Here is a 461,373-nt window from a genome sequence, read left to right as displayed (position 1 = left end):
CGAAATGGACGGCCACATCGGCGCCCGCCTCGGCAAAAACCCGCACGATCTCACGGCCGATGCTGACGCTGCCGCCGGTCACCAAGGCGCGCCGGCCAGCCATCGTGAAGCGCTCGGCAAGAGCCAGCGCATTCTGGATGTCGATCTCTTCCTTTTGCACCGTAGCCCAGCCTTTCCAATTTGATCACACTTTTCTTTGGAGTGCTCTTCAAAACGCATTTTCAGGGAGAAATCCAGAACCAATTCTTCCATTTGATCAAATCAGGTAAGCTGAAAAGCAGTGTCCTTGGCGGCAGCGGCTAGACGAAGGCGTACAGCCCGTCACGCGCCCATCGGAATTGGACAAAGATTCTAAGATTTTCGCGACAGACCGTCGCCTTCTATGGCGTTGACCAGTGTCTCGCTGCCTTGGCGCAGATGCTGCGTCAAAACGCTGACGGCCTCGCCGGCGTCGCGTCGCCGGCAAGCGGCCAAGAGGTCGCGATGCTCCGTCTGCGAGCGGGCGCGGTAGTCGAGGTTCGACAACAGGATACGGACGTAGCGGTCGGCCGCATTATGGTGCGCCTCGATCAGGCCGAGCAACCGGCGATTGCCGCAGGCGTCATAAAGCGCCAGATGAAAGGCCCGGTTCAGCACGCCCCACCTGCCGACATTGCGCTCGGCATCGATCTGATCGAGCACCTGTTCGGCCTCGTCCAGCTTGCCGCCGGGCAGGCCGGGAATGGAGAGCCGCAGTGCCTCGCACTCGAGCAGTTCGCGCACGGCATAGATCTCTCGGATCTCGTCGCCATCCATTCTGGCGACGTGCGCACCCTTTGTCGGGTGGATGGACACGATGCCTTCGGCCTCGAGCTGACGAAGCGCGTCCCGGATCGGCATCCGGCTGAAGCCAAACTGCTCGGCCAGATCATCCTGGCGCAACGTCGTGCCGGCCTTCAGGGTCCCGCTGGCAATGGCCTCGCGCAAGACATTGGCGACCTGCTCGGCAACCGTTTGCGGCCTCTCGATCAAGCCTTCGCCAAATCCGCGCAATCCATGCTCCCATTTCACGTATCGTCAGCTTAGGGGAAAGCTTCATTCTCGGATATAGGTATCCATGTGTACGAGAAGAGTTGCAAGCCGGCGGCGATGCGCCCGGCATGGACGCGAGATCGCCGCGGCGAAACCTTCGGAACGGGAATGGCTTGCAGTTTGGCCCGCGGAAACAGCAAAACTGGCAGCCGCAAGCCGCATGCGGCCAGGCCGGCGCGGCATTGGCGGCAGCGATCATGGGGGCAGGATATGACACTCAGAATGGTAGTGCTTGACGGCAAGCCGCCCAGTGCGGCTGATGTGGCCGAGGTCGCACGACGCAATGCCCGCCTCGAGTTGGGTGGTCAGGCGATGCGCCGCATCCGCGAGAGCCGTGCGCTCATCGAGCATCTCACGCAACTTGGCAGGCCCATGTATGGCGTCACCACCGGTCTCGGTGCGTGCGTGGATACTCCGCTTGCGCAGGCCGACCTGATCGCGTTCCAGCATAGCGTACCGCTCAGCCACAGTATGGGCATCGGCCCCGCCCTTCCGACGGAGGCCGTGCGGGCCCTTATGGCCGCAAGGATTTCAGGCATGGCGGCCGGCGGCACCGGCACCTCCGAACATGTGGTCATGGGCCTTGTGGCGGCACTTAACGCCGGGGTCCATCCGGTGATCCCCAGTTGGGGATCGATCGGGGCGGCGGACCTTGCCGCCCTCGGGCATATGGCAAGGGCGCTGCGCGGCGACGGCGAAGCGGAGTTCCAGGGCAAGATCATGCCGTCCGCCGAGGCGCTGGCTCTCGCCGGGCTCGAACCACTCAACCTGCGCGAGAAGGACGGCCACGCCATCATCGTCGCGAACAGCCTTTCGACCGGAACGGCATGCCTGTGCCTGGAAGACGTCGCCCATCTCATCGACTGGTCGCTGGCTGCCGTGGCCCTCAATTATGAGGCATTCCGCTCATCCGTCAGCGCAATCACCGAGGAGGCGCTGTCAGCCCGCCCGGCATTCGGCCAGCGCGAGGTCGGCGCGCGTCTGCGGGCGGAACTGGCGGGAAGCGGCCTGTGGGAGGACAACGCCGCGCGGCGTCTCCAGGACCCGCTCAGCTATCGCTGCGTGCCGCAGGTGTGGGGCGGCCTGCTGCATGCGTTCGAACAGGCGAAGCTGGCGACGGAGATCGAACTGGCTCATTCGGGCGACAACCCGGTTATCCTGCCGGAGATCGAGCGGGTCGTCTCGAACGGCAACTTCGACCTGACGGCGATGACGCTGGCCTGGGAACAGCTCGGCCAGGCGCTTGCGCATTGCGCGGTCGGCACCGCCAACCGTTGCATGAAGCTGATGTCGCCGATAACGGCGGAGCTGCCGCGCTTCCTGTCGGCCAGGGGTGGGAGCCGCCAGGGCTATGCGGAGCTGCAGAAACCGCTTGCCGCGCTGGAAGTCGAGATCCGGCACCTCGCCAACCCGATGTCGCTCAGCCCGCTTGCCGTTTCGGACGGCATCGAGGATCAGTCGTCGATGGCCCCGCGCGTGGTGGCCAAGACAGCCGAAATCGTCGAGCGGCTGCGTTATCTCGTTGCGATGGAACTTATCTTTGCGGCTACGGGGGTGGAGTTGCGCGGTGTCGTCGACAGCATGGGCGACGGGCCGCAGCGAACCTTCGCCGCCGTGCGCTCCCTTGTCAGCCCGCTTGACGATGACCGCGAAATGAGCACGGACATGACACGGATCGCACGGATGGTGGCGGGCCCACGCGACTGACGCGCCAAGGCGCTCGGCGAGCCCATGGCCCGCGAGCCTCTCCTCACGCAGAAAAGGACACGCCTCTGCGGCGCATGCCTGCCTGCACGCCGTGGACGATCAGGCGTGACAGGATTTCCATGTCGCGCGGCATTCGTGGACGCCAGATATCCAAAAGCAAGGCCACGCGAGGCTTGTCGGCGTTGTTTGTCACTTCGTGAGGGAACGTGTCGTCCCACAACAGACACTCGCCGTCGGCGATCCGCCTCTCCTGATGATTGATCATCATGACCGTCGCCGGACGACCATCTGCCTGTCGAGGGATTACCAGGCCGAGATGGAACCTCATTATGCCTCTGAAAGGGCCGCGATGGCTGGGAATGTGCTTGCCCGGAGCCAGGAAAGAGATCGCCGCCGACTTCACCTCAGGGCATTCTGCAAGCAGCCGGTCGAGGACCGGCATTCGCGCGAGGTTTTGCGGAACCGCGACATCGTAGGCCTTGAGCACGAACATACGCCAGTCGCGACCGTCATTGGCCGAGATGTCGGCCTGTTCAGGCATGATGTCGTGGAAGCGGGGCGCCTTGCCCACGGCAAGCGCTTCGTCGCGGATGGCCTGCCAGGCGGCCGTGAACTTGGTCGCGTTTGGAAATTCGCTGGCGGTATCGAGGATCGCCGGCGCGTCGATGCGCTTTTCGTAGATCCGCCGCACCAGACCGGATGCAAGATCGTAAACTTGAGACATTTCATGGCCTCGAGGACATCATGAAACGAATATCCGGCAATTAAGTTGCTGATCTTGTTCGGCGTATGCCTGTCAGCACGAATTCGTGACCGACGAACAGTCCCGCGATCCCACGCTTTGTTGCTGGCGTGCGTCAGCGTTCAGGGGCGCGTTCGACCAGACGAAACCTGTAGCGATCCCGTATGAATTCATTGAAGAAGCGCCCCTTGGAAGAGGCGGCTTTGAAGGCAGCGTAGGTCTCGGGCTCCACGTCTTCGTAGTCATAGCGGTTTCCGCTCGGCACGAACCAGACCGAGAGCACCCTGGTGGCGAAATGGTACTGTGTGCTGCGGATGGCCGTAGAAGGCATTGGCGTTCTCCCGGATGGATAATCCTGGGCGCAAACGGAAGTTCCAACTGTGCCGGGCAGCCTTGGCTGGCAGGCCTTCCTATAACGAGCAGCGCAGCCGGATCGTCCGTCCGCGCCAGGAGATGAAGGAGCCGGCCCGGTTCTGCCGAGCCGGCCCCAAGGAATCAGAACGCCGGCTCGACCGCGTTGACATTGTCCTTGGTGACGACCGTCAGCGGGATTGGCAAACGGTCCTTGACCTCCTTGCCGTCCATGATCTCCGCCATGGTGTCGATCGCCAGGCGGCCGTCCTCGACCGGCGACTGCACGATGGTGGAGTACATTTCGTTGGTGCGGATCGATTCGAACGCGTCCTTCTGGCCGTTGATGCCGACGATCGGCGGTGCCGCCTTGGACGGATTGGCCTCCTTCCAGGCGTCGATGAAGCCGCGCGCCATGGTGTCGTCATTGGCGTAGACGCCGCTGATCTGGTCGCCGAAACGGGTGATCAGGTCGCGGCTGACCACCAGCGCCTTCTGCTGGTCGAAATCGGCATTGACCGTATCGAGCACCTTGATGTCGGCGCTGGTTTCCTTGAGACGATCGGTGAAGCCGCCGACGCGGCCGATCGTCGTGCCGTTGCCGGCCTGGCCGGCGATGATGACGACGGAACCCTTGCCGCCAAGCGCCTTGCTGAGCGAGTCGGCCGCAAGCTTGCCTTCCTCGTAAACGTCGGGCCCGGTGAACGACTTGATGAACGGCTTGGCATCGTCGCTCATCGGCGAGTTGATGAGGATCGCGGGAATGTTCGCCTGCCGTGCGCGGGCGAGGCCCGGTATGTAGGCCTGCGGGTCGAGCGGCCACAGGATGATGCCGTCAACCTTGCGCGCGACGCAGGTGTTGAGCTGCTCGGTGCCCTTCTGGACGTCGAAATCCTGGCTGAGGCTCAGGATCTCGATGCCGAGTTCGCCGGCGCGCGCCTGGAGCGCCTTGTTGGCCGGCGTCGCATAGGCATGCGAATCCGCGGCCGTGACGTAGCAGACCGTCTTTGCACTGGCCCAGCCCGCCGAGGCCAATATTACCGCCATGGCGGTAATGTGGAGCATGCTTTTCTTGCCAATCATAGGTTTCCTCCCGATCATGTATTTCCTCCTTGAGTGATTGGATTGTCGCGAATGAGCGCGGGGCCTGTGCCCGGCGCCCTCCCCTTGGTAGTCACGGCCCGATCGAGCACGACGAGCAGGATCAGGATAAGCCCCGACACGACCTGCTGGACGTATGCGGGAACGGATTGGAACTCCATCGCGATGGTCAGCGAGCCGATCGTCAGCACGCCGCCAAGCGTGCCGAGCGCGGATCCCTTGCCGCCTTCGAGGCGGGTTCCGCCGACCACGACCGCGGCAATGACGGCGACCGTCAGTTCCGAGCCGAAGACGGGCGAACCGGTGTTGGTGACGAGACTCTGGAGAACGCCTGCGAGACCGGCGAGCGTGCCGGCGAAGACGAAGCCCAGAAAAACGATGCGATCGGAGGCGATGCCGCTCTCCTTGGCCGCCGCCGGATTGGACCCGACCGCAAAGACATTTCGGCCCGGTATGGTACGCGTCAGCCAGACATGCAGCAGCACGATCAGAACGATGAACAGCGCACTGCGGATGGTGAAGATTTCGAGATGGATCTTGGCGAACGCCAGCGAAAGCATGATGTCGGTGCCGGTCACCGGCTGGCTGTTGGTGATCCAATGCGCGAGCGAGCGGAAGATCAGCATCGTCGCCAGCGTCAGCACTAGCGAGTTCACCTTCAGCCCGACGACCAGCGCGCCGTTGATGGCGCCTGCCAGCATGCCGACCAGGATACCGACAAGTGCGGCAGGCAGGATGCCGATCTCGCGCTGCAGGATGACCGACATGATCCCCGCCAGCGCGAACACGGCGCCGCCGGAGAGGTCGATCTGGCCGGCGACCAGAAGCACCGTAAGTCCAATGGCGATCAGGCCGATCGTCGCCGCCCGGTCGAGGCCGAGTCCGAGGGTCGATGCCGAGAAATAACCTGGAACCACCAGGGCGGAAATGATCAGCGTCAGGCCGAGGATGATCACCACCCTGTGCCGCGAGGCAAGCGCCAGGAAGCGCATCACGCCACCCCCCTCTTGCGCAATGCCACATCCATGCCGACGGCGCCGACGATCAGGATGCCGAGGACAAAACCCTGGATCGGCGTGCGCACGCCGTCGAGCACCATGACGTTGGTCAGAAGCTGCACGAAGATCAGGCCCGCGATCGCCCTCGGCACCGAGCCGAAACCGCCGATGATCGACACGCCGCCGACCACGACCGCGGTGATGGCGCTGAACTCGTAGCCGGCGCCGATCAGCGGCCGCGCGCTTTGCAAGGTCAGGCCCAGCAGGCCGCCGCTGACGCCCGAAGCCAACGCCGTGATCACGAACGCACCGGCCTTCACCGCCTCCACCGGCACCGCGCTCGCCTCGGCGGCGCTGTAATTGCCGCCCGTGGCGAGCGTCCACCTGCCCCAGAAGGAGCGCGAGAGGACGATATGGCCTATGAGGGCGATCAGCAGGAAAATCAGCACCACGACCGGGACGCCGAAGAGCCGGCCCTTGGCGAATTCGGCCGAAGCGGGATTGTTGCCATAGACGATGACGCCGCCGACGGCCGCCTGCACGATGCCCAGCCCGATGGTGCCGATGCCGAGCGTGGCGATGATGGGATTGATACCGACATAGCCGACCAGCACGCCGTTGAGCAGGCCGATAAGGCCCGCAAGCGCCACCGCCAGGACGAAGGCAGGAACCGGCCCGATCATTGGCTGCAGCCCGAGCGAGAGGATGGCCCCGCAGGCGATGGTGGCCGGCACCGACAGGTCGGCCAAGCCGCCGGCCACAAGCACGAAAGTCATGCCGACGACGACGATGCCGACAATGGACATCGAGGTCAGGACGTTGAGCAGATTGCCTGTGGTGAAGAAGGCGGGGCTGACGAATGAGCCGTAGAGCACCACTGCAAGGATAGCGAAGCCAAGCCCCGCCTTGGACAGGACATCGGCAAGCCTGCTGCCGCGCGTGAAGCGGTCATTGCGGTTCGCCCCGCTGGTCTCCTTGGCCGCATCAGTCATGCAGCCTCCCCCGTCGCCAGCGCCATGATGCGCTCCTCGCTCAGTTCGGCGCGGGCGAGCGCCTCCGATGCGCGGCCGTCGCGCATCACAACGACGCGATCGCAGACGCCGAGGATTTCGGGCAGTTCCGACGAGATCATCACCACCGCCATGCGGTCGGCGACAAGCCGGCCGATGATGCTGTGGATCTCGGCCTTGGCGCCGACGTCGACGCCGCGCGTCGGCTCGTCGAGGATGAGCACGGAGGGCTTGGCCGCGAGCCATTTGGCGATGACCGCCTTCTGCTGGTTGCCCCCCGACAACAGGTTGATGCGCCGCTCCCCGTCGGGCGGCGAGATGGAAAACTGCTTCACATAGATCGCCGCCAGCGAACGGTCGGCGCTGCGCCTGATACGGCCGAAGCTGGTCAGACGCCGCAATATCGGCAGACTGATGTTCTCGCGGACCGACATGCCCGGAATGATGCCGTCGCCCTTGCGGTCCTCGGGGACGTAGGCGATCCCGGCTCGCACCGCCTCGGAAGGAGAGTTGATGGCGACCTTGCGCCCGTTGACGCTGACCGTTCCCTCCACCAGCCGCGACAGGCCGAAGATGGCGCGCGCTACCTCGGTGCGCCCCGCCCCGACCAGTCCGGTCAAGCCCAGTATCTCGCCGGCGCGCACATCGAAGCTGACATCGCGGAAATGCGCCCCGTCGCCGATGCGTTCGACACGCAGCACGGACTTGCCGATCGCGGCCGGGCTTTTCGGGAACACGTTGGCGACCTCGCGGCCGACCATCAGCCTGATCATCTCGGCCGCGGTTATGCCGTCGATCGGACGGGTCTCGATCATTGAGCCGTCGCGCAGCACGGTCACCTCGTCGGCGATCTCGAGGACCTCCTTCAGCCTATGGCTGATGTAGACGATGGCGATGCCGTCATCGCGCATCTTGCGAAGGATCCGGAACAGCGCCGCGGTTTCGTGCTCGCTCAGGCTCGATGTCGGCTCGTCCAGCACGATGATCCTGGGCTGCGCCGCATAGGCCTTGGCGATCTCGACCAGTTGCTGCTGGCTGATCGACAGGTCGCCGAGCCGCGCGCGCGGGCTGATGGCCGCGCCCAGCTCGGCGAGGACGGCGGCGGCCTTCCTGACCATTTCGCCCTTGCGCAGCCAGCTCCATTTGCCGGGCATGCGGCCGAGATAGACGTTCTCCGCGACGGTCAGGTCGGGAACAAGATTGATCTCCTGGTGCACCATGCGAATGCCGAGCGCCTGGGCATCGGCGGGGCGCCGCATGCGCACTTCGGCGCCGCCGACGAGGATCGTGCCGGCGGTCGGAGCGTAGGATCCGTTGAGCACCTTCATCAGCGTCGACTTGCCGGCGCCATTCTCGCCGACGACCGCATGGACGGTGCCGAACCGGACGGCGAAATTGACGTTCGACAGGGCCTTCACGCCGGGAAAACTCTTGGAGATGCCTCTCATGTCCAGGGCACAATCGGCGGCGGCACTCATCTAGGCTTGGTCCTCCCTGGTAGCATGCGGGCAACGTTATGTTAGTATAATGCACTTCAAGGCACGGTTCGGCCCACCTCGAGCCGGCCCGAAGGCCCCTTTCAGCGCATCCGCACCAGGCACTTCACCATAGGCTGAAAATCACGCAACGGGCGGCACTATTGCACTAATATAATAGTTCTGGCAAGCTGGATCTGACCGCTCCCGTCACTGGCGTCGGATCGCAACGAACCCCGCGTCGCAAGCAGGTGCATTCCGTTTGACATTCGAATAATTTTGCCATTTCAGGTGGACGAACGATGGGATTTTCCATGGATCTAGATCCTTCGACCCTCAATCGAGCCCTCCCGCTGCGCGACCAGATATACAACAAGATCCGCAACATGATCGTCGTCGGACGGCTGAAACCGGGTGAGGTCATCAATGAGATCGCCATTGCCGAAGCGCTGGGCGTCTCGCGCACGCCCGTGCGCGAAGCGGTCAAACGCATCAGCGACGAAGGGCTCGTCAAGATCCTGGCGCAGACCGGCACCTACGTTGCTCCCATCAGCCGGGCCGACCTCGAGGAAGCCTATGTCATCCGGCGCGCATTGGAAATGGAGAGCGCCAGGCGCGCCGCCGCCAAGCTGACGCCGGCTGCCAGTGAATTGCTGGAAGACAACATGGCCGCGCATAAGCTCGCCATTGCGCGCGGCAGGTACGCCACAGCGATTCAGCTCGACGATGTCTTTCACCGCACCATCGCCGAAATATGCGGCTTGCCGATGATCTGGCGCGCCGTCGACATCTCAAAGGCGCAGATGGATCGCGGCCGCTATCTCGCCATTCCGAAGCCCGGCTATGGCGAGCAAACGATCGAGCAGCACGAGGCCATTCTGGACGCGCTGAAGCGTCACGACGCCGAGGGCGCCGCACAGGCGATGGAGCATCACCTCGAGACGTCATTTCGCAACACGCTCGAAGTCGCCGCCGAGCTTCTCGACTGACGACCTCGACTGAGCGCTGAGACGGGCGGCGGAGGTTCCAGGTCCATTCAGCGTCGACCTGTAACCTGCCATCCGGCCGGTTTGCCTATGCCCGGCGAGCAATGTTCGCAGCTTGACCGTTGACGTTCTATTATATTAGTATTCCGATCCATTCGGCGGCATTGTGCCGGCGGGGCTTTTTCAGAGTTCGTAATGGCGCGGTTCATCCAGCTTTCGCATGCCGACAACATCCTTCTGGCGGTCGATCCGTTGATGATCGGCGACAAGGCAGGCGACATCCCCGCGAAGGCGCGCATACCGCGCGGCCACAAGATGGCGATCTGCGACATCGCTTCGGACGAGCCGGTCGTGAAATACGGGCAGACCATCGGATTCGCCCGCGGGCCGATCGCCGCCGGCGATTGGGTTCACGAGCACAATGTATATCTGCGCAATTTCGAACGCGACTATCTGTTCGGCACCAACGCCAGCCAAACGCCTGTCGTCCCTGAAGCCGAGCGCGCGACCTTCATGGGTTACCGCAGGCCGAGCGGCAAGGTCGGGACGCGCAACTTCATCGCTGTCCTGACCTCGGTAAATTGTTCGGCCAGCGTCGCCCGCTTCATCGTAGAAGAGGTCAACCGCTGCGGCATCCTGCGCGACTATCCCAATGTCGACGGCGTGATCTCGCTCGTCCATGGCACCGGCTGCGGCATTGACACCAAAGGCCCCGCTTACGACCTCTTGAAGCGCACGCAGTGGGTTTTGCCACGAACCCCAATGTCGGCGGCGTGCTGATGGTTGGGCTCGGCTGCGAGGCGTTCCAGATTCCGCGCTGGATGCAGTCCTACAATATCGAGGAGAGCACGACCTTCCGCACGATGACGATCCAGGAGACTGGCGGCACACGCAAGACGGTCGAGGCCGGGGTCAAGGCGATCGTCGATATGCTGCCCATGGTCAACGCCGCGCAAAGGACGCCACAACCGGCCTCCGAACTGGTGCTCGCGCTGCAATGCGGCGGGTCGGACGGCTATTCCGGCATCAGCGCCAATCCGGCGCTTGGCGCCGCCGTGGACCTGCTTGTCGCGCAAGGCGGCACGGCGGTGCTGTCCGAGACGCCGGAGATCTACGGCGCCGAACATCTGCTCACCATGCGCGCGGAAAACCGCGCGGTCGGCGAGAAGCTGATCGAGCGTATCCGCTGGTGGGAGGACTACACAGCCAAGCACGACATGGAAATGAACAACAACCCGTCTCCCGGCAACAAGCTCGGCGGGTTGACGACGATCCTGGAGAAGTCGCTCGGCGCGTCCGCCAAGGGCGGGACGACCAATCTGCGCGCGGTGCTGGAATATGCCGAACCGATCAACGAACGCGGCCTCGTCTTCATGGACACGCCCGGCTACGATCCGGTTTCGGCAACCGGCCAGGTCGCCGGCGGCGCGAACATATTGTGCTTCACCACCGGGCGCGGTTCGGCCTTCGGCTGCAAGCCGACGCCCTCGATCAAGCTTGCCTCCAATTCCTTCATTTTCGAGCAGATGCGCGAGGACATGGATATCAATTGCGGGGACATCCTCGACGGCGTCACGCTGGACGATAAAGGCCAGGAGATCTTCGCAGAGATCCTGCGCGTGGCATCGGGTGGGCGTACCAAATCGGAAACGCTGGGCTACGGCGACAATGAGTTCGTGCCCTGGAACCTCGGCGCTACCATGTAGCGACATCGCCCGCCCGCAACAGGCAACCTCAATTCTCTCAACCAGAAAGAACGCTCGGCATGAACAGGATCGATCTTGACGGCCAACACGCCGTGGTCACCGGAGGCGCGCAAGGCCTCGGCTTCGCGATGGCCAAACGTTTCGTCGCCTCCGGCGCGACGGTCACCTTATGGGACGTCGACGAGGCGCGCCTCGAAACGGCCAAGCGCGACCTTGGCAAGGCCGCCACAACCCTGGTCGTCGACATTGCGGATTGGGAGACGGTGGACGCCGCGCGGGCAAAAACCGAGGAGAGCGCCGGCAAAATCTCCATCCTGGTCAATTCTGCCGGCATTGCCGGTCCCGCCGCCCCGCTCGACAGCTACGACATAGAGACGTGGAAGAAGATCATCGACATCAACGTCAACGGCACCTTCTACGCCAACCGCGCCGTGGTGCCCGGGATGAAGGCGCGCAATTACGGGCGGATCGTCAACATCGCTTCCGTCGCTGGCAAGGAAGGCAATCCCAACGCCGCCGCCTATTCCGCTTCGAAGGCGGCGGTCATCGGCATGACCAAATCGCTCGGCAAGGAGCTCGCGCAGTATGACATTGCAGTCAACTGCATCTCGCCGGCCACCGCGCAGACTCGAATCCTCGAACAGCTCACGCCCGAGCACATCGAATACATGCGCTCGCGCATTCCACGCGGCCGTCTGCTGGAGGTCGACGAGGCCGCCGCCATGGTCGCTTGGCTCGTCTCAAAGGAAAACAGCTTCACCACCGCCTCGACCTTCGACCTGTCGGGCGGGCGCACGACCTATTAGTCGAATACCCGCGCGCCGCGAAGCGTCTGCGCCGCGGCGCGCCGGTACACCGGCACTTGCTGCCTCACGGAGATGCGGCCGCGTCGCCTGCGAAGACTCGAGCTGCCTGGATCTGGGGGCGCAGCATCAGGTAGAACGCGACGACGTGCGTGATCATCAGCAGTGGGACATAGATTACGGGGATCGCGTATGCAGCGCCCAACTGCCCCGCCAGCTCAGGAAGACCGGCTTGGCTGCCGTGATAGTAGTCGACGGCGATATCGATCGTCCCCACGAGATTGAACGCGACGACGAACAACCAGAACAGCGGACGTATCCTCGTCGTCAAAAGCGCCAGCATGGCCAACACTCCGGTTGCGAAGTCGCCATAGGCGGCGAAGGTGGCGAAATCAGCCGGCAAATCGCGCCCGACGACGCCTGGAACGATGAAGACAAGCCCGAAAAAGCGGAAGCTGTGCAGCGTGGCGATGGCACGTTGCGCCTCGACCAGGTTGACGGATCTGAGCCGGGGCAAGACATACACGCCGACGCAGAGCAGCCAAGGCACGTAGCCTAGAGCGAGATGTAACAGGAAAATGGTTGCAGGCGACATATGGCCTCCCAAGAGATGTAAGGCGCAATTTACGCCCGCTTTCCAGCGGTCGACTATTCGCGATAATGTTGACGGGGCATGAAGCAGAACTTCACAATCCGGAAAGGTGCGCTCGACGGCGTGGAGGCGTTCCTCGGCGTCGCGCAACACCGCAGCTTCCGAAAAGCGGCCGCGGAGCTCGGCGTCACGCCATCGGCGATCAGCCAGGCGGTGCGCGCGCTCGAGGTGCGCGTCGGCGCGGCGCTCTTCATGCGCACGACGCGCAGCGTCGGCCTGACCGAAGCCGGCGAACGGTTCCTTTCGCGCGCAAAGCCCGCTTTCGAGGAACTGGTCGCAGCAAGCGAAGTCGCACGTGAACTTGGGCAGCGGCCGACCGGGCTGTTGCGCCTCTCCGTGCCGCGCGCCGTGGTGCCGATCCTGCTGGAGCCGCTGGTGGCATCCTTTTGCCAGGCCTATCCCGAAGTAGAGGTGGAGATCGCCGCAAGCGCTGAGCTGGTCGACCTGGCGGCCGAGGGGTTCGACGCCGGCATCCGGCTCGGCCAGTTCATCGCCGCCGACATGGTCGCGGTTCGGCTGACGCCGCCGTTCCCGCTCGTGGTCGTCGGCAGCCCTGGCTATCTGCGCCGGCAGAAACGGCCGGAGCGCCTCGACGATCTGCGCGGCCATGCCTGCCTGCGCATGCGCCGCTCCAACGGATCGATCGCGCCCTGGCCCTTCATCGACGGCAACAAGACCGTCGAGGCAATCGTCTTCGGGCCGCTGGTCGCGCATGATTACCCGACACTGCTTGGCGCGGCGATCCAAGGTGTCGGACTTGCACAGGTGCCCGGCCCTCTCACCGAAGCCCCGATTGCCGATGGCCGGTTGCAAGCGTTGCTCACGCCCTTCGCCGTCACGACGCCGGGCGTTTTTCTGTATTATCCCGACAGACGCCAGGTCCTGCCCAAGCTGCGCGCGTTCATAGAGCATGTTAAATATCGGGGAACGGACGCCGAAGGCGCGCGAACTTCCTGAGGCCACGCCCTCGATGACATGCTTGCCTGTTCGTGCCGCGCTATCTCTTTGTTTTTGTCGCAATTCCCAAGGGAAAGCGCTACGCGCTTTTCCCGGGAAAACCGTACACACTTTTCCTGGAATTACTCTAATTGGCGCGAAGGGCCGCGATCACCGCGGCGGTAACCTCGGCGGTGCTCGCGGTGCCGCCGAGATCGGGGCTGAGATATTCCGCCCGGTCCGTGACAAGCTCGATCGCAACCATGAGGCGCCGCGCGGCGGCCTGCTCGCCGAGATGCTCAAGCATCAGGCTCGCCGTCCAGAACGATCCGAGCGGATTGGCGACGCCCTTGCCGGTAATGTCGAAGGCCGAACCGTGGATGGGTTCGAACATGGACGGCCGGCTGCGCGAGGGATCGATGTTCGACGTCGAGCCGATGCCGAGTGATCCACCCAGTGCGGCGGCCAGGTCGGAGAGGATGTCGGCATGCAGGTTGGTCGCCAAAACCGTGTCGATGCTGCCGGGCTTGTTGACCATGCGCTGGGTCATGGCGTCCACCAGCATCCAGTCGACGCTGAGACCGGGATAGTCGCGAAGCACGCCGCGCACGACTTCGTCCCACAGAACCATGCCGTGACGCTGCGCATTCGACTTGGTGACAACCGTCAGAAGCTTGCGGGGGCGCGACAGCGCAAGCTCGCAGGCGAAACGTGCGATGCGTTCTATCCCGGCGCGGGTAAAGACTGCGACATCCATGCCGACCTCGATAGGCAGTCCGCGATGGGCGCGACCACCGACGCCGGCATATTCGCCTTCGCTGTTTTCGCGCACGATCACCCAGTCAATCTGCTTGCCGAGATCGGGCCGCAACGGGCCGGTCAGCCCGGGCAAGAGGCGCGTCGGCCGCACGTTGGCGTATTGGTCGAATCCCTGGCAGATGGCCAGGCGCAGGCCCCAGAGGGTGATGTCGTCGGGAAGGTCCGGATCGCCGACCGAGCCGAAATAGATCGCATCGAAACCCTCCAGTTGCCCGAGGCCGTCCGGCGGCATCATGCGGCCGTTGCGGCGGTAATAATCGGAGCCCCAGTCGAAGCGCTTGAAGTCGAAGGCCAAACCCGGCTCGACAGCGATCAGGGCTTCCAGAACCTTCACGCCGGCCTCGACGACCTCCGGCCCGATACCGTCACCACCGATGACAGCGATCCTATGCGAGGACATTTTCAGTTTCCTTCTCGATGGCAGCGACGATGGCGCCGCGGTTGTGGCCAAGCCATTGCAGCAGCATGCGAGTGGATTCGATCATCGCGTAGGGATTGACGATACCCTTGCCGGCGATATCGGGCGCGGACCCGTGCGCCGCCTGCGCCATGGCTATGTCGCCTTCGCCGATGCACAGGTCCTACCGCTGATAATGCCCGGCGGTTCTTCAGCCTAGCCGCACGGCGTGCCACTTCAGGTGATCGTCCATGAAGGTCGAGATGAAGTTGTAGGAATGATCGTAGCCTTCCTGCATGCGCAAGGTGAGGTCGATGCCGGCCTTCTTGCAGGCTTCATCGAGCAGCCACGGACGGAGGCCTTCGTCAAGGAACCCATCGGCCGTGCCCTGATCAACCAGGAACTCGCCAAAACGGCGGCCGTCCTCGATAAGCAGCGTGGCGTCATAGGCGCGCCAGTCCCTGTCGTCGGCGCCGAGATATTTCTCGAGCGCAGGCCGCGACCAGCCAGCAGTCGTCGGCTGAACGATCGGCGCGAAGGCCGAGCAACTCCTGAAGCGGTCGGGGTTCTTCAGCGCGATCGTCAACGCGCCGTGTCCGCCCATCGAATGCCCCGATATGCCCTGGCGCGCCATGTCGGCAGGAAAGTTCGCGCCGATCAATCCCGGCAGCTCGTCGAGGACGTAGGAATACATACGGTAGTTCCTGGCGTAAGGCTGCTGCGTCGCATCGACATAGAAACCGGCGCCGCAGCCGAACTGCCAATTATCCTTCTCGTCCGGCACATCGGCACCGCGCGGGCTGGTGTCGGGGCAGACCACGATGAGACCAAGCTCGGCCGCCAGGCGCCGGTACTCGCCCTTGTCCATGACATTGGCATGAGTGCAGGTGAGACCCGAAAGATACCACAGCACCGGCACCGGCCCATCCTTGGCCTGCGGCGGCACGAAGACGGCAAAGGTCATGTCGCAGGCGCAGACCTCTGAAGCGTGCGAATAAACACCCTGGACGCCGCCATGCGACTTGGACGTGGAAACGACTTTCATCAACTCTGCCTTTTCGTCATGACCTTTCCGTCCGACATAGCTGCCGGCCGCCGCACCCGCAACCTTCAGCCCTGTAAACAGCACCGGCGGCGTAACCGAGGTGCACCTTGGTCACGCCGCCGGTCGACGCCGGACTTTGGGAACACGCCGACCTGGCCGGGAGGCTGGAGGTAGCGAAAAGTCCGGGCATTTCTGTGGCCCGCCTTCTCAAGCCGACAGGGCTCCTGTCGGTCCAAGCGGGGATGTCCTCGGGCCCGCGGCGTGTGGCCGCCCTCAGTAAACCACGACACTCCTGATCGACTTGCCCTCATGCATGAGGTCGAACCCCTTGTTGATGTCCTCGAGCTTGAGCGTGTGGGTGATCATCGGATCGATCTCGATCTTGCCGTCCATGTACCAGTCGACGATCCTGGGCACGTCGGTGCGGCCGCGCGCGCCGCCGAAGGCGGTGCCCATCCAGGTCCGCCCGGTGACCAGCTGGAAGGGCCGCGTCGAGATCTCCTGGCCGGCGCCCGCCACACCGATGACCACCGACTTGCCCCAGCCGCGATGCGAAGCCTCCAGCGCCTGGCGCATCACCTTGGTGTTGCCGGTGCAGTCGAACGTGTAGTCGGCGCCGCCGATCTGGTCGGCGCCGCGCTTGGTCATGTTGACGAGATGGGGAACGATGTCGCCGTCGATCTCCTTCGGATTGACGAAATGCGTCATGCCGAAGCGCTCGCCCCAGGCTCGTCTGTCGTTGTTGAGATCGACGCCAATGATCATGTCGGCGCCGGCAAGTTTCAGGCCCTGGATGACGTTCAGCCCGATGCCGCCGAGGCCGAAGACCACCGCGGTCGCGCCTTGCTCGACCTTGGCGGTGTTGATGACCGCGCCCACGCCGGTGGTCACCCCGCAGCCGATGTAGCAGATCTTGTCGAAGGGCGCGTCGGGATTGACTTTGGCAACGGCGATCTCCGGCAGCACGGTGAAGTTGGAGAAGGTCGAGCAGCCCATATAGTGAAACAATTTTTCGCCCCCGATCGAGAAGCGCGAGGTGCCGTCAGGCATCAGGCCTTGCCCCTGCGTGGCGCGGATGGCGGTGCACAGATTGGTCTTCCGCGACAAACACGACGGGCACTGGCGGCATTCGGGCGTATAGAGCGGGATCACATGGTCGCCCTTTTTGACCGAGGTGACGCCCTTGCCGACATCGACCACCACGCCGGCGCCCTCGTGGCCGAGAATGGCCGGGAACAGGCCCTCGGGATCGGCGCCCGACAGCGTGAACTCGTCGGTGTGGCAGATGCCGGTCGCCTTGATCTCGACCAGCACCTCGCCCTCGCGCGGGCCGTCGAGGTCGACCTCCATGACCTCAAGCGGCTTTCCGGCAGCAACGGCAACAGCGGCGCGGGTTTTCATTTCTTTCTCCCAAACTTGCTTGCCGGGACGATCGATCGCCCGGCGTTGCGGTAGAAATCATGCGGCCTTGGCCGGCCCCGCCGGGAACACGCCCGACATCACGGTAAAGCCTTTGATGCGTTTGACGCGATCGCACCAGCGCCGGACGGCGGGATAGTCCTGGCGCGCAATGCCGCCCTCCTCCGACAGCATGATATAGGGAAAGCAGGCAATATCGGCGATGGTCGGATGATCGGCCGAGCAGATCCAGCCGCGGCCCTGCTGCTCGCCGAACCACAGATGCTCGTCGAGGATACGGAACAGCCGGTGCGCGCCGGCGCGCGCGGCATCGATGTCGAAATCGTAGAACAGCGCGTCGTGCAGGCGGGCGGCCGACGCCGTCGAAGTGATGCCGTCGGCGAAGGCCAGCCACTGGCTGATCTCGCCGAGCAGGGCCGGGCTGTTCCGGGGATACCATGTGCCCGACGGATCGTATTTCGACGCCAGGTAGACCAGGATCGCCTGGGCGTCGCGTAGGATCAGCCCGTCATCCTCGATGACCGGCAGTTGGCCGAGCGGATTGAGCTTCAGGAACCATTCCGACTTGTGCTCGCGGCCGGGATAGAAGTCGACCGGCACGGTCTTGTAGTCAATACTGAGAAAACTCATCAGCAGCCGCAGCTTGTAGCAATTGCCCGACAGTTCGTAATCGTAAAGGGTGATCATCGGGAGTTCCTAAATGTCGAGCACGAGGCGTGCCGATTTGGCGCGCGAGACGCAGGTCATGATCTTGGTTCCGGCCTTCCTCTCGGCATCGTTGAGATAGACGTCCTGATGATCCGGCTCGCCCTCGATCACTGTCGCGACGCAGGTACCGCATGCGCCCTGCTCGCAGGACGACGGAACATCGATGCCATTCTCGCGCATGACCTGCATGATCGTCTTGCCGCCCGGCACCTGCAGCGTGACGCAGGAGCGCGCCAGCGCCACTTCGAAGCTCGAACTGTCGTCGATCTTGTTGGTGTTCTTGAAATATTCAAAATGGATGGCGGGATCCGGCCAGCCCTGCTCGGCGGCGATCTTGCGCGCGGCTTCCAGCATCGGTCCGGGACCGCAGATGTAGAGATGCATGCCGTCCCGGTAACCGGCGAGAATCCCCCGAAGCTCGGCGCCGGTCGCGTCCGGCGACAGCCCGAGATGCGGCTTCAGCGCATCGCCGAGATGCTTCAGCCGATCGGCGAAAGCGAGGTGTTCCTGCCCTTGCGCGAAATAGTGAAGCTCGTGCGCCAGCTCCTGGTTCTTCAGCGCCTGCGCCATTGCGAGCAGCGGCGTGATGCCGATGCCGCCGGCCACGAACAGCGTCTTGATCGCGTCACGGCGCAGCGGGAAATTGTTGCGCGGCTCGGAGATCGCCAGCACGTCGCCCTCGCGGACTGTCTCATGCATGCATTTGGAGCCGCCCTTCGAATCCCGCTCCAGCTTGACGCCGATGATGAAGCTGTCGGTTTCACCAGGGCCGTTGGTGATCGAATACTGCCTGATCTCGCCATTGGGCATATGGACGTCGATATGGGCTCCAGGCTGGAACGTCGGCAGGATGCCCTTGATCGGGCGGAGCTCGAAACCGGCAACGCCGTCGGCCGCCTGCCATTTCCTCGCCACGGTGACGCGCAGCGCCGCCTTGCGGCCATGTGCGGTCACCTCGGGCATTTCGGCGAGTTCGGCCGACACCCTTTCATAGACCGGTTCGATCGGGGCAGGCGCCGTGGCATTTGCCGCCTCCCGCTCGGCCTCATCGCGCAGCTTGGAAAGCCGCTCATTGTGGTGGCACAGGATGGCGATGCGCGCGGCTGCTTCGACCTCCTGATCGAGCACGCCACGGATCACCGAGCGGTTTGAATCAACCGGCTGCACGAAGAACACGCCGCGCGTCTCGGCACCGCCATCGCGCGAATGCAGCGCCACAGCAAAATCCCGCGCGGCCTCGATGATGGTTTCCGCGCCCTCGCCTTCGATCGCTGCGTTGGGCTGAAAGCGATAGGCTTTCAGCCTTTCGACGACCTTGTCGGCCGGCGCGTTGACCGCGATTCCGCGCAAGGCGAGCAGCTTGCCTTCGGTCAGCGCGGCAACATCCGGCACTTCGCCGCGAGGCTCCTCGGACGACCAGACAAGACCGTAGCGCTCGACCGCCGGGAAGGTGCGGTTGGTGATGGTGCGGGCCGGCGCGTCGGCAGGATGCGCTGGAATGTAGGTGCAGCCGGCGGTGCGGTTCGAATAACGCCAGCCGTGATATTGGCACTTCAGCTCGCGCCCGTCATTGATGCCTATCGACAGCCTGACGCCGCGATGCAGGCAGCGGTTTTCCCAGATGTTGATGTAGCCGTCATCGGCCCGCCAGACGGCGAATTCCCGGCCGAGCAATTGACCATGGAAAACGTGGCGGTACGGCAAATCATGGGAAGCGGCGATCGGATGCCACTGGCTTCTGGCTTCTTCCAACATCAATCGTCTCCAAGAATCTCGTCAGGCCGCAACCGGAATGACACCGTAGATCACTCCCTTCTGGCTGAGCCAGCGCCGGTAGGCGATGGCCGACTTATCGGCCCGGATGGGCGTTTCGGCGCGCGGATCGAGCGGCAGGCGTTTGGGCACCTGGTTTTCCAGGATCGGCTTGTCCTGGCCGAAGATCGTCTGCTGGAAGCGCTTGATCACCTTGTCTTCATTGTCTTCGTCGAGCACGCAAAGCAGCATGTGGGCGCGCACATGCTCCTGGTCGACCGGCTGCAGGAAGATGGCGATGACGTCGCGCCGTGCCTCGTCGACCGGGCTCGATTTATAGAGCACGGAGCAATAGGGGTGCGGCACGCGATAGACATAGTCCACGTCGGCGCCGCCACCGGAAGCGGTCGAAGCCATCGGCTGGAAGAAGCGGCAGCGCGTGGCCAGGATCTCGTCGCGGTCGACGGATATCTCGACGTCGTATTCCTTGACTTCGGTATGCGGCTCGACGCCGAGTATGTCGGTATGCACATAGGGAAAGTGGCCCATGTCGAGAAAGTTCTCGATGGCGCGCGGTGCCGAGACGTTGACGCCAAACGTGGCCGCGTTGAGCTTGCGGCGGTCCGGCTCTTCATATTCCGGGATCGGGAACAGCTCGGCCGGTGGCGAGCCGAGCGAAGTCCAGACATAGCCGTAGGCGCTTCTTGCCGGCAGCCTGTCGGCGCCTGGAACACGATCCACCCCTTCTACATCGGGACGTGAGCGCCAGACGACGGGCTCACCATCCATATCGACCGCAAAACTGAGGCGCTCCTCGAGCAGAACGGTGTCCTGGACAGCGCCGGGAATGGTCTCGGCGATCGCCCCTACGGGATGCCAGAGATTGAGGATCACAGGATCCGAGCATTTTGTCATCGTTTTATCCTCTGGAAGCCCTCAGACGTCATCAGGCTTGTGCCGGTATCGCGCCATAGGTGACGGCCCGATCACGCAACCAGCGCCGGTAGGAAACCGACACGGCATCGGCACGGATCGGGGTCTCGGCACGTGGATCGAGCGGCAGGCGCTTGGGTACCTGGTTCTCCAGGATCGGTTTGTCCTGGGCGAAGATCAATTGCATGAAGCTGCGCACCGTTGCCGCCTCCATGCCTTCCTTAAGATAGCAGAGGTAAGGATGCGCGATGCAGTTTTCCTCGTCCACCGGCTGCACGAACAGGGTAATGACGTCGAGCCGGTCCTTCTGGATCGGGTTGCTCTTGTAGAGAGCCACCGTGTAGGGCCGAATCACCTTGTAGATGTAGTCGACGACAAAGCCTTCCTTGGCGGTCGGCGAAGCCACCGGCTGATAGAATTTGCATTCGGTCGCCAGCACCTCGTCCTGCGCTGTGATCTCAACCTTGTAGGGCGCGACCTCGGTATGCGGCTCCTCGCCGAGCCAGCCGGTATGAATGAAGGGGAAATGCCCCATATCGAGAAAATTCTCGACCGCGCGGAGGCCCGACACCTTGACCGCGATCGAACCGCCGCTGACCAGATGCCGGTCTGCCTCATTGGCCTCAGGGATATAGATGATGTCGCGCCAGGGCTTGTCCAGGCAGGTCCAGATGAAGCCATAACGCTGGGCGCTTTTCAGCGTGGCGCCCGTATCGCTGCGAACGACTTCGATCTTGTTTGAACACTTGTGAACGGAGAGAGCGACCCCAAGCAGGCATGTGGCAAACCGCGTATCCTGGCTTAGCGATTCCTGATCCGCGACGATGTGCCAGTCGTTCAAAAGCTCGCGGTCAACGCAACGGGTTGCCATCGGCTTCCCTCCCAACTCGGCTAGCCCTTCACCATGAACCTAGCCCGACGTTTCGGGATGACGAAACCACAAGATTGGATACCAATCAACATTTTTTTGTCGTCCAAAATCCTTTTTTGTGTTGACAGATTATGATGATTGAATTCCGATATGAGAAAGCTGAACCTGGGATATGTCGTGTCCTGACGAGGCATGTCGCCATCACGAAAGCCTGCTGATCATGTCGTCGAAATGGCGGAGAACCATGCCTTGAGCAGCCGTTCCCAGACCATCGCGGATACGCTGACCCGCGCCATCATCGACCATCGCCTCGTGCCCGGCTGCAAGCTCGGCGAACGCGAACTCTCCGAAATATTCAACGTGAGCCGCATCGTGGTGCGCCAGGCCCTGATCCGGCTCGCCGATGACGGGCTGGCCCAGATCGAACGCAACCGCGGTGCCTTCGTCGCCAAGCCGAGCATGCAGGAGGCGATGGAGATCTACGACGCGTTGACGCTCGTCGAACAGGGCGTCGCAGCACAGCTCAGCGATCGCCTTGGGCCGGCCGGCTGGGCCGAGCTGCGCCAGCATGTCGAGCGCCAGCGCCAAGCTGTTGCCGCCGGCAACGATGCGCTGGCCGACGTGCTGGGCCAAGAGTTCCATACCGTGTTCGTACGCCTCAGCCGCAACAAGGTCATGCAGGAAATCCACGCGCAGCTGGTGCGCCGCACGACGCTGCTGCGCTCCCTCATTTCAGCCGATTTCGACTATTGCAATCTGCTGGACGACCACTCGCGGGTCGTCGACCTGCTGGAGAAGGGCCGGCTGAAACCGGCCATGGACCTGATCGACACCCACCACCGCGCGGTGGTGCGCGGCTACATCATGGATCGCGCAGTGTTTCCAGAGATGACGCCTGCCGAAGCGCTAGCGCCCTATCTCGACGGCAAGGCCGACGGCGCGACTGTGCCGCTGCGAAGATTGTCGAATGCATCCGGCGGCGGCGACGCGGCAACGCATCTCCACCTCCATATCCCCAGAACAGACCGGGCACCGACAAGCCGGGCATCAACAAAAAAGACCAACAGAGGGCTACCATCATGAAGAAACTGACGAGACGTGAATTCCTGAAACACAGCGGCGCGGCCGGCGCGGCTCTTGGCGCGGGAGCGCTGAGCACCATCGCACAGGCGCAGGAGGTGCTGAAGATCGGTGCCGTCTACGTCTCGCCGGTCGCCGAGATCGGCTGGACCAAGCAGCACAGCCTCGGCGTCGAGGCCATCAAGGCCGAATTCGGCGACAAGGTCGAGCTCACCGTCATCGACAACATCTTCATGCCGCAGGACGCCGAGCGTGTCTTCCGCGAACTGGCCAGCGCCGGCAACAGGCTGATCTTCGGCACAAGCTTTTCGCATGGAACGCCGATGCAGAAGGTGGCGCCGCGCTTTCCCAAGGTGGCGTTCGAACACTGCTCAGGCATCGTCCACCTAGCCAATCTGGGAACCTTCGAAGCGAAATATTACGAAGGCACCTTCGTCGCCGGCGCGGCGGGCGGCTACATGTCCAAATCGGGCAAGATCGGTTTCATCGGCGGCTTTCCGATCCCCGACATCGTCGGTCCGGCAAATGCGCTGCTGCTTGGCGCGCAGAGCGTCAATCCAAACGCGACCTGCAACACCATCTTCCTGAATTCCTGGTTCGACCCGGGCAAGGAGAAGGAGGCGGCCAAGACGCTGATCTCTCAAGGCTGCGACGTGGTCTGCTCGATGACGGACACCGCGACCGGCGTACAGGTCGCCGGCGAAGGTGGCGCCTGGTCGATCGGCTATGCCAGCGACATGTCGAAATTCGCCTCGGGCAAGCAGCTGACCTCTTTCGTTCTCGATTGGACCAGCGACTATGTCGGCGCAGCCAAGGCGGTGGCCGCCGGTACCTGGAAGCCGGAAGTACGCTGGGACGGATTGGCGGCCGGGGTGGTGAAAATGGCCCCCTACAATGAGGGTATCCCCGCCGATGCGCGCGCCAAGCTCAAGCAGCTCGAGGCCGACATCGGCAGCGGCAAGCTTCATCCCTACGCCGGGGAGCTGAAGGATCAGGACGGCAACGTCAAGGTTGCCGCCGGTTCGGTTCTGGCCGATGACGACATTCGCGGCATGAACTGGTTCGTGAAGGGGATGATCGGCAGGCTGAGCTGATCGCCGTAAAAGTGCCGGGAGACGCCCAAGTCCATATCTTCGGCGTCTCCTTGCCTGGTTCCCGTCCAACCTCGCTTCACGCCACGGCAGGACCCGCCATGCATCCGCGACTAGAACTGCGCAACATCTGCAAGCGTTATCCCGGCGTCGTCGCCAATGACGATGTGTCGCTGTCGATTCAACCCGGCGAGATCCATGCCGTGCTGGGCGAAAACGGCGCCGGCAAATCCACCCTGATGAAAATCATCTATGGGGCGACGCAAGCCGATTCCGGCGAGATCTTTTGCGACGGCAATCCGATCGCCACGCACACCCCGGCGATGTCGCGCGCACTCGGCATCGAAATGGTCTATCAGCATTTCGCGCTGTTCGAATCCGTTTCGGTGGTCGAGAACATAGCGCTCTCGGCAAGCAGCGCATACGACCTGCCTTCGCTCGCCGACAAGATCCGCGATCTGTCGCGCCGCTACGGCATGCCCATCGACCCGCATCGCCAGGTGCACGACCTGTCGGTCGGCGAGCGCCAGCGCGTCGAGATCGTGCGCTGCCTGCTGCAGGCGCCGAAACTGCTGATCCTCGACGAGCCGACCTCGGTACTGACGCCGCAGGCGGTGGTGAAGCTGTTCGAGACGCTCCGCCAACTTGCCGCCGAGGGCTGCAGCATCGTCTATATCAGCCACAAGCTCGACGAGGTCCAGGAGCTCTGCGACACCGCCACCGTGCTGCGCAACGGCAAGGTCACCGGTACCGCGCGTCCGAAGGAGACGACGTCGCTGGAGCTTGCCCGCATGATGGTGGGTTCGAAGCTGCCTGAAATGCATGTCGGCCCGCCGACGCCAAGCGACAGACCGGTGCTCGAGGTCAATAGACTTACGGTGAAGTCCCGGGATCATTTCGGCGTCGACCTGAAGGACATTTCTTTCAAGGTGCATGGCGGCGAGATTGTCGGCCTGGCCGGGGTTTCCGGCAATGGCCAGGCCGAGCTGATCGCCTTGCTCAGCGGCGAGCGCACGCATGAGCGCAGCGACGCCATCCGGATTTGCGGAACCGGCGCAGCCCGCCTCCGCCCGCACGAGCGCCGCAAGCTCGGCGTCGCCTTCGTTCCCGAAGAGCGGCTCGGGCGCGGCGCCGTGCCCTCGCACACGCTGTGGGAGAATGCGGTGCTGACCGCGCACCGCTTCGGCACGGTGCGCAACGGGCTGGTCGACCGGCGCCGGGCCAAGGCGTTCGCCGCCGGCATAATCGATAGGTTCAAGGTCAAGGCCAACGGGCCGCAGGCGACCGCGCAAAGCCTGTCCGGCGGCAATCTGCAGAAATTCATCGTCGGGCGTGAGATCGCGCTCCAGCCGAAGCTCCTCCTGGTGTCTCAGCCGACCTGGGGGTTGACGTCGGCGCGAGCGCCTTCATCCGGCAGACCATCGTCGATCTCAGCCGCGCCGGCGCGGCGGTGCTCGTCGTCTCCGAGGAACTCGACGAGTTGTTCGAGATCTGCGACCGGCTGCTGGTCATTTGCCAAGGGAAGGTTTCCCCACCGCTGGCGCGCAAGACGACCGATCGCGAGGAGATCGGACTTCTGATGACGGGCCGCGGCATGAGCGACGGCGCATTGGCAAATGGGGGTGGCAACAATGCGCTTCAGGATTGAACAAAGGCCGGAGCCCTCCTCGCTGATGCGCGTTGCCGCGCCGGCACTGGCGACCCTGTTGACTGTCGTCGTCGGATCGATTTTCTTCGCCTCCCTCGGACATGATCCGCTGGCGACCCTCCATGCCTTCTTCATCGAGCCGCTCTCTTCCATGAACGGCCTGTCCGAATGGCTGCTCAAGGCCTCGCCGCTGATCCTCATTGCTTGCGGGCTGGCGGTCGGCTTCCGCGCCAATGTCTGGAATATCGGCGCCGAGGGCCAGTTCACCATGGGGGCAATCGCGGCCAGCGGCGTGGGGCTTTTCTGGCCGAACCCCGAAAGCGTGCTGCTGTTGCCGCTGATGTTCATCGCCGGCATGGGCGCCGGCATGGCCTGGGCGGCAATCCCCGCCTTTCTGCGCGCCCGCATGAACACCAACGAGATCCTCGTCACGCTGATGATGACCTATATCGCGACGCTGTTCCTGTCCTATCTCGTGCACGGACCGTGGCGCGATCCGGCCGGCTTCAACTATCCGCAGACGGCACTTCTGCCGACGGCGGCCCTGTTCGAATCCTTTGACCCCGCCTATCGCCTCAACCCGTCGATCTTCATCACGGTCGTCGCCGTGCTCCTGATGTGGCTGTTCACCGACCGCAGCTTCCTCGGCTACAAGATGTCGGTGAGCGGGGCTGCACCGCTTGCCGCCCGTTATGCCGGCTTTCGCGAATCGGCTGCGGTCTGGATCGGACTGCTGGCGGGAGGTGCCGCGGCCGGCATGGCCGGCATGGCGGAAGCCGCCGGGCCGCTCGGGCAGCTCTCGCCTCAGATTTCGCCAGGCTACGGCTTCGCGGCCATCATCGTTGCCTTCGTCGGACGGCTGAACGCCTTCGGTATCGTGCTTGGCGGGCTGTTGATGTCGCTGCTTTTCCTCGGCGGCGAAGGTGTGCAGATGACGCTCGGCCTGCCTTCGGCCCTGACGCGGATCTTCCAGGGCATCCTGCTGTTCTTCCTGCTCGCCGCCGACTTCTTCATCTTCTATCGCGTTCGACTGGTGCGACCCGTCCGGGACACGCATGCGCTGGAGACGGCACGATGAGCGGATTTCGGATCGTGCGGGAGACAGCCTGATGGATCTGTTCATCGCCATCTTCACCGGCACCGTCATTGCCGCCACACCGCTGATATTCGCCGCGCTCGGCGAGCTCGTGGTGGAGAAGTCGGGTGTCCTCAATCTCGGCATCGAAGGCATGATGCTGATGGGCGCCGCATTGGCATTCTGGGCCGTCACCGCGGGCTATCCGATGCCTGTGGCGATCCTGGCTGGCGCGTTGGCGGGTGCGGCCGCCTCGCTGCTGTTCGGCGTTCTGGCGCTGACGTTCCTGACCAACCAATATGCAGCCGGCCTGGCGCTGGCGATCTTCGGTTCGGGCGTCTCCGCCTTCCTCGGGCGCGGCTTCGGCAGCGAGCCGATCGAGGCACTGCGCCGCCTCGACATCCCCGTTCTGTCCGATCTGCCGCTGATCGGTCCGCTACTGTTCCGCTTCGATCCGATGGTCTATCTGGCCCTGCTGATGTTCGTCGCCATCAGTTGGTTTCTCTACCGCACGAAAGCTGGCCTGGTGCTGCGCACGATCGGCGAGTCGCCGCAGACGTCGCATGCGATCGGCTACCCCGTGATCAGGATCCGCTACATGGCCGTGCTGTTCGGTGGGCTGATGGCAGGCCTGGCAGGCGCCTATTTGTCGGTCGCCTACACGCCGCTCTGGGTCGAGAACATGACTGCCGGCAAGGGTTGGATCGCGCTTGCGCTGGTGGTCTTCGCCACCTGGCGGCCGCTGCGCATCCTGCTTGGCGCGTGGCTGTTCGGCGGGATGACGATCCTTCAGTTGCAAGGTCAGGCGCTGGGGCTGGACGTGCCATCCGAACTGCTCTCGGCCCTGCCTTATCTCGCCACCATCATCGTTCTGGTGCTGATCTCACGAAACCGCCAGATGCTGGCCCTGCACTTCCCGGCCTCGCTGGCAAAACCCTTTCGCCCGACGAGTTGACCTTCTGCGAAATGCTATTTCCCTTGCTGGAGAAGGCTCAAGTCGATCTCGGTAATATGCCAGCGACCCAGATTGGCGGTATAGAGCTTGTCGCCCTTGAAGGCGATGTTGGTGGGGTGCGCCAGCGTGGTTGCGGCGGGATCCTCGATCAGCACTTCGAGACCTCTGTCCTTTTGCCAGCGATAAATCCGGCTGGGCTCATAACATGAGATGAACAAAGAGCCGTCAGGCGCAAAGGCCACCCCGTCCGGAACATTGTGCACGCCTTCGACGACGATCTCATGAGCCCCCGCCGTCCCGTCAGAGAGGACCGGTACATAGCTGATGCAGGATGCGTCGCTCTCCACGACGTAGAGGCCGTTGCCGTCCAGCGCCATCGCCATGCCGTTGGCGAACGACATGGGCTCGCTGCACCAAAGACCGCCCTCGCCCGTCTTGAGGTCGTAGCGAAAGATGCCCGAGCGATTGTCCTGGCCAACGCTGTCCGAAACGAAGAGCCAGCCCCTCGCCTCGTCGACGATCGGATAGTTCGGCACGCGAATGCCGGCCGACGCGAAGCGCTCCATGCGCGCTGTCGCGGCATCCCAGCGGAAAATCGCGGCATGCCTGAGGTCGCAGGCAAAGCAGTTTCCCGCGCTGTCGAAAGCGATGCCGAGCAGAAAACCGTCGGTGCCGCCCATGCGCTCGACCGAGCCGCCATCGGCGGCCAGCCGCAGCAGGTCGCCGGTTTCGGTGCCACACCAGATCGAGCCATCGCGGTGAACGGCCACGCCCTCCGGATGCGCGACGCGCGGGCTGGTGAAGATGCCGTCGAAGAAAACGCGCGCGGCTGACATGTCGAGCAACGGCTTGGCCATGGGATCTCAGCTTTCGACAAGCGCCGTCTGCGCGGCGATGCAGCGTTCGACCATCGCGCGGTCGGCTTCAAGAATCTCGGCGATCAGCGCGCCGCGCTCCTTGGCGCTGACGAACTCCAGACGGCGCAGACCGAGCGGGTCGATGCGGTTTCGCAAGATGGCGAGCGTGCTGTCGGAAGGCAGCGAGACCTCGCGGCAACAGGCGTCGAACGACACCGCAAATCCGGTGGCGTCACGGATCTGCTGCTGCGTAACGCCCGGCATGGTTTCGATGACGATCAATTCCCTCGAAGTCTCGTCGAGCCGGAAGACGCAGAGATCAGTGAAGACCAGCGCCCTGCCGGTGCGATAGCCCATCGGCTCGCGTTCGGCCGCCGTCAGCAACCCCCGGGCGGAACTGACGATCTCGACCTCGTCCACCAGCGACTGGATCGAGTGGCGGGGGATGTAGAGCAGGTAATCGCGGTGCATGTTGGCGACATCGGCCATGCCGCCTTGCCCCGGCAACCGGATGAGGCCGCCGCTTGGTTTGCGCAGTGCGATCGTGTTGACGCGGCCGCGCCGGTCGACCTGTGCCGCGCCGACGATCTCGTGCGTCACCGCGCCGGCCTGGTAATAGGTCGAGTAGGTGTCGTCGCCGCCGGCATGCGCGACAGCCGTTTCGCAATCGAAGCTTTCGATCAGCGAGAGGATCATCGGGCTCGGCGCGATGTCGAGATGGCCGCAGCTCATCGTCGCGATGATCATGTCCGGCGCGTGCGTTGCCTTGGCCAGCCGGTAGGCGACGTTGGCCAGCGGCGAGACCGCACCCGCGCTGGCGAAGCTCTCATTGGTGAGTTCGGCGGCGATGCGAGCGGCGATGATCTCGTCGACGGATGCTTTCTCTTCGGCGCGCGCAAGCGCCGGCATGGCAAGCACTGTGTCAGCTCGAACCTTCGCGGCTCTTTGCAACGGCTTCGGCACGCCCTCGGAAGGCGGGCGCAGATTGTCCGCCAAAGGCGTTTGCCGGTCGGCGAACGCCTCCGACAATCGCTGATAATCCGTGACGTAAAACGGCAGGCACGAGGCCGGATAGGCGCTGGCCGGCGCCAGCGCAATCGCCGAAACCTGGTTGCGGGTCAGCACGCTCTGGCGGCCGTCCTGGCGCAGCGTCCCGCCCGGCACGATTTCCTCGACCGTGACCAGCACCTTGCGCGCCGCACCCGCCATGGCGAAGTCCAGCGCGCGGGGCCCGATGATCTGCACATTGCCGCTTTCATCGGCGCGCTGGGCATGGACGACGAATGTGTCGAGCCGCAGCGGCGGGACGAATCCGTTTTCGGTACCGGCAATCGGATCAGGTCTGGCGCTCGCACCCGGCACGCGCGCCAGCATGCCCGATCCCAGCGGAAGCTGGAACGGCATCGAGGGCAGGTTCTGCTGCGCCGCCCGCAGCGCCTGGATCATGGCCAGCGCCGTCCAATCGCGAACCGGTATCGCGCCGCTTTCGGCGGCTGCGCGGAATTTTGGCGGCAAGCCGAAAATGTCGAGGCTGGAGAAACAGAGGTCGATCTCAGCCACGGCATGCGCTTCGAGCAGCAGTTCGAGGGGCAAGCCGCCGGCCCAGCAGATGTAATGCAGATCCTTGACGCCCGACCGGGCTATCGCACGCAGCAATGCGATCGGCAGCCGGGCGAAATGGTGGCCGCCGACACCAAACGATTCGCCATGGCCGACCATCGCGGCCAGTCCTTCGACATCCGTGAAGCGCGGCCGGTTCGGCTTGACCAGGGACATTGCGGCACGGTTCGTCACAGCGCGGATGCCTCGATGCGATAGCGGGTCACGAACTGTTTTTCAGGCGAGAATTCCTGCGCCGTCGCGATGCCGGATTGCGCGATCGGATTGTCGGCCAACGCTGTCGCCGGGCCGAGCCCGAAGGGCGAGCAGATCGGCTCGATGCCGATGGCGACATGGCGCCCGTTCCAGGGTGCTGCTTTGCGGCCACGATTGGAGTACCAGAGCAAAAGGCTCGGGAAATGCTCCTTCTGCCAGGAAAGTTTCACGCGGTACCCGTCCGCATGATTGGCGAGCGCCACCGTGCCATCCAGGCCCTCGATCTGCAACAATTCCTCCGTGTCGGCCACCAGCGGCGGTCGCGAAGCATCAGCCATGCCGCCCGCGCGGGCCGGTACGCTCGACAAGTCAGTGAAGGACGCGTTCCGGGCGAACAGTTCAGCGCTAGTTTCGACATCGTGTGGATAGGTGCGACCGTGATCGAAGGAACCAAGTTCCAGCGCGGCGGCGCCGATCTCCGCTGGCAGCCGGAACACCGGATGCAAGCCGATCGGCAATCGGCAGGCATGGCGAACGACGATCTTGAATTCAACGTCGACGGCTGGCATCGACGGATCGGGCGTCACCGTCCGCTCGACACGCCCGACCGGGCTTCCGGCTGGATAGGCGAGTGTCAGTGACAACGATCCTTTGGCGCTCTCGCGCCATTGCCAGTCATGGTTGGAGCTATGGCCATGGGCTTCCTCGCCCTCCTCCGGCGAGCCCATCACCCGAGCCCAGTCCTCGGGCCATCCATCGGCCGGCACCGAATAGCCGAAGGGCACGCAGGGCCATTCGCCGCGCAACTTGCGCAGGATGCCTGGCAGCGCTTGCGCCTGCGGCTCGTTCGACCACGGCGCAATGTGCATCGGCGAAACCTGCCGACCGTCCTCCAGAATGAACGTAACCGGCGCCAGCATCGCGCCAAGCCGCTGGACAGTCAGCGCGCCATGCGCCCAGCCCAATCCGCGATAATCGTCGCCCGCGTTCACGGCCCGCCCTTCTTTGCCTTTGTCGTGCTCCGCTCGGCGAACTCCTTGACGCGCTGCTGGCCGATCTCGCTGCGATAGAGCTCACCCAATATGTCGCGCTCCATGGTGAGCCCATCGTCCAGATCGCCGGACACGGCATGCGCCGTCAGCGCCTTCAGTCCCTCGATTGCGGCAGCGGGCTCGGCGGCGATCATTTCGGCTAGTTCCAGCGCGCGCGGCATCAGCCGGTCGACCTCGACGATCTCGTTGACCAGACCGGCAGCGACGAATTCCGAGGCCGGCACGATGGCGCCGGTCATCAGCAGGAAATTGGCGCGGCTGCGGCCGAGCTTGGCCACGCTGCGTTGCGTGCCACCGCCGCCGGGGATCAGCCCGAGCTTGATTTCCGGCAGACCGAGCTTGGCGAATTGGTTGGCGATGACGAGGTCGCAGCACAGCACCAGCTCCATGCCGCCGCCCAGCGCGAAGCCGTTGACCGCCGCGATCACCGGTTTGCGGTTGTTCTCGATGGCCGCGTACATGCGCATGCCGGCAGCCTGGAAAATGTCGAATTCCGGTCCGGTCTGGGCGGCGTATTCCTTGATGTCGGCGCCGGCCATGAAGCCGCGCCCTTCCCCTGTCACCACGATCGCCCCGATGCTTGCATCGCCGGATAGCGACTCGAAGCTTTCAGTGATCTCGCCTTGCATCAGCCGGTTCATGGCGTTGAGCTGATCGGCGCGGCGGAAGGTGACGATCGCGACGCGGCCCGCGGTTTCGACCGTGAGTGTCTGGTAGGTGCGCATCGTCAGGCGGCGTCCACGGTCATGTCACCGGACGCCTCCAATGCGGCGATCTCGTCCTTGGAGAGGCCGAACTCGGCCAGGATCTCGCGGCCGTGCTGGCCGACCAGCGGCGCCGGCCGTTCTATGGTCGCGGGCGTCTCGCTCATCTTGACCGCCGGAGCGACCACCCGCACCTTGCCGCCGCGCGGATGGTCGTAGCTGGTGATCATGCCCATGTGCTTGACCTGCGGGTCCTCAGCGGCGCGGCGGATATCCTTCACCTCGGCGCACCAGATGTCGGCTGCCAGCAGCCGCGCCAACAAATCCTGCGTGGCGAATTTCCTGGTCTCGGCATTCACCTTCTCGAAGACTTCATCGCGCTTGTCGAACAAAGTCTTGAGATCGTCGTAGACGGCAAGCTGCGGCGCCTCCAACACCTCGTAGAGCGTCTTGAACGGGCTCATGGCGATCGACACGTAGCCGCCGTCGCTGGTCTCGTAGATGCCAAACGGCGCCTGCATGCCGGGATGGCCGATCCCGGAATTCGGCCGCACGAAGTCCTCACCAAGGTTGAGCACCGCGACATATTCCTGGTTGAGGTGCGCCAAGAGGCCGGCCAGCAGGTTGACCTCGATCTTCTGGCCCTTGCCGGTCTTCTCGCGATAATAGAGCGCCGACAGGATGCCGTAGACCATGTTCATGGCGCCGATCTGGTCGGCGAGGCCGGCGCCAGCGGGAACCGGGGCTTGATCGCCGCGGCCGGTGTTGGCGATCAGCCCTGCGAGCCCCTGGATCAGCATGTCCTGGCCGGGGCGCTCGACATAAGGCCCTTCCTCGCCATAGCCCGAGCCCGAGCAATAGATGATGCGGGGATTGACAGTCTTGAAATCCTCATAACCATAGCCGAGCTTGGCCAGCACGCCTGGGCGGAAGTTCTGCACCACCACGTCGGCGCTTTTCGCCATTTCCATGATGATGGCATGCACCTTGCGGCTCTTCAGGTTGAGCGCGATCGAACGCTTGTTGCGGTTCCAGGCGAGGAAGTTCGGGCTCTCCGAGCCGCCGACCCATTTGGCGAAGAAGGTCATGCCACGGAACATGTCGCCGGCGCCGGCGCGCTCGATCTTGATGACATCGGCGCCCATGTCGCCGAGCAGCTGGGTAGCGAACGGCCCCTGCAGCAGATGGCTGAAATCGAGGATGCGGACGCCTTCGAGGGCCTTGTTCATGTCATGTCTCGTTTCAAAATTTTCAAAGCAGTTCGGGAACGTAGCGCGGCGCCGCCGTCAGCCCGCCATCGACGCGCAGGTCGGTGCCGGTGGTGAAGCCGGCGGCATCGGAGGCAAGATAGACGGCGGCCTCGGCCACCTCCGAAGGCTCGCCGATACGGCCGAGCGGATGCATCTTGACCCAGGCCTTGGCAAGATTGCCGCCGATCTCCTTGATGAGTTTGTCGTTCATCGGCGTGTTGATGGTGCCCGGCGAGATCGAATTGACGCGGATGTTCAGCGGCCCGAATTCAACCGCCATCTGGCGTGTCATCGCCATGACCGCGCCCTTGGCACCGGCATAGGCGGTCCAGCCATCAAGTCCGATGTGGCCTTGCGCGGAGGCCATGTTGATGATCGAGCCCGATTTCTGCGCGATCATGTGCGGCAGCGCGTATTTACAGCCGCGAAACACGCTGGTCAGGTTGACTGCTATCAGCCGGTGCCACTGCTCGTCGGTCATCTCGTGCACCGGCATGCCGCCAATGGCAATGGCCGCGTTGTTGACGAGGATGTCGAGGCGTCCCGTCTTTTTGACGGCACTGTCGATGAGGCCTGAAATGTCGGCCTCCTGCGAAACGTCGCAATGCAGATAGTCGGCGCGGTGGCCGGCGGCGCGAAGTGCGGCCGCGAAATCCTCACCAGCGCTGTCGGCGATGTCGCCCAGGAAGACATGCGCCCCTTCGCGCGCCATCGCTTGCGTGATCGCGTGGCCGATCCCGTCGGCCGCACCAGTGATGACGGCGATTTTTGCTTCAAGACGAGCCATCTTCAGCCTCCATTCGCACGCCGGCGTTTCGCTTCATCAAGGGCGACCGCGGCAATGATGATCATGCCGGTGATGACCAGCTGCCACTCGGTCGGCAGGCCAAGCCCGCGCAGGCCGTTGGACAGGAATTGCAGGATCAGCACGCCCAGCGCCATGCCGGTCAGGCTGCCGATGCCCCCCGCAAGGCTGACCCCGCCGAGCACGGTGGCGGCAACCACCTGGAATTCGAAATTGAGCCCCGCCGTATGCTGTGCCGAGCCGACCCGCGCGGCCAGGATGATGCCGGCGACCGTCGCCAGCAGCGCGCTGATGATGAAGCAGATGAACTTGACCCGCCGCACGTCGTAGCCTGCAAGGCGGGCCACTTCCTGATTGCCGCCGACGGCATAGATTTGCCGTCCGAACGGCCGGTGCCGCATCATGTAGGCGAAGGCGGCGAGCAGGACGATGGCGATGACGGCCGAATAGGGGATGACGTTGAACAGGCGGCCATCCGACAGCGCGATGAAGCTGTCGAGGCTGGCATCGTCAGGGATCGCCCGCTGACCAGTGTAGAGATAGACGCCGCCGCGCATGATGAACATCGTGCCCAGCGTCACGATCAGCGAGTTGATGCCGGCATAGGCGGTGAGATAGCCGTTGACGACACCGATGATCAGCCCGAACAACAGCGCGCCGCCGACGCCGAGCAGCAGCGAATTGGTGTCGTTCATGATGATGATCAGCGGCAGTGCAATGGTCGCCAGCAGCGATCCGATCGAAATATCGACCTCGCCGGAAATGAAGACGATGGCGCAGCCAATGCCGGCGGTGAGCGCGAGCGAGGCCTGGCCGAGCACATTGGTCATGTTGCGCACGGAGAAGAAATTCTCGACGGTAACGGAGAAGAAAGCCAGCACCAGCACGAGGCAGACCAGCAGCGCCAATTCCTGCCGGGCAAAGAGCCGCGCCAGCATGGACGGCCGGGCTTTCGCGGAGACTGTATTCACAACGCTCATGTCTTATCCGATCGCCGCATTGAGGATCTTCTCCTGCGTGGCTTCGTCGCGCGGCATGATCGCGGTCAGGCGGCCTTCGCACATCACCGCGACCCGGTCGGCAAGACCGAGCAGTTCCGGCATTTCCGACGTCATCATGATGACCGCCAGGCCTTCGCCGGCGAGCCGGTCGATCAAGGCGAATATCTCCGACTTGGCGCCGACATCGATGCCGCGGGTCGGCTCGTCGACGACGATGACCTTGAGGCCACGCATCAGCCAGCGCGAGATCAGCACCTTCTGCTGGTTACCGCCTGAGAGGTTTTTCACCTCTTGGAACAGGCTGGGCGTCTTGATGCGGAAGCGGTCGACGTAATCCTGCACTGCTTTGTGTTCCCTGGCCTTATCGACGAAGCCCATGCGGGCGAAGGCGCCGAGCGAGGCGAGGCTGGCATTCTGGTAGACAGGCAGCTCGCCCATCAGCCCTTCGCTCTTGCGGTCCTCGGTGAGCAGACCGATGCCTAACCTGACGCCGGTGCGCGTATCGTGCGGCGAGAGGCGCTGGCCGTCGACGGTGATCGTGCCCGAAGTAATCGGATCGTAACCGACGATCGCCTTGGCGAGTTCGGTGCGACCGGCGCCCATCAGCCCGAAGAAGCCGAGCACCTCGCCGGCGCGCGCCTCGAAGGACACGCCGTTGAGCTTCTTCGCCGTGCTGAGCTTGTCCACTGACAGGGCTACCTTGCTAGCCGGTGCGCCACGCTTGCGGGGAAACAGATTTTCGATGCGCCGGCCGATCATGTCCTGGATCAGCGTGTCGTTGGTGTGCTCGCCGATCGGCTTGGTCGAGATGTGGCGCCCGTCGCGCAGCACCGTCACCGTGTCGGCGATCTCGAACACTTCGTCGAGCTTATGGCTGACATAGACCACCGCGATGCCGAGGTCGGCAAGCCGGCGGATGACGGTGAACAGCAGCGAAACCTCGTTCGGCGTCAGCGAGGATGTCGGCTCGTCCATCACCACCACGCGGGCTTCATGAGCGAGCGCGCGGGCGATCTCGACCATTTGCTGCTGGCTGACCGGCAACGAGCCGGTTCGCGCCGCCGGATCGACGTTGAAGCCGATGCGGTCGAAGAGCGCGGCTGAATCGGCGCGGATCTTCTTCCAGTCGATGGAGCCGCTTCTGCCGGTCGGATAGCCTTCCAGGAAGATGTTCTCGGCAACGGTGAATTCGGAGATCAGCGCGATCTCCTGGAACACGACCTTGATGCCTTGCTTCAAGCTGTCGCGCGGCGACTTGATGTCGACCTCGCGTCCGTGCATGCGGATGGAGCCGGCATCCTTGCCGTAGACGCCGGCCATGATCTTGATCAGCGTTGACTTGCCGGCGCCGTTCTCGCCCATCAGCGCATGGACCTTGCCGGGCTCCAGGGTGAAGTCGACATTGTCGAGCGCCACGACGCCGGGAAAGCGCTTGCCGATGCCGCGCAATTCCAGCGCCGGCACATCGGTATCGATGGCCGCGCCTTCGCCAGGATGCAGGAAATCAACGGACATTGGCTCTGTTCCGGATGATGTCGAGATAGGTTGCCAGGATGATGACGATGCCCGGCACCACCATCTGCAAATCCTGGTTCCAGCCGAGGATGATGATGCCGTTGTCGATCACCTTCAGCACCAGAACGCCAAGCAAGGTACCGAACAGCGAACCGCGGCCACCAAGCAGGCTGGTGCCGCCGAGGATGACGGCGGCAATCACCGTCAGCTCGAAGCCACGGCCGGCGGTCGGCTGGCCGGCATTCATCAGCGACGACAGGATCATGCCGGCAACACCGACGCACAGGCCGGTGACGACGAAGGCCAACAGCTTGAGCCGTTCCGAGCGAATGCCTGACAGGCGCACCGCCTTTTCATTGGCGCCGACTGCGTAGAGGTAGCGGCCGAGCGTGGTGAAGCGCAGCGTCACATAGGCAACCACGAAGATCAGCGCCGCCAGGATGACGGGAACCGGCACGGGGCCGACATAACCGGCGCCGAGATCGGTGAAGCTTGCCAATTGGTTGTGGTTCTGCACCGCCTCGCGCGTGAACAGATAGACGCCGCCCTGTAGCATCATCATCGTTCCGATGGTGGCGATCAGCGAATTCACCCTGAGCCTGGTGACGACCAGCCCGTTGAACAGGCCGACCCCGCCGGCAAAGGCGAGCGCCGCCAGCATGCCGAGCGCAAGACTATGGGTGGAATTGAGCACTGCCATGCCGATGCAGCCGACGAAGGCGAGCGACGCGCCGACCGATAGGTCGACCTCGGCGGTGATGATGAGCATGGTCATGCCCGAGGCGACGATCAGCACCAGAGCGCATTGGCGCAGGATGGCGATGATGTTGGCCTCCGAATAGAATTGCGGCGCCGCGATCGAGATGGCGATGCACAGCACGGCCAGGATTGCGCCCAGCACGAGCTGGCTGCTGCCCAGAAGGTTGCCGCCGATGAAACGCTTCGACGCGGAGGCCTGTGTAAGCTCGCTCATTTCAGTCCATTCCCGGCCGTTTGCCTGGTCCCTCTGGAACCTGTCGTGTCGAACCCGGCATTTGTCTTGGCCACCGAAAGGTCCTGGCCGCCTGCCCTTCCCGCAACACGGGAAGGGCGATATCGGCCGGCCTTATTTCTTCAGGTCGGCGGAGGTCTTCATGCACTTTGCCGGCGGCTGCAGCGCGTTGACGGCATCCCATTTGATTGTGCGGGTGGTGCCGTCATAGTCATAGAACTTCTTCCAGTCGTCGCCGTTCATAGGCGCGGTCGGGCTGACGATGTGCTCCGGCACTTCCTCATTGTTGAAAAGCTTCACCGCGGCATCAATGGCGGTAAAGCCTTCCTTCTCGGGGAACATCGCGGCTTCGATGCGATAGGAAGGCTCGTTCTGCATCGCGTTGATGAAGGCAAGCCCTTCGCCGCCCGTGCCGACCGTCAACAGGCCATCCTGCGACTTGCCCGCCGCTTTCCAGGCCTGCAGGCCACCCAACGAAGACGAATCATTGATGCCGTAGATGATGTTGATATCGGCGTTCTTGGCCAGTGCCGCGGAGGACACTTCGAGAGCGCGGTCCGGATTGCCGCCGCCGTCGAGATCGTGGACCATGACCGCATCGGGGATGATGGTCTTCAGCCCGTCCATGAAGCCGTGGGAGCGCAGCACGGTGGCGGAAAGCAGCGGCAGGCCGACATTCATCACCTTGGCAACGCCGCCGAGCTTTTCCTTCGCGTATTTGCCGGCCTCGACGCCGGAGAAATAGCCGGTGTCGTAGTCGCAGATGGCGACCATGGTCGTCATGCCCTTGACCGGATTGCCTTCCAGCACGACCGGCACGTTGGCGGCCTTGGCCTGGCGCAGCAGCGGCACCACGCCTTCTTCGTTCACCGGGGTGATGATCAGCACGTCGACGCCCTTGGCGATGAAGTCTTCGGCCGCGGCGACCTGCTTGGCTATGTCGAGATTGGCATCCTGCACCTCGACCTCGATGCCGAGTTCCTTGCCGTGAGCCTTCATGCCCTTGATGACGTTCTGATACCACTCATGGGTGGCGTAGTTGGTGACGTAGCCGATGCGCTTGGGCATGTTCTCGGCATGCGCGGCGGCGGCGCCGAGCGCCAGCACGGCGGCGGACGCAAACAGGATTGACTTGGACCAGAGCATTTTCTTCTCCCAGATTTATCGCTTTTGTTAGTCGCTGAACGGATAGTCCCGCCGTTCCGGGTCGGCACGTAAGGAGTTGGTGGCTTCGCCCCAGCCGAGTGCCGCCGATATCTTCTCGGCGGCGGCGCGGGTGCGTTCGAAGACGGTTTCGCTGTCGAACCGCGCCGCCTTCTGCGGCAGCAGCGGCACGGTTAGCGCGGCGATGACGGCACCGGTGTGATCGTGCACAGGCATGGAGATGTTGGTGCAGGCCGCAACGGCCAAGGAAGCGCGCATCTCGTAGCCGAGCCTGGCGACCTCGTTCAGCCGCACCTCGATTTCGGCCCGCGTGCCCTGGCCCTCACCGGCGGCCACGATGCGCTCGACGATGCGGTCGCGCTCGGCCCGGTTCGAATGGGCGAGCAGCACGGCACCCGAACTTGTTTCGAGGATCGGGAAATGCGACCCAAGTGCTACCGAGTAGCGCATCGGCAGCGGCGAATCGATCTGCAAAACCACCAGTGCGTTCTGGCCCTCGCGCACCACGAGATGGCAGCTCTGGTCGGCATTGGCGGTCAATTCGCGCATCACCGGCAGAGCGCATTCCACCAGCCGGTTTACCGGCGGATGCATGTGCGCCAGTTCGAACAGCTTCAGCGACAGCCGGAAACGGTCCGATTGCGTGCGAAAGATATAGCCCCGTTTCTCCAGCAGAAGCAGGATGCGGTAGATCTCGTGAATGGAGCGGCCGAGGCCGGTCGCGATCTCGGTCTGGGTCAGCGTTTCGGCGCTGGAGGCCATGAATTCCAGAACGTCGAGCGCCTTCTCCACCGCCGGCACGCGATAGCCGTTGCGGCCGCTTTCGCCCTCGTCGAGCGTCTCGGCAACGCTGGCGGCCATCAGGCGACGCTCCGTTCCGGCTGGACTTGCCTGGTTTCGCGGTAGAGGCTGTTGACGTGGCCTGCGAGTTCGGTCGCCGACATGTCACCGGCTATGGCTGCGGCGGCATGCGGCGCGCATTCGCGGAAGAAGGCGATGAAGCCCGGATGGGTCGGACGCAGATAGGACGAGGCGATCGTCCGCAGCGTCGAGCCGAAGAAATCGCCGGAAAGACCATTGACCCCGGCATCCTTCCAGGCAGCCAGCGAACCCGGTTGTCCGCCAGATTTCACATAGTCGCCGCGCTGGTATTCGGGCGAGCACAGGAACAGTGCGTAGTCGATCGCGGCCTGCTTGTGCTTCGATTGGGCGCTGACGCCGATGCCGGCACCGCCGAGCAAGGCGCCGGCGGCTTGCGGGGTGGGCACGTCGGCGAAGCGCAGATAGGGCCTGTCGGGTTTCGAGGCGTAATTCACATAGCCGAAGGCGAACGGCACGTAGACAACGTCGTCATGCGCGATCATGTGGTCGTAGCAGCGGATCGGATTCCACTTCGACGAGTCCGGGTGCGAAAGCGCGACAAGCTCGCGCAATTGCGCAATCGCCTGCTCGACCATTTCCTTCGCGATGAATTGCTCGCCATCTTCCTGGGGACGGCCAAGCGTCAGAAGCAGACACATGGCGTCGGTCGGCACGAAGGGCAGGCCGAGCCACTTGCCGTCGCTGCGCGCGCGCCGGCCAAGCTCCAGCACGTCCTGGTGCGTGCCGGGCACCGGGCCGTAGCGCTCCAGCAAATCCGGCCGATAGGAGGCGACCTGGCAGGCGGCGTCGATCGGCAGCGCCCACTGGCGGCTGTTCTTCTGGTAGGAACGCCAGGACGCCCCGACTGAGTCACGTTCGAAGAAATGGATCTGTTCGGCCGACAGATAAGCGTCGAACGGGACCATCAGTTCATCCTGGGCGATATCGCCGATGAAGGGATGGTCGAACACGACCAGATCGTAAGTGCCGAGCACCGGACCGAGGGCGCCCTCACCGAATTCATAGAGGCTGCGGCGGTCCCATTGGATCTCCAGGCCGGGATGCGCGGCGCAATAGGACTCGATGCTGGCGTCCAGCGGACCCCAGCATCGTCTATGATCCCACGCCAGTCCGCGCAGCTTCGTCATGCCACTCAAATCCTCCCGGCACCGGTAATAGCCGGCTCGCCATCGACACTAGCACCATTTTTCATATGCGCAACTTGTTTTCATTTGCGCAAGCGCACACATCCTCCCGACTGGCCGATGCAGGGTTCAAGCCAGATCGAAACGCTCCACGGCGCGCATGATGCCGCGCAGTTCAGCCAACCCCTTGAGCCGTCCGATAAGCGAATAGCCGGGGTTGATCTTTTTCTTGCCGATGTCGTCGGCAAGCAGATGCCCATGGTCCGGCCGCATCGGGATTTGCCAGTCGGCCCGGCCTTGCTCGCGACGGCGCTTTTCTTCCTGCATCAGAGCGAGGATGACGTGCGCCATGTCGGTGCCGCCTTCGAGATGCTCGGCTTCATAGAACGAGCCGTCCTCCTCGATGGTGATGTTGCGCAGGTGGACGAAATGGATGCGGTCGGCGAATTCCTTGACCATGGCGACGATGTCGTTGTCGGCGCGCGTGCCATAGGAGCCGGTGCAGAAGGTCAGTCCATTGGCGGGACTGTCGACGGCGTTGAGGATGAAACGCGCGTCCTGTGCCGTCGAAACCACGCGCGGCAGGCCGTAGAGCGAGAATGGCGGGTCGTCGGGATGGATGCACATGCGCACCCCCTCCTCTTCGGCCGCCGGAATGATCTCGCGCAGGAACCAGGCGAGGTTGTCGCGCAACTCCTTCGGCCCGATCGAATCGTATTCAGCCAGGGCTTCGCGAAAACTGTCCCTGTTATAGCTGCGTTCGGTCGCCGGCAGGCCGGCAATGAGGTTGCGCTCGATGCGGTCGATCTGCTCTGGCGTCAGCATCTTCAGCCGCTTCTCGGCCTCGGCGGTACGCGCCGGCGTATAGCTTGCCGCACCGTTCTTGCGCTGCAGCACGAAAAGATCGTAGGCCGCGAAATCGATCGCATCGAAGCGCAGCGCATAGCCGGTTGTCGGCAGGCGATACATTAGGTCGGTGCGGGTCCAGTCCACCACCGGCATGAAATTGTAGCAGATCGTCTCGATGCCGGCCTTGGCGAGCGCCCGGATGCTGTCGCGGTAGTAGCCGGCATAGCGCTCGCGCTCGGGCGCGCCGATCTTGAAGGAATTGTGCACCGGAATACTCTCGACGACCGACCATTTCAGGCCAGCCGCCTCGATGATCCGCTTGCGCTCGAGCACATCGGCCTCAGGCCAGGCGCGGCCGTCATAGATCTGGTGCAACGCGGAGACAACGCCGGTGGCGCCGGCCTGCCTGACATGTTCAAGCGTCACCGGATCATCGGGACCATACCAGCGCCAGCACTGTTCCATGAAGCCTCCTCAGGGTTGGCGGCGACCATATTGTCGGACCACAAGCCTGTCAACAGAACCTTTCCGTCGCCATACAGTTGATTTCCTGTGGATCGAGCCCTAGGGTGGTCCAACAAATAGCAAGGAGTTCTGCGGTGGAACAGGCGAGCCACGATTCGATGGAGGCGGCAGACGAAGCCGGGATCAGCAGTTCCGCCGTCGACCAGACCGTGCGGCAGATCCTCGACCTCATCCGCAATCGCGCCATGTCCATCGGCGATGTGCTGCCCACCGAACGGGAGCTTGGCGAACTGTTCGGCGCCAGCCGCAACACGATACGCGAGGCGCTGCGCACCATCCGAACCTATGGGCTGATCGATCCCAAGCCGCGCGTCGGCGCGGTGCTCGCCGATCGCCAGAATGTCGCGATCCAGAATTTTTTCGCCGCGCAAATGGACATATCGAAAACGTCCTTTCACGACATACAAGGATTTCGCCGCATCATCGAAGTGAGCGTCGGCGACCACATCATCCTCAATGCCAGCGCCGCCGAACTTGAAGCCCTGGACGAGGTCAATGGCCTGATCGAGACCAGCAAGGATGTCCAGGAAGCCGCGCAACGCGATTTCGATTTCCATCTGGCGCTGATGAAGCTCGCCGGCAACCGCATGCTGGTGCAGACTTATCAGTTCCTGTCGCCGGTCATCCTGCACATCATGACCGTCGGCAAATCCATCCGGCCGGTGCTGAGCGAAACACGCCACGCGCATGGCGAGATCATCGCGGCACTGCGCGCGCGCGACCGCATTGCCTACTGCTACCTGATGAGCCGGCATCTCGATTTCGGCTTGCGCTTCGTTCCCGACGACCTCGAAAACGCCCGTATGTCGGCGGCAAACCCGGTGCATCCGGGTCCGGCATCTTCCAAGGATTTGCATCATGTCTGATTTTGAGAACAAGGTGGCGCTGATCACCGGCACGACCGGCATCGCGCTCGCCACTGCGAGTCGCCTGGCGCAAGGCGGCGCTGCGATCATCGCCTGCGGCATCGACCGGGCGGCCAATGCCGCCATGCAGGAGAGCCTCGCCAAGGCCGGAGCGAATGCGCTGGTGCAAACGGTGGATGTCTCCGTTTCCGACCAGGTGCGCGACGCGGTCGCAGCGGGCGTCGCGAGGTTCGGCGGCATCGACATCATCGTCAATTCGGCGGCGGTCCACCCCTACGGCACGACGACCACCACCGACTGGGAAACCTGGAACCGGGCGATGACGGTCAATGTCGGGTCGATCTACCTGACCGCGCATTTCGGCATTCCCGAAATGATCCGCCGAGGCGGCGGTGCCATCGTCAATGTCGCCTCGGTGCAGGGGTTCGCCTGCCAGCAGAACGTCGCAGCCTATGCCACAACCAAGGGCGCCATCCACACGTTGACGCGTTCGCTGGCGCTCGACTATGCCGCGGCCGGCATCCGGGTCAATTCGGTCAGCCCGGGCTCGATCCGCACGCCAATCCTCGAGAAGGCGGCGCGTGGCGACAATGGCAGCGACGCCGATGTCGAAGAAGCCTACAGGCGCTTCGGCGCCGCCCATCCGCTCGGCCGTATCGGCGAGCCGGAGGAAGTGGCGGAACTCATCGCTTTCCTGTGTTCATCGAAAGCCGGCTTCTGCACCGGCGCTGATTACAAGATCGATGGCGGCCTCACCGCTGGCATCGGCGTCAAGTAGGGCGACATGAAGATCGGACTTGGCCTCTATCGCGATTCGCTGACGCCGGAGAATTTCCGTTTTGCCCGGCAGGCCGGCGCAACGCATGTCGTTGCGCATCTCACCAACTATTTTCGCGGCCGCGATCCCTCGCTGTCGGCCGGCACCGAAACGGATGGCTGGGGCGATTGTTCGACGGATGGATTGTGGAGCTACGAGGATTTCACCGGACTGGTGAAAACCGTACGCGACAACGGCCTGGAGATCGCCGGCATCGAAAACCTGTCGCCGCGCTTCTGGTCCGACGTGCTGCTCGGCGGCCCCGATCGGTCGAGGCAGCTCGACGGCCTCAAGCGCCTGGTGCGTGACGCCGGCCGGGCCGGCATTCCCTGCATAGGCTACAACTTCTCGATCGCGGGCGTGTGGGGCTGGCAGCGCGGGCCATTCGCGCGCGGCGACGCCATGTCCGTGGGGCTCGATTTGTCCGACATCGATCCCGACCTGCCGCTGCCCGACGGAGTGGTCTGGAATATGCGCTACCGGCCGGGCCGAGCCGGCGCCGCGCCTGTCAGGGTCTCGCAAGAAGAACTGTGGGAACGGCTTGGTGTCTTCCTGCGCGAAATCGTACCGGTGGCCGAAGAGGCCGGCGTCGTGATGGCTGCGCATCCGGACGATCCACCCGCCGAGGCGCTGCGCGGCACGGCGCGCCTCGTCAACCGGCCGCAGAAATATGACCGGCTGATGGATATCGTCGACTCGCCCGCCAACGGGCTGGAGCTCTGCCTCGGCTCGCTGCAGGAGATGCCGCAGGCCGAGGAGATCTACAGTCATGTGCGCCGTTTCGCGCGGCGTGGCCGCATCGGCTATATCCATTTCCGCAATGTGCGGGGCAAAGTGCCGAAATATCACGAAACCTTCGTCGACGACGGCGACATCGACATGGCCGAGATCGTGCGCATTCTGCGCGACGAGAATTATCAAGGCGTCATGATACCCGATCACACGCCTGAGATGGCCTGCGACGCGCCATGGCACGCCGGCAAGGCCTTCGCATTGGGCTACATGCGCGCACTGGTGCAGAACGCCGACGCGCTAGGCCCGGTACGAAGCCGGGCACCCGACATGGCAGCGGAGTGAATAGGGGACGCACGACTGGCATTTTTCGAGCCCGAAGGCGCCGCAAAAGCCCGCTTTCGATGGAGAGCGGGCTTTTGTTAGTCGGCTCGGTTCCTAACTCAGGATAGCGACGATCTCATATGAGTTCGGATCGACAATAACAATCCTGCCATCGGCCAGAAGGAAATATTCATAGCTCTCATAGGCAGGAACGATTTCGACGATCCGGTGCGGAAGTCGATGCAGCCGCACCTTCTGCTTCGGCACTTTCACGCCGACCGAAATGTCCACGTCGAGGTTCGAGACCGGTTCCACCTTCGTCTCGCGGATGACGTTGGTGATTTCGGTCTTCTGCTCGACGGATATATTGTTGATTGAAGCGGTTGAACTCTGGTCGGTAGTCGTACCGGCCTTGCCCTGCGCTTGCTGATCAGTCGTCGTACCGGCTTTGCCCTGCGCTTGCTGATCGGTAGTCGTACCGGCCTTGCCCTGCGCCTGCTGGTCGGTCGTCATACCGGCCTTGCCCTGCGCTTGCTGATCGGTAGTCGCGCCGGCTTTGCCCTGCGCCTGCTGGTCGGTCTTCATGCGGGGCTTGCCTTGCGCCTGCTGGTCGGTCTTTACGCCCGCCTTGCCCTGCGCTTGCTCGTCGGTCTTTACGCCCGCCTTGCCTTGCGCCTGCTCATCGGTCTTCGCTCCGGCTTTGCCTTGCGCCTGCTCGTCGGTCTTCATGCCCGCCTTGCCTTGCGCCTGCTCATCGGTCTTCGCTCCGGCTTTGCCTTGCGCCTGCTCGTCGGTCTTCATGCCCGCCTTGCCTTCCGCTTGCTCGTCGGTCTTTACGCCCGCCTTGCCTTGCGCCTGCTCGTCGGTCTTCATGCCGGCCTTGCCTTGCGTCTGCTGCTCGGTGCTGCCGCCCTTCTGGCAATCGGCCGAGCCGGCTGCGCAAGTGTCTGCCCCACCCGATTGGGCCGCTCCGCCCGACTGCTGCTGGGTCTGCGCGATTGCCGCCCCACATCCGAGGGTAAGCGCTAACATGCTGGTGATCAAAGTGGTTCTCATGGGAAGTCTCCTAGGATGGCAGTCCCTTCGCGGCAAAACTTTGCCACCCCGCGATTGTTCCACCGAAGGCCAATATATTCCGGAGCGGATGGAACTGCCGGCATTTTGCGAAGTTCGGCGCATGGGGCGCACCTGCCGAAATGCCGGTGGCGTCGTCGGCTCGGCGCCCTGCGCAACATCTGATGGAGACAGAAGTGAAAAAATATCTACTGGGAACGGCAGTGGGCATCCTGTTTCTTGCGGGGGCCGGAGCGGCCGCGGCGCAAGATGTGGTCATCCAGCCGGAGCAAGAAACCGTTATCAAGGAGTATGTGAAGAAGCAGCCGCTGGCCTCGGTCCAGCTGCCCGGTGTGGAACTCAATGTCGGATCCACCGTGCCTGATACGGTCGAACTTCATGAAGTTCCCGATGTGAAATACCGCTACGTCGTGGTCGACAATCGAACAGTTCTGGTCGACCCGGAAACCCGGAAAATCGTCCAGGTCCTTCAATGACCGCATGTTCCAAAGCGCCCGCCCCGGCATGCGTCGAGGCGGGCGACGTGTGTCAGGTTTCTGTTTTCATGCATGTCTTTGTTCCAAACCGAGGCGTTTTGGGCGACATGCATGAGCATGGCTACGACTGCAGGTCAAATGCGATGTTGCGATGCTTTTGAATTGCTGAGCTTGCAACAATGTCCGCCAGTTCTTTGTCGGAGAGAGTGCATTCTGGCAGTTCGTAACGGATGGCTGACACCGCCTGCGCCGTGGAAATTGGCCATTCGAGATTTCTGCGGGAATTGATGTAGTGATCGATGGCCCGGATCAGTTCCTTCGAGGTCATATCGATCACAGGCATCGGTTCCTCCTCCTTATTTCCCCGTTTTTCTCACTGTGTTGACGGACACCGAAACCTGCCATCACAATTGTTAAAACGGCAGACGAAAAAGATGTCGATTCAGGAATAGGGGCTGGCGGTGGCTTTGGAGTTCACCTCCGCTGCATCGGTGGAAATATAACTGGGAGTGCAGCGGGTTGCGGTGTAGTGTCCCAAGTGATGGCCGCTGCAAAGGGAGAGCTCTTGCACAATGGACGGGGAAGCGGCGAAATCAGCCTTTCTGGGCGGGATTCGCGTTTTGATCGTGGAAGACGAATATTTTCTCGCCGATGACCTGCGTAAGGCTCTCGTCACACAAGGGGCGATAGTGCTCGGCCCGGTCGCCACGGTCGAGCCCGCAATCGAATTGCTGAACAGCGGTCAATGCGATTTTGCGATTCTCGATATCAACTTGCGCGGCGAGCAGACATTCGAGATTGCCCGCGAGTCGTTGGCGAAAGGCGTTCCGATCGCCTTCGCCACCGGCTATGATCAGACGGCCATACCAGCAGAGCTCGGCGGGATCAGGCGATTTGAAAAGCCTCTGGAATTCGGCAGCATTGTCGAGTTCGTTGCCGCGACGGCACACGATACGCGATGAACGAGAGAAGCGAGCCGGCGGTTGGCCTGAGAGCGAAGACCGCGCGGCACCCGCTTATCCGCAAGCTGTCCAATTTCACGGTCCTGTCCGTGGAAGAATGCGACGCCATCGAGAGCGCGACAACAAAGGTCGCCGAATTCGCCGCCGGCGATGACGTCATCCAAAGGGGCGACAGGACAGGCGGGGTCAACCTGCTGCTCGAAGGATTTGCCTGCCGCTACAAGATTCTCGAAGACGGTCGGCGACAGATCCTTGCCTATTTGGTGCCGGGCGACCTTTGCGATCTTCACGTGTTCCTGCTGCGGCGCATGGACCACTCGATCGGTGCTCTCAGCCGCTCCAAGGTTGCGGCGATCCCGCAGAGCGCCATCCTCGGCTTCACCAACAGCTATCCCAATCTTACGCGTGCGCTCTGGTGGACCACGCTGCTCGACGAGGCGATCACCCGCGAATGGGTCGTCAACATCGGCCAGCGGACTGCTTATGAGCGGATGGCTCACCTTTTTTGCGAGCTGTTCCACAGGCTTCACGCAATTGGTGAAACGGCCGGCAAGAGCTATCCCCTACCGGTAACCCAGGCGACCCTGGGCGATACGCTCGGTCTTTCGAACGTGCACATCAACCGTACGCTTCAGGATCTCAGGCGCGACGGCCTCATTTCGTTCAACAACGGCACTGTAACGATCAAGAACCTGGCGAAACTGGAGGCGGCGGCCTTTTTCAATCCTGATTACCTTCATCTGTTGGACGTCAGGGAGCCTTTTGCATGATCAGGCACGGCCTCATCGAGTGGAGCGCAAAAATGAAACATCATAGGGAACCTGGCCTGCTTCTGCCGGTTCGGCGTGTCCGGAGGCGGTAGCGAGCGATGGCCAAGCGCGATTTGATCGGCGGATCGGCAGGTACGATCGATCCGCTGGGCCGCTGCGATCGCCCTCCATATTTCTGCCGACAGCGGCGGCATTAATGCTCCTGCCGGCTCGACGGTATCATTTTCGCCGGCTGAAAACCGCGCGCGGCGGCACGAAAGCCAATCCTGGGCGCGTGAACGCGAGCCAAAGGCCGACGAGACGAGGCGCTTGGCACCGCGCATGATCGATGAACGGTTGAAAGACTGACAGGTGGCTGGAAAAAGACCTCCCAAGAAAGACGTCACGGGTACATTCTCCCGTCCGCAAGGTGTGTCCGCCGAAGAACGCGATGCTTCCGCGTCGATGCGGCTCAGCCATGTCGATGAACAGATGGACGAACGTGACGGTCATATCGCCCGGCTCGAAGCCGAACTCCAGGTCACACGCGACCGCCTCCAGGCGACGAAGGCATTTGCCGCCGAATTGCAGCACCGCGTTCGCAACACGTTGAGCATTGTCCGTTCGATCGCTCGCCGGTCGGTTGAAAACAGCGACAATGTCGAGGACTATGCCTTTCACCTCGAGGGCCGCATCAATGCGCTTGCACGCACGCACAATGTGCTGATGCGATCGGCCTCGGCCACCGTGCAGCTTGACATGCTTGTCCTTGACGAGCTTGCGTCCCAAGGCGGCCGGACGGAAGATCAGTTCACCATAGATGGCCCGGATATTTCCTTGTCCGGAAAGACGGCGGAGACCTTGGGCCTGGCGTTCCACGAACTCGCCACCAACTCGATGAAATATGGCGCGCTGTCGGCAGCCGACAAATCAATCAGCGTAAGCTGGAAAGTGGGTGGCACGCCCGCCAGACAGGAGCTGAAGATCCGCTGGATCGAGGACCTGCATGGTCCGGCAGCAATACCTGCGCGACGCGGCTTCGGATCCGAGCTGATCGAAAAGGTGGTGCCCTATGAGATCGGCGGAGCTGGCTCGCTGCGCTTCACCGATGCCGAGGTGATCTGCACGATGGATATCCCCCTCTCGAACGAAATTCACCCCAGCAGGAGCCTGGAGGAGCCGCCCGACGATCTCCAGCATTGAACACCGACACTCCTGCGCCGAAGGGCGGCCGGGGCCAGGAGCGTGGCGTTGGAAGGGGTTGACCCAGCACCGACCGAGGTGACGCAACGGCCCCGGGGTTTGCCGAGCTGCCGCGCACCGGCCTTGAAATTCTCAAAATGATGGAACTTCAGCGACAACAAAGAGTTCGGAGCGCGGCGACGGCGAGCGCGCTGTCGTGATCTCGCGACTCACCTTGAAGCGGGAGGAACCTGGATCAACAGGAGCTGACCATGAAGTCCCATACACTCGAACAACTACACGCAATCGCGGAAGTTGATACGGTGTGCCCGACAATGACGCGGAACCAACGCCTGGAGCGCTGGGCAAGTCTTCTTGAGCGTCATCCTGAACGGCGCCTCGGAGCGCTTCCGGGCACCGAATATATGAGCCCCGACATGCGCGAAAACGCCTACTGCGTGCAATCCCCCATCAGCGTCGCGTTCGAAGATCCGATACTGCGGGCGCAGGGTCTGGAAGGCGACACCTATGGAGAGGCAAAGCGCTTTTTCGAACTGTCCAACTGGCAGTTGCACAACATCGTCTGTGATTGCCACGTCGGTGCGACCATGAAAGCCGGGTGGGTCGCCGTTCGCGTGCGCGCCGCCATGGGCGAAGGTTTCAATATCTTCGCCAGGCTCAGGGCGCTGCTCGGACGTTGACCCAGACGCCATCTCGAATGCGTCGACGGAATGAACAGTCGGTCGACGCATTTTTCCTCCTTGGCGGCAATTGACGTCGCTTCAGGAGCTTCGAGGCTCCGACCCGCTGCCGATGGTCGGATCGGGCACTACCGGACCGCGCTCGGCTTCCGATCCTTCCGCCTCTATTTCCTGCACGGCCTGGTCCCAATGCTCCTGCTCTCGGCCCTGCGGGCGGCCTTCGCGCTCCCAGATCTCGTAGGCTCGTCGCTTTATGAGTTCTTCCTTGTCCATTGGAAACTCCTCCTGCGTGCCCCAATCTCCGGCAGGCCGCTTTGTTCCCTCCGGAAACAAAGGCAACGCTTTTGGAGCGATCCGGACTAGCCGCACCGGAGCGACACGGAACCCTTGGGGGATTAGGCCGTTTCCGAGCATCGGCGCAGTGGTGGATGACTTGGGAATGCCCGCCGCTCGAACTCTTGGCGACGAACACGCCAATGATGTGCCTGCGCCACGCCTTGCCGCCCCGTGTGGCCTCGGCCAATCAAAGCCTTGCAGCGGGACCCCAAAGGGTGGGCGCGGCGCAAATATTGGGCTTGAGATCATGACTATTGTCTTTTCGGATCGTCGCGAGGCAGGACGCGTTCTCGCTGATAAGCTCGGCCACTTCGCAGCGCGCGATGATGTCACCGTGCTGGCGCTGCCGCGCGGCGGCGTGCCTGTCGCCTGCGAAGTCGCACAGGCATTGAAGGCACCGCTCGACGTTTTCGTCGTGCGCAAGCTCGGCGTTCCCGGTTACGAAGAGTTGGCCATGGGCGCAATCGCGACCTCCGGCGTACGCGTCCTGAACGACGAGATCGTGGAAGGCCTCGCTGTGCCGGCCCACGTCATCGATGCGGTCACTGCCAGCGAGGAGAGGGAGCTTTTACGCCGCGAGCACCTCTATCGCGGCGAGCGGGTACCGCTCCTTGTGGAGGATCGAATCGTCATTCTCGTGGACGATGGGCTCGCCACTGGGTCGACCATGCGCGCGGCGGTCAGGGCGCTGCGCGAAAAGCGGCCTGCCCGTATAGTTGCGGCCGTTCCGGTCGGCAGTCCCGACACCTGCGAGGCGATGGAGAGCGAGGCAGACGAGGTCGTCTGTGCGACGACGCCGCAGCCGCTCATCGGCGTCGGGCGCTGGTATGAAGACTTCTCCCAAACCAGCGACGACGAGGTCCGCGCCCTTCTCGCCAAGGCGGGGCGACCAACCGCACCGTCCGGCCGCGATGCGCCGCAGAATACGGCAAACCGATTGCACAAGCACGTCGTTCGGCTCTCCGGAGACGCGCGAGACTACGACGAGCTCTTGGCGGCGATCGGCGAGGCGCGCTTTGTGTTGCTCGGTGAAGCTTCGCACGGCACACACGAATTCTATGAGGAGCGCGCGCGGATCACGCGGCGGCTGATCGAGGAGCAGGGTTTTGCCGCCGTCGCTGTCGAAGCCGACTGGCCCGACACATACCGGGTCAACCGCTATGTTCAGGGAACAGGCGGGGATATCGACGCCGAAGAGGCGCTCGCCGATTTCCGACGCTTCCCGACCTGGATGTGGCGGAACAGGGTCGTCGTCGATTTTGTCGAATGGCTGCGCCGGCACAATGAAGCGCCCGGCAAGGGCAATCCGGGAGTCGGGTTCTATGGGCTCGACCTTTATGCCCTGCACGGCGCGATGAAGGCGGTGCTGCGCTATCTCGAAAAGGCCGACCCGGCCGCGGCGGAGATCGCGCGTCGCCGCTATGCCTGTTTCGATCATTTCGGCCCTGACCCGCAGGCTTATGGCTTCATAGCCGGCAATGAGGTCGACAAATCTTGCCAGGAGGCTGTGGTCGCACAGCTGGTCGAGATGCTGAAGCGGCGCCCGGCGAAGGCCGAGCCACGCGAAGGCGCCATCGCGGACGAACTCTTCGCGGCGCAGCAAAACGCCCGCCTGGTGAAGAATGCGGAGGCCTATTATCGCGCCATGTTCCTGGCGCCCGAATCGACCTGGAACCTGCGTGATCGGCACATGGCCGAGACGTTCGACGCTCTCACCGCTCATCTCGGCCGGCTCGGGCGATCGCCGAAGATCGTGGTTTGGGCGCATAACTCCCATCTCGGCGACGCCAGGGCGACAGACAGGAGCCTGCATGGCGAGATCAACCTCGGACAGCTTATCCGCGAAAAGCATCAGCGCGACGCCTTCCTCGTCGGCTTCACGACGTATCAAGGAACGGTGACGGCGGCATCGAACTGGGACGGCCCCGCGGAGCGCAAGGTTGTCCGGCCTGCCCTAGCGCGCAGCTATGAGGCGCTGCTGCATGCAGTCCCGGCTGATCGCTTCCAGCTGGATCTGCGCGGCGACGGCGAAGCCCTGCCGCGACGGCTCCTGGAGCGCGCGATCGGCGTCATCTACCGCCCTGAGACCGAACGGGCCAGCCACTACTTCCATGCCGACCTTGCCGCGCAATTCGACATGCTGCTGCATTTCGACGAGACGCGGGCGGTTGAGCCGCTGGAGCGCAGCTCGCAATGGGACGCCGGCGAGCCCGCGGAGACCTATCCGTTCGGGGTTTAGGGACCGATCCAGTTGAGATGGAGATCGCCATGGTCTCAGTCCTGAAGACAAACGAGAAGGCCGTGCAGGTTCCCGCCGGCGGCGCATTGCTCGCGGGCAACCTGTCGCTGCCGCAGGAAGCCCGTGGGCTCGTCCTCTTCGCTCACGGCAGCGGCAGCAGCCGGCACAGCCCGCGCAACCGCTATGTGGCCGGACGGTTGAACGAGGCGGAACTCGCCACGTTGCTCATCGACCTGTTGACGACCGAAGAGGAGCGTATCGACCAGATTACCGCCGAGTTGCGGTTCGACATCCGCTTGCTCGCCGATCGACTGGTTCAGGTTACCGACTGGCTGCACATGTTCGAGGAAACGTCGGCGCTGCGCGTCGGTTATTTCGGCGCGAGCACAGGGGCTGCCGCGGCGCTGATGGCTGCGGCAGAGCGCCCGGATCGAGCGGCCGCCGTCGTCTCGCGCGGCGGGCGTCCGGATCTTGCGGCACCTGCCCTGCCCCGCGTCCGGGCACCAACGCTGCTCGTGGTCGGCGGCGCAGACACGCAGGTGATTGCGCTCAACCGTTCGGCGTTCGCGGCGCTGCGGTGTGAAAAGGAGCTGGCCATCGTTCCGGCTGCGACGCACCTGTTCGAGGAGCCCGGCGCGATGGAAGAAGTGGCGGACCTCGCGATCCAATGGTTCCTGCGCCAACTGCCCGCGTGACGCCGGCGCCAACGCCATCGCCTCATCAGAGAGCCAGATCGATTGGGTCGTCGGCGCGTTAAAAATCATTCCGCGGAGAAGCTTCCATGACAGTCAGGGTTCTGCAATTTCTCGCCATTGTCATTTCGGCCCTCGCGCTCATCCCGGCAGGGGCCCATCTCGCAGCTCTCCCCAACAAGATATCTCTGCCGCAGCCGGAATATTTCACCGTCCAAGGCATCTATTACGGATGGGCGATCCTTGGATTGCTCTGGCCTGCCGCGCTGATCGTGAACGCATTGTTGGCGATCTCCGTGCGCTCACAGGCTTGGCCCTTTTGGCTCGCCCTGCTTGCGGCGCTGTGTTTCGCGATCATGCTCGCGATCTTCGTTGTCTGGACGCTCCCTGCCAACCAGGCGACGCAGAACTGGACGACAATTCCCGCAAACTGGGAAGCGCTGAGGCAGCAATGGGAATATTCTCATGCGGTAAATACCGCGATTGTATTTGCCGCGCTCTGTCTCGCGACGCTGTCGGCGCTCTCGTGGCGTCCGGCCGATCTGTAGATTGTCGCCGGAGAAAGTCTCTTTTCCTCCGGATCATTCGCGCCATCGATGCGTTAGGTTTTCTGGAGGTCGCGACGTCGCACCGCCATCTGTCCCGCTGTATCCAACGAGGAGAAAGCGATGCCGGATAAGAAAACCATCGAGAAAGCGAAAAAAGACAAGCGCGAAGGTAAATCGCCCACCACGCAGGCCGGCGAATTCGTGCATGACGAGATCGAGAAGGTCCGTCGCGGCAAGCACGGCGCGCGCTCGACCAAGCAGGCGATCGCCATCGGTCTTTCGGAGGCGCGCCGCGCAGGCGTCGACCCGCCTCCGCCCAAGAAACGAAGCGTCAAGGAGAGCACCCGCAAGAGCGCCGAATACGCCTATGAAGTTGGCCAGGGCGAACGTAAGCCAAAACGCAGCCCCAAGGTCTCGAAGGCCGTTTCCGAGGTTCTCGAGCACGAGCCGAAGAACACGGCATCCCATGAGGCGCTTTCAAGACAGACCAAGCAGGCGGCGTCGCGCCGGACGGCCGAGGAGCGCTCGGCCGCAGCCAAGAAAGCCTCGGAGACGAAGGGCACTGCAGGCCGGTCCGCCGCCGCACGCAAGGCGGTCCGCACCAAGGGTGCTGCCGGAAGAAAGAAAGCAGCGCAGAAGGCCGCCAGCACGCGTGCGGGCCGAACCTAGACTAGAAGGTCGAAAACCCGCTACGCACTCTCTCCAGCCGGCTGGTGAGAGGTAGCTGGACCGCAGCCAGCGTCAAGCGATGCGCACTATGTCAGCTGGGACAGTGCGATCGTGTGAGATACGGCCGTCCTTGTCTTTGTCTCGATCCGGCGGGAACAACGGCCCGTGTTCAAGGTTATGGAAAGCTACACCGGTGGTGGAGCTTTCATGACAACCTTAGGGAGACGAAGACATGGCGACTGCGAAGAAGGCGGCGACGAAAGGGCTGGAAGCCCTGTTCCTCGACGGGCTGAAGGATATTTATTACGCCGAAAAGAAAATACTAAAGGCGCTGCCCAAGATGGCCAAGGGTGCCGAGTCCGAGGAGGTCGCGGCGGCGTTCGAGAAACATCGCGTGGAAACCGAAGGCCAGGTCGACCGCCTCGAACAGGTGTTCGACCTGATGGACAAGCCAGCCCGCGGCAAGACCTGTCCGGCAATCGACGGCATTCTCGAAGAGGGTTCGGAGATTCTCGACGACTATAAGGGCGACCCAGCATTGGATGCAGGACTGGTCGGAGCGGCACAGGCGGTCGAGCACTATGAAATCGCACGCTACGGCACGTTGATCGCGTGGGCTGAACAGCTTGGCAAGAGCGACGCGGTCAAGCTCCTCAACGAGACGCTCAAAGAGGAAGTGGCAACCGATGAAGCGCTTACAGGCTTAGGCGAAGGCGGGGTCAATGAGCGGGCTCTTGAGAAAGCCGCTTAGCCGCGGGGCAGCCCGACGCTAAGCGCCCGGCAGCCTTCCTGTCCAGAGCGGGGTGCGTTCGAGTTGAACTGCGGGTCCTGCTCTGGATTTGGCTGCCGGGACCTCGACAAAACAGGTTGTTAAAATCACCGAACCTTACAGGAGGATCCGCGCAATGCCGGAAGACCTGTCTCGCGAGGAAGAGCAACGCGGTACCGGAAAGCTCATCACCTGGGGTGTCGTGATCGCCGCCGTGTTTTTTATTGGCCTCTTGGCCATATTCGTCCTCAAGCCGCTTATGACGGGATCTTAGAATCCTTTCGAGCCGCAGCGCGCTTAGCCGCGCCGGAACGTGCTCGCAAGCAATTCGATGGCCGCAAACAATTCCGGCACGCTTTGCGAGGCGGCGGTGATGCGATCGAATGTTCCCCCAAAGGAGTGCGAACCATGCCCCTGACGCTCAGCAGCCCCGCCTTTGCCGACGGCGGAGAGATCCCCGAAGCCTATACTCGTGACGGCAAGAACGTATCTCCGCCTCTGAAGTGGGCCGGGGTACCGGACGGCACAAAGAGCCTCGTCCTTGTCGTCCAGGATCCCGACGCGCCGAGCGGAATGTTCGGCCATTGGGGGGTGTTCAACATTTCGCCGGAGGTGCAGGAGTTGCCCGAAGCGGAAAGCGGCAGACCGGGTCCACAGGCCCTCAGGCAAGCGCGGAACGATTTCGGCAATGCCTATTACGACGGCCCTGAACCGCCTGCGGGCCACGGTGTCCATCACTACCACTTCCGGCTGGCGGCGCTCGACACGCCGAACCTTGCTATCCCCGCAAGCACGGGCGTGGAGCGTATCTGGCACGAGGCGCAAAAACATTTGCTGGAGCAGGCAGAACTCGTCGGAACCTACGAACGTGGCCGGTAATTGAAGGCAGATTGATCCGGGCGCCGTCGTCCACGCGCGGAACGGTTCTTCTCCTTGCCGGTTGTGAGGGAAAGGAGACGTCCCATGTTTGAAAGCGTCATGTGGTTGATCGTCGTCGCCGGCGGGCCATTGTTGCTGCTCGTATTGCTGGCCTACGTCATTGTCACCCGACGTCGCCGCGGTCCCGCAGAACGCAGAGAAAGCGATCGAGCCACCGATCGGCTCTATCATCAGGACAAGGATTGATTGTAGCTACCGTGGCCCACAGCAAACTTAATCAGCGGTCCAAACATCCCTCGCACATGTCCCGAAGATCAATTTCGGGCGAGGCACCCACGCCGGCCTGGCTGCAAAGTGCCCCGCCGCCCTGGCAGGCTTGTTCTTCAGGGCCGGTTTATTGCCCTGCCGCCGTCGCGCTCAGGGACATAGTCGCCCGCGTTGACGTCAAAGCCGGTCCAGCCATCCGCCTCGTAAGCCCTGCGGCGTTCCATTACGTCAACCGAGCTGGACTGACCCAGAATGTCCTCGGCTTCCGGAACAAGCCCATCGTCCACCTTGGCCGTCACCAGGGTACCGCCACGACGTACGCCCTCGGCATAGACATTTGCATCGTTTTCGGAAACGCCCGAATCCGTCAGAGCGCCAATGATACCGCCCGCCGCACCACCAGCCACCGCGCCGGCAACCACCCCGGTGGCGGTAGCGGCAAGCCATCCGGCCGCAACCACAGGTCCGACGCCCGGAACGGCCATGACGCCCAACCCCGTCAGCAAACCGCCGGCGCCACCGACCACGGCCCCTATCCCTGCGCCGCTCGCGGCATCTTCAGCGGCTTCGGAACGATCTCTCTCGTACCAGCCATCCGAGTTGTTGGCGATGATGCTGATATCGGAATGTGGCACTCCGGACGCTTCCAGTTCGCCGACCGCGTCGGCTGCGTCGTCATAGTTGTCGAACAGTGCAGTTACGGTTTTCATTTTGATATCTCCTGATCGGGCTCATTTGCTGTCGGCGACGACGTTGCCCTGATAGTCGAGCCCGACGGCGACACTTTGGCCTGACTTGGTCGCCTGGCCGCGCCAGATGCCTTGATCGTCCTTGGCAAGCTTCGACACATTGGAATAGCCGGCATCCTCGATGCGGCTCTTTGCCTGGGTCTCGGTGAAACTGTTTGCGCCGGGCACCAGGGCCGCGGCATTGGGCGTGTTCGTGGTTTTCACAGCGGGCGTTGTCGCTCCCGTGATGGAGTCCTGGCCGGCGGCGATCTTTTCGATCATCTGCCGATGCATCTTCAACGTATCGACCGTCTGCTGGGCGAATGTCTTGAGGGCCGCGTTGTCGCCGTCGCGGGCGTAGCTTTCAAACAGATTGACGGCATCGGCGTGCGCCTTGCGCTGCATGTCCACATAGGCCGGATCGATTGGCGGCTGTGCGTTCTGGAGCTTATCCAGATCCGCCTGGTGCTGCGCATCGAGCGCCGTCGGCATCTTCAACTTCTGTTCGCCGGCAATTGTTTCCAGCTTGGCGTTGGCCGCGCCGTGGTCCCGGATCATCGTCTGCGCGAAATTCTTGATGCTTTGATCCTGGGCCTTGTCCTGGGCAATCTTGCTTGAGTCGACTTCGAACTTGCCGCCGACGGCGGCCTTGTCGACGAAATCCTGGGCGCTGTCGGCAGCAGCCAAAGCAGGCATTGCGATAAGCATGGAAGCAGCGGCGAGCGAGGCAAGAAGGTGTCGCGTTTTCATTGGCTTTGTCCTTGTCGATGCGCGAACTTACGATGCGCCCTAACAAGCCAGGATGGGCTTTGTTCCGGCGCCGTGCGATGCGCTGCAAGCGCCTTCGGACAGGCCCCACAGCCGGCCAGGAGACCTTCAACATCGGGACCGCGGCGCGGAACAAATCGGCGGCTGCGAGATTTGATTTTAAATGCGACCCATGAGCGTCAATCTGTCGACCGAGCGAACTTGCCGAATTGGGTTCCGAGGAGAGTTCATGGCCAAGATTTCAAATTCCACACCTGCCGCAGCCCGGGGCGAAATTCAGGCCGGAGCCACACGGGACAAAACGCCCGGATTCGATCCTGCCGTTGCCCCGTTCGAGACCGACGCCGAGGCGGCGGACACGCAGAACCCGGTCACTGAAGCAGGTCCGCAACGTTCTCGCCGGCCAAAATTCGAAAACGATGCCAGCTTCGCCAACGCGATGCGGCCGGTGGAGAACGAGCCCGAACTGCAGCCCCGCAGCAACTGGCCGCTAATGGTGATTGCGGCCGTCGTGCTGATAGCGGCCGCGGTGTTCCTGGCAGCCAGCCTGCTGCGGTAAGGCGCATCATCCTGAGTGCAGACAGCGTCAGACAACCCTTGGCTGAGATCGAGCACTTTTCGCGCGGCCGTCGGGCCCGGTCGTCATCAATCCTGCCTCCCTCGTGGATGAAATTCGGGGGCGCCCTTCATGCCGGAAAGTTCCGTTGTCGAACACAGAAGTCGCGGCCGTGCAGGATCGGAGATGTCGAGCTTGTCCCAGGGAATACGGTACAGGCCGTCGCGACGGCGCAGCCGGAAGAAATCCAGCACCGCCGTGCCGATAGTCGAGGCCGAGAGACGCTCGAAAGCGGCGTAGATACCGACATGGAATTCAGTAACGACGAAGTCGTCGCCGGCCGGTTCGGCTCGTATCTCCTCGATATAGCCGATGCTTTCGCCTTGCCGCGAGAGAACGCGTCGCCCGGCCAGATGTTCGAGGTTGACGGTGGACATCATCAAGCTCCAGGAATGCGTCCGATAATATGATCGCGCAGCCAGTCCTGCCAGGCGAAGATCGAGGTTTCGCGCACATCGATATCGAACTGGATGTCGACGCCTATGTCCTGGACCTTGTTCCAGGCGATCCGGTGCGGCTTGCCATGGCGTTTGCCGCCCCACGCTGCCGCGAGCTGCGTCATCCAACGCCCTGGCCGCACGCCGAGGCGACGCGCCAAGGTGACGGATCCGAGCTCGACCGCGACGATCCTCGGCGGCTTGCCCGGTCGCAACTCGGCCACCAGCCCGTCGATCTTGCCGATCTTGACCTGCTCGCGGTCGACGATCTGCTTGTCGAGGATGTCGCGCAGCAAATCCATCACGTGCCTCCGAATATCTGCAGGGGAATGGTCACCACGGCGAGCACGAAACCAAGCCCGATGATGAAGATCACCGCGGCATTCGAGACGATGCCGTTGCGGTGCTCGCCGACATAGCGCTTGTCGTTCAGCAGAAAAAGGAAAGGAATTACCGTCAGCGGCAGGCTGGCGGCGGTCAGCGCCATGGAAAAAATGGTGAGCTTCAGCGGATCCAGGCCAAGCATGATGGGGATGGCGGCCAGAAACAATGATACCGTGTAGACGGCACTGAAGCCGGGATCGTCGCGTGGCTTGAGGTTTTCGCCCCAGTTCCATCCAAACCCTTGCGCCACCAGATAAGCCTGTTGCAGCCCAACCTCGAGTGCGGCGCCGAAGCAAGCGATGGCGAGCGAGGCAACGAACAGGACGAAGCCCCAGAAGCCGAATATCGGGATCAGCATCAATGGTAATTGATGATAGTCGTCGACCTGATCGATGCCGTGCGTTGCAAGCACGAGCGCGGCCACCATCAAGACGCCGATCGAAATGGTGCCGCCAAACGCCATGCCCAGACCGGCGATGGCCCGATTGGTTCCGAGATAGCTTCTGTCCCACTGGTCCTCGATAGCCCCCGAGGAATAGAACATGAACAGGTAAGGCGATATCGAAGCGCCAAGAATGCTGACCGCCATGTACCAGTAATTCGCCGCGTCGTGGGCCGGCAGTGTAGGCACCGCGCCGGACGCGACAGCTGTCCAATCGGGCCTCAGCATCACCGCTGCGACCACGAAGCACAGCGTCACGAGGCCGAGTATCGACACGCCTTTCTCGATGAGCCCGAACGTGCCTTTCCACAGCAACAGCCATGCCATTAAAGCCACGGGTAAAGCCCACCATTGGAAGCCAATGCCGGTGGCAAGTTCGAGCGCGATCGCAACACCGCCAATCTCGGCGGACAGCACCATGAAATTGACCAGCAGGGCGGCAAGCAATGGCCATAGTGAAGCGTTAAAGCCAAATCGTTCCCGGATCCCGTCGGAGATCGTGTGATGGCTCACGGCGGCAAACCGGCCGGCCATCTCGACCAGAAAAATGATGCAAATGGTGCCGAGAACCACCGCCCAGATCAGCTGAAACCCGAAGGTCGCGCCTGCCTGGGCTGCCGTCGCCATCGATCCGACTTCCAGGAAGCCGCCAACACTGGTGACGATGCCCAGCGATATTTCCAAGAGCTTCTTCATGGCTTCGGCGCGAAATATCTGAAGTAAGCGGCGGCCAGGGAGCGCGTGGCCGTCCGAATATCTTCTTGAGCCTCCTGCACTTGCGGGCGGCGGTCCGCTTGCACTCCCGCCCGGGCGCGGTCCACCGCGATCGACAGGTCCTTGACCGCCGCCGCCAACGCAGCCTGCTCGGCAGGTTCAGCCGTTGTGGCCGATCGGATCTTCGCGTCGATATCGGCCAGCGTGGTGCTGGCCGAGTGCAGCGTGCCAGAAGCGTACGCGGAGGGGGCCGCTCCCGCCGCCCAGGCATCAAGCGTCATTGATACGGTCTGCGCCGTCGAGGCGGCAGTTCGGGATTGCTGTTCGATCTGGTCCGAGGACGAGCACGCGGTCGACATGGCCATGAGCAACAGCAGGCACGCGCTGTTGCGGCCAAGGCGATAGCTGCTAAGGGTTAGAGCCGGCGTTGGATCCGCCACACGAATGACCTCCCCCACCAACGAGAACCATGTTCGGCGCAAGTTTTGATCTAGCGCGCCCGCCCTCCCCGTCAACCGAGGCAGGGACCAGCGCGAGCGGAACAAAGGATCGGTAGCCGGATTAACGAGGAGGCGGCGGGGCGGTTCGATTTCCATCCTGATCGTCGCGCCCCCAAATGATCGACTGGCAGGGAAGGATCCCTCAATGCCCCGTCTCATTGCCTGGATAGCCATTGTGGTGATTGTGCTTGTCGCGGCTTGGATATGGTTCGGTCGCGATACATCGGGCAGCGGGGGCGGCAGCCAGCCGGCGCCTCACGCGATAGACCAGAACGGGTAGTTCAGTCTGGATGATCCTGCTCGGCGGCGCTCCGGGTGCGCTCGGCTTTGTACTCGTGGATCAGGCCCAGAATCTGAGCCTTGACCGTCTCGCGCGCCTCAGGTTGGACGAAAGGCATCAGCCGTTCGACAATTTCGCCGACCGTCTGCGGGAGATCCGCGGCGGAATCGGTGAGCTGGCTGCCATGTTCGTAGACATTGTCCGTCAGTTTCTTGTCGAGGTCGGATAGAAATCCCATCATCGCACTCCCCATCGCTGCCATGCCCGCTCGCCCAATGGCCAGCCCAGCAGAAATGTTCCGCACAAGGATGCTGGCATTGCGGACCGGCGGGATATCCGACGCCGGCGGCTGGAGGGGTGCTGCCGCGCGATCCGTGTCAACGCCATGTCGTCTGGCCCGGATCCCCTCGCCTGGCCTTCGACGGGATCAGTTTCCCGGCATTGGCCCGCAATCCCCTGACGAGCTCTTCCAGATAGGGAAGCAGTTCGAAAAGCAGGATCACGGCCATCACGCAGGCAATGTAGATCACCGGCAGCTGCTGCGATTTCCAGACAAGTTCGAAGCGCGCGGTTTCCGTCCCTGCCCCGAACAAGGCGAGGAACTGTCCCCAGTGGAGGGAAATGACGCTGACCAGCCCCATCAGCGGGATCATCTCCAGGAAGCTGTGAACGTGCTGCTCGATCGGCGTGACGGTGCGGGCGGTGGTGGCGTAGCTGACGTCCCACATCGCTGTCGCCTCGTGGACGAAGAAGGTGACGATCATGATGAGAATGATGAGAGCATTCACGTCAAGAAACATGGCGGCCAGCAAAGGTATTCCGACCTCGGCGAACATCAGAAGGTGGATCAACGACTCCTTGGCGCCTGTCGTCGATTCGATGTGAGAGGCGCGATGGCAGATCCAGTCGGCAAATCCGGCGGCCAACCAGACCGGCAGCAGGAAATACATCAAGATCAGCACGGTAGGATCTGACAGCATGACATCCTTTCGCGCGGGATCCCGTTCGAGGTCGCTACTGCTGCCCCGGCATTTCGGTGTTTTCCTGGGGATTTTTCCGGACACCCGCGGCTGGCGAAGTATCCGTCGGCGCGTTACCGCCCCGGTTCTGTTCAGGCGCCCGCTTCAGTGGCGAGGTATGCCAGCCCATGTCGGCATAGAGAAATCCTATGAGGAAGCCGATGATGATGATGGCGGCTATCACGAGCGAAAGCACTGCATTGCGTCGCACCATTGCCAGGCTCCCTTCCCAAGCCGAACAGCCGATCACGAAAATAGTTCCACAACCAGCCGCGATCGCTCCTCGGTCGCGTCGGCTTCGACACGCAAGATTCGACGCCAACCCTGCACGGAGCCGCGGGAACAATCGGTGACGGGCGAGGTTCGGTATTGGTTCTTCAAGGACGATCTCGATGAAACCTGCCGTAACCGACCGTATCGAAACAAAAAAATACAACCATCCCACGGGCGGATGGGGATCCCTGAGGTCATTGGTCCGCAAGGCATACGGCGAAGGCCTGCTGATGTCGGGCATATGGAGCACGCTGCTCAAGCAGAACAAGGCCGATGGCTACATGTGCGTTTCCTGTTCATGGGCCAAGCCGGCCGATCCGCGGCCCTTCGAGTTCTGCGAAAATGGCGCGAAGGCGACCATGTGGGATCAGACGAAGCTGCGTTGCGGCCCGGATTTCTTCGCACGACATACGGTCACCGAACTGCTCGACTGGCCGGATCGTGAGCTCGAAAAACAGGGCAGGCTTACGGATCCCCTGCGCTACAATGCCGTCACCGACCGCTATGAACCGGCTTCCTGGGATGACGCATTCCTCGAGATCGGCATGGAGCTGCGCCGGCTCGATCCGAAATCGGTCGTCTTCTACACATCCGGCCGGGCCTCGCTGGAGGCTTCGTTCATGTATCAGCTCTTTGCGCGTATCTATGGCTCATCGAACCTGCCCGATTCTTCCAACATGTGCCACGAATCGACATCGGTCGGGCTGCCCGAATCGATCGGCTCGCCGGTTGGAACCGTGCAGCTCGAGGACTTCTCCCAGTGCGACATGATGTTCTTTTTTGGCCACAACACCGGGGTGACGGCGCCGCGGCTGCTGCATCCGCTGCAAGAGGCTCGTCAACGTGGGGTGCCGGTGTTCACCTTCAATCCCTTGCCGGAAAGGGGGCTGAAGCGCTTCAAGAATCCGCAAGATCCCCTTGAGATGCTGTCGCCGGGCCCCGGCACGAAGATGTCCAGCGACTTCTTCCAGGTCCGCAGCGGCGGCGATATCGCCGCCATGACCGGCATCGCCAAGGCGGTGCTGGCGCTCGACGACGCGGCACGGGAACACGGGGATCCGCGTGTCCTCGACGTCGATTTCATTGCCGAGCACACGGATGGTTTTGCCGAATTCGAAGCTTACCTGCGGGCCGCCAGGTGGGAGGACATCGTCAGGCGCTCGGGAATTGCGCAGGCGGATCTCGAACATGTTGCCGAGGTCTACAGCCGCTCCAATGCGGTGATCGGCAATTACGGCATGGGTTTGACACAGCACCGGCACGGTACCGAGAACGTCCAGATGCTATGCAACCTGCTGCTCATGCGCGGCAACATGGGAAAGCCCGGCGCCGGCATTTCACCGCTGCGTGGCCATTCCAATGTCCAGGGCCAGCGCACTGTCGGCATATCCGAAAAGCCCGAGCTCGTCCCGCTCGACAAGTTCGCCCGGTTCTATGATTTCGAGCCGCCACGCGAGAAGGGTCTCGACACGGTCGAGGCCTGCGAGGGCGTCATCGCCGGCTCGGTGAACGGCTTCATCGGGCTCGGCGGCAATTTCGTTCGCGCCGTTCCCGAAACCGGCCTGATCGAGAAAGCATGGCGTCGGCTTGGGCTGCATGTCGAAGTCGCCACCAAGCTCAACCGCAGCCATCTCCTGCCAGGGGCGGTGACCTATCTGCTGCCCTGCCTGTCGCGGCTGGAAAGGGACCATCAGGCGAGCGGTGACCAGACCGTTTCAATGGAGGACTCCACCGCCTGTATCCACGGCTCCTTCGGTTCGCGTCCGCCGGCTTCACCGCATCTGCTTTCCGAACCGAAGATCGTGGCGGAACTGGCCAAGGCCACCGTATCGGGGGTGAGTTCGATCCCGTGGGATAAATGGGTCGCCGATTATTCCCTTATCCGCGATGAGATCGAGCGTTGTTACCCGCAGCATTTTCGTGAGTTCAACAAGCGGTTCCTGACGCCGGGAGGCTTTCACCGCGATATCAAGGCCTCGAAACGGGTCTGGGAGACGCCGAACAAGAAAGCCAATTTCAAGCTGCCGACGACGCTTGAAACAGACCCGGACATCGATGTTTCGGGTCACAATGTGCTGACGCTGATAACGGTGCGCTCCAATGACCAGTTCAATACCACCGTCTATGGGTACAATGACAGACTGCGCGGCATACACGGCACACGCATGGTCCTGTTGATGAACGAGGCCGACATTCAGCGGTTCGGATTGAGCGCCGGGCAGGAAATCGATCTGGAAACCCATGCCGACGATGGCGTGGAGCGGCGGGTTCGAGGTTTGCGCATCACCCCCTACTCCGTGCCCGAAGGCAACTGCGCCGGTTATTATCCGGAACTCAATCCCCTGGTTCCTCTGTGGCACCGGGCCAAGAAGGCTCACGTCCCCGCCGTCAAATCGGTACCCGTCAGAATTGTTGCCAGGGAACCCAGAACGAGAAGCTCGGCGCGCCACTAAAGCAATCCAGGAAAAGTGTGTACGGCTTTCCGGGGAAAAGCGTGGTGCGCTTTCCCTTAGGAATTGCGCAAAAACAACAACACAGAGTGGTTAGCCGTTTCCGCAGACGATGAACTGCTCTATGGCGGTCCCAGCCTGGTGGGCCAGGCCGGTAGCTAGCCGCCAGCCGGCTTAGGGGATGCCGGCTGGGCCGGTTGGGTGCCTTGCTGATCTCCGCCGGTGGTGGTTTGTGGGGTGGGGTTCGTGTCGGTTGTGGGGTTTTTGTCGACCGGCTGACTGTTCGTATCCGCTTTGGATTTGTCGGGATCGGGATTGTTGCACCCGGCCAGACAGACCAGTGCCAGCATCAGCAACACGGCTCTCATATCGATACTCCTTCGATGGGAGATGGCGAAGCAGCCTGCCAAGCTTCCATCCGGTCGAATCGCACCGAAAGCCCCTGCCTGGCCGCGCTTCTGGCCAACATGCGATCCAGTTCGGCATCATCGATCGGGCTGCGCATCACCTCACGAATGGCCCTGCAAGCCAACTCCGTCGACACGAAATCATATCGCCTGCTCCTGGTCAGCACATATTGCTCGACCAGCATTTTCACACGCCGGAGCGCGATCTTATCAGCATGTTGCATCATGTTCCTCCTGCACGCGCCGAACTGCGGGACCATCCGGTTGTTCCCGCCCGAATTCCGAAAATCCATCGCCCGGCCAAGAGCAGAAGTCAGACTCCCGACAGGCGCCGACCGGACGATACCGATCCACGGAACAATCATCTCCTCTGCTGGTTCGGCCGGCACGACGGAGGAAATCATGACGGATGCAAAACTCGCAGTGGTCACCGGCGCCTCGAGCGGCATAGGCAAGGAACTTGCGAAACTCTGCGCGAAGGATGGCTACAATCTCGTCGTTGCGGCTGATGAACCGGCAATCCAGCAGGCCGCCGAGGCACTCGGCTCACATAATATCGCAGTCGAAGCCCTCGAGGCCGATCTCGCGACCGTCGAAGGCGTGGATCGGCTGATCTCCCGAATTGGCGAGCGTGACATCGACCTGCTGTTTCTCAACGCTGGACGCGGGCTCGGCAATGGCTTCGTCGACCAGGACTGGGGGAAGATCCGGCGCATCATCGACACCAATATCACCGGAACGGTGTATCTCGCGCATGAACTCGGCGCCAAGATGGCTCGCCGCGGGCGCGGGCGCATTCTTTTCACCGGGTCGATCGCCGGTTTCATGCCCGGGACTTTCCAAGCCGTCTACAACGGCACCAAGGCATTCATCGATTCCTTCGCGATCGCCTTGCGTCACGAATTGCAGGACACCGGCGTCACGGTGACCGTGTTGATGCCCGGCGCCACGCAGACACGCTTCTTCGAACGCGCCGAGATGATGGACACCAAGGTCGGCACCGACGAGAAGGACAATCCGGCCGACGTTGCCAAGGCCGGCTACGAAGCGATGATGACTGGCGAAGAACAGGTGGTCAGCGGCTGGAAGAACAAGCTGCAGGTCGCCGCTGCGCATGTCACGCCAGCGGGTACGCTGGCCGAACAGCACCGCGAGATGGCTGCGCCGGGCTCGGCGTCCCAGGACTGACCGGCGGCATCTTCAGCGCCACGCACGAGAAACGCGCGTCTCACCGATGAAACGCACCCTCGAAACTCAGGAGCAACATCGTGAAAGCCCTTACATGGCACGGCAAAGGCGACATACGCTGCGACCAAGTGGCCGATCCCGTCATCGAGGATGACCGCGACGTGATCATCAAGGTTACCTGCTGCGCCATATGCGGCTCCGACCTCCACCTGATGAACGGTTACATGCCGACGATGAAATCGGGCGACGTGCTTGGCCACGAGACGATGGGCGAAGTGGTGGAGGTTGGTCAGGGCCATTCGAAGTTCAAGAAGGGTGACCGGGTGGTGGTGCCGTTCAACATTTCCTGCGGCGAGTGCTGGTTTTGCCAGAACGGGCTGTTTTCGCTTTGCGACCGCTCGAATCCCAACGCAAAACAGGCCGCCGAAGCGATGGGGCAATCGCCGGCCGGCCTTTTCGGATATTCGCATCTTGTCGGCGGCTATTGGGGCGGACAAGCGGAATATCTGCGGGTTCCGTTCGCCGATGTCGGTCCGATTAAGGTGCCGGAGGGAATGGAAGATGAACAGGTGCTGTTTCTCTCCGACATCTTCCCGACCGGGTACATGGCGGCAGAGAACGCCGGCATCGAGCCGGGCGATACGGTCGCGATATGGGGTTGCGGCCCGGTTGGCCAATTCGCCATCCAGAGCGCGTGGATGCTCGGCGCCGGCCGCGTCATCGCCATCGACAAGGTGCCGGAGCGGCTGGCCATGGCGCGTGAACACGGCAAAGCCGAGACGCTCGACTTCAGCAATTCCAATATCTACGACGCACTGATGGCGATGACCGACGGCCGCGGCCCGGATCGCTGCATCGACTGCGTCGGCACTGAATCCGACCCCGGCGCCAGCGCCGACGCCATGCTCGACAAGGTGAAGGCCGCCGTCTATCTCGGCACCGATCGGCCGCATGTGCTGCGAGAGGCGATCTATTGCTGCCGCAAGGGCGGCACCATCTCGGTTCCCGGCGTCTATATCGGCCTGGTCGATCACATCCCGTTCGGCGCCGCGATGAACAAGGGGCTGACCTTCCGAATGGGCCAAACCCATACCCAGCGCTATCTCGAACCACTTCTGGCCAAGGTCCAGAATGGCGAGATCGACCCGTCCTTCGTCATCACCCACAGAGCCGAGCTCGAAGCCGGGCCGGACCTCTACAAGACCTTCCGAGACAAGCAGGATGGTTGCATCAAGGTGGTTATGCGGCCGCATGGCTGAGATGTCGCAATTCCAGAGGCAAGAGCTGTCTCATTCCCGGCATCCGTTGGACGCCCGCCCGATCGGCATTGGCAGTTCGGAACTTTCTGTTGTGTCGGCGATTGACCCGCTGAGTTCGGTTCGGAAGAAGGGTGCCGCCATGGCCAACGAGAATTCTCGCTCGAAACCCGTTATTCGGTCTCCGAACACCGATGGTTTGCCACACCCGAGGCGAGACGCCGGTGATACGGACGCAGGGGCGAAATCGCCGACGCCGAAGACGGCCGGAGGATCTCACCCTTCAGCCCCTCCCCTGGACAATCCCACAGCCAATCGAAATGCCGGTCGTCCCCGTCAGCCCAGCACGACTCCGCGACCGACGGACAAGCCCTTGGACTGATCCTGTGGCGCCCTTCGAGTGCCCGTCAACGCGAAACGTCGCGCAGCGACCCCAGGTCGGCCAGCGCAGCCAGGATAGCTGCTTCAGTCGCCGGCTTGGGCACGAATTTGCAGTCGCGAAAGGATGCCGGTAGATCGCGCGCGCCAAATCCCGTCATGAGGGCGAAGGGAACACCCTGCGCCTGCAATGTCTCCGCGAGGGGCAGGCTCGTTTCACCGTTCAACTGAATGTCCAGCAACGCCATGTCGATCTTGTCCGAGCCGACGAGACGAAGCGCCGCGGCGACCGAAGGCGCGGGACCGACCACCTGGTAACCGGCGCTACGCAGGACTAATGCGGTGTCTTCCGCGATCAGCCATTCATCCTCGACAACCAGGACGCGCGGTCCGTCGTTCACGACCCCTCCTTCCGGTTAACGGGAAATGCGATCTGAACGTTGAGGCCATCCTTGCGAAAAGCGGTTTCAACATGGCCGCCAAGCCTGTAGCCGATCTCTCCCTGCAGCAGCGTGAGGCCGAAGCCGCTGCCGACGGGTTCATTGACAGGGGGACCGTCCTTCTCGCGCCAGGTAAACGTGAACATGCCGTCAGCGATCGACCACATCACCACCACCTTGCCACGAGGTTTGGAAAGAGCGCCATATTTGGCCGCGTTGGTGGCCAGTTCGTGCACGGCCATGCTGAGGGAAAGACCCTGTTGCGGTCCGAGTTCTATCTCCTCGCCGTTCAGTTTGAACCGATCAATGCCAAACGGTTCAAGTTCCTGGTGAAGCAGTTCCCTGACCGAGGCCTCTTTCCAGCTTTTCCGGCTCAACAATCCATAGGCCCGCGACATCGCATGCAAGCGTCCGATCAAGGCTTCCGCGAACTCATCCTTCGACACGGATTTCTCCCGCGTACGGCTCGCAATGCTGACGATCACCGCCAGCATGTTTTTGACCCGGTGGTTGAGCTCAGAGATGAGAACCTGCTGATGCTCTTCCGCCTGAGCCAGGGTGGTGACGTCGACCAGTGTCACCACCACGCCCTGAACCCGGCTGCCCTTGTCCCGATAGGGATTGATATGGACCATGTGAAACCGCCCGGCGCTGTCGCGCGCGAGGTGGTGGTTCAGGGTCTCGCCTGTCTCGAACACCTCGGCGATATGCTGCTTCAACTCGGGATATTCGAGCTGGCTCGACAGGTCCGTCAGCGGCCGGCCGATGTCGGAGGGACGCAGACTGAAGAAGGACGAAGCCGCGGGCGTGAAGGTCCGCACCACCAGATTGCGATCGAGGAAAATGGTCGCGATCTCGGTGCTTTCGAACAGGTTGCGCAGATCGCTGTTGGCGTGATCGAGTTCCTCGATCTTGTTCGTCAACTCGGCATTGATGGTGTTCAGTTCCTCATTGAGCGACTGCATTTCCTCCTTCGAGGCCTCAAGTTCTTCATTGGTCGATTGCGCTTCCTCGTTGACGGAGACGAGTTCCTCATTGGACGATTTCACCTCTTCCAGGGCGGTCTCATATTCCTCGATTGTCGATTGCAGGCGCTCCCTCGTATCGCGCAGTTCCCGCTCGAGATCGGCGGTGCTGTCGCTGTCATGGCTGCCGCCTTCGTCCGTGCGGATCTGCGTAGGTCCCGACGGTTCGAACAGGACGAGATAGAGCGGCTCGCCATTGTCGCGTTCCGCCAGCGGCTCGATGGTGAGCTTGATCGGCTGGATCCGCTCATCGTCGTCCTCGACCGTGAGATTTTCCCGCACGACGGTTCGGCGCGTCGACGTCGCCTCCCGCAGTGCGGCGCGCAGGTCGAGCCGCAGCCCACGCCGCGCCATGGTCAGCAATTGCCGGCTGGGAATGCCTTGCGGCGCTTCAAGATATTTGCCGGTGCGAGCTGAGTAGTAGACGACGTCGCCCTCGGCGTTGACCAGCACATGCGGGGGGCGAAGCGCTCCAGCACCTGCGCCTCGACCGCCTGGCGCAGGGGGTAACCGGCGGCACCCTTCCTCATGCCCACGCTCTCGGGCGGGAATGCGCCTGAACGGCTATCGCCGATCAGGGCGGGCAGCCTGACATGCGGCGAGGCATGCTCCCGCGCCTGAAAGATACGATGTTTCTTGTCGACGGTGGCGAACAGATTGTCGTTCTGTCCGACGCTCTCGGAGGTGCCGAGGAAAAGGTATCCGCCGGGCTTCAGGGCGTAATGAAAAATAGGAACGACCCGGTTCTGAATGGCTGGGCCGAAATAGATCAGCAGGTTGCGGCACGAGACCAAGTCCATGCGTGAGAAAGGCGGGTCGCGAACAACGCTGTGCGGCGAAAAGATGCACAGCTCCCGTATCTCGTTGCTAATGACGTAAGTATCGCCGTCGCCATTAAAAAACCGCTGGCGGCGTTCGGGGGAAAGTCCTTGCAGCAGGCCTTCGGGATAGCGACCTGCCCGCGCCACTGCCAGCGCCGGTTCGTCGATGTCGGTCGCGAATATCTGGATTCGTGGAACGACCGGGAGCTTATCCGCATGTTCGCGCAGCAGGATGCCGATGGAGAACACCTCCTCGCCTGTGGCGCAGCCGGGAATCCACACCCTGACGGTGTCGTTGGCGGTCTTGCCTTCAAAGAGTTGCGGTACGATCTTTCGCTCGAGCAGTTCGAAGGCCTCGGGATCGCGAAAGAAGTTGGTGACGTTGATCAGCAGGTCGCGAAAAAGGTTCTTCACCTCGCGAGGGTCCTTTTGCAGCCATTCGGTGTAAGCGCCGAGCGACTGGATCTGCGCGATCTGCATGCGCCGCTTGATGCGTCGCAGGAACGTCTTGGTTTTGTAGCCCGAGAAATCATGGCCTGAGTGGCTGCGCAGGATGCCGTAGATCTGGGACAGAATCTTTTCCATACCCGCCGTGCGGACGCTATCCTCCTCCGCCAACCCATTTAACGCGTCGAAGCCGCGGGCGAAGGCTTGCAGCTTCGTGCCGATCTCCTCGGCGGGCGCGGCTATATCGATAAGTCCGCTGGTGATGGCGCTCTGCGGCATATCGGGGTTGCGCGGTCCGTAGCCATCGGAGATCTGCGCGACGGTGAGCCCGCCATGCTCCTTGATCGCCTTGGCGCCCAACGTTCCATCGGAATCTCCGCCCGACAGGATGACACCGACGGCATGTTCGCCCTGGTCTTCGGCTAATGCGCTGAAGAAGATGTCTATGGGTTTGCGTTCCTGGCTGAACCCGTTGGGCCGGCGCAGGCGCAGCATTCCCTTGTCGATGGTCAGGGTCACGTTCTGCGGCATGACATAGACGTGGTTCGGTTGAACGATCATGCCATCCGCCGCGACTTCGACCGGCATTTCGGTGTAGCGGCCGACGACCTCGTGCAACAGGCTCTCTCGCTTAGGGCTGAGATGAGTGATGACGACGAACGCCATGCCGGGCTGATCGGCCATACCCTTGAACAGCCCTTCCATCGCCGGAATCCCGCCGGCGGACGCGCCGACGCCAACGATGGGAAATCTTTTCGACTGGGCTGTCACTGGAAGTTCCCCTTTCGGCACCTGTGTGCGAAATCACTTATGAAGCAGGCTGGACAGCAGGTAAGCATAGGCGCGGCGGAGATACGGAACAAGTCGCCACGGATGGCGTTGAATTTGGAGTTCACGTGTTCAATGACCAAACGTCCATCTGAAACAAAGCTCCCGACGCACATGGAGTCAGCGGCGTGGAATTGCTCGACGGTTTCGGCCGGGCTCGTGCCGAAACGCCAGTAGGCTTGGCGAGGGAGACTGTTTCCATCAGGTACTGCTCGAGAAAGGATGACGAGGTGCGCGATCTGCAAGGGGTGCATCTTCTGATCGTCGAAGACGAATGGGTGATAGCCGGAGATCTCGCCCGTTATTTCAGCAATATGGGTGCGATCATTCTGGGACCGGCAGCGACCGTCGAACAAGCATCATTGCACACTGAATCGGCCGAGGCTGCCATCCTCGACGTCAACCTCAACGGGCGACGGGTCTTTCCGATCGCGGACGAACTGATGCGCCGCGGCGTGCCGTTCGTGTTTTTCAGCGGTGACAGCGATATCGCCATTCCCGAACATCTCCGGCATGCCAGCAACCTGCGAAAATCCTCGGGCAGCGGGGCTGTATTCAATGCTCTTTTCCCGCCGCAAAGCCCGGCTGCGGCGAGCGGCTTTGTGCCAAGTTCGCCGGACGACGTGTTTTCGCTCCTGCCCAAACTCAGGCTTGCGGCACGTCTGTTGCTGGGGGATGTGGAAGCCTCCGACCGGCTTGTCGAAAGGACGCTCGAGCGAGCGATCCGTGACATCGACCAAAGGCGGATCGGCCAGTCCACCGAAGACTGGCTTAACGCCATCATGCGCGATTTGGCAAAGTCCAGCGGCGCAAGGCTTCTGAACTGAGCCGAACCAGGTTTCCGATTGATCGCCGGCCGGGCCTCGGTCAGCCCTTTGGGTCACGCTCGACGAACTTGTTGAAACGGCTGGTCTGCCCGCCGCCGGTGTTGGCCTGGTAAAGAAAAGCCAGACGGTTCTCATCGAATATCCGAAAGAACTCGTCCCATTCGACTGGTTCGAATGCCTCCTCGGGCTCGCCGAAATCGATCCGCAGGATGCCGCCCTCGCCCTTGGTTCGCACCACTGCCGGCCGGCCGTTCCGCTCCTCGGCCCATTTGCGAATCTCCTCGTGATTGGTGGTCGTCTGCGATTGCGACATCGAAATCTCCTTTGGACCTGCTCTCTCGCCGCGCACGCACCGCGGCAACTGTTGAGCGTCCTAACAGCACACGGCAGGCAATGTTCCAGCACCCGTCGCGCGGTGCGATGCGCCTGCTGTCGAATGAAACCGCCAGGAGAACTTTGTTGATGCCCAGGGAACAAAGCTTTTGCCGAGAAGTTGGGGACGCCGAGGTCACCAGTTCGAGGAGTTGTCGTGAAACGTATACTGGTCACAGGGGGCTGTGGTTTCATTGGTCGCCACGTCGCACAAGAATTCGCCGATCACGGTTATTCGGTTTGCATCCTAGATGCATTGCTGGATCAGGTGCATGCAGGCGAAGCGGTCAACCTTCCCGCTGGAGCCGAACTGATCAAGGGCGACGTGCGCGATCGCGAAGCCGTCACCAAGGCGCTGAACGGCGTCGACGGGGTGGTTCACCTGGCTGCGGAAGTCGGCGTCGGCCAATCCATGTACGAGATCGCCCGCTACGTCGGCGCCAACGATCTCGGCACTGCAACACTGCTCGAGGTGTTGATCAAGCACCCGGTCGAGCGGATCGTCGTCGCGTCCTCGATGAGCGTCTACGGCGAAGGTCTGTACGCCACGCCCGACGGCCGGCGCATCGGCAACGCCCGGCGCAAGGCCAACGATCTCAAAGGCGGACAGTGGAATCCCTTGTCTGCGGACGGCGAACCTCTCTCGCCATTGCCGACAGACGAAGAAAAGCCGATCGATCTCGCCTCCATCTATGCATTGACGAAATATGCCCAGGAACGCGCCGTGCTGATCTTCGGCGAAGCCTACGGCGTCGATGCGGTGGCGCTGCGCCTGTTCAACGTTTTCGGCGCCGGACAGGCGCTTTCAAACCCCTATACCGGCGTGCTGGCCAACTTCGCCTCGCGTCTCGCCAACGGCAAGCGGCCGATGATCTTCGAAGATGGCCAGCAGAAGCGCGATTTCGTTCATGTACGTGACGTCGCCCGCGCCTTTCGCCTGGCACTGGAGCAACGCCAGGCAAAAGGCCACGTCATCAACATCGGAAGCGGCCGGGCTTATGCGATCCGCGATGTCGCGCGCCTGCTGGCCGAGGCCATGGGAACGCCGGACCGCTCACCCGAGCTGCTCGGCAAAGCGCGTTCCGGCGACATTCGCAACTGCTTCGCCGATATTTCCAAGGCGCGTGAATTGCTCGGTTTCGAGCCGGGGCGGCAATTGGAGAATTCGCTCGGCGACTTTGTTTCCTGGGTGCGCAACACGATTGCCATCGATCGGGGCGCCGACATGAAACGCGAGCTCGAAGAACGCGGGCTGGTGTCATGAAGCCGGGTAGACGCAACCGTCGCGAAGCACCTGTCGCCATCGTCGGCGGCAGCGGCTTCATCGGGTCCAATCTCGCCGACAGCCTGTTGTCGGACGGCGAGCCGGTGCTGGTGATCGACAATCTCAGTCGCGCTGGTGTCGAACAGAACCTTGAATGGTTGTCGCACAAGCATGGAAGCCGCCTCACCGTGGAAACCGTCGATGTGCGCGACGCCAACGCCTTGGCTTCGGCCCTCACGGGGTCGAAAGCCATATTCCACCTGGCCGCGCAGACCGCCGTTACCACCAGCCTGGTTCGGCCGGGCGAGGATTTCGACATTAACCTTAGAGGAACTTTCAACGTCCTGGAGGCGGCGCGACAGAGCGGCGAACGGATCCCGGTGATCTTCGCCAGCACCAACAAGGTGTACGGCAGCCTCCCCGACATCGCGGTTCGCCCGGAGGGCGAGCGCTATGTGCCCTGCGACCCTGCGATCCGCACCGAGGGCATCGGCGAGGGCCGCAGCCTGGACTTTTGCACACCCTATGGCTGCTCCAAAGGCGCGGCCGACCAGTACGTGCTCGACTACGCCAAGTCCTATGGCTTGCCGACGGCGGTCCTGCGGATGAGCTGCATCTACGGCCCGCGCCAGTTCGGAACGGAGGACCAGGGCTGGGTTGCGCACTTCCTGCTTTGCGCGCTTTCGGGGCGGCCGATAACCATTTACGGCGACGGCAGGCAGGTGCGCGACATCCTGCACGTCTCCGATGCGGTTGCAGCCTACAGGGCCGTGCTCGACCGGATCGAGACGATCACGGGCCAGGCGTTCAATCTCGGCGGCGGACCGAAAAATGCGCTCAGCCTGCGCATGCTGTTGAGCGAGATCGGCAGCCTGACGGATCGAGCACTGTCGATCCGCTATGAGGCAGAGCGGACGGGCGACCAGCCCTTCTTCGTCGCCGATACGAGAAAGATGCAAACCACGCTTGGCTGGACGGCGCATGTTTCGTGGCGAGAAGGCATCCGTGACCTCGCCGAATGGTTGCAGCGTCACCGGCTCGAACCCCACGCCGAAGCCGAGAGGTACGTCGCATGAAAATCGCGTTGGTCAACCCATTCTGGACCTACGACGACAGCATCTATTTCGGCTGCCGCCAACCGCATCTACCCTTGGAACTCGGCTACTCGAAAGCCTTGCTCGAACGGGCTGGCCATGAGGTGCTGATGCTGGACGGACAGCTTCAGAAGCTTGACAATTCCAGCCTTTCCGAACGGGTGGCCGAGTTCGCGCCGGCAATGACGGTCGTCACCACCGCGCCGACCTATCTGTTCTGGCGCTGCGCGCCGCCGGAATTGCGCGTGCCGGCCGATTTTCTCAACCGCCTTGCCGGGCGGGGCGGGCGCACCGTCGCGGTCGGGCCGCATGGCTCGGCGACACCGGCGCCAACGCTGCGCAAGCTCGGCGTCGACATCATCGTGCGCGGCGAATGCGAGGAGGTCGTGGCCGACCTTGCACGGCGCGATGATTGGAGTGCGGTGTCGTCAACCGCCTACTTTAGCGAAGCAAGGCTGATCTCGAACGGCGGCGTCCACGCCAGTTCGTTCATCGACCATCCGCCGCTCGAATGGCCATCGGACTGGATCGCCGCGCACGCGCACCACCATCACAGGTTCGACGACCACCAGGTGGGGTTCGGCGCGGAAGTCGAGGCGTCGCGCGGCTGCCCTTACAATTGCAGCTTCTGCGCCAAGATGGATTTCCGCGATGCCTATCGCCGCCGAAATCACGAGGCGGTCGTGACGGAAATAGACCGGCTGATCGCCCAAGGTGTCGGCTATATCTACTTCATCGACGAGATTTTCCTGCCGCAGAAAGCCTTGCTGGAGGCACTGGTCGACCGTGATGTGAAATTCGGCGTACAGACCCGCATCGACCTGTGGAAGCCCGAACTGCTGGAATTGCTTGGCGCGGCCGGTTGCGTGTCAATCGAAGCGGGCCTCGAAAGCCTGACAGTGGAGGGCCGGGCCATGCTGGCCAAGCGCTGCCGCCTGGGCACGGAGGAACTCGCCGCGCTGCTCGTCGATGCAAGACGCCATGTTCCGTTCGTCCAGGCCAATCTGATCGGCGTGGTCGAAGATGACCCTGCCCTGGTCGACTACTGGCGAAACCACCTGATCGACAACGGCGTATGGGCCAATGAGCCGGTACCTCTCTATCCTTACCCGAGTTCGCCCAGCTATCGCGAGCTTTGGGGCGAGCCCGATGACATCGCGTGGGAGCGCGCGCATGAACACTATCTCGCCTCGTTCCAAAAATTCAGCGACATCCAGGAGAAGCGCCCGCGTCCGCTGGCGGAACTGGAGGCGACATGTTGCGGACACTGACCCCGCGTTCGCGGCGCATCCTGATGACGGTCGATGCCGTGGGCGGCGTGTGGCGGTACGCGCTTGATTTGGCGCGGGAATTCGTGGACGGCGGGGACAGCGTTTTGCTCGCCGGTCTCGGTCCGGAACCATCCACGCAACAGGCCGAAGAAGCACGGTCCTTGGCGACACTGACCTGGCTGAACACGCCGCCGGATTGGATGACCCGCAATGCCAGCGACCTCGATGCGTTGCCGAGGGAGCTGCATGCGCCCATTCGTGACCACGCCATCGACCTCGTTCATCTCAATGCGCCGACGCAGGCAGTGGGGCTCGATGCGCCCTGCCCTGTCGTGGTGGTCTCGCATTCCTGCGTGGTCACATGGTTCCATGCCGTCAAGGGACAGGCGGTGGACAGTGCATGGGACTGGCAGAAGCAGCGCAACAGGCGCGGCTTCGACAGGGCCGACGCCGTCATCGCGCCGAGCCACAGCCACGCCGCAATGCTCGAAACCTGCTATGGACAAATCGCGCGTCTCAATGTCGTCGCCAACGGCGCCCGCCCGATTGCGAAAGCCGAAAAACGTCAACCGCTCGTCTTCGCCGCCGCCCGCTGGTGGGACGAAGCCAAGAACGCCACGGTGATCGACCAGGCCGCGTCGATAACGCAATGGCCCGTCTTTGCAGCCGGTTCCACGCTAGGTCCGGACGGCCAGCGCGCCGGCTTCAGCCATGCCGTCGCTCTCGGAGCGTTACCGCATGATGAGATGCGCTCCCTGATGGCACGCGCCGGAATCTTCGTGTCGCCATCGCTCTACGAGCCGTTCGGCCTGGCGACGCTGGAAGCGGCCATGTCGGCGACGCCGCTGGTTCTGTCCGACATCGCCACCTACCGCGAGTTATGGGACGGGGCCGCGTTATTCTACGACGCGCGCGACCCGCACGACCTCGCCGCCTGCATCAACCGTCTCTCCGCGGATGCGCAGCACAGGCGGGAGCTCGGACGGGCAGCCCTGCGCCGGAGCCGCAGGTTTTCGCTGGCGAGGCAGGCAACGGCCATGCGCGACGTCTACGACAAAGCGGCCCTAGCGATGGCGGAGCGCTGATCATGCGCTTTCTGTTCTATACCCATTCGGTCGTTTCCGACTGGAACCACGGCAACGCACATTTCCTGCGCGGCGTCATGCGGGAGCTGGTCGCACGCCAGCATCAGGCGATCGCGCTGGAGCCGGCGGACGGCTGGAGCCGCTCGAATCTGCTGGCCGAGAAGGGCTCCTTCGCCATCGAGCGCTTCAGGAACGATTTCCCCGAGCTGATGCCGGTGACTTACGATGCCGGCTTTGACCACGAGGCCTGGATCGCCGATGCGGACGTGGTGGTCGTCCATGAATGGACCGAGCCGGACCTCGTCGCGCGCATTGGTCGCGCCAGGGCCAGCGGCGGCAATTTCATCCTCCTGTTTCACGACACCCACCACCGCGCCGTGTCGGCGACCGAGGCGATCTCGGCGCTCCAGCTGGAGCATTACGACGGCGTTCTCGCCTTTGGCGAAGCGTTGCGCGAGAGCTACCTGCGCGCCGGGTGGGGCAAACGCGTCTTCACCTGGCACGAGGCGGCTGACGACCGCCTGTTCAGACCGCATCCTGAGATCCGCCCGACCTCCGATCTGATCTGGATTGGAAACTGGGGCGACGACGAGCGTACCGCGGAGCTCAAGGAATTTCTGATCGAGCCGGTGTACGAACTCGGCCTCGATGCCACCGTTCATGGCGTGCGCTACCCCAGGCAGGCGCTCGCCGATCTCGCAGCCGCCGGCCTACGCCATGAAGGTTGGATCGCCAATGCCGACGTGCCGAAAGCGTTCGCAGCGCATCGTGTCACGGTGCATGTTCCGCGCCGCCCCTATCGGGAAGGCCTGCCCGGCATTCCGACCATCCGCGTGTTCGAGGCGCTCGCCTGCGGCATTCCGCTGATTTCCGCCCCGTGGTCCGACACCGAGCAACTGTTCAGACCAGGCGTCGATTTCCTGTTTGCGGACAATGGCTCCCAGATGCGGCGACACCTCCGGGCCGTACTCGGCGACGCGGATTTCGCTGCCTCCCTGGCGGCGTCTGGTCTCGAGACCATCCGCCTGCGGCACACATGCCGGCACCGCGTGGACGAGTTGTTCGGCGTGCTCGCCGAATGCGGACCTCAACACATCACCAATCCGACCGCCGCAAAGGAAGCTGCTGAATGAAGATCGCTTTTTATGGATCGAGCCTGTTGTCGTCCTACTGGAACGGCGCCGCTACCTATTACCGTGGGTTGCTCAAGGCGCTTTCCCAACTCGGCTACGAAATCACCTTCTATGAACCTGACGTCTATGACCGCCGGAACAACCGCGACATCGAGGCGCCGGATTGGTGCGCCGTCGTCGTGTACGAGGCGACCCGGCACGCGCTGATGCAGGTGGCGGCGCGCGCCGCCGAGGCGGATATCGTCGTCAAGGCGAGCGGCGTCGGTTTCGAGGATGAGGCGCTGCTGCGCGCCGTGCTCGATCACGCGCGTCCTGACGCGCTCGTCGTGTTCTGGGACGTGGATGCTCCAGCGACGCTCGGCCAATTGCGCGATGAACCGGACCATCCGCTGCATGCCGCGCTGCGGCAAATCGATCTTGTGTTGACCTATGGCGGTGGCGACCCAGTGGTCTGGGCCTATCGCGCCATGGGAGCGAAGGAATGCGTGCCGATCTACAATGCGCTTGATCCTGAAACGCATCATCCAGTCGCCAGTCAGGCGCGTTTTGCTTGCGACCTCGCCTTCCTCGGAAACCGGCTGCCGGACCGTGAGGCGCGCGTCGAGGCGTTTTTTCTCGATCCGGCCAGCCGTTTGCAGGAGCAGCGTTTCCTGCTTGGCGGATCGGGCTGGGGCGACAAGCCGCTTCCCGGCAATGTCAGTTGGCTCGGCCACGTCGGCACCCGCGACCACAACGCCTTCAACGTCACGCCGAAGGCCGTATTGAACATCAGCCGCGACAGCATGGCCGCAAACGGCTTTTCGCCCGCCACCCGCGTTTTCGAGGCGGCGGGCGCCGGTGCCTGCCTCATCACGGATGCATGGCTGGGCGTCGAACTGTTCCTGAAACCCGGCGAGGAGATTCTGGTCGCGCGCGACGGCGGCGATGTCGCCGAAATCATGCGCACCTTGACCCCCAACCGGGCAAAGGCGATCGGCGCGTCCGCGCTGCGCCGCGTCCGCGGTGAACATACCTACGCCATGAGAGCGGCCGTGACCGATACGGTCTTGAGGCGGCACTTCGAGCGCGGGACCGTGGAGGCGGCGTAATGACCAAGCGGCTCAACATCGTCTTTCTCGGCCTGTCCCTCTCCTCGTCCTGGGGAAACGGCCACGCCACGACATTTCGAGGCCTGCTGAAAGGCCTGCATGAACTCGGTCACCGCGTGACCTTCCTGGAGCGCAACGTGCCGTGGTATGCCAATCACCGCGACTTGCGCGATCCCGATTTCTGCACTCTGCGCTACTACGAAACGACGCAGGAGTTGCAACAGGACTGGGCACGACGCCTGCAACAGGCCGATGTCGTGGTCGTCGGGTCCTTCGTTCCGGAGGGGCGCGCGGTCATCGACATTGCCGCGGCGCTCTGCAAAGGGGCGCTCTGCTTTTATGACATCGACACGCCGGTGACCCTAGCAAAGCTTTCGACGGATGAATGCGACTATCTTAGTCGGCGCCAGATTCCGTATTTCGATGTCTATTTCTCCTTCACCGGCGGGCCGACGCTTGGCCGACTGGCGCAGGATTTCGGTGCGCGCCGTGCCGAACCGCTCTACTGTTCGGTCGATCCGCAACGGCATCACCGAACCGCCGACCCAGTCGGCTGGGACCTCGGTTATCTCGGCACCTACAGCACCGACCGGCAGGCAACGCTCAACGCGCTGTTGCTCGAGCCCGCACGGCGCATGCCGGAGCGCCGTTTCGTCGTCGCCGGCTCGCAATATCCGTCCGACATCGTCTGGCCTGAGAATGTCGAACGAATCGAACATTTGCCGCCGGCCGACCATGCCGCATTCTATAGCCGCCAGCGCTACACGCTGAACGTCACGCGCAGATCGATGATCGCCGCCGGATGGTCGCCCAGCGTACGGCTTTTCGAGGCTGCCGCTTGCGGCACGCCGATTATCAGCGATCGCTGGCCGGGTCTCGACAGCTTCTTTCCTGCTTCGGCGATCCGCACGGCCGACAAGGCGGATGACATCGTCGATATCCTGCTCAGGGAATCCGAGCGCGCCCGGCTCGCCATGGCCGGCCGGGCGCGCGAACTCGTCCTGGCAGCACATACCGGTGCGGCCAGGGCCCGCGAATTCGTGTCGCTGCTGACACGACCGAGAGCGGCGATGATCGATCTCGATATCGGAACCGCAGCATGACTGAAAGACAGGAGAAAACAGCGATGCGGCAAACAAGAAAAGCGCGAAGGGCGAAGACAGTGCTTGTCGCCGGCGGCGCGGGTTTCCTCGGCTCGCATCTTTGCGAAACGTTGTTCCGCAACGGCTGGCGTGTGATCTGCGTCGACAATTTCCTTACCGGCCGCATGGACAACATCGTCTCGATCATGGACCAGCCGCGCTTCCGGCTGATCGAGCAGGATATCTGCCGGCCGCTGAACCTCGGCGAGCCGGTCGATCGCGTTTTCAACCTGGCATGCGCTGCTTCGCCGCCGCGCTACCAGGCCGATCCGATACACACGACACGCACCTGCGTCATCGGAACGCTCAACCTGCTCGAACTCGCCGCCCGCAACAATGCGCGATTCCTGCAGGCGTCGACAAGTGAAGTTTATGGCGACCCGGAACAACATCCGCAACGGGAAGACTATGTTGGCCATGTGAACTTCACCGGCCCGCGCGCCTGCTACGACGAAGGCAAGCGCACCGCCGAAACGCTTTGCTTCGATTATCTGAGAGCGGCAAAAGCCGATATTCGCGTGGCTCGCATCTTCAATACCTACGGTCCCAGGATGGACCCCGCCGACGGCCGCATCGTCTCGAACCTGATCATGCAGGCGCTTGAGAAGCGCTCGATGACGATATTCGGTGATGGGTTGCAGACAAGGTCCTTCTGCTACGTCTCCGATCTGATCGAAGGTATGATGCGCCTGATGGATCTCGACCCCAATCCCGGAAAACCTGTCAACCTGGGCAATCCCGGAGAATTCACCATCATGCGACTGGCATCCATGGTGAGAGACATGACCGGAACCAAATCGGATCTGAAATTCCTGCCCTTGCCGCAAGACGATCCCCGCCGGAGGCAGCCCGACATCTCGCGTGCGAAGGCGCTGCTCGGCTGGACGCCGAAAGTGCCGCTCAGGCAAGGGCTGATGCAGACGATCGAATACTTCTCCAATCTCGAAACCAGCGGGATCGACGGCCGGATGACAGCTATTGCGACAAACGCAAGATCGGGCAGGTTGCAGAACCTTCCGGCCTGAGGCCAGGCCGCCGCAGCCACGTGTTCCGGCATGACCGCTCAAGCACGGTCATGCCTCCTGCCGCACTTTTGCGGATTGCGCGGAACATCCTGGCAAGCTCGGGGTTTGACGATGAGATCCCGCTATGGAGAACGGACCTGTGCAACCCAAACGATCCGCAAAGGATATCGAGCAGATTGCGGAAAGAGAGACGGCTGCCTTTCTGCGACGGGCCTCCATCACCTATCTCGAGTGCTGCGTCAGCCTAATGATGACGCATCTGCAGCGCGAGGAAGTGGCCACCATTCTCGAACGCGAAGCGGACATGCTGCGGAGACTGGACTGATCGTCACGGCCCGGACCTCTCCAGGAAGCGTAGCAGCCCTTTCTTGTACCGCGTTGCCGCAGCTACCAGCCTTGGCTTCTCCGGGCCATGCTCGGATCGGGCAGCAACGTCCCAGAGTCCCAGTTGAAACGCCAGGTAGCAAGGTTCGAGACAGTCAATGAGGCCGGTATCGATATTGAGCCGCTCCCCGGCTTCCATGCGGTGGACCAACGTCGCTAGCTCGCTGTCGGAAAATCCATATTCGACGCGAGCGCCGGCAATATCCCACTCTATGGGCTGGCAGCCGATCAAATCATGTCCCCGGCAGTGATCGACGGCATCCGTCTTGATCAACGTCCCGTCGGCACAAACGAGAAACTCCCACGGGTGAAGCCTTCCGTCGATCTCGACCCGTGGCAGCGCTTGCGCAGGGGCACGCTTCGAGAACCAGTTCCGCAGCTCCGCCGCGCGCCGCTCACCCAGGGCTTCGGCGCCATTGTGGACGGCCATCTCAGCGAGTTCCGGCAATCCAGCACCCAGTTCCGGAGTTCTGAGATTGGCCGCACGCCAAGCGAGATAGTGTGCGAGCTCCGCGACAAGCCTGTCTCTGGACAGGTTTGCCTGATCCATTGTCTTTCCCTCGATCCACCGTTCAACCAGAAAACCGTGACAAAGCCCGACGATCTGCGGTCCGAAGCCGGCTTCGTGCAGCATCTCCGCGGTTTGCATCTTGCGCTGCCCGGTTTGACCGAGGCCGGCAAATTTGACGAGCCACCGATCGCGTCCCGCGGACGCCAGGAATTTTCGCCGCTCGATGCCGCGTTGACTCGGCGGCCAGAGCCTCTCCTCGGCGTAGTGGAGGTTTCGCCACTCTCCAGCGGATATTTCGGTCAGGGCCAATTGCGGGCTGCCGGCAGCCTCCGCCACCCAATCGCGTAGCGTCGGCATTTGCGCGCCGCCCGGGAAGGTGCGTTCGAAGGCCCGCGCCACATGTTTGCGGCAACCCGACCATGTCTCACGAACCTCCTTAGAGGCTTCGGCACCTGGGCCGCCGGAATGGCTGGGGAACAGGTGAATGCGATCCCTATCGATGCCCAGCCGCCGCAGCCATGCGACGACGGCATGCATCGAACTGCCCGACAGGCCGGGGCCCTCGTCGACGACAGCGAAGCAAGCCGAGGGCTTGTCCCTCCAGGCGCTGATCAATTCCGGGTCGGCGTTGACATACCTGCGGAAAGGATGGCCGATCGGGCGCACGCTGATGGGTACCGGCGCGTCGATCGCCGCGGCGACCAGGGCGGCAAGCCCGAGGCCAATGCTGCGGATGCCGATGACGCATGTATTCGCGTCGAGGCCTGATGCCCGCGCCGCGCCGAGATAGCTTTCAGGATAGAGCGCATAATGCGCGTATCCCTCGGCCGTGCCGGTAAGAACCTTGCCCCGGCAGTCGAGCGCGGCCAGCATATGCCTCAGCATGGGATCGACGGCGCCGGTCACTGTGAAGCCGCTTCGCCAGGACCTCGCCACTTCCGCCGCAAGGCCGACCAGCAGCTTGGCACCTTGCCGCTGCCTCGGCGAAGGGGTGTCCCCGCCGCGGGCCTCGAACTCGACGTCGGCCAGTGCCTGGACCAGTTCCGAGACCTTGACGAACAACCCTACCAGCGCAGCGTGGCGTTGAATGCCGCAGGGCCTGCAATCGAGGCTTTCAGCCATTTCGCTTGCAGCCTCGCGAAGCTGTCGCGCGTCTTCCGTTCGTTTGTGGTCGCCGTAGACGATCATCCACCGATTCCAAGCTCGCCGTGCGCCAACGCCGCATGCGCGGCTTTGATCCATCCTGCCGCGCGCAATTTTTCCACATGCCAAGGAACATTCCGGCAAGCTGACGGTTCGGGCCCAGGAACTTACCTTGGACAGCACAGGACGGCAATTTCGTGGGATCGAAGAAAGTTCGTGTCGGTATCGTCGGTGTAGGCAATTGCGCATCCTCCCTGGTGCAAGGCCTTTCCTATTACCGAGACGCAAAAGGCAACGAGCCGATCCCCGGGCTGATGCACGCCGATCTCGGCGGGTACCACGTCGATGACATCGAGGTCGTCTGTGCGTTCGACGTCGCCAAGGGCAAGGTCGGGTGCGACGTGGCCGAAGCGATCTACAGCGCCCCGAACAACACGTTCCGTTTTGCCGATGCGGTTGCAACCGGGGTTCGCGTGGAGCGTGGCCCCACGTTGGACGGCATCGGCAAATATCTGCGCACGGAAATCGAGGAAGCGCCGGAGCCGGTTGCCAATGTCAGCGAAATCCTGCGGAACAGCGGTGCCGATGTGCTCGTCTCGTACCTGCCGGTGGGGTCGGAGGTAGCGACGCGCTTTTATGCCGAATGCGCCCTCGAGGCCGGCTGCGCCTTCGTCAACTGCATACCGGTTTTCATCGCGTCACGGCCCGAATGGCGCCTGCGTTTCGAGGAACGCGGGCTGCCGCTGGTCGGCGACGATATCAAGAGCCAGGTCGGCGCGACAATCGTGCATCGGTTGCTGGCCAATCTCTTCCGCGAGCGCGGCGTCCGCATCGACCGCACTTATCAGTTGAACTTCGGCGGCAACACCGATTTCCTCAACATGCTGGAACGCGAGCGGCTGGAATCGAAGAAGATCTCGAAGACGCAGTCCGTGACCAGCCAGTTCGATGTTCCCCTGGAGCCGGGCAACATTCATGTCGGCCCCAGTGACCATGTGCCATGGCTCACCGATCGCAAATGGGCCTACATCCGGGTTGAAGGCACGACCTTCGGTGGAGTGCCGCTCAACGCCGAACTCAAGCTGGAAGTCTGGGATTCGCCCAATTCGGCCGGCGTGGTCATCGACGCCGTGCGCTGCGCCAAGCTGGCGCTTGACCGCGGCATCGCCGGCGCGCTGACCGGTCCGTGCAGCTATTTCATGAAGTCTCCGCCTGAGCAGTTCACCGATGCCGAAGCTCGGCAGCGCACGCTCGCATTCATCACAGGCAGGGACGAGCCTATGCTCGATGCCGCGGAATGACGACGACCTTCTTCCTGATCCGGCACGCGGCACACGACAATGTCGGCTCCTATCTGGCCGGACGGATGGGCGGAGTTCGCCTTGGCGAATCCGGCAGGGCTCAGGCGGCGCATCTTGGCCGCCGCATGGCCCGCGAGCCGATTGCCGCTATCTGGTGCAGCCCACGCGAGCGCACGCAGGAAACCGCCAAGCCGATCGCGACTGCCTGCAATGTCGGCGAAATCGCGATCTGCGCCGAACTCGACGAGATCGACTTCGGCATCTGGTCGGGAAAGACGTTCGAGGAGCTGAACGGCGATGCCGGCTGGCAGGCGTGGAACAGCCGGCGGCAGGAAGCAAGCACCCCAAGCGGCGAAACCATGCTAGATGTCCAACAGCGTATCGTCTCGCTGATGGATCAGGCTCGCGAGCGGCATCAGAATCAATGCGTCGCGCTGATCAGCCATGCCGACGTGATCAAGGCAGCCATCTGCCATGTGCTTGGTCTGCCCGTCGGCGACAGTTTTCGCTTCGATATCGACCCCGCCTCAATCACGACGATCGTGTCCGGAGACTGGGGAGCAAAGCTCATCCGTCTGAACGAACTTGCCTGACGAGGACTTGCCGGATGCAGATGGTCATTTTCGGTCTCACCGTCACGTCTTCATGGGGAAACGGCCACGCCACCCTGTGGCGTGGCCTGATCCGCGCGCTGGCCCGGCACGGCTGGTCCATCACCTTTTTCGAGCGCAACACCCCCTACTATGCCGGTGCGCGGGACCTCGATCAACTGGATGGCGGCAATATCGTGCTCTACCCCGACTGGGAGGACATCCGGAGGGTCGCGGAGCAGACGATCAAGCAATCCGACGTCGTCATCATTACCTCCTACTGTCCCGACGCCGTGGACGCTTCGCGCCTGGCGCAGCAGGCATGCCGCGGGCTGCGCGTCTTTTACGACTTGGACACTCCGGTCACTCTGGCGCGCCTCGATCAAGGTGAACGCCCACCCTATTTCGGGCCCGAGGGCCTTGCCGATTTCGATCTCGTCCTGAGTTACACGGGCGGCTCGGCAATCGATGCACTCAAGTCGGTCCTCGGTGCACGCCACGTGGTGCCGCTCTATGGCCATGTCGATCCCGACCAACACCGGCCGGCAGTACCTAGGCCGGAATTTGCGGGCGATCTGTCCTATCTCGGGACCTATGCGGCAGATCGCCAGGCCGGCGTCGAGAAACTGCTGGTCCGTCCGGCCGCACTCCTGCCTGACCACCGCTTCATCATCGGCGGTGCACAATATCCACAGGAATTCCCGTGGAGCGACAACATCTTCTTCGTCAGGCATCTTCCGCCGGCAGATCATCCAGCCTTCTTTTCGTCGTCCCGCCTGACGCTGAATGTGACGCGCGAGGCGATGGCGCAAAAGGGGTGGTGCCCTTCGGGCCGGCTGTTCGAAGCAGCGGCATGCGGCGTGCCGATCGTCACCGACACCTGGCCGGGCCTCAGCAGTTTCTTCGAACCCGGTAGCGAGATCCTGCTGGCGTACGACACAGACGACGTGATCGCGGCGCTCAAACTGCCATCGCACGAGCTCGATGCAATTCGAAGCCGTGCGCGTGAACGGGTTCTGGACGAACACACATCCACGCGGCGCGCGGCGGAACTAGATCGCATCCTGAACGAAGCCTTGCAGAGGTCGGCCGGCGAACCGATGAAGGAAGCAGTCTGATGTTGGGCATCGTGCCCGCTGCCGGACGCGGCAGCCGCATTCAACCGCTCGGCTTCTCGAAAGAGCTGCTGCCGGTCGGGAGCCGGATCGATGGACAGACAGAGCGCCCATGTGCCGTAAGCGAGTACCTGGTGCGGCGGATGGTGCGCGCCGGCGTCGACAAGGTCTGTTTCATCATCGGATCGGGTAAATCCGACATTCTCGAATACTATGCCGCGGGCTACGGAGCGGCGACCGCTCTGTTCGTGGTACAACCCAACCCTGTTGGCCTTTGCGACGCCATCTTCCGGGCAGCACCCCTCGTCGCACCGGACGAGACGGTGTTGATCGGGCTTCCCGATACGATCTGGTTTCCCGAAGACGGCTTCTGCCGTCTGCCGGACGACCGGCTGTCATTCCTGCTCTTCCCGGTGGATCGGCCGGAATTCTTCGATGCCGTGGTTCTCGACGAGGAGGGCCGGGTGCGGGAAATCCAGGTCAAGCGGCAGGACGCGGCGACGAACTGGATATGGGGCGCGTTCAAGATGCCGGGCCATGTCCTGCACCAGCTCGCGGCACTCTGGCGCGAGCGGGATTGCTATGACGAATATATCGGCACGTTGATCAACGCCTACCTGACGGCGGGCGGTCAGGCGTATGGGGTGAAGGCAGGGGCCGCCTACGTCGATGTCGGCACTTTCAACGGTTATCGCGCGGCCCTTCGGCTGCTCGACGACGATGCTGCGTCCAAACAGCACCGGCCCACGATGATCGCGCCTACGGCACATTCGCATGCCGTTCCGGGCGAAGGAGCTTAGCCATGCTGCATTCCCATGCTGAAATCCAACGCCGTATCGATGCCCTCGGCCCATGGTTCCACAACATGGAACTGGCCGGCGTCGAAACTGCTCCGGACCATTTTCTCGGTAACTACCCGCTGGTCAAATGGCGCAAGTTCGCCTATGCCATTCCAGCCGACCTGTCCGGCAAGTCCGTGCTCGATATCGGCTGCAATGCCGGTTTCTATTCCATCGAAATGAAACGGCGCGGCGCCGGTCGCGTCCTCGGCATCGATTTCGACGAGGCCTATCTGGCACAGGCGCGCTTTGCCGCCGAGATCGCGGACTGCGACATCGAGTTCCAGAAGCTTTCGGTTTATGACGTCGGCGCCCTGCGCGAGACATTCGACATCGTGCTGTTCATGGGGGTTCTTTACCACCTGCGCCATCCCCTGCTCGCGCTCGACCTGATCCGCGGGCATGTCGCCGGCGACCTGATGATCTTCCAGTCCATGCAACGCGGCAGCGCCGATCTGCCTGCGCTTGAGCAGAATTATCATTTCTGGACGCACGACCTGTTCGAGCGGCCGGAATTTCCGAAACTGCATTTCATCGAACATCGATATGCCGACGATCCGACCAATTGGTGGATTCCCAACCGCGCCTGCACCGAAGCGATGTTGCGCAGCGCCGGCTTCGAGATTTTTTTGCACCCCGAGCAGGAGGTTTATTTTTGCCGTTCCGCCGGCGATCCGGCCGGCGGCGGCGCCGTCTACCCGTCGAAAGGACAGATCCATGATTGAAGCCGCGATGATCTGGAACGAGCCCAACAACAAATCGCATTGGGATCCCGAGCTCGACCCCGATTGGAGCCGCTTCGCCGCCATGGCAATGTTGTCGGCGGATGCGATAGCGTCCGAGAACCCGGCCCTGACCAAGGTGCTCGGCGGCATCTCTCCGATCGACCCCGGCTTCGTCACGCGCATGAAGGAACTCAGATTGCTGGACTACGTCGATGCCGTCGCGGTGCATGGCTTTCCGCTCGACTGGAACCTGTGGCAGATCCAGGAATGGCCACAGAAGATCGGTGAGATCGCGGCCGTCACCGATCTCCCGATCTGGGTCAGCGAAGTTGGCGTATCGACCTTCGGCGCCGACGAGATCCAGGTCTGGGGCCTCAGGCGCACCGCTGAATTGCTGCTCGGCAACGCTCCGCGCATCCAGTGGTACAGCCTTTATGATCTTCCGCGCGAATGGGAAGCAACAACGCGCCATCGCGAAGCGGAAGGCTCCTCCTACTATCGTCACTTCCATATGGGGCTGCTGCGCCAGGACGGCACGCCAAAACCGGCACTGGAGGAATTCCTGCGCCATACGCCCGAGATGGGGCTGGTGCAGTGGTTTCATTTCGAGGACCCGCGGCTGGACGACGCCGTCGCCTGGATGAAGCGGCTCGGGGTCACCAATATGCGGACCGGACTTTCCTGGGCCGACAGTTTCAGGCCGAATGCATTGAACTGGTTCGACCGACAGATGGAAGCGCTCGCCGATTTCGACGTGACCGTCACCTTCTGCTTCACGCCAGAGCATCGCGGGATGATGCCTCACCACACCAGTCCGCCGCTGGTGCCGGAGGAATTCGCCGAATTCTGTGCAACCATGATCCGCCGCTACGCGCCCGGCGTGGCTTCCACGTCGAAGCGGCGAGCCTCGGCAGCGTGAGGCCCCCATGCATCAACCGTCGGCAACCCTGGGCGAATTCGCGGCCCTGTTGACGGGCAGTGACGCAGCACATGGCTCCGCCATCATGGTCGTCGTCGCGCATCCGGACGACGAGACGATCGGCATCGGCGGGCATCTTGCCGGACTGCGGTCATGCCGCATCGTCCATGTCACGGACGGAGCACCACGCGATCTTGCCGACGCGCAAGCGCATGGTTTCGAGACATGGCAGGACTATGCCGATGCCCGCCGTGCGGAACTGACGGAAGCCTTGGCCGCGGCCGGCATATCGCCATCGGGCCTGACCGCTCTTGGCTATCCCGACAAGGAGGCTGCGGCGAATCTCGTGGCGCTCGCGCAGGAACTCGCCTGCCTTGTTTGCGAACCCGACATCCGCTTCGTCTGCACACATCCTTTCGAGGGAGGCCATCCCGACCACGACGCGACCGCTTTTGCCGTTCACGCGGCCTGCCATCTTCTGCGCCGTGACCGCCGGCCCGTGCCCACCATCATCGAAATGGCCTTTTATTCGGCTGGCCCGGACGGTCCGGTATTTCAGGATTTCGCCAGCGGCACCGGCAGTGATTGCATAGAGGTCTGCCTGACCGAAGCGGCCTTTCAGCAAAAGCAGCGCATGCTGGCCAGCCACCTGACGCAGCAGCGGACGCTGGCGCCGTTCTCGACCCGCACCGAGCGTTTCCGGCTGGCGCCGACCTATGATTTCCTGAAGCTGCCCAACGATGGCAGGCTCTACTATGAATCGCTGCCGCTGGGTTTCGAGCCCGGCACCTGGCTGCATGCAAGCGCCCGTGCTCACGAGGCGCTCCGGCTCGACCAGCCATGACGCTCACAGTGCTCAATGTTGCCTATCCTCTCGCGCCGGTGGGACCGAACGCCGTTGGCGGCGCCGAGCAGGTGCTGTCAATGCTCGATCAGGCCCTGACCCGCGCCGGTCACCGGTCCATCGTCATCGGCTGCCAGGGTTCCAGTGCAAGCGGCATTCTGGTGGAAACGCCCGCCGAAGCCGGCGTGCTCGACCAGTCAGCAAAAAACCGGGCACAGGAGTCCCATCGCGCCGCAATCGCCGCTGCCCGCGCCCAATGGCCGATCGACGTGGTTCACCTGCATGGCATCGACTTCGACGCCTACCTGCCTGCCGACGGTCCGACCCTGGTGACGCTTCACCTGCCGCTCGACTGGTACCCGGCCGGGGCGCTGCGCCCAGGGCGCGACGATCTCTGGCTTCACGCCGTCTCGTCAGCCCAGCAAAGAACCGCACCGCCGGACGCAAGCTTGGTTGCCCCGATCCCGAATGGTGTCGATATCGACGCGCTGAACCAGCCGCGGCCCAGGGGCGACTTCGCCGTCGTGCTCAGCCGCATCTGCCCGGAAAAGGGCATACACCTGGCATTGGATGCCGCCAGGCAGGCTGATGTGCCGCTGGTCATCGGCGGGCGGGTCTATCCTTACGAGACGCATACCCAGTACTTTCGCGATGAGGTCGAACCTCGCCTCGATCGTCGGCGCCGCTTCCTCGGTCCGCTCGGCTTCATCGCCAAGCGGCGCTTGCTCAATGCAGCACGCTGCCTGGTCGTTCCGAGCCTCGCCGCCGAGACCAGTTCGCTGGTCGCGATGGAAGCACTCGCCTGCGGCACACCGGTGATCGCCTTTCCAAATGGTGCGCTTCCCGAAGTGGTCGAGCACGGCAAGACCGGCTTTATCGTCAACAATGTCGACGAGATGGCGCAAGCAATTGTCGCGGCACCCAGCCTTGATGCCGAGACGTGCCGAAGCGAGGCGCGCCGGCGGTTTTCGCTCGAGCGCATGATCTCGTCCTACATGAGCGCCTATCTGGCGCTGGCCCGGCTCGGCGCCGACCGCAGGCGTCTCGCCGCGGTGCGGTGAAAGAGCAGATGCTGCGCAGCGAGATCATCGGCGATCCAGAGCAATTGCATGCACTGGCGCCGCACTGGTGGAACCTGTGGGAGCAGAGTTCGTCGGCGACGCCCTTTCAATGTCCCGCCTGGCTGCTGCCGTGGTGGCGCACATTCGCTCCGGGGGAGCTGGCGACGGTCGCCATCTGGCGCGGCAACGATCTGGTGGGCCTGGCGCCGCTCTATCTCGAACATGGCACGGAAGGCTCGAAACTGCTTCCGATCGGCATTTCCCTCAGCGACTATCTGGACGTGCTGTGTGTGCCCGGCAGCGAGGCCCAGGTCGCCGCTGCCCTTGCAGAGAAGATACTCTCGATCGAGTGGTCGCAGTGGATCCTGCCGGATCTGCCGCAAGGCAGTGCCGGTCTGGCGATCGAACATCCCGAATTGAAAGCCGATGGACTGGTCGGCCACGCCGTTTGTCCCGTGCTTGCCACCGACGGCGATGAAACGCTGGCGGGCTGCGTCCCTGCCCGGCGCAGACGCCAGTTGCGCCGGGCGCGCCGCGCCGCATCCAGACGCGGCCGGGTCGAGTTGTCGCCGGTACGAGGCGATCCTCAACTGTTCCTCGACCACCTGATAGGCCTGCACGGCGCGCGCTGGGCCGGAAACGGAGGCGGCGTGCTGGCCGACCTCGCCGTCGAGCAATTCCACAGGTGCTCGCTTCCCCTGCTCGACGCTCGAGATCTGACCCGACGCTGGGTGCTCGCCATCGACGGCAAGCCAATCGGCGTCTACTACGGATTTCACCATCGCGGCCGTGCCTATGCCTATCTTGGCGGTTTCGATCCTGCCTATGCCGAGGAAAGTCCAGGCGCGATCCTGGTCGGCCACGCAATCGCCGAATCGATCCGCGAAGGTGCGCGCGAGTTCGACTTCCTGCGCGGCCAGGAGCCGTACAAATATGGCTGGGGCGCTGGCGACAGGTGGACGATGCGAAGGACTTGGACGCGGAAATGAGACCATGGTTTCGTTGGAACCAACATCCGTGCGCCGCCGGATAGCGGTCAGGCTGGCGGTCGAGGACTGTATGGCGGACGCTGTCAGTGCCGAGGCCGTCATCGCCAGGCTGGCGCTGCATCTCCACCCAGGCATCGGGGCAGTCGAATTGGCGGAGATCGTGGCGGAGATCGATCCGGTCGATACTCGAGACAGGGAAAGGCTCCAGCAGATAGCCGGGCTGCTTCGCCGCGGATCGGAGGTTTTTGCCACGTTGCAGAAAACGGGTTCTGCCGTTCGTCACGAACGCGACGACGACGAGACGGATGCAGATGTCGTGACGCGGCTGGCCTCGGGCTTTGATGCCGCGGCAGCGATTTCCCGGGTGGCGAGTGTCCAGTTGGCTTCCCTTGGCGATGAGGAAAGGCTGGCAGCCACGACCGACGAAATCGTTACATGGCTGACAGCGCAAGACTTCACCGGCGCTGGACGCAGCATTCTGGACATCGGTTGCGGCATCGGGCGTTTCGAACGCGCGCTGTCGGCGTCCTGTGGGCGGGTCGTCGGTATCGACATATCGTCGAGGATGATATCGATCGCCCGTGAGCAATGCGCAGCGCTTGGCAATGTAGAGTTGCGGCGGACCTCAGGCCTGGATCTGGCGGAGTTCGGCGACGCGAGTTTCGACTGCGTTCTGGCGGTCGACAGTTTCCCCTATCTGGTGCTAGCCGGCGTGGCGGAGCGGCATTTCGGCGAAATTGCGCGCGTCCTCAAAAGGCCGGGCAGGCTGGCCTTGCTGAACTACTCATATCGCGAATCACTGTTTTTGGACCGCTCCGATATATATCGCCTGGCGCAACGTCACGGATTGCAGGTCGTCATCGATGGCGAAAAGCCGTTTCGGCTGTGGGACGGCGACGCCTTCCTGCTTGCCGGCGTGACGGAACATTACCAGTCAATGCCAGTTCGGGCGTCGAACACAGCGACGCTGAAGAGCGGCGCCAATTCGAAGGAGGACAGCATGGCATCCGGCAGCAAGAAACATATCGGCCGTGGCAGCCACGGCAAAGGGGCCGGCGCCGGAGCAATGACCGAACTGGCCAAGGACAAGATCGAAGAGAATGCCGTTTTATCCAACAGGGACAAGAAGCAGCACAGCGAGGAACGCGGCCTGGACGGCAATCAGATCAAGTCCGATCAATATCAGGATCATGCCGCAAATCGATTGCCGAAGGACTGAAAGCGCCGCAGTGGATCTGTGACCTCGGCAATCGAGAGTGGAAGAAAAACCTGTGCAAGGGCTGCCGGCAACGGTTTCGGCACCGGGCATCTCCTTGTAATGGCGGTTGCTTGTCATCACAATAGGATGACGGACTGCCGTCCATCCAGCCAGGGAATACGATGTCTCGTTCGAGCGATGATAGAATGGACCCGCGCGCAGGAATGGCGATGGATCAGGAGATTGCCTCTCTGCTGATCGCGATCGAGCAGGAAAAGGTTCCTGATCGCTTGACCAGACTGGCGATCGAACTGCAAAACGCGCTCCTTGCGAAACGCCGGCGCGACATAAAGAACTGACTATCTGCGGCTGTCGGCATCGATATCGATCTGCCCGTCCGACAGATGATTTCGTCTTTCCATCAGCGTCTGCAGCGAACTCTCCCCCAGGAACTCAAGAACGGCGGCGCGGGCACGGTTGAGCCGGCTTTTGACCGTTCCCACCGCACAGCCACATATCTCGGCCGTCTCCTCATAGCTGACACCTAGGACGCCGATCAGCATCAGCACCTCGCGCTGGTGTTCAGGGAGCCTCTGGATGGCGCCGTGAACTTCCTTGCTCTGAACGGTCCATTCCTGTGTGGCTTCCGAAATCGGCCTCGAGGACGCGCAGTCGAGCAGGCCAGGCGCTTCCCTGGCCGCGACCTTGACCCGGGTGTAGTAGGTGTTGCGCATGATGGTGAAGAGCCACGACTTCATGCGCGTGCCGGGTTCGAACTTGTCGATGTTGGCAAGGCCCTTCGTCAACGTCTCCTGCACCAGATCGTCGGCATCGTCGGGGATACGGCAGAAGGTGCGCGCGAAAGCCCGTAGCGCGGGTATCAGGTCAACGATGGAAACTTCATGGGTTTCCTGGTCGGCCAAAAGATAGCCTTCGCCTGACAATGGTCCAGCTCCCAGAAAGAAGTATGAATGCAGACCCCAGCTAAATGCATGGACGTTTGTATCGTTCCGGGCGTTGAAGACAACTCTCCAGAAAATTCTGATGCGGCCGAACGATCCTGCTGCGGCCGCGCCCCCTTGCGCGCCGTCCACCAGCGTGTTCGCGCTGGCTTAGGATAGGCGCGACGCGCCGTTGTGCGGGAACAAAGCCATGCACCGGCAGTTCGGCGCCTTGAGCCAAGTCAGCCCACGGGCGTCAATCGAGGAAAAAATCATGGCCAAATCCGCACACCGTTCAGCTCCCAAATCGGCGCGTATGCACGATCAGAATGCCGCGCGCGGAAATGGCGGCGAATTGCACCAGATCGCGGAAGCCGACACGCCTGTTCTCACGACTGCCCTGGGAACGCCTGTCTCCGACGACCAGAACACATTGCGGACTGGCGAGCGCGGACCGTCTCTGATCGAGGACTCCCACTTTCGAGAAGATCTTCCACTTCGATCACGAACGCATCCCGGAAAGGGTGGTGCATGCCCGTGGTTACGGCGCTCATGGCTATTTCGAGACTTATGAATCGCTGGCCAAATACACGCGTGCCGACATTTTCCAGCGCGCCGGCGAAAAGACGCCTGCCTTCGTGCGGTTCTCGACGGTTGCCGGCAACAAGGGCTCGTTCGACCTCGCCCGAGACGTGCGCGGCTTTGCCGTCAAGCTCTACACCAAAGAAGGCAATTGGGACCTCGTCGGCAACAATATTCCCGTGTTCTTCATCCAGGACGCCATCAAATTTCCGGACCTCATCCATGCTGCCAAGCAGGAGCCAGACCGGGCTTTCCCGCAGGCCCAGACCGCACATGACAATTTCTGGGATTTCATCAGCCTGATGCCGGAATCGATGCACATGGTCATGTGGATCATGTCGGATCGAGCGATACCGCGCTCCTTCCGTTTCATGCAAGGCTTTGGCGTCCACACGTTCCGCCTCGTCAATGCCGACGACGAATCCACATTCGTCAAATTCATCTGGAAGCCGAAACTCGGCATGCAGTCGGTGATCTGGAACGAAGCGGTCAAGATCAATGGCGCCGATCCCGACTTCCACCGCCGCGACCTGTGGGAAGCGATCCAGTCAGGAAACTTCCCGGAATGGGAGCTGACGGTGCAATTGTTCGACCAGGATTTTGCCGACAGCTTCGACTTCGACATCTTGGACGCCACGAAGATCATCCCTGAAGAGATCATTGAGCCAATCCCGGTCGGGCGGCTGGTGCTCGACCGTATGCCGGACAATTTCTTCGCCGAGACCGAGCAGGTTGCATTCATGACCCAGAACGTGCCACCCGGGATCGACTTCTCCAACGACCCGCTTCTGCAGGGCCGCAACTTCTCTTATCTCGACACCCAGTTGAAGCGGCTGGGCAGCCCGAACTTCACCCATATTCCAATCAACGCTCCGAAATGCCCCTTCGCACATTTTCAGCAGGACGGGCACATGGCCATGCACAACCCGGTCGGCCGCGCCAACTATGAGCCGAATTCGTGGCGATCGGGTCCCCGCGAGGATCCGCAACGCGGCTTCCGCTCTTTCGCCGACGCCGAAGAGGGGCAGAAGGTGCGTCTGCGGGCGGAGAGCTTCGCCGACCACTACAGCCAAGCGCGGCAATTCTTCAACAGCCAGACAGCGCCGGAGCAACGCCATATCGCCATGGCGCTGACATTCGAATTGAGCAAGGTGCAGGCACCGGCGATCCGCGAACGCATGGTGGCGCATCTGCTGAACATAGACGAAACGCTGGCGACTCAAGTCGCCGACAAGCTTGGCATTCGAAACATGCCCGACCCCGCCGAGGCCGCCGTCCCGCCGCGCGACGACCTGCCGCCGTCTCCGGCTCTCAGCATTATCGAGAACGGCCCCGACAGTTTCAAAGGCCGCAAGGTCGGCGTCTTGCTGAGCGACGGGGCCGACACGGCCCTTTTCGAACAACTTCGCTCGGCCATCGAAACGGAAGGCGCGGTCATGGAGGTGATAGCGCCCAAGGTGGGCGGCGTCGAGGCCGCAGACGGCACCCACATCGAAGCCAGACACATGATCGACGGCGGTCCGTCGGTCCTGTTCGACGCCGTGGTACTGCTCCTGTCCGAGCCGGGCGCCGAGTTGTTGGTCAAGGAGGCAGCCGCGAAGGACTTCGTGTCGGATGCCTTTGCGCATTGCAAATTCATCGGCTTCACACCGGGAGCCGCGCCTCTCCTGGCCAAGGCAGGCGTCGCAGCCGATGCCGATGAGGGATTGATGCGGCTGGACTCCGCAGCCTCCGCCAACACATTCGTGCAGGCTTGCCGCAAGCTGCGGCTGTGGGCCCGGGAAGCGGCCGTCAAGCTGTGACGCTATCGACCGGCACGGATTCCCGTCCGTGAGCGGCGGTTCGGCCAGCGGGATTCCAGTCGGTGCGGGCTAGGGGCGGTCTTGCTCCTTGGCCTCCCGCTGTTTTCTCAGCACTTCGTCGGTTCCGACCAGCTTCTTGGCTCCGCCTGGAATGGAGGTGGACACCACCGCTGGCGGGTCGCTTGCGGGAAAGGAATCTTCCAGACCGGCCTGCAGCTGATCCTCCAGCGTTTGCGGCTCTTCCGAGCGGCCGGGGGTTCTGCGGTCCTCTATCTTTTCCAGCGGTTGCTTCTTATCCGGCGATTCGTTCGCGTTCCTGATCCAGGCATAAAGCTGTTCGATCGCGAATTCCTTGATTGCCTCGAAATCGGCTCGATCGTCCTTGGTCGCCTCGATCTGATCGACCATGGCTTTCTCGAACCGGGCAAGGCTATCACCCCCGCAGGCCCGGGAAAGACGCAACAATGCCTCATGCAGCATCATCGGGGCGAAGCGAGCCGAAGCCTCGAGTCTCAGTTGCTCTAAATGCTCTTGAGTGGCGGCTTGGAGCTTTGACATGGACAGCCCTTTCTCTCACACGCATTTCAACGAGAGTTGACCGTGGATGTTCCACTGCGCCTGAACGTCCTTCCGCGCCGGCGAACTACATGAACCACGTCGCCACCAGTCCCGCGGACGCCGCAAAGACCGCTATGGTCGTCACGCCGCCCAGAATGTTGGTGGCCCTGCTGTTGACCTTGTCGCCCATGATCTTGCGATTGTTGGTCATGATGAGCATGAGAAGCAGCAGAGGTGGCGTCGAAAAACCCTGCACGATGCCGGACCAGACCAAGGCTTTCATCGGGTTGAAGCCAAAGAAATTGAGACCCACCGCCACCAGGGTGATCACTCCCGTCGCGATGTAGAATTTGGGCGCATGCCGGGGCTTGGCATTCAAGCCATTCTTCCACCCCATCGCCTGGGCGAAATCGAAAGCGGCGCCGGCAGTCATGACCGGCACCGCCAGGAAGCCGACGCCGATCACCCCGGCCGCAAAGAGAATTCCGGCCGCGTCGCCCGCAAGCGGCCGCAGCGCTTCGGCCGCCTGCGCTGCCGTTTCGATCTGGGTATGCCCCGCCTCGTACAGCGTCGATCCGGTCGAGAGGATGATGAAATACATGATCAGGTTGGAAAAGATCATGCCGATCAGGATATCGCGCCGGGACCGGCGGAGTTCACCCTCGGTGGCTCCCTTGCGCTCTTCGAGGCTCGTCCTGCCCTTGGCGATCTCCTCCTCCACCTCCTGATTGGACTGCCAGGTGTAGAGATAGGCGGACAGCGTCGTGCCGATGATGGCGACGATGATGGACAGATATTCGCGGCTGAACTCGATTTTCGGCAGCAAGGTGCCGCGCAGCACCGAGACCACATCCGGCTTGGCGAGCACAGCGGAGACCACATAGGCGAGCAGGGCCAGTGCCAACCATCGGAATATGTTGCGGATTAGCTTGTAGGATCCGAACATCTGCAAGGCAAAAATAATCATCGCGACACCGATGACGACCGAGTTTGAAGGCAGCGGAACGAACAGCACGACAGCCGCCGACATCGCGCCAAGGTCGGCGGCTGCCTCGATCGTGTTGCCGATCAGCACGCCCACCAGCACGGACCACAGCAGCCAACGCGGATAGAAATCGGAAATGACCTTGAAAAGACCACGGCCCGACACCTGGCCAAGTTTGGACGAGAGATAGACGACGATGTACATCATCGGGAGAGTGACAGGAGCCGTCCACAAAAGGTCGGGCCCGAACCGGGCTCCGGCACTCGCATAGGTGCCAATGGCCGAGCAATCATCGTCAGCCGCCCCAGTGATCAGTCCGAGCCCGAGAGCGCGTGTGATGCCGCCGTCTTTTCGCTCTCCCTCGCTTCGGCCGGCATCGTCAGCTGCTCCACTCATGGGAGATGCGTGTCCAACGAGGCCACACGGGAAAAAATCATGTCGATTGTTCCGACCAAGTGCCGATGCCGAGATTGAGGTTCGAACCTCCGGTCAAGCTTTTTGTTCCTGTGGAAGCCAACCGCCAATGAAACGCAGCGCCCGCCTTGATGCGGCTGGAGCCGCATCGCCTTGAAATCGACATGGATATGCCTGGGGCCGACGGTCGAAAAGAGTGCGGTGAGGCTCTTCACCCGCACCTTCCCCTAGCCGGCCTGATCTATGGCGGGGCGGCGCTCTGGATCCGGGAAAGCGGAAGACGGCAGGCCCGACACGACCTGCGTGCCGTCTGACACCGAAGAATCGAAACAAAAAGCCAACCGCGGGGCGATCCACAGCCGCTGTCAGGCGGAACCTCGTCCCGGTAATTGCGTCTCTTCGCTGACCTGCTTCCGCAGCTCCTCACGCGCGCGTTCCACCTGGCCCTCGCCCGCGGATTGCGAGGCGCTGGGCCCCGACCGATCCAGCCTGTCCAACTCGTGCTCGACCGTTTGGCGAGAGCCCTCCGCCGGATCCTCTTCCGGATGGCTGTCCGCAGCCTGTTCCTGCCGCGTCTCTTCCCTGCCTCGGCGGTCGTTGCGCGTCGCGTCCTGGCTGCGATCGTCCTTGCCTGCGACGCTTCGATTTCCGCCGGCCGTTTTGTCTGTGTTGCTCATGGCTAGTTCCTAAGCTTTCGCGGCGTGGAACCGTCCGATGCGCGTCCCGCGCCTTTGCCTGGAGAAACGGACATATCCGCCATTTGGTTGCGCTCCCGGCGCGCAAGCATCGGCCCGGCGCCAATCGCATGGCGGAGAAAAAGCCGGCCATCGTTGCCAAGCATCCTTTTACAGCGATTCGCGTTATCGCCTTGGCATCCATGGGGATTTCACATGGCAAGATGCACGGGCCCGTCCATCCGCCTGCGGCAACGGCGGCAATGGCCCATTGCGTCCGCCTTTGCACGTCCAGCTCGAAGCACGTCCGGCAGCCGTCTTCCAGGCGTCCTGAAATGGCTCGGCCTCGCGTCTACAGTGGTCTCGGCACCGGTCCTGAGCGGGTGCTGCGGCTGGCAATCCGCACTCCACGCACGTGGTGCGAATGCCCGTGCGATTCTCGATCTCATCTGGTCTTTTGGCGCGGTGGCGACCATCACCTGGCTGCTCGTCATGCTGGCCTTGGCAATGGCGCTCTTCCATCAGCGCCGGGCACAAGCAGGACCCCCGCCGCTGGTCATCGACAGCCATCAGGAGCACAGGTATAGCCGCGCGGTCGGAAGCGCCGTCGCGGCGACCGTGCTGGTTCTCGCCGCGCTGACGATAACGAGCTTCTTCGCCGGCAAATCCATTGCCTCGCTGGGCGGAAAGGAGACGCTCACCATCCGCATCACAGGGCATCAATGGTGGTGGGAAATACGCTATCCCAACGATGATCGGTCGCGCATGATTGTCACGGCGAACGAGATCCATCTTCCCATCGGCGAACGGGTAAAGGTGGAACTCGATTCGACCGATGTCATTCACAGCTTCTGGGTGCCAAGCCTCGCCGGTAAAAGGGACCTCATTCCGGGCCGGCCGAGCGAGATCACCCTCATTGCCGACAGGCCTGGTATCTATCGCGGCCAGTGCGCCGAGTTCTGCGGCTACCAGCATGCTCACATGGCCGTCACCGTCATCGCGGAAAGCCGCGAAGCGTTCGAGGCATGGCGGTCCAGACAAGACGCCGCCGCCATCGCGCCTGCCAGCGAGGAGGAACGCCGCGGCCAGCGGGCTTTTCTTTCCACCGGTTGCGCGCTCTGCCACACGATAAGGGGGACGCCGGCCAAGGGAGCGGTCGGGCCCGACCTTACCCATCTCGCAAACCGGCGTGCATTGGCCGCCGACACGCTGGCCATGACACCCGGCGCGCTCGCCGCGTGGATCGCCGATCCGCAATCCATAAAACCCGGCGCGAAGATGCCGCGCATTGCTCTCAGCGCCGACGATCTTCGTGCGGTCGTCGCCTATCTTGGAAGTCTTGAATGAGTGGCGTTGCCGGGAAGACGGCTAGGCGAAAACAGGAAGCGGCCCTGAAAGGCATCCGCGACACCGGGCTCGACGAGGCAAGACTGCACGACTATCTGGCGCATGCCTGGCGGACGCCGAACGGCCTCTATGGTTGGCTGGTCACGGTCGACCACAAGCTGATCGCCCGGCGCTATATGGTGACGGCCTTCCTGTTCCTCGCCCTTGCAGGCCTGTCGGCACTTGCCATGCGGTTCCAGCTTGCCACGCCGGAGGCACGCCATATCGGCCCCGATCTCTACAACCAGCTCTTCACCATGCATGGCACGACGATGATGTTCCTGTTCGCCGTACCGGTCATGGAAGCGTTCGCCATCTACCTGGTGCCGCTGATGATCGGCACCCGAAACGTCGCCTTCCCGCGGCTCAACGCCTTCAGCTACTGGGTCTACCTCTCAGGCGGGTTGATGATCTGGGTCGCCTTCGCTTTCGACACGGGCGCGGATGCCGGCTGGTTTTCCTACGTGCCGCTCGCCGGACCTGAATATGGGATCGGCAAGCGTCCCGATTTCTGGGCGCAGATGGTGACCTACACCGAAGTGTCCGCACTCGCGGTCGCCGTCGAGATCATCGCGACTGTGTTCAAGCAGCGCGCCCCTGGCATGTCGCTCGATCGCATCCCGCTCTATGTCTGGTCGGTCCTCGTCATGGCTTTCATCATATTGTTCGCCATGCCCGCCGTGATGGTGTCGAGCACGATGCTGATCCTCGACCGGCTGGTCGGCACCAGGTTCTTCGACCCGGCGGCGGGGGGCGACGCGCTGCTCTGGCAGCACCTGTTCTGGTTCTTCGGCCACCCGGAGGTCTATATCATCTTCCTTCCCGCGACCGGCTTCGTCTCGGCAATCCTGCCGACCTTCGTGCGCCGCCCCGTCTTCGGCTATCTCGGGATCGTGCTGTCGCTGATCGCGATCGGATTTCTTTCCTTCGGCCTGTGGGTGCACCATATGTTCGCCACGGGCCTGCCGCAGCTCGGCGAAAGCTTCTTCACCGCCTCCTCGATGATGATCGCCATTCCGAGCGGCATCCAGATCTTCTGCTGGATCGCGACGATCTGGGGCGGCCGGCCGATTTTTGCCACGCCGCTGCTTTTCGTGCTCGGCTTCATTTTCACCTTCGTGATTGGCGGGCTGACCGGAGTCATGGTCGCCTCGGTGCCGCTCGACCTGCAGGTGCACGACACCTATTTCGTCGTCGCGCATTTCCACTATGTGCTGGTCGGCGGCGCCGTCTTCCCCTGCTCGGCGCCGTCTACTACTGGTTTCCCAAGATCACTGGCCGCATGCTGTCCGAAAGGCTCGGCCGCTGGAATTTCTGGCTTGTCTTCATCGGCTTCAATCTCACCTTCTTCCCGATGCACATCCTTGGCTTGCAAGGCATGCCCCGGCGCGTCTACACCTATCCGCCGGCGAGCGGCTGGGGCGGCACGAACCTGTTCATCAGCATCTCGTCGCTGGTGGTGTTCGCCGGCTTCGCGCTTCTCGTCCTGAACATGCTGCTCAGCCTTCGCAACGGTCGCCTCGCGGGAGACAATCCCTGGGGGGCGAGCACACTGGAATGGGCAACGACGTCGCCGCCACCTTCCTACGATTTTTCGCGCCTGCCAGTGGTGCCCCATCGCGAGCCGCTCTGGGCCGAACCCGACATACTCCCGGTGGTCGAGGGCCTGCGCGTCGATGCGCGCGAAGTGCTTGCCGGCACGGTCGCCGATGCGGTGCCGCAACTGCGCGTGCCATCGGGCGACAACTCGATCTGGCCGCTGCTCTCGGCCGTCGCCGTGGGTGGCGCGTTTCTGGGCTCGATTTACACGCCATGGGCGGTGGTCTGGGGCGCGATACCGGTCTCGATCGGCTTTATCTGCTGGTTCTGGCCGAAAGGCGAGCCGGAGGACGAAGAATGAGACACCGGCCAACCGTCGACGTCAGCCACCTGCCCACCTATGATTTTGGATCGGCAAGCCCGATCTGGTGGGGAACGGTGGCCTTCATCACCCTTGAAGCAACCGGTTTTGCCCTGGCGATCGGCACCTATTTCTACCTGGCTGTGCAGGCGCGGCATTGGCCGATCGGAGCGCCAGCACCCGACCTCCTGCCGGGCACGGCAATATTGATCATTCTGCTTGCCAGCGCCGTCCCCAACCGTCTGATCGATCTTTGGGCGCGGCGGCAGGACCTTGTGAAGGTGCGCATCGGCATCGTCGTCATGTCGATCGCCGGAATTCTTCCCCTGATCGTGCGCATCTGGGAATTTCCCGCGCTCCGGATCTCCTGGGACCAGAACGCCTACGGGTCGATCGTCTGGTTCCTGCTCGGCCTGCACACGACACACCTCCTCACCGATGTCGGGGACACGATCGTGCTCGCCGTTCTCATGTTCACCAAGAAAGGCAACACCGGACGCCACTTCAGCGACGTGTCGGACAATGCCTTCTACTGGGACTTCGTGGTCGTCTCATGGGTCGTGCTCTATCTCGTAATCTACTGGGTTCCGAGGATGTAACATGCAGGCGATCCGCACGGGCGTTTCCTGGGCAGGCATGGCCACCGGACCAACGGCGTGGGCGATATCGCTGCAGCTCGACTATTCAATCGCATATTGGCAATGCGACGCCGGGTTTCGGCCCACTGTTCTGTTCTCGCTGACAGGCGCCGCCGTCGCGGCGCTGGGCGTCCTGTCGTCATGGCGCGCCGTTCATGATCCAGGGCACGGCACGAGCCCGCCCCTGAAGGCGCGCACGCGCGCGTTTCTGGCCAGGACTTCGGTAGGCATCGGGGCCCTGTTCACGCTCGTCATGCTGGCGCAAATGGCGGCCGGATTGATCTTCAGCGGATGCGAACTGTGACTGTGCAGCGGAGCCGACGAGCGGTCATCCGCCATGGGCAGCGTTTGCGGTGGCCTGCTGCGAGCGTTCCGTTCCTCGCCGTTCTCCTACGTGTAGTCGCGGCCGTCATGGCGTCGCTGGCGCCTGGCACGCCGCTGCGGGCGAACGAGATCCAGAAAGGCGAATATCTTGCCCGAGCCGCCGATTGCGTCGGCTGCCACACGTCCAATCCGAGCCGGCCTTTCGCCGGAGGCTATCGGGTGCCGACGCCGTTCGGCGATGTCTATTCCACCAACATCACACCGGACCTCGACACAGGCATCGGGCGCTATTCCGCCGACGAATTCGTGCGAGCCGTGCAGAAAGGCGTCAGACGCGACGGGGCCGATCTCTATCCCGCCATGCCATATGACAGCTTCGTCGGGATGAACCGCGAGGATGTGCTCGCGATCCGAGCCTACCTGCTCACGACCGCGCCGATTTCTCAGCCGCCGCCGCCAAACATACTGCCCTTTCCATTTAACCAGCGCTGGACGCTCTGGTTGTGGAAACTTGCCAACCTCCACGCCGGCGGCTTCGGACCAAATCCAAGCCGAACCGGCGCATGGAACAGGGGCGCCTACCTGGTGGAGGTGCTTGGCCACTGCGGCGCCTGCCACACTCCAAGGAATACGACGTTCGGCATGGATGAAGATCGCAAGCTTGCCGGCGGCAGCGCCGGTATCTGGCAGGCGTTCAACATCAGCGGCGACAAGATCGCGGGCATAGGCGGCTGGAGCGATGAGGAGCTGTTTCGGTTTCTCAAGACCGGCGCCATGCCTGGAAAGGCATATGCGGGCGGTCCGATGGCGGAAACGGTCATGAACAGTCTGCAATATCTTTCGGACGACGACATTCATGCCATCGTCGCCTATCTCAGGACCGTGCCCGCCCAATCGGGAGACGAGAAGCGGCCGCGCTTCGCGTGGACCAATCCGCCCGCAGCCGCCCGCGATGCCGGGACGAAGACCAGCGTGGAGGGCAGCGGGGTCGCGGTGGGCGACGATCTCTACCGGTCGCTCTGCTCGGGATGTCATGGCCTGAATGGAGGCGGATCGGCGGATGGCACCTATCCATCACTGACCAACAACAGCACGCTCGGCGTAACCTCGCCTGAGAATGTCGTCATGACCATCCTTGAAGGCGTCAAGGCAGGCGGCGTCGCGGGCCGCAAATCGATGGCGGCCTTTGACGGCTGGCTGGACGACGGCCAGGTGGCGGCCCTTGCAAACTATGTGACAGCGCGCTTCGGAAACCCGCAAGTCAGCGTCACGGCAGCCGATGTGCGCCAGATGCGGGCAGGCTCGACGACAGAGCAGACGGTGCTGGTTCTGGCGGCCCAGGCGCTGGTGGCGGGCGGCATCGTATTTGCGCTTGGTCTGGCGCTTCTGCTCGCCAGACGCCTTCGCCTGAGAATGCACCAGAGGCATCTCACATTCGTGTCGAGGGGCAGGCCATGAGACGGTGTGCCGAAGCGTGGCGTATCCGTTCGGCGTTTCCGGGATGAACTGCTTCAGTTTGGCATCTCGACCGAGCCCTTCTGAGAGGAACTCCCGGCAGCGCCGCGAGGGGCGCGAAAGACGTCCGCCAGCCAATCAATGAACACCCTGATCCGCGAAGACAGATGGCGGCTCTGGGGATAGAGCACGGATACGGGTATCGGCGGTGGTGGGAAGGCTTCCAGTATCGGAACCAATTGCCCGGTGGCGATCTGATGCTCTACGCGATAGCGCGGGACCTGTATCAACCCGAGCCCAGCGACGCCGGAGGCCGTGTAGATTTCGGCGCCCCGGACGACGATATCGTAGGGCAGTGGAACCTCCCTTGCCGCGCCGTCCTTATAGAATTCCAGCGGGTACGGCTGCCCTGTCGCGGAGGCGGTATAGGCAACCATGCGATGGCCGCCGAGATCATCCGGTGTTGAAGGGACGCCGTGATGTTCAAGATAGGCTGGATTCGCCAGGGTGAGTTGCTCGAATGCGGTTATGCGGCGACCGATCAGAGACGAGTCGGACAGTTCGCCGGCTCGCACGACGCAATCGACGCCTTCAGTGATGAGGTCGACCATCCGGTCGCCTTCGCTGAGGCTGAGCGAGATGCCGGGATAGCGCGTGATGAACTCGGGCAAGGCGGGCATGACGAAAAACCGCGCGATGGTCCCCTGCATATCCACACGAAGCGGACCCTTGGGTTCGGCATTCCTGAAGACGCTCTCCACCTCATCCAGGTCCGCAAGGAGCCGGATACAGCGTTCATGGTAGAGTGCGCCATCGAGCGTCGGCCTCACATTTCGGGTTGTTCGTTCGAGGAGCCGAACGCCGAGATCCGCTTCCAGGCGCTGGACCGCATGGGTGGCGGTGGGCCGCGGAACCTGCAGGTCCCGCGCGGCCTGAGCAAAGCTCCCACGCTCGACGATCCTGACGAAGAGCCGCATGACGTCGATGCGATCCATGACCATCTCGTAGTCGATTGTTATGGTTTTTGAAATGGTGATGTTGAAATCGGCCTTCTAGTGCTGGTTTTAAAAACGGCTACCTTCACACCATTCAAGTCATCAGATCGACAGGAGTGAAGATCATGCCCTTCGTCAATTTCAAGGTCCCCGAGGCGGCGCTGAACCGGGCCCAGAAAGAAGAGATCGTCCATCGGGCCACGGCGATGCTCGTGGAATATTTCTCCGAGGCCGCTCGGCCGCATACCATGGTCCTGATCGAGGAGGTCAAGGACGGCGGTTACGCCCGCGCCGATGAGGTCTTCGTGATCCCGCAGGAATATCGAGCGAAGGATTGATATCGGCAACAACACGGCAAAGGAACAACGACAATGACCACCTCAACGAACAAAGTTGCGATCGTCACGGGAGCGTCTCGTGGCATTGGAGCGGCCATCGCCCGCCGGCTGGCGAGCGACGGCCTCACGGTCGTCGTCAACTATGCAGGTAGCACCAAAGCGGCCGCCAAGCTGGTGGACGAGATCGAAAAGGCCGGCGGTCGGGCCACCTCCTTCCAGGCCGATGTCAGCGACCCCCAAGCTGTGAGACGGATGTTCGATTCCGCCGAAGCGGCCCATGGCGGCGTCGACGTGCTGGTGAACAATGCCGGCATCATGAAGCTCGCGCCGGTCGCTCAGTTTGAAGATGCGAGCTTCGATCAGACCATCGCGATCAATCTCAAGGGCACGTTCAACGGGCTGCGCGAGGCGGCGAGGCGCCTGCGCGACGGCGGCCGTATCGTGAACTTCTCGACCAGCGTCGTCGGACTCTACCAGCCGACCTATGGCGTTTATGCGGCCACCAAGGCCGCCGTCGAAGCGCTCACCCACATCCTGGCGAAGGAGTTGGGATCCCGCGCCATCACGGTCAACGCGGTTGCGCCGGGGCCGGTGGCCACCGAGCTTTTTCTCGAAGGCAAGGATCAGGCGACGCTCGATCGCATCAAACATATGAACCCGCTCGGCCGTCTGGGCGAGGTCGACGACATCGCGCGCGTCGTCTCCCTGCTGGTCGGACCGGACAGCGGCTGGATCAACGGCCAGATCGTCCGAGCGAATGGCGGGGTCATCTGAGGAACAGGATCATGAAGCAAGTCCGGCTCGGATAGGGGAAGGCTTTCCGTGAACGGGCTGCCTCGGACGGAGGTCGACAAGAGCGGCCTGATGGTCGCATGCCAAGGAACCCGATCGCGCCGTCCTCGTTGGGCAGGGATGCAGACCCACGCGCGCTTCATCATGCCGTCAACCGCGGCCACAAATGCTCGACATCGCCTTTCTGGAGAAAGGCGCGAAGCATGACACAGCGGCTTTGCTGCTGCACGGCTGGCCTGACGACGCTACCACCTGGGTTTCTGTCGCCGAGAGATTGTCCAGGGCCGGAATTCGCACCATCGCACCATGGCTGAGAGTTTCGGTCCGACCCGCTTCCTGTCGGATTCCTCGACAAGTCTCTGGATACGGAGGACGAGATGACTGCGAACTGGACTCTCCCTGAACGCTTTATCTACTGCGGTCATGCGATCGCCTGGGGCACGCTCGGCAAGGGACAGGCTGCGGTCCTCTTGCACGGCTCGCCATTTTCCTCGCTGGTGTGGCGGCGAATTGCACCGTGGCTCGCGCGGCACCGTCGGGTTTTCTATTATGATTTGGTAGGTTTCGGGCAGTCCGACAAGCCGGATACCGACGTTCTGCACGGTCTTCAGAATGGACTTTTCGCGGCGCTGGTAAAGCACTGGGGTATAGAGCGCCCGGACGTCGTCGCGCATGACTTTGGCGGGTCTGCCGCGCTGCGCGCCCATCTCATGGACGGCATCGACTACAGCAGCCTCATGCTGATCGATCCTGTCGCAATCAGCCCGCAGGGGTCCGCGCTGGTGCAGGCGGCCAAGGTGCACCAAGACGTTTTTGCCGGTCTACCAGCCTATATCCATGAAGCCGTCCTGCGCGCGTATATCGGTGCCGCAGCGAAGCACAAATTGCGCGAAGAGGAGATGCGGCTTTACCTCCAGCCTTGGCTTAGCGAGGAGGGCAAGAAGGCGTTCTGGCGCCAGGTGGCGCAGATGGACGACAAGTACAGCGAAGAGGTCGAGGACCGCTACGGTGAAATCCGCTGCCCCGTGAGCATTCTTTGGGGCTCCGAGGATGAATTTATCCCGTTGAAAGATGGTGAAGAACTCGCGCGGCGCATCCCAAACGCTCCATTCATTGTCGTACCGGATGCGAAGCATCTTGTTCAGGAGGACGCGCCAGAGGCTATCACCGCAGCCGTTCTCGACTTCTGGCACCGGGACGGCGCGCGTCACGATGCAGCGCGGACGCCGCCGTTTTCCGAGCCTCGAAGAACGGCCCGGGCAGGCCCGCAGGCCGGAGCGAATAGATGAGCTGAAGCGTATCGGCGATGTCTGTGACTTGACGGTCGATGATCGATCGCACCGCCGTCGCCACGCAGGGCCTGCGAAGAGTGCGCTCGCTGTCAGCATTCGCATCCAGGAAGGGGCCGTCTGCACTGGCCCGCTTTGGTAATTTAGAATGTGTCGACCAAGGGACGAACGAAGCGCTCGAAATCCTTGTCGAGCGGCCAGAGCGGGCGCGGCGCGTGGATATAGGGACGCCGTTCTGCCCGCGGCGTTGCCAGCGCGCCCGCATCGCAGACGATGACCTTGCCCGCTATCGGCTCGAATGCCGCCCGGAAATGCTGCATCGACCTCAGGACCAACACACGGCGAGCCGTCGGTTCTATTCCGAAGGCCCGCAATTGCTGAAGGTCGACCATCTGCTGCGCTTCTGAAACGACCAGGACTTCGATCCCGTCGACATCGATTACGGCGGTGGGTCCGAAACTATGGGTGAGCCCGCCTTGAATCGGTCCGTCACCGACATAGCTGCCCTCCGAAAGCCTGGTCAGCACACCCGTCACTGTTAGCGGGCCACCGCCGAAATTGGGGTCGCCCCTGCCGCCAATCGTCACCGTCACAGTCTCGCCTTGCCGGTGACGGTGCAATTCATTTGCCGCTTGAGGATCGATCATCGGCGCGAGTACCGCACCCTTTACTCCCGCATCAAGCAGGCCCTTCAACAGCGCGGTCGAGTCGCCGTAGGAACCGGCGCCGGGATTGTCGGCGTAATCGGCGATAACAAGCGGTTTGTCGCCGCGCCAGGCATGCGCCTCGGCAGCAGCCTTATCGACCTCGATGAAAACATTGCGCTTCTTGGTCCGGCCCTGCCAGATCCTGTCCGCAAGTTCCTCTGTCACACGCATGGCGGCTGGCTTGGCGCCGGGATCACGGCTGTCATAGGTTGCGAGCACGGTGGGACCGACGCAGGACACGTCGGCGCCCGTGAAGGCTGCATTGACGGAAACCGCGAGCAAGCCCTCGGCCTCGGCCTCGCGGGCGCGGTCATAAAGGGCCAGCGTCTCGGGAAGGTCGGTGCGGCCGGAATTCGCTTCGTCCAGCATCGGCACATGCGCCCTGACGGTCCGGGGCGCGATTTCACCTTTCATTGCGCGATCCAGGATACGGGCGGCATGCGCGCCGATTTCGCGCATGTCCACATGCGGATAGGTCTTGTAGGAGACAAGGATCTGCGCGTCCCGGACCATGTCTTCCGACACCATCGCATGAAGATCGAGCGTTACCGCGACAGGAATGTCCGCTCCAAGTTCGGCCCGCAGAAGGCCTAGCAGATACCCTTCCCCGTCCGGGCAAAACTCAGGCACCATCGAGCCATGAAGTCCAAGCAGCACTCCGTCGAGGCGGCTCTTGTTCGAACGCGCTGCCTCCAGGATAATACCGGCGATGTGATCATAGGCAGCTTTCGTCACCCGCCCCCCGGGCACGGCATGTGCCGAAATCGCGTGGATCACGTTCCAGCCCGCCGGTTCCGCCACATCCATGAATCCGGCAAGTTCGGTGTTGGCGTTGCGCCGGGCGCGGATCGCGTCGTCGCCAAGGAGAAGCGTGTCCACCTGAAACTGCGGCAAGTCGGTACGGAAGCGCGAGAACGTATTGCTCTCGTGCATGAATTCGCAGGTAAGGACATTGAAGGTCATGGGCAATTCCTATTGCGCGAGACGCACGCGATGACCGCGGCCGATCTCGACAAGCTCGCTTGACTGGGGTTCTTCGTCGGGGTCCGGACGGCGCGAAATGTCGGGCGAAAAGCGGGCGGCGTCTGGGACGAAGGCAGCATCCGGCAAGGCGCGTGCCCCGGTCAGGATCGCGTCGGGATCGGGAACCGAACCGATCAGGCGACGCGTGTAGGGATGCGTCGGGCGGCTGAAAATCGAATGCCAGTCACCCTCTTCCACCACGCGGCCGAAATACATCACGGCAACCCGGTCGCTAACATGCTCGACCACGCTCAGATCATGGGAGATCATGATGTAGCTCAAGCCCAGCGTTTCCTGCAGGTCCATCAGCAGGTTGATGATCTGCGCCTGGATGGACACGTCCAACGCCGACACCGGCTCGTCCAGCACCAGGATCTTTGGATCGAGCATCAACGCCCGCGCGATGCCGATCCGCTGGCGCTGCCCGCCGGAGAATTCATGCGGATAACGGTCGGCGTGATCGGGCGTCAGGCCGACGCGGGTCAGCATCTCGGCGACGCGGTGGCTGGCCTCGCTTCCCCTGGCGATTCCATGCAGGGAAAGCTGCGAGGACAGCATGCGACCGATGGTCTGGCGCGGATTCAGCGACGCATACGGGTCCTGAAACACCATCTGAGCGATGCGCGCGCGCTCCTTGCGGGCGGGAGCGCCAGGGCCTGCCAACGGCTTGCCCTGGAACAGTATCTTTCCCGAAGTCGGCTCCTGCAGGCCCATCACGGTCAGCGCGGTGGTGGATTTTCCGCAGCCGGATTCACCGACGATGGACAGGCACTCTCCTTCGTTCAGGGTCAGGTTCACGCTCTGAACGGCACGAAGCGTCCGCTTTGGCCCCAACAGTGAGCGACGCGGCAGCGGGAAATGGACGTTGAGGTCGCGGATTTCCAGAAGAGGCTGGTTCATGCGGTCGCCTCTAGACCAAGGCCGCGCGGCGTGGTCAGCGTCGGTGCGTCGCGTCCACGCTCCTCGCTGCCCACGACTTGGTCCAGTTCGGTCAGGCGTGCGCGTCCAACCAGCGTTCGCGACCCCAGGCGAGGGCGTGCCGCGAGCAGGCCTCGGGTATAGGGATGCAGCGGATTTTCGAACAGAGCCTTGGTGTCCTGCTCCTCGACGAGCCGCCCCCGGTCCATGACCCCGACGCGCCGGCACATATTGGCGATCACGCCCAAATCGTGACTGACCAGCAGCACGGCCGTTCCTTCAGCCGTGCAAAGCTCAGCAAGCAATTCCAGGACGCCTGCCTGGACCGTCACATCAAGTGCGGTGGTCGGCTCGTCCGCAATCAGCAGGTCGGGACGGCAGGCCAGTGCAATGGCGACCATGACGCGCTGGCGCATCCCTCCCGATAGTTGATGGGGGTAGGACAGGGCGCGTTCCTCGGGCGCCGGCACACGAACGCTTTCCAGCGCCTCGACGGCTTTCCTGCGCGCATCCGACCACCCGAAGCCCCTGTGAACGACGAACATTTCCGCGATCTGACGGCCAATTGCCATCAGCGGATTGAGCGCCGTCATGGGCTCTTGAAACACCATCGCCATACGGTCGCCGCGTAGACGGCGCCTGGCGCGGCTGCCAAGCTTCAACACGTCCTGGCTCCGGAAGAAGATCGAGCCGCCGGTCACCTCCAGCGGGCGCTTAAGCAACCCCATCACCGAAAGGCCGGTGATGCTTTTGCCCGAACCGGATTCGCCGACAAGTCCGTAAGTTTCCCCAGGCAGGATATCGAAAGACACGCCGTGAAGGATTTCGTTCCGCTTGCCGACGCCGATGCGTAAGTCGCGGATGGACAGAACAGGATCGGGAAGAACGCCGCTCATGCCTGCCTGATCCTCATATGCGGATCCAGCATGTCGCGCAGCCCGTCACCGAGCAGATTGAAGCCAAGGACCGTGGCGAAGATTGCGAGGCCGGGGAACAGCGAGGCCCAGGGGGCGGTGCGGATCAGTTCGCGCGCATCGGTCAGCATGTTCCCCCAGCTCGGCTGCGGTGGCCGGATGCCGACGCCGAGGAAAGACAGTGCAGCTTCCGCCAGAACCGCGCCGCCGATGCCAAGTGTCGCGATGACCAGCACCGGACCGACGATATTCGGCAGTATCTGCGTGCGCATGATGTTGGCGTCGCTGAAGCCGGCCGCCCTGGCGGCCTGCACGAAGCCCTGATTCTTGAGCGACAAGGTGGAGCTGCGGGCGATGCGGCAGGTCCAGGACCAGTTGGTCAGGCCCAATGCGATCAGGAGACTTGGCAAGCCGGGTCCCAACACCGCCATGATGGCGAGCGCGAAGACCAGGGATGGGATCGCCAGCATGACGTTGGTCAGCCCGTTCACCAGGTCGTCCCACCAGCCTCCGAAATAACCGGCCGAAACCCCAAGCGCCATACCGATGCACGAGTTGATCAACTGCGAAACGAGGCCGACGGTCAGCGACACCCTGGCGCCGTAGAGGATACGGGAAAAGACGTCGCGACCCTGCCCGTCCGTGCCCAAAAGATGGTCCCAGCTCGGCGGCATTTCAGAATTCATCAGGTCGGCGTCGAATATCGGGTTGTACGGGGCAATCCAGCCGGCGCTGACGGCTGCGGCGACCACGAGCAACGCCAGCGCCAGGCCAAGGGCGAAATTGAAACGCAACCGCATGGATCAGGCCACCTTGATGCGCGGGTCGATCATGGCATAGGCGATATCGACCAGCATGTTGATGACAAGGAACCACAACACGATCACGATGACCGTACCCTGAACCACGGGAATGTCGCGTGCCGACACGCTGTCGACCAGAAGCGACCCGATCCCTGGCCAGGAAAACAGTTTCTCGATCACGATCGCCTGCCCCATGAGCGAACCGATCTGAAGGCCAAGCGTGGTCAGGATCAACACCAGCACGTTGCGGGTGACGTGACTGCGCACCAGACGCGGTTCGGTCAACCCTTTGGCTCGCGCCGTTCGCACGAAATCCGCGTTCATCACGTCCAGAACGCCAGCGCGGGTGGTTCGCGCCAAGAGCGCCATCGGCGATACGCCGAGCGCGATGGCAGGCAATATGATGTAGCGGATGCCGCCGGGCTGGTAGCCGAAGCTCGGCAGCAGACCGAGCTGCAGCGCAAAGACGTACATTAGCAGCAAGCCTAGCCAGAATTCGGGAACCGACAGGCCGGAAACCGCCAGCATCATCGTGCCGGTGTCCAACACGCTGCCGGGCTTCAGCGCGGCCAGAAATCCCAGAGGAATACCGACTGCCGCGGCAAAGCCCATCGCCGCCAGCGCCAGTTTGATCGAAGGCCAGAGCCGCGGCTCGATCACGTTCCACACCGGTTCGCGGGTGCGGTAGGAAATTCCAAGGTCGAAATGCGCCAGCCCCCACAGATAGTCCCACAGGCGGACCGGCAGAGGCTTGTCCAGCCCGAACTGCTCGTTCAGATGCGCCATCACATCGGCATTCGTGGCGTTGCGCCCCTCCGACATCAGGCTCGATATGAAGCTGCCGGGGACGACGCTGAATATCACGAAAATGATCAGCACGACCGCCAGCAGGGTCGGGATCATCTGCAGCGTGCGACGAAAGATGAAGCGCGACATCCGCGAATCCTGCCTTTCAACAACTGGGCGCCATGCGGCGGGCGAGGAGTGGGCGCCATGCGGTGGGCGGGGCCGTACAAACCGGTCCCGCCCGCCAGCCATGCCATCGCGCTACTTGCGTGACGCGGGTGCGCTGTCGTCGATCCAGATGTCCTCGTAATCCTGGATAGCCAGTTCCGCGCCGTTCGGCTTCAGCCCGTGGACCCATGGCTGGTAGGCCATGACGGCCTTGTTGTAATTGAAGAACCAGACCGGAGCCTCGTCCTGCAGCAGGTTGTTGGCTTGCCTCAGAAGATCGTTCTGTTTGGCCGGATCGGTTTCGTTGCCTGCCTGCTCGATCAGCTTGTCGAAGTCGGCATTGTTGAACTTGACGTAGTTGCAGGCGGTTTGCGATGTCTTCGAATAGAAGCAGTTCAGATATTTCAGCGGATCCGGGCCCGACGAGTTCGACCAGATAAAGGCATCAAAATTGTCGGACAGGATCTTGTCGGACAGGACCGAGCTTTCCACCGGGTCGGTCGTCACGGTGACGCCCACCTTGGCCAGCATCGGGATGATCGCCTCGACGATCGGCAGGCCCCAGCTTTCGTTCGAGGTCGCGGTGACCGAGAACTTCAGACCGGTCTCGAACCCTGCCTCCTTCAGCAGTTCCTTGGCCTTTTCTGGATCATAGGCATAGGGCTTGGCGTCCTTGTCGAAGGCCGGCGATGAGATCGGCAGCCAGGAGACCGCGGGATAAGCCTTGTTCTTCAAGAGTTTCTCGACAATCAGGTCCTTGTTGATCGCATAATTGATCGCCTGCCGGACGCGCTTGTCCTTGAATGCCTCGACCTTCGGATTGAAGCCGATATTGCGGGTGTAGACTTCGGCCACCTCAAGGATGTGATCCTTCAGCGCCGGATCCTGGCTGTAGGCCTCATACTGCACAGGGCCGAGAACGTTGGTATCGATCTCCGCGTTGCGGAAGGCAACGTCGCGAGCCGAAGCTTCGCCCATCAGCATGATGTCGAGCTTGTCGAGATGCGGCTTGCCCTTCTCATAGTAGCCGTCGAACTTCTCCAGTTCGACCTTCGAGCCCGCGACGTAGTTGGCGAGCTTGAACGGGCCAAGGCCGTTCGGCTTGGAGGCGAGCTGATCCTCCGGATAGTCCTTGGAGTAGATCGGCGCATAGTTGGACATCAGGTTCCAGCCCGGATCGGCCAGGTTGATGAAGGTGATTTCGATGGTCCTGTCGTCGATCTTCTTCAACCCGGAAATATGATCGGCCTTGCCTGCCTGAAATTCGGCGACGCCGGCGATCTGCAACATCTGCTCGGCGCCCGGCAGGGCCTTCTTGGGATCGGCCAGACGGTTGTAGGACCAGATCACGTCATCGGCGTCGAGCTTGTCGCCATTGTGAAAGGTCGCTTCCCGGAGCTTGTAGGTATAGGTCTTGCCATCCGCCGACTTCTCTACCGTTTCGGCGAGGTCGAGCTCAGGCTTGCCGCTTTCCGGGTTCCATTTGTAGAGGGAGCGGTTGATCGCTTTGGCCACGATCTCGTCTTGCGTATGCGGTGTCGCCGTGATGTCCAGCGATGTGATGGAGTTGCCATAGGGCGCGGTGAACACCAATTTCCCCCCATCCTTCGGTGTGGCATCCTGCGCCAGCGCGGCGGTCGCCGTTCCAAGCGCAAGCGCCGCGATCAAGCCAAGTCTGTTCAACATCCCTCAATTCCTCCCTGTGGTTCGTTGTTGATTTCCTGTCAGAGACGGGCCCAACCGGCATCCCGCCTCAACTTCCTTCATAGACGATGCGCCCATCCAGAATTGTCATCTCACAGCGCGTTTCACGCAGGATTGTCTCCGGTGTGGCCGTCAGGAGGTCGTTCGAGAACACGGCGATGTCCGCGAGCATTCCAGGCTCCAACCGGCCCTTCACCATTTCCGCGCCCTGGGAGTAGGCACCATGTTCGGTATAGGCGCGCAACGCCTGTTCGGGCGTCAGTATCTCGGAAGCGTCCATTACCGTGCCCTTGTGCGTCTTGCGCGTCAGCATGGCGTAGAGGTCCGGGAAGGGATTGGGCGAACAGACCGGCGAGTCGCTGCCGGTGGACGGCTTCATGCCGAGGCGATCCCAGGTTCCGATCGGATAGGAGCGCAACCCGCGCTCCAGCCCGAGAACAGAGACGTAGGCGTCGCCGAAATCATAGATGAAGGCCTGCTGCGGCGCAGGCAGGATGCCTGCCTTCAACATCCGCTGATTGATGGCATCATCGACATAACCGCAATGCTCGATCCGGTGCCGGTGCTTGTGATCCGGCCTGGCGGCGCGCACACGTTCATAAGCGCGCACGAGCTGGTCGATGGCGGCATCGCCAATGCCATGGCAGACCATGGTGTAGCCCATTGCGGTGTAGCGGTCGACCAGTTCGAACAACTGAGCGTCCGGCAGCATCCTGACACCGAAATTGTCGGGCTGGCCAATATATGGCTGGCGCATCCAGGCCGTGCGTCCGCCGGCCGAGCCGTCCGTGAATATCTTCACGCCGCCTATGCGGAACATGTCGCTGCCAACCCCGGTAACGAGACCCGCGGCATGGCAAGGCTCGACGATGGACGAACCGGGGTCGCCCAGAAGTGTTGCCCAGACCCGTACCGGCAGCCGGCCGCTGCGCTCGGCCTCATGATAAGCCTCGATCTCGGTCATACCGTCGATCTGGCCAGTGGCCGCGTCCATGCAGGACGTTATGCCGAACCGCAGGAGGTCACGGCCCCCCGCTTCGATAGCATCGAGTATCTCGGCGAAAGAGGGTGTCGGCTGGACGTCGTAGACGAGGTTCTGGGCGTTCTCAGCCAGCATTCCGGTCAGTTGCCCGGCCTCGCGCCCGATGACGCCACCATCCGGATCGGGCGTGTCGATATCGATTCCCGCCAGCGCCAGCGCCAGCGAATTCACGACAGTGACATGGCCGCAGGCGCGTGTGACCGAAACGGGATGATCGGGCAGGGCGGCGTCCAGTTCCTTCACGGTCGGCATCAGTGCGTCGGGATATCGGGTCTGGTCAAAACCCCGCGCGGTCACCCATGCGCCTTTGGGCGTTTCGGCGGCCCGTGCCTGCAGCGCAGCCATCAGCGCGCCGCGGGTCGGCGCGGCATCGGGCGTCGCATCGACCTTGCCACGCAGGAGCCCCGTCGAGATCAGATGCAGGTGCGCATCGTTCAAACCGGGCATTGCGAAGCGCCCGGCCAGATCCACGACCCTCGTGCCCTTTCCGATCAGGGGCTTGATATCGGCGTTGGAGCCACTGGCCACGACCTGGTTGCCCAAGACCGCAATCGCCTCCGCGATCGGATTTCCGTAACCGGTCCAAATCTTGCCGCCATGCAAAACGAGATCGGCTTGGTTCTGCGAATTCATGCTGCCTTTTTCTTCTCCCCGGCGTTCACGGACGTCGCCGACATAGATTTGACTTTGAGTGGCATTCCGTTTCGTGTGCGGTCAGATTCTTCTCCCGCGCTCGACGTCACGTTCCCCTGCCACCGGCTCCAGTTGCCAGCTTTTTCGTTTTGCAGACGTTGGGGCGTCGGCGATCACAAGGCCAATTCGGTTTTCGCAATCAAGCATGCAAAATTTGCATAACATTGCAATTATAATGAAATATGCTCCCATTGCGGCTGGATCAATGCTCGAACGCAGTGGAGGAGAGGCCGCGTGGAAATCAAATGGCTCGAAGATTTCGTGACGCTTGCAGAAACCTCGAGCTTTTCGCGGGCAGCCGAAATCCGCAATGTCACCCAGTCGGCCTTCAGTCGGCGCATCAAGCAGCTTGAGACGTGGCTCGGAGCACCGCTCATCAGTCGTGCCACCATGCCGGCCGAACTGACATCGGCCGGACGCAATTTTCTTCCGATGGCGCAAGACGCCATCAGGATGTTCTATTCGGTGCGCGAGTCTCTGCGCCCGCCTGCGGAACAGGGGCTTGTACGCTTTGCGGCCCTTCACACATTGACCATCACGTTCTTTCCGGTTTGGCTGCGGGAGGTACAGCGGAACACTCGCACCTTCGGCACATCCTTCATGGCTGACAGGGGTGGCATCGAGGCGAACCTGGCTGCACTGACCGATGGCGAAACCGACTTCTTCCTGACCTATGCGCATCGTGAAGTGCCGTTTCACCTGGATCGCGACAAGTTTTCTCATCTGGCTATCGGATCGGATCGGCTCATCCCGGTCGCGGCGCCGGAACTGCGCTTCGACAAGTCGACCGTGCCCGCGGCGGGCATTCTGGACAGTCCGGAAACGGCAAAGCGAGCTTTGCCCTATCTGGGCTATGGTTACAGCTCTTTCTTTGGTGTCGCCCTCGGAAAACTGTTCTCGAAGCACTCGCCGTTCCGGCGTCAGACAGTGCATGAAAGCACAATAAGCGCCGGACTCAAGGAACTTGCGCTGACCGGCGCGGGCATCTGCTGGCTGCCAGAAAGCCTCGTCGAGAACGACATCTCCAATGGAGCCCTTGTCATCTGTTCGAATGACAGCACATGGACGCTCGATCTCGAGATACGATTGTATCGCAGCTCGGAGAAGACGCGAAGCACCATGGTAGAGGCTCTTTGGCAATCATCCAAGGCGCTGGCGCAAACGTTGAAGCCCGCCGCGCCAGCCGCGGGCACGGCGACCTTCAGCTCTTCATGAAGCGGAAGGCGCGCAGCACCTCGAAATAGTCGTTCGATGCAAAGGCGACGGCACGTGGCCCGTTCCGGCGCACTCCGGGATACCAGGAGGCGCGATAGGCATCGACGGGGTTGCTGAATTCGATGATGATCTCGACCCTTTCCGGCATTGACGGCAAAGCTTGCCGCGCCCTGTCGCGCAACGCCCTTTCAACGCCCTCGCATATTGCGCCGCGCGCCGCCGCAGGCGCCAGGGAGATGGTGGCCGCGCCGATGCCTTTGAGGGTTTCGACAGTGGCTATCCCCGGGACGAGGGCTCTGGCGTCGGCGCAAATGCCTTCGTCGCCGGAAAGAAATACCGAGCGCACGCCATAGCGCGCGGCGCACAACGCATTCAATGTGAATTCGGACGCTGTTTCGCCATTCAGGATCAGCTGCGATATTCGCAATGTCGATGTGTGTGCAAGCGGGTTGTCCTCGACGCCGGCCTTGGAATGGTAGCCGGTATAAAGCGCGGCATCGAAGCTTTCATCGATCCCGAACATCATTGCGTCCGGATGTCCCGACCAGCCCCTCACGATGCGCGCGAAAGGCGGCATGCGTTCGAGAATGAGGTTGCGCCCGCTGTCATGCGCATCCTTGATCATGATTTCGGTGGCGCCAGCGGCTCGCGCTCCTTCGCAGGCGGCCAGGACCTCCCCGGTCATCAGTTCGCGGAATTCCCTGTGGTCGGCATGCGTTCTTTCCGCCTCGTCCCAGGATTGAATGCCCGCGGTGCCTTCGATATCGGCCGAAATGAAAATCTTCATGCTCAAAGGGGCTCCTTCAGCCAGTCGGTCAACGCCGGAATCCTGCGTCTATTTCGTCCAACCACGCCTTGCGCGGCGCACAGGGCGTTCAGAACGGCCTCGACCGTGGTTTCCACAACCGCTTCGAAAACGAGGTCGATGTATCTGTCATCGACACGCGAAATCGAAATGAACGGTGAAGGCGAGACGTGCGGCAGAGGATCGGCGGTCGTGAAGGCGATGGCGATATCGCCACTGCCGTGTCCCCAATACGAACCGAGGCGGGCAATGCCGGCGCCGGCCCGGCTGGCGGCACGGTTCAATTGCCGGTCGTCAAGAGGAATATCCGTGCCGAGAATGATGATGATCGACCCGCTTTCAGGCTCGCCGAGCCCTTTGGGATCGGCTCTGCGGCCATCCGGGAGGACAAGATCCCCTGCCCTACCGAAGTTGGACAACACCAGAGCGCCAAGCGTGAAGGCGCGAGACCCGATCTCGACAGACCTGGATGCGCTGCCGATACCCGCCTTGAAGCCAAACGACGTCATTCCGGTGCCGGCGCCGATGCTGCCCTGTTCGACCGGACCGGCGCTCGCGGCATCCAGCGCCGCTTCGGCGTCATGCCGGGTGACCGCCATTGCCTGAATATCATTGATGCCGCCGTCGTTGCATTCGCAAACGACGGGATTGACCGTGCTGGTCTTGCGCCCGATCTCCGGGTTGGCGGCAATGGCACGCTTGATCAGCGCCTCCGCACATGGTGCGACCGAGAACGTGTTGGTCAGAAGGATCGGCGTTTCGATCGTGCACAGTTCGGCCAATTGCATGAGCCCGACCGACTTGCCGAAACCGTTGATGATATCGACCGCCGCCCTGACCTTGGATCTGAACAGGTCGCCGCCATGGGGCAGGACGGCGGTGACGCCTGTCGCCAGCCCGTCGGCGATGATCGTCTTGTGGCCGACCAGGACACCCGGCACGTCCGTGATCGCATTGTTCGGGCCGGGCGGCAGCCGCCCCATGCCAAGGCCTAAACGCCGTGCCGCGCCCATTTTCACATCCCACTCATCAAGCAAGGGCCGCTCTTCCGGCCGCATGCCCGTTCATCTCTGCAAAAGCTGTCTGGACGTAAATTTCCTGCAGGCGGCGTGTCAATGGACCAGGTTGGCCGTTTCCGATCCTGTGGCCGGCAATACGGATGACGGGGGTGACCAGGCTCGAGGCGGAGGTCAGGAACGCTTCCGCCGCCGAAAACGCCTCCTCTGGCGAGAACGCACGCTCTTCAAACAAAATGCCCTGGTCTTCACATAGACGCGCCACTGCTCGCCGCGTACAGCCGGGCAGGATGGCTTGAGAATTGGCGCGAGTAATGACACGGCCGTCGTGCGTAACGATGAAAGCCGTCGCCGATGCGCCCTCGGTCACCTGTCCACCCTCGACAAACCAGACATCATCGAAGCCTTTCTCGCTTGCAGCATGCTTTGCCAGAACCTGCCCCAGCAGCATGACGGTCTTTATGTCGCGCCGTGCCCAGCGCGGATCAGGCGCCAGGTCGACGGCGACGCCTTCGGCCTGAGCCTTGGTTCCTACGAGTTTGCGGGCGCTTGTGAAGGCGACCATGGTCGGCTCAAGATCATCGGGAAACAGGAAATTGCGCTTGGCTTCGCCGCGCGAAATCTGGAGATAGACCGTTCCTTCATCCAATCCGTTGAGCGAGATCAGTTCCAATTGAATGGCTTCTATCTCAGGCAGCGTCACGGGCATGGGAATACATATCTCGGCAAGCGACCGCTGGAGACGATTGAGATGGAAATCATTGTCTATCAGCCTGCCGCCGATCACGGCGGTCACCTCGTAGACCGCGTCTGCAAAGAGGAATCCCCGATCGAAGAGACCGATGCGCGCCTCGTCTTCGGGCATGTAACGCCGATTGCAATAGACTTGCGCCACTTTGGCCATCCTCGATCCCAGCATCAACTGACTGCTCGATAAATGCCAAGGCAGGTCGGCAAAGACCAATTCAAAAAATGCAATTCGGTATGCCGATCACGTCAAAGCGCAACGGGCACTCCCTGCGACGGCCGCATGGTCCACGCCACGAGCGAGCGCAGGTCGCTGAAATGGTTTCCTTTAATCCGCGGAGCCGGACGGAGGCTTGGATGACGCATCGTTGACCTCCCGATATTGACAGATCGCGGCCATCGATTTAAGTTCGCGTTAGTGGTGACTAACGCGAACTACTGGACAGCGCTCGGAGATTCGACAAGGCGCACGATCTTCGAACTGCTGGTCGAACAGCCCTGCTCGGTCAGCGGACTTGCTCGTGCCCTGCCTGTAACCCGGCCGGCTGTCTCTCAGCACTTGAAGATACTCAAGGCTGCCGGGCTTGTGGCCGACACGCGCTGGGGCAAGGAACGCATATACCGTATCGATCAGGATGGGCTGGCAGGCCTGCGCGCGGAAATCGACCAGTTCTGGAGCAAGACCCTGGCGGGCTACAAATTAGCCGTCGAGTATCCAAAAAAGGATCAAGCATGAGTAAGGATCCTGCACTCGCGCCCGTAAGGCATTTCGTCGTCGTCGAGGCATCCATTGTGCATGCCTTCAAGGTTTTCACCGAGGATTTCGGGAGATTCAAACCTCGAGAGCACAATCTTCTTGCCGTTCCGATCGCAGAAACGATCTTCGAACCCCGGGTCGGAGGGCACGTTTACGACCGAGGTGTGGATGGCAGCGAGTGCCGCTGGGCTCGTGTGTTGGCCTACGATCCGCCCAGCCGGCTGGTTCTGAGCTGGGACATCAGCCCTCGGTGGCAGATCGAGACCGACCCGAACAAGACGAGCGAATGGGAGGTCCGATTCACGGCCGAGACCGAGAACAGAACCCGGGTTGAGATCGAGCACCGGCATTTCGAGCGCCATGGGCAAGGCTGGGAGGGCGTGAGGGGTGCAGTTGATAGCGATCAGGGCTGGCCGCTCTACCTGCAACGGTTCCACGGCCTGTTCAACCATCGGGCAGCCTGACAACCGCGTTGCAGTTCATAGGGGTATGACTCGCAAGCACCGTATCGCCCACTGAGATTCCAGGAGCAGAGACAACATGGAAGTCTATTGGTTAAGCATCCTCGGCGTGCTTACGCTTTGTTAGCTGTCGGTGGTGTTGGCGGTCTATTCCGGTTCGTCCAAGGGATTTGCAGGGGTACTTTCAGGACCGGTAGTCCCGGCGGACGACCACAACAGGCTCTACAGGATCGACCGCGTCCACATGAACTCGGTTGAGGCGCTGGCGCCCTTTGTCGTGCCCGCGGTGCTGGCGATGATGGTTGGTGTTGGACCGACCACTTTGGCGACGCTTGTGGGGCTGCACCTGGCGATACGCCTGATTCATCTGGGAATCTACCTACGTGGCGGAAACGCCGCAAAGGGAGGCAGTGTCAGGACGGTTCTGTACGTTTCGGGAGCGCTGGTTACGCTTGCCCTTATCCTTGTGACTGGATGGGCAGCATTCCATTGACGCGTTATCGGCACTTATCGGAGGCTACATCCGTTTTATAGTCCGCGTCCGGCATCCCCGTTCGGCAACAGCGCCACCGTCTCGGCCCGGGCAAGCGTGTCCAACTGTTGGGAACCACTGCGCGATTTTTCAAAAAGTGCCCTCACCGCTCCAACCAAGGCATTTTTCGTTGCAGCCGATCGGCATTCTCCCACCCCCATCGGCCCCGTTGTTATGTGTTATTTTTGCTACATGTCGCTGCTCATGACTGGGAAAACCCATTTAGAGTCGCCTAAATTAATATTCGCTCACGTATTTTCTGAATATATCGGGTAATTCGGCAATGGTGGGCTTGGGGTTGGCCCGCTTAAGCGCCTTGAGGAAGGCGTTGGGGAAACGGGTGGGCTAAATGAACAGAACTGGCATGTCGGCCATAGGCAAGCGCCTTGGTCTTTTGATGGCGGCTACGATGCTGACTTGCGGGGGGCGAACGCCCTCACGCTCAAGGAGGCGGTGGCGGTAGCGGTCGAATCCAATCCGGAGATCGGCCAGGCCATAGAAAATCGCGAAGCGATCGAGTTCGAATTGCGTCAGGCAAAGGGCCTCTATTTGCCCAGCGTCGACCTGCAGGCGCCGGCTGGCGCTCGCCGTCTCGACAATTCGTCACGGCGCGCACTCTCGATAGAGGACGACGCGCTTTATCCGGCAGAAACCGACCTGACCGTTTCGCAGACGCTCTATGACAGCGGCGCAAGGCGCGCAGAATTGAACCGCCAGGCCTCCCGCGTCGATGGCGCGTCGTTTCGGGTGCTGGAACGGTCGGAATTCATCGGTCTCTCTGTTGTCCAGGACTACCTCGAATACATGCTCCAGGCTTCGATTGTTGCCGAGGCAAAGAAAAACCTGGGCTTCCATCAAGCAATCCTCCACGACATCCAGGAAGGCATTGCCGGCGGCGGGTTGAACGAAGCCGACCGGCAACAGGCCGAGGAGCGGCTGTTCGCGGCCAAGGCCCGCATGCAGGAAGCGTCGGAGGAACTGGAGGCCGCGCGGATACGGTTTTTCAAGACCGTCGGCAAGCCGCTGACCAATGCAGCGAGGCCGGCCGACGTGTCCGGCACGCTGCCAAGGTCGCTGGACGATGCGCTGGGCCTTGCGCGCGAGAGCAACCCGCGCGTCCACATGGCCAACAGCGATATTGCCGCGGCGGCCTCGCTGGTGGACGCGGCGCGGGCGAAATACGGCCCTTCGATCATTGCCGAAGGCTCTGCCCGGGCGGGCTACGACATTGACGGCGACAATGGAGACGCATCCGATCTGCAGGCACGTCTGGTGTTGCGCTGGAATCTCTATCGGGGCGGCATCGACAAGGCCAATGAGCAGGAGCAGATCCGCCGCACCAGCGAGCAGCGGCTCGCGATGCACCAGGTTCTCCGAGAGATCGAGGAAGCCGTTCGCACGTCATGGGATCGTCGCTTCCGGCAGGCCGATCTGGCCAAGACCCTGAAGCTACAAGCAGTCTCCAACGAAAAGCTGGTCGCGTCCTATCGCGAACAGTTCAAGGTCGGTCAGCGCTCGTTGCTCGACGTGCTCGATGCGCAGAACACGCGATTCAACACCGCGACACTGGCCGACACCGCGTCCTACGCATCCCTTTTCGCGCAATATCGGCTTCTGGCGGCGACCGGGCAGTTGCTGAAAACGATGGACGTCCACCCGCCAAAACAGGCTACGGCATACGCGCGGACCGAGTTCGCCGCGCCGGAAACGGCCGACACCGAAACCTATGCGCGCACGCCCTCGGAACAGAAAAACGACGTGCCGTTCGATATTCTGGCACCGGTCAGGAAAAAATAGGCGGGCCTAAGGATCGATCGAGAGTCCCCGCGGGCGGATCGTGAACCAGCAACCCAACATTCTGTCACCGAAAGAGGCTTTCAAGGCCTGCTTTTCGGCCGTCGCCGCATATCTCGGCCGCCCCAGCGCCGAAACCGTGCTCTTTGCCGGCGTGCCGCTGGCGGAAACGCGCATCGACATCGACGCAATCCGGCATCTTGCCGAGCGCGTCGGCCTTGAAATCACCGAATTCAGCCAGCGCGACTTTGTTCGGGGGCGCATCGACCTCCCCGCGATCGTCTTTCGCGTCAGCCAGCTGCCTGTTGCGCTGCTGGCCGATGGTGAAGCCGGGGAATATTTTACAGCTCCCCAGGAGGACGGGCGCACCAGGATCAGCCGGTCGGAGCTGGCCAACAGCTATATCAGCGGCGGTGCGTCCTTCTCGATCACCTACGCCAACGCGACGGAGGCCATGAGCGTCGGCTCGGCGCCGAAAATCGAGCGGCGACATTGGCTGACGGGAACGATGGGGCCGTTCTGGCGCACCTATTCGAAGGTTGTCCTGTCGGCGGTGTTCATCAATCTGCTCGCCATCGCCTCGCCGATCTTCACCATGAACGTGTACGACAGGATCCTGCCGAACAAAGCGATATCGACCCTCTGGGTGCTGGCCATCGGCATCGGCGCGGTCATCCTGTTCGACCTGCTGCTAAAGACCTCCCGAGCATCGCTCATCGACTATGCCGGGCGCAAGGCGGATCTGCGCATTTCATATATGCTGTTCGAGAAGGTGCTGAACTCGTCTCTGGCGGCACGGCCGGGCTCGACGGGCGAATACGCAAATCGCGTGACCCAATATGAATTCGTGCGCGAATTCTTCACGTCCAACACCATCAGCGTGTTCATCGACACGGCTTTCGTGTTTGTTTTTCTCCTCGTCATCTATGCGATAGGCGGCTGGCTGGTCATGATACCCGCGCTGGCCTTCGTCGCGTCGGTGATCGTCGGACTGGTCACGCAGCGGCGCATCGGCAAGCGTGTGGCGGCCTCCATGAACGAGGCCTCGCAGCGCCAGGCGCTGCTGGTCGAATCCATTTCCACGCTGGAGACGATCAAGTCGCTGCGCGCCGAAGCCTACCTGTTGCGAAAATGGGGAGAGCATTCCAAAAACGCCTCCAACACCTCCGAGAAGATCAAGCAGCTTTCGGCCGCCGCCGGCAATATAACGCAGGCCATCCAGCAGCTGGTCACCGTCGCGCTGGTGGTGGCCGGCGCCTACGCCTTCTCCGAAGGACATGTCTCCACCGGAGCCATCATCGGCACCGTCATGCTGGCCAGCCGGGCTGTGGCCCCGCTCGGGCAAATCGCCATCACCTTGTCCAGATTGCGCCAGGCCATGCTCTCTTTGCGAATGGTGAATTCGATCATGGCTCAGCCGGAGGATCGTCCGGACACTGTGGGCTTCGTCAACCGGCCCATCCGCAACGGCGCCATGGTGTTCCGGAACGTCGGCTTTACCTATCCCGGCTCCGAGAATGAAGTCCTGACCGGCCTGAATTTCTCCGTGAAGCCGGGGGAGCGGATCGGCATCATCGGCCGCATAGGATCGGGAAAGACGACGATGGGGCGGCTGATCGGCAGGCTTTTCTTGCCGAGTTCCGGCGAACTGCTGCTGGACGGCATCGACATCCGTCAATACCACCCCTCCGAGGTTCGCGCCGCCGTCGGCATCGTCGCGCAGGCGAACGATCTGTTTTCAGGCACCATCAAGGAAAATCTTTTGATGGCCTGTCCGGAGGCGACCGATGAGCAGATCGTCGAAGCGGCCAAGGCCGCCGGCGTCGACGATTTCGTCTCCCGCCACCCGCGTGGCTATGACATGAATGTCGGCGAGCGCGGCACCAATCTCTCGGGCGGCCAGAGACAGACGATGGCGATCGCCCGGCTGTTGCTGACGAAACCGAAAGTCGTCTTCCTGGACGAGCCGTCCGGCTCGATGGATCTGGCTTCCGAGCGGCAATTGATCAAGCAGCTCAAAGTGGCTTTCGATCGAAACACGACGCTGATCGTCTCGACGCACCGCTTCAGCATGCTCGAACTTGCCGACCGGCTTATCGTCATCGAGCAAGGCAGGATCGTTGCCGATGGACCAAAGGACCAAGTGATACAGGCGCTGCAGAAAAAAAGCACCTGAAGAACGAAAAACATCAAAGTATTCAACGCGTTGGGGCCGTGGGAAATGCTTGCAAGGGAAGACCGGCCGCCGCTCTTTGCGTCGGCGTCCATATTCATCATAGGTGCACTCTTCGTGTCTTCCGTCGCTTGGGCGTCCTTTGCCGAGGTGGATGAAATCGCACGCGGCGACGGCAAGGTCATACCTGCTTCCAAAACGCAGATCATCCAGGCCAGCGAGCCGGGCGTGGTCCAGGAAATTGCCGTCAAGATCGGGCAGGTCGTGAAGAAGAACGACCTCATCATCCGCCTCGACAATACGTTCAACACCTCCAGCCTTGGCGAGCAACAGGCCAAGGCACGGGCATTACAGACCCGCATTGCACGGCTGAAGTTCGAGCAGAGCGGCGATCTGCAAGGCGAATTTCCATGTCCGGCCGAAATCCAGAAAGTCGCCCCGGAAATCTGCGACAACGAGCAGAAGCTGCTCGTCGCCCGCCGCGACAACTTCGAAGTCAAGCTGTCGGTTCTCAAGTCGCGCCTCGATCAGCGCGAGAAGGAATTGGACGAGGCGACGGCCAATTCCGATCGCCTCACGAAGAATCTGGTCGTCAGCGACCAGGAGGCAAAGCTGGTCGAAGCCATGGTCAAGAAAGGCCTGATGGCGCGAACCGAGCAACTCCGGGTCGAACGCGAGCAGACAGAGCTCAACGGGCAGCTGACGCTTGCTGGAGAAACCACCAAGAAAGCCAAATCGGCCATCACCGAGGCCCAGCTTCAGGTCGATGAGCTCGGCCTGCAGCTGCAACAGGAGGCGCTGAGCGACCTCACGCAGGCGCTGGCTGACCTCTCGGTGGTCGATGAAACCATTCGCGGCGCGACCGACAAGGTGGCCCGCACCGACATCCGTTCTCCAGTCGACGGTATCGTCAACACGCTTGACATCAATACGGTTGGCGCCTTCGTGCAGCCCGGCGCGGTGGTCGCCGGCATCGTTCCGACTTCGGAGACCTTGCTGGTCGAAGCGCGGGTTTCGCCCCGCGACGTTGCCTTCATCCGGCCGGACCAGGAGGCGCTGATCAAGGTCACCGCCTATGATTTCTCGATCTTCGGCGGCATCGAAGGCAAGGTCTCGAACATCACCGCCGACAGTCTCGTCGACCAGAAGACAGGCGAGCCCTATTATCAGGTGCGCGTCGCGACCGACAGGTCGACGCTGACGCGGGATGGCAAGACCTATTCCATCATCCCGGGCATGATCTGCTCCGTCGACATCAAGACCGGCCGCAAGACGATCCTGACCTACCTGCTGAAACCCATCAACAAGGCACGAGAGGAGGCGATGAGTGAACGATAGCGCCACGCCTCCCGCTGTTCTCGAGCGGTTGCTCGTGCCGATGGCCACGGAAGACCTCGGCATGGAGTTCCGGGTTGTCGCGCGCCGCGGCATCCGCCGCGGCATCCGCCTGGAGCGGACGTTCTGGACGTCGCTCAGGCAGATGGCGGAAAGCCGCAAATGCACGATCGGCATGCTTGTCGATGAGATCGCCGAGAGCCAGTCTCCCGCTGGCAATCTGACGTCGGCGATCAGGGTTGCCTGCATTCGTGACTTGACGGAAGAAAACCTGACGTTGAAGAGGCTTGCGTCGATCAGGACGATCACCGCGATACTGGTCGCCTGCCCCTCGCCCGCCTTCGCCCTTTCATCGTCGAAAAAGATCCTGACCTTCAACGCTCCGTTCCAACAATTGGTAAAGCGCCAATTGCCGACGGCGCCGAGCGATGACGGGCGTCAGGATCTCAGGCTGGCGCTCGATCTCAACGTGGCGGACATCTTCGCGCGGCTGGATGCCAATGGCGAGATTCCGGTCGCCAGCGGGTTCGTCATCGGCGCCGGCGAACGCCGATATCGTGGCCAATTGAATGCCGTGCGAGCACCGCTGGTCGGGCAGGACCTGCTGATGGCATTCGTCAGCGGCTAGCAGCAGTTCCAGGAAAAGTGCGAAACGCTTCCCGGGAAAAGCGTGTAGCGCTTTCCCTTGGGAATTGCGCAAAATAAGAGATAGAGCGGTTCGGCGTTTTCCATAAAAGCCGGCGAACCGCGGTTGCTCACCGACGGGCAAGCGCTCCAGAAGCCGTGTCGGGCTGCAATCCCTCGCCGGGCGCGACGCCTGCAAAACCGCCCTTGATCTCCGCGACCTGCGCGCTGCCCGATCTCGAACCATGGATCCAGGCTCGGTCCGTGCTGAAGGAATAAAGCGGCACATAATCGGGGAGATCGCTGTCGCGCAGCACGGTGTTGTTGAGGCTGTCGAGAATGAACACGCCACTTGCCGTGCTTACCGACAGGACCGCATGGAAGAATCCCCGCCTGCGATCCTGGAGAACAACCAACGCCATGCTTTGCGCGGGGATGCCAGCCCTCAGCAGCGCCGTCATCTTCAGTATGACGAAATCCTCGCAGTCGCCGGCGCGCTTATCGAGCACCTCGGTGGGCTTTGCCCAGTAATCGAGCTTGCCATAGATGACGCTGTCCTTCCTGTAGGCGATCAGGTGATTGATGCCGCTGTTGACGAATGACAGTTTCTCGCTGAACCCTTTGCCCTGTGCCGACGAGATCAGCCTGGCAAAAGCCGCGCTCTTCTGCTCGCAGGCACTGCCCGCCGAGCAGCCGACAATTGCCTGGTAGACCGGTGCCCACCGCGCGGCGACGGGAAAGTTATGCATGGACAACGCGACCGAGCCGAACACGCCGGGGATAATCGTTGCCGTCTTGATGGGATCAATTCCGACATTCGCAGGCGCCGGCGCAACGCCCGCTTGGGCATCGTCGATCGTGTAACTCATGGAAACCAGGTCGGGCTGGTATCCTACCGCCGGTCGCCAAGGCTGGAATCTTTCTAGGGAAACGCCGCCCAGGCTGGGCGGCATCCGCACGTCTTCAACAAGCCCGCCGACCGAAGCGGTGTCCTCTAAATGGACGCTCGCGAGCGATGGCTGCGGCAGGCCTGCGAGGCTGATCGTCAGCAAGAGTAGCTTGAGGCCGGCTGTTCCCGGCGCGGTTTTTTCTTTTTTCATAACGCCCACCTTTTGACTGTGGACGGTACCGATCTTGTCTCAAATTATTGGCAATGAAGGTAGATAATGGCGACGAAACTTGTTTCCCCTATTTTTCGTAAAATTTTATTTGAATTTATACTTCTATTTACCATGCAACCGGGGGCGAGGCCTCATCCGCACCGGCACATATCGACTTATATAACAGAATATATGCTCCCAGTTTACCACGCGTAAAAAATGCCATTGTAGGCATATAATGGTATATAAAGTAGATTGACGGACGGTTGCAAAGTAATGGTTGCCGCTGTCTCTTTCGGGGAAATGCCGGAGGGGTACAAGCAATGACCATCAATAACGAATTGGACGCCGTTTCGGGTTCGTGGGACGAGCATTCCATGGCCAGTGAACGTCACGACCAGACCTCGCCGGCAGAGTTCCAGGTCGCACAGGCGGCTTCGACGCAACAGGCCGGGCCGGCAGCGGCCGAACCAGTGCCGGTCGATGTGGGCAGTGGCGCGCCGGCGGAAGCACCCGCGGAGGCGAAGGCCCAGGCGGCAGCCGCGCCGCACGAATACGTCGCCGACGCCGGCAACGTCGTGAAGCTTCCGGCGAACGTCTCGATCGACAACATCAAGGTCGACGGCCACAATCTCGTGCTCGAACAGGCCGACGGCTCGGTTATCGTGATCAAGGACGGCGCGCTCAACGTGCCGACCTTCGTCCTTGGCGATGTCGAGGTGCCGCGCGTCGCCTTGATCGCCGCGCTCGAGGCGAGCCATGTGGATGTCGCCTTCGGCGCCGATGGTTCGATGTCGGCTGGCCCTGGAGGTTCGACCTCGAGCGCCGGTGGAAATTTTGAAATTCCTCCTGGCGGCATCGGCGATGGATTTGATCTTTCGGCGCTCTTGCCGCCGACCGATCTGCAGTTCGGGCAGGCCGAGAGGCGGGAACTGTTCCTTCCCAATGCGAACCCGGAATTTGGCGATCTCACCGTCCGCGTGTCGGAAGAAGGGCTTTCCGGCGCAAACCCGGACGGCGATCCCGGCTCACCCTTCGACGAATCGAATCTTTCGGTGATCAACGGCAGCTTCGGCGCTACGGATCCCAATGGCGATCCGCTGACCTACGGCCTCGGAGTGCCTGCCACGACACTTACCTCGCACGGCACCGACATCGTGTGGGAACTGGTCGATTCGACGCATCTCGTCGGCAGGGTCGGATCGGACGTCGTGATCAGCGTCACCATCACGGATGCGAGCACGGGAACCTTCCAGATCGCCCTGCTCGGTCCCCTCGACCACCCGCTGGCCGGCTTCGAGGATGACCTCTCCATCGTCGTCCCCGTTACCGTGCAGGATCCGTTCGGCGGCTCGGCAACGGCCAACATGACCGTGATCGTCGAGGACGACAGCCCTGCCCTGACGGTGGGCAACACGGCAGCCAGTTCCGCGGTGCTCGATGAAAGCAACGCCGGTTCGCCGGCTGGCTTTCCGATCGATGTGACGAGCGCCAACCCGATTATTTCGGTTGCATCCAATTTCGGTGCCGACGGCGCCGCCGCCGGCGGCGGCATCGCCTATGCGCTGGGCCTGACCGGCAATGTCGCATCGCTCGATTCTGGGCCTGAAGACGGCCATTGGCGATTTTGCGATCACGCTGCTGCAGACCAATGCGACGACGGTCACCGGCACTTATCAGAACGGCGGCACCCACACCGCCTTTACCATCGTCATCAACGGCAATGGCACGCTTACGGTCACCCAATACGCTCCGCTGGAGCACACTGTCGATGGATCGAGCGCTGCTGTCCATGACGACGTGCTGACCCTCTCGGGCAAGATCACAGCCTCGGTGACCGTCACCGACTTCGATGGCGACAGCGCATTCGGCGGTGCCCAGATCGGCGGCGCGATCCAGTTCCACGACGATGGACCTTTGGTGACAGTCGTCGCCGACGCCGGCGCCGTGGTCTCACTCGACGAAACGCAGGCCTTGAGCATGGCGGCTGCGATCAACACAGGAACCATCGTCAAGGGCGATGATCCCGATATCGGCGGTACCGGGGCGATCACCTCCGGCACCAGCAACGGCGCCCTGGTCAATGTGACGGCGCTGTTCGGCGGCGACGGCCCGGCGGCAAGCACCGCCACCGTCTATCAGCTGAGCGTCACGAACGCCGTTTCCGGCCTGACCGTCACCGACGGCTCAACGATCACCTTGCAGACGCTTGCGAACGGAGTGGTTGTCGGAGTCGTGCAGGGCGGCGCGTTCAAGGGCGAGGCCGCGTTCGCGCTGTCGATCGATCCGGCCACCGGCAAGGTGACCGTCGAGCAATATCTGTCGCTCCACCATTCCGACACCGGTAATCCCGACGACACGGTTGCACTCACCGCCGGCTCGCTGGCCGTGAAGGTCACGATCACGGATAGCGATGGCGACTCCGCCAGCGCCAGCGCCGACGTCTCGGGCCAGATCAGTTTCGACGACGACGGGCCGAAGGTGACGGCTGTCGCCGCCAGCGGCGTTACGGTAGCGCTTGACGAGACGGCGACCGCGAGCACCCCGGCTGGGATCGACACTGGTACGGTCACCAAGGGCGAGGATCCCGATGTCGGCGGCACCGGCGCGATCGCGCACGGCACCAGCGACAGTGCCTTCGTCAACATCACGGCGCTGTTCGGCGCCGATGGTCCGGCCGTTTCGGGCAGCACCGTCTATGCGCTGAGCGTCACCAATGCGGTCTCCGGCCTTGCCGTCACCGACGGCTCGCTGATCACCTTGCAGACGCTGGCCAATGGCGTCGTCGTCGGCGTCGTCCAGGGCGGCATGTTCAGTGGCGATGCGGCGTTCGCGCTGTCGATCGATCCGGCCACCGGCAAGGTGACCGTCGAGCAATATCTGTCGCTTCATCATTCGGACGCCTCCAATCCGGACGACACGGTGGTGCTGGGCCTGCATTCGGTCGCAGTGAGCGTGACCGTCACGGATGGCGACGGCGACACCGCCAGCGCCAGCGCCGATGTCTCGGGCCAGATCAGCTTCGACGACGATGGTCCGAGCCTGACCATCTCGCAGCCGAACGGTGCCTTGAACGGCCTGTTCCTGGACGGCTTCGTCCCCAATGGCGAGGCCTGGGGTGCGGGCAGCGGCACCACGACCGGTCCCGCCGGCGCCTGGACCGTCACGGCCTCGCCTTACGAGGGCGCCAGCAGCATCGAATTGCAGAAGGTCGGTGACGGCTATCGCGGTGCAGACAGCCCGACCAACAGCGTTATGGTCGACCTCGAGGCCAGCCCCGGCAACATCCAGATCTCGCAGACCATGCTGCTCAGCGCCGGCGAATACCGCATCTCCTTCGAGATCGGCGCCGCCAACGACACCAGCCTCCTACACAGCGCCAAGCTCGAAGTGCTGTGGAACGGCGTCTCGGTCGGAACCTACGATCCCACGTCGGGCGTCATGCAGACCATCGCCATCGACGTCACGGCGACGGCCGGCGACAACTCACTGACGTTCCGTGAAATCGGCGAACAGGGCGACAACACCGGCACCTTCCTTGCCAACATCAAGGTCGGCGACATCATCGTTATCGACGAGACCGCAGGTGTCGATGCCGATTCCGACGACACCACCGATCCTGCCGTGGCGGCCCTGTTTGCCGGCGTCAATGCCGGGACCGATCCCGACATGCCGCTGCACCAATATGCGCAAGGCAGCGGCGGCGTCGTGAACGCCACGGCGCTGTTCGGCGCCGACGGACCGGCAGCGAAAGCTTCGCTCGTCTATGCGCTCACCCTTGCCAGCAATACGGGCGTGGATTCCGGCCTGAAGACCACCGATGGCCACGCAATCTCGCTGTTCAACGACGGCAACGGCCACATCATCGGCGTCTATGACGCCAACAACAACGGCGTTACCGCCACCGACGAGGTCGCCTTCGCGCTGCATGTCGATGCCGCCACCGGCCAGGTCGCGGTTGCGCAATACGTCTCGCTCCACCATCCCGACACCAGCAGCAACGACGAGGGCATCGCGCTCGGCGCCGGCTCGGTCTCGGTCACCGTCACGGCGACCGATGGCGACGGCGACCACGTCACACAGAGCGCCGACATCTCCCAGACCATCGTCTTCGAGGATGATGGGCCGAAGGTCCTGAGCGGCCATGCCGCGCCGGTGACGATCGACGAGGACGACATTGCCAGCCTGCTGTCGCAGGGAACCTCGCCCTATGACGGGTCCGGCGACGGTTCGGGCACGGAGTTCCCGCTGGGTGCGGCGATCGCATCCGGCTCGCTGAACGGGCTTGTCGACTTCGGCGCCGACGGTCCGGCCGCCGGCGGCGGTTTCGGCTTCACCGGCACGGCGGCCGCAGATCTGACGGCCATCGGGCTGTCGTCGAAGGGCGTCGAGCTGAGCTGGGCGGTCCAGGGCAACACGCTGGTCGGCTTTGTCGACAGCAACCACAACGGCGCTTACAACGGATTTGGCGACCGCACCGTGATGACGGTGACGCTGAACGCCTCGAGCGGCGCCTTCGTGGTGCGCCAGTTCGACCAGCTCGACCATGTCGCGCCGTCGGCCGGAACATCGGACCAGAACACCGCGCTACAGACGCATCTGGGCAGCGGCAGCGTGGCCGGCATCGACCTCGGCTCGGTGTTCCAGGCCAAGGACGGCGACGGCGATACGGTCAAGCTGACCGGCAAGGCGACGGTCACCGTGGTCGACGACGTGCCACAGGTGCTCATCGCCGCGACCGGCGTGTCGGTCGTGCATGACGAGACGGCGGGCAACCAGAACGACGACACCAGCAGCGCCTCGGTCGCGCACCAGTTCGATTCGCTTGGACTGGGCACGGCAAGCCTGGGCTATGCGCATGGCAACCAGTCGGTGGTGCTGTTCGGCTCGCTGCTCGGCACGGACGAGCCGCGCGCGGCCGTGCTCAGCCTTGCGGTTGCAGCGCCGGGCACCGATTCGGGCCTGAAGACGACCGACGGGCACGAGATCTCGCTGTTCAAGGAAGGCAATCTGATCGTCGGCCGCGTCGACAACGCGAACGGTACGGCCAATCCTGGCGGCGCCATTGCCTTCGCGGTCTCGGTCGACCAGACCGGCCATATCTCGACGGCACAGTACCTGTCGCTGCAGCATCCGCTGGCCGGCAACGGTTCGGGCGGCTCTTATGACGAGCCGGTCAACCTGTCCGGCAAGATCAATGCGGTGGTCACCGTCACCGACTTCGACGGCGACACAGTCAGCCAGTCGCTCGCCATCGGCGCCAAGATCATCTTCGACGACGACGGGCCGAAGATCCTGAGCGGCCATGCCGCGCCGGTGACGATCGACGAGGACGACATTGCCAGCCTGCTGTCGCAGGGAACCTCGCCCTATGACGGGTCCGGCGACGGTTCGGGCACGGAGTTCCCGCTGGGTGCGGCGATCGCATCCGGCTCGCTGAACGGGCTTGTCGACTTCGGCGCCGACGGTCCGGCCGCCGGCGGCGGTTTCGGCTTCACCGGCACGGCGGCCGTAGACCTGACGGCCATCGGGCTGTCGTCGAAGGGCGTCGAGCTGAGCTGGGCGGTCCAGGGCAACACGCTGGTCGGCTTTGTCGACAGCAACCACAACGGCGCTTACAACGGATTTGGCGACCGCACCGTGATGACGGTGACGCTGAACGCCTCGAGCGGCGCCTTCGTGGTGCGCCAGTTCGACCAGCTCGACCATGTCGCGCCGTCGGCCGGAACATCGGACCAGAACACCGCGCTACAGACGCATCTGGGCAGCGGCAGCGTGGCCGGCATCGACCTCGGCTCGGTGTTCCAGGCCAAGGACGGCGACGGCGATACGGTCAAGCTGACCGGCAAGGCGACGGTCACCGTGGTCGACGACGTGCCACAGGTGCTCATCGCCGCGACCGGCGTGTCGGTCGTGCATGACGAGACGGCGGGCAACCAGAACGACGACACCAGCAGCGCCTCGGTCGCGCACCAGTTCGATTCGCTTGGACTGGGCACGGCAAGCCTGGGCTATGCGCATGGCAACCAGTCGGTGGTGCTGTTCGGCTCGCTGCTCGGCACGGACGAGCCGCGCGCGGCCGTGCTCAGCCTTGCGGTTGCAGCGCCGGGCACCGATTCGGGCCTGAAGACGACCGACGGGCACGAGATCTCGCTGTTCAAGGAAGGCAATCTGATCGTCGGCCGCGTCGACAACGCGAACGGTACGGCCAATCCTGGCGGCGCCATTGCCTTCGCGGTCTCGGTCGACCAGACCGGCCATATCTCGACGGCACAGTACCTGTCGCTGCAGCATCCGCTGGCCGGCAACGGTTCGGGCGGCTCTTATGACGAGCCGGTCAACCTGTCCGGCAAGATCAATGCGGTGGTCACCGTCACCGACTTCGACGGCGACACAGTCAGCCAGTCGCTCGCCATCGGCGCCAAGATCATCTTCGACGACGACGGGCCGAAGGTGACGGCTGTCGCCGCCAGCGGCGTTACGGTAGCGCTTGACGAGACGGCGACCGCGAGCACCCCGGCTGGGATCGACACTGGTACGGTCACCAAGGGCGAGGATCCCGATGTCGGCGGCACCGGCGCGATCGCGCACGGCACCAGCGACAGTGCCTTCGTCAACATCACGGCGCTGTTCGGCGCCGATGGTCCGGCCGTTTCGGGCAGCACCGTCTATGCGCTGAGCGTCACCAATGCGGTCTCGGGCCTTGCCGTCACCGACGGCTCGCTGATCACCTTGCAGACGCTGGCCAATGGCGTCGTCGTCGGCGTCGTCCAGGGCGGCATGTTCAGTGGCGATGCGGCGTTCGCGCTGTCGATCGATCCGGCCACCGGTAAGGTGACCGTCGAGCAATATTTGTCGCTTCATCATTCGAACGCCTCCAATCCGGACGACACGGTGGTGCTGGGCCTGCATTCGATCGCAGTGAGCGTGACCGTCACGGATGGCGACGGCGACACCGCCAGCGCCAGCGCCGATGTCTCGGGCCAGATCAGCTTCGACGACGATGGTCCGAGCCTGACCATCTCGCAGCCGAACGGTGCCTTGAACGGCCTGTTCCTGGACGGCTTCGTCCCCAATGGCGACGCCTGGGGTGCGGGCAGCGGCACGAACACCACGGGCACGGCCGGAGCCTGGACCATCGAGGCCTCGGAAACCCACGGCGCCACCAGCGTCGAACTGGAGAAGGTCGGTGACGGCTATCGCGGCGCCGACAGTCCGACCAACAGCGTTATGGTCGACCTCGAGGCCAGCCCCGGCAACATCCAGATCTCGCAGACCATGCTGCTCAGCGCCGGCGAATACCGCATCTCCTTCGAGATCGGCGCCGCCAACGACACCAGCCTCCTACACAGCGCCAAGCTCGAAGTGCTGTGGAACGGCGTCTCGGTCGGAATCTATGATCCCACGTCGGGCGTCATGCAGACCATCGCCATCGACGTCACGGCGGTCGGCGGGAACAACTCACTGATGTTCCGTGAAATCGGCGAAGCGGGCGACAACACCGGCACTTTCCTTGCCAACATCAAGGTCGGCGACATCATCGTTATCGACGAGACCGCAGGTGTCGATGCCGATTCCGACGACACTCCCGGAATCGCGAACCTGTTCGACGGCATCACCAATGTCGGAAGCGATCCCGACATGCCGCTGCCGCAATACGCGCAAGGCAGCGGCGGCGTCGTGAACGCCACGGCGCTGTTCGGTGCCGATGGCCCGGCAGCGAGCAATTCGCTTGTCTACGCGCTCACCCTTGCCAGCAATACGGGCGTGGATTCCGGCCTGAAGACCACGGACGGGCTTGCAATTTCCCTGTTCAACGACGGCCACGGCCACATCATCGGCGTCTATGATGCCAACAACGACGGCATCACCGCCACCGACAAGGTCGCCTTCGCGCTGCATGTCGATGCCGCCACCGGCCAGGTCGCGGTTGCGCAATACGTCTCGCTCCAGCATCCCGACACCCACAGCAACGACGAGGGCATCGCGCTCGGCGCCGGCTCGGTCTCGGTCACCGTCACCGCGACCGATGGCGACGGCGACCACGTCACACAGAGCGCCGACATCTCACAGACTATCATCTTCGAGGACGACGGGCCGAAGGCGGTCGGAACCGCCTCGATCACGGCGAATGTCGATGAAGATGGGCTTGCCGGACACAACCCAGATGCCGGCAGGCCGGGTGAGACGGGAGCGATCGGCCTTTCCGCGACCGTCACGGGCGCTGCCGGCGCGCTGACCGCGCTCGTCGACTTCGGCGCCGACGGCCCGGGCGCCCAGGCGTTTCATCTTGCCTCGACGGCCGTGCCGGCGGATTCCGGCCTTACGTCGCAGGGCGCGCATGTGCTCATCGTATCCGATGGGAGCACCTTGCATGGTTATGCCGAGGCAGGAAACGGCGCCGGCTTCTCGGCCGGCGACCGCGAGATCTTCCAGCTGACCGTGGGGGCCAACGGCTCCTACGTCTTCACGCTCAAGGACCAGATCGATCATCCGGCGCTGGAAGGCCAGGCGGGAGACAATGGTGAAAACCAGCTGACGAACCCGATCGATCTTTCCTCGTATATCGTCGCGACCGACGGTGACGGCGACTCCATCTCCCTTGGCGCCGGGACCTTCCTGATCCAGGTCCTCGACGACATTCCGGTGCAGACCAGCGCCACCGTCTCCGGCAATGTCGGCGAGGACGCGCTTTTGCTGGCGAACTCGAATGGTCATTCCGTCGGCAATCCCGACGGAGATGGCCTCGGCACGGTCGCGACCGGTTCGCTGAGCTCGCTGGTCTCCGCCGGGGCGGACGAGCCCGGTTCCTTCTCGCTGATCCAGAACCCCGCTGGCTTGCCGGCGGCGACATCGAAGGGCGAGGCGATCGTCTACCACGTCGACGGCACGGTGCTGACCGGCTATGTCGAGAGCGGAACACCCGGCCTCGATGCGGGCGACCGCAAAGTCTTCACCCTCGATGTCCAGCCGAACGGCACCTACACCTTCACCTTGCTGGACCAGATCGACCACCTGCCGAACTCCCCCGCCAACGATGACAACCAGAAGCTGGTGCTCGACTTCACACATGCGCTCCAGTTCACCGACGCCGACGGCGACACGATCGCGATCACCGGCGAGACGACGACCACCACAGCCACAACAGGCCTGAGCCTGCATCCGGGCCACTACGACACCTACACCGTGGGCGGCGTTACGTTCGATGGACTGACGTTCAATGGAACCTTGGCTCACGATTTCAACAATGGCGCCGGCGGCGATTCCTTCAACGTTTCGGGCCAGGGCGTCGGCATCGCTGACAACCATATCCATGACAATGAGGGCTTCATCTTCTCGCGGCCCGGCACCGACGCAGTGAGCTTCACCATCAACGGCAACGGTTCGGGCACGATTTCCTGGGAAGCCTACAATGGCGCCGGCGTGCCGATTTCCGGCGGCGCCGGTTTCCAGACTGGAACGATGGCCATGCCCGCCAACGGCTCCGTGGTCACGATCGACCCGACGGGCACGTTCGACCATCTGGTGATCCGCTTCGATCTCGACAGCGGCGACAAGATCCGTGCCGAAGATTTCCTCTATACGTCGACCACGACCACCAGCGGCGGCGTCTTCACCATCGGCATCGAGGACGACATTCCGGTGGCGCTGAACGGCAGCGCCACTCTTCCGACCGTTTATGAAGACACGCTGACCGGCCTGTCGAGCGGAAATTCGGAAGCCGGCAGCCAGCCAACCTCGGTTACGTTTGGGGCATCAGCCTTCGTCCCACTGCTTTCCATCGGCGCTGATGACGACGCGACTTTCTCCTTCAACGTCGAAAAGAATGGAACTCAGGCGGGCGTGTCGTCGGGGGGATCGGCGGTTCATTTCGTTGTGGGTGTCGATGCCGTCGATGGCGTCGCGGCGGACGGTCGCACCGTGTTCACGATTGCGGATAACAACAACGGCACCTTTACGCTGACGCTGCTCGATCACCTCGACCATAGTCTCAATTCCGGCGACAGCGGAACGATGGCGATCGACATCGGCTCGCTCTTCAAGGCGACCGACTTCGACGGCGACAGCGTCAACCTGGCCGGCACGTTGAACATTGTGGTCGAAAATGACAGGCCAGTGATCGTTGCGGCGGAGACCACCGTGGCGGAAAGCACCGCAGCGGGTTCCACAAACGCATTCAACGCGGCCTCCGCGACCGGCTCGCTGGGAATCTCGTGGGGAGCCGACGACGCCAATCCCAACAGCGGCATTCACGACCGCTCGGTTGCCTTCAATCCGGCGTTGGCCGGCGTCCAGGCTGGCCTGACGTCCAATGGCGATGCCATCACCTACACTCTGTCCAGCAACGACACCGTGCTGACGGCGACCGCCACGCACAACTCGGTCATCCGCACCATCTTCACCGTGTCGATCAACGATCAGACGAACGGCAACTATTCGTTCAACCTAGAAGACAATATCGACCATCCGGCTGGAGCCGACCACAACGACAAGGCCCTGTCCTTCGGCTTCAACGCGACGGATTCGGATGGCGACAGCACGTCGTCCGCCTTCACCGTGCATGTCACCGACGACATTCCGGTCGTCACCAGCCCTGCGGGTACGGGCAATGTGTCGGAGAGCCTGCTGCCCCTGGTACAGCCGACATCAGGCAATCTCAATATCGACTGGAATGCGGACGACAAGGGATCGAGCCATCTCGAATTCGCGCGCGGTCCCGGCAACACTCTCATGGCGCCCGAAGAGCTGACCTCGGGCGGCGTTTCGCTGGACTACACAGTCCGTCTTGCCGCCAACGGCGTCGATGAGGAACTCGTCGCCTTCAAGCAAGGCGACACCGTATCCAATCCCGTCTTCATGGTGACCCTGAACGGCGTGGGCACCCCGACCTTTGTCTTCACCCTCTGGCAGCCGCTTGACCACGACCACACCGGCGGCAGCGACGCCTCGCTGCCGCTCGGCTTCACCATCAAGGCCGTCGACGGCGACGGCGACTCCGTCACCCAGAGCTTTACGGTCAATGTCGCGGACGACGTGCCGGCGGCAGCGATGAATGCACAGGTCCAGCTCGATGACGACGCGCTGGGCGGCAATCCCGATGGCACCGGCGATGTCACTCCCGACACAGCCCACACATCCGGTACGCTCGGCCACACCTACGGCGCCGACGGCGCCGGTACGACGCTGCTCACCGGCGCAACGCTGCCGGTTGCGGGCGGGTTCTCGGTGACCTCGAACTCGGGAACCGACCTGATCATCAGCCAGATGCAGAACAACGTCGTCGTCGATGTGCTGAAGGTGCATCTGGCCGACACCACATCCGGCGCCTACACGGTCACGCAGCTTCATGCGATCGAGCACCCTGCCGGCGACGACGAGAACAATCTGCAGTTCGGGGTCAACTACACCGTCACGGACGGCGACCACGACACGGCCACCGGCACGCTGTCGATCGATGTCGACGACGACACGCCGACGGCGAGTGTGAGTGCCTCGCAAAACGTCGCCGAGGGCACAACGGTCACCGGCGTGCTGGACTTCGTCGCCGGCGCCGATGGTGCCACGGTGACGCAGATCAACGGCAAGACCCTGGTGTTCGGCGCCGATGGCTACTCGCAGCCAATCGTCTTCGAGCACGGCACGATGGCGGTCATGGCGAATGGCAGCTACACATTCACCGCGCAAGGCGACGACGTCTATCTTACTGGAGGCACCGCAACCGGCACCTTCACCGTAAAGGATGGCGACGGCGATACGTCGACCGCCAACTTCGGCTTTGCGATCAACGACACCACCAACGACACGACGGTCAACCTTAGCGCCTCGACGGTGTCGGAAGGAGCGGTGGCCAACTACGTCTTCACGGCAACACTGTCGAACGCCTCCCAGGGCGTGACCACGATCACAACCAACCAGGGCGACATCACGATCGCGAACGGCCAGACCACCGGCACGCTGACGATTGCCTCAGGCAATGACGAGGACGTCTATCTCGACGCGTCGAGCCGGACCGCGACCATCATCAACACCAGCGGTGGCAATTTCGAGCATCTCGTGGTCGGCGCCGCAACGGCGACGGCGCAGGTCACCGACACTACCAACACGGTGACGGCGACGCTCACGTCCTCAACAATCCCGGTCTCGGAAAATGGCGGCTCGATCCTCTACACGGTGACGCTGACCGGTACTCCTGGTTCGGTCGCACCGACCGCACCACTGACCTTCACGCTGGCCAATGGCGAGACAGTGACAGTCGCCACCGGCGCTACGACAGGATCCGTGACCCACACCTACACGGACGCCCAGATCACCAACCAGGCGAATATTTCCAATTCGATCGCGTCGGTGCAGTCGGGGGGCAGCGAATACGAGCATCTGGTCACGGCGGGCTCGACCACTGTCGACGTCAACTACTTGACGACGCTTACCGGTCTGACGCTGCAAGCTTCGGGCGGGGATACGTTCGTCGATGAAAAGGGCCTGGATATCCGTAGCGGCGAACCTGCGGGATCCGGCGAAAACGACAACAATCCGGCTACCAATGTCGATCCGTCAGAAAGCAACACCGGCGCCTTCGGTTTCACATCGCCCGACGGCCTGGTCACGCTGACGATCGGGACCACAGCGCTGACCTTGGCAGAGTTACAGGCCGCCTCGCCCGGAGCGCCGGTGACCATCTTGGGCGGCCCGGCCTACGGATTGCTCCAGGTGACAAGCTTTGTCGGAGACGCGACCGGCGGCACGGTGACCTACAAGTTCACCTTGCTCGACAATGTCACTCATCCGAATACAACGGCGGATGCGACGCCCGATGACCGTGGCCTCGAGGATCAGGTGTTTGCGAACTACGGTGTTGTCGTTACAGACACCGACGGCAGCAGCACCACCTCTTCGCTGGACATCGCGATACGCGATGATGGCCCAACGGCCCACAATGACACCGATTCCTTCGGCACTGGCATCATAGGCAGCTCGATCCTCGGCAATGTGATAGACGGCGCCGGCACCAACGAAGGTCTGCACGGCACCGGTATCGACACCCTGGGTGCCGACGGCGCCAAGATCAGCGGCGTCACTGGCTCTGGTGGATCGGACACCGATGTGGCTGGCGGCGGCTTCGTCGTCAGCGGCCAATTCGGCACGCTGGCTCTGCAGGAGGACGGCAGCTACGTCTATACCCGTGTCTCCGGCCTGGCCGGCAGCGACGTGTTCACCTACACGCTGAAGGACGGCGACGGCGACACCTCGACCGCGACGCTGACCGTCGGGCTCGACAGCACCGGTCAGCCGACCGCCACCTCGTCGAGCATTGTGGTCGACGAAGACGATCTTGCCGCGGGCGTCCACAACACCAATAGCACGGGCGACGATACGACTTCGAACCCCGCGGACATATCGCTCGGCAGCTATGGGCCGGACGGGCATGGCTCGCTCAGCTTCGACGTTGCCAATGGCGACACCGTCATGGACGGCGCTTTCACAGTGAAGCATGACGGCGTCGCGCTCCACTATTACTACGACACGGCCTCACACACCTTGTACGGCACGACCGACACGTCCGGCGCGACGGCCGCAGCCAACCACGCCGCCTTCAAGATCGAGGTTAACCAGACAGCGGCGACCTATAACTTCACGCTGCTGCAGGAGGTCGATCACCCGCAAGGCGGCGGCGAGAACGACATCAATCTTTCGCTTGGGTACACCATCACCGACTCCAACGGCGACCACGCCAACGGCACGGTCGCCATCAAGATCGACGACGATATGCCGGTGGCGAAGCCGGACACCGTGCAAGTAGACGAAGGCAGCAAGCCGACGCTCAATGCTATCCTCGTGCTCGATCTTTCGCTCAGCATGAACAGCGATCCGGATGGCACGGGCGGTTTCACTACCCGGCTTGCACTCATGCAGGCGGCGGTCCAGAATTTCCTGAGCAGTTCGACAGTGATCTTCAACCAGATCACGATCTATTCTTTCGGAGTAGGAGCCGAGCTCGTCGGCCAGTACACGATCGGTGAAAGCAACTACATCCAGAGTGCCATCAACACTGTAAACGGGTTCAATTCGAATAGCCTCTCGGCTGGCACGCAATATGACTCCGCCGCCAACCTGATCGACGGCAGAAGCAGTAGTGCCGATCGCTACGCGAATTTGCCGCATCCCACGGCCGACGCCACCAACATCTACTTCCTGAGCGACGGCGACCCGCAATCGGGAGCGAGCCTGGATGCGAACGAGCAGAGCAGCTGGAGTAATTTCCTCGCCAGCAGCCAAGTGAACCAGGTCTTCGCGCTTGGCTTCAGCGATATCGCCAATACGAATTTCCTGGCGCAGATCGCCTCGCGCCCAGGCGATATTGCCGAAGCGGTGACGGATCCGACCGAGCTCTCATCGACGCTGGCGGGTGCGCTGCCATCGTCCGCCTCGGGCAGCATTCTTGCCGATCATGGCCTTGGCATCGATGCGTTTGGCGCTGACGGCGGCCACATCCAGTCGATTGCGATCGACGGTACGACCTATACGTTCAATGGAACGAACGCCATCAGCCTTTCCGGCGCATTACCCGGCGCGCATCTGCTTGCAAACGACGGCAAGTCGATCGAGGTGAGCACGAGCGCCGGTGGCAAGCTGACCTTCTATTTCGCCGATGAGGGCACCCACCACGCGGGCGATTACAACTACACCGCACCGGCGAACGTCAATGCGGACAAGATCGAGACATTCCACTATGTCCTGGTGGATGGCGACGGCGATACGGCCGGAGCGGATCTGCAGATAACGGTTCTGGATATCCCGAACGCCGCACCCGTCATCACGGCGCCCAATGGCGGCAGTGATTTCACCGTAAGCATGCCGGAAAACACGACCGCAGTGACCGACATCAATGCTACCGACACCAATGGCGACACGCTGACCTATTCGATCGTAAATACCCCAGGGACTGACTCCAGCAAGTTTACGATCAATCCGACGACAGGCGTTCTGGCCTTTGTCTCGGCGCCGAACTTCGAGGCGCCGACCGATGTCGGCACCAACAATTCCTACATCGTCAACGTCCAGGTCTCAGACGGCCATGGTGGCACGGACATGCAGCAGATCACGGTCAATGTGACGAACGTCAACGAAGTGCCGGTCTTTGCAGCCACGAGTTCCGCGCTGACTCTAGTGTCGAATACGGGTTCAGGCGCGGTCACCTTTACCGAGGCCGCTCTGGCACACTATTTTACTGACGTCGATAGCTCTGCGGTTGGTATCGCCAGCGTCGCCGAGGGGAGCAACCTCGATGATGCCAGCGGAACCGGCCTCGGCGCCGGAAACGTTGGGACGGTGGGCACGATTACGATCGATGACAAGGGTTCGCTCGGCGGAACGTTCTCAACCATCGCCACGGACGGCACGGCCAGTTCGCCCTCGGTCAATATTGCGTTCAGCAACAATTCCACCAGCACAGTCACCTTGAACGCCGCTGGAACTGGGGATCCGATCATCGTCAACTCTCAGACTTCCGCAGCGACGATGACCGGTGGTGCCGGCAATGACTATATCATCGGCAATTCGGGCGCGGACACACTTAACGGTGGTGCCGGTGCGGACACGCTCATCGGAGGGCTGGGTGGCGACCGGCTAACGGGTGGAGCCGGCGCTGACACGTTCGTTATTGCAAGCGGCAATTCGCCGGGGACAACCGGCGGTAACTTGAATTCCGGAACCATATCCGGCTTCGACGTCATTACCGACTTCGATCCCACAACCGACAAGCTTACGCTGGCAGGGACGCCCTTTGCCGCCGCCAACGTGGGGATTCCCACCCATGTCGATGGTGCAAATTCCACCTTGACCATTGGTGATAGCGTGATCAGCCAGCATAGCATTACGAATGGTATCATCACCTTCTACAACGCATCGAACACGGCAGTGACGTTGGGGGCGGCAGCGAATGTCGCCGCAGTTGTCCAATATCTGCACAACAATAATCTGGGTAACGCCGGCGTAGCAGTCGCCTTCACTGCGACCTACGGTAGCATCACTCACACCTTCGTGTATGAGCAGGTTGGAAACACACCGAACTCAACTAATGACATTCTTGTTGATCTGCAAAATGTCCCGGGCGGCATCTCCAATCTGGGGACGCTTATCTCGAACGGCTCAGTCGACCCGATCATCCTCGACCTCAACCACAACGGCTTCGCCTTCTCCGACCTCAGCCACGGTGTCCAGTTCGACATCAATGGCGACGGCGCCAAGGACCAAATCGCCTGGAACACCTCGAATGACGGCATGCTGGCGGTCGATCTCAACCATGACGGCAAGATCGACGACGGCACCGAGCTGTTCACGCCGAGCTTCGGCGGCGGCAAGTTCGCCAGCGGGGCGGCGGCACTCGCCTCTCTCGACGGCAATCATGACGGCGTCATCGATCACAATGACGCCGCCTTCGACAGCCTGCTGATCTGGAAGGACGCCAATACCAACGGCGCCAGCGATGCCGGGGAATTGTCGCACCTCGCGGATAACGGTATCGTCTCGATCAGCACGGCGGCCAGCCCCGCCGTGGGCGAAATCGACGGGCAGACCGTGACAGGCAACGGCACGTTCCAGATGGCCGACGGCACCACCGGCAACTATGTCGAGGTCGAACTCGACACCTCGCTCGGTGCCCCCGCACAGCCGACCGTCGCCTCCGACGGCACGAAGACCTTCGCCATCGGCTCTCTCGAGGTGACCGACCTGATCGCCGACTTCCATGACGGGGCCAAGGGCGACCAGATCGATCTTACGGCACTGCTGAAGGGCCTGGCCGGCGTCACCGATCTCGAGGCCGGCGGCTTCGTGGAGATCGCGCAGTCCTCGGCCAACGCGGCGAACGCGGAGGTCAAGGTCGACACCAATGGCGGCGGCGACAACTATCACACGGTGGCGGTGCTGGAGAACTATACGTTCCACAGTGCGGCCGAAGCAGTCAAAATACTCTATGACGACAGCCATGGTACCAAGCAGGACGTGGCCTAAGGGGCAAAAGGAACGGGGTGAGCAACATGAACAGAATCTTGCGGGTGGCTTTCGGGGCCGGTCTGCTGTCGATCTTGTCGACGGGCCTCAATGCCGCCGACATCATCGAAGGACCCACGGGCGATTATTGCGGTGTCGTCGGCACCTCCAACCTAGTGCTGAACGACAACATCGTCGATCTCAGGGATCAGGTGGTGAAGCTGATGGACGAGTCGGTCGCCGTCGCAAACAGCTCGGAATGGATCAATTCGTCCCGGCCGGTTTTCGTCTGGGCCTCGGAAGCCAAGGTCGCCTGCGGCATGGCTTACGGCTATCTGAAGACGAACTACAAGGACGAGGACACGCTCAACAAATGCGAGTGTTTCCACGATCGCATGGTCGAGTACATGCACTGACCGGATAGGCAACCTGCGCCTGTTGGCCACCATGGCAGCGGACGGATCAACTCCTGAAGGCGATCGCCGCAACGATCGCCCTGGCCGGCATTGGCCAAGTCGTCACGCTGGCTTGCGCCGACCGGCTGGAGCAGCCTCCCATGGCACAACCTCCGTCGTCCGGCTCGGCGCAGCCGATCCCATTGTGACGCAACCGCAGTGTGGTATGCGACAGACATTCAAGGCGTTCGCGAGCTATCAGCCGACCGTGCCGTTGCCGATGGCGACGTTCGGCGTTTCCGCGTTTTCGTCGGACCGCGATACCTTCTCAGGGCAAGCGCGACGGGTCGGGGCGCTGAGGGCCCGGCTCTTCGGCGGCTGAAGAAAAACAGGACGGCACGACCAGTTCGCCGTAACATGCGTCGGAGACCAGACCGGGAATAATAAGCCGGCGGTGAACAGGGTGGGGCAATCATGGAAGCTGGCCGACGGGTCCGTGGGCTGAAGATTTGGGCAACCGCCTTCGCGCTCGCCGCGGTATTGTCGGGCTGCCAGTCGAAGGGGGCGTTACCGAAGCGCTCGATCCCGCGGCGATTGCCGCGCCTGCCGGGCAGGACGGCGCCCCGGCCGCCGGCCCGGCCCAGGCAACCCAGTCGATGGGTACCGGTTCGACGAAAACTACCATGCTATTGCCATTATCCGCCCCGGGAACGGCGGGGGAAAATGGCCGCAAGATGCTCGATGGCGCCAAGCTCGCGATGACCGATATCGGCAATGGATTGCTTACGCTGACGGTGGAGGACACCAGGGGCGACAACGCACAGGCCGGCAAATTGGCGCTGCAAGCCCTGACGACCGGCACGAAAGTCGTCATCGGGCCGACCGAACTGCCGGCAGCCCAGCATATCGCCACATTGTCGGGATCGAAGCGGCCGCCCGTGCTGGCGCTTGCCGACAATTTCGCGGGCGGCGCCGGTGTTTATGCCGTGCGCCTCAGCGAAGCGGACAGTGCGGCGGCGGGCGCCGCGGGCATCGCCGCGAAAGGCGGAAAAAAATTCGTACTGTTTGTCGCGGGTGGCTCGAACGCCAGCACGGTCGAGAAGCGGGTCGCCAACAGTCTCAGCATCTATGGCGCGACGCTCGCCGTCACCGTTCCATATTCGGCCGGCGACGGCGCCGCCAAGGCGGTCGACGAAATGGCCTCGCTCGTGGACACTCCCGACGCTGTCATCATTGCCAGCGGCGATGCCAGCCCCTCGCCTATCCTTGCCGCCCTCAAATCAAAGGACATTGCGGGCAAGGCGACCTCCGTCGTCGGAACCAGCCGTTGGCTGGAGCATCCCATGGAACCATCGTTCGATGGAGCCTATATCGCAACGCTCGATCCGGGCGAAACCGGGCCGATCGCCGAGCGCTTCAGGACGACATACAATTATCCCGCCGACGTCAACGTAGCCTACGCTTATGATATGGTTGCGCTGACTGCCGGAATTGCCAGCGCGGTCGGACCTGACGGTTTCAGCAAACAGGTGCTCGAAAATCCGAGCGGATTTCGCGGATCGACCGGCCTGTTCCGCTTTCGCGCCGATGGATCCAGCCAAAGATCGATGCCATTCTATCGGATAGAAAAGGGTGCGCTCAAACTGGTTGCCAAATCGACCTCAGGGTTCTGACCGTCCGGTAACGAACGCTGTGCTGGCCCGCCTGGTCATTACGGTCGGAGGCCTCGAGCTGCTGTTCGGGATTGCCCTGATCATGCATGCCGGAGCCTTGCTTGCGACCGACAGGCCTGCCCTTGGGACTCGTGTCGAGAATGCCGGGCAACCAGCCCGGTCGCAGACGACTGTTCTCGACGGAAGATGGCGAGAAGCGCGCAGGGTTGCCGAGGGCATTGTCGCGCTGCCGTCGATTGACCTTGCCCGAGATCGAGCGGATCGAAGCCCGGCCGCCGCTCGGCGACCTCGGCCTCGCCGTGCCCCCTAAAACGCCCATGCCAGATGACTGGCGCGAAACCCTGCTCTTCCGGCCAATGGCAACGTCATCGGCGACTTTCGAATCCATGGGACGCAAAGTGGCCGTCAGTGGTGTGGCCAGCATAGAACCGGAAGCCACCTGCTCGTTTCACGATGTCGCTTGGTCCTGCGGCCAGCGCGCACGCGCCGCCTTCAACTCCTGGCTGCGTGGGCGCGCGCTGAAGTGCTTCATGCCGCCGGAGATCGAACGTTTTGCCATTGCCGCGCCGTGTAGCCTTGGCAAGCAGGATGTCGGCGCCTGGCTTGTGTCCAACGGCTGGGCGATCGCGCTGCCCACCGGCATCTATGGCAAGGCGCAAGCAGTCGCCGAGGACGCGGAGGTGGGAGTTTTCGGCCCGCCGCGATAGGCGAAATCGATTCACGATTCGCACATCGATCAAATTGTATGGTTTGCCGCAACTGAAATTGCGCATGCCGGCGCTATGCTCGCCGATCTGACAGGAGATTGGTAATGGCACAAGCCGAAACGACCGCCACCGAGCCGGTATGGAAGGGTGTCGCGTGGCTCGCCTTCCTGGGGACCGTTGGCAGCCTTGCCCTCTCCGTGGGCCTCAATTATCTGCTGTTGTTCAGCGATGTCTTGACGCCGTTCGGGCGCAGCATGGTCACTGCGGTGCTGCTGCCTCTGATCATCGGTCTGCCGCTTTTCGTATTGATCGGCTTGAAGCAGGCCCAGATCCGCGGCTACCGGCGGGAGCTCAACAGGGCCGAGACCTATGACAGGGTGACAGGCTGCCTGAACGGCCCGGTTTTCACCTCGATGGTCGAGCGGCGCGCGGCCAGGCCGTCAGCGCCAGGGCCGCGCTCGGGCGCCTTCCTGGTGATTCATGCCGAACACCTTCGCTCCATAAATCTTCGCTTCGGCCCAGATTGGGGCGATGAGGCCTTGCGGCTCGTCGCATCGGCCATTCAGTCTTCGGTCCGCAAGGAGGATATGGTAGGTCGCATAGGAACATCGATGTTCGAGTCTTTCTTCCAGGTACGACCGAAGCGGAGGCCGCGGAAATTGGCGAGCGCATTCGGGCAAGCGTCGCGCGGGTCTATTTCGCGCCCAAGGGGACCGAGGACGTTCTGGCGATCAGCCTGGGAAGCACCGTGTTTGAAACCGAGCTTGGATTCGAGGACATGTTTCGCTCAGCGGAAGCGCAATTATCCGCCCGCGCATCCGCCGAAACGCGCCCTACAGGTCTCCAGTAGGCCGCTTTAACCTTGGCGAAGCCAATAACTGGCGGCAAATCGACGTTTGGACACATTCCTAAAGCTCAGCGAGCAGGGCCGCTCGACAGGCACAAGCACTTGATCGATCTCGTTGCCGGAAACCTCATCGGCGCGGAAAGAGAACCTCGCCCATTCCAAGCACCGCGTTGTCGCCGCCATATTTATGTGGTGCGCTCCCCAGCAGCGGCCGTTTCAAAATGCCTTCGGCGATCAGATGACGATCGATGATGGTGGCAAAAACGCTCTCGGGCGCGCCACACTCGACGAAGCTCGGCGACAGATGTCCTGGCGCGCGATCAAGAAGGATCGAACCGCGACGCATCAGGTAGCCGGGCATTTCACCTATGCCACCGGCTACCACCAGCGTGCCTGCGATCATGCGGCTGCCGGCATAGTCGCCCGAGCCTTTCAGTACCGAGATCAGACCGCGCCGCATCCGGTCCGCGGCGAAGGCGCCCGCCCTGCCCCTGACGATCAGCACGCCGCCATTCATGCCGGCCAGTTCGCCGACGAGCGGCGCACCAAGGTGATCGCCGGCATTACCTGTTATCTCCAGCCTGCCGCCGCGCATGCCAGAGCCGGCGTGCGGCCCCGCATTGCCTTCGATCGTCAGCTTGCCGCTGCGCATGGCGCGCCCGGCCTGCGCGCCAGTATTGCCGATCACGCGAACCGATCCACCTCCCATGCCTTGCGCCACCCGGTCGAGGCGCGTGCTTCCACCTTCGAACACGATGCTTAGCGGATCGCTGCCGGCGAGGCGAAAAATGTCGCCCACCTTCGATCCGTGCTTCGACATGCCGATCCGGATTTTTTCGATATCCCGTCTTTCGCTCCCAGCAAGCCGCTCCGGCGTCAGCGGCGACAGGTCGAGGCGCTCAGGCGGTTCGGCAACAAGAGTGAAGGTCAGCGCCTTCATGGCAACATATCCTTCAGCGAATAGATGAACTTACCGAGCTTGCCGCCGTAATTGCCGGCGCCGATGCGAACCGCGCCTTTCTTCGGTCCGATCTGGATGACGGCCTTGATGCCGGCCTTCATCGCCGCGGCAACGGCATCATTGGTCTCACCATCAATGACGATTTCCAGGACGGCGTTGATGTCGGGGCCGAGCTCACTCGCAACCACACCGCGCAGTGTCGGCGCGTAGGCTTCGTTGGCCGAGGCGATCATGCCCTTGTATTTGCCACCTATCTTGGAACCCGAACGGGCGATGCCGCCCGGGAACGGCACGATGGCACCGGGCACCATTCCGATCGCGGCGACCGCGGCCTCGGCCGCGACCAATGCGTTGGCGCTGCTTTCGGCCATGACAAAGAAATTGCCGCCGCCGACGGCTTCCTTCGTCAGTCCGGTTGTTGCCTCGCAGAGGAATTCACCATCCATGACGGGAATGCGCCAGAAATGCCTGTCGCCGATCTTCTTGGAGATTTGCCAGCCGTCGCCGAAATAACGCAGTGCCGAACCGAGCTTGAGCTTGGCGCTGCCCTCCAGCCCGGCAAAGCAGGCGGAGCCCGGCGAAGTCAAAACACACTGCCCGACGCGATTGAGCAGTTGCTTCTGCAATTCATCGGTTCCCATCGCGAAGATCATCACGCGGCAGCCGGGCCGGCCATCCGGGGTGGCTGACGGCGGCAGGTCGGCATCGATTGCCGCTTCGCAGCCGCAACCGATTACCGAGGTGGCGAAGCCGGTCATCGTGATCGCCGCCTGCCGTGCCCATTTCCGGTTCGGCGCGGTGATGATGATGGCGGTTGCCCGCATCCCAAAGGCTTCGGCAAAAGTATCGTCGATCGTTACGCCATTTACGCTCACGTTCGGCATGGCACCTCGCCGAATGGCTGTTCACGCGCAATCGCGGAATCCGGGAAATTGAACCAATCTAAGGACAGGCCGTAGCGCTGCTGGTGATAGTCCTCCAGACGCCGCACCATCGCCTTGTCCACAGGTGGATTAAGCCTGAGGGCCTTGCCCCAGCGGTAATGGATGATCTCCCCGTCCTGCACGACGAGATCGCCATCCTTGAAAACATAAGCCGCCTGTCCGAGCATTTTCGCGATACTTTCGTTCCTGCGATAGACAGCGATGTCGGCGATCGCGCCGACGCCGAGATGGCCTCGATCCGTCAACCCGAGCAGCCTGGCCGGCGCTGCACGCGTCATGATGGCGATTTCCTCGAACGTGTATTCGCGGTCGATTGCGGACAGGGTAGAGAGCGCTAACGCGGATCGTGAAAGTCCAGCGGCCATTTCGGTGCGTGCTTCCCGCCTCATCAGCAGCTCGAACAGAGCCGGATAAGCGGTAAAGGGTGCACCGTTGGGGTGATCGGTGGTGAAGAACACACGCCAGGGATCGTCGATGAGGAGAAAAAGCTCGAGCCCGATCGCCCACTGCATCGTGCCATAGAAGTCCTTGCCATAGCTGTAGGGCACGATGCCGCCGCCATTGCCATCCCCGTCATGAATGACGGACTTTTTCGGATGCGCACTGCCCCGCGCCGAGAACTGCCGCATGACGTCGGAGGAGACCGTGACCGTCTGGCCGAACATCACCTGACCGATATCGATGGTGACTTCCGGAGTCGTGTTGATAAGCTCGGCAAGCTGCGCGGCGGCGGAGGAAAATCTGCGCTTTCCTTCCGTGCCATAGCCATAGAACTGGAGGTGGGCGAGGTGCATCGGCAGCCCATCCGCCGCCGCAATCGTCGCGGCCGCCGTGTCCGCAGATCCGGGGATGCCCAGATTGTTGCAATGGACATGCAAAGGATGCGGCAGGCCAAGATTGTCGACGGCGGCCTGCAGCGTCTTGACGATGTTGCGCGAGCTGACGCCGTAGGAAGGCACCACATCGTCCAGCGCGAACGTGCGTGCGTTTTCCTTGAAGGCGGCCGCTGCACCGGCGTTGATCACCTTGACCCCGAGCGCTCGCGTCGAGGCGACCGTCCAGGCGACATAGTCCTCGATCATTTGAGGTGTGGCGGCGTCACGGATCATTGACAGCAGGAAGTCGTCGTTGCCGAGAATGGCGAGCGTCGCCTTGTCGATGATCGGGATGTCGGCCAGCTCGAGATGGGTGTGGAGTGCAGATCCCGGCGACATCGCCGGTTCGACGACCGTCGTGAAGCCCATCTTGGCGTAGAGACAGCCGGTCTGGAAGGTCGACCAGCCGGCATTGGAGAGCGGCGTGGTCGCCGGTCGGGCCTGATGGGCGGCATGCTGTTCGGGCAAGAGAAGCCGCGCGGTATTCACGTTACCGCCGCCAATGTGGGAGTGGATGTCGATGGCGCCCGCCATCACGATGCAGCCGGCGGCTTCGATGGTCCGGTCGGCCACCCCGTCAGCCGGCGCCGCGACGATCTTGCCGTCCTTGATCCACAGGTCGCCCTTGCCGAGGCGGCTGTTGACGGGGTCGACGATGTCGCCGTTGGCGATTTTCGTCAGCATGGCAATGCCTCGGCGAAAACCCGACTGGCGACCAGGCGAATGATCGTCGCGGCGGAGGGCAATTTCGAAGCAGCGCAGGTATCAGTCAACTTCAGCGAGCCGGTACGGCTGGAATAGACAACCGCATCGTGATCGACTCCAGCTTCGCCAATGGCGATGGTGACCGCGGCGCCTGTGACCGGCTCTTCCGTTTTAGCCAGCGCAATCAGTGCCATGCGTCCCCTTTTTCTCGGGAGTTGGGCAACCGTGGCGGAGATCCGCAGGTGCAGGTCGGCTTCGCCGGCGGCGATCATGCGCGCCACATCGTAACGCCAGGGATCGAATTCCGGGAAGCCCCGCGCAAAGCCCGTGCGCAATGGAAAACCTGTCATCCAGGTCGAGGCGAGCACGCTTCCCCACCCGTTTTCGCTCGCGGGCAGATGAAGGCCAGATGCACGTGATTTGCGATTGAGATCGGCGATCAGCCCCTGCAGCATCTCCAACGCCAACCCATCGGTGGCGTGGCCTGAAAACAGGAACACGGGAAAGTGCGCAGCCGCCAGAGCCTTGGCGAAATCGTTGAAGTTCGACACCGGTCGCGATGTTTGCCGCCCCTTGTACTGCGCCCTCAGCGCCGCCAGCGTGGCGCCGAGGCTAGCCTGGCCACAGGAAAGGAGCGTTGCCTTGCGCCCGTTTTTCAACGGCGGCGCGGACACCCCGTTCGATCCCACCAGGAAGAACTCGCGCTCAATCCCGGTCGAGAGATCGGGCCTGGTCGAGAGATCGGGAACCGTGCCAGCGAGTTCGGCAACAAGATCATGATGGGTTTGTGCGAGTTCGCCCACGATCACCACGATATCGGCACGCCGGCGCGTCTCCCCAGGGGCGACGGTCATCGCGCCCCTGTCGGTAAAAAGCATGGTCTCTCGGGCAAGTGCCGCGCCGTCGGTGTGATCGTATGCCGCGCCAAGCCGCTCGGCCAGCGCGATCGCCGCCCTCGTGCCGTGTATGTCCGTATCAAAGCTGAAAACCGGGCACCGGCTTGACGATAACAGCGACGCGGCATGCGCAGCCGCGCGCTCGACCAGCGCTTCCCGGTTGCCTATCCAAGCAACCGCCATTCGCTACACTACTTTCTGGTGCCGGCCCGATCCTAGACGAAACTGGATTGGCCGTGAACCCCGCTTACCAGCAGATTAACGAATGTTTTCATACGCTATCAACAAACTCCGACCGCGCTTAATCATATTTGATGTAAGCGAAGCGTTGATCGGTCGCCGGAGTTCCCTCCAGCGCTCCGCCTTCCTTGGCCGGCTGCCACTGGACAACGTCCTCGATCTTTCTCGCCAACTCGAAGTCCTTGTCGGTGATACCCTTCGCCGCGTGGTTCATCAGGCGTACCTCGACCCAGGCATAGGAAGCGGTGATATCGGGATGGTGCCACGCCGCCTCGGCGAGATGGCCAACCGTGTTGATGACCATCAGCGTCGATTTCCAACTGTGGGTCTTGTATTTGCGCCGGATCCAGCCGTTTTCGTAGCGCCATTTCGGCAGCTCCTTCTCAAGCCGGTCGGCAATCTCGGCGTCCGAATAGACCTTCTCCTTGACCGTTTCGCTCATCTCGACCTCCCCGAATTGCTCGGTCCGTCAACACGACAGGCCAAAGCAGAAACATGAATGCACTCTCTTTGGCTTGCTCCCTCGACGAAAACAGTTATCATCGTGGCGGGCACCTAAACTTCCATGATGCATCCATGATGCACCCATCGGGGGGCAGATGTCGAATTTTGTTACCGTACGAGTGCCCGCTCGCCTTCACCTTGGCTTCCTCGATCTCAATGGCGATGCCGGACGTCGCTTTGGCAGCGTTGGGCTTCCGTTGAGTGAACCCGAAACCGTTGTCACCCTGTCGCGGTCCGGCGAGACCATAGTCGAAGGTTCCGAGAGCGTTCGCGCCGGTGAGCACTTGTCGACGCTCTGCAGGCATCTCGGCATTCGCGGCCAGCACCATTTGGTGATCGAACAGTCGATCCCGAGTCACGCCGGCCTTGGGTCCGGCACGCAGATCGCCCTTGCCGTCGCCTCGGCACTGCGAACGCTCCACAACCTGCCTCTCGATGTCGCCGGCGACGCGACCCTGCTCGAACGAGGCGGCCGATCTGGAATCGGCATCGCAAGTTTCGAAGACGGCGGCGTGATTGTCGACGCGGGCAAGGACGAGCGTGGCGGACCGCCTCCGGTCGTCGCGCGGCTGCCGTTTCCCGAAGAATGGCGCGTCATCCTCATCCTCGACCATGCCGGGCATGGACTGCATGGCGAGGCAGAGGTCGCGGCGTTCCGTTCACTGCCACCCTTCCCGACGGCGGGCAGCGGCGAGATCTGCCGGAGGGTACTGATGGGTATCATGCCGGCCTTGGTCGAGCGCGATCTTGCGGCATTCGGCGCTGCCGTCACCGCGATACAGATGCTGATCGGCAGCCATTTCGCTCCGGCGCAGGGCGGTGTGTTCACCTCAAAGCGGGTCGAGATGGTCGCTCACCGTCTCAATAAAGCGGGCGCCGTCGGGATCGGCCAGAGTTCCTGGGGACCCACAGGCTTTGCCTTCGCGCCGTCGCATGACGCCGCGCTCAAATTCGTCGGCGCGGTTCAGAAGACAGCCGTTGAAGACGGCCTTCAGATCAAGATCGTCAAGGGCAGGAACTCCGGCGCGAAGATCAGTTCGACCGGACTCGGTCTCGTCGGCAGCTGACGCTCAGATTCCAAGCAGAAAGGCGAGAAATGGCCCGCAAACATATCCTGCATATGCTGACGCCGTTGAAGCACATGAGCCCGTTCGACGTGAACATGGCGCTCGACGCTGGCTTCGACAGTGTAGTCCCCTATGTCGATGTTGGCCTTGGCGAGGTGACAGGCCTGGTTCAGGACGCGATCTTTTCGCGTCCGCCGGATGCCGGCGTCGATACCGGCATCTTTATCGCCGGGAAGGATGCTTCGTTGGCGCTCGACATGTTCGATGCCGCGAAGAAGGCGATGGTGCCGCCTTTCCAGGTTTCGGTATTTGCCGACCCGGCCGGCTCGTTCACCACGGCCGCGGCGATGGTGGCCAAGGTCGAAAAGGCGTTGGAGAAGAAATTCGAGCGCGGGCTGAAGGACACGAGGGTGGCTGTTTTCGGCGCCACCGGCGTGGTTGGCTTCTGCACCGCCGTCATCGCGGCAAGGGAGGGCGCCCGCGTCACGCTTGTCGGCCATGACGGCATCGAAAGGGTGAAACAGATCGCTGCCGAGATCAAAAGCCGATTCAAGATCGGTGTCGATGCGGCTGACGGATCGAGCGATGCCCGGAAAGCCGATCTGGTCGAAGCAAGTGAGGTCATACTGGCTTGTGCGAAAGCCGGCGTCCAGGTGGTTTCAAAGGCCCAGTTGAGAGGCAGCGGCTTGCTTATCGCCGCCGACGTCAACGCGGTCCCGCCCGCAGGCATCGAAGGATTGGCCGTCAATGCCAATGGCGACCCGCTAGAAGCGGCAAAGGCCGTCGGAATTGGCCCGCTTGCCATCGGCAACGTCAAATATAAGGTCGAGTCTGGCCTTTTCAAAAGAATGATCGAATCCGAAAAAACGATCGCGCTCGATTTCCAGGAAGCGTTTTCCCTTGCACGCGAGATTGCCAAATAGCGCCAGATCTCTGCTGATCGCGGCGATTTCAGGCCGGGCATTGGCCATGGCTGCGCGGCGTGCGGGCTACCGTCCGTTGGTCGCTGATTTCTTCTGCGATACCGATACGGTTGCGCTGGCAGAACGAACGACCAAGCTGCCGGGTAACCTACAGGACGGCATCGACGGCGAGCGCATCATCGAGACGCTTCGGGACCTGGTCGGCGAAGACCAGCCGGTCGCCGTCGTCCTGGGCTCGGGTTTTGAGCGGATGACGGAGACTGTCGACGCCGTCGCTCGCCATTTTCCGCTTGCCGGCAATCGCGGCGCGGCGATCAGCAGGATCAAGGACCCGCAATTGCTGGCCGCGGATTGTGCCGAACTCGGCATCCCACATCCGGAATTCCGGTGGGATCGACCGCCTGAGCCAGACAGCTGGGTGGCCAAGACCGTGGGCGGCGCCGGGGGTGGGCATATCAGACAGGCGGCCGGAGAAAGCCAGACCACCGGCCGCTATTTCCAGCGTTTCGTCGCCGGACGCAGTATCTCGGCCCTGTTCGTCGGCGACGGCCAGGCCGCGCGCATCGTCGGCTTCAGCCAACAATGGACTTCCCCCGTCTCCACGGCGCCCTACCGCTATGGCGGGGCCGTGCGGCTGAGACGCTTCGACCGCAGGCAGGCGGCGGTCATCGGCGGCTGGCTTTCAGCCCTGACGCGCCGTGCCGGCCTGGTTGGATTGTGCAGCGCCGATCTCATTCGCGGATCGGATGGCTACAAGCTCATCGAGATCAATCCGCGGCCAGGCGCCACGCTGGACATTTTTGACGAGGCCGACGCGCCGCTGATCGAAGCACATCTGCGAGCTGCAACCGGCGGAACTTACCGTTTGCCACGCTTCGTCGATTCGATGGCTTCAATGGTGACCTACGCCGCGACGCCAATCGCGCGGTTTCCGTCGATTGCGTGGCCCGAATGGACCGCTGACCATCAGTCGCCCGGCACCCCTCTGATTGCCGGCGACCCCGTCTGCACCGTCTTCGCGCGCGGTCCGAACGCCGATTTGACCAGGCGGCTCATCAAGGGGCAAGCCCGCCGGTTGCAACTCCAATGGGAAGGAGACCGGACATGAAAGACGGTTCGGCATTCCTGAACGACAATGCACAGCGCATCGCTGACGGCATGATCAGCGACGCCGAACGGCTGCGGATCGCCGCTTCCAAGGGAACCTTGGGCGAGCTCCTTATCGATGTCGGCGCCAAGGCGCCCGGCAGCGTCGAGGCCGGGCTGCGCATGGCAGAGGCGGCGATGGGCGGTCTCGGCAGCGTTTCGGTGTTCATGGACCGCACGGAGCGGAAATGGCCGTTCACCGTCGAGGTGCGCTCGTCGCAGCCCGTACTGGCCTGCCTAGGCAGTCAATATGCGGGCTGGAACCTGTCTGCCCAGGACTATTTCGCCATGGGATCGGGACCGGCGCGGGCACTCGCCCGCGTCGAACCCCTGTTCGACGCGCTTTCCTATCGAGACACCGCATCGTCCGCCGTGCTTATCCTGGAGACTGCCAAACCGCCTCCCCCAGCAATCGTCGAGAAAGTGAGCAAGGCAACCGGACTGGCAACCGACAAGCTCACCTTCCTCTACGCGCCGACGCAAAGCCTTGCCGGCAGCCTGCAGATCGTTGCGCGCGCGCTCGAGGTTGCCCTGCACAAGGCCAACGATCTCAAATTTCCGCTGGAGAACGTTGTCGACGGCATCGGAGCGGCGCCAATCCCCGCCCCCCACCCGGATTTCCTGACCGCCATGGGCAGAACGAACGATGCCATCATCTATGGCGGCAGCGTCCAGCTCTTCGTAAAAGGGTCGGCAAAAGAGGCCAGCAACCTCGCGGAGAAACTTCCGAGCCGCGCCTCACGGGACTACGGTCAACCCTTTGCCGAGATCTTCAAGCGGTTCAAGGGGGATTTCTATGCCATCGATCCACTGTTGTTCAGCCCGGCCGAAGTGATCGTGACGGCGATCGAAACCGGCGATACGTTTCGCGCTGGCCGGCGTGATCCAAAGATGCTCGAACGGAGCCTCGGTTAGCATGGCGGCACAAAGAGACCCGTCCGTCATCCGCCACATCCGAGGCACCACATGATCCCTCGCATCCTGATCGTCAGCGACAATTCGGACACCGGCTCAAGTGGCCTCGCGGCAAGGCTTGGTCGACGGGGCGCTATTGTTGCAACCGTGCCGCTGGCGGCGATCGCGTTCGACACCGGCAGCCCGGGCGGACTTTCGATCCCCGGTTTCGGCGGTGCGCTGCCCGATGCCGTGCTCGTCCGTTCGATCGCCGCCGGATCGTTCGAAGCGATCACCCGGCGCCTCGGGGTACTGCACGCGCTGAGCCGGCTGTCGGTTCCCGTGTGGAATTCGGCGCAGGCGGTCGAACGCTGCGTCGACAAGTCGATGACGACTTTCCTCTTGAAAAATGCCGGTCTGCCAACGCCACCGACATTCGCCGTCGAAGGCCTTGCCGCCGCCAAGGAGATCGCGGCGCAGGAGCTTCGGGAGGGACCGCTGGTGCTGAAACCATTGTTCGGGGCGCAAGGCCGCGGGATAAGGCTGATCCGTACGCTCTCCGACCTTCCCGCCGCAGACGAGGTGAACAGCGTCTACTATCTCCAGCACTATGTGTCGCGCGCCGGCCCGCCCTTCCGGGATTTCCGCGTTTTTGTCTGCGCCGGCGAAACCGTCGCGATGATGAGCCGCAGCAGCGACGACTGGATCACGAACGTCAACCGGGGTGGCGTGCCGGAGCCGGTTTCGGGACCTGGCAAGGCTGAGCTGGCATCGCTGGCTGTCGCCGCGTCAGCCGCCGTCGGCGCGGATTTCGCCGGCGTGGACATCGTGCGAGCCGACGATGGCAGCTTGTTCGTACTCGAGGTGAACAGCATGCCCGCCTGGTCAGGACTGCAATCGGTGGTCGCTGTGAACATCGCCGAAGCGATCGCCGATGCCCTGCTGAAATTCCTGGCCGACCGCACCGAAGCGACCGCCGCGCCGCGGCCCTTCCGTTTCACCGCGCCGGCGAATTCGTAACGGAGCGGCAGGATGGCGTTATCGCGTGAACGCCTCCGGGCTAGCTACAAGGATGCCTGCCGGATGGAGATCGAAGCTCTGAAGCCGGGCAACGTCCACCTGTTCGCCGACGGACACGGCATGTCCGCCGCCCAGTTCATGATGAGTGCCGAGGTTTCGTCCGAGCCGCTGACCGATCCTCGCCTCTCGGTCGGGCAGCGCATGCTGGAGGCGGTGCGTGCGACACGCCTGGCGGTAGCAACCAACACCAATCTCGGCATCGTCCTCCTGGCGGGGCCTCTGATAGGCGCCGCCGAAATGAGGAGTGGCAGCTTGCAGGACAATCTCGACTCGCTGCTGCGCGCGTTGAGCATGGACGATACCAGGGCAGTGTTCGAGGCGATCGCCATGGCAGCGCCAGGCGGCCTGGGAGATGCCGCGAATGATGTGCGGCAGGAGCCGAAGGTTCATCTCTTGGAAGCAATGCGGGAGGCTGCCGACCGCGATATGATCGCCCGCCAGTATGACACCTGTTTCGGCGACGTGTTCGGGGTAGGGCTGGCCGCGCTGGTAGGGGCGCTAGCTCGCGGAGAAAGCGGCATGTGGCCGACCGTGTTCGCCTATATGGCGTTTCTCGCAGGCTTCCCCGACAGTCACGTGGTGCGCAATCACGGAATTGAAGTCGCAAATCAGGCGCGACAGGACGCTCTTTCCGTTCAGGCGACGCTCCATGCCAACGGCGACGAGCCGTCACGCATTCGCCTGCTCATGGAGTTCGACCGCCGGCTGAAGGCGGACAAAGTAAACCCCGGCACCTCGGCCGATCTGACCGTGGCTACTCTTTTAGTCCACACTCTAGGCACTCGCTTGCATAATCGCGGCGTTGGTGCTTGACTTCCAAAAGCGGGAGCTGTGCTTCCGCGGCTATCTAGCCAACCGGTCCGGGCAATCCGGGCGCTGCCAACAAGGATAGCTGTCCATCGAGCGCCTGCTCGGTTGCAGCGTCCGTGGACATCATAATTGTGTCTTGGAGGAAATTGGCATGGCAAAAATCTCGAAGGTAATGGTCGGTGAATCGCTGGTCGGGGACGGCAACGAAGTCGCGCATGTCGACCTGCTCATCGGGCCGCGAGGGAGCGCAGTCGAAACGGCATTTTGCAACGCGCTTACCAACAACAAGGACGGTTTTACCTCGCTTTTGGCGGTGATCGCGCCCAATCTTCAATGCAAGCCCAATACGGTGATGTTCAACAAGGTCACGATCAAGGGCGCCAAGCAGGCTGTACAGATGTTCGGCCCGGCGCAGCACGCCGTTGCAAAGGCAGTGCAGGACAGCGTCGCGGACGGGACAATTCCGGCAAACGAAGCGGACGACGTGTTCATTTGCGTTGGCGTATTCATCCATTGGGACGCGGCCGACGACGCCAAGATCCAGAAATACAACTACGAGGCGACAAAGGAGGCCATCCAGCGCGCTATCGCAGGAACCCCGACCGCCGCCGAAGCCACCGCTCAGCGCGACAACGTCAAGCATCCGTTCGCGGCCTAGACAAGAGACAGCCCCGCACAGGAAAAGCCATCTTCCGAAACGGATGGTCTGTTGCGCCGGCTGAAAAGGGTTCTGGGCTTTTGAAGCGACACTCCCGAAGGGCGCCCGCCTTTCGGGGGTGAGGAGCAACTGTGATCAGGCGCCGAGCGACGCCAGGTGACTAGGTGTGAGCGTGGCGTTGTGCAGTGAGGTTGCGACCAGCGCTGCGGCGATGCCCATCGCTGACAATGCGTGGATATCGTTGTCATCGCGGACGCCGCCGGCCGCGATGACCGCGCGACTTCCCGCCTTGGCCTTGACCTCCTCCAGCCGCCTGAAGTCCGGGCCGGCGGCCGCACCGACTTTGGCCAGCGTCATGACGATCACCTTTTGCGGCCAAAGCTCGGGCTCAGCGAGAAGAGAACGCGGTCCGCAAAAATCATCGCCAAAGAAGTCAAGGGACAGGATGAGATCGGGATGATCGCGAAAATGCCGGAGCAGCACATCGTCCTGCTGCGATTCGGAGCCCAACACCGGGTAAACCGAATGTTCAGCGAGCGCCGCCAGAAGCGTTTTCCTGTCTGCTACGCCGGCATCGACCCAGAGCTCAGGCGGCTGCGTCATCGCCCTCAGCCGGGCAAGTGCGTCGCTGTTTGGAGTACCGCCTCCAATGGCGTCCAGATCGGCGATGTAGAAGGTCGAAAAGGGATGAAGCGTGCGCAACCCTTCGGCGACGGCGAGGACATCGGAACTTCGGCTGAGCGGCGTAATGATCGGCCGGTAGCGATCGCGTTTTCCTTGCTGGGCGCGAACCACCTCGCCGCCTTTCAAGTCGAGAACCGGAATGATGCGCAACGCTTTTCTCGCCAACCAACTGCTGTCATGAAAGCTTGAAGTGTGGAAAAAAGAAAGAGCATCATTGCGGGTTTCGACATTGGCGGCGCGCATCTGAAGGTGACGCGCGCGCAAGGCGGCCGCATCGTCGGCGCGGTAACGATCGCCACGCCGCTTTGGCAAGGGTTGCACAGCCTGACCTCGGCCCTCGACGAAACAGCCCCGATCTATGCGGAAGCCGATCTCAACGCGTTCACCATGACGGGCGAGCTATCGGACATCTTTGCGTCCCGCGATATCGGCGTGACGACGCTGCTGGGTCAGATTTCCAATCGTTTTCCCACAGGCGAAAAGCTGATCTATGCCGGATCATCCGGCTTTGTCGAGGTCGAGCAGGCAGCGCGGCTGAGCACTGATGTCGCCTCCGCCAACTGGCACGCGACAGCCTCTTTGGTGGCAAAACTGGCCGGCGATGCCCTGTTCGTCGATATGGGCTCCACCACCACCGACATTATCGCCATAAAGGACGGCGCCGTCGTCAATGAGGGCTACACCGATGCCGGACGGCTTCTGACTGGTGAATTGGTCTATACCGGTTTCACCAGGACATTCCTGTTCGGTGTAGCCTCGTCTGCTCCGGTCCATCGAAGGCTGACGCCATTGATGAACGAGTATTTCGCCTCGATCGCCGACGCGCACCGGATCCTGGGCGTGCTCGATGAGGAGGACGACATGCACCCTTCCGCCGACGGCAAGGAAAAGACCGTCCACGGCTCAATCGCGCGACTGGCGCGCATGGTCGGGCGCGACGCCGCTGAACTTTCGCCGCCGGAATGGGGTGAAGTCGCACGCTGGTTCAGCGAGCAGCAATTGCGGAAAATCCACGACGCAGCATCCCTGGTTGCCTGGGGTCTTGCTCAAGATGTTCCGATCGTCGGCGCCGGAACGGGCCGCTGGCAGATCAGGCGGCTGGCCGAGCGCATGGAACGTCGCTTTGTCGATTTCGCCGACATCGTCCCCGCCCATAACGCTGTTCGCGGCGAGGCCAGCCGCGCCGCACCAGCATCGGCGGTGGCGCTGCTGGCTGGATATCGATCACAAGCAGCGTAGCGGCGCTCGCGTCACGCTCACGCGTCCTCGCTGCTGGACCCTTTGACGACTAGGTGATCATTGACACGCTGCATCAGCCAACCCCAGGCTTCCCTTTCGTCAGCGCCGGCTGTCTTTTCGATAGAGATCGAAAGATACGCGATCTCGGCCTCGATCTTGTCGCGGGGTAGCATGCCGAGCCGGCTGACCAGGATGGCCAGTTCCAGAACAGCCGCCTTGGCACGGTTAAGGCCGGTGAAAGGCGCATGCATTTCCTCTCGAACCACGCGGCAGAAATGGCGAGGGCGCACGCCATCATCGTCAACGCTCTCGACTTCGAGAACCGAATGCGCCAGCGCAGTCGCCAACCGGGGAACCAGAAAATTTTCAACGGGAACGGTCGGCCAGTCCTTGCGCCCGGTCAGGCATCCAGCGAAGACGCGCACGTCGTCGGTGTAGTTGGCGATGGCGAACGGCACCGCCGCCAGATTGTCGAGCGTAACCGAGGGACGAAACGGTGCGATGACCCAGCCGTCTTTTTCGGAGATTATGCCGATCGGCGCGATATGGACCTTTCCTGTCTTGTCGACAGTGGTGATGATTGTCTCGCGAATGTAAGGCACCTAGCCCTCCTTCTTCGCGCGAAGCGTTTCGCCCGGTTCGGCAAGACGGGTACGGTCGGTTTCGGGAGCCGGTGCGGCAACGCCCCATGCGAGCGGCTCGTCCTGAACATAGCGCTTGCCGAGGCGCCACCCGATCTCGGCCTTCGTCAGTTCCGCGCCCAGATAGAAAGCATGCGCACCGTCGGTCTCCACGCCAAGTCCGGCGAAGAATTCGAACGCATCCGTGGCAACCGCGTGCCCTTTGCCATTGAAAATATGAATGCCGTCCTCCGCTGCCGCGATACGGTAGTTGGCGTCGCGCACCTCGGCCGCCAATGCAGCGATATCATCGGTCGAGGCCGTGAAAGGCTTGCGATCGTGGATCTGCAGCAAGCCTGGGTGATAGCTTCGCGGCAGTGCACCGTCATTGCGGGCGGCAAACATCACGCGGCGGGCAATGTCGTGCTCCTCGATCGTCCGCACCGTGTGCGGGCTGACATGCACGGCTAGCACGTTTCGAATCCCGAGTTCCGAGCAGAGGCCCGTTAGAACGGCCGTAACGCCGGAACTGTCGGCGTCGGTAAGTTCGGTGAGATTGCCGGTGCCCATCAGCAATTCGATCTCCGGCCAGCGGCGGCGCGCCTCGATGAAGCGGCCGAGCGATTGGGCGAAGCCGAAGTGGATCGGATCCAACACGGGATCGGCGATAAAGGAAATGCCAGCCCTTTGCGCCGCATCGATGGCGCGGCCAAGCGAATCCAGATCGCCGGGGGCGGACGGGATCAACACTGCCGTAGCCCCATGGCCGAAGACTAACGGCAGCGTGTTCTCGTCGAGGCTGAGAAGATAGTCCGCACCGGCGCGCGCACCGATCGACAGTTCGTCCGCGCTGGCCGAATCGACGCTGACCTGAAATCCTTGTGCCTTGAGCTCGCGCACAGCCTCCGACAGCAACGGAAATGGCGTTTCAGGCAGGCAGCCAAGATCGATGACATCGGCGCCGGCGGCAGCTAGCGTCCCCGCCCGCAGCATGAGCGCTTCGATCGACAGCATTGGCGCATCGACGATCTCGGCGAAGATGCGCATATCGTGTCGCGTAAGATCCGGCGGCTCGCCGACACGGCCGAGAAAGGCCGGCAGGTCTGCGATCTCGTCAGGACCGCGCGCAAAGGGCACGCCGAAATGGTTCGACAATTGCTCGATGTCGCCGCGATAGCGCCCTGGCAGGATAAAGCGGTCAACCGCGTCGGGCGCGATGAGACGCCGCTTTATGATGTCTTCGGTCATCAGTGCGGCGACCTTGACACCTATGTCGACCACCTCCCACGAAAACTCCGTCTCGCCCAGACCGGATAGCAGCTTTTCCAGCCGTGCCTTGGCCAGATGTCCGGTGAGAAAGACCAGCCGCTCAGCCATGGCCGGACAGCTCGGCCCGGCGTTGCTGAACCGCCGCGTTAAGGTCGGCGAGCGACTCGACGACCTGGATACGTTCGAACCCCTTCAGCCGCTCGGTGTTTTCCAGGTCGATCCTGCGCGGATAGACTTTGACCAGGCCATGCGGTGCCATGGTTTCGAGTTCGGGTGCGGTGTCGCAGGCAAAGACGATGATCGGCACGCGGCACTTTCCGGCTTGCGCAAAGACGTTGGTGGCAAGCGTATCGGAAATACCCCAGACGCATTTGGCAACCGTGTTGGACGAGGCAGGCGCTACCACGACCGTGTGGTAGACGCCGTGGTAAAATTCGCCGACGGGAATGGCGCTCGCCGTCTTGTCGTGCAGCACGCGCGTCGTCTCCGGAAAATCGAGTTTGAGCTTGTACATGCGCAGCACTTCATTGGCGGCTTTCGACACGAAGACATCGCAATGTTCGAGTTGGCGAACAAGTGCGAAGCTCTCCGTGAAAAAATGCCCGGACCCCGTCAAAACCCACGCCCAGCGCGGCACGTGCAGCTTCACCATCGGCTATCCTGCCTTCTTTGCCGAGGGGGTCGAAGCCACGATCCCGATGCCGGGCAGCTTGCCCGATGCGAGTAGCGCGCCCGCCTCGGCGGCATCCTTCGGACCCGCGAGACGGAAATCGATGCCGTCGGGCAGCATGGCGGCAAAGCCTGGGTCGACAATGCCCCTGGCCTTCAGGCTGTCAGGGGTATCGTTGTCGAAGAATGCATCGGTCTGCTTGATAAGCAAGAGCGCGTTCGCGCCAAGCTTCCCGGCAAGCCAGGCAGCCAGGGAATCGGAGGTAATGTCCCAAGAGGCCGGAAGGTCCGGTGCCGGCAACGCAAGTGACGACGGCAGCCACACCGGAACCTTCCCTTCGTCCAATGCTCGCACAATCTCCTCCAGCGATCGTGCCGGCGTCAGTCTTTCGTCCCGATCGAGGATGATTTGGCCGAACTGCTCCATGGCGAGGATCGCCATGGCATGTGCGGCGGTGTCGGAAAAATCCATGCGGGTCTGCGTCTCGCGCACCTGGTCGGCAAACAGGCCGCCGCCGGGCACGATGACGATCGGTAACCTGGAACCCGCCAGCGCCGCGATCCAGCTCGTCATTTCCGCCGCATGGGCAGTGCTGCCGCCAAGCTTGACGACGGCCCGCCCGAGGACGTCGGAGCCTTGCTGGCGCGGCCGGGAAACACTGCCTCGGTCTTTTCGGCCGGCAGAGCCGGAGGCGACACCGCGTCCTGCCGATTGGCGCTTGCGTTCGATCTCGACGCCGACACCGCCAGGCCCGAGCTCGAGTTTTTCCACCCTTACCGTGACGCGCACGACGCGCTGGTTCTCCAGAACGTGCGCCGCCACTTGCTCGGCCAAAGCCTCGCTGAGCTGAATGTGCCCCCGCGCGACGATGGTGCGAATGCCATCCATGATGATGTCATAGGAGAACACATGGCGCATGTCCTCGGGATGGTCGGTGACTTGCAGCACGTCGGCGATCACATCAAAGCGCACCTTTTGAGTATGACCATGCTCGAAGCTGTAGGCACCGATCTGGACCGGCAGAACAAAATCCCGCACGAAAATCCTGTCCGTGCCCAGTGTCGGATCGGTGCCCGGCGAATAGCCTCTCGCTGCCAACAGGCGATAGTCGATGCTCGATTTACCGCCCGTCCCAGGCTCTGCCGGGACCAATTCGCGAATCTGCGAGACCGCCTCGGCGCTGATTGAACCCGAGCGGCCGGCATGGCCACACAGCGCGCCGCGAAAGCCGAGGAAATCGGGAGCGAAAGGCAATAGACGTGGAATATCCGGGGCTTCGAGCGATCCGCTCAGGCCAACCATCAGACCGAGCGACTTGGCTCGATCGACGAATCCCGGAATCCGCTCCGGTGGCAAATGGTCGAGCAGCCGGCCCTTTCCCTTCTGCGCGGTATCAACCATCACGCCGTGGAAGCGGTGCCTGCCGAATACCGGCAGGAGCTCGAAGTCCGGCGCCATATCGGCAAAGAGCACAGCGATCAACTTCGTTCGCGCGGCGAGCGGTTCGAGCGCCTCCGCGCAGGCAGGGATGTGAGCCGATGGGAAAAACCCGATCTTGACATAATCGACGCCGGTCGCCGCGATCTCTTCAGCCTTGGCGCGGATCGTTTCGGGTTCCATCGGCAGGTCGCCGCAGACCGCGCTGACCGGAGCCCGACCAGCGATGAACGAAATCGTTCGGCGGATGGTTTCCGTGGGTACCGCGCCCAACGCTCCCGCCTTCGGATCCTTCAGATCGACGATGTCGGCGCCGCCCGAAAGAACGATCTCCGCCTCTTCGATGCCGGTGACGCTGGCCAGCATTCTGGTCATTTGAACAGTTTCTCCAGTTTGGAGGACAAGATTTCGTCCGCTCGATTCTCACGCACGTCGCGGATGACATAGCTGCGAACGACCTCGAAATCGAAGATGGCAATCTTTTCAGCCGCCATGGCATGTTTGTCAAAAAGACAGCGAGCCAGGGCAGACGCGAAAAGTCGTCCGATAGGGTTTGATAAATTTTGCGGGTCGGCTAAGTTGACCATGGGCACCTGGACTTAGCGCTGCTCCGACACCCGTCGGACCTCAGCGCAAGAATGGGTAATTACTATCGATGACGAGCGCGGTGCCGGGCACTCTCGCCGCCTTTTTGTGCTTTTTTTCCCTGACCGTCAACGCTCCGGGCGCGATAGCCCAGGAAGCGGCGGCGAAGCCGGAAAAAAAGGTCACTGAAATCAAGATAGGGTATTTGCGGGCCTACGCGCCGCAATTGACGCTTTCCATGCTCGACCTGCCGCCGCGTGACGAAGGTGTCGCCGGCGCCACTGTGGCAATCGGCGATAACAACACCACCGGAAAATTCACCGACCAGAAATTCAGCCTCGACGTGACCGAGATCAAACCCGAAGCCGACGCAGTTCAGGCATTCGAGGACCTGATCGCCAAAGGTGACCACTATGTCGTCGCAGACCTCTCGGCCAAACAATTGCTGTCGATCGCCGATATAGCCCGCGACAAGGGCGTGCTGATCTTCAACATCGGTGCCACCGACGATAGCCTGCGCGAGGAGGACTGCCGCATCAATGTTTTTCATATCGCGCCGACGCGCAGCATGCTTGCCGATGCGCTGGCGCAGTATCTCATGGTGAAGAAGTGGCCGAATTGGGTGCTGCTCTACGGCTCGCATGAGCAGGACCATCTCTACGCCGACGCGTTGCGCCGCGCGGCAACCCGTTTCGGCGGCCAGATCGTCGCCGAGAAGGAATTCAAGGACACCGGCACGGCCAGGCGTACCGACACCGGCGCCACGCAGATACAGCAGCAGATTTCCGTATTCACGCAGAATCTGCCGGAGCACGACATTGTGCTTGTCGCCGACGAAAGCCAGGTGTTTGGCACCTACGTGCCCTACCGCACCTGGACGCCGCGGCTGGTCGCCGGCACGGCCGGGCTTGTTGCATCGTCGTGGCATCCCGCCAGCGAGCAATGGGGCGGCATCCAGATGCAGAGCCGCTTCCTGAAGACGACGGGCCGGCGGATGCTTTCCAAGGACATGTCGGCGTGGACAGCAGTGCGTGCCGTCGGCGAAGCCACCACGCGCACCAAAGGCGACGATGCCAAAAAGATCAGTGACTACATCCGGTCGGGCGATTTCTCGGTTGCCGCCTTCAAGGGACAGAAGCTCACCTTCCGCAAATGGAACCTCCAGCTTCGCCAGCCGATCCTGCTTGGCGACACCAAGTCGGTCGTGTCGACATCGCCGCAGGAGGGCTATCTCCACCAATTCTCCGAACTCGATACGCTTGGTATCGATCAGCCGGAAACGAAATGCGTCCTCAAGTAGGGCCAAAGGGGAGGAATTTGCGTGCAGACACGAGCTTGTGCATTCGCCATTCTCGCGGCCGGCCTCACGGCCAGCCCGGCATCGGCCTATACGGCCTACGTTTCCAACGAGAAGGACAACACGATGACGGTCGTCGACACGGCCACCATGCAGGTGGTGAAGACCGTCGAGGTCGGCCAGAGGCCACGGGGCATCACCATCTCGCATGACGGCAAATTCGTCTATCTTTGCGCCAGTGACGACGACACGGTCGAAATCATCGACACCGCGACGCTGCAGATCGTCGGCACGCTGCCATCTGGCCCCGATCCCGAATTGTTCGTGCTCTCGCCTGACGGCAAGACGCTCTATGTCGCCAATGAGGACGACAACCTCGTCACCGCCATCGACGTCGAGAGCAAGCAGGTCATGGCCGAGATTCCAGTCGGCGTGGAACCGGAAGGCATGGGTATCAGCCCTGATGGCAAGACCATGGTCAACACCTCGGAAACCACCAGCATGGCGCATTTCATCGACACTGGCACCCACGATGTAACCGATAACGTACTGGTCGACACGCGCCCGCGCTTTGCCGAATTCAAGCCGGACGGCTCGCAGGTCTGGGTCAGCGCCGAGGTCGGCGGCACCGTCAGCGTCATCGATAACGCCAAACGCGAAGTGGTGAAGAAGATCCAGTTCGCGATTCAGGGATTGCGGGCTGAGACCATCCAGCCGGTAGGCATCGCCATCAGCGCCGACGGCAAGAAAGCCTATGTCGCGCTCGGCCCGGCGAACCATGTCGCCGTGGTCAATACCGACACCTACGAGGTCGAGAAATACATCCTCGTCGGCCAACGCGTCTGGCACCTGGCCTTCACACCCGACCAGAAAACGCTGATCACCACGAATGGCAACTCCAACGACATCACGTTCATCGATACGGCGACCGACGAGCCGGTCCAATCGCTCACCGTAGGCCAGCAGCCTTGGGGTGTGGCCATTTCGCCCAAATAGCAGACATTGATCAAGGGGAGGATCGCGACATGAAATTTCGCCATAGGTTTATCTTCGCCGCGCTCGCCGGATTTGTGCTTGCTCCGATCGGCGCAAGCGCGGATGACGCAACGCCAAAACCCTCGCGTGCCAGCAAGAACCTGCCGGAATTGATTATCGGCTCGGCCGATTCCACCTATGCCGTCAATCAGAAGGATTTCGAACTGATCGCCGGCCAAGGCTATCGGTGGAAAATCACCTCCAAGGGCGGTTTCGAATACAAGTTCGTGACCGACCTGTTCCGCAATGTGTGGATGGACCAGATCGTCATCGACGATCTGGAGGTGCATATGGATGGCGGACCGGCCTGGCTGGAATTCGACGACGCGGGAACAATCCAGGTGCAATTCCACACAGTTCGCCCGGGCGAATATACCTGGTCGGTTCCCGACCTCGCCGACAAGGGCCTGAAGGGCAAGATCACGATCAAGTGAGACCAAAGGCAATCAGGCGCGCTAGATAGCAGTGCGTCCTGCCAACGCGTCCTGAAGGAGCGATCCGGGCATGCAGCATGTGAGAACAAGCGGACCGGGAGACGAGGCGGCGGCGCTCGACGTCAGTGCCGTCAGCCACTCCTATGGACCGAAGCGGGCACTCAAAGAGGTCTCGTTCTCGATCTTGCCGGCGACGTTCACGGTCCTGCTCGGCCTCAACGGGGCCGGCAAGACAACACTGTTCTCCCTGATCAGCCACCTCTATGACACGCGTCACGGCTCGATCCGCATCTTCGGCCACGACATCCGCAGCGCTTCGGGCGAAGCTCTCAGACGGGTCGGCATCGTGTTCCAGGCGCGCACGCTCGACCTCGATCTCAGCGTCTATCAGAATCTTTCCTACCATGCCTCGCTGCATGGCATTGGCGGACGCGAAGCCCGGCAGCGCATCGCCGCGCTGCTTGACACAGTCGACATGCAGGGCCGCCAGCATGACAAGGCACGCAGCCTCTCCGGCGGTCAGATGCGGCGCATCGAGATCGCCCGGGCGCTGCTTCACCGACCTTCCCTGCTCCTGCTTGACGAAGCGACCGTCGGCCTCGACATCGAGTCGCGTGCTGGCATCCTCGCCACCATCCGCAAGCTCGTCGAAACCGATGGTATCGGCGTGCTCTGGGCCACGCATCTGATCGATGAAGTCGACGATACCGATCATGTCGTCGTGCTGCGGCGGGGTGACCTGGTCGCCAGGGGCAAGGTGTCGGATGTCGTCCAGGCAAATGGAGGAAATTCCATTCGCGATGCCTTTTCGAAGCTCAGCCGCATCGACGCGGCAGGCATGGCGGAGACATCGTCATGAGCGCTCCTGCGATGCCCGGAAAAGTTGTCGGCATCAAACCGGTAGGGTCTGAACCATTCGGCCTCCGCCACTATCTCATTTGCCTGAAAGGCATCGTCCTGCGCGAGTGCCTGCGCTTCCTGCACCAACGCGAACGGTTCATTTCCTCACTGGTGCGGCCGCTCGTCTGGCTGTTCATCTTCGCCGCCGGCTTCCGCCAGGTGCTCGGCGTGTCGATCATCCCTCCTTACAAGACCTATGTGCTCTACGAGGTCTACATCACTCCGGGTCTGTGCGGCATGATCCTGCTGTTTTCCGGCATGCAGTCTTCACTGTCGATGGTCTACGACCGCGAGATGGGCAACATGCGCATCCTGCTGGTCAGCCCATTTCCGCGCTGGTTCCTGCTGGTGTCGAAGATGTTGGCCGGCGTGGCCGTATCGATCGTGCAAGTCTACGCATTTCTGATCGTCGCCTGGTTGTGGGGCGTCAGGGCGCCGCCGCTCGGCTATCTCTACGTGCTGCCGGCACTGTTTCTGTCGGGCATGATGCTTTGCGCGCTCGGCATGCTTTTGTCGTCCATGATCAAGCAACTCGAAAACTTCGCCGGCATCATGAACTTCGTCATCTTTCCAGGCTATTTCGCGTCTCCGGCGCTGTATCCTTTGTGGCGTATCCAGGAGGCAAGCCCCCTGCTCTACAAGATCTGCCTCGCCAATCCGTTCACCTATGCCGTCGAACTGATCCGCTTCGCCTTCTATGGGCAGATCGACTGGTTGTCGCTGGGCGTCGTCGCCGGTTGCACGCTGTTGTTTCTGGGCGGCGCCATCATTGCGTACGATCCTTCGCGCGGCCTGATGACCCGCAAACAGGACACGGGAGGAAACGGCTGATGGCGCGAATGAGACTTGTGCACACCCTGGTTCTGGTCGCCATGCTTGTCCCGATGGACGCCAGGGCGGCAAACACCGATCCCGACTGGCCCTGCATGCAGCGCAAGGTGCCGCAGCTCTCGCTCGGCCAGATCTGGAATGGGCCGGAGCTTCCCCCGGCGGCGAAGGATTGGTCGAAGGATTCGGGCGTCTCCGCGCTGGTCGAGGCGGTGGCGGCCCGACGGACGCCGATTGCCGAAGCCCAGAAGGAGATCAAGGACTTCGCGGCTTCCCTGCCGGCGGAGCAGGTCGCACCAAAGATGGCGATGCTGGTGCAGGGAATGTTCGATCACATGGACGCCGAGCGTTCGCACGTGATTTCCGGCATTTCCCGCTATGCCCACAAGCAGCTCGAAATGGCGGCTGAATTGCGCAAGGAAGCATCCGACGTCGACGCCCTGCGTGCCAAAGCCGACGCCGATCCGGACGAAGTCGAACGGCGTGCCGACCAGTTGAATTTGGCGACGCGCATTTTCAACGAACGTGTCCAGTCGCTGACCTATGTCTGCGACGTGCCGACGATAATCGAGCAGCGGCTCTATCAATTGTCCAGGACCGTCTCGGAAACGCTCGGTCGGAAGAAATAGACCTTCAGTCGACCTTGCGACGGATTTCACGTCTCTTGGCAGGCGACACGTCCGGCGTCTCGCTCCGGTCGATTCCGAGCGCCATCCGTCGGTCATCCCGCTCAGGAATCGGGATAAAGCTTACCGAACAGGGGCAGATACATCGCGCCCTTGCGCATCAGGAAGTCGTTGAACGTAGCCATGGCCGGCGAGATTGCGTGATCGGTTCGTATCACCGAGAACCACTGTCGGCGGATCGGCATGCCGACAACGTCGAGGATGACGAGCCGGCCAGCTTCGGTTTCCGCGGCGATCGTGTGGGCAGAAATGAAGGCGATGCCCAGACCAGCCATCACCGCCTGCTTGATCGTTTCGTTCGAGCCCATCTCGACGCCGAGTTCATCGATGCGGCCAGGCACGTCGCTCAGGAATATTTCCAGCGAGATGCGGGTTCCGGAGCCGGGCTCGCGAATAAGGAAATGCTCCTCGGCAATGCGCTCCTTGGAGATATCGCGTGCCGCCGCCAGCGGGTGTTCGGGCGGTGCGATGATGACCAGCGGGTGGTCGCCGAAGACCGAAGCACGCACCGGGACCTCTTTCGCCGGGCGCCCCATCAGCGCGATGTCGATGTCGTGATTCTTGAGGTTGTCGATCGTCTGGGCACGATTGCCGATGGCAAGCCGCATGTCGATGTCGGGATGTTCCTTCATGAACGCAGCCATCAACCGCGGCGCGAAATACTTGGCGGTGGAAACGACGCCGAGCCTCAAGCTACCCGTACGAACGCCCTTGATGGCGTCGATCTTGTCTTCGAGCAGACCGAGATGCTCCTCGATAGCTTGCGCTGCCTCAACGACGGCCAAACCTGCGGCAGTGGGACGCATGCCGTCCGACGTCCGGTCGAACAGAGCCAGTTGGAATTCTTCCTCCATTTGCCGCAACTGAATTGTCAGTGCTGAAGGAGACAGACCTAACGCCTTGGCCGCACTCACAATTTTTCCGTGCTTGATGATGGCCTGGATGGTCTTGAAATGCTTGAGCGTGAGGTTTCTCATGTCTCATACTAAATTATTTTTAGTACCAACGTAAAGTTATTGAATTGTACTTATCAAGTGTCGTTTGTTTTCATTCCCCCGATCCAGCCGATCCGAGGAGACGCGGCTGATCGGGAGGTTACGATGCCAGCGGCAACGCTCGACGCTTTTCTGAACTCCTATCTCGGCCAGCCGGACGAACTCCGCTCCGCGGTCGTGACGACTGTCCGTCAGCTGACACAGGCCGCCAGCAAGATCCGCAATACCATCAATCAAGGTGTGCTCGGCGCCGCCTTTGCCGGGACCCGTGGCGCCAACGCCGACGGCGATGTCCAGAAGGATCTCGACGTCTTCTCCGACGACATCTTCCTCGACGCCATGCGCCACGCTCCGGTCGCGCTCTACGCTTCCGAGGAGCTGGAGCAGCCGGTCCTGCTCGACGGGCAAGCACCACTCGCCATTGCCATCGACCCGCTCGACGGCTCTTCCAACATCGACACCAACGTGTCGATCGGAACGATCTTCTCGCTCCTGCCCGCAACTGGCGCGCCGGATGCCGATCCGGCCGCCTCTTTTTTGCAGGCGGGCGTGAATCAGCTAGGCGCCGGTTTCTTCATCTATGGGCCGCAGTTGGCGCTCGTCCTGTCGCTCGGCAGCGGTACGCATATCTTCGTCCTGTCGGCCAGGCTCGGCACCTTCGTCCAGGCCTACGAGAGCCGGATCATTCCGCAACGCACCCAGGAGTTCGCCATCAACGCCGCCAACTACCGGCACTGGGACGAGGCCGTGCGGCTCTATGTCGACGACTGCCTGGAGGGCACCGAAGGACCGCGAGAGAAGGATTTCAACATGCGCTGGATTGCCTCCCTGGTCGCCGACTGCTACCGCATATTGATGCGCGGCGGCGTGTTTCTCTACCCCGGCGACCGGCGCAAGGGCTACGGTCAGGGACGGCTGCGCCTGGTCTACGAGGCCAACCCGATTGCCTATCTCATAGAACAGGCTGCCGGTGCGGCCACCGATACGATCAACCGCATCCTGGACATCGAACCCGACAGCCTGCACCAGCGCGTGCCGATGGTCTTCGGGTCGGCGCGGGAGGTCGCGCGCGTCACCCGCTACCACACCGAGCCGAGCAACATCGGCGAACGAGCGCCGCTGTTCAGCCGCCGTGGCCTCTTCAGAGCCTGAGCAGCACCATGTCAGCCAAGCACCCCATCATCACCATCACCGGCTCGTCGGGCGCCGGCACCACTTCGGTCAAGCGTATCTTCGAGCTGATCTTCCGGCGCGAGAACATCGAGGCCGCGTTCATCGAAGGCGACGCATTCCACCGCTACGACCGCGCCGCGATGAAGGCAAAGGTGGCCGAAGAGGAGAAGGCCGGCAATCCGAACTTCACCCACTTCCATGCCGCGGCCAACGAACTCGGGATTCTCGAAGAGGTGTTCGCGGAATACGGCCGCCGGGGATCCGGAAGAACCCGCACCTACATCCATGACGAGGAAGAGGAAAAGCAGTACGGCACGCCACCGGGAAGCTTTACCGAATGGCGCGAGTTCGGTCCCAGCGACCTGCTCTTCTACGAGGGGCTGCACGGCTGTGTCGTCACCGACACGATCAATTTGGCGAAGCATGCGGATCTCAAGATCGGCGTCGTGCCGGTCATCAATCTCGAATGGATCCAGAAGATCCATCGCGATCGTTCGACACGCGGCTATTCCACCGAGGCGGTGATGGACGTGATCCTGCGCCGGATGCCCGACTATGTCCGCTACATTGTCCCGCAATTCTCGCAGACCGCCATCAATTTCCAGCGCGTGCCGATCGTCGATACGTCCAACCCCTTCATCGCGCGCTGGATTCCGACGCCTGACGAATCGATGCTGGTTATCCGCTTCGCCAATCCGCGCGGCATCGATTTTCCCTATCTGCTGTCGATGATCCACGACTCGTTCATGTCGCGGCCAAATTCCATCGTGGTGCCAGGCAACAAGCTCGACCTTGCCATGCAGCTGATCCTGACGCCGCTCATCCTGCAATTGATCGAACGCAAGAGCCGTGTGTCGTGAGGAGAACGCCATGACCAGCCAAACAGCACTAAAGCCTGCCGCCGCCGCCGTCGTCTCGGAGCTCGACATGGCGAACGCCATTCGCGTGCTGGCGATGGACAGCGTCCAAAAAGCGAATTCGGGACACCCCGGCATGCCGATGGGCATGGCCGATCTCGCAACGGTGCTGTTCAACCGCTTCATCAATATCGATCCTTCCAGGCCGGGCTGGCCCGACCGTGACCGTTTCGTGCTTTCAGCCGGCCATGGCTCGATGCTGCAATACGCGCTGCACTATCTGCTCGGCTATGAAGACATGCAGATCGAGGAGTTGCAGCGGTTTCGGCAACTGGGCAGCCGCACGGCCGGACATCCCGAATATGGCCACGCGCTTGGTGTCGAGACCACCACCGGCCCGCTCGGACAAGGCATTTCCACGGCGGTCGGCATGGCGTTGGCGGAGCGCATGCTTGCTGCCCGCTACGGTGCCGATCTGGTCAACCATCATACCTATGTGATTGCAGGTGACGGCTGCCTGCAGGAAGGCATCAGCCACGAGGCGATCGACCTCGCCGGCCACCTGAAGCTTTCCCGCCTGATCGTCTTCTGGGACGACAATGCGATCTCCATTGACGGGCCAACCTCTCTGTCCACGTCGATGGACCAGCCGGCGCGCTTCAAAGCCGCCGGCTGGGATGTCCAAACGGTCTCCGGCCACGACATGGAAGCCGTCGCCGCGGCTATCGAGGCGGCGCGGCAGTCGGATCGACCGTCGCTGATTGCCTGCCGCACTGTAATCGGCAAGGGCGCCCCCAACCTCGGCGGCTCGGAGAAGACGCATGGCGCGCCGCTGGGCGAAGCAGAGATCGCCGCGACCCGCGAGAACATCGGCTGGACCTTCGCGCCGTTCGAGGTGCCGGACGACGTGCTTTTCGCCTGGCGCGAAATTGCCGGCCGCGGCGAAGCGATGCGGGGCGCCTGGGAGCAGCGGCTTGCCGCCTCGCCGCGGCGCGAGGCCTTCGAGAACGCGGTCGCCGCCAGACTGCCCGACGCGGTCTTCGAAGCGCTCGATGCCTTTCGCCGAGAGCATGTCGAGAAGGCAACCAAGGTGGCAACGCGAAAAGCTTCCGAAATGGCGCTGGAGGTCATCAACGGCGCCACGGAATTGACCGTCGGCGGCTCGGCCGATCTGACGCACTCGAATCTGACGATCACCAAGGGCATGAAACGCATTGCGCCGAGCGACTATGCCGGCCGCTATATTCACTACGGCATTCGTGAACACGGCATGGCCGCCGCCATGAACGGCATCGCATTGCATGGAGGCTTCGTGCCCTATGGCGGTACGTTCCTCTGCTTCGCGGACTATGCGCGTGGCGCGATACGGCTCTCGTCGCTCATGGGTCAGCGCGTCATCTACGTGATGACGCATGATTCCATCGGCCTCGGCGAGGATGGCCCGACGCATCAGCCGGTCGAGCACCTGGCGATGCTGCGTGCCACGCCGAACCTCAATGTCTTTCGCCCAGCGGATATCATCGAAACGGCGGAATGCTGGGAACTTGCGCTGGAGAGCAGGGATCGGCCGAGCGTGCTGGTGCTGTCGCGCCAGAACCTGCCGATGCTGCGTGAGGCGCACAGCGACGCGAACCGCTCCAGCCAGGGCGCATACATCCTGCGCGAGCCAGCCAGGCACCGTGCCGTCACCCTGATCGCAACCGGCTCGGAGGTCGAGATCGCGGTTGCCGCCGCTGAAAGGCTGGAGACCGAGCATGGCGTCGCCGCCGCGGTCGTCTCGATGCCATGCTGGGAGCTTTTCGAGGAGCAGGAAAGCGCCACCCGCAAGGCCATTCTCGGCTCCGCGCCGCGCGTCGCGGTCGAAGCGGCGGCCCGGCTGGGCTGGGACCGCTGGGTCGGCGAGACGGGCGCTGTCGTCGGCATGGCCGGTTTCGGCGCCAGCGCCCCTGCCCCCGATCTGTACCGGCATTTCAACATAACGTCCGAAGCGGTTGCTGCGGCGGCGCTGAAGCTCATCATCTAGGAGGACCCACAATGGCCCGCATCACCCTTCGCCAGCTTCTCGACCATGCCGCCGAGCACGGCTACGGCGTCCCTGCATTCAACATCAACAACATGGAACAGGGCCTCGCAATCATGGAAGCGGCCAAAGCCTGCGACGCGCCTGTCATCATCCAGGCCTCACGTGGGGCCCGGTCCTACGCCAACGACGTCATGCTGGCCAAAATGATGGAGGCATTGACTGAAATGCATCCGACCATTCCGCTGTGCATCCATCAGGACCACGGCAACGACGAGGCCACCTGCCTTTCCGCGATCCGCCACGGCTTCACCTCGGTGATGATGGACGGATCCCTGATGGCAGATGCCAAGACGCCGGCAAGCTATGCCTACAACGTCGCCGTAACCGAACGAGTCAGACGCATGGCGCATTGGGTCGGGGCTTCCGTCGAAGGCGAACTGGGCGTGCTCGGATCGCTGGAAACCGGCCAGGGCGAGGCCGAGGATGGCCACGGCGCCGAGGGCGCGCTCTCCCACGACCAACTCTTGACCGATCCCGATCAGGCGGTCGACTTCGTGGCCGCAACCCAGGTGGACGCGCTGGCGATCGCCTGCGGCACCTCGCACGGCGCTTACAAATTTACCCGCAAGCCGGACGGCGACATACTGGCCATGCAGGTGATCGAGGCGATCCACGAGAAGCTACCCAACACGCATCTGGTCATGCATGGCTCTTCCTCCGTGCCACAGGAACTGCAGGACATCATCAACAAATATGGCGGCGAGATGCCCCAGACCTTTGGCGTCCCGGTGGAGGAAATCGAGCGCGGCATCCGCTACGGCGTGCGCAAGGTCAACATCGACACCGATTGCCGCATGGCCATGGCCGGGCAGTTCCGCCGCGTCGCGACGGAGAATCCGCGCGAGTTCGATCCCCGAAAATTCCTGAAGCCCGCCATGGACGCCTTGCACGATCTTTGCCGAGACCGCTTCGAGCGTTTCGGCACGGCGTCCAACGCCTCGAAGATCAAGGTCATCGCCATGGACGAGATGGCCAAACGCTATGCCGCGGGAAAACTCGCGCCCCATATCGCAACCGCGAAAGCCGCCTGAGCAACAAACAGGAGACCTGTCATGAACAAGATCGATATGCTGCCAGCGGGTACGCTCAAGGAAGGCAAGGAACGCTACAAGTCAGGGGTCATCCCTTACAAGAAGATGGGCTACTGGGAGCCGGACTACAGGCCCAAGGAGACCGATCTGATCGCGATGTTCCGGATCACGCCGCAACCCGGCGTCGACCACGAGGAGGCAGCGGCCGCCATCGCCGGTGAATCCTCGACCGCGACTTGGACCGTGGTGTGGACCGACAGGCTGACAGCCTGCGAGCTCTACCGCGCCAAGGCGTTCAGATCCGAGCCGGTTCCAAACACCGGTCCCGGCACCAAGACCGAGCAACAGTACTTCGCCTACATCGCCTACGACCTCGACCTGTTCGAGCCGGGTTCGATCGCCAACCTGACCGCGTCGATCATCGGGAACGTGTTCGGCTTCAAGGCGGTCAAGGCGCTGCGGCTGGAAGACATGCGCATCCCGGTCGCGTATCTCAAAACCTTCCAGGGACCCGCAACCGGCATCGTGGTGGAGCGTGAGCGGCTCGACAAGTTTGGCCGTCCGCTGCTCGGCGCGACGACGAAGCCGAAGCTGGGGCTGTCAGGCCGCAACTATGGCCGCGTCGTTTACGAGGCGCTGAAGGGTGGCCTCGACTTCGTCAAGGACGACGAGAACATCAACTCGCAACCCTTCATGCACTGGCGCGACCGCTTCCTCTACTGCATGGAGGCGGTGAACAAGGCTTCAGCTGCCACCGGCGAGGTCAAGGGCCATTATCTCAACGTCACCGCCGGCACGATGGAGGAGATGTACGAGCGCGCCGAATTCGCCAAACAGCTTGGCTCCTGCATCATCATGATCGACCTCGTCATCGGCTACACGGCGATCCAGTCGATGGCCAAGTGGGCACGCCGCAACGACATGATCCTGCACCTGCACCGCGCCGGCAACTCAACCTATTCGCGCCAGAAGAACCACGGCATGAATTTTCGCGTCATCTGCAAATGGATGCGCATGGCCGGCGTCGACCATATCCATGCCGGCACTGTGGTCGGCAAGCTGGAAGGCGACCCGCTCATGATCAAGGGGTTTTATGACACGCTGCGCGAGGAACGCACGCCGCAGAACCTCGAAACCGGGCTGTTCTTCGATCAGGACTGGGCCTCGCTCAACAAGGTGATGCCCGTCGCCTCGGGCGGTATCCATGCCGGCCAGATGCACCAGTTGATCCATTATCTCGGCGAGGACGTCATCTTGCAGTTCGGTGGCGGCACGATCGGCCATCCCGACGGCATCCAGGCAGGCGCGACGGCCAATCGCGTTGCATTGGAAGCGATGATCCTGGCCCGCAACGAGGGACGCGATTATTTGCGCGAAGGAACCAAAATCCTCGAACAGGCGGCCAAATGGTGCACCCCGCTGAAGGCTGCCCTGGAGACCTGGAAGGATGTCACCTTCAACTATGAATCGACCGACACGGCCGACTTCGTGCCAACCGCAACGCCCAGCTTCTAGAAGAAAGGAACCGTCGCCATGATGACCAATCCGGGAAACAAGGTCACGCAGGGACAGTTCTCGTTCCTGCCCCACCTGACCGATGAGCAGATTTCGGCGCAGATCAAATATGCGCTGAAGAACCACTGGGCCGTCAGCGTCGAGTACACGGACGATCCGCATCCGCGAAACACCTATTGGGAAATGTACGGCAACCCGATGTTCGATTTGAGAGACCCGGCGGGCATCCTGCTCGAAGTCAACGCTTGCCGGAAAGCCTGTCCGAACATGTATGTCCGGGTAACCGCCTTCGATTCGACCAAGGGATGGGAAGCGCCGCGCATGTCGTTCATCGTCAACCGGCCACCCAGCGAACCCGGGTTCCGGCTGCTGCGCCAGGAGCGTGACGGCCGCAGCCAGGGCTATTCGATCGTGCCTTATGCCACCGACAGGCCCGAGGGCGAGCGGAGCTAGCTGAGCCATGCTGGACACGATAGCCAAAGGCGCAGCCGCGCAGGACGAATTGGTTGATCTGCAGGCCGAGTTCGAAGCGTCCAACATCGACGAGGTGATGGATAAGCTTGACCGCGAACTCGTTGGACTGAAGCCGATCAAGAACCGCATCCGCGAGATCGCGGCCCTTCTCCTGGTCGACCGGCTTCGCCGCAAGTTCGGACTGACCTCGGGCGCACCGACACTGCATATGAACTTTACGGGAAACCCCGGCACGGGCAAGACCACCGTGGCGCTGAGGATGGCCGAAATCCTGCATCGACTCGGCTATGTCCGCGAAGGCCACCTGGTCGCGGTGACGCGCGACGATCTCGTCGGCCAGTATGTGGGCCACACCGCACCCAAGACGCGCGACGTGATCAAGCGTGCCATGGGCGGCGTGCTTTTCATCGACGAGGCCTATTACCTCTACAAGCCCGAGAACGAACGCGACTACGGCCAGGAATCGATCGAGATCCTGCTGCAATGCATGGAAAACAATCGTGACGACCTGGTCGTGATCCTTGCCGGCTACAAGGACAAGATGGACCGTTTCTTCGACAGCAATCCCGGCATGCGTTCGCGCATCGCCCACCACCTCGATTTTCCCGACTACGGCGTCAGTGAGCTGAAATCGATCGCCGAGATCATGCTGGCGGAGCAAAATTACCGCCTCAGCGACGCGGCCGCCCAGGCCCTCGAAGAGTATCTTCCGATCCGAATGAGGCTGCCGCATTTCTCCAACGCGCGCTCGGTGCGCAATGGGCTGGACCGGGCGCGGCTTCGCCAGGCCAATCGGCTTTTCGCATCGCGAAGCCGTGCCCTGACCAAGGCAGACCTTATCACCATCGAGGAATCCGATATCCGCGGCAGCCGCGTATTCGCGGAAGGGAAGCTCGAAGGCGAACCGGAGACGAAGGCGCGCTGACAGGACGAAGCCGGCTGGCGGGCGACCCGAGACGAAAGACAGAAATTGGAGACGACCACCATGGTCACCAGGACAATCATCGCGCCCTCTGTGCTTTCCGCGGATTTCTCGCGGCTCGGAGACGAGGTCGAAGCTGTCGTTCAGGCGGGCGCCGACTGGATCCATCTCGACGTGATGGACGGGCATTTCGTGCCCAACATCACCTTCGGTCCACCGGTCATCAAGGCGATCCGTGGCCGAACGGACAAGGTCTTCGACTGCCATCTGATGATCGCACCGGCCGACCCCTATCTGGCCGCCTTCGCCGATGCCGGTTGCGACATCATCACGGTGCATGCCGAGACTGGACCGCATCTCGACCGCTCATTGCAGGCGATCAGGAATCTTGGCAAGAAGGCCGGGGTGTCGCTCAATCCGTCGACGCCGGAGAGCGTCATCGAGTATGTGCTCGACCGGCTCGATCTGGTGCTGCTGATGACGGTCAATCCAGGCTTCGGCGGCCAGGCCTTCATTTCAGCGGTCATCGAGAAAGTCAGACGGATCAAGGCTTTGGTTGGCCATCGCCCGATTGACATCGAGATCGACGGCGGAGTCACGGCCGAAACCGCCCCGCTGGTCACCGCGGCTGGCGCCAACGTACTGGTCGCCGGTTCGGCTGTATTCAAGGGAGGCACCGAGGCAGCCTATCGTGCCAATATCGGCGCCATCAGACAGGCGGCCGATGGCGCGATCCGGAAAGCCGCGTAAACCGTTGTCGGGGAGACGAACATGGCTGCGGTCCCACCTGTATGTGATTTCGGCTGGCCCGCCATCGATGCCGTTTTGCCCGGCGTCGACGGCACGTCGCATTCCATCTTCGGTCACGCCGGCCCGAATGGCCTGGTCGTGGCCTTCATCTGCAATCACTGCCCTTATGTGAAGGCCGTGATCTCTCGCATCGTGCGCGACGCCAATGACCTCAAGGCCGAAGGTATCGGCTTCGTCGCGATCAACTCCAACGATGCCGACGCCTATCCGGACGATTCCTTCGACCAAATGAAGCGCTTCGCCATGACGAACGGCTTCAGCTTCCCTTACCTGCACGACGAGGCGCAGACCGTAGCGCGCGACTACGCAGCGGTGTGCACTCCCGATTTCTTCGGGTTCAACAGCGAACTGAGACTGCAATATCGCGGCCGGCTGGACGCGTCGCGACGCGAATCCGGACCGCTCGGGCTGCGACGCGATCTGTTCGAGGCGATGAAGCAGGTTGCTCGAACCGGCGATGGTCCGTTCGACCAGATCGCCTCGATCGGCTGCTCGATCAAGTGGAAGGATGCTGCATGAATGTCGGCGCAGGTAGGTCGCTTCGACCGCCGAAGGCGATCCTGTTCGACCTCGACGGCACACTGGTCGATTCGGCGCCTGATATAGCGGCCGCCGTCAACGAGTTGCTGGCCAGCCGCGATCTGCCGCCGTTGCGCCTGGACCAGGTCAAGGCCATGATCGGTGGCGGCGTCAGGAAATTGATCGAGCGGGCCTTCGCGGCGTCGGGAGCGCCGCTCGTCGGCAACGCGCTCGATGAGGCCAACCGCGTCATGGCGCCGATCTACAGCCGACATCTGACCGGCCTGACAAGACTGATGCCTGGCGTCAGGGAGGTTCTCACACACTTCTACGCGAAGGGAATGGCCATGGGCGTGGCGACCAACAAACCGCAGTTGGCGACTCGCGAGATCCTGCTGCATTTCGGACTGACGGAATATTTCCGTGCGATCATTGGCGGAGACGCGGTGACATGCCTGAAACCCGCGCCCGATGCTCTGCTGCTGGCGCTCGCCCAGCTTGGAGTCGACCCCTGTGACGCGCTGCTGGTGGGAGACAGTGGCGCCGACGCAGGCGCCGCACGCGCCGCCGGCGTGCCCGTCATTCTGCTGCGCGGCGGATACACCCATTTTCCGGTTGAAGAGCTTGGCGCCGACCAGGTTTGCGACAGCCTTTTCGACCTGCCTGCGGCGATGCAGGGGCTGCAAGCCGGTGCTTGATCGGGGCGAACGCCGGCCGGACGCAAGTTCGAACGGCCGGCGGCGCCGCTATTTCGAGAATTGCTTCAAATAGGCGATGACGTTGGCGATGTCTTGGTCCTGCTTGAGGCCGACGAACGCCATCTTCGTTCCTTTGACCATAGCCTTGGGATCGCGAAGATAAGTCGTCAGCGTGGGTTCGTCCCATTTGACGCCGGACTTGCCTGCCGCGACCATCGCTTGGGAGTAACTGAATCCCGGGTGTGTGCCAGCCGTCCGGCCGATGACGCCGTTCAACGACGGGCCGACCTTGTTCTTGTCCTGGTCGGCGACATGGCAGACCTTGCATTTGGCGAAGACCTTCTCACCCGCCGCGGCATCCTGTGCCTGGGATTGGCTTGTGATAAAGGACACAGCAAACACGACTGCGATAAATGCGATTGCGCGCATGGCATTTCCTCATGGATCGTCTGGGTGCCCTGGACGATTTTGCGCATGCCGATCTTTCATCCGTTGGCATGCACCTTACGCGGCGGAGTGGAGTATCCGCTCCCCGTTTGTGAAGCGGCGCCGCGTGAATCGGAAAGCTAGTTGGCGTGCGGTGAAAGTCAATCGTATAAAGGTATAGAGGCTTGGGTACCCAGGGTACCGGCATTCGTCTTTGTTGACGGCTATCGGGCGAATGCGTAGCTTCAAGACATTCCGGTTTCTCCACTGGCACCTCGGGAATCCGGCAACTGGCGATTTTGTCCAGGCTCCTTATTGGGCCGGACCAGTCGAGACAGGCGTCCCGGAGCGCAAGAGGTGCTAAATGGATATGGTCGATCTCATATTGACGGTGTGCCTCAGCACCAATCCGGGCAATTGCCGAGACGAACACCTCTATTTCGAGAGCCGCGGCTCTCTGCTCCAATGCATGTTCCTTGCACCCAGCGAGATCGCGAAATGGTCTCAGGAACACCCGGCCCTCAAGGTCATGCGCTGGAAATGCGCCTTTCCGAGCAAGGAACGAGCGATCTGAGTGACGTCCTGGAGCCCAGGGAGGAGGTGTCATGATGATTTCACGGCGCAACACGCTGCGTCTAGCGGTTCTCGGCACAGTCGCTGCTCTTGCCGCAAGGCCTGTCTTTGCAGCAGCCAGGATTCGCGTCGGTATCCTGAAGTTTGGAACCGTGAGTTGGGAACTCGACACGTTGAGGCAACACAAATTCGATGTGGCGAACGGGATCGATCTGGAGATCATCGATTTCGCCGGGGAGGACGCGACCAACGTCGCCTTGCTGGCCGGTGCGATCGACATGATCGTCTCCGACTGGTTGTGGGTCTCGCGCCAACGGTCGGAAGGCGGCGATTTCACATTAGCCCCCTATTCGACCGCTGTGGGGGCGATCATGGTGAAGGAGGGGTCGCCGATCCGGACGGTCGCCGACCTCAAGCACAGGAAGATCGGCGTCGCTGGTGGCCCGCTCGACAAGAGCTGGCTCCTGATACAGGCTCTGACCAGACGCGACTACGGGGTCGACCTGTTGGCAACCAGCGACATCATCTTTGGCGCGCCACCGCTGATTTCGGAAAAGGCCATGCAGGGCGAACTCGATGCGGTGCTGAATTTCTGGCATTTTTGCGCCCGTCTCGAGGCCAACGGCTTTCGTCGATTGATGGGCGTGAACGATGCGGCGCGTGCGCTCGGCGCCTTGGGACCTGTGTCGGCACTCGGTTACGTCTTCCACGACCAATGGGCGAACGAGAACCCGGAGGCCGCCAGGGGCTTCGTCAGGGCCTCCGCGCAAGCCAAGGACCTGCTGGCCAGATCCGACGAGGAGTGGCTGCGCATGGCGCCGATCATTCGCGCGGAAGGCAAAGAACTGGAAAAACTGCGCGAACGCTACCGCCAAGGCATCCCCAGGCGGGCGGTCGCCGAGGAAGCGGCCGACGCCGGCAAGCTCTATCACGTGCTGGCGGCGATCGGTGGCGCGAAGCTGGTCGGCAGCGCGCCCGAGATGGCGCCCGGCACATTCTGGCAGGACCGCACGGAATGACCGCACCGGAAACCAGCAACGGCACGCGAGGTGCCCCGACGAGCATGTCCGGGCGATCCAGCTTGGCGACAACGCTGATGCCCGCGCTGACCGTGGCGGTTTCCTTGCTCGGGCTTTGCCTGCTGTGGAGCCTTGCGGCGAGTGTCTGGCGGAGCCGTGCCCTCCCGGGGCCGGGACAGGTCTGGCAGGTGCTCCTCAGGGAGGCTGCGAGCGGCGACCTCTTCTATCATCTCGGCGCGACCCTCGGCCGGGTCGCCGCGGCATATATCGTCGCGATGATCATAGGATCGGTCATCGGCGTTTTGCTCGGCAGCTATCGTCGCGCCGACCGCTTTTTCAACCCATGGGTAATTCTGTTCCTCAACATCCCGGCGCTGGTGGTCATCGTCCTCGGCTACATCTGGTTCGGCCTCAACGAGGCGGCGGCGATCGGCGCGGTGGCGGTGAACAAAATCCCGAATGTCGTGGTGACGATGCGTGAGGGCGCCAGGGCGCTTGATCCGAGCTACGCCGAAATGGCCACTGTCTATCGCTTCGGTCCTCTCGATCGCATCCGCCACATCCTGCTGCCGCAATTGCAACCCTATCTTGCCGCCGCGTCACGATCCGGCATCGCCCTCATCTGGAAGATCGTCCTGGTCGTCGAACTGCTCGGCCGGTCGAACGGCGTCGGCTTCCAGATCCATCTCTATTTCCAGCTCTTCGACGTCGCCGCCATTCTTGCCTACACACTGGCTTTCGTGGCGGTGATGCTCGTCATCGAACTTCTTCTGGTGCAACCCGTTGAACGACATGCAACCCGTTGGCGCCGTCGTCCCGCTTAGGGTCGATATCGCTGAAAAGACTTTCAGGTCCGCGCAAGGCGTCTCGATCACGGCGCTTCAGGACCTTTCCTTCGAGGTCCGGCAAGGCGAATTCGCCTGCTTGCTGGGACCGTCGGGCTGCGGCAAAACCACGACGCTGCGTATCCTGCTTGGGTTGGACAAGGATTTTTCCGGATCCTTCCAGTTGCCGCAAGGAGGCTCCAACCGCATCGCGGCCGTGTTCCAGGAGCCGATCTTGCTGCCGTGGCGAACGGTGGAGCAGAATGTCAGGCTGGCGTTGCCGAAAAGCTTGAGAACGAAGAACCTCGACGGTCTGTTTGAAACTCTCGGCCTCGCCGGCATGCGCTCGCTCTATCCTGCGGAACTGTCGCTCGGCCTTGCGCGCAGGGCAGCACTTGCCAGGGCCTTCGCTACCGAGCCGGCGATGCTTGTCCTGGACGAACCGTTTGTCTCGCTCGACCACCAGACCGCCGAGCGGCTTCGTCACCTGCTTCTGTCGGTGTGGTCGGCACGGCCTACGACCGCCTTGATGATAACGCACGATCTGCGCGAGGCGCTGATGCTGTCGGATCGCATCATCGTGCTCGCGCCGCGACCAGCACATGTGCTGGGCGTGTTCGACGTGCGGTTGCCTCGGCAACATCGCAATTCACAGGTGATGAGCGACCTTCTGCGGTCGTTCCGGCAAAGATTTCCGGGCGTCATCTAAACGCCCTGATGGCGAATGCATATCGGAGGACCCCATGTCGATTGATCGGCTACGACGCAGGGTTATGAGTGGGTTTGCCTGCACCGCCGTCAGCGCCGCCTTGCTGCCCTGCTGCCTCGGACGAGCCGCCCTGGCCGCGGCCGGTGGCCTGCGGTTCTCGGTCCGCCAAATCGCCGATGGCGTCTTCGCCTTCCAGGGCGTGGATGAATTGATGACCGCCACCAACGACGGTGCCATCTGCAATCTGGGCGTCGTCGTCGGCACCGATGCAGTTGCCGTCGTCGACAGTGGCGGCAGCCTGACCGAGGCGCACGCCTTGCTCGCCGCGATCGGAAAGATAACCGCAAAACCGGTTCGCTTCCTGATCAACACCCACATGCATCCCGACCACATTTTCGGCAATGCGGCATTCCGGGAGATCGGCGCGACCATTGTTGGCCATCGCAATTTGCCGCGTGCTCTCGAGGCGCGTGGTGCGTTCTATCTGCACAATTATCGCGAACAGGTCGGCGAAGCGCTTATGAAGGAGTCGAGATCGTTTCGCCGGCGATGCTGGTCGACGATCGCCTGGAACTCGATCTCGGGGGGCGCATGCTCGAACTGCGGGCATGGAAGGCTGCGCACACCGACAACGACCTGACCGTCTTCGACCCCGAGACCAGCACGCTCTTTGCCGGCGATCTCGTGTTCATGGGCTCCTTGCCGACGCTCGACGGATCGCTGCTTGGCTGGCTCCGCCAGATGGATGCGCTCGCCGCGATCGGCGCCGCGCGCGTCGTTCCGGGTCATGGTCCGGTGCCGGCCGACTGGCCGCAGGCGCTGGCAGGAGAACGGCGCTATTTCGAGATTCTGGCGCGCGATATCCGCAAGGCGATCGCCGACGGGACGCCGCTCCGAGAGGCCGTCAAAACCGCCGCCGGAAGCGAACGGGGCAAATGGCACCTGTTCGACGACTACAATGAGCGCAACGCAACGGCTGCTTTTGCTGAACTCGAATGGGAATAGACCACACCGACATGCGCCAGAGATCATGAAGTGGGGCGATTTGCCAACGCGTCGTCAAAGGCATATTCTAAACGCCAGCCTGGGCACCACCTCTGTTGCATTGGTGGAGGCATCGAAATGCAAAATCACGCTTACGCGAGCAGGCAGTTCGCCTTGTCGCTGGCACCGTTCTTGGCCGCAATCATCTTGACCATCGGTACGCTGTTCGGCGTCTCCTCAGCCGCCAACGCACAGCAAACAACGGCTTCTTCAGAGAAGATCTGGGAAGACTTGAAAGGCGACGTGTTCGGCGACCGAGCTATTCTGGTCGATACCGGCGTGGTCAGGATCGAAGCGCCAAAGCGGGCGCAAGATGCCGCCATCGTGCCTGTCGACATCTATGTCGACTCAGCCAAGGCGCCGGACGGCATCAAATCCGTGACCTTGATCATCGACGCCAATCCTGCGCCGGTGGCGGCAACGTTCCAGATCGGCAAGGACGCCGGGGTGACACATCTGTCGACACGCGTGCGCGTCAACGATTATTCCTATTTGCGTGCCATAGCGGAGACTCAAGGCGGCCAACTCCACATGGCTCAGACCTTCGTCAAGGCGTCAGGCGGCTGCTCCGCCCCTGCGGTCAAGAACCAGGACGAGGCCATGGCGACGATGGGGCAGATGAAGTTGCGCCAGTTCCCACCCCAAGAGACGATGAGCAAGGCAGAGGAGTTGCAGTTGATGATCCGCCACCCGAACAATTCGGGCCTGCAGCGGGATCCACTGACCCAGTATTTCATTCCCGCGCATTTTGTTCAGAAGCTGTCGATCTCGCAGGCCGGCCGGCCGATCCTCTCGATGGAAGGTGGAATATCGATTTCGGAAGACCCTAATTTCCGATTCGATTTCACGGCGCACGGCAATGGTGAAATCCAGGTCGAAGCGATCGACACGGATGGCAAGGTATTCCGCAATCAGTGGCCGCTGGAGAAAACAGGGCTCTGAAGTCTCGAAATACGGTATGCCGCACTGCCACCGCGATGGGCACGCTTGATCTTTAGAAGCAACGCACGTCGGCTTCAGACTGCGCGCGCTTCAGCTCTGTACGGGCTGCCTTCGCCGGTGCGCTTTCGCGAAACAGTCCTGCGTTTTCCCCTGTTGTCAAAGACATGCTCTTGAAGGTCTCAGCCGTCTCATAGTGGTCGTAGGGAAGGATCGAGGCGATGACGTCGATCGAGCAGGAACAGCTTTCCAGCGCCTGACGCGTCTGGCCGTTCGTTCGCATGCAGCCGAGCACGTAGTCGACAACCGTTACCGTGGGATAATCTCCCGCAGCACCCGCCGGGTTTGCGATGGCCAGCGTCGCGGTGAAGAGCAGCGGCAAGGTCGAAAATCCAACATATCTGATCATGAGGAATCTCCGGTTGGTCCGGGTTCGATGCGCCCGGACGGGATCGGCGTGCCAGTTGGCAACGCGCCGTAAAGCCAGTCAAGCACCCATGGGTTCCGTATACGACCAAAGGAGGAAAGGGCTGTCCACGAGCGATAGCTGCGGATGACGACTTGATCACCGGCTCCGCGCCCAGGCTCCTACGACCGCTTCGTATCTCGCTCAATACCGGGCAACGGCGAGACTTTTTACATGCCATCCAAGATGGTCGCCGATAAACATTATCAAATAACCTTGTTGTATATTAAAATCAAAAGATCGACCGTAAGACTATCTTAATACTGTTCTCGGTCTCCACGGAGGCGTAAAACACTTCATATTAAGCTTGTAGTTCTGTTCATTTCTGTATATTGCAGCGCATCATTTAGAGTATTGCGGTGCAACAATGCACTAGGCCTTTTTTGCTTGCCTCGCCTTTTGGGATGACATAGCCTTTCCCTGTTTCCGGCTTCAAGGGCGTCACCGTCATTAGGGAGCGGCGACAGTCTTTCGTAGGCCAAAGTGAGGTGGGCAGTAACGGTGCCCTCTGCACATCTGGCTTAGGTCGTGACACGCTGCCGGAAATATTTCCCCCCGTGAATCGCTTGGGCGAGCCCTTGTGGGCCTAACAGTCGATTCATCACTGTGAACCCCGGGAGGAATTCGGATGCGTGTACTTACGAAAGCTACGTATGTTCTAACCACTGCGGCGTTTCTGTCGCTCGGCGCGGCCTATACGGCGTCGGCCAACGAGGATCTTGCAAAGCTCGCTTCGGATGCGAAGAACTGGGCGATGCAGACGGGTGACTACGCCAACACCCGCTATTCCAAACTCAACCAGATTACTGCGGATAATGTGAAGAACCTGCAGGTCAAATGGACCTTTTCCACCGGCGTGCTGCGCGGGCATGAGGGTGGGCCGCTGATCATCGGCGATGTGATGTATGTCCATACGCCCTTCCCGAACAATGTCTTTGCGCTCGACCTCAAGAATGACGGGAAGATCCTCTGGAAATACGAGCCCAAGCAGGATCCGAACGTCATTCCGATCATGTGTTGCGATACGGTCAATCGCGGTGTTGCCTATGGTGACGGCAAGATCATTCTCAATCAGGCCGACACCACGGTCGTCGCCCTCGATGCAAAGACCGGCAAGGTCGTCTGGTCGGTCAAGAATGGCGACATGACCGACGGCGGCAAAGGCGAATCCGGCACGGCTGCCCCCGTCGTGGTCAAGGATAAGGTACTCATCGGCGTGTCCGGCGCCGAATTCGGCGTTCGCGGCTGGCTGGCCGCCTACAATCTGAAAGACGGCAAACTTGCCTGGAAAGCCTATTCGGAAGGTCCAGACGCCGACACCCTGATCGATCCCGAGAAAACCACCCAGCTGGGCAAGCCGGTAGGCAAGGATTCCGGCACCAACACCTGGGAAGGCGAGCAATGGAAGACAGGCGGCGGCACGACATGGGGATGGTATTCCTATGATCCCAAGCTGAACCTGGTCTACTACGGCACCGGCAATCCCTCGACGTGGAACCCGGTCCAACGGCCTGGCGACAACCGCTGGTCAATGACGATCATGGCCCGCGATGCCGATACCGGTGTTGCCAAATGGCTCTACCAGATGACCCCGCATGACGAATGGGACTATGACGGCATCAACGAGATGATCCTCGTCGACGGCATGGAGGTCAATGGCGCCAAACACGACGTGCTGGTGCATTTCGATCGTAATGGTTTCGCCTACACCATGGATCGCGCCACCGGCGAGCTTCTCGTCGCCAAGAAATACGATCCAGCGGTGAACTGGGCGACGGAAGTCGTCATGGACCCAAAGAGCGAACAGTATGGTCGCCCGCAGGTCGTGGCGAAATATTCGACCCAGCAGAACGGCGAAGACACCAACTCGACGGGTATTTGCCCGGCGGCGCTTGGAACGAAGGATCAACAGCCGGCTGCCTATTCGCCGAAAACCGGCCTGTTCTATGTTCCGACCAACCATGTCTGCATGGACTATGAGCCGTACAAGGTAAGCTACACCGCCGGTCAGCCTTATGTTGGCGCCACAGTGTCGATGTACCCGGCACCTGGCGGCGACGGCAGCATGGGCAACTTCATTGCCTGGGATGCGGCCAAGGGCGAGATCGTCTGGTCGAAGCCTGAGAAGTTCTCCGTGTGGTCGGGCGCGTTGGCGACAGATGGCGACGTCGTCTTCTACGGCACGCTCGAAGGCTACATCAAGGCGATCGATAAGGACGGCAAGGAACTTTACAAGTTCAAGACCCCGTCCGGCATCATCGGCAACATCACCACGTACGAGCATGACGGCAAGCAGTACATCGCCGTTCTGTCCGGCGTCGGTGGGTGGGCAGGTATCGGTCTGGCAGGCGGTCTGCTTTCGCCTGACAACGCTGCTGCCTGGCATGGCGCCGTCGATCAGGGCCGTGCGCAAGGCGATCAGTCCGCGGTCGTTGGTACCGCTGGCCTGGGTGCCGTCGGCGGCTACGCGGCACTTGCGGACTATACGACGCTGGGCGGTCAGCTCACCGTCTTCGGTCTCCCGGACTGACGGGCGGGGAACCTTAAGCACGCCTCGGGTCTTTTTTGGACCGGAGGGTTGAAGAACGAGAGCCCGGATCATCCGAAACCATGGCCGGGCTCTCGATGCGGTTGCACCCCCGACACACCGATCAATGCCGGCCACGGCAGCAAAACCGTGTCCACGGCAAATGAAGGAAGCGTTTGAATGTCCGTTCGCATTGTAATTTCGGCTTTCGTCCTGGCTCTGCTGCCTCTGGCAAGCTCAGGCGTGGCGTGGGCCGAGGACAGCATGGAAAAAGCCAAGGCGGTGAAGCAAGAAGGCGGCAAGCATTTGGATGCGGATGGAAATCCGACCTACAAGATCGAGAACGGAACCGTCGACTGGTACACGTTCAGCGGCTACCGCCGGTATCACTCCGATTGCCATGTCTGTCACGGACAGGATGCGACAGGTTCGAGCTACGCGCCGGCCCTGGTCAACAGCTTGAAAACCATGGACTACGCCACGTTCCTCTCGATCGTCGCCGAGGGCCGCAAGAATGTCGGCGGCGGCAAGGAAAACGTCATGCCTGCCTTTGGCGACAACAAGAACGTCTATTGCTACCTGGACGATCTCTATGTCTACCTGCGCGCGCGCGCCGATGGTGCGGCGCCACGCGGCAGGCCGCCCAAGCACGAAGACAAGCCGCAGGCGGCGAAGGATGCCGAAGCATCCTGCATGGGCGGATGACATGAACGGCTGCGGTGCATTGAAGCTGCGCGTCGTTCTGCCGATTCTCGGCGCACTGGCCTTGTTGCCATCGAACGCGCAGGCGCAAGGCGCCGGCCTCGGCGCGGCGGGAGAACTGGTCGATCCCGACATTCTGCGCGTCTGCGCCGATCCTTCGAATATGCCCTTCACCGACAAGAGCGGCGAAGGCTTCGAAAACAAACTTGCCGAACTGGTAGCCGCGAAAACCGGACGGAAGTCCGTCGCCTATACCTGGTTTCCACTTGTCACCGGCTTCGTTCGCAACACGCTGGGAGCGAACCGATGCGACATCATCATGGGCTATGCCCAAGGCGATGAACTGGTGCAGAACACCAACGCCTATTATCGCTCCACATATGTGCTGGTCTACCCGAAGGGCAACGATATGGAGGGCGTCGAAACGATCGAGGATCCCAAACTCACGGGCAAGACGATCGGGGTTGTCGAGCGCACGCCGCCAACCGCCAACATGGCCGCCAACAAGCTTCTGCGGACCGCCAAGATCTATCCGCTTGCGGTGGATACGCGTGTCACCCCCTCCATGGGGGAGGTCATGATCAAGGACATGCTGGCCCACAAGATCGACGCGGCGGTCCTGTGGGGACCGATGGCAGGCTACTATGCCAAGCAACTTGGAGCCGATGTGGCGATTGTTCCGCTGGTAAAGGAAAAAACCGGCTCGCGCATGTCCTACCGCATCACCATGGGCGTACGTCCGTCCGACCAGGAATGGAAGCGGACGCTCAACCGGGTGATCAGGGAAAACCAGGCGGAGATCAACAGGCTCCTGCTGAGTTACAACGTGCCGCTGATCGACGAACACGACAATCCGATCACCCAATGAAGGGAAAGGAGGCTGTTTTTTTGCTGGTCGCTGCGAGCCTTATGGGTCTGGCCGAACCGACGCGGGCTGGCGAGATCGCCGAACCCAGGGGGTACCGGATGGACGACTATCGGGCGCCGGTGCCGCCGACGCTGCAAGGCGCCAGGGTGGTGACGACGGCGGAAGCTGAAGCGCTGTGGCGAGCGAAGAAAGCTGTCTTCTTCGACGTGATGCCGAACACGCCCAAGCCGACCAATTTGCCGGTAGGAACGATATGGAGAGACAAGGTTAGAAAGGACATTCCAGGCAGTACATGGCTGGCCAACGTGGGATACGGCGCTATTTCGCAAGAGACCACCAGCTATTTTCGCCAAGGCCTCGAAGCCAAGGCCGGCACGGACAAATCGCGAGCGATTCTGTTCTATTGCATGACGAATTGCTGGATGTCCTGGAATGCCGCCAAACGGGCGATCGAGTGGGGCTACAGTTCGGTAATCTGGTATCCACTCGGCGCTGATGGGTGGGAAGGTGCAAATCTTCCGCTGGAGGTGAAAAGACCATATGAAACGAACAATTGAAGGAAGGTTTTGCTATTATTCTCGGTAGTTTTGCTTTTCGATTTTTCAAAACCTACTTTTTCGTTTGTCCATTTGAGACGTGATGGACGAGCCATTGCTTCGGTGCCCTGCAATGGTTGGCTAACAACAGGGATCGGTCCCTTCGGACTGGTATAAGAGGAGAAATGTCATGAAGAAGAACTGGAAAAAACCGACCATGTGCCAGGTTGCTGCGGGCATGGAAATTTCTCGGTATCTGCCTGCCGAAATTACTCCCAAGAGGTAGGCCGCAGAGGTGCGTGTCCCTGGCAACAGGGGCACGCATCCCCGCAAGGGTTTTGGCGAAAGGTTTTGACGCGTGTAGGGCGCGCGCGGCACTTTTCAGGGCTGCAAATTGCCTGCTGGTCAGAGAAGCCGCGGGGCGGGCGTTTTCATGCATTTGAGGATCATCGGATCGGCGGCAGGCGGCGGCTTTCCGCAATGGAATTGTAATTATCGTCTCAGTCGTGCGGCCCGCTCCGGGATGGCTGGCGTGCATTCACGAACCCAATCAAGTGTCATCGCTTCGACGGATGACGTCGGCTGGGTTCTTTTCAATGCCTCACCCGACATTCGCCAGCAGATCGCGGCAACGCCAGAGTTGCAACCTGCGCGCCACGCGCCGCTGCGTTCGACGCCTATCCGCGCGGTGGTGCTGACCAATGCCGATGTCGATCATATCGCCGGACTGCTCAGCCTGCGCGAGCGGCAGCCTTTCGCCATCTATGCAACGGCGCAGGTTCTGGCGACGCTGGAGGCGAATTCGATTTTCAACGTTCTCGATCCGGCGGTCGTGCCGCGGCGCATCCTGCCGACAGCGAAAGAATTGGTCATCTGCGATGCCGAAGGCAGCGAGACCGGCGTGATGATCGAGAGCTTTCCGGTGCCTGGAAAGATAGCACTCTATCTGGAGGACAAAGACCATCCGGATGCCAATTTCAGCTCCGACGCCGGTGACACGATTGAGTCCGAATTGCGGGTATCGGCAGCCGCGATTCTGTCTTCTACATCCCAGGCTGCGCGCGCATCGATGCGACGCTGCGCGCGCGTCTTTGCGATGCAGCCTGTCTTCTGTTCGACGGCACTGTCTACACCGACGACGAGATGATCGTCGCCGGCGTCGGTCAGAAAACCGGCGCGCGCATGGGGCATCTGGCGATTTCGGGAGACGCGGGTTCGATCGCCAGCCTGGCCGATGTGAGGCTGGGCCGCCGCGTCTTCGTCCATATCAACAACACCAATCCGATCCTTGACGAGAATTCGGCCGAACACGCGGCGGTCAAGGCGGCAGGATGGGAAGTCGCAGGCGACGGCATGGAGATGGAATTTTGAACGATTTCCGCGATGCGGCCAAAGGCGGCCTGTCCACGAGCGATCTCGAAGCCGTGCTGAGGCAGGTCGGCGCCGAGCGCTACCACAATCATCATCCCTTCCATCACAGGATGACCAGCGGCGCGCTGTCAAAGGCCGAGATGAAGGCCTGGGCGCTGAACCGTTATTGCTACCAGGCTGTCATCCCGCGCAAGGATGCCATGATCCTCGCACATGCCGAGGATCCGGCGTTTCGCGCCGCCTGGCGCAAACGTATCGAAGACCATGATGGCGAGGACGGCTGGAGCGGCGGTATCGCGCGCTGGCTGCATCTGGCAACCTCGCTCGGCTTGAACGCCGAGGCCGTGAAAAGCGAAAGGCTGGCACTGCCGGCGACACGGTTCGCCGTGGGGGCCTACCTCTCCTTTTGCACCAACCGAACGCTGTTCGAGGCGGTCGCGTCATCGCTGACCGAGATGTTCTCACCGCTCATCATCGGCGAGCGCGTACCGGCGATGCTGGCCAAATACGATTATATCACCGAGGATACGCTGGCCTATTTCAAGCAACGGCCCGAACAAGCCTCGCGCGACGCCGACTTCGCCCTCACCTACGTGCTCAGCCATGCTGATACGGCGGAACGCCAGCAGCAGGCAATAGATGCGCTGGTGTTCAAATGCGATATACTCTGGGCCATGCTTGATGCGCTTCAACACGCCTATGGCGAGCCGGGAAACATACCGCCCGGCGCCTTCCGCCCCGAGGCAGCCCCATGATGCTGCGCGAAAGAGCCTTGGTGTCGCTGCGATCGATACCCTTCCTGCCGAAGCACGTGCGCATACAGTACGATTCCGTGCGGCAGGCGTTCGCCGTGCTTTCACCGGAGAGAATATTCTGGCCGAACGATATCAGCCTCGACATATTGCGGCGCTGCGACGGACGGTCCACGGTCGGCGAAATCATCGCCGGCCTTGCCACGGATTATGAGGCCGAGGAGGAGGCCGTGGCGGCCGACGTCATCGCCTTCCTGCAAGAGTGGTCGGACAAGCTGCTGGTGAAGCTATGAACACGCCCCTCCTCCCTCCTATCGGCATGCTGGCGGAACTGACACATCGCTGCCCGCTGCAATGTCCTTATTGCTCCAACCCGCTCGAATTGCAGAAGGCCAATCGCGAACTCGACACACAGACCTGGCTCAGCCTGTTCTCGGAGGCCGCCGATCTCGGTGTTCTGCAGGTGCATCTGTCAGGCGGTGAGCCGACGCTGCGCCGCGACCTCGAGCAATTGATCGCCGGACTTTCAGCGCGCGGCGTCTATACAAATCTGATTACCGCGGGCGTCGGCATCGCCGAAGGCCGCATCGAAGCATTTGCCGAAGCCGGGCTCGACCATCTGCAATTGAGCTTTCAGGGCGCACGGCCTGAGACCACCGAACGCATCGGCAACCACAAAGGCAGCCACGACAAGAAGCTGGAGACGGCACGCCGCGCGCGAGCTGCCGGCTTGCCTCTCACCATCAACGCGCCGATCCATCGCCATAACATCGAGGAGGTACCGGAGTTCATCGATCTTGCCCTTTCGCTGGACGCGGAGAGGCTCGAGATCGCCAACGTCCAGTACGCTGGCTGGGCTTTGATCAATCGCGATCAGCTGATGCCCGAGCGTGCAGCAGTCGACCGGCAGGCGGAAATCGTTGCGGAAGCACGCGAGCGGCTGGCCGGCATTATCAACATCGATTTCGTGACACCAGACTATTTCGCCATCTACCCCAAACCGTGCATGGGTGGCTGGGCGCGTGACGCGTTCATGGTGGCGCCTGACGGCACCGTGCTGCCGTGCCATGCCGCGCAGACGATCCCGTCGCTCAGCTTCGAGCGTTTCAAACCACACACCCTCTCCTCGATCTGGGCCGATTCGCCGGCGTTCAATGCCTTCCGCGGCACGGACTGGATGCAGGAACCCTGTCGCGGCTGTGAACGACGCGAGATCGACTGGGGCGGTTGCCGCTGCCAGGCGATGGTGATCGCCGGCGATGCCGCCGCAACGGATCCGGCTTGCGCGAAGTCGCCGATCCACGCGCGCATGGCGATGCTGATCGACGAAGCCAAGCGTACCGCGACAGTTCCTTCGGAGGACGAACCATTCACCTACCGGCGTATCGGCGTCGTGACCGAGCCCGCCTGACAGGTTCTTTCATTCCGCCGTATTCTCGCGCTCGCGCACTGCGTCGGCGAAAGCCAGGGCATCGCGATTGATCCCGACATTGTGCACACGAAAAATCGAAGCACCCTTCAACCGCAGGATGACGCTGGTTGCAGCTGTGCCAACGTCCCGCCCTTCGTCGCTGTCGCCGACCAGGTGATGGGCAAGCCGCTTGCGCGAGGTGCCGACGAGCCATGGAAAACCAAGAGCGCGCAGTTCGCCGAAGCGAGCCATGAGTTCAAGGTTCTCCTCTTCGCTCTTGGCGAAAGCGAAGCCTGGGTCCAGCACGATGCAGTCGTCCGGAATGCCGGCGTTGCGAGCGATCTCCAGCGATCTGTTCAGAAACAGGAACTGGTCGGCGATTACATCGGCCAATTTTTCCCGGTCGCGCCCGGTGTGCATGATGACGAGGCCAGCGCCGGCTTCCGCTGCGACGTGCGCAATGTCGGGTTCGCGCTGCAGGCCGTGTACGTCGTTGACGATATGTGCACCCGCCGCGACCGCGAGACGCGCCGTCTCGGCCCGATAGGTGTCAACCGAAACGATGCAGTCGCCGTCCGACGACAGCGCCTCGATGATCGGGAGGATACGCGATTGTTCCTCAAGCGCCGAAACGCTGCCGGCGCCGGGCCTGGTGGACTCGCCCCCGACATCAATGATCGCCGCGCCCTCGCCGATCATACGCCGTGCCTGTTCGAGTGCCCGCTCCGGCCGATCGAATTCTCCACCGTCGGAAAAACTGTCCGGCGTAACGTTCAAGATCCCCATCAGTAACGATCTCGCACCAAGATCGAGATACCGTCCATGAGCAAGTTGCCAACGGTTCATCGGGCGAGCGCGGCGAGCATCGACGCCACGCCTCCCTGGTGATCGCTCGGACATAGTCTGCCGGGTGCATTCTCGCGAGGGATGCTGAGCTCCATGCCACGCAATACCGCAGTTGGTGTCGTGGTCATCGTCATTGTGGAATTCGCGTCGTATTCGATCTTTCGGTCGCCCAGGCTATCATAACCCCACAGTGCGAGAAGCGAATGTTCGGGCGCCGCAGGGTGTGCGAAAGCCGCCGAGGAAGGAACCACGGAGATGGCAATGGCAATTTCGATTTTCGGCTGGTGTCGTCAGTTCGGGCCAGAGATTAACGGAGCCATCGCTGCATAGGCGTCTGCCTCAATGAGTATGGACGGATTCACTCATGCGCAATATGTATGAGGATTAAGCCTGCCGTGGCGCTCACATTTTGCCCGCATCGCTAAGGCAAGTAATGCTCGTTCAATGACGCTGCTAACGCCGCCCGCCTAAGTGTCGATATCAGGGGATCTGGTCAATGACCGACAACAAGTCAGACGTTACCAAGGATTGGCAAGCGACGCAGGGCCAGAAGTCCTCCGCCACGCGTCTTCGTCTTTTTCGCCGCACTCTCGTGGATCGTCGCCATTGGCGGCGAAATCTACGGGATTATGCTGCTTCGCCAGAACAAATTCGATCAGGCACACCTGCCGCTGATCATCGGCCTTCTGGTCGGCATCGCGATTTTCGCAATCGCCGGCAACTTGCTGTGGAAGGCGGCGAACAGGCATGATCCGGCCCGTGCATCCGACACGGCCAGGTTCTTCTTCCAAAACCAGCTCGGCGCAATCATCACGCTGATTGCCTTTCTCCCGCTGGTTTTCCTCATCCTCACCGACAAAAACATGGACCCGCGGACCAAGAAGGTTGCCGGCGGCGTCGGCGCTGCGCTGGCCGTGCTCGCGACGGTCATGGGGATCAGCTTCAAACCCCCGTCGGTCGAACAATACACCCAGGATATGAACGCATGCGCAGCCCAGATCAAGTCGGGGCAGCCCACCACTGCCTGTTCGCCCGACGTCGCCGCTCAGGCGCAGGCGATCGCCACGGACACCGCCGCGGTGGCGGCGGCGACGCGAGACGCGAGCCACCCCGCAGGTCAGGACGTCGTCTACTGGATCGCGCCCGAAAACGGAGCCGCGAAGTCCACCGAGCCGCATGTTTTCCACCTCTGCGCAGGCGTGAGTCCGCTAAAGGACAAGACCGTGAATAGTGGCTCCGTGACGGAAGCCTACGCACAGAACGCCGTCCGCATCACGAAGCAGATCGATATGGAACAGAAGCAGTGCGGGTTCACAGCCACAACCAGCACCAACTGAACCTGGCTGCGCTCGATCGCGTCCAGCCGTTGGTCTTGTCGAGAGAGGCGCGCAAGCGCATGTCAGTATCGACTCGCCGGAGCAACGCTATTTGCCATGGCTCAGAGCCCTAGCAGTCCGGCATGGCGTTGCTTGCCAACAGTGACGGCCCGATGTCTCGGTCGAGCGTAAAGCGCTCGCATCGCTCGCCGTCGGACTCGTCGATGAAGCTTTCGACATGTTTGAATCCAAGCTTCGCAAATATCCGCACCGAGGCAAAATTGCGCGCCGCCGCTTCGCCCGTCACCCGTTCAAGCGCCAGAGTTTCGAAAGCGTAGCGGAGAACTTCGCGCGCCGCCTCGCTGCCCAGTCCGTGCCCCCAATGCGCACGCGCGAGCACAAATCCCAATGCGGCTGCCTTGGCGTCGGTTGCGCCGAAGGACAGGGTTATTGTCCCGATCGCTTCCGAAACTCCTACTTGATCTATGGACCACTGGATCGCCGTACCGTCAGCGAAACGCTGACGCGAACGGGCGAACCATCGCTCGCCCGCGCTTATGTCGTCGGGAACAGGATCGCCGGCAAGAGAGGCGGATTCGACATCCGTCGCGCGCGCAAACCATGCCGGGATATCCCGTTTTCTCGGCGCCCGAAGCACGAGCCTTGGTGTCGTGAGCTTGGGAAATCGGACAGTTTCCATCGAAGCATTTTCCACCTGAGGCGGCGCCAATGATAGCCGGAAAGCGGCAATCATAAGCAGCCGGCAAGCCCCCCGGAAAGCCGTCGGCAAGGCAGGCCGTCAACCCGCCAGGCGTCAGTCGCGCGATATGGACAATCCCGCGAGAAGCGGAGCGTACGCGGCGAGCCTGCGGGATACGAATTCCGTGAAGAGCCGCACGCGCTTCGTCTTGCGTGTCTCCCCCTGCGTGAGAAGCCAGAGCGTTCCGTACATGTGCAGGTCGGTACCCGGCACCCTCACCAGCAGGGGGTCGGCATCTCCGACGAAGCACGGCAGTGTCGTGATCCCGAGCCCTTGCCGTACCGCAACGATCTGTGCCTCGGCGTCCGTGGTCCTGAATGGAACCTTCGTGGTGCGAACCTCGCCCTCGCGAGCCCAGTCCGGAATTCCATGAATGCTTATGACGATCCACCGGACGGGATCGGGCGCGCCCGCATGCCAGGCGGCGAGTCGATCGCGGGACATATAGACGCCGCCGAACAACTCTGGCCCCTTCAGGCCGTGAAGATTGAGCGGCAGGGTTTTGCGGTCATAGACGACGCGGATCGCCACGTCGGCCTCTCGGTTGGTCAGATTTGCCAGCTCCCCGGACGACAAGACGTCCATCTCGATGTCCGGATGCAGACGCGCGAACTCGGCGAAATCAGGCATGAGCAGGTGTGTCGCAAGGGTCGGAGCCAATGTCACCCGCAGAAGCCCGCGCACGCTCTGGTCGCGCCCGAAGACGCGTGTCTCCAACTGGTGCGACGACGCTTCCATCTGGTTCGCGAGCTCGAGCACCTCCTCGCCCGCAGCCGTCAGGCGGTAGCCCGAAGGCAGCTTTTCGAACATTTGCGCCCCGAGGCGTTCCTCGAGCTGTGCAACGCGTCGTAGCACGGTCGAGTGGTTCACACTGAGGCGCTCGCCGGCAGCCCGCACCGAGCCTCCGCGCGCCACGGCCAGAAAATAGCGAACATCATCCCAGTCGATCATGGCGCGATCCCGCACCGCGCGGTGCGCTTTCCAAAGCCCGTATCCAACGCAGTCGTACAGCAGTATGGGCGGTTATCATAGCTTATGTCGACGAGCGCGGCCCAATTCCGAACGACGGACACCAATTCGTCGCGGCTGGCGGCAGTCGTCCGACCGGATCGATTTTGCACCACCGATGTGCGCACTTCCGCACTCAAAGCCTGACCCCTGCAGACTTATTTCCAGGCTCTCGGGGTTCTTCCCGAACGATCAAAGGCAGAGCCTGGAAGGAAAAGTCATGGGAAAGCTAAACGGTAAGGTTGCAGTCATCACCGGCGGCGCTACCGGCATCGGCCGCGCCGCGGCAAAGCGCTTCATCGAGGAGGGCGCCTTCGTCTTCATCTTCGGCCGCAGGCAGGAAACGCTCGACGCGGCTCTGGCCGAGCTCGGGCCAAATGCCGGCGCGGTGACGGGCTCGGTCTCGGATGAGGCCGACCTCGACCGACTCTACGCGACGGTGAAGGCCGAGCGCGGAACCCTCGACATCGTCTTCGCCAATGCCGGGGCGGGAAGCCAGCTTGCGCTCGGCGAGATCACTGCCGAGCACATCGACGAAACCTTCGACACCAATGTGAAGGGTACGATCTTCACTGTCCAGAAGGCGCTGCCGCTGATGGGCCAAGGCGGTTCGATAATCCTGACCGGATCGAGCGCCGGCACCACGGGCGCCCCGGCAATGAGCGCCTACAGCGCGAGCAAGGCGGCAGTGCGCAACCTCGCGCGGACCTGGGCGGAGGACCTGAAGGGCACCGGCATCCGGGTCAACGTGCTGTCGCCCGGGGCGACCGCGACCGAACTCGCGAAAGAAGCGCTGGGCGAGGAGGGCCAGAAGGTCTTCGCCGCGATGACGCCGCTCCAGCGAATGGCTGATCCGGCGGAGATCGGGGCCGTCGCCGCCTTTCTCGCGTCGTCGGACAGCAGCTTCATGACCGCCAGCGAGGTCGCCGTCGACGGCGGCCTTGCGCAACTCTGAGGCGCCACGCCCGGCCGGCACTCCATTCAATTAACCAGCGCCGTTGAGGGCCGGGAATCGACATCAACACGGATCGGAGAAGTATTATGAGCTATGCAATTGTAGGATTCGGCAAGATAGGCCAGGCCCTCGCCCAGGCCTTCGCCCGTAAGAACATCAAGGTGGCCGTCGCGAGCCGCCGGCCGCCCGAGGCATTGGCGTCGCAGGCTCGGGCGATTGGACCCACGGTCATCGCCAAGTCGCTGCGGGATGCGCTCGAGGCCGACACAATCATCTTGGCGGTCCCGTTCTGGGAGCATCGCGAGGTCGCGAAGGCCCTGCCAAACTGGGAAGGCAAGACGGTCATCGACGCGATGAACACTTTTGGAGTTCTCCCCGAAGAGCTGGACGGTCTCCCGTCCTCGGCCTTCGTCGCGAAGGCGTTCACCGGCGCCAAGCTCGTCAAAGGGTTCAATCACCTGGCTGCGGCCACCCTGGCTGCCGATCCGATCGTCGAGGGCGGCCACCGCGTGGTTTTCCTGTCGAGCGACGACGAGGACACGACCGCTCCCGTGGCGGCCTTGGCCAAACAACTCGGGTTCGCACCCGTCAAGCTGGGAAAACTCGACGAGGGTGGCGCGCTGGTGCACGCACGCGGCCGCACTTGGGGCCACCTCATCTTCCAGGATTTGTTCAAGAAGGAGCAGTAATCGATCTACGACCGCGTGATCGACGCCGAGAACTGGTCGCGCGCTAACTTCTTCGAGCAGCGCGCGACCGAATATTTGAAGACCACAAGGTCGCTAAGGCTGGCGTGGGATTGACCGCGTATGGGCGCCGTTCGAAGAGCGGGGAGCGGTCAAGCGTGCGCCATGCGGCGGCCGCAATTGGTCGTAGAGCTTTGGGCTGCGGACTGACCGATTGCGCCGGCAGCAATGCCATGCGGCGGCGCGAAAAGGCACTTGGTCAGTCTAATGATCCCTGACCAGCTGCATGAAAGCCTCTATCGGACGTAGCATTTGGCGAACCTTCAGGCACGCCGCGAAGGATTGCGTGAACGGCTTGTGATCCGAGATCGAAAGCGCCGTCAAACGATCGTCCGGAAGGTACTCGGTCCTGGAAACAATGCCGGCGCCAAGGCGGCGATGGCACGGTCGACGGGCGGGCCCATCGGCGCTTCACGGTTCGGCCACAGCACGATGCCATCATATTGCTTGGCGATCCACGTATCGATCACCTGGCCCATCTTGTTGTCGTCGAACTCGGCGTCGATGACCTCCAGTTCGATATTCGGATGGCGCTTGGCTTCCCAGGCGGCGGTGTCGGCGAGGCTGATCAGCCAGGGATGGTTGAAGCCATGGAAGACCAGACCGATGCGACATTTCTTGCTGGCGTCGAGCACCGGACCTTCAGGCAACGGCAGATAATCCGTGAAAGGCGCCTTGATCTGCAGCTTGCTGTAAGGGCCGACGAAGCTGGCGCCCATGCCCGGCTTCCAGACGAATCCGCCGGCGAGGTCGCCGACCGGATAGACGTCGAGATAGTCCCGGAAACCGTCGTCCGACACCTTGGTTTCGTAGGTCTTCAGCCGCTCGGTGACGGGCGGTGAAAGCGGTGTGCCGGTGGGAACGCGGAACAGTCCCTGATGCAAAGGACACTCCACCGTCTGGCCGTCGATATAGCCTTCCGAAAGGAAGGCGTGGGCGTGCGTACAAATGCCTGAAGTGGCGTAGAACTTGCCGGCAAAATTGAAGATGGCGATACATACCCCCTGGTGCTCGATGCGCGTCGCATCGTCGACAGGAAGACTGTCGGCACGGATCGCCTGGATCCACTGCCTGCTTTCTGGATTAGTCTGCGTGTCCATGCGCCTCCCCATATCCGTTTTGTTTCGTTTATTTTCGTTCTCTTTCCTTCGCTCGCAAATTCATTGTGGAAATAGAGATATCGATAAAACCCCATGCCGAGTGATCGACCACAGGCAAGCAATCGCCGAAAATACAGCTGCATGGCAGCCGGACGCGGCGGTATGTCAGGCCCGGAGATCTATCGGAGAATTCGAACCGGTCGTGCCCGAGACGATGCGCCAAGCGCCAATCTGGTGATCAGAAATGGTCCTCACGGTCCATTGCGATGCGAACGGCCGGAAGGGCCTGCAATTCGTGAACGGAACACTTCCAAAGGAGCCGGAAACGCGAACTTGGAAGCGGGCTGCCCAAAGCAGCGTCAAGCCGGCAATTGGCGACGACAGCGACTTGCTAGCTCGCTTCGAGATGGAAAAATCGTCTGGTGCAGATGTACCAAAACACTGATCCCGTATGCCGAAGACCATCGGGGTCGACATATCGAAAGACCATCTCGACGCCCACAGGCTGAGCGACGGTGCGAGCCGCCGCTTTGCCAACGACAATCCCGGCCACAGGGCCTTCGTGACGTGGCTGGGAGAACCCGACGCTCACATTGTCTACGAGCCGACCGCCCCTATCACCGCGCCCTTGAACGCAGGCTGGCTACGGCAAGCTTCGCGCTCGTCAAGGTCAACCCGCGCCAGGCCCGGCGCTTCGCCGAGGCCACCGGCAGGCGCGCCAAGACCGACCGGCTCGACGCCGCCATGCTCGCCCGCATGGGTGCGCTGCTCGATCTGGAGGCGCGGCAGCCGCGCAGTCCGCTCCTCAACGATCTCAAGGACCTGCACATGGCGCGCGAGGCGCTGATGAAGAACCGGATAGCGGTGAGGAACAGGGCCAAGACGCTGACCCTTCCCATCCTCAAGCGCCACAATGCCCAGCAGCTCAGGCAGATCGAACGTCAAATGGCCGCTGTCGAAAAGGCGATCATGGCGCTCATCCAGGCCGATTCCGATCTCTCCCGCCGCTTCGGCATCCTCGTCTCGATCCCGGGCGTCTCGGCAATCACCGCCTTCGCACTGCTCATCGACATGCCCGAACTCGGTACGCTCGGCCAGGCTCAGGCCGCTTCCCTCCCAGGTCTCGCTCCGCTCACCCGGCAGTCCGGGCAGTGGACCGGCCGCGCCTTCATCCGCGGCGGGCGGGCCAATGTCCGACAGGCACTCTACATGCCCGCCCTCGTCGCCATGCGCTTCAATCCCAATCTCAAGACCAAGTACGATCAGCTCAGAGCAGCCGGCAAAGCCGCAAAGGTCGCAATCACCGCAATCATGAGAAGGCTCATCCTCCTCGCAAACGCTCTGCTCAGGGATGGTCGAAACTGGACCCCATCCCTTCCTTGACCAACACAGATACTCTAGCGGTAACTTCCTTCTTCGCCCGAACGCTTCCTCGGAGATGGAGTCAGCGGGAAGCGTCATCAGAAACGTCCGTAGTCGATCACGCTCCTCTGCCTGCGCGAGCTTGCGATCGAGATATTCCACCCGCTGGTCTTCGAGCTTGGCCAGCCGCGCCTGTTCGGCACGCCGCTGGCGGGCAATCTCCACGAGCCGTGCCCGCTCGTGGGTGAAGCGGAACACGCTTGTTCGTTCAGATCGCGGCGAGCGCGATCTTTCGCAAATCGTCGGCGTAGAGTTCCGGCGTTTCCCAGGCCGGAAAATGCCCGCCACGCGGAAAGACGGTGTAACTCTGCACATTGTAGAGCCGCTCGGCCCGCTCGCGCGGCGCGAGCGCCAGATCATGTGGCCACATCGCGACGGCGGTGGGAACATGCACGAAGTCATCTGCCCGCAGCGGCGGCCGCAGCCGGGCGGCATCGTAATAGTAGCGGACAGACGACCCGATCGTGTTGGTCATCCAGTAGATCATCAGGGTGTCAATCAAGGCTTCGAGGGGCCAGACAGAGAAGACGTCGCCATCGCAGTCCGTCCAGGCCCGGAATTTCTTGACAATCCACGAGGCGAGGCCAACAGGACTGTCGGCAAGCCCAAAGGCGAGAGTTTGTGGCCTCGAGCTCTGGATCGCCTGATAGCCTCCTTCCTCCCGGATCCACAGTTGGAGGCGCTCGTCATAGTCGATCTCGGCTTTCGACAGGGGCGACGCATCTTCTGGAATCGGCTTCGGCGCGACCGCCGAGACATGGAGAGCCAGCAAACGCGCGGGATGCCGAAGCGCCATTCGCGTGGCAAGGCCGGAGCCGATGTCAGTCCCGGCCACGACGAACCGCTCATAGCCCAGCATCGTCATTAGCTTCGGATAAAGGTCGCTGGGCTCCGCCTCGTAGGGCCGGGTTGGCCTGTCCGAGTAGCCGAAGCCGGGCATGGTGGGGATCACGACATCGAATGCCGGCGTTCCCCGGGTAAGCAGCGGCGCTATACGCTGAAACTCCACGAAGCTAGACGGCCAGCCGTTCATCAGCAGTAGCGGGATCGATCCCCTTTGTCCGCCGCGAAAATGCAGAAAGTGTATGCCATGGCCGTCGACCGTCGTCCGGAAATGGGGAAGCTGGTTAAGCCGGTCTCGTCGCTGCGCCCAGTCATAGCCGTCACGCCAGAAATCGATGAACTGGTTGAGGACGCCGCGCTCGGTTCCCATGGTCCAGTCGTCAGTTACCGCGTCGGCCCAACGCGTCCGTGCGAGGCGGCTACGAAGGTCAGCGGCCTGGTCCGCATCATAGGGAATCTGGAAGGGAGTGATCATGATCGATTCCTTGGCTGTAGTGCAGCGGAGGGCTGATGTCGGTGATTCAGCCGATATCGACGTTCATGGCGAAGTCCCAGGTGCCGGCGCCGTTTTTGGCGAGGCCAATCACCATCAAACCGAGCGCCTCCAGCGTCTGGGCCATGTGCAAGCCGCCCACGTCGAGCGGACGCAGCCCGAGACTTTCGAGAAACGTCGAGACGCGCGCTTTCGCCTCCGCATCGTCGGCTGCGATGAACGCGTCGAGGCGTCCGCCCTTCGCAAGCACGTGACCAAAGATCGTGTTGAATGCCTTCACAACATGCGCGCCGGCGGGGAGGCCCTTTGCGGTCTCCTGCGCGCCGGAACTGCCGTGGGGCGTGACGAGGCCTGAGAGGTCGGGGGCAACCGGGTTGGCGATGTCGACGATCACCTTGCCATCGAGCGCTTTCCCAAAGTCGGCTACCGCCGCCGCGGCACCGCTGTACGGCACGGCGAGGATGACGATGTCGCCCGCGGGGGCGGCGCCGTATGTCCCGGTGGTCGCTCCGACTCCAAGTTGGTCGACGAGCACCCGCGCCTTGGCGGGGTCGCGGCTGACAACCTCGACGGTATGTCCGGCCTTGGCGGCACGGCCCGCGATCGCGGCGGCCATGGCTCCTGAGCCGATGATGCTGATAGTGCTCATGTGTTGTCTCCTTGTGAGTTGGGTGGACGGATCACGGGATCGCGATACGATCCGCCGGGAAGTAATGGCCGTTGTCGAGGTCCTCGAGCAGGCCCGGCTGAGCTGGCTCCCAGCCGAGCGTCTGGCGGGTGATGGCGTTGGACGCCGGAAGGTCCAGCGTGACCAAGTTCGCGAGAAAGCCGAAGAAGCCCGGCAACATCAGTACGTCCGCAGGGATGGGCACAGCAGGCATGCCCATACGGCTGCCAATGGCCTCAGCGATCTCGCGGAACCGGATGCCCTCGCCCTCAATCCCGTGCCAATATTTGCCAGCCGGCCCCTTCTCCAGCGCCAGGCGGAACAGGGAGGCCAGGTCGCGGGCATGCACAGCCGGCCAGAGGTTCGCGCCGTCTCCGGGGTAACCGATTACGCCCTTCTCCTTCGCGAGACCGATCAGCAGCTGGAGGAAGCCGGCATCGGTCGTGCTGTGCGCGATGGGAGGAATTCGGACGACCGAAGACCGCACGCCCCGTCCCGCTAAGCCGATCACGGCGAGTTCCACGGCGTTGCGAACCCGCAGGGTGCCCTTGTATGCTTCGCCGCCGGGAAGAGCCGGATCTTCCTCGGTGGCCGGCCGGCCCAGGCCTTCCCACCCCGGCGAGCCGATGCTCCCCGAGACGACGAGCGGCTTTCCGGTCCCCGCCAGCGCCTCGCCGTAGGCGAGCATGATCTGGAGCTCCGCGGCTGCCACGGCGTCGATCCCGCCGGAGGGCAGCAGGTCTTGCCGGTGCGCGACGTGGATGACGCCGTCGGACTCCGCCGCCGCGACCTTGAGCCCATCGAGGTCGGTGATATCCCCGCGACGTACCTTGGCGCCGAGTGCCGATACCGCAGTCGCGGACGTGTCCGACCGGGCCAGGCCAATGACCTCATGTCCGGCCGCGATGAGCTCGGGGATGACATACGAACCGATATGGCCGGTCCCGCCAGTAACGAAAACGCGCATGCTGCTGCTCCTTGGGTAATGTGATGCGAGACGTGGTGCCGCGGGCTCAGCCGAGGAGGCTGACGCGGATTGAGAAGTTGGTGTGTTTGACGGAGTGGGTCATGAGGCCCAGCCACAGCATGCAGGCGTGCTCCAGCGTTCGGGCCATAATCAGCCGCCCGGTATCCATCGGACGTAGTCCGAGGCTGTCGATGAACGCCGAGACGCGCGCCTTCGCTTGAGAGTCGTCCCCGGCGATGAACACGTCCAATGGATGGCCCCCGATTGGACCGTCAGCCAAGACCCGGGCGTTCTGGGTGTTGAACGCCTTGACGATAGTGGCATTGGCAGGAGCAACCTTGGCGATCTCCTGCGCGCCGAAACTGTCTTCAGGAGTCAAGAAACCCGTGAAGTCGGATTTGATGGGGTTGGTGATGTCGACAATGAGCTTGCCTGCCAGCTTTTCGCCGTACTGCTTCACCACGTCGAGAACGGCCGAATAGGGAACCGCCAGGATGACAATGTCCCCGACCGGAGCGGCGCCAAACGTTCCGGTCGTCGCGCCGGCTCCGACCTGCTCGGCCAGCGCCCGCGACTTGGCACCGTCGCGGCTCATCACCTCGACGGTGTGTCCGGCCTTGGCGGCAAGGTCGCCGATCGCTGCGGTCATACCGCCTGACCCGATGATGCTGATAGTGCTCATGTTCATTTTCCTTGCGGGGCGGGCAGCGCCTTTGTTGCCATTTGTGCAGACGCACTCTATTTAGTGGTTCACCGATCCGCTTAGTAACCGGATCATCGATCCACATATGCGGATCACTGATCCGCTTATCAAGGCATCTCATGCGAGCCGACGCAAAAAAAATTACAGCCATATCCTCGCGGTCGCGCGTGACGTCGTCGCCGAGCACGGTATCAATGCGTCCATGCGCGATATCGCCCGTCGGGCCGAGGTCGGGTTAGCCACGCTGCTTCGTCATTTCCCGACGCGAGAAGCCCTGTTCGAGGCGCTGCTGTGTACGAATCTGGACGCACTGACTCAGAGGGCAGATGAACTCGAAACCTCGGATTCGCCTGACGAAGCGCTCATCTCCTGGTTCCAGGAGTGGTTGGCGTTCGCCCAAAGCTATAGGGGCGTCGTCGCCATGATGGCCGCCGCCCACACGAATCCGAACTCCGCTCTTTACGCTTCATGCGCAGCGGTGCACTCGGCGAGCGCGCGACTGCTGCTCCGCGCACAGGCCGAAGGCGCGGCGCGGCCCGACATGAATGGGGATGACCTGTTCGCCCTGATGACGGCGCTCGGCTGGGCGGTCGACCAACCCTCATTCGCGCCGCGGGCCGATCATCTCTTTCGCATCATTACGGGCGCCATCCTGGCGAACCCGTCGACCGGATCGGCTTCTGCTGCGCTCGACCGTCAAAACTAAGTATTCATCATACTGCTGACGAGAGGCGGAGCACTTCATCGTTTGCTTCCAAGCATCACCTCGGCCGCACGCATCGGATAGTGCTCGATCCGATGCGTGCATCGTGTCCCTGCCGGTGAGGACGTCATGTTCATCAGTCAAACTTGACCAGGTCCTTGAAGACCAGCCGGCCCCAGCTGTTCCTGCGCGCCTGCACGAGCAGTCGCCTTCGGAAAGCCCGCCTAGCTTTATCGGCGCAAAGCCGAGATTTTCCGCGAGCGTACCAATCTGCGCCGCGGCGTCTTCATCATCGCTCGCCAGGAATATGACTCTCCTGCCGCCCTTTACGGCCGGATCCTGGTCAAGGATGGCAGCGATCAAATGATTGAAACCCTTGACCAGTTCGCACCTGAGAAGGCCTGCTCAATGAACTTGGAAGACGGCTGTCAGAGTTGGGCTAGGCCGCCGTCGACCGCTACCTCGCTGTCATGAAGCTGCTGTCCGATGAGGCGAGGAAGGGTGCCGCCGCCCCGAGCTCTGCCGGATCGCCCATGCGCTGAAACGCAGTCATTGAGCCGCAAGCCTTCAAGCCGTCCTCTCCGAGCGCTTCGGTCGCGATGCAAGCGGGAATAGCTGCAAAGTCCAAGCTGAAACGTGAGTGTACCGCTTCTCAGGCCGCATACGGAACGGCCGGTTTCGGAATCGCCGTGCACACTCCTGACCGACGACAATGGGGCTGCCGGCTTGCGAGTTGAGCCGCCTCTCCTTAGGGCCGCCATCTGTCAGGTTACGATCACCAGAAGGCGCAAGCGAACAGAGTGATTGAAAAGGAACTCGATTTCCTGTCGCGAACGAACTCGGTCGCCTCGCGCGCCAATTTGCTGTCCGGGATCTTGATCCTGGAAATCACGTTACCATTCATTATTCTGCTCCATCAATTCTCGAGAACGGCCTGGGGCGTATTCCGAAAGCTGATGGCCATTCGGTTGTAGCTGTTCATCAGGCTGATCGCGATCGTCAGGTCGACGAGCTGCTTTTCATCGAAGACGGCACGCACGGCTTCATAGGCGGCGTCCGGAACCCCGGTCTGTGCAACATTGGTCACGCTCTCGGCCCAGCGAAGCGCGGCGCGCTCTCTCTCGCTGAACAGGCTGCCGCCTTCCTGCCAGGCTTGCACCAGCGCGATCTTCTCGATCTTCACGCCCTTCTTGACGAGGTCACGCGTGTGCATGTCAAGGCAATAGGCGCAGTTGTTGATCTGAGAGACCCGCAGATAGGCGAGCTCGACCAGTTCGGCAGGCAAGCCGCTCTGGAGAACATAGCCGTAGACGGTGCCGAGCGCCTTGGCGCCGCTCGGGGCGATCTGGTTGTAGTCGAGCCTCTTGGCCATCGTTCCGATCCGTTCAATTGAGGGGAGTAGTGAGGGCCTTGTCGTCGGAATCGACGACGAAGACCGCAAGCAGCTTCGCTGGCCTGGTCTTGCTGGCGTTGCGGCTGACCGAATGGGTTGCGTTGGGCAGCTCCGACCAACTCTCGCCCGCTTTGTAGATGCGGGTCTCGCCATCGTTCACCTTGGACTCGATCTCGCCCGAGACGACATAGGCGAAGATAAAGGCGGACCTGGCATGCCGGTGCGGCTGGGAAGCGGCGCCCGGCGCATAATCGACCTCGACGACGACCATCGATTTGCCGGGGATGTTCGGGATCACCTGCTCGAACTTCGGCGTGACCGTCTCCGATTGGTCGTCCTGCGCCCAGGCCGGCCCGACGATGGCAATCGCGGCGCAGGCGGCGGTGAAAATGGCACGAATTCGCATTGGCCTCTCCTTGCCCGTATAGATGCCGGCGAATCGGGCCAGGAAAAAGCACCAAGAACGCAAAAAAATCGTGTACTGAGGCTTCATGAGCAAGCTGCTGGACCTGGATTTGGATCGCGCCGCCAAGACTTCCCTTGCGGAGCAAATTCGCAAGGGCGTGGCCGTCGCAATCGAGGAAGGCGTTCTGGAACCAGGCGCACGGTTGCCCTCATGGCAGGACTTGGCGGCGCAGCTGGGTGTCGCGCGCGGCACCGTCCGGACCGCCTATGAGAAGCTCGCGGCCGCCCAGTTGGTCGAGGCAACGCCAGCTGAGGGAACGCGCGTCGCACAGCGCCCCCGCACCGTCGCGAAATCCGAGCCGGTGCCGGATGAAGGCTCCTTCATGCGGATTTATCAGGAGATGACGCAGGGTCCCCGGATCTTCCAGATGGGCATCCCCGCAAGCGATATCTTCCCCGCCACCTTGTTCGCGCGGATACGCGCGCATGCCATCCGCGCCGAAGCCGCTGCCGCCGCCCTCTACCCCGATCCTCGCGGCGAACTCGAGTTGAGGCGGGAAATCGCTGGCTACCTCGCCGTAGCGCGCGGCATCACCTGTCTGCCGTCGCAGGTCATCATCACTGGAGGTTTCGGTGCGGGGCTCGGCCTGGCGCTATCCGTTCTGAAGCTGGCGGGGGAGACCGCCTTGATCGAGGAGCCCAGTTTCCCATGGACCCGAAAGGGGCTCGAACTCGCCGGTTTGTCTCTCGCTCCGGTCCCGGTCGATTGCAACGGCATCGATCTCGATGACGCACTGTGCCAGCATCCGACCGCGAAGCTTGCCCTGGTCACACCGGGTCAACATGCGCCGCTCGGCTCGACCTTGTCGCTCGAGCGGCGCCTGCGCCTGCTCGAATGGGCAGCTTCGACCCAGGCCTGGGTGATCGAAGACGATTATCTGAGCGAGCTTCAGCTGACCGGCAGGGCCGCGCCGGCGCTCGCGTCGCTCGACCGCGACGGGCGCGTCATTCACATCGGGTCCTTCAGCAAGACAATCAGCCCGACCCTTCGGCTGGGTTTCGCGATCGTGCCGGCCAGCCTCGTATGCGCTTTCGCTGAAGTCGCGGCGTGCTTAGCGCCCGCCCCGGGACCGGCAGTGCAGCTCGCGACCGCCGAATTCATGCGGGAGGGCCACTATATTCGCCATCTCCGCCGCACGAAGCGGGCCTATGTCGCAAGGCGCGCGACGTTGCTCGAGCAGCTTTGGGCGAATGTGAATGCCGACCAGATTGCAACGCCGGGCCTGGCCGTGCTGCTGAAGCTGCCGAGGGAAATATCGGACATTGCCGTGGCGCGCGAGGTTTCGGCCTTCGGGATGTCGCCCGCACCGCTCTCCGCGTGGTATGCGTCGCCCGCCACTGCCGAATCCGGCCTCTTGCTCGGGGTCGCCACCACGCCGGGCAAGAACCTGGCAAAATCCTGTGATCGGCTCTTCGAGGCGATTAGGCGGATCGACGGCGGACAGCCGATTTGAGACTGCTCCAAGTAAGACGTTGCTAGGCAGCGACACTCGTTGAAACAAGCGACCACTGAACGAGGCCGTCTATGGTAACGCGAATCTTCGCCGGCAGCGCCTTTGTCTGCGGCCACAGGACGCTGATCGGCAGTTCGCCGCCTGACAGGCCCTCCAGGACAATCTGAAGGGCCCCGTCTTGAAGATCGCCTTCCACCATCCATGACGGAAGTTGCGTCAGACCGTGTCCTGCCTTAGCGGCCATCAGCACCGTCTCGAAATCCTGCAGTTCATGCTTGACGGGGACGGCCTGCCGCGCTGTCGAGCCGTCGGGTTGCTTCATCAGCCAGGCGATGCGGTTGCCTTGCCGTCGTCCGACGATGCAATCGTGTCCGGCAAGATCGCTCCAGGATCGCGGAACGCCCCGCCGTGCGAGATAGCCAGGTGCTCCGACTATCACCGTCTGCTGGACCCCAATCTGTCGCGCGACGAGGTCGGTCGAATCCTCAAGATTGCCGATACGCACGGCGAGGTCGATGTTTTCGCCGATCAGGTCGACCCGCCGGTCGGTGAAGCTGACATTGAGGTTCAGCGCCGGATAGCGTTTCGCAACCCCTAACAGTACGGGCATGACGTGCAGTCGACCGAACGCCGTCGGGAGATCGATGCGGACTTCGCCGCCAGGCGTGTCCCGCGCGAGCGCGAGGGCGCTCTCGCCACGCTCAAGTTCGTCGAGTGCCGCGACGCAGTGCTCCAGCCAGGCCTCTCCGGCAGGCGTCAAGGTCAGGCGGCGGGTCGTCCGGTGGAGCAGCTTGGAGCCCAAGCGCGCCTCCAGACGCGACACCGCCCGGCCGATCGCGGACTTGGCCATGCCCATTTCCGCCGCAACCGCGGTGAAACTACCGAGCCGAATAACGGCTACGAATTCGGCGATGCCATCGAAACGCGAGTTCATCCGCCTATTGTAGCTTCAGACGCAATAGTGAGTCCACCAGTCCGGCACTAATCTGCTGAGGAGTATCCCTTTATATCTTCTGGAGCTTTAATTCTCCACAGGAGCCGCCCCATGCCCTCTCTATTCGATTCCTTCGATCTAGGTCCCGTCCACCTCACGAGCCGCATCGTCATGCCGCCGATGACGCGCACCCGCACCTCCGAGGGTGCTCTTCCGACAGATGGCGACCTCCCGAACGAACTGACCGTCAAATATTACGGTCAGCGAGCTAGCGCCGGCCTGATCATCTCCGAAGTCAACGACGTGGATCAGTCCAGCCACGGCTACGCGCGGATTCCCGGGATTCACTCCGAAGCCCAGAAGCAGGCCTGGCGCCCGGTGACCGAAGAGGTTCATCGTCAGGGCGGCACCATCTTCATGCAGCTGTGGCATGTCGGCCGACTGGCGCATTCCTCGCTTCTGCCGAACGGCCAGGCGCCAGTGGGCGTGACCGCGGAACAGGCCGTCGGCTCAGAGGTGTTCGCCCATGGCCCGGACGGCCGGTTGCGCTTCATGGCGGCAGAGACGCCGAGGCCGCTCAGCACCGAGGAAGTGACGGCCATGGTGGGAACCTTCGCCAAAGCCGCTGCCAATGCGCGGGAGGTCGGGTTTGACGGCATCGAGATCCATGCCGCCAACGGCTATCTGATCGAGCAGTTCATGAACTCGGTGCTCAACACCCGCACCGACCGCTACGGCGGCGGCAGCATGGAAGATCGTGCGCGCTTCCTGATGGAAGTCGTCGACGCGGTCGTGGCGGAATTCGGCGCGGGACGCGTGGGGGTTCGCCTCTCACCGTTCGGCAAATATGGTTCAATGCCCGCTGATCCGCTCGTCGAGGAGACGTTCCTGTACATCGTCGAGCAGCTCGGGCGCCGTGGCGTGGCCTATGTCCATCTGCTCTACGAACTGCTGCCCGACGGCAACATGGAATCGGCCACATTCGAGGCGCGCCATCTCGACCACGACATGCTCGCCAAGGCGCGAGCGTCGTTCCCCGGCGCGTTCATCTGGTGCGGCGGCTTCAATGACGTCGAGCGCGCCCAGGCAGCGCTCGATACCGGGCTGGTGGACCTGATTGCCTTCGGCAGGCCGTATATCGCGAACCCGGATCTCGTCGAGCGTCTTCGGAGCGGCTGGCCATTGGCCGTAGCGGACCGGTCCGTCTATTACACCCGCAATGGCGAGGTGGGGTACACGGACTTCCCCACCTAGTCGAAGAATGGCGCCGCAAGCAGGGCCGCCTGACACGACGATAGGCCGAGCAGGAGTCCGGCGCAGCGCCACGCACTCCTGCCGGTCGAGACGACCTCCATAGGTTCCGGCGGAGTCGCCCTGTGCCCGCGCAGATCCTGGATCTGGGTGCGCCTGACCGCCCTTCTTTCACTACAGGCAGAAACATCATGACAAAGCGAACATTTCTCGTCACCGGCGCCAGCAAGGGCATCGGCCGCGCGCTCTCGGCGCGGCTCGCCGCCGCCGGTCATCACGTTGTCGGCATCGCTCGTGGCGATAATCCAGCGGACGAGCTTGGCGTGAAGGCCATCGCGAAATGGAGGAGCAGCCCGCCTCGAGGCCATTGGCAGGAGGCGGGCGTGAGGATTAAATATTCGCTTGTGCTAATATAAAAATGACGTAACGTAATGTCCGGCATCTTGAGGATGCGCAACCGTGGGGGAGTACGATGAGAGTTGCTATATTTTGCGCGGCTATCATGATCGCTGCGACTGGTGGCACCATTGCCAAGGAAAAGAAAGTGGTGGTCGGTGATGCTGCGGCCCTGTGCTCTACGAAGCACTCGACCAAGAAGCAGGTGAGAGATCTGGACTGCGGTTTGACTGGCACGGCCAAAATGCCGGATGGAGCAACCCCGGAAAAGCCGCGCCTCGGATACGACACCGATCCGTGGATGGTCATTGGCTTTTAAAGCTGGCTGCAGATAGCCGCCAACTTGCGGCGTGGCCGATGGTCGCCAGGTACTTGGAATGACACTCGTATCAAATTCCAGCACGACCAAACGAATTACCGCAATCCACCAGCAATCCCCAATTGCCGTGAGCCCATCGGGCGCTTGGCGAATTGGGACGTGGTTTCGGCACGACTACCTGCCGACGAAGTAGTTATCTGCGCGCCGATTGTCGCTGATTGTCTATGGAATTTTTTTACTTTTGTTTTCAGTGTGTTACGTTGCAGATTGGCGTATTTTCGGCGGCGTTTGAGTGGGGGTCAGTAATGATCCGGTGGTGGGCCGAACTCGATGATCCTGCCACGATGCATGACAGAGAACCGCCCGCCAAAATGGGTGACGACGGCAACATGGCATGGTGCACCGGCTTGTATACGACCTGAGGCGTCACGTTTGCACTCACAAAGAGCTCAATCTCGGCCCTGCGATATTCATGGATGAGGCATACGTGTGTTAGTTGTGGTAAGGAAATGACGCATTCTTTTCATGGAGATTGCGATGAGGGAGAGAACGATTGAAAGCGGCCTCAGCCCGCAAATGCAGGAGGCCATTCCGATAATTCGACGCGTTTTCAGACAACATGCGCCGAGGCGGCTTGAGCTTGAGCTTACTGCTGGAAAAGAGTGGTATAATCATTCCCGCTGGTCCCTGCATCATTCCGGCAATGCGGTTGATATTAGGACGAAAAAGCTGGCGGATCGCGGGACCGGTATGTTGTCAATCCTTTTAGGATACTTTTTGCAGCAGGAACTTAACTCTGAACTTGGCAAGGCCAAGTATTTAGTCCTGGTGAACGATCAAGGGCCTATGTTTCCGCATATTCACGTTCAGTATAATCCAGGGGCCAGAATGAGCACACCTGGGGACTATGACGGCAAGCGACGGCGAGAGGTCTAGCCGCCCAAAGGAACTCATTTGCGTGCTTGGTTGCCTTTTGCACGCTAGCGCGGACAAAAGCCTCGCCGCGCTCTTGCGCCATGCCGTGGAAGGCATCCTTCAATCCACCGCGGGACGCAAAAGCCGTTTGATGCGCCGGTACCATCCGCCCAAATTACTCGAAGAAATAAGTAAAGCCCCCGTCGGAGGCTCCGACGGTCACCTTCGTCATCTTTTCACCGTCAAGCGACCGGTTGAGCACGCCGCGGCTTAATTCCGGCAGAAGCGTGTTGGTTAAGATGGCATCGATCATCCGCCCGCCGGATTCGATTTCCGTGCAGCGCGCCCTGACCAGATCGATGACGCCGTCGCCGATCACCAGTTCCGCGCCACTGGTTGCACGCAGCCGGCGAGCGATCCTGGCGAACTGATGACGGGTGATCGCCTCGATCATCGAATCCGACAGCGGGTAGTAAGGAATGGTTACCACCCGTCCAAGAAACGCCGCCGGAAAAACCTTCAGCAACGGCCGGCGCAAGGCCGTATCCAGATCTTCGAGGCCGGTCCGAACCGTGCCGTTCCTCGTCCGGTCCATGATGACTTCGGAGCCGACGTTCGAGGTGAGCAGGATCAATGTGTTCTTGAAATCGATGCGCCGCCCTTCGCTGTCGTCCATCATGCCCTTGTCGAAAACCTGGAAGAAGATTTCGTGGACGTCCGGATGCGCCTTCTCGACCTCGTCGAGCAGGATCACCGAATAGGGTTTGCGCCGAACCGCCTCTGTCAGGATGCCACCCTTGCCGTAGCCGACATAGCCGGGGGGCGCTCCCTTTAAAGTCGAGACAGTATGCGCCTCCTGAAACTCCGACATGTTGATCGAGATCAGGTTCTGTTCGCCACCATAAAGCGTCTCCGCCAAGGCCAGCGCGGTTTCGGTCTTGCCGACGCCGGAGGGGCCACAAAGCAGGAACACCCCCACCGGCTTTTCCGGCGCGCCGAGCCCGGCGCGGCTGGTCTGCACACGCTTGGCGATCATCTCCATGGCATGCTCTTGGCCAACCACGCGCTCGCACAGAGTGGCCGCGAGCCGGAGGGCTTTTTCGGTCTGGCTCGACAGCATGCGCCCCGTGGGGATGCCGGTCCAGTCCTGGACCACCGCGGCCACGGCATTTCGATCAACCGAGGGCAGGATCAGCGGCGCCTCGCCTTGCGCCTCGGCCAGTTCAGCCATGCGTTCGCGCAACCGGGTAAGATCGGCGACCGGATCAGGTGGAAGTCCATCGGCAACAGCCGTTTTCACTTTGGGATCGGATGCCTTGTCCTTGGACGTTTGGATCTCAGGCAACTCAGACTCAGAGGCATTGGCATCCGCTGGCGTTTCCACCCCATCGAGCGGCATACCGTCGCCGCGCAGCCGGGCACGCAATTCGAGTATCTCGGCAACTAAAACTCTTTCGCGGTCCCAACGTTGTTGCGCGGCAGCCAGCGCGACCCCTGTTTCGGCAAGTCCGGTGTCGACCCGTGCCTGCCGTTCGGTCACCTCGATCCCGATCGCCGCCTCACGATCGATGATGCCGTGCTCGACCTCCAGCGCCTGGCGCCGCCGTATGATATCCTCGAGCTCGGCCGGCGTGGCATGCTGCGAGATTGCGACCCGGGCGCAAGCGGTGTCGAGAAGGCTTACCGCCTTGTCGGGTAGTTGCCGCGCCGGGATATAGCGGTGTGACAGGCCCACTGCCGCCTCGATCGCCTCATCCAGTATCTGCACCCGGTGGTGCTGCTCGAGAACTCCGGCCACCCCGCGCAACATGAGAACGGCCACAGCTTCGGAAGGCTCGTCGATCTTTACCACCTGAAACCGACGGGTCAGCGCCGGGTCTTTTTCTATGTGCTGCTTGTATTCAGCCCAGGTCGTTGCCGCGACGGTACGCAGTTCACCGCGTGCCAGCGCCGGCTTCAGGAGATTGGCCGCGTCGCCGGTTCCAGCAGGGCCGCCTGCGCCGATCAAGGTGTGAGCTTCATCGATAAAAAGGATAACCGGTGTTTCGGACGACTGCACCTCGTCGATTACAGCCTTAAGCCGTTTTTCGAACTCGCCCTTTACGCTTGCCCCGGCCTGCATCAAACCGACATCGAGCATGCGCACGCTGACGCCCTGTAGCATCGGCGGTACATCGCCCTGGGCAATACGCAAGGCGAAGCCCTCGACGACCGCGGTCTTGCCTACCCCGGCTTCGCCCGTCAGGATCGGGTTGTTCTGCCGCCGCCGCATCAGGACATCAACGATCTGCCTGATCTCGGGGTCGCGGCCGACGACGGGATCGATCTTGCCGTCGCGGGCGCGCTGGGTCAGGTCGGTGGCGTATTTCGCCAGCGCCGAATCCCCACCCGGAGCCCGCCGTGGCATCTCCGTTGCGGAGACCGTGGTCGAGGTGCCAGCTTCGAGTGAGCCCTCCATGACATCGGCGAACCGCGCGATCACCGCGTCGGCGTCGATCTCGTCGAATGCGCCGCTGATCTTCGACAGCAGGCCTTCTAGGACCGGGGTCTTCAGGCAAGCGAGCAGAATATGCGCGCTGCGGACTTCCTCGACGCTGAACTCAAGCGTCGCCAAGTTCCAGGCCTCCTGGATGGCATGAAAGATGTGGTCGGAAAATTCCTCGATCGATGTGGCGCCGTATGGCAGCTTGTCCACGGCGCGGGTCATATCGGCCGTGAGCCGGCTGGCATCCACTCCCGCATCGGCGATGATCATTTGCACGTCCGAGCGATCGGAAAGCACCAGTTGCTCGATGAAGTGGACGAGTTCGACGTAAGGGTTGCCGCGCAGCTTGGCGGTGTCCGCGGCTGCCTTGAAGGCGCGCACGCCGACAGGATTGAGCTTGCCGACCAGTTCCTTACGCTTGAAGCTCTGTGACGACCGGCGCTGTTCCATCGAACCTGCTCCTGCAATCTGCCAGTCGATAACCTGCCACATAAGCCGTCGCTTGACAAAGCGCCCGATGGACGGCGTCGCCAAGGCCGTTCGCGGGGCCGTCAGCCTTTGGAAGCCCAGACCACTGGCGGCAGAAGAATTTCGCGCATCCATGTGGTGCATTTTACCGACCGGGTTCGGCAGTCTCGCCAAGCCATCCCATAGCGAATACGCGGTGGTCAGCTTTCGTTAGTTTTTAAGCAGCGGCTTTAATTGGCGTACGGCACGTCAGTGTGGTAACCTTGGGTCAAGTGCCGTTGAGGGCCGGTCGCTGGGGGTCTGTGTGATTGATGTCGCACTTTGGCTTACTCCGCTCGACGGTGAAAATCCGTCAGGGGAGGATTTGCGCAACAACCCGGCCTTCCATGAGCTGGAGCGACTGACGGAACAGCAGAAGAAAGTCGAGTTCCAAGGCAGCAAAAACACTGAAGTCGACGTTCCGATAGACTGGCCTACCGTGCTTACCAGGGCTGAAGAGCTGCGGTCTCACGGCCGGGACCTGCGCCTTCTCGTCATTGTTACGCGTGGACTGGCCAACGAGCATCGGTTGGCCGGCCTGGCTGCCGGCCTGACCCTCATCGCGCAAACCGTCGATCAGCATTGGACGACCATGCATCCGGCCCTGCGGCCCGGTGCCACGCCGCGCGAAGCAGCCTTGCGCCGCATCAATGCGCTTACCGACCTTCAGAACAGCCAGGACGGTCTACTCAAAGATTTGCGGAAAATGACATTCTTTGCGCCGCGCGCCATTGGGCCGATCCTGGGCGCGGATCTGGAGAAGGGTTCGCTTGACGAGCGGGTCATGCTGCAGGAGGCTGCTTCGGGACTGAATGCGGCCGAGAAGGCGAAGCTGGCAAGCGAGCACAGCCAACTGGTGAACCGGGTGCGCAGCGCATGCGCGGCGCTGATTGATCAGGCCGGGCCAGAAATGACGTTGCTCATAGCCGACGCCCGCGCCGCGATCGCCGCTCTCGAGAGCGTCGAAGCCGCCTTTAACTCCCGCCTCGAAGGCGCTGGCGCCACGCTTCCCGAGTTAAAGCGGTTTCTGCAGCGTCTGCTGACGACCCTCGAACGAAACGCGACCGGTGCCACTGCCGCGAACGGCCTCGCAAAGCCGGTCGCGACGCCAGCAGAACCGGCAGCACGTGTTCGCAACGGCGATGGAGCCGATACGATGGCAAGCGTGGCAAGCTACGCAGCATCCGGCGACAGCGGCCTGCCCGACCGGATCTCCTCGCGCGACGATGTCGTCAAATGCCTCGATCTCGTCGTCGCCTTCTATGACAGCACCGAACCGTCCAGCCCGATCCCGCACCTGGCGCGGCGCGTGCGCCGAATGGTGCATATGGATTTCGTTGAACTGATGGAAGATCTCGCCCCGTCGGGACTGAAGGAATTTCGGCTTCTTGCCGGCGTTCCCGATGTCAAGAAGACGGCACAGAAAGATGAAAGGTAAGACACATGCCAGCCGAAAGCAAAGCCAAGGTCATCGAACGAAATCGCGCGCCACGGGTGCAGATCGCCTATGACGTGGAAACCTACGGCAGCCCGACGACGATCGAACTGCCGTTTGTCATGGGCGTGATGGCCGACCTTTCCGGTGCTTCGCAAACCAAGGAAGCGTCAAAGTCGGTTCTGGACCGCTCCTTTGTCGAGACCGACGCGAACCGCTTCCCCAAGTTCATGGAGGCGCTCGGACCCCGCGTCAAAGCGCGGGTGAAGAACACGCTGCCGCAGGCCGAAGGCCAAGAGCGCGACGAGGAACTGGCACTCGATCTCACCTTCACCAAAATGGGCGATTTCGCCCCCGACAAGATCGCCGAGCAGGTTCCGCAACTGGCCGAGATCCTCAAGATGCGTCGTCAACTCGAGGAATTGCTGGGCTTCATGGATGGCCGCGTAGACGCCGAAAAACGTATCGCGCAGTTGCTGAACAACGAGCCACTTCTTGGCAAGATCGCCAGCCAGGCGCTGACTGACGACGACAAGACGGGAGAATAAACCATGGCCGAACAGCAAAAGACCGCCACCCTCGCCGCCGAGGCCGAAGCCATAGACCTTGGAGAATTCAGTGGACTCCTCGAGAAGGATTTCAAGGTCAAGAAAGACGACAGCGAGAAGCTGCAGCAACTCGTGCGCAATCTCGCGCTCGCAGCGCAGTCCCGTTCCGACACCACTACCATCTCGTCCAATGCCATCAAGTCGATCAAGTCGCTGATCGCCGGTATCGACAAGATGCTGACGGCTCAGGTCAACGAGATCCTGCACGCGCCGGAAGTGCGCGAAATGGAAGGCACATGGCGCGGCCTGTGGTACCTCGTCAATAACACCGAGACCGACCAGAAGCTTAAAATCCGGGTGATGAACATTTCCAAGGAGCAGCTAGCCGACACGCTCGAAGACTACGAAGGCCAGATGTGGGATCAGAGTCCGATCTTCAAGAAAGTCTACACAGACGAATATTCGATGCTTGGCGGCGAGCCGATCGGCTGCGTGATCGGCGCCTACGAATTTTCCAACCACCCGCGCGACGTCGGTCTGCTACGCAACATCTCCGGCATCTGCGCTTCTGCGCATACGCCTTTTATCGCGGCCGCCTCGCCTCGACTGTTTCGTATGGATAGCTGGCAGGAATTGCCGAACCCTCAGGATCTACAGCAGATCGTTTCCAACCCGGCCTATGCCTCCTGGCAGTCGCTGCGCGAAAGCGAGGATGCTCGCTACATCGGGCTGACCATGCCCCGCGTCCTGGCCCGGCTGCCATATGGCACGGACACCGTTCCGGTGAAGGGCTTCACCTTCGAGGAAGAGGTGCAGGGCGATCACAACAAGTATGTCTGGATGAACGCCGCCTTCCCGATGGGCGTCAACATCAACCGCAGCCACAAGCTGTTTGGCTGGGGTACCCAGATCCGCGGCGTCGAGAACGGCGGAACGGTGCTTAATTTGCCGGTGCACAGCTTCCCGACCGATGATGGGTCGATAGCGATGAAATGCCCCACGGAAGTCGCCATTGATGACCGGCGTGAGGCGGAACTCGCCAAGCTTGGCCTGATGCCGATCCTGCACCGGAAGAACACGGATCTTGCGGCTTTCATCGGTGCCCATTCGTTACAGGACGACGAAACGCGCGCCGGCCGACTGGTGGACCCCGATGCGCAGTCTAATGAGCGGCTGAGCGCCAACCTGCCCTACTTGTTCCCGGTTTCGCGCTTTGCGCACTATCTCAAAGCCATAGCGCGAGACAAGGTCGGGTCGTTTAAGGAACGCTCCGACATGCAGATCTGGTTGACCGAGTGGATCAACCGCTACGTGCTGGCCAACCCGGCCTTTGCCGACGACAAGGCGCGCGCCAAGCGCCCGCTCGCCGCCGCCGAGGTCCAAGTGGACAGCGTGGAGGGGCGGCCGGGCTACTACAACGCCCGCTTCTATCTGCGCCCGCATTACCAGTTGGAGGGCATCAATGCCTCGCTTCGACTGGTGTCGGAACTGCCGTCCGTTAAGACTTGATTGCAGCAACAACAATCTTTTTTTTGACAATGGTGGAGAGAGACAATGCCAGTAAAGATTGATGGTTTTCTGAAGGTTCCCGATATCAAGGGCCCCAGCACCCGCGACGGCCACGATGATGAGATCGAAATCCATGGCGTCGACTACAAGATGGTCGCACCCTATGACCCGAATTCGCTCTCACGTCGGGGCCGCGTGTCCATGGGCATGATCAAGTTCATCAAACACTACGACAAATCTTCGCCCTATCTCAAGAAAGCCTTGTTCGAGAACAAGGCCCTCGATGAAGTGGTGTTCTCGGCACGTCGGACGATCGATGGCGAGACTAAGGATTATCTGGTCGTCACCCTCACCGACGCCTCGATCATGGAATACGACATGTCGCAGGCCGAGGATGAGGAAGACCTGATCCAGGAAGAGGTCAGCTTCGCCTACAAGAAGATCAAGTTCGTCTATGACGGCAATGATGAAGCCGAAATGGATGTCTATGTCGGCAAGTGAGGGTCGGCGACCCGACGCTGGCAAGCAGCACAGTACCGGCAGCTTGCGGGCAAAAAGCGAGGCCGTCCAGCCGTCGCTTTGGGATCGCCTCGTCAATGACCTGCCTGGTCTGACCTCGGAGATAGACGGGCTGCGCCATGTCTTGCTCGACGAGCTTGGCGCCGACCGTGTCGACGCCCTCGTTGGCGCCAGCGCGCGGGCCATCGACGCTGATGCCGAACTCACAGCCGAGCAAAAACGGCGTCTGCATCGATTGGCCTTTCAGACCCAGCATCGGGTCGAGATCGAAAGTCGCGGCGTTGTGGTGTCAGCCCGCGTCCTCAGAGAAGCAGTGCGGCGTGACGTCGAGGCGCTCTTCAACACCGAGCGCTTCGAGGCCACGCCGCTCCTGTCCGATCTGGAAAATGAACAGGTATCGGACAACCCACCATCGCTCGCAGATTTCCCGGAGGTGCGCCGGAGCGTGGTCAATTACGGCGTCCCCTCCTTCTCGGGCAGGTCTTCGCGCGACTTTGATCGCGATGTGCTGGCGCGTGAGATCCGTGCGGTGCTCGCCACCTTCGAGCCCCGCCTCAAGGAAAGCGCAACAAAGGTCACAGTGACGCTTGGCGACAAGACCGCCGGCCTCAAGATCGAGATTGACGGTGTGCTGATCATAACCCCGACACCGGAACGCATGCGCCTGCGCACTACGATCAATCTCGATAACGGCGCGGCGCGGACCGAAATCAGGGACGCCTGAGATGGATCGGGTCTTCGTCGAATACTACGAGGAGGAGTTGACCCACATCCGCGGCCTTGCGGCCGAATTTGCCGATATGCATCCAGCGGTCGCGCGCAACCTTTCCCTCGACACGGTCCCCTGTCCGGACCCCTATGTTGAGCGGCTGCTGGATGGCGTGGCTTTCCTCGCGGCGCGCACCCGGCTAAAGGTCGACGCCGAGCGTTCGCGATTTTCGCGCAGTGTGCTCGACGTTCTTTATCCCGATCTGGTCACCCCGGCGCCGGCAACGGCGATGGTGGTGCTCAAACCAGGCCAGCAGGTCCAGACCATGCTCGACGGCCACGTCGTCAGGCGCAACACCCGGCTGGTTTCCAGCCTGCGGCCCGGCCTTTCGACGCGCTGCACTTTCTCGACCGCGCAAGAGACGACCCTGTGGCCGATAGCAATCACTTCGGTCAGCTATTTTCAGGACCGCAGCGCGTTGGCGGCGGCCGGGATGGCCACGGTCGGCGGTGTGCGCGGCGAGGCGGCGCTCCGCATCACGCTGGCCCCGACCGGAAAAGGCAAGCTCCACGAATTGACGCTCGACCGGCTCGATATTTATTTTGCCGGGCGAACCAAGGCGCCGCTGCTATTCGACGCGATCTTCGGCACTTGCTCAACCGTTGGCGCACGCGCTGAGGGCAAGAGCAACCCGTTGTCGCCCTTGCCAGCGCCCGAAATGGTTGGCATCAGCGACGACGAAGCCTTGATGCCGCGTACCCGCCCGACATTCGAAGGATATCGCCTCCTGCGAGAATACTTCATAATGCCCGAGCGCTTCCACTATGTGCGGGTTTCGGGGCTACAGCCTGTCGTGCGTCGATGCGACGGAGGGCTTGAGATCGTCTTCCAATTCAGGCGTCCGGTGCCAGAGTTGGCCGATCTGACATCGGCCGACTTCGAACTTTTCGCGACGCCGATCATCAATCTTTTCGAACGTGAGTGCAACGTCGTCGAGATCGATGCGCGTAAGACACGCCAGGTTTTGCATGCAGACCGCACGAGGGCGCGCGACTTTGAAATCTATCGGATCATTCGTGTCGAGGACGCCGACACCGAAGGCAACGACGCCGAAATTCCGGAACTGTTCAGCCTGGGGCAGAACAGCGGCAGTGGGTGGGTCTACTCAACCGAGCGGCGCCCTCGGCGCGCGACCGAAGACGAACGGCGCGACGGTCTAACGCGCACGTCATACACCGGCGACGACGTTTTCCTGGCCGTATCGCGACCGCTCGCAAGCCCGGCGTACCGACCTCTGAAGCGTCTCGACGTCGTAGCACTGTGCACCAATCGTGACCTGCCGATCCTCGATGACAATCCCACATTGACGCTTGAGGCCGGCGACCCGGTCGAAATCGTCAGGCTCCTTGGAGCCCTGCGTCCACCGCAGCCGGCGATCCCCGCAGCACTGCCCACAGGGGCCGAGGGTGAATCGCGCGCCGACGATCTCGCCTGGCGGCTGGTGGCACAGCTCATGCTCAACTTCCTCAGCCTTGCCAAGGAGGGCCGCGGCGTCGACCCGTTGCATGCGCTTCTCGATATCTATGCCGACCGAGGCGATCCCAGCCTGGCTCGCAATGTACATTCGATCGCCCGCATCGACTCGCGGCCCGTCGTGGAGCGGCTTCAGATCGAGGGGCCGATGTGCTTCGGACGCGGCACCGAGGTGACGTTGCATGTCGATGAATCCATCCTGGCTGGCCAAAGCACTTTGCTGCTTTCGGCCTTGCTGGCGCGGCTGTTCGCCCGATATGCCGGAATAAACGGTTTCGTGCGGACCCGCACGCGGCTGCTGCAGAAGCAGGAGGATGTGCCATGGCCGATGACGCCCGGCAATCGCTCCCTGATCTAGACAAGCCCAGCCCAAACCCCGCTGAAGGTCTGTCCGAAGGGTTCGACTTTTTCGAATTGCTGCGCCGTCTCGAACAGCAAAATGCCGTGTTCGGCCATTCCGGCCGTCCCGACCGTGAGCCGGCAAGGCTTGGCCAGCATGTGCGCCTCGCCTTCTCGGCCAGGGACCTGGTCCATTTCCGCGAAGCCGACAACGGCAAGCCGGCCCGGGTCACGATTGCAAATCTGGGTCTCTTGGGCCCCGAGGGTCCAATGCCGCTGCATCTGACGCGCTGGGTGCTCGACCGGCTGTCGCAGCGGTGGTTCGCCGGGGCCAACGCACAGCTGACCAGCGACACTACTTTCGTCGATTTCGTCAACATTCTGCAGCACCGCATGATCGCCCTTTACTATCGGGCGTGGGCGGATGCGAATCCGGCCGTTCAGGTTGAACGCGCGGTCGGTGGCCGGGTTCGCGCCATGCTTGCGGCCATGGCCGGTATCGGACTTCCCGGCACCCGAAACATCGATCTCGACATGGTGAAGCTTCGCCAGGCGGCTTCGCTCGCCAGCCAGGTCGAGGGCCCGGAACGACTGACACTGTTCCTGGCGGAAGCCTTCAAGGTGCCGGTAAAGATCAGGGAATTCGTCGCCGCCTGGACAATCATACCAGCAGGCCTCCAGACCCGCCTCGCAAAATCCTTTGCTGTGCTCGGTCGGGGGGCGACGATCGGCCCACGCGTTTTCACCCGCCAAAGCAGGATCGAACTGCGGGTCGGCCCTTTGAAGTATGATGATTTCAAGACATTCCTGCCGGGCAGCCAGCGGCTCAAACTGTTCCAGTACGCGGTTCGCGACATGGTCGGAGAATCTCTCGATGTCGATCTGCGTATCGTGCTTGCGCGTGAAGCAGTGCCGCCGCCCCGTATTGGAGCGGTGCAGCTCGGCCGAACCGCCTGGCTTGCGCGACCCGCTGAAAGGGGAGATGCTGATGATATGCGGCTGCGCACAATCGTCGGATGGCGGCCGGAAATGGCGGGGGGCGCGGCATGAGTCTGCTGCTAACGCTAGAGCAAGGGCCACGCGCCCAGGCGGTGCGGCAAACTCGCCTGGACGAAGGTGAGCTGGTGATCGGCCGCAGCGCCGATGCAGGCTGGCAGATCGATGATCCCGACATGTTCGTTTCACGTGCTCACTGCAAAATCTCTGGCGGGCGAGATGGATATTTCGTCACCGACACATCGAGCAGCGGTTTGTTCATAAACGATTCCGATAGCCCGCTTGGTCCAGGCAAGTCCGCACGCCTTCAAAGCGGCATGCGGCTCAGGCTGGGCGATTACGTCGTCTGTGTCGACCTGCAGATCGCGGCCGCTCAAGCGCCCGCAGTCATCCAGCCGGTACCAGAACGTCTGCCAGCGGCATCGCGGGCGCCGGTAAGCATCGGCCGCGATGACTTCTTTTCCGCCAAGGTCGAAGAAACGCCGCAACGGCCTCGACCTGCTGATCTGCCGAACCCGTTCGAGCAGCCGATCCCAGGGGCGTTCGAGCGCGCGTCTTCCGGCCAGCGCAACTCGCCTGCTTTCGACGACCCGTTCAGCCTCGATCCGGTTTCAACGCCGGTGTCAAAAAGCGCCGCCGCTTATGTCGAGCAGGGCGGGGTGGCCAGCCGGGCGGATCCATTCAGCTTCGACCGGCCCCCCTCTCCCAGCCACGGAGGCGAATCCGCAGCGGGAAAGCTGTCCGACTTCAACGACGATTTTGGTTTCGGACCGGTCTCCTCGCCCAGTTCGACGAATAACTCGGCCTCGACCGGACAGCGCGAGCGCATTGCCCAACGGCCACCATCCGCCAATCCCTGGGATATTCCCGCGCAACCGGCCGATGTCCTGCCTCCAGCGCGCATGGGTGCTGCTTCCAAACCTGCCCGCCCGCCGGCAAGCGCGCAGCCTGCCGAGATGGCGCTCCGCGCCGCCTTTTTGCGCGGCATGGGCGTCGAGGAAGCCGATTTCCCCGGGCGCGACAGCATCGTGGAAATGGAGAAGTTCGGCCGCGAGTACCGGCTGATGATGGAAGGACTGATGCAGCTTCTGCGCAAGCGGACCGAGGAGAAAGGAAATGCTCGCGTCGCCCAGACAATGGTCGGTGCCTCCGAAGTCAATCCGCTCAAATTTCTGCCGTCGGTCGACGACGCCATCGTGACGCTGATCGCCGAGCGCAGCCCCGGATTTCTCGCCGGGGAGGCGGCAATCGCCGATGCAGTTCGCGATCTCGCGCAACATCACGTGCGCGCCTGGCGAGGCATACAGGCCGCTTTGCGACGGATGATCGATCGTTTCGATCCCGCAGCGATCGAGGAAGAGCTGAAATCGAATTCGGCGATCGGCACCCTGCTTTCGGGCGGGCGCGGCGCCAAGCTGTGGGAGCTCTATCAAAAACGCCATCGCGAAATCGCCGAAAGCGCGGAAAAAAGCTTCCTTGGCGAAATCGGCACTGATTTTCGAGATGCATATGAGGAGGAGTAAGCCATGATCGACCGACGTGAATTGATGATTGCCCTGGGCGCGACCGGGCTGGTTGCAGCGTGCCAGAGCGGTCCGCCAAAGCCGTCGGTGATCACCGTCAACGTGACCGGCGGGGCCGGCATGAATCCGGGGCCAGGTGGCGGCGACCGGCCGGTGACGGTTCTCGTGATGCGGTTAAAAAGCACCGGCAAATTCAATTCCGCCGACTATTTTGCGCTGCAGGGGGATGCCGGCAGCGCACTCGCAGGAGATCTTATCGGTTCCGACCAGATCGCCGTCGGGCCCGGAAAATCCGCATCCAAGACCATCACGGTCGAGCCGGACGCGACGGCTCTGGGCTTCGTTGCACTGATCCGCGAACCTGGCGGCAGGAACTGGCGGACAACCAAGTCGGTGTCGCCGGGATCAAAGTTCACCATCAATGTCACGTTGGGCAGCGGCGGCATCTCCGCCTAGCGGCCAAGGTAAGGGAGCTCAATGCAGAGAGTAGCGGCATGAGCGATGCAAACAGGGTGCTATGGTCCGAAGGACTTTTCCTGCGAACCCAGCATTTCCAGCAGCAGGATCGTTTCTTCGAGGCGACGGTGCGCGGCGCGTTGCAGGCCGGACAACTGCATACGTTCGGCTTTCGACAGCTGACGCTGGACCAGGCATTGCTGGAAGCCGGCCAGGTCGCGATCCTGTCGGCCCGGGGCATCTTCCCGGATGGGACACCCTTTTCCATTCCGGATTTGATGGACGCGCCGCGACCGCTACCGGTCACCCCCGAGACGGGCGCAGGGCCGGTGCTGGTCGCCTTGCCGCTGGAGCCTCCCGGTGGTGTCGGCTTCGATCCGGCACACGCCGCCGCCTCTGGAGCGCGATATCATGGGCGGATTGTTTCGGTGCGCGACGCTGTCCAGGGCGGTTCGGATCCTGAAGAAATCGAAATCGCCCGTCCGCAGGCGCTGCTGCTTGCACCTGGCAAGTCGGTTGGTGGCTACACCGCTTTGCCGATAGCCGACCTCAACGGAGTTCGAGCCGATGGCGGCGTCTCTCTGGACGAGACCTTCCTGCCACCGGCACTGGTTACCGGCGCGGTGGCCTGGTATCGGCAATTGCTTCTGGAAGTTGTCACCGGCCTCGACCAGATCGCCGAGGCGCATGGCAAGATGGTCATGGGCGGGCCTGGGCGCAGCGTCGAAGACCTGTTGATGCTCAATCTCGCCAATGCGGCGCGGCCGCGACTGGCTCACATGCTGGCGCAGGATGTCTTCCATCCGGCCGAGCTTTACCTGGAACTCGCCGGGCTCGCCGGTTCGATGGCAACTTACGGATCGAGCGCGCGGCGGCTGGGCGAGTTGCCCGCTTACGATCACATGGCGCCCGGCCCTGCCTATTCGGCGCTGGCGGATGCGCTGCGCTCGCTCATTCTCAGCCTTCGCTACATCGAGCCGAAATCGCGTGCGCTGCCTGTCATGCGGCACTCGACCAATGTCTGGAAAATTCGCATCGACAACCCAAAGCTGCTGGTGGCCAGCCGCATCGTCATCCGGGTCGGCTCGGAGCTGTCGGAGGATGCCTTGCGCAAGATCTTCGTCAATCAGGCGACCGTCGGCTCGGCCGACCAGTTCGAGGGCCTGTGGAAATCGCGCTTGCCCGGCATTCCGCTAAAACCGCTTCATTCCCAGCCACGCGAAATCCCCTACGACGGCGATCGGCTGTGCCTCGAATTGGATCAGAAAAGCGAACACTGGGCCTCGCTGCTCGACGCACCAGGCTTCGTCATCGGTGTTTCGGGCGTGTTGCCAAGCGAGCCGCAGGTGGACTGCTATTCGGTGAACAGGTGAGATCATGAGCCGCGATGATCCTTTCGGACTGTCGGAGGATCGCGAACGCACTCGCATACGATTGAGCGGCGCGCCGATGCCAAGGCCCATGGCGCCACTTTCGCCGGGCGCACTGGTAAAACGCTCTCGCACCCACCCGAACGCGCTTGTCAACGCCTTTGCGCCCTTGCTCGAGTTCGCCCCCGAGCTCGAAAGCGCAATGCCGCCAGACAATCCGGAAGTCTTGCGCACCCGTTTGCTCGAAGAACTGGTTCGGGCACGCGACACGGCTATGTCGACGGGGTCCTCGATGGAGCGGGCCGACCAGGCAGCCTGGGTGGTGGCTGCGTTACTCGACGATCTGGCCCTGAACACGCCTTGGGGCGGGGCCAGTGCCTGGCCGCGGCAGCCGCTCGTCGTCATGCTGCGCGGCGATGTCGATGCCGGCACGCAATTCTTCACGCGACTCGACGAACTGGAACGACATCCTAACCGGGACCGAGAATTGCTCGAACTGCAGTACCATTGCCTGGCGCTCGGCTTCCGTGGCAAATATCGCGTGCCCGGCCGCTCAGGCGACCGCTCGCTCAATGCGGTTCGCGTGGCGGCGGCCCGCTTCCTGCGCAATGCCGACGCCGAAGGCGCGCCTTTAGCGCCAAACTGGAAAGGTGTCATCGCCTCCGACCAGCCGCAGCGCTTCATCGTGCCGATCTGGGTCATGGCGCTCGGTGCTGCGGTTGCAGCCGCGGCGATCCATATCGGGCTGTCGATGGGACTGAGCAGCCAGGCGGTCGAGCTTTCCGCACTTGTTCGTGCCCTGCCACCGCCTGCCCGCGGCGACATCACCCGCGCGTCGCCCAAAGTCGACGCCCCGCCACCGGAAAAAGTGGATTTTGCGCTGTTGCCGGAATTCCAGGCGGGGGCGCCGGCCGAGCTCAAATCTGCTCTCAGCGGCACGGAGAGCGTTTCACTGGCCAAGCTGATCATCCAGGCCTCCAACCCCGAACTATTCCAGTCATCGCGGCCACAATTGACCGATGGTTTCGAACCCTTGATCGGTTCGATCGCCAAGGTGATCCTCGCCAATCAGGAGCTGATCGGAAACATCACGGTGGTCGGCCATACTGACAGCGTTCCTTTGCAAAAGACCAACCCGCTGTCGACCAACCAGCGACTATCCGAGGCTCGCGCCCGGACGATTGCCGACATGCTGGTTCAAAACGGAGTGCCGCAGGATCGCGTCCATTCGGAGGGCCGGGCTGCCACCGATCCTGTGGCCAGCGACAGCACGCGCGAGGGGCGAGCCTTGAATCGCCGCGTCGAGGTGCTCGTCGAAAAGAGGCTGTGAGATGTTCATCCTGCGCTTCCTCTGGGCGGTCCTGACATCGCGCTGGCTGTGGACGCTGATCGGCCTGACGCTGCTATCCCTGGTTATCTGGATCTTCGGTCCGATCGTCAGGGTTGGTCCCTACGACCCCTTCGCCTCCGAAAATGTGCGCATCGTCATCATCGCGCTGCTGGTCATCTTCTGGCTGGTCTGGCTGATCGTTGCCCAGCGCCGGGCGATCCGCGCCAACCGCATGTTCGTCGCCGAGATTGCCGCGCCAGCGGTGGAAAAGCCGCTCAGCCCAGGCGAAGAGAACGTCGCCGCCGTGGGCGCCAAGTTCGCCGAGGTGATGACCGAACTGAGGCGCCGCAAGCTGGGCGGGCGCAAGTTCCTGCGCGAGATGCCTTGGTATGTGATCGTCGGGCCGCCGGCCACCGGCAAGACCACCGCCTTGCGGCAGTCCGGACTGAATTTTCCGATCGACCTCACAGACGACTTGCAGGGGGTCGGTGGCACGCGCAACTGCGACTGGTTCTTTTCCGAAAACGCGGTTCTAATCGACACCGCCGGCCGCTATGTCCAGCAGGAGAGCCAGCCGGATGTCGACGCGGCCGAATGGCTCGGTTTCCTCGACCTCTTGAAGAAACATCGCGGCCGCCGTGCGCTGAACGGCGTAGTCGTCGCGCTTTCGATCGACGTCCTTTCGGAGGGCGACGAGGCCATCAAGGCGCACGGGCGCAAGATCCGCCGCCGGTTGGCCGAGCTCAACGACCGGCTTGAAATCCGCCTGCCGGTCTATCTGATGCTGACCAAGGCCGACCTGATCAAGGGCTTCGAGCCGTTCTTCGGCGGCCTGTCGACCGCCTCGCGCGAACAGGTGTGGGGGACGACCTTCGCGCTGGATGCGCGCGTCGATGGCAAGACCATCGAACGAGAAATCGCGACGCTGGCGACCGAACTCGAGCGGCGCTTGGTGACGCGCCTGGAGGACGAGGACAAACTCGCCGCCCGTGCCGAAATCTTCAGGTTTCCCGCCCAACTGGCAAGCTTGTCCGAACCGATACAGGTGCTGGTCGAAGCCATGTTCGGCGAAAGCCGGTATGAGGAGGCTGCCTGGCTGCGCGGCCTCTACCTGACATCGGCGACGCAGGAAGGAGCGCCTATCGACCGGCTGACCGCCGCGCTGTCTTCCTCCTTCGGTCTTCCGCCGCGGCGCGCCCTGCCCGCATCTCGGGTCGAGAAACGCAGCTTCTTCCTGAAGAACCTTCTCACTGAAGTCATCTTCAAGGAAGCAGGCCTCGGTACATTCGACCCGCTGGCGCAACGCCGCCGCGCCTGGATCTGGCGCGGCGCCGCTGCCGCATGCTCTGCGGCGGCGTTGCTGGCAGGCGGCCTGTTCACCTGGTCCTATTTTGACAACCGCCATGCGATCTCGGCGCAGGCAGGCCAGTTTGAAGCGCTGCAAACACCACTGACCTCCGCTGCCGCAACCCCGGCATCGGTGGAGCAGCCTGTCATGGACGGCGCGCTCGAGGCGATGGACGCGGTCGCAAATGCCCGGACAGCACCGCCGGGCGCTGCCCACGATCTGCTTGGCCCATCGGCCTCGGCGGAACTGGTCAGGGCACAGGCCGACACTTATGACCACGCCCTCCGCAACGTGCTCGAGCCCCGGATGGTGGCCCTGCTCGAGGCGACGATGTGGCGCCAGATCCGCGATCCCGACTTCATGCTCGGGGCGCTCAAGACCTATCGCATGATGACGGGCCTGTCGCAGATGGATCCCGACTACGCCCAGAACTGGTGGGTGAACAGTCTGCCCGAATTCGCGGCCGCGGCGCCATTTCCGACAGCCGACGCCGAAGAGCATCAGCTTGCCGCGATCCGCCGGATGACGGTCGACGAAAGCTATGTCGCGCCGGACCAGGCCCTGGTTGCCGAAGCTCTGAAAACGGTCTGCACGATTTCGTTGCCGGCGCGTGGCTACAAGCAGTTGTTGGCCGATCCGGCAGTGGCCGGGCTGAAGGAGTGGATACCGGCCAATTTCGCCGGCCCAAACGGCGGCAAAGTGTTTGCACGGCGTTCGGGCAAGACATTACGCGTCGGCATTTCGGGCGCTTTCACCTATTCCGGCTTTCACGACGTCATTCTCGACCGCATCGACGATGTCGCCGCCCAGGCGGCGCTCGATCGTGCGGTTTTCGCCGGCGGTTGCTCGGAAAATTCCGAGACATCCGTCTCGGCGCTGTCCGAGGATATTCTGAAGCTCTACTACGACGACTACATCGCACAATGGGACAGCTTCCTGCGCGACATGAGGCTTGCATCATTGACCGATCTCAATGTCGCCGGCGAAAATCTGAAAGATCTCTCGAGTGCTGATTCAGCGCTGAAGCGGCTGCTTACGGCGGTCGTCCAGGAGACAGAACTGACCCGTTCCGACGAAGCGCCTGCCGACGACAAGGCAGCAGCCAAGGGCGCTTCGAAACTGCTCGGCAAGCTGGGTAAGCTTGGCAAGCTGGCGACATCGGGTGCGAAACTACTTCCCCGCGCCGGATCCGCCAGTGAGGTGGACCTGACCGGCAATCTGGTGGCCGAACATTTCAAACCGCTGAAGAGCACCATCGCAGAGGTCGACGGCCAGCCACCGGCGCTGGATGCTGCCGTTGTCGCACTGACCGCGCTTTCGAACGTCCTGCAAACGGTCACCGCGAACCCCAATCCACAGGATGCCATCAAGAAACAGGGAGGCCTTGCCGAACTGACGGGCGCGGTGGCAAGGCAGGCCCAGATCCTGCCCGATCCCATCAACAGCTGGTTGGGCGGGATAGCCGGCGACACCAGCAATTTGACTCAGAAGGCGGTCACTTCGGAACTCAACGCCATCTGGCGGGCCGACATACTGCCTTTCTGCCAGGCGGCGCTGAACAATCGCTATCCCTTCAGCGAAGCCAGTGCGGTCGACGTCAACGTGCGCGATTTCGCCCGCCTGTTCGGGCCCGCCGGGCTGATCGACGGTTTCATCAACGACCACCTGATCAATTATGTCGACACGACCGGCGAGCCTTGGAAGTGGCGCGCCGATTTCGGCCTCGACCCTTCGGCGCTGGCGGCGTTCGAGCAGGCCAGGCACATCCGCGACGATCTTTTCCCCGGGGGTGCCGGACCGGTGATGAGCTTCACGCTCGAACCGAAGGATCTGTCTCCCAACCTCACGCGCGTCACGCTCAATCTCGATGGCCAGAGCCTCGTCTACTACAACAACGCAACGCGGCCGCAACCGATGACCTGGCCCGGCAAGGACGGCACCGGGGTCATTTCGCTCGCCTTCCAGCCGATCGACGGATCGCCCGAAATCATGCTCAACGAGACCGGCAGTTGGGCATGGCTGAGGATGCTGCGCAGCGGCCGCTTCGCCGGCACGGCGCTGACTGACGTCTACACTCTGCGCCTAGGCACGAAAGGCATGTACGCCGATTTCGAGCTCAAGGCCGCCAGCGTCGAAAACCCCTACAACCTCGAAATGTTCAAGAAATTCACATGTCCACCGCAGATATGAACGCGCCCGGCTTTTTCGGCAAAATGCCCGCCACCGGCGATTTCGTCACGCGGCGCCTGCCGGGGGACTTTGTGCACGTCTGGGACCGCTGGCTGGCGCAGCATATCGTTCCGCTGATGGGGTCGGAATTTTGGCCAAGCACAACCGCGCTGCGCTTCCTGGCTGGCCCGGCTTCGTTCGGTGCATCGGCAGGCATTATCTTGCAGAGTGCCGACAGAGTTGGCAGACAATTCCCTCTGACCATCGTGGCGCGGCTTGCTGAAGCTCCGGTTCGGCTGACTGAGGCCGAAGCGTGGTTTGCCGGTATCGAAGAAGCTGCCATCGCTGCGCAGCATGGCGAGCTGACGCCCGATGAGTTGGATGGCGCGCTGACCGCACTGCCGGTGCCGACTGTCGAGGCAGGCGACGAGGTCATCCGTGATCTGGTGATGTGGACAACCCGCTCGGATATTTTCGACATTGATCCGCAATCGCCGCAAGTGACGTTGGAACAGGTTTTCGCTGCTAGTTGGGAGACCAGCTGATGAAGGCAGAAACATTTCCGTGGGGATCAGTTCGCTGGCGTTGGAGGAGGCCGGGCTGAATGTTGCCGCTGTCGAACCAAACACCATTCGCTGCGGAAGGCCTGTGGACGCGCGACGAGCGCGGCCACGAAGTGTGGTTGCTGGCGATAAAGGCTTCCTTCCAGATCGACCCCGCCGGGAAACAGACCCCCTTGAAAGCACAGATTCCTGTCAACATGGCGCCATTGTTCGCCGCCGATTCGAACGAATTGATTGATGATGACGATTTCAACATCGAGAAGAAGCACACCGACGTGCTGGTTGAGGGACATGTTTACACGCCTAACGGCCAACCGAATATCGAGTGCTCGGCCCGTCTGAAGGTCGGCGACCTGGACAAGATCGTCAAAGTGACCGGCGACCGGGTGTTCGTGCCTGGCCCGGTTTCAGTCCGCATAAGCCGCCCGGAACCATTTGTCAAAATGCCTATCAGTTGGCGTCGCACCTATGGCGGCACAGATGTTGAAGCGTCGAAACCGGACTGGGATCCGCGCAACCCGATCGGCGCCGGCTTTGCCGTGGACCCTCAAAGGCTGGTCGGCAAGACGGCGCCCAATTTCGAGTATCAAGACGCTCCCTATCGCGACCACCGAAGTGGCCGGCCCGCCGGTTTCGGCCCAGTCGCGCAACATTGGCAGCCGCGTACCAAATACGCGGGCACCTACGGCGAGGAGTGGAAGAAGACGCGCGACCCACTGCTGCCTCGCGATTTCAATCGCCTCTACTATCAATGTGCACCCGAGGATCAGCAAACCAAGACGCCACTGGTCGGCTATGAAGACGTCCGGCTGGGCGGATTGACCGCCGACGGATTCATGCAGTTTCTTGTACCGCGCATAACCTTCGACATCACAACACATTTCAAAAACAAACCGGATATCGAACACGGAGAGGCTTCAATCCACACGCTACGCCTCAGGCCGGACGATCGGACGTTTATCGTCACCTGGCTCTCCGCGCTTCCGGTGCCTTATGAGGAGGAGAAACTCAGTACCAGCACCATCCGCATTCGGCGGCGCACGGGTGTTTCTCTTGCGGTCAGCCGCACCGGCGTTTGGACAGGATCTGATTGATGGCCAGCGGCAGCGCCATAGTCATTGTCGGGGTCGGTGCCCGCACACCGCTCGGATTTTCCGCTGCGGCCAGCGCTGCGGCCGTGCGCGCCGGAATATCAGGCATCCAAGACCATCCGTATATGATCGATCGTTTCGGCGAACGGATGAAGGTGACGCGGGATGTCGGCGTCGACGCAGCGTTGACCGGTCCGGATCGCGCGGCCGCGATCGCCATCACGCCAGCATTCGATGCTTTGGCGCCTTTGCGCCGGGCGGGCCAATCAGTTCCCGTCGCCCTTATCGTGTCGACTGGCGAGTCACGGCCGGGGCAGAACAAGGATTTCGCTGCCAGGACATATGCACAACTCCACGGCCGGCTGTCGCAAGACGTCGCGCTCGCGGGAGGCGGGTCCAATGCCGGAGGTCATGCGGGCGGGATGCTCGCCATTCACCACGCCTGCAGGATGCTTAGGGAGGACAAAGCCAAATTTTGCCTGGCAGGCGGCGTGGATACCTATCTCGAACCGGAAACCTTGGAGTGGCTGGACGAACACGAACAACTTCATTCCGATGAGAATACCTATGGGTTCTGTCCGGGCGAAGGCGCCGGGTTCTGTCTCATGACAAGGCAGCAGACGGCACGAGAGTTAGGAATTGAACCTTTGCTGAAATTGGTCTGCACCGCCATTGCCAGCGAAGAGAACCGCATAAAAACGCAGACCGTTTGCCTCGGAGAAGGCTTAAGCACGGCATTTCAGCTGTTGTTCGACGACGCCCCGATCGACCCAGTGGACCGCATTATCTGCGACATGAATGGCGAACGCTACCGCGGCAACGAGTACGGCTTCGCGGTGCTGCGCAATCCCGGTCGATTCAAGAACGCCGCCGATTTCGAGACCCCAGCGGATTGTTGGGGGGATGTCGGCGCAGCATCGGGTCCGCTCTTCGTCAGCTTGGTCGCCGAAGCAGAAGTCCGCGGCTACCGCAAGGGCCCGCTTTCCTTGATTTGGGCGAGCTCGGAAAATGGCACGCGCGCAGCCGCGCTTCTCGGTGGCCCAAGGAGCACACGCTGATGCCTACGCACATCACCGTGAATGGCCTCGGCCTCACACACAAGAGTTCGACCGGCTTCTCGAAGGCCACGATCCCCGACATCTGCAAAACGCCCACTCCCGGCGGCCCTGTCCCGATGCCGTACCCGAACTTCGCGATGAGCAGCACGCTGGGAGACGGGACCACAACGGTCTTTGCCAAGGGGGCACGATGATCGCCAACAAGGGCTCACAGTACAAGATGTCCACCGGCGACGAGCCGGGAACCGTTGGCGGCGTAAAGTCGAACACCTTCAAGCAAGCTACGGATTGGATCACCTACTCCTTCGACGTTAAGATGGACGGCAAGAACGCTTGCCGTGATACCGACAAGAAATTCCACAATAACAAAAACACCGTCGACCTTATGGGAAACGCCAACCCGGCACCGGGCACAAATTCCACGTTTGACGCCCTGAAGAAGATGGTGTGCGAATGCGATGTGGACGAAAAGACGATCAGCGATGTCCCAAAATCTCCCAAGACGACCTACTGCCTGCGGCTAGGGGATGCGAAACATGACTGCGTTGATAAGAAGATCATGGATCATAACGGACAAGGGAAAAAGCCTGTCATCGGCGCCGAATCGGGCTGGAAAAAGGACGATCCATTTTCCGAGAATCCAGCGACTGACATGGTTGGCTTTTCGAGAAAGGGAAGTCGACAATGGCAGCGCAGCGGATCTGGCTGGCCCGACGCGGTAGGAATGGATGAAAACGGCGACCCGCAACAGTGTTTCGATTTCAAGTTCAAATGCAAAGGGACGAAAAAGAAAGGCGCAAAGGCGACGCGTTGGGGAAAAGGTCAGCTTAGAAAGCAGGAACGGATAACTCGGGAATTTGGAAGCGATCCCGACAAGTATCCGCCTATCAAGATCTGCAACGTCGAGTGCTATCAATGACCCCCGAAAGCAATCTCACAGTTCGAAATGAGCACGGCACGGTCATAGCGCTACCGACCATTTGTCTATCACTCTTCAGCGGCGATTCACTCGCCGCTGTCATGTTGGCAGCCGCCGATACCATTGAGCGATATGTCAAGCTTATAGGTTCCGACAAGCTGGCAATACGGTACGACGCTGATGGAAATGATCGCCCATTAACCCCCAATCGATATGCTCGCGACCTCAAGACCCTGAGGAACGCGCAGCCCCGCCAGACGATCGAGGAAATCCTCTATGACTCAGCGATCGACGAATGGGTCGGGGCGTATTCCGTTAGCTTTTTCGGCATCGATCCCAACTCCGAGGACGCCGGACCGGAGGAGGCGAGCATGCTCATTCTAACTCTTCCATTTGATGCAGTCACAAGCATCGGCGCTCACACGTTGGCTGAAGAGTTTCGGCAAATGGCTTCTACCTTTTCACCCATTTCTTACGGTTATGCATCGTATTGCCTGCGTAGAACAGAATCTACGTCTCATATGGCAAATAGCAAAATTAATGCATTGATTTCTAGGTATCTAGGCCTAGACCCTTCTTATTTACCGATGAGGAATAAAATGAGAGGAAAGACTTTTGGAGCGCATTGGATAGACTTTATTGGAAGACCTATCGTTGAGAGGCTCAAACGCTCCAGCATCATCGCCGACGTCCAGCATGCGGTGGTTAACGACTTTTCGGATGGAGGTCTGATGATTCAGAACTCCAAGGCGCCTGCCCTCGGTGACGTCAATCGCCGGGCAACGGATATAGGGTCCATGCCAGAGACAGCGAGAGCACTAAAATTACTTCGCAGTCGTGTCGCAAACTTTGGTGACCCAATTTTCGATGCGCAAGACTGGCTTGCGCGCTTCGACGGTCTTGAGGTTGCGGATTGGAACAACGCGCCATGATCACGCGACCGTTCATGGTGAAGCACCAACTTAGTCGAGCACCCGGCCAGATCGAACTGAACGTCCTGTTGAACGACAAGGTCGACGCAAAGCTCGTTATCGAGTCGATTGACCGGGGAATTCGCTCGATCGAAAGCCTCGCAGCACTTTCGCCGGATCCTAGAAGCGCTGCATTTTCTATATTGGATCAGACGCGCAATGGAAACGCGTTCCGATGGTATCTGCATTGTCCGGTAGTCGACCCCTCCCTTCTCGCCAAAATTATCAACATCGTTCACGGTGCCAGCCTTGAGAACAATAGCGTCAAGGAGATCACGCTTGTTGCAGGGGGAGCCGATCTGGACTTGAAATTGGCGGAGGGGCCAAAGCCGTTGGTAGCCAGCTTCCCATTCGAAGTACTAAACGAGACGGAAGGCCCGAAATTAACGGTGCTGCTCGAATTTCAGGACGTAACGACCGAAGAGCAACGAGCGCCATTTGTCGAAGCTTGGGAGAACTTCGCGACGCTTGCCGAACTCGGCGCATTCTACGATCTCGAGCACCCCCGGGAAAAGCTTTCGCGGTAGCTGATCACTTTCCGCTCTTCAACGCATTGGAAATAGTTATGCGCTTCGAGCGCTACAAGTTCGACCTATCCCACCTTTCCGAGCTATTCAGCGCATTCTCGACGCTCCATCGTTCATTAGCGCCAGTAGAGCGCGTGATCGTGTCCTGACATTGCGCGGCAGGATATCCATTTCTTTCCCCCCACTTCTTAACCTTCTCCGCCACTGGTGTTCTGGCGCTAAAATCTCCAAAATGATCCTCGAAGGGCTGGCCTAGTTCGGCCGGGTCGAGCGTGAACAGGTCCGCCTCCCTAGCCTCCGGAAACAGCTCCAGCAGCGCGCCGCCCGCCGCGACCGCCAGCGCCGGCATGCGCATCTGATGGATCAGCCAGTGCAGGATTTCCCGGTCGCCCAACATGCCCGCGCCGCGCACCGCCAATGGCGCGGTCTCAGGCGATTTGAGCAATGTGCCCATCCAGGCGCGAACGTCCTTTTCAGGCGCGGCCTTGGCTGCTGCGCGTAGCGCTGTCATCGCGTCAGGGCCGCCGCCGACCGCCACCTTGCGCAATTCAGGGCTGGCCAGATCCCCTGAGCCGAGTTCAGTCAGCGCCCAGGCGGCCCAGAATCGCGGGCGCTCTTCGGCATCGTTCAAGGCGGCCCTCAATTCGTTGACAATGTCGGCGCGTTTTAGTTTTCCTGCGAGGCGCAGGCTGGCGGCGCGCACGCGCGCATCCGGATCGCGCACGAGCCGCGCCAGCATCTGCTTGGGGTCGACGCAGTGCCCAAGGCAGGCCGATACGCCGAGAAATCGCTTGAACGCATCCGGCGCCCCGATCCAATCCCGTACCAGCGGTGCGATGGTTACAGGCTTGTGCCATGCCAGAGCGCCGACCAATCCGCGAGCGCCGTCCTGGCTTTGACGGCCGAACTCCACCGCGTCGGCCACGCGGCGGCCGTCGTTCTGCTCGATCGCCATCCATCCATAGAGGAACAATTCGCCCTTTTCTGGGAAGTCCTCATACGCCGCCACTACAAACGGCCAAGCGGCCGGTCCAGCGATACGCAGACCATCCAGGTTGGCTTCCAAGCGCCGGTCGACGCCGGCGACCACATGAAGATCCGGCGGATCATCCTCCATAAGCGTGTCGCGCTGCGCCCAGAAGAACGCGGCCTGCTCGGCGTGCTGTCTGACGACATCCGGTACTATTCGCCGCTCCGGCGCGCCTTCCAATTTCGGCTTTCCGGTTGCCGCCAACATCAGTTGAGATCGATCGATCCGCCGCGAATGCGGTTGGCGGCGCTCGCCTGGCTGGTGACGTAGGTGCCGCGAATGGTGATGCGACCATCTTTTTCCATGAGGATCGTCGCCTTGCCGCAACGCAATTCGATGCGCTCCTCGCCGATGATGCGAATGCGCTCGCCGTCGCGCACGACCTGCGGTGCGGCGGTCTTGCGCGCCGGCTCGACGATGCGGCCGACGATCAGCGGTTTGATGGGATCGCCCTCCTGAAAGAGCAAAGCCACCTCTGAGCCGACCATATCGGATGTCAGTTCGGTCAGGCTGCGCGCAGGCAAAGCCGTCTCTTCGGGGTTGCCGGGGAATACCACCAGCGGCGACGCGGCATCATCGAAACCGAGAAAGATGCCGATCACCACACCGTCAATGCGTTCGCGAACGTCGCTCATCGCTGCACCCTCAATTCTCGCTGATCTTCGAGCCCTTCATGGTGATATCGCTCGATGCTTTGATGCTGATCTTGCCCGACGCCTTGACCGAAATGTCCTTGCCCTCAATGCCGATCGTGCCGTCTTTCTTCATCATGATCTTTGCCGATCCAGTCTGGATCAGGATCTCGTCGCCTGCGTCTATCACCAGCTTCTTGCCGATTTTGATCGTGCCATTGCCGGTGACCGAAATGGCACTGTCTTTGCCGACGGAAAGCGAATGCGCGCCGGCCACGGATGTGGAATCGTCCTTGCCCACCGAAGCGGTGCGTCCGCCGCCGACCGTCGAGCCTTGATCCTTCGCGATACTCTCGGTATGGCCGCCGCCTATGGACACGCTCTGGTCGGAAGCGATCTGCCAGCTGTCGCTCGCTCCTATGCTGTGGTCCTGCGCTGCCCCAACTGTCACAGACCGTGTCGCGCCAATCGTATTTGTCTGCGGGCCGCCGACGCTTCGCGTCTCGGATGCTCCGACCGAATCGACACGCGCCGCGCCAACGCTCACCGTCTGTACAATCCCCACTGTCTGAGAATGATTGGCGTCGATGTTTTCCGTCGAGTTCGACACGACATGGATGGTTTCGTTGGCCATGACTGTCAGCGAGCGGTTGGCGCCCACTGTCTCGGTGTCGTTCGAGCCGATGTTGGTGGTCTGGTCGACGCCGATCTTGACCGTCTTGTTGTTGCCGACGTCCTCGTCGAGGTTGTGGCCGACGGAGTGTTTGGCGTCGTGGTCAATGCGGTCGGACTGATCGTGCTGGACCAGCTTTGTGCGGTCATGCTTGATCAGAAGGTTGTGATCCTTCTGCGCCTGGAAATTGACCAGTTCGGAGCCGGCCTTATCCTCGAACATCAGTTCGTTGTAGCCGCCACCGCCTTTGGAAGAATCCGACTTCCAGCCCGATTGTGTGGCGTTGCCAGGCAGGCCGTAGGGCGGCATCTGCGAGGCATTGTAGACCCGGCCGGTGATGATCGGCAGGTCCGGGTCGCCTTCGATGAAGTCGACGATGACCTCCTGGCCGATGCGCGGTATCTGGATGAACCCCCAGCCACTGCCGGCCCAACTCTGCGACACCCGTACGAAACAGGAACTGTTCTGGTCCTTCTTGCCGACGCGGTCCCAATGAAACTGGACCTTCACCCGCGCATATTTGTCGGTGAATATCTCCTCGCCGGATGGACCGACCACCGTCGCCGTCTGCGGGCCGCGCATGATCGGTCGTGGCGTGGTCCGCGGCGGGCGATAGGGCAAGGCTGTCGGCGCCACACCGAGGACCACTTTGAAACTCTCGCTTTCGACGTCGGCCTGGGCTCTATAGCCGGGGTCAAACAGCCTGTATTCGGCGCTGACCACCAGATATTCCTGGTTCTGGTCTTCGCGCGGAAAACCGTCCAGCTTGAACGTGCAGCCGGAATACAAGCCGCGCACGGTGCCGGCCGCGGCGATGCGCTGGTGCAAGGCCTGGATCTCCTCGCGCCGGATCGAAGCCAGGCTGTCGCCCCGGCTTACTTCGAGATGCGCGCCCGGCTGGCGGTAGTTCTCACCCGCGGACAGTTTGTGACTGAACGGCTGGGCCGACTTGGCCATGAGGTCGGCGCCCGGCTTCTTGAAATCATAATCGGTGTGGGCATAGGCGCCTGGGCGCACCGAGCTGCCCGGTATCCATTCGGTGATGTATTCGACGTCGCGCCGGGAGCCCTGACCTTCAAAGTTATAGAGCACTTTCTCGTAGCCCGGCGCAGGCTTCAGCTTGCTCATCGCGTCAGCCAGGACAAGCGTATGCTTGCCGTCATCGTGCTCGAAGAAATAGAAGATGCCTTCGTGCTCCAGCAGCCGCTGCACAAAGTCCAGATCGGTCTCGTCGTATTGCACGCAATATTCACGCGCCGGATAGGACCCTTGCAGGCGTAGATCGAATTCGGAGATACCGTATTTCTTGAAGACATCCTTGACGATGTCGACGACGCTCTTGTTCTGGAAAATATAGCAATCTGTGGTGTTGCCGAGAAACCAGAGCCACGGCCTGATGACGGCCTCGTAGTAGGCCAGCCGGTCCTCCATGCGGGTGAGCCGAAACTCCGATACGATTCCACTGAGCCAGCGCTTTGGATCGGATTCACCTTCGATCGAGACAGGCCCGCCCAGCATCTTCAACGGGTCGATATCGGAGTCTGTGCTCACGAACCCGACCGTGTAGGCAAAGCAACGGCTGATCTCATCGCGTCCGACAAGATGCGTGAAGGTCAACAACTCGGAGCCAACCGGTGTGCGGACAACGGTGGCACGTTCATTCGGCATGGGTCGAGCCCCCTCCTGGACGCGGCCGCCAAAGTGATGGATTTGAAGTTCCCGCTATGTTATCGGCATCACGTTCAGGAACTTTCCAAATCCGCCGCCAGGCCATGTTAAGCCTACCACATGTTTTCCCGCTGACCAAAGAGGACATGCGGCGACAGAATCTTACCCTCGATTCGTCGGCTTGAAACGCCGCTGTCCTGTTTTAGCTGCAAGCTGCTAGAATGGTGGAGTATCGATCAACGATCGACGGCGATCTTGGATGTACATCAGTCTGCGGATCAACAATGTCGACGCCCTGCTCGCTGGCACCTCGACCAGCTACGTGGCGCGTGATAGCGGCTTCGAAATCGGGCGCGATGCTTGTGACTGGACCTTGCCCGACCCCGACAAGTTCATCTCGGGTCGGCACTGCGAGGTTCGATACGAGGCGGGCGCGTTCTGGCTGTACGACATCTCGCGCAACGGGACCTTCATCAATGGATCGAGCCAGCGCATGAGCGGCCCGCATCGGCTGGTCGATGGCGACCGGATGCTGATCGGCCGCTATGTCGTCTTGGTATCGGTCGAAGAAGAGCGCGCCACGGCAGACCACCCCAGCCGCGATTCGACACAGCGGGAAACGCCGGTCGCGACAGGCCGGCCGCTGGAATTCGGAGATGGGCCTTTCTTCGAGCCCGCGCAGCAACGGTCCGCACAGCACAGTTCCGCGCCGACATTCTCGTCGCCTGCCCTTCCCTCAACCAGGGACGAGGTGCTGCGGGAGATCGCGATCGCAGCCGGCATTTCGCCGGAATTGCTTCAATCGCGCGACCCCCATGAAGTTGCCGCCGAAATCGGCGCGGTCTTGCGGGACGTGGTCGAGGAGCTGACCCTGCTGCTGAAAGCACGCGCGGCCGCGAAAATGTTGGCCAAAAGCACACAGCGAACGATGATCAGCGCCGCCGACAACAATCCGATGAAGTTCGTTCCAGGAATCGACGACATCCTGGAAATCATGTTCGCCCGGCGCAGGACCGGCTATCTTGATGCCAGGCGCAGCATCGAAGATGCGTTCCGCGATCTCAAGACTCACGAGTTTGCCACTTATGCCGCGATGCAAACCGCGCTCTCCCGGCTGCTTGACGACCTGTCGCCCGAGGCGATCGGCAGGAAACTCCCGCCTACCTCGTTTACGAAGAAGAAGAGCCAAGCCTGGGACGTCTATGTCGCGACATGGCGGACCATGGAGGAGGCACATGAAAACGGCATGCTTGATATATTCCTGGCCTATTTCAGCGAGGCCTACGCCAAGGCCGGCAAGCAGAAATAGGAGGTCCCAGGAAGGCACGGCCCCGGGAAACGTATGGCCAAAAAGCACATGGCCAAAAATGCATGGCACGGCAGTCGGCGAAGAAAAGTCTCGCTGACACCCCGGCGTCCAGTTCCAATCGACGATTTCTGAGATTACGATCGCATGAGACAGTTCGCCAAGCGGGTAAGACTCATTGAGCTGGGGGTCTGCGGCAAATGTCATGCCACGGCGGGATAGCATTTTCTAGCCACTGCCACGGCCGGCAGCGGCTGTCTTTCCTTTACCTGGCCGGAAACCGTTCTGCGCCCATCTCACCCCATCGCCGGCGCCCCGCCTGCACGGACGATCTGCGATGAGTTCGAAGGACGACCCCTTCGGCCCGGCGGGCAAGACGGTCATTCGCGCAAATCCGCGGAGCAAGCAAAAATCGACGCTAATTCCCGAGCTGCCCGTCGCGGACAGAGGCCAGTCCTCTCCAATCAAGGATTCGACGGTGTTCGATCCAGGCGGCGGGTGGTCGCCAAGCTGGGCATCCGGAACCGTGATTTATCAAGGTGGCCCCGGCGATGTTGGTGCGCCGACAGGCTCTGCTGGGACTGCGCCGAGGACAGGCATCGAGCAGGAAAGCCTATTCAACGCCGGGAGCGGCATCAAATACGCCGCGGCAAACCCCATTCTCGCCGCGGCGGCACCTTTGCTGATGCTGCTCGGACAGTTCAGGCTCTTGCCCGTTGAAAGACAGGCGGCGCCATTGGCGCAACATGTCACGGAGGCGATTGAGAAATTCGACGGGATAGTTGAGAAGTCAGGCGTTGCCGAAGAGGATGCCCGGATTGCGAAATTCGCCCTCTGCGAAACCGCCGACGATCTCATCGGTAACCTGCCGTGGCCCAGGACTGACGCCTGGGCGCCACACGGGATGCTGCGGCAATTCTTTCATCTCGAGCCCACCGGCACCGGCTTCTACGAAGCGCTGAACAAGATCCTGGCCAGTCCCGAAAAACACTACGATCTGCTCGAACTGATGCATGCCTGCCTGTCGCTGGGTTTCGAAGGCCAGTATCGAGGCGTGACGCGACAAGACAACAATCTCGAACGCGTTCGTCGCGACGTCTACGAGACGCTTCGCTATTTCAGGCCGCGTTCCGGTGGAGACATCTCGCCGCATTGGCAGGGCCTAGCGGCGACGATGGCGCAGTCCTCCGCCCGCCTGCCGCTTTGGGTCGTCGCGGCAGCGGCGACCGCGTTGCTGACAGCGACGTTCTTCGCGTTGCGGGTCTTCATCACCAATGAAGGTGAGGCGGTCGCGGGTGAATTGCTGGCGCTCGACCCATTAACACCAGTCGTCATAGAACGCGCCGGCGTGGCGCCGTTGGCTGAGCCGGCGAAAGTCACCCCACCAGCGGCCACCGCGCAGATTGATCGTATTCGTGCGGCATTGGCCAAGGATCTCGAAGGCGGCGGGCTGACCATCGGCACCAAGGGCGACTTCATCGTCGTGGAGATCAACAATCTCCTGCTGTTCCAGTCCGGCAGGGCCGAGGCGAGGCCGGAATTCCAGCCCATTGCCACCGACATCGCCGCGGCTCTGGAACACGAGCCTGGACCAATCCGGATCGTCGGCCACACGGACAATGTGAAACCACGAAAGTCGAGCGCGTTCAAATCCAACTTCGACCTTTCCGTCGCCCGGGCGAAGGCAGTCGAAGTGTTGATGGCAGTGAAATTCAGCGATCCCTCGCGACTGACGGTCGAGGGCAAGGGCGAGGACGAGCCAATCGCCGACAATGCGACACCGGATGGCCGCGCCAAGAACCGCCGTGTCGATGTGATGATCCCCAGGGAGGAAACACTGTGAGCACGGCCCGCTGGAACCACCCATGACGCGTTGGCTGTTGCGGATATTCAGCGTGATCGCGCTGGCCGGCTTCGCCGCGGCAGTGTGGTTTGGCGGGCCATTGATCCGCTTCGCCGACATCCGGCCGCTCGGACCTGGGTGGCTGCGCGCGACGATCATTGGTGTGATCCTCGCGCTGCTGGCGCTTTTTACGCGCTGCGTTTCTGGAAAGCGAGGAAGGCGCAAAAAGCGCTCGAAGCCGTCGTTGCGCACAATGACGACTGCGATGACGATTCTCGGGTGCTCGAAGCGCGGATGAATGAGGCCGTGGCGGCGCTCAAACGGTCGAGCGGCAAGCGCAACTTTCTCTATGAGATCCCCTGGTACGTTGTCATCGGCCCGCCGGGTGCCGGCAAGACAACGGCTCTGGTCAATTCAGGCCTGAATTTTCCGCTTGCCGGTTCGGGGGACGCCCAACCGGTGGCCGGTGTTGGCGGAACACGTGCCTGCGACTGGTGGTTTACCGATCAGGCCGTGCTGATCGACACCGCAGGTCGTTATACGACGCAGGACTCCAATCCCGAGATTGACAAGAAGAGCTGGCTCGCATTCCTGTCACTGCTCAAGAGGTACCGCACCAGACAACCGATAAACGGCGTCATCCTGGCCATCAGCCTTGCCGATGTGATGAGCTTCGATGATCAGCAGCTTGATGCCCACATCGTCGAGATACGCAGCCGCCTGAGAGAAATTCACGAGACGCTGAAGATCCAGTTTCCCGTCTATGTGCTTTTCACCAAGGCCGATCTGGTTTCAGGGTTCACGGATTATTTCGGCGGTTTCGACGAGGCGCTCAGACGCAAGGTATGGGGCACGACATTCCAGACGGCGGAGCGCGATAGGAACATGGCCGCCGCGGCTCCTGCCGAACTCGATGGGCTGGCGGAACGACTCGCGGACGAGATGGCCGACCGCCTCCAGGAAGAGGCTGATCCGGTCACGCGCATCTCCATCTTCGGCTTTCCGGCTCAGTTCGGCGCGCTGAGGGGGCGCATAACCAGTTTTGTCGCCGGTCTATTCGACCCGTCCCGCAGCCAGGTGAACGCCAGCCTGCGTGGACTCTATTTTTCGTCAGGCACGCAAGAGGGAACGCCCATCGATCAGGTGCTGGGCGCAATCGGCCGCAATTTCGGGGGCAATTCCCGCCCGCATCTTTCCGGAACCGGCAAAAGCTTCTTTTTGCATGATCTGCTGACGGACGTCATTTTTGCCGAATCGGGATGGGTTTCGTATGACAAATCAGCTGCGAGGCGGGCGGCGGTGGCCAGATTTGGCGGCCTCGGTACGATAGCGCTGATCGCTGCTGCCGCACTCGGTACGCTCGCTCTGAGCTTCGCGGCCAACCGCTCGCTGATCGCGTCCGCAACGGTTGCCATGGGCCAGTATCGCGCGACGGCGGAACCGCTGCTCAAGGCGGCCACGGTTACCGATGTGGACCTTGAAAACGTCATCGGCCCGCTCGACCAGTTGCGCGACCTGCCGGCCGGGTTCGAAGCCGCTGAGCTAGCGACACCGATCGGGGAGACGTTCGGCCTCAGTCAGCGGGAAAGACTTCTTTCCGCGTCCCGGACCGCTTATCGGAAAGGCCTGGAACGCATGTTGCGCTCGCGCCTGCTGATCCAGGCCGAGCGAACGATCCAAGCCAAGATGGGCGATCCCGCCGCACTCTACGAGCCGTTGAAAATCTACCTCATGCTTGGTGGCAAAGCGCCGAAGGTCGATGACGCGCTGATCGTTTCCTGGATGAAGCAAGATTGGGAACAGAACCGATACCCGGGCGAAAACAACCGCGAGGGACGAGCGCACCTCGAAAAGCACCTGCGCGCCATGCTCGCCTTGGACGACGCCTATGACCCCGTTTTCGAACTGAACCAGCCACTTGTTGAAGCCGCACAACGCTCTCTCGAACGCATGAGCCTTGCCGATCGAGCGACCGCTTTGATCAAGTCGGCGATCTACGCGGCGGCGCTGGAGGACTTTTCCATTTCCAAGCAAGGTGGTCCCGAAGCGCAACTGCTGTTCGAACGTATCGATGGCAGCGATCTGGCGGACCTTCGTGTTCCCGGTCTCTACACTAACGCCGGCTTCAACAGGTTCTACCTTGCCCAACTCTCGCGCATTGCGCAGATGCTCGTCGACGAGCAGTGGGTTCTCGGTGGTGGCGGAGAGCAAGGCGACATCGATCAGCAATTGCTCAGGCTCGGCCCGGAACTTCTCGATCGCTACGGCAAGGCGTTCGCCGCGGCGTGGAACAGCGTTCTCGACCAGTTGAAATTCAAGGCGATGCTGGCGGACAAGCCGCACTATACCGCGCTTTCAGCCGCTGCCTCCCCCAGTTCGCCGATAAAGCGGCTGTTTTCGGCGATCGCCAACGAAACGGGGCTGACACGGGACCCAGGTGACGGTCCTGGCGCCGAGACAGAATCCGCGGCTCAAAACCAGCAACGCAGCGCCGCAGAATTAGCCAAGGGCTTAGCCCGTATCGGCATACACATAGCCAACGGCAAATCGCAAATCCGCGCCGGCGCACAGCCCGCTGACGTACAGAAGTTGAATCCGGGCGCGAACATTGAAGCGCGATTCAAATCATTCCAGGTCCTGGTGAACGGGCCCGCCGGACATCGCCCGATCGACGCACTAACCCAGAACTTCAGCGACATCTATCAAAGCCTGCGATTGGCCACCGAAGTTCCTTCGCAGGTGGAGCGGCTCAACGGTAATCTGCAGCTACAGATTGCCACCCTTCGCGCCAATGTCTCGCGTCTGCCCAAGCAACTCGGCCGGATGGTCAACACGACGGCAGATGAGTTCCAAGGTAACGTCGCCGAAACCTCGGTGACAAACTTGAACCAGATACTCGACCAGACGGTCACAGCCCCCTGCGAGGCAGCGATCAACGGCCGTTACCCCTTCGACGGGAGCAGCACCGAGGATGTCGCCATGGCCGATTTCGCGAAGCTGTTCGCCCCAGGCGGACTGATGGACCGGTTCTTTGCACAAAATCTGGCCTCGCTGATCGACATGACCGGCCAGGACTGGCGTTGGAAACAGGATACGCGCTTTGGACGCAACTTGTCGAAATCGACCTTGAAGGACTTCCAGTTGGCTGCGGAAATCCGCATTGCCTTTTTTCCATCGGGCGCTTCAGTACCCTCCGTCAGCGTCACCTTTACACCCTTCTCGCTGCATGGCGATGCCGACATGGCCGTACTTGATATCGATGGCCAGACCGTTCAGAGCAACCAGACCGGAAATGGGCCGAGCACGGTGACTTGGCCGACCGGTACGGCTACCCCATCCGCGAGCCTCAGCCTGACGCCAGAAATGCCGGGGCGCCAGTCCGCCATCACGTTCGAAGGGCCGTGGGCCTTGACGCGGCTTCTGAGCAAGGCGGCTATCACGGGCAACGAGGGCAGCATGCAGGCCCGCTTCGTGATCGGCGGGCGCGACGTCACCTACACGATCCAGACAGGGTCCGGCACCAACCTCTTCCTGCTCCCTGCCCTTTCCGGGTTCACCTGTCCCAAGGCGTTCTGAGATTGAGATGATCCTGGGCAGTAAGCCGCAGAAGCGCAAAACCAGGCACACACATATTTTAGTTTTCGATACTCTAATGTTTGAGCCTGTGGCAAAGTGGCACGAACGCGCCCGAAGGTGCGCCGCGGAGGACGCTGGGTGAAGCGTTTGGTGGCAAATTGAACAATGTCGCCCTTCCCATTGAAAGCTTCGGCGTGAGCCACAGAGGCTGTGTGCGGGAGCTCAATGAAGACAACTACCTGGTCGAGCCCCAGGCTGGCCTGTGGTTGGTCGCCGACGGGATGGGTGGTCACGACGCCGGAGAAGTCGCTTCAGCCAGTATCGTCAATCATCTGGCAACGATCGGGATTGCCAGCTCCGCACCGGATCTTCGGGCGCGCTTCGAAGACAGGCTGAGCAGGGCTAATGCCGAGATCCGCCGCATATCCCAGTCTCGCGGGATAACGATCGGCTCAACTTTTGCCGCCCTGCTTGCCATAGACGGGCGGTTCGCCTGCCTCTGGGCTGGTGACAGCCGCGTCTATCTGATCCGCGAGGCCTCGATCTCGCAAATATCGAAGGACCATACCGAGGTTCAGGAACTCATCGATAAAGGCATGCTCACCGAAGCCGAAGCGCTCACCTGGCCGCGCCGCAATGTCATCACGCAGGCAGTCGGCGTCAGCGACGAGATTGTCATCGATTTCCAGCAAGGTGAAATCCTGCCGGGGGACATCTTTGTGCTGAGCACCGATGGCCTGACGGCGCATGTCACCGATGCCGAGATCGAGGCTGCGACAGTGTCCGCGACACCTCAGTCGGCGTGTGAAAACCTGCTGGAAACAGTTCTGGCGCGTGGCGGAACAGACAATGTGACCATCGTGCTTGTCAGGGTCGCGGGCGGATACGATGGCCAGTCGCCCCGTCCAGCTCTGTACAAAGCACAGGGGCGGGGCTGATGAGCGCCGACGACAAGACGCGGATATCGCCAGGCGCGGCCAACACTGCCGTGGGCACGCAACTGAGCGGTATCTACGAACTTGACGAGCGGATCGCATTCGGGGGCATGGGCGAAGTCTACCGGGGCCATAACATCCAGACCGGCGACCATGTCGCGATCAAGATCGTTTTGCCGGAATTCGCGCGCGACCAAACGATCTTGTCCCTGTTTCGCAAAGAGGCAACTATCCTGAACCACCTGTCGCATGACGCGGTGGTGCGTTATCACGTCTTCACGATCGATCCGGGGATCGGTCGTCCCTACCTCGCCATGGAATTCGTCGATGGAGCGTCGTTGTTCGACATCATGCGACGTGGGGCGATGCCGACGGGAGAGGTACGAAAGCTGTGCCATCGCCTCGCCTCCGGTCTAAGCGCCGTGCACCAGGCCGGAGCAATACACCGCGACCTCTCACCGGATAACATTATTCTGCCGGGGGACCGGGTTGACCGTGCGAAGATCATCGATTTCGGCATCGCACGCTCGGCGACGGTGGGCGGAGAGACCCTGATAGGCGGAAGGTTCGCGGGAAAGTACAACTATGTTTCGCCCGAACAACTCGGGCTCTACAGCGGCGACGTCAGAGAGCAGTCCGACATCTACAGCCTTGGGCTGGTATTGGTTGCCGCCTTGCGCGGCAAGCCGGTCGATATGAGCGGCTCGCAGTTCGAAGTCATCGAAAAGCGCCGGACCGTGCCTAATCTCTCCGATATCGATGACGATTTTCGCGGCATTGTCGAAGCCATGCTTCAACCGGATCCGCGAGACCGGCCCGTCAGCATGGCCGAAATCGCCAGGATGACACGTGACGACAACGAGGAGACAATCCCGCCGACTTCCCTCGCGCCCCGTGCTCGGCCGGGTTTGCCGCCGATAGGGCAAGCCGCTGCTCCAGCCAGCAAGAATGAGGTCGAGCGGCACGACGACGCAGACGCGACGGGTTCAGGTAGGACGCGCTTCGTCCAGCATGTGCGGCCCGCGCATTTGTCTGGACCGCCGCGCCCGGCCCCCCTCGGCGCTGCACGTACGGCCATGGCCGAGGTGCCTGGCAAATCCACAAGGACCCGAACGATCGCGCTCTGTGCCTTGGCGGCGCTAGCCGTGGCCTCTGGAGGCGGCCTTTATCTGGGCGGCGTCATGACGCCCGCGACGCCGACTGTCGGCAAGACGTCGCTTTCCGCGGCAGAGCCAGCAAAGCCCACGCCCCAAACGTCACAGCCCGTCGCTACGCAGGATGTAGCGAACGCGCCCGAGCCGCCAAAGGTTGTTCCGCCGGCGCAGCCGGAAACGCAGGCCGGCACACCGCCCGCCGAGGATAAGCCACATGCTGTGGCAGCTCAAAGACTGCCGTCGGCCAAGCCCGTCGACATACCTCTACGAACCGAGGCGCCGCCGAAGCCAATCGCGACGAACGCGCCGCCGCCCGAAAGGGCATCGCCGGCAATCCAGCCCGACACGACGGCCGGCGATAGGCAAAAGCCGACTTCGCCCGCTACGACCGCTCCAACCCCGCCAGAAGCCGAAACGGTCCAAACTCCGCCGCCGGCTGAGACGGAGGTTGTCGAGACCAAAAAGCCCGAACCACGGGCCAGCCCGCCGGCGGCCCCAATCCCGGAACTGAAATCGAATGCAGGTCCAGCGGTGGATGCCAACGCCAACAGCCAGATTTCTGCGTTGCCGACAGGCAAGCAGCCGAACCAACGCGTTGTAGCGTTGAACGTGCCCAAACCAGCGATCCCCCCGGCGGTCGACGATATCGCTCAACGCGTCGCCTGGGTTCGCGCCTTCGGCGGCGGCGACTGTTTCTATGCCGCCGTCACATCTGCTACCGACAAGGCCGCCGCAATCGAAGGATTTGGCACGGCCGTCCAGCCATTCGAACGCATGCTCGGCGATTTCCAGGCAAAATTCCATGTCGAGCCAGACATCAGCGTCCGCCTCATTGAGCCAAGCCAATGCGAGGTAACCAATTTTCTGCGCTTTCTGGGACAGACCGCGGCCGACCAGCCGCAGCTTGTTCTCGACCGAACATCTGTGCCGAACGGTACGCCGATTAGCGGTACATTGGTAACGCGCAGAGGGCTCATCTCCAGCGTCCTGCTGATCGACCACAAAGGCATGGTGTTCAATCTCGACGACCGCATCGTCACGGGGTCGGACAAGGCGACCTTCAGGATCCCGATTGGTCTCGGCGCGGCCGATAAGGCTGCTGGAAAGTCCGTGCCGCAGATAATACTGGTGATCACGGGCCCTCGCGACATTCAGTCGGCTGCCTTCTCCGATCCCACGCCAGCTTCGGCGCTGTTGCCCAAAATCATCGAGGAAGTCGAGACCGACGGATCTCGGTTCTCAGCCACTGCCAAGTATTTCCGGCTCGGCGGATAGCGTGGGCCTAGCATGGAACGCCGCCGCTGGTGTTTGACCACTTGGTCTGCCCTGCCCGAAAAGCAGCAGGTCCGGTTCCAGCCCTATCTGCCCCGAGGGCGCGCATGAAACTCGCGATCATTTTGGGCGCTCCCCTCGCCCTGCTGTTGTCCAGCCAAGCGCGAGCCGAGTTCACGGTCTGCAATCAGACACTCGATGTCGTCAATCTCGCCGTCGGCCAGAAGGTCGACAATGCGGACCAGACCGATGGATGGTGGACCATCGGCGCAAACCAATGCGTGAACGTTATCCGGGAGGAACTGACCAACCGCTACGTCTACATCTATGCAACTGACGTGTTTGGTCATGCCATCCTCGCCGGATTGACCGAAATGTGCATCGAACGGCGACGTTTCTCGATCCGCGGCAGTGACGAATGCTGGCAGCGCGGCCACATCACCGCCCGGTTTCTGGAAGTCGACACCCTCGAACAGGTGCGGTGGACCTTCTTCCTGACCGCAAGCAATCCGTGACACACCATATCGACACGAGCTTCAGACAGAAGAAGCAGGCGCGCGCCGCCCTTCGCAGGCGCACGCTATGGCGTAGGTTGATGGTGGGTTTGACCTCGGCTGTGCTGCTTTGCGTGGCCGCCGGTTTTTACCTGACCGCGGACTATTGGTCATTCGGCGACGAAGACGAGGAGTTGCATGCGGTCGAGGGGGCGGACGATGTGCCGGCCGACGCATCCGTCTACGTGCCAGCGCTGATCGATCTGGCGGGGGACCCGATCTGGATCACCCTTGCGCCAGATGCCGGCGCCGCAACCAAAGGCCGAGTGGTCCCGCGTCCGGCAGAACTCGATCAGGCCGACGTTTCTCCCCAGCTCGAAGTCCTGTCAGACGTCATGCTGAGCGCCAGCGAAAAATTCATGACGACGATACCGTCGACGCAGGAGGATTTCGCATTCTTCCAAGCGCAACGAAAAACCGCTGCCGCGCCATCGGGCGATCTGGAGAACGATCTTCAGCCCTCGCCTCCCGCCAGGGAACTTGAAGCGGCTTCCGGTCAGAAAGCCGACAGCGACGATCCCGAAGCCGGATGGGGTGAGACGATCGATGCAGGCGATGCAGCCCTGCCGGCATTCCAGAAGACCGAGATCGAGAACAACACGAGCGTCGTAGCCGTCACCAATGAGTACCAGCGATTCGCGGCGACCGAAGACACGTTCGTGAAGGTTCTCAATGATCGCAGTCTGGACAGCGTAGCGTTGGATGCGCACTTCTCCGCGCAGGATGCCAAGCTGGCAGGCGAGGCCCTGAGCGCGCTTTTCCACCGGGACGGCCTGGCAGCGGGTTACGTCGTTGCGATGCGAGGGTTCAGGCCGACGCGCGACACGAGCGCAATGTCCCTGATGCAGGTTTCGATCTACGCCAAGAACCTGTTCGTCGGCACGCTGACGCGCAACGGCGCGGGCGCCTTCGTGTCGGGTGTTGATCCTTGGGTTCGCGAAGATCTGTTCAACTATTCGGGCGCACAGGAAGAAGGCACGCATAAACGACAGTATCGTCTGCTCGACGCCATCTATTCGACGGCAGCCCGCAACAATGTTCCAACCGGCGTGATCGGCGAGGCGATCATGTATCTTTCGAGAGGACAGGATCTGGACGCCTTTGCAAGCGAGGACCAGCGTCTGGTGATGATCTATTCACAGACGCCCAGGGGCAAGGACGAGGGCGCGGGACGGGTTCTGTATGTGGGCGTGCAGGGGAGCGAGAAAAGCCTCGACTGTTTTGTCTTCCAGCAAAGCGACGGCCAGTTTGCGTGTGTTACAGGTGACGATCAGGTACGCTCGCTGACAGTCACCAACGGCATGGTCACGCCGGTGAATGGCGTCATGACCTCCACCTTCGGACCACGAAAGCACCCCATTCTGGGGACCGTGCGCATCCACAAGGGCGTCGATTGGGCGGCACCCGTCGGCACGCCGATCGCAGCCGCCTTCGATGGCGAGATCACGTTCCAGGGCGATGGGGGAAGCTACGGCAATCTGGTCAAGATTTTGCACAAAAACGGCCGCGAGACGCGTTATGCGCACATGCAGAAATTTGCAATCGAAGCCGGCGTCGGCACCAAGGTCAAGGCAGGCGACGTCATCGGCTATATCGGCACCACCGGATTATCGACCGGCCCTCACCTGCATTTCGAGCTTTACCAAAATGGCGAGGCGATCGACCCCTTGGGCACGGTTACCGCGGTCGCATCGAACGATCCCGCGGTCGAAACGCTCACCGAGCGCATCGTTCACGTCGAAAGTGGCGGTAGTGCTCGCGCCAAGAATCCTAATTCTTCCGCGACGGGCGCCGGCCAGTTCATAACCAAGACCTGGATCAGGATGATGAATACCTACCGCCCGGAGCTTGCACGCACGCTGTCGACCGACGACCTACTCGCCCTGCGCTACGACGCCACGATCTCGCGAGAGATGGTGCGCAACCTGGCGCGCGAAGGCGAGGCCTACCTGCGCCAGCGCGGCCACCAAATCACGGCCGGCCGGCTCTATCTCTGTCATTTCCTTGGAATGGAAGGCGCGCATCAGGTTCTGTCGGCATCAGGTTCGGCGCAGCTGAGTGCTGTCCTGGGGTCGGCCGTCATCCAGGCCAACCCGTTCCTCACCGGCAAGACAGCCAGCTACGTGGTGGACTGGGCCGAAAGAAAAATGGGCCAGAAGCTGACTCATCTGGCAACCGACGCCGGGTCACAGACAACGACCACCGAAATCCGTCAGACGTCGCCGGAGTTCGAAAAATACAAACAGGCCATCACTGCTCTCATGGGCTCGATCCCAAATACGCTCTGAGCGTCAGGTCTGGCATGAGTTTCTTGCGCAGAAGGGTTCCCCCTCGGTTTGCCGCGCAGTTTCGACGGTTATTGCGTTTTTATCCGCATTTCCACGCGGCGGTTGGCAGGATCGTACGGGTTGGCGTTGCGAGGGTTCTTCTCGCCCATGCCGACGGCGTTGATGCGCGCGGCCTCGACACCGCTGGCCGTCAGGAAAGCTGCCACCGATTTCGCTCTTCGCTGTGACAGACCTTCGTTGTAGCGCAGCGTGCCCGTCGCATCGGTGTAGCCTTCGACGACGAAGTTGAACGTGCTCAGCCGGTTGTCTTTCAAAGCCTTGGCGAACTCTTCGAGCTCAGCGCGCGCGGTTGCGTCGAGTTGGGCCGAATCCAGCCCGAAATTGATCAGCATGTCGAGGTTGGATCTGCCTTCCTGCTGCCCATTGGTGTTGCTCTTGTTGCACTCCTCTTCGGAACCGACACAAATTCCTCGAGATTTGCCAAGATCGGCTGCGCCGGCAAAAAACTTCACGATGTCTTCTGATTTCCGAGCCGGATCGGCGGAAGCATGGTTCGAGAAAAACACGACCGCCAACACAAAGGCTGAACGACTCCACTGCATAGCGCTCCTCCTGTTTGAGTATCCGATTTTGATCGACCGCCAGCATACCGAATTCCAGCGCAATTGTCTGTGGCCAAACGTTGGAGGTGCGATCATCGCGACTGTTTTGGCCGTGGCACGGCTTGAGACTTGACCCGCGCCGTGCCGGAGGCTTGAGTGGCCAAAGTTCCTCAATGAAAGCGCGGCGTTCATGGCCCATGGGCTCCGATTCAAAACGGCACGGGATCTTTTCGCAGCTTGTCCCGCTATCACCAGGGACATGCGCACTGCTCCGACCGAACAGCACTCGATCGCGTTTTGCCGCGACCTCCTCGCCGGGCGTATTCCTGAGGAAGCGATTACATTTTGCGCCTACCTGCTTCCCGAGCGGGCCGCGGTCTGGTGGGCCCACGAATGCCTAAGCCATCTGAGCGACCTCTTCGATGAGACCGATCACCGGTTGCTCGGTCTTGTCCGCGACTGGGTGAGCGAGCCCGACAGCCCCCGCCATCGAACAGAGATCAGAGCCGCCGCGGCAAAATCGCCAACAACCCCGGTCGGCTGGATTATCCTAGCTGCGGGATCGCGTGAAGATCGGTCAGCCGTGGCCGCGATGCCGGCACTGGATTTGCAGCCTTCTCCTGCTGCCTATGCAATCAATGCCGGAATTCTGGCCGGTCTGGCACGCGTGGCGCTCGTGGACCGTTTCTCGGTGCTGTCGGCGTTCGTCGAAATCGGTATCCAGATGGCCGAGATCGAGGCCCTCCACCAGTCAACGGATGCATCTTAGGGGCACTCGCCCACACGACCGGCACCCACAGAACTGGAGGACGCCCTCCGTCCCGCCTACTTGCAACCCCCTTGAGCCCATTTGGCGAGCGCCACCTTGAAGCGTGTCCCAAGCGGATGCTGCAAGCGCAGAACGGAGACATCGTTGGCGGCGAAATTCTTCGCCTGATCACACAGTCGGGTCTCGTTCCACTCATGGCAGCCGTCGCAGTGCTTGCCCTGCCATACCGAATTGTCGAGGCCCTCCACCGGACTGAAGCGTGGCTCGCCTTTTATGAGCTCCGCAATACTCTTCCCATCGATTTCGGGGTCGCCGAAATCGATCGGAACGTCGAAAAAGATCGGGTCGTCAGAGGCGAGTTTTGGGATTTTCTGACGGAGCACATTGAGTGCGAGTTGGGCGTCATTGGCGGAGCTCGACGGATTAGCAGTGGCATTGCGCGTATCCGAGTCGCCTTGCGGTCCGGGAACGCCCGCCTCACCGACGATCAGCGGTGAGTTGAGATCAACCTTGTGCAGGACGACCTCGGTGGTCAGCGAGACGTTGCTCCAGGGGCGCTGCTTGCTAGCGGTTGCCTTGAACACATCGGCGGTAACACGGTTCATCGCCTCAGTGATGGACACATTTGTCTCGCCAATGTGCGCAAGCAACGCCGAGGTGAACGGCGAATGTTTGCCGGATCCGTCGTAGGCGACCTGATTTGGACTGGTGGCGAACGCGACAAGCGTACCGGCACCGCCATTCTCGATCGAGATTTCCGCAAGGCCGCTTTTTGCTCCCCTGACGCCGGCGGTCTTTGCCAGCACCTCGGCTAGAGGATTGTCGCGACAGGCGTCGAGGAAAATAAGCCTTATGCTGGTCTCGCGAGACATCTGTCGCAGAACGAAATCGACAGGCACCGCCTCGAAGTCGAGCGAAGTCTCGTCCTCCAGGGCGGCATCGATCGGAAGAAGGTAGTTGCTGCCTGAAACCTGCAAGCCATGGCCCGCATAGAAGAAAAGCGCGATGTCCGCCCCGCGCACCTGCTTTGCGAACTGCGCTATTGTCGTCTGGGTCTGCAACTTGGTCAGGTCGAAGCCGGAAACGACGTCAAAACCAAGACCCTTCAGGCTTTCGGCCATGGCTTTGGCGTCGCGCACCGGATTGGCGAGTGCCGGGGCGTGCTGATACTGGGAGTTGCCAAGCACCAGCGCTGTACGGCGCTCGGCATCGGCTGCCGTCAAAGTGAAAAGCAGCGCAACTGCCGCGAGCCCGATTGCGCGCAGAAGGCTACTGCGACGGGCGATCAGATCGAAACCCACCGGGACAACAGATCCTTCCTCAGTTGACGAGCTTGGTGGCGGAAAACTCGATCCGCCGATTGAGCGCCTTGTTCTTCGGCGTGTCGTTGCCGGCGACTGGGCGCTCCTCGCCGTAGCCGGTCGCCGTGATCTGCGTGCGCGGAATGCCCGCCCCAACAATGGCGTCGGCCACTGCCTGGGCCCTGCGCTCCGATAAGCGTTTGTTCTCTGCAACCGGTCCATCGGCATCGGTGTGTCCGGAAACTTCGACCTTTAGGCCTGGGCATTTGCTGACGACACCGACGACCTCAGCAAGCAGCGGGCGGCTTTGGGCATCGAGCCGCGCGCTCGCGGGGCGAAAATAGATCGCCCCGGTGCGAGACAGCACCGCAAACCTGTTGAGGCATTCCTCATCGTTGAAGTTGGTCTTCGTCGCATCGGTGGCGACGGGCCCGACCTCGGTGCTTGCCGCAACGGTCTGGGCGGGGGAGGCTTGCTTCCGTCGGCCGTGAACACGAAATCGAACGACACCGATGCGGTAGGAACAATGTTGGTCACACTGGCCGCCTGTTGGAGTTTGTCGACATTGGGCAATAGACCGAAGTCCTCCACATGCACCGCGACAGGGGCCTCCGAGGCAACCGACACCATGGTGTCGCTGATCATGGTCACCACGACGTTGGCCTCAAGATCCTTGTCGACCCCATGCAGGTTGAGACGGAATGGAAGAACCGCCTTCATACGTCGCTTGGTGGCGAGGTCGGCAAATGCCGCCGGATCCACTTTCGCTGTCAGTTCGGCGGTTGGAAACTTGTAGGTCTCAAAGAAGAGGAACCGCATCCGGACATTGCGCAGGTCGACCCCGGTATCGACTGAGTTGAGGTCAAAGGAGACCTTGGCGTCGCCGGTCGAAGTAAGGCTGCCGGAAATATTCCTGATCTTGTTGGTTTCGACGATCGTGTTCTTCTTGACCGACTGATAGGTGAGGACCGAAGCGGTCGGATCGAGCGCCCAGTTCGTCTGCGCGTTCGCCGTTCCCAGTCCGGGCAAAAACAACACGAACAACGAAACGATCAAGCCAAGCGTCTTCGCGGCGACTCTGCTTCTTGACCGTGCTTTGCGCCAGACTCCGAGAACTTCGAACATGGCTCCCCCTGCCTACGACAACAGAACCCCGTATCGACATCACGACCATGCGGTGTCTCCAGAGAGCATAGAGCACTTGCTGCCAATTGGCGAGCATCCCGGTTGGTGTGTTTGGCCAGCCCGCGATCCCGGCATCGCGATACCGCACCTTGCCTGAGTGCGGGGGATTCGAAGGTCCTGCTATTCCCATCCCAAAGACGTCACGAACTCAGCGCGGGCGCGGATGATCCGCGGATCGAGGAACCGCTAGAAAGCTATCTTAAGTCCGAGCTTGGCGCCAATAGTGGAGCTATCCGACGAGGCCTTACCACGGACTTCGCCGTTGACGGTCGTCAACTCCGAAACTTTCAGGTTGAACCCCGTCGATAGCGCCACGGAAAAATCCGCATCGTCGAAGGCGATCGTCCTGGTACCGATCTCGGTCGTGTTCTTGTAACCGAAACGCTGCTGCAATTCGCCACGCGCATAGGGGCTGAACACCATACCGTTGCTCAGCGTGTAATCGCCATAAATGCCAGGCTCGAACTTGATGGCGCCAAATGAAAGCCGGCTCTTGCCGAACTGATTGCCACCGCTGTCAGTGTAGGGATCGCCGCGGAATGAAACACCAAGCAGGCCGCCACGCAGATCGAAACGGGTGCGTTCGCCCAGCGCGAAGATGTGGCCGACAGATCCCGTGACCGCGTAGCCCTCGGTGTCATAGCTGCCGGTGGTGTCAAGCACCCCGTTCATCACGTCGCTTCGGCCGAAGAAACCGGAGGCCGAGACCAGCGCGTAATTGTAGTCCTTGCGCAAGAGTGCGTAGCCGCCGAACAGTCCGGCCTTGTTGTTACCTTCCCCTATGGCATCAAATCCCTGGAAGGCTCCGAGATTGACGTCAGTCGAGGCGTAGCCGGCGAATACACCGATGTTCAGGCCATACTCATTGTCGAACTGGAAATGCTTGGCGGCATTGAAGTCCAGGCTGATGGCGGCCGAAAAATCATTGGCATCGAAGCTCGGGCCCGGGCCATTCAAGCCGCCGCCACTGATGTTATAGCCGTCATGCTCGGTATGAGCGAACTGGCCGGAAGCAAAGACCCCGAAGCTCGAAGAAACCGGTACCATTCCAGATCCGGATGCAGGCGAAAGGTGGAGGTCAGCATCGATCGCGTCGCGGTTTATGCCGTAGAGAGCGTCGAGTGCCACCTCGACCGCGCCCGCGTTGGTCGCGCTGGTCGGCGCCGCCGCAATGCCGAAACTGGCCGGCGTGGCACGCAGGAACAAGCCGCCATTCGGGCCGTTCACGATCTCATAGCTGAAAAGCGAACCCGGCGTGCCGGAAATACTTCCGAGACGGAAGGTGCCGGCAACCGGTCCGCTGGCCGAGACGATGATCGGGATATTGGTCACTTGGGCGAATTGGGGGGTGCCCAGCAGATTGACAATAATGGTGCTGGTGCCGGCAGCCGAAAACGCATTGGCAACGAGTTGATCCGACCGTAGCGTCTGTTGGTTAATGTCGAGGCTGATGGCGGCGCTGTTGAGGGCGAGGCCGCCGAGCATCAACACGTCGTCGGCGACACCGTCCATCATGTTGATCAGGGAATTTGTCGCGATGATCGAACCCGGCATAGTGACGTTGCCGTTGATGAACAGCGTTGAACCATTACCGAGGTTGAGTTGGTTTATGCCCTGCGTGCCACCGCTGAAGCGAAGGGTCGAATGGTCGGCCGAAAAATTGTCGAAGCCGGCAAAGTTCTGGCTCTTGCCGCCGGCGGCAAGGTCGGTGCCGACGACTGTGCCGTTGGCGCCTGTACCGCTGAATAGCACCCCGTCGCTAAGGATGAGCGGCTCGACGGCGCCGATATGATCGATGGTTAGCGTGTTGGGTCCAAGGCCGGTAATGTCACCCTCGATCGTGCCACCCGACAAATGGACATGTTCGGCGTCGATGCCGCCCTTTATGTCGCCGCCCACGACCGAGACGCTGTCGAAGCCTAGGCCGCCGGTGATGTTGCCGCCTGTCGTGGCGCCTATGGTTCCGCCGTTGATGTTGACGGTGTCGTCGCCGTCATTGCCGAATATGCTGCCGCCAATGGTGGCGTTGCCAGCGACCATTATCGTGTCGTTTCCGGCCGCTCCGTCGAGGTCGAGGTCGACCGCGGCACTGCCGCTGACGCTGACCTGGTCATTGCCAGTCCCGGCATCCAGGGCATCAACCGTGCCTCCCGCAATGATGATGGTGTCATTGCCATCGCCCCCGGAGAGAACGCCGACGGTCGGCGCGCTGAAAAAAATTCCCTCCTCGGTGGTGAGCATGCCGATCGATAACAGGTCGTCACCTCTGCCGCCGGTCACATTGCCAACCTGTGTACCGTCGCCGAATATCACGGCTCTGTCGGTACCATCTCCAAGGTCAATGTCCTGAATACTGCCGCTCTGGATGACGACCAGGTCATCCCCGGCCCCGGTATTGAGATTGGCCGCGACGGTTGGGGCGTACGGAACCCCCAAGAAATCCCCATAGAACATCTCAAACCGGTCATTGCCGCCGAGGAGTTCGATTGTACCGTCCGCCGGCTGCAAGGAGGTCGACCCTCCCGCAGGCAGGCCGCCTACACCGGGTGTTGTCGCCGCTTTATCGGTCAGGAGGCCGCCAAAAATTCTCACGACGTCGTCGCCATTGCCGTCGTAGTCGTTGACGATGACTTCCGACGAGTTCTCGAACCCGCTAAATCGGGTGGTGAATACGCCATCGACGTCCTGAAAATCCCCGGTCGTCGTGCAGTTCACGGTAACCGATGTCGCCTGGAAGGGAGTGCCGCCGCCGTTTGCAGTAGCGGAGCAGGCCGCCGCGCCAGACACTTGGAACGTGGACGCCGCCGCTAAGGCGAGCAACGAGACTCCCGTCAATTGATAGGCCTCGCGCGACACTCTCATTCGACCCCACCTTACGAGAAATCGATACCGTCACAAATCAAGGCAATTAAATAGATCAACGATCCATCTCATGGGATCGGTGACTGCTTAACCGGCACTGTACGCGTCGCGTTGCTGGGCGGCAATGGTTTGGGGTTCGTTCTCAGGAGACTATAAGGCTATCTGTGGCGACAAGGACACTATCGTAAACTTAAATGAGCCTGTCAAAAGCAGTGGCCAAACTTCAAAGGCATCTTTAAAGATCAGAATAGGCCGCCGAAACAGTCAGATCTCCCGCATGTGCAATCTTGCGATGGTAGCTTGCCCATATTTCGCCACCACACTGCTCAACCCAGCGGTGACAGAACGAGAAATCGGTAGGGAGGTCCAGTTCCGGCGTCACAATCTTCGCAAACGGCGTCAGGAAATTCTCGAACTGAGCGGTGTACTTGCTCTTTCTGTAACGAGACCGGTCCACCGTCTCGGGTAACTTCTCGATTATGGCCGTCACGCAGTCGCGGGAGACCAGAAAGATGCCCGTGCCGCATGACGTTACCCGGACAAAGCCTTCTTGCTCTTGCCGAGGTTCGACGACGGTTCCGATGAACTCCAGGCTTTGCGCAAAGGCTTTGTCGAAGGGCAGTGTCGAGAGGGAATGGAGTTTGCGCAGATCGATCCGGCGCCGCGGATACAGGGTGCCGACGACTTGCTTGTCCAGCGCCAGCATCGCCGCGATAAGATCAGGTGAAAAGCCCATGTCACTGTCGATCATCAGAATGTGACTGCAATCCGGTTTATTGTAGTAGAAATTCGTGAGCAGATAGTTCCGCGAAAATGGAATATCCGTGTACTCGATTTCCGACAGCGTGAAGGCGTAGTTGGACAGGCTCTTATGAGTTAAGGCCGCGAACAAGCTGCGAACGAACACGCTTTTGTAGGCTGCTCCATAAACCGGCAGCGCAAGATTGATCTTGGTCGGCATCTTGTCCTCCACAGTCCAATGACTGATCGCATACAAATCCCTTTTCCCTATCTTTGACAGGATTCTTGGTATAAATTTTGGTGACCTTCGCCGGTATGGGGCAGGCGCTCAGGCTGATTGCGGTTGCGTCGTGGTGCGTTGGGAAGTTGCTGGACCAAGATTGAGGCAGGCCGGAGCGAGCGTGCTGACATGACCCACTGCAACGGACTTCTGTTTCGTGTCCCACTGTTTCTCATTTTCCTGCTTCTTGGCTCAGCTGGTGCTCGCGCCGCGGTCGAGCCGACCGCGGCGCCGCAGCCACGCAACCGGCTAGCGATCGTCATCGGGAATTCGAACTATCAAAGCAGCCGACTTGAGCATCTCCCCAATGCCGCAAATGATGCCGCAAAGCTCTCAGAGAGCTTGAAGCGGCTAAATTTTGAGGTCCTGACGGGCACCGATCTTTCGACCCAAGATTTTTCCAGAATCTTTCGAGAAGCTGATGCAAGGCTGCCTACCGTCAGCGCAGTTTTGATTATCTACGCCGGTCATGGCGTGCAGTTGAACGGCGAAAACTACCTGCTCCCGGTCGATACGCCCGATCCTGAAAGCCTGGAAAAACTCACCGCCACGGCCATCAAGCTGAATGATGTGATCGCGCGGTTCGCGCGCCGCGACCGCCAGACGTTCATATTCCTGGACGCGTGCCGCAACAATCCGCTCGGTGCCGGTGCCGGCAATGGTCTGGCGCAAGTTGAAGTCGGTGAAAACACGTTCGTTGCCTTTGCCACCCAGCCAGGCAATGTCACGGCCGATGGCGGCGGCGAAAACAGCCCGTTCACCATTGCGCTGCTGAAGAATCTCGAGATCCCCGGGCTCAGCATTTCGGATATGATGATCCGCGTCCGCAACGAAACCGAAGCGTTGACGGTTGGCCGTCAAGTGCCGTGGGATCAATCGAACCTGCGTGAGCAGTTCTATTTCACGGAGCAACAGGTACTCGATCCGGGACAGTTGAGCGCAAGCCTTTCACGCATCCTTGCGGACCCTGCGGCAAAGAAGAGATTGCAAGTCGAACTTGCCTCCAATGACCTGCAGACCGCCGTGCTAATCGTCGGACAGACGTTGCGGTCGGTCGAGATTCCGGCACCGTCCGCCAGTTCACCGGAGCCGGTTGGCACACAGGTCGCCAATCTGTCTCCGACCGAAAGGGTTGAGGACGCTCGCCAAAGCGTCGTCTCCGGTCTCGAAACGCTCATTGTCGGCGCATCTATGGGCGAGGCGGACAAAGACAAGACAGCCGATCTTGCGCGCAACGTTCAGACCGAACTTCGTCGCTTGGGTTGCTACCGGATGCAGATTGATGGAGATTGGGGCACGGGTTCAATCCGTGCTCTCACCGACTACTACAAGAATACCAAGCAAGTCGCGGCGACGACGGAGCCGAGCGTCGGACTGCTGGGCGATCTCTTTTTGCGCTCAGGCAGAATCTGCAAGCAGCCGGTCATCGTGAAGGCCAAGCCGGCTAAGATAGCGTCGGACGCCGCCCCTTCACGAAACGGCTCCGTACGGACGACTGCGAAACGCTCGCAGGCCGCCCCGAGACGTCCCGCGCCTCCCCCACCGGACATCAGTGGCGGCATAGGCATTGGTGGTGTGTTTTAGCGAGCCGGTCAGCAATGGGCCGCGCTCGAGTTCCAGATCAGGTGCTGCAGCCCAACAAGATGATCAAGCGTCACGGTAACGAGCGCCACGCTGGAATTCGAGGCGAAAAGCTGCGCGGATGATGAAACTGTCCGACCCCGGCCCCCGAGACGGGCGATCATATGCTGGCGTAATTGTTCATTCATATTCGGTGGCTCAGTACAAGGTAGATAGCGGAGACTAACATCAACCAGCCCCCCATTCCCAACACTACCAAAATCGCCACGCGCTCGGTTCGCCTGACAAGGTCGGCAATGTTTTCCTCGTTCGTCAAAGAAACAGCGTCCAGTAGCGCAGGCGCATGATCATCGTTGTCATTTGCCGGTTGGTTTGCGTTGCCACTCTCATTGGTTCTCTGGATCGATGTCATTGTCTTTTGCTCACCAAACATACTGGAAATAGAGGGCCCGCCAGCCACCGAAGCGGCTTGCGGGCCCTATCAGCACAGGAAGGGACGTAGCTGTGCCGATCCACGACATGTCAGCCAAGGAATATGCCGATCACCAAAAATGTGACGGCTGCGGCGAAAGTTGGCGCGAGCAACCAACGCGCTTGGCCAATGCTTTTATCCATCTGCTTTCTCCGAGTCTGGAGAAGCAACTAGCCTAGCCCTAAGCCGTTCCGCCTAGTCTCAAGAGATAAGACCATTGCGTTTTGTGATCGGCCTTTGGTCTGGTCAGGATTCCGACTGAAGCCTGATCGAGGAACGTTCGGCCTGCCGACGTGTTCAGTTGCCTGGCGCACAGAAGACTTGTGCTGTCGCCGGAACAACAGGAGAAAAACCATGAGGATCCCCCTTACCAGCACCGCTGCCGCGCTATTGCTTTTGGCCGGCGTCGGCGCAGTTGCGGCACAGGATGTTGTCATCACACCGGAACAGGACACCGTCGTGCGCAAATACGTGAAGAAGCAACCGCTGGCTTCCGTGAACCTTCTCGGACTTGAGCTGAATGTCGGCACGGCTCTGCCGGACACGGTCGAGCTCCATGAGGTCCCCAATGTCAAATACCGGTATGTGGTGATCGACAACCGCACGGTTTTGGTGGACCCGGGCACCCGCAAGATCGTCAAAGTCTACGACTGAGACCTAGAACGAACCCGACCTCCGCCATAGCTGGCGGCGGGTTGGGTATGTCAAATCGCCATTCGGACAGTTGAGATAAACTCCTGAAGTCGAGACGTCGCAACCCCCTCGTGGCGCGCCTGGTGGATCTCTAGAACACGCGCTCAACTCGACTTGGCACAAGGTACTTACTTCCTGGTGATCCAATCCAGCAAGCCAACTTCGACCTGATCGCACCCGGCGTATTCGAGTACCAGGGTCTTAGCCAGATCGCGCCATCGACATTTGGGCGCGTATGTTCCCAACACCAAATCTTTGAACACTGCCCGGAGAACATCGGCATCGAACGCTGAGATAGCGAAGGGAACCGGGTCTGCATCCTCCCAAGCTCGGGAGGTGTCATCGCCATGGCTTTGGCGCAGGCGTTTCAGAAGCTCGCGTGATGCCGCGAGCACGCGTCGGGAGTGATCAATATCGCGCGGAAATGTGGCGCGACGTGGCAGGAAGGTGGCTTCAATAGCCGCCCGCGCAATGTCTGTATGGGTATCGAGCATCGCTGCCTCCCTTAAGCAGCTATCGGGGCTGCACCTTCTTAGGTGCTGAGCTGCGAATCTCAGTCATCAGCCCTTGCTCTCGGAGCCGAGCTGTCTTCGCATCCCGTGCCGCCCGCTCGACCTCGATCGACTCGCGCGCAACATCCGAGGTGCGCTCTTTTCTCTCGTGCCTTTTTTGTCGGTGAACCGTTGCCTTCTCCGCATCGTCGCCCCGATCTGACGGTCCCGCGGTGTTGTCGCACAGAACGATTGTGGCCAGATGCGGGCGACCTGGGAGGTGTTTCACCTGCCGAGCCAGCAGCCGCTGCCGCTCGGGCTGCGACTGTTTTGCGAACCGTCTAAAAGGTTGGACATCATGGCCAAGCCAATCATCCACTTTGAAATAATAGGGCGTGATCCTGCGAACCTGCGCCGCTTTACGCGGAACTCTTCGGATGGGAATTCGAGATCGGCGGATCGGTCTCGCCGCTTGTTCCCGACGCAACTATGGCTTCCTTGCCCCGCCTCCGGGGCTCAATCGGTAGCAGGGGCGTTGGAGGCGGGAGAAATTTTGATCCGGATGTAGTCCCGCTTCTCGGACGTGGTGCGCTTTTCAGAGCCCCCTTTAGAAACTCAATTTCCAAGGCTTGCCGGCCTACCAGCCGCTCCAGCGCTGCGATCCGCGCCTCATCGTGTCGGCCGCCGCCACGTCTTCGTCGAAGGAGCCGGCCTCGTATTTCTGAACCCAGATGCGGATCAGGTTACGCGGCAGTTCGTGCCGCTTGGCGAGACCATGCAGCGTCTCGCCGGACAGGAACTCCTGCACTACCTGACGTTTGAACTCCATGCTGTGCGTGCGATAAGTCACCATGGGCTTCCATCCTTCGAAAGCCCGGCTTCCAAGTCAATTCTGCTTGTTCATCCTGTCCGGTCCGAGGGGCGCACTCCACACATGGGTCTCATTTAGCCGGTATTTGCATCGTCATGACGCAGAGAAGCTCGAACAGGAGGGTGGCACCGGTTAGCGCGGTGACGCCCGAAGGATCGAGCGGCGGCGAGACTTCGACCAGATCGGCGCCGATGATGTCGACGCCGGCCAGCGCTCGGATCATCTTCTGGGCCTCGCGCGTCGTTATGCCGCCGATCTCAGGGGTGCCGGTGCCGGGGGCAAAAGACGGATCGAGCGCGTCGATGTCGAACGAGACGTAGGTCGGCGCGTCGCCGACGATCGAGCGCGCCTCGGCCATCACCGTGTCCACGCCGCGCTCCATGAATTCCTCGATGAAGATGATCCGGATGCCGGCCTCGCGGGCGAAATCGTAGTTTTCCACATCGGAGATCGCTCCTCGGATGCCGATCTGGACCATGCGCTTGGGATCGAGCAGGCCTTCCTCGACGGCGCGGCGGAACGGGGTGCCGTGATTATAGCGGTTGCCGAAGAACTCGTCATAGGTGTCGGAATGGGCATCGAAGTGAACGAGGCCGGCCGGTTCCTTGGCGATGCCGCGCAGGATGGGCAGCGTGATCAGATGATCGCCGCCGACGACCAGAGACCGGGCGCCGGAGTGGTGGACGTTTTCGAAGAAGGCGCTGATCGTGTCCAGCGAGCCGGGCAGGTCGAGCGGGTTTACAATCACGTCGCCGCAGTCGCCGGCACGAACCTGTTCGAAAGGCGAGACGCCCGTGACATGGTGGACGCGCCGCACCAGGCTGGATTGGTTGCGGATTTCGCGCGGTCCATGGCGCGCGCCCGGCCGGTTGGTGGTGCCGCCGTCGAAGGGGACGCCGATCAGCGCGATGTCGACCTGCTCGGGGGTAGCCATGGGCAGGCGCATGAAGGTTGAAGGGCCGGCAAAACGCGGAACGCTGCCGGAATCGAGTGGCTGGAAATTTGTAATGCTCATGGTCTTGTGTCCTGTTGGCGCATCGGGTCGCTTGACCGCGAGGCGCACTCCGAAGGTGGTGCTATTTCTGTTGGAAGTCGGACCTGTGGGCGTCGCGCCAGGCGTTCTGCTTGCCGGCGCGCTTGGCCGCGAGGCAGAACAGGGCCTCGGCCAGCAGCCGGCCGGCCAGGATGCTGGTGGTGCCGCTGGAAGCATCGAAATCCGGCGATACCTCCACGAGGTCGAACCCAGCAAAGCCGTCGCGGGCCACTATTCTTACGCCGCGAATGATCTCGCGCGAGGTAAGGCCGCCTGGTTCGGGGCTGTTGGTTGCAGGGGCAAAGGCTGGATCGACGCCGTCGATGTCGAGGCTGATATAGAGGCGCGCGCCGTCGGCACTGGCGATGGCGCGTGCGCGTTCGGCAACCGTTTCGATGCCGAGGCGCTCGACTTCCTCCATGGAAAACACGGTGATGCCGAGCTTGCGGTAGAGCGGGGTCCATTCGAGCAGGTTGCGGGGGCCGCGCGCGCCGATGACAACGATGCGGCGGGGGGCCACCTTGTCGAGTTCGGCAATGCGCAGCAGGGGCGAGGCGCGGGTGAGGCGGTCGCCGCCGAAGGATTCGCTGAGATCGAGATGGGTGTCGAAGACGATGAGCCCGACCGGGGTGTCGCCGGCATCGGAGACCGCGCGTACCGCCGGATAGCTGATGCCGTGATCGCCGCCGATGGTCAGCGGCACCGCCCCGTTGACCAGCACCGCGGCAAGCCGCGCTTCGAGGCGGGCGTAGCTGGCGGCATTGTCGCCCGGCACTACATCGATGTCGCCGGCATCGGCGACGGTGATATGGGCCAGCATGTCGAGGTCCCAGTCGAAGCTGTAGCTGCCGTAAAGAAGCGAGTATTTGCGGATTTCCTGCGGGGCGCGGCGGGTCGCGCCGCCGCGAAAGGTGGCGATGCCGTCATAGGGCATGCCCACCACCACAGCGTCGGCGGAAAGACCCGCCAGATCGCGCACATAGGGAAATGCCATGAAGGGTGGCACGTCGCCATACATGCGGGGAACACCTGCCGGGCTCAAAGCTTCGCTCATGGTACGGTCCTCCGTCTTGTCGTGTCGATTGTGCCGCTGCCCTACTGGCCGGCGGCGGGCTCGCTCTGGAACAGCATGTTGCGCCGTCTCCAAGTGTCGAGGAATTCACGCAAGCGCGGGCTTTGCGGATCGTTGAAGAGTTTGGCGGGCGGGCCCTGCTCGATCACCTTGCCGCGGTCCATGAAGACGACACGGTCGGCGACCTGGGCGGCAAAGCCCATCTCGTGCGTCACCACCACCATGGTAATGCCCTCGACGGCCAGTTGCTTCATGGTGTCGAGAACCTCGCCAACGAGCTGGGGATCGAGTGCGGAGGTCGGTTCGTCGAACAGGATCACATGCGGCTCCATCGCGACCGCCCGGGCGATGCCGACGCGCTGCTGCTGGCCGCCGGAAAGCTGCGAGGGGTAGCGCTCGGCGAAATCCGCGAGGCCGACCTTGGCCAGCGCACGGCGCCCGCTTTCCTTCGCCTTGGCGGCGGGAGCGCGCTTGGAAAGACGCAATCCCAGCGTCACATTATCCAGCACTGTCATATGCGGCCATAGGTTGAAGTGCTGGAACACCATGCCGACGTTGCGGCGCACGGAATCGATGTTCTGGTCGCTTTCTCGTACCAGTCCTTCGGCACCGCGCTTGTAGCCGAGCAACCGGCCCTCGATCTCGATCTCGCCGCTCGTATATTCCTCGAGGAAGCTCGCGCAGCGCAGCAACGTGCTCTTGCCCGACCCCGAGGGTCCGATGATGCAGACGACTTCGGAGAGGTTGATGTCGAGCGAGATCCCGGACAGGGCCGCGAATGTGCCGAAATCCTTGGTCAAATTGCGGATCTTGATGACGGGCTCGGTGGTTTCAGTGGCCATCGTTTATTCCCAATTGGTGGTTGAGCGGCCTAGAACCGCACCCGGCGCTCAACATATTTGCCGAGCTGCGCGACTGCCTCGACCAGCAGCCAGTACAGTAGGGCGGCGGCGAGATAAGGTTCGATGACCGCGTAGGTCTCGTTGACGAATTGCGTCGTGTTCTTGGTCAGCTCGGCAACGGTGATGATGGACAGCACCGCGGACTCCTTGATGAGGATGATGATCTGGTTGACCATCGGTGGCGTGATCATGACCAGCATCTGCGGCAGCTTGATATGGCGGATGATCTGCGTGCCTGAGAGCCCGGCCATGCGCGCCGCCTCGATCTGGCCCTTGGAGATCGACTGGAAACCGGAGCGGAAGATTTCGGCGAAATAGGCGGCACCATAGAAGCCGAGGCCGAAAACACCCACCGCTTCGGCACTCAGCCGGAGGCCTATGCTCGGGCCGCCATAATAGAGCACGAACAGCAGGATCAGGATCGGCAGGCCGCGCATGATCTCGATATAGGCACGAACAGCCCAGCGCAGCGGCGTGAACGGCGTGCTCTCGAGGCAGGCGAGCAACAGGCCGATCCCCAGCCCGAGGGCTGTGGCAAGTGCGCAGATCCAGGCGGTCGTCGCCAGGCCGGCCAGCATCAGCGGTCCATATTGCACCCACAGGTCGAAGAATTGCGCCATGGCTCAGGCCCTCCGCGCCAGCCGTTGCTCGGCCATGCGGCCGATCAGCGACAGAAGGAAATTGATGACGATATAGATGACGGCGGCGGTGATGTAGATTTCGAACGGGCGATAGGTGGTCGCGACGATCTGCTGGCTTACCCGCATCAGTTCCGTCACCGCGATGACGGAGACCAGCGATGAGTTTTTCAGGATGCTGATGGTCTCATTGACCAGCGACGGGATGACGAGGCGCAATATCTGGGGCACGAGTATATGCTGGCGCCCCGCCCATTTGCGTATGCCTACCATGCGCGCCGCCTCCAGTTGCCCTGGTGGAATGGCCAAAAGTCCGCCGCGAAATATCTCGGCCTGGAAGGCGATCGTGTTCAGGGTCAGCGCGAGGATGGCCGCGAGAATGGGCGCTACATTGATGCCGATGAGCGGCAGCAGATAATAGATAATCAGCAACTGCACGAGGATGGGCGTGCCGCGCCACACGCTTTGATAGATGCGCGAAAAGCAGCGCAGCCACGCCTTCTTCGAGGTGACGCCGAAGCACAGGACGAGGCCGAGCGGCATGCCGAGGATGATGGCGACGCCCGACACCAGGATGGTCATGCCCGCGCCCCAGAGCATGATGGGCAGGTTGTTCTGGATGAGGGCGAACATTGCCAAGTCGTCAGACCTTATGGACTTGAGGTCAGGCTTGCAGCCTGTGCGTTTTTAGGCAGGCGAGGCTGGAAAGCCTCGCCCTTATCCGGCGTTGGACGCCGACTCGTCAGCTCTTGGGTTCGGGCAGAGCGTCCGTCGGCAGTTTCATGGTGAAGCCGAACCACTTTTCCTGAAGTTTGGCCATGGTTCCATCGGTGGCGAGCTTGCGGAACTGGTCATCGATGAAGTCGGCAAGCGCCTTGCTGTCGTCGTCCTTGCGGAAGGCCCAGCTGAAATAGGTCGGGTCCCCGAACGTTGTGCGGATGGTTTCGAAGACGTCGCCGCGCTGCGTCTGCAGGTAGAGCAGATTGGGCAGGGAATTCACGACGGCATCCGTGCGCCCGGCAGCGAGATCGGCATAGGCTTCATTGAAGTCGACATAGGTCTGGATGTTGGCGATCGGCGCCAGGCCTTTTGCCTTTAAATTCTCGGAAAAGGCCTCGGTGCCCTTGAGCTGTGCCGAGCCGGCCTGCGTGCCGACATTTTTGCCGCTCAGGTCTTCGGGCGTGTTCAAGGCGGCGTCGCCTTTGCGCTTGACGTAGGAGAACGACGCGTCGGCGATTGGCAGAGACAGCCTGTAGGTATCGTAGCGCTGTTTGTTAACGGTGACGGAGGTTATGATGGCATCGAACTTCTCCGTCTGCAAACCGGGCAGCAAGCCCTGGAACGGCAGGTCGAGCCGGTTCACCTTCACGTCCGGCAGCGCCTTCATGACTTCTTCGAAGAGGTCAACTCCGTAGCCTACGATCTTGCCGTTTTCGACATATTCGAACGGCGGGTAGCGGGCCTCGGACGCGATGGTGATTTCCCCCTTTGCCTTGATCCGTTCCAGAAGATCGGAGGCGGTGGCAATGCTCGCCACGGCGAGCGAGAGCGACGCGGCCAACAGCGTCGAAGTGCACAGTTTCAAAGCGGATCGCATAACTTCCTCCAGTTTCGTATGTTCCCGTTTATTATGGATTATTTGGAGTCCGAGGCTTCTGTACGCGCTCAGGAATCTCGCATGCGTGACGAGCCTTAGACCTCCAGGTCGTCAGCCGGCTGCAATGCCGGCCCGATTGTTTGCTTCCCCAGTGGCATGACGGCACGGCACCATCTGGTAGGGCAGCATGGCAGGATTGAATCTTTGATAAACATGGAAGGAATAGACTATACATCGAAGTTGACGATGTAAGGCTGATACCCAACACCGTCTGAGAGGCTCAAGGAGGAGTGTCAGAATGCGTCTGTCGGTTGCCGACATTCGTGCGCTCAGGGTTTTCCGCTCGGTGGTCGAGCATGGCGGATTTACCGGAGCGCAGCTTGCTTTGGCGATGAGCCAATCGACGATCAGTTTCCAAATCAACGCGTTGGAGGAACGGCTGGGGTTTTCGCTATGCCAACGCGGCAGGCGCGGCTTCGAACTGACCGATAGGGGCACCGCGGTCTATGAATATTCCCATTCGCTGACTTCAGCGCTGTCGGCGTTCGAGATGCAACTGGGCGAACTGCGCTCCAAGGCGACGGGTGTGCTGCGCGTCGGGATCGTCGATGCCACCGTTACCGATTCAGCCCTGGGCCTCGATGACGTCATTCATCAGTTTATCAAGAAAGCCAGCGAAGTCGATCTGCGCATCACCATCGGCTCGCCTGAACAGCTTATCGCGGAAACCGCCAAGGGCGGGATCGACTTCGCGATCTCCCCCCGCATCAAATTGCTGCCCGGCTATTCGCAGACCGAGTTCCATTATGAAATCAACTCGCTCTACTGCAGCGAGCGCCACCCGCTGTTTTCCCGCAAGCTGGTGACAAAGGCTGATGTGGAAGCATCGCAGATGGTGGTGCGCCCTTATGCCAACAAGTCGGAATTGCAGCATTTCCCCAACGCGCATGTCGGCGCCTATGCTTCGAATATCGAGGCGCAGGCAATGTATATCCTGAGCGGCCACTTCGTCGGCTATCTGCCGGATCACATGACCGTCACGTTTAGACAGAACAACCGGCTTAAGGCGCTGCTTATTCCCGAGGCGCAGATCCGCTCGCCCTTCGTCATCATCGCGCCAAAGCACAAGAAAGCGTCGCTGTCGCAGAGGATTTTTTTCAGGAACTGCGCAAAAGGGTGGGGAGTGCCGAAAAATCGGCCGGAAAAGGGCAAGCCGCCGACGCAAAAAACAAGATGCCCAAGGTACGCGGCATGTAAAAACTCCTTTATGCATTGATCCCGAAAAGCGGGAGCCGCTTTTTCGGGATCAATGGTCTGAATGCTGGCTGCGCTTTAAAGGCGCGGCGCCTTGGCGTCGATCCGATAATGCGCTTCGGTTGGAACGCAGCCTTGACCGTTTACCGGAATGAGGTCCTGGGGGCAGGCTGAGAACGCGACGATCAAATCCATTTCCGCGCACATCGACACATAGGAGCCCGGTCCCGCCACCGGTGCCTCGAAGGTGACCGAACCGTCTTCGCCGACGGGAATGTTCATGAACAGGTTGAGCGGCGAAGGGGTTTCGGGTGGCGTCAGCCCGACCGCGCCGAGGGCCGTCGCCAGATTGTCGGTGCAGTTGTCATGGTGCCCGACATGGCCCAACTGCTGGTAGCGATAGCGGTCGCAGGCGGCGATCAGCGTATCGTGCACGCCACCCGACGTGTCCTGTATCAGGGTCAGCATCGGACGCCGCCTGTTGCTGCACAGCGTGTCGCCGTTCTTCGGGTTCACCTTGAGCATGGCTCCACGACTGTGCTCCATCGACATGAATTCCGCGATATCGTCGGCGCAGAAGGCCCAGGTGTCCACCACCTGGGTGCCGTGGGTGTTGATGACGGTGATCACCTGGCCTTGGGCAACGCGCGTCGCCACGCCCTTGCGGGCAGGAATGACGTGAACCTGACCGTTACTTGCGTTCGTTGGCATCGTTGAATTCCTTTCGCTCAGCGTCCGCGCGCTCCGTGTTCGACGAAGATATAGCCGAGAAAGTTCAGGAGTACCTGTGCTGCGAGAAAGCCGGTGATGCCCGAAGGGTCGTAGGCCGGGGCCACCTCGACGAGGTCGATGCCGACGACGTCGCCGCGCTTCACAAGGCCCCGGAGCATTTCCATTACTTCATAATACAGGAAGCCGCCATGGCTAGGCGTGCCAGTGCCCGGCGCAATCGACGGATCGAAACCGTCGATGTCGATCGTCACATAGTAGCGTACGCCTTCCGGAATGGTCGCCAGAACACCTTCGACCCCGAGCTTGCGCGCCTGGCGGACGGAAAGGATCGTCGAGCCGCGTTGGCGCGCATCCTCGTAACCGTCGCGGGCGGTCGAAGAGACGTTGCGGATGCCGATCTGGCTGAGACCGCTGACATGCGACTGTTCGGCCGCGCGGCGCATCGGATTGCCGTGTCCTTCGCGCACGCCATGACGCACGTCGACAAAGTCGAGATGCGCATCGATCTGCACGATGTGAATGGGGCCATGTTCGCTGAACGCCCTGACGCAGGGAATGTTGATGGCATGGTCGCCGCCCAGAACGACGGGCAGCGCTCCGCGTTCAAGAATCTTGCGGACCGCCATTTCCGTATTCGCGTGGCTGGCCACGGTATCGGTATGCACGATATCTGCGTCGCCTATATCGACGATCCGCACCTTGTCGAGCGGCAGATAGATCTGGTCGTCCTCATGGTCGTAAGCGCCGGCATGACCGAAGGAAAACAGCGTCGAGGCCTCGCGGATGGCGCGGGGGCCGAAACGTGCACCGGAGCGGTACTGGGTCCCCATGTCGAAGGGCACACCCAGCACGGCGACATCCGCGTCGATCTTGTCCCAATCAAGGCAGATCGGCCGTTTACCGAAGGTGCTAAGCCCAACGAAGGGGAGATCGAGCCGCCCACCCTCATACCCGTGTCCAGACATCGAAACTCTCCCTTTCGGATAACCCTCACGCCATCCGGCAGCGACCTTCGATATGAGCCGAAGCGCTTAAGCTGGAGTGAAGCACGACAGGCCTGCGGTCTGTCTGCCTCGTGGCTAGCATGGTCCCGCCACTCCTATCCATCACGAGTATCGGGCGTTCATATCGATTTATCCGGAAATTGGCCGTATTAGGGTTAGAACAAGAGCAGCCCGAAATCGATGGAAGGAAGACTCCCGCTCCGCCGGGGAGCGCTGTCGTTCGAGCTTGCTGTGCCCGAGCAGCACCTGGATGACGCTGATGTCGACATCCTGCTCAAGCAGGTGAGTGGCGAAGCTGTGCCGCAGAGTATGCGGGCTGAGAACGTTCTCACCGCTCCCAAAGCAATATCTCTTGTCAGCCGAGATTTGACGGCCGCGTCTCGCTATTGACGCACAGCTGAAGCAGGCCTACTGGTACATATACCGGACCACTAGACCTCTTCGGATGTAAGGACGGATGGACCTACGAGCGATTCTGACCGACGACGGGAGTGCGCTTGGCGGCGTGCCGAAGCATTCGATGAAGGACTTCGTCGTCCAGAAGATCGCGACATTCATTGCGACCGGCATTCTTGACGTGGGGGACCCGTTGCCAAGCGAGCGTGAACTTGCGGGCGCTTTGTCGGTAAGCCGCGAGACGGTGCGCGGCGCGATCCTGATCCTTTCCACAAAGGGCATCCTTTCCGTCGCCCAGGGCACGCGGACAGTGGTGGCCTCGACGGAAGTCGGGGAACTCGCGGTTCAATCGGCCCGCTATCGCGACATTTCCAGATACAGTCTTGACGACGTGCATGAGGCGCGGTTGCTGATCGAAGATCAGGTGGCGCGGGCCGCGGCCGTCCGGGTTGAAGCCGCGACGCTCGAGACCCTGCAAAAGTCGATCGAGGCGCAGGAAGCGGCGATCGACGATCCCGTTCGCTTCCTCATTTGCGATCGCGAATTTCACACGGCCATCTATCGGGCGGGCGGCAATGCCGCGCTGGCGGATATCGCCGCCGATCTCTATTCCTACCTTCTCGACCATCGGCGGCGAGCAGTCGCCCAGCCTTCAAGCATCGCAACGAGCATCGCCGATCACCGTGCCATTCTTGCGGGACTTGAGGCGCGCGATTCCGAGGCGGCCGCAAGGGCCTTCGCGGTCCACGAAACACGCATCTACACCACGACCAAGCAGCTTTTAACGCAATCCGCTCGAAAGGGATAAGAATAGGGGCGGATTGCCGGGCAACCATGCAGCACAACAGGAGGAGTTCCCATGCTGACAAGACGCCTTTTTGCCACCGCAGCTCTCGCGGGCGTTGTCGCGCTGACCGGCATTGCCGGGACGGCGACCGCCGCTCTCGCCGAAGCCAAGGAGTTGGTCTATCTGACTCCAGGCCTTGATCTTGCCTTCTGGCGATACCTCTCCAAGGGCATCGAGAATGTCGCAACCAAGGGAGGCTACACCTATCAGGCGCTGGATTCGGGCAACAATGCCCAGACCCAGCTTAAAAATGCCAAGGACGCGATCGCCCGCGGCGTCGCCGGGATCATCATCTCTCCGACAGACAGTTCAACCGCGCCGGCCGTGCTCGATCTCGCCAAGCAGGCAAATATTCCCGTGGTCATCGCCGACATCGGCACGGACAGCGGCGACTATGTGTCCTTCATCATCTCTGACAATTATCAGGGCGCGAACGGCGTCGGCAAAGCGCTGGCCGAGGCAATGAAGGCCGCCGGCAAGCAGGACGGCAGCGTGGGCATTGTCGGCATCAGCCAGGCCCGCCTCAACGGCCAGGCCCGCACCAAGGGCTTCAAGGACGCGATGACAGAGGCTGGCATCACCAAGGAAGCCGGGCTGCAGCAGATGCAGACCTACACCGCGGACGAAACCTTCAAGTTCACGCAGGATATGACGACCGCGAATCCGGACATGAAGGGCCTCTTCGTCCAGACCGACGGCCCGACGCTGGGCGCTTTGCAGGCAATCAAGGCGGCCCGCCTCACCGGCGACGTGCTGGTTGCCGGTTTCGACGGCGTGCCGGAATTCGTGCCGTTGCTGCAGTCGGGCGAACTGGTCGTTTCGGGCATGCAGCAGCCGTATCTGATGGGCCAGGAATCGGGACGCGCGATGGTCGACCATCTCGGCGGCAAGACTCCCGAAAAGAAAATCCTCGTGCCGATCAAAATCGTGACCAGCAAGAACATCGAGCAGGAGCTTCCAACCATCAAGGAAACGGTCTTCGCCAACGAGATGTAATCGGGGCCTGGCCGACATAGGCCGTCCGGGGCACCCTCCCCGGACGCTTTATTCGTACCACTTGGAGTGTGTCCTCGGATGGTAGACAGCAGCAAGATTCCCGAGCCGCTTCTCGTGGCTCGTGGCGTCACCCGCCTGTTTGGGAACGCCTACGCGCTCAGCAACGCGTCGATAGCGCTCTGCCGGTACGAGATCTGCGGATTGCTGGGCGCGAACGGCGCGGGAAAATCGACGCTGTCACGGATCGTTTGCGGACACCTGCCGCCTTCGTCGGGCGAGATACTCTTCAAGGGTGCTCCCTTGACCGTCGGATCCGCGCGCGACGCGCTGCGTTCCGGCATTGCCCTCGTGGCACAGGAAACCAGTCTGGCGCCCGACATGAGCGTGCTGGAGAATATCTTCCTACCCAGCTACGCGATGCCGGGCCGTCTGTCTTTCAGCCAGTTGCGACACAGGGCGCAGACCATCCTGTCGGAACTTGGCCACGACCACGTACTGCCACTCGACATCGAGGTGCGCCGGCTCTCGGCAGCGCAACGCCAACTCGTCGAAATAGCCAAGGCGCTGGCCCTCAACGCCGATCTTGTCATCTTCGACGAGCCGACGGCCTCCCTCTCGCCGATCGAGGTTGACCGGCTGTTCGAGATTATGGGACGGCTGAAAAACAGCGGGAAGGCACTCGCCTTCGTGTCGCATCGGCTTGAGGAGGTCTTCGCAGTCACCGATCGCGTCACAATCCTGCGCGAGGGCAAGACCGTGGCCGAAAGCGTGCCTACGGCGGGGCTCACGCAGGCCGACGTCATCCGCCACATGGTGGGACGCGACATCGGAAATGTGTATCGAAAGGCCGTCTCGCGAGTGACCACTAACGAGCAGCCGGTGGCTCTGGAGGTAATTGGGCTCAAAGCCCCGCCTTTCGTGCGTGACGTCTCGTTCACGGTGCGCAGGGGTGAAATTCTCGGCCTCGGCGGGCTTGTCGGAGCTGGACGCTCGGAGAGCGCCGAAGCGATATTCGGACTGCGCCACCGCAGCCGCGGGCGCGTCCTTGTCGGCGGCAAGGAGATTGCCCCCAACAGCCCTATCGCGGCAATCCGCGCCGGTCTCGGAATGGTCGCCGAGGACCGGCGGGCCCAGAACATCGTGCCCGACATGACGGTCGGCGAAAATCTCTTCCTCGCCCAGATGGGCAAGCACAGGGGTTTCGGGCGAGGCCATTCGGCGCGCCGCAAGCAGGCCAGCGAGCTGATTTCGCGTCTCGACCTTCCGACCGACCGCATGGATGCAAACCTTCTGCACTTCTCCGGCGGCATGCAGCAGAAGATCATTATCGCGCGCTGGCTGCTGATCGAGCCCGAAGTGCTCATCCTCGACGAGCCTACGAAAGGCGTCGACATAGGGACACGCCAGGCAATCTACGAGTTGCTGCGCGAGGTGGCCGAAAGGGGGATAGCCGTAGTCGTGATCTCCTCGGATTTCCAGGAATTACTGGGGATCTGCGAGCGGGTCGTCGTGGTGAGTGACGGCTATACCATCGCCGACCTGCCCGCCTCGCGACTGAGCGAAGAGAGCCTGACGCTGCTCGCCGCGCCCCGAAGCTCAGCCGAGCGCAACACGGCATTCCTGCGCGATCTTGTCGCCAGCCATGGCGGCACGGCATTTTGGGGATTGATCGACGACGACCGGTTCGTCTGCCTCGCCCTCGCCGAGGGTACGCCGGGTGCAACGATGGGACTCGCGGCCGGGCATGTCTATCTTGCGCAGGAGACGGCAATCCCCCTCGCGCTTGGAAGGCGTCAACCCGGCATCGTGACCGAGAATGACGGCCGCTCTACCTTGCTTGCACCACTGTCCAATCGCCGAGGGCACGATCTGGGATGGATCGGGCTCAGCCTGCCGGCCGGCTCCAGGCTGCCGGACGCCGGGGCCCTGTCGGCCCGGATCGCCGGCCTGTTCGATACACCTCAAGACGAAAAGATCGACGCATGAACGCGCCCACACGATCCTTTGCGATGCCCAGATTCGCCAGCACGCTTGAGTTCCGGATGCTCTGCCTCGCCATGGTGCTTGCGGTGATCCTGTCGTTCATCTCGCCGCACTTCTTCACCGAGCGGAACATGTTCAACATACTCGACCAATCGGTGGTGCTTGGCATAGTTGCCGTCGGCATGACCCTGGTGATCCTGACTGGCGGCATCGACCTTTCCGTCGGGTCGGTCGCGGGCGTGACCGGCATCATCCTCGCCCTACTCCTGAAGGAATTCCCCATTCCGGTGGCGATCGCGCTCGCCATAGGTTGCGGCGCCCTGATCGGGCTTTTCTCCGGCGTTCTCATCGCAGTGTTCGGCCTGGCGCCCTTCGTGGTGACGCTCGGGGTCATGGCGATGGGGCGCAGTCTCGCCTACATCGTGTCGGGACAGCGCTCGATTTCGGGACTGCCCATGGGGCTGCAGAATATCGTCTACACGAACCTGCTGGGCATCCCCGCCAACGTCATCTTCCTCATCGCGCTCTACCTCGCCACCTGGGCGTGGCTGACATATTCCAAGGGCGGGCGAACCATCTACGCGGTCGGCTCGAACATCGAAGCCGCCCGGGCGGCCGGCCTCAACACCCTCTTCTACTCGATCTTTCCCTACGTGGCGTCCGGTGCCCTTTCGGCGACGGCGATGACCTTTTCGCTGGCGCAGATCATGTCGGCTGACCCGATCGGGGGAACCAGCTTGAACTCGACGCCATCGCGGCCGTGGTCATCGGTGGCGCGAGCCTCTACGGCGGACGAGGCACGATATTCGGCACGCTGATGGGGGTTCTGATCATGGTGATGATCCGCAATGGCCTCAACCTGCTCGGCGTCTCGCCGTTCTGGCAGGGGACCGCCATCGGCGCCATCATCATCCTCGCCTTGCTGGCCGAGCGCCTCATCACCTGGAAATCGCGCCGCGTTTGAGACCAGGAGAATCCTATGACACAGTCCGATCCTTCCCGCGCCGTCCGCCTCTACGGCACCGAAGAACTACCGGCAGAGGAGCGGCTACTGAGCGCCGGGCCCCTCAGCGTGCTTTTCGACGGCGCGAACCTGCGCGACTGCCGCATGCATGGCGAAGAGGTGATCCGCGCAATCTCGTTCGTGGTCCGCGACAAGGACTGGGCGACGCTCATTCCGAAGATCACCGACCTGGTCGTCGAAAAGGACGACGATCGCTTTCGTGTGGCCTATCGCGCAAGCGTTGCCAGCAAAGGCGAGACCTTCGGCTATGACGTGGGCATCGCTGGTACCGCGGCAGGCGTTCTGACCTATTCGGCTCGCGGAACCACGCCGACCGGGCTTCTCACGAACCGGACCGGCTTTGTCGTCCTGCATCCCATAGAGGGCATAAGCGGCGCGGCCGCCACGATCACGCACACAAGCGGCGAGAGGGTCGAGACACGGTTTCCTGTGGAGATCGATCCGGTGCAGCCGATGATGGATCTGCGTGAAATCTCGCACCGTACTCCCGGCGGGCTGGAGGTCAGCTGCCTTATGGAGGGCGACGCGTTCGAGATGGAGGACCAGCGGAACTGGACCGACGCCTCCTACAAGACCTATGTTCGTCCCCTCGCTCTGCCCTGGCCATACAGGATCGAGCCCGGCGAGGTCGTCGAACAGAAGATCACCCTGACCGTCAAGGGCTCTCCCAAGGGTCCGTCGCGTCAGGGGGAGGCATCGCCGCCCTGACGCTCGGCGAGGCGGCGGACGCGATTCCACCTCTCGGCGTCGGATTGCATCCCGATGACGCTTCGGCCGCATTGCGGCATGTCGAGACGCTTGCCCAGCTCGGCGTCGCCCATGTCATCTGCCATTACGATCCGCGGCTCGGCCATGATGCCGAAACGCTGGCGAGGCAGGTCGAGATCGCCATCGCAATGGGCGCCCAACCCTGGCTCGAAGCAGTGGTCGAGCATGCCGACGATGCTGGCGCCGCGGCGGAAATCGACTCCCTGGGCAAGGTGGCCGCGAGGCTCGATCATCGCTTCACGACGGTTCTGGTGTCGCCCGCACCCGATCTTAAATGCACGCTGCCCGGCAGCATCTGGCCGCCAGCGCCGGATGCGGCGAAGCTCTATACGGCCGCGCGCGCGGCCTTCCCCGGATCTCGCATCGGCGGAGGCATGTTCAGCTTCTTCACCGAGCTCAACCGCAAACGTCCCCCGGCCGAGGCGATAGACCTCGTGACATTCACGACGGCGGCGATCTTCCACGCTGGTGACGACCGCTCCTTGATGGAGACGCTCGAATGCCTGCCGCATATTGCCAGGACCGTGCCGGCGATCGCCAAGGGCCGCCCATATTCCGTTGGGCCGTCCGCAATCGGGTTGCGCGACAATCCCTATGGTGAAGCGCCGGTCGCCAATCCCGCCAACATCCGGCAGGCGGTCAATTTCAATGATCCGCGCCAGCGGGGCGTCATGGGAGCGGCCTGGAACCTCGGCTACTTCGCCGCCTTCGCGGAAGGCGGCGCGGCGGCCATCGCGCTCGGCGCCGCGGTCGGCCCGTTCGGCGTCCTCTCCGTGCCGACGTCATTTCCGCAGCCCTGGTTCGAAGGCAAGGGCGAGCTCTATCCTGTCTGGCACATCGTGCGAGGCCTGGCGAAGCTCAAAGGCTGCCCGCTCCGTCCGCTGCGATCGTCGGTCCCTGGCGCAGTGCGAGGGATCGCGGCGGTTACCGAAAAAGGCACCGAGCTGTGGTTATGCAACCCCTCGCCCAACGCGCTGGAGGTGCGCCTCCCCGAAGGCTTCGCGCGCGCTGCAATTCTTGACGCCTCATCTTTCGTCGCGGCATCGCGCCAACCGCATCTGCTCGATCGGCTGACGCATGATGGAGCGCAAACCCTGTCGCTCGAAGCCTACGCAGTCGTGCGCGCGCTCAGGCAGGTCTGAAGCGGCATCACAAACCAGTCCCGGAAGAGAACGGAGCATCCATGCATATACTCATCATTGGCGCTGGTGGAATGATCGGCCGCAAACTCGCGGCCGAGCTTTCGCGGACAGCATCGCTTGGAGATCGAAAGATCGACCGGATGACGCTGGCGGACGTGACGAAGCCGCCGGTGCCAACCGGTGACATAGGTTTTGTCGAAGCCATTGCCGCCGATATTTCCGCTGCCGGCGCAGCGCAGGATCTGGCCGCGCGCCGCGCGGATGTGATCTTCCATCTCGCGGCCATCGTGTCCGGCGAAGCGGAACGCGATTTCGAGAAGGGCTATCGCATCAATATGGACGGCACGCGCGCTCTTTTCGAGGCGATCCGGCTGGAAGGAACCCGGCGGAAATATATCCCCAGGCTGGTGTTCACCTCCTCGGTTGCTGTCTATGGCGCGCCGCTGCCCGACCCTATTCCCGACGACTACATCCTTGCCCCGCTGACCAGCTACGGCACCCAGAAGGCGATATCCGAGCTGTTGCTGGCCGACTACTCGCGCCGCGGCTTCCTCGACGGCGTCGGGATACGCCTGCCGACGATCGTCATTCGGCCCGGCACTCCCAACGCGGCAGCCTCGGGCTTCTTCTCCGGCATCCTGCGCGAGCCACTCGCCGGGCAGCGCTCCGTGCTGCCGGTGAAGGAGACCGTCAAGCATTGGCTGGCGAGCCCGCGCTCGGCGGTAGCCTTCCTCATCCATGCCGCGATGCTCGATACATCCGCGCTGGGCCCCCGGCGCACGCTGAACATGCCGGGTGTCGCGGCCACGGTCTCCGACCAGATTGCCGCGCTCCGCCGCGTGGCAGGGGCCGAAGCCGAGGCGTTGATAGACCGCACGCCGGACGAGGCGATCGAGGCCATTATTGCTGGGTGGCCGAAATCCTTCACGCCCAGGCTGGCCACCAGTCTGGGCTTTGTGGCCGAAAGCACGGTCGACGAACTGATCGCGGTTTACCTGGCGGACGACGCCCCTCGAACCACCCCTTGAGGCAGCGCACGATCGCGGGCATTTCGTGAAAGTTGAATGTGGGAAATTCCGATGCTTCTCGGTTGCATAGGCGATGATTTCACCGGGTCTTCCGACCTGGCCAACACGCTTGCCAAGGGGGGCATGCGCACGGTCCAGTACAACGGGGTTCCCAACACCGCCTCCGACCGCTCGGTTGACGCGGGCGTCGTTGCCCTGAAGACCAGAACGATATCCGCCTCGGAGGCGGTGAAGCAGTCGCTCGCGGCGTTGGAGTGGCTTCGACGCCAAGGCTGCCGCCAATATCTGTTCAAGTACTGCTCGACATTCGACTCGACGCCCGAAGGCAATATCGGTCCCGTGCTGGACGCTCTTGGCGACGCGTTGGGAGCGGCACGCGCGATCGTCTGTCCGGCGTTTCCCGCAACCGGCCGGTCGATCTACCAGGGGCATCTTTTCGTCAACGATCGGCTGTTGAGCGAATCCGGCTTGGAGAAGCATCCGCTTACGCCGATGACGGATCCCGATCTGCGGCGTTGGCTTGCGCGACAGACCGCGCGCGGGATCGGCCATGTCCCCTACGATGTCGTAGCGGGAGGCGCCCTCCCGATCAGGGATGCGCTGGAGGCAGCATCCGCCAGGGGCTCTCGCTACGTCGTGGTCGACGCCATCCAGGACAAGGACCTTATCGCCATTGGCGAGGCTGCCGAAGCCGATGTCCTGCTCAGCGGCGGTTCGGGAATAGCGCTGGGACTTCCGGCCAACTTTCGTCGGGCCGGGTTGATCGGCACGGCGGCCACGCATTGGAAGGGAATACAGGGGCCGGCGGCCGCGCTTTGCGGTTCGTGCTCGACCATGAGCCGGCGCCAGATTGCCGAGCACCGGAAAAGCCATCCGACGCGCGTTGTGGAGGTGGATGCGGTCGTGGACGGCACGGCGAATCCTGTTGAATATGCCGAGTGGGCGATCGACCGCCAGCACCACGGCTTGCCACTGGTGTTCTCGTCGGCCGAGCCCGAAGCCGTCGCCGCCGCACAGAACCGCTACGGGAAGGAGCGCGTCGCGACGGCGGTTGAAGATTTTTTCGGCGAACTGGCGCGTCAGCTTTCGGCGCGTGGCGTACGCCGGCTGGTTACGGCGGGCGGCGAGACATCGGGGGCCGTCGTATCGGCGCTCAACATTTCGTCATTCGAGATCGGACCGGAGATCGACCCCGGTGTTCCGGCGTTGAAGGCCCGTGACCCGGATATGGTGCTCGCCCTTAAATCGGGCAATTTCGGCTCGGCCGGGTTCTTCGAAAAGGCAGCCGACGTCCTTACGGGAGGCGTTCTACGATGAGCGATGAAACAAGACTCAGGGATCAGATGTGCAGCATCGCTGCGTCCATGTTCGCGCGGGGCCTCACTGCGGGAAGCTCGGGGAACATCTCCGCCCGCCTCGGCGACGGTCGGCTGCTCGTCACGCCGACAGGATCGTCCTTTGGCGCGCTCGACCCCGCCCGCCTGTCGCTCTTCGACGCTGAGGGACGGTTCCTGGACGGCGACAAGCCGACGAAGGAGATGCCGCTGCATCAGGCGTTCTACGAGACACGCGGCGCGCGCACCGGAGCGGTCGTCCATCTTCATTCGACCCATTCCGTCGCGGTTTCGCTTCTGCCCGACATCGATCCCGACAGCGTCTTCAAGCCGCTGACGGCCTATTCGGTCATGCGGCTGGGAAAGGTGAAACTGCTGCCCTACATCCGGCCCGGCGACCCGGCGATGGGAGACGCCGTGCGCGGACTCGCCGGGAAACGGTCGGCCGTATTGCTGGCCCACCACGGACCCGTCGTCGCCGGCAAGGATCTCGAAGCCGCCGCCTATGCGATGGAGGAACTTGAGGAAACGGCCAAGCTCACGCTTCTCACCCAGGGCTTGCGGCCCAAGATCCTCGCGGCTCCGCAAATTCGCGAGTTAGTGGAACACTTTGACGTGGAGTGGGACGACTGATGCAACTTTCGGCCAATCTGGGATTTCTCTTTCGTAACCTAGCGCTTCCGGATGCGATCCGCGCGGCCAAGCGGCGCGGTTTCGCGGCGGTCGAGATGCATTGGCCGTACGATACCGACGCATCGGTGGTCGCGGCGCTGCTCGCCGAAACCGGTCTTCCGCTGCTTGGCATCAACACGGCCCGGGGGGATGTTGGGGCGGGTGATTTCGGCCTCTCCGCGCTGCCGGGCCGTGAAACGGAAGCGCGCGCGGCGATCGACCAGGCGATTGAATGGGCAGCCGTAACAGGCTGTCACAACATCCATGTGATGGCAGGAAAGGCAATCGGTGACGAAGCCTTCGCGACGTTCACCGGCAATTTGCGGTACGCTTCGAAGGCGGCGGCACGGCACAACATCGGCATATTGATCGAGCCCCTGAACCCGCGCGATGCGCCGGGCTATTTCCTCTCCGACCTTTCCACCGCATTGCGTGTGATCGATGCGACAGACGGTGCGGTAAAGGTAATGTTCGACTGCTATCACATGCAGATCATTCAAGGCGATTTGCTTAACTCGGTAAGGCAATTTTCCGACAAGATCGGCCATATCCAATTCGCCGCCGTACCGGATCGTAGCGAGCCCGATCACGGCGAGGTGGACTATGGCTGGCTCCTGCGCGCAATCGCGGACGCCGGCTATGATGGTGCATTCGGCGCCGAATATCGCCCCGTCACCGATTCGTTCGGATGGATGAAGCGTTTTGACCACTAGAGGCCTGAGTGCGCGTGCTTGGCGCGGCACGCTTTCGGCCCCGGCGGAGCCGATATCCACGCCAGACAGGAGGCGCGAGAACACCCGGTCGATAGCGGATCTGCCGCGTTCGGGATGACCTAGGCTAGAAAGCCGACCTTGCGTTCGAGGGGCCAATGCGACTGCCACGGTCATATGCTGCTATGCTGCGATCAGGGACAAATGTCCCCTTTCAGAAGTTTGCAGTGCAAGTCTGTTGGATTGATATACAGCGCAAAGACGTCGTTCGCGTCATCAGCCGGGGTTGGCGATCTTCTCCCCGTGGAGAATCGCAAAACCGTAAATCTGCTTCAGGATCTCTCGCACGTGGATAGCGCTCGCCGGAGCACCACGTTCGACGATGCTGCCGCAATGGCTCTTGTCCGAGTGATCTCCCTCAGCAGGCGATTGCGCAGACCGGAAGAAGCTCTCGCTCGAGGATGGAGCGCCGCATGGCGCGCGTACTGTCGGCCATCGGGGCGGCGGAGAGCCACTTCTTTCCAAACTCGCCAAAACTCTTGGCGTCGTTCAGGCGGCGCCTGTAATCAAGCCGAAAATGAGATCGCCCCACCGGGCATGACCCGGACATACATGCCATCTCGGTCAGCAATCTTGTAGATATTCTGTGTTTCCAGCGCCTTAAGGGCGGCATCCGTCAACATCCCTACTGCGTCCTGAAAAGTACCGTCAGTACAATTTGGAGGCTCGTGGCAGGAAATTCCTTTTTCCTCTATGCCTTAGGCAAAAAACACCGTCACGAGCCTCATTGCTCCGACGTACTTAAGTCGCGGATTGGCGTATTTTCGGCGGCGTTTGAGTGGGCCTGAATCACTCCCACTCCATTGTATCCTAGCAACCTAAACTATTGATTTTAGATAGGAATATTTTTCCCAGATTTTTGATACCGTCAGAAAGACCGTCAGAATTCTCGACTGTTGAATTCTTTGAGGAATTTCGGATTTTCGCGAAGAAGTTGCCGAGTATGGCCGACGTCAGCCCTCGATCACTCAGTGGGACCCCCTCATTGACAGCCTGTGCTTGGGAATACAATTGCTCCGCAATCGTGTAGTCGCCCACAGTCTGGTGCAGTTCGGCAAGCTTGTTTAAGCTAATAGCGAAGTTCTTACTTACCTCTCCGAAACGCTGCCGGGTCAATTCGCAAATATGGGTTGCTAGTTCAATTGCCTCGCGGAATCGGGAAGTTCGCTGGAGAAGAGAGAGTTGTTCCTGCAGATTTTCGAGGTCCTGTTGACGGTCTACCATCACCTGTCCTCCAGCATGTCGCGTTACGCTGTCTAGTGCCGACCGATGCAAGGATTGTCATCTATTCTGTAGGTGTGTCTGCCAATGACCTGGCGACAGGCACTGGGTAGGTGCTCGAGCATTACGAGTTCCTTAACAGCGGATCGGAGGGCCAATCCCTCTTGGAAGCGCATCCTGGTGACGAACCGGTATCTGGCTCGCATGGCGCAAATGGATCGAGATCATCAAGCCAGGCTTTTGCAGAAGCGCAGGCGGGGCCAGGGCTGTCGGTCGTCTGCGAAAAGAAACCGAACGTTCTCATCGCAGCGCTTTGGACAACAGTTTCAGTGTCCCCGGGTGCCGAAAATAGCTCATGTGATCCGAGGCAGCTATCGCGACCTCGCAGGTGCGTTGGCGCCCTCCTGGCAAATTGCGCATGCTGGTTAGCGAGACAGCGATGTCGTTGTCCGAACCGCCAAACATCAGATTCGCAAAGTCGTATTTGGTTCGATCTGACCAAAGCCTCGCCAGAAGCGCCTGCAGCTTCGAACGACGCTCCTCGTTTTCGGAGGTGGCTGGGATCAGGGAGGTGTTGCCCGCAATCAGAAAATAGGAGACGTCGGGTCCCGGATCCGGGCTTCTAGAAAGATCCTTTAGGAAATCCGAATCCGTCATCATTTCACCGAGGGTTATCTGCGCCGTGCTAGCAGCATGGGTCAGGCCCGCCAGCAACGCCGCCGGCCAAACGATTTTCGACAACTCGTTCAGCCCGACCGCCAATGCTGTGGTCGCCCAATCGACGACGTTCGGCCACGGCGATCCACCGTTTGGTGTCCCTAACATGACCAGCCGACGGACCACGCGATCGCCTCCCTCGCGCTCAATAAACCAGCGGGAAACCAGGCCTCCCATCGAATGGGCGATTATGTCGAGTGATTTGCCGTGCTCAGGCCCCAAACCTACGGTACCAAGACGGCTCTTGAGCGCACGTGCCGTTTCGGTAATTGGATCCTGCAAGTTCTCATAGTCAAAGGTGAGGATCAGGTCATAGTCAGTCAGCCCCGCTCGCCTGAGGCTGGCAGCCATGTCGCGGGTATCCCCGATGATGCCGTGGACAAACAGTGCAATTCGGTTCGCCTTAGCGACGCGCTTTTGGATCACCGCCAAGTCTGGTTCGTATCGAACGGTGAAATCCTCACCGACTTCGGCTGCTGCCAGGATCGGATAGTGGTACTCTGTACCGAAGCTAAGGGAGATGACTTTTTGGAAGAGGATACGCAGTGAGCCTCCCAGCGTTCGGCTCTCCGCCTCGGTGGGATGCGGCAGTCGTTCCAAAATCACCCTAGTTTCGTCCCCCACGGCCTCGGACCGGCCTAGGGGCAGGAAGAACTCGCCGTCGAACGCTATTGGCAATACGCGCTCGCCCGGCCCAAGGCGTCGGGGGATTGTAACCTGCAAGGGGTTAGTTGGAGTCACTAATGCTGGATCGTTCACGCCAGAGAGTTCTAGAACGTTCAAAGCGTCGTGGGTCCCTCTAGTCGGCGCGAGGTCAAACGCCTGCACTACCGTCGGGTCTTCATGGATCCAACGCGGAAGCGACGCCAGCGCTCCTATGGCCCGCGTGGCCACCGGCATGCTTGTCAACCGGACATCGGCCGCACCTAAAGCGGAATGCGGTTCTATCCGAACCTCGCCAGCAAGCGTCACACCGCTGCCAGGTGACAAGCGCTCAGACTGCAGCGGACGGACGGTTGTAATCGCATATTGAAAGGTCCGCCAATCGTCGATGCGTTTCGTGGGCTCCTGCCCTGCGTGCCGCGTTTGAACCCGCTCCATGAGTCGCTCAAGCGTCCCGAGTTCGCTAGGGCTACGGGTTACACCGCGCTCCTTAAGATCAGCAGCACGGGACCGCGGCAAATCGAGATCGGGCTGCTCCATTCGCCTGGCGTCGAACGAGGTCGTGCTGACGATAACCTTGATGAGGTCCTTGATCTCGGTAACGCCGCGTTCCCAGAATTCGTCAGGAACGGTAACCGGTATTGGCTCGCCATTGTTGGCGAAGGTTTCCTGACCGGCGGCCAGTTTCTGGCAACCGACATTTGTCAGCATGTTGAAGATGCCGAAGGTCTGAGGCAGATCGAGCAGCCCGACATAAAGCGTTCTCTTGCCGGAGTTTTTGAGCCTAATTCTAATTTCAGGATTGATCCATTGGCCTCCGTCAGCCTGCATGTATTCCATCCGGAGTTCCGGCTCCATTAGGGCCGTACCGTTCTTCAGAATCTCGACCTCCACTTCGGCAGAACCAATGGAGGAAGCAGGGTTGTTCAGTTCGGCGGAAGTCTTCCAGCGCTCGATGTGTTCCAGCCGTGCGACAGCTTGATTGGCTGCACTATCGGTGTAACCTGAAATCTGCTCGACGAGCGGAAGGTCATCGTCAGCCTTGGCAATCACATATTGCTGTCCCTGCGCAATCAGGCGGATATCGGCGGTCACACCCTCTGATGCCATGCGGACGAACTGTGATGTCGCCAGAGCCTTTTCAGCCAGCTTAGTTCCTTGAGCGTCGCCCTCTAGCCGCACACGGAGCCGGGGGGTCGCGTATCGCGTGATGATCGCTTTGAAAGGTGCGTCGGCGGGGTCCAGTGCCGTACCAATTATCTCGAGCCGGCTAGTGGTTGCGAAAACCTCTGCGACCCGGACCTTGCCGACCCCCTTCGCAGGGTCCTTCAGGTCGTTGTCGGAAGCGTCAAAGGCAAACAAAACCAATTCGGTGATGTCGTCGGGCGTCGGGTTGGGTATGCCATGCATCCGTCCGGCATCGATTAACCAGCGGCCGCTGTGATGACTGGCCAAGAATGTGTGCGGGACCCGCCGGATCGTCCCTCCAAGGAAGGGCCGCAGCAGATCTTCGCTGACTGTAGCCTCGAGCTGGGGGGACTGCCGTTGGACCTGACCCTGAACGAGCGCGGCGGATCGCGCGAACAAGTCGCGGTAGGTGATGGCGCCACCAACGGTCCGCAGCGTTTCGCCTAGGAAATAGGAGAAGGCCCCTCGCGTAGTACCCCCGCCCTGATACTCCTTGGCCTCCTCGTCGTCGCGGCAAGCGGCGAGTAGCACATGCCGTCCAGCACCGTCCCAACCGGAGGGGCTTGTCCGCAAATCGCGAGTTGAGCCTACCTCTGAAAGCTCGTCTATGGCAAAAATGAAGCTCTCCAAAGGTCGTTGCCGCAGATCAGTCGGCGCTCGCCTCACAGCCGTTTCTGAAAGGCCCGCGGCGCGCGTGCCAGAGCCAGAGTGGCAGCAGTCTAGCAACACGACCACGTGGGCTCCCCGCTCAGAAACCTCGGTAATTAGCTTGGACAGCTCCTTGTCCGCGAGATCCCACGAACCCTCACTTCGGCTATCGTACAGAACGAGTGTTTCATCGAGATGGTCGGGCTCGATATTCCAGAATTGTTCTGGGGACTGCTCCTGCGAGCCGTGGCCGCTGTAGGCGAACAGAGCGACGTCCTCCGGTCCGGCGCTTCCGAGATGCTCACGGAATGCGCGGATCACCGCTTCGCGCGTAGCATCTCCGTCAATTAGTGTCTTGATCCTCAGCGCATCTTTCAGCGCGCGGTTTCCGGGATCAACCCGCGCATCGAGGTACTGCTTGAGGTAACGAATATCATTTGCACATCCCCGCAACTTTGGGACTGGTCGAGGGTAGTCGTCTATCGCGACGAGCAAAGCGTAGATCGTCTTTGTCATGGCGCTAAAATCCTCGCTGTGATTCTGTGCGTGAAGGAAGTCTAGCTCTTACAAATGCGCGCCGCTCAACTAACAAGGCTCTCGAATGCTGAGATAAGTTTCCGAATATCCGCAACTTCATACAGGAAGGCGCCGCTAGTAGGTTGGGGGAGCATCACTCGCTCCGAGAAGCGGGCCGGGATTTCCCTGACATATGAATGCCGCCCAATACCACGGTCTGGAATCCTGGGCCTTCAAGGCGAGCATGGAGTTCCGAAGCGCCTGTGCGCGGGGCTCTTTTTCGTTGATGATCCGATTGTAGAACTGCGTCATGAGATGCCGCGCGGCAGCATCGCCGACTGGCCAAAGACTGAGCACAAGAGTTCGCACGCCGGCGACCGCAAAGGCCCTGCGCAGTCCATAAACCCCTTCGCCCGACCGGATCACGCCAATGCCAGTATCACAGGCCGATAGCACGGCCATGTCCGTATGAGTTAAGTTCAACCCTACAATGTCCTCCGCTGTGAGAAGGCCGTTTCCTGCATCCTGTGGAAGTTCGCCGCCGCCAAGAAAGGTGTTCGCGCCTGCTAGCGCCAACCCAGAACGAAGCAGCGGGTTAAGGAGCCCAGTCTCAGGAAGAAAGTAGTTCTCCTGCCCCGGCGTGTCCGGAAGCAGGAATTCCGTTCTCGCGCCGGGAAGCTGGTCGGGAAGGAAGAATCCGTGCGTGGCAAAGTGGATGACCCGCGGAGATTTCGCCTTGCGCACCGCCGCGGTAGTCGCCTGATCGCGTGTCAACGGCGCAACGCCGAGCATTTCACCGACTAGGCGGCCTTCCTCCAAAGTCTCCGGTAACGGGGTGAAAGCCAACGAAGCCTTTCGCAAGGTCCCCGCAAGCCCGTCTTCCGCGGCCGACAGGGCGGTTGCATTGTGACCGGCCAGATTGAAATCCGGATCCGCGATAACGACAGCCGCAGTTGCCGCGTCCAAGGCGTCGCCGCCTCCTACACAGTCCCTGCCGCAGACCACATAGCTGAAGCAGTAGGTGTCGATCAGCCGATCTCCGTCCAAGTTCGGCAACGCCTCGAAGGGGATCCTGCTTAGATCGCCATCAGGAGCGACAATGAGCCGGGTCATTCCATCCAAGGCAGAGCGGAGAGGTTCAAAGATCGCCTGGGACAGGCGGTCCCCGGCGTCGAATTCCCGCTGCTGTAGATCATCGGGAGTGGGTCTCACATGTCTCGTACCGCTGTCCGCAACGGTCTCGCCGCCGACGCTAACTTCGGTGCGGACTGAGCGAAGAAATTCGTCGATTAGCGTATCGACGGCCTCGGCTGGGCCGAGGTCAAGCAGACGGAGCCCGTTCGGGTTCTGGCCAGGGAGAACAAACGCCAGGTAACGCCCGATGGCCCACCCATCCGTCGACGGCCCGCGAAGCCGTGGGCGTATGCGTATGAATTCCACCAGTGCGGTTCCGGCGTCAACTGCCGCCGCAACATCGTCGATACCAGCATTCCGCAAGCGCTCTTCTAACCAGAGTTCGGGAATCTGGCGCGAAAGGTCGGCTTCGGCTCGTTCCCGACGGGCAAAAAGTCGCGCCAAGCGGTTTTCGTGGTCTGCGGGATCGAGCGAGCCGGGGCCGGCAAGCGACTCGATGGCCAACTGCCGCCGCAGGTCAAGCAATCCCTGGAGAAGTGGGGCAAGCGTCGGATAGCGAGTTCCGAGCAGCGCGTCCCGTTGGACGGAAAGTGTCTCGGACAATAGCGACTTGCGTCGCAATAGAAGCTCGTAGGCAAAGCGTACCTCATTCGGCACGTCTGCTCGATAACGAGAGATCAGTGCCAACGCGAGGTGAAAATCATCGGATATCTTGTCAAGAAACCCAGCCCTCACCCGCTCCGAGCCAGCGCGAAAGACACGACTAATTACGCGATCCAGCACCGATGTTGCCTTTCGGATCGTGTCGATTGCTATGTCCAGCTGGCCGGAGAGAAGATAGGCAACACTCAGACTTACGAGCCCTAGCCCGACATTGTCGTGCTCTTGTCCAACCGATCGGCGCATTGCCTCGATGGCTTGCGCCAGCAGGGGGATCGCATCCCGAGGCCGACCGGTAGCAGTAGCAGCCACTCCCTGACCGTGTAGCGCTATCGCATATTGGGCGTGATTTTCCCCAAGCGTCTTTGCCGCGATCTTGGCGGCTTCGCCAAACAGGACGCCAGCCTCGGCAGGGCGTCCTGCCCCAAGGGCATACTCCGCTTCCCGCTGCAGGCTGAGGCCGACATGTGGATGATCCGGGCCGAGGATTCTTCGACGGATCGCCGCCGCGTCTTTGAACATTTCCTCCGCTTCCGGCCGACCGGCGTCACGATAGAGTATGGCAAGATTATCGAGGACTGTCGCTGAAGTGGGATGGTCCACTCCGACCGCACGTTCAATCCCATCGAGAGCCGCATGCTACAGTGTAATTGCCTGGGCTGCGTCGTCCATGCCGCTGTAGACGGACGCCAATCCGTTCAGCGAGCGCGCGTAGTCGGCATGCGAAAAGCCAAGCGTTGCAGCTCGGATCTTGATCGCTTGTCGGTAGAGTGGGATGGCCTCTGCATAGCTCCCCTGTGAATGGTGTAGTTGCGCCAGATTGTGCAGACGAGTGGCGAAATGGGGATGATTCTCCCCGACCGCCAAACGGTCGATCTCCATCGCCTCGTCGAACAGCTGTTTTGCCAGGGTATGCTTTCCTTGAGTCATATAAAGCAGGCCGAGGTTGTTTAGTCGTATGGCAAAAACTGACCGATCGGCATGTCCCGTCGCTCGCTCGATCTCTATGGCTTGCTTTAGTAGCGGTTCTGCTTCCGCGTAGCGGCCGGTGGATTCATAGAGCAAGCCGAGGTTGCTCATGCTCTGGGCAATGTCCGGGTGCGCCCCGCCCACGAGTTCTCGCCGCAAATTGAGAGCTTCAACATAAATCCTTTCAGCCTCATCGAACCGCCCCGACTGCTTGTTAAGGAGGCCAAGATTGTTCAGGCTGAGAGCGACCCTGGGATCCCGATTGCCGTAAAGGCGGCGGCGGCCATCGAGGCTGAGCTTCAACGGCTGCTCAGCCTCTCGGTACTTTCCCATGTCCAGATAGAGTCGGCCAAGTTGATCAAAATTGGCGACTACCGTCGGATGCCTATCACCCAAGGCAGCTTGGCGAACCGCTAGCGCCTGAGCATATAAAGCTTCGGCCTCTTGGTATTCGCCGATGCAATGCAACGTTTCCGCAAGATTTGCGCGCGTGCTCGCGAGGTGGAGATGGTCCGCCGCGAGTGTCATTTCCTCGAGCGCCACCGTCTGCCGGAAAAGGTCTCGCGCCGTCTGATAGCGTTGCTGCGCGAGAGCAATGACGGCCAAGCTGTTGAGGCTGTTGGCTACTTCTGCATGTTTGGCACCTAGGACACGGCCGCGGATCGCGAGCGCCTGTTCGTTCAGGTCCCACGCTTCGCGATAGCGATTGGTCGCATGGTGCACACCCGCGAGATGGTGCAGGTACATCGCGTAGGCGGCCGTCTCTGTCTCATTACGCTTTCTGGAGATTGCAATAGCGCGCTGCAAAGCCTGCTGAGCTTCGTCGTATCGCTGCACATGCGTGAGCATTAGGCCCAGATTGTTGAGGGCCGCAGCAAAACGGGGATGATCATCGCCATGGGCAAGTACCGTCGCGCCGCACGCCATCCGAGCCGTCTCAGCGGCGTCGGCGTGATCCCCGCGTTGATACAGTGCGGCAACATTCTCGCTGAACCTATGCCCCAACTCGGCAAGGTCGGCCTTCGCGAGCTCCCTTTCCACACAGTCGACTTCATGACAGAGGCACAGGCGAAGCGCGTTCATTGCGTCGACAGGCTCATCTCCGGCGAGAAGCCATGCCGCAAGGTAGTAGAACACTTGGCATTTCTGCAAAGGCGTTTCGGCCTGCGCGTCAGCATCCTGAATAGTCGTAAGACCGAACAGGAGTTGCAAGAGAGTGCGGTCCCATCCGGGAAGCGGTGCCGTGGCGAGAGCCGGCTGAACCAGCGCCTCCGCTTGATCAGACATGCCCAATCGGTCGAGGCAGACGCAGGTCAGCCGGAGGACGATCGGCGAATGTTCCTGCGTCAGTAGCTTAGCGCATAGCCCCAGGCATCGCGGGAGGTCCCCCTCCGCATATGCCGCGACGCACTCCTCAAGCTGCTGGGCTGTCTCCACGCCGCGACCTTCAAGCAGGACCGTCCTGCCGCCGGGTTCGATAGGCGCGCGATCAAACGCTTGAAAGACCTCGTGCATGAGGCAATCTCGCGCCTGCAGCAAGCGCACGCATTCTCACACGCCTTCGAAAACGCACTTCCTCGCTGCGGCTCACTTAAGATGCGCTCAGCTTTAGCCACGGACGGCAGCATAGATCATCAACGAAATCATCTAATCTTGCAAGACACGCCGACGTGGAATCAGCCGGCGCTGTTGCCTGTTCGTTTGCAGCGCCCTCTGTCACAAGGCCGTGCCTAAGCAGCTGCAAAGTTGCCAGTTTCCTGGCATCCGCAACCGCTACGTGTTTGCGCTAGTCTAAGGAGCCGCCTTCAGTCCATTTCAAGAAAGTAGCTTACTGCCCAAAACGTGGCACCAATCTCAAATCACACAACTCGGCCATACTGCCAGCGCAAGGCTATTGACGATCTGGTCGCGTCATATCAAGGAATGTCACCTGTTGATGGAGCCGAGCAGGACGAAGGCGGCCCAAAAATAGGGATGAACCGCCTTGCCGTTGCACCGACATGCGCCACGCAATGTAGCCAAGTAACTCCGCCTAACGTCCCAGCTGTTGGAGACGAGGCTGCGATAGAGGCTACTCATCAAGTCGCTCGTATCGCGATCAGGCACGCTCCATAGGCTCACTAGGCCGGCGTGTGCGAACGATGCCAACAACGCATACTGAAAGCCCAGAACACCGGCCCCTCGCTCAGGCTGTCCAATCCCGCTTTCACAGGCACTGAGCACGGCAAGACGACACGCGATCAGATTCAGTGATGACAGCTCAAGAGCTGTTAGAAGTCGTCCCGCCACCCGATCGCTATGGAACTCTTTCTGGGGCGACAGCAAGAGCACCGCGCGAAGGAGAGCGCGGTCTAAGTCAGACAAGGGGTCGGACTCCCGCTCGTCCCACCTTCGCCAGCTAGTGGCAGGCGTCGCTATGAGGTTCGAAACTGGAAGGGCCGCCGCCGGCTGATACGATCCATGTGCAGCTACATGCAGCACCCGTGGATGATCGAATGAGAACACTTGTGAAGCGGTCGCCTCCGCCCCCAAATATTTATGGATGTCGTCGTCGGACCAACCATGATCGATTAGGAGCCGAGCGATTCCCTCGACTTCCACACGCGTATTGGGTAGCGCAGCGACTGACGCGCCACTGTAGTCTGGGTCGCCCAGCAGAATGACGTCGCGATTCACACCAGCTACGTCGATAGAGATCCTCATTCCCGGATTCCTCTGGCGGTATGCTATCGCCTCTTCTTGAAGCAAAGAGTGGCAATTCGAGATTTCGAGCTCCTCGATCAAATAGCGGCCATTGCGCACCAGCGCGTGGAAAGGTAGCGCTGCCAGCGAGCCATCAGGTGCGACTACGACTGACTTACCGATTGGCTCCAAAGGCTCAACAATTTTTTGGTAGACCTTCTCTGCAATGGCCAACATACTTTCGTGCGGCTGGTGCGGATCTGGTTTGGCGACAAGGTGGCGTTCCTCTCCCTGCGTTTGGGTGAGAGGAAGGGAGGGGCGACGGGAAGCTTGAGTGGTGAAGCTGATGCTAAGCGCGTCCAGTTGCTCTTGCGGACCTAAATCCTCAACTCGCAGGCTGTTCTCCGACAACTTGATCCCAATGTAGTGTTTCCCCGCAGTCGTTCCTGCGAGTCCCTGCTGCGGAGGTCGGATTTCAACCAGGGAGTAGTCGAGAAGAGTATGCTTTCCGTATTTGACGCTTTGGAGTTCGCGGAAGTCGAAGTGAAAGACGTGGGCGATCGAGGGAATCATTTCGAAGGAATTTCCAACCATCTGACTTTCAAGCTGTTCCCGCGCAAACAACGCGTCGTCCAGTTCCAAAGCAGCGTCCAGGTCCTCTGGGTCGGCGGCAAGGCGGCGAGCAGCGGCGGCGAAGCGCCGGTTTGCGCGGAACAAGACCTTGTCGACCCCTTCCCAATCGCGAAAAGTTACAAGCCGATTGCCTTCGGTGGCGAGGAACTGGTTGGCTTTTAGTTGCAGCAAGGCGTTCGCCACCGTAAGGTCGATCGCCTGCCTAGCCGCCGGGTCGTCGACCATGATCCAGACCGAGACAAGTTCATGAACAACGTCGGCCTGCAATCGAACATATGCCAGACGTGTCCGTGCGGTCTTACCATTGCGCCAGTCAGCGGCGTATGCACCTAGGGCTTGCGCCAGCGTCTCGTAGGCATTGGCCGCGCCGACAAAATCGCGGCGATGCGCGCGGATGCGACCTACGTCGCGCCAGAGTTCCAGATTGTCCACGAACGTGCCGGGGCCGTGGCCGCTGGATTCGGGCGAATTGAGATCGAAGACCTTCCCAATCTCTGCAAGCGCGTTGTCAAAGTCCCCCACCTGTAGAGCCGCCCGTGCCATCACGCCATGCATCAAATCGCGGATCTCACCGGCATCATCGCCAAACCGCATGGCGTGGGTCACCACCAAACGGGCTAATCCTATCGCGTCGTCCCGTCGACGATTTGCAAGGTAGAAGTTGCCCAACCCAAGGAGGCCTGCGGCAAAGTACCCCGGCAGAGTCTTTCGGCCAATGGGAAGGAGTGACTTCAACGTCAGCATGACATTTTCGCCGAGCTGCTGATCCCCGTTGCTGATGTGATACATGGCCGCTGGCAGTAGGTAGCGTAGCCGCTGCAGCAGCAGACCTTTCCGGATGGTCGGCCAAAGCAGACCAAGTATCTCATCGTAGAAGGACCTGGGCTCATCGTACTTTTTTTGAAGTTCGAGATTCCAGGCGACACCATAGAGGTTGGCAAGAACTTGATCCTGAACTCCTCGTTCGCGTGCCAAGGCCAGCGACCGTTTGAACCAGACGACGGCCGATTGGTGGCATTTTGCCAATTCGAATAGCAGCCCAAGCCGGTGGGACGCGTACTCGCGCAGGGACGGCCGCGAAATGTCAACTTGATTTTCTTCGGCTGCAAGGTCGTATGCGCGACGCAAAACCAAGCTCGCGCTGTACGAATCATCGGCCATCTGTGAGAAGAGGTCCGCCACGGTGAAGAGTGTCCTGGCGCAAGTTATGCTCAGGTCGCGCTCTACAATTTTGGCACGCCGCGAGACATCCCAGAGTTTTTTAGCCACCGGTAGGGCTTCATCCCAAGACTTCTTTTTGACCAACTTGCCGAGTCTGGCGCAGAGACGCTGGATCTCTTCCATTGCAACCACACGTGAGAGAACTTATCTCGCTGTTCAGGCGGGCGTGTCGCCCAGATTACCACAACGTGGCGTTGGTGTATTCGACAACCTGTGCCCACATCAACAGAAAGTACCTGGCAGACAGCTGGGGTCAATGTAAGCGTGCCAACGTCGGTCTGCGCGGGCGTACCCGTCATCGGGTGAATAGGCGCTTCAATGTGTGGTCTCTTCGAGAGCTATCGCGTTGGTTAGGGCGGCTTGCATGTTTTCTGAATTAGTTCACGCATCTTATATCCTACTGAGATGCCGGCGGCCTCGGAAGCCAAGAAACACAGCTTGACACACCATCACATGTGCCACGACACGAACCACTACCGAAGAATTGCCCCCATTCTGCAACGCTGAGGTTGCGGTTCGCAAGTCTGCAAGCTCGGCTTTCGAGCGCTTGTATATTAGTTTCCAAAAGCACCGGGCCCGAGTCGGTATAGCTCACTGCCAGTCGGCCATCGACACCGACGAAGCTAAGGGACGTCACCTGCGCGCCGACCGCTGGTGGCAAAGCCATCCTGCCAAGCGAACGCTGGGTAGCGAGATCCCAAAGTACAACTGATCCGTCCCGTCCTCCAGATGCCATTACTGCTCCGTCGTGACTAAACGCGAGGTGTTCGACGAAATAGCGATGGGCTTCGACTGGCACACCAAGCGGGAGTGCGGATTTTGTATCAATGAAATATAGACGCCCAGCTCCGGTACCTACAATAAGCAGTCGACCATCAGGGCTGAACGCCATCGCGCCGATACTATCGGACGACCCTGGCTCCAGTTGCAATGGCACCAAACGGCATGTCTGCAGCGCACAAATGGAGACATCATAACTTCCGGCAAGCGCAACTTTCGATCCATCGCTGGTAGCCGAAGTCATCCGGACAACATCAGACATCGTCTCGGAGTCGAGAAATGTGAGGGGTAAGCACCCGTCAGTGGAGCATTGCTTGAATCCCACCGACGAAAGCTGTCCCTCAATCCACACGAAGCCATCGGAGATAAAGTATGATTCCGAAGATGGCGCTTTTACCAACTGTGCAGTCCGGGGATCCTCGTAGCACTGCATAGGGTCACAACGGAATAAGGTGCGATCCGACGTGAAGATCAGAAACGCGTCCTTATCGCCATCTGGCTGGATACGTTCCACCCGCTTGTCGCGTCCTACACTGTAGATCTTATGTATTGATCTTGCTTTGGTATCCCAAACCAAGATATTTCCTGGGTAAGTCGCTGCGGCCAGCCATCGGCCACTGCGACTACCGGCCAGCATTTTGACTGCCTCTGGACTCTCTGGCAGACCATCGCCGGGTTGGTGGACGACAGTGTTCCACAAAACCACGTTCCCATCGTATCCACCCGTCGCAACAATATCGCCTCCGGGGTTGAATGAAACATCCGCTATGGCACGCTCGCTTGCGCGAATCGGATGATCCAGTGGCTTCCGTTCAAGGAAGTTCCACAGCATCAAGGAGCCATCCAACGTGCCTGATGCCAGGAAGCGTCCGTCAGAACTGAACGCTAAGCCACCCACCGCGCTTTTCGATCCACCCACCAACGATGGTAGCTCCTGCCCCGCTTGGATATCATATATCCCAATAGTCCCATCTGCTCTCCCCCACGCCAGCAGTGATGCTGTCGGATGAAACGCCAAGCTTGGCAAGCCGCTGTTGCCGACGGGGATCGAGCGAACGAAATCGAAATCTGCCCGCGAGTTCCAAAGTAAAATCGATGATTCAGCCCCATTAAATCCCGCGACAGAGCCACCATACCCTGCGGCGAGGAATCCCGTCCGGGCATCATAGGCAAGTGTCTGGACGCCGATTCGATGGGCGTTTTCCTCAGCTGATATCCGATCGCCAAACGCGGGGCGAGACAACGCATGATGCTGTAAATCCCAGACCTCGACGCGTCCGTCATAGCGACCAACCGCCAGTGACTGATCATCTAGAAAGACCAAGGCATCAATAGAATTGTACATCGCATTGCCGTTCTTCACCTCAGGGTCAGCGAGGGGTGGAAGAAGCTCGTGCGTCCGAGTATTCCAAAAATGAACTTCGCCGTGCTGCGTACCCGCGGCGAGCACGTGACCGTTCGGGCTAAAGGCGATGACCGACACACCAGAACCTAGGACTGGCTCGCGCAGAAATGGCTCAAGGGCTTGCCGGCTCTTTACATCCCACAGGATTACCGAACCATCGGACGATCCAGCGGCTATTTGGAGTCCGTCCGGGGCAAATGATAGACTTTGAATGTATTTCCCGGGACTTAGATTTGGAATATGCAGAAAGGCGTTCAGACGCGGTTGTTGTGTCAACGCGCCTAGAAGCGCAGACCGAGCTTCGACCGTAGGCCGAGCGTTGATGGCTTCAATCCCAAGGAGGAGAGATAGATCCGGCTGTTGTCGAACAGCGCGTTCTGATTCAGCCGCCAATTGTCGTGAGGTCGCAACTCGCTCACGCTCGGAAGCAAGGTATGAATACGACACCGCTACAGCAGTGATTGCTGCTAACACAGCAGCTAGGCCCCACCGAATGAATCTGTTGCGTCTCGCCCGTGTTACGCTCGCTTGCCCGAACTCCGCCTCGGTTTTGTTGAGACCGGGCGCGGCGGCAGCCTGCAATTTCTTGACGGCATCGAGGCGAGCGGGGTCTGACCAGAGCCGGCCCGTTTGCTGCTTCGGGGCTTTGACCCATATTTCGGCATCGGGCGTGAGCCGGCGTAGGTCGGCGATGAGGGGGGCGTCTTGGCGAACCCAATTCAGGAGTCGGTCCCAGCCGAGGATCAGGGCGTCATGTGCCAACTCCAGGTAGGGCTTGTCATCGACCTTGTCGGTCACCACCAGGCGTGCCTCGTCCAGGCGCTCGAGGATCTTGTCCACACGGGCTTGCTCAGCCGGAGCGGCGACCTGGAACTCTTGCCGCGACACCCGCCGCCTGGCGAACTCGCCCACATCGACCGACACAAATCGTTCTAGGACGCGTCGGGCAGTCTCCTGGTATGAATCGAATGCCTGCTTCACCCGAGCGAGGAGGTCGTTCAGGGTTGGAGACGTCGCACCTTCGGTGAGCTGCAGGAGCGATTGTTCGTTTTCCTGCCTTCTGACGATGAGGCTCGCGTCCTCCATGCGCGACAGAACCCGCTCAGCTCGGGCGTCCTCGACAGGGTCTTTGACGTCGAGCTCATCGGCCAACAAGCCGTGGCCGGCTTCCACCGACAAAAGGCGCTCGAGCACACGGCGCGCCGTTGTCTCGTGAGCTTCATCCCAAACACCCACCAGTTCATTGGCCCGCACCCGCAGCGATCCGGTGACGCCGCCCTCGAGAGCCTTGTAATCGGCGTTGGTCAGCGCCCTGTCGTCGCTCCGGCGCTTCAGGTAGTTGGTGTACATCTGGCTCAGGGCGAAGGAGAGCAGCGGCAGCGCGCCTGGCATCTGCACCACCTCGTTCACGAGGTCCTCGACCAGTCCGCCCGGCTCGAAGCGCATCACCTTGACCGCCGCAGGACCCTCAATCACCCGCCGCAACTCATCCTGTGTCATCGGCGGAACCAGGAAGCGCGCCTGCGACCATCGCGCCTTCAGCGGTGACTGGGCGAATTGCGGCTCGAACTCGGAGCGCACAGTGAACACGACCCGTAGATGCCCCTCGCCCTCGTCCAGCCCATGGGCAATGAGGGTGAGATAGCTCTTCATGACCGCGTCATCGCGGCTCATGGTGATGAGCTCTTCGGCCTGGTCGACCACCAGCAGCACTTCGCCCTGCCCCGACCGCGACTTGACCCAAGCCGACAGGGCGTGAGGATCGGACTTCAGGGCCGTCTCATCGGGGACGCTGACTCCCACCGGGATCGCATCCTTCAGTGCTCGCGCCAAGCTGGCGAAGGGTGCCGGGCCGGGCCGGACCACGATCGACTCCAACGGTTTGTCCTCGAGGCGCGGCTCGTCCTTGAGGCGCGGCAGCAACCCGGCCTTGACAAGGCTCGACTTGCCGACGCCCGACGGTCCGGTCACAACGACAAATCGCTCGCCCACGACCCGCTCGACGAGCTTCTTGCTGACCTCGCCCCTGCCGAAGAACAACTCGGCATGCCGCGCCTCGTAGGGCTCGAGGCCGCGCCAGGGATTGGCATCGGCATCCAGGAGCGGCGCATCCGGCAGGGCAAGCGCCCTTCCCGGCACCAGGAACACGAACTGGCCCTTATCATGCTTCTTCAGCGGCCAGAAGATCGGCGTCTGCCGGAACCCACCGCTCCTCTTCGGCAGCAGTTCGCTCTCCAGATAGAGATAGAGCTCTGTCGCTGTGATCACGCCATCGCCGCTGCTGCCGACAGACGCTTGGTCGGCGGCCCCCTTGAGCCCACGGATCAACGCCGCGGCAAAGGGCGAATGCTCCCGGGCGTCATCCCGCTTGCCCAGCGGCTGCCCGCCTGCGACATCGAGAGCCTTCTGGTCATGCGTCGCCGAGGCGATGGCCTGCCAGGCCGCATCCTCAATGAACCACTGATAACGCTCCTTGTGCAGGTTCCCGGCGGCCGGAACCACATGGCGGAAGCTCCCCCACCGGAATGCTCCGGCAAAGCAGCAGTCGAGCACCACCAGCATGTGCCGGCACGGCAATGCCGCAAGGGCCTTGTCTAAGTCAGCCATCGCCAGAAGATTGCGCCTGGTATCGCGGCTGGCATCGTGGGGAAGAATGAACCCCTTGGGGCCCTCGTCGCTCTCCAGTGCGATGCCATGCCCAGCGAAGTAGAAGATCACCCGATCGTCGCTGCCAACGCGCGAGGGAAGCTTCTTCAAAAACGAGCGCAGCCGGCGAGCCGTCGCATTCTCGTTCGCAATGACCTCGGTCTCAAAGCCGTGCTCCTCCCGAAGCACCTTCGCAAGCCCCTCGGCATCCGATACCGGCGTCCGCAGCACCGGCAGTCCGCTCCCATAGCCGTCAATCGCCACCAGAAACGCCAGACTCCGAGAAAAACCCTCCATTGTCTCTATCCCGGCGTCCCCTGCCTCGCTTGAAACCGAAAGGCTTGGAAATAGTAGGTCAGCTCTCGTCCACTCTGAGGCATCGATGTTTAAGTGCTTGCCATCGTGGCATTATTAGCGGCGCTCCACCATACGGGACCAACCCAAACTTCCTTGCGAGCCGGGCGCCGTGGCGGCAGCACACTCGCCATCGGCACCTATGTCGGCCGACCGCTGCTTTGTACGAGTACCAAAGGCCGGCGAGACGGTCCGGATCGGGTGCACGCCTAGACGCCAATCCCATTGCATCGGGCTGACAGCTGCACCTTCGCTTCTCGCAATCACATCGGATCCGACCCGCTGCAAACCGGAGCCAGCGAACTTTTGTCATCCAGAGCTGCCACGCCCTTTGTCCAGTTCCAGTCTTCGGATGCCGATGTTTCGATAAGAGTGCAGGCGATAGCGGCGAGGACGGAAGGATCAACGGTATCCAAAACGATGCGTCCATTCACAGTGCCTGCTGCCAGCCTTCCCTTGCCGTCCAGCGCTAGTGCGCGCGAAGCCCAAGCCTGTTTGCTCGAAAAGACGAGTGGTTCCCCATCCAAGTAGCGCAGATCCCATACAAGCACCCCGCCGTCTGAATCGCTAGCTGCAAGTAAATCTCCAGATGGAGAGAAGACCACCTTCATTGCTGTGCTCAGCATCGGCAGTTCTGCCATCACGCTTACGTCTGAGGTCTTGCGGAGAAGGTAAACAGTCGATCCTGCTCCGACCGCGAGCAAGCCGGACTCAACATCGACTGCGAGCGACATCACCGGTTTGCTCAGGCGAATTGGCGCCCTCGACTGTCCCGTCCCATTGCGTCTCCAGAACCTGAGCATTCCGTCATCATCTCCGGAGACAAGGTCCATGTTCCAAGGAGAAAAACCAACTGTGCGCGTTGTTACACCAAGCCGGGTCGCATCAATCCGGCGGCGGCGACCCGAAACCAGATCAATCAGTTCTAAGCGAGAATCGTCGACTGAAACTGCAAGCGTGGTGCCGGTTGAATCTAGCGTAACGGACCATCCCACGCCGCTGGTACCGGGGCGAAGAAGACGCTCTCGATAATCGGCCAAATCCCATTCGCGAACAGCGCTGTAGGGATCAATTGTGAAGACATGCGATGCGTCCGGCGGGACGTCAGCCGACATCACGTGCACTGATTGCGGGACAGGAGGAAGCTCACGCGCATTGGTGCCCGAAATGTCCCACAGCCGCAGCGCGTTCGGGACCTCTTGAAGTGCACCGGCAAGCAATAGGTTATTATTTCGTGCGAACGCTAGATATGAGAGTGTTTCCGATTGCCCTGCATCGGGACCGTCGCGCATTAGGATTGATTGAGAGAGGGGCAGAAAATCCGCTGCCTCGAGAAGCTCCATGACTCCAGAATTGGCCACGAGCAATGAATGGCGTCTCGGAAGCGAAGCGAGGACCTGCAATCCGTCTCCACCGAGATTGCTTTCGCCTCCGGCAGAGGCGGCGTACAGGGTCGTGCCATGATTTTGTGTAGAGATCAGGAACCTCGGCGGACTAGATATTGACACGATCCCGACCACTACACTCGCTCTCGGTGGGAGCACTTCGTGCAGGGTATGGGCTCGATCGCATCGCTGCACCGCCCCACCGAAGGTCCCTACGACGGGATTGCCAGAAGTCGAGTCGATCGCAAGCGTCGAAACCTCCCCGTGGTCGGGAAGGCGGCAGACCTCGGATGGCTGGTTGGGACCACTTCGAGGGATAAGCAGCACCTTGTCTCCGCCGCCGACATAGAAACCGTCCTGTGCGGAGGCAATGGCTGTGATCCGTGGCAACTTCAGTTCTGGCGGCCATTTCTCGTCGAGCCATTCCGGCGCCGCGAAGGCAGTCGGAATCGCGTCTTTCGCAACCCACTTGATGATTCTGCCCTCCCCGTCGCCGGCCAAAAGTGCGGAGCCGTCGATGGAGAATGCAATGGCCGTCAGTTCTATATGCTTGTCGTCAAGCAGCGTCTCAACATGTTCGAAAGTATTTCCGGTACGAAGATATATTTTTCCACCCTCTGCGGCGCTGGCGATCATCTTGCCGGCGGGATGAATGTCGGCCGTTACAGTCTCCTCACCCTCGATGCTGCCGAGGTTAAAAGTTCGGCGCTCTTCGATGTCGAGTACCCCCAGCCCGCCATTGCTTTCGACGAGCACAGCGTGGCGTTCAGCGGAGTCACTCCTGGCAGAAACGACCGACAGCTCGGCAGCGTCAATGCCCCTTAGGTGGTAGGGTTGGGATAGAATCTGGCGGAGGGCATCCGCCACCTCGAGCATGCCAGCCCCCTTTGCCCGACGGCTGAGTTCGAACGCCTCTTCGGCAATCAGTATTGACGCTCGGTCGTATTGCGGGGCATCGCGCAACGCGCGCTGGGCGAGCGCGCGGATCATCGCGGCCTGCCTCTGATATTCTTTCTGTTGGTCAGTCACCCATGCCACGAAACCAAGGACCGCAATCAGCAGCACGGCGGCAGTGGCCCCGAAGGACAAGCCAATTCTGCGCAATCGTGCATTTCTGCGCGCCTCCTTGCTGCCCTCAATCAACTTCACCTGATCCCGCGTCGGTAGACGCATCCCCGGAAGGCCTAGTTCCACCAATTCTAGGTCGCGTTCGCCTAGCGGCCGGCGTGCGTCAGGGCTGGAAGTGTCATTGGGCCTCATGCGCGCTTCGAGGATGCGGCGTGCACGCTGTCCCGGAGATTGCGATTCCTCGAACCTGCTGCGGACATACGAGGCGATGACGTCATGTGCCAGCCGGTTTGCCGGCAGCCCCGCGTGGGTACAGGCAACAAGGAAATACAATCCCCTCAGTTTTTGTACGAGGCTCAAAATCGAAGGGCCGAAATCGGCTCCGAGCTCCGTCTCGGTCCGATCGCGCGCGGTACCGTTGGTATTCGTGAAGTACTCGAGAAGATCCAGTACGAGCCCCGTGCGGACAGCTTCTGGCACTTCACTTCGGAGGTGATCGATCTGTTCGTCGAAGAAATCGTGGAGGAAACGCTTCTTGTCCACCAAGTCTCTGAAAAGTTCGACGGACAAATGCCTTCCACCCGTCGGCGTCTCTGGTGCGTCATCCCACATTCGAGACAATTGGACTTGCAGGAGCGGGGTCACGTTCGAGACGGCGTCGCTGAGCACATAGTCGGCCATGCGGTCAGGTAAGGCGGGGTCGATAGAGAGCTTATAGGCGCTGCGCAGACGCTCGGTACGTGTAGCGCTTTTAACTATGTCGATTACGCCCTGGCGCGATAGGTCGGGAATACAGAAGGTTTCAAAGGAAATTGAGCGCTGGACAAGACCGGCTTCGATATCCGCGAGATATTCCTTGCGGAACACAAGGACAAGGCGGCCCTGCGCACGATCGCGCGCACCGAAAAGCTTCGACAAAGCGTCAAGAAATGTCGGCAGGGATCCACTCTGCCGTTCATCGGCACCGGCCAGTGCTCGATCCATCTGATCCAGTACCCCAAGCACGGGTAGAGCGCTCTGCTCTGCTACTCGCCACGCGTCGTCTAAAGCTATGGTGGATGTTCGCGCTAGCGCGCCCGCCAGTGAGCCGGCCATTCCGAGGCCGGTGTCGCACACAACAAACCGAGGCAAAAACGCCGTCAATCGTGGCAGGAAGCCTGCCTGGAGCAGGGACGACTTGCCGGCCCCAGATTGCCCCGTGACCAACAGAAGCTGAGCGCGATCGGGGCCTCTCAACCAATCATAGAGAAATCTTATCTCGTCTGCACGGCCCGAAAACAGTTCGGCATGCTCCTCGCCGTAGCTTTGCAGATGCCGGAACGGCCGGTCAGGCAATTCTCGAGCTGCTGGCTGCGGAAGTGAAAACAGGGGATCTCCGACGGCCAATGGGAGGCTCCAGTTGGCCGCGTCGATCGCGCCGGGTCGCAGATGAAGGCTCCATGGCCATCGGTCGGCGCTCCATTCGACCTGATCGGGATGATACATATGCCGGGGATCCGCACCATGCTCGGTTTTGACAGCCGCGACTGCCTCCGCAAATGCGGTTCCGATCGAGGCACCGCTTCCGAAATTCCGGTAAAAGCGGGTGGCGAAGTCTGTCGCGGTCCGGTCGGCAACTGCCCGATCCGTGGCAATAACCGCGTCGACGCCCGCAACCAGCAGATCCTCGACATGCATCCCGGTTGAACATCCATTCAGAAAGACCAGGCGCAAGCTCTTCTGCTGACCCAGATACTCCGCGAGGCCCCTGCGATCAGCCGCTCGCAATCCTCCTTCAGCCGACCTTAATAGTAGCTGAAACGAGTTCGCGTGCCCTGCGTAGTGGAACACGGCAACGAGACCCCTGTTTGCGGGATCTGCGAACAAATCGAAAATCCTTGAAGCTGTCGCCTGGCGTTCTTCAAAAAATCTGCACAGATCGAGCGCCTCGGCCCTACGCATCGCTTCAGCCAACGCATCGGCCTCGGCCTCGAGCTTGCGCAGATAAGTTTCTTGGATTTCATCGTCGTTGGCAAAGAACAAGAGGATGCGTGGCAACTCGCGAGTTGCCCGTGCCGCTGCCGTGCCTGTTGGCCAAGGAACTGGCTCGGAGGACGTTGGATGCATCAGACCGACATCTCTGAAATCGGACTAGGATCACCGGCGATGCGCACTCGTGTCTACAGCAACCCGCTGGAAGTGTGCCCGTGCGGCAAGCTATCTCAAACCGGTTGAAATCTACAAGTGCGCATAGGGAGCTGGCTCTAAGGCCGCTACAAAGAGATGAACCCCTATTCGGCCCAAGACTGATCAAGAAACGCAATGGGCCGGCCAGAACCGCCGGCCGACCAACCAAAACACTGCCGAGGAGCCTGCACCCGACGCCAAAGCTACCGGCGCCAACCGTTGAGGTCTGCTATCCGCATGCAGAAGTCTCCTTCGCCACGATAGAGTTGGGATGTTGACAAACGCGCCCACTTCGCGGGTTCGTCGAGAGAGATCCCACCTCCCATCATGATTGTGTGAGGTCCTTGGCTGAGCGGCGCCGCGCTTCGACCTTGGTCGCAATGCCCGAATACAACGACTAGATCGATCATAAAAGCACAGCTAATATTTGTGTCGAAAAGGGGTCCATCGTGGATTGGGTGAGTCAATGGATCGCGATGCACTTTTGCGAACATTGTGCGTTAGGTTCGATGCACTGTTGGACGGTGACGAAGGAGACGACGTCCAGCCAGGTTTGACCAATACCGACGCCGAAACAGCCATCTTGGTCCAGATCTGGGACGCCAGTGTCGGCCTTTCGCGCAGCCTCCGCAGCTCACTCAAGCCAACGTGGGGCGCTGCCCGAGATTCCTCATCAGCGGATATTGAGGCGGCCCGCGCGTCGTCACGCGAAGCGATACGACAAAGCGAGGCGGTGGGGTGGTTACAAGCTGCCGAGGCTGCCAGGTTCTTTGAGAACCTTTGCCTAGCGTTGGCGCAGCGTCCTGCGCAACGGGAATATCGTGGCGGCGTCCTCTCTCAATGGCAGGAGGATGTGCGGGAACACTTCCGGAAGCCGGGCGACGAAGGTGGCGAACGATTCAGAGAGCACGTGGCATGGTCCGACCAATGTTGGGAACTCGTTCAATCATCCCATTTCCTTGGACTTCGCGCCTGGACACGGATGATCGGGGATCTTTTTCGTCTCATTGCGGAGCAGTCGATCCGACTCGCCGTGGAACACCGCGATTGGCCGACGGCATTAGTCCTCCGCGGGCGCTACCTTGCAAGCTATCGCGCTTCTCGCTCGGAGAAGCGCGAAGCACCTGTAAATGAAGGACCCGATCTGCCGTCGCCTTTGTGGGAGCAACTGGGCAGGGAGCTGGCCCGCCGTCACTTCAACGATGTTCAAAATACACCGCCGGACGGGTTCGCTGGTGCTCTTGCAGGCATAAGTGCCCGCATGTTGAGACGACGACGCGCACGTGGCAAGGAGAACGGGCGAGCGGCCGCGGATCCCTCGATCGCATCGCGCGCCCTCGACATCGCTCTCGTGTATCGCGGCAGCTGCGATGATGGGTGGGAAGCCTTCTGCGCGGGCTACTACGCTGCCGGTGACTTCGCAAGCGCAAAAGCCGCACTGGCCCTCGTCCAGTCGCCTGAACTTGGCAATGTGCGACGTCCTGCCGAGCACGCCGGTATCGAGCATTCCGACATGACTCCGTTCATAGTGCGATTGTGCGGTTTTGCCCTTCGTAGTGATTCGGAAACAGTCGATGCGCTTGGCGAGCGTCTGCGTCAGATTAGCGCCGAGGCCGATGCTCAAATGCGCTTCCGCTCATCCGCGATGCTTGCTTGCGAATGCGACGGGGTCGACACAGCCACCCAAGACGCGGCGCTTAGCATCTTCTCCGAAGCGGTGCAGGAACTGTACGATGAGGGCGAGTTGAACGGCGCCTGTGCTGCGGTCGAGGTCGCGAGGCTCCTGTTGTCAGGAATTCTACGGGATCCGCTTCTTGCGGTCGTCGAGGGCGTCGAGCAATTGTCTCTGGCAGGCCTGCGCACCGACCCTAGCGAAGCCTTCGATCACACGTTCGCGGCCTGTCTGCGCCTTTCAAAGGTCGCGGTGCCGGACGTTCTCATCTTCGCGCTACATAGATCAAAAGCCTTATTGCTTTCCGATCAAGCACAGGCAAATCGGCGGGATATCCTGGGCCTGGTGGTCTCAACGGCGCTTAAGTTGGCGCAGCTCACACGCGATGGGCGTCATCTGGCTGCACTGCTTGAGATCCTGTCCAAGGAACGCGGGAATCACCCAACTGATGATCAGGCAGAGTCCTTCGCGAGAGCTGCCGCTGCTGCGGCGTCGGCCGCATTGAAGAAACCCGCAGAGCAAACTCCGACTGATCTCGACCACACGATTCAGCTGTGCACCGAGTTCACCGAGCTCAGCCACCTACTCCCATACCTCCTCGAGATTCGGCGGCGCAGGATCGACTGCGCCCATCCGGAATTCGGCAATGTGCATCTCCTGCCCGTGGAGGTGAGCCTCACGACCCGCGAGGCACTAGTGACGGAGGATTGGCCGGCGCTCGCCGCAAATGCACGGGCAGATCTCGCAGTCCTCGGCGAGCGCGGTGACGCCGCCACACGGTTCAAGCTGGCCGGCTATCTCGCCCTTGCGCTCAGGATGCTCGTCCAGTTCGGTGCGCCTGAGGCGATCACTTGTGCAGATGAGGCGCTAGGACTGTTTGAACGCGAACGTCAGTGGTTTGTCAGAGGGCAGCCGAAGAGATCCGGCGCTGAGGACAACGCTGCAGTGTTGGCCTGTGCCAGCGAGCTGGCGATGGCGGCGATCGCTGTGTTCGACGTGTTTCCGGAAGAGAGCCGTGAGTTCCCTGTTGCAGCGATTGAACTTCTGGAAAGGGTCCTCGCTGCTACATCCATGACCGCCAATCCGCTGCGCCATGCCACGTGCCTGCACGATCTCGGCCATACCTACAGCCAGTATGCCCTCCATACAACAGGTCAACTCAAGGTCGAGTTTCTTGAGCGTGCGGCCTCGCTGTTTCGCAAATCCCTCGTCGCTTATCGAGACCTTCGCGAGCAGCCGGAATTCCGCCTTGCGATGCACACCCGGCCCGCACATGTCGATTACCTAAACCTTGGCCTGACGTACCAAAGATTGGCGGAACAGGGGGAAGGGCCGGGCGAATTTGCATCGCCGCTGTACATCCGCGAAGCGCTGTGCCTGTTCGCGCTGGCCAGAGACATCGCGACCGAGAACGGTTCTCCGCGCGAAGCAGTGCATGCTCGCACGAGCATCTCTCTCCTAGCCACCAGGCTAGCCCTGTCGTGTCTCGAGCACACGCGGGCGAACCAGGGCGCGTTGCGCAGCCAATTTCACAACTGGCTGCGCGCAATCGAGGGATCGGTGCTCTCAACATGGGATTTTGCGACCCGTTACGTATGCTTCGCGCTCGAGCAGGCTGAGGCAGCCGTTGTGACGTCGGTCCGCTTACGCGACGAAGGGCTGTTGCGCAGATCGCTGAGGGCCGTCTTCGATACGTGGCAGGTCGCGGAGGTACGCCACGGGGTCAGTGGCGTACCCATACTGATGGATGACAATTGGTCGAATGTCAGATCGTTCAGAGAGCAGGCCCTATTGTCTATCGAGGAGGTCTTGGCGAACCTCTGCAGGGAAGCGATGGTCTCCGAGACACTGCTCGCGGAGCTACGCGATTACTGGAACTATTTCGCGGCGCGAGCCAACCTTGCGATGTTCCATGAGGCAGGACGAAACCGCGACGATCTGATCGTCGCGGCGGAGCGCTTCGACTCTCTCGGCCGGACAGGTGGAACCATTCCTCGCGCCTTGAGCCGATCCTATGCGGACTGGTTCCGGGTGTTCCGGACCGAAGATCGCCTCTCGGTAAATGGGCTGACGCTTGCCGCGGGCCAAGCAGGACTCGAGGTCGGCATTCTCTTTCAGCGCCAGGCGTTTGTCATTGGTGGCTTGGTTGCGGAAGCGCTTGATGTCGAGGTCCGCGAGTCGTCTTGGATCAAGAGGAGCAGCGTCGGGGCGATTGCCGACTCCTATCCTCAAATCGACTGGTCCGGTGTGCCGGCCACGGTCCCCGTGATAATCGGGTCGTGCCGATGCGGCGACAACGCTGTTCAGATCCTTGCGGTGCAGGTTCCGACGACCAGTTGGGACTCGTGGGTGTTTCACGTCGCCAACGGTGCGGGAGGGATTCTGGAACTCGTTCTTCCGTTCACCATGCTCGATCCGGAGGGGTACGGGATCGCATGCCGCGACGATGATTCGTGGCAGGAGGTGAGCGTCGCCACCCTCGCGGCAAGCGCCGGCGTAGCCGAGATCAGGGTGGGGCGGGAGACAAGAGAGTCGATCTCCCTGCTAAAGTTGAGACCCGGACCAGACAACACCCGCGTCCGCACAAATGCCCACTCCCTGACGATCACGTTCCGGGCGACCCCGAAGATCGTGGACGCAGGTGTCGCCATACTGGCAAAATGTGATAGCCCGTTCGCAGGCGCTTGCGGCGGTTGTGGCTTCAACTTGGCTTCGCCGAGCCCTTCGATTCCGTCGTCATTAATACGTGCCTATTCTTCACTGTACCTGTTCTCCGAGCACATCGACCGACAGACAATCCAACAGGTGAGGGCCGCCTCCGTTCGACAGCTTGTGGTCGTGGGAACACCGACCGATATCGACGAGCTGCTGGATGCTGTATTCGAACCACGCAGGGAGGTGACCTTCCTTGTTAAAACGAGCGAAGGCGACGAGGCAATCGCGGCGATCGACCGTTTATACGGCCGGATCGGCGCATCCGTCGGGGCGCCACTCTTTGCAGTTGCCCGCTCGATGGATGACGAGCTCGAAAATGTGAGTGGATTCCAAGTCGTCGATGTGCCCCGCGAGCTTGTCCCCGCGGCCGCTCAGATGGTGCTCGATCTCGCCGCCTATCGCGCGCTACCCGTCGCAGACATCCCGACAGGCTCGGTTGACATGCCATATCAGTTTCAGATCCTGGGGAATCCGATGGCAATGCGGCGGAGGATGACTGAGCTTCCGATACCGGCGACCTGGAACGGGCTGCAAGCCAAATATCTGGAGCTGCTCGATCCTCCGAAATTCGAGACTGCGGGGTCGGCAGATGGCGAGGCGCTGAAAAGGTACTTTGGGCTGATATCTGCACCCTTGCCGCGACGCCCCCATCTTGTCGTTCCCGCCGGAGATCCGGCCGCCCTCCTGGCCACAACGCCGTATGCCCGGCACCTGGGTGCCATCCTTCTCCCAGACACACCGGATGCGGCGAGCTTTACTGCCGCTGCGAAGCCTGCGGAGCTCTTTGTGGTCGAAGGGTGTGTCATCTCGACCGGGGCACAGGCGATCACGTGGTTGCCGGCGGAGCACATGGAGATCGCGCTGGCCTTCTGGGAGGTGGTAGGACGAGATCACCAGTCCCACATTTCGGCGTGGAAGGAACGGTCTGACGCGGTGACTTCGCGGCTGATGTCGGAGATGCGTCCCAATGACTATGTTGTCGTAGCGAGCATATCCGGGTCCGAGTATTGGGCAGCAGCTCTGGCAGCCAACTATGCGGCGGCCCTCGGTAGCCCGTTGTTATTGTTTGACGATGACACGCTGTTCTCCAGCGAAGCGCGTACACGGTCATCGTTGATGTTGTCCGGCCAGGGCGCGCGGTCGCGACATGTCGGGTCGGGCTATGCCGCCGCATTTCCATCCGTGATTTCTCCTTCGAGTGGTCCACTGCAAGCGGCACTCGAACGCATGAACCCTCTGTATGTTGGCATGGTGTCGAGCAAGCTCACCGTGCCGCTCGAGATGGTAGGGGATCCGCCGCTTGGGGTTCGCTATGCCTTTGGCCGCCTGTGTGCCCCAGACCTGACGTCGCTCTCCGTGTTGATATCCGCAGCAGCCTTGCGAGAGGAAGTCAGGCGCGATCCGATCGTTCGAGTCCTCGTATCCGAGGCATCTGACGCAGTTCCGGAAAGACCCCTTCCTGGCGCGCGTCAGGAAGGCATTCGACTGAACGAGACGCTGTCCAAAAGTGCCGATTTGAACGTCACGTTTGTGAGCGGCCCACACGACCTTGCAGGTTTCGTTGGCGAAGCCGCCTTGGCCGGCATCATCCACTTCGCCGGTCATGCGGTGTATGACGAGGAGAATCCAGCGCAGTCCGCGCTTGTGTTCGCGGAAGGACGGCTCCAGGCATCAGATGTGCCTGCTCCGCTGGAAGGGGCGCCTATAGTCTACAGCAACGCATGTGAGTCCGGTGTTGGCGGTGCCACAGGAGAGTTGAGAAGTTGGACTGGTCTGGCGGCCGCCTTCATCGAGGCCGGAGCGGTCAACTATATTGGCAGCCTATGGCCCATCTACGATGAGAGCTCCCTTAGGGTGGCTGAGCAATTCTATGCCTTGCTTAATACCGGCTATTCGACCGGCGAAGCCCTGCGAGAGGCCAAATCGGCTGCATTCAGAGGGGGGTGATCCGATCTGGGCCGCGCTGGTTCTCTTCGGTTGCCCGCGAAATAGGTTGCGAGCGCCAGGATCGACGCTGTAGAAGGATTTGCTGTCGGCATGGTGTGGAGCGCGGTCACGGACATAGCGGCCAACGCTGGATCAGAGACGCTATGGTCTCACCCCTCTTGGCCGAACTTGGGCAGAGCGGCGACCCGAAGGTTCCTTACGTCCTGTTGGTGGGAAATACCTCGATTATTCCAGCCGCCTCAGAAGGAGGAAGACTTGAGAGACTACTTTCCAAGCTCTCTCTTCAGCGCGACTTCGCTAGCATTTCTGAGAGCGCCGAACGACATCGCGGTTGGCGTATCCAGCGCCAAGGCAGTGCCGAGCGGGCGCTTACCGGAGCCAAAAGTAGCGGAGGTCGCCTGCGATCACTGACGTTCTTCAGCTCTGATGCCGGGCGAAACGCTCTCCTGACTGCGCCGGACTGAGTTGCGCAGAGATGCGACATAAAATCAGTCACACGTCGGCCTTGGAACCTCGTTGCCGAACCTTGCCATCCACTCGAATTCAGACAGGGACTTTTTCGTTAGTTTCTCGCAAATTGCTTGAATGGCGTCGGGCACCGTCATGGGAATGCCGCGGAGCAATGGGCCCTGTGAAAAGAAGATTTGATTAGCGGAACCGGCAGCATAGACGCCATCGGCCCATCCAGATAGCTCCCTTGCCACCGTGAAGCCCAGATGCATGTTAACGATTGCCGAGGCGCCGTCAGCCGATCGGACTACAGCATATTTGCCAGTTTGCACAAAGAAGGCCTCCTCCACTGACGTTGCCCCCAAGTTTTATCCAATCCTGAGTTCGCTCCGGCGATCTATGTTGCCCTGTTGGGCGGTTTGAGCGACGGGCACAGGCGCGGAGCTGATCACGGTGCGCAGCGCTGTGTCCCGTCGCGGGGTGAAGGTGTGGGCGAACTCGAAGGGGGTCTGCCATCCGAGCCGCGAATGTGGGCGATTGAAGTTGTAATCTGTCCGCCAACTGGCCAAGACCGCGCGAGCCTGTGCCAATGAGGTGAACAGCGTCTCGTTCAGCAGTTCGTCACGGAGGCGACCGTTGAAGCTCTCGATGAAGCCGTTCTGCATTGGCTTGCCCGGCGCGATATAATGCCAGTCCACGCGGCTTGCATCGGCCCAGGCAAGGATCGCATTGCTGGTCAGTTCGCTGCCATTGTCACTGACCACCATCTTCGGCTTGCCGCGTTCGATCACGAGCCGATCGAGTTCGCGGGCAACCCTCACGCCGGACAGAGACGTATCCGCGACCAACCCCAGGCACTCGCGCGTGCAGTCGTCGACGACGGTCAATATCCGGAAGCGACGGCCATCGGTCAGCTGATCCGACACGAAGTCCAGTGACCAACGGTCGTTGGGTGCAACGGGGACCATCATCGGTGCCCGCGTTCCAATGGCTCGCTTGCGGCCGCCACGGCGCCGAACGGCAAGCCTCTCCTCGCGATAGAGCCGGAACAGACGCTTGTGATTGACCACATAACCTTCCCGCCGCAGCAGCACGTGCAGGCGGCGATAGCCGAAGCGCCGGCGCTCATGCGCGATCGCCTTCATCCGCTCCCGCAGGTCACCATCGTCGCCACGGCTCGCCTTGTGGCGAACCGTCATCCGACAGCAGCCGATGGTCTTGCACGCCCGCCGCTCGCTCATCTCGAATGCCGTTCGAAGATGCGCGACAGCCTCTCGCTCGGCAGCGGGCGTCACCATTTTTTTCCGAGAAGATCTTTCAAAGCGGCATTGTCGAGCATGGCGTCCGCCAGGAGCCGCTTCAGACGAGCGTTCTCATCCTCCAGCGTCTTCAGCCGCTTCGCTTCCGACACGTCCATGCCGCTATACTTCGCCTTCCATTTGTAGATGCTGGCGTCGCTGACCCCGTGCTTGCGGCACAGATCGGCCACCGAAACTCCGGCCTCATGCTCCTTCAAAATCCCGATGATCTGCTCTTCACTGAAACGGCTGCGCTTCATTCTCTGGTCCTCGCGTTGGGCCAGAGCGAACTTCAAACCGGATTAAGCCAAAGGGGCAACGTCACACCCGCATCGCTTCGATCGGCGTCCTCCTCTGTGCATCGATAACGGGGGCAATCCGCAACGCGTTTTGAACTAAGAACTCCTCGGCTTCATTGGGCTGAAGGCGACGAAGTGCCTCGACGGAGAGCAGCGCGACGGATGGCTGCTCCTTCACAACGTCCCCAAAGTTCCTCGATAGGCGTGCAGACTCGCTCGCTGCCAGTCGGGCGACCGCGATCTCTCGCTGCTCTTCCGCTTGCGTGCGTTGCGCCCTCGCTTCCATTGCTTGGTTGGTGGCGATGTACGCTGCGCCTGAGGCGCCCGCAGTGAGCAGTACGAGCGCCCCGGTTATGCTCCATCGAACGAACCGGTTTCTCTTGCTACGCTGGACGCTGGCTTGGGCGAATTGGTGCTCTATACGATTGAGCCCAGGGTAGGCTGCGGTCTGCAGCTTGGTGATTGAAGCCACTTGGGCGGCATCGTCCCAGAGCAGTCCCGGGTTCGGTGGTGACGCTCCAGCCCAGTCTTGCGCGGCAGGTGTGAGGCGGCGGAGCGTGAGGATCCGCTCAGCGTCCTCTCGGACCCATGTCATAAGGCGGTCCCATCCGAAGATCAGGGCATCGTGGGCCAGCTCCAAAATCTCCTTGCCGTCGGCCTCATCCGTCACGATCAGGCGGGCGGCATCGAGGCGTTCGAGCATATCCTTTATCCGGACATTCTCCTCTGGATCGGCCGCTTCCAGCTCGCTCTTCGGTACCCTGCGCCTAGCGAACTCGCCGGCGTCCACGGAGACCAGCCGTTCGAGTACTCGGCGTGCGGTCGCCTGGTGCGCCTGGTCAACACCGTCCACCACCTCATTTGCTCTGACCCGCAGCGATCCTGTCACGCCTCCCTGGAGAATGTTGTAGTCGGACCATGTAAGCGTTCGGTCGTCACCGCGGCGTGTCAGGTAATGGGCGTACATCTCGCTCAGCGCAAACGAGAGCAGCGGTAGCGCACCGGGCATGTTGACCACCTCGTTGACGAGCTGGTCTATAAGAGCATCATCCTCGAACCGCATCACCTTGACTGCTGCAGGTCCTTCAATGACCCGGCGCAACTCGTCCTGGGTCATCTGCGGAACGAGGTAGCGCGCGGTCGACCAGCGGTTGCTCAAGGGCGATTGCGCGAACTGCGGCTCAAACTCCGAGCGGATCGTGATCACCACCCGTAGGCCCGCCTCCGTCTGAGCCAGGGCATTGGCGAAGAGCGTGAGAAAGTCCGTCGTGACCTTCGCTTCCCGGTTCTGGGTAATCAGCTCTTCGGCCTGATCGATCACCAGCAGGATCTCGCGGTCACCCGTCCGCGCCTTAACCCAGCATGCCAGAGCGTGAAGGTCTGCCTTGAGGGCCTGCTCGCCAGGTGAGCTCTTGTCGGCCGGCGTGGCCTCCCGCAGGACCGCCGCGAGACTGGCGAATGGCTGAGGCCCAGGCCGCACTACGAGGGGCTGGATCTCAGCCGGCAGGTGGGGCAGCAGACCTGCCCGTACGAGGCTCGACTTGCCGATGCCGGAGGGGCCCGTCACGACCACAAATCGCTCGGCCAGCACCCGGGCACGCAGCCGCTCGCTAAGGCGACTGCGACCAAAGAACAGTTCAGCATGCTTGCGCTCATACGGCTGGAGGCCGCGCCAGGGATTGGCGTTTGGGTCCAGTGGCGGGGCTGGCGGCAGGTCCAGCTTCCGCTTGGGAACCAGGAACACGAACTCGCCTCTATGGTGGTTCTTGAGTGGCCAAAGGATCGGAGCTTGCCGAAACGGCGGAGGCAGCAACTTATCCTGTAGATACAGAAACAGCTCCGTTGCCGTGATCACGCCATCACCAGCACCCCCGACCGGTGCGCGATCCGCAGCGCCCTTCAGCCCATCGAGCAGCGCACCAGCAAACGGCGAATGTTCGCGCCCATCGCCCCGCTGCCCCAGCGGCTCTCCAGCCACAACATCGATCGCCTTTTGGTCGTGTGCTGCCGAGGCGATCGCCTGCCAGGCCGGATCGCGGATGAACCAAGCGTACCGCTCCTGGTGCAGGTTCTCAGGCCGCAGCGCCAGGTGGCGGAAGCTCGACCAACGGAACGCCCCGGCAAAGCAACAATCCAGCACCACCAGCATGTGCCGACACCGCACAGCCGAAAGCGCTTCATCAAGCTCGACCATGGGCAGGTATCGAGCTGTCGAGTTTCGGTCAGCATCCTGTGGAAGAATATAGCCCCTCGGCCCTTCGTCGCTCTCCAACGCGATGCCATGGCCGGCAAAGTAGAACAAAATCCGGTCGTCCGGACGCGCCCACCTGCCAAGCGCCTTGAGCGACCGACGCAATCGCCCAATCGTCGCCTTCTGGTCCGCAATGACTTTCGTCTTGAACCCGTGCTCGTCCCGCAGCACGCCGGCCAGGCTCTCTACATCGGACACGGCGGTGCGAAGCGCAGGCACCCCGTTCGTGTACCGGTCGATCCCAACGAGAAAGGCAAAGCTGCGGCTGAAACCCGCAAGGCCAGAGCCACTGATCATCACCAGCTACCAGGCGCCGCGAGCCATCCGCCTTGGACCTCGCCGGGAAGCCAGGTTCCACCGGTGCCGCTTGTCTTCTGCAACGCGAAGCGCGCGGTGTTCAGGGCTGGCGACACCGGGTCCAACTCCTGGGCGTGGTGGAACGAACGCCATTGAAAGATCGCCCGCCGGCGCACCACGCCCTCGATCAGGTCGAACGGGTCAACAAGCTCTATCACCGCAGCGTCCGGGCCTGCCGCGAAGAGGTGCACGGGAACCGATTTACCATCAGGTTTCAACATCAGGATGCCGAAAGAGGACTGGTTCGCTGGCATGTTCGGGCTGGCGACGACGTCGAAGCGCAAAGTGACTAGCGGGTGTTGCTTCGGGCCCGCCGTTGAAAGGACCAGTTGCAACTGATCGTCCGGCGCCAGCGCCGGTCCGGCCGATTCCAGCGACTCCATCAGCAGCGCGCAGTCGAGCTTCATCGCATGGAAAACCGTCGGGCCGGCGCCAGTCAGATAAAACTTGCCCCATTCGCCAGTCGGTACGGCATTTTCGATGGCGACATCCTTGCTGCCAAGCGGCTTGGCCGCGATTTGGCCGGCTCGCTGGCGCTCCACTGTCATCACTACCAACTCGCCGTCATAGGCGAGCCGGCCGCTGTCCACCTCGAACTTCTTCGTCACTTCGGCGCCAGCGGTCGCCGACCGAAGCGCTAAGGCCAGTTCGAGCCGCTGGTCCGGCCGGATGTCAGCCAAGTCGGCAGCAAAGACGAAGTCGTCGCCAGGCACCGCCGGAGATCCCTCGCGCGCCAGCTTGGCGAGGCCCTGGAGCTGATCGTTATACTCGGGATCGTCGAAGCGGAAAAAGAGCGGGGCTTCCACTCCCGGAACCGCCATTCCAGCACCGGCGCTCAGCAACTCGAACCGGATTTGGCGCAGCAGGCTGCCATCGTTGTTCGGACGCGCATAAGCAAGCGTGATTTCCAGCACCGCCGGCGTCGCCGGAGCGACCGCGCGCAACGCATCACGCGCGCTCTGCTCAAGGCCGGTCCCCCCGGCACTGCCGCGGAAGTCGACAAGGCTGATGGTCCGACTTTCGCCCGAAAGCGATTTTTCAGCATGCTTCCAAGCATAGCGACCGGCGCCGACGATGATCGCCGCGCTCTTCACCGTCCATGTGGCGTCGTCCTCGGCGCCGAACACGTCGTCGACCACGACCTTGACCTCGCCGTCCCACTCGGGCGTGGCAATGCCGGCGTTCGGCGAGTCGAGCACTAACCGCATGGCGAATTTCGAGCGTGGGCGGCGATCGAGACCAACGGGGAATGCGCTTGCACCAAAAGGTGCCGCGCGCGGTCCATGCAGTATGACGGTCGGATTGCGTGAAAGGTGGAACGGGCCAGTCTCCTGCGAGCTGGCGCGGGCGCGATCGTTACGAGCGAGAACAGGGGGACGTGGTTGGCGCATACTGAGAGGTGTCTGCGCGGCGTCGAGTAGCCATTGGCGGTCATCGCGGCCCTCGACGACCGTGATCAGGCCCGTTCGCGTGGACGCCAGGGCGCCGGCGCGCGACGATATCCGGCTGGTAGTCACGATTGCTGGTGCGAAGGACTGTGAAGTGCCGCTTCCCTGATCCGGTCCGTGCGTAGCAGCAAGCATGCCGTCGGCGTGATGTGCAGGAACCAACGAACCGGGAAGTTGTGCGCCGTACTGCTCAGGGAAGGCGAAGGTGATCTCGGGGCCGTCGGGGCTGAAAGGACGGAATGCCGGCCGGTAGCGATCGGTGATCCAATAGGCCGATGCGCGGTTCGAGCCCGGTGCATCGCCCAGAGTAGCGCCGTTGCCGCCCGCGAGCGACCAAGCCATCGCTACGCCAGTTGCGGTCAGCCGGAAATCGGCTTCGTCCTCGCCGTAGGTCCAAGCCGGCTCGGAGGTGAACAGCCGCGGCTCCGCCACCAGTGGCGAGTATCCCGCTACTGTACGCGGCTCACCGGCTGCGCGCGCAACTTTCTCGCGCTGCCGTTGCGCCGGCATGTCGGTGCCGGCAATGGGTTGTGGCGACAGCAGGCGGCGCGTCGCCGGCCGAGCGCTGCGGACGATTCTCGCCTCGTCCAACTGCACGCCGCGCTCGTCGATGAAAATCGCAACCAGACCAGTGGCGGCCCAGGGCGCAAGCCGCTCCAGGCTCAAGCGCCCCCAGTCGGCGGCGTGTCCCCGAATGGTTTCAAGCTGTTCGCTCGATGCACTCTCGCGCTCCTCGACGACGACGCTCTGGTTGTCGCCGTCGCGAGTGCGGGCCACGAGGCGCAGCAAGACCGCGGCCGGCCGCGGGGCGACGGCAGCCGACGGTGCCGCCCCCGGCCCCGCAACCAGGTCGCGAATGAGACGTTTGCGGAAGCGACGCATCGCCAGCGTGTACAGGTCGACATCGACTCTGGTTATGTCGGTCAGCGGGTGCTTTGCCGGGTCCAGTTGCGGCGGAAAGAGATCGTCGCCGGAAATGCCACCAAACGGGCGGAAGCCGACCACAGCCGGTTCCGTGCTCCGCGCGGAGGCATCCAGTAGTGCGGAGAGATGCATCGCCGTAGCGGCGCCCGGCAGATCCCAGGCTGGTTGCCAGACCGCGTGCTGCTGGCGGAGCACGACGGCCTGGAACACCGGACGGTGGCCGTCCTTGTCCCCATCGCGCGCCAGCAGCGACGCGGCGGCAGAATGTTCCGCTCGGCCACTCGCATCCCCAAGACGGGTTACCAACCTGCCGGCTACGGCGTGTTCGAGTTGGGGGAGGCTGCGGGCCTCGATACCGTCGGTCGCGGACTGGAGGATTTTGGTATCGGCTGCGACTTGCGTCGCCAGCATCGCCACGACCTCCGGCGTTTTGCTCCAAGGCAAATCGCCCTCCTTGTCGAGGCAAAAGCCGATCGCCGGAACGGAAGCAAGGATCAAAGGCCCGGCCAGCGGCCTCGCATCGGTCGAGCCGAAACCCAGAAGCAGGTGGGCCGACAGATCAACGGCCAGGAAGCGCGCCGGCTTCGCCTTGATCGCAGCCAGCAACCGGTCCGCCAGCGGTCCGGCAATGCCCCCGGGGCCGCTTGCTGAAACATGCAGGAAATGCGGCACTGCGGCGTAATCGGTCAGCGGCGAGCCTGCCTGACCGACAAGCGGCGAGAAGCCGGTGTCGAGCTTCTGAATGTCGGCCGGCTTCTTGCTACCGGGGGTCGCGAGTGTCGCCAGGCGATCGCTGAAGGCCGCTTGCGGCAGTAGTCGGACAACTTGATGCGCCTGCCAGGTCCAGGTCTCTCCGACTGTCGCGAAGCTATGCGCGACAGCGGCAGTGACCATAAAGCCACCGCGCTCATCGGCGAGGAGGGGGTCGCCGCGGAAAGTAACGACGGCCTTGTGACCGATGCGGCCGGCAGCATCAGGCTGCAGCGTTGCCTCCTCGAAATCACCCGACGCGATCACGGACAGCTGTGGCCAGGAGAAGGCGTTCGCGACGGCAAAAGAGCCGAAAAGCCGGTATTTCGGCGTGGTCTCACCGGAGCGTCTCTGACGTACCAACTGCAGACTGGCGAGCTGCTCGACATTGCTGGACCAGGTCGAGAGCTCAAACCGCGACTGCTCCTCCAGACCGACCACCTGGATCGACGGCAGCTTCTTCAATGCAGCCGTCTTCGTATCCACGCGGAGGGTTGCGAAGAATGCACCCGTTGCTTCAGCTACGGCGAAGCCGTCAAGCAACAGGGGCCGGAGTTCTTCGTTCGTCGGATGTTTGAGCCGCCAGCGGAATGCGAAATGATCCGCGTTGAAGGCAACGACCGCACGCATCTTATCCGCGTCGGTCACGTCCCGCTCCGCATCCGCGATGTCCGACTCGATATCGAACTTAATACCGGTCGGCCCGGCTAATTGGGTGTCCGCAGGCGCATTCGGCGCCTCTGGCGCCAGGAGATCGTGAGTGAGTGTTGCCAAGAGCTGCGCATCAGGCTGGCCGACCCGAGATTTGAACCGCAACTTCGCGCTATGAGCAGGCTGACCGACCTGCCCCGCCTCGGCTCGACCAATTGCCAGGTCGAAACGATCGGTGTCGATGGCACCGAAGGGCGTGTCGCCCGCCTTCGCGCCCGTCAGTGTCGCCTCCAGCAGCCGACCCTCGACGCTCGACCATTTGAGCGTGAGCGGCACCGAGAAGACTGCTCCGGCAAAACCGAAGCTGAATTGTGCGGCTATGTCCTTACCCTTTTCAGGCAGAACCTTGATCGTGAGGGTTGGGACGAAGCCGCTCGCGCTCTGCGGGTCGACAAGCGGCCAGACAATGTCCGCCCCCTGGAGTTGCGGCTTCAGATCGCCGGCGGAGTCGGCCGTGAGGGTCAGCGTCGCCGTTCCGCCTGCGCGCGGCAGCACGGGCGGAGCGCCGACCGGGAGCAGCAGCCGACCGCGGATCGTTACCGTGATTGGATCGACCGTCAGCCCCGTAAGCACCAGTGGTTGGAAGACCATGCCGTCCATGACAACTGTCTCGGCGGGCGCGTCAGGATTGGCGAGCGTCCAACGGAAACCTGCAAACGCGTCGTTGTCGAGGCTGCCGCCGTTGAGACGGGTGGCATGGTCGTCAGCATAAGTCGCCAGGAAGGAAGTCGACCCGGCGCCGACGGGCACGTCCGCACACCAGAAGGACAGACCGGTGCCACGGACCTTCATGGGCTGCACTAGCGTCAGCAGATCGTGGGCCTTCTTCAAGGCACGATTCGTTACCCGCCTGATGATGGGTCCGTTGGCCGCGGGCCGGTCTGGGCGCACCGCCACTGTGCCATGCTGGTCGGCAAAGGCTCTGCCCTGCGACCGCAGCGCGGCTGTACCATGGCGCACCGTGACCTTGTCGGCGCCGCGCAAAAATATCCCCGAGATGCCGACAAGATCGCCGTCCTGCGGAAGGCCCGCAAACATCATCGAACTGGGCTCGACCCCCGTCACCCCCTCGAGCGACCATCGACCAATCTGAGTAACGGCCAAGATCATATCATTATCTTGTCCCCCTCCTCCCGCACGACACCGACGCTGAAGTCGAACTGCACATCCGCTATGGAGTAGGTGATCTCTCCGAAGACGCCGGCGAGGATCGGTTTGCCGCCATTGATCGCTAGCATGTTGCGCCGGTCGAGCGCGGCAAGGCCAGCCTTGCGGCTGAGCTCGGACCAGACAAGATCGTACCCGTTGGTCGCCCTGTCGCCATAGGGCGCATTATCCGTTCGCGGCGTGAACAGCGCCAGCGGAGGAGCCGCCTCCTTGCCGGGTTCCGGCTTGGTCGGCGCGACCGACAATGCGTGGAACTGGTCGCGCAGTGCGATGTCGTGACGCGCCATGGCGGTCACGGCGCCGGCCACAGGGTAGGTTGACCACTGGCCGGCCGGTAGGCCTGGCGTACCCTTCTGGCCGGGGAAAAGCGTCAGCGACGGCAGCGTCGTGACCGCCATGCCGATCTCCTCGCGCCACCGCCATTCGGCCATCGGCCATCCGCCGGCTGCTCTGTCTCCCGGTGGGCGCCGGAACTCGCCCGCGCCGACCGAATCCTTCACCGTGGGGTCGAGCGCGATCGTCGAACGCGCCATGTCGAGCCCGCCGGCTCTGCATGCGTAGGTAAGCGTCGTGCCTTTCCATGCGTACACGAACGGGGCAAGGGAGGGCGTTTCAGCCGGCCTGTTCCGGGCTTTGCCCGCGGCCGCCAGCGGCATGGTCTGCACCGTCGGCATGCTTGCGTGCCGGACCCAGATCCAGGGGGCGTCGAGTTCTTTCGACGCCGGCATGAACAGCGACCAGGAAAGGTCCGCGTCGACCCGAGTCCGCCGAGCGCCCCGGTTCCCCGCGCCCACGATGCTGTTCTCAAGTTTGAGCTTGTCGAGCACTACAGAGAAACGCGGCGCACCTTTCGTAGCCAGGAGATCCCTCTCAAGCTTGCTCAGGCTGTTAGGCGAAACCGCCCTCAATCCGCCCGTGACAAGCGCTCGCTCGGCATGATCGGGCAACAACCGCTCCGGTGTCTGCCGGAAGGGCGTCAGTGGAACGACCCCGTCGAAGCTAACCGCGAAGTCGCGCAGGTCAATCTTGGCAGCCGTGAAACTGGCGCCGTTCTCAGCGAGCAGTTGCAGAGTTGCCGATAGGCTGCCTTGCCTGGGCTCGCCCATGGCAAACGACCAGTTTCGCTGTTTTGGGCTGTAACCAGTATCGCCAGGGCGATTCCCGAACATGATCGCGCCGGAAATGCCGTCCCCGGCCTCGTTCGCGGGAGGCAGAGGCTCCACCGACGACACGTTGTCACCAATGAGCCGGCTCAAAATGCCCGGAGTGGCATTCGGCAGCGGCCAGTGCAACCAACCCTCGTCAAGGGGGGGTGAAGGCCCACAGCATCGGCAATGCCGCCGCTTCGCCGGTCGTTTGAATGGGCCGAGGCAACCCCATGGCCTGACGTAGACCATCGGCAGTCTCGATCATCGGTACGGTGAGGTCGACATGACCAAGCAGCTTGCCCTTGTCGTCCAGCGTATCGACCGAGATCGTTTCGGTTTGCGGCTTGTCGCCGACCGGCTCCGCATAGGCATAAGACGCGACCAGCACGCTCTTGCCGGCAGGAAGCTTGCGCTCGGTCTCGATCGTGAAGCTCTTACCGCCGGCGCCTTTGGTGACGACGAATGCCTCGGGCTCAATCGTCAGCGTGGACAGCGGTGCGTCGGCAAGCGGGCGGTCTGCCAGGCGGACGAGAAGGCCGGCGCCGTCGATGATGACAACATCCCGCTTTGGTCTGTGCAGCAGGATAGACGGCTCTTCCTTCTTCCCGTCGTATTCGAGCGGCCAGAAGAAGTCTCCCGCTGACAGCCGTGCGTTCGGCCGGATGTCGAGCCAACGCGGGGCCGCATCGTGCTGGCCGGCACTTCGCATCAGCAACTCCAGCCGGGCGATGACGTCGCTCCATGCCCGACGGCCGCCGGCATTGTCGTCCTCGGCATCGAACCAGGGCCGAAGCACCGGCGCCGGGGCGATATCCACCGCCTTGCCGTCGACGATCGTGCGATCCTTCTCCGGATCGAGCCACCGGAAGGTGACCTTGAACCAACCCGAGATGGAGTCCGCACCCATCCACGGCACATCGATCGCACCGGCGAGCGCGAAGCCGTCGGGAAGGAGAACAATCGTGTCCCCTGGAGCGATTTCGCCGGACGGAGCGGAAAGTCCTAACGCCTTGCGTGCTTTCTCCAAATATGCGCTGCCGGGCTTGAAACGCACCTGACCATGGATGAGCTGCATCGCAGGCAGGTGCTGGTCGGTGACGGCATCGACCTCTTTGGTCTTGCCGCTATTGTCCTCCTTGAACGTCTTTTCGGGCCTAGGTTGAGGATCTCCAAACGGTGCGACAAGCAGCGTTGCCGGGCCTTCCACCACCGTTCCGTTCACAACGGGAAAATCGTTCGGATCGAACTTGATGAGCTGGCCACTCTCGTTGATGCGAGCCGGGTCGATCGACCGGATCGCCAACAGGCTCATCCGCGATTCCCAGAACTCGAACTTGCCGGCATCACCCTTTGGCTCCGGGCTGACCTGCAGGAACGACTTCAAATGAACTGCGAGCAGCGTGGGATAATGCGGTTTCGCGAGTTGCGGGTTCGCTTTCCCGCCGTCGCCGATTTCGGCAAGAGCCCGAACGCTGCGCAGCGCCGGTACCTTGTCCGGCCAGACCGCTGCCTTTGGGCTCTCATGGACCTGGAAGCCGAACGACCAGAATGGGCCATAGACCCGAATGGCCGGCAAGCGTGTCGCCACCCATTTGCGCGAACCGTCCTGATCGGTTTGCGGTCCACCCTTCGTCGTGCGGCGCGGCGTGAAATGCGCCGGCATGAGGGCGCGATAGGCGAGAATCTTGCTCATGAATTTGCCTCCCCGCGCCAGGGCACTCGCGCCTCGTTGCCACGTTCGGCAAAGACCTGCGGCTCGCGCATGGCTGTCGGCCGATAGGCCTGGCCGACGAGCCTGCCGATCGCCTCGCCCAGCGTTTGCTTGCTCAGCGCATGTGCGGGACGGTCGTAAAGCCTGGTCAATTCCGCATCGACGATTTCGACCGTGAGCTCGGACGAATATTGCCTGACCAGCGCGACCTTCCAGCTCGTCTCAGACACGATGTCGCCTACTACCTTCTGCCAACTGCTGACGCCGTCCTTGACCACACGTTCGAATATCTCGAAGCCAAGCTTGAGCAACTGTTTGACAATGTCGCTCTCATTCGCAACGCCGCGGAAGAGCACGGTTGCAAAGGCAGCCTGCTCGATGAGCTCGAGCAGTCCGTTGTCCGCCCCGGGGCTCGCCAGTGCATCCCATGACGCAAGCGCGGCCGCGTGGCGTCGGTCGGTGTCTAACAACAGCCGCAGCCCGATCGCCAGATCGATCTCGCTGGCCGGTGCCTGTGCCGAAAGGGAAGCCGGATCGAGCGCCGGGCGGAACGCCCAGCGCGGCGCCGCCAGTGGGCTCGCGAGCCCAAGCGTAAGCGCGCCGGAGACCTCGTCGCGCTTGGGAATGATCAGCCGGATCGCAAGCGGCGTCAGCCTGGCAAGTGCGCCCGACTTCGGCAACTCGTTCACCGCGATCACCTTGTCGAACTCGGGCCCGACGAGCTTTTCGATTTCCGTCAGCGGCGGCAACGAGTCGAAATCCTCACTGACCGCGGCGGCGAAAGCCGGACGGATATCGATCTTCGCAAACAGGCCGCGGCTCCAATTCGACCCCTGCACCCGGGTGATATCGGCCCCGGCAGTCTCAAAGTCCGAACTCAGCGCAGTGATCTTGAAGGCCTTTGCCCACGGCGGAACTATACCTTCTTCTCCGGCGGGCGGCCGCGTGACCGGCAGCACCTGGGCGATCGGCGCGAAGGTTTGTCCGGGAGCCACGTCGGCGATGGTCAGTCGGGCGCCGGCATCAGGCAGCAGTCCGGCGGGTGCGCCCTGCGCGCGAACGACGAGCTCATGGGCGAAGGAGCCGGCGCGCAATTCTGTAGACAGGCTCTCGGCATAGCGCGGCAGCCGCGCCCTCACCCTGTATCCCGATGGCCGCATCAAACCGATGACGGCTTGCTTCAATTGCTCGGGCAAGGCGATCTGCGCCGACCAGTCGACGAAACGTTCGGCGCGAGCCTTCCGCATGTCGTCGGTCCACACAGCCTCCCATCCGCCCGGCGTCCAGAACAGGTTCCAATCGAGCGTGCTGTTTGCGGCCGGCAGGTCGTCGCTGTGCTCGGGTCCCAGCGGCGTCAGCGTGTCGGGATCGCCGAACGGCACGACGACGGAATGGCCTTGCGTCATCAGGCGGCGCGCCGCTGTCGCCTCTACGGTCACGGTCTGGCGGTAGTAGAATGGCTCAGCGGCATCCTGGTAGCGCGTCGCGCCCCAACGCGCTGTCGGCGCCACAAAAAGCAACGTCTCGTCGTGTTCACTCAGATCCGGCGGTTGCGGCCAAGCGTCCCAGTCACCCTCCACGGTCGCCGCCCGCGAAACGGCTACGCCATCGAGCAGAGAGTCGCCGTTGGCGAAACTGGTATCCTTCAGCAGCCTTATGTAGTCGGGCTCCGCGAATTCCCTCTGGTAGCGCCGGCGCAGATCGCCAAACTCCAGCTTGGCTGCAACCTCGGTGTTGCTCTCCGCAAGTCGAAGCTCCGAATGCGCGACGACGATCTCATTGAAGGGGCGTCCATCGGCTGCCCGCAACGAACGCGCCGAAAGGACTGCGGGTGGCTCCAACGCGCGCACGCGGGGAAGGAACACATCCCTGCGGGCCGCTGCCGCGGGAAGCGGCGGCTCCAAATCAAGTGCCTCTTCCTTGGCCTTGTCTTTGTCTTCCCAGGCCGCCTTACGCTCGATCGCTTTCACCAGGCGATCGTAGCGACCTTCCCATGTGACGGAGTAGCTTCGCGCGGTGGCCCATTCTTCCTTGACGAAGCGTGTGAGGCGCAGCCTGCCCTGACCATCCGCCGAGATTTGCACGGGCTCGACCGATTTTGGCTGCGTCGCCGCAATCGCCAGCGCCAGCCCGTCGCCTGCGGTCGCCTCGGCACCGCGCCGGTCGATTAGGCTCTGTATCGGCGCGGTGGCAAACAATCGCGCACCCCAAATCCGGTAGGAATCGAAAAGTCCGTTGCTTGCCAACAACTCGCCTGTGAGTCGCTCGATCGCCTTGTCGCGTGCGTCGGGGGCATCGTCGCCGGGAGCCGGCCGCGCAAAGGCTTCGACCAGATAGGCGATCCAGACCTTGTAGCGGTCCAGGGAATAGCCGGGCGGGACGATCGCAGGGTTATCCGCCTCCCGCTGTTCCTGCTTGCCAGGCAGCGGTTCGAAGCGGCCGAACGGCGTCAGGTCGAGGCGGTTCGGAAGCTTGCCGAACACAAACCGGGCTGCCGGGACCTTGGCGAGCAGGCTGGTCTCGCGTGGTCCGGAGCTGATCTTGAAGAACTCACGCAACAGCTGCCGGAAGCCCTTGCCCTTGCCCATGAACTCGCGGACGAGCAGCGTCTCGTCCGGCTTGAACAGCGTCGCGTCAAGCTCCTGGTCAGGGTCGCCGCTGATTGGCGGGCGGTCCACGCCAGCAAAGACAATGTTGACCTGGCCCTTGAGCGTCAACTTGCCTTCGGCCTTGGCCTCCCCGACGCGGATGATGTCGTAGTGTGCGATCTGCCACGGCACCGGACGCAAAGAGACCTGCACGATGGCAAGACCGATATCGGCGGCTCGGGCCGAATCCGTCCCAGCGCGATAGGCCTGCGGGTGCTGGATAGGCAATTCAGTCATAACATGCCTACCCGCGACCTTCCTGAGCCGATCCAGCGCCCCGAGGAGTTCGGCGGGCGCGTCGGAAGCCGCCTCGTCGAAGAGGGCTAGCAGGCGCTTGCGAGCGTCGCCTAGCCGGTGGAGCAGTTCGCCCTGGTCGACGAGTATTCCGGTGACCGGTTCGCGCAGCGCGAACGCCGCAGCTAGGCCCAGCGCCGTCAGGCCCGCCCAGCCATAGGGGTCGATCAGGTCACTGTTGGCATCGAGCCACTTGACCGGATCAGCGATGGCCGTCGGCGGGCCGAGCGCCACTTCCACCTGGAGTGCAGCGGTTAAGCCGTCTCCGAGATCGTGCAGGCGTGCGAACAGCAGCGCAAGGAATGGGTGGACCGGTGCGCGTGCGAAGGCCTCGCCAAGGTCGAGCAGTTTGCCGAGCTTTGGATGCTTCACTAATTCTGCGCGCTGCGCAGGGGTCAGTTTGTCGGGCCAGTCGAGCTCGCTATCCGCCCAGGAATAAGTGCCCGGCCAGCGGTCGAGCATGTCTTCGGCAGCGACGCCCTCCGTCTGGAGATGAGCGCACGTGCGTGCGAAAACCGGGTATTGCGCTTCCCAGTTCTGCGTATCCGCCATCGTCGTGGGGTGCAGCCGCGCCCGCGCGGCGTCGGTCGGCACGATGCGACGCAACGGCTTCGCCCGCCGGCTCAGCGCGGTAAGATCGAAATTGATGAGACCATCGAGGACGGTTTCGTACACGGAATAGGCTGCGATCGCGGCCAGCGGCGTCGCGACATCACCCGTCTCCCCGGCCGGCATAGCATTCCAGGTCACCGTGACGGCGCGCTCGCGTCCAGGCTTCGGAACGAACCTGATTCCCCCGCCGTCGCCGACCACCGGCACATGCAGAAGGTCAGCGTCCGCCCCCAGATCGCGCTGGGCGACAACGGCGACCTTCGGATCGCTCGCAACGACAGCCGGCCATTCGAAATAGGGCAGCGGCCGCGGGTTCGTTTCTGCGCGAATGGACATGGCAAGCCGCACGGGCGAAAGCCCCGAGACGGGCACCTCCCGCAATGACTTGGCATCTTGTTTCATGGCGTCCTGATGCGTGACGGCACGCAGGAACAGGCGCCATGATCGGCCGCCATTCTTGTCCGCCGAAAGACGCCGGAAGAAACCATCCGCCGCCTGATAGAGCACAGAACCCGGCAGTAGACGCCGGCCCTTCTGATCGAAATAGGGGGCATCCGTTGCGCCACTCTTGGGCGGAACGAAGTTGAAAGCGAGGACCTTCTCGGCCGGCGGCAGGTCATCTACCCCCTCGACAGGCTTGTCATCGGGGTCGGTTGGCTCCGTCTCGACCGGCGCTTCGACGCAGGTGAACGGGGCGTCCTTCTCGCCCAGGACCAGTGGAACGATGATGTCGCCTTCGATCAGCGCCTGGCCGGTCGTGCTCATCAGGCCGCGTTCGGTGACGTCGATCGCTTCCTCCGGATACGCGCCGAGCGGCACGTCGGCGAGCGATCTGAGGATCAATTGCCAGCCCACGGTGCGGGCGATGCCCGTCGCCTGCGGCAGCATCGGCTGCCGCCAGCGCATCGAGGCCGCCCACGCCGCTTCGGCGTAGCGCAGGTCCAGATGCGCGTCGTCGGCCGGCAGCGGCGTCATGACCGGCGTAAGCTCGAGCGTGAAGGAGAACGGTGCGCCGCGCGTGCCTGCCTGGCTGATGGGCGTGACCGTCGCGATGAGAGTCCGGCCGGCGGCCGCCGTCTCGACCGGCAGAATTTCCTCGCGAGCGACGCTGTAGCCGTAGCGGACCAACCGAACGTCCTCGGCGTTCGTTTCCGACAGGACATCGCACGGCTTCGACGTTACCGAATGGATACATCGCTGCGTGTTGAAGTCGAGGATTTGAATCTCGTATGTGCGCAGGAAGTCCTCGATTTCCCCACTCGATCCGTCTGCAAGCTGCTTGCCCACCACGGGTGGAGTGCCGCCCCAGTCGAGTCTCCAGGCGAGTGCGACGATCTCCTCGTCGAAATAGCCGGCCGCCTCGTGCACGACAGGCGGGTTAAGTGCAAAATCGATGCAGGCAGCTTCGGCGGCGGGCTTGAGCGCGTGCGTTTCCATATCGGATACATGAGAGGCGATCTCGAGGCTGGGATGGGCCCGATCGCGCCTGGCGAGCCAGTCCGGCATTTGCTTCGCCTTGACGCAGATCAAAACGCCGAGGTCGAAGAGGGTAGGCCTGCCCTCTCCAAGCGATGGGGTCTCCGGCAAGCTGTCTAGCCCGGTCTCGTTGAAGCTGGTCGTGCGAGCGATGCGCGTGAGGTCATCGTAGAAGCCCTGCAGCAACAGGCTCTGATTGGCCAGCGCCTGTTCATTGAGGTACTTCTGATCCTTCCGGCCATTCGCCGGCCCCTCGTCATCTCCTTCCGCACTGGCGAACAAGCTGCGACTGGCGACATCGCGCATCTCGATCGAGGCTAGGACCGCGCGGTCGAACGCGTTCCCCTTGTCGAGCACGCGGCGAGGGCCACGAGCCGCATTGTTGGGGTCGAAGACACGCGCATCGTGCAGGCGTGTGCCAGCGGCGATCTTTCCGGGGGTAGTAAGCCGCGGCCGGACTGTCGGCCAGTTAAGCGGAAAGTCCTCCGCTTCTTGCTCAGAGAGGTCGGAAAGGTCAGGCACATAGCAACCGGCAATCAGTTGCTCAAGCGTGAGATCACGCCCTTCACCTTCCGCCTCGAGACGAATCGAAGCTGAGGGTCTTATCTCCAGTTTGGTGCGCTTCGAGGCCTTGGCCCAACTCCCCCTCTTGGCCACGAACACCTGCTCGATGTTGACGTCGGGCATCACCAGCGTTGCATATCCGTGCCAGCCCTCGTCAGAGTCCTCTTCGAATTTCGTCGGATAGAACCGCTCCCCGTTAGGGCCGGGCATAATCCAGGCAAAGAACAACTTGTCGCCGTCGCTCGCCCGGTTCTCACCGGCGATTGGGGCGGTCACGAAGCAATCCGGCGGCAGCTCAGGGTCCACGGCCTCCGGCGACACGGCTGCAACGCCAAGCATCGGACCACCCGCCTTGGCGAAGGCCGCATCAAAACGGCCTCCGCCAAGCCCGTCGTCGATGCCAGGCATCGCCGGCGGCGCCTTGCCCGGCTCGAGGAAGGAACCGGCATATTCGGAGAGCACCCTCTTCGCCTGCTCGACCGCGCCTTTGTTGACGCCGACGTCGATCTTGATGGCGAGCGAACGGCCGAACACGCCGATGATGAACTGGGCGCGACCGCGGAAGCCGAGCTCTCCATTTCCGGCCCATCCGATTTCGCCAAGCACCGACAGCTGCAGGCTGAAGGAGAACGAGATGTCGATGCTGATCTTGAAAAACCTAAAATTGAGTCGCAGCCAGGCGCGCACCAGGAAACGCACCGCAATGTCCAGCCCGATCGCGCCGTAGATGTTGGACTCGAGAGGTTTGCGCAGATTGGCGCCGATCAGGAGGCGGGTCGCATATTGGACGCGCACTTGCGCCTCGACGCGCACGCCGACGAAGCCGAAGTCCACGCCGCCGCCCAGGTTCAGTTCGCCATACGCGCTGAAATAGTAGCCATAGATCAGCAGGTCACGCTCGATGCGCATCAGGATGCCGGCGCGGCAGCCGACGCGCATCGGGCCAACGGTCAGGTCGAAGCAGAGCCGGTCGGGCCAGCCGAGTTCGGCATGCACCAGCCCCGGCTCGATCAGCAGCGTCGATTCGAAATAGGATTTTTCGAGCGCGAGCTTGAGGGGATACGGGATCGGCTGGTTCGGATCCTCACCGAGATAAGGATCCTGGTTCTTGCGCACATGCGCGAGCAGGCGATTCTGCGGTGCCGAAAAGGCGAAGAAGCCTGACGCCAGAGGGCGCTCCCGCATGTTCTCGGCATTTCGGAAGAAATCGTCGACGCTAACGGGGAACCAGAGCTTGGCCGCCGCCACCAAGGTGAAGTCGGAGCGATAGGCTGCGAAGATCTGGGTAAAGATCGTACGGATCTTGCGCTCGGCCTTTTCATTGTATTCGAAAGGCGAAGAGTTGGCGGAGCCGAGCGACAGCACGGCCTCGAGAGCGATCGTCCAGCGGCGACCTCTCGTCTCCGGCTTCCAGGAATCGATGCGCGCCAGGGTCTTGTGCTTGCCGACCTCGCGCAGCATCGCATTGATGAGCGCCGACAGCTCTTTGTGCTTCTCCAGTTCGAGGATGAGGGGCAAGGTGTAGCGGTAGCCGAAGCCGAGACCGACCTGGCGCAGATAGATCGGCAGTGCACCACCCACAAGATAGCCGATCTTCGTCGCCTCGATGGCGATGAACCATGCCCGCAGCCAAGGCTGATCCGGCGTTTCGCGCACGCGCACGAAGGCAAAGGCGGCGGAAAGTTCCGGAAAGCCGGGGATCTGCACAGTGCCCTCGCCGGCGAAGCCGTCGAGCACGTCGCTCTTATAGGTGTCGACGCGTCCTCCGATACGGAAGCCCTCGGAGGTTGAAATATCGACCCGCAGCCCGTCAAAGTAGACCTGCGGCACCGAGGAATCGGGCTTGGGCAGCCCAATATACATCGCGTGGAAGTCGATCTCGGCGCGGATCACGTCGCCCGTATCGGCGAACTCGACCTGGCCGCCGATGATGATGGCGGCGGTCGGCGCACTGAACTTCGGAAATTTCGGATGGAAGCCGATCGAGCGGATCTCCATGCGAAAGACCCCGAAGACCTTGAATACGATCGGGCGTTTGAGCTCGATCGACAGGCTGATGTGCTCGGCAAACTCGTCCGTCAGCGGCACGCGAACGAAATCCAGACGCGCCGATTTCAGGTTCTCAAGAAGTCCGCTGGTGAACTCATTCGACTGCGGCGTGAATTGCGCCGATCCGGTCAGCTCGAAGAAGAAGTGACGCTCACCGCCGTCAGGCGCGCGCCGGTAGGCAAGGCCGAGTTGCTGAATCTCGAACTTGAAGCGAGTGCCGCGCGAGAATATCGGCTTGTCCTTGTCGCCGAGTTGCGCGTCGAGACTGTCGATATCGATGCGTCCGTCATTGCCCTGCTTGAAGGCGATCGCAATCTTGACCGGCGCCTCGTCCAGCAGCTCGGGCAGTACGCCCGAGCCCGACACCGAGAGATAGTCGAGCCGGCTCGAGCGGATGCGAAGCGTCGCCTGCTCGAGGATAAACGGGTTCTTCAGGCCCTTCACCCGCAACGCGTTCGAGATCAGATTGCCGGTCGCGTCGAGCCCGCCCGGTCCGAGCACGAACTCGGTTATCCAGAAGTTCAAGCTCCCCCGGCCGAGACCGGTGTAGCGCAACACGATCCAGCGATCCGCGGGCAGCGCAAGGACGAAGCGGCCGCCCTTGATTGACAGGGTCAGCACGTCGATGGTTTCGAGGTCGTCTCCCTCCTCCTTCCGGGCAAGCGCGGTCATCCGCAAGCCAAGAAGCGGGCGTTCCTCGCTAAAGTCGTAGGCGGTTGCCTTTTCCGGCAGCGGCGCTTCGGCCGTCCATGCGGGCGGGTTGCCCCCCTGCTTCGGCAGGCGGAACTTGAGCGAGGCGCCGTCGGCCATGCTCAGCGAAAGGTCCCGCAGGTCGAAACGGAACGTGACGGCGCCCGACGCGCTGAAGGCATCGAGCGCGAAAGTCACGCTCGTCTTCAAAAGGACCACCCGGTCGTCCTGCTTGTCTATGCAGATCTCATCGATAGCGAATGAGACCTTCTGCCCGGCGTCTCCGGCATCGCCGAACATCTTGAACAGCGCATTGGTCGCCGCGATCCTGGCGGACAATCGCCAACTTTGGTTGCCAAAGCGCGGGGTCTCGAACGCGTCGAAATCGAGCGCGGCGGGCGGCAGCGGCGCCGCCTTCGTGCCGGGGCAGCCGGGGTCTTCGCCCGGCACATTCGGGAGGTCGACCGGGATCAGCGAGCGGATCGGTGACGCCTCCGCGGGTAGCACTTCGAGGAAGCGGGGGCGCGGCCGCGACGCCAGCCGACCGTGCGGAGCGCGAGGTCACCTGCCTGGGCGCGTCCAAGACTGATCGCCAGAAACGGCTCGGCTGACTCGCCGGGCTGCGTTTCCACGACATCACGTTCATCCCCCGCGTCGCCCGATTGCTTGAGAGAGAAACCGATGCGCGCGCGCGCCAAAGGCGGGACCGGCTGGCCCATCGGGGCTTCCGGCGTTCCATCGAAGAGCAGCAGGTGGCTCGCCGAATGGCTACCGTCCGGCTCGGCGCGCAGCACGATCGACTGGGTGCGCGGACGCGCCATTTCGAGTGAGACCGCGGGCAGATCAAGAGTGAGCGGATCTGCGAAGCTACCCTCGAGATATGTCCCGGGGGAAGCGAACGGTACGTTGAAGGCGATATCCTTCGCGCCCTTGATTTTCAGGCACTCGTCCTCCGACGCGGCCGGAGCGCCCTGGTCAGGCGCACCCGGCGCGCCGCCCGCAGCCGCCCGCCAGTCGAGCCTGATCTGCTGCGCGCCACTGCCTTGCGTGGCGATCTCCAACCCGAAATCCGTCATCTCCTCATGAGCGGCGACGGCGCCAGCCGCCTCGCGCTCGAGAAGGTCGTGGGCGAGCGCTTTGAGCAAGCGACGGCCATTCATGCGCCAGAGCAGGAAGGCGCGCTCGCCGCTGCGGAATTCACCATCGTGGAACGTAAGGCCGTATTCGTTGACGCCCGAGGCGGGTGGCGGGGCGACCAGGTCGTCGGCAAAGCTCAAGGCCGGGACCAGCTTGTCCTGCCAACGGTCGAAAGGGTTGGCACCGGCCGGGCGCTTCGCATCGACGAGAAACACGGGTGCGTCTGCCGGCGCTAGGGCTGCGCTGACGAGCGTTGTATCGCGAAGGAGCAGCCGCACGTCAGTGTGATAGAGACCTTCGCTCTCGTCTCCGGTGAAGCGGCTGGTCACTTTCAGCCCACCGATCTCAAGAAGAGCCTCGAAACAGGCTCGCCGTTCGCCGCCATCGACATTGCTGAGGAAGAGTCCCAGACGAAGATACCAGCATTCAGCCTCGAGCCCGAGCAGGTCGAATGGCAGCGAAAAGCCGTAGGGCTGCCAGGGCGGAATCGCGTCTGCTTCCGGATACTGGGCTTCGAAGAAACGCACCTCGATCGTGTAGATCCCGGTGGCTTCCACATAGCGCAGGACCACCTGTCCACGCGGCGCGGTGACCGCCTCCCCCTGCCAGGTGAGGTAGAAACCTTCCGCAGAAGCGTCGACCACCAGTCCCTGGCCTGACGCCTTGCGCAGATGCAAATGTGTGGACACGACACCGACGCCGAGTGGCAGGTCGATCGACAATGGGAGGTCGACATCCCATTGCGGCAGGCGCGGCAGTGGGATGTCCGGGAGTTGCGCCCAGTCGAAGTCGAGTAGCCCGGAGAACCAGGCAAGGAGGCCCTCCATTTTCAGTGGCATCAGATCCGGCCACTCGAACCAGGACAACGGCACCCATTTGGTGGCGAGGCCAATCGATGGGAGGTCGAGCCGGACCTGAAAATTTGGCAGACCGAGGTCGAGATCGTTGGGCACGACGACCGAAAGACCAACGCACACCTCGATCGCGGCCTCTACATTCACTTCTACCGGACGGTCAGGATCCTCCCAACTCTGGGTCGCACGCCCGTCGATCTCCCAGCAAGCCATCAAGGCGAAGCTCGGATGGTCGGACGTCCAGTCTCCACCCGGTGGTCGCGGCCGCAACACCACTTTCAGCGAACTCAGGCTAGCATTCGCGTTGAAGCTGGCGCCGGCAACGCCGTTCAGGTCGATGCGTTCGCCGAATTTCTTGCCATCGACAGTATCGCTCAGGTCGACAGTCAGCGTATAGGTGCGATCGAGCCCGTCGTAGCTAAAAGAGGCAGCGGTCAATCCATCCGCGTCGCTCAGGGAAACCGCCAGTTCCCTGACAACCGGCGCGCCGCCGGTCGTGGCCGTCATGGCGAAAATCAGGCGCGAGTCTCCGGTCGAATCGTCGAGCCCGATCGACAGTTTCGACGCCACGGCATCGAACTCGACATTCGTCTGGAAAAGCTCGACGCCCACCTACGCCCCCTTCCCGTCTTCCTCGAAAAGCCGTGCATCGCCGCGCCGGCTCGCTTCCGCTATTCCGATGGTTCGATCCAAATCATGTCGTAAGCGCTGCGGATCCGATCGAGTTGCTTCTCTTTGGGATCCAGACACTTCGCGGCCTGCCTAGCCGCGTCGCCCGCCGTCTTCGCGATCATTGCCAGCAGGGTCAGGATCAGATCGTCCTTCTTCCCGATCTCCTCGAGCGCTGACTGCAGCTTCCTAGCCTCGCCAGGCTCTTCCGCCTCGCCGGCCAGCGCGCTCATCATTACCTTGATGCTGCTTAAGTATCGCTTCAATCCCGGTTCGTCGACAATCTTTGCATTGTCACAGATTATCTTCGAGATGTTACTGGCAATCTGAACACTATTATAAACCGCGATAAAATATTTACTAAATATTTTTGCTGTCTCGGCAGGTAATTTACTTACCTCCGCCTCGAATTTTTCGTCGAAAATGGCATGCCAGGACGTGCCGGCTCCGAGCGATACGGACAAAGTCCATTTGCTGTAGGGGACAATTTTCTTCTTTCCAGGATTCGTCGTGTCGTCGACCAAATCTTTGAGAAAGCTCGCCTGCAGCGCCGCCCGGCCATTGCCGAGTGCTACGAGCATGCTCTTGCCCCACAGCCCGATGCCCGACCGCGGCACATGGCCGTCCCACGGCCCGCCCGGCACCGGAACCGACTCCTTCTTCGCCTTGTCGTAGACCTTGCCGGGATCCTTGGCGACGGGCAACATCGCCTCGCCGGCCATGGCAAACCACAGGAGGCGGATGGCGTCGAACATGAACTCGGCCGACCGGGTATGCGCGCGCTTGATATCCGAGGGCGTTTCCGCTGTGGCCGCCACTTTCGAGATCTCGTCAAGCTCCGCGATGATATCGTTCAGCCGTCCGATCAGTATGCTGAGGGCCGCCAGCGATTTGCGGAAATCGGCAATGCCGAACTGCTTGAACTTGGCTTTGGGGTGCGTCGGCTCAGCTGTTGCCAGCCGCGTCCCGGCTAGTTCATAGAACTTCGCGGTCTTGGCCACTGCTTTTCGATTGTCGAAGTCAATCGTCTCGAACGGAGCAGGAAGCTGGCTGGGATCATCGGCTTTCTTGATCCGCTCAGTTCGCTTCGCTTTATCCGTCCGCAGTAATCCGAACTTGAAGTCTGGCGGAGCGGGCTTGTCCAGTAGATTGCCATCGTTCGTCCAGGTTTTCAGCTCGATCGCTTTCTCGACGTCGGCGAAGCGGAGAGACCAGCCAACTTTGCCAAGCGGGTCGACGGGGGCCCCTTTTGCCGGCCGATAGGCCATGTGGACATGGCCGGAATTTATGTTGAGCACCCCAAGCGTCGTGCATTCGTGATCCGCGTCGGCGTTGCCGCTGCAGCCGGCGAAACCGATCAGACAACCTTTCGTTACACCTCTGTCGTGGCCGACGAAGCGACTGAGGTGCCCGAATATCACGCGGTCATTTGGTGCATGCTTGGGGTATAGCCAGGCGCGGTTGCCGATGTCGTCGGGCGACTCGTTATCGTAGAGGAATTCCACCCTGCCTTCGCAGATTGCATAAACAGCGGTTTCGTGCGGAAACGGCAAATAGGAGGCGTAAATATCCACGCCGCCGTGGTTCTTAGTGCCGCCGCTGCGCACTTTGCCGAAACGACTGGACTTGGGATTGAACTCCGGTCGCCCGTAGTAACCGCGCAATTCCCCGGCGAGGTCATTTTCGGTCGGCGCCAGCTTCGACTGCGTGGGATAGGGGCGCGTCCCCGCCTGGGGAGGTCGGGGATCGAACAGATGTGGCGCATAATGTTCCTCTTCAGCCACTGCATAAACTCCATCTAACCCAACTTGTCGGGAGCTTTCTGAAGGATCGAAAGGGGCAGTCCGAAACTGGCGGCCAACTCGAGCTTGGCCGCGTTGTCGACAGTGCCTGCGACCATCGACTCGAGCGTCGGCGCGCTCGGCCGGATTGCCCTGGACTCCAGGCCCGAGAGTTCGTCCTGATTGGTGATCTTGTCATCCCGGACCGTATCGGAACCAGCTATGGCCGCCTCCGTATTCCCCACGACAAATGGCAGCGAGCCGCCCGGTCTCGGCCGGTCCGCGAACTGGTCGCTAATACGCTGCAGCGTGCGTTTCACTGAATGGCGGCCGCGCGCCCAGGCAAGGTAGGGTCCGGCGGAACCGGCCGCGCCCGTGCTGCTCCACAGCTCCCGACTGATCCAAGTCAACCCGTCGCGCGCGGCATTGGCCTTCAGCACGTCCCAGCTCACACGGAACATCGGTGGGCTCGGCACGAAGACCTGCTGTCTGCAGCGACCAGCCCTCAACCGCAGCGCGGTGAGGTCGGCGGGCTCCGGCCAGTCCGGGTCGGCATATACCAGCACTTGCTTCAGGGCGGCATCGGAGTCCGCCTGCTTTTGAGCCGCTGCGGCCCGTTCAGGATGCAGCAGCCTCGTCAGGTTTACCAGCACCTCGTCGGCAATTTCTCGCTCGTCGTGCGCCAGTGCTTGTATGCCGGGCGCGAGATCGTAGGCCGTGTCGCCCGCCTCCGATCGTGCCTTGGCGTCCAGGAACAGGTGCAATCCCGTAAGCCCAGCAACCGGATTCTCGTATTTCTCGTAGAGCAGTTCTTCCACCAGCCGCTGGCTGGTGAAGATCGCCCTACCCCGCTCAAGCGCGCTTCTTGCCACTTCCACCGTCTCCCAATGGTCTGAATAGACGACGTCGGCGGTGGGCCTTGCCATCTGTATCGAGACGTCGAACGGGGTTGCCTCCCTGGCGCCGGCGGCAGGTGTCTGTGCGCGCGGCCTGTCGTCATTGCTCGCCCGCAGGAAGATGCGTGTCTGCCAGTCCGTAGCCACCAGAACCGCTTGGCGCGCAACCTCACCCGCGCGGCTGAGTTCCAGGACGAAAGGCCCGTCTGCGGCATTGGCCTCGACCGCAACCGCCGCCCACAGCTCACTGTCGATGACCGCGGTGGTCGGGGGCGGCCCGTCCAACCGGACGGCATCCCGTGTGGCACGCCACGGGAAAATGCGCGCTCCCTGGAAGGGTCTGCGGTGGTCGGCGTTGTTGGCGCTTTGGTGGGCAAGCACCAGAAGCCTGGGCCCGGTAAGCCTTTCGAGCGCCGCGCGTGCCAGGCTCTCGACCCGCCCGACATCGGAGAGCATTGGCCCGATTGGGGCGACGGCGGAAAATCGGTCGATGAACATGGAATGCTGTTGGGGGTTGCCGCTCAGCTCTACCAGTTGCTCTTGGAACGTCCCTGCCCGGCTAACCCTGATCTTGTAGAGCCCGGGGCTGAGGTTGTCGCTAAAGGATCCGACGGACCGCGCCACGCGACTCAGCGCCGCGTTCAAGACGAACACTTCAGCGTCATTGTTGGTGTAGACGTCGAGCTGCGGCATCGTGCAGCCTTCCTATTCGTAGTCGGCCGGGGTGGTGGCCCCGATCTCGATGAGGCGCTCCACCCCGTCTCCACTCAGCTTGTAGAGGCCGACACCCAGCGGAAAGTTCGCCCATCCCTGGTTGACCGTAGCGGTCTTCGATAGTGGCCCGGGCGGGTTGGTCAGTGTGAGCACTGTGCCGTCCGGCGCAAGCGATCCGTCGGGGCGCCTAGGCCGGATTCGATACGTCGGATGCAGTCGGATCGCAAACAGCATGTCCTCTTCCTGCGGCACCGTGGCGAATTGGTCCTCGCCGCCCGGACCGTTAAACGTGCCATTGCGCAGGAAGTTGGCTAGCGACTTCGAGCGCACCTCGCCATTGGCGTCGGCGGCCGCGCCGTTCAAACCTTTGAGCAGGCGGTCGGTGAAGAGGCCCCGCACCTCGCCGTTTATTCCGATTGGCCCTTCATAGGAGTTGCGCCCGAAGCCCGAGGCGAACGCCATGAACACCCTGGCCGGCGGGGAGGACGGCTCGCAATGTTGGCGAGACCCGCCGGCTTGGTGCGCGTATATTCGAGCGCCTGCGTACCGCAGCAATCCATCCACAGCGCCAGTTCGTCGAAATGACTCTGGTTGGCGAACCAGTCGATCCAAGCTGGAATCTCCAGGTTCGGCACCCAGCCTATGCCCCTAGCATCCGCCGTGATTAGGCACCGTGACCGCGCGTCTGGCGCCAGCCCATGGCCGGCGGTGTAGACGTAGAGCCGCTCGGCGACCTTCGGTGCCGTAGATGTGACGAAGGGGACGAAGGCCGCGTCGAGGTCCGACGTAACGGGACGGGCGGCAATGAGATTGGTCACCATCCATGGCGCTCCGTTGATGCCAGTGGAGGTGATTAGCGTCACATCGGCCTTTGCGATATTGACCAGCCAGTCCGCAACGGCCTTGGCATCCTCCACCGCACCTGGCAGGTCGTTCGGCGAATTGCCGTCCGCCCCGAACGTCGGATAGCTGCCGATGCCGACGACAATAGCCTGGTCTGGCATGGCGCTTACCCACCAAACACCGGGCGCACACCGTAGGCCTTGCGGATCAGGGCCTTGTCGACCGCGCTGAGTGCAGTGTTGAAGCCGACCGTAAAGCCGTTCTTCGTCCAGCCGGTCGGGATGGGATACATCATGATCGATGTCGGATCGACATCGGTGCCGAAGACTTCGCTCTTGTCGTACCGATGGAACATGTTGGCGTCGATCTTGTCGTCGCTCCAGCCTTGCGAGGCCCGCATGTCTTCGCGCACCTTCTCCTTGTTCCAGTCGATGGACTGGGCCGGGTTCATGTGCTCGTGGACCAAGCCCAGCGCATGGCCAAATTCATGCAGCACGACGGCACGCGCGTCGGCCTCGGGAAGGGCCATGGTCATCCAGCCGAGATTCATCGTGCGCTGTGTGCGGTCGACCGCCTGGGCGAAGCGGCCGAGCCTGGAGAAGCTGCCCATTCCTGGCTGGAAGGTGATGCGGATGTCGCCCCCGGCAGGCTCGCGACCGTTGTCAATCCAGAACTCGAAGCTGAAGTTTGCGCCGGTCTCGTCGGGCCAAGCTTGGGCAAGCGCCGCGACGCGCCGCTGCAGATCGGGTGCACCCTCCATGAAGGAGACGCGCAACTTGACGCCGCGCCCCCAGAAAGCTGCGTTGAGCAATGCGGCGCGCGCATTGAAGCCAGTGGCGCTAGGCGGCTGGAAGTCTGCGTCCTCGAGGCTGGAGCAGAAGCGGTGGTCATGGACGGTCGTGTCGGTTGCAGACATGGCGGCAACCTCAAATGTCACGGCAGAAATAGATGATCTGGTCCTTGAGACCCGCCCTGAAGCAGCCGCTGATCGGCGCGCCGGTCCCGCCAAGAGCAGCAATGGCAGGATCGGAACTGCCCCAGTAGCCTGCCGGCGCCCATCCGCCGGCGTTCATCGGCCCGCCGGTGACCACCGCGAGTTGCCCTTCCATCCTTGGCGGCGTGCCGGCGTTTGACCTGACGCCGGCGATGACGAGCTTTCCCTGCAAGGCGGCTTCACGCGCCGCCGCAGCTTCGGGCAACGCCCTCCAGGATGCGTTGCCTGCGATGCTGTCGAGAATCTGATCGGCCGAGCCCGAAACGTTGACTCCCAGACGATGGGCGACCTCGATCGCGTACCGGTGGCTTGCATCGCGGAACGGACCATTCGGCCCCGCTTGCGACCAGGTTTCGGCGCAGACCTGCTGTACACGCATCGCGTCCGGGTTGGGCGCGGAAAGTGTCTCCAACTGGCCGACAGTCCGGACCATGGACGCCTCGCCTGGGTTGTTGCCGTGGAAGTTTATCGTGACAGGCGGCGCGCCCGGCAACTGCGCGAGTCGCGCCGGATCGGGGGCCATCGGTGCCAACGTCGGGCGTGCATCCGTCCCGTATCCATAGCCGTCAGCCGGGTTCTTGCGCCGACCGTCGAGGAACCAGTCGGAATCGAAATTTGGCGAGACCTTCACCATAGCCACCAAGCTGGCGAAGTAAGCGAAAAAACCGACGCCGAGTCCCACACCGTAAGCGCCGAACAGGTCGGTATTGTTGGGAAAAAGCGATAGCACTGCCGCGCCACCGACCACGCCGAGCAGCGTCGCTAGGTCGCCAAAACTGATATCACCACGGCGGTACCGGTTGACGAAATAAACGTTCCAGCCAAGCACGAGGCCGAATGCCAGTGCGCCCGCGATCTTCCAGTCCATGCTCCGTCCCCGCTCACCGTTCAACCTCAAGGTTGGTCTTGCAAAGCCCTCATCATAGCCATTCGCGCGAGACCGCCCATGACTGCGCCAGTACTCAGCAAAGCCAGTGCGCCGAAGCCGGCGAATAGAGCGGTCTCGATTGCTACCCCTGTTGCCAGCGTGGTGGCCCAGGCTGCGAAACGCAGCCTCGTCTTTGTGCCGACCGGCCGCCCGAGTATTATGCGATCCACAACGATCAGGGTCACGACGGCACCGATCGATGCCGCGCCCAGTTCAGGCAACATAGCCACTATGATGTTTGAGCCATCCACAGGCCCATCCTCGCCAAGCGTGGCAGCCACGCGTCGCCAACCCACAACCCACAATATATTACAACCTTACTTTAGATTCTGGCCCTGTACAGGCCTATTTTCGTTTTTTTATAACTTGTCTCTTGTGCAACCGGAGACTACTCAGGGGTGGAAAAAATTGTCGGCGGCAGGTTAGTTTGACCTCCGCAAGCACATCGCAGGCGCTAGTCCTAATCAGAAAGTCGGGCAGCCAGCCATCAAGGGGCATTGGCTCATAAGCCCAAACCCATCCGCAAAGGTCAAAGAAGGCTGCCCAGCGCGCCTCTAAGCGGGAACGGAAAACGACGCCACTGTAGGTAGTCGGTATCGCAGCAATCTTGGTGTAGTCCGCCTCATATTCCATTGGCTTACTCACTGGGCCTCTATCCTGCGTTCACGCCTAACTGACCTGCGGCTTCTCCGTCGGGTTGACGTATTTCATGATATCTCTGATCTTCCTGGCGCATTCCAGCGTGATCGGCAGCCGACCGTCAATGTGCGTGTTGTTCCAGTTTCATCTTCGTCAGCCCCAGGATCTCGTCGGACAGGCTCTCGAGAGAAGAATCCCTCGCAATTCTTCTCGGTAGTCTGCGGTGTCCTGCTAAGTCCTTGAAATTGTGGCGCGCCCGAAGAGATCTCGAACTCCTGACCCCAGAACCGCAGTTTGCAGCTACGCCGCATGCCGGCGATAGTGGAAGAACGCGTCTTCGATAGTGGGTCTGGCGATGTAGCGGTCTCCCGCTACCACCCTAAACCCACTATCTTGGGTAGTGGGTCTGGCGCTGTAGCGGTCCAGCGACTCGAACCCCCGACATGGGCTGGGCGACGCCCTCGCGAGATTGCCAGTTGTCCGATTTGCGGGCCGGAGCCGTTCGTTCCTCACCGCGCAGACGACGCCTCTTCCATTCTCTGTCCAAAGTGGTCAGCCTCCACGACAGGTTGCTGACTTGGGAAATCGCCATGACTGGAAAGGCCAACATCAAGGTGCATAGTTTGGACGTGCTGGAGCCATCGAATAGTGCATCATCCGCTGACACTGCGACCTCTGGCACCTCATGGCCCCAGCCCAAATCGCCAAAGCAAACAATCCGGCGGCCGGAACTTCGCAAGATTGTTCCTCTGGCGGACACCACGATTTACGAGATGGAGCAGCGGGGCGAATTTCCTCGACGTTTCCATCTGACTCCGCGCTGCGTTGTTTGGGATCTAGCGGAAGTTGAAGCCTGGGTCGAGGAGCGACGCCGAGCCTCAGATGCGGCGATGATCAAACGTGCTCCGTGGCCTGACGTGCGCCAGCGGAAAACAAGACCTGTTCGACATTAAGAGGGCGTCGGGACCGGTGGGCGCCAGCGAGCGATCATCGGGACAATGGCAACGTCAGCGGCGCTCCTGGCGATATTTTCGCGGTGATTCCGGCTCCGGTCCCGGACGCGTGCTTTCGCTCGCTAGATCTTGGCTTCCGGTGCGATCAGCTGCATGGTCGGAGGATAGAGCGTCGGCTGGTGCGTCCGGCCGTCTACCCAAGCGTCGACGACGTCGGCCCATTCTTGGAGCATGTGACGGCGCTGCTGCTCATACTCGGCCTTGTTGTAGACGCCGCGGGAGGATTTTCCCTCCTCATGGGCCAGGCATTTCTCGATCCAGTCGCGATTGAAGCCCAACTCGTTGAGTAGGGTCGATCCGGTTCTGCGCAGGTCGTGCACGGTGAACGGCTCCAGGGGCAGACCCTGCTCCTTGGCTCGCACGGCCACAGCGGTGGTGATGCGGTTGAACGTGGCGCGGGACATCGGCGCGTCGGCATCGTAGCGCGACGGTAGGAGATAGCGTGAATTCCCTGCGCAGGTTTTGAGCGCGATCATGATGTCGATGGCCTGACGGGCTAGATAGACATTGTGGGGCTTGGAGCGCTTCATCCGTTCTTTGGGTATGCTCCACACCGCGTTCTCGAAATCGACCTCATCCCAGACTGCATCCTGCAGCTCGCTCTTTCGAACCATGGTCAGCAGGATCAGCCGCAAGCCCAAGCGGATCGTGGGCAGCGTCGGGACGTGCTCGAGCTGCTTCAGCGTGATCCGGATTTCAGTTGGCGAGAGGGCACGGTCTTTCGGCACAAAAGTCGCGATCGAGGCAGGACCGACGTCCTCGGCCGGATTCGGCACTTTCTCGCCATGCAGGATAGCGAACGCGAAGATCTGCTTGACGATGTCGCGGACGTGGATGGCGGTGGCCGGTGCTCCTCGGTCCTTCACTTTCGCGCAAAGCGCCCGAAGGTCCTCCGGCGTGATCTCCTTGAGGAGCCGGTTTCTCCAGGTCGGCACAGTGTCGCGGTCGAAAATCGCCCGGCGCATAGCGCGTGTGCTGTCGGCCATCCGCGCTTCCTTGAACCAACCCTCCCCGAACTCACCGAAGCTCTTGGCTTCCTTCAGGCGGCGCTTCTGTCGCTGCTTCTCCTGCGCGGGCGAGATTCCTTCCCCGACCATGCGACGCGCATCGAGACACAATTCTCGCGCCCGGGCGAGGGTTACACCGTCCGGTCCGTATTGGCCGAGCGTCACGGTCTCGCGACGGCCGTTGGCGGCAGCAGCAGCGGTTGAAGCAGCGGCGAGGCCAAGCAGAAGCGGCGGCGATTGTCATTGGGCAAGCCTTCGGCGGCAGCCCAAACAGCGGTGTTCGGCATGTAGATAGCTCCCTTATTAGCGATTATCGCTATTGGTAACGATATGCGGTTGTTGAACTGGCACAATCGATTTCGCTAGGACGAGCGGATAACGTAACGGCGCGACAGGGTGTCCTCATGATGAAACCAGCCCAATGCCGCGCTGCCCGTGTTCTTCTTAACTGGTCTCAGCAGGAGCTTGCAGACGCGTCGAAAGATTGGCAACGCGACCATCCGCAACTTCGAGTCAGGCCGGTCAGAGCCGCAGCAGGCGACCCTCGTCGTATTGCGAAGACGTGCGAGCGCGCCGGCGTGGTCTTCATCGACGCCAACGGTGGCGGCGCGGGCGTGAGGCTGAAGACGAACCCATGAGCTTGATGGGCCTGAGCTGACGCCTGCTTCGCTGATCACCGGTCGGTGTCTGTCACCCGCTCGTGTGGGCAAGCCTGACACCGGGGTAGCTAGCGCGATATTTTACAGCAATGAAAGTTGCCCGTCGCCCATTATAGTAGCGTTTCTCGAGCCCGGCTTTAGTCGGCTTGAGACGTTCAATTCCGGCAAATCCAGAATATTCCAGCAAGCTGGTGACAGCGCGTGAATTGGGGGAAAACTGACAAAATTCCTCTGGGCGCCAGCGCGAGGTCGTAATGTTGCTTGCTGTGGCATCGACCTCGGCAACCCTGCGCATGTGCCACATCGGCCAGCGATCCAGTATCCTGTTTATGATCGGCACCTTCATCAAAGTGGTATCAACTGCCAAGACGTTGCTTGCCACGGCTGAGATACGTTTGAGGCTTAAAACGGGGTTCTCCAAGTGGTATAGAATTCCGAAGAACAGGATTAGGTCGAACTCACCGTGTTTGGACGGATCAAGTTCCATCAGATCAAGTTGTTGGAAATCCAAATTGTGGAGGTCTACCGCTTCCTTTACCAAGTTCGCTTGTTCGATATAGTGGGGATCAATGTCGATCCCGAGCACAGATTTCGCACCTGCTTTTGCCGCATGAACAGAAAAACCACCGCAGTTGCATGCTACGTCAAGAACCCGTTTGCCTGCCAATGATCCTCCGCAGGCGGCCAGAATACTCGGCCATGCGTGATCGAGAAGGTTTTGCATTCTCGTCCGTTCTCGATCTTGACGAGATGCGGCCGGCACGTAGGTGCTCAAGCCGTAAGGCAAGTCGATGGCGTGATGAAACGGTGCGAGACGTTCAACAGCCGCTTGAAGTTCCGCTTTGCTCTTTTTTCCTGTCGGCTTTCCCGTCAGGGGCATCGACGTTTGAAAATTCTTCATGAGGTCGCATTCTCCTGCCGCCCCCGCGTCAGTATGCGATTGTTCACGGATTTCTGAATACGCAGGCGGGCAGCATTGCGAGGACGATTGAGTTTCGCAGCCCAAGCTAGCGCGTGTCACCCTGCACAAACACAGGATCGGCCGGTAGAAATCCAAGGTGCCGGACAGGCAAAGTTAAGGCCTCAACAGGGTCCTGGCACCATATCAAAATGTGGTAGCCGGACTAATCCAAGGGGGCCAATTGGACATGACACTGCAAAGTGTAGGCTATTTGACTTGCAACCATTTACGCCCATGCTGATCACTCCCGAAATCGCTCGGTGTGCCAGGTGATCTTGCCGTTGACCTTCATCGGCTTATGGATCATCAGCCGCTTCGGCAGGTGCTCCGGATGCACTTCAAGCAGCGTGATCGTCACCTGCGGCTTGCACCGGCTGCAATCGAATTTGCGCTTCAGCGGATCGACGCCACCGCCATAGACCATCATCAACTGCATTCCGCCTTGACGAGCATGTTGTGCCGGGTCGCCTTGCCCTGCGTGTCGATCGGATCGTGCGCCATGAGAACGAATAAGGAACATTTCCTAGATCGTCAAGCTGCACCTTGGAAAATCATCACCGTCAGGGCGGCTTTGACACTACCGCTGGATTGCGCGTTGGGCCGGTATCCCCCGGAATTTTGGATGATAGCCCAGACGAAAAGCCCTAAGACCGCAGCCATGGCGGCAATAATGGCTATGACGACCGCAGTCCTCTTTTGATCCGACGTCATGCCTCAGTGTAAAGCGGAGGGAACGGTCGTCAAGAAGATGATGCGACAAATCGACGAGGACGGCGGTCTCTTCCTTCTTTAGTCATCCCCTTCATGAGGAGGGCGCAGCTTACCCGCCTCGATAGCCAGCCTGAAGCATCTTCTCGCCTCTTGAGGTGTCGCCTGGTCAACCAGTGCGTTCATGCATTTTGCGCACCGCCTGGTTCCACTTAGGACCACGCTTGGTCCATATGAGGAGATGTTCGGATGCTGCCTCGACATTGCTGACTATATACATCATGCCTGAGTGCTCGCCGCTGACAGGGACCGGTGGGGTGAACCAGTGGAGGGCCATTAAAGGTCACCTCGGGCCGCCCTACGTTTCAGGTCGGCAGCATTCAGGAGATCGACCAAATCGTCGGCATACTCTTTCGAGACCTTCGGCGGGTGTGCCATACACATCAGCCGGCTGCCCGGTGAACACATCGAACACCGTCCAGGTCCCGTCTTGTTCCTTCCTGAGGTCAAATCTCTGCTGCGCCATGAGGGTTTAGGGTTCCCTTATGAGCCTCTTCAATGGCGTCCAGCAGTGAGGTTAGCGTTGGCGGCAGCGCAGGTTCAGCCTCCAACCCGAAGACCTTCTGTATCTGTCGGCGATTGTCCTCGTTGCGTATCAAATCACGAAGATGGTCGGCGATGGTTTTGTGACCGGCTTTGTCGCGCTTGGCCATTAAACTGTCCCCGACATCCCCCGCATCGTTTTTGTCCGACAAATGGTTCCCCCTGCGGGATCGGAATGTCTGGTAGAATTTCTGAGCGGGCGGAATCCGACCTGCACAAGGTCAGGCGGCACGAACTACCCCAGACCACGAGCCACTTGAGCCTGAAGCGACAATTGACGCCTAGTTAGGCGAACCGCCATAGCGATGCTGCATGGCCTCCGAAATCACGTCGAAGACACCCCCGACCTCTTCAGCTATTTCGTCCGAGCTGATGCCGGCCTCGGTCGCAGCTTTCATCGCCTGCTCGGTGAGAACGCCTATAGCCATTGGGTCATCGATCATGGCGGTCGGCAAATGCCTTGCCATCCATTTGTCGAGAAAGTTGACACCGCGTGTGCTCATGCCGCCCTTTACGTTCCGTGACTGTTCTAACGGCCCAGCGGCTGCTTCGAAAGTGAGATCAGCTCGGCCTCATCCAAAGCCCGAACCTAAGCAAGTCAAGCAAGGCCAGACGCGCTATCCTTGATAGCCGGGTTAATGCATGCGCGCTATCACTTTGCAGCCGCTTCCGTGCAGCGAACCCAAGAGAAATGCCTGCTTAGCGGAAGAGTCTCTTCAACTCAGCGGATTAGCTTGGCAACTCGCACACCAAGCCCAACGATGAATTGGCCATCGTTGGCGGCAAAGTCCCAACAGCAGAATGCCGCCCAGCCAAAAAGCAGAAGGGAGAAGCGCATATATCAATGCTAAATTAGATGCATTGAATAAGGGTTAAGGCATGGATTCGACTGAGCGGTGTGATCTCCTCGTAATACCAATCGCACTCTGTGCTCGTCTTGCGCTTCCGCACGGCACACCATAATAGTCGACTAAGCTGAAACAGGACCTCCAACACATGACCGAAGAAGCGGATCACCGCGCAGCGGCACTTACCGAGCTGACCGCGGACGTTGTCGCCGCATATGTTAGCAACAACCCGGTGCCAGTCGGCGAATTGCCAAGTCTCATCGCATCTCTGCACGCGTCCCTCTCTGGTCTGAGTAAGACGGCCGCGCCTGCGGTTGAGATGCAGGTTCCCGCAGTTAATCCGAAGAAGTCGGTGACGCCGGATTTCATCATCTGCCTGGATGATGGCAAAAAGTTCAAATCGCTGAAGCGCCACCTTCGTAACCTTGGCCTGACGCCGGATGAGTATCGCGCTAAGTGGAAGCTACCGGATGACTATCCGATGGTGGCGCGGAACTATGCGGAACAGCGGTCCGCTTTGGCGAAGTCTTTTGGGCTTGGGCGGAAGCCGGTTCCCCAAAAGAAGGCTCCTGCGAAACGGACGGCCAAAGTCGCCTGACGCGAAACTGCCCCTGCCCTTTGCCTTTGGACCATGACCAGCGCCTATCTCCCGGTGCGCCAAATCGATGAGGACAGCGAAACGGACGGGAGCGCTTAGGGCGCTTCGCTTTGGGCAAGCGAAAGCCCGCGCCTCTGGCGGAGGACACGGGCCCGATCGGGGGGCCGATCTTCGGCAGGCGATGGGGGGCACCACCTGCCGCGCACATCAACCATTAGCGATAGCTAATGTTCCGTCCAGGCTTGCTCTGATCAAAGTTGGCTTCCAGTCGCGGTCGCGCTCCGCCTGGAAGGCGTTCGCAGGAATGCACGTGAAGAATACCGGTTAGCGGCCGCTACCACCAACCGAACCAAATCCCCCAGCCGTGAACCACGCCCACCGGAAAAATATCGCCCCGGCGATCAAGAAGCCCCAGAGTTTTGCTGTGAAGCACACGTTGAGGTGAGTGAGCCACCCCCCAAAAGTGGCGATCATTATTGCTAGGCCGAAAATGCCTGAAAAGAATTGCCCCATTATCCCCTCCCAAGATCTAGCCTCAATAGAACATCAATTGACGCCCTCAACAAGGCTACATCATCGCACTTGCAATAAGCTTCAGGTTGAAGGATGTTGAAGGCTGGATTGGGAGAGAATTTTGCTGAAAACAATGCTGTCGACGCCAGCCGGTACGGTCCGGCTGGTTTGCATCTGTGTCGCGATTGCCTCCCTGCTGGCCGTCGCGCCATGGCCGTTTGGGTATTATCAATTGCTTCGCGTGGTGATCTTTTTTGCCGGGATCTATTGCGGCGTCATGGTGCGGCGGTCGAACCTTGGAAATCAGAATCTGGCCTGGGTTCTGTTTGGGGCTGCTGCCATCTTCAACCCGTTCGCCCCCGTTCATCTGCCACGCGAACTCTGGGCCGTGCTCAATGTCGGGGCCGCCGCTCTGTTCGGCATTGTCGCATATCGCCACCGAGGTTAGCTGGGCATCACGCTCGTGAGCGGCGCCGGTCGTTCCCGCGGTTGGAACGTATGTGACGAGCAGCCGTAGGGCGCCGGCAGGATATCGTCATCCCCGAAACCGCTCGGTGTGCCAAGTGATCTTGCCATCCACCTTCATCGGCTTGTGGACCATCAGCCGCTTCGGCAGGTGCTCGGGGTGTACTTCAAGCAGGGTGATCGTCACCTGCGGCTTGCACCGGCTGCAATCGAACTTCAGCGACAGCGGTTCGATGCCACCGCCGTAGACCATCATCAAGTCGGCTGAACGGCAGTAGCGGACGTTACCGCAGCTGCATTCCGCCTTGACGAGCATATTGTGCCGGGTCGCCTTGCCCAGCGTGTCGATCGGATCGTGCGCCATGCTGACGAATGAGGAACATATTCCTGCCGCGTCAAGAGGGGCTTGACTCCAATGTTCTCTTTTCGTTCACTGTCGGCAGGATAGCCACAGGAGGATGACATGGACCTCGTTCTGTCAGTTCCGGGCGCATCGCCCGAGGAAATATCGCGAGGCTTAGCGGCGGCAGAGGAAGCGCTAGAACGCGCTGGTTTCACTGGCGAGGAAGCCGCTTACGGTGCCTTCGTTGTTGAAGGTTGGGACATCAACGGTCCGCCCAAAGATGGCCCTGACTATTCGGCGTCCCGCGCCGCAAGTGCTTGGGGGCGAGCCCATGCGGCAGCATTGGACGCCTGTTGTGACGGCTGGCCGGAGAACCGCAAGCCCATCTCGGTAAGTCTGGAGTTGCTGACCGATCCCGAGACGCAACTCGCCGACCGTTCGACAGCGCTGGCAATGCTTCGCGAACAGCTCGAGCAAGATGGGAAGGATACGTTAAACGGGGATGACGCCGTTTTGGCTTGGCGGGTTGCTGCCGAGGTCGTCGACCAGCTTTCAATTCGCGATCTGATTTGCGACCTGTCAGTGGCTTTTACCGCCCTCTCCCATTCCCATCTCCGCCCGGATGAGCCCATCGAACCGAAGCGCCAAGCTGTGCGCGACGCAATCAACGCGCTGGAGGCAGCAACCGAGAAGCCGACGTCACACTGATGCCGAAACGCAACCGCGTCACGCCGGCGCCATCGGTTATCGACCGGGATTGGCCGCACCAGGTTGCCTTGCCGGATGACATCTGCACGGACCGGAACCTGACCATGATCACGCAGTTCTGCCAGGACATCGGCGTCAAACCACAGATAAGGCGCGTGCAGGCGATATGGCCGAGCGGCAAATACGAGAACTATCGCATCCACTGCTTTTCCGACCCCGCCGCGGCGAAGGCGTTCCTTGACCATTTTTGGGGCGACGTGTTCGATCCGAAACGCGATCGAGAGGGTGGGAAGATCCGGGGTGTCTGGCGCCGCACTGGCGAATATAAGCGCATCCTCGATCTTGGACCGCTGAGCGTTCCCGAGATCCTGCGCAACTAGGGGCAAGACATGTGCAATCTCTACAATCTCACCACCAGCCAAGCGGCCATACGCCAGTGGACGGGTGCCCTCCGAGACATTCTCGGCAACCTCGAGCCTTCGATTGACATCTATCCAAACAGGCCGGGCCCAGTGGTTCGTAACGCTCAAGATGGGCAGCGCGAGGTCGCCAATCTCCTTTGGGGAATGCCGACGCCGGCCGAGCGCGTGAAAGGCGCTGCCGACTACGGCACCACGAACATTCGCAACCCACAATACGGCCATTGGCAGCAATATGTCGGGATCGAGCATCGCTGCGTGGTCCCCGTGACCAGCTTCGCCGAGCCGTCCCTACTCCCGGTGACAAAGACCCCGAAACCGGCATCCAGCGGAACTACTGGTTCGCGCTGAACGAGGAGCGTCCCTTGTTCTTCTTCGCGGGCCTGTGGACGCCCTGGCATGGCGTGCGCAAGGTCAAGGATGGCCCGGGCGACTTTGAGCTCTACGGCTTCATGACGACCGTGCCCAACGTGCTGATCAAGCCGATCCACGAGAAGGCTATGCCGGTGATCCTGACCAGCCAGGAAGAGACCGAGACCTGGCTTACCGCGCCCTGGTCGGAGGCGAAGAAGTTGCAGCGTCCCGCGCCCGACGATGCCCTTGTGATCGTCGACAAGCCGGCGACCCAGATCAAGTTCCCGCAACAGGCACCCCAGCAGGGCTCGTTGTTCTAGGCAGTGGAGGGACCGCTTTGGCAGACCGCATCATCACTCTCGACAGTCGCCAGGAAGCAGCGTTGCAAGCCGTAGCCGACAAGTTCGTCGCCCTCCACAAGGGCGACACAATGAAGGCCCTGAAGGAAATGATCGTGCTGAACGGCCGCCTTCAGGATCAGCTCGACGCCCTCCAGGCCCCTCCTCTCGGCAAGCGCTACGGATGAGCTTTGTGCCGAGTGGTCCGGCGTCAGTGACCCCGTAACATTCCCTCTTCTTTAGCAGCCTCCTCGAATGCCTTCCGGACATCCTGGGGTGACGCTCGGTCCGCGAAGCAGTCGACGCAGAACTGCACCGCCGTCTTCCATTTGGGTCCCCTCTTGCGCCACTTCATGAGTTCCTGAGCGGCACCCTCGACGTGACTTATGCCTGTCGTGGTGCCGACCTTGTCTGACCTAACGTAGACCGGAGGGCTGAACCAATGGAGCGCCATTAAAGGTCACCTCGGGCCGCCCTACGTTTCAGGTCGGCAGCATTCAGGAGATCGACCAGATCGTCGGATAACTCCATGTCGAGACCTTCGGCTGGTGCACCATACACATCAGCCGGCTGCCCGGTGAACACATCGAACACCGTCCAGCTCCCGTCTGGTTCCTTCCTGAGGTCAAATCTCTGCTGCGCCATGAGGGTTAATTTAGGGTTCCCTTATGAGCCTCTTCAATGGCGTCCAGCAGTGAGGTTAGCGTGGTGGCAGCGCAGGTTCAGCCTCCAACCCGAAGACCTTCTGTACCTGTCGATGATTGTCTTTGTTGCGTATCAAATCACGAAGATGGTCGGCGACGGTCTTGTGACCGGCTTTGTCGCGCTTGGTCAATAAGCTGTCCCCGACATCCCCGAAACGTTTTTGTCCGACAAATGGTTCCCCTGCGGGATCGGAATGCCTAGTAGAAGTTTCTGAGCGGGCGGAATCCGACGTGCACCAGGCATGCCGGTTTCGCTTCGCCAGGCCGCGCCAAGAACCGCACTGGTTCTGTTTCGAGCACCGCGGCCAAGGCGAGCGCTACCTCTAAGTGTCGAGTAGGCCCCCTAGCTCGCTCGACATTTTGGTTGCCGGGCCAGGCGAGAGCATCTCGATTCGAGGGCGGCTGTTCGCCGCCCCCGGGCGAGGCTCAGCTGTCGCGTCTTCCTCTGGCGCGCTCCAGATCAGCCCCCGTATAGACATCAGCCGTCGGGTCGAACCCGGTCCAGCCGCCGGCTTCGTATTCATTGCGCCGACCGGCGATATCGACCGAATTATATTGCTTGAGGATCTGTTCCGCATTCGGAACGAGATTGTCCTCGACCTTGGCAGTGACCAGCGTTCCACCGCGGCGAATGCCTTCCGCGTAGACGTGAGCATCGTTTTCCGGCACGCCGGCTTCTGTCATTGCGCCGATGATACCGCCCGCAGCACCCCCGACGACGGCACCACCCACGGCACCGAAAGCGGTGGCAGCCAACCATCCGGCGGCAACCACGGGCCCGACGCCGGGAATAGCCATCAAGCCCAACCCCGTGAGCAGTCCGCCGGCACCGCCAACTACGGCGCCCACGCCTGCTCCTGTCGCGGCATCTTCCCCAGCTTCGGAAGCTTCAGCCTCGTGCCAGCCTGTCGCGTTGTTGGCCACGATGCTGATGTCCGAGCGGGGCACACCCGTGGCCTCAAGTTCCCCCACGGCATCGCTGGCGTCATCATAATTGTCGAAGAGTCCTGTTATCGTTTTCATTTGAATGGTCCCTGGTTTCTGATCAGTTGGCGCCGGCAACAACGTTGCCTTGGTAGTCAAGCGCGATAGGCGTCGATTTGCCGTCCTTGCTCGCGGTACCACGCCAGATGCCCTTGTCGTCCTTCGTCAGTGCGGAGACGTCGGCGTAACCCGCCTTCTCAATGGCGCTCTTGGCCTGGTCCTCGGTGAAGCTGTTGGCGCCCGGCACCGGCGGCGCTGGATCAGTGGCATCCGTGTTGGTGACGGCTGGGGTGGTGCTGTCGGAAGCTGACGCCGTAGCTGCGACCTTTTCGATCATTTCCTGATGCATCTTGAGCGTCGGCAACGTGTCGGCTGCGAACGATTTCAGAGCGGCGTTGTCGCCGTCCTTTGCATATCCTTTGAACAGGCTCACAGCGTCGGCATGGGCCGCCTTCTGCATCTTCGCATAGGGTGCATCGACGGGCGCCGCAGCCGACTGAAGCTTGTCGACATCGGCCTTGTGCGGGGAATCCAGGTCCGATGGGACCTGCAACTTTTGCTCACCGGCAATACTCTCGAGTTTGGCATTGGCGACCCCATGATCGGAGATCATTTTTTGAGCGAAATCCTTGAGGCTCTGATCCTGGAGCTTGTCCTGGGCGACCTTGCTCGACTGCACCTCGAACATGCCGCCGATCGCTGCCTTGGTTACGAAATCTTGGGCCGTTTCTGCGGCCAGCGCAGGCAGCGCAAACACCATTGCTGTGGCGACCGATAACGACGCCCAGCGGAGACTGTTCTTCATGAATGGGTTCCTTGATTAGAGAGGACGATGCTCCCTAATGTTCAGGCGGAGGCTTTGTTCCGGACGCTGCCTTCTACGCGCCGTTGTGCAGTTGGGGCACCGACCTTGGTCACCGTCGTCCGGGACAATTGGTCGAGCGTGGCTCAGGGCGGTCGCCAGCGATCTCGAAAAAGCTTCATAGAGGAGCCGTAGATAGCCGAGGGTGCCGCCGGCGCGGTACTATTCAACGATCTCGTCGTGCATCGCCTGGGTACCTGGATTCGTGCGGGTGGCCCGGACACAGGTGAGCTCGCCGGCAAGTGCCAATCTGGGCGACGCAGTCGCCGTGGTTAGGCGCAAAGATAACCAGGCTGTGATTGGCGAGCACCTTCAGCGCCTCGCGCACACCCGCCATGATCGTGATACCGACGCCATCCATAACTGCTCAGCACTGACAGCGAGCGAAGGGTTGAACCATTGGGTTGCCATCAGAAGTCTCCTTGGGCGACCCTACGCTTCAGGTCGAGGCTGTTCAGGAGGGCTACCAGATCGTCGGCGTAATCCTTGTCGAGACCGACAGCCGGTACGCCCCAGGCGTCGACCGGCAACCCGGTGAACACGTCAAACACGGTCCAGGTTTTGTCCAGGTCCATCTTGAGGTCGTATCTTTGCGGTGCCATGCAAGAGGTCCTTTGGTCGGCTTGCACGAAACTGCCGAACTTTCGGGACGCTCATGTGGTTCCTTACTCGTGAAGGTCGAAGAGGACGACCTTTCCAATCGCTGAGGCCAACTGAACTACCTGTTCACATAGCTCGTTATCCGTCTCCATCTCGTCTAGCTCCTCCTTAAGGTCAGGACGCTTTGCTCGGATCAGCGCGACGGTCTTTTTTAGGGAGACAATGTCGCCTTCAAGGGATTCCTCGATGGCTTTCTGAATGATCGCTTCGGTGGACTTCGACAGGCGATCCACTGGGTACCTCCCAAGCTCCCCCTCGGGCACTATGGGGACAAGCAGGGGAGAAATGAAACCATTAGCTAAATCTAATATAATTTAGATCAAATCGACTCCGACGTCGGACAGCCGTATGGTGCAGCATCGGCGACACTGCATTTGGGCATCGCCGGCTGTGAGCGATCATCGCGCTTCCGCCCACCGGCAGGACTCATGGCCAACACCAAGACCGAACACAGTATTGCCTACCCAGGCGACCTGACGCTCTAAAGCAGCTCTGTGATTGGGTTTGCGCTGAAGAATCGTATTCTGGAGGGTAGTGACCGCTCCCAGGAGCGGAGCCGTGTACGCAATAGCACTGTTCGCGAATGGACAAGTGGAGGAGGAAGTTCTTTACGAGAGCCTCCGAGAGGCAGCGCGCTATCACCAATAAAAGGATGTGCGACTCCGGTCCGCCACACACATTGTTGCAGGCTACGGGAATGCAGTGTCGCTACAGGACTGAATCGTCGAACGCACGCGTCGCTGTCGCTCCGATCCGGTCGCAGACGAAAAGTTTCTTGTACAACTCACTACTTGCCTGGTGACGGCGCGCGCTGCTTTGAAGCGCACAGAACCGCAATGTTCGATAGAATTTTGTGAGCCAGGGATCGGATAAGTAGTTCCGTTTCGTCGCATACGCGCCGAGCGACGTGGCTGGCGACGGCAGATCCAGGGCGGACATATCATAGTTAAATGACGGTGCAGGAGCAGGATGCGATTGGGGGTGCTCAGCGGCTCCCCTTAAGCTGCTGAACAAAGGCATCGGCTTGCGGAGGACCACAGCATGCGCATGCATCATCCAGCTGACATCGCCATTTATCCAACCGATCTCGAACTGCTGCAGCGGGTTCTTATCCGGTACTGTTCAGAGAGACGGTGCAGCCTGGATTCCGCCATGGCCAACGACGCAGCATGTGAGCTGATGGCGCTGTTTCAGGCGGGCATCGACGACGAAGGCGAGCTCGAACGCATCATTTCCCGTCATGACATGCCGCTTCGGATGGTGGGTTAGGTCCCCTCCTGCCCTGTAGTGGGCAGCTGTAGGGTCTAGGCCGCACCGCGCGGCTGGCAGGTTTACCCCACCGCCCCCCGCAAAAAAGTGCGCTGGCCACCTTGGCTCGGCACGGATGCGAGCAAATTGTTTGCTAAGAACAGTCCTACATCGAGCCTCGGTACCGGGTAGCCTCAATCCATAGTGCGAGGGCAATAGCTGGCGACCGCCCCTTGATTTCCAAATCGCGACCTCTATAGCCGCCAGCCGCGATCCATACTGTCTTTGAACGCTGGTAGATTGTAATGCCCCGTGCGCTCGCCCAAGCGCACAGGTCTGCAAAGTCTCGCTTCATGATTTCCCCACACGCAGCAATCGGAACGCTATAAACTGCGAAGGTGGAGGTATGTTCCACGATCCTAAAAAAGCCCGCCACCTTTCGGCGGCGGGCAATCAGCGGGAACACAGCACTGAATGAAAACAGTGCGAGGGCCCAACATCGCCAGCTCGAAATCGTTCCATGCTTCGGCAGGGATCATATAGCGGTTGCTTGACGAACTTGCCGACGTTCGCCGGAAGTCAAGGATGCCGCTGCCCTCCGCGCGCTTTCCTAGCGGATGAAAGCATAACCGCTAGGCTACTATGCCAATGACGAGCCCCTTGCGCCGCAGATCGTCGATCTCCGCTTCATGTCTTGGCCGACGCGTTCATTTGCCCTGGCGTTGCCTATTTCGATTCCATGCCTGCTCCGACTCAACGCCGATTCGTCGCCGTCACATAGACCCGCACCATGATCCCAATTGTTTCGTCTTGTCGGGAGCTTTGACGACAGCCTCTCGGTTATCCCTGTCTTTTTCCTTGCGGGGCGCGGGTCTCGGTATATCGGGCGATTATTTGGCCCATATGTTCCTCTTCGGAATGGCTGGATCCCACAGGTCCGAAAACGGCATCAGCAGATTTAAGTTCTCCTACCCCCTCAACACACGCCAGATGTCTGCCAATAGGAGTAACGAGCGACGCCAACGCGGAGTCGTCATGGGTGATCTTGGCGGGCTGACGCCTGAAGAGAAGTCGGTAGGCTATATCCCGGCATGCTGCAGCCACCCTCAAGACGCGGGTACGCCGGTCCCCGACGCTCACATATCCAATGTGTCCGCTTTCGAAGCACCAAACAATATTTAGCCTCGGGCAGGTTCCTGTCACGAATTGAGAGACGATTGTCTGCTTTGCGCCAGCTCTCGACAATGCGCAGTTCCGGGGGGCTGAAGCTGTGAGGGAACAGTTTGCCGGCTACGGGCCGCCCACTGGCGAAATAGTCCAGATCTTGATCTCTCCGTCCAGTCGTTCGAAGCGGTGCGGACAGCCTCTCGGGACGAAAATGACGTCGCCAGCGGTGCACTCCATAGCCGCATCATCGCACCGCAACACGCCGAAACCAGCGACCACGACATATACGGTCTCCCGAGAACCATCGTTAAGCCGGCCATTGTCTGCATGAGTTAAGCCACGAACATCCAGCGCAACCAGCTCGCTTGGTCCGGTCACGCCGATGGTTTTGCAGGCTTCAGCCCAAGGCATCGGTTCCGCCGCTGCGGTCAGATTGATCGGTTTTGATGGCCTAGATGGCATCTCTATCGGCTGCTCACCGCCGGTAATCCTCATCAGATTAGACCATTGACCCGTCGCCCCGCCTCGCTTGCCGGCTCCCGTTTGGCTCGGTCCAGATGCAGGTAGCTAGCCTCGTATTGCGCGGCTTTGCGCAGGCCCTTAGGGTCAAGCACAGTCCACGTCGTGCCATCGATCGCGATGAGATTTTGCTCGCGAAGCTGCTTCAGCATTCGATTGACGTGAACAGGTGTGAGGCCTGTCGCGTCCGCCAGGTCCACTTGGGTAATCGGGAATTCAAACTTCTGGTCAACGATGTCGCCGAAAGCCCGCATGCGCACGAAAATTTCATATATCAGAAATCCAATGCGCGAATAGGCGTCGCGCCTTCCCTCATCGATAATGCGTTCGCGCAACACTCCTTCGTCCTGAAGCGTGTTCCACCAGAAGGCGAGCGCGATGCTAGGGCGGTTGAGAAGCAGTTCCTTCATGCGGGTGCCTGAGATCGACGCAACCACGCTCGGCGCCAAAGTCCCGATGTTGTGGTCCATCGCGTCCAGGATGAATATCTCGGAATCGCAGGGATCTCCCGGCACAAGGAATGCCATGATCTGACGCGAGCCGTCCTCGAGGAGTTTGTATCGACATGCAAGCCCGGAAAGCACTACGTGGATGTCTTTGGAGTGCTCACCCTCCCGGATAATGTCTTGGCGGGCACCATAGCGTTTCTGTCGCTCTGACGTGAGTTCGTTGATGAGACACTTGTCGTCTTCGGAAAAATCGGAGAACTGCACCAGCTTCTTGAGCAACGGACTATCCATGGGGACCCTCCTGATCATGGGGTGCAGGAAAAAGCCGATTCGATAGCTTTGGTTCCGCCAGGGCGATCTTGCTGCAAGCTTGATCCAGTTAAGTTCGATAGCCGCCATCATCGCGCATACCGGCGTCATGACCAGCGAGCGGCCGATCTTTAATCCTGGCGACAAGAGGCGTCATTCAGCCTCAAACGTCTCGAAAAATAACGATGAATCGCGTCGGCAAGGGTGCGCTGCTTATCGGCTCACCGCCACCCTCATTGCGGTCGAGAATAACGTGCTTACCAGCATCGCAGGAACGAACGAACGTCTGCATCGCTCCGTGGGGATCATGACTATCAGCACGGAACTGATCGCGATCTCTCATCAGGCGCTCGCGCGTTCGAGAGATCTGCTCAACAGGCGCCAGCCGGCATGACCGATGTTCGCGAAAATCGAGGTTCCGTTGTGGCCAATGCTGCTGGGCCGCGCGGGGCGGAGATGTCGAGCTATCCAAGCGATTAGATATCGACCGGCGCGGCCGCTTTTCAGGGGGTGAGACGATCCTGGCCGGCCGACTTGCCGCGAAAAAACAGCGTCCAGGGAGCTTTGAAGGCTGACCTTCGCCCGCATTATGGTGGAGACGTCCGTCGCAAAACCCACGGTCGCCAGAATAGCGGGCAACGCCAAGCCCATCAGAAGCGCGAAATTTCCGCTCTTACAACGCCAAAAATCCTTAGGCACAACAACCCCCTGTCAGCCAACCTCTTCCCCTTTGCACGAACGTGGTTGATGGAGGATTGAGACAGAGGCCTATCTGTCGGCAAAGCCTTGGCTTGGTTAAACAAGCCTTAGACCGAACCCTGTGTCATGGTGAGGCTCACCTACTCAAGCAGCTCGCCAGATGCCTGAACAGTAAGTGGTGACCAGCGACGCCGCCATACCGTCGCACCCAATACGCCAAGCCCCATGAGCTTTCCAACGGCATCTCGGTAGCATGGGAAAAGCCCCGCAAGCCTGTTTCGCGGTCTGTTAATGATCCGGCTGGTCCCGCCGATCGGCTCGCCTCTTTTCGGATCGGCGGCGCACCCGAGAGCGGAAGCCCCACTGAAGGCCGCCTACCGGCAAGATGACGCCACCGGCGCGCCCTCGGCGCTCGGCAAAGATGTTGCCTGGAAACATCCAAGGATGGATTTGACACTCAAGACTTTCCAACTTGCCTTGGACCCGATATTCGCGCCCGTTTCCGGACTGCTTGAAACCGCAAAATGGGGCGCGCGGATCCCAGGCCGGCTAGTTGAGATGAGCCTGACCGGAGCGAATCTGCGACGCGAGACGCATGATCGTCATCTAGACCTTCGACCGATGGAGGCAGCCGCGCGGGCCCCGGACATATCGACACCGAACCCGGAGAACGCCCCATGACCGGCTTGTATCATCCAGCATTCAGCCGCAGGCACTCAGCCTCCGGCGGCGAACCCACGCGTGTCCAAGGTGATCTTCAACGCCGACAGAGCCGTGCCCAGCAGCGTGCCAGGTCGACAACATCGCCTGGAGGCGCAACGAAGCGGCCCGTCGGCATCCATCTCCGCCCTCCCTGGCGACGTCCCAGCCATCGCCGACATCAGCCGCAGATCGAAATCTCCATAGCCGTCGCCTGTGGCCCCCGGATTCCTTCCTCGGGGACTTTCGTACGCCTGCCGGCGCCCTAAACTCTTCGCGAAGACGACTGACGGGTTTGGGCACGTAGCAAAGCTAAAGTTGACGTCTGCCAAACCCACTTGAGTGAGTTCGGCTTATGCCGACGAGCAACTCTTCTGTGCCGGCGATGGGAGTCCTGCGGCTCCGGCGGCCTGTATCGCGCCTTTGCATAACATGGAACGCACCGATCACCTGCGGCAAGCCTGCGGGGTGCCGTAACGCAGTGGCCCGCGCGGGTTGCGCCGGGGCGAGGCAGGGAAGCCGTGATCTGTCCGCCGGATCGCTTTCTAGACTAGCAGCAGTGGTTACAAAGTGAGTCTTTGAGATATAATATCGGATGTAGTGTAAGCGCTGTTCCGGCGGCACCTTTCGCGCGTGGATGTAAGGGACGATGTTCGAGGCCTTTGAGGGCTTCGACATATGACGGTTTCAGAGTTTACGCTTAAGTCCAGGGACGGTGAGCCGGTCCGTCGGCTGGAGATCTTCACTGGTTCGGGTCGGCGGCGTGAGTGGCCGCCGGAGGAGAAGGCCCGGATAGTGGCGGAGAGCTACGAGGCGGGCGAGACGGTTTGTGCTGTGGCACGCCGGTATGGACTTTCCCCGCAGCAATTGTTCACCTGGCGTCGGGCTGCTCGCCGGCCGATGGGGGAGGAAGCGATATCGGAATCCATGTTCGTGCCGGCGGTGGTGACGGCAGCGCCTCCGACGCCTGCGGCGAAGCATCGGCCACAGCCAAAGAAGCGGGAGCCGGCTCGAGACGCTGGTGAGATCGAGCTCGAGATCGACGGCATCGCAATGCGGGTGGGTCGTGGGGCGGATTCGAAGACGGTTGCAGCGGTGATCCGTGCGCTGAGGGCAACGTCGTGATCGGGCCAACGGGAGCGGTCAAGGTCATGGTGGCGACGAAGCCGGTCGACTTCCGCAAGGGAGCGGAAGGTCTGGCAGCGCTCGTGCGCGAGGCTATGGGCGCGGATCCGTTCTCGGGCGCGGTCTACGTGTTCCGGGCCAAGCGGGCCGACCGCATCAAGCTCGTCTACTTCGACGGCACGGGCGTATGCTTGTTCGCCAAGCGGCTGGAGGATGGCAAGTTCTGCTGGCCGGGCATTACCGATGGTGTCGTGCGACTGACGGCGGCACAGTTGCAGGCACTCCTGGAAGGCCTCGACTGGCGGCGGGTGCACGAGACGCGCCAGATGCGTGTTCCAACGACGGCGAGCTAACCATCGCATTATTGCCAAATCACTGGAATCCATGCTTGAATCCGCTTCGTGACTGACGCGGCCGCTGCCCTACCCGACGATCCTCAAGCGCTTCAGGCGATGCTTCTGGCCGCGCGCGCGGAGAATGAGAGGCTCCGCCAAATCATCAAGGAGTTGCAGCGCTATCGCTTCGGCCGAAGGGCGGAGAGCCTGCCTGAGGACCAGCTGCTTTTGGGGCTGGAGGAAGCCGAGCAGGTAGAGGCGGAGGGCTTCGCCAGCGCGGAAGCCGCGGACCCCTCAAAGCGTGATGCCAGGGCTCGTAAGCGTCGCGCCAACCGCGGCTCGTTGCCCACCCATCTGTCGCGCGTCGAGCAGGTAATCGACATTGCCGACAAGATCTGCCCGTGCTGCCAAGGTCAGCTGCATGTTATGGGCGAGGACGTCTCCGAGCGTCTCGACATCGTGCCCGCCCAGTTCCGTGTGATTGTCACCCGTCGACCGAAGTATGCCTGTCGGGCCTGCGAAGAGGTGGTCGTGCAGGCGCCAGCGCCGGCACGTCTCGTCGAAGGCGGCATTCCTACAGAGGCCACGGTGGCTCATGTTCTGGTGTCGAAGTATGCCGACCACCTTCCCCTATATCGTCAGGCCCAGATCTACGCCCGCCAGGGCGTCAATCTCGACCGTTCGACACTCGCCGACTGGGTGGGCAAGGCAGCTTTCCTGCTTCGCCCTGTGCATGAGCGGCTGTTCGAGCGGCTGAAGGCTTCAGACAAGCTCTTCGCGGACGAGACCACTGCGCCTGTGCTTGATCCGGGCCGGGGGCGGACCAAAACGGGGCAGTTGTTCGCCTATGCCCGAGACGACCGACCTTGGGGCGGAATGGACCTACCCGGCGTCGCCTATCTCTACGCTCCGGACCGCAAGGCCGAACAGCCGATCCGGCATCTTCAGGGCTTTGTCGGAACCCTTGCAGGTCGACGGATACGCGGGTTACAAGGCGCTGGCCGAACGCAACGCCGTGAGCTTGGCCTTTTGCTGGTCGCACGTGCGTCGCCGCTTCTATGAGCTCGCGCAGTCCGGCCCCGCGCCGATCGCGACGGAGGCGCTCGCCCGCATCGCCCAACTCTACCACGTTGAGAGCGATATCCGCGGTCGTTCCGCCGACGAACGCCGCGCCGTCCGGCAGGAGAAAAGCCGTCCCGTCATCAATGCCCTTGAGCCGTGGCTTGGACAGCAACTCACCCTTATCAGCCAGAAGACCAAGCTGGCGGAAGCCATCCGCTACGCGCTCTCGCGCTGGCAAGGTCTGACACGATTCCTCGACAACGGTACGATCGAGATCGACTCCAACGTCGTCGAGCGCGCCATCCGTCCCATTGCGCTGAACCGCAAGAATGCGCTCTTCGCCGGCTCCGACGGCGGCGCCGAGCATTGGGCAACGATCGCTTCGCTGATCGAGACATGCAAGCTCAACGGCGTCGAGCCTCACACCTACCTCGCTGACGTGATCGCCCGGATCGTCGCCGGCCATCCACAAAGCCAGATCGACGATCTGCTGCCTTGGGCCTACAGACCTATGCCGCTCAAGGCAGTGGCCTGAGAACAGCGGTTACGATGTAGTGGCGTCGAGCTGTTGAAGGTCCTCACGACCTGCTGGGGCATTACTAAGCCGGACTGCGCTCCGGCTATTGTCGCTCGTAAAGGCCACTAGCCCCGATAAGGCGAACCAATTCCGCCTGTCGCCGCGTCCCCGTCTTTTCGAATACGTGCTGCAGGTGGGTGCGCGCCGTGGTTAGGCTGATTTCGAGCTCATCTGCGACCGCCTGTAGCCCCGCGCCGTGTGTAATTGCCATGGCCACGGCCGCCTCGGACGGGGTCAGCCGATAGAGACTGCGCAAGTGTTCCTGCGCCGTCGGAGGCGCGCTGTCTGGATCGGCCACGAACACGATCGCGGCGGGGCGGCCTGTCACAAACCAGGTCGTCTCGATAATCAGCGGCGTTACCAGCACGCTCAGCGGCCGGTGCGGCTCAGTCCGCGCAAGCGCCATCGCGCCGCCTGAGCCGCCCACTCGCTCCGCGGCCGTGGCGATCAACCGGCGAAATTGCTTGGCATCCGCCGGCATGGCTGCGCACAGCACCAATTTCTCAGCCCTAATCCCATCGGCTTCGGCGAGCAGCGCCTCGGCCGCCCGATTGGCGAACAGGATCTCGCCGTTCGCAGCCACGATCAGCACGCCCTGAGCGACTCGGTTGAGCGTCTCGGCGGTGGCATCCCTGGCGATCTCGGAACGCGAGAGCCGCAGCCTTACGCCAGCCGCGCGGACCAAGTGGGGTCCGATGCGGCGCAGCCGCTCGAGGTGCTCGGGCTCGAACTCGCCGGCCATTCTGGCGCGTCCGCAGGTGAACACGATGCGCACGTCCGGTTCGTTGACCAGCACGACCCCGATCGGGTGGCACATGTCGCCGGGCCGGCAGAAGTCGTTATAGAACTCGGAGCGCTGGTAGATCTCGCGCGGCAGGAGGTCCCACACCGGAATCAAGGTGCCCGCGTGGAGCTTGGCGATGCGCGGCAGGAACACATTGGTCTTGTGGTAGTACTGCGCATAGGTGAGGTCCGCCTCCGGCGGCATGCGTACCGAACTCGCTTCGCTACGCAATGTCCTGGCATTCTGGAACGTCAGCTTGGTGGCGGCGCCCTCAAGGAAATCCGACAAAATCTCAAGGACCTCCGGCCAGCGGCCGGGCTCGACCGCCGCATCGTAGATCTGCCCGACCAGTCGATCGAAGTCGTGCATGCGTGCACCTACATCTGTCCTGGATCGGATTCTGCCGCTCTCTCACCGAAACCATCTCTAGTCTGCCGGAAGCCGAGTTCACTGACAACCACTTCCGCGCCGGTTCGGCGCTCGCACTCATATGTTCATATGAGGCGTTGGCCGAGATCAACGTGTAGCTGTCGTGACGCCATCACGCTCAACTTCACACCAACCTCATGGGGCGAAAAATGCGAACGCGGGCAGCACTTGGTAGTCAAACCGATTGGAATGGTACGCATTACGAAACGCTCCTGACGGCGCACGAGACTGGCGGAAAGCTAGGAGCATTTGCTTCCGATGCTGGTCCGGGCGATGGACCGCCACGCCACCGCCATTTCAAGTCCGACGAAGTCTTCGTCATTCTCGAAGGGCGGCTACGCTTCTGGTGTGCCGGGAAAGCTTCCGATCGCATCGCCGGAGAAGTATTCTACATTCCTGCTGGCGTTGAGCACGCATTCGTTGTCGTTGAGCGAGCACGATGGATCGCCATTCTGTCACCGGGGGGCTCGAAGGCTTTTTCTCGGCGGTTGCCGCACAGGGATTGGAGATTCCGCGCGACCTCTCGGAAATCAAAGCGATCGCGACCCAGTTCGATATGGAGATAACCGGGCCACCCTTAGCCGTCGCTGGACTGTAAGTGACGCACTTGACGACTTATGAGAGCTAGCTTGGTAATCCGGCTGCCCGTAGCGCGTCGCCGAGAGTTTCCGCGAGCGCGGGCGTCGAGCTTGCCGACGTCGGGCAGTTCAAAGTGCTATTCATCCCGGCCAGCAACTTGGAGCCCAAGCCTCGCTGTCGCCGGTTCGGTAGAAGCGCATCTGTAACCGCACACGGTTGAACTGTAAGACAGTTTTCGATACCTAAGGATAGACACATCGCCCGCCCTACAGATGACCCTAACAAGTACCAATTAAAAGCGGGGCGGTAGGCGGAGACCTCTCACGACAAAAGGCACCTTTTAGCCTAGCAGGCTGTTGAAGAAGTCCACTTGCGAGCGACGAAGTCTGCTTCGTCGCCCCCCATCCGCTCCATCAATGACGCTCTGAGCGAATGCCGTAGAAGGCCTGCAACAGCATCGCACGCAGCAACCGCTCCGGCGCGATCGACGGGCGGCCGAGCCCAGGCGGATAAAGCACCGCAAAATCGCCGTCCATCCCCACAAGAGCCGCGTTCACGATCTCCCGTACCACCCGCAGCGGTTGGTCTCGTCGAACGCGTGCCTCAAGGTCGACATACGAAAGCAGCGAACCTGTCCGTCGTCTGAGCCGCGCATCCACAAATCCCCAAATCATCCGGGGACCAGTGAATCACGCTCCAAACAACCGCGCCAGCACTGCTTCAACAGCCTGCTAGGCGCCCGCCGCAACCTGCGGGCGATGCCGGCATCAACAGGCGGGCTGATGCGCCGAGGGCAACAAGCGCGCCTGACGCAACGCCGCCAAGTCAGCCGAGCCGGTGCAGAAGCAAGCGACGGCCAACTGGCGGATGACGATCTCGAAATGCGCGACAACCGCCTCGGTGGACACCGTCGCCGCGCGTAGCACGCCGGCCGCCTGCCCGGCGATGTCCGCGCCCAGGCGGATGGCCTTGGCCACGTCCACGCCGTCGCGGATTCCGCCCGACGCGATCAGCTTCACCGCTGGTAGCGCCTGACGTACCGCCTGCACGCTGGCCGGGGTCGGAATCCCCCAATTGGCGAACGCCATCGCCACTGCACGATCGGCGGCATCGCGGGCGCGCTCGCCCTCCACCGCGGCCCAGCTGGTGCCGCCGACGCCGGCGACATCGATCACCGCCACACCCGCCTCGACGAGCGCAGAAGCTACCGACTCGGAAAGGCCGGACCCCACTTCCTTTGCCACGATGGGCACGCCCACGCTGCGCGCGGCGCGAGCAATCTGCGCCAGGACGCCGCGCCAGTCGCGGTCGCCCTCCGGCTGTACCGCCTCCTGCAGCGGATTGAGATGGACTATGAGTCCATCCGCCTCCAGCGCATCCACCGCCCGGCGCGCCAGGTCCAGCCCGTCGGCCTCGCGCAGTTGCGCGGCGCCGATATTGGCCAGCAAGGGAATGTCTGGGGCCACGCGGCGCAACTTGCGCGTCAGCCCCTGGGAGTTGCGGGATTGCAGGCTCACGCGCTGCGAACCGACGCACATGGCGATCCCCAAGACTTGCGCTGCCTCGCTCAGATGCCGGTTAATCGTCTCGGCGCGCGGCATGCCGCCGGTCATGGAGCTGATCAGCAGCGGCGCGCGCATGGTCTTGCCCAGCAGCGAGGCGCGCAGGTCGATCTGCGTCAGGTCCAACTCGGGCAATGCGCAGTGTGCGAAACGGATGTCCTCCCAGCCGGCGGCGACCGTGGCCGGCGCCGTTCGGGGATCCAGCAGGATGTCAAGATGGTCGTCCTTGCGCTGGCTCAGGGCGGTGTCGTGTATGCTCGCTTCATCAGTCGCATCGGGCGATGGCGTTGCGTCGTTGGATCGGACCGACGGCAGCGCGCGCACGCCGCCGCCTCCCGCGCGTTCAGAACGGCCCATGCTGGCCTGCGTCGCTGCGGTAGCGGTTAGCCGAGGTCTGATAGTACTGCGCGCGGATAGCCGCCATGGCCTCGATCAACGGTTCCCATGGCACGGGTAAGCGTGCTTCCGCCATCACCCGGTGCAGCATGCGCGTATGGCCCGCCAGCTCGTCGTTGAGGAACTCCAACACAGGCATAGCCGGATAGCGCTGCAGCAGCAGGATCGCGGCGTTGTCGGCCTCGCCGGCCGACCTGTCCTTGTCGCGTCCATGCAGATCGTTCTGCAGGCGCCCTATCGCGGAGATGAGCCGCAGGACCTGGCGAAACGCCGGACGAGAGCGCAACGTCGCCATGTCCAGCCCCCACAACAACGACAGGCAGCACAACACGTTGCTGTAGGCGATCGAATCGATGCCGTTGTGCAGGTACTCGGCGTAGGACCAGCGTTCCGCCCCTGCCGTCTGCGCGTCGGCGCGCAGCGCCGCGCAGTAGCACCGGGTATCGTCGAGAAGCTGAGTATAGTCGCGATAATCATAGGCGAGCGCGGCCAGCGAAGCGCGGAGCACAGCGCAGCCCTCGAATCCGGGGAGTGCACACGGCACGCCCTGCCCCAGCGCCTGCTCGACCGCAGCGAGCTGCTCCGGCGCGATCAGGCGAAGGTCGTTGCAATCGTCGAGCCAAAACAGCAGCGCCAGTTCGCGATAGAATGCCACGATCAGAGTTTCGTCCTGCGGATCGCGGCCGGTGCGGGCGCCGGTGTCGTACAGGCTCGGGCGAATTTGCTGCAGGATGTACCGGCCGCCCCTGACCGCTTCGACGGCATGCTCGTCGGCGAACCCGGTCAGGGAACGCCCCCATTCAAGCACCTGCGACAGCGCGCGTTCGGGCTGGATCATGGTGCCACTCCTCGCCCCTCGGCTAGAACGCGCCCCCCCAATGAAGCGCCAGCCATAACCCGGCGAGTTCGGCTACGCGCACGACCCGGGTGGGGCAATACAGTTCCTTGCCGATCCACAGCTGCGTCTGCGGCAACGCATGCGCCGTATAGCGGGCGAGCATCCACTTCAGTGCACGCCCCACCGCCTGCGCGATGCACCGGCTTCCTGTCGGCTCTCCGCTTCCGTCCATCACGTGCAACGCGAACACCGCATAGGCGGTTTCCTCGAATGTGGACGCGCGACCGGCGCCCCAGCCGCCGTCGTTGCGCTGCGCCTGCAGCAGCGCCGCCAGCGCGCGTTCGTCGCGCCACTGGGGCTTGCCTTGCGCCAGCGCAGCGACCGCATGCGCGGTAGGATACAGCCAGGAAACGTGCCACTTTTCGTTGTCCCATAGACCGTGGGGATTGCGATTGGCCTCGACGTAGGCGCTGGTGCCGGCGGCGGGCTTTCCTAACATGCGCAACGCATGCAGGGCGTGGATGTTGGTCGACACCGATGCATTGCGCTCGCCTGGGAAGGTGACGAACAGCTCGCCAACTTCGAAACGGCGCAACGCATCGACTGCCGGGGCGCGGCCTGCAAGGCGCAGGATGCACAACGCAACGGCGGTGTCGTCCGCATCGGCCGCGAAGTGCAAGGCCGGGCCCAGACCGCGCGCGCCCAGGCGGGCGTCGAGCTGCAGGACGATCACGCCCACCGCCTCGGCGAGCGCGGGATGCGCGAACAGCCCTGCCAGGTGCAGGGAGTATAGCGACCAGCATGGCTCGAATACATTGATCGGCCAGACGTTGGGGACGACACCTTCGATGCCGCTGCGCGTCGCCCGCGATGCAGCCTGCAGATACGCGTCGGCGCGCCCGACCTGCGTCGTGCTCCCCTGTGTCGCGGCGTGCGCACGCCACGCGGCGGTCGCCGCCGGACTGATGCCGATGCTGCCGTCATCATCCGGATATGCGGTGGTCGGCGACGTTCCCCAGGCTTCCCAGGAGTGCAGCAACGGATGGCCGCTCGGCAACTTCGCCACCGCCCCCAACTTGACCAGGCACGCTTGCCGCAATGGCAACAGCGTCGGGTGGCGCGGAAACGCCACGCCGCCCAACAGGGATGAAGCCTCGTTGCACAACTGCGGCAAAATCAGCTCCGCGCCGATCGGCGCGTCTTCCGGCACCGCATGCGCGTAAGGATCAGGCTGGCGCTCGAGGAACCGAGTTGCAGTCTGGACTGCGTCGGCAACCGCGGGAAGAGGATCGGCACGCTGCAATGCCAGCAACGCCGCCCAGGTGGGCGCATGGCGGAACAGCGGGAAGTCCGCGCTTCCCCATCCGCCATCGGCCTGTTGCTGCGTGATGAGCCACGCGTATGCATCCTGCCGACCGGTGACGTTGCCGTGGAACTGCAGAGCTCGCGCCGTGTCGTAGACGGACGGACCGACGCTGCCGCCGTCGCTCATCTCGTTTAGCAGATGGCGCAGTTCGGAAAGGATCTGTTCGGACAGCGCGTTCACGCGGTATGTTCCTTCTGCAGGCGGTTGACGAGAATTCAGGTCGGGCAGACGCCGCGCACCTCGCCAGCCCGTCGCGGCCCGGCGCATGTGCAGCCCCGGACGGCCGCCCTGCTCCGGCGCGGGACGCGCGCCAATGCTGGCGCCGGTCCGCCGAATAGGCTTGCGCACAGCGCCGTGCGCCGCGGCCGTGCTGGGCAACCGCTGACCATCCCCGCGGACTCGGACACAGCGCAGCATGCACCGCTGACGCCGGCCGATCGCTGCGGCACAGGGGCGGCTCCATGCGGACGGGGAGCTCATGCGCACGGCGTGTGCTTGAAGAGATACGCTTTGGCCCGCTGCAGCATCTGCACCAACCGTTCCGCACGCGGCCCCAGCGGGGCGATGGCCTCCCCGGCATCGCGCAAGAGATCCAGCGCGAACTGGCGCGCTGCCTGCAGCCCCATGATCGACGCGCAGGTCGGCTTCTGCGCTGCCGCGTCCTTGCCGGGGGTCTTGCCCAGCGTCGCGGCATCCGCTGTCGCGTCGAGAACGTCGTCGACCACCTGCAACGCCAGGCCAAAACAGGCGCTGTAGCGATCCAGCGCACGGTACAGCGGAGCGTGCGCGGCATCCTCCTCGATGGCGCATAGGGCGCCCATGCGTACGGACGCGCGCACTAGTGCTCCGCTCTTCATCCGGTGCATCGCCACGATCCTGTCCAGCTCGACGTCCTTTCCGACCAGCGACAGATCCATGGCCTGACCGCCTGCGGCACCTTCGGCGGACACCGCCTGCGCCAGTTCACGCACAAGCGCGATACGATTGTCGCCCGGCGCATCCAACCTCGCCAGGGCCAGAAAGGAGTGCGCCTGCAGCGCATCGCCAACCAGGATCGCAGTGGCTTCGCCGAACTTAACGTGCACGGTCGGAAGGCCGCGGCGAAGCACGTCGTCATCCATCGAGGGCAGGTCGTCGTGGACCAGGCTACAGGCGTGCATCATCTCGATGGCTGCGCCGACGTCGTCGAGCATGTGCGCCGGCGTGTCGGCCAGTGCGCCGGCAGCCAGACAAAGCAAGGCGCGGGTGCGCTTCCCGCCGTGCAAGGTGGCATAGCGCATGGCCGCCATCAACTCGGTCTCACCGTCATTTTCGCCGCAGAGGAGACGCGCCAGCGCCTGTTCGACCCGCTTTGCGCCGTCCTGCATCCAGATCTCCGGCAGCAGCCTGCCGGATGCGCCGCGCGCCTGAGCGCCCAATTCCCCGGGCGCGGAAACGCCAGTTCGGTCGTTGTGTAGCGTGGAACCGGTCTGCATGTTGTTCATAGTCCTTGTACCTGACACGGCCACTGCGAGCTCCTAACCGCCGCGGTATTGCCGGTGTCGCACTGAGTGCAGCGCGCCTTTCCGCTGCCCGCCAGACGGGGCATGCGATGCCAGCTCATGAGAATCCGATGCGGACTGCCATGGACGGATGTGCGGTCGGGTAATAGCGTCGGCCTTTTTCGACACCGCTCAGCAACCGCGGCCTCACCCCGGCCCCGTGCATGGTCAGCGCCAAGGCGATGCAGAACTGCACCATTTCCAGGCATACCAAGTGGTAGCCGATGCAGACGTGTGGTCCGGTACCGAACTGCAGCATGTCCACCGGCCGGATCGGCTCTGTGCGTTGAAGCCACCGCGCCAGCTGGAACTGATCAGGCGACTCGTGCAGCAGCGCCGAGGTCGAGAAATGCAGCAGCGGGATGCACAGATGGGTGCCCGCCGGAATGCGTCGTTGGCCGAGTTGCAATTCCTGCAGCGCGCGACGCGGCAGGAGCGTGGTCGCCGGATGCATGCGCAGCGTCTCGCGGAACAGCGCCTCGGCGACCGGACACTGCGCCAGGTCCGCGTGCCGGGTCGGCACCGCGCCCACGCGTAGCGCCTCCTCGACCAGGGCGTCCCACAGCAGAGGCTGCCGAGCCAACTCGATCACCATCCAGGCCATCGTCGAGGCGGTGGTGTCGTGACCGGCAAGCAGCAGCAAGCGGATGTTGGCAACCAGTACGTCATCGGAGAGCACATCGTCACTGCGATCGAAGGCGCTCACCATATCGTTGATCAACCCGGTGCGCGCGGCATGCGCGCGCGCGTCGCGGACGAACTGGCGCAACTGCGCATCGATCCAGTCGCGGGCGGCGCGGCCGCGCCGCAAGGGCAGTCCGGGAAGGTCGATCGGGGGCGCGACGATCAACTGCAGCAGTTGCCGGTACTTTCGATGCCATCCCGGCAGATCCTGCGCGGGGATTCCCATGAGGCTGAAGATCAGCTTGAGCATCAGGTCGCCGGTTTCGCGCAGGATGGTCACGTCGCCGCGGTCGCGCCACGCCTGCACCCGCGCTCGGATGACGGGCGCGAACAGGTTGCCGATGCCGGCCTGGGTCAGCCCCTTGGGCAGGAACGCCGCCTTTATCGCATCGCGCGCCTGGCGGTGCGGGCCGCCGTCCTGGGCTACCAACGTTCCGCCAAGCAATTCGGGCGCGATCTCTTCGATCAGCGCTGAGGACACGTCCTTGTGCCGGAGCAGTGCGAACGCATCCAGATCCACGCAGGTCATCAGGTGTCCGGCAGGGCCGAAATCCAGCCAGAAGTGGCTGCCCAGCGTCCGTTCCCCGCGCCGCAGCAGGCGCGGCAGGTCGCAGACGATCGCGGGAAGATGCCCGATCAGGGGGAAAGCGCCGGGCATGACCGGGATGTCGTGCCGCAACCGGTGCCGACGGTCCAGCGGGTTGAGCAGCATGTCCATCAGCAGCGCGGCGCCGCGGCCGCTTCGGTGATGCCGCCGGCAGGCAGCGCTGCGGGGCTGTTGCCACCGTCGGCGAACGTCGGCACATGCGCCAGCAGGCCGCCGTCGACGCACACGACCTGGCCGGTAATGAACGCAGCATCGCCAGAGAGCAGGAACGCCACCAGCGCGGCCACGTCATCGGGGCGGCCGACGCGCGGCAGGAGCTGGTGCCGGCGCAGATGCCGTTGCATGCACTCGTCCAGCTTGGCGAGGAGACGCTCGGACATGATGAGACCCGGCGCAACAGCATTGCAGCGAATCTGCGCATGACCGTACTGGGTGGCGAGCGAGGCCGACAACATGTTCATCGCCGCCTTCGACGCGGCGTAGGACGTCTGCGCGGTGTCACCGCTGAGCCCCTGGCACGACGACATGTTGACGATCGCGCCACCGCCGCGGGCGATCATCCGTGGGATGGCCTGTCGGCAGCAGAGCAGCGTGCCGCGCAGATTCGTCGCCATAGTCTCATCCCAGACGACCAGGTCCAGGTCGAGGATCGCGCAGTCGCGTGGGGTCAGATGCATGGCGCTGGCGTTGTTCACCAGCAGGTCGACCCCACCGAAGTGCCGCTCGGCCGTCTCGAACAGCGCTGCCACCGCCTGCGCATCGGCGATGTCCGTGGCCAGGGCCAGCCCGTGGCCCGCTTCGGCCGCTATCTGCGCGGCGCAGGCGATGGCCGCCGGGGCATTAATGTCGGCCACCACCACTCTGCCGCCCTCTCGGGCGATGGCGAGGGCGCATGCCTTGCCGATGCCGGCGCCGGCGCCGGTCACCACGGCCACCTTGCCTTCAAACCGTCCCACCGTGTCCTCCTGGGTTGCCTTGGTCTTTCGCGGCGTGCTGCTCAGCCTCCGCCGGAGAAGGCGCAGGGTCGGCGCCGGCGCGCTCGTCATCGCCAGCGTCGCTTTCGATGACCCGAATGGCGGCGACCGGGCACTGGCTGGCCGCGAGCCGCACGGCGGCGTGCAGCGCCTGCGGGACCGTCGCCACGCATAATTCGGCCACTCCGTCCGGTTCGCGCTGGCGAAAGGTGCCCGGCAGCGTCAGCGCGCACTGCCCAGTGGTTCCGCACAGATCCTGGTCGACCAAGACGCGCATCTCAGCCCCCCTGCGCATGCAGCCGCACCGGCAGCGCGCGGAACGTCCTAAGGAACGCGGAGGGCTCCCTAGTCGGCTGCTCGGCCAATGCCAGCGTGGGAAAGCGCGCCTGGATCCGCGGCAGGCTCTCGGCCAACTGCACCCGGGCCAATTGCGCACCGAGGCAGAAGTGGATGCCGTGGCCAAAGCTCAGCATGATCTTCCCGTCGCTCGACATGCCAGGACTGGTGCCGTAGAACCGCGCGGGATCGAAGCGGTCGGGATCGGCGAAGGCGTCCGGGTCGCGATTGCCGGCCGCGATCAGCACGCGCACGTCCGCGTTCTTCGGGATTGCCACGCCGCCCAGTTCGATGTCGCGTTGGGCGATACGCGGAATGGAGCTGAACATGGCGGGCGCGTCGCAGCGCAGGACCTCTTCGACGAATGCCTTCACTCCCACGGCGTCCCCCTGAAGCCAGTGCCGCTGTTCGGGAAACGCCAGCATCGCCAAGACGCCATGGTCGATGCTCGCAGCAGTGGTGGCGAAGCCGCCCAGCAGCATGCCCCACAGCATGCTGATCAACTCCGCATCCGACAGCGTGTCGGCATCGTCGTCGTGCGCGCCGACTAGCGTCGACACGATGTCGTGGCGGGGATCGGTGCGTTTGCGCCGTATGAGGTCGCCGAAGTAGGCCTGCACCCTGGCGCTGGCCGCGTCCGCCGCGGCGAGCTGGGGATCGCTGGCGTGCGGGCTCAGGCCTTCCAGAATAGCGCCGATGCCAGTGGCGAGCCCGAACATGTCGTCCTGGGGCATGCCGAACAGTTCGGCGAAGACCAGCATGGGCAAGGCCAGCGCGAATTCCCGGTGCAGGTCCACCGCCTCCCCCGCTCAAGCGCGGGCGCCATGCAGTCCAGGCGCTCTGCGACGATGCGCGCGATGCTCGGTCGCAGGTTGTCGATCTCGCGCATAGTGAAATCGCGCGAGATCAGCCGGCGCAGACGCGTATGCGTCGGTGGTTCCTTCATCGCTAGCGTGGACGCCAGCAGACTGAGCGACAGGCTGGTCGCCGCACGCGGGAAATAGCGCGCCAGTTCGCCCGGCGCCGGTCCCCGGAACGCATCGCCCGTGGCCTTGAGCACCCAGTAAATATCGACGTGGCGGCTCAACAGAAAGAGGCCCGACGCCGCGCGATGCACCGGATCGTGCTCGCGCAACCACCGCATGAACGGATAGGGGTCGTGGATACACGCTGGCGACGCCAGTTCGGCGAAGGCATCCCGGCATGCTGCCGTTGTTTCTTGCACGTCCATCTTGATTACCTGTTGGCTAGCTGATCTGATCGGCGCGTTCTAGGCACGCCGGCAAATTGCAGAGAAGATCGCGATCCGGGCGGCGTCCGCACATCACCAGAGCACCGGGAACTCCTCGAACCCGCCAGTGATGATCTCCTTGCGCAACTTGAGCGCTTCGGGGGCCACGGCCAGGCGCAGCGCGGGAAAGCGCTGAAAGATCGAACCGACCACCACCCTGAGTTCCAGCCTGGCCAGCGCCATGCCAATGCAGTAGTGCGACCCGTGGGAGAACGCCAGGTGGGGGTTTTCGTCGCGTCCGATATCGAAGATTTCCGGGTCATCGAAATGGCGCGGATCGAACGACGTCGCCGGCAGGCCGACGAGCACCTTGCTCTCCGCGGGAATATGCACGCCCGCGATAGTCACGTCGGTCCTCGGATAGCGCATGACGCCGTCCCAGCCCGCGCCCGGCGGGTACATGCGCAGGATTTCCTCCACCGCTTTGTCCACCAGGGATGGATCGCCGACTAAGCGTTCGCGCTGTTGTGGATGGCGGAGCATGGCCAGCAGGCCGAATTCGATCTGCGCAACGGTGCTCTCGTGCCCCGCCACCAGCATGCCCGCAGCCAGGCCGATCGCCTCTTCCTCGGACGCCTTGCCCTGGTCGACCGCCGCGAGCAGATCCGTCAGCAGGTTGTCGCCCGGATCTTGGCGCTTGTCCGACATCTTGCCGCGAATGTAGGCGCGCAGTTCTTCCCAAGCCAAGCGAGACGCGCTGCGCGGACCGCTTTCATGCTGATGCGTCATCACCTCGTCGGACAGTCCGGCGAAAGAAGCGTGATCCTCATAGGGCACGCCAATCAGCGCGCTGATGACCATGGCCGGAAGCGGAAAGGAGAGGTGGCGCTTCAGGTCGGCGGGCTGGGGCTGGGCGGCCAGCGTCTCGAACAACTTCGCGGCGATCGCCTCGACTTGTTGCGCGAGCAGTTTCACCCTGCGGTTGCTGAAGGCCGGCGCCACGATCGTGCGTAACCGGTCGTGCTCGCCCCCCTCGTGCGAGACCAGCCACCCCGGCGAACCGAGAATGACTGAATCTGGGGTGAATGCCGCTGGCGGCATTCCCGCGGGGCGGAACGCCGCATCGGACAGCGCCGCCTTGGCCTCGTCGTAGCCTGTCACCCACCAGCCTTCGTGCCCGGACGGGAAGCGCACGCGGTGGATCGGACCGTTGGCGCGTAGCGCCAACATCTCGGGCGAGGGCTCGATGTGATCGACGCGCCACATCGGCAACGTCGGCAGTGGTTTTTTGGGACATCGTGGCACTTCAGTCTCTAACCTATGGAAGGGCGAAAGGCGCTGCGGGCAGCCAATGACGTGAGACTGCATGTGGATGTCCGCGGCGTAGCCGACTTATCCTGCGCCTTCGAATTCAGGATAAGGCGCGTGTGGTAGGCCGGCCTTTGAGTCGTAGCCGGCCATCGACATTTCGTTCACAAGGGTCGAAGAGGGCGGCAGCCTGTTTGGCAGCGGCGGTTTCGCCGGGGTTCCCTTTCCATAGAATGCTATCTGATGCGGATTTGACATTTTCGGCGGCTCCGGCTTGCAACGAAGGAGTTTCAAAACTCGTGCCAATTTGGCGACCCAGCAGAGGAAAAAATATTACATTATTTTCAGCGAGTTGGCCTGAGGCCAGACAGCTCGGCGAAATAGGTCGGTGTCGCGGACCCGACAAAAGGCGACAGAACAGGTCGGATAGCGCACACGCCAAACTGGCGACTTCATGAGTTGTCTGTCCCGGAATGATGGCAGGCCGCCTGACCTTTTGAACCATGGCCCACCTCTCATGTAGTCATCTGGGGCGAACGAGGCCTGCTCGATGATAACGCCTGCCTCGCGGGTCCCATTTCGGATGTCATGCAGATGATCTGCTGAAGGATCGTGTGACTGGCAACGTATCGACGGAGATTCGCTAGCGCGGCCTCTGCTGCAGCGAAGCCGTCGATGAAAACGAGGAATTGGCGAAGGCCATCGTCGGTCGGCCGAAACTGATCACAGAAGGAGCGGCCTGCGCCGTAAGCGTTTGGGTGAACACGTCGCGCCGGCCTTGAGCTGGGCACGGTTGGACTTACCGCCCAGCTCTCTCACTTACCTACCGCACATAGCGACCGCTTTTGCGCTTGGCCGGCGCGTGCTCATCGGCCTCTACGCTGTCCTGATTATGAATGACTGCCAACTCGTCCCCCATTGCGGAGATCAAGGCCGCGACGCGGCCTCGCGCGGTAGTTCCGTGAGTTCCTCAATCCGACGCCGGCCTTCCGCGATGGCAATAAAATCGATGCGCTCGTCGACCGGCAGAGGCGGAGCGTTGCGGCTGGTCTCGTTGCCCGGCAAGCCTTCGAAGAAAAGTGCGATCCCATAGCACGATCGTTGTCCGCGGCGAAGGAGCAGGGCAGACGATCAAGTCTGCCGCCTAAAGGCGGCAAGCCCCTACCGCCAATTGTTCAAACGACCCGCAAGCCCCCGGCTATGTCGAGCAGGCGGCAAGGCAGGCGCCAGCGGCGGGTCCAGCCTGCGAACTGGCAGGCCATGGCCCGCCCCCAGCCGCTGATTGGACAGATGTTGCAGAAGGAGCGGACCCTGGCTGAAAAGGTAGTGCAGGCCGGCGACCGGCTGGTCAGCTTGTTCGAGTCGCATGCCGGTGTCATCGCCAGGGCGAACGCCGCAAGCGGCATGTCAGCAATTAATGGGCGTCGCCGGCGAGCTCATTGACGTGGTTTTATATTTCTGAATTCGTTTCAACTGCGGCCCAGGTCGACACTCTTCACCTGCCGCTCTTCCACGCCGCAGGAATGCAGGGAAATTCACGTTCCTGCCAGCGAGCATGCGCCAGATACTCAAGCGCGATTGTCTGAGAAAGGTAGACGATCTGAGCTGGCTGGATCGCACGCGGAAGGTCGCCCAGTGCGATTCCTAGGGTTTCGGCATACGCTATGACTGTACGGTAGCCCGCGAGGCCTCGCAGGAACACATGCGAGCGCGGGTCAGACCACAATTGAGCAATCTCGTTAAGCATCGAGCGGCAACCATTTACGGGAGCTAACATTTCACGGACGCGCGACCTCGCTTTGGCAATGTAGTCCGCGCGTGTCTTCAAGTGGAGGCGTTCGTAAGTCCAGCGGTGCGCTTTCCATTTCTGATCGGCGACCATTGCCCGCAGGAGTGAAACCGAGCCGCCTTCCAAGATAAGCAACGGCACGTGCTGATCAAATTGCGCTACATGATCGTGCAACAGGGAGTTCGCCTCTGCGGCATAGATCTCTCCAGCAATAACTGGCCTTTGAGCAAGGTAGATTCTACGGGTGAACCGCAGTTCGGCGTTTGAGGGTCGGCCGCTTCCGACGGCGAGTTCGGGATAGCATTGGATTCGGTCTAGAACGAGCACCGGCGCGCCCGTACGCTGAGCGAGTTCGAGGGACGCGGCGGTTTTGCCGGCCGTCGTCGGTCCAATAATGAGGTGCAGTCGCGGACTCATGACAGCGCAGCAGCAAGACGATCATTTCGGACGTGCGCAAACGCGTATTGTAGCCAAGGAGTAAACTCGGAAGGTTTCTCGCTCAGATATCGGGAGAGTGTCGGAGGAGGAAGGTAGGTCAAGTCAGTTACCTCAGCCGGTTGCGCGCCGGGATTCCGTTGCATACAGCCACGCACAAATGATCAATTTCGCGCTCGATCAGTCCAGGTTCGACGCGCGCCTCATATTGAAACACGCCGACTGGCCGCAGTCGGCAATCAAGTCCCATCTCTTCTTCGAGCCGGCGGTGAGCGGCAGCCAAAGTCGCCTCACTTGATCGGAGATGACCGCAGAACGTGTTAAACCAACAACCCGCGAGTGATACTTCACTGCCGCTCGACGCTGCATCAGAATTTCACCCGCCTATTGACCAAAAAAATCGACAACGCTCGGTCAGAAGCCTCTTTTATTTAGCAGTTACCTTGTCCTCGTCACCGACGAGGACCGCTTTTTCCAGCGGGACTTGGAGGAGACGCTCCCAGCCGGTATCGCAGCCGTGCCCTAGGGCCTCCTCACCTGTTCGCAGAAGACTGAATCGAAATAAACGAGCGATGACTGGCGCTGCAGCTCAGTACAAGGAAAGAACACGGTTAGGCTATATGGTGTCGAGCTTCGCCGCTCGGGGAGGGATTTCCAATCTGGTGCTTTCATCGTTTGAGCATGGCCGAGATGACATGCCGGACAAGGGGAGCATGTTGGGCGAACCGAAGCCCAGCATGGCGTGCAAGCCGTGCCACCGGTTGCTCGCTCGAGTAGAGGCCGACGAGTATATTCGTAGCATGGTAGAGAGGCGCCGCAGACAGGCGCAGCCACCTTTCATATCTGTGCAGCATGGCGGGATCGGCAATGTCACGGCCGTGGCGACTTGCAGTTAAGATTGCATCGGCAAGTTGCTTTTGGCTGCTGAGACCGATGTTGAAGCCATGCGCAGTCACCGGATGCATTCCGATAGCAGCGTCCCCGATGAGTGCCGCGCTCGGCGCCTTGAATTTGTGCGCCCACGTGGTGACCAGCGGATAGGTGTGGCGGTTGCTTGCCAATTCCATCTTCCCGAGACGGCCTCGACACCGGTTCGTCAATTCCAAGAGGAACAAATCGTCGTTGAAGGCAAGCAGTCTGTCTGCCTCGCTTGAGGGCAGAGTGAGCAGCAACGAGGACATCCCCTCCCCGACAGGCAACATCGCTATCGTTTGATGATGATCGAACCATTCGGTTGCCACCTGGTGATGGGCGCCCTCATGTCGCACACGGCAGATCAGCATCGAGTGGCCAAGCCGATTAATGTCGGCGCCGATGCCGAGCAGATCACGCGTGGGCGACAGGCGCGAATCCGCGGCAACAACAAGCCGGGCACTCAACTGCATGCCGTCAGAAAGCGTTATCACTGCTCCTTTGTGGCTGGTCGTTGCACGGACAACCGAGTGGCCGCAAAGCAGAAGTGGCTCATCACCCAGCCGAACGACTTTGAACAGCGCATCGCGAATGTGGCAGTTCGGGACCAAAATTCCGAGGGGTTCTCCAGACGCTCTGGGAGCGTCAAAACGCAGTGCGAAAGTGCTCGAACCGTTGAGCACTCGCGCGCCATAAAGCGGCGATTTCTCCGAAGCTGGGATCGTATCCCAAGCGCCGAGCTGGCGAAGGATTCTGATGGAGGCGGAAGTCAGAGCGATTTCGCGGCCATCGAAAGGCGCATTCGCGAGACGGTCGATGGAGTTCTGTTCAACAACAGCCACCTCGAGTTGGCTTTGGGCGAGCGAAGCGGCGAATGAAAGGCCGACCGGCCCGGCTCCTACGACAACAATATCGAAGCAACGGTTAAGGCTGCACATCACCGTACCGCCATGGGTGGAATTGTGCAGGGCAGATGCAGGTTACACTCGGACCGGTGCTGTGCGCCGCCTTCGGGCGGCTGCATCGCGCCAAGGCGCAGGGCAGTAAAACCCGAAGCGTACCATCGGTCCAATTGCGGACGCGCATGATTGGACCAGTCATAGTCTCCTCGCAGCCAAACGTAAGGCCAGCCAGCAAGCGAGTTTCTCACAGTGCCGGCTGTTGACTGGCGAAGCCCCACAATCACGCTGCGCACAGGGTCGGCATCAACCATCGTCGAGCGCGTCACCCCCGACCCGCGGAATGATCTGGCCGCCGCCCGCGCTCCCACATCGCCGGCTCTGCTCATTCTTCGCGACCGTTTTGATCGAAAGCGCGCATAGGTCTTCGGCCGCGACTCGTCGAAGCAGCAGAGCCGACCACTACGGTGAAAAGGCAAAACCGTCGAGACGGTGACACTGGCGACCAAACTCCCACTGAGCATTCGTTCTCCCTTGCAGAGCCGATAAACCACGGCAATGAGGAGATAGTCCTGATCTGGATCAGCCAGACGCGTTTGAAGGTAGAGCGGGCTCCCGCTCCACTGGTGATCGCGACCTCGCACTCGCAACCCGTACAGAGCATGGCAACTCAGCCCGGATAGCGGCTTCATTCACCGTTCCAGATCGTCATCCTGGTCGACGAGGATCCGCTCGGCGGCGCCGTCGAGATCCTCATATTGACCACTCCTCAAGGCCCACACAACGCCAGACAGTCCCAGCGTGCCGAGAAACAGAGCCACCGGAATGAGGTAGACAAGCGTCGTCACGACGGCTGCGCCGATGCATGAATGCCAGAGCGCGCAGCTGTCGAAGAAACTCTCGTCATCCTGGCGCAAAGCCTTGCAGACGCAACGCATTTCCAATGACAAGCAGTGATGAAGCGGACATGGCGATCGCCGCGATCAATGGCGTGACGTGTCCCAGTATGGCGATCGGCACGGCGACAGCATTGTAGACGATCGCGATCACGATGTTCTGGCGGATAAGACTTCCCGCCTTGCGCGAGACATCCAGCGCGAGAGGCAATGCCAGAAGACTTTCGCGCAGGAAGACGAAGTCGGCTGCGTTGCGCCCAATGTCAGCGGCGGTTGCCGGTGCGATCGAGACACGTGCTGCGCTCAGTGCAGGCGTGTCGTTGAGGCCGTCACCAACCATCAAAACCCTGTGTCCGTCTTTCGCCAGGGTCTCGATGCATTCGACCTTGCCGGACGGCAGCAGGCACGGAACGAAGTCATCGACACCCAGCACCTTCGCAACCTCGCCGCAGGCTGCCGCGGTATCGCCCGACAGCATTTGGACCGACACCCCGAAATCGTTCAGTTGCCCGATCGCCGCCTTGGCATCGGCGCGCAGCGCATCCTCGAAAACAAAGGATGCGACAATCATCCCGTTTTTCGTCAGCACCGTTCCGCCGTAGCGATGTTTGCCTTCTCCACCGGTTCGAGCCTTCCAGCCAGCCCACCCGCGTCGGCCCAGTCGCCAGGTACTTCCCACGTCAGTGGCCTCGATTCCAAATCCCGGATGCTCTGTGACGGCATCGAATTTGTGTTGCCCGCCAGGAGCGGCAAAGCCGGTTATGGCCTTTGAAAACGGGTGACGCGAATGCGCGGCCATGTCGGCGGCGATTGCTAGCATGCCCGGATCAATCGAGCCTGCATTGACCAGCCGGGGCTGACCGAGCGTGAGCGTTCCGGTCTTGTCGAACACCGCTGTATTGATCGTCGCCAAGCGCTCCATGGCCGAACCGTCCTTGACCATGATGCCGCTCTCGAACAGGCGCCGCGCGGCGACCACCTGCACGATCGGCACGGCGAGACCGAGCGCGCATGGGCATGTGATGATGAGAACGGCGATGGCGATGGTTATCGCCTGGTGCCAGTCGCCGGTCGCCACCATCCAGCCAAGGAACGTCGCGAAGGCGGTGAGATGAACCACTGGGGCATAGAGCGCTGAAACGCGATCGGCGATCCGGCGATAGTGCGCGCGGCCACCCTCTGCGGCTTCCATCAGGCGAACCATTTCCGCCAGAAACGAGATCTTTCGCGGCGGCTGTCGCCTCAATCGTCAGCGGGCCGGTCAGGTTGAGCACGCCGGCCTGCACAGTCTCGCCCGGCGCCACGTTTTTCGGCGCGCTTTCGCCTGAGGCCAGCGAGCAGTCCAGATCCGACGCCCCCTGAATGATCTTGCCGTCGACGGGGATTCTTTCACCGACCGCGATCAGCAGCTGCATCCCCGGTTCGATCTCGCCAACCGGCAGATAGTCCCGCGCGCCGTCGCCGCGCAGCACCATGGCGCCGCGTGCGGCCAGCTGCGACAGGCCTTTAACGGCGGTCCGGGCACGTTCGCGCATCACGTGATCCAAGGTGCGGCCGATCAACAGGAAAAACAGCAGCGACACCGACGCGTCGAAATAGGCGTGGTCGCCATGGCTGATCGTCTCATAGAGGCTCATGGTATAGGCGAGCGAAACACCGACCGCGATGGGCACGTCCATATTCAAGCGGCCGTGGCGCACTGCATTCCAGGCCGAGCGGAAGAAGATGCCACCGGCGAAGGCGAGCGCCGGGATCGCGATCAGCGCCGAGACCCAGTGAAACAGGTCGCGGGTAGCCCCTTCGGCGCCGGACCAGACCGAGACCGAAAGCAGCATGATGTTGCCTGCCGCAAAGCCGGCGACAGCGACGGCGCGGATCAGCTCGGCAAGCGTCTTGTCTCTTTCATCGATCTCGGCGGCGAACAGATGCGCCTCGTAGCCCAGTCGTCCCAGCGCAGCGACGAAGGGCGGCACCTCGTCCCCATGCCACCGGATCGCGACGCGTTTCGTCGACAGGTTGACACGGGCGCCTTCGACATTGTCGAGCTTCGCCAGCGCCGCCTCGATCGTTCGGATGCAGGCAGCGCAATGAATCGTCGGCACGGAAAGGTCAGTCTGGCGAAGATCGTCGCCAAGCGAGCGGCTCGCGAGCCTGATTTCCTGGCTGGATGGCAGCACCGATGCGGTGCTGCCCAGATCCAGCGCCATTTCGGCGCTCGGTGCACAACAGCTCATTGCAGCGCTCCATGGGAAATCATGATCCTGCGGACGTCGCGATACGGTTTATCCAGACCGGCGTCGACGTCGACTTCGACAATCCAGACGCCACCCTTCGGCATGTGCTGGGCTGCGAATTCCTGGCCCGAGGCGAGGGCGAGCGTGACGGACTCGTCCTCTTTCTCGTATGCGGGATGGCGAAACAGCATCTTGACGCCATGCAAGGGAACCGGCTTGCCGGCGGTATCGGTGAGGCCGTAGCGGACCTCGCCCCATGCGATGGTCAGCTTTCCGGTCCAGCCAAGGGCTGCCTGCGCGCGACCCTCCTTGGCCTTCTTGTTGAATTGCTGGCTCGCCACATAGGTGTTTTCGACGACTAGTCCGGTCCAGCTTGTGTTGGCGAGCGTCGCCATGGTCAGATTGACCGCGATGACCACGCCGAAAAAGGCCAGAACAATGGCCAGCATGTGCCTGCCGGTGAATTCGCGGGGTTTCTCAGCGTTAGCGGTCATCTGGCGATCTCCGGCGCGTTGAAAGTGGCGGTGTATTCGTCCGCCTCGAAACTCGATTTGTCCTCGACACGGAACTTGAAGGTCTGTGCCGGAGCGTGGATCTGGTCCGCCGGTTGCCGAACGAAGACCTTCAACGTTTTCAGTCGGTCGGGTTCGATCAGGATGGCCAAGGAACGGCCTGCGGGGATGTCGTCGCCGACGACGATCATATCAGCGCCTTCAAGGCCCTGCATGGTGACGACGATCGTCCTCGGTTCAGGGATCATGTTGAGCAGCTTGACAGTATAGCCGTTGCGTATGGACCCGTCAGACAGCGTGACGAACTGCGGATTGCGGTCATGCAGCACGTTCAGTTCAAGCCGATCGCGCGTCAGCAGCGAATAGAGCAGGCCAAGCCCGATCAGCGACCACAGGCACATGTAGATGTAGGTGCGCGGCCGAAAGATCTTGCGAATGTGAAAATGTACCACCTGATCGGAGAAGGTGCCAACACGAGCCCTGACCAGCGACGGATTGATTGAACTGGAGCCGCCTGCGATCGCCCGCGTCATGTTGGCGTTGTAATCGGAGAGCGTCGCGTAGGAGATCAGCCCACGCTCCTTGCCGAGCTTGTCCATGACGCCATCGCATGCGTCGATACACAGCGCGCAGGTGATGCATTCGAGTTGCTGGCCGTCGCGAATGTCGATCCCCATCGGGCAGACCGCAACGCAGGCATTGCAGTCGACGCAATCGCCGACGGACTGCCCGGAGGCTTGGACCTTCTTGGCGTGACGCGAGCGCGGTTCACCCCGCCAGTCATTGTAGGTTACGGTGAGCGAATTCTCGTCGAGCATGGCTGCCTGAATGCGTGGCCATGGGCACATGTAGGTGCAGACCTGTTCACGCATCAGCCCGCCGAACGTGTAGGTGGTTGCTGTCAGGACGGCGATGGTGATGTAGGCAACCGGTGCGGCGGTACCGGTGAAAAGCTCGCCCACAAATGTCTGCGCATCAGCGAAATAGAAAATCCAGGCGCCGCCGGTCGCCGCGCCTATGACCAGCCAGATCGTGTGCTTCGACAAGCGCATCATCAGCTTGCGCGCGGTCCAGGGACCTGCATCGAGCTTGATGCGGGCGTTGCGGTCGCCCTCTATCGCGCGCTCCACAACGAGGAACAGATCAACCCACACCGTCTGAGGGCATGTATAGCCGCACCAGGCACGGCCGACGGTCGAGGTAATCAGGAAAAGACCGACGCCGGCCATGACCAGAAGGCCAGCCACGTAAAAGAATTCCTGCGGCCATATCTCGATGAAGAAGAAATAGAACCGCCGATTGGCGAGATCGAGGAGCACGGCTTGATCTGGGGCAAATGGACCGCGATCCCAACGCAGCCACGGCGTCATATGGTAGATGCCAAGCGTGATCGCCATCACCAGCCATTTGAAGCGGCGAAAGCTGCCTGAGGTGCGCTTGGGGAAGATTTTCTTGCGTCTGGCATAATGCGGCCGGCGCGGATTGCGGGAATTCATGGCCGAGGCTTCGAGCCGTTCTATTCGCGTACTACTGCACACGTGCGTCTCCACTCCCAGCCGATGTCAGAAGCGTGCCGCATTGATGATGCGGCGCAGCCGAAATGGTGTCGAGGCCCGGCTCGCGCCGGGCCTCGTCGCTTGGCAGGGGAGGCCGAGAATAGGGCTTTCCTTCCTATTCTCCGCCGCCAAGCGAATGGACATAGACCGCAAGTTCCTTGACTTTGATCTCGCCGAGACGGCCGACCCAGGCCGGCATGACTCCCTGTTTCGGTGCACGGACCTGGGCGGCGATGGCCGCCTCGCCGGATCCATAGAGCCAGATCGCATCGGTCAGGTCGGGCGCGCCGAGCTCCTTGTTGCCCTTTGCATTGTCGCCATGACAGCCCACACAATTTTCAGCAAAGACCTTGGCGCCGGGCTCGATCAGACTTGCGTCCTGGACCTTGCCGGAAAGGCTGGCGACGTAGGCGCTGACCTGAGCAATCTGGTCAGCGGTTATGATGTCGCCAAAGGCAGGCATTTCCGACAGGCGCGTGTCCGGATCGGACGCGAAGCGGATGCCGTGCGTAATTGTCTGCTGGATCTGCTCGGCCTTGCCGCCCCACAGCCAGTCGTCGTCGTTGAGATTGGGAAAGCCCTTGGAACCTTGGGCGCCGGAGCCATGGCATTGGACGCAATTGATCTTGAAGGCGGCGCTACCGGCGGCAATGGCGAATTCGCGCAGGGCATCATCCGAGACGACTTCCCAGACACTTTTCGACTCCACCGCCGCGAGGTATTTGCCCTTCGCTGCTTCCGAATCCGCCAGCTCGTGCTTGACGTCATTGCGGCTCGAATAGCCGATAACACCCGTAGTCGCAGAGTGCAGCAGCGGCCATGCCGGATAGGCGATTGTGTAGCCGATCGCCCAGACGATGGTGACGTAGAAGATGGTGATCCACCAACGCGGAAGCGGGTTGTTCAGCTCCCGGATGCCATCCCATTCGTGGCCGGTCGTTGGGACCCCAGAGACTTCATCGATATGCTCCTCGCTCATGATCACTCGTCCTGAAGCGGAATTAGGGCAGCTTCGTCGGCCAGCGCGCGGCTTCCGGGGCGGAGCGCGAAGACACTTGCCCCCGCAAAGAAAAGCGCCATGGCAAGCAGACCCCAGCTATCCGCAAACTCCCGCATCAAATTATAATCCATGGAAAACACTCCTCAGCGGTAGCCGGCGGCTTCGTCGTAATTCTTGAAGTCGACCAGCGTGCCGAGCATCTGGAGATAAGCGACAAGGGCATCCATTTCGGTGACCTGTTGCGGGTTGCCGTCGAAGTCGCCGATCTTGGCTTTGGGGTAGCGGGCTTCGAGGCCGGACGTGTCGGCGTTGGGATCGGCTTGCGCCATCAGGTCGGCATTGGCGTGGGCGATCATGTCATCGCTGTAGGGGACACCGACACGCCTGTTGGCAACCAGATGCGTCGAGAAGTGCTTCACCTCGATCGGCGTGTCTTTGAGGAACGCGTAGCTCGGCATGATCGATTCCGGCACCACCGAACGCGGATCCGTCAGATGCTCGACATGCCACAGACTCGAGTAGCGGTCGCCAACCCTGGCGAGGTCGGGCCCGGTACGCTTCGATCCCCACTGGAAAGGATGATCGTACATCGACTCGGCAGCCAGGCTGTAGTGACCGTAGCGCTCGACTTCGTCGCGGAAGGGCCTGATCATCTGGCTGTGGCAGACATAGCAGCCCTCGCGCACATAGATGTTGCGCCCAACGAGCTCGAGCGGCGAGTAGGGACGCATGCCTTCCACCTTCTCGATCGTGTTGTCGAGATAGAAGAGCGGTGCGATCTCGACGATGCCGCCGATGGTCACGACAAGAAGGGAGCCTACGAGAAGAAGGGTGGCGTTCTTCTCGATAATGGCATGTTTGTCCATTAAGCCCATCGGTTTGGCTCCCTAGCAGGTTGCAGGACAGGCGCGGCACCCGACATCGGCCTCTCCTCACGCTGGTGGCCGAGGATGGTCATGGCGATGTTCCAGGCCATGATCAGGGCGCCGGAGAGGTACATGGCGCCGCCGATGGCGCGCATCACATAGTAGGGGTGCATGGCGGCGACGGTTTCGGCGAAGGAGTAGACCAGGAAGCCCTGCTCGTCGTATTCGCGCCACATCAGGCCCTGCATGATGCCGGACACCCACATAACCGCGGCGTAGACGACGATGCCGAGGGTCGCCAGCCAGAAGTGCCAGGTAACCAGCCGCAGCGAATAGAGCCGGTCGCGGTTCCAGAGCTTCGGAACCATGTAGTAGATCGCGCCGAAAGAAATCATTCCGACCCAGCCGAGCGCGCCGGAGTGCACGTGACCGATGGTCCAGTCGGAGTAATGCGACAACGAGTTAACCGCCTTGATAGCCATCACCGGGCCTTCGAAGGTCGACATGCCGTAGAAAGCGACGGCCATCACCATCATCCGGATGATCGGATCGGTGCGCAGCTTGTCCCAGGCGCCGGATAGCGTCATCAAGCCGTTGATCATGCCGCCCCAGGACGGCATCCACAGCATGATCGAGAACACCATGCCGAGCGTCTGCGCCCAGTCGGGCAGAGCGGTGAAATGCAGGTGGTGCGGCCCGGCCCAGATATAAAGGAAGATCAGTGCCCAGAAATGGATGATCGACAGGCGGTAGGAATAGACTGGCCGGTTCGCCTGCTTGGGCACGAAGTAGTACATCATGCCGAGGAAGCCGGCGGTGAGGAAGAAGCCGACCGCATTGTGGCCGTACCACCATTGCGTCAGCGCGTCCTGGACCCCGGAAAAGGCGGAGTAACTCTTTGAACCGAGGAAAGAGGCCGGCATCGAAAGGTTGTTGATCACATGCAGCATCGCGATGGTCACGATGAAGGACAGGTAGAACCAGTTGGCGACGTAGATATGCGGTTCCTTGCGCTTCAGGATCGTGCCAAGGAAGAGGATGAGGTAGGCGACCCAGACGATGGTCAGCCAGATGTCGACATACCATTCGGGTTCGGCGTATTCGCGGCTCTCGGTAATGCCGAGCAGGTAGCCTGTCGCGGCCATGACGATGAATAGCTGGTAGCCCCAGAAGACGAACCAGGCGAGATTGCCGCCGAACAGGCGGGCGCGACAGGTGCGTTGCACGACGTACAATGACGTGCATAGCAGCGCGTTGCCGCCGAAGGCGAAGACGACTCCGGAAGTGTGCAGCGGCCGCAAGCGTCCGAAATTGAACCAGGGCTGAATGTTGAGATCGGGAAAGGCCAGCTGCAGCGCGACAACGAGGCCGACCAGCATGCCGACAACGCCCCAGAACATTGTGGCGATGGCGCCGTAGCGGATCGGATCGTCCATATAGGCGGATGGGTCGATCGCAGTTGCCGGCTTGAACTCCGTGTTGCGCAACAAGATCCCGGTGAAGGCAGCAAGGGCAAAAAACAGCACCCACATATGCTGGCGGATAGGGCCGTCAATGCCGAAGCCGGCAGCCACCAGGGCTGCAAAGGCAAATAAGCCCACCACGACGATCGCTGTGCCGAATTTCATCGCAATTCCTGATCCCGACTCGGGCGGACGCCAACTCCGCTGTGCATCAATTGCGCAGCTGTCCTCTGCTCGCCCTGATCCATGTCAGGCGCCAGGTTTGTTCGTAGAACCGAGTTCGCGCAAATCAGAAGGCAGCATATAGAGGAGCGCGCGACGGGCCTGCCCCGCTCACGACATGTGGATTGTTGCCCGAAGTCGAGCGGACGTTGAGGCGGGGGCGATATGTCGATGCGTGCCCTCCGCGACTTTGGAAGTACTGATCGTAACGTAGCTTGGAACGGCTCGGGAACCAGGCAAATGGCGACATCGCCACTACCATTGCGGCTACGAGGACCTCAACGATCAATGCTTCACCGGCGAGCTGTCCGGAACACTCATGGCGGCTGGCTAGGGTATCTGATAAGGCTCGCGGATGCTGTCGGGTCCATGCTGCCGAGGGCTCGAAAGCTGTAGCAAAACCTTGCGTCGAACGCAGTCCTGTCGCGGATTCCGAGTTGGCGGCGCAGACCCCGCCACTTGGGATTATTCAAACTGCCGCGGCCTTCGGCCGCCGCAACGCTGCTCCAGCCGGCCGACGCTCTCTACCCTCACATGACGTTTGTTCTCGATCCGTATCACGCCTTCAACTCGCAATCGAGTCAGCTGCCGGCTCACGGTCTCATTCGTCAGTCCAAGGAAATCAGAGATGTCGGCACGAGTTAGTGGCAGATCGAAGGCCGCTGAGCTGGCGGTCGGATTAACACTGGAATCGATATTCAGGGCGATCATGAAGAGAAAACTCGCCACCTTTTCCGATGCCGTCTTGCGCCCGAGCGTCACCATCCATTCGCGTGCTGCGTCAAGTTCGTCCAGCGCCTGCCTAAGCAGGCGATGCTCGAGTTCCGGTGAATCCTTCATCATCCGTTCGAGGACTGACTTGGGGAACGAACACAGCGTGACAACAGTTGCTGCTTCCGCACTGATCTCGCTTTCCACCTTGAAGGGTCGCCCCAGAAAATCCGGTGCAAACCGGAGAGCTACGATCTGCTGGCGACCATCCGAAAGGCTCTTTGTGAGCTTCACCACGCCTGAAAGCACATTCGAATAGCTGCCGACGGCCTCGCAGTCGCCGATCAGTTCGACTCCTGGCTCGATCTTGTGCCGCGACGAAGTCTTGGCAAGCGCTACCAAACGGTCTGGATCGAGCGCACCGCAAATACCGCGACGCCTTCCCTCGCAAGAGCGGCAAAGAACGGGAATGCCGGAACTGTGAATGTCTTGCCGTAGTGTCATGCGCTCGCTCTACCCTCTCCCAAGCACCGACATGATAGCAATCCAGGGTAGAGAAATCCTTGCGGCAGTTTGTCCGAGCTGCACTTGATCGAAATCAGGGCGTTGGCCGGCCAACCAGTCAAGAGTTCCAGCGATGCAGACATGGTGACCACGACATGCAGTCGAAAGTAGCTGCCCGGATTGTCGAAAACGTCCCTCGCTACACCAGCTATCCGACGGCACCGCATTTCCATGAGGGCGTCGAGGCTGCGGCTTATCGCGGCTGGCTGGAGGCGCTCGGCGAGGACGATGAGATATCGCTCTACGTGCACATCCCTTACTGCCACAAACTTTGCTGGTTCTGTGCGTGCCACACCAAGCAGACACGCCACTATGAACTGGTGACCAGATATCTGAGATCATTGCATGCGGAGATCGCCAGCGCCTCAAGCCTCGCCAGAGGCAAGGGCCGGGTGCGTGCCGTCCATATCGGCGGCGGTTCGCCGACAATGCTCAAGCCCGATGACATGGTGGCCCTCGGGACCGCATTGCGCAACAGCTTCTCATTTCTTCCCAGCACCAGGATCAGCGTCGAAATCGAACCCAACGATATCGACGAAGCCCGCCTCGACGCGCTTGCCGAAATCGGCATTACGAGGGCGAGCCTCGGTGTGCAGGATTTCGATCCGAAGGTGCAGAAGGCCATCAATCGCGAGCAGACCTTCTTGCAGACCAGAACAGTTGTCGACGGCGTTCAGTCCCGCGGCGTCGAATCGGTCAACCTGGACCTGCTCTACGGCTTGCCGCACCAGACCAGGGAGAGTGTCTTGTCCACTGTCAGGCAGGCACTCACGCTGGAGCCGGACCGGATCGCCCTTTTTGGCTATGCCCATGTGCCATGGTTCAAGAAGCATCAGACAATGATCGACGAGGCCTGGCTGCCAGGCCCGGAGGAGCGGCTTGCCCAATCGCAACTGGCAGCACGCGCCATCCTCGAGCACGGGTATGAAGCGATCGGGCTCGACCATTTCGCCAAACCGAACGATCCGCTGGCGCTTGCCGCAAGTTCGGGGAGTTTGCGTCGCAACTTTCAGGGCTATACCGAGGATCGCTGCGAAACTTTAATCGGCCTCGGCCCCTCGTCCATCAGCCAATTCAAGCAAGGCTACGTCCAGAACATGCATTCAACCGCCGAATATAGCCGTATGGTGGATCAGGGTGGGTTGGCTTCGGTCCGCGGAATCGTTTTCTCCAACGACGACCGCGCTCGCGGCTGGATCATCGAGCGGCTGATGTGCGATTTCGGCTTCTCGGCAGTCGAATTGGTGGAACGCTTTGGCAAAGCCGGCCAGAAGCTCCTTCTCCGGTCGAGTACCGTGGCCCTCGACAACCCCGTCCGATTGCTTGAACTCGATGGCGACCGTTTCGTCGTGCCGGTGGAAAGTCGTCCCTTTGTCAGGAGCGTCGCTGCGAAGTTCGACAAATATCTCGAAAGCGGAAAGGCCAGGCACTCGGTGGCAATTTGAGCCAGAGTGCGTCGCAGACCGGGCAGGGGTCCATCACGGTGACCTTTCGCCACGCCACTATGTTGTCAGCGCACCCCTCTCGTGAAGAATCAATGACAAGCACGCAGGCATACTAATCGGATCGGAAAACCTAAGCTGACGCGCTGCATCCACGCTGCCTCCACACGACGCTGCCGCGTTAATGGTTGTCTTCCCGGTCGAGATCGGCCGCCGCATGATGGCGATGGACCATCTTGGCGACAGCTCGGCCTCATATGGATGGACCCGCCGAGCGGGCGGTGCGCCACCATTGCACTTGACCAACTCTCTGCTGCGGTCATTTGGAATCTGAAGCTGGCTGAGACCGCGACTTGCCCGGGACGCTGGCCGTCGCCATACCTTCTTTTCTGGCCTTGGCAAACGCTCTGTCGCCTTCCAGAAATCCCGCCAGCATGAAAGGGATGAGTTCCGCCACCGTTTCAGACTCGCCGTAGGTCTGACGATAGAGCGCTGCATACGCATTGAGTTCTTGGCTCAACTCCGCGCTCACGGTGATGGTGATCTTCAAAGGCGTTCGATCTGGAAGCTTACCAAGTTTCAAGTTGGCCATAATCACTCCCGTTCAACTTTGTACGGCCGCAGCAAAAGGTCCTTGTGCACGATGACGCGCAGCGGCCAGCCTGGTCGGATAGTGATGGTGGGCTGAACATTGAGATTCTTCTCAGTTATGCGCTGGCCGGCTCGACTGACATTCTGCTGGGCGGATTCGCGGATCGCCTTGACCAGATCGCTTTCATTGTCTCCGAGGCTCAATTCGGTGCCCACGCCAAGCAAGGTCGCAAGCGCAAACCCCTTAATCAGCTGCCAGGTGTGGAAATCCACCTTGTCCTCAAGCCCTGCATATCCGCCGCTGTCGGTTGCCGGCAGATTGTCGATTTCGATCGAGGAACCGTCCGGCAGGATTATTCGCTGCCAGACCAGCAATGCGCGCCTTTGCCCAAACGCCACCACGCTGTCATAGGTGCCGATCAGCCGTGAACCTTGTGGAATGAGCAAGATGCTGCCCGTGACTGTGTCTTGGACATTCTCTGTGACCTGCGCGACGACAAGGCCGGGTAGGTCGGAATTGATGCCGGTGATCAGGCTTGCCGCGATCACGCTGCCAGCCATCAGCTGGTAGGGCGAAGCAGACGTCTGCAGCGCATGCGGATTGTAGATCCCGCTTGTGCTCCGCTGACTGACAAAATCCAGCTTGCGCTGTTGGTTGTTCTGATCGCCCTCGGCTGGAACGACGGAAGCCGACGCGCCTGTCGCTCCCGGTTGCGGAACCGCTTCAGGCCGCTGCTGTACACTCTCCCCGCCGCCCGCGAGATCTGTCGTTCTCGGTCGATTGTCGATTCGGAACAACACTTGCGACTCGCGCGCTTCGATCGCCTGCTGGGCAAGGCGCTGATCCTCGGCGGAGACGTCCTGTCCCGGCGCGATGCCGAGTTGGCGCTGCCGCTCGAGGATGGGGCGGCCGAGATCACCGGGTAGCGGCGGTCCAAGCACCGGGGGCTTAGACTTGACGCCGGAGTAATCCCTGGGCAGCCCGTCGAGTCCCTCGGCGGTGGGCTTGTGGTCAGGATGGTAGAGGTCTTCCGCATGCCCTTTGAATCGCAATGCCGGTCCCTGAAGCGCAATCATCATAACGCCCAAAATGGCACCACATCCGGCGGCAGCGATCGCGACAATCACACCTCGCCTGAAGCGCACAGCCGCGCGGGGTGAGGCGCGCAACTGGAGCTGGTCGGGATCAAGTTTCGGCGGCGCATTGGAGTGGGACTTATCGGTCATGAGCCTTGTCCCCTCACCTGCCAAAACCGGCAAAGAGCGGCATCCGACGCGGCGATTGCCGACCGTCAATCCTTGTGATGCGCACGACCTGCTGCGGCTTGGCGCCGAGGCGCAGTTCGGCCGCGGCGAACAGGCGATCGACGATGTAGTAGTTGCCGCGCATGCGGTAGTTGACTAGCTGATTGCCGCCGTCAGCACCGACGATGAAGAGCGGCGGCGCCTCGCCCTGATCGATGCGGCGCGGGAATTCGATGTAGACCTTGCTGCCGTCGTCAAAGGCCCGTGTCGGTCTCCACGGCGGTGTGTCGCCGGCGATTGAATAGCGGAATCGGATATTTTCGAGCGCAACATTCGACGCGACCGGCGTAGCAGCCTCGGCCTGAACGTTTCGCCGGCGCAGCGCAAGGATCTGGTCTTCGATGTAAGTCCAAGAGATGGCCGCCATTGCGGTCTTCTCCGTGCTTTGGAGCTGCAAGTGATAGGTGCGTCGATCCGTGGTGATCACCAGATTTGTGGTAAGCTCGGGCGCGAACGGCTTCACCAAGACATGGGTGCGCTGACTGTCACCGGTGCCACTGACGGTATCGCCTATGACCCAGCGGACCGTGTCCCCGGCGGATACGGCTGTCAGCTTCTCGCCCGGCTGCAGAGCAATATCGGTGATGCGCTCCGGCGCGGCAAAGAGCTGATAAAGCGCACCGTCGGTGAAGGGATAGATCTGGACCGCGTTGACATAGCCATACCTGGTTGGCTGCCGCGTTGCGGCCTTGTTGGCATCGGCAACGCGTTCTTCAGGTGAGCGCTTGTCTTCGGCGCCCTTGACCGGGTCAGGCTGCGACTGGCCGGGCAGCGGTAGCGGCTTTGGCACCTCGACGATCTTGACCGGTTTCTCCGGCGGCTTCTCGATTGATGCTGCTTTGAAGTCGGCAGCGTCATAGGAAATCTCGGGCGGCGGCACTGGCTTGGACGCGCAGGCGGACAGTACCGCGGCTGAGGCCGACAGGATCAGCGCGGCACGGAGCGAGGGGGCTCTATTTGTCATTGGCGGGCTCCTTTGGGGAAACGGATGACGGCGCGGCGCTGTCGAGCTCGCGCGACCAATCGATGGCGTTGATGAAGACGCCGAGCGGATTCTTGCGCAGTTGGTCGGTATTGCTTGGCGGCCGGATCATGACCGTTAGGATCGCCGTCCAGCGGGTCATGCTGGCAAGGCTGCCGCGCTCAAATACCTGCTCGGTCCATTTGACCTGGAACGAGCTGTCGGAGGCCCGCACCACGCTGGTCACCTGGACGGACACGCTGCGCGTGCCGATCTGACCGAAAGGGTCGTTCGCCTTTGCATATTCGTTGAGGAAGTGCGCGGCGCGGTCGGTGGCAAAGTCATAGGCCGCCAACCAGTTCTGCCGCACCAACACCGGGTCGGTGGAAACGGAACGGATATTCTGGATGAAGCGGCCAAGATGCCAGGCGATCTGGGCATCCGTTGGCTCGTAGTCCCGGATTGCCGAGGCTACGGCGCGCGCCTCGCCAAAGCGGTCGACCTCGACGACGTATGGCACAACCCGGCTCTGCATGGACTGCCAAATGAGCCCGCCCGAGAGCCCGGTTGCCAGCGCCAGGCAGCCAAGAGCCATCAGCCGCCAATTGCGGGCCTGCACCCGCGATGAGCCGATGCGCTCATCCCACAGGTGGCCCGCCCTCTGGTACGGTGTAGTGGGCTCGGGTGTCTTGCCGTAGCGTTGAACGGATCGCTTGAAGAGCATCTAGTCGTCCTTGTCGTTGAGAGAGGGATTGGCGCTACCGCCCGGTCTGTCACCATCACGCACGGCCTGTATGGCGGCGTGGCGGTGGGCTCGCGCAGACTGCTGGGAACGCAGGCGCCTGGCCCAGCCAGGGGCCGCGTCGGCGGTCGAACCCGCGGCACTTTCATTCATCGTCGCGACAGGCGACCCGCCGGTCGCGGTCCATGCGGCTTGGCGCCCGGCATCGGCGCTGCGCCCGAAGGTTCCCGCGGCAGATCGTGCCGCTCGCATTGCGGCGCCACTGGAGGCACCCGCCACGCCCTGCATCCCAGCAGCCACACCGGACATGCCCGAGTCAGGCGAGGTCGCACGCCCCAACTGCCACGCTGAGGAAGCTGCCGAACCAATGGTCGTACCGGCTCGAATTGCGGCATGCCCGCCATCAGCTGCCACGCGCGCGCCAGCGACCGCGGCACCTCCGGCAACGAGTGTTGCACCGACCGCGGCCGCGGCCGTACCCAGTGCGGCGCCCGCACCAAGCTGCGGGGCGCCGGAGACGAGACCGGATGCTATTCCGGGTCCGAAAATGCCCAGCCCAAGAAGCGCCAGCGCGCCCAACACCTGCGACATGGCTGCGGCCAAATCCGGCTCCTTGCCTTGCAGCGCGGAAGCGAACTCACCAAACAGTGTGGACCCGATGCCGACGACGACGCCAAGCACCATCACCTTGATGCCCGACGAGATTACGTTACCGAGCACACGCTCGGCCAGGAACGCCGACCGGTTCCAGAGTGCGAAGGGCACCAGAACGAATCCGGCGAGAGTGGTGAGCTTGAACTCCAGAATGGTGATGAAGAGCTGGATGGAAAGAATGAAGAAGGCGATGATGACCAGGAACCAGGCCACGAGCAGCACGAAAATGGTGAGCGCGTTGCCGAAGATTTCAGGAAAGCCAAGAAGCTGGCTTGCCTGGTCAAGCAGCGGCCAGGCGCCCTCAAAACCTGTGGCGGCAATACGTCCGGGCCGCAGGAGATTGTCGGGGGAAAGATTGTCGGCAGAAGCGTTGATGCCCAGCCCGGCAAAGGAGCGGTATATGATGTCGGCGAGGTTCTTGAAATTGTTCAGGATGAAAGCGAAGACGCCGACATAGAGCACCTTGCGGACGAGGCGGCCCAGAATGTTGGGCTCGCCGGCGAATGCCCAAGCGAGCCCGGCTAACGTGATGTCGATGCCGATCAGCGTCGTGGTGAGGAAGGCGACATCGCCCGACAGCAGACCGAACCCGCTGTCGATATAGCGGATGAAAGTCTCCATGAAGCGATCGATGACCCCGAGGTCGTTCATTCCGTCTTCCCCCTCGTGAAAGAACTGGTGATCAGTTGGCGGGATAGGCCGTGCCGGTGCCGAGGAACCGCTTTGTCGTCTGGCGGGCGGCTTCTTCAGACTGCGCCTTGCGAGCCGCGTCCTCCGCCTCAGCGCGAAACTGCGTCGCGAGCAGCGTCTGGATCTGCATCTGCTGCTTGGTTGACAGCGCGATCAGTTGGTTGGTGGCCTGGCTTGCCTCAAGCGCACCGGCAGCACCCTGGCTGCGGTTGACGAGATCAGCAAGCAGGTCGCGATCGCCGCGGACGTTCTGGAGGATCTGCGACTGGACACCCATCGTCTGCCGGAACGCCTGCATGGCGCTCTGCCAGCGCTTGCGCGCTGCGGTTGCCACATCGCTGACCTTGATCGTGGCGTCGTAGCTTTCGGGATATTGATTGCGCCACTGGTCCGGCAGCTTGCCCAGATCAAAACTCAGGCCACTCGCCTGGTCTATGAGCCCGTCGATCCGCTGCAGCGAACCGGTGAGCTGGCCCGCCGAAGAAAAATCCAGCCTCTGAAGGTTGCGCGCCATGTTCTGCAGCATGGTCGCCTGGTTCTGGAGCGACTGGATCTGGTTGGTGATCTGCTCCAGCGAGCGCGCCGCCGTCAGCACATTCTGGGTATAGTTCGACGGATCGAAGACAATGAGCGCATATGCTGGCTGGACATAGTCGGCCATCGGTTTGGCGATCAGGGAAAGGGTGATCAGGCCTGAAAGGAAACGGCGCCGCATCATGACGATTGCTCCATGTCTGGTTGAGGGAATTGGCGGAGAAGCTCGGCGGCCCACTCGTGACCGCGGGCATTTAGGAAGTGGGAGGCAAAGCCGTCCTGCCCATGCTCCGACAGGATCCTGTCGATCAGGGTCTGGCTGGCCGGATCGGAGGCACCGCAGAGCGCAAGCGCGACGGCGCCCAAGCCCAGGTCGAACAGACGATTGCCGCGGCGCGATTGCAGATAGTAGTGCCGCTTCGGCGTGGCGCGCGCGACCAGTTCGATCTGCCGCTCGTTCAGGCCGAAACGCTCGTAGGCTTCCCGTGCCTGCGGTTCCACAGCACGATCATTGGGAAGAAAGATGCGCTGCGGGCAGCTCTCGATGATAGCCGGTGCGATTGCAGAGCCAGCGATGTCGGCCAGTGACTGCGTGGCGAAAATGACGGAGACGTTCTTCTTGCGCAGTACCTTCAGCCATTCGCGCAGGCGGGCGGCAAAGAGCGGATTGTCGAGATAGAGCCAAGCCTCGTCGAGCATGAGCAAGGTCGGTCGCCCATCGAACCGTGCTTCGAGGCGATGGAAAAGATAGGTGAGCACCGGCAGAACAGCGCCTTGGCTGTGCATCAGCTCTTCGGTCTCGAAGCACTGCACATCCGACAAGGCCAGCCGATCGTCATCCGCGTCGAGCAAGCGGCCGAAGGGGCCGTCGAGCGTGTAGGGCATCAATGCGGACTTCAGCGCGTTGGACTGAAGCAAGAGCGACAGGCCGGTGAGTGTGCGTTCCTGTGTCGGCGCGGTTGCAAGACTGGTGAGCGCCGACCAGATTGCCTCTTTCGCCTCTGGGGTGACGGTGACGTTCTCATGAGCGATGAGTCCGGCGATCCATTCGGCCGCCCAGCTGCGGATGGCCGGATCGTCAACCTTGCGCAGCGGCTGGAAGGCAAGCGCACCGTGCGCACGCAGCGCGTGGTGCTCTCCACCCATGGCAAGAATTGCGGCGCGGGCTGAATTGCCTTTGTCGAAGACATAGACCTGCGCGCCGGCATAGCGTCGGAACTGCAGCGCGAAGAGGGCAACGAGAACCGACTTGCCGGCACCAGTCGGTCCCACGATCAGCATGTGGCCGACATCGTCGACGTGGGTGGAGAGCCGGAACGGTGTCGACCCGCTGGTTGAGGCGAAGAGAAGCGGCGAGGCCTCTGCCTTGATTACCTTGGCGAGATGCTCGTTCGCCGCCGGGCCGGCCCAAGCCGAGGAAAGCGGCATCAAATGGGCGAGGTTCAATGTGTGAACGAGCGGCTGGCGCACATTCGCGTAAACATGGCCGGGCAACGAGCCGAGCCAGGCCTCGACCGCATTCACGCCTTCACGGATCATTGCGAAGCCGAGGCCATTGACGACGCGCTCGACCGCGCGAAGTTTGGCCGCGACGGCCTGATGGTCCTCGTCCCATACCGTCACCGTCGTCGTCAGATAGCCGAACCCGACATGATCGCCGCCTAACGCCTGGAGTGCGGCGTCGGCATCGAGCGCCTTGTTTTCGGCGTCGCTGTCGACGAGCGGGACAGGTTCACTGGTCACCACCTCGCGCAGGATGGCCGCGATCGATTTGCGCTTGGCAAACCACTGCCGCCGCAACCGTGTCAGCGTCTTGGCGGCGTCCGTCTTGTCGAGCGGAATGAAGCGTGTCATCCAGCGATAGGCGAAATCCAGGTGGTTAAGCGCATCGAGAATTCCGGGCCGTGTGACATTCGGAAAACCGAGAATGGTGAGCGTGCGCAGATGTTGGTCGCCAAGCATCGGCTCCAATCCGCCAGTAAGCGGCGCATCGACCAGGATGCCGTCGAGATAGATCGGTGTTTCCGGCACGGTGACGGGATGGCGGCTGGTCGAGATCGTGCCGTGGAGGTAAGTCAGCGTCTCGGCATCATCCAGTGCGCGTATTTCGGGCATCAAGCCCGACAGGAGATCCTGCACGCGGCCGGTCTCGTCCCGGAACCGCGCCAGTTCCTGGCGCCACTCTCTCTCGCCTTGTGAATGATGCGAGTCGACGAGAGCGCTTTGCGCCTGCGCCTGGCTATCCGGCGGCGGCATGAAAGCCAGCGTCAGGTGGTAGCGGCTCTCGTAGTGCGCGACCTTGCCTTGAAAGGCCGCGCGCCGTTCTTCGTCGACCAACCATGACGCAGCGTCTGGGAAGCGCGAGTCTGGATAGCACAGCGCCTCGATGCGCTCGGCCTCGAAGAACAATGCCCAGCCAGAGCCGAGGCGTCTGAGCGCATTGTTGGCTCGCGCGCAGATGCCGATGAGTTCGGCTTCTGTTGCACTCTCGAGATCAGGGCCGCGGAATGCAAATGTGCGCTGGAAGCTGCCGTCCTTGTTGAGCACGATGCCCGGCGCGACCAGTGCGGCCCAAGGCAGATGATCGGCAAGCCGGTCGGCCTTGCCCCGATATTCCGAAAGATTCAGCATGCAAGCCACCCCCTCAGGCGAAGGTGGCGGACGAGCACGCCGGCGAAGTCCGGGTCGCGGCGGGCCGCGAAGACAGCCACAGTGTGCCCGCAGATCCACAGCACCAGTCCCGCAATCCACTGCTGCAAGCCAAGCCCGATGGCCGCGGCAACGGTGCCATTGAGGATCGCCACCGCTCGCGGCGCGCCGCCGAGCAGGATCGGTTCGGTCAGTGCCCGGTGAACCGGAACCTCGAAACCATCTATGTGCTCTCCGGCCAGCATCAGACGAGCGCCCCGCCGCCAAAGGAGAAGAAGGAGAGGAAGAAGCTCGATGCGGCAAAGGCGATCGACAGACCGAAGACAATCTGGATGAGCCGACGGAACCCACCTGCCGTGTCGCCAAAGGCGAGTGTCAAGCCGGTGGTGATGATGATGATGACCGCGATGATCTTGGCCACCGGACCCTGCACCGATTCCAAGATTTGCTGCAGCGGCTGCTCCCAAGGCATGCCGGAGCCGGTGGCGTATGCCGGAAACGTGAGAAGAAAAGCGAGCGTGGTGGCCCAGAGAAAGCGAAGCTTCTTGCGCATGAAATGACCTTTCAGAGTTGCTGGAGTTGCGGAAGCGTGAGCTGGGTGACGGCGTAGTCGCCACTGCTGTCGAGACCAGTGACCTCGGCGATCGCCTCGATGCGGCGTGAGGGTCCGCGGCCAGCGATGAAGACGATCAGATCTATCGCCTCGGCGATGAGCCGGCGGGGAACGGCGACCACGGCTTCCTGTGCGAGCTGCTCGATGCGGTAGAGGGCAGACCGCGCCGAGTTGGCATGAACCGTGGCAATGCCGCCTGGATGACCGGTGTTCCACGCCTTTAGCATGTCGAGCGCTTCGGCGCCTCTGATCTCGCCGACGATGATGCGATCGGGTCTGAGGCGCAGTGTCGAACGCACGAGATCGGCGAGCGTGACCGAACCCCGCCTCGTCCTCAGGGCAACGCAGTCTTTTGCTGCGCATTGAAGTTCGCGCGTATCCTCGATCAGGATCACCCGCTCGTCGCAGTCGGCGACGACGGCCAGCAGCGCATTGGCAAGGGTTGTCTTGCCCGAGGACGTGCCGCCTGCGATCAGGATGTTGCGCCGTTCGCGGACGGCTCCCTTCAACGCATCGGCCTGCAGCGGCAGCATGACGCGGTCAGCGACATAATCGGCCAGGGTGTAGAGTTTTGCGGCAGGCTTACGAATAGCAAAGCATGGCGCCAACACCACGGGTGGCAGCAGGCCTTCGAATCGCTCGCCCGACGGCAGTTCGGCGCTGACGATCGGCTTATCCGCATGCGCTTCGGCCCGCACATGGGAAGCGACGAGGCGGACGATCCGCTCCGCCTCGGCAGGATGGATGTGCACGCCTGTGTCGACCAGGCCTTCTCCGAGCCGATCGAGCCGCAGTGCTCCGTCGGGATTGACCATCACCTCGATGATCAATGGATCGGAGAGCGCTTTGGTGATCGCCGGACCCATGGCGGTTCGCAGCATGGCGCTGCGGCGGTGGTCGGCTTCAGGATGAGAGTTCACCCTTCCCCTCCCACGTCATTGTCTTTGCCAAGCGATCGTTTTCCGGACGCGATCTGCCGAGCCACCTGCTCGACAAATTTGTCGAAGCGCTCCTGGCCAATGGCCTGCGTTACCCTGTCCGGGACCGGCGTGTGGGCGTGGAGCGTGATCGAAAAGCGGATGAAGAGCGCCAGGCTCTCCAGCATCATCTCGACGTCGCGCGTGACATACGCGAGGTCGCGAGAAAGACGGTCGAGCCGTACCCCGTAGCGTTTGTCGAGCTCATTCTCGCCACGGCGCTCGATGAAGGCTTCTACCGCCTTGGCGACAATCGCCGATTTGGTGGTCGAAGGATCACGACTGAGTTTGTCCAGCTTCTCGCTCAGCTCAAACTCAAGCAGAAATTGGTGACGAATGCGGCGGGGCTTCATGTGGCTTCTTCCAGCTGCCAGCGCCGACGCGCCGGCGACGGCAACAAGCATCCGCCAGATGCCCAAAAAAGCTTATCGCCGTTATCTACGCCGAAATACGCCGTCAGGACGGCGTTCAGAAGCCGGGCACGATGTCTTTGTCGTCGCCCCTTCCCTCGTTGATGCCGTAGGCGCGGGCAGCTGTCGAAATCCGATCCATGACACGCTTGTCGGCGACCGGCTCGCTATCATCGTCAACAGACTTGAAGAGATCGCCCTGGTCAGCTTCTTGAGAAAGCACGACTTGATCTTCTGGCAAAGCTGGATGTCGCTGCTGCTGGACACCGCCCTCGTCCGCGATCGCCGCGTCGACAATCTCGTCGCCTGCAGCCAGACGGCTGTCAACGCCGCGGACCTGTCCAGTCCAATCGTCCGGGCGCGAAGCGGGACAGTCGGCGTAAGTGCCGTCCCGCAGCACCGGGGACGGTAGCACGCGTTCCGTGAAATTCCGATCCTGGTAGTAGCGCAGCTTCTGCGCGCGCAATGGCGGCAGCCCTGAAATCAGCACCAGCTCGTCGTTCTGGGGCAGTTGCATCACCTCGCCAGGAGTCAGCAGCGGTCGGGCCGTTTCCTGGCGGCTGACCATGACGTGCGACAGCCAGGGGGCCAGACGATGGCCGGCATAGTTGCGCATGGATCTCAGTTCCGTCGCCGTGCCGAGCGCGTCCGAGATGCGCTTGGCCGTGCGGTCGTCATTTGAGGAAAAGGCAATGCGCACATGGCAGTTGTCGAGAATGGCGCTGTTCTCGCCGTAGGCCTTGGATATCTGGTTCAAGGATTGCGCGATCAAGTAAGCGCGAATGCCGTAGCCGGCCATAAAGGCGAGCGCGGTCTCGAAGAAATCTAACCGACCGAGCGCCGGAAATTCGTCGAGCATCATGAGGAGCCGATGTTTGCGACCCTTCTTAGGGTCGCCCTCAAGGCGCTCCGTCAGGCGTCTGCCGATCTGGTTCAGGATCAGTCGTACCAAGGGCTTGGTGCGCGAGATGTCCGACGGCGGCACGACCAGATAGAGCGACATCGGTCGCTCGGCATCCATGAGATCGACAAGGCGCCAGTCGCAGGCCGATGTTGCCGACGCAACCGTCGGGTCGCGATAGAGCCCGAGGAACGACATGGCGGTCGATAAAACACCCGAACGCTCGTTTTCCGATTTGTTCAGCACCTCGCGTGCCGCCGAGGCCACCACAGGATGGACCTCAGGCTTGTCAGGCGTGCCCAGGTGGTTGGTGGTCATCATCCGCTGCAGCGTCGCGGAAAAGGAACGTTGCGGGTCCGACAGGAAAGTGGCGACGCGGGCAAGCGTCTTTTCCTCCTCGGCATAGAGAACGTGCAAAACGGCGCCGACGAGGAGGGAATGACTTGTCTTCTCCCAGTGGTTCCGGCGATCCAGCGCACCTTCCGGATCTACCAGGATGTCGGCGATATTCTGAACGTCGCGGACGTCTTGCGGACCCTTTCGCACCTCAAGCAACGGGTTATAGCGCGCCGACCTCGGATCTGTCGGATTGAAGAGAAGACAATAGGAGAATTTCGACCGCCAGCCGGAGGTCAATTGCCAATTCTCACCTTTGATATCGTGAATGACGGCCGACCCGGTCCAGGACAGAAGCGTTGGAACAACCAGTCCGACGCCCTTGCCTGATCGCGTTGGGGCAAAGGCCATGACGTGCTCGGGCCCGTCATGTCGCAGATAGCGGTCCTTCAGCTTGCCGAGGAAAACGCCGGCCGGTCGAAACAGCCCTGCCCTCTCGATCTCCTGAGTCGTTGCCCACCTCGATGAGCCATAGGTCGTCACCGATCCGAGCTGTCGCGCGCGCCAGAGCGAGCCCGCGATGGCTGCGGCACAGCCCACGAACCCACTGGCGCCGGCGAGCGCACCGGCCTTATCGAAGACCTCGGGCGCATAGGGGTCGAAATGGTACCACCATTCGAACAGTTTCCACGGCTTGTAGATCGGCCAGCCAGCCACGACAAACCACGGCGTGCCGAGTGGCGGCTGATGACCCAGCATGTGGGCGCACCACTGCGTGGCCGCCCACACCCCGAGGATGACGATTGCGAATACGACGGCGATCTGCCCAACCAGCAACTTGGTGGGTGTCATTGGCTTGCTCCGCTGTTCTGAACGTCGGGGCAAGCATCGCGCGGCGCGATGTGAACTGAAATGCACAATACGCACGACCAGGTGCGATGGGGAATGGGCCGGATCGCTCACAGAGCAGCCTTTTACTCGCCTGGAGCCCGCGCCGCAGACTGGGTCACTGGCCATGGCCGCCCTCGGCGATCGCGATCTAATCTGTGTTTTTGCTTCGTCTGATCAAAACGCAGGCATGCGTTCAGCGCGAGATACGATCCACAGGCAGCTGAACGGATCGGCATCTCCTCGACATCCAAGTGGCCGATGACGCGCTTTGCTCCGGCGGGTTTCGTATGGACGGGCCATCACAAATCATTCGACGGTAACCGATTTTGCGAGATTGCGCGGTTGGTCGACATCTTTGCCCATGGAGACAGCCGTGTCGTAGGCAAGAAGCTGTATCGGCAGGGCAAAGATCATTGGCGCGATAATCTCGTCGACGGTCGGCAGCATAATCGTGTGCATCGTTTTGAGTTTCGAAGCAGCGGCCCCTTTCTCATCAGTGATGAGGATGATCCGTCCTCCCCTGGCGGCCGCTTCCTCCATGTTGGAGACGGTCTTGTCGAAAAAGCGATCATGTGGCGCGATGACGATCACTGGCATGTTTTCGTCGACCAATGCGAGCGGACCATGCTTCAATTCACCAGCCGCATAGCCCTCGGCATGGATGTAGGAAATCTCCTTGAGCTTCAGCGCACCTTCCATGGCCAGTGGGACACTGGTGCCGCGGCCGAGATACAGGACGTCATGGCACTTTGACAGTTCGCGCGCCAGGAGCTCGACATCTGGCTTGATGCTGTTCAGGACCAAGCGCATCATACGAGGCATTTCGGCAAGGCTCGCGACGAGCGCCTTCGCCTCAGCTTCGGTTACCGTTCCACGGGCCCTGGCAGCACCAATGGCGAGTGTGGCAAGAACCACAAGCTGGCAGGTGAAAGCCTTGGTGGAGGCGACGCCGATCTCCGGCCCGGCAAGGATTGGGAAGACCGCGTCGGCCTCCCGCGCGAGGGTCGACTCCCGGCTGTTGACGACAGCGCCGGTCTTCAGCCCGCGCGCCTTGCAGTATCTCAGAGATGCGAGCGTGTCGGCGGTTTCACCGGACTGCGAAATGAAAAGAGCCGCCGAGTGCGGCGGCAATGGAATCTCCCGGTAGCGGAATTCGGACGCGACGTCGATTTCGACCGGCAGGCGCGCATAGCGCTCGAACCAGTATTTTGCGATCAGTCCAGCCAGATAGGCTGTGCCGCAAGCCGAGATCGCGAGGCTCGGGATGCTGGCAAAATCTATGCAAGAAGCCGTATCGGGATTCCCTTCGGAGTTGACGTGATGAGTGAGCGCACGGGCGACAACCTCGGGCTGCTCATGAATTTCCTTCTCCATGAAATGGCGATAATTGCCCTTATCGGCCAGGTATGCCCCGGCAAGGGAAGTCTGGCGCGGACGCTCGACGGGATGACCATCGGAATTGAAGATGTCGGCGCCTGTCTTGCTGATAACCGCCCAGTCGCCATCGACGAGATAGGTGATTGCATTTGTGAAGGGCGCAAGCGCGATGGCGTCGGAGCCCAGGAACATCTCGCCGTCGCCGTGACCGATCGCCAATGGGGGTCCGTTGCGCGCCGCCATGATGGTCGACGGATCATCCTCAAAGAGAACGGCAAGGGCGTAGGCGCCGCTGACGCGCTTCAGCATGGCGTGCATCGCCTCGCCCCGCCCCATGCCCTCCCGGCGGTATTTTGCCAAGAGATGAGCGACGACTTCGGTGTCGGTATCGGTCTGGAACTCGGCGCCCGCCGCCGCCAGTTCGTCCTTCAACTCGGCGAAATTCTCGATGATGCCGTTGTGAACCACGGCCACACCCTCCGCAATGTGCGGGTGCGCGTTGCGCTCAGTGGGTGCCCCATGGGTTGCCCAACGCGTGTGTGCGATGCCGATGAAGCCACTCAGCGGCTCTTCCTTCAATCTTCTCTCGAGATTGACAAGCTTGCCCTTGGCGCGCCGGCAGTTCAACGAGCCCTCGCAAATGGTGGCGACGCCGGCTGAGTCATAGCCGCGATATTCGAGCCGCTTCAACGCGTCAACCAACCGCTCCGACACTGGCTGATGTCCAACGATGCCAACAATCCCGCACATGATCGTCTCCGAACTCTTCCCCGTTGCCTCAGTCGGCGCGAAGGAAACCCGCCACCGCTCAGCCCCTAGTGGAATTCGGCGAAGGAGGTAAAATCGATTGTTGGGATAGCTGCCATACAGCCAGCGGATGGTCGGGAAACGTGTTTGACGACCCGGCGAGAGGACCTTTGACCTCGGCTAAACAGGGCTCCTGACCTCAGCTTCACCCGCCTCAGAGAGTGAGAAAGCCGTAAATTCGCCACCAACTGTCGTGATTTGCGGGCTTTCGACCGAGCCGGCCGCGCAAATCGTCCGTGCAAGCTGTCCCTCGTGGGCACCGCCGCGTTTCGCGGGCAGGATGGTCCGGCGGCCGACTTAGTCGCGGAGTTGCCTGCGCTGCCGTCGCAACCGGGCTGTGTCGATCTTAGATAAAGCGGAATGCCAGGCTCTGCCGAAGGCCCTAAGAATCATTTGCAATGCTAGTTTCCTCTGCTGCCCAGCGCATTCCCGTCTTCCGCGTTGGTCGATTGATCGTGCATCAAAGATCGATGGCGATGCGAATCGGGGGCTATCAGCCCCAATTTTGGCTGACTATGCAAGCGGGCGGACGCGTCGTGCCACCTTATGCCTCATGGCATGTGGAGCGCATCCACAGCAGATAGCCGTCGGAAGGAGCTCGATCCCTTTGCTTTTCGTCGTGGCTGGTTCAGCAAATCTGCTCGACCCCACGGCAGTTTGCGATCAGGCGCCGAGGTGAGTGCAATCGGCGGCGAACGCACTTTTGATGAGGCAGACCCCGCCAGAGCCGGTGGCAATCGGCTCCCGGAGCACCTTGTCGAAAGCCGGGCCAGTCGAGTGAAACCGCGCCTGCGCATGGCTGCCATTAAAGTCACGAGACGCTTGGTCCACTCCTTTGCCGACCGATGTTCCAAGAGACGCCCTCGCGCTGCACCAGGCCGGAAACCTCTTTGCCGACATGCCGCTCGAGCACCGGCCGCCAAGGGACGAGCACGAACTCGCGCGATTTCTCGATAACGGCATATTTGCCGCTGGCGAGCTCAACTGAGCGGCGGAGCGTGCCCTCTACCCGGTCCCCGGGTCGCGTTTCAGCATAAGATAGACCGAGCTCTTCCGAGAGCTGACCGGCAACACGGTTCAGCTCCCGCTGGCGGAGGATCGCGATCATGTTGGCGCGATAGACGATCCGATGCTGCTCCTCATGGGCAAGACCTTGCGCGATCAGCCACTGCTGTCGGCGGCTCCGCGCCTCCTGGGCTTCACGGCCGAAGCCCGAATTGCGCAACCTCTCTGATCCATCGGAGACCAGCTGGCCGTCGAGCCAGGTGGCGCCGTCAAAACCAACCTGCCGCTGCAGAGGCATGGAAGAGAGCTTGTCGACCGTGACAGGTTGGGGCCTGGCCTGCTGGCGCTCGTAGGCGGTGACACGATGGAGATGATCCGGCGCGACGATCCAGGTGCCGTCGGGCTCGCGCTCGACGCCGCCGGTAGCGCGCCGGATCGCCTCCAGCCGACGGACATGCGTTTCGGCGAAGCGGTCGTTGGCGGTCGGATCGTGCTTCAGGTGAATGTCGATGTTGTAGCGGCCTCCATGGGCAGCCGCGATTTCGGCAACCGTGCGGTCAACCTGCCTGGGTTCTGTGTTCCTCGGCGCGACACGCACGATGCAGCCGTCGGGCGTCGGCTCTGTCGCCTCGCCTTTGCCGATGTCGATGTATCGGGTCTTGCCGTCAACACCGTCGACGATCAGGTAATGCCGGTCGGTGAGCTCGTCGGCCAGCCCGCGCGCGACAACACGGCCGACGACAGGGTCGACCGGGTCGCCGGATCGATCATGGATCACCCAATCGGCGGCACTGCGGGAAATCCCCCTGCCCGCCAGTTCGCGATGCATGGTCTTGATGATGTCGCCGCGTTCGCCGATGCGGCGCAGCGTCGCTTCTAGCCCGTCATCGAGGCGCCATCGACCCGAGCTGATCTCTTCGGCCAGATGCATCCGCTTGAGCTTGCGCAGGCGCCCCTGCTCCAAGGTTTGCCGAAACGCGTCGCGGCTATCGGGCGAAACGAGCCCACTGTGGTCACGCCGTTGCAGCAGGCGGCGGTCGATGCTGGTGAACCGGTCCTGCTCCATTTCCTGACGCAGGCGATGGTCGATCTCTTGGTCGGTGCGCGGACCAAGATCGAGGCTGACCAGCTCGGCGGCGCGCTCGCGGATGCCGATCGAGATGTATTCGCGCGCAATCACGAGATTCTGGCCGCGATCGTCCTTGCCACGAACGATGATATGGGTGTGCGGATGGCCGGTGTTGAAATGATCCACGGCAACCCAGTCGAGCTTCGTGCCGAGATCCTCCTCCATCTGTGCCATGAGCCGCCGCGTCAGTGGCTTGAGGTCGTCAAATTCGATGCCATCCTCGGGTGCGACGATGAAGCGGAATTGATGGCGATCGCCATCGGCACGATCGAGGAAGTCCTTGCCGGCGAGGCGGTCGCTTTCGGCGCCATAGAGCTCGCCAGGCGCGCCGTCCCGGGTGACGCCGTCGCGCTGGATGTAACGCAGATGCGCACGCGGCCCGTCCGCGCTCTTGCCGGAAAGCTTGACGACACGCGCCTTGATGACGACCCGGCGCTGGCGGAAGGCTGCATGGCGATCGCGTGACTTCAGCAGCGCGGCCGTCGCCCCGCCGCGGCCCGTCCGGCTCCCAACGAAGCGGCCACCACGCTGGGGCCGGCCACCGGCTCGGTTGATCGCCGCCCGGACCTGGCCGGCAAAGCGTTTGCCTGCCTTCGAACCACGGGAGCCTATCTTCCCGAGCTTGGGTCTGAACTCGTCATCCTGCATGTAGCCTCCGCGTTTTACAGAGTCGAATTAGCCATTTGCGCTCCGAAAAAGCTCTCCTGGCGCTGGAGGCTGCCTCCGGCAAAAAAGATGTGCAGACAAACACTTCGCCGCCTCATGGAGGCGGTGCCTTTATCTTGCCTTACGCGCCCTGCCCCTTCGGACGCGTCCAGCTCGCCCGCTGTTAGCGGTCCGGCTGCTTGACCGGTGCGACGTCCATCCCCAGCGGCACGAAGAGATCGCCGTTTCGCGCGCCGGCGCGAACACCATTTTGCAGGAAAAACAGCGAGCGCCCCGAGGGCGCATTTTGCCCGCCTGGAGCGACAGATTGGCCGCTGGATTTCTTCATGTCGGTGGCCGAAACACCGGCCGCCGCGAGTTGCTTGAGATAGTCGACGGTCTCTTTCGGCAGCGGCTTGCCGCGCTTCAGATGCGCCTCGTAGCGCTCGGGGCCGGCGTTGTAAGCGGCAAACAGGCCGGGGAACCCGAAACGGTCATACATGGCGCGGAGATAGGCCGTGCCGGCCAGGATGTTGTCGCGCGGATCGTGTGGATCGGCGCCCAGGCCCTGCTCGGTACGCATCTCCGAATAGGTGTCGGGCATCAGCTGCATGAGGCCCATGGCGCCGGCGCGCGAGGTGATTGGGCGGCCGCCGAGCATGGTCCTGCCCCTGCTTTCGGCATCGATCACGGCGTAAATCCAGGCCTGAGGAATACGGAAACGCTTGCTTGCTTCGGCAACGAAGTGCTGCCACTTTCCAAGCTGCGGACTTTGGGAGATGGCGACCGGCTCAGCGCCGGTCGAGGCGGAACAGGCGCATGGCGCGACAGCGATCATGCCAAGCATCAGGAGGGTCACTCGGTCCATAGCGGCACGAGCCTCCCGATGACATTCGCGGCCGGCACCGGCCCGAAATAGCGGCTGTCGAAAGAGCGTGGCGCCTCGCCGTTCAGCACGAAGAATTCGTCGTCGGCGAGCGCGCGGCAGCCGCTCCACCAGGGCAGCGGACGGCCTTGGCTGTCGGTTGCGAGCCGACGCGCGACGATCTTGCCGCCGATGATGATCGCCTTGCTGAAGGCGCAGACACATTCGTGCGGCAGCGCGGCAATGTGCTTTACAAGGGGAACGCCGCGCGGGAGATAGCCGCGTTCGGCAGCGAGGCCGGCGATGGCTTCGGGTGCGCCGGTGAGCACCAGGTCGCCGCGTGCGGGCGCTCCCGCCATGACGCGATAGAGGCCGACCGGCGCGCTCGCCGATGCGTTCCAGATCAGCCAGGGCGACGGGTTTGCAAGGGGGCCAAAGGCAATGAGGCCCAGGGCAATCGCGGTCGCGGCTATCGCCTTTGTCGCGCGAACGCGACGCAGGCGGCTGCCGGTCAGACGGATGGAGGGACGCCGGCTCATGGGCGGCCTCCATCGCCGGAGCCGGTTACCTTCTGGCCTTTCGACCACTCGTCGAGCTCGTCGATGTGGTAGCGCACATAACGGCCATGCTTGCGGAATTTCGGGCCGCCGCCGTTAAGCCGCATCTTTTCCAGCGTGCGCTGGGAGAGCCCTATGTAGAAGGCGGCTTGGGCTGTGTTGAGAAACGGACTGCCCTTCTTGGCGCGGGCGGCGCGTTCGTTTTCGTCATCCATGATTGTCCTCGTGTCGCTTAAGGAGAAGCGACGGCGAGGATGGGCGAACGAGGGCGCCCCGGGGACGGGCGAAGAGTGGGAGGCGAGTTTTCGCCGCTCCTGTGGGAAGAGCCCCGCGCCGGCTGCGGCGCGGGGCTCGGGTCGGCCGATCAGTCGGCCGGGTTCCAGATGATGGCGTAGGTGTCGTCATCGTCCTGGCCGGCGGCGCGGCCCAGATTGGCGTAGAGCTTGCGGGGCCCGAACTCCGGCGCGGCAATCGACAGGCTCACATAATCCTTGCCGGACGTTTCGCCGGTGCGGATCCAGCCGGCGCCAACTTCGACCCCTTGCGTCAGCACCCGGTAGTCGGGATGGTTGTCGGCGCTCTTGGCCTGGTTGGGGATGATGTCGATGTCGGCGCGGACGCTGAGGGTCTTGAGCTGGCCCTTGTAGGCGCCGTTTTCCTGCTTGTTGACGTAACCGATCGCGGTCATTTCGAAGTCTCCTTTTGCTGTCGCCGGGGACCATCCCCTGCGATGGCGGACCGTGATGGACGCGTCCGGAGCGCCTGAACCCGACAGGCCGAAGCGCCAGCGGAGGACCCGAGCAGGCAGCTTTTTTGAAGCGGAGCGGCGCGAGGAAGCCGCCGCAGGCGGCGGGGAAAAAGCTGCTGGCGAGGGTTTCGGGCGGCCGGACCCGTCTATAGGTCAACAAGCCAGCCGCAGGGGATGGTCCTGGCAGGGAGCATGGAGATCGTGGCAAGCGCGGTCGCTGCAGCCAAGCCAGGAGAGCCGGGATTTGCGGGACTGCGGGCTGATGCCGTGGCATGCCAACAAGAGATCGTGCCTACGGGTCTGGCGCCAGAACAGGCATGCAACGGGCTGATCGATCCGCGGGATCAAGGCGGCTTGCAGGGCTGGATTGTGCCGGGGGACGCGGGGGCCAAAGGTCTCGAACATGCGGCCAGTGCGACCGGGGTACTTTGCCGGGCGGCGGCCAACCTGGCAGCCGCCGCCCAGCGTGACGCCTATTGGCAGCCGAACAGGGACCGGACCCGCACCCATTGATCGGCGGTGGGCAAGCCGCCTCGCTGCGTTTAGCTTTCGACCGGGAATTTCATCCAGCGCGGCAGCCAGCTTCCCACCTTCTCGCGGCCGCTCTCGCCGGAAAGAAAGTCGCGGATGATCGTCTTTTGCGTCCTCACCTTCTCGGCGACATTGCCGTCCGCGACATGCTTGCCGCCGAGTTCGGCAAGCATGGAATTGGCGATTTCCTTGTCGCGCAACAGGTCGAAGAAGGCGTCGTCCGGTTGCCAGCAAGCGGCGAGGTCGACATGCAGATGATTGCCGAGCGCCTCGACGACGGCGCTGCCGGCTTCAAGCGTCTCGGCCATGACTATTGCGAGGACGCGCAGGACATCGTCGTCGGACAGCGTCAGCAGATGCGCAAACAGGGTCGCAGTGCCGATGCCGCCGCCATTGCCGCCGGCGATTGTACCATCTTCGTCGGATCGTCCAAGCAGCGCCAGGACCGCACGCCGCTTATTCGCGAAGGCGGCCTCGGCCTTGCAGGCTGCGAGGCTCGCGGCCACAGTCTGGTTGGCGGCGCGCTGCGGCTCGATGCGCACCTGCCACAGGCTTGAGCCGGCGATCGCATGCGCCACCATCAGGCGAAGTGCTGCTGCCGGATGGTCGAGGAGCGCCAAGCGCACGGCGGCATGACGGTGCAGATCGACATAGTTCTGCATCGGTCCGGTGAGTTCGGGCCGCGCGGGTTTGTCCGGGGTCCCGGCCTCTGCGGCCTCGCTTTGATCGCGGGCGCGGCGGGCTTCCTTGCGCGATAGCCAGCCCTCTTGAGACCCGACCTCGCCGTGATGCGAGACTGACATAAAGACCTTGCCGCCCTTCTTCTTCGGCGTCTTTTCGTAGTCCCATGCGTGGAAATGCTGTCCCGGCTCGAGCACGATCACGTCGCTCCATCCGGCCTCACGATAGGCATCGCGTCTGGCGGCGATGGCCTCATTCTGCTTGAGCCAGAACAGGTCGGCGTCGGCAAAATAGCTTTCCTCGCCGAACAGATCGGAGACGATCAGGCCGGGATAATCCTCGATGGCAAACAGCGCCACCTTGGTCGAGATCGACTGGCCGCCGAACAGCCATTGCTTCAATTGACAGCCGCGCGGCGCGCGGCTGTCGGGGTCGGCAAAGAGCGCGAGCCAGTCCTTCTGCTGCGCCTTCGAGGCCATGGTGAGATGGCGCACCGTCTCGGCGTCGATTTCCTCGCGGCGATAGGCTTCGCGAATCCTAGGCAGAAGCTCGCCGAGCGCCAGAATGCGCTTCACCTGATGCTGGGTGAGGCCGAAAGTGGCCGCGATATCGGCAATGGTGCGACCTTCCCTGATGAGGCGGGTAAAGGTTTCCCATTGCGAGACCTCGTCGGGATCGAGGCGGGCGATATTTTCGATCAGGGAGGCTTCGAGCGCGTCGGCGTCGTCACCATCCTCCATGATGGCGCATGGCAGCGGCTCGGCCTCGCCGCGTTCGCCGGCGACGGTCTTGGCGGCGAAATACCGTCGCCCTCCGGCAACGATCTCGAACGTTTCGGGCGAGCCGTTGGGCCGCACCAGTAGCGGAACGAGGACGCCGCGCGCGCACCGACGGCAGGATGTCGGAGATGTCGGGCGCGCGTTTGGAATGTCGCATGTTGGCGGCGGCGACGCTCAATTGGTCAATGGAAACGTGGGCAAGCTGCATGGTCTTTCTCCTTTGCTGTTGCCTGAAAGTGCCTGACCGCGAGGCCGCAGGCCGAGCGGCGCGACGGTTTTGCGCCGGATGGCGCTATTGTTCCGCCCGGTCGGGCGGAAGCTCGGGAAGGGGAAGCGAGAGGGCGGCGGCGGCCTGCCGCAAGAGCCGTTCGGCCTCGGTGATGTGGCCGCATAGGCGAGCGGCTTCGGGATAGACAGAGAGCGGAAACCGTGCCTTGAAATACAGGTCGCGCTCGATGCCCAAGCCAAGCGGCCCCTTGAGCGCTTGGAGCTCGGCAAGGCTGACGCTGCCGAGTTCGGGGAAGCCGAAACCGAGATCACAAAGGCCGAAGAGTGTATCGCCATCGGCGTCGAGCTCGCTCAGAAGCCAGGTGGCGGCGCCGACCGGATTGAACAGTTTCACGACCGGAACATGGTCGGTTTCGGTCTCGGCAGCGCCATTGGCGAGCAGAACAAGGCGCAGTTCGTCGGTGATCAGGATCATTGCCGCTTTCCTTCAAAACGGTTGGTGCTGATTGAGAGCGGCTGAGACAAACACGCCGACATCGAGCGGCTTGTGCGCCGCGCGGCCACATCGCGCGCCATCAGAAGCACAAGCCTGTCGCGCATGGGGATCAGGCGCGCTCATGCGGCGATCTCGGCATGCGCGTCGCCTTCGACGTCGGCATTGAAGCCGAGCAGGAGATCGGCGGCTTTCGAGGCATGGCTGGCGGCGCGGAAGATGGCGCGATTGTCCTCGCGCAGGACCGTCAGCCATGAGCCGATATAATCGGCATGGCGCACGGTGGGCTCGATGCCGATAGTGCTGCAGACGAAGGCTGCGCAGATTTCAGCGACCAGTTCCTCGCGCGCATAGGCCTTGCAGCCGAACGAGCCGGAGAGGTCGCGCGCAAGGCGCGTCGGGTGGCCAGTCCAGTGGCCAAGCTCGTGAAAGCAGGTGCGGTAATAGTTGATCTGCTGAAAGAAGGCCGGTTGCGGCGGCACCTGAATGAAGTCGCTGCCCGGCATGTAGAAAGCGCGATCGCCCCCGATGCGGACATCCGCGCCGGTTGCACGAATGAGCGTCTCGGCCTGCGGGATTATCTGGCGCGACGGCAGCGGTTCGGCGGCGGCATGGAGATGTTCGGGCAGGTTGTCGCACTGAGCGACATTGAAGACGGTGAAGCGCTTCAGGTAAGGCACCGCCTGTGGTTCGTCGCCATCAGCCCTGGCGCGTTCCTTTTCGTTTTGCGGAACAAAGCGGTCGGCATGAACGATGGTCGTGCCGCGCTCGCCTTTTCTGACATTGCCGCCAAGGGCAAGCGCCTGCCGGAAGGTCAGCCAGTTCTGGCTGGCATAGCTGCGCTCGATGACCGCGCCCCACAGGATGAGGATGTTGATGCCGGAGTAGCGGCGCTCGGTGGCCGCGTTCCTGGGCAGGCCGGGACCTGCCTTCGCGCTTCCCCAGGGCTTGACCCATGGCACGATGCCGCGCTCGAGCTCGGCGATGATGCGGTCCGTGATCTCTTGATAAAGGCTGGCGCCTGAGCGCCCGCCCCTGCTTGCGCCAGCCTTTCGGCTGCCGGAACGTTTGTTGGTTGAACGCATGCGCTGCTCCTCCGCTCGCCAAATCGCGCCCTCCCCCGGAAGCGGGGTGGGCGGCGAAAACGACCGGAAAGGCCCGCCGTGAAAGGCGGACCGCATCCGAAGGACCGGAACGCAGAGGAGGACCCGAAGCGCAGCGAAGGGTTGCGGGATGCCGCGGCGGGCCTAGAAGGGAGAGCCGCCCACCGCGCGCCACCGGGGAAGGCCACAATGAAACCACGCCGGCCAATCGGCCGGCGGCCGTCAGCAGCCGCCAGGCTGCCCGAGCCAGGGGGCGAAGCCGGATGGCCGAGACCGCCCGAGCCTGCCGAGGAAAAAGCGGGCTCGGTGAACGAGCACCCGGCGCGCGCCTTCAGGCGCGCGGGCGCCACTCGGGTCCGCGACGATTGGAGCTGCGGTTTGGCATTAGCAATGCCGTATAGTCAGCCGCTGCCATGTTTCGCTTCCGAGCCCCCGCCGGTCAGGCCCGGCGCGTGCTGACCTACCTCGCTAGAGGGCCGGTCCATCCCAAATTGCCGCAGGTGACTTAGCGTCAAGACTCAAGTATCGGTGCTGCGTACACTCTCATCTAGCCGGCGTCCATTTCAGGCAACCTCCACCAGACGGCGCCGGCCTTTTTTCCTATTCGTCCCGCCAGATCTCCCAACGCCGAGCGCCGGAGGCAGATCGTGTGCTGCTCGAGTTGGGTGGAATAGCTCTGCGCTGATCCATTCGCGGCTCTTGCACTGCTGGCATCGAACCTTTTCCCTCACCTCATCGATCGTGAACTTGCCGATCACCTCCCGCAGCTCGAGCGGCTTGTAGCAGCGCGTGATGTTGCACCGTGCGACCCACTGCCGATCAAGCCGCGCTGTTCTTGATCACGCGCAGTTCGTGGTTCCCCAACCGCCGGGAAGCGGCTGCCCTATCATTGCCGATCGTGTGCTGAGCGAAGTCGAAATCGGGCAAGGTCGGCCGAGAAGATAACCCTGGATCGCATCACAGGCTTCTCCCCGAAGGAAAGTCAATTCCGCGTCGGCTTCGACGCCCTCTGCCAAGACGGGGAGCTTGAGACCCCGGGCGAGGCCAAAGACAGCACGCATGACGGCAGCCGCCTCGTCGCTGCTATCTACCGCCCGCACTAGAGACTGGTCGGCTTTGATCTTGTCGAACGGGAAGGCCCGCAAATTCGACAGCGACGAGTACCCGGTGCCGAAATCATCCATTGCGATTTGGACCCGAAGGCCTTTGAGCTGGCGCAGCGCGGCGAGCGCGCGCCCTTATGTCCTTGATCAGGCAAGTTTCGGTAATTTCCAGCTCGAGGCGGAAGGAATCGAGACCGGTCTCTTTCAGCACTGCCCCGACCAACTCGGATAAATTCCCGCCATGGAGTTGCATGGCCGAAACGTTGACGCTGATTGCCAGCGGTTGTTGCCAGCTTGCCGCTTCGGCGCAGGCGGTCCACAGCACCCATTCACCGATCTTCAGAATGGCGCCACACTCCTCCGCGATCGGGACGTACACCGCCGGCGGAACGGCGCCGCGTTCCGGATCATCCCACCGGAGCAGCGCTTCGAAACCAAAGATTTCGTTGGACAAGAGTTCCGCCTGCGGTTGATAGACGAGGTGCAGTTGCTTGCGCGAGAACGCATGACGGACGTCGTGCTCGAACTGGCGACGATCGCGCAGATGCTCACCCATGGATGGCTCGAAAACGCAACAGACGCCCCGCCCCTGCATTTGGCCTCATAGAGCGCGGCATCGGCATGGCTCAAAAAACGCTGCCATCGGGTGCATCGTTCGGGAATACAGCGATGCCTATGCTGGTGCCGATGGTGACGCCGGCGGGCAGGTTGGCGCCTGCGTCATTGAATGCGTCCAGGATGGCTTCAGCAGTGCGCGTCGCATAGCCCGCGCTCGGCAGACCGGGAACAATCACAGCGAACTCGTCGCCGCCCAAGCGCGCAACCATTTGCCCGGGCTTAAGGATGCCCCGGATCTTCTCGGCCACACACTGCAGCACGGCGTCTCCGACGACATGGCCGAAGAGGTCGTTGATCTCCTTGAAGCGGTCGAAATCGAGGAAGAGCACGGCAAGACACCGCTCAGTGTCGAGATGTGCCGTAAGCTCTGCCTCGAGCTTTTCGTTGAAGCTCGTGCGGTTCGGAAGCTTGGTCAAGGGGTCGTGGTGGGCAAGGAAGTGAATTTCCTCCTCCGCCCGCTTGCGCCCGCGAATGTCGCGCACGGCAAACACCTGATGCGGCTTACCGGCATAAAGGATGCTGTGCCGGATCAGCTCCACGGGGACCATCGTGCCGTCCGTCGCGCATAGCTCCACCTCCAGCGGCGTTTGCGCGGTGCCTGTGAGTTCGCCTGGGGAGGCCGTGGGAAAGAAGGACGTGAGCGGGCGTCCGACCGGTTGCGAGCCGTCGACGCAGTCAAGCGCTGCGAAACTGCGATTGGCAGCCACGATCTCGGTTTTGTCGCACACGATCAGCCCCTCGACGGCCGCGTCGACCAGCTCCTGCATACGCGTTATCTAGCCGGCGCGGCGGAGATCACGCACATCGAGGGCGAGGCCGATGATGGCCAAAAGGATGATGACGACAGAACGAGGGCCACGCCAGCCGCCATCCAATCCGCGGGCAACGCCGTTGCGGAAACGACAGTGCGTGGATCTGGCATGATAGCCGCCGCTCCCAAACCCGTTTTTCAGCGATAGGTATGAACTGGGACGGGGAGATCGTGCCAAGGGTCGGATGCCGCCACCGCAGAAGCGCTTCATACCCCCGGACGCTATCGCTTCCGAGGTCGAGAAAAGGGTTGGAATGCGAGCCAAAGCTTGGTCATTGGCCAGCGCAGATTTCAGATCGCGTTCGAGGACATGGCGCCTCGTGCAGCTTCATCGTCGTTTGCGCTGAAAAACTGGATGGACCCCGCCCCCAGCGTCTTGGCCCTGTATAGCGCGGTGTCCACGCACCGCAGGAGTTGGATGGCATCCAAACCGTCAGCGGGCGCCAAAGCGATGCCTATAGACGCCCTGCAAGATATTTCGCGCCTTTCGATCAGAAATGGGTCGCGCATGGCATTTACTATCTGTTTGGCCAAGGACCTGATCTGATCTGGCCTGACATCGCGCGTAGCAGTTATTGCAAATTCGCCGCCCACCAATCTGGCAATGCCATTGCTCTCCCGCAGAGTACGGCGACTACGCCGCAGATGCTGCCGCTCATCGAGCTCGAGTGGCCGCCGAGTTCGAAGAAGTTTTCGTGGCGCCCGACCCGCTCGACCCCGAGAAGCTCCGCCCAGATCTCTGCCACGCCGTCACGACCGCGCCGCGCGGCGCCCTCATAGGCCGCCCGCGCATAGGCCTCGTCGCGCCGGCAGCGCCTTGCGGTCGAGCTTGCCGTTCGTCGTCAAGGGCAGCGCCGCCAGCCGCACGAACGCAGCCGGTACGAGCCGGCCTCGGGCCGGCCCACGATATAGGCGACAAGATGCTTGTCGCTGGCGCGGTCCTGGCGCGCCACCACCACCGCCTCGCGCATCCAGGCGTGCTCGATCAGCCGCGCCGCGATCTCGCCCGGCTCGATGCGGAAGTCCTGGTGACGTTGCCCCCAAGTTTTATCCAATCCTGAGTTCGCTCCGGCGATCTATGTTGCCCTGTTGGGCGGTTTGAGCGACGGGCACAGGCGCGGAGCTGATCACGGTGCGCAGCGCTGTGTCCCGTCGCGGGGTGAAGGTGTGGGCGAACTCGAAGGGGGTCTGCCATCCGAGCCGCGAATGTGGGCGATTGAAGTTGTAATCTGTCCGCCAACTGGCCAAGACCGCGCGAGCCTGTGCCAATGAGGTGAACAGCGTCTCGTTCAGCAGTTCGTCACGGAGGCGACCGTTGAAGCTCTCGATGAAGCCGTTCTGCATTGGCTTGCCCGGCGCGATATAATGCCAGTCCACGCGGCTTGCATCGGCCCAGGCAAGGATCGCATTGCTGGTCAGTTCGCTGCCATTGTCACTGACCACCATCTTCGGCTTGCCGCGTTCGATCACGAGCCGATCGAGTTCGCGGGCAACCCTCACGCCGGACAGAGACGTATCCGCGACCAACCCCAGGCACTCGCGCGTGCAGTCGTCGACGACGGTCAATATCCGGAAGCGACGGCCATCGGTCAGCTGATCCGACACGAAGTCCAGTGACCAACGGTCGTTGGGTGCAACGGGGACCATCATCGGTGCCCGCGTTCCAATGGCTCGCTTGCGGCCGCCACGGCGCCGAACGGCAAGCCTCTCCTCGCGATAGAGCCGGAACAGACGCTTGTGATTGACCACATAACCTTCCCGCCGCAGCAGCACGTGCAGGCGGCGATAGCCGAAGCGCCGGCGCTCATGCGCGATCGCCTTCATCCGCTCCCGCAGGTCACCATCGTCGCCACGGCTCGCCTTGTGGCGAACCGTCATCCGACAGCAGCCGATGGTCTTGCACGCCCGCCGCTCGCTCATCTCGAATGCCGTTCGAAGATGCGCGACAGCCTCTCGCTCGGCAGCGGGCGTCACCATTTTTTTTCCGAGAAGATCTTTCAAAGCGGCATTGTCGAGCATGGCGTCCGCCAGGAGCCGCTTCAGACGAGCGTTCTCATCCTCCAGCGTCTTCAGCCGCTTCGCTTCCGACACGTCCATGCCGCTATACTTCGCCTTCCATTTGTAGATGCTGGCGTCGCTGACCCCGTGCTTGCGGCACAGATCGGCCACCGAAACTCCGGCCTCATGCTCCTTCAAAATCCCGATGATCTGCTCTTCACTGAAACGGCTGCGCTTCATTCTCTGGTCCTCGCGTTGGGCCAGAGCGAACTTCAAACCGGATTAAGCCAAAGGGGCAACGTCAGCGGATGTCACCTGGTCGTCGTTGCGGCCCAAAAACTCCAGATAGCCGTCGGCAGATAGCGAGCCAGGTCGCCGGTCTTGTCGCTGCTGCCGATCCTTCAGAAGGCTTTGGCGATGTTTCGTCCTCTTTTGTCAGAACCGCACGCCAACCCTTGCGGTGACGCCATGCTCTTGCACGGAGGAAGCAATTTGACCCTCATAAGAGACCGCGAGGCTGGCATTGGCCGCCAGACGGAAGTCCAGCCCGACCTCGAGGATGGCAGCGTCCTTGGCGACCGGCGTGCCGCTGATCGCAAAGTTCTGGCCGCCGGCGAAGCCATGCGCGGCCCGCGGCACCACATCGCCAAAGGCATGCCGCCAGCCAAGCGTCCCATATGACTTGACGGCCACGCCGCCAACGACGAAGTCGCTACCGGCATGAAGCCCAAGCGTGGTGTACGTCACGTCGCCGCTGCTGCTGCTGCTCGTTAACCCGGCGCCGTTCGTGTCCTTCTCCCGGTAGCCGTCCGTCTTGAGATGCACATGCGCCAGATTGGCGAAAGGCTCGAAGCGGGCAAACTCGTAGCTCAGCTCATAGCCTGCCTCGCCGAAGGCCTGCGCCGAACGGGCATCATAGGAGGCTGTCGCCTTATCGGCAAAGCTTTGAAACACAACCCCCCGGCCGGTGTCGATCGAATGCCAGCTATGCGCCGCCCCAAAATTCAAAGATAACGCCTCGATTCGGGTACCGGCATAAAGGGCAAGCGTGTAATTGTCCGCTTCGGCCGATGCGGCGCGCGCATCGACCTCGTAGGAGGAATGACCATAACCGCCCGCAAGGCCTAGGCGCCAATCGCCAAGTAAGACATCCCCGCCCGCCAAAAAGCCGCGCGCCGAGCGGTGATAACCGGCCGCATTGCCATCGCCGTCGGCAGTTCCCCAGGCGCCGTAGGCCTGGCTCCAAACAGCAAACCGTTGCGTATCGGCGCAAACCGGCTCCACCCCGTCCGGCCCATAGGCCATCACAGGCACGGATGAGGCCCCCACCCCGTCAAACGCCGCACGCAGACGCTCCATCACGGCATCGCGCGCATAAGAACTCTCCCCTATCAGCGCACCCTTAACCGTCGCATGAATCTCACCCGACAGCGGCGCCCAGGCGTGGCCGGCCGAGGCCTTGCTCAAATTGAGAACAGCAAGCAGCAGCGGATCGAGCGGGGTCGCCGGCAGAGCCTGTACAGTGGGCGATGGCAGCGCCAGCGCCAGTTCTGGCGTGGCGTCCGCCTGAGGCTCTCCCGCCGGCGTCGCTTGGCCGGGTGATGTCGGGGACGGCGTCAGGGGAAAGGCATTTTCCAGCGCCGCCACAACCGCCATCTCGTTCGGCGTTGCCGCCGTCGAGGCCAGCGCCACCTGGTTGCGCGACAATGTCAGCCCGACATCATGGGTCCGGTGATCAAGCGACGGATCCAGAAACGCAAGGTCCGAGGTTGTTTTGTCAAATTGACCATTCACCCCCCGGTCGCAGTCAGGATCTGATAGCGCGTCTCCGGCTTATAAAGCCATCCCGCCGGCACCTTGACCGTGCCGCCAATGAGCGTGACCGTGCCGGTGGTCTCGATCCGATCGCTTGCGCCGAGGGAATTGACCTCAACCGCATAGGTCGAGCCTTTCTCAAAGCGAACACCCACATCGCCAACCTTAAGCGTGCCGATCGGCTGCGCCACACTGCCCGGCTCAACCGTCCCGCCCGCTTTTGCAATCAATCCACCGATCGTGCCGGTGCCGCCAATCGTCCCGCCGGTCGTGCCCTGTTCGGTCTGCTTGTCGTCGTGCGGCGTATAGTATTCGACCTCTTTGCCAATGCCGCTGCCATCCACCGTCACGGTCGAGGTGATCGATCCATCCACCGACAGCTTGCCGCCGCGTACCCAAGTGCTGCCCGCATAGGTGTTCTTCCCAGTCACAATGAGATGTCCGTCGCCAAGCTTCTCCAGACTGTCGACATAGGTCTTGCCCGTCACCGGATCCTTGCCGCGTGTCTGCATGGCCTTCTCGCGAGTGAGGATGATATTCGTCAGGTTTTTTTTGTCATCCTCGGTGAATGCTTTACCATTCTCTCCCTGACTGCTTTGTAGAAGCTGGCGCAGAGTTGCTTGTTCTTTTAGATCGTCATCCTTTCGCGCTCTGATCGCCTCATCGGAAATGTCGTTCGCCCAGGTGTCGGACATTCCCTTCGGCAAGCCCGCCGCAAAATGCCCCAATAACTGGCCGGGACCGGCCATCGCCTTCTTCAGGTCGGGAAGCCCCCAGCCGCCAAGTTCATTCGGAATCCGACTGTCGCCATTCTTCACCGAGGTAAGAAAATCAAAGGTCTTATCACCACGTTTGGGTACTTCGCGATCTGGATCGGCAATCTTGTTTTGAGCTGTCGTGAGCAGTGTTGTGACAGCCTCTTCGTTGCTCATATAGCGATATCGGCTCATGACAAGGGCAAGAGCCCCGGAAATGTGGGGGAAGCTGCCGATGTGCCGTTGGCATTGTCCATGTAGTTGCCATCTGTCTTGGTTGAGCTCATGCCAGAGGGACCCATGATACACCACCACTTTGCCACGCCGCATTTATTATAGACTTGGCTCCCTGTTTCGTCGTAGCCGCTAACAGCCAACCACTTCCTTTCTACATCCGGATTAAAAAACGGCTGACTGGCAAACAAGTCAGGATTAGCAGACTTGCTATCGTTGCCGTTAGAGACCACCTGAACAAAACCATGCTGCCTGGCCCCTTTGACCGCTGCATCAAGCCAGGTTTTGGTTCCTCCCGTCCGGAGCTTCCAGAAATTCCTGGAGGCAAAAACCAAGTCGGAAATGCTACCTGTACGTCTCTCCGAAAGAATAGCTGAATCGCTTCCCCAACTCTCATTGACCACTCTTACATTTTTTTTGCCGAGCGCATCGAACGTCGATTTGAAGAAGTTGAAGTCGAGGGCCGGATTGTTGGAGCCCTGCTGTAGATCGTCACGCCCGCCCGTATTGGCAACATAGAAGGGCGAATCGAAAGCGACGCCGTGCATTTTTTTGTTGTCGCGGCTCGCGACGATCAGCCCTGTCATTCCAGTTCCGTGACCATCATTGATTTGCGGATTGTACTCGCCGCTCATACCAAATGGTTTGCCCTCCGTGGAAAACCCCTCGACGTAAATGAGATTAAGCCGACCACCACCGAACTCCTGGTGACTAGACAGAATACCGGAATCGAACACTCCAATTCTGACCCCCTTTCCGGTAATGCCCAAAGCATAGGCACCGTCGGCCTTCATTGCCTTCAGTCCCCAATTGCCCTGGAATTCTGGGTCATCGCGCCAGCTTTGCATGGCGGCCTGTAGATCGTAGGTGCCGGTTCCGTCAGCATTGACATACGGCGGCGTTTCCTGCGCCAACGCCCCGGACGAAGCGGTCGCGACCAACAGCACCGCGGCGGCGCTGCGCAAGGAGCGAAGCCTGGCCAGACGAGCACGGCATGGCGCGGCTCTGACCTGCATAGCTCCGGCGCACGCCAGCCTAGATTGCCGTGATCCTTTGCTCCCCCATACAACTCGACCCGTCTGCATCGTCATTCCTTATGTCCTCTGTTGTTCTTGACCGGCGGCACCAAACCGTCAAAGCCGAGCGCGGCGGCGGACGTGAGGAGGCCGCGGCCTTTCGGACGTCGTCAGGTGGGTTTTGCGCCGTTCACATCAAAGCCGGCCAATTCTGTCCCCCACAAGAACTTTAGGGTCTTCCGCAAGCAGTAAACCACGCGCTGAACCGTCCATCGTGCAGTCACCATCGCTCAGTGTTGCAGCACATCTATGTGCAAAGCCTGTGCCAACGCGCTCAGCGACCAGTAAGCGCCTGTTCACTTTGAAAAAGCTCCACAGTGCCGGTGGTAATGAACCTGACATTTTCGTCAATGTTTGTTTTGAACCTGATATTTTGTCTGTCGCTGTCGGATTGTGGACATGCATCGGTTCTGTCGCAAACGGAATGGCAGCCCATATCTGGCACGTCGCGCCCATGCGCTTGACGCAGCCGCAAACACCTGGATCAATTAACAGGTCGGGCTAGCAGCCGCTCATGATCGCGTCGAAGGAGCGCAGCCGGAACAAATCGTGCGTGGCCTGCTCGCTGCCCAGGAGGTGTTCGACAAGGCCGGGTTCACCCCAGATCAGGCAGCGACGGCGCGTTGGCCGCATCGCCTATTCTGTAAGCGGCGATTGTGACGGCCCCCAACCATCCAATTCGATTTTACATCGATCTTTCCGGAGCCGAGAGTACGTTTGCCTGCAATAAGGGTTAGACACGATCCAAAAGTCCGTGTTCTGAATCCCATAGGGGGTTGGGTCCGAAGCTCAATGCAAACCGCCGGCCGAGTTTTGAAGTTTCCCAAAACGCCGGCCCACGCGGAAATGAAGCGCAAGATGGAACTGACCTGATACCATCTGTTCTAGTCCGGGTCGGACGAAGGGTGTCGGGGCCATGGGCATGCCATGCGTACGGTGGAGAAGCAAACATGAAAGCGCCTGCAATACGCCTAGGCGGCGCTCGGCAGACCGGGAACGATCACAGCGAACTCGTCGCCGCCCAAGCACGCAACCATCTGCCCTGGCTTGAGGATGCTCCTGGTCTTCTCGGCCACACACAGCAGCACCGCGTCCCCGACAAGATAGCCGAAGAGGTCGTTGATCTCCTTGAAGCGGTCGAGATCGAGGAAGAGCAAGGCACCGCTCGGTGGCGAGGTGTGCCGTAAACTCGGCCTCCAGCTTTTCGTTGAAGCTCGTGCGGTTTGGAAGCTTGGTCAAGGGATCGTGGCGGGCAAGGATCATTGCATGGCGGAGGTTGCATCCTCCAATATGGCGACACGCTTCGCGAAGCCGAAAAAGGCATTGCGCGATGCACTTACAGGCTTTCGCCCGTCGTATGCATCATAGCATGCCTTCAGGGCGGCTTCGCGGACCAGGTCTCTGCGATCTGGTGGCCATTCAGCGAGGAAATCGACAGCGTCCGCAAGACTGCAATCTCTTGCACGATGTACGCTGCACGTCGTACGAAAAGTGGGCTGCTGAAAGCTTCAGAGTTCATCAATCCTCCCGACCTGCTGAACATCTGGTGCGTGAACAGGCACCTCGTGACATCCGGGACCTAGCAAAGTGTGTTGTCAGGGCGATGACGATCTCAAGAGAAAATAACGGCGTGATGTCCCCCACGCGAGCAAGCCGGCTAGCGCCGGTCTGCCCAAACGAGCGACACGGTGGCGGCTCTGCTGCCGCGGTGGCTCATCAGGTGGCATAGCTACATGGTCCCGACGAAGACCATTGGAACATGGTCCGGCTTTGACCCGCCAACAGAACACGGCTTCATCTCTCCGCCTTGGCTGCGCCGGCCAGGTATGACGAGCGGCCGGCGCAGACCTGCATGGCCACGCCAGACGCATCGGCGAAGCCAATATTCTGCCTGTACGAGCAGCGGAGTTTGACAATGAATAGACGTATCGCGCAGGCCCGGATGTCACGCCATTCTTGTGGCGGACGGCCGTGATCACGTCTGGACAAGCAGCGTGTGTCGCCGACCGTTCATCGTCATATACGCAAACAACTCCTTATAACCGGTGGTCATCATCCAGTTCGCCCGATCGAGATGGCTTCTCGCGGCTTTCCGCGCGCGCACCGCACTTCCGCCGGATCGATGCCCAGGATGACCTGCGCCATCTCCTCATAACCGGCATCGTCGGCGGAGGCGTCCAGGAACCTCAAGTAGGTCTTGAAGTGCTCCTTGTCGTAGGCGGTGAGGCTGTCCGAACCAAGGGACTTCGCTTGAAGACCTGGATCAACGTCTGTATTTCATCACCATATCGGGCTCCGGAAACAACTGGTCGAAGTTTTCGCTTCGACAGGCTACCCGGACCGAGGGAAATATCGTCCTCAAGGCGGCATTCCGATCATCGTCTGCGATTGCCCGCTTGAAGCGAGAACGCTCCTTTCGCGATGCAGCTCCAGGTTAGGAATGCACTGCTAAAAGCTCAAGACTGTTCGGCTGGCCGTCGATACCCGGCCGACTGCTCGGCTGTTAATTTCACATAATTTCACATTCCAAATAAGACACAAAAGTCGGCCCAGAGCTGACGGCCGAAACGCGCTAAGGCATTGGGATGCGCCGCAATGCGGGCCAGGTTTCCGGGCCGATTCCAAATCTTTTGGCTCTTCGGCTGTCCGCTCATCCGTCTTGACCAGGACGAACCTACAGCCTATCTCACCGACACGTTAGCACTCCCCGCTGGCGAGTGCTAACCAGGCTCCGGCAACGGAGAACCTTTCAACCTCCGCACCAGGGATATCCACAATGGCAAAGTCGAATTTCCGGCCGCTTCATGACCGCGTGGTCGTTCGCCGGGTCGAATCCGAATCCAAGACCGCGGGCGGGATCATCATCCCGGATACGGCAAAGGAAAAGCCGCAGGAAGGCGAGATCATCGCCGTCGGCTCCGGCGCCCGCGACGAAGCTGGCAAGCTCGTGCCCCTGGACGTTAAGGCTGGCGACCGCATCATGTTCGGCAAGTGGTCGGGCACCGAAGTCAAGCTCAATGGCGAAGACCTTCTGATCATGAAGGAATCCGACATCATGGGCATCATCGGCTGATTATCGGCCATTCCGTCAACTGAATTCCCGGGCTCGATCAAAGCCCCTGCCAGGAGCTAAAAATGGCTGCCAAAGACGTAAAATTCTCCCGCGATGCCCGCGAGCGCATGCTGCATGGCATCAACATCCTCGCCGACGCGGTGAAGGTCACGCTCGGCCCCAAGGGCCGCAACGTCGTCATCGACAAGTCGTTCGGCGCCCCGCGCATCACCAAGGACGGCGTCACCGTCGCCAAGGAAATCGAACTTTCCGACAAGTTCGAGAACATGGGCGCGCAGATGATCCGCGAAGTCGCTTCGAAGACCAACGACATCGCCGGCGACGGCACCACGACCGCGACCGTTCTGGCGCAGTCGATCGTCCAGGAAGGCCACAAGGCCGTTGCCGCCGGCATGAACCCGATGGACCTGAAGCGCGGCATCGACCTCGCAGTAACCGACGTCGTCGCGACGCTGATCAAGAACGCCAAGAAGATCAAGACCTCGGAAGAGGTTGCCCAGGTCGGCACGATCGCCGGCAACGGCGATGCTTCGGTCGGCTTGATGATCGCCGAAGCGATGCAGAAGGTCGGCAACGAAGGCGTCATCACGGTCGAGGAAGCCAAGACCGCCGAGACCGAACTCGAAGTCGTCGAAGGCATGCAGTTCGACCGCGGCTATCTCTCGCCCTACTTCGTCACCAACGCCGACAAGATGGTTGCCGATCTCGAGGACGCCTACATCCTGCTGCACGAGAAGAAGCTCTCCAACCTGCAGGCCATGCTGCCGGTCCTCGAAGCCGTCGTGCAGACCTCGAAGCCGCTGCTCATCATCTCGGAAGACGTCGAAGGCGAGGCTCTGGCCACGCTCGTCGTCAACAAGCTGCGTGGCGGCCTGAAGATCGCCGCCGTCAAGGCGCCGGGCTTCGGTGATCGCCGCAAGGCCATGCTGGAAGACATCGCCATCCTCACCGGTGGCCAGGTCATTTCCGAAGACCTCGGCATCAAGCTCGAGAATGTTGGCCTCAACATGCTCGGCCGCGCCAAGAAGGTGTCGATCTCGAAGGAGAACACCACCATCGTCGACGGCGCCGGCAAGAAGGAAGAGATCCAGGGCCGCGTTGCCCAGATCAAGCAGCAGATCGAAGAGACCACTTCGGACTACGACAAGGAGAAGCTGCAGGAACGTCTGGCGAAGCTCGCCGGCGGAGTTGCCGTGATCCGCGTCGGCGGTGCGACGGAAGTCGAAGTCAAGGAAAAGAAGGACCGCGTCGATGACGCCCTCAACGCGACCCGCGCGGCCGTCGAAGAAGGCATCGTTCCCGGCGGCGGCGTCGCACTGCTGCGCGCTTCGCTGAACATCAACGCTGTCGGCGTCAACTCCGACCAGGCTGCCGGCATCAACATCGTTCGTCGTGCGCTGCAGGCTCCGGCCCGCCAGATCGCGGCCAACGCCGGTGCGGAAGCATCGATCGTCGCCGGCAAGATCCTTGAGAACAAGGGCGCGACCTTCGGCTACAACGCCCAGACCGGCGAGTATGGCGACATGATCGCCATGGGCATCGTCGATCCGGTCAAGGTTGTCCGTACAGCTCTTCAGGACGCGGCTTCGGTCGCCGGCCTGCTGGTCACCACCGAAGCCATGATCGCGGAGGCTCCGAAGAAGGAGTCGGCTGGCGGAGGCGGCATGCCTGGCGGCATGGGCGGCGGCGGCATGGGCGGTATGGGCGGCATGGATTTCTAATCCACGCTACCTGGCTAATACGGAAAGGGCGGCAGCAATACCGCCCATTTCCTTGAAGTCGGATGCGGCCGGAAACGTTCGGTGCGTACACCGGCTGTGTGGCCGTAGTAGCGCTGGTCGTGAAGCAGAACAAGGAGAGCGCGCGGGCACGGATGCGGCGGAGAGCCGCTGGCGTCGTGGCTTCGAAGACAACCAACGTATTCGAATACCATTCAAGAGTATAAGGGAGCGGTGGCGAAAAGGTGCAATCGGCCTGGATGATATTCGCACCCTGCCTCAAGTCGCAGGAGAGCATGAGGCAGCAGCTACAGATCAACAGAAGCGTGGGCTCGTGAAGCGGCCACAGTCAATCTGGGCCGGCGTCGACCTGACTGCCCATCCCGAACGATAGCGGTCGCGGCGGTCGCAGAACGACCATCGGGATAGCGTCCGGCTTCGTTCATCTCGAAGAAGGGATGACCGACCACTCCGTTTCGCCAGCACGAGTGCGGCAGCTCCATTGCGATTGCGGCAATTCGGACTGGCGGGCGCGCCACGTGCTCCGATCCTCTGGGGCTGTCCCCGTCGGTGCAGGCCTATCGCTCAGCGGCCCTCCGCCATCGGCTTCCGGAATGACCGGCGACGCTTCGTCTCAACGACTATGCCGGTCGGGCTGTCGGCCGTATTCTTCGCCTTGTACACGGCGGTTCGCTTCGGTTTTGGTTTGGCTGGCGGTTGAGGCTCTACCCTTGGCTCCGGCGTTTGCTTCGCCTCTTGTTTCTGCTTGCGGGCCCTCAGCAAAGCCTTGGCGGTCGCCGCGTCGGCATCCGAGACCACGCCGGCCGGCTTGCCATCCAGATCGACCCGTGCGGCGCCGGCATGCAGTCTCGCCAAGTATTTGGCCATCTTGGTATATGCCAGCAGGGCTCTCCTTAATTCATCATCGGACAGTTCGCCGTCGAGCACCCGAATGTCATAATGGATGCCGATCTTGAGCGGCCTAGGCGCTTTCGGATTGAATGCCGCAGGCCACTTGGCCGATAGATAGCGGAAAAGCTGTGCAGGCGATTTGCCTCGGCTACAGCTCAACATCATAAGCCTCGCCCCATTGTTTCGTCTCCAATTCGGACGTTCCTAGCACTGATATGTGCAATTATTATGGAAAAATGGGCGTTCGCCCCGCAGGGCAAAGCAGCGGGTCTCATTCGGACAGACGAAGTGCCTGGTGGAGAGCAGGATGGGCAGCTTCACAGTCATACATCAGGTCGTTGGAACGCTGTTTCCCCATATCTCAGTTAGCCCATTGACCCTTGGCAGCGCATCTGAAACGCCGGCAGCGAAACTCGACGGCTCTCCGAGGAGGCCAGGACCCGAAACCGTTGCGGCTTCTCTCACCCGCCCGGCCGTTCCGTCGTACAAGGGCGTCGCGTAGCGCGAAAGCCGCTCAGGCGACCGTTCCGTGATCTCGGCCGGGTCAACGCCGTCCTGGGACAGGAAGGCAGGCAGATGGCTGGAAAAGTGTTCGGCCGAAACTCGGCCTCGATCACCAGAACCTGGCGCGGGCGCGGCGGACCTACCGGGCGCGGCCATTCTCGGAAATAACTGCCGCCTATGACAATAGGCGCAGCGAAATTCGGAGGTTGTGAGCGACAGGCTTCGGACCCCCATTCGATTGCCGTCTCGGCTCACGCCTTCACGGGCGTTCCTGGCTGGAGATCGCCTCAGAGCGGCGCCAAATCGGAAACATTAGCACGTCCGCGTTTTGGCTCGGCTGCTTAACTCCTCGCCGGCAACTGCCTCAATTAGCAAATCCAAGGCTTCGCGCCCCCTCCGGCTCATCGGGTCATCACCTCGCAGATAATGATACGCTCGATCTAGATGCACTCGCGCCGCGGAAAAATCGCTTGTCATTTTACCCTCTCAGTTGCATCCCGCGTTAGCCTTCTACGAGGTGACGGTCGCGCAATCGTCAATATCCTTAGACATATTGATTTAAATCGCAGATGATCCGGGAGAAACCAACACCGGTCATATGCGAAGGCGAGGATAGGACCATTGATCTGGATCTTCGCCACGCCCGATGATTTCCAAGTTCGAGGGCGCATATCACAGCGCCTATGACTATGTGGAAGTGAGCCTTGATTCTGCACCAAAGGGGCCGCAGCGGGGCCAGGGTCGCACATGGCGGTCTTCGATCACACCAAGGGGAACCAGCCGTCTCCCACGGCGGCACGTTCAGCGCCAATCCGCTCAGCATGACAGCTGGGCTGGCGACACTGCAATCATAGCGCTTAGCCTTCAGGTGAAACTGAATGAGGAGCTCATGCGACACGGTCCGGCAATGACGTCGGAGACCCGCCCTGTAATAGCGCGAGCGGCCTTGACGGCGAAGATGACAGCCTCGGTAGCTGGGAACACATCAATCTGACCGGCATTACACCTGGGATACAGAACATCAGGTGTCTGAGGGCTTCAGGTCGCTCAGACCCCGGCTCGGTTACGCCACGCCGCATGACGTTCGTGCTCCGTTCGATCTTGGCGTGTCGCTGGGAACAGTTCTTGTTTCGACCTCGTCATGGGAGAAAACTGCATCTGCGATCGATCCTGCGCGTTCAGTTGTGCGCATTGCCAATTGCCGGGTGACGCAACAAATCGCCATCCTCGATGCCGCTCCTGGCTGCCGTGCCTGCCTTGAGCTCGAGCACGAAGCGAGCCGGCTCGCTGGGCGAGATCATCGCCTCCGATTGCGGCATGCCTTGCTTGATCGCCCGGACCCTGCCGTCCTGGCCGACAAAGATCAGGTCGAGCGGCATTGGCGTGTTCTTCATCCAGAAGCTGAGATTCCGAGGCTCCTCGAACACGAACAGCATGCCATGATCGTCGGCCATCTCCTCGCGAAACATCAGGCCGGCGTCGAGCTCTGCCGAGGTGTCGGCTATTTCGACGGAGAAAGAGCGTTCGCCGCCTTTCGTCACCGCGACCAGCGGCTGCGGGTCGACGGCAAGGATCATCGCCCGTCTGTCGGCCGAAGCCGGTTGCAGCGAATGGAAGAAAGCGCCTGTGGCGACGACAAGGGCGATCGCGGCGCAAATTACGCCCGTTGCCAGCCAGTTCCTGTGAGTCATTCAAAATCCTTGGCCGGAATCGTCCTACTTCTGACGACTTCATGCATGCGATTCCCGCTTTTATTAGCATTCGGCGCGAACCCGCCCCCTGCACCAAACCTGCGAAAGAACCCTTGTGCCGCTTAAAGCTTATCGTCCTGGACTTGAGCGTTCTCTGCTTCTCGTGGAAGACGCTAAATCCGCTCGTGGGTTGTTGCCGGCCAGCAAAGGCTGCGGGTCGGCGGTGAGGGTGTCGCGGGGCGGCGGCAGTTCACCTTCACTCATTGGTGCCGCCGGCGCCTGGATGGTTTCCACGACGCCGCCCCCGCGATCATAGCGGTTGTCATGATCGTCGCGCATGCGCTGTGCTGTCGGAGGCAAGTCGATGGCGGAGCCGGAAGCACCGGAGACATTTGATATCTCGGCAGCGGGCGTCAGGGCGGCTTCTCTCTCCCTGCTGCACAGGAAAGCGTAGAGCTCCTTCACGCAAGTGCCGGCGTTCTTCTTGTCTTTTTTAAAGGGCGGGACCACCCTGATATCGGCCTGTTGGTAGTCTGGCCGGCGCTCTTCTAACATGTTTTCGAGCTGCTGCTGTTTGTCGGGGCCTTGCAGCAGCGGCCGGCTGGTGTCGCCCCTGAGACGCCTGCCGATCTCTTGCAGGTCGGTATTGAGCCAGATCGACACCGCCTTCTCGCGGATCAGGTCTCGATTGTGCTGCTTGACAAAGCCGCCGCCGCCGGTTGCGATGACCATGGGCCCTTTCTTCAGCTGCTCGGCGAGCTCTCTAGCCTCCAGCTCCCTGAAGCACAGCTCGCCACTGCGCTTGAATATATCCGCAATATTGCCGTGCCTTTTGACGATAAGCTTATCGATGTCGACAAACTCCACCCCCAGCTCCTTGGCAAGCTGGGGGCCGATGCTCGACTTGCCGCTCGCCGGCATGCCGACGAGCACGACCGGCCGCGTACCGAGGGCCGCGACGATCTCGCCGGCTTGCGGCGAGCGAGCGACCGCAATCTGTTGTCTTGCGACGGTGAGCGACCTGGAGGTCCCTGCCGCCCTCGACCTGCTTTCTGCTGACGAGCCCCAGTGTGATAAGTCCCAGGCACCAGGGGGAATGGGGACCGGCTCGCATTCGCTCTGCGCGCGCTGCGCGAGCTCGGCCCGGTAACTGGCCGGCGTATGGAACTCGACCTCGAAGCGATAGTTCTGCGCGGTTCTAAACGCCGTGTGAACGCCGCGTAACCGCGGCGTGTCCATCCTGATGAACCAGTTGGTGGTCTCGACCTCGCTACAGTCCCGCTCCTCGAAGGCCAGCGCCGCTTTCCTGAAGGCGCTCGCAAATGTCTCGTCGGGGATCTCGAAGACATGGCGCACGGCATTGGTGACCAGTTGGGCCTCCGGCGCCGCGCTCACGCTCTGGCCGGTCGACTCGTCGGCTATCCAGACATGCCCGCGCGACCGTTCGTCAAGATGCGGCACCTTCACCTCGATGCCGTCCTGCCGCAAAAGCTCGGCAACCCCATGCACAGTTTCGGTAATCGCTTCTTGCGCTTCGGCGGGGGCGGCTTCGAGCCTGGCGCGCTCCAGGGCCTGTTCGCTGCTCAGCATTATCCTGCTGGCGGGGTCGTCGGCCGAGATTGCTAAGGCGCTGGGCAGGATGCGCTTTTCGACGGCGAGTCTGATCGAGGCCTCCATGACCGAAGCCGCCAGCGTGGGGTTGTCCTTCAGATCCGCCAGGCTGCCATCGACCTCGAACCGGCCCTGGTGGAGCTTTGCCGCCTGCGCCTTGACATAGGGCGCCGACTTGAAGCCCGGCCTCCGCTCCAAGAGCCGCTGCAATTCGGTGATTTTTTGCATGAACACCCGCGCACCGGTATCGGACTTGTAGGCGTCCGTGCCGACCTTGATGCCGACGCTCAACAGATTGATGGCGCTTTCATGCAGATCGTGCGGGTTGTAGCCGTCGGGCCGCGGATCAATGCGCGGCTGGTAGTGGTTGAGCAGGAAGTCGATGCGCTTCCTGGCGTCAGCGGTTGCCGGATAGGATTCGGTGAGTTTCGGGAAGAGCGCGCCGGCGTCGGCGCTGACGGCAGGCTTCGCGCCGATTGAGGCCACGGATCGCGCTAACTGCTGCTTGACGTCCGACTGCTCATGAGCCGGCTCGCTATTGAGCTGCAGGTTCCAATCCTGGAGCTCGGCCACCAGCAACGCGGCCAGTTCGCAGGCCACCGGATGCCTGGCGGCCTTGCTGTCTTCCCTCGCCCTGGCGATGAGCTCATGGAGGGTCTGGCCATCCGGCCGATCTTCCTGCAACAGTGCGCGGATGTCGGCCTTGAGCTCTTGATGAATGCCCTCGTAGGTGCCGAAGATGGCACGCTCGGCAAACCAGCGTTGCGCCTCCAGCGGCTGCGCCAGCAGGTTGCGCTGCAGGCAGCTGTAGGTCTCCAGCACCAGCCCGGTGGTCGACAGGATCTGCTTGGACCGGCTGAACTGGTAGCTGCCTTTCTCAATGGCCGGCGTGTGCGACTTCGGCGGCTTCATCGAGGGGATGCCGCGCGCCTGCAGCTGCGCGTCGAACTGGCGCACATGCTCGTAAAGGCGAGGCCGGTCGCCGATGATGACGACGCTGTCGCCGTCAAAATCGCCGTCAAGCATTTTTTGCTGGGCGCTCGGAACTGCAACCAAAGAGCCGGGCGCGATCACCTCCGTCGCCTGCAGGATTCCGACGCACTCGAGCGCGGTGTCGGCCGTGACCCGGTCCTTTTCCTCCAGCCAGTGCGAATGGCACTTTACGTCCTCGGCAGACATCACCATCCCGCGATCGGCGAAGTCCGCCGGCCACATTTCGTCGGGCACAACGATCAAGATGCCTTTGGCAAAGAAGGTCGGATCGTCGGCGGCAAGCCTAGCCCCCGACTTGTGCGCGACGTTGAAGCTGTATTGGAAGGCCACGCACCGATCCAGGAACGCCGCGGTCCGATCGCCATCGCGCGCCGACCTGACCCGGTCGGCGGCGAACGGGCGCAGGTTGGGCTTGTCATAGGGGGAGCGTCCGACAAGCACGCCAGCGTCACGGGTCAAGGTCTTGCTCTTGCCCGTCGGCACATGCAGGCATTCGTCGCTGGACGGCACGGCGATCGCGCTCGAACCCTCGATATGCCCACCCGTGACCGTCCGGAACAGCTCCTCGGCGGTGAGGCTTTGATGGGTTTCGAGCCATGCCAGAGCCTTCTCGCGGGTCTCCTGTGCCACCTCGACGCTGCGCGGATAATGTTGCAGCGCCGAGGGCGGTACCGCCGATTGCCTTTTATCGGCAAAGGCAGGCATCCGCTCGGGAGCGTCGTGGCGAGCCCGGACAAAGGACGGCATGCGCCCGGCCAGTGAGGCCCTGATGAAGCCGCAGCCGTCATGCGGCCGCAAGGCGATCTCGCCGTCTCCCTTGAACCGGAAGGGATGCACTGCGCCTGCGGGGCGGTCGGGCAGAAGGGACAGCTTGAAGCACCCTTCCAGCGCATAATCATGCGGGCCAATGTCGGGGATGCCCGGCGGCGCGGCAAATCCGCGGCGCTGGGTGTAGTAATAGGCTTCCTTGAACGGCGCCCAGTCCCGCGACAGCTGTTCAAAGGCCGTACCCGGAGCCGTCTCGGCATAGGGGATCGCCAAAAAGCTTGCCGCACGGGGCCTCTTCGGCCGTGAAGGGCAGCTGAGAGGCAAGCTGGTTCAGGCTCTTTTGCGGCGGCTTCAGTTTGCTGCCGCCGAACAGGTCCATGCGGTAGGGCACGCCCTCCACGGCGACCGTGCGTGTCAGCATGGCGCCAGTCGGAGTTCCCTTTAGCTGCACCGCCACCACCTTCACCGCGCCCGAGGTCAAGCGGTGGAAAGTGGAATAGCGCAACTCGGCTTCGCTGGCCAGCGGCCGGCCTTGCATGTCGACCACCGGCAGCCGCATCAGTCCGGCATCGCCTTGCGGCGGTCTCGGCTCTTGGTCCATGGCCTGAAGGACCCGATGGACATCGAAGCTGGCGGCTGCATGCTGGGCCTGGATCATCGATGCGTTCTGCGCCATGAAGGTGTCGAGCGCTTCGAGCGGCTCCTTCGCCTCGATCTCGGCGATCACGTTCCAGCTTCTGTAGGAACGGTCGGCCTCGATGAGGGCGCGGGCACTGTCCAGGATCTGCCTGGTCTTGCCGTGCAGCTCTTGCTGCCTGGCCTGCAAGGCGAGCTTGTCGCCGTCGACATAGGGCAGCCGGTAGAGGTTCTCCAGCACCGCCCGGGTCTTGAGCACCTCATGGATCGAAAGCGCCGGGCAGCGGCTTGCATTGGCGCCGCTGGTGCGCTCGGCCTGGCCTGCTTTGAGATGGGCATCGATCTTGTGTTCCACCACCGGCTGGATGGCGTTGAGCAGGTTCAGCGCCGACCTGCGGTGCCAGCGCAACACCGGCTTCGGGCTGCGAGCCAGTGGCAGCAGGGAGGCGCAAAGATTGCCCATCGTCTCGAGGTTGTTGTCGAGCTTAAACCCGGGAGCGGCACGTAACACCTCGAGCCTATCCAGCCCCGGCTGTGTCAGCACACCGAGATCGTCCAACAACTGCGCCTTGCCCAACGCCTTGAATATACTCGCGATCGCATGGACATCGGCCTGCTGCAGCCGATCCTCGGCATGCTGGAGGTAGCGCGCCAGCTGATGCAGCCGGTCCTTCAGCAAGGCCGGTTCGGCGACCTCGCCGGCGGTCTCTCCCGCCTCGATAACCCGCGACAGGCCGTTGGCGATCCTGACTAGCGCAGGCGTGCTGAAAGTACTGAAGCGACGGCCCTTGGAACCGAGCTCGCCGGCGATGGCAACGATCGCCTTGCGTGCTTTTTCTTCTTCCGGCCACTTGCCGAAACCGTTCACCAGATTGGCCAATTCTTGATCCGAGAATCCGTCGAGATTGCCCTCGCGGACAACCATCGCCTTGGCGATGGCAAGCGTCGCTTCGCGCGTCTTCTGCTGGTCCGGCCATCTGCTGAAGCCATTCACCAAAACGGCCAACTCTGAATCCGAAAATCCGTCGAGATTGCCGTCGCGGGCAACCACCGCGCCGGCGATGGCAAGCGTCGCTTCACGCGTCTCCCGCTGGTCCGGCCATCTGCTGAAGCCGTTCACCAAATCGGCCAACTCTGAATCCGAAAATCCGTCGAGATTGCAGTCGCGGGCAACCACCGCGCCGGCGATGGCAAGCGTCTCTTCGCGCGTCTTCTGCTGGTCCGACATTGCGTCGGAGATGCGGTGCGGGCCTCCTTCGCTATCTGGACGCCCTGCTTGTCCGGCCAACTCTCTGGTGCTGCCCATATTCCCTCTCCGATCCAGCAAAACGCATCGCCTAAGCCTGTCAACAACAGATCATTGGTTTGAGTGCGGTCACGCGACCCTGCAACGGCATGCTTGAAAGCCGCAGCATTCACGCAACGGCAACTCCCTCGACAACGCCGCAATGAAAAGCTTCTTCGCCACTTGATCGCTCCGACATCAGGCTGAAGCTCAAACGGGGGAACCCTGTACAAAACCTCCATAAATCACTATCGACCCTACCGCTTTGCGGGCCGAATCTACGGTTTTTCATTGCGGTACAGATTCAGCGATATCGATCAGGCAGCGTTCGAAATCCAGTTCAAAAGAGCTGCCTTCGGTTTGGCGCCGACCGAGAAATCGGCCACTTCGCCGCCCTTGAAGATCGCAAGCGTCGGAATGGAGCGCACGCCCAACTGGGCGGCGAGTTCTGGGTTTTCATCGATGTTGAGCTTGGCGACCTTGATCTTGCCTTCCATCTCGACGGAGATTTCCTCGAGGCTCGGAGCCATCATCTTACAGGGATCGCACCATTCGGCCCAGAAATCGACGACGACGGGTGCTGCGGATTCCAGAACTTCCGACTCGAAGTTATCGATATCGACTTTCACGGTACCCATGGCTGCTCCTTTGACCGAAGAAGATGTGAACCAAATGTGACGGTGCTGTGCAGAATTCTCAATTTATCAACCAGTCGCTCTTTGGCACCCAGGGAGCGCCACGGCCTCGCTTTCTTCGGGCTTCAGCACAGGTTCTGGCTTTTGCGCCCTGGAACATATGATCTTCGACCCTCGCGCTCGCGCCGTTGATTTACTGCCTTCTCATCGGCCGGTTCAGTTTGCGGTTCCTCTACCGGAGCTGAAGTTCCGGCCTCATGTTGGACCCGGCACTGATCCTGATCGGTAAGATCGAGACATTTTTCGCCGCGACCCGAGAGCGATGGGATCCTGTGGGAAGGTCTCTGCTTCATAGCGGCAAAATACCCGCCGCTGCTTGTGCCCTCGACCTCTTGCCCTTCTGCTTGCAGTGCAATGGCGTAGCGGATGCGGCGATTTGCTGAGCAATCGCCTTTGACTCCGGCAGTCGGCCGGTCTGGCTTCGCAGATCCGTCTTAATACGCGGTGTGAATAGTAATTCACTTTAGACATTCGCAGCGGTGGCAGTCCCTTGATGAGGACGATCTCGCTGTTCTCATTGATCCGGCGGACCTGCTCAGGCCGCATCAGGTTGGCTCCCTGATCCGAGAGCTGGATGTTGGTCTCGAACATTCGGCTCAGCGTGAATGCGTCGATTTGGCACCGAAAGTGTCGTCGCCGATTGCCGTGGAAATAGATGGCGTGTCGTCATCGGAGGTCGCCATGAAGACCTGGATCCCGGTGCTCCTGAGGAAAGTTCTCTCTCCTCGACTACTCGTACAGACCGGTTAGAGCCGAGAGGCTCTGCACCACAAACATGAACCGGCCCCGGTAGCCCGCGACTATGGTGACGGCCGTCTCCACTAACTCCGGCCTGCCGAGATGCTTGAACCCGTGGAGTAGAACACGGCCTCAAAGATCTCATGGTTGAGCGAGATCCCCGCGCTTTATCCTTATCCCTTTCTTGATCAGCCCTCTGCAGAGTTTGAGCAAGTGACGTGAATGCGCCTTTCAAATCCAACGACACTACGTTGATGTTCTTGATACGACTAAGCGTGGTATCCTTGACCGCAATCAAAGGGTCGTCGTTCGAAGGAAGCCTGCCGGCGCCGGAGCGTCGATTTGCGTTGAGTCGAAGCGCTGATGATCGTCTAGCGGCAACATCGACTTCGTCAGCAGAAATCTCCGGAATCTCGACGTCGGACAGATCATCATCGGCCATTAAGCGATCCTTCAAATAAACCTGGAACTTTTCGGTTTTCATCTTTGAACTTAACATATCTTAGCCACCTATAAACCGGCGTTCACAAAGTCCCAGATACAGAAACGGATTTTCATCCCGTTCATAGTCGTCTTCACTAATATTCCAAGCGCATTCAGTTCAAGTGATAGACGAACGTTGTTTCCACTTTGACAGAGCTCCGAGTGAGATGATGTAAATCTTCCGATCGGCTAATATTCCTTCGTTCAACACCTATTGGAGCGTGTGCTTTAGTGAATATCCAAAATTCTGAAGCGTCAACGTAGAAACGGGTTACATACGTAATGTAGATAGATCGGACATGCTGGACCTGGCTCGCAAGCATGGGATCTCCGAAGCTACAATTGGAAGGCCAAATTTGGGCGTCATGGACGTTCCGAGGCGAAGTGGCTGAGGGGACTTGGAAGAGGAGAACGCGAAGCTGAGGAAGCTTCTGGCCGTGCAGATGCTCGACGCGGCCGCCTTCCGAGCCGCTTCAAAAATGTATGACCCGCCCCTGCGCTGTTGCGGTCAGGCCATGCTGAGATCCGCTCGTGCCGTTCCCAGATGAATGGTCCGGGCTCACAACCCGCTTTTTTGCACAGGGGGCTTACGGCGCGCCGATCGACCTTGGCCGCCAAGGCGACGCCGACCTTGTTAGTGTGCATGTTCTGCCAAGCGAGACGTCATCGAGGTCCTCTTCGATCACCCCAGATCGAGCAGATCGGCGACGGCAAGGACGCTCGCTCCATCCGTGACCCCCGTGATCAGCTCCCAGGATGTACAGTTCCCGCTCGCGATTTAGATGGCCATGGAATCGGAACCTCCCCGTCGAACACTCGATGCTCAATGTTGCGTGAGCGGAGATGGAAGCAGTGGTCCCCCACCTCGTATTGCAGGTCTCCGCGGAAGCGAATTGGCCGGTTGGGAGGTGGGCTTTCGAGCATATTCTCGTCGATGATGCTATCCAGACCCTCCCGGAACTCGTCGGGCGTGCTGAAGAAACGTTGAGCCACGATTCGGTACCCGAGAGGCCAGCGTTCGCTCCCGGGTACCGGCGTCACCAGTTGTAAACGTCCCTGCCGCATATTCACCAGAAAGCCAGAAACACAGGCGATAGTGGTGGGACAGCCCTCCGGCACGGCGATTGCGGCATCTTTGCCGGACGCCCTGAGTTTCTCCTTCCGCGCGCGTGCGCGCCCGGTGAAAGCCTTTGCGATCGGCCCGTCCTTGCCCTGCAGGATGAGTTCGACCCCCATCAGGTCCTCGGGCGAAAACGCCCGACCCGGCGCTGGGTCATTGCATCATCGCAGCGATCGACCGGGAACTCGCGCCCGACAGCTGTGCCACTGCAGGATGGAACAGCGGGAGCGGGCGCTGAAGTTCCTGGTTCACCTCGTCGGAGATCTCCACCAATCAGTGCACGCGATCAAGGCCGAACGCGGCGGAAACGGCATCGATGTCACGGTAACAACCCAGGAAGGGGTGAACGGACCCCTGCCGTTCAACACGAACCTGCACTCAGCTTGGGACGCCACGCTGACGACAAGACCGCCTCTTCATGACATAGCGGCCATTTTAACGGCAAGCGCTTCCCACTCGGTGGTGTCAAATGTCCGACAATGTCGGATACGCAACACACAGAGTCCGATTAATCCCATTGCCGAAACGGTTTTCTCATTTGGCACGGTGCGTGCGTGGTGCGCAAACACATACGAAGCCAGGAAAGTCGTCCCATGATCCCCCACCAAAAAATGCCGCTCCACTTTTCCACGACGCATTCAAAGCCGAAGCCATCGATAAATCTTCGGTCTGGCTGGCTGCGCGGGACACTTTTTGCGACCGCGCTGTCGTTTGTGATCACCGCCGCTCCGGTTCTGGCGGCCACCGATGACATCAAGGCAGCGAATTTCCTGCTCGACAACGGCATGGAGGTCGTCGTCATCCCCGATCACCGGGCGCCGATCGTCACTCATATGGTGTGGTACAAGATCGGCAGCGCGGATGAGCCGCCGGGCAAGTCCGGCATCGCCTATTTAATCGAGCATCTGATGTTTAAGGCGACGACCAACCATGCGGCCGGCGCGTTCGACCGCGCCGTCTCCGCCATCGGCGGTTCCAACAGCGCTTTCACCTCTCATGACTACACTGCTTTTTACGAGACGGTGGTGCCGCAGGCGCTCGAGCAGGTGATGGATTTCGAGGCCGATCGTATGCGCAACCTCGTCTTGACCGACGATGTCATCGCCACCGAGCGCGACGTGATCCTCGAGGACCGCCGTTCGCGCATCGACAGCGACCCGCAGGCATTGCTCGGCCATAAGGTCGATGCGACGCTCGAGCCGAACCAGCCCCATCGCATTCCGGTGATCGGCTGGATGCACGAGATGGAGAAGTTGAACCGCGCCGACGCCAAGGCCTTCTACGACAAGTATTACACGCCCAACAACGCCGTTCTGGTGGTCGCCGGCGATGTTGAGCCTCAGGTGGTCAAGACGCTGGCCGAAAAGACCTATAGCAAGATTGCGCGTGGTCCAGACCTGCCGCCGCGCACCCGTCCGGTCGGACCTGAACAGAACACCAGGCGCACGGTGACGCTCGCTGACGCGCGTGTCAGCGTGCCAAACTTTTCGATGCTATGGGTGGTTCCCTCCTATCACACTGCCAAGCCGGGCGAAGCGGAAGCGCTGGCCCTGCTGGCGGAGATCCTCGGCGGCGGCAGCCGCAGCCGGCTGTACCAGGAGCTCGTTGTCAAGCAGGGCATTGCCGCCGAGGCCGGCGCTGATTTCCAGGGCACCGTGCTCGACGCCACCAATTTCACCGTCTATGGCGTGCCGCGCGGCGACGCCAAACTGGCCGATGTCCAGGCAGCGGTCGAGGTCGAGGTCGCCCGCATCGCCAAGGACGGCGTCTCATCAGGCGAGCTGGAGAAGGCCAAGGATCGTTTCGTCCGCTCGATGAGCTTCGCCCGCGGCAAGCAGGATTCGATGGCCAACATCTACGGCGCGACGCTCGCCACCGGCGGCAGCGTCAGGGATGTCGAGGAATGGCCGGACCGCATCCGCAAGGTCACCGCCGACGAAGTCAGGGACGTGGCCACGCGCTATCTCAACCTCGACCATTCGACCACTATCCTGCCCAAGGACGATTGACCCGATGGCAAACCAACTCCGCAGCGCCATTGCACAAGCATTGCCCTCTCCTTTTGGACAGGGCTGGCGCTCGCCTCCTCGCTGGCTGTGCTTCGCCTTGCTATTTTGTTCCTCGTCGTCCCGGCCTTACCGCTCGGGCTGCCCTGAACATCCAGGAGGTGAAATCTGAAAAGGGGATCACCGCCTGGCTGCTGGAAGACCACACGCTGCCGATCATCACGCTCCAGTTCGTGTTCGACGGCGGCACCAGCCAAGACCCGGCCGGTAAGGAGGGGCTTGCCAATCTGATGACCGGCTTGTTCGACGAAGGCGCAGGCGATGACGGCGGCGACTCCTTTCAGGTGCGGCTCGACGATGCCGGCGCTGAGATGAGCTTCCAAGCGCGGCGTGATGGCATCTATGGCTCAGTGCGCATGCTTTCCCTGCACCGGGACGCCGCTTTCGATCTTATCAGGCTCGCGTTGAACAGGCCCCGCTTCGATCAGGGACCCTTGGGACCGCGCTCAGCTTCTCTCCGGCATCATCGCCAACGAGCGCGAACCTCACGCGATCGGCGAGGATGCCTGGCGGCGCAGGATCTACGGCACGCACCCATATTCGAGGCCGCCCGCGGGCACCAAGGAAAGCCTGGCCCGCATAACGCCCACCGATCTAAGCGCCTTCCACAAGGCCGCTTTGGCCCTCGGTGGGCTGCACGTCGCGGTCGTGGGCGACATAGATGCCAAGTCCCTGAGCGCAAGGCTTGACGAGTTGTTCGGCGATTTGCCCCCGAAACAGACGCTTGCGCCGGTACCTGATGTCACCCCGAAGCTCGGCCGGTTGACCTTGGTCGCACACGCCCTGCCCCAGACTTCGCTCCAGCTGGCTTTTCCCGGCATCGGACGCAGCGACCCGGAATTCTATGCCGTGCAGCTGATAAACGATATACTGGGTGCGCCATTTACCTCACGGCTGTTCCGGGAAGTGCGCGAAAAGCGTGGCCTTGCCTACGGTGTCTCCTCTCGCTTGGAAAGCCACCAGCATTCCAACACGCTTGTCGTGGCCACGTCGACGCGCGCCGACAGGGCGACCGAGACGCTCGACCTGATAAGACAGGTAATCAAGGATTTGGTGGACACAGGCCCAACAGCGGCCGAGCTCGATGCGAGCAAGAAGCATCTGATCGGCGCCTACGCTATCCAGAATCTGGGATCGTCCAGATCCATTTCAGCCACGCTTCTCGCGTTGCAGCTTGACAAACTCGGCATAGATTGCGTTCAGCGCCGCCCGGCCCTCATCCAACAAGTGACGATCGACCAGGTCAGGGCGGCGGCTAAGAAGCTGCTTTCGGCCGAGCCCGCCATTTTGGGCATTGGCCCGGGGCTTGCTGGTGGCCCCTGAATAATCTCGCTCTACAAGTCGCTACGGACATTCCTACGAGGCGACGAGCCTGCCGCGACTTGAAAATCGAAGCATTTCCACGATCTCAGGCACGAAGGTACAAGCCCTCTCGGCGCCCCCTGCCGCCCAAGGAGAGGGCGTTCGGAAGCGGGATCGCGGCCGCCGCGAATGTTGGTTTAAAATAGCTGCACAGCGGGAGACGGCAGCCTCGGCGTCGCGCCCGCCGGCGTCACGATGCGGTCAAGAAGCCAACCACCAAGACGGCCCTCAGGAGCACATCAAAAAACCACTCCGACAAACGATCCTGCGACCGCGGCATTGCCGACAGTACGTCAAAACGCCAACTTCGCAGCTGTCGATGATACCTTTGCCTTCGCGCGCGCTTCAGCGATGGCGCGTTGCAGTGTGGCAATGCCGACTTGCCCTGGGATCACTTCGTTGCCGATCACCAACGCGGGTGTGCCGTAGATATACAGATCCTTGGCGAGTGCGGAATTGCGTGTGATGGTATCTGTGATGGCCGGGTCTTGCATGTCCCGCTTCAGTTGCTCGAGATCGAGGCCCACACGCTCTGCAACGGTCAAGGTGCTGCGCTCGTTTACGGGGCCGGGGAAAGCCATCAGGGCGAGGTGGAACGCCTCATACTTCCCCTGTTTGTGCGAGGCGAGCGCTGCGCGCGCGGCGAACCTGGAAGCTGGCCCCAGGACTGGGAAGTCCTTGAACACAAGCTTCACATTGGGATCATCCGTGAGGGCTTGCTGGAGATCGAGGGCTGCCGCCCGGCAAAAGCCGCAGTTGTAGTCGAAGAACGAGACCATAGCGATATCGCCAAACGGATTGCCCGCGCTCGGCGAGGCTTGGTCGTTGAGGAGGGCGTCGCGCCGCTGCGGAATGCGGATGCGCAAGTCAGCCGCTATCAGGCGCTGGTCTTCCAGACGTTGCAGGTTCTTGGCCGTATCCAGATGTTGTTTCAGCGCTCCCAGCGCGAACAAAGCGAGGGCCAAGAGAGCGATCACCGTAACAAAGGCGGCATTTAGCTTGGACATTGGGTGAGGCTCCCATCAAAAATGAACGGCAGCTCGCCCTACCGGCACTCCCGGCGCCTTGCTGCGCTTCCGTCGCGGCGCTCCGGTCAAGCGCTGCATCCCGATGCCGCAAGTCGCGTGCCAAGCGGCGGCGCGTTGTCGCGCAGGAGCTCACGCAGTGCTGCGCTCCGAAAAAGGCCGGCTCGGGCATCGGAGATCGCTGTTTGGCTCGCGCATTGGACCTCGAACACCGTGGGGCGACGCGCGACATGTCCGGCGCACCATAAAACGGGGGAATCGGTGGCCGTTGTGCGACATAGGGTCGGGAACCATTCAAGCCATTTGCGAGGGGACTTGTTGGCGATCCCTGTTTTGGGCACTTTGCAGAAAATGGTTCTGTGCAGTTTCAAAACCGCGCGGTCACAAAGGCGGACGGATTAGCCGAGCTCCTCCGCGTGCGCTCGCTTTGCAAGCGCCTCGTTCATCTCCGGCCTTGAGCCCCCGTCTATCCCGCAGCGCTGTCACATGCGGGCGAGTATTTCTGGCCGAAGATCCGAGTGCAGTTACCGCACCGGCAAGCGGGACCTAAACGGCCCTCCTGTTGCCCCAGAGCAGAACGTGCAGCTGCGGCAACACGCGAGCTTCGAACCACCCGTCTCGCGTCACCTTTTCGATCAACCACTCCATGCGTCTCATGATTCCGTCAAAGTCGACAGGTGCGTCTTCGTCGCCAGGGCGCGGTGGCGTGTGATTGCCAGGTTGCAGATAGACCGGGAGATGTGGAAATCGCGCCGCGGCGTCTTTGGCGAAGGCATAGTCACTCTCGTCGAAAACAACGAGCTTGAGCACGACTTGGGGCTTCTCCCGCGCCGCTTCGATGCACGCCTCCAAGGCGGCCCAGTCGGGCCGCATTTCGCTCGACGGAGGCTTTGGGCTGAGAACCAGCACATCAAGCTGCGCAAACCAGTCCTTGACCACCGAACCTTGGGTTTCCAGCGCAAAACGGTACCCTTCGCCATGGCCTCGCTCGATCAGCCCGCCGAAAGGCTGAATGGCCGGATTGCCGCCTGACAGCGACACCATCACTGGCCGGCCGCTGGAAAGCGCAACCACGCTTTGCCACACCGCATCGACCGGCATCATCTGCCATTCATGGCGGAATTGGTTGTCCACCGCATGGAGGCTGTCGCACCAGGAACAGCGATAGTCACAGCCGCCGGTTCTGATGAAGACGGTCGGCAACCCGATGAGCACGCCCTCGCCCTGGATGGTAGGTCCAAATATCTCGCTCACCCGGATTGCGGACCGCGTGTCCGTCACGGCCGGTACTCCGCCCAGGTTTTCGGGGTTTCGCTCACCCTCACGGCCGCGGTTTCCGGCAGCCGTGCCTTGCACCATTCATAGAAATGCCTGGCCAAGTATTCCGCCGTGACCTGCTCATGTGCCAACGCGTCGTTGAGGTGCCGGTGGTCCAAGCTCTCGTCGATATAGCGTTTGAGCGGCGCCAGATCGTGATAGTCGCGCACGAAGCCGTGCGCGTTCAGCTCCGTGGCCGAAAGCTCCACTTCGACGATGTAGTTATGCCCGTGCAGCCGCGCGCACTGATGTTCGGGTGGCAAGGAGGTGAGCTGATGCGAGGCCGAGAAGTGGAATTCCTTGGTGATGCGGAACATCAGGCGCTCCGCCTCCGCAGCGCCTCAAGCCAGAAATCGGTGTCCTCATACTCGGTCGGATCGGCGTGCTGCGCGAGATGAAACGCCTCGCGTCGCTCGACGCAGGTCCCGCACCGCCCGCAGTGACGCTCGCCGCCCTTGTAGCAGGACCAGGTCTGCGCAAATGGGGTTCCGTATCCTGATCCATCGCCGACGATGTCCGCCTTTGTGAGGTTCACATAGGGCGTGTAAAGGCGGATCTGCGCGTCGCCGTCGAGCGCTCGGTCCTGCATCGTCTGGAAAGCTTCGATGAAGGCGGGACGGCAGTCTGGATAGATGAAATGGTCCCCGCCATGAGCGGCCATCGCCACCGCTTCGGCTTTGTGCGCGGCGGCGAGACCAAACGCGATTGCCAGCATGATGGCGTTCCGGTTCGGCACCACCGTGATCTTCATGGTTTTCTCGGCGTAGTGGCCGTCCGGCACGTCGACACTGTCGGTCAGCGCCGAGCCGCGAAGGCTGCGGCCGATTTGGCGGATGTCGATGATCTGATGCGCAACGTTCAGTCGCTCCGCGCACAGAGCGGCGAACCTCAATTCTTTCCTGTGTCGCTGGCCGTAGTCGAAGGACAGCAGCCCGGTGAGTTCGTGCTCCGACGCCACTTTGTGGGCAAGGGAAACGGAGTCCAATCCGCCGGAGCAGATGACGAGAGTCTTCATCGTGGTATCCTTGTTTTGACCGGGTAAGGCTGCGACCGGAGATTTCTCTGCGCTCCCCCTACCCCAGCCAGCCAACTTTGTGAACCCTGCGGGAGTCTGATTGCGCTGGCGCGCCGGGATGCGGCAGGGTCGCGAAAGGCGGACTGAGCCTCGTTGGTGGATGTTCACCCCGGGCACATGCTCAGGAGCCCAAATGCGACGCGTCCTCGCGACATGGCTGGGCAAGAAGCCGCCGACTTCATGGCTGCAGAGGCCACGTGCTGTGCTTTGCAAGGCGAAGCGGAAAGGAGTGGACGCGAGTGCACAGGTCCAGGTTTAGCGACGGTGGGCTTGCCCTCGCTTCAGCATCAAACCCGACCGGACATCGCGGTCGGGCGGCAGAACCCGCCAAGGATTGGTCGTCAGCCGACATCTGTGAACAAGCCGTCTGCGTCGTTGCAATCACACCTCCGTTGCGCGCTATTGCCGCCATGGCCTCGGATGAACTGGATTGGGCGATTTTCCAGATGGCAGTCGAAAGCGTCCGCTCCCTCTCGCTGAGCTTCAACGAAAGAGCCGCGGAGATAGCGGCGAGGAGCCAAGCTACCTTGGTTTTCGACGTGCGGGTGTACGGTGACGCGCAGGTGCAGAGGGTCGCAGCCATCCGGTATCGAGGCGAACGGACTGGCGTGGTGGCGTTGGACAGACAAGGCCTTGTTACCCACCATTGCATGGTGAACAGCACGTTCTCAGATCTGATGGCGCAGTTGGAGAACTGGACCAGCATGCCCCTGGCAATGCAGGCCAAGATCGATGTTACCGTCCATGCCGGTCTCTTCCTCGGCGCCTTACGAAATGCCGGTCATATGCTTGGCGGCTAGCATGACGGTGATAGATGTGTGATCGTGCATCCGCCCGATCGCGCAGCCTGCCAGAGGGGTTGCCGATCTCGAGGACGCCTACATCTCCACGAGAAGAAGCTCTCCAACCTGCAGGCCATGCTGCCGGTCTCGAAGCCGTCGTGCAAACCTCCAAGCCGCTGCTCATCATCTCGGCAGACGTCAAGGAAGCCCTGGCCACACTGGTCGTCAACAAGCTGCGCGGTGGAATGAAGATCGCCGCCGTCAAGGCACCGGACTTCGGTCACCGGCATCAGGTCGACTTGGCGGAGCACGCGATAAAGTTCAGCACACATGCCAGGTGTCGGCTGGACCGGCACTGCCCTCATAACCGCACGGGCGTCTAGCCTGTCGGGAGCTTATTGAGATGTCCACACCCGTCTTTTGTCGTGCGCGACGGGGGCCGCAAAAAGCTTGTGGCATCGCCGCCCCGACCTTAGATGGCGGTCCGTACCTACTGGACGGCGATTGCCAAGCTTTTCGCCCCGAAACCTGAAGGCGTCTTGCACGCCGAGAAGAAATCCCGCTGCGCTGCGAATGCCGGCAAAGTTTGAAAAGCGCGTTCTACAGCTTTCGCCCTGGCATCGTCATCCCGCATCAGGTCGTAGATGTCGGCTTTCGACAGGCGTGCGAGGAAGGCTCCCTCCGGCGTCCACCAGAGGCGCATCTCCAGCCCCACCGATTGCGACGGCATTTGCAATGCGTTCTCGGCCGGTTCATGGGGGGCGACCACGGCGTTGAGGTTCGCGGCAGTCACCATCGCCGCCCGCGGGCAGAGGAGTGGTCAGGCCGAGCATCCTCAAGCACTATGCCGACAGGCCGAGAACCGGCTGCCACAACACGGGTCCGTTCAAACGTCCCCTCCAGCGGACGCGCGTGAGGCTGGCGTGGGAAACCTCGAGAAAACCGGCGACCGCCTCCGTGGTGCCGACCGCCTTCGGCTGCCCGATGCGGGCCAACGGCCACGTTGCGAGACGCAGGATCCGCTCCATGCGCGTATCCGTCACTGTCACAATCCGATCGAGTTCGTTGGCCAAGCCGAATTCGATCATGCCCGCGAAGAGCTCGTAGGTTGCTTGGGCTAGCCCGCCAGCCTTGGGTGTTGATGCAGGCAGATCCAGTGCGAAACGACTGCTCTCCCAAATGCGGGTACTCGCTGGCGCCGCGGTCTCACCCAGCAGCATCGGAAAGGTGTCGCGCAACATTGTCGGCCCCGTTGTCGGCAAAAAACGGACGCAACCGCAAATGCGCCAGTCGGATCCTTTGAGAAGGAGATAGACGGGGTTCAGCCAGTCATATGCGTCTGTCTCCATTTCCTCTGCGGTCTGAACATCCCATTCCAGCCTTTCCTTGAAAACCCGATGCCTCAGTCCGTACATTTCGTTGAGCTCGCTTGAAAACTCATCGTAAAGCTCAGGTGTAATTAGCTGCATCATTTGTCGCCTCCGTGCAGGATGTGTTCCCGCCATCGAAGAGCAAAGCCGACACTGATGCAGCCTGTAGACCTTTACAGGTATCCGACGAAAGGAATTAGGATCTCGAATGACGGGAAGCAGCCAGCCGCGCTACGGCCTGGTTGATGGTTCGCACGCCAAGTTTTGCCTTGGCGTTTTCCAGGTGGAAGGTCACGGTGCGTTTCGAGACGCTGAGAATCTGGCTGATATCCCAAGCCGACTTGCCGTCCGCCGCCCATTTCAAGCATTCGAATTCTCGGGGGGTTAGGATAACGCCGTCCACCACGCAATCTTCAGCGAGCTTGCGCCGGGCATATATATGAAAGCTGATCGCGACCAGCTGCAATGCTTTTTCATAACGTGTCAGTGACCGCAAGAGAGGCGGACGGGACTGGTCGGAAGCGAAGGTCAGGGCAGCAAAGCGGCCGCGATGGTCGTGCATCGACATGGTCAACCCGCAACGAATGCCAAATCGAGCTGCTTTTTCTAGAATTTGTTGTTGTGAGGCCGGCAGATCTTGCCGAGGTTTATCCACACCCCAATCAAAGGTGTCCCAGCCTTGAAGCCCGCGCAGGATGACCGGATCAAGGCTGTGATAGCGCATTTGCATATAGTGTGATGTCCAGGATGAAGGATAATTTGAAATCAGGCGCGGCTTCTGGCTGGAGGCCGACGGGCAACTGAAATAGGCGAAGAGCGGAAAGTCGAATGCGGCCGCGGCAGAGGCCATTGCCTCACACAGATCGACAGCATCGACGCTTTCGGAGAGTTGCTCGAGGAAATCTTCAAACACGCGATGCATCTGCGCTTTGCATAACCTCCGTGCCCGTTGCTCGATTGCCAGGAGTAGACCTTGGTCTAAATGATTGGCGATGGATGCAACGTATGCGGGTTCGCCACTATAATCGCCGGTATCGCTCTGCTACTGTGCTTAATGAGGCTGTTGTGCGGCGGCTCAGCGCTGTGAGCGTCTAATATGTTGCACCAATCGGTGACATTCCTATGTTGTCGATGAGCCGTATGTCGCCGAGCCATGCCGCGACAAGCAGGCGTGCCGGTCGGTCAAGGCTCGTCAGCGGTTGCAGATCTGCCTCGCCGCGAAGTTCCAGGTATTCGACTTTGCGATAGCCGGCAGCCAGAATCGCTGCGCGCGCTTCGGCAAGAGTGGGCGGGACAGGAGAGCCGCGCGAAAGGCGGTCAGCCACCCCGAGCAAGACCGCTGCTAATGTCGGGGCAATGGCGCGCTGTGCTGGCGAGAGCCGAAGATTGCGCGAGGATAGTGCAAGACCATCGGCTTCGCGGACTGTCGGACAGGCCAGGATGGTGATTGGAATGTCCAGGTCCCGGACCACGTGCCTAACCAGCTGAAGCTGCTGAAAGTCCTTTTCGCCGAAACAGGCGAAGTCAGCGCCGGTCTGCAGGAAGAGCTTGGCAACGACCGTCGCCACGCCGTCGAAATGGCCCGGCCGGAAGCCGCCGCACAGGCCCTCGCTGATACCGGATACCGAAATGGTTGTGGCGAAACCTGGCGGATACATCTCTTCTGCATCCGGCAGATAGAGCAAATGAGCGCCGAGCGGCGCAAGCTTTGCAGCATCTTCGTTTTCCGTGCGAGGATAGGCCGCAAGGTCGGCGGTACTGTTGAATTGCATGGGGTTGACGAACAGCGTCACGACTACCCGATCGGCCTTCTGAAGCGCGGCACGCACGAGACTCAGATGACCTTCATGCAACGCCCCCATGGTCGGCACAAGGGCGATACTGGCGCCTGAGCGACGCCATCGCGCGGCAACAGCGCGGAGCTCGGCAACGGTTCGAACGATCGGCACGCTCATATGACGTCTCCGGCCTTCGCCTCGTTGGTGTAGAGATGTTCCGCCGCCGGAAAGCACCGTCTCCTGACGTCAGCGGCATAAGCCGCAATCGCTGCATCGGCCTGTTCGCCCAGTTCGGCGTAGCGCTTGACGAATTTCGGCCGGAAGGAGCTGAAAAGCCCGAGCATATCGTCACTCACCAGAATCTGGCCGTCGCAGGCGAGTGAGGCGCCGATCCCGATGGTTGGGACGGCGATCTCCGCAGTGATGCGCTTTGCGAGGGGGTCTGGCACTTTCTCCAACACCACAGAGAAGGCACCGGCCTCCGTAACCGCACTGGCATCGCGCCTGATGCGCTCGGCATCGTCTCCCCGCCCCTGGACGCGGTAGCCACCGAAAGTATTGACCGCCTGCGGCGTTAAACCGACATGGGCCATGACAGGGACGCCGCGGGCGCCGAGGAAGCAAATGGTCTCGGCCATTTTCTCACCGCCTTCGAGCTTCACAGCTGCACAACCGGTCTGCGCCATCAGGCGCGCAGCGCTGCGGAAGGCCTGCTCGGGGCTCTCTTCATAGGAACCGAATGGCAGGTCTACGACCATCAATGATCGCACCAGACCGCGGCGGACCGCCTGGCCGTGCATGATCATCATGTCGAGAGTGACGCCCAGCGTCGACGAGAGGCCGTGCAGTACCATACCAACGCTGTCGCCAACGAGAACGATGTCGCAGTGCGGATCAACCAATCTGGCTATCGGCGTGGTGTATGCCGTCAGGCAGACGAGTGGAGTCTGACCTTTCCGCGTTCGAATATCCGGCGGTGTCAACGCCTTTGTCTCACCAGTTGCGCTCACCGACGCATCCTTCCCTTGCGTTACCCGCCGCGGGTGTCGCGTTTGGCATATTTTTGTGCGAGTGCGAAGAGCTAAAAAAGACGTCCAGCTGTGCGGTGTTGACGTTTGTGCAGCAGCGTTTAAATTCAATCGATTCAATCACCCTGGATTTGGGACCAACTCACTTTCGCGATCATGGACCATCAGGCAAAAGGAACCAGAAAAGGCAGAGCCGCGGTCAAGACCGACGAAGCAAAAGTGGATCTGATCGCCGTAGTCGTCGCCGTAAGCGAAAGTGAACCCTGTCTTCTCACCATCGGGAACGCGGACACCCTTCCGTCCGGACCATATGCGCTAGAGCATCGATCGCTGCAATCCGGTCTGAGGGGTTGGGTGGAGCAACAGACCGGCCACCCACTGGGGTATATCGAGCAGCTCTACACCTTCGCCGATCGGGACCGCATAGGCGCCGAGCGCCAGGAACGCGCCATCTCAATCAGCTATCTCGCACTCACTAGGAAGGAACAGGCAACGGGCTCCGCTAATTGTGGGTGGCGGAGTTGGTACGAGTATTTTCCCTGGGAGGACCATCGCTCCGGCACGCCGGTGGTGCTTGATTTTTTACGACCACGCCTGATTGAGTGGGCTGAGGGCGCCAGCGACGCCGCTACGCGACGCGAACGCCGGCAGCGCGCCGCGATTGCTTTTGGTTTCGACGACCGCAATTGGAACGAGGAACTCACGCTCCAACGCTATGAGTTGCTCTATGAATCTGCCCTGATCGAAGAGGCTGGTGGCGGGCGGCACGTCGCGCCTGCGGCGGTATCTGGCAAGGCAATGATCGCTGACCATCGACGAATCCTGGCGACCGGCATTGCGCGGCTACGTTCAAAGATCAAGTACCGGCCGGTGGTGTTTGAGCTGATGAGGCCGTCCTTCACGCTGCTCCAGCTGCAGCGGACCGTGGAGGCGCTCGCCGGGAGGCTCATCAACAAGCCGAACTTCCGAAGACTTGTTGAGCAGCAAGAGCTGGTCGAGGAAACTGGCGAGACCTGCCTCGAGACGGGCGGGCGACCGGCAAAGCTCTATCGGTTTCGCCATGCCGTCCTCGACGACAGGGCTGTGGCCGGGACAAAATTACCGCTCGCGCGGGCTTGACATAGTTATAGTCAAGGTAGACATATTCCCCTTATTGTCAGATCGAATATAATCGGAGGCGCTGATGACTGGGGCGTTATCTACGGCTGCGTCCCTGTACGAGCGCGTCCGGCGGGTGATCCCGCCAGTCGAATGGCCGGCCTTCACCAGCGACATTGAAGCCATCCTCACGCTGAAGCGCGATCGCAATGCGGTCATCCTTGCGCACAACTACCAAACGCCGGAGATCTTCCACTGCGTGGCCGACATTGTCGGCGACAGCCTCGCACTGGCCCGCAAGGCGGCTACGGTCGAGGCGCAAATCATCGTGGTTGCGGGCGTGCATTTCATGGCCGAGACGGCCAAGCTGCTCAATCCGAACAAGATCGTCCTCATCCCGGATCTAAGCGCCGGTTGCTCGCTGGCCGATTCGATCACGGCACAAGATGTGCGGCTGATGCGGCAGCACTATCCGGGGGTCCCAGTTGTCACCTACGTCAACACTTCGGCGGCTGTAAAAGCGGAGTCGGACATCTGCTGCACCTCGGGCAACGCCAGGGCGGTAGTGGAATCGCTCGGCGTGCCGCGTGTGATCATGGTGCCCGATGAATATCTGGCGAAAAACGTGGCGGCGGAGACGGAGGTGGAGATCATCGCCTGGAAGGGCCACTGCGAAGTGCATGAGCGCTTCACGGCGGCCGATGTCCGGGAACTGCGCGAAGCGCATCCAGGGGTCATCGTGCTCGCCCATCCCGAATGCCCGCCGGAGACTGTAGCCGAAGCGGAATTCTCCGGCTCGACTGCGGCCATGTTGGAATATGTCGAGCGGAAGAAACCGTCGCGCGTCGTCCTGCTAACGGAATGTTCGATGAGCGACAATGTCGCGGTCGCGCATCCCGAGGTCGAGTTCGTCCGCCCCTGCAATCTGTGTCCGCACATGAAGCGCATCACGCTGGCTAACATTCGCGTCGCACTCGAGGAGAACCGGCATGAGGTTCGGATCGATCCTGGGATTGCAGGGCGCGCGCGCCGCTCGGTCGAGCGTATGCTTTCCATATGAGCCTCGACGTTCATGACATCGGCGGGGCGCCAGTCATCATCGGCGCCGGTGTGGCAGGCCTGATGACGGCGCTTCATCTTGCGCCGGAACCGGTTGTGCTTCTGTCCAATGCGGGGCTGGGAACCGGAGCCTGCAGCGAGCTCGCCCAAGGCGGTCTTGCGGCAAGTGTCGGCGGCGAGGACAGTCCCGAACTTCATCTTTGTGACACCCTCGCAGCCGGCGACGGCCTCTGCGACGTCATGACGGTGCGGCGAACGGTCCGAGCTGCACCCGAAGCGATCAGGACTCTAGAGCGCTTCGGTGTCGCATTCGACCGACGTGCTGACGGCGCGTTGCGGCTCGGGCTTGAGGCGGCGCACTCGAAGCGGCGGATCGTGCATGCGGCGGGCGATGCCACGGGTCGCGAGCTGGTCCGCGCGCTGATCGCCGCGGCGCGGCGCACAGCCTCCATCACTATCCTGGAAAACGTGGAGGCGCGCCGGCTTATCGTGGAAGACGGGGCGATCATCGCCGTGGTTGCGGCCGGGTGCACCGGCGCTATCGCCTTGCCAACGCGCCGTGCGGTGCTCGCGACCGGCGGCATTGGCGGCTTGTTTAGCGATACGACAAACCCGCCTGGCTCATGTGGACAGGGGCTCGCGCTCGCCGCCTGTGCCGGGGCGGAGTTCGCCGACCTGGAATTCGTGCAGTTCCACCCGACCGCCCTCGAGGGTCCTCGGCGGCCGATGCCGCTGGTGAGCGAAGCGGTGCGTGGCGAGGGTGCCGTGCTCGTCGATGAGCAAGGAGAGCGTTTCCTTGCTGAAACCCCAGGGGGCGAGCTTGCGCCTCGCGACGTGGTTGCCCGCGCGGTCTGGCACCAGCTCGCTCTCGGACGCCGTGTGTTTCTTGACGCCAGGCAATGTCTGGGCCTCAGATTTGACCAGCGCTTTCCAGCGATCGCCGAATTGTGCCGCCAAGCCGGCATCGATCCCGCGACCGAGCCGATCCCGGTGCGCCCGGCGGCACATTATCACATGGGCGGTGTTGCTGTAGACGCGGCCGGCCGCAGCTCCATCGAGGGATTGTGGGCATGCGGCGAGGTCGCATGCACCGGTCTGCACGGCGCGAACCGCCTCGCCAGCAACTCGCTAATCGAAGCGGCGGTCACAGCGAGCTGGGTTGCTGAAAGCCTCGCCGA

General features: G+C 61.8%; 385 protein-coding genes and 29 pseudogenes (2 of these 414 running past the window's edge). 193 read left to right on the top strand and 221 right to left on the bottom strand.

Going from position 1 to position 461,373, the window contains the following annotated elements; translation table 11 throughout:
• Positions 1-160, bottom strand: the beginning of a protein-coding gene (locus ACIU1A_RS04580; RefSeq protein WP_404926719.1) for an SDR family NAD(P)-dependent oxidoreductase. The gene continues 674 nt to the left of window position 1, outside the view; only the first 160 of its 834 coding nucleotides appear in the window; its start codon is at positions 158-160; its stop codon lies beyond the left edge, outside the window.
• Between the two features lie 191 nt (positions 161-351).
• Positions 352-1,032: a GntR family transcriptional regulator gene (locus ACIU1A_RS04575; protein ID WP_224655938.1), complete on the bottom strand. Its 681-nt coding sequence runs from the start codon at positions 1,030-1,032 to the stop codon at positions 352-354.
• 249 nt (positions 1,033-1,281) lie between these two features.
• On the opposite strand from ACIU1A_RS04575, the gene hutH reads away from it, so the two are divergent.
• A complete protein-coding gene (gene hutH, locus ACIU1A_RS04570) occupies positions 1,282-2,778 on the top strand; it encodes a histidine ammonia-lyase (protein WP_404926718.1) in 1,497 nt (498 codons plus the stop codon).
• A 43-nt stretch (positions 2,779-2,821) separates the two neighbouring features.
• Here hutH and ACIU1A_RS04565 read toward each other — a convergent pair whose 3' ends face one another.
• The 6 genes from ACIU1A_RS04565 to ACIU1A_RS04540 all read right to left on the bottom strand — a co-directional run bounded on the left by ACIU1A_RS04565 (position 2,822) and on the right by ACIU1A_RS04540 (position 8,458).
• The gene (locus ACIU1A_RS04565) at positions 2,822-3,502 is read right to left on the bottom strand and encodes an aspartyl/asparaginyl beta-hydroxylase domain-containing protein (protein WP_140525094.1); all 681 of its coding nucleotides are present in this window, start codon (positions 3,500-3,502) and stop codon (positions 2,822-2,824) included.
• Between the two features lie 133 nt (positions 3,503-3,635).
• Positions 3,636-3,851, bottom strand: a complete 216-nt coding sequence (locus tag ACIU1A_RS04560) for a KTSC domain-containing protein (RefSeq protein WP_140497550.1) — start codon at positions 3,849-3,851, stop codon at positions 3,636-3,638.
• Positions 3,852-4,015: 164 nt separating this feature from the next.
• A complete protein-coding gene (locus ACIU1A_RS04555; RefSeq protein ID WP_404926717.1) occupies positions 4,016-4,954 on the bottom strand; it encodes a sugar ABC transporter substrate-binding protein in 939 nt (312 codons plus the stop codon).
• 14 nt (positions 4,955-4,968) lie between these two features.
• A complete protein-coding gene (locus ACIU1A_RS04550; protein WP_140671983.1) occupies positions 4,969-5,964 on the bottom strand; it encodes an ABC transporter permease in 996 nt (331 codons plus the stop codon).
• Positions 5,964-6,962, bottom strand: a complete 999-nt coding sequence (locus tag ACIU1A_RS04545; protein ID WP_404926716.1) for an ABC transporter permease — start codon at positions 6,960-6,962, stop codon at positions 5,964-5,966. Before ACIU1A_RS04545 ends, ACIU1A_RS04550 begins: the two co-directional genes overlap by 1 nt.
• The gene (locus ACIU1A_RS04540; RefSeq protein ID WP_404926715.1) at positions 6,959-8,458 is read right to left on the bottom strand and encodes a sugar ABC transporter ATP-binding protein; all 1,500 of its coding nucleotides are present in this window, start codon (positions 8,456-8,458) and stop codon (positions 6,959-6,961) included. Before ACIU1A_RS04540 ends, ACIU1A_RS04545 begins: the two co-directional genes overlap by 4 nt.
• A gap of 311 nt (positions 8,459-8,769) precedes the next feature.
• On the opposite strand from ACIU1A_RS04540, the gene ACIU1A_RS04535 reads away from it, so the two are divergent.
• The 3 genes and pseudogenes from ACIU1A_RS04535 (at position 8,770) to ACIU1A_RS04525 (ending at position 11,953) form a co-directional block, all read left to right on the top strand.
• Entirely contained in the window at positions 8,770-9,444 is a 675-nt protein-coding gene (locus ACIU1A_RS04535; RefSeq protein WP_140562356.1) for a GntR family transcriptional regulator, read from the top strand.
• 192 nt (positions 9,445-9,636) lie between these two features.
• A pseudogene (locus ACIU1A_RS04530) lies at positions 9,637-11,147 on the top strand (UxaA family hydrolase).
• A gap of 59 nt (positions 11,148-11,206) precedes the next feature.
• On the top strand, positions 11,207-11,953 hold the full coding sequence (locus tag ACIU1A_RS04525) for an SDR family NAD(P)-dependent oxidoreductase (protein WP_404926714.1): 747 nt from the start codon (positions 11,207-11,209) through the stop codon (positions 11,951-11,953).
• Positions 11,954-12,017: 64 nt separating this feature from the next.
• Here the strand turns inward: ACIU1A_RS04525 and ACIU1A_RS04520 are convergent, their stop codons facing one another.
• Positions 12,018-12,545: a hypothetical protein gene (locus ACIU1A_RS04520; protein ID WP_404926713.1), complete on the bottom strand. Its 528-nt coding sequence runs from the start codon at positions 12,543-12,545 to the stop codon at positions 12,018-12,020.
• 78 nt (positions 12,546-12,623) lie between these two features.
• On the opposite strand from ACIU1A_RS04520, the gene ACIU1A_RS04515 reads away from it, so the two are divergent.
• Positions 12,624-13,559 (top strand): LysR substrate-binding domain-containing protein, encoded by a 936-nt coding sequence (locus tag ACIU1A_RS04515; RefSeq protein WP_404926712.1) that lies wholly within the window; start codon positions 12,624-12,626, stop codon positions 13,557-13,559.
• Between the two features lie 127 nt (positions 13,560-13,686).
• Here the strand turns inward: ACIU1A_RS04515 and ACIU1A_RS04510 are convergent, their stop codons facing one another.
• The 8 genes from ACIU1A_RS04510 to ACIU1A_RS04475 form a co-directional block, all read right to left on the bottom strand.
• The gene (locus tag ACIU1A_RS04510) at positions 13,687-14,757 is read right to left on the bottom strand and encodes a tartrate dehydrogenase (RefSeq protein WP_404926711.1); all 1,071 of its coding nucleotides are present in this window, start codon (positions 14,755-14,757) and stop codon (positions 13,687-13,689) included.
• The gene (locus ACIU1A_RS04505; RefSeq protein ID WP_404926710.1) at positions 14,744-14,908 is read right to left on the bottom strand and encodes an isocitrate/isopropylmalate family dehydrogenase; all 165 of its coding nucleotides are present in this window, start codon (positions 14,906-14,908) and stop codon (positions 14,744-14,746) included. The genes ACIU1A_RS04510 and ACIU1A_RS04505 overlap by 14 nt, the downstream gene beginning before the upstream one ends.
• A 57-nt stretch (positions 14,909-14,965) precedes the next feature.
• On the bottom strand, positions 14,966-15,799 hold the full coding sequence (gene fghA, locus ACIU1A_RS04500; RefSeq protein ID WP_404926709.1) for an S-formylglutathione hydrolase: 834 nt from the start codon (positions 15,797-15,799) through the stop codon (positions 14,966-14,968).
• Positions 15,800-16,072: 273 nt separating this feature from the next.
• Positions 16,073-17,200: an S-(hydroxymethyl)glutathione dehydrogenase/class III alcohol dehydrogenase gene (locus ACIU1A_RS04495; RefSeq protein ID WP_404926708.1), complete on the bottom strand. Its 1,128-nt coding sequence runs from the start codon at positions 17,198-17,200 to the stop codon at positions 16,073-16,075.
• A gap of 57 nt (positions 17,201-17,257) precedes the next feature.
• Entirely contained in the window at positions 17,258-17,905 is a 648-nt protein-coding gene (locus tag ACIU1A_RS04490; RefSeq protein WP_404926707.1) for a glutathione S-transferase family protein, read from the bottom strand.
• 9 nt (positions 17,906-17,914) lie between these two features.
• Positions 17,915-19,681, bottom strand: coding sequence for a Rieske 2Fe-2S domain-containing protein (locus tag ACIU1A_RS04485; RefSeq protein ID WP_404926706.1), 1,767 nt, complete (start codon positions 19,679-19,681; stop codon positions 17,915-17,917).
• Between the two features lie 21 nt (positions 19,682-19,702).
• Positions 19,703-20,593, bottom strand: coding sequence for an aromatic ring-hydroxylating dioxygenase subunit alpha (locus ACIU1A_RS04480; protein ID WP_404926705.1), 891 nt, complete (start codon positions 20,591-20,593; stop codon positions 19,703-19,705).
• Positions 20,594-20,624: 31 nt separating this feature from the next.
• Positions 20,625-21,482 (bottom strand): aromatic ring-hydroxylating dioxygenase subunit alpha, encoded by an 858-nt coding sequence (locus ACIU1A_RS04475; protein WP_140497520.1) that lies wholly within the window; start codon positions 21,480-21,482, stop codon positions 20,625-20,627.
• 249 nt (positions 21,483-21,731) lie between these two features.
• Here ACIU1A_RS04475 and ACIU1A_RS04470 point away from each other — a divergent pair, with 249 nt between their 5' ends.
• The 5 genes and pseudogenes from ACIU1A_RS04470 to ACIU1A_RS04450 all read left to right on the top strand — a co-directional run bounded on the left by ACIU1A_RS04470 (position 21,732) and on the right by ACIU1A_RS04450 (position 27,331).
• Positions 21,732-22,565 (top strand): GntR family transcriptional regulator, encoded by an 834-nt coding sequence (locus ACIU1A_RS04470; protein ID WP_140497518.1) that lies wholly within the window; start codon positions 21,732-21,734, stop codon positions 22,563-22,565.
• Positions 22,562-23,656: a BMP family ABC transporter substrate-binding protein gene (locus ACIU1A_RS04465; protein ID WP_140555643.1), complete on the top strand. Its 1,095-nt coding sequence runs from the start codon at positions 22,562-22,564 to the stop codon at positions 23,654-23,656. Before ACIU1A_RS04470 ends, ACIU1A_RS04465 begins: the two co-directional genes overlap by 4 nt.
• 98 nt (positions 23,657-23,754) lie before the next feature.
• Positions 23,755-25,301: pseudogene (locus ACIU1A_RS04460) on the top strand (ABC transporter ATP-binding protein).
• Positions 25,285-26,379: an ABC transporter permease gene (locus ACIU1A_RS04455; protein ID WP_404926704.1), complete on the top strand. Its 1,095-nt coding sequence runs from the start codon at positions 25,285-25,287 to the stop codon at positions 26,377-26,379. The pseudogene ACIU1A_RS04460 and the gene ACIU1A_RS04455 overlap by 17 nt, the downstream one beginning before the upstream one ends.
• 31 nt (positions 26,380-26,410) lie before the next feature.
• Positions 26,411-27,331, top strand: coding sequence for an ABC transporter permease (locus ACIU1A_RS04450; protein WP_140515241.1), 921 nt, complete (start codon positions 26,411-26,413; stop codon positions 27,329-27,331).
• 14 nt (positions 27,332-27,345) lie between these two features.
• On the opposite strand, the gene ACIU1A_RS04445 is transcribed toward ACIU1A_RS04450, so the two are convergent.
• The 13 genes from ACIU1A_RS04445 to uxuA all read right to left on the bottom strand — a co-directional run bounded on the left by ACIU1A_RS04445 (position 27,346) and on the right by uxuA (position 41,805).
• Positions 27,346-28,188 (bottom strand): SMP-30/gluconolactonase/LRE family protein, encoded by an 843-nt coding sequence (locus ACIU1A_RS04445; RefSeq protein WP_404926703.1) that lies wholly within the window; start codon positions 28,186-28,188, stop codon positions 27,346-27,348.
• 6 nt (positions 28,189-28,194) lie between these two features.
• Positions 28,195-29,964 (bottom strand): CoA-transferase, encoded by a 1,770-nt coding sequence (locus ACIU1A_RS04440; protein ID WP_404926702.1) that lies wholly within the window; start codon positions 29,962-29,964, stop codon positions 28,195-28,197.
• Positions 29,965-29,978: 14 nt separating this feature from the next.
• Positions 29,979-30,995: a hypothetical protein gene (locus ACIU1A_RS04435; RefSeq protein ID WP_140555651.1), complete on the bottom strand. Its 1,017-nt coding sequence runs from the start codon at positions 30,993-30,995 to the stop codon at positions 29,979-29,981.
• A complete protein-coding gene (locus tag ACIU1A_RS04430) occupies positions 30,992-31,780 on the bottom strand; it encodes an enoyl-CoA hydratase/isomerase family protein (protein WP_140671929.1) in 789 nt (262 codons plus the stop codon). Before ACIU1A_RS04430 ends, ACIU1A_RS04435 begins: the two co-directional genes overlap by 4 nt.
• Positions 31,781-31,782: 2 nt before the next feature.
• Positions 31,783-32,988, bottom strand: coding sequence for a CaiB/BaiF CoA-transferase family protein (locus tag ACIU1A_RS04425; RefSeq protein ID WP_140525109.1), 1,206 nt, complete (start codon positions 32,986-32,988; stop codon positions 31,783-31,785).
• Between the two features lie 22 nt (positions 32,989-33,010).
• Positions 33,011-33,796 (bottom strand): SDR family NAD(P)-dependent oxidoreductase, encoded by a 786-nt coding sequence (locus ACIU1A_RS04420; protein WP_140497497.1) that lies wholly within the window; start codon positions 33,794-33,796, stop codon positions 33,011-33,013.
• A 2-nt stretch (positions 33,797-33,798) separates the two neighbouring features.
• Complete coding sequence (locus ACIU1A_RS04415) at positions 33,799-34,794, bottom strand: ABC transporter permease (protein WP_140525110.1); 996 nt, start codon at positions 34,792-34,794, stop codon at positions 33,799-33,801.
• A 3-nt stretch (positions 34,795-34,797) separates the two neighbouring features.
• A complete protein-coding gene (locus ACIU1A_RS04410) occupies positions 34,798-36,330 on the bottom strand; it encodes a sugar ABC transporter ATP-binding protein (protein WP_404926701.1) in 1,533 nt (510 codons plus the stop codon).
• Positions 36,320-37,303, bottom strand: coding sequence for an ABC transporter permease (locus ACIU1A_RS04405; RefSeq protein WP_140663325.1), 984 nt, complete (start codon positions 37,301-37,303; stop codon positions 36,320-36,322). Before ACIU1A_RS04405 ends, ACIU1A_RS04410 begins: the two co-directional genes overlap by 11 nt.
• A 132-nt stretch (positions 37,304-37,435) precedes the next feature.
• Positions 37,436-38,467 (bottom strand): sugar ABC transporter substrate-binding protein, encoded by a 1,032-nt coding sequence (locus ACIU1A_RS04400; protein ID WP_027027652.1) that lies wholly within the window; start codon positions 38,465-38,467, stop codon positions 37,436-37,438.
• Positions 38,468-38,494: 27 nt separating this feature from the next.
• Positions 38,495-39,346 carry an IclR family transcriptional regulator gene (locus ACIU1A_RS04395; RefSeq protein WP_404926700.1) on the bottom strand — a complete coding sequence of 284 codons (852 nt, stop codon included), beginning with the start codon at positions 39,344-39,346 and terminating at the stop codon, positions 38,495-38,497.
• Positions 39,346-40,494 (bottom strand): ABC transporter substrate-binding protein, encoded by a 1,149-nt coding sequence (locus ACIU1A_RS04390; protein WP_404926699.1) that lies wholly within the window; start codon positions 40,492-40,494, stop codon positions 39,346-39,348. The genes ACIU1A_RS04395 and ACIU1A_RS04390 overlap by 1 nt, the downstream gene beginning before the upstream one ends.
• Positions 40,495-40,620: 126 nt before the next feature.
• Positions 40,621-41,805 (bottom strand): mannonate dehydratase, encoded by a 1,185-nt coding sequence (uxuA, locus tag ACIU1A_RS04385; protein ID WP_404926698.1) that lies wholly within the window; start codon positions 41,803-41,805, stop codon positions 40,621-40,623.
• Between the two features lie 134 nt (positions 41,806-41,939).
• Here uxuA and ACIU1A_RS04380 point away from each other — a divergent pair, with 134 nt between their 5' ends.
• Genes ACIU1A_RS04380 through ACIU1A_RS04370 form a run of 3 tightly spaced genes read left to right on the top strand, consistent with a single transcriptional unit; the run spans position 41,940 to position 44,625 of the window.
• Positions 41,940-42,731, top strand: coding sequence for a FadR/GntR family transcriptional regulator (locus ACIU1A_RS04380; RefSeq protein ID WP_224671760.1), 792 nt, complete (start codon positions 41,940-41,942; stop codon positions 42,729-42,731).
• Positions 42,724-43,509, top strand: a complete 786-nt coding sequence (locus ACIU1A_RS04375) for an SDR family NAD(P)-dependent oxidoreductase (RefSeq protein WP_404926697.1) — start codon at positions 42,724-42,726, stop codon at positions 43,507-43,509. Before ACIU1A_RS04380 ends, ACIU1A_RS04375 begins: the two co-directional genes overlap by 8 nt.
• 6 nt (positions 43,510-43,515) lie before the next feature.
• Positions 43,516-44,625, top strand: a complete 1,110-nt coding sequence (locus ACIU1A_RS04370; protein ID WP_140673601.1) for a mannonate dehydratase — start codon at positions 43,516-43,518, stop codon at positions 44,623-44,625.
• A gap of 93 nt (positions 44,626-44,718) precedes the next feature.
• Here ACIU1A_RS04370 and ACIU1A_RS04365 read toward each other — a convergent pair whose 3' ends face one another.
• A complete protein-coding gene (locus ACIU1A_RS04365) occupies positions 44,719-45,660 on the bottom strand; it encodes a DUF1236 domain-containing protein (protein ID WP_404926696.1) in 942 nt (313 codons plus the stop codon).
• A gap of 194 nt (positions 45,661-45,854) precedes the next feature.
• On the opposite strand from ACIU1A_RS04365, the gene ACIU1A_RS04360 reads away from it, so the two are divergent.
• On the top strand, positions 45,855-46,154 hold the full coding sequence (locus ACIU1A_RS04360; protein ID WP_404926695.1) for a DUF1236 domain-containing protein: 300 nt from the start codon (positions 45,855-45,857) through the stop codon (positions 46,152-46,154).
• Positions 46,155-46,275: 121 nt separating this feature from the next.
• Here the strand turns inward: ACIU1A_RS04360 and ACIU1A_RS04355 are convergent, their stop codons facing one another.
• Positions 46,276-46,497: a hypothetical protein gene (locus ACIU1A_RS04355; RefSeq protein WP_140497477.1), complete on the bottom strand. Its 222-nt coding sequence runs from the start codon at positions 46,495-46,497 to the stop codon at positions 46,276-46,278.
• Between the two features lie 229 nt (positions 46,498-46,726).
• Between ACIU1A_RS04355 and ACIU1A_RS04350 the strand changes: the two genes are divergently transcribed.
• The 5 genes and pseudogenes from ACIU1A_RS04350 (at position 46,727) to ACIU1A_RS04330 (ending at position 49,748) form a co-directional block, all read left to right on the top strand.
• Positions 46,727-47,116, top strand: coding sequence for a response regulator (locus tag ACIU1A_RS04350; RefSeq protein ID WP_140497475.1), 390 nt, complete (start codon positions 46,727-46,729; stop codon positions 47,114-47,116).
• The gene (locus ACIU1A_RS04345; protein WP_140497473.1) at positions 47,113-47,886 is read left to right on the top strand and encodes a Crp/Fnr family transcriptional regulator; all 774 of its coding nucleotides are present in this window, start codon (positions 47,113-47,115) and stop codon (positions 47,884-47,886) included. Before ACIU1A_RS04350 ends, ACIU1A_RS04345 begins: the two co-directional genes overlap by 4 nt.
• 444 nt (positions 47,887-48,330) lie before the next feature.
• Positions 48,331-48,636: pseudogene (locus ACIU1A_RS04340) on the top strand (HWE histidine kinase domain-containing protein); the annotation flags it as partial.
• Between the two features lie 90 nt (positions 48,637-48,726).
• On the top strand, positions 48,727-49,068 hold the full coding sequence (locus ACIU1A_RS04335) for a hypothetical protein (RefSeq protein WP_404928100.1): 342 nt from the start codon (positions 48,727-48,729) through the stop codon (positions 49,066-49,068).
• 251 nt (positions 49,069-49,319) lie between these two features.
• A complete protein-coding gene (locus ACIU1A_RS04330) occupies positions 49,320-49,748 on the top strand; it encodes a hypothetical protein (protein WP_140515225.1) in 429 nt (142 codons plus the stop codon).
• An 81-nt stretch (positions 49,749-49,829) separates the two neighbouring features.
• On the opposite strand, the gene ACIU1A_RS04325 is transcribed toward ACIU1A_RS04330, so the two are convergent.
• Positions 49,830-50,021, bottom strand: coding sequence for a DUF2934 domain-containing protein (locus ACIU1A_RS04325; RefSeq protein WP_140553408.1), 192 nt, complete (start codon positions 50,019-50,021; stop codon positions 49,830-49,832).
• Between the two features lie 310 nt (positions 50,022-50,331).
• Between ACIU1A_RS04325 and ACIU1A_RS04320 the strand changes: the two genes are divergently transcribed.
• From ACIU1A_RS04320 to ACIU1A_RS04285, 8 genes are all read left to right on the top strand, one after another.
• Positions 50,332-52,323: an erythromycin esterase family protein gene (locus ACIU1A_RS04320; protein ID WP_404926694.1), complete on the top strand. Its 1,992-nt coding sequence runs from the start codon at positions 50,332-50,334 to the stop codon at positions 52,321-52,323.
• A 29-nt stretch (positions 52,324-52,352) separates the two neighbouring features.
• The gene (locus tag ACIU1A_RS04315; protein ID WP_140564410.1) at positions 52,353-53,018 is read left to right on the top strand and encodes a dienelactone hydrolase family protein; all 666 of its coding nucleotides are present in this window, start codon (positions 52,353-52,355) and stop codon (positions 53,016-53,018) included.
• 86 nt (positions 53,019-53,104) lie between these two features.
• Positions 53,105-53,563, top strand: coding sequence for a DUF1772 domain-containing protein (locus tag ACIU1A_RS04310; protein ID WP_140515222.1), 459 nt, complete (start codon positions 53,105-53,107; stop codon positions 53,561-53,563).
• A gap of 120 nt (positions 53,564-53,683) precedes the next feature.
• Positions 53,684-54,232, top strand: coding sequence for a DUF6496 domain-containing protein (locus ACIU1A_RS04305; RefSeq protein WP_404926693.1), 549 nt, complete (start codon positions 53,684-53,686; stop codon positions 54,230-54,232).
• A 232-nt stretch (positions 54,233-54,464) separates the two neighbouring features.
• On the top strand, positions 54,465-54,983 hold the full coding sequence (locus ACIU1A_RS04300) for a ferritin-like domain-containing protein (RefSeq protein WP_140497458.1): 519 nt from the start codon (positions 54,465-54,467) through the stop codon (positions 54,981-54,983).
• 154 nt (positions 54,984-55,137) lie between these two features.
• The gene (locus ACIU1A_RS04295; RefSeq protein WP_181167175.1) at positions 55,138-55,275 is read left to right on the top strand and encodes a hypothetical protein; all 138 of its coding nucleotides are present in this window, start codon (positions 55,138-55,140) and stop codon (positions 55,273-55,275) included.
• 134 nt (positions 55,276-55,409) lie between these two features.
• On the top strand, positions 55,410-55,880 hold the full coding sequence (locus ACIU1A_RS04290; RefSeq protein ID WP_140555662.1) for a YbhB/YbcL family Raf kinase inhibitor-like protein: 471 nt from the start codon (positions 55,410-55,412) through the stop codon (positions 55,878-55,880).
• 84 nt (positions 55,881-55,964) lie between these two features.
• A complete protein-coding gene (locus ACIU1A_RS04285; RefSeq protein WP_140497454.1) occupies positions 55,965-56,126 on the top strand; it encodes a hypothetical protein in 162 nt (53 codons plus the stop codon).
• Between the two features lie 137 nt (positions 56,127-56,263).
• Here the strand turns inward: ACIU1A_RS04285 and ACIU1A_RS04280 are convergent, their stop codons facing one another.
• Together ACIU1A_RS04280 and ACIU1A_RS04275 are read right to left on the bottom strand one after the other, a co-directional pair.
• A complete protein-coding gene (locus ACIU1A_RS04280) occupies positions 56,264-56,857 on the bottom strand; it encodes a hypothetical protein (RefSeq protein ID WP_404926692.1) in 594 nt (197 codons plus the stop codon).
• 21 nt (positions 56,858-56,878) lie between these two features.
• Positions 56,879-57,625 carry a DUF4142 domain-containing protein gene (locus ACIU1A_RS04275; RefSeq protein ID WP_140525119.1) on the bottom strand — a complete coding sequence of 249 codons (747 nt, stop codon included), beginning with the start codon at positions 57,623-57,625 and terminating at the stop codon, positions 56,879-56,881.
• A gap of 247 nt (positions 57,626-57,872) precedes the next feature.
• Here ACIU1A_RS04275 and ACIU1A_RS04270 point away from each other — a divergent pair, with 247 nt between their 5' ends.
• Positions 57,873-58,202 carry a hypothetical protein gene (locus ACIU1A_RS04270; protein WP_404926691.1) on the top strand — a complete coding sequence of 110 codons (330 nt, stop codon included), beginning with the start codon at positions 57,873-57,875 and terminating at the stop codon, positions 58,200-58,202.
• 86 nt (positions 58,203-58,288) lie between these two features.
• On the opposite strand, the gene ACIU1A_RS04265 is transcribed toward ACIU1A_RS04270, so the two are convergent.
• The 7 genes from ACIU1A_RS04265 to ACIU1A_RS04235 all read right to left on the bottom strand — a co-directional run bounded on the left by ACIU1A_RS04265 (position 58,289) and on the right by ACIU1A_RS04235 (position 62,285).
• Positions 58,289-58,639: a hypothetical protein gene (locus tag ACIU1A_RS04265; RefSeq protein WP_404926690.1), complete on the bottom strand. Its 351-nt coding sequence runs from the start codon at positions 58,637-58,639 to the stop codon at positions 58,289-58,291.
• Positions 58,639-58,998, bottom strand: coding sequence for a hypothetical protein (locus tag ACIU1A_RS04260; protein ID WP_404926689.1), 360 nt, complete (start codon positions 58,996-58,998; stop codon positions 58,639-58,641). Before ACIU1A_RS04260 ends, ACIU1A_RS04265 begins: the two co-directional genes overlap by 1 nt.
• Positions 58,998-60,218 carry an Nramp family divalent metal transporter gene (locus ACIU1A_RS04255; protein ID WP_404926688.1) on the bottom strand — a complete coding sequence of 407 codons (1,221 nt, stop codon included), beginning with the start codon at positions 60,216-60,218 and terminating at the stop codon, positions 58,998-59,000. The genes ACIU1A_RS04260 and ACIU1A_RS04255 overlap by 1 nt, the downstream gene beginning before the upstream one ends.
• A complete protein-coding gene (locus tag ACIU1A_RS04250; protein ID WP_404926687.1) occupies positions 60,215-60,676 on the bottom strand; it encodes a hypothetical protein in 462 nt (153 codons plus the stop codon). The genes ACIU1A_RS04255 and ACIU1A_RS04250 overlap by 4 nt, the downstream gene beginning before the upstream one ends.
• A 341-nt stretch (positions 60,677-61,017) precedes the next feature.
• Positions 61,018-61,257 (bottom strand): hypothetical protein, encoded by a 240-nt coding sequence (locus tag ACIU1A_RS04245; protein WP_140515215.1) that lies wholly within the window; start codon positions 61,255-61,257, stop codon positions 61,018-61,020.
• A gap of 136 nt (positions 61,258-61,393) precedes the next feature.
• Positions 61,394-61,996: a diguanylate cyclase gene (locus tag ACIU1A_RS04240; protein ID WP_404926686.1), complete on the bottom strand. Its 603-nt coding sequence runs from the start codon at positions 61,994-61,996 to the stop codon at positions 61,394-61,396.
• A 34-nt stretch (positions 61,997-62,030) separates the two neighbouring features.
• The gene (locus ACIU1A_RS04235) at positions 62,031-62,285 is read right to left on the bottom strand and encodes a hypothetical protein (RefSeq protein WP_246675619.1); all 255 of its coding nucleotides are present in this window, start codon (positions 62,283-62,285) and stop codon (positions 62,031-62,033) included.
• Between the two features lie 142 nt (positions 62,286-62,427).
• Here ACIU1A_RS04235 and ACIU1A_RS04230 point away from each other — a divergent pair, with 142 nt between their 5' ends.
• The gene (locus tag ACIU1A_RS04230; RefSeq protein WP_404926685.1) at positions 62,428-64,761 is read left to right on the top strand and encodes an FdhF/YdeP family oxidoreductase; all 2,334 of its coding nucleotides are present in this window, start codon (positions 62,428-62,430) and stop codon (positions 64,759-64,761) included.
• A 155-nt stretch (positions 64,762-64,916) separates the two neighbouring features.
• Here the strand turns inward: ACIU1A_RS04230 and ACIU1A_RS04225 are convergent, their stop codons facing one another.
• Together ACIU1A_RS04225 and ACIU1A_RS04220 are read right to left on the bottom strand one after the other, a co-directional pair.
• Positions 64,917-65,126: a hypothetical protein gene (locus ACIU1A_RS04225; RefSeq protein ID WP_140497432.1), complete on the bottom strand. Its 210-nt coding sequence runs from the start codon at positions 65,124-65,126 to the stop codon at positions 64,917-64,919.
• Positions 65,123-65,569: a hypothetical protein gene (locus ACIU1A_RS04220; RefSeq protein ID WP_404926684.1), complete on the bottom strand. Its 447-nt coding sequence runs from the start codon at positions 65,567-65,569 to the stop codon at positions 65,123-65,125. The genes ACIU1A_RS04225 and ACIU1A_RS04220 overlap by 4 nt, the downstream gene beginning before the upstream one ends.
• Here ACIU1A_RS04220 and ACIU1A_RS04215 point away from each other — a divergent pair.
• Entirely contained in the window at positions 65,568-66,353 is a 786-nt protein-coding gene (locus ACIU1A_RS04215; RefSeq protein ID WP_404926683.1) for an SDR family NAD(P)-dependent oxidoreductase, read from the top strand. The two genes, ACIU1A_RS04220 and ACIU1A_RS04215, sit on opposite strands and share 2 nt — an antisense overlap.
• Before the next feature lie 80 nt (positions 66,354-66,433).
• Positions 66,434-67,612 (top strand): zinc-dependent alcohol dehydrogenase, encoded by a 1,179-nt coding sequence (locus ACIU1A_RS04210; RefSeq protein WP_140497428.1) that lies wholly within the window; start codon positions 66,434-66,436, stop codon positions 67,610-67,612.
• A 404-nt stretch (positions 67,613-68,016) separates the two neighbouring features.
• Here the strand turns inward: ACIU1A_RS04210 and ACIU1A_RS04205 are convergent, their stop codons facing one another.
• On the bottom strand, positions 68,017-68,388 hold the full coding sequence (locus tag ACIU1A_RS04205; protein ID WP_140515210.1) for a response regulator: 372 nt from the start codon (positions 68,386-68,388) through the stop codon (positions 68,017-68,019).
• Positions 68,385-71,491 (bottom strand): annotated as a pseudogene (locus tag ACIU1A_RS04200) (CheR family methyltransferase). Before ACIU1A_RS04200 ends, ACIU1A_RS04205 begins: the two are co-directional and overlap by 4 nt.
• A 185-nt stretch (positions 71,492-71,676) precedes the next feature.
• Between ACIU1A_RS04200 and ACIU1A_RS04195 the strand changes: the two are divergent.
• Complete coding sequence (locus ACIU1A_RS04195; RefSeq protein WP_404926682.1) at positions 71,677-72,375, top strand: response regulator; 699 nt, start codon at positions 71,677-71,679, stop codon at positions 72,373-72,375.
• 40 nt (positions 72,376-72,415) lie between these two features.
• On the opposite strand, the gene ACIU1A_RS04190 is transcribed toward ACIU1A_RS04195, so the two are convergent.
• Positions 72,416-72,688: a hypothetical protein gene (locus tag ACIU1A_RS04190; protein WP_224625679.1), complete on the bottom strand. Its 273-nt coding sequence runs from the start codon at positions 72,686-72,688 to the stop codon at positions 72,416-72,418.
• 216 nt (positions 72,689-72,904) lie between these two features.
• Between ACIU1A_RS04190 and ACIU1A_RS04185 the strand changes: the two genes are divergently transcribed.
• The 9 genes from ACIU1A_RS04185 (at position 72,905) to ACIU1A_RS04145 (ending at position 82,174) form a co-directional block, all read left to right on the top strand.
• On the top strand, positions 72,905-74,011 hold the full coding sequence (locus ACIU1A_RS04185) for an NAD(P)-dependent oxidoreductase (protein ID WP_140763656.1): 1,107 nt from the start codon (positions 72,905-72,907) through the stop codon (positions 74,009-74,011).
• Positions 74,008-75,087, top strand: a complete 1,080-nt coding sequence (locus ACIU1A_RS04180; protein ID WP_140497416.1) for an NAD-dependent epimerase/dehydratase family protein — start codon at positions 74,008-74,010, stop codon at positions 75,085-75,087. Before ACIU1A_RS04185 ends, ACIU1A_RS04180 begins: the two co-directional genes overlap by 4 nt.
• Positions 75,084-76,376, top strand: coding sequence for a TIGR04295 family B12-binding domain-containing radical SAM protein (locus ACIU1A_RS04175; protein ID WP_140497414.1), 1,293 nt, complete (start codon positions 75,084-75,086; stop codon positions 76,374-76,376). The genes ACIU1A_RS04180 and ACIU1A_RS04175 overlap by 4 nt, the downstream gene beginning before the upstream one ends.
• Complete coding sequence (locus ACIU1A_RS04170; protein WP_404926681.1) at positions 76,361-77,461, top strand: glycosyltransferase family 4 protein; 1,101 nt, start codon at positions 76,361-76,363, stop codon at positions 77,459-77,461. The genes ACIU1A_RS04175 and ACIU1A_RS04170 overlap by 16 nt, the downstream gene beginning before the upstream one ends.
• 2 nt (positions 77,462-77,463) lie before the next feature.
• Entirely contained in the window at positions 77,464-78,594 is a 1,131-nt protein-coding gene (locus tag ACIU1A_RS04165; protein ID WP_404926680.1) for a glycosyltransferase, read from the top strand.
• A complete protein-coding gene (locus tag ACIU1A_RS04160) occupies positions 78,591-79,682 on the top strand; it encodes a glycosyltransferase (protein WP_404926679.1) in 1,092 nt (363 codons plus the stop codon). Before ACIU1A_RS04165 ends, ACIU1A_RS04160 begins: the two co-directional genes overlap by 4 nt.
• Positions 79,682-80,785 carry a glycosyltransferase gene (locus ACIU1A_RS04155; RefSeq protein WP_140655449.1) on the top strand — a complete coding sequence of 368 codons (1,104 nt, stop codon included), beginning with the start codon at positions 79,682-79,684 and terminating at the stop codon, positions 80,783-80,785. The genes ACIU1A_RS04160 and ACIU1A_RS04155 overlap by 1 nt, the downstream gene beginning before the upstream one ends.
• Before the next feature lie 23 nt (positions 80,786-80,808).
• Positions 80,809-81,849: a UDP-glucuronic acid decarboxylase family protein gene (locus tag ACIU1A_RS04150; RefSeq protein WP_404926678.1), complete on the top strand. Its 1,041-nt coding sequence runs from the start codon at positions 80,809-80,811 to the stop codon at positions 81,847-81,849.
• Positions 81,850-81,988: 139 nt separating this feature from the next.
• Positions 81,989-82,174 (top strand): hypothetical protein, encoded by a 186-nt coding sequence (locus tag ACIU1A_RS04145; RefSeq protein ID WP_140497402.1) that lies wholly within the window; start codon positions 81,989-81,991, stop codon positions 82,172-82,174.
• A 3-nt stretch (positions 82,175-82,177) separates the two neighbouring features.
• On the opposite strand, the gene ACIU1A_RS04140 is transcribed toward ACIU1A_RS04145, so the two are convergent.
• Positions 82,178-83,932, bottom strand: coding sequence for a hypothetical protein (locus ACIU1A_RS04140; protein ID WP_404926677.1), 1,755 nt, complete (start codon positions 83,930-83,932; stop codon positions 82,178-82,180).
• Positions 83,933-84,084: 152 nt separating this feature from the next.
• Here ACIU1A_RS04140 and ACIU1A_RS04135 point away from each other — a divergent pair, with 152 nt between their 5' ends.
• The 12 genes and pseudogenes from ACIU1A_RS04135 (at position 84,085) to ACIU1A_RS04080 (ending at position 93,827) form a co-directional block, all read left to right on the top strand.
• Positions 84,085-85,188 (top strand): inositol-3-phosphate synthase, encoded by a 1,104-nt coding sequence (locus tag ACIU1A_RS04135; protein ID WP_404926676.1) that lies wholly within the window; start codon positions 84,085-84,087, stop codon positions 85,186-85,188.
• The gene (locus tag ACIU1A_RS04130) at positions 85,185-85,781 is read left to right on the top strand and encodes a histidine phosphatase family protein (protein ID WP_140515201.1); all 597 of its coding nucleotides are present in this window, start codon (positions 85,185-85,187) and stop codon (positions 85,779-85,781) included. The genes ACIU1A_RS04135 and ACIU1A_RS04130 overlap by 4 nt, the downstream gene beginning before the upstream one ends.
• Positions 85,782-85,795: 14 nt before the next feature.
• Positions 85,796-86,896, top strand: a complete 1,101-nt coding sequence (locus ACIU1A_RS04125; RefSeq protein WP_140497396.1) for a glycosyltransferase — start codon at positions 85,796-85,798, stop codon at positions 86,894-86,896.
• Entirely contained in the window at positions 86,896-87,693 is a 798-nt protein-coding gene (locus ACIU1A_RS04120; RefSeq protein ID WP_140497394.1) for a sugar phosphate nucleotidyltransferase, read from the top strand. The genes ACIU1A_RS04125 and ACIU1A_RS04120 overlap by 1 nt, the downstream gene beginning before the upstream one ends.
• Before the next feature lie 2 nt (positions 87,694-87,695).
• Positions 87,696-88,457 carry a TIGR04290 family methyltransferase gene (locus tag ACIU1A_RS04115; RefSeq protein ID WP_140497392.1) on the top strand — a complete coding sequence of 254 codons (762 nt, stop codon included), beginning with the start codon at positions 87,696-87,698 and terminating at the stop codon, positions 88,455-88,457.
• On the top strand, positions 88,450-89,376 hold the full coding sequence (locus tag ACIU1A_RS04110) for a beta-xylosidase (protein WP_404926675.1): 927 nt from the start codon (positions 88,450-88,452) through the stop codon (positions 89,374-89,376). Before ACIU1A_RS04115 ends, ACIU1A_RS04110 begins: the two co-directional genes overlap by 8 nt.
• A gap of 7 nt (positions 89,377-89,383) precedes the next feature.
• Positions 89,384-90,220 (top strand): PIG-L deacetylase family protein, encoded by an 837-nt coding sequence (locus ACIU1A_RS04105; RefSeq protein ID WP_140497388.1) that lies wholly within the window; start codon positions 89,384-89,386, stop codon positions 90,218-90,220.
• Positions 90,217-91,281 (top strand): glycosyltransferase family 4 protein, encoded by a 1,065-nt coding sequence (locus ACIU1A_RS04100; RefSeq protein ID WP_404926674.1) that lies wholly within the window; start codon positions 90,217-90,219, stop codon positions 91,279-91,281. The genes ACIU1A_RS04105 and ACIU1A_RS04100 overlap by 4 nt, the downstream gene beginning before the upstream one ends.
• 8 nt (positions 91,282-91,289) lie before the next feature.
• The gene (locus ACIU1A_RS04095) at positions 91,290-92,270 is read left to right on the top strand and encodes a GNAT family N-acetyltransferase (RefSeq protein WP_404926673.1); all 981 of its coding nucleotides are present in this window, start codon (positions 91,290-91,292) and stop codon (positions 92,268-92,270) included.
• A pseudogene (locus ACIU1A_RS04090) lies at positions 92,215-93,063 on the top strand (class I SAM-dependent methyltransferase); the annotation flags it as partial. The gene ACIU1A_RS04095 and the pseudogene ACIU1A_RS04090, both read left to right, overlap by 56 nt.
• 207 nt (positions 93,064-93,270) lie before the next feature.
• A complete protein-coding gene (locus tag ACIU1A_RS04085) occupies positions 93,271-93,489 on the top strand; it encodes a hypothetical protein (RefSeq protein ID WP_224519089.1) in 219 nt (72 codons plus the stop codon).
• Between the two features lie 185 nt (positions 93,490-93,674).
• Positions 93,675-93,827: a hypothetical protein gene (locus ACIU1A_RS04080; RefSeq protein ID WP_181165412.1), complete on the top strand. Its 153-nt coding sequence runs from the start codon at positions 93,675-93,677 to the stop codon at positions 93,825-93,827.
• Here ACIU1A_RS04080 and ACIU1A_RS04075 read toward each other — a convergent pair whose 3' ends face one another.
• Complete coding sequence (locus tag ACIU1A_RS04075; RefSeq protein WP_140498076.1) at positions 93,828-94,391, bottom strand: sigma-70 family RNA polymerase sigma factor; 564 nt, start codon at positions 94,389-94,391, stop codon at positions 93,828-93,830.
• Positions 94,392-94,683: 292 nt separating this feature from the next.
• Here ACIU1A_RS04075 and ACIU1A_RS04070 point away from each other — a divergent pair.
• Positions 94,684-96,793: pseudogene (locus ACIU1A_RS04070) on the top strand (catalase).
• 69 nt (positions 96,794-96,862) lie between these two features.
• Here ACIU1A_RS04070 and ACIU1A_RS04065 read toward each other — a convergent pair.
• The 3 genes from ACIU1A_RS04065 to ACIU1A_RS04055 form a co-directional block, all read right to left on the bottom strand.
• Positions 96,863-97,351 (bottom strand): hypothetical protein, encoded by a 489-nt coding sequence (locus tag ACIU1A_RS04065; protein ID WP_140497376.1) that lies wholly within the window; start codon positions 97,349-97,351, stop codon positions 96,863-96,865.
• A gap of 85 nt (positions 97,352-97,436) precedes the next feature.
• Positions 97,437-98,732 carry an Nramp family divalent metal transporter gene (locus tag ACIU1A_RS04060; protein ID WP_140525139.1) on the bottom strand — a complete coding sequence of 432 codons (1,296 nt, stop codon included), beginning with the start codon at positions 98,730-98,732 and terminating at the stop codon, positions 97,437-97,439.
• A gap of 383 nt (positions 98,733-99,115) precedes the next feature.
• Entirely contained in the window at positions 99,116-99,427 is a 312-nt protein-coding gene (locus ACIU1A_RS04055; RefSeq protein ID WP_404926672.1) for a hypothetical protein, read from the bottom strand.
• Between the two features lie 153 nt (positions 99,428-99,580).
• Between ACIU1A_RS04055 and coxB the strand changes: the two genes are divergently transcribed.
• The 5 genes and pseudogenes from coxB (at position 99,581) to ACIU1A_RS04030 (ending at position 105,130) form a co-directional block, all read left to right on the top strand.
• A complete protein-coding gene (gene coxB, locus ACIU1A_RS04050; protein WP_404926671.1) occupies positions 99,581-100,771 on the top strand; it encodes a cytochrome c oxidase subunit II in 1,191 nt (396 codons plus the stop codon).
• Positions 100,768-102,710: pseudogene (gene ctaD / locus ACIU1A_RS04045) on the top strand (cytochrome c oxidase subunit I). The gene coxB and the pseudogene ctaD overlap by 4 nt, the downstream one beginning before the upstream one ends.
• Positions 102,707-103,309 (top strand): cytochrome c oxidase subunit 3, encoded by a 603-nt coding sequence (locus ACIU1A_RS04040; RefSeq protein ID WP_140525143.1) that lies wholly within the window; start codon positions 102,707-102,709, stop codon positions 103,307-103,309. Before ctaD ends, ACIU1A_RS04040 begins: the two are co-directional and overlap by 4 nt.
• Before the next feature lies 1 nt (position 103,310).
• Positions 103,311-103,652: a hypothetical protein gene (locus tag ACIU1A_RS04035; RefSeq protein WP_140497365.1), complete on the top strand. Its 342-nt coding sequence runs from the start codon at positions 103,311-103,313 to the stop codon at positions 103,650-103,652.
• 107 nt (positions 103,653-103,759) lie between these two features.
• Positions 103,760-105,130 carry a cytochrome c gene (locus ACIU1A_RS04030; protein WP_140673579.1) on the top strand — a complete coding sequence of 457 codons (1,371 nt, stop codon included), beginning with the start codon at positions 103,760-103,762 and terminating at the stop codon, positions 105,128-105,130.
• A gap of 53 nt (positions 105,131-105,183) precedes the next feature.
• Here ACIU1A_RS04030 and ACIU1A_RS04025 read toward each other — a convergent pair whose 3' ends face one another.
• Positions 105,184-106,122 carry a LysR family transcriptional regulator gene (locus tag ACIU1A_RS04025; protein WP_404926670.1) on the bottom strand — a complete coding sequence of 313 codons (939 nt, stop codon included), beginning with the start codon at positions 106,120-106,122 and terminating at the stop codon, positions 105,184-105,186.
• Positions 106,123-106,247: 125 nt separating this feature from the next.
• On the opposite strand from ACIU1A_RS04025, the gene ACIU1A_RS04020 reads away from it, so the two are divergent.
• From ACIU1A_RS04020 to ACIU1A_RS04010, 3 genes are all read left to right on the top strand, one after another.
• Positions 106,248-106,460: a 4-oxalocrotonate tautomerase family protein gene (locus tag ACIU1A_RS04020; RefSeq protein WP_140497359.1), complete on the top strand. Its 213-nt coding sequence runs from the start codon at positions 106,248-106,250 to the stop codon at positions 106,458-106,460.
• 33 nt (positions 106,461-106,493) lie between these two features.
• The gene (locus tag ACIU1A_RS04015) at positions 106,494-107,234 is read left to right on the top strand and encodes an SDR family oxidoreductase (RefSeq protein ID WP_404926669.1); all 741 of its coding nucleotides are present in this window, start codon (positions 106,494-106,496) and stop codon (positions 107,232-107,234) included.
• Positions 107,235-107,629: 395 nt separating this feature from the next.
• Positions 107,630-108,541, top strand: a complete 912-nt coding sequence (locus ACIU1A_RS04010; RefSeq protein WP_404926668.1) for an alpha/beta fold hydrolase — start codon at positions 107,630-107,632, stop codon at positions 108,539-108,541.
• A gap of 143 nt (positions 108,542-108,684) precedes the next feature.
• Here the strand turns inward: ACIU1A_RS04010 and ACIU1A_RS04005 are convergent, their stop codons facing one another.
• The 7 genes from ACIU1A_RS04005 to ACIU1A_RS03975 all read right to left on the bottom strand — a co-directional run bounded on the left by ACIU1A_RS04005 (position 108,685) and on the right by ACIU1A_RS03975 (position 117,053).
• A complete protein-coding gene (locus ACIU1A_RS04005) occupies positions 108,685-110,211 on the bottom strand; it encodes a M81 family metallopeptidase (protein ID WP_404926667.1) in 1,527 nt (508 codons plus the stop codon).
• Between the two features lie 9 nt (positions 110,212-110,220).
• A complete protein-coding gene (locus ACIU1A_RS04000; protein ID WP_404926666.1) occupies positions 110,221-111,171 on the bottom strand; it encodes an ABC transporter ATP-binding protein in 951 nt (316 codons plus the stop codon).
• Positions 111,168-112,085 (bottom strand): ABC transporter ATP-binding protein, encoded by a 918-nt coding sequence (locus ACIU1A_RS03995; RefSeq protein ID WP_404926665.1) that lies wholly within the window; start codon positions 112,083-112,085, stop codon positions 111,168-111,170. The genes ACIU1A_RS04000 and ACIU1A_RS03995 overlap by 4 nt, the downstream gene beginning before the upstream one ends.
• Positions 112,082-112,903: an ABC transporter permease gene (locus ACIU1A_RS03990; protein WP_140497347.1), complete on the bottom strand. Its 822-nt coding sequence runs from the start codon at positions 112,901-112,903 to the stop codon at positions 112,082-112,084. Before ACIU1A_RS03990 ends, ACIU1A_RS03995 begins: the two co-directional genes overlap by 4 nt.
• Positions 112,904-112,906: 3 nt before the next feature.
• On the bottom strand, positions 112,907-113,842 hold the full coding sequence (locus ACIU1A_RS03985; protein WP_140497345.1) for an ABC transporter permease: 936 nt from the start codon (positions 113,840-113,842) through the stop codon (positions 112,907-112,909).
• A gap of 111 nt (positions 113,843-113,953) precedes the next feature.
• Positions 113,954-115,546 carry an ABC transporter substrate-binding protein gene (locus tag ACIU1A_RS03980; protein ID WP_140515182.1) on the bottom strand — a complete coding sequence of 531 codons (1,593 nt, stop codon included), beginning with the start codon at positions 115,544-115,546 and terminating at the stop codon, positions 113,954-113,956.
• A gap of 67 nt (positions 115,547-115,613) precedes the next feature.
• Positions 115,614-117,053: an amidohydrolase gene (locus ACIU1A_RS03975; protein ID WP_404926664.1), complete on the bottom strand. Its 1,440-nt coding sequence runs from the start codon at positions 117,051-117,053 to the stop codon at positions 115,614-115,616.
• Here ACIU1A_RS03975 and ACIU1A_RS03970 point away from each other — a divergent pair.
• Both ACIU1A_RS03970 and ACIU1A_RS03965 read left to right on the top strand, forming a co-directional pair.
• Positions 117,024-117,461, top strand: coding sequence for a hypothetical protein (locus ACIU1A_RS03970; RefSeq protein WP_404926663.1), 438 nt, complete (start codon positions 117,024-117,026; stop codon positions 117,459-117,461). The two genes, ACIU1A_RS03975 and ACIU1A_RS03970, sit on opposite strands and share 30 nt — an antisense overlap.
• Before the next feature lie 72 nt (positions 117,462-117,533).
• A complete protein-coding gene (locus tag ACIU1A_RS03965; protein ID WP_140497338.1) occupies positions 117,534-118,514 on the top strand; it encodes a LysR family transcriptional regulator in 981 nt (326 codons plus the stop codon).
• Here the strand turns inward: ACIU1A_RS03965 and ACIU1A_RS03960 are convergent.
• From ACIU1A_RS03960 to ACIU1A_RS03950, 3 genes are read right to left on the bottom strand one after another with little or no spacing between them, the layout of a single operon-like run.
• Positions 118,501-119,301, bottom strand: a complete 801-nt coding sequence (locus ACIU1A_RS03960) for a M55 family metallopeptidase (RefSeq protein ID WP_404926662.1) — start codon at positions 119,299-119,301, stop codon at positions 118,501-118,503. The two genes, ACIU1A_RS03965 and ACIU1A_RS03960, sit on opposite strands and share 14 nt — an antisense overlap.
• Before the next feature lie 2 nt (positions 119,302-119,303).
• The gene (locus ACIU1A_RS03955) at positions 119,304-120,332 is read right to left on the bottom strand and encodes a P1 family peptidase (RefSeq protein WP_404926661.1); all 1,029 of its coding nucleotides are present in this window, start codon (positions 120,330-120,332) and stop codon (positions 119,304-119,306) included.
• 16 nt (positions 120,333-120,348) lie between these two features.
• A complete protein-coding gene (locus ACIU1A_RS03950) occupies positions 120,349-121,239 on the bottom strand; it encodes a D-amino-acid transaminase (RefSeq protein ID WP_140555725.1) in 891 nt (296 codons plus the stop codon).
• 261 nt (positions 121,240-121,500) lie between these two features.
• Here ACIU1A_RS03950 and ACIU1A_RS03945 point away from each other — a divergent pair, with 261 nt between their 5' ends.
• From ACIU1A_RS03945 to ACIU1A_RS03915, 7 genes and pseudogenes are all read left to right on the top strand, one after another.
• Entirely contained in the window at positions 121,501-121,818 is a 318-nt protein-coding gene (locus ACIU1A_RS03945; protein ID WP_404927849.1) for an ArsR/SmtB family transcription factor, read from the top strand.
• The gene (locus ACIU1A_RS03940; RefSeq protein ID WP_140564441.1) at positions 121,815-122,303 is read left to right on the top strand and encodes an SRPBCC family protein; all 489 of its coding nucleotides are present in this window, start codon (positions 121,815-121,817) and stop codon (positions 122,301-122,303) included. The genes ACIU1A_RS03945 and ACIU1A_RS03940 overlap by 4 nt, the downstream gene beginning before the upstream one ends.
• Positions 122,304-122,439: 136 nt before the next feature.
• The gene (locus ACIU1A_RS03935; RefSeq protein WP_404926660.1) at positions 122,440-122,793 is read left to right on the top strand and encodes an MAPEG family protein; all 354 of its coding nucleotides are present in this window, start codon (positions 122,440-122,442) and stop codon (positions 122,791-122,793) included.
• A 388-nt stretch (positions 122,794-123,181) separates the two neighbouring features.
• Positions 123,182-124,629: pseudogene (locus ACIU1A_RS03930) on the top strand (TolC family protein).
• A 40-nt stretch (positions 124,630-124,669) separates the two neighbouring features.
• On the top strand, positions 124,670-126,802 hold the full coding sequence (locus tag ACIU1A_RS03925) for a type I secretion system permease/ATPase (RefSeq protein ID WP_140525159.1): 2,133 nt from the start codon (positions 124,670-124,672) through the stop codon (positions 126,800-126,802).
• 45 nt (positions 126,803-126,847) lie between these two features.
• Positions 126,848-128,137: an HlyD family type I secretion periplasmic adaptor subunit gene (locus ACIU1A_RS03920; protein WP_140497322.1), complete on the top strand. Its 1,290-nt coding sequence runs from the start codon at positions 126,848-126,850 to the stop codon at positions 128,135-128,137.
• The gene (locus ACIU1A_RS03915; RefSeq protein ID WP_140685175.1) at positions 128,127-128,762 is read left to right on the top strand and encodes a ribbon-helix-helix domain-containing protein; all 636 of its coding nucleotides are present in this window, start codon (positions 128,127-128,129) and stop codon (positions 128,760-128,762) included. The genes ACIU1A_RS03920 and ACIU1A_RS03915 overlap by 11 nt, the downstream gene beginning before the upstream one ends.
• A gap of 127 nt (positions 128,763-128,889) precedes the next feature.
• On the opposite strand, the gene ACIU1A_RS03910 is transcribed toward ACIU1A_RS03915, so the two are convergent.
• A complete protein-coding gene (locus ACIU1A_RS03910; protein WP_404926659.1) occupies positions 128,890-129,627 on the bottom strand; it encodes a transglutaminase-like cysteine peptidase in 738 nt (245 codons plus the stop codon).
• Between the two features lie 1,812 nt (positions 129,628-131,439).
• Here ACIU1A_RS03910 and ACIU1A_RS03905 point away from each other — a divergent pair.
• From ACIU1A_RS03905 to ACIU1A_RS03885, 5 genes are all read left to right on the top strand, one after another.
• Positions 131,440-146,868, top strand: coding sequence for a DUF5801 repeats-in-toxin domain-containing protein (locus ACIU1A_RS03905; RefSeq protein WP_404926658.1), 15,429 nt, complete (start codon positions 131,440-131,442; stop codon positions 146,866-146,868).
• 26 nt (positions 146,869-146,894) lie between these two features.
• Entirely contained in the window at positions 146,895-147,263 is a 369-nt protein-coding gene (locus ACIU1A_RS03900; RefSeq protein ID WP_140498145.1) for a hypothetical protein, read from the top strand.
• Between the two features lie 488 nt (positions 147,264-147,751).
• A complete protein-coding gene (locus ACIU1A_RS03895) occupies positions 147,752-148,915 on the top strand; it encodes an ABC transporter substrate-binding protein (protein WP_404926657.1) in 1,164 nt (387 codons plus the stop codon).
• 242 nt (positions 148,916-149,157) lie between these two features.
• On the top strand, positions 149,158-149,622 hold the full coding sequence (locus tag ACIU1A_RS03890; protein WP_404926656.1) for a thermonuclease family protein: 465 nt from the start codon (positions 149,158-149,160) through the stop codon (positions 149,620-149,622).
• Between the two features lie 104 nt (positions 149,623-149,726).
• Positions 149,727-150,482, top strand: a complete 756-nt coding sequence (locus ACIU1A_RS03885) for a GGDEF domain-containing protein (RefSeq protein WP_404926655.1) — start codon at positions 149,727-149,729, stop codon at positions 150,480-150,482.
• A 114-nt stretch (positions 150,483-150,596) separates the two neighbouring features.
• On the opposite strand, the gene ACIU1A_RS03880 is transcribed toward ACIU1A_RS03885, so the two are convergent.
• The 5 genes from ACIU1A_RS03880 to ACIU1A_RS03860 form a co-directional block, all read right to left on the bottom strand.
• Positions 150,597-151,409, bottom strand: a complete 813-nt coding sequence (locus ACIU1A_RS03880; protein ID WP_140524691.1) for a formylmethanofuran dehydrogenase subunit C — start codon at positions 151,407-151,409, stop codon at positions 150,597-150,599.
• Positions 151,406-152,314, bottom strand: coding sequence for a formylmethanofuran--tetrahydromethanopterin N-formyltransferase (gene fhcD, locus ACIU1A_RS03875; protein ID WP_140515165.1), 909 nt, complete (start codon positions 152,312-152,314; stop codon positions 151,406-151,408). The genes ACIU1A_RS03880 and fhcD overlap by 4 nt, the downstream gene beginning before the upstream one ends.
• Positions 152,302-153,933: a formylmethanofuran dehydrogenase subunit A gene (locus ACIU1A_RS03870; RefSeq protein ID WP_404926654.1), complete on the bottom strand. Its 1,632-nt coding sequence runs from the start codon at positions 153,931-153,933 to the stop codon at positions 152,302-152,304. Before ACIU1A_RS03870 ends, fhcD begins: the two co-directional genes overlap by 13 nt.
• Positions 153,927-155,033, bottom strand: coding sequence for a tungsten formylmethanofuran dehydrogenase (locus ACIU1A_RS03865; RefSeq protein ID WP_404926653.1), 1,107 nt, complete (start codon positions 155,031-155,033; stop codon positions 153,927-153,929). Before ACIU1A_RS03865 ends, ACIU1A_RS03870 begins: the two co-directional genes overlap by 7 nt.
• Positions 155,034-155,151: 118 nt before the next feature.
• Positions 155,152-155,532, bottom strand: a complete 381-nt coding sequence (locus ACIU1A_RS03860) for a 4a-hydroxytetrahydrobiopterin dehydratase (RefSeq protein ID WP_140498164.1) — start codon at positions 155,530-155,532, stop codon at positions 155,152-155,154.
• A gap of 157 nt (positions 155,533-155,689) precedes the next feature.
• Between ACIU1A_RS03860 and ACIU1A_RS03855 the strand changes: the two genes are divergently transcribed.
• The 7 genes from ACIU1A_RS03855 to fae all read left to right on the top strand — a co-directional run bounded on the left by ACIU1A_RS03855 (position 155,690) and on the right by fae (position 162,172).
• Complete coding sequence (locus ACIU1A_RS03855) at positions 155,690-156,661, top strand: beta-ribofuranosylaminobenzene 5'-phosphate synthase family protein (protein ID WP_140524695.1); 972 nt, start codon at positions 155,690-155,692, stop codon at positions 156,659-156,661.
• 29 nt (positions 156,662-156,690) lie between these two features.
• The gene (locus ACIU1A_RS03850; protein ID WP_404926652.1) at positions 156,691-157,584 is read left to right on the top strand and encodes an NAD(P)-dependent methylenetetrahydromethanopterin dehydrogenase; all 894 of its coding nucleotides are present in this window, start codon (positions 156,691-156,693) and stop codon (positions 157,582-157,584) included.
• Positions 157,585-157,630: 46 nt separating this feature from the next.
• Entirely contained in the window at positions 157,631-158,692 is a 1,062-nt protein-coding gene (locus ACIU1A_RS03845) for an ATP-grasp domain-containing protein (RefSeq protein WP_224655934.1), read from the top strand.
• Positions 158,689-159,645 (top strand): methenyltetrahydromethanopterin cyclohydrolase, encoded by a 957-nt coding sequence (mch, locus tag ACIU1A_RS03840; protein ID WP_140515161.1) that lies wholly within the window; start codon positions 158,689-158,691, stop codon positions 159,643-159,645. The genes ACIU1A_RS03845 and mch overlap by 4 nt, the downstream gene beginning before the upstream one ends.
• A gap of 51 nt (positions 159,646-159,696) precedes the next feature.
• On the top strand, positions 159,697-160,644 hold the full coding sequence (locus ACIU1A_RS03835) for a RimK family alpha-L-glutamate ligase (RefSeq protein ID WP_140515160.1): 948 nt from the start codon (positions 159,697-159,699) through the stop codon (positions 160,642-160,644).
• A 12-nt stretch (positions 160,645-160,656) separates the two neighbouring features.
• Entirely contained in the window at positions 160,657-161,517 is an 861-nt protein-coding gene (locus tag ACIU1A_RS03830; RefSeq protein ID WP_140524697.1) for a triphosphoribosyl-dephospho-CoA synthase, read from the top strand.
• A 148-nt stretch (positions 161,518-161,665) separates the two neighbouring features.
• On the top strand, positions 161,666-162,172 hold the full coding sequence (gene fae / locus ACIU1A_RS03825) for a formaldehyde-activating enzyme (RefSeq protein ID WP_140498176.1): 507 nt from the start codon (positions 161,666-161,668) through the stop codon (positions 162,170-162,172).
• Between the two features lie 135 nt (positions 162,173-162,307).
• On the opposite strand, the gene ACIU1A_RS03820 is transcribed toward fae, so the two are convergent.
• Positions 162,308-163,099, bottom strand: a complete 792-nt coding sequence (locus ACIU1A_RS03820; RefSeq protein WP_140560488.1) for a HisA/HisF-related TIM barrel protein — start codon at positions 163,097-163,099, stop codon at positions 162,308-162,310.
• On the opposite strand from ACIU1A_RS03820, the gene ACIU1A_RS03815 reads away from it, so the two are divergent.
• The gene (locus ACIU1A_RS03815) at positions 163,049-164,095 is read left to right on the top strand and encodes a hydantoinase/oxoprolinase family protein (RefSeq protein WP_140566617.1); all 1,047 of its coding nucleotides are present in this window, start codon (positions 163,049-163,051) and stop codon (positions 164,093-164,095) included. The two genes, ACIU1A_RS03820 and ACIU1A_RS03815, sit on opposite strands and share 51 nt — an antisense overlap.
• Before the next feature lie 17 nt (positions 164,096-164,112).
• On the opposite strand, the gene ACIU1A_RS03810 is transcribed toward ACIU1A_RS03815, so the two are convergent.
• From ACIU1A_RS03810 to ACIU1A_RS03790, 5 genes are read right to left on the bottom strand one after another with little or no spacing between them, the layout of a single operon-like run.
• On the bottom strand, positions 164,113-164,697 hold the full coding sequence (locus ACIU1A_RS03810) for a DUF447 domain-containing protein (RefSeq protein ID WP_140566614.1): 585 nt from the start codon (positions 164,695-164,697) through the stop codon (positions 164,113-164,115).
• On the bottom strand, positions 164,698-166,092 hold the full coding sequence (locus tag ACIU1A_RS03805; RefSeq protein WP_404926650.1) for a DUF6513 domain-containing protein: 1,395 nt from the start codon (positions 166,090-166,092) through the stop codon (positions 164,698-164,700).
• Positions 166,085-166,636 carry a flavoprotein gene (locus ACIU1A_RS03800; protein WP_404926649.1) on the bottom strand — a complete coding sequence of 184 codons (552 nt, stop codon included), beginning with the start codon at positions 166,634-166,636 and terminating at the stop codon, positions 166,085-166,087. Before ACIU1A_RS03800 ends, ACIU1A_RS03805 begins: the two co-directional genes overlap by 8 nt.
• A gap of 3 nt (positions 166,637-166,639) precedes the next feature.
• Positions 166,640-168,466: a (5-formylfuran-3-yl)methyl phosphate synthase gene (locus ACIU1A_RS03795; RefSeq protein WP_404926648.1), complete on the bottom strand. Its 1,827-nt coding sequence runs from the start codon at positions 168,464-168,466 to the stop codon at positions 166,640-166,642.
• The gene (locus tag ACIU1A_RS03790) at positions 168,463-168,678 is read right to left on the bottom strand and encodes a hypothetical protein (RefSeq protein ID WP_181170932.1); all 216 of its coding nucleotides are present in this window, start codon (positions 168,676-168,678) and stop codon (positions 168,463-168,465) included. The genes ACIU1A_RS03795 and ACIU1A_RS03790 overlap by 4 nt, the downstream gene beginning before the upstream one ends.
• Before the next feature lie 68 nt (positions 168,679-168,746).
• Between ACIU1A_RS03790 and ACIU1A_RS03785 the strand changes: the two genes are divergently transcribed.
• The 6 genes from ACIU1A_RS03785 to ACIU1A_RS03760 all read left to right on the top strand — a co-directional run bounded on the left by ACIU1A_RS03785 (position 168,747) and on the right by ACIU1A_RS03760 (position 173,799).
• Positions 168,747-169,976, top strand: a complete 1,230-nt coding sequence (locus tag ACIU1A_RS03785; RefSeq protein ID WP_404926647.1) for an ABC transporter substrate-binding protein — start codon at positions 168,747-168,749, stop codon at positions 169,974-169,976.
• Between the two features lie 21 nt (positions 169,977-169,997).
• A complete protein-coding gene (locus tag ACIU1A_RS03780) occupies positions 169,998-170,969 on the top strand; it encodes a YVTN family beta-propeller repeat protein (protein ID WP_140498194.1) in 972 nt (323 codons plus the stop codon).
• A 29-nt stretch (positions 170,970-170,998) separates the two neighbouring features.
• Entirely contained in the window at positions 170,999-171,442 is a 444-nt protein-coding gene (locus ACIU1A_RS03775; RefSeq protein ID WP_140498197.1) for a hypothetical protein, read from the top strand.
• A gap of 70 nt (positions 171,443-171,512) precedes the next feature.
• On the top strand, positions 171,513-172,301 hold the full coding sequence (locus ACIU1A_RS03770) for an ATP-binding cassette domain-containing protein (protein WP_140498199.1): 789 nt from the start codon (positions 171,513-171,515) through the stop codon (positions 172,299-172,301).
• Positions 172,298-173,173: an ABC transporter permease gene (locus ACIU1A_RS03765; RefSeq protein ID WP_140498201.1), complete on the top strand. Its 876-nt coding sequence runs from the start codon at positions 172,298-172,300 to the stop codon at positions 173,171-173,173. The genes ACIU1A_RS03770 and ACIU1A_RS03765 overlap by 4 nt, the downstream gene beginning before the upstream one ends.
• Positions 173,173-173,799, top strand: coding sequence for a hypothetical protein (locus ACIU1A_RS03760; protein ID WP_404926646.1), 627 nt, complete (start codon positions 173,173-173,175; stop codon positions 173,797-173,799). Before ACIU1A_RS03765 ends, ACIU1A_RS03760 begins: the two co-directional genes overlap by 1 nt.
• A 101-nt stretch (positions 173,800-173,900) precedes the next feature.
• On the opposite strand, the gene ACIU1A_RS03755 is transcribed toward ACIU1A_RS03760, so the two are convergent.
• Positions 173,901-174,833, bottom strand: coding sequence for a LysR family transcriptional regulator (locus ACIU1A_RS03755; protein WP_140557419.1), 933 nt, complete (start codon positions 174,831-174,833; stop codon positions 173,901-173,903).
• Between the two features lie 123 nt (positions 174,834-174,956).
• Here ACIU1A_RS03755 and ACIU1A_RS03750 point away from each other — a divergent pair, with 123 nt between their 5' ends.
• Genes ACIU1A_RS03750 through gph form a run of 10 tightly spaced genes read left to right on the top strand, consistent with a single transcriptional unit; the run spans position 174,957 to position 184,933 of the window.
• Positions 174,957-176,003, top strand: a complete 1,047-nt coding sequence (locus ACIU1A_RS03750) for a class 1 fructose-bisphosphatase (RefSeq protein WP_140498207.1) — start codon at positions 174,957-174,959, stop codon at positions 176,001-176,003.
• Positions 176,004-176,011: 8 nt separating this feature from the next.
• Positions 176,012-176,884 (top strand): phosphoribulokinase, encoded by an 873-nt coding sequence (locus ACIU1A_RS03745; RefSeq protein ID WP_140498210.1) that lies wholly within the window; start codon positions 176,012-176,014, stop codon positions 176,882-176,884.
• A gap of 10 nt (positions 176,885-176,894) precedes the next feature.
• Positions 176,895-178,904 carry a transketolase gene (gene tkt, locus ACIU1A_RS03740; RefSeq protein WP_404926645.1) on the top strand — a complete coding sequence of 670 codons (2,010 nt, stop codon included), beginning with the start codon at positions 176,895-176,897 and terminating at the stop codon, positions 178,902-178,904.
• An 11-nt stretch (positions 178,905-178,915) separates the two neighbouring features.
• The gene (gene fba / locus ACIU1A_RS03735; protein ID WP_404926644.1) at positions 178,916-179,995 is read left to right on the top strand and encodes a class II fructose-bisphosphate aldolase; all 1,080 of its coding nucleotides are present in this window, start codon (positions 178,916-178,918) and stop codon (positions 179,993-179,995) included.
• 21 nt (positions 179,996-180,016) lie between these two features.
• Positions 180,017-181,510 (top strand): ribulose-bisphosphate carboxylase large subunit, encoded by a 1,494-nt coding sequence (locus tag ACIU1A_RS03730; protein ID WP_140498217.1) that lies wholly within the window; start codon positions 180,017-180,019, stop codon positions 181,508-181,510.
• 18 nt (positions 181,511-181,528) lie between these two features.
• A complete protein-coding gene (locus ACIU1A_RS03725; RefSeq protein ID WP_404926643.1) occupies positions 181,529-181,963 on the top strand; it encodes a ribulose bisphosphate carboxylase small subunit in 435 nt (144 codons plus the stop codon).
• Between the two features lie 7 nt (positions 181,964-181,970).
• Positions 181,971-182,909 (top strand): CbbX protein, encoded by a 939-nt coding sequence (gene cbbX, locus ACIU1A_RS03720; RefSeq protein WP_404926642.1) that lies wholly within the window; start codon positions 181,971-181,973, stop codon positions 182,907-182,909.
• 60 nt (positions 182,910-182,969) lie between these two features.
• A complete protein-coding gene (rpe, locus tag ACIU1A_RS03715; RefSeq protein ID WP_404926641.1) occupies positions 182,970-183,656 on the top strand; it encodes a ribulose-phosphate 3-epimerase in 687 nt (228 codons plus the stop codon).
• Between the two features lie 21 nt (positions 183,657-183,677).
• Positions 183,678-184,235 carry a thioredoxin family protein gene (locus ACIU1A_RS03710; RefSeq protein WP_404926640.1) on the top strand — a complete coding sequence of 186 codons (558 nt, stop codon included), beginning with the start codon at positions 183,678-183,680 and terminating at the stop codon, positions 184,233-184,235.
• Entirely contained in the window at positions 184,232-184,933 is a 702-nt protein-coding gene (gph, locus tag ACIU1A_RS03705) for a phosphoglycolate phosphatase (RefSeq protein WP_404926639.1), read from the top strand. Before ACIU1A_RS03710 ends, gph begins: the two co-directional genes overlap by 4 nt.
• A gap of 48 nt (positions 184,934-184,981) precedes the next feature.
• On the opposite strand, the gene ACIU1A_RS03700 is transcribed toward gph, so the two are convergent.
• Complete coding sequence (locus tag ACIU1A_RS03700; protein WP_404926638.1) at positions 184,982-185,362, bottom strand: c-type cytochrome; 381 nt, start codon at positions 185,360-185,362, stop codon at positions 184,982-184,984.
• A 361-nt stretch (positions 185,363-185,723) separates the two neighbouring features.
• Here ACIU1A_RS03700 and ACIU1A_RS03695 point away from each other — a divergent pair, with 361 nt between their 5' ends.
• The 6 genes and pseudogenes from ACIU1A_RS03695 to ACIU1A_RS03670 all read left to right on the top strand — a co-directional run bounded on the left by ACIU1A_RS03695 (position 185,724) and on the right by ACIU1A_RS03670 (position 190,470).
• Positions 185,724-185,933 (top strand): hypothetical protein, encoded by a 210-nt coding sequence (locus tag ACIU1A_RS03695; RefSeq protein WP_140498232.1) that lies wholly within the window; start codon positions 185,724-185,726, stop codon positions 185,931-185,933.
• Between the two features lie 31 nt (positions 185,934-185,964).
• The gene (locus ACIU1A_RS03690; RefSeq protein ID WP_404926637.1) at positions 185,965-186,951 is read left to right on the top strand and encodes an ABC transporter substrate-binding protein; all 987 of its coding nucleotides are present in this window, start codon (positions 185,965-185,967) and stop codon (positions 186,949-186,951) included.
• Between the two features lie 77 nt (positions 186,952-187,028).
• A complete protein-coding gene (locus ACIU1A_RS03685) occupies positions 187,029-187,775 on the top strand; it encodes an ABC transporter permease (RefSeq protein WP_224519073.1) in 747 nt (248 codons plus the stop codon).
• The gene (locus ACIU1A_RS03680; RefSeq protein WP_404927848.1) at positions 187,744-188,484 is read left to right on the top strand and encodes an ABC transporter ATP-binding protein; all 741 of its coding nucleotides are present in this window, start codon (positions 187,744-187,746) and stop codon (positions 188,482-188,484) included. The genes ACIU1A_RS03685 and ACIU1A_RS03680 overlap by 32 nt, the downstream gene beginning before the upstream one ends.
• Positions 188,485-188,518: 34 nt before the next feature.
• Positions 188,519-189,489 (top strand): annotated as a pseudogene (locus tag ACIU1A_RS03675) (quinoprotein relay system zinc metallohydrolase 2).
• Between the two features lie 117 nt (positions 189,490-189,606).
• On the top strand, positions 189,607-190,470 hold the full coding sequence (locus ACIU1A_RS03670; protein ID WP_404927847.1) for a quinoprotein dehydrogenase-associated SoxYZ-like carrier: 864 nt from the start codon (positions 189,607-189,609) through the stop codon (positions 190,468-190,470).
• A gap of 52 nt (positions 190,471-190,522) precedes the next feature.
• On the opposite strand, the gene ACIU1A_RS03665 is transcribed toward ACIU1A_RS03670, so the two are convergent.
• A complete protein-coding gene (locus tag ACIU1A_RS03665; RefSeq protein ID WP_140498241.1) occupies positions 190,523-190,876 on the bottom strand; it encodes a hypothetical protein in 354 nt (117 codons plus the stop codon).
• Positions 190,877-191,561: 685 nt separating this feature from the next.
• Between ACIU1A_RS03665 and ACIU1A_RS03660 the strand changes: the two genes are divergently transcribed.
• The 8 genes and pseudogenes from ACIU1A_RS03660 to pqqE all read left to right on the top strand — a co-directional run bounded on the left by ACIU1A_RS03660 (position 191,562) and on the right by pqqE (position 199,100).
• Positions 191,562-193,463, top strand: coding sequence for a methanol/ethanol family PQQ-dependent dehydrogenase (locus tag ACIU1A_RS03660; protein WP_404926636.1), 1,902 nt, complete (start codon positions 191,562-191,564; stop codon positions 193,461-193,463).
• Positions 193,464-193,640: 177 nt separating this feature from the next.
• On the top strand, positions 193,641-194,165 hold the full coding sequence (locus ACIU1A_RS03655; RefSeq protein WP_404926635.1) for a c-type cytochrome, methanol metabolism-related: 525 nt from the start codon (positions 193,641-193,643) through the stop codon (positions 194,163-194,165).
• Positions 194,137-195,030, top strand: coding sequence for a substrate-binding domain-containing protein (locus ACIU1A_RS03650; protein WP_140524717.1), 894 nt, complete (start codon positions 194,137-194,139; stop codon positions 195,028-195,030). The genes ACIU1A_RS03655 and ACIU1A_RS03650 overlap by 29 nt, the downstream gene beginning before the upstream one ends.
• Positions 195,027-195,587 carry a PQQ-dependent catabolism-associated CXXCW motif protein gene (locus ACIU1A_RS03645; RefSeq protein ID WP_404926634.1) on the top strand — a complete coding sequence of 187 codons (561 nt, stop codon included), beginning with the start codon at positions 195,027-195,029 and terminating at the stop codon, positions 195,585-195,587. Before ACIU1A_RS03650 ends, ACIU1A_RS03645 begins: the two co-directional genes overlap by 4 nt.
• 412 nt (positions 195,588-195,999) lie before the next feature.
• A pseudogene (gene pqqB, locus ACIU1A_RS03640) lies at positions 196,000-196,937 on the top strand (pyrroloquinoline quinone biosynthesis protein PqqB).
• Complete coding sequence (pqqC, locus tag ACIU1A_RS03635; protein ID WP_404926633.1) at positions 196,934-197,692, top strand: pyrroloquinoline-quinone synthase PqqC; 759 nt, start codon at positions 196,934-196,936, stop codon at positions 197,690-197,692. Before pqqB ends, pqqC begins: the two are co-directional and overlap by 4 nt.
• Positions 197,689-197,982 (top strand): pyrroloquinoline quinone biosynthesis peptide chaperone PqqD, encoded by a 294-nt coding sequence (pqqD, locus tag ACIU1A_RS03630; protein WP_140498256.1) that lies wholly within the window; start codon positions 197,689-197,691, stop codon positions 197,980-197,982. The genes pqqC and pqqD overlap by 4 nt, the downstream gene beginning before the upstream one ends.
• On the top strand, positions 197,979-199,100 hold the full coding sequence (gene pqqE / locus ACIU1A_RS03625) for a pyrroloquinoline quinone biosynthesis protein PqqE (RefSeq protein WP_140498258.1): 1,122 nt from the start codon (positions 197,979-197,981) through the stop codon (positions 199,098-199,100). Before pqqD ends, pqqE begins: the two co-directional genes overlap by 4 nt.
• 9 nt (positions 199,101-199,109) lie before the next feature.
• Here the strand turns inward: pqqE and folP are convergent, their stop codons facing one another.
• Complete coding sequence (gene folP, locus ACIU1A_RS03620; protein ID WP_404926632.1) at positions 199,110-199,886, bottom strand: dihydropteroate synthase; 777 nt, start codon at positions 199,884-199,886, stop codon at positions 199,110-199,112.
• A 689-nt stretch (positions 199,887-200,575) separates the two neighbouring features.
• Here folP and ACIU1A_RS03615 point away from each other — a divergent pair.
• A complete protein-coding gene (locus ACIU1A_RS03615) occupies positions 200,576-201,283 on the top strand; it encodes a hypothetical protein (protein WP_404926631.1) in 708 nt (235 codons plus the stop codon).
• Positions 201,284-201,392: 109 nt separating this feature from the next.
• Here the strand turns inward: ACIU1A_RS03615 and ACIU1A_RS03610 are convergent, their stop codons facing one another.
• A complete protein-coding gene (locus ACIU1A_RS03610; RefSeq protein ID WP_224680293.1) occupies positions 201,393-202,016 on the bottom strand; it encodes a GNAT family N-acetyltransferase in 624 nt (207 codons plus the stop codon).
• 60 nt (positions 202,017-202,076) lie between these two features.
• The gene (locus ACIU1A_RS03605; RefSeq protein WP_404926630.1) at positions 202,077-202,973 is read right to left on the bottom strand and encodes a LysR family transcriptional regulator; all 897 of its coding nucleotides are present in this window, start codon (positions 202,971-202,973) and stop codon (positions 202,077-202,079) included.
• 277 nt (positions 202,974-203,250) lie between these two features.
• Here ACIU1A_RS03605 and ACIU1A_RS03600 point away from each other — a divergent pair, with 277 nt between their 5' ends.
• Positions 203,251-203,985, top strand: a complete 735-nt coding sequence (locus ACIU1A_RS03600) for an SDR family NAD(P)-dependent oxidoreductase (RefSeq protein ID WP_404926629.1) — start codon at positions 203,251-203,253, stop codon at positions 203,983-203,985.
• A gap of 86 nt (positions 203,986-204,071) precedes the next feature.
• Positions 204,072-204,674, top strand: a complete 603-nt coding sequence (locus tag ACIU1A_RS03595) for an NADPH-dependent F420 reductase (RefSeq protein WP_140632196.1) — start codon at positions 204,072-204,074, stop codon at positions 204,672-204,674.
• 377 nt (positions 204,675-205,051) lie between these two features.
• Here the strand turns inward: ACIU1A_RS03595 and ACIU1A_RS03590 are convergent, their stop codons facing one another.
• Complete coding sequence (locus ACIU1A_RS03590) at positions 205,052-205,831, bottom strand: Rieske 2Fe-2S domain-containing protein (protein WP_404926628.1); 780 nt, start codon at positions 205,829-205,831, stop codon at positions 205,052-205,054.
• A gap of 451 nt (positions 205,832-206,282) precedes the next feature.
• Here ACIU1A_RS03590 and ACIU1A_RS03585 point away from each other — a divergent pair.
• Positions 206,283-207,214 (top strand): annotated as a pseudogene (locus ACIU1A_RS03585) (IS110 family transposase).
• Positions 207,215-207,461: 247 nt separating this feature from the next.
• Here ACIU1A_RS03585 and ACIU1A_RS03580 read toward each other — a convergent pair.
• The 4 genes from ACIU1A_RS03580 to ACIU1A_RS03565 are packed head-to-tail and all read right to left on the bottom strand — an operon-like array spanning position 207,462 to position 210,905.
• Complete coding sequence (locus ACIU1A_RS03580) at positions 207,462-208,571, bottom strand: epoxide hydrolase family protein (RefSeq protein WP_404926627.1); 1,110 nt, start codon at positions 208,569-208,571, stop codon at positions 207,462-207,464.
• A 46-nt stretch (positions 208,572-208,617) separates the two neighbouring features.
• Positions 208,618-209,238 carry an NADPH-dependent F420 reductase gene (locus ACIU1A_RS03575; protein WP_404926626.1) on the bottom strand — a complete coding sequence of 207 codons (621 nt, stop codon included), beginning with the start codon at positions 209,236-209,238 and terminating at the stop codon, positions 208,618-208,620.
• Positions 209,239-209,269: 31 nt separating this feature from the next.
• Positions 209,270-210,223: an SDR family oxidoreductase gene (locus ACIU1A_RS03570; protein WP_140623883.1), complete on the bottom strand. Its 954-nt coding sequence runs from the start codon at positions 210,221-210,223 to the stop codon at positions 209,270-209,272.
• A 46-nt stretch (positions 210,224-210,269) separates the two neighbouring features.
• On the bottom strand, positions 210,270-210,905 hold the full coding sequence (locus tag ACIU1A_RS03565; RefSeq protein WP_404926625.1) for an NADPH-dependent F420 reductase: 636 nt from the start codon (positions 210,903-210,905) through the stop codon (positions 210,270-210,272).
• 106 nt (positions 210,906-211,011) lie between these two features.
• On the opposite strand from ACIU1A_RS03565, the gene ACIU1A_RS03560 reads away from it, so the two are divergent.
• Entirely contained in the window at positions 211,012-211,632 is a 621-nt protein-coding gene (locus tag ACIU1A_RS03560; RefSeq protein WP_404926624.1) for a TetR/AcrR family transcriptional regulator, read from the top strand.
• A 133-nt stretch (positions 211,633-211,765) separates the two neighbouring features.
• Here the strand turns inward: ACIU1A_RS03560 and ACIU1A_RS03555 are convergent.
• The 4 genes and pseudogenes from ACIU1A_RS03555 to ACIU1A_RS03540 form a co-directional block, all read right to left on the bottom strand.
• Positions 211,766-212,057: pseudogene (locus ACIU1A_RS03555) on the bottom strand (NADP oxidoreductase coenzyme); the annotation flags it as partial.
• Positions 212,058-212,230 (bottom strand): annotated as a pseudogene (locus tag ACIU1A_RS03550) (SDR family oxidoreductase); the annotation flags it as partial.
• Positions 212,231-212,545: 315 nt separating this feature from the next.
• The gene (locus tag ACIU1A_RS03545; protein WP_140557383.1) at positions 212,546-213,001 is read right to left on the bottom strand and encodes a carboxymuconolactone decarboxylase family protein; all 456 of its coding nucleotides are present in this window, start codon (positions 212,999-213,001) and stop codon (positions 212,546-212,548) included.
• Positions 213,002-213,014: 13 nt separating this feature from the next.
• Complete coding sequence (locus tag ACIU1A_RS03540) at positions 213,015-213,428, bottom strand: cupin domain-containing protein (protein ID WP_140515115.1); 414 nt, start codon at positions 213,426-213,428, stop codon at positions 213,015-213,017.
• Between the two features lie 85 nt (positions 213,429-213,513).
• On the opposite strand from ACIU1A_RS03540, the gene ACIU1A_RS03535 reads away from it, so the two are divergent.
• Entirely contained in the window at positions 213,514-214,941 is a 1,428-nt protein-coding gene (locus ACIU1A_RS03535; RefSeq protein ID WP_404926623.1) for a PLP-dependent aminotransferase family protein, read from the top strand.
• Positions 214,942-214,963: 22 nt separating this feature from the next.
• Here ACIU1A_RS03535 and ACIU1A_RS03530 read toward each other — a convergent pair whose 3' ends face one another.
• A complete protein-coding gene (locus ACIU1A_RS03530) occupies positions 214,964-215,875 on the bottom strand; it encodes a LysR family transcriptional regulator (protein WP_140498281.1) in 912 nt (303 codons plus the stop codon).
• 111 nt (positions 215,876-215,986) lie between these two features.
• Between ACIU1A_RS03530 and ACIU1A_RS03525 the strand changes: the two genes are divergently transcribed.
• The 4 genes from ACIU1A_RS03525 to ACIU1A_RS03510 all read left to right on the top strand — a co-directional run bounded on the left by ACIU1A_RS03525 (position 215,987) and on the right by ACIU1A_RS03510 (position 218,777).
• On the top strand, positions 215,987-217,129 hold the full coding sequence (locus ACIU1A_RS03525) for an alkene reductase (RefSeq protein ID WP_404926622.1): 1,143 nt from the start codon (positions 215,987-215,989) through the stop codon (positions 217,127-217,129).
• 122 nt (positions 217,130-217,251) lie between these two features.
• A complete protein-coding gene (locus ACIU1A_RS03520) occupies positions 217,252-217,542 on the top strand; it encodes an SDR family NAD(P)-dependent oxidoreductase (RefSeq protein WP_404926621.1) in 291 nt (96 codons plus the stop codon).
• An 86-nt stretch (positions 217,543-217,628) separates the two neighbouring features.
• Positions 217,629-217,841, top strand: a complete 213-nt coding sequence (locus ACIU1A_RS03515) for a hypothetical protein (protein ID WP_181168590.1) — start codon at positions 217,629-217,631, stop codon at positions 217,839-217,841.
• A 537-nt stretch (positions 217,842-218,378) separates the two neighbouring features.
• Positions 218,379-218,777 (top strand): hypothetical protein, encoded by a 399-nt coding sequence (locus tag ACIU1A_RS03510; protein WP_140524737.1) that lies wholly within the window; start codon positions 218,379-218,381, stop codon positions 218,775-218,777.
• A 154-nt stretch (positions 218,778-218,931) separates the two neighbouring features.
• Here the strand turns inward: ACIU1A_RS03510 and tssH are convergent, their stop codons facing one another.
• Positions 218,932-221,691: a type VI secretion system ATPase TssH gene (tssH, locus tag ACIU1A_RS03505; RefSeq protein ID WP_404926620.1), complete on the bottom strand. Its 2,760-nt coding sequence runs from the start codon at positions 221,689-221,691 to the stop codon at positions 218,932-218,934.
• Positions 221,692-222,013: 322 nt separating this feature from the next.
• Here tssH and tssA point away from each other — a divergent pair, with 322 nt between their 5' ends.
• From tssA to ACIU1A_RS03415, 18 genes and pseudogenes are all read left to right on the top strand, one after another.
• Positions 222,014-223,186 carry a type VI secretion system protein TssA gene (gene tssA / locus ACIU1A_RS03500; RefSeq protein ID WP_404926619.1) on the top strand — a complete coding sequence of 391 codons (1,173 nt, stop codon included), beginning with the start codon at positions 222,014-222,016 and terminating at the stop codon, positions 223,184-223,186.
• A 5-nt stretch (positions 223,187-223,191) separates the two neighbouring features.
• Positions 223,192-223,731, top strand: a complete 540-nt coding sequence (gene tssB / locus ACIU1A_RS03495) for a type VI secretion system contractile sheath small subunit (protein WP_140515109.1) — start codon at positions 223,192-223,194, stop codon at positions 223,729-223,731.
• A gap of 3 nt (positions 223,732-223,734) precedes the next feature.
• The gene (tssC, locus tag ACIU1A_RS03490; RefSeq protein ID WP_140498288.1) at positions 223,735-225,240 is read left to right on the top strand and encodes a type VI secretion system contractile sheath large subunit; all 1,506 of its coding nucleotides are present in this window, start codon (positions 223,735-223,737) and stop codon (positions 225,238-225,240) included.
• Positions 225,241-225,285: 45 nt separating this feature from the next.
• Positions 225,286-225,741, top strand: a complete 456-nt coding sequence (locus ACIU1A_RS03485; protein ID WP_115143971.1) for an Hcp family type VI secretion system effector — start codon at positions 225,286-225,288, stop codon at positions 225,739-225,741.
• Positions 225,728-226,483 carry a type VI secretion system baseplate subunit TssE gene (gene tssE, locus ACIU1A_RS03480; protein ID WP_140498535.1) on the top strand — a complete coding sequence of 252 codons (756 nt, stop codon included), beginning with the start codon at positions 225,728-225,730 and terminating at the stop codon, positions 226,481-226,483. Before ACIU1A_RS03485 ends, tssE begins: the two co-directional genes overlap by 14 nt.
• Position 226,484: 1 nt before the next feature.
• A complete protein-coding gene (gene tssF, locus ACIU1A_RS03475) occupies positions 226,485-228,359 on the top strand; it encodes a type VI secretion system baseplate subunit TssF (RefSeq protein ID WP_140560454.1) in 1,875 nt (624 codons plus the stop codon).
• The gene (gene tssG / locus ACIU1A_RS03470; RefSeq protein ID WP_404926618.1) at positions 228,323-229,390 is read left to right on the top strand and encodes a type VI secretion system baseplate subunit TssG; all 1,068 of its coding nucleotides are present in this window, start codon (positions 228,323-228,325) and stop codon (positions 229,388-229,390) included. The genes tssF and tssG overlap by 37 nt, the downstream gene beginning before the upstream one ends.
• On the top strand, positions 229,387-230,859 hold the full coding sequence (tagH, locus tag ACIU1A_RS03465) for a type VI secretion system-associated FHA domain protein TagH (protein WP_404927846.1): 1,473 nt from the start codon (positions 229,387-229,389) through the stop codon (positions 230,857-230,859). Before tssG ends, tagH (ACIU1A_RS03465) begins: the two co-directional genes overlap by 4 nt.
• A 3-nt stretch (positions 230,860-230,862) precedes the next feature.
• Entirely contained in the window at positions 230,863-231,315 is a 453-nt protein-coding gene (gene tssJ, locus ACIU1A_RS03460) for a type VI secretion system lipoprotein TssJ (RefSeq protein WP_140498291.1), read from the top strand.
• Positions 231,316-231,353: 38 nt separating this feature from the next.
• Positions 231,354-232,688, top strand: coding sequence for a type VI secretion system baseplate subunit TssK (gene tssK, locus ACIU1A_RS03455; protein WP_404926617.1), 1,335 nt, complete (start codon positions 231,354-231,356; stop codon positions 232,686-232,688).
• Between the two features lie 4 nt (positions 232,689-232,692).
• On the top strand, positions 232,693-234,015 hold the full coding sequence (gene icmH / locus ACIU1A_RS03450; protein WP_140623892.1) for a type IVB secretion system protein IcmH/DotU: 1,323 nt from the start codon (positions 232,693-232,695) through the stop codon (positions 234,013-234,015).
• Position 234,016: 1 nt separating this feature from the next.
• Positions 234,017-237,553, top strand: coding sequence for a type VI secretion system membrane subunit TssM (gene tssM / locus ACIU1A_RS03445; RefSeq protein WP_404926616.1), 3,537 nt, complete (start codon positions 234,017-234,019; stop codon positions 237,551-237,553).
• The gene (gene tagF, locus ACIU1A_RS03440) at positions 237,535-238,077 is read left to right on the top strand and encodes a type VI secretion system-associated protein TagF (RefSeq protein WP_404926615.1); all 543 of its coding nucleotides are present in this window, start codon (positions 237,535-237,537) and stop codon (positions 238,075-238,077) included. Before tssM (ACIU1A_RS03445) ends, tagF begins: the two co-directional genes overlap by 19 nt.
• Positions 238,078-238,136: 59 nt before the next feature.
• Positions 238,137-239,189 (top strand): DUF2169 domain-containing protein, encoded by a 1,053-nt coding sequence (locus ACIU1A_RS03435; protein ID WP_404926614.1) that lies wholly within the window; start codon positions 238,137-238,139, stop codon positions 239,187-239,189.
• Entirely contained in the window at positions 239,189-240,244 is a 1,056-nt protein-coding gene (locus ACIU1A_RS03430; RefSeq protein ID WP_404926613.1) for a beta-ketoacyl synthase N-terminal-like domain-containing protein, read from the top strand. The genes ACIU1A_RS03435 and ACIU1A_RS03430 overlap by 1 nt, the downstream gene beginning before the upstream one ends.
• Positions 240,244-241,163: pseudogene (locus ACIU1A_RS03425) on the top strand (DUF4150 domain-containing protein). The gene ACIU1A_RS03430 and the pseudogene ACIU1A_RS03425 overlap by 1 nt, the downstream one beginning before the upstream one ends.
• Positions 241,160-242,095, top strand: coding sequence for a type VI immunity family protein (locus ACIU1A_RS03420; protein ID WP_404926612.1), 936 nt, complete (start codon positions 241,160-241,162; stop codon positions 242,093-242,095). The pseudogene ACIU1A_RS03425 and the gene ACIU1A_RS03420 overlap by 4 nt, the downstream one beginning before the upstream one ends.
• Positions 242,092-242,661: a hypothetical protein gene (locus tag ACIU1A_RS03415; RefSeq protein ID WP_404926611.1), complete on the top strand. Its 570-nt coding sequence runs from the start codon at positions 242,092-242,094 to the stop codon at positions 242,659-242,661. Before ACIU1A_RS03420 ends, ACIU1A_RS03415 begins: the two co-directional genes overlap by 4 nt.
• A 52-nt stretch (positions 242,662-242,713) precedes the next feature.
• Here the strand turns inward: ACIU1A_RS03415 and ACIU1A_RS03410 are convergent, their stop codons facing one another.
• The 3 genes from ACIU1A_RS03410 to ACIU1A_RS03400 are packed head-to-tail and all read right to left on the bottom strand — an operon-like array spanning position 242,714 to position 246,664.
• A complete protein-coding gene (locus tag ACIU1A_RS03410) occupies positions 242,714-243,898 on the bottom strand; it encodes a HEAT repeat domain-containing protein (RefSeq protein WP_404926610.1) in 1,185 nt (394 codons plus the stop codon).
• Positions 243,898-244,326: a DUF6484 domain-containing protein gene (locus tag ACIU1A_RS03405; RefSeq protein ID WP_140581114.1), complete on the bottom strand. Its 429-nt coding sequence runs from the start codon at positions 244,324-244,326 to the stop codon at positions 243,898-243,900. The genes ACIU1A_RS03410 and ACIU1A_RS03405 overlap by 1 nt, the downstream gene beginning before the upstream one ends.
• A 10-nt stretch (positions 244,327-244,336) precedes the next feature.
• The gene (locus tag ACIU1A_RS03400; protein ID WP_404926609.1) at positions 244,337-246,664 is read right to left on the bottom strand and encodes a type VI secretion system Vgr family protein; all 2,328 of its coding nucleotides are present in this window, start codon (positions 246,662-246,664) and stop codon (positions 244,337-244,339) included.
• A 259-nt stretch (positions 246,665-246,923) separates the two neighbouring features.
• On the opposite strand from ACIU1A_RS03400, the gene tagH (ACIU1A_RS03395) reads away from it, so the two are divergent.
• The 8 genes from tagH (ACIU1A_RS03395) (at position 246,924) to ACIU1A_RS03360 (ending at position 259,592) form a co-directional block, all read left to right on the top strand.
• Positions 246,924-247,973 carry a type VI secretion system-associated FHA domain protein TagH gene (gene tagH, locus ACIU1A_RS03395; protein WP_404926608.1) on the top strand — a complete coding sequence of 350 codons (1,050 nt, stop codon included), beginning with the start codon at positions 246,924-246,926 and terminating at the stop codon, positions 247,971-247,973.
• Positions 247,974-248,307: 334 nt separating this feature from the next.
• Positions 248,308-249,813 carry a type VI secretion system protein TssL, long form gene (gene tssL, locus ACIU1A_RS03390; RefSeq protein ID WP_404926607.1) on the top strand — a complete coding sequence of 502 codons (1,506 nt, stop codon included), beginning with the start codon at positions 248,308-248,310 and terminating at the stop codon, positions 249,811-249,813.
• 22 nt (positions 249,814-249,835) lie between these two features.
• The gene (locus ACIU1A_RS03385) at positions 249,836-250,111 is read left to right on the top strand and encodes a hypothetical protein (RefSeq protein ID WP_404928099.1); all 276 of its coding nucleotides are present in this window, start codon (positions 249,836-249,838) and stop codon (positions 250,109-250,111) included.
• Positions 250,009-253,389, top strand: coding sequence for a type VI secretion system membrane subunit TssM (tssM, locus tag ACIU1A_RS03380; protein WP_404927845.1), 3,381 nt, complete (start codon positions 250,009-250,011; stop codon positions 253,387-253,389). The genes ACIU1A_RS03385 and tssM (ACIU1A_RS03380) overlap by 103 nt, the downstream gene beginning before the upstream one ends.
• A gap of 158 nt (positions 253,390-253,547) precedes the next feature.
• On the top strand, positions 253,548-254,327 hold the full coding sequence (locus ACIU1A_RS03375) for a PP2C family protein-serine/threonine phosphatase (RefSeq protein ID WP_404926606.1): 780 nt from the start codon (positions 253,548-253,550) through the stop codon (positions 254,325-254,327).
• Entirely contained in the window at positions 254,327-256,753 is a 2,427-nt protein-coding gene (locus tag ACIU1A_RS03370) for a protein kinase domain-containing protein (RefSeq protein ID WP_404926605.1), read from the top strand. The genes ACIU1A_RS03375 and ACIU1A_RS03370 overlap by 1 nt, the downstream gene beginning before the upstream one ends.
• 104 nt (positions 256,754-256,857) lie before the next feature.
• On the top strand, positions 256,858-257,265 hold the full coding sequence (locus ACIU1A_RS03365) for a DUF1036 domain-containing protein (protein WP_181165311.1): 408 nt from the start codon (positions 256,858-256,860) through the stop codon (positions 257,263-257,265).
• Entirely contained in the window at positions 257,262-259,592 is a 2,331-nt protein-coding gene (locus ACIU1A_RS03360; protein WP_404927844.1) for a M23 family metallopeptidase, read from the top strand. The genes ACIU1A_RS03365 and ACIU1A_RS03360 overlap by 4 nt, the downstream gene beginning before the upstream one ends.
• A 68-nt stretch (positions 259,593-259,660) precedes the next feature.
• On the opposite strand, the gene ACIU1A_RS03355 is transcribed toward ACIU1A_RS03360, so the two are convergent.
• Complete coding sequence (locus ACIU1A_RS03355) at positions 259,661-260,386, bottom strand: OmpA family protein (RefSeq protein WP_318012684.1); 726 nt, start codon at positions 260,384-260,386, stop codon at positions 259,661-259,663.
• A 67-nt stretch (positions 260,387-260,453) separates the two neighbouring features.
• Here ACIU1A_RS03355 and ACIU1A_RS03350 point away from each other — a divergent pair, with 67 nt between their 5' ends.
• Positions 260,454-260,963 (top strand): DUF6931 family protein, encoded by a 510-nt coding sequence (locus tag ACIU1A_RS03350; protein WP_224681770.1) that lies wholly within the window; start codon positions 260,454-260,456, stop codon positions 260,961-260,963.
• A gap of 56 nt (positions 260,964-261,019) precedes the next feature.
• Here the strand turns inward: ACIU1A_RS03350 and ACIU1A_RS03345 are convergent, their stop codons facing one another.
• From ACIU1A_RS03345 to ACIU1A_RS03325, 5 genes are all read right to left on the bottom strand, one after another.
• Positions 261,020-262,264 carry a caspase domain-containing protein gene (locus ACIU1A_RS03345; RefSeq protein ID WP_404926604.1) on the bottom strand — a complete coding sequence of 415 codons (1,245 nt, stop codon included), beginning with the start codon at positions 262,262-262,264 and terminating at the stop codon, positions 261,020-261,022.
• Between the two features lie 19 nt (positions 262,265-262,283).
• The gene (locus ACIU1A_RS03340; RefSeq protein ID WP_404926603.1) at positions 262,284-262,631 is read right to left on the bottom strand and encodes an OmpA family protein; all 348 of its coding nucleotides are present in this window, start codon (positions 262,629-262,631) and stop codon (positions 262,284-262,286) included.
• Positions 262,517-263,389: a YceI family protein gene (locus ACIU1A_RS03335; protein WP_404926602.1), complete on the bottom strand. Its 873-nt coding sequence runs from the start codon at positions 263,387-263,389 to the stop codon at positions 262,517-262,519. Before ACIU1A_RS03335 ends, ACIU1A_RS03340 begins: the two co-directional genes overlap by 115 nt.
• A gap of 246 nt (positions 263,390-263,635) precedes the next feature.
• Positions 263,636-266,305, bottom strand: coding sequence for an autotransporter (locus tag ACIU1A_RS03330; protein ID WP_404926601.1), 2,670 nt, complete (start codon positions 266,303-266,305; stop codon positions 263,636-263,638).
• 241 nt (positions 266,306-266,546) lie between these two features.
• Positions 266,547-267,272 (bottom strand): hypothetical protein, encoded by a 726-nt coding sequence (locus ACIU1A_RS03325; protein WP_140498312.1) that lies wholly within the window; start codon positions 267,270-267,272, stop codon positions 266,547-266,549.
• Positions 267,273-267,461: 189 nt separating this feature from the next.
• Here ACIU1A_RS03325 and ACIU1A_RS03320 point away from each other — a divergent pair, with 189 nt between their 5' ends.
• A complete protein-coding gene (locus tag ACIU1A_RS03320) occupies positions 267,462-268,916 on the top strand; it encodes a caspase family protein (protein WP_140498313.1) in 1,455 nt (484 codons plus the stop codon).
• 823 nt (positions 268,917-269,739) lie between these two features.
• The gene (locus ACIU1A_RS03315; protein WP_140515085.1) at positions 269,740-270,039 is read left to right on the top strand and encodes a DUF1236 domain-containing protein; all 300 of its coding nucleotides are present in this window, start codon (positions 269,740-269,742) and stop codon (positions 270,037-270,039) included.
• Positions 270,040-270,206: 167 nt separating this feature from the next.
• Here ACIU1A_RS03315 and ACIU1A_RS03310 read toward each other — a convergent pair whose 3' ends face one another.
• The 8 genes from ACIU1A_RS03310 to ACIU1A_RS03275 all read right to left on the bottom strand — a co-directional run bounded on the left by ACIU1A_RS03310 (position 270,207) and on the right by ACIU1A_RS03275 (position 276,682).
• Positions 270,207-270,572 carry a hypothetical protein gene (locus tag ACIU1A_RS03310; protein WP_140632259.1) on the bottom strand — a complete coding sequence of 122 codons (366 nt, stop codon included), beginning with the start codon at positions 270,570-270,572 and terminating at the stop codon, positions 270,207-270,209.
• 634 nt (positions 270,573-271,206) lie between these two features.
• A complete protein-coding gene (locus tag ACIU1A_RS03305; protein ID WP_246671712.1) occupies positions 271,207-271,422 on the bottom strand; it encodes a transposase in 216 nt (71 codons plus the stop codon).
• A gap of 88 nt (positions 271,423-271,510) precedes the next feature.
• Positions 271,511-272,455, bottom strand: a complete 945-nt coding sequence (gene speB / locus ACIU1A_RS03300) for an agmatinase (protein WP_140649840.1) — start codon at positions 272,453-272,455, stop codon at positions 271,511-271,513.
• Positions 272,456-272,516: 61 nt separating this feature from the next.
• Entirely contained in the window at positions 272,517-273,527 is a 1,011-nt protein-coding gene (locus tag ACIU1A_RS03295; RefSeq protein WP_140649842.1) for an agmatinase family protein, read from the bottom strand.
• Between the two features lie 41 nt (positions 273,528-273,568).
• On the bottom strand, positions 273,569-274,387 hold the full coding sequence (locus ACIU1A_RS03290; protein WP_404926600.1) for an amino acid ABC transporter ATP-binding protein: 819 nt from the start codon (positions 274,385-274,387) through the stop codon (positions 273,569-273,571).
• A 29-nt stretch (positions 274,388-274,416) separates the two neighbouring features.
• Positions 274,417-275,067 carry an amino acid ABC transporter permease gene (locus tag ACIU1A_RS03285; RefSeq protein WP_404926599.1) on the bottom strand — a complete coding sequence of 217 codons (651 nt, stop codon included), beginning with the start codon at positions 275,065-275,067 and terminating at the stop codon, positions 274,417-274,419.
• A gap of 3 nt (positions 275,068-275,070) precedes the next feature.
• Positions 275,071-275,718 carry an amino acid ABC transporter permease gene (locus tag ACIU1A_RS03280; protein WP_140515083.1) on the bottom strand — a complete coding sequence of 216 codons (648 nt, stop codon included), beginning with the start codon at positions 275,716-275,718 and terminating at the stop codon, positions 275,071-275,073.
• Positions 275,719-275,827: 109 nt separating this feature from the next.
• On the bottom strand, positions 275,828-276,682 hold the full coding sequence (locus ACIU1A_RS03275) for a transporter substrate-binding domain-containing protein (protein WP_404926598.1): 855 nt from the start codon (positions 276,680-276,682) through the stop codon (positions 275,828-275,830).
• 298 nt (positions 276,683-276,980) lie between these two features.
• Between ACIU1A_RS03275 and ACIU1A_RS03270 the strand changes: the two genes are divergently transcribed.
• The gene (locus ACIU1A_RS03270; RefSeq protein WP_404926597.1) at positions 276,981-277,958 is read left to right on the top strand and encodes a LysR family transcriptional regulator; all 978 of its coding nucleotides are present in this window, start codon (positions 276,981-276,983) and stop codon (positions 277,956-277,958) included.
• A 56-nt stretch (positions 277,959-278,014) separates the two neighbouring features.
• On the opposite strand, the gene ACIU1A_RS03265 is transcribed toward ACIU1A_RS03270, so the two are convergent.
• From ACIU1A_RS03265 to ACIU1A_RS03255, 3 genes and pseudogenes are all read right to left on the bottom strand, one after another.
• On the bottom strand, positions 278,015-278,647 hold the full coding sequence (locus ACIU1A_RS03265; protein ID WP_140498324.1) for a DUF1989 domain-containing protein: 633 nt from the start codon (positions 278,645-278,647) through the stop codon (positions 278,015-278,017).
• A 17-nt stretch (positions 278,648-278,664) separates the two neighbouring features.
• Positions 278,665-279,633, bottom strand: a complete 969-nt coding sequence (gene speB, locus ACIU1A_RS03260) for an agmatinase (protein WP_140498325.1) — start codon at positions 279,631-279,633, stop codon at positions 278,665-278,667.
• A gap of 258 nt (positions 279,634-279,891) precedes the next feature.
• A pseudogene (locus tag ACIU1A_RS03255) lies at positions 279,892-280,023 on the bottom strand (tyrosine-type recombinase/integrase); the annotation flags it as partial.
• Between the two features lie 106 nt (positions 280,024-280,129).
• On the opposite strand from ACIU1A_RS03255, the gene ACIU1A_RS03250 reads away from it, so the two are divergent.
• The 11 genes from ACIU1A_RS03250 (at position 280,130) to ACIU1A_RS03200 (ending at position 290,575) form a co-directional block, all read left to right on the top strand.
• Positions 280,130-280,876: a FadR/GntR family transcriptional regulator gene (locus tag ACIU1A_RS03250; protein ID WP_140498326.1), complete on the top strand. Its 747-nt coding sequence runs from the start codon at positions 280,130-280,132 to the stop codon at positions 280,874-280,876.
• 51 nt (positions 280,877-280,927) lie between these two features.
• Entirely contained in the window at positions 280,928-281,911 is a 984-nt protein-coding gene (locus ACIU1A_RS03245) for a substrate-binding domain-containing protein (RefSeq protein WP_404926596.1), read from the top strand.
• A 78-nt stretch (positions 281,912-281,989) separates the two neighbouring features.
• Positions 281,990-283,897 carry a sugar ABC transporter ATP-binding protein gene (locus ACIU1A_RS03240; RefSeq protein WP_140685136.1) on the top strand — a complete coding sequence of 636 codons (1,908 nt, stop codon included), beginning with the start codon at positions 281,990-281,992 and terminating at the stop codon, positions 283,895-283,897.
• 23 nt (positions 283,898-283,920) lie between these two features.
• Positions 283,921-284,712 carry an ABC transporter permease gene (locus ACIU1A_RS03235; RefSeq protein WP_404926595.1) on the top strand — a complete coding sequence of 264 codons (792 nt, stop codon included), beginning with the start codon at positions 283,921-283,923 and terminating at the stop codon, positions 284,710-284,712.
• Positions 284,655-284,858 carry a hypothetical protein gene (locus ACIU1A_RS03230; RefSeq protein ID WP_404926594.1) on the top strand — a complete coding sequence of 68 codons (204 nt, stop codon included), beginning with the start codon at positions 284,655-284,657 and terminating at the stop codon, positions 284,856-284,858. Before ACIU1A_RS03235 ends, ACIU1A_RS03230 begins: the two co-directional genes overlap by 58 nt.
• Positions 284,859-284,873: 15 nt before the next feature.
• Positions 284,874-285,626 carry a hypothetical protein gene (locus tag ACIU1A_RS03225; RefSeq protein WP_404926593.1) on the top strand — a complete coding sequence of 251 codons (753 nt, stop codon included), beginning with the start codon at positions 284,874-284,876 and terminating at the stop codon, positions 285,624-285,626.
• 44 nt (positions 285,627-285,670) lie between these two features.
• Positions 285,671-286,828, top strand: coding sequence for a hypothetical protein (locus ACIU1A_RS03220; RefSeq protein WP_404926592.1), 1,158 nt, complete (start codon positions 285,671-285,673; stop codon positions 286,826-286,828).
• Positions 286,829-286,869: 41 nt separating this feature from the next.
• Positions 286,870-287,856, top strand: a complete 987-nt coding sequence (gene denD / locus ACIU1A_RS03215) for a D-erythronate dehydrogenase (RefSeq protein ID WP_404926591.1) — start codon at positions 286,870-286,872, stop codon at positions 287,854-287,856.
• 51 nt (positions 287,857-287,907) lie between these two features.
• Positions 287,908-289,173 carry a 3-oxo-tetronate kinase gene (gene otnK, locus ACIU1A_RS03210; RefSeq protein ID WP_140524771.1) on the top strand — a complete coding sequence of 422 codons (1,266 nt, stop codon included), beginning with the start codon at positions 287,908-287,910 and terminating at the stop codon, positions 289,171-289,173.
• Positions 289,170-289,823: a 3-oxo-tetronate 4-phosphate decarboxylase gene (gene otnC / locus ACIU1A_RS03205; RefSeq protein ID WP_140524772.1), complete on the top strand. Its 654-nt coding sequence runs from the start codon at positions 289,170-289,172 to the stop codon at positions 289,821-289,823. The genes otnK and otnC overlap by 4 nt, the downstream gene beginning before the upstream one ends.
• Positions 289,823-290,575, top strand: coding sequence for a hydroxypyruvate isomerase family protein (locus ACIU1A_RS03200; protein ID WP_404926590.1), 753 nt, complete (start codon positions 289,823-289,825; stop codon positions 290,573-290,575). Before otnC ends, ACIU1A_RS03200 begins: the two co-directional genes overlap by 1 nt.
• A 279-nt stretch (positions 290,576-290,854) precedes the next feature.
• Here the strand turns inward: ACIU1A_RS03200 and ACIU1A_RS03195 are convergent.
• The 8 genes and pseudogenes from ACIU1A_RS03195 to ACIU1A_RS03160 all read right to left on the bottom strand — a co-directional run.
• Positions 290,855-291,255: pseudogene (locus tag ACIU1A_RS03195) on the bottom strand (integrase arm-type DNA-binding domain-containing protein); the annotation flags it as partial.
• Positions 291,256-291,442: 187 nt separating this feature from the next.
• Complete coding sequence (locus ACIU1A_RS03190) at positions 291,443-291,856, bottom strand: tetratricopeptide repeat protein (protein WP_404926589.1); 414 nt, start codon at positions 291,854-291,856, stop codon at positions 291,443-291,445.
• A gap of 297 nt (positions 291,857-292,153) precedes the next feature.
• On the bottom strand, positions 292,154-295,585 hold the full coding sequence (locus tag ACIU1A_RS03185; protein WP_404926588.1) for a caspase family protein: 3,432 nt from the start codon (positions 295,583-295,585) through the stop codon (positions 292,154-292,156).
• A 135-nt stretch (positions 295,586-295,720) separates the two neighbouring features.
• On the bottom strand, positions 295,721-297,982 hold the full coding sequence (locus ACIU1A_RS03180) for a CHAT domain-containing protein (RefSeq protein WP_404926587.1): 2,262 nt from the start codon (positions 297,980-297,982) through the stop codon (positions 295,721-295,723).
• 36 nt (positions 297,983-298,018) lie between these two features.
• Positions 298,019-299,863: a tetratricopeptide repeat protein gene (locus ACIU1A_RS03175; protein WP_404926586.1), complete on the bottom strand. Its 1,845-nt coding sequence runs from the start codon at positions 299,861-299,863 to the stop codon at positions 298,019-298,021.
• Positions 299,864-300,274: 411 nt separating this feature from the next.
• Positions 300,275-303,007, bottom strand: coding sequence for a CHAT domain-containing protein (locus ACIU1A_RS03170; protein ID WP_404926585.1), 2,733 nt, complete (start codon positions 303,005-303,007; stop codon positions 300,275-300,277).
• Between the two features lie 274 nt (positions 303,008-303,281).
• Positions 303,282-308,012, bottom strand: a complete 4,731-nt coding sequence (locus ACIU1A_RS03165) for a caspase family protein (protein ID WP_404926584.1) — start codon at positions 308,010-308,012, stop codon at positions 303,282-303,284.
• Positions 308,013-308,332: 320 nt separating this feature from the next.
• Positions 308,333-312,559 (bottom strand): CHAT domain-containing protein, encoded by a 4,227-nt coding sequence (locus tag ACIU1A_RS03160; RefSeq protein ID WP_404926583.1) that lies wholly within the window; start codon positions 312,557-312,559, stop codon positions 308,333-308,335.
• A 646-nt stretch (positions 312,560-313,205) separates the two neighbouring features.
• Here ACIU1A_RS03160 and ACIU1A_RS03155 point away from each other — a divergent pair.
• Positions 313,206-319,022 carry a CHAT domain-containing protein gene (locus ACIU1A_RS03155; protein WP_404926582.1) on the top strand — a complete coding sequence of 1,939 codons (5,817 nt, stop codon included), beginning with the start codon at positions 313,206-313,208 and terminating at the stop codon, positions 319,020-319,022.
• 818 nt (positions 319,023-319,840) lie between these two features.
• On the opposite strand, the gene ACIU1A_RS03150 is transcribed toward ACIU1A_RS03155, so the two are convergent.
• From ACIU1A_RS03150 to ACIU1A_RS03090, 13 genes are all read right to left on the bottom strand, one after another.
• Positions 319,841-321,030 (bottom strand): IS3 family transposase gene (locus ACIU1A_RS03150; RefSeq protein ID WP_404924977.1). Its coding sequence is split into 2 segments (ribosomal slippage): positions 319,841-320,772 and positions 320,772-321,030, totalling 1,191 coding nucleotides; the frame shifts between segments, so codons are not numbered across the junction.
• A 61-nt stretch (positions 321,031-321,091) separates the two neighbouring features.
• The gene (locus tag ACIU1A_RS03145; RefSeq protein ID WP_404926581.1) at positions 321,092-323,617 is read right to left on the bottom strand and encodes a caspase family protein; all 2,526 of its coding nucleotides are present in this window, start codon (positions 323,615-323,617) and stop codon (positions 321,092-321,094) included.
• Entirely contained in the window at positions 323,617-328,620 is a 5,004-nt protein-coding gene (locus ACIU1A_RS03140) for a hypothetical protein (protein WP_404926580.1), read from the bottom strand. The genes ACIU1A_RS03145 and ACIU1A_RS03140 overlap by 1 nt, the downstream gene beginning before the upstream one ends.
• Positions 328,617-329,969, bottom strand: coding sequence for a hypothetical protein (locus tag ACIU1A_RS03135; RefSeq protein WP_404926579.1), 1,353 nt, complete (start codon positions 329,967-329,969; stop codon positions 328,617-328,619). The genes ACIU1A_RS03140 and ACIU1A_RS03135 overlap by 4 nt, the downstream gene beginning before the upstream one ends.
• A gap of 10 nt (positions 329,970-329,979) precedes the next feature.
• The gene (locus ACIU1A_RS03130; protein ID WP_404926578.1) at positions 329,980-331,518 is read right to left on the bottom strand and encodes a hypothetical protein; all 1,539 of its coding nucleotides are present in this window, start codon (positions 331,516-331,518) and stop codon (positions 329,980-329,982) included.
• Positions 331,515-340,376 carry a hypothetical protein gene (locus ACIU1A_RS03125; protein ID WP_404926577.1) on the bottom strand — a complete coding sequence of 2,954 codons (8,862 nt, stop codon included), beginning with the start codon at positions 340,374-340,376 and terminating at the stop codon, positions 331,515-331,517. The genes ACIU1A_RS03130 and ACIU1A_RS03125 overlap by 4 nt, the downstream gene beginning before the upstream one ends.
• Complete coding sequence (locus ACIU1A_RS03120) at positions 340,340-342,472, bottom strand: hypothetical protein (protein ID WP_404926576.1); 2,133 nt, start codon at positions 342,470-342,472, stop codon at positions 340,340-340,342. Before ACIU1A_RS03120 ends, ACIU1A_RS03125 begins: the two co-directional genes overlap by 37 nt.
• Positions 342,473-342,531: 59 nt before the next feature.
• Positions 342,532-344,313 carry a M23 family metallopeptidase gene (locus ACIU1A_RS03115; RefSeq protein WP_404926575.1) on the bottom strand — a complete coding sequence of 594 codons (1,782 nt, stop codon included), beginning with the start codon at positions 344,311-344,313 and terminating at the stop codon, positions 342,532-342,534.
• Between the two features lie 14 nt (positions 344,314-344,327).
• Positions 344,328-345,899 carry a hypothetical protein gene (locus ACIU1A_RS03110; RefSeq protein ID WP_404926574.1) on the bottom strand — a complete coding sequence of 524 codons (1,572 nt, stop codon included), beginning with the start codon at positions 345,897-345,899 and terminating at the stop codon, positions 344,328-344,330.
• 12 nt (positions 345,900-345,911) lie between these two features.
• On the bottom strand, positions 345,912-346,382 hold the full coding sequence (locus ACIU1A_RS03105) for a hypothetical protein (RefSeq protein WP_404926573.1): 471 nt from the start codon (positions 346,380-346,382) through the stop codon (positions 345,912-345,914).
• Positions 346,328-346,924 carry a hypothetical protein gene (locus tag ACIU1A_RS03100; protein ID WP_404926572.1) on the bottom strand — a complete coding sequence of 199 codons (597 nt, stop codon included), beginning with the start codon at positions 346,922-346,924 and terminating at the stop codon, positions 346,328-346,330. The genes ACIU1A_RS03105 and ACIU1A_RS03100 overlap by 55 nt, the downstream gene beginning before the upstream one ends.
• A 5-nt stretch (positions 346,925-346,929) precedes the next feature.
• On the bottom strand, positions 346,930-347,679 hold the full coding sequence (locus ACIU1A_RS03095; RefSeq protein WP_404926571.1) for a M12 family metallopeptidase: 750 nt from the start codon (positions 347,677-347,679) through the stop codon (positions 346,930-346,932).
• A 10-nt stretch (positions 347,680-347,689) separates the two neighbouring features.
• Positions 347,690-348,625: a DUF2304 domain-containing protein gene (locus ACIU1A_RS03090; RefSeq protein WP_404926570.1), complete on the bottom strand. Its 936-nt coding sequence runs from the start codon at positions 348,623-348,625 to the stop codon at positions 347,690-347,692.
• A gap of 1,415 nt (positions 348,626-350,040) precedes the next feature.
• Between ACIU1A_RS03090 and ACIU1A_RS03085 the strand changes: the two genes are divergently transcribed.
• Positions 350,041-350,277, top strand: coding sequence for a helix-turn-helix transcriptional regulator (locus ACIU1A_RS03085; protein ID WP_404927843.1), 237 nt, complete (start codon positions 350,041-350,043; stop codon positions 350,275-350,277).
• 122 nt (positions 350,278-350,399) lie between these two features.
• Here the strand turns inward: ACIU1A_RS03085 and ACIU1A_RS03080 are convergent.
• Positions 350,400-351,527, bottom strand: a pseudogene (locus ACIU1A_RS03080) (tyrosine-type recombinase/integrase); the annotation flags it as partial.
• A 221-nt stretch (positions 351,528-351,748) separates the two neighbouring features.
• On the opposite strand from ACIU1A_RS03080, the gene ACIU1A_RS03075 reads away from it, so the two are divergent.
• The gene (locus tag ACIU1A_RS03075; RefSeq protein WP_404926569.1) at positions 351,749-351,982 is read left to right on the top strand and encodes a transcriptional regulator; all 234 of its coding nucleotides are present in this window, start codon (positions 351,749-351,751) and stop codon (positions 351,980-351,982) included.
• 52 nt (positions 351,983-352,034) lie between these two features.
• On the opposite strand, the gene ACIU1A_RS03070 is transcribed toward ACIU1A_RS03075, so the two are convergent.
• The 4 genes from ACIU1A_RS03070 to ACIU1A_RS03055 form a co-directional block, all read right to left on the bottom strand.
• Positions 352,035-352,904 (bottom strand): class I SAM-dependent methyltransferase, encoded by an 870-nt coding sequence (locus ACIU1A_RS03070; RefSeq protein WP_404926568.1) that lies wholly within the window; start codon positions 352,902-352,904, stop codon positions 352,035-352,037.
• Between the two features lie 301 nt (positions 352,905-353,205).
• Positions 353,206-353,391: a hypothetical protein gene (locus ACIU1A_RS03065; RefSeq protein ID WP_404926567.1), complete on the bottom strand. Its 186-nt coding sequence runs from the start codon at positions 353,389-353,391 to the stop codon at positions 353,206-353,208.
• Positions 353,392-354,178: 787 nt separating this feature from the next.
• Positions 354,179-354,385, bottom strand: coding sequence for a hypothetical protein (locus tag ACIU1A_RS03060; protein WP_404926566.1), 207 nt, complete (start codon positions 354,383-354,385; stop codon positions 354,179-354,181).
• 171 nt (positions 354,386-354,556) lie between these two features.
• Positions 354,557-354,778 (bottom strand): hypothetical protein, encoded by a 222-nt coding sequence (locus ACIU1A_RS03055; protein WP_404926565.1) that lies wholly within the window; start codon positions 354,776-354,778, stop codon positions 354,557-354,559.
• Positions 354,779-355,271: 493 nt separating this feature from the next.
• Here ACIU1A_RS03055 and ACIU1A_RS03050 point away from each other — a divergent pair, with 493 nt between their 5' ends.
• A complete protein-coding gene (locus ACIU1A_RS03050; RefSeq protein ID WP_140734898.1) occupies positions 355,272-355,721 on the top strand; it encodes a MucR family transcriptional regulator in 450 nt (149 codons plus the stop codon).
• A 634-nt stretch (positions 355,722-356,355) separates the two neighbouring features.
• On the top strand, positions 356,356-356,682 hold the full coding sequence (locus ACIU1A_RS03045; RefSeq protein WP_404926564.1) for a DUF6804 family protein: 327 nt from the start codon (positions 356,356-356,358) through the stop codon (positions 356,680-356,682).
• An 87-nt stretch (positions 356,683-356,769) separates the two neighbouring features.
• Here ACIU1A_RS03045 and ACIU1A_RS03040 read toward each other — a convergent pair whose 3' ends face one another.
• A complete protein-coding gene (locus ACIU1A_RS03040; protein ID WP_404926563.1) occupies positions 356,770-357,063 on the bottom strand; it encodes a hypothetical protein in 294 nt (97 codons plus the stop codon).
• A gap of 99 nt (positions 357,064-357,162) precedes the next feature.
• Here ACIU1A_RS03040 and ACIU1A_RS03035 point away from each other — a divergent pair, with 99 nt between their 5' ends.
• From ACIU1A_RS03035 to ACIU1A_RS03020, 4 genes and pseudogenes are all read left to right on the top strand, one after another.
• Entirely contained in the window at positions 357,163-357,750 is a 588-nt protein-coding gene (locus tag ACIU1A_RS03035) for a hypothetical protein (protein ID WP_404926562.1), read from the top strand.
• On the top strand, positions 357,750-358,130 hold the full coding sequence (locus ACIU1A_RS03030; RefSeq protein ID WP_404926561.1) for a hypothetical protein: 381 nt from the start codon (positions 357,750-357,752) through the stop codon (positions 358,128-358,130). The genes ACIU1A_RS03035 and ACIU1A_RS03030 overlap by 1 nt, the downstream gene beginning before the upstream one ends.
• Before the next feature lie 9 nt (positions 358,131-358,139).
• Positions 358,140-358,843 (top strand): annotated as a pseudogene (locus tag ACIU1A_RS03025) (SOS response-associated peptidase).
• A 17-nt stretch (positions 358,844-358,860) separates the two neighbouring features.
• Positions 358,861-359,049 carry a hypothetical protein gene (locus ACIU1A_RS03020; RefSeq protein ID WP_404926560.1) on the top strand — a complete coding sequence of 63 codons (189 nt, stop codon included), beginning with the start codon at positions 358,861-358,863 and terminating at the stop codon, positions 359,047-359,049.
• 23 nt (positions 359,050-359,072) lie between these two features.
• Here ACIU1A_RS03020 and ACIU1A_RS03015 read toward each other — a convergent pair whose 3' ends face one another.
• The 8 genes from ACIU1A_RS03015 to ACIU1A_RS02980 all read right to left on the bottom strand — a co-directional run bounded on the left by ACIU1A_RS03015 (position 359,073) and on the right by ACIU1A_RS02980 (position 365,745).
• Positions 359,073-359,315 (bottom strand): DUF982 domain-containing protein, encoded by a 243-nt coding sequence (locus tag ACIU1A_RS03015; protein ID WP_404926559.1) that lies wholly within the window; start codon positions 359,313-359,315, stop codon positions 359,073-359,075.
• The gene (locus ACIU1A_RS03010; RefSeq protein ID WP_404926558.1) at positions 359,315-359,455 is read right to left on the bottom strand and encodes a hypothetical protein; all 141 of its coding nucleotides are present in this window, start codon (positions 359,453-359,455) and stop codon (positions 359,315-359,317) included. Before ACIU1A_RS03010 ends, ACIU1A_RS03015 begins: the two co-directional genes overlap by 1 nt.
• Positions 359,456-359,991: 536 nt before the next feature.
• On the bottom strand, positions 359,992-360,588 hold the full coding sequence (locus ACIU1A_RS03005; protein ID WP_404927842.1) for a hypothetical protein: 597 nt from the start codon (positions 360,586-360,588) through the stop codon (positions 359,992-359,994).
• A gap of 22 nt (positions 360,589-360,610) precedes the next feature.
• Positions 360,611-361,354 carry a DUF4142 domain-containing protein gene (locus tag ACIU1A_RS03000; RefSeq protein WP_404926557.1) on the bottom strand — a complete coding sequence of 248 codons (744 nt, stop codon included), beginning with the start codon at positions 361,352-361,354 and terminating at the stop codon, positions 360,611-360,613.
• A gap of 467 nt (positions 361,355-361,821) precedes the next feature.
• Positions 361,822-362,013 carry a hypothetical protein gene (locus ACIU1A_RS02995; protein WP_404926556.1) on the bottom strand — a complete coding sequence of 64 codons (192 nt, stop codon included), beginning with the start codon at positions 362,011-362,013 and terminating at the stop codon, positions 361,822-361,824.
• Positions 362,014-362,076: 63 nt separating this feature from the next.
• Positions 362,077-362,304, bottom strand: a complete 228-nt coding sequence (locus ACIU1A_RS02990; RefSeq protein ID WP_404926555.1) for a hypothetical protein — start codon at positions 362,302-362,304, stop codon at positions 362,077-362,079.
• 2,305 nt (positions 362,305-364,609) lie between these two features.
• Entirely contained in the window at positions 364,610-364,981 is a 372-nt protein-coding gene (locus tag ACIU1A_RS02985; protein WP_404926554.1) for a cupin domain-containing protein, read from the bottom strand.
• Positions 364,981-365,745, bottom strand: coding sequence for a Crp/Fnr family transcriptional regulator (locus ACIU1A_RS02980; RefSeq protein WP_210243754.1), 765 nt, complete (start codon positions 365,743-365,745; stop codon positions 364,981-364,983). The genes ACIU1A_RS02985 and ACIU1A_RS02980 overlap by 1 nt, the downstream gene beginning before the upstream one ends.
• Before the next feature lie 79 nt (positions 365,746-365,824).
• Between ACIU1A_RS02980 and ACIU1A_RS02975 the strand changes: the two genes are divergently transcribed.
• On the top strand, positions 365,825-366,157 hold the full coding sequence (locus tag ACIU1A_RS02975) for a hypothetical protein (protein WP_181172818.1): 333 nt from the start codon (positions 365,825-365,827) through the stop codon (positions 366,155-366,157).
• On the opposite strand, the gene ACIU1A_RS02970 is transcribed toward ACIU1A_RS02975, so the two are convergent.
• Complete coding sequence (locus tag ACIU1A_RS02970; protein ID WP_404926553.1) at positions 366,106-366,462, bottom strand: TadE/TadG family type IV pilus assembly protein; 357 nt, start codon at positions 366,460-366,462, stop codon at positions 366,106-366,108. The genes ACIU1A_RS02975 and ACIU1A_RS02970 overlap by 52 nt on opposite strands.
• 374 nt (positions 366,463-366,836) lie before the next feature.
• Positions 366,837-367,053: pseudogene (locus ACIU1A_RS02965) on the bottom strand (aldehyde dehydrogenase family protein); the annotation flags it as partial.
• Between the two features lie 786 nt (positions 367,054-367,839).
• Between ACIU1A_RS02965 and tnpA the strand changes: the two are divergent.
• The 3 genes and pseudogenes from tnpA to tnpC all read left to right on the top strand — a co-directional run bounded on the left by tnpA (position 367,840) and on the right by tnpC (position 370,218).
• Positions 367,840-368,286 (top strand): IS66-like element accessory protein TnpA, encoded by a 447-nt coding sequence (gene tnpA, locus ACIU1A_RS02960; RefSeq protein ID WP_404924843.1) that lies wholly within the window; start codon positions 367,840-367,842, stop codon positions 368,284-368,286.
• The gene (gene tnpB, locus ACIU1A_RS02955) at positions 368,283-368,639 is read left to right on the top strand and encodes an IS66 family insertion sequence element accessory protein TnpB (protein WP_404924842.1); all 357 of its coding nucleotides are present in this window, start codon (positions 368,283-368,285) and stop codon (positions 368,637-368,639) included. Before tnpA ends, tnpB begins: the two co-directional genes overlap by 4 nt.
• 48 nt (positions 368,640-368,687) lie before the next feature.
• Positions 368,688-370,218: pseudogene (gene tnpC / locus ACIU1A_RS02950) on the top strand (IS66 family transposase).
• Between the two features lie 85 nt (positions 370,219-370,303).
• Here tnpC and ACIU1A_RS02945 read toward each other — a convergent pair.
• Positions 370,304-371,413, bottom strand: a complete 1,110-nt coding sequence (locus ACIU1A_RS02945; protein ID WP_404926552.1) for a helix-turn-helix transcriptional regulator — start codon at positions 371,411-371,413, stop codon at positions 370,304-370,306.
• Between the two features lie 197 nt (positions 371,414-371,610).
• Here ACIU1A_RS02945 and ACIU1A_RS02940 point away from each other — a divergent pair, with 197 nt between their 5' ends.
• Entirely contained in the window at positions 371,611-372,039 is a 429-nt protein-coding gene (locus ACIU1A_RS02940) for a cupin domain-containing protein (RefSeq protein ID WP_404926551.1), read from the top strand.
• Between the two features lie 432 nt (positions 372,040-372,471).
• Here ACIU1A_RS02940 and ACIU1A_RS02935 read toward each other — a convergent pair.
• The 22 genes and pseudogenes from ACIU1A_RS02935 to ACIU1A_RS02830 all read right to left on the bottom strand — a co-directional run.
• Positions 372,472-372,707 (bottom strand): annotated as a pseudogene (locus tag ACIU1A_RS02935) (transposase); the annotation flags it as partial.
• Positions 372,708-372,819: 112 nt separating this feature from the next.
• Entirely contained in the window at positions 372,820-373,971 is a 1,152-nt protein-coding gene (gene fni, locus ACIU1A_RS02930; RefSeq protein ID WP_404926550.1) for a type 2 isopentenyl-diphosphate Delta-isomerase, read from the bottom strand.
• Positions 373,958-374,848: a hypothetical protein gene (locus ACIU1A_RS02925; RefSeq protein ID WP_404926549.1), complete on the bottom strand. Its 891-nt coding sequence runs from the start codon at positions 374,846-374,848 to the stop codon at positions 373,958-373,960. Before ACIU1A_RS02925 ends, fni begins: the two co-directional genes overlap by 14 nt.
• Positions 374,845-376,394, bottom strand: a pseudogene (locus ACIU1A_RS02920) (hypothetical protein). The gene ACIU1A_RS02925 and the pseudogene ACIU1A_RS02920 overlap by 4 nt, the downstream one beginning before the upstream one ends.
• A gap of 296 nt (positions 376,395-376,690) precedes the next feature.
• Positions 376,691-377,689, bottom strand: a complete 999-nt coding sequence (locus tag ACIU1A_RS02915; protein ID WP_404927841.1) for a polyprenyl synthetase family protein — start codon at positions 377,687-377,689, stop codon at positions 376,691-376,693.
• Between the two features lie 124 nt (positions 377,690-377,813).
• Positions 377,814-379,157 carry a cytochrome P450 gene (locus ACIU1A_RS02910; RefSeq protein WP_404926548.1) on the bottom strand — a complete coding sequence of 448 codons (1,344 nt, stop codon included), beginning with the start codon at positions 379,155-379,157 and terminating at the stop codon, positions 377,814-377,816.
• Positions 379,157-380,002: an SDR family oxidoreductase gene (locus tag ACIU1A_RS02905; protein ID WP_404926547.1), complete on the bottom strand. Its 846-nt coding sequence runs from the start codon at positions 380,000-380,002 to the stop codon at positions 379,157-379,159. Before ACIU1A_RS02905 ends, ACIU1A_RS02910 begins: the two co-directional genes overlap by 1 nt.
• A complete protein-coding gene (locus ACIU1A_RS02900; RefSeq protein ID WP_404926546.1) occupies positions 379,989-380,297 on the bottom strand; it encodes a ferredoxin in 309 nt (102 codons plus the stop codon). Before ACIU1A_RS02900 ends, ACIU1A_RS02905 begins: the two co-directional genes overlap by 14 nt.
• A 1-nt stretch (position 380,298) precedes the next feature.
• A pseudogene (locus ACIU1A_RS02895) lies at positions 380,299-381,587 on the bottom strand (cytochrome P450).
• Positions 381,588-381,680: 93 nt separating this feature from the next.
• Complete coding sequence (locus ACIU1A_RS02890; RefSeq protein ID WP_404926545.1) at positions 381,681-382,853, bottom strand: cytochrome P450; 1,173 nt, start codon at positions 382,851-382,853, stop codon at positions 381,681-381,683.
• A gap of 1,537 nt (positions 382,854-384,390) precedes the next feature.
• Positions 384,391-385,101 carry an isopentenyl transferase family protein gene (locus tag ACIU1A_RS02885; RefSeq protein ID WP_404926544.1) on the bottom strand — a complete coding sequence of 237 codons (711 nt, stop codon included), beginning with the start codon at positions 385,099-385,101 and terminating at the stop codon, positions 384,391-384,393.
• Positions 385,102-385,228: 127 nt separating this feature from the next.
• Positions 385,229-385,441: pseudogene (locus ACIU1A_RS02880) on the bottom strand (NUDIX domain-containing protein); the annotation flags it as partial.
• A 346-nt stretch (positions 385,442-385,787) separates the two neighbouring features.
• The gene (gene ubiM / locus ACIU1A_RS02875; RefSeq protein WP_404926543.1) at positions 385,788-386,969 is read right to left on the bottom strand and encodes a 5-demethoxyubiquinol-8 5-hydroxylase UbiM; all 1,182 of its coding nucleotides are present in this window, start codon (positions 386,967-386,969) and stop codon (positions 385,788-385,790) included.
• A 653-nt stretch (positions 386,970-387,622) separates the two neighbouring features.
• Entirely contained in the window at positions 387,623-387,778 is a 156-nt protein-coding gene (gene ccoS / locus ACIU1A_RS02870; RefSeq protein WP_404926542.1) for a cbb3-type cytochrome oxidase assembly protein CcoS, read from the bottom strand.
• A pseudogene (locus tag ACIU1A_RS02865) lies at positions 387,775-390,060 on the bottom strand (cation-translocating P-type ATPase). The gene ccoS and the pseudogene ACIU1A_RS02865 overlap by 4 nt, the downstream one beginning before the upstream one ends.
• Positions 390,057-390,554 carry a FixH family protein gene (locus tag ACIU1A_RS02860; protein WP_404926541.1) on the bottom strand — a complete coding sequence of 166 codons (498 nt, stop codon included), beginning with the start codon at positions 390,552-390,554 and terminating at the stop codon, positions 390,057-390,059. Before ACIU1A_RS02860 ends, ACIU1A_RS02865 begins: the two are co-directional and overlap by 4 nt.
• A complete protein-coding gene (gene ccoG, locus ACIU1A_RS02855) occupies positions 390,551-392,068 on the bottom strand; it encodes a cytochrome c oxidase accessory protein CcoG (protein ID WP_404927840.1) in 1,518 nt (505 codons plus the stop codon). Before ccoG ends, ACIU1A_RS02860 begins: the two co-directional genes overlap by 4 nt.
• 175 nt (positions 392,069-392,243) lie before the next feature.
• Positions 392,244-393,107 (bottom strand): cytochrome-c oxidase, cbb3-type subunit III, encoded by an 864-nt coding sequence (gene ccoP / locus ACIU1A_RS02850; protein WP_404926540.1) that lies wholly within the window; start codon positions 393,105-393,107, stop codon positions 392,244-392,246.
• A 2-nt stretch (positions 393,108-393,109) separates the two neighbouring features.
• Positions 393,110-393,259 (bottom strand): cbb3-type cytochrome c oxidase subunit 3, encoded by a 150-nt coding sequence (locus tag ACIU1A_RS02845; protein ID WP_404926539.1) that lies wholly within the window; start codon positions 393,257-393,259, stop codon positions 393,110-393,112.
• Positions 393,260-393,271: 12 nt separating this feature from the next.
• A complete protein-coding gene (gene ccoO / locus ACIU1A_RS02840) occupies positions 393,272-394,003 on the bottom strand; it encodes a cytochrome-c oxidase, cbb3-type subunit II (protein WP_404926538.1) in 732 nt (243 codons plus the stop codon).
• Positions 393,994-395,622, bottom strand: a complete 1,629-nt coding sequence (ccoN, locus tag ACIU1A_RS02835; protein ID WP_404926537.1) for a cytochrome-c oxidase, cbb3-type subunit I — start codon at positions 395,620-395,622, stop codon at positions 393,994-393,996. Before ccoN ends, ccoO begins: the two co-directional genes overlap by 10 nt.
• A gap of 522 nt (positions 395,623-396,144) precedes the next feature.
• A complete protein-coding gene (locus tag ACIU1A_RS02830) occupies positions 396,145-396,894 on the bottom strand; it encodes a Crp/Fnr family transcriptional regulator (protein ID WP_404926536.1) in 750 nt (249 codons plus the stop codon).
• A gap of 155 nt (positions 396,895-397,049) precedes the next feature.
• Here ACIU1A_RS02830 and hemN point away from each other — a divergent pair, with 155 nt between their 5' ends.
• Complete coding sequence (gene hemN, locus ACIU1A_RS02825; protein WP_404926535.1) at positions 397,050-398,399, top strand: oxygen-independent coproporphyrinogen III oxidase; 1,350 nt, start codon at positions 397,050-397,052, stop codon at positions 398,397-398,399.
• Between the two features lie 316 nt (positions 398,400-398,715).
• Here hemN and ACIU1A_RS02820 read toward each other — a convergent pair whose 3' ends face one another.
• The 18 genes from ACIU1A_RS02820 to ACIU1A_RS02735 all read right to left on the bottom strand — a co-directional run bounded on the left by ACIU1A_RS02820 (position 398,716) and on the right by ACIU1A_RS02735 (position 417,723).
• The gene (locus tag ACIU1A_RS02820) at positions 398,716-398,988 is read right to left on the bottom strand and encodes a DUF2274 domain-containing protein (protein ID WP_063171452.1); all 273 of its coding nucleotides are present in this window, start codon (positions 398,986-398,988) and stop codon (positions 398,716-398,718) included.
• Positions 398,989-398,990: 2 nt separating this feature from the next.
• Positions 398,991-400,214 carry a TrbI/VirB10 family protein gene (locus ACIU1A_RS02815; protein WP_404926534.1) on the bottom strand — a complete coding sequence of 408 codons (1,224 nt, stop codon included), beginning with the start codon at positions 400,212-400,214 and terminating at the stop codon, positions 398,991-398,993.
• Positions 400,215-400,227: 13 nt separating this feature from the next.
• Positions 400,228-401,256 (bottom strand): P-type conjugative transfer protein TrbG, encoded by a 1,029-nt coding sequence (gene trbG, locus ACIU1A_RS02810; RefSeq protein ID WP_404926533.1) that lies wholly within the window; start codon positions 401,254-401,256, stop codon positions 400,228-400,230.
• Complete coding sequence (gene trbF / locus ACIU1A_RS02805; RefSeq protein WP_404926532.1) at positions 401,246-401,977, bottom strand: conjugal transfer protein TrbF; 732 nt, start codon at positions 401,975-401,977, stop codon at positions 401,246-401,248. The genes trbG and trbF overlap by 11 nt, the downstream gene beginning before the upstream one ends.
• Complete coding sequence (trbL, locus tag ACIU1A_RS02800; RefSeq protein WP_404926531.1) at positions 401,978-403,300, bottom strand: P-type conjugative transfer protein TrbL; 1,323 nt, start codon at positions 403,298-403,300, stop codon at positions 401,978-401,980.
• A gap of 31 nt (positions 403,301-403,331) precedes the next feature.
• Complete coding sequence (trbJ, locus tag ACIU1A_RS02795) at positions 403,332-404,057, bottom strand: P-type conjugative transfer protein TrbJ (RefSeq protein ID WP_404926530.1); 726 nt, start codon at positions 404,055-404,057, stop codon at positions 403,332-403,334.
• Positions 404,054-406,504 (bottom strand): conjugal transfer protein TrbE, encoded by a 2,451-nt coding sequence (gene trbE / locus ACIU1A_RS02790; RefSeq protein WP_404926529.1) that lies wholly within the window; start codon positions 406,502-406,504, stop codon positions 404,054-404,056. The genes trbJ and trbE overlap by 4 nt, the downstream gene beginning before the upstream one ends.
• A complete protein-coding gene (locus ACIU1A_RS02785) occupies positions 406,498-406,767 on the bottom strand; it encodes a VirB3 family type IV secretion system protein (RefSeq protein WP_404926528.1) in 270 nt (89 codons plus the stop codon). The genes trbE and ACIU1A_RS02785 overlap by 7 nt, the downstream gene beginning before the upstream one ends.
• On the bottom strand, positions 406,767-407,075 hold the full coding sequence (locus tag ACIU1A_RS02780; protein WP_404926527.1) for a TrbC/VirB2 family protein: 309 nt from the start codon (positions 407,073-407,075) through the stop codon (positions 406,767-406,769). Before ACIU1A_RS02780 ends, ACIU1A_RS02785 begins: the two co-directional genes overlap by 1 nt.
• 11 nt (positions 407,076-407,086) lie before the next feature.
• A complete protein-coding gene (gene trbB, locus ACIU1A_RS02775) occupies positions 407,087-408,055 on the bottom strand; it encodes a P-type conjugative transfer ATPase TrbB (RefSeq protein ID WP_404926526.1) in 969 nt (322 codons plus the stop codon).
• A complete protein-coding gene (locus ACIU1A_RS02770) occupies positions 408,052-408,465 on the bottom strand; it encodes a CopG family transcriptional regulator (RefSeq protein ID WP_404927839.1) in 414 nt (137 codons plus the stop codon). The genes trbB and ACIU1A_RS02770 overlap by 4 nt, the downstream gene beginning before the upstream one ends.
• Before the next feature lie 115 nt (positions 408,466-408,580).
• A complete protein-coding gene (locus ACIU1A_RS02765; RefSeq protein WP_404927838.1) occupies positions 408,581-410,611 on the bottom strand; it encodes a conjugal transfer protein TraG in 2,031 nt (676 codons plus the stop codon).
• 345 nt (positions 410,612-410,956) lie between these two features.
• Positions 410,957-412,777, bottom strand: coding sequence for a glutamine--fructose-6-phosphate transaminase (isomerizing) (gene glmS / locus ACIU1A_RS02760; protein ID WP_404926525.1), 1,821 nt, complete (start codon positions 412,775-412,777; stop codon positions 410,957-410,959).
• Positions 412,778-413,645: 868 nt separating this feature from the next.
• Positions 413,646-415,616, bottom strand: coding sequence for a relaxase/mobilization nuclease RlxS (gene rlxS / locus ACIU1A_RS02755; RefSeq protein ID WP_404926524.1), 1,971 nt, complete (start codon positions 415,614-415,616; stop codon positions 413,646-413,648).
• A 181-nt stretch (positions 415,617-415,797) separates the two neighbouring features.
• Complete coding sequence (locus ACIU1A_RS02750) at positions 415,798-416,481, bottom strand: lytic transglycosylase domain-containing protein (RefSeq protein ID WP_404926523.1); 684 nt, start codon at positions 416,479-416,481, stop codon at positions 415,798-415,800.
• Positions 416,469-417,017: a S26 family signal peptidase gene (locus ACIU1A_RS02745; RefSeq protein WP_404926522.1), complete on the bottom strand. Its 549-nt coding sequence runs from the start codon at positions 417,015-417,017 to the stop codon at positions 416,469-416,471. Before ACIU1A_RS02745 ends, ACIU1A_RS02750 begins: the two co-directional genes overlap by 13 nt.
• On the bottom strand, positions 417,014-417,250 hold the full coding sequence (locus ACIU1A_RS02740) for a helix-turn-helix transcriptional regulator (protein WP_404926521.1): 237 nt from the start codon (positions 417,248-417,250) through the stop codon (positions 417,014-417,016). Before ACIU1A_RS02740 ends, ACIU1A_RS02745 begins: the two co-directional genes overlap by 4 nt.
• 149 nt (positions 417,251-417,399) lie before the next feature.
• Complete coding sequence (locus ACIU1A_RS02735) at positions 417,400-417,723, bottom strand: DUF736 domain-containing protein (protein WP_013533279.1); 324 nt, start codon at positions 417,721-417,723, stop codon at positions 417,400-417,402.
• Positions 417,724-417,975: 252 nt separating this feature from the next.
• On the opposite strand from ACIU1A_RS02735, the gene ACIU1A_RS02730 reads away from it, so the two are divergent.
• A complete protein-coding gene (locus ACIU1A_RS02730; protein ID WP_404926520.1) occupies positions 417,976-418,296 on the top strand; it encodes a hypothetical protein in 321 nt (106 codons plus the stop codon).
• Between the two features lie 29 nt (positions 418,297-418,325).
• Here ACIU1A_RS02730 and ACIU1A_RS02725 read toward each other — a convergent pair whose 3' ends face one another.
• From ACIU1A_RS02725 to ACIU1A_RS02650, 16 genes are all read right to left on the bottom strand, one after another.
• Positions 418,326-419,852: a ParB/RepB/Spo0J family partition protein gene (locus ACIU1A_RS02725; RefSeq protein WP_404926519.1), complete on the bottom strand. Its 1,527-nt coding sequence runs from the start codon at positions 419,850-419,852 to the stop codon at positions 418,326-418,328.
• 214 nt (positions 419,853-420,066) lie between these two features.
• Entirely contained in the window at positions 420,067-420,477 is a 411-nt protein-coding gene (locus tag ACIU1A_RS02720) for a DUF2958 domain-containing protein (RefSeq protein ID WP_404926518.1), read from the bottom strand.
• 140 nt (positions 420,478-420,617) lie between these two features.
• Positions 420,618-421,580, bottom strand: coding sequence for an ArdC family protein (locus ACIU1A_RS02715; RefSeq protein WP_404926517.1), 963 nt, complete (start codon positions 421,578-421,580; stop codon positions 420,618-420,620).
• 857 nt (positions 421,581-422,437) lie between these two features.
• The gene (locus ACIU1A_RS02710; RefSeq protein ID WP_404926516.1) at positions 422,438-422,782 is read right to left on the bottom strand and encodes an EAL domain-containing protein; all 345 of its coding nucleotides are present in this window, start codon (positions 422,780-422,782) and stop codon (positions 422,438-422,440) included.
• Positions 422,775-423,257 carry an EAL domain-containing protein gene (locus ACIU1A_RS02705; protein WP_404926515.1) on the bottom strand — a complete coding sequence of 161 codons (483 nt, stop codon included), beginning with the start codon at positions 423,255-423,257 and terminating at the stop codon, positions 422,775-422,777. Before ACIU1A_RS02705 ends, ACIU1A_RS02710 begins: the two co-directional genes overlap by 8 nt.
• Positions 423,258-423,327: 70 nt before the next feature.
• A complete protein-coding gene (locus tag ACIU1A_RS02700) occupies positions 423,328-424,086 on the bottom strand; it encodes a diguanylate cyclase domain-containing protein (RefSeq protein ID WP_404926514.1) in 759 nt (252 codons plus the stop codon).
• 28 nt (positions 424,087-424,114) lie between these two features.
• Entirely contained in the window at positions 424,115-424,330 is a 216-nt protein-coding gene (locus ACIU1A_RS02695; protein WP_404927837.1) for a hypothetical protein, read from the bottom strand.
• 91 nt (positions 424,331-424,421) lie between these two features.
• Positions 424,422-424,724, bottom strand: a complete 303-nt coding sequence (locus ACIU1A_RS02690; protein ID WP_404927836.1) for a diguanylate cyclase domain-containing protein — start codon at positions 424,722-424,724, stop codon at positions 424,422-424,424.
• Entirely contained in the window at positions 424,703-424,876 is a 174-nt protein-coding gene (locus ACIU1A_RS02685) for a phosphopantetheine-binding protein (protein ID WP_404926513.1), read from the bottom strand. The genes ACIU1A_RS02690 and ACIU1A_RS02685 overlap by 22 nt, the downstream gene beginning before the upstream one ends.
• Positions 424,877-424,972: 96 nt before the next feature.
• A complete protein-coding gene (locus ACIU1A_RS02680; protein ID WP_404926512.1) occupies positions 424,973-425,185 on the bottom strand; it encodes a hypothetical protein in 213 nt (70 codons plus the stop codon).
• Positions 425,178-426,368: an IS3 family transposase gene (locus ACIU1A_RS02675; RefSeq protein ID WP_404924977.1), complete on the bottom strand. Its 1,191-nt coding sequence runs from the start codon at positions 426,366-426,368 to the stop codon at positions 425,178-425,180. The genes ACIU1A_RS02680 and ACIU1A_RS02675 overlap by 8 nt, the downstream gene beginning before the upstream one ends.
• Before the next feature lie 195 nt (positions 426,369-426,563).
• Positions 426,564-427,922, bottom strand: a complete 1,359-nt coding sequence (locus ACIU1A_RS02670; RefSeq protein ID WP_404926511.1) for an autotransporter domain-containing protein — start codon at positions 427,920-427,922, stop codon at positions 426,564-426,566.
• On the bottom strand, positions 427,919-428,875 hold the full coding sequence (locus ACIU1A_RS02665) for an autotransporter-associated beta strand repeat-containing protein (protein ID WP_404926510.1): 957 nt from the start codon (positions 428,873-428,875) through the stop codon (positions 427,919-427,921). Before ACIU1A_RS02665 ends, ACIU1A_RS02670 begins: the two co-directional genes overlap by 4 nt.
• Before the next feature lie 14 nt (positions 428,876-428,889).
• Positions 428,890-429,897 carry a S8 family peptidase gene (locus ACIU1A_RS02660; protein ID WP_404926509.1) on the bottom strand — a complete coding sequence of 336 codons (1,008 nt, stop codon included), beginning with the start codon at positions 429,895-429,897 and terminating at the stop codon, positions 428,890-428,892.
• A gap of 1,082 nt (positions 429,898-430,979) precedes the next feature.
• Complete coding sequence (locus tag ACIU1A_RS02655; RefSeq protein WP_404926508.1) at positions 430,980-431,165, bottom strand: diguanylate cyclase domain-containing protein; 186 nt, start codon at positions 431,163-431,165, stop codon at positions 430,980-430,982.
• Positions 431,166-431,267: 102 nt separating this feature from the next.
• Positions 431,268-431,405, bottom strand: a complete 138-nt coding sequence (locus tag ACIU1A_RS02650) for a DUF982 domain-containing protein (RefSeq protein ID WP_404927835.1) — start codon at positions 431,403-431,405, stop codon at positions 431,268-431,270.
• A 1,379-nt stretch (positions 431,406-432,784) separates the two neighbouring features.
• On the opposite strand from ACIU1A_RS02650, the gene groES reads away from it, so the two are divergent.
• Together groES and groL are read left to right on the top strand one after the other, a co-directional pair.
• On the top strand, positions 432,785-433,081 hold the full coding sequence (gene groES, locus ACIU1A_RS02645; protein WP_404926507.1) for a co-chaperone GroES: 297 nt from the start codon (positions 432,785-432,787) through the stop codon (positions 433,079-433,081).
• A 62-nt stretch (positions 433,082-433,143) separates the two neighbouring features.
• The gene (groL, locus tag ACIU1A_RS02640; RefSeq protein WP_404926506.1) at positions 433,144-434,802 is read left to right on the top strand and encodes a chaperonin GroEL; all 1,659 of its coding nucleotides are present in this window, start codon (positions 433,144-433,146) and stop codon (positions 434,800-434,802) included.
• Between the two features lie 582 nt (positions 434,803-435,384).
• Here the strand turns inward: groL and ACIU1A_RS02635 are convergent.
• The 5 genes and pseudogenes from ACIU1A_RS02635 to ACIU1A_RS02615 form a co-directional block, all read right to left on the bottom strand.
• Entirely contained in the window at positions 435,385-435,873 is a 489-nt protein-coding gene (locus ACIU1A_RS02635; protein ID WP_404927834.1) for a ProQ/FINO family protein, read from the bottom strand.
• A gap of 1,520 nt (positions 435,874-437,393) precedes the next feature.
• On the bottom strand, positions 437,394-437,906 hold the full coding sequence (locus ACIU1A_RS02630; RefSeq protein WP_404926505.1) for a DUF192 domain-containing protein: 513 nt from the start codon (positions 437,904-437,906) through the stop codon (positions 437,394-437,396).
• A gap of 129 nt (positions 437,907-438,035) precedes the next feature.
• Positions 438,036-443,220 (bottom strand): annotated as a pseudogene (locus ACIU1A_RS02625) (shikimate kinase).
• 296 nt (positions 443,221-443,516) lie between these two features.
• On the bottom strand, positions 443,517-443,837 hold the full coding sequence (trxA, locus tag ACIU1A_RS02620) for a thioredoxin (RefSeq protein WP_404926504.1): 321 nt from the start codon (positions 443,835-443,837) through the stop codon (positions 443,517-443,519).
• A gap of 252 nt (positions 443,838-444,089) precedes the next feature.
• Positions 444,090-444,716: pseudogene (locus ACIU1A_RS02615) on the bottom strand (type IV secretory system conjugative DNA transfer family protein).
• Positions 444,717-445,420: 704 nt separating this feature from the next.
• Here ACIU1A_RS02615 and ACIU1A_RS02610 point away from each other — a divergent pair.
• A pseudogene (locus tag ACIU1A_RS02610) lies at positions 445,421-445,606 on the top strand (transposase); the annotation flags it as partial.
• A gap of 253 nt (positions 445,607-445,859) precedes the next feature.
• Here the strand turns inward: ACIU1A_RS02610 and ACIU1A_RS02605 are convergent.
• Positions 445,860-446,351, bottom strand: coding sequence for a hypothetical protein (locus tag ACIU1A_RS02605; RefSeq protein ID WP_404928098.1), 492 nt, complete (start codon positions 446,349-446,351; stop codon positions 445,860-445,862).
• Between ACIU1A_RS02605 and ACIU1A_RS02600 the strand changes: the two genes are divergently transcribed.
• From ACIU1A_RS02600 to ACIU1A_RS02585, 4 genes are all read left to right on the top strand, one after another.
• The gene (locus ACIU1A_RS02600; protein ID WP_404927832.1) at positions 446,335-446,832 is read left to right on the top strand and encodes a S1/P1 nuclease; all 498 of its coding nucleotides are present in this window, start codon (positions 446,335-446,337) and stop codon (positions 446,830-446,832) included. The genes ACIU1A_RS02605 and ACIU1A_RS02600 overlap by 17 nt on opposite strands.
• Positions 446,833-446,846: 14 nt before the next feature.
• Positions 446,847-448,244: a M16 family metallopeptidase gene (locus ACIU1A_RS02595; RefSeq protein WP_404927831.1), complete on the top strand. Its 1,398-nt coding sequence runs from the start codon at positions 446,847-446,849 to the stop codon at positions 448,242-448,244.
• A 158-nt stretch (positions 448,245-448,402) separates the two neighbouring features.
• Positions 448,403-448,990, top strand: a complete 588-nt coding sequence (locus ACIU1A_RS02590) for a hypothetical protein (protein ID WP_404928097.1) — start codon at positions 448,403-448,405, stop codon at positions 448,988-448,990.
• A complete protein-coding gene (locus ACIU1A_RS02585) occupies positions 448,920-449,624 on the top strand; it encodes a M16 family metallopeptidase (RefSeq protein ID WP_404926503.1) in 705 nt (234 codons plus the stop codon). Before ACIU1A_RS02590 ends, ACIU1A_RS02585 begins: the two co-directional genes overlap by 71 nt.
• Before the next feature lie 332 nt (positions 449,625-449,956).
• Here the strand turns inward: ACIU1A_RS02585 and ACIU1A_RS02580 are convergent, their stop codons facing one another.
• From ACIU1A_RS02580 to queC, 4 genes are all read right to left on the bottom strand, one after another.
• A complete protein-coding gene (locus tag ACIU1A_RS02580; protein WP_404926502.1) occupies positions 449,957-450,670 on the bottom strand; it encodes a DsbA family protein in 714 nt (237 codons plus the stop codon).
• Positions 450,671-451,234: 564 nt separating this feature from the next.
• Positions 451,235-451,969: a 7-carboxy-7-deazaguanine synthase QueE gene (gene queE / locus ACIU1A_RS02575; RefSeq protein WP_404927830.1), complete on the bottom strand. Its 735-nt coding sequence runs from the start codon at positions 451,967-451,969 to the stop codon at positions 451,235-451,237.
• Positions 451,966-452,322 (bottom strand): 6-carboxytetrahydropterin synthase QueD, encoded by a 357-nt coding sequence (queD, locus tag ACIU1A_RS02570; RefSeq protein ID WP_404926501.1) that lies wholly within the window; start codon positions 452,320-452,322, stop codon positions 451,966-451,968. Before queD ends, queE begins: the two co-directional genes overlap by 4 nt.
• On the bottom strand, positions 452,322-453,020 hold the full coding sequence (gene queC, locus ACIU1A_RS02565; RefSeq protein ID WP_404926500.1) for a 7-cyano-7-deazaguanine synthase QueC: 699 nt from the start codon (positions 453,018-453,020) through the stop codon (positions 452,322-452,324). The genes queD and queC overlap by 1 nt, the downstream gene beginning before the upstream one ends.
• A gap of 470 nt (positions 453,021-453,490) precedes the next feature.
• Here queC and ACIU1A_RS02560 point away from each other — a divergent pair, with 470 nt between their 5' ends.
• The gene (locus tag ACIU1A_RS02560; RefSeq protein WP_404927829.1) at positions 453,491-453,880 is read left to right on the top strand and encodes a hypothetical protein; all 390 of its coding nucleotides are present in this window, start codon (positions 453,491-453,493) and stop codon (positions 453,878-453,880) included.
• 58 nt (positions 453,881-453,938) lie between these two features.
• Positions 453,939-454,179 (top strand): annotated as a pseudogene (groEL, locus tag ACIU1A_RS02555) (chaperonin GroEL); the annotation flags it as partial.
• Between the two features lie 173 nt (positions 454,180-454,352).
• Here the strand turns inward: groEL and ACIU1A_RS02550 are convergent.
• From ACIU1A_RS02550 to panB, 5 genes are all read right to left on the bottom strand, one after another.
• Complete coding sequence (locus tag ACIU1A_RS02550; protein WP_404926499.1) at positions 454,353-454,658, bottom strand: hypothetical protein; 306 nt, start codon at positions 454,656-454,658, stop codon at positions 454,353-454,355.
• Positions 454,659-454,704: 46 nt separating this feature from the next.
• Positions 454,705-455,334: an acyl-homoserine-lactone synthase gene (locus ACIU1A_RS02545; RefSeq protein WP_404926498.1), complete on the bottom strand. Its 630-nt coding sequence runs from the start codon at positions 455,332-455,334 to the stop codon at positions 454,705-454,707.
• Between the two features lie 94 nt (positions 455,335-455,428).
• Positions 455,429-456,154 (bottom strand): LuxR family transcriptional regulator, encoded by a 726-nt coding sequence (locus ACIU1A_RS02540; protein WP_404926497.1) that lies wholly within the window; start codon positions 456,152-456,154, stop codon positions 455,429-455,431.
• 169 nt (positions 456,155-456,323) lie between these two features.
• Complete coding sequence (gene panC, locus ACIU1A_RS02535) at positions 456,324-457,187, bottom strand: pantoate--beta-alanine ligase (RefSeq protein ID WP_404926496.1); 864 nt, start codon at positions 457,185-457,187, stop codon at positions 456,324-456,326.
• The gene (gene panB, locus ACIU1A_RS02530) at positions 457,184-458,020 is read right to left on the bottom strand and encodes a 3-methyl-2-oxobutanoate hydroxymethyltransferase (protein WP_404926495.1); all 837 of its coding nucleotides are present in this window, start codon (positions 458,018-458,020) and stop codon (positions 457,184-457,186) included. The genes panC and panB overlap by 4 nt, the downstream gene beginning before the upstream one ends.
• Positions 458,021-458,194: 174 nt before the next feature.
• Between panB and ACIU1A_RS02525 the strand changes: the two genes are divergently transcribed.
• The 3 genes from ACIU1A_RS02525 to ACIU1A_RS02515 all read left to right on the top strand — a co-directional run.
• Positions 458,195-459,157, top strand: coding sequence for an NrtR DNA-binding winged helix domain-containing protein (locus tag ACIU1A_RS02525; protein ID WP_404926494.1), 963 nt, complete (start codon positions 458,195-458,197; stop codon positions 459,155-459,157).
• A 64-nt stretch (positions 459,158-459,221) separates the two neighbouring features.
• Positions 459,222-460,196, top strand: a complete 975-nt coding sequence (nadA, locus tag ACIU1A_RS02520) for a quinolinate synthase NadA (protein ID WP_404926493.1) — start codon at positions 459,222-459,224, stop codon at positions 460,194-460,196.
• Positions 460,193-461,373 carry the 5' portion of an L-aspartate oxidase gene (locus ACIU1A_RS02515; protein WP_404926492.1) on the top strand. Its footprint extends 367 nt past the window's final position, so the window shows 1,181 of its 1,548 coding nt (coding positions 1-1,181); its start codon is at positions 460,193-460,195; its stop codon lies beyond the right edge, outside the window. The genes nadA and ACIU1A_RS02515 overlap by 4 nt, the downstream gene beginning before the upstream one ends.

This window comes from Mesorhizobium maamorense (assembly GCF_044998965.1).
Taxonomy (GTDB): domain Bacteria; phylum Pseudomonadota; class Alphaproteobacteria; order Rhizobiales; family Rhizobiaceae; genus Mesorhizobium.
The sequence above is the reverse complement of the archived record's forward strand: the minus strand, read 5'-3'. Positions and strand labels throughout refer to the sequence as shown.

Bases quoted from the DNA above. Each gene is read 5' to 3' on its own strand.
- hutH (WP_404926718.1), top strand. From the start codon at position 1,282: ATGACACTCAGAATGGTAGTGCTTGACGGCAAGCCGCCCAGTGCGGCT.
- ACIU1A_RS04565 (WP_140525094.1), bottom strand. From the start codon at position 3,502: ATGTCTCAAGTTTACGATCTTGCATCCGGTCTGGTGCGGCGGATCTAC.
- ACIU1A_RS04560 (WP_140497550.1), bottom strand. From the start codon at position 3,851: ATGCCTTCTACGGCCATCCGCAGCACACAGTACCATTTCGCCACCAGG.
- ACIU1A_RS04555 (WP_404926717.1), bottom strand. From the start codon at position 4,954: ATGATTGGCAAGAAAAGCATGCTCCACATTACCGCCATGGCGGTAATA.
- ACIU1A_RS04550 (WP_140671983.1), bottom strand. From the start codon at position 5,964: ATGCGCTTCCTGGCGCTTGCCTCGCGGCACAGGGTGGTGATCATCCTC.
- ACIU1A_RS04545 (WP_404926716.1), bottom strand. From the start codon at position 6,962: ATGACTGATGCGGCCAAGGAGACCAGCGGGGCGAACCGCAATGACCGC.
- ACIU1A_RS04540 (WP_404926715.1), bottom strand. From the start codon at position 8,458: ATGAGTGCCGCCGCCGATTGTGCCCTGGACATGAGAGGCATCTCCAAG.
- ACIU1A_RS04535 (WP_140562356.1), top strand. From the start codon at position 8,770: ATGGATCTAGATCCTTCGACCCTCAATCGAGCCCTCCCGCTGCGCGAC.
- ACIU1A_RS04525 (WP_404926714.1), top strand. From the start codon at position 11,207: ATGAACAGGATCGATCTTGACGGCCAACACGCCGTGGTCACCGGAGGC.
- ACIU1A_RS04520 (WP_404926713.1), bottom strand. From the start codon at position 12,545: ATGTCGCCTGCAACCATTTTCCTGTTACATCTCGCTCTAGGCTACGTG.
- ACIU1A_RS04515 (WP_404926712.1), top strand. From the start codon at position 12,624: ATGAAGCAGAACTTCACAATCCGGAAAGGTGCGCTCGACGGCGTGGAG.
- ACIU1A_RS04510 (WP_404926711.1), bottom strand. From the start codon at position 14,757: ATGTCCTCGCATAGGATCGCTGTCATCGGTGGTGACGGTATCGGGCCG.
- ACIU1A_RS04505 (WP_404926710.1), bottom strand. From the start codon at position 14,908: ATGGCGCAGGCGGCGCACGGGTCCGCGCCCGATATCGCCGGCAAGGGT.
- fghA (WP_404926709.1), bottom strand. From the start codon at position 15,799: ATGAAAGTCGTTTCCACGTCCAAGTCGCATGGCGGCGTCCAGGGTGTT.
- ACIU1A_RS04495 (WP_404926708.1), bottom strand. From the start codon at position 17,200: ATGAAAACCCGCGCCGCTGTTGCCGTTGCTGCCGGAAAGCCGCTTGAG.
- ACIU1A_RS04490 (WP_404926707.1), bottom strand. From the start codon at position 17,905: ATGATCACCCTTTACGATTACGAACTGTCGGGCAATTGCTACAAGCTG.
- ACIU1A_RS04485 (WP_404926706.1), bottom strand. From the start codon at position 19,681: ATGTTGGAAGAAGCCAGAAGCCAGTGGCATCCGATCGCCGCTTCCCAT.
- ACIU1A_RS04480 (WP_404926705.1), bottom strand. From the start codon at position 20,593: ATGACAAAATGCTCGGATCCTGTGATCCTCAATCTCTGGCATCCCGTA.
- ACIU1A_RS04475 (WP_140497520.1), bottom strand. From the start codon at position 21,482: ATGGCAACCCGTTGCGTTGACCGCGAGCTTTTGAACGACTGGCACATC.
- ACIU1A_RS04465 (WP_140555643.1), top strand. From the start codon at position 22,562: ATGAAGAAACTGACGAGACGTGAATTCCTGAAACACAGCGGCGCGGCC.
- ACIU1A_RS04455 (WP_404926704.1), top strand. From the start codon at position 25,285: ATGCGCTTCAGGATTGAACAAAGGCCGGAGCCCTCCTCGCTGATGCGC.
- ACIU1A_RS04450 (WP_140515241.1), top strand. From the start codon at position 26,411: ATGGATCTGTTCATCGCCATCTTCACCGGCACCGTCATTGCCGCCACA.
- ACIU1A_RS04445 (WP_404926703.1), bottom strand. From the start codon at position 28,188: ATGGCCAAGCCGTTGCTCGACATGTCAGCCGCGCGCGTTTTCTTCGAC.
- ACIU1A_RS04440 (WP_404926702.1), bottom strand. From the start codon at position 29,964: ATGTCCCTGGTCAAGCCGAACCGGCCGCGCTTCACGGATGTCGAAGGA.
- ACIU1A_RS04430 (WP_140671929.1), bottom strand. From the start codon at position 31,780: ATGCGCACCTACCAGACACTCACGGTCGAAACCGCGGGCCGCGTCGCG.
- ACIU1A_RS04425 (WP_140525109.1), bottom strand. From the start codon at position 32,988: ATGAACAAGGCCCTCGAAGGCGTCCGCATCCTCGATTTCAGCCATCTG.
- ACIU1A_RS04420 (WP_140497497.1), bottom strand. From the start codon at position 33,796: ATGGCTCGTCTTGAAGCAAAAATCGCCGTCATCACTGGTGCGGCCGAC.
- ACIU1A_RS04415 (WP_140525110.1), bottom strand. From the start codon at position 34,794: ATGAGCGTTGTGAATACAGTCTCCGCGAAAGCCCGGCCGTCCATGCTG.
- ACIU1A_RS04410 (WP_404926701.1), bottom strand. From the start codon at position 36,330: ATGTCCGTTGATTTCCTGCATCCTGGCGAAGGCGCGGCCATCGATACC.
- ACIU1A_RS04405 (WP_140663325.1), bottom strand. From the start codon at position 37,303: ATGAGCGAGCTTACACAGGCCTCCGCGTCGAAGCGTTTCATCGGCGGC.
- ACIU1A_RS04400 (WP_027027652.1), bottom strand. From the start codon at position 38,467: ATGCTCTGGTCCAAGTCAATCCTGTTTGCGTCCGCCGCCGTGCTGGCG.
- ACIU1A_RS04395 (WP_404926700.1), bottom strand. From the start codon at position 39,346: ATGGCCGCCAGCGTTGCCGAGACGCTCGACGAGGGCGAAAGCGGCCGC.
- ACIU1A_RS04390 (WP_404926699.1), bottom strand. From the start codon at position 40,494: ATGACGAAGCTGCGCGGACTGGCGTGGGATCATAGACGATGCTGGGGT.
- uxuA (WP_404926698.1), bottom strand. From the start codon at position 41,805: ATGGAACAGTGCTGGCGCTGGTATGGTCCCGATGATCCGGTGACGCTT.
- ACIU1A_RS04375 (WP_404926697.1), top strand. From the start codon at position 42,724: ATGTCTGATTTTGAGAACAAGGTGGCGCTGATCACCGGCACGACCGGC.
- ACIU1A_RS04370 (WP_140673601.1), top strand. From the start codon at position 43,516: ATGAAGATCGGACTTGGCCTCTATCGCGATTCGCTGACGCCGGAGAAT.
- ACIU1A_RS04365 (WP_404926696.1), bottom strand. From the start codon at position 45,660: ATGAGAACCACTTTGATCACCAGCATGTTAGCGCTTACCCTCGGATGT.
- ACIU1A_RS04355 (WP_140497477.1), bottom strand. From the start codon at position 46,497: ATGCCTGTGATCGATATGACCTCGAAGGAACTGATCCGGGCCATCGAT.
- ACIU1A_RS04350 (WP_140497475.1), top strand. From the start codon at position 46,727: ATGGACGGGGAAGCGGCGAAATCAGCCTTTCTGGGCGGGATTCGCGTT.
- ACIU1A_RS04345 (WP_140497473.1), top strand. From the start codon at position 47,113: ATGAACGAGAGAAGCGAGCCGGCGGTTGGCCTGAGAGCGAAGACCGCG.
- ACIU1A_RS04330 (WP_140515225.1), top strand. From the start codon at position 49,320: ATGAAGTCCCATACACTCGAACAACTACACGCAATCGCGGAAGTTGAT.
- ACIU1A_RS04325 (WP_140553408.1), bottom strand. From the start codon at position 50,021: ATGGACAAGGAAGAACTCATAAAGCGACGAGCCTACGAGATCTGGGAG.
- ACIU1A_RS04320 (WP_404926694.1), top strand. From the start codon at position 50,332: ATGACTATTGTCTTTTCGGATCGTCGCGAGGCAGGACGCGTTCTCGCT.
- ACIU1A_RS04315 (WP_140564410.1), top strand. From the start codon at position 52,353: ATGGTCTCAGTCCTGAAGACAAACGAGAAGGCCGTGCAGGTTCCCGCC.
- ACIU1A_RS04310 (WP_140515222.1), top strand. From the start codon at position 53,105: ATGACAGTCAGGGTTCTGCAATTTCTCGCCATTGTCATTTCGGCCCTC.
- ACIU1A_RS04305 (WP_404926693.1), top strand. From the start codon at position 53,684: ATGCCGGATAAGAAAACCATCGAGAAAGCGAAAAAAGACAAGCGCGAA.
- ACIU1A_RS04300 (WP_140497458.1), top strand. From the start codon at position 54,465: ATGGCGACTGCGAAGAAGGCGGCGACGAAAGGGCTGGAAGCCCTGTTC.
- ACIU1A_RS04295 (WP_181167175.1), top strand. From the start codon at position 55,138: ATGCCGGAAGACCTGTCTCGCGAGGAAGAGCAACGCGGTACCGGAAAG.
- ACIU1A_RS04290 (WP_140555662.1), top strand. From the start codon at position 55,410: ATGCCCCTGACGCTCAGCAGCCCCGCCTTTGCCGACGGCGGAGAGATC.
- ACIU1A_RS04285 (WP_140497454.1), top strand. From the start codon at position 55,965: ATGTTTGAAAGCGTCATGTGGTTGATCGTCGTCGCCGGCGGGCCATTG.
- ACIU1A_RS04280 (WP_404926692.1), bottom strand. From the start codon at position 56,857: ATGAAAACCGTAACTGCACTGTTCGACAACTATGACGACGCAGCCGAC.
- ACIU1A_RS04275 (WP_140525119.1), bottom strand. From the start codon at position 57,625: ATGAAAACGCGACACCTTCTTGCCTCGCTCGCCGCTGCTTCCATGCTT.
- ACIU1A_RS04270 (WP_404926691.1), top strand. From the start codon at position 57,873: ATGGCCAAGATTTCAAATTCCACACCTGCCGCAGCCCGGGGCGAAATT.
- ACIU1A_RS04265 (WP_404926690.1), bottom strand. From the start codon at position 58,639: ATGATGTCCACCGTCAACCTCGAACATCTGGCCGGGCGACGCGTTCTC.
- ACIU1A_RS04260 (WP_404926689.1), bottom strand. From the start codon at position 58,998: ATGGATTTGCTGCGCGACATCCTCGACAAGCAGATCGTCGACCGCGAG.
- ACIU1A_RS04255 (WP_404926688.1), bottom strand. From the start codon at position 60,218: ATGAAGAAGCTCTTGGAAATATCGCTGGGCATCGTCACCAGTGTTGGC.
- ACIU1A_RS04245 (WP_140515215.1), bottom strand. From the start codon at position 61,257: ATGATGGGATTTCTATCCGACCTCGACAAGAAACTGACGGACAATGTC.
- ACIU1A_RS04240 (WP_404926686.1), bottom strand. From the start codon at position 61,996: ATGCTGTCAGATCCTACCGTGCTGATCTTGATGTATTTCCTGCTGCCG.
- ACIU1A_RS04230 (WP_404926685.1), top strand. From the start codon at position 62,428: ATGAAACCTGCCGTAACCGACCGTATCGAAACAAAAAAATACAACCAT.
- ACIU1A_RS04225 (WP_140497432.1), bottom strand. From the start codon at position 65,126: ATGAGAGCCGTGTTGCTGATGCTGGCACTGGTCTGTCTGGCCGGGTGC.
- ACIU1A_RS04215 (WP_404926683.1), top strand. From the start codon at position 65,568: ATGACGGATGCAAAACTCGCAGTGGTCACCGGCGCCTCGAGCGGCATA.
- ACIU1A_RS04220 (WP_404926684.1), bottom strand. From the start codon at position 65,569: ATGATTTCCTCCGTCGTGCCGGCCGAACCAGCAGAGGAGATGATTGTT.
- ACIU1A_RS04190 (WP_224625679.1), bottom strand. From the start codon at position 72,688: ATGTCGCAATCGCAGACGACCACCAATCACGAGGAGATTCGCAAATGG.
- ACIU1A_RS04180 (WP_140497416.1), top strand. From the start codon at position 74,008: ATGAAGCCGGGTAGACGCAACCGTCGCGAAGCACCTGTCGCCATCGTC.
- ACIU1A_RS04175 (WP_140497414.1), top strand. From the start codon at position 75,084: ATGAAAATCGCGTTGGTCAACCCATTCTGGACCTACGACGACAGCATC.
- ACIU1A_RS04170 (WP_404926681.1), top strand. From the start codon at position 76,361: ATGTTGCGGACACTGACCCCGCGTTCGCGGCGCATCCTGATGACGGTC.
- ACIU1A_RS04165 (WP_404926680.1), top strand. From the start codon at position 77,464: ATGCGCTTTCTGTTCTATACCCATTCGGTCGTTTCCGACTGGAACCAC.
- ACIU1A_RS04160 (WP_404926679.1), top strand. From the start codon at position 78,591: ATGAAGATCGCTTTTTATGGATCGAGCCTGTTGTCGTCCTACTGGAAC.
- ACIU1A_RS04155 (WP_140655449.1), top strand. From the start codon at position 79,682: ATGACCAAGCGGCTCAACATCGTCTTTCTCGGCCTGTCCCTCTCCTCG.
- ACIU1A_RS04150 (WP_404926678.1), top strand. From the start codon at position 80,809: ATGCGGCAAACAAGAAAAGCGCGAAGGGCGAAGACAGTGCTTGTCGCC.
- ACIU1A_RS04140 (WP_404926677.1), bottom strand. From the start codon at position 83,932: ATGATCGTCTACGGCGACCACAAACGAACGGAAGACGCGCGACAGCTT.
- ACIU1A_RS04130 (WP_140515201.1), top strand. From the start codon at position 85,185: ATGACGACGACCTTCTTCCTGATCCGGCACGCGGCACACGACAATGTC.
- ACIU1A_RS04125 (WP_140497396.1), top strand. From the start codon at position 85,796: ATGCAGATGGTCATTTTCGGTCTCACCGTCACGTCTTCATGGGGAAAC.
- ACIU1A_RS04120 (WP_140497394.1), top strand. From the start codon at position 86,896: ATGTTGGGCATCGTGCCCGCTGCCGGACGCGGCAGCCGCATTCAACCG.
- ACIU1A_RS04115 (WP_140497392.1), top strand. From the start codon at position 87,696: ATGCTGCATTCCCATGCTGAAATCCAACGCCGTATCGATGCCCTCGGC.
- ACIU1A_RS04110 (WP_404926675.1), top strand. From the start codon at position 88,450: ATGATTGAAGCCGCGATGATCTGGAACGAGCCCAACAACAAATCGCAT.
- ACIU1A_RS04105 (WP_140497388.1), top strand. From the start codon at position 89,384: ATGCATCAACCGTCGGCAACCCTGGGCGAATTCGCGGCCCTGTTGACG.
- ACIU1A_RS04100 (WP_404926674.1), top strand. From the start codon at position 90,217: ATGACGCTCACAGTGCTCAATGTTGCCTATCCTCTCGCGCCGGTGGGA.
- ACIU1A_RS04095 (WP_404926673.1), top strand. From the start codon at position 91,290: ATGCTGCGCAGCGAGATCATCGGCGATCCAGAGCAATTGCATGCACTG.
- ACIU1A_RS04085 (WP_224519089.1), top strand. From the start codon at position 93,271: ATGGCATCCGGCAGCAAGAAACATATCGGCCGTGGCAGCCACGGCAAA.
- ACIU1A_RS04080 (WP_181165412.1), top strand. From the start codon at position 93,675: ATGGACCCGCGCGCAGGAATGGCGATGGATCAGGAGATTGCCTCTCTG.
- ACIU1A_RS04065 (WP_140497376.1), bottom strand. From the start codon at position 97,351: ATGTCAAAGCTCCAAGCCGCCACTCAAGAGCATTTAGAGCAACTGAGA.
- ACIU1A_RS04060 (WP_140525139.1), bottom strand. From the start codon at position 98,732: ATGAGTGGAGCAGCTGACGATGCCGGCCGAAGCGAGGGAGAGCGAAAA.
- ACIU1A_RS04055 (WP_404926672.1), bottom strand. From the start codon at position 99,427: ATGAGCAACACAGACAAAACGGCCGGCGGAAATCGAAGCGTCGCAGGC.
- ACIU1A_RS04040 (WP_140525143.1), top strand. From the start codon at position 102,707: ATGAGACACCGGCCAACCGTCGACGTCAGCCACCTGCCCACCTATGAT.
- ACIU1A_RS04035 (WP_140497365.1), top strand. From the start codon at position 103,311: ATGCAGGCGATCCGCACGGGCGTTTCCTGGGCAGGCATGGCCACCGGA.
- ACIU1A_RS04030 (WP_140673579.1), top strand. From the start codon at position 103,760: ATGGCGTCGCTGGCGCCTGGCACGCCGCTGCGGGCGAACGAGATCCAG.
- ACIU1A_RS04025 (WP_404926670.1), bottom strand. From the start codon at position 106,122: ATGGATCGCATCGACGTCATGCGGCTCTTCGTCAGGATCGTCGAGCGT.
- ACIU1A_RS04020 (WP_140497359.1), top strand. From the start codon at position 106,248: ATGCCCTTCGTCAATTTCAAGGTCCCCGAGGCGGCGCTGAACCGGGCC.
- ACIU1A_RS04015 (WP_404926669.1), top strand. From the start codon at position 106,494: ATGACCACCTCAACGAACAAAGTTGCGATCGTCACGGGAGCGTCTCGT.
- ACIU1A_RS04010 (WP_404926668.1), top strand. From the start codon at position 107,630: ATGACTGCGAACTGGACTCTCCCTGAACGCTTTATCTACTGCGGTCAT.
- ACIU1A_RS04005 (WP_404926667.1), bottom strand. From the start codon at position 110,211: ATGACCTTCAATGTCCTTACCTGCGAATTCATGCACGAGAGCAATACG.
- ACIU1A_RS04000 (WP_404926666.1), bottom strand. From the start codon at position 111,171: ATGAACCAGCCTCTTCTGGAAATCCGCGACCTCAACGTCCATTTCCCG.
- ACIU1A_RS03995 (WP_404926665.1), bottom strand. From the start codon at position 112,085: ATGAGCGGCGTTCTTCCCGATCCTGTTCTGTCCATCCGCGACTTACGC.
- ACIU1A_RS03990 (WP_140497347.1), bottom strand. From the start codon at position 112,903: ATGCGGTTGCGTTTCAATTTCGCCCTTGGCCTGGCGCTGGCGTTGCTC.
- ACIU1A_RS03985 (WP_140497345.1), bottom strand. From the start codon at position 113,842: ATGTCGCGCTTCATCTTTCGTCGCACGCTGCAGATGATCCCGACCCTG.
- ACIU1A_RS03980 (WP_140515182.1), bottom strand. From the start codon at position 115,546: ATGTTGAACAGACTTGGCTTGATCGCGGCGCTTGCGCTTGGAACGGCG.
- ACIU1A_RS03970 (WP_404926663.1), top strand. From the start codon at position 117,024: ATGCAGGTGCGCATCGTTCAAACCGGGCATTGCGAAGCGCCCGGCCAG.
- ACIU1A_RS03975 (WP_404926664.1), bottom strand. From the start codon at position 117,053: ATGCCCGGTTTGAACGATGCGCACCTGCATCTGATCTCGACGGGGCTC.
- ACIU1A_RS03960 (WP_404926662.1), bottom strand. From the start codon at position 119,301: ATGAAGATTTTCATTTCGGCCGATATCGAAGGCACCGCGGGCATTCAA.
- ACIU1A_RS03955 (WP_404926661.1), bottom strand. From the start codon at position 120,332: ATGGGCGCGGCACGGCGTTTAGGCCTTGGCATGGGGCGGCTGCCGCCC.
- ACIU1A_RS03950 (WP_140555725.1), bottom strand. From the start codon at position 121,239: ATGGCCAAAGTGGCGCAAGTCTATTGCAATCGGCGTTACATGCCCGAA.
- ACIU1A_RS03940 (WP_140564441.1), top strand. From the start codon at position 121,815: ATGAGTAAGGATCCTGCACTCGCGCCCGTAAGGCATTTCGTCGTCGTC.
- ACIU1A_RS03920 (WP_140497322.1), top strand. From the start codon at position 126,848: ATGCTTGCAAGGGAAGACCGGCCGCCGCTCTTTGCGTCGGCGTCCATA.
- ACIU1A_RS03910 (WP_404926659.1), bottom strand. From the start codon at position 129,627: ATGAGTTACACGATCGACGATGCCCAAGCGGGCGTTGCGCCGGCGCCT.
- ACIU1A_RS03905 (WP_404926658.1), top strand. From the start codon at position 131,440: ATGTCGCATCGCTCGATTCTGGGCCTGAAGACGGCCATTGGCGATTTT.
- ACIU1A_RS03900 (WP_140498145.1), top strand. From the start codon at position 146,895: ATGAACAGAATCTTGCGGGTGGCTTTCGGGGCCGGTCTGCTGTCGATC.
- ACIU1A_RS03885 (WP_404926655.1), top strand. From the start codon at position 149,727: ATGGCACAAGCCGAAACGACCGCCACCGAGCCGGTATGGAAGGGTGTC.
- ACIU1A_RS03880 (WP_140524691.1), bottom strand. From the start codon at position 151,409: ATGAAGGCGCTGACCTTCACTCTTGTTGCCGAACCGCCTGAGCGCCTC.
- fhcD (WP_140515165.1), bottom strand. From the start codon at position 152,314: ATGCCGAACGTGAGCGTAAATGGCGTAACGATCGACGATACTTTTGCC.
- ACIU1A_RS03870 (WP_404926654.1), bottom strand. From the start codon at position 153,933: ATGCTGACGAAAATCGCCAACGGCGACATCGTCGACCCCGTCAACAGC.
- ACIU1A_RS03865 (WP_404926653.1), bottom strand. From the start codon at position 155,033: ATGGCGGTTGCTTGGATAGGCAACCGGGAAGCGCTGGTCGAGCGCGCG.
- ACIU1A_RS03860 (WP_140498164.1), bottom strand. From the start codon at position 155,532: ATGAGCGAAACGGTCAAGGAGAAGGTCTATTCGGACGCCGAGATTGCC.
- ACIU1A_RS03855 (WP_140524695.1), top strand. From the start codon at position 155,690: ATGTCGAATTTTGTTACCGTACGAGTGCCCGCTCGCCTTCACCTTGGC.
- ACIU1A_RS03850 (WP_404926652.1), top strand. From the start codon at position 156,691: ATGGCCCGCAAACATATCCTGCATATGCTGACGCCGTTGAAGCACATG.
- ACIU1A_RS03845 (WP_224655934.1), top strand. From the start codon at position 157,631: ATGGCTGCGCGGCGTGCGGGCTACCGTCCGTTGGTCGCTGATTTCTTC.
- mch (WP_140515161.1), top strand. From the start codon at position 158,689: ATGAAAGACGGTTCGGCATTCCTGAACGACAATGCACAGCGCATCGCT.
- ACIU1A_RS03835 (WP_140515160.1), top strand. From the start codon at position 159,697: ATGATCCCTCGCATCCTGATCGTCAGCGACAATTCGGACACCGGCTCA.
- ACIU1A_RS03830 (WP_140524697.1), top strand. From the start codon at position 160,657: ATGGCGTTATCGCGTGAACGCCTCCGGGCTAGCTACAAGGATGCCTGC.
- fae (WP_140498176.1), top strand. From the start codon at position 161,666: ATGGCAAAAATCTCGAAGGTAATGGTCGGTGAATCGCTGGTCGGGGAC.
- ACIU1A_RS03820 (WP_140560488.1), bottom strand. From the start codon at position 163,099: ATGCGCGCCGCCAATGTCGAAACCCGCAATGATGCTCTTTCTTTTTTC.
- ACIU1A_RS03805 (WP_404926650.1), bottom strand. From the start codon at position 166,092: ATGGCTGAGCGGCTGGTCTTTCTCACCGGACATCTGGCCAAGGCACGG.
- ACIU1A_RS03800 (WP_404926649.1), bottom strand. From the start codon at position 166,636: ATGGTGAAGCTGCACGTGCCGCGCTGGGCGTGGGTTTTGACGGGGTCC.
- ACIU1A_RS03795 (WP_404926648.1), bottom strand. From the start codon at position 168,466: ATGACCAGAATGCTGGCCAGCGTCACCGGCATCGAAGAGGCGGAGATC.
- ACIU1A_RS03790 (WP_181170932.1), bottom strand. From the start codon at position 168,678: ATGGTCAACTTAGCCGACCCGCAAAATTTATCAAACCCTATCGGACGA.
- ACIU1A_RS03785 (WP_404926647.1), top strand. From the start codon at position 168,747: ATGACGAGCGCGGTGCCGGGCACTCTCGCCGCCTTTTTGTGCTTTTTT.
- ACIU1A_RS03775 (WP_140498197.1), top strand. From the start codon at position 170,999: ATGAAATTTCGCCATAGGTTTATCTTCGCCGCGCTCGCCGGATTTGTG.
- ACIU1A_RS03770 (WP_140498199.1), top strand. From the start codon at position 171,513: ATGCAGCATGTGAGAACAAGCGGACCGGGAGACGAGGCGGCGGCGCTC.
- ACIU1A_RS03765 (WP_140498201.1), top strand. From the start codon at position 172,298: ATGAGCGCTCCTGCGATGCCCGGAAAAGTTGTCGGCATCAAACCGGTA.
- ACIU1A_RS03760 (WP_404926646.1), top strand. From the start codon at position 173,173: ATGGCGCGAATGAGACTTGTGCACACCCTGGTTCTGGTCGCCATGCTT.
- ACIU1A_RS03755 (WP_140557419.1), bottom strand. From the start codon at position 174,833: ATGAGAAACCTCACGCTCAAGCATTTCAAGACCATCCAGGCCATCATC.
- ACIU1A_RS03750 (WP_140498207.1), top strand. From the start codon at position 174,957: ATGCCAGCGGCAACGCTCGACGCTTTTCTGAACTCCTATCTCGGCCAG.
- ACIU1A_RS03745 (WP_140498210.1), top strand. From the start codon at position 176,012: ATGTCAGCCAAGCACCCCATCATCACCATCACCGGCTCGTCGGGCGCC.
- tkt (WP_404926645.1), top strand. From the start codon at position 176,895: ATGACCAGCCAAACAGCACTAAAGCCTGCCGCCGCCGCCGTCGTCTCG.
- fba (WP_404926644.1), top strand. From the start codon at position 178,916: ATGGCCCGCATCACCCTTCGCCAGCTTCTCGACCATGCCGCCGAGCAC.
- ACIU1A_RS03730 (WP_140498217.1), top strand. From the start codon at position 180,017: ATGAACAAGATCGATATGCTGCCAGCGGGTACGCTCAAGGAAGGCAAG.
- ACIU1A_RS03725 (WP_404926643.1), top strand. From the start codon at position 181,529: ATGATGACCAATCCGGGAAACAAGGTCACGCAGGGACAGTTCTCGTTC.
- cbbX (WP_404926642.1), top strand. From the start codon at position 181,971: ATGCTGGACACGATAGCCAAAGGCGCAGCCGCGCAGGACGAATTGGTT.
- rpe (WP_404926641.1), top strand. From the start codon at position 182,970: ATGGTCACCAGGACAATCATCGCGCCCTCTGTGCTTTCCGCGGATTTC.
- ACIU1A_RS03710 (WP_404926640.1), top strand. From the start codon at position 183,678: ATGGCTGCGGTCCCACCTGTATGTGATTTCGGCTGGCCCGCCATCGAT.
- gph (WP_404926639.1), top strand. From the start codon at position 184,232: ATGAATGTCGGCGCAGGTAGGTCGCTTCGACCGCCGAAGGCGATCCTG.
- ACIU1A_RS03700 (WP_404926638.1), bottom strand. From the start codon at position 185,362: ATGCGCGCAATCGCATTTATCGCAGTCGTGTTTGCTGTGTCCTTTATC.
- ACIU1A_RS03695 (WP_140498232.1), top strand. From the start codon at position 185,724: ATGGATATGGTCGATCTCATATTGACGGTGTGCCTCAGCACCAATCCG.
- ACIU1A_RS03690 (WP_404926637.1), top strand. From the start codon at position 185,965: ATGATGATTTCACGGCGCAACACGCTGCGTCTAGCGGTTCTCGGCACA.
- ACIU1A_RS03685 (WP_224519073.1), top strand. From the start codon at position 187,029: ATGCCCGCGCTGACCGTGGCGGTTTCCTTGCTCGGGCTTTGCCTGCTG.
- ACIU1A_RS03680 (WP_404927848.1), top strand. From the start codon at position 187,744: ATGCAACCCGTTGGCGCCGTCGTCCCGCTTAGGGTCGATATCGCTGAA.
- ACIU1A_RS03670 (WP_404927847.1), top strand. From the start codon at position 189,607: ATGCAAAATCACGCTTACGCGAGCAGGCAGTTCGCCTTGTCGCTGGCA.
- ACIU1A_RS03665 (WP_140498241.1), bottom strand. From the start codon at position 190,876: ATGATCAGATATGTTGGATTTTCGACCTTGCCGCTGCTCTTCACCGCG.
- ACIU1A_RS03660 (WP_404926636.1), top strand. From the start codon at position 191,562: ATGCGTGTACTTACGAAAGCTACGTATGTTCTAACCACTGCGGCGTTT.
- ACIU1A_RS03655 (WP_404926635.1), top strand. From the start codon at position 193,641: ATGTCCGTTCGCATTGTAATTTCGGCTTTCGTCCTGGCTCTGCTGCCT.
- ACIU1A_RS03650 (WP_140524717.1), top strand. From the start codon at position 194,137: ATGCCGAAGCATCCTGCATGGGCGGATGACATGAACGGCTGCGGTGCA.
- ACIU1A_RS03645 (WP_404926634.1), top strand. From the start codon at position 195,027: ATGAAGGGAAAGGAGGCTGTTTTTTTGCTGGTCGCTGCGAGCCTTATG.
- pqqD (WP_140498256.1), top strand. From the start codon at position 197,689: ATGATGCTGCGCGAAAGAGCCTTGGTGTCGCTGCGATCGATACCCTTC.
- pqqE (WP_140498258.1), top strand. From the start codon at position 197,979: ATGAACACGCCCCTCCTCCCTCCTATCGGCATGCTGGCGGAACTGACA.
- folP (WP_404926632.1), bottom strand. From the start codon at position 199,886: ATGGGGATCTTGAACGTTACGCCGGACAGTTTTTCCGACGGTGGAGAA.
- ACIU1A_RS03615 (WP_404926631.1), top strand. From the start codon at position 200,576: ATGCTGCTTCGCCAGAACAAATTCGATCAGGCACACCTGCCGCTGATC.
- ACIU1A_RS03610 (WP_224680293.1), bottom strand. From the start codon at position 202,016: ATGATTGCCGCTTTCCGGCTATCATTGGCGCCGCCTCAGGTGGAAAAT.
- ACIU1A_RS03605 (WP_404926630.1), bottom strand. From the start codon at position 202,973: ATGATCGACTGGGATGATGTTCGCTATTTTCTGGCCGTGGCGCGCGGA.
- ACIU1A_RS03600 (WP_404926629.1), top strand. From the start codon at position 203,251: ATGGGAAAGCTAAACGGTAAGGTTGCAGTCATCACCGGCGGCGCTACC.
- ACIU1A_RS03595 (WP_140632196.1), top strand. From the start codon at position 204,072: ATGAGCTATGCAATTGTAGGATTCGGCAAGATAGGCCAGGCCCTCGCC.
- ACIU1A_RS03590 (WP_404926628.1), bottom strand. From the start codon at position 205,831: ATGGACACGCAGACTAATCCAGAAAGCAGGCAGTGGATCCAGGCGATC.
- ACIU1A_RS03580 (WP_404926627.1), bottom strand. From the start codon at position 208,571: ATGATCACTCCCTTCCAGATTCCCTATGATGCGGACCAGGCCGCTGAC.
- ACIU1A_RS03575 (WP_404926626.1), bottom strand. From the start codon at position 209,238: ATGAGCACTATCAGCATCATCGGCTCAGGAGCCATGGCCGCCGCGATC.
- ACIU1A_RS03570 (WP_140623883.1), bottom strand. From the start codon at position 210,223: ATGCGCGTTTTCGTTACTGGCGGGACCGGCCATATCGGTTCGTATGTC.
- ACIU1A_RS03565 (WP_404926625.1), bottom strand. From the start codon at position 210,905: ATGAGCACTATCAGCATCATCGGGTCAGGCGGTATGACCGCAGCGATC.
- ACIU1A_RS03560 (WP_404926624.1), top strand. From the start codon at position 211,012: ATGCGGATCACTGATCCGCTTATCAAGGCATCTCATGCGAGCCGACGC.
- ACIU1A_RS03545 (WP_140557383.1), bottom strand. From the start codon at position 213,001: ATGGCCAAGAGGCTCGACTACAACCAGATCGCCCCGAGCGGCGCCAAG.
- ACIU1A_RS03540 (WP_140515115.1), bottom strand. From the start codon at position 213,428: ATGCGAATTCGTGCCATTTTCACCGCCGCCTGCGCCGCGATTGCCATC.
- ACIU1A_RS03535 (WP_404926623.1), top strand. From the start codon at position 213,514: ATGAGCAAGCTGCTGGACCTGGATTTGGATCGCGCCGCCAAGACTTCC.
- ACIU1A_RS03530 (WP_140498281.1), bottom strand. From the start codon at position 215,875: ATGAACTCGCGTTTCGATGGCATCGCCGAATTCGTAGCCGTTATTCGG.
- ACIU1A_RS03525 (WP_404926622.1), top strand. From the start codon at position 215,987: ATGCCCTCTCTATTCGATTCCTTCGATCTAGGTCCCGTCCACCTCACG.
- ACIU1A_RS03515 (WP_181168590.1), top strand. From the start codon at position 217,629: ATGATCGCTGCGACTGGTGGCACCATTGCCAAGGAAAAGAAAGTGGTG.
- ACIU1A_RS03510 (WP_140524737.1), top strand. From the start codon at position 218,379: ATGAGGGAGAGAACGATTGAAAGCGGCCTCAGCCCGCAAATGCAGGAG.
- tssH (WP_404926620.1), bottom strand. From the start codon at position 221,691: ATGGAACAGCGCCGGTCGTCACAGAGCTTCAAGCGTAAGGAACTGGTC.
- tssB (WP_140515109.1), top strand. From the start codon at position 223,192: ATGCCAGCCGAAAGCAAAGCCAAGGTCATCGAACGAAATCGCGCGCCA.
- tssC (WP_140498288.1), top strand. From the start codon at position 223,735: ATGGCCGAACAGCAAAAGACCGCCACCCTCGCCGCCGAGGCCGAAGCC.
- ACIU1A_RS03485 (WP_115143971.1), top strand. From the start codon at position 225,286: ATGCCAGTAAAGATTGATGGTTTTCTGAAGGTTCCCGATATCAAGGGC.
- tssE (WP_140498535.1), top strand. From the start codon at position 225,728: ATGTCGGCAAGTGAGGGTCGGCGACCCGACGCTGGCAAGCAGCACAGT.
- tssF (WP_140560454.1), top strand. From the start codon at position 226,485: ATGGATCGGGTCTTCGTCGAATACTACGAGGAGGAGTTGACCCACATC.
- tssG (WP_404926618.1), top strand. From the start codon at position 228,323: ATGGCCGATGACGCCCGGCAATCGCTCCCTGATCTAGACAAGCCCAGC.
- tagH (WP_404927846.1), top strand. From the start codon at position 229,387: ATGAGTCTGCTGCTAACGCTAGAGCAAGGGCCACGCGCCCAGGCGGTG.
- tssJ (WP_140498291.1), top strand. From the start codon at position 230,863: ATGATCGACCGACGTGAATTGATGATTGCCCTGGGCGCGACCGGGCTG.
- tssK (WP_404926617.1), top strand. From the start codon at position 231,354: ATGAGCGATGCAAACAGGGTGCTATGGTCCGAAGGACTTTTCCTGCGA.
- icmH (WP_140623892.1), top strand. From the start codon at position 232,693: ATGAGCCGCGATGATCCTTTCGGACTGTCGGAGGATCGCGAACGCACT.
- tssM (WP_404926616.1), top strand. From the start codon at position 234,017: ATGTTCATCCTGCGCTTCCTCTGGGCGGTCCTGACATCGCGCTGGCTG.
- tagF (WP_404926615.1), top strand. From the start codon at position 237,535: ATGTCCACCGCAGATATGAACGCGCCCGGCTTTTTCGGCAAAATGCCC.
- ACIU1A_RS03435 (WP_404926614.1), top strand. From the start codon at position 238,137: ATGTTGCCGCTGTCGAACCAAACACCATTCGCTGCGGAAGGCCTGTGG.
- ACIU1A_RS03430 (WP_404926613.1), top strand. From the start codon at position 239,189: ATGGCCAGCGGCAGCGCCATAGTCATTGTCGGGGTCGGTGCCCGCACA.
- ACIU1A_RS03420 (WP_404926612.1), top strand. From the start codon at position 241,160: ATGACCCCCGAAAGCAATCTCACAGTTCGAAATGAGCACGGCACGGTC.
- ACIU1A_RS03415 (WP_404926611.1), top strand. From the start codon at position 242,092: ATGATCACGCGACCGTTCATGGTGAAGCACCAACTTAGTCGAGCACCC.
- ACIU1A_RS03410 (WP_404926610.1), bottom strand. From the start codon at position 243,898: ATGTTGGCGGCAACCGGAAAGCCGAAATTGGAAGGCGCGCCGGAGCGG.
- ACIU1A_RS03405 (WP_140581114.1), bottom strand. From the start codon at position 244,326: ATGAGCGACGTTCGCGAACGCATTGACGGTGTGGTGATCGGCATCTTT.
- ACIU1A_RS03400 (WP_404926609.1), bottom strand. From the start codon at position 246,664: ATGCCGAATGAACGTGCCACCGTTGTCCGCACACCGGTTGGCTCCGAG.
- tagH (WP_404926608.1), top strand. From the start codon at position 246,924: ATGTACATCAGTCTGCGGATCAACAATGTCGACGCCCTGCTCGCTGGC.
- tssL (WP_404926607.1), top strand. From the start codon at position 248,308: ATGAGTTCGAAGGACGACCCCTTCGGCCCGGCGGGCAAGACGGTCATT.
- ACIU1A_RS03385 (WP_404928099.1), top strand. From the start codon at position 249,836: ATGACGCGTTGGCTGTTGCGGATATTCAGCGTGATCGCGCTGGCCGGC.
- ACIU1A_RS03370 (WP_404926605.1), top strand. From the start codon at position 254,327: ATGAGCGCCGACGACAAGACGCGGATATCGCCAGGCGCGGCCAACACT.
- ACIU1A_RS03365 (WP_181165311.1), top strand. From the start codon at position 256,858: ATGAAACTCGCGATCATTTTGGGCGCTCCCCTCGCCCTGCTGTTGTCC.
- ACIU1A_RS03355 (WP_318012684.1), bottom strand. From the start codon at position 260,386: ATGAACGCCGCGCTTTCATTGAGGAACTTTGGCCACTCAAGCCTCCGG.
- ACIU1A_RS03350 (WP_224681770.1), top strand. From the start codon at position 260,454: ATGCGCACTGCTCCGACCGAACAGCACTCGATCGCGTTTTGCCGCGAC.
- ACIU1A_RS03335 (WP_404926602.1), bottom strand. From the start codon at position 263,389: ATGTTCGAAGTTCTCGGAGTCTGGCGCAAAGCACGGTCAAGAAGCAGA.
- ACIU1A_RS03325 (WP_140498312.1), bottom strand. From the start codon at position 267,272: ATGCCGACCAAGATCAATCTTGCGCTGCCGGTTTATGGAGCAGCCTAC.
- ACIU1A_RS03320 (WP_140498313.1), top strand. From the start codon at position 267,462: ATGACCCACTGCAACGGACTTCTGTTTCGTGTCCCACTGTTTCTCATT.
- ACIU1A_RS03315 (WP_140515085.1), top strand. From the start codon at position 269,740: ATGAGGATCCCCCTTACCAGCACCGCTGCCGCGCTATTGCTTTTGGCC.
- ACIU1A_RS03310 (WP_140632259.1), bottom strand. From the start codon at position 270,572: ATGCTCGATACCCATACAGACATTGCGCGGGCGGCTATTGAAGCCACC.
- ACIU1A_RS03305 (WP_246671712.1), bottom strand. From the start codon at position 271,422: ATGGTGACTTATCGCACGCACAGCATGGAGTTCAAACGTCAGGTAGTG.
- speB (WP_140649840.1), bottom strand. From the start codon at position 272,455: ATGAGCATTACAAATTTCCAGCCACTCGATTCCGGCAGCGTTCCGCGT.
- ACIU1A_RS03295 (WP_140649842.1), bottom strand. From the start codon at position 273,527: ATGAGCGAAGCTTTGAGCCCGGCAGGTGTTCCCCGCATGTATGGCGAC.
- ACIU1A_RS03290 (WP_404926600.1), bottom strand. From the start codon at position 274,387: ATGGCCACTGAAACCACCGAGCCCGTCATCAAGATCCGCAATTTGACC.
- ACIU1A_RS03285 (WP_404926599.1), bottom strand. From the start codon at position 275,067: ATGGCGCAATTCTTCGACCTGTGGGTGCAATATGGACCGCTGATGCTG.
- ACIU1A_RS03280 (WP_140515083.1), bottom strand. From the start codon at position 275,718: ATGTTCGCCCTCATCCAGAACAACCTGCCCATCATGCTCTGGGGCGCG.
- ACIU1A_RS03275 (WP_404926598.1), bottom strand. From the start codon at position 276,682: ATGCGATCCGCTTTGAAACTGTGCACTTCGACGCTGTTGGCCGCGTCG.
- ACIU1A_RS03270 (WP_404926597.1), top strand. From the start codon at position 276,981: ATGCGTCTGTCGGTTGCCGACATTCGTGCGCTCAGGGTTTTCCGCTCG.
- ACIU1A_RS03265 (WP_140498324.1), bottom strand. From the start codon at position 278,647: ATGCCAACGAACGCAAGTAACGGTCAGGTTCACGTCATTCCTGCCCGC.
- speB (WP_140498325.1), bottom strand. From the start codon at position 279,633: ATGTCTGGACACGGGTATGAGGGTGGGCGGCTCGATCTCCCCTTCGTT.
- ACIU1A_RS03250 (WP_140498326.1), top strand. From the start codon at position 280,130: ATGGACCTACGAGCGATTCTGACCGACGACGGGAGTGCGCTTGGCGGC.
- ACIU1A_RS03245 (WP_404926596.1), top strand. From the start codon at position 280,928: ATGCTGACAAGACGCCTTTTTGCCACCGCAGCTCTCGCGGGCGTTGTC.
- ACIU1A_RS03240 (WP_140685136.1), top strand. From the start codon at position 281,990: ATGGTAGACAGCAGCAAGATTCCCGAGCCGCTTCTCGTGGCTCGTGGC.
- ACIU1A_RS03235 (WP_404926595.1), top strand. From the start codon at position 283,921: ATGCCCAGATTCGCCAGCACGCTTGAGTTCCGGATGCTCTGCCTCGCC.
- ACIU1A_RS03225 (WP_404926593.1), top strand. From the start codon at position 284,874: ATGACACAGTCCGATCCTTCCCGCGCCGTCCGCCTCTACGGCACCGAA.
- denD (WP_404926591.1), top strand. From the start codon at position 286,870: ATGCATATACTCATCATTGGCGCTGGTGGAATGATCGGCCGCAAACTC.
- otnK (WP_140524771.1), top strand. From the start codon at position 287,908: ATGCTTCTCGGTTGCATAGGCGATGATTTCACCGGGTCTTCCGACCTG.
- otnC (WP_140524772.1), top strand. From the start codon at position 289,170: ATGAGCGATGAAACAAGACTCAGGGATCAGATGTGCAGCATCGCTGCG.
- ACIU1A_RS03200 (WP_404926590.1), top strand. From the start codon at position 289,823: ATGCAACTTTCGGCCAATCTGGGATTTCTCTTTCGTAACCTAGCGCTT.
- ACIU1A_RS03190 (WP_404926589.1), bottom strand. From the start codon at position 291,856: ATGGTAGACCGTCAACAGGACCTCGAAAATCTGCAGGAACAACTCTCT.
- ACIU1A_RS03185 (WP_404926588.1), bottom strand. From the start codon at position 295,585: ATGACAAAGACGATCTACGCTTTGCTCGTCGCGATAGACGACTACCCT.
- ACIU1A_RS03175 (WP_404926586.1), bottom strand. From the start codon at position 299,863: ATGCACGAGGTCTTTCAAGCGTTTGATCGCGCGCCTATCGAACCCGGC.
- ACIU1A_RS03170 (WP_404926585.1), bottom strand. From the start codon at position 303,007: ATGGAAGAGATCCAGCGTCTCTGCGCCAGACTCGGCAAGTTGGTCAAA.
- ACIU1A_RS03165 (WP_404926584.1), bottom strand. From the start codon at position 308,012: ATGGAGGGTTTTTCTCGGAGTCTGGCGTTTCTGGTGGCGATTGACGGC.
- ACIU1A_RS03145 (WP_404926581.1), bottom strand. From the start codon at position 323,617: ATGATCAGTGGCTCTGGCCTTGCGGGTTTCAGCCGCAGCTTTGCCTTT.
- ACIU1A_RS03140 (WP_404926580.1), bottom strand. From the start codon at position 328,620: ATGATCTTGGCCGTTACTCAGATTGGTCGATGGTCGCTCGAGGGGGTG.
- ACIU1A_RS03130 (WP_404926578.1), bottom strand. From the start codon at position 331,518: ATGAGCAAGATTCTCGCCTATCGCGCCCTCATGCCGGCGCATTTCACG.
- ACIU1A_RS03110 (WP_404926574.1), bottom strand. From the start codon at position 345,899: ATGCCGCAGCTCGACGTCTACACCAACAATGACGCTGAAGTGTTCGTC.
- ACIU1A_RS03105 (WP_404926573.1), bottom strand. From the start codon at position 346,382: ATGGCGTTCGCCTCGGGCTTCGGGCGCAACTCCTATGAAGGGCCAATC.
- ACIU1A_RS03100 (WP_404926572.1), bottom strand. From the start codon at position 346,924: ATGCCAGACCAGGCTATTGTCGTCGGCATCGGCAGCTATCCGACGTTC.
- ACIU1A_RS03095 (WP_404926571.1), bottom strand. From the start codon at position 347,679: ATGTCTGCAACCGACACGACCGTCCATGACCACCGCTTCTGCTCCAGC.
- ACIU1A_RS03090 (WP_404926570.1), bottom strand. From the start codon at position 348,625: ATGGACTGGAAGATCGCGGGCGCACTGGCATTCGGCCTCGTGCTTGGC.
- ACIU1A_RS03075 (WP_404926569.1), top strand. From the start codon at position 351,749: ATGATGAAACCAGCCCAATGCCGCGCTGCCCGTGTTCTTCTTAACTGG.
- ACIU1A_RS03070 (WP_404926568.1), bottom strand. From the start codon at position 352,904: ATGAAGAATTTTCAAACGTCGATGCCCCTGACGGGAAAGCCGACAGGA.
- ACIU1A_RS03065 (WP_404926567.1), bottom strand. From the start codon at position 353,391: ATGATGGTCTATGGCGGTGGCGTCGATCCGCTGAAGCGCAAATTCGAT.
- ACIU1A_RS03060 (WP_404926566.1), bottom strand. From the start codon at position 354,385: ATGGCCAAGCGCGACAAAGCCGGTCACAAAACCATCGCCGACCATCTT.
- ACIU1A_RS03055 (WP_404926565.1), bottom strand. From the start codon at position 354,778: ATGAGCACACGCGGTGTCAACTTTCTCGACAAATGGATGGCAAGGCAT.
- ACIU1A_RS03050 (WP_140734898.1), top strand. From the start codon at position 355,272: ATGACCGAAGAAGCGGATCACCGCGCAGCGGCACTTACCGAGCTGACC.
- ACIU1A_RS03040 (WP_404926563.1), bottom strand. From the start codon at position 357,063: ATGGCGCACGATCCGATCGACACGCTGGGCAAGGCGACCCGGCACAAT.
- ACIU1A_RS03035 (WP_404926562.1), top strand. From the start codon at position 357,163: ATGGACCTCGTTCTGTCAGTTCCGGGCGCATCGCCCGAGGAAATATCG.
- ACIU1A_RS03030 (WP_404926561.1), top strand. From the start codon at position 357,750: ATGCCGAAACGCAACCGCGTCACGCCGGCGCCATCGGTTATCGACCGG.
- ACIU1A_RS03015 (WP_404926559.1), bottom strand. From the start codon at position 359,315: ATGGCGCTCCATTGGTTCAGCCCTCCGGTCTACGTTAGGTCAGACAAG.
- ACIU1A_RS03005 (WP_404927842.1), bottom strand. From the start codon at position 360,588: ATGAAAACGATAACAGGACTCTTCGACAATTATGATGACGCCAGCGAT.
- ACIU1A_RS03000 (WP_404926557.1), bottom strand. From the start codon at position 361,354: ATGAAGAACAGTCTCCGCTGGGCGTCGTTATCGGTCGCCACAGCAATG.
- ACIU1A_RS02995 (WP_404926556.1), bottom strand. From the start codon at position 362,013: ATGGCACCGCAAAGATACGACCTCAAGATGGACCTGGACAAAACCTGG.
- ACIU1A_RS02985 (WP_404926554.1), bottom strand. From the start codon at position 364,981: ATGAGGATTACCGGCGGTGAGCAGCCGATAGAGATGCCATCTAGGCCA.
- ACIU1A_RS02980 (WP_210243754.1), bottom strand. From the start codon at position 365,745: ATGGATAGTCCGTTGCTCAAGAAGCTGGTGCAGTTCTCCGATTTTTCC.
- tnpA (WP_404924843.1), top strand. From the start codon at position 367,840: ATGACGGTTTCAGAGTTTACGCTTAAGTCCAGGGACGGTGAGCCGGTC.
- ACIU1A_RS02945 (WP_404926552.1), bottom strand. From the start codon at position 371,413: ATGCACGACTTCGATCGACTGGTCGGGCAGATCTACGATGCGGCGGTC.
- ACIU1A_RS02940 (WP_404926551.1), top strand. From the start codon at position 371,611: ATGGGGCGAAAAATGCGAACGCGGGCAGCACTTGGTAGTCAAACCGAT.
- fni (WP_404926550.1), bottom strand. From the start codon at position 373,971: ATGGGCCGTTCTGAACGCGCGGGAGGCGGCGGCGTGCGCGCGCTGCCG.
- ACIU1A_RS02925 (WP_404926549.1), bottom strand. From the start codon at position 374,848: ATGATCCAGCCCGAACGCGCGCTGTCGCAGGTGCTTGAATGGGGGCGT.
- ACIU1A_RS02915 (WP_404927841.1), bottom strand. From the start codon at position 377,689: ATGCAGACCGGTTCCACGCTACACAACGACCGAACTGGCGTTTCCGCG.
- ACIU1A_RS02910 (WP_404926548.1), bottom strand. From the start codon at position 379,157: ATGGACATGCTGCTCAACCCGCTGGACCGTCGGCACCGGTTGCGGCAC.
- ACIU1A_RS02900 (WP_404926546.1), bottom strand. From the start codon at position 380,297: ATGCGCGTCTTGGTCGACCAGGATCTGTGCGGAACCACTGGGCAGTGC.
- ACIU1A_RS02890 (WP_404926545.1), bottom strand. From the start codon at position 382,853: ATGTGGCGCGTCGATCACATCGAGCCCTCGCCCGAGATGTTGGCGCTA.
- ACIU1A_RS02885 (WP_404926544.1), bottom strand. From the start codon at position 385,101: ATGAGTCCGCGACTGCACCTCATTATTGGACCGACGACGGCCGGCAAA.
- ubiM (WP_404926543.1), bottom strand. From the start codon at position 386,969: ATGTGCAGCCTTAACCGTTGCTTCGATATTGTTGTCGTAGGAGCCGGG.
- ACIU1A_RS02860 (WP_404926541.1), bottom strand. From the start codon at position 390,554: ATGACCGCTAACGCTGAGAAACCCCGCGAATTCACCGGCAGGCACATG.
- ccoG (WP_404927840.1), bottom strand. From the start codon at position 392,068: ATGAATTCCCGCAATCCGCGCCGGCCGCATTATGCCAGACGCAAGAAA.
- ccoP (WP_404926540.1), bottom strand. From the start codon at position 393,107: ATGAGCGAGGAGCATATCGATGAAGTCTCTGGGGTCCCAACGACCGGC.
- ACIU1A_RS02845 (WP_404926539.1), bottom strand. From the start codon at position 393,259: ATGGATTATAATTTGATGCGGGAGTTTGCGGATAGCTGGGGTCTGCTT.
- ccoO (WP_404926538.1), bottom strand. From the start codon at position 394,003: ATGGGCTTAATGGACAAACATGCCATTATCGAGAAGAACGCCACCCTT.
- ccoN (WP_404926537.1), bottom strand. From the start codon at position 395,622: ATGAAATTCGGCACAGCGATCGTCGTGGTGGGCTTATTTGCCTTTGCA.
- ACIU1A_RS02830 (WP_404926536.1), bottom strand. From the start codon at position 396,894: ATGACACTACGGCAAGACATTCACAGTTCCGGCATTCCCGTTCTTTGC.
- hemN (WP_404926535.1), top strand. From the start codon at position 397,050: ATGCAGTCGAAAGTAGCTGCCCGGATTGTCGAAAACGTCCCTCGCTAC.
- ACIU1A_RS02820 (WP_063171452.1), bottom strand. From the start codon at position 398,988: ATGGCCAACTTGAAACTTGGTAAGCTTCCAGATCGAACGCCTTTGAAG.
- ACIU1A_RS02815 (WP_404926534.1), bottom strand. From the start codon at position 400,214: ATGACCGATAAGTCCCACTCCAATGCGCCGCCGAAACTTGATCCCGAC.
- trbG (WP_404926533.1), bottom strand. From the start codon at position 401,256: ATGACAAATAGAGCCCCCTCGCTCCGTGCCGCGCTGATCCTGTCGGCC.
- trbF (WP_404926532.1), bottom strand. From the start codon at position 401,977: ATGCTCTTCAAGCGATCCGTTCAACGCTACGGCAAGACACCCGAGCCC.
- trbL (WP_404926531.1), bottom strand. From the start codon at position 403,300: ATGAACGACCTCGGGGTCATCGATCGCTTCATGGAGACTTTCATCCGC.
- trbJ (WP_404926530.1), bottom strand. From the start codon at position 404,057: ATGATGCGGCGCCGTTTCCTTTCAGGCCTGATCACCCTTTCCCTGATC.
- trbE (WP_404926529.1), bottom strand. From the start codon at position 406,504: ATGCTGAATCTTTCGGAATATCGGGGCAAGGCCGACCGGCTTGCCGAT.
- ACIU1A_RS02785 (WP_404926528.1), bottom strand. From the start codon at position 406,767: ATGCTGGCCGGAGAGCACATAGATGGTTTCGAGGTTCCGGTTCACCGG.
- ACIU1A_RS02780 (WP_404926527.1), bottom strand. From the start codon at position 407,075: ATGCGCAAGAAGCTTCGCTTTCTCTGGGCCACCACGCTCGCTTTTCTT.
- ACIU1A_RS02770 (WP_404927839.1), bottom strand. From the start codon at position 408,465: ATGAAGCCCCGCCGCATTCGTCACCAATTTCTGCTTGAGTTTGAGCTG.
- ACIU1A_RS02765 (WP_404927838.1), bottom strand. From the start codon at position 410,611: ATGACACCCACCAAGTTGCTGGTTGGGCAGATCGCCGTCGTATTCGCA.
- glmS (WP_404926525.1), bottom strand. From the start codon at position 412,777: ATGTGCGGGATTGTTGGCATCGTTGGACATCAGCCAGTGTCGGAGCGG.
- rlxS (WP_404926524.1), bottom strand. From the start codon at position 415,616: ATGCAGGATGACGAGTTCAGACCCAAGCTCGGGAAGATAGGCTCCCGT.
- ACIU1A_RS02750 (WP_404926523.1), bottom strand. From the start codon at position 416,481: ATGGACCGAGTGACCCTCCTGATGCTTGGCATGATCGCTGTCGCGCCA.
- ACIU1A_RS02745 (WP_404926522.1), bottom strand. From the start codon at position 417,017: ATGAGCCGGCGTCCCTCCATCCGTCTGACCGGCAGCCGCCTGCGTCGC.
- ACIU1A_RS02740 (WP_404926521.1), bottom strand. From the start codon at position 417,250: ATGGATGACGAAAACGAACGCGCCGCCCGCGCCAAGAAGGGCAGTCCG.
- ACIU1A_RS02735 (WP_013533279.1), bottom strand. From the start codon at position 417,723: ATGACCGCGATCGGTTACGTCAACAAGCAGGAAAACGGCGCCTACAAG.
- ACIU1A_RS02730 (WP_404926520.1), top strand. From the start codon at position 417,976: ATGGAGATCGTGGCAAGCGCGGTCGCTGCAGCCAAGCCAGGAGAGCCG.
- ACIU1A_RS02720 (WP_404926518.1), bottom strand. From the start codon at position 420,477: ATGATCCTGATCACCGACGAACTGCGCCTTGTTCTGCTCGCCAATGGC.
- ACIU1A_RS02715 (WP_404926517.1), bottom strand. From the start codon at position 421,580: ATGCGTTCAACCAACAAACGTTCCGGCAGCCGAAAGGCTGGCGCAAGC.
- ACIU1A_RS02710 (WP_404926516.1), bottom strand. From the start codon at position 422,782: ATGGATGATTTCGGCACCGGGTACTCGTCGCTGTCGAATTTGCGGGCC.
- ACIU1A_RS02705 (WP_404926515.1), bottom strand. From the start codon at position 423,257: ATGGGTGAGCATCTGCGCGATCGTCGCCAGTTCGAGCACGACGTCCGT.
- ACIU1A_RS02700 (WP_404926514.1), bottom strand. From the start codon at position 424,086: ATGCAGGAGCTGGTCGACGCGGCCGTCGAGGGGCTGATCGTGTGCGAC.
- ACIU1A_RS02675 (WP_404924977.1), bottom strand. From the start codon at position 426,368: ATGAAGCGCAGCCGTTTCAGTGAAGAGCAGATCATCGGGATTTTGAAG.
- ACIU1A_RS02665 (WP_404926510.1), bottom strand. From the start codon at position 428,875: ATGAGCAACGAAGAGGCTGTCACAACACTGCTCACGACAGCTCAAAAC.
- groES (WP_404926507.1), top strand. From the start codon at position 432,785: ATGGCAAAGTCGAATTTCCGGCCGCTTCATGACCGCGTGGTCGTTCGC.
- groL (WP_404926506.1), top strand. From the start codon at position 433,144: ATGGCTGCCAAAGACGTAAAATTCTCCCGCGATGCCCGCGAGCGCATG.
- ACIU1A_RS02635 (WP_404927834.1), bottom strand. From the start codon at position 435,873: ATGTTGAGCTGTAGCCGAGGCAAATCGCCTGCACAGCTTTTCCGCTAT.
- ACIU1A_RS02630 (WP_404926505.1), bottom strand. From the start codon at position 437,906: ATGACTCACAGGAACTGGCTGGCAACGGGCGTAATTTGCGCCGCGATC.
- trxA (WP_404926504.1), bottom strand. From the start codon at position 443,837: ATGGGTACCGTGAAAGTCGATATCGATAACTTCGAGTCGGAAGTTCTG.
- ACIU1A_RS02600 (WP_404927832.1), top strand. From the start codon at position 446,335: ATGAGTTCGACCCCCATCAGGTCCTCGGGCGAAAACGCCCGACCCGGC.
- ACIU1A_RS02605 (WP_404928098.1), bottom strand. From the start codon at position 446,351: ATGGGGGTCGAACTCATCCTGCAGGGCAAGGACGGGCCGATCGCAAAG.
- ACIU1A_RS02595 (WP_404927831.1), top strand. From the start codon at position 446,847: ATGCCGCTCCACTTTTCCACGACGCATTCAAAGCCGAAGCCATCGATA.
- ACIU1A_RS02580 (WP_404926502.1), bottom strand. From the start codon at position 450,670: ATGTCCAAGCTAAATGCCGCCTTTGTTACGGTGATCGCTCTCTTGGCC.
- queD (WP_404926501.1), bottom strand. From the start codon at position 452,322: ATGTTCCGCATCACCAAGGAATTCCACTTCTCGGCCTCGCATCAGCTC.
- queC (WP_404926500.1), bottom strand. From the start codon at position 453,020: ATGAAGACTCTCGTCATCTGCTCCGGCGGATTGGACTCCGTTTCCCTT.
- ACIU1A_RS02560 (WP_404927829.1), top strand. From the start codon at position 453,491: ATGGCCTCGGATGAACTGGATTGGGCGATTTTCCAGATGGCAGTCGAA.
- ACIU1A_RS02550 (WP_404926499.1), bottom strand. From the start codon at position 454,658: ATGGTGACTGCCGCGAACCTCAACGCCGTGGTCGCCCCCCATGAACCG.
- ACIU1A_RS02545 (WP_404926498.1), bottom strand. From the start codon at position 455,334: ATGATGCAGCTAATTACACCTGAGCTTTACGATGAGTTTTCAAGCGAG.
- ACIU1A_RS02540 (WP_404926497.1), bottom strand. From the start codon at position 456,154: ATGCATCGCGTGTTTGAAGATTTCCTCGAGCAACTCTCCGAAAGCGTC.
- panC (WP_404926496.1), bottom strand. From the start codon at position 457,187: ATGAGCGTGCCGATCGTTCGAACCGTTGCCGAGCTCCGCGCTGTTGCC.
- ACIU1A_RS02525 (WP_404926494.1), top strand. From the start codon at position 458,195: ATGGACCATCAGGCAAAAGGAACCAGAAAAGGCAGAGCCGCGGTCAAG.
- nadA (WP_404926493.1), top strand. From the start codon at position 459,222: ATGACTGGGGCGTTATCTACGGCTGCGTCCCTGTACGAGCGCGTCCGG.